The organism is Pedobacter sp. GR22-10 (assembly GCF_026239715.1).
Taxonomy (GTDB): Bacteria; Bacteroidota; Bacteroidia; order Sphingobacteriales; family Sphingobacteriaceae; genus Pedobacter.
On record NZ_JAPIVR010000004.1, the window covers coordinates 57,672 to 519,044 of the forward strand.

Consider the following 461,373-nt stretch of genomic DNA (forward strand, 5'->3'; position numbering starts at 1 on the left):
AGGTATCCATTATCAGTATACATACTGTTGATATCTCCGCCATTTTCGCCACCACCGTTCAGTTTTTTATTTAGTCGTTCCTCACTAAAAACGTCACCTTTCTCAATGGTTAATACTTTACTTAAAATACTGTCAGGATAAATGGCATTACCTGCCCAGGTAATATTTCCGAAGTAATATTTCTTGCCTTCGTAAATATCCATCTTAATGTTAACCTTCTTTTTATTGTGCTGATAAATGCTATCTTTCAAAAGGGTTGCATCACGGTAACCTTTCTCCTGCAATTTAGCAATCATCTTCACTTTATTCTCTTCATATTTCTCTTTAGAAAATTTCCCTGAACCCCAGAAACGCCACCAGGCAAATTGCTTAGGGTTCTTTAAAAATTTTCTCAGCTTGGCTTCCTTAAAATCTTTATTTCCGGTAAAGTAAATGCGCTGTACTTTAACCCGGCTTCCTTTATTGATATTAGCCTCTAAAACAACACTGTTTTCGGCATTAGGATCTTTACGGGTTTTATAATCAATGGCGGTAAAAAAGTAGCCCTTATCCAGCATATACTTTTTAATGATCGTTGAGGTGGTGTTATATAAGTTATCATTAACGATTTTACCTGTTTTATCATTTAACTTTTCCTGAATGGCTGTTCTTTGAGATTTGCTGATGCCCTTTAAATCAATGGAACTTAAGCGGGGACGTTCCACTACTTCGATTTCAAAATAAACAGAGTCCTGAACAAACTTCTCAATATTAATCTTCACATCATCAAACAATCCCTGTGCCCAAAGCGTTTTAATTGCATCGGAGGTTGCCTCACCCGGAAGCACCACCTTATCGCCTTTTGTTAATTTGGATAGCGTAATCAAAACATCTTTATCCAAATACTGCGTACCTGTTACGGTTGTACCGCCGATAATGTATTCTTTGGGACTGAAATAATCGAGATCCAAGCCTCCAACCTTCAAAGATGGGGTTACCGGTGCCTGACCTTGCGGACGTATTTGAGCAAATGCCGGAGCGGCTAAAACTAGTAGGATTAAAACTTGAAATATTCTTTTCATTAAAATAATTTGTTCAGTAATGGCCACGAAGGTACACGTTTTATAAAGTAAATCACTTTATTTAGTTTCGCTTTTGATGGTTACATTTATCGTATAAAAGTGGCGCTAAGTTAGTTTAAACGCTTGTTAAAAAGTGTTAAAAGAAAAATTAGTTTAATTGTTCACTAATTTTGCCGAAGCGGCGCTCGCGTTTTTGATAGTCTACTATCGCTTCAAAAAGATCTTCACGTCTGAAATCAGGCCAGAGCACATCGGTAAAGTAAAACTCCGTGTAAGCCATTTGCCAAAGTAAATAATTACTGATGCGGTGTTCTCCGCTGGTCCTGATCATTAATTCGGGATCAGGCATATTAACCGTAGTTAACTTTGAGGAGAATAAATTTTCATCAATATCCTCAATAGAAATGGTATTGTTTTTCACAGCCTCAGCAATTTGCTTGGCCGCATCTAAAATCTCCCATTTTGCGCTGTAACTTAACGCAAGTGTTAAAGTACATTTCTGATTATGCGCAGTTTTAGCCATGGCTTCATGCAAATCATTAATGCATTGTTGCGGCAATGATGAAATGTTACCAATGGCGTTTAACCTAATATTGTTCTTATTGAGTGTTTCAGTTTCGTTATTGATGGTAGAAATCAGGATTTGCATCAATGCATCAACCTCTTCCTTTGGCCTGTTCCAGTTTTCTGTAGAAAAAGCATAGAGCGTTAAGTATTCAATACCTACATCTACGCAACCTTCTACAATATCTTTTACAGAAAGTACCCCCTGCTCGTGACCAAACACGCGTACTTTACCCTGGCCTTTTGCCCATCTTCCATTACCATCCATGATCACGGCAATGTGCTTTGGCAGGCGGCTATAGTCTATTTGTTCTTTAAATCCCATTAATTATGTCAAAATCAGCTTAAAACGAATAGCATTTTGAGGATACAAAGGTAAAAGATATGCCAACACTAACAAATAGATAAGTATCCCTTTTTCTAAAATCTCCTCTTTGGGTACCTGGAATTCCAATCTGACCGATAGATGGATCAGATAAATTTAAACCAGGACTTCCTACTCTGGTATTGTTTTGAAGTTCTAAACTTGGATATTTTCCGCTCACATCATCAATATAATCCGTCATAGGTGTTCTGTACCCGATTTCCGAAAAAATACTCCAGGTATCTTTATAATTGTATCTTAAGCCTACACCATATGGAATAGTGAGGGCAATATTACTGTAGGCATTTTCCTGTCCTTCAGTAGCCATCCGATCCAAGCGGTATTTTTCTCCGCCATACTTGATTGTAGGTTTGAACATCACTACACCGGCACCTGCAAAAATATAAGGTGAAAACAACCTGTTGCCACCGCCCAGTTTAAAATTAAATAAGTTAAAATCTAAGATGGCGCTTAATTCATTTAAACTTGTTTTGAAACTTAGATTTCTCTCCCTAAACTGTGCATTATCAGATTCTGAATCTTTGGCCTGAATCTGCCCGTAGCTATAATTCAAACGCACCCCTAAATATGAATTGAAATTTTTCTTTCCGAATATTCCTGCAGAAAGACCACTTATTTTAAGGGGATTATTCTGATTTAAATCACCCATGTAGCCTGCACCTCCTGCCATAACCCCGAGTTCCCAGTTTCCTCCCTCCTGCCCACGTGACACCTGCGTGCTGAAAGCAAAAAAAAGAAAAATCAAAAGGAGTTTGTTTGGCGTCATATTTAATAGTTACGGGTATCAATTCCCCATAATAATTTATTTCTTAACGTATTCAGGTAAGTCTCATTATGAAGCCGGATCAGATTCAGGCAAAAATCTGCCTTTTTAATGGAAATTTTAACAGATCGTTCTACCGTAACGGTTCTGCTGTCGCAGGAAACCAGAAACTTGGATTCACGCGCTTCTACTTCAAAAGATAATTTATGGGCATCAGGCAGCACCACCGGCCTTACATTCAGGTTATGTGGCGCAATTGGAGTTACTACAAAATTTCTGGAATCCGGATAAATGATCGGTCCGCCACAGCTTAGTGAATAGGCGGTAGAACCCGTAGGTGTAGCAATAATTAACCCGTCAGCCCAATAAGAATTGATAAACTCATCATTCATGGAAGCATGAATAATCATCATGGCAGAATTATCACGGCGGTGAATGGTAATATCGTTCAGCGCAAAATTTTCTTCGCCAAACAATTTATTATCTGATTCTAAAACCAGCAGTGAGCGGCAATCTAAGCTGTATTCTCCATGAATAACAGCTTTTAATGCAGATTCGATTTCATTTTTATTGATGCTGGCGAGAAAACCCAACCTCCCGAAATTAATTCCAATCACCGGGATGTTGGAATTTCTGATCAAGGAAAGTGTATCCAGCAATGTGCCGTCGCCACCTAAACTGATTAAGATATCAGCCCGTTCTTTAAGCTCTGCATGGTTATGAAAAATAACGGTGTTTTTCGGCAAATTAATCTTACCATGAAGCGATGTTTTAAATTTGGAATATAACACCGGCTGAACATCATAGTTAGCCAAATGATTAAAAACCTCCTGAACATAGGGCAAAACTGTATCATTAAAGTCTCTCCCGTAAATGGCTATCCTCATCATTGGTTTTTAAACATTTAAATAGTTCATGAAAGAATCAAACCGTTCCTGAGATCCATCATCAACCTGGGTGTTGTTATACACTTCTTTTACCTGATAATCGTAGCGTTCAAAAGCGGCTACTAAAGAAGTAAGTTCTGTTTTATTGATTTTTAAAGTTATTTCAAGGCGTGTAGAATCCGCAAAGGAATTGACATAAGAAGATAAAATCTGGGCATTGTCTGCTTCTACAATCTGAGCGATATGCGCCAGAGAATTGTCTCGGTTACCAATTTCCAGGACGATTATTCCGCCAGGTTCATTTACAGCGTATTGACCGGCCACAGCATCTACCATTTCATGAATGGAAATTAAACCCAGGTAATTCTTTTGCTGATCAACCACCGGAACCGCGCTGATGTGCAACTGGCTGAGTAACCTGATCACATCGTAAGTATGCGTATCATTAAGGACAAAAATACTGAGCAAATGAACAGATGCATCATTTAAAGAAGTATCATGATCATGAATATTAAGTAAATCATCCTCCGAAACCAACCCCACAAGCACACCATCATGTACTACCGGCAAGTGCTTTAATTTAAAATCGTTTAAGCGATCTAAAGCCTTTTGCACCGAGTCGTCGATGTTCAGTGTCGGGATGTCATTCGATATGATTTCTTCAGCAAACATTATTTAAGTAATATCCTGTCTAAGAATTTTTCTAAGTAATTGTTAAATATTTCGGGTTGCTCCATCATGGGTGCATGACCACATTGATCTACCCAGTTAAGTTCCGAGTTTGGCAATAATTCATGAAATTCCTTTGCCACTTCCGGGGGGGTAACCTTATCATTTTTACCCCAGATTAAGGAAACCGGAATGGTAATTTTTGATAATTCCTTCGCCATATTATGGCGGATAGCTGATTTTGCCATCGTTAAAATCCGGATCACCCTTGATCTGTCGTTAACGGTTTTAAACACATCATCAACAAGTTCTTTGGTTGCTGTAGCCGGATCGTAGAAGGTAAACTCTACTTTCTCCTTAATATAATCATAGCTTTCACGGCGTGGAAAAGAACCGCCAAAAGCATTTTCGTACAAACCTGAACTTCCCGTCAGCACTAATGCCTTTACAAATTCCTGATGTGCAACGGTAAACACCAGGCCTACATGTCCACCCAGCGAATTGCCGACCAGCACTACCTGATTTAATGATTTAAATTTTAAAAAACGGTGAACGTACCTCGACAGGGCTTTAACGCCCAAGGTTAAAATGGGCAGGTCATATATCGGAAGAATGGGAATAATGACATGATAGCGGTCTTTAAATCGTTCTATCACCAATTCCCAGTTGCTCAGTTCACCCATCAGGCCGTGTAGCAATACCAGTGTCTGGCCCTTTCCAGCTTCAATATATTTAAATCCTTCTTCTTCTATTACCTGGTATGTCATATGTATTTTAGATGGTATTGTGCACTAAGTTAGTAGAGTAAAATTAAATTTCCGCATTTCTATGCCATTTTTCTGAAATAAAACAGAAAACGGTACAAAAACACGGTTATTGAAGCGGAAAGCGACTTCGATTGGCGTTTACGAACTTTCTACCTTTAAATCTTTTGTCCTTAAGCCAGTTTTTCTTTAACAATTTCAGCAATTAGTTTCCCATCTGCTTTACCGGCAAGTGCCTGGTTAGCCGGCCCCATTACCTTACCCATATCTTTAACTGATGTTGCGCCAGATTGTTTGATTACTTCATCAATAATCACTGCAACCTCTTCCCTGCTTAACTGCTTTGGCAAAAACTGGCTAATCACTGCAATTTCTTCTTCTTCCACCTGATATAAATCGGCTCTGTTCTGTGATTTATAAATATCAGCAGATTCACGGCGCTGTTTAATCAGTTTCTGAAGAATTTTTAATTCAGCTTCTTCTGTCATATCCTCTGAAGATCCTTTCTCTGTTCTGGCCAAAAGTAAAGCCGCTTTTATTGCCCTTAAGCCTCTTAGCTGTGCCTGATCTTTAGCCAGCATGGCTTTCTTCATTTCCTGATTTATAGTGTCTGATATCATATTTTATTTTTTTAAAGGTGAGGTGATTATCTGGTAAGTTGTGCTATCTCAAATCCCCGACTATCCATTCTTTCTATCTATAATCGTAGCCGTGGCCTGAACCGTTGGCATAATTAACATATCATTAATATTTACATGTTTTGGCCGGCTCACTACATACCAAATGGCATCAGCGATATCATCGGCAACAAGTGGTTCCAGGTTTTCATAAACCTTCTTTGCCCGGTCTTCATCTCCTTTAAAACGCACTACAGAAAATTCAGTTTCGACCATACCCGGATTAATTTCAGTTACCTTAATACCATGAGGTAAAAGATCTATCCGCATGCCTTTACTTAACGCATCAACAGCATGTTTGGTAGCACAATAAACATTTCCATTTGGATATACCTCTTTGCCGGCAATTGAACCAATATTGACAATATGACCAGCATGTTGAGGTATCATCCAGTTAGATACAATTTTTGTAACGTACAATAATCCTTTTACATTGGTATCAATCATGGTATCCCAATCACTGGTACTGCCCTGGTCAATCGGGTCTAAACCCTGACTTAAACCAGCGTTGTTAATCAGGATGTCTACTTTTTTCCAGTCGGCAGGTAATGCTTCCAGCGCAGCGGATAAATGCGCTTTATCTCTGACATCTGCCAAAACCTGCATAATTTCTATTCCGTATTGGTTGTTAAGTTGTTTTGCAACTTTCGCCAGACGATCTTCACGGCGGGCCAGTAGAATTAACTGATAACCTTGCTGAGCGAATGTACGTGCGCAAGCCTCGCCAATGCCAGATGTTGCGCCTGTAATTAAAACAATTTTAGACATGTTTGTGATTTTTTAAGTCATGATAAACCCCCGACCCAAAACTAAGGCTGATGATTTACCTCCGCTGGCAAAGGTAAGTTTTTTTGAATTGTACGGCTATTGAAAAATTAAACTGAACGTTAATTGACGCAATTTCAACTTATCTATCGGATTGGCAAATGCCGTATTATCATGTTGAAGAATATCATTTGTAGAATACGATAATTTAATTTCCGGAGACATTTTAAAATATTCGAAATACAAATCGAAGCCAATGCCAGTTTCGTAAGAGAGGTAATTGCGCTGATTTTTCAACAATTTATTGATGGCCGCTTCACCTTCATCTAAAGTTTTTTTCTTTGATGCAATATCAATAGAATACTTTGCGCCACCTAACCAGTAAGCACGAAAGTTATTTAGGCGGTTTGATTTCACTTTTATTCCGAGTGGAAATTCAAACATGGTTGCCTGCACTTTCTTATCTACCAGGGTTTCAAAATTTTTCATTTGTCCATTTCCCAAAGGAATTGATTCCTTTGGTTCATATTCATAGCTCACGATACGGTCGCTAAAAATTAAGGAAGGTGTTGCTCTAAGATCAAAGTTTTCAGAAATGTTTCTATTGATCACAAAACCTAATCCGAAGCCCTGAGCAGGTTTACTGGAAATGGCATTGAGTTGGCTTGTTACAGGTAAACCTGTGGTGGAGTCATACGAGACGCCAAAAGAATCCGGCAACTCATAAAATGGTGATTTCCAGTTTTCCTTTTTAAGAATTTTATATTCAGCAGAAATATATTGAAAGTTAAACCCAAAGCTCCAGTCTTCATTGTCAATGCCTCCACCCCAATTCTGGGCGAATGCCGTACTTGATCCAATAAATAAGGAAAGAATGAGGCTTAATTTTTTTATCATTTAGTTCCGACGTAAATTGAACTTATTCCGAACGTTAAAATCCTTTGTTTGGTATTTTTAAAACCAACTCTTTCCATTAGGGCAGTAAAATCATTACCATCCGGAAAGGCTGCTACAGATTCTGGTAAATAGGTGTAGGCCCTAGCATCTTTTGAAAATAATTTTCCAAAAAATGGTGTAACATGTAAAAAATAAAAATTGTATAGCTGTTTTACCGGAAACACCCTCGGTTTGGAAAACTCCAGAATGACCATTTTCCCACCTGGTTTTAATACACGATACATATCGGCCAAACCTTTCTCCAGATTTTCGAAGTTCCGCACGCCATAAGCACAGGTAATGGCATCAAAGGTATCTGCTTCAAAATGCAGGCCTTCCGAATCACCAACCTGAACCGAAAATATTTCACTTAAGCTACGTTGGTTGATTTTTTTGCGGGCCACTTCCAGCATGCCTTCAGATATATCTACACCGACCACTTTTTCAGGATGCAGTTTCTTGATGGCTTCGAATGCAAAATCACCTGTGCCGGTAGCCACATCCAGTAAATTTCTTGGCTGAATAGACACCAGTTCCTTAATGGCCTTCTTGCGCCAGAGTACATCTATACCTAAAGAAAGAAAATGGTTTAAAAAATCGTATGTACCTGAAATGTTATTAAACATGGTTGCAACCTGCTCTTTTTTAGTTGCATCTGTAACCTGGTATGGAGTGATGTTCTGATTCATGATAAGTAGCAAATATAGGGAAAAAGTCGGGAGTCTTTAGTCAAGAGTCTAATGTCTGGGTTGCAATAATCAATACACCATTTAAAGTTTACATTTCTACCAGACTAATCATTTTCGACTTTAGACTTTGAACTTCGGACTTCGGACTCAAAACCCTACCTTTGTCTTATGGTTATCAAAACGGCAACATTTGTTTGCAGCAACACCCAGATTTCGGCTTTACCGGCACCATTAATGCCTGAATATGCTTTTATTGGCCGGTCTAATGTCGGTAAATCCTCTTTAATTAATATGTTAGTGAATCAGCATGGCCTAGCGAAAACTTCGCAGCGCCCAGGCAAAACACAACTTATTAATCACTTTTTAATTAATGAGAAGTGGTACATCGTCGATCTTCCGGGCTACGGTTATGCAAAAGTTTCAAAAACGAGCAGAGAGAAATGGGAGAAATTTATCCGCGCCTACATCACCAAAAGAGAAAGTCTGCAATGTGTTTTTGTTTTGATTGACAGCCGTTTAGAACCACAACAGATTGACATTGAATTTTGCTACTGGTTAGGTGAAAAGCAAATTCCATTTTCGCTGATATTTACCAAAGCCGATAAACAAGGTATGACAACTACACAGAAAAATGTAGCTGCATTTAAGAAAAAATTAGGCGAATTTTTTGAGGAAATTCCGGCGACGTTCATCACCTCAGCTGAAAAGGGAAATGGAAAAGATGACGTGCTTAAATTTATCGGTGAGGTAAATCATGATTTTGTCGTTCCAACAGAATATAAGAAATTTTAAATTATTTAGTTTATGGTCAATAGTTTAATCCTGGAAAGCCATTAACTATGAGCCATTGACTATCATCTTTAAAACATGAAAAAATACTTTTCTCTCGTATTATTCGCTCACTCCGTTTTTGCATTACCTTTTGCCATGATTGGCTTTTTTCTCGGTGTAACCACCACTGAAAATCCTTTCGAATGGCATAAACTGATTTTAGTTTTACTGTGTATGGTATTTGCCAGGAATGCAGCCATGGCATTTAACCGCTACCTGGACCGGGATATTGATGCCAAAAACCCACGTACGCAAATGCGTGATATTCCTTCCGGAAAGGTATCAGCTAATGAAGCACTCATCTTTGTAATCATCAACTGTATATTATTTGCAGCTGCCACCTATTTCATCAACCCGCTCTGCCTCTATTTATCGCCCGTTGCCCTCTTCGTGGTATTGTTTTACAGCTATACCAAAAGGTTTACCGCACTGTGCCACCTGGTACTCGGACTTGGCCTTGCGCTTGCCCCTATTGGTGCCTACATTGCCGTAACAGGGCATTTTGCTTTGGTACCTGTTTTATATTCTTTAACCGTACTTTTCTGGGTAAGTGGATTTGATATTATTTATGCCTTACAGGACGAGGATTTTGATCGTGAAGAAAAATTACACTCCATCCCATCCGCACTTGGCATAAAAAATGCACTGAATGTATCGGTTTTACTGCATGTATTTTCAGCAGCCTGCGTTATCCTGCCAGTTTTTTTTACTGAATTTAGCTGGGTATATTACATCGGGATTCTGTTTTTCTGCTCCATGCTGGTATATCAGCATTTGCTGGTTAAACCAAATGATATTAGTAAAGTAAACAGGGCATTTCAAACCTTAAATGGATACGCTTCAGTGGTATTTGCGCTCTGTTTTTTAATCGACGCCTATTTAAGACATAAATAAAAATGAGTGAGTTTGAAGAATAATTTAGAATGATTAAATGACCGAATGAGTGAGTTTTAAGAACAATTTTGGATGAGAGAGTTTTGAATGAGAGAACATTTGGCAATTTCAATATCATTCAGTCATTCTCTAACTCTCTCATTCAATCCCTCACTAATTCTCTAATTAAATATGATGATAATAGAAAAAAAAAACAGAACATATATTCCGCAGGATTTAACCATCAACTGGGAAAGCCTGGAGCCACTTTTTAAGGAACTGCAAAGCCGCGAAATCAATAACGTGGAGGAACTGGAACAATGGTTAAAAGACCGTTCAGAACTCGAAGCCGCATTGGAAGAAGATTTTGCCTGGCGATACATCAAAATGAGCTGCGATACAGCCAATGCGGAATTGGTCAAAAGCTTTCAATATTTTGCTGAAGAGATTGAGCCAAAAATTTCACCACTGGCTAACGAATTGAACAAAAAATTTGTAGAAAGTCCTTTCATGGATGACCTGGACAAGGAAAAATTCTTTGTTTACAGCAGAGCGATTAAAAAGGCTTTAGAAATTTACAGGGAAGAAAACATTGAACTGTTTACGCAGTTACAGGTAAAACAACAAAAATATCAGGGCATTACCGGTGCCATGAGTGTGGAAATTAATGGCCAGGAATATACGCTGGAGCAGGCTTCCATTTTCATCAAAGATTTAAACCGTGAGGTTCGTGAGCATGCCTGGAAAACCATTCAGCAACGTCGCTTAATTGATAAGGACGACCTGAACATTTTATTTGATGAATTAATCAAGATGAGAAACCAGGTGGCGCTAAATGCAGGTTTTGAAAACTACCGTGATTATATGTTTCAAGCTTTAGGTCGTTTTGATTATAGCCCGCAAGATTGCTATGATTTTGCCAATGCCATTGAAAAAGAAATCGTTCCGATTTTAAAAGAGCAGGCAGAGAAACGCAGGGAGGCTTTGGGATTAGAAACACTTAAACCCTGGGATGTAGAAGTCAGCATCAGTGGTAAACCAGCACTTAAACCCTTCCATAATGGCGAAGAACTGATTGATAAAAGTATTGCCTGTTTCAATGCCATTGATGAAAAGTTAGGCGTAAAACTGGCAACGATGAAAGCCAACCATCTTTTTGATGTGGAGAGCAGAAAAGGTAAGGCTCCTGGTGGTTATAATTATCCACTGGCAGAAACAGGTGCACCGTTTATCTTTATGAATTCAGCAAACTCGCTTCGCGATTTAACAACAATGGTTCATGAAGGTGGGCATGCGATTCATACTTTCTTAACGGCAAACCTGGAGTTAAATGATTTTAAACATTGCCCTTCGGAGGTTGCGGAACTGGCATCCATGAGCATGGAACTCATTTCCATGGACAACTGGAGTGTCTATTTCGATAATGAAGAAGATTTAATCCGTGCTAAAAAAGAGCAACTGGCCGATGTGCTGAAAACATTGCCCTGGGTAGCCGTAATTGATCAGTTTCAACACTGGATTTATACCAATCCTGAACATACCGCAGCAGATCGGGAAGAAACATTTAAACAAATTTACAATCGCTTCGGAGCGGGTTTTGCAGATTGGGACGGTTTAGAGCAGCAATTTGGAAACGTTTGGCAGAAACAGTTGCATTTGTTTGAAGTTCCTTTTTACTATATTGAATATGCCATTGCACAATTGGGTGCTATTGCCGTATGGAAGAACTATAAAGAAAACCCAGGCAAGGCACTTGATCAATACCTGGCTGCACTTTCTTTAGGCTACACCAAACCGATCAACGAGATTTACGAAACGGCAGGAATTAAATTTGATTTCAGCTCAGATTATGTAAAGGAACTGGCAAACTTTGTTAAAGATGAGTTAGAGAAATTAGGATAATCCATACATCCATATTTACTAAGTCGCGGCTAATCCCCGCGACTTTTCTATTTTTAGAAAAAAACATTTATGCGCATCCTTAAAACAATAATGATCATTTTAACATTTGCAACAAGCATTTGTTACGCACAGCAAAATAATACCATACAGAAATATAGCTTAACCGGTTTCATCAATAAAAAGATTCCGGTTGAATTAAATATTTCCGTTTATAATCAGCTCATTTTAGGAAATATCAGGTATTTAAATACCAGGTTGAAACAGCCAATTAAGGTTATTGGCCATGTGGAAGATCAAAATCAGTATTCGATGCATGAATTTGAAAGAGATGGAAATATTAGCGGAAGCATTTATGCCGCGCTCAAAAACAATAAACTGGAAGGCAACTGGTCGGCAACCAAATCAGATACCAGTTATAACGTCATGCTGGCGATTAAAACCAATAAAAATCTTAAGCCGGAAATATTTTCACCTCTTAAACCAGATCAGCTGGCAGGTGAATATGCTTATCAATACGGTGAAAAAGGGTATCAGGGAAACATCACCATCAAAAAAATAAGTGGTAACACCTACAGTTATGATATTGGTTCGGTTACGCATGATCCTGGAAGAAACATTGCTGATGCATCAGGAAAGGCTATTTTAAAAAATAACCAGCTGATTATACAGGTGAACAAATCCTGTACATTCAAAGTTAAATTTTACAATGGTTTTTTAATCATTTCGCAGGAAAGTCCAGGTCAATTAAACGATTGTGAATTCGGATTTAATGCCACCTTAGAAGGCATTTATCTGAAAATAAAATAGTAACCTGAATCAGTTACCTGTATCGCAGACATAGCACATTCTCTTTTCCATTAAATATCCCGACGTGATATATCCATTACAGTCATTTTACTACTAATTGTGAAAATTTGTTAATTAGGTTAAACAGTGTTAAATATCCAATTTGATCTGTTTAATGCATTAGTTTAGGTTTAAATCTTTCAGAAAGGTCATCTAAACCATTAAGCTAATCAACTAAAAATGAAACCATTTACGCTTTTTCTCATACTTTTCCTGCTATTCCAGTTTTCTTTAAAAGCCCAGGAACATACAGGTAAAATTTCAGGCATTTTAACAGATGAAATAGGAAATCCAATAGCAGCAACCATTATTCTGATCAGCATAACCGACACATCCTTTCGAAAAATGACGGTTGCTACTGAAGGAAAGTTTTCTTTGAACAATTTAAAAAGCGGAAAATACCAGATGATGCTTAAGGCAGTTGGCTATAAGGATATTATTGAAAATATAGAGATTAACCCATCGAGATTACTGGTTAGTAAGGATTTCATATTGGTTTCTATTTCCAATAATCTTGGCAGTGTTTACATTGCGGCGAAGAAACCTTTAATAGAAAGATTTAACGATAAAGTTATCATGAATGTAGAGAACAGCATCATTTCAACAGGGAACAATGCCCTGGAAATTTTAGCTAAAATACCAGGTGTTTCTGTTAATCAGGATGGTATCATCAGTGTGCTCGGAAAATCAAGTGTTCATGTTTTAATTGATGGGAAATCAACTTACTTATCTGCAGCGCAACTGGCCACCAGGTTAAAATCACTGAGCGGGAATGAATTAAAATCAATTGAACTGATGACCAGTCCGTCAGCCAGATACGATGCCTCCGGAAATGCTGGAATTATTAACATCAAACTAAAGAAAAATTCGAGCCTTGGCACCAACGGAAACATAAATTTAGGATTTGGTTATGGCAAAAATCCTAAGAGCGACGCTGGCATTTCATTCAATCACAGCAATAAAAATTTCAATATCTTCGGAAGTTACGCTAACCAAAACAACCAATACCAAGAAGATTTGAATATCACTAGAATTAGTCCTGATGGAATTTCTGACCTGTATTTTCATCAATACAATACTCAAATTCGTTCATCACACAATAATAATTATAAACTTGGCCTGGATTATTTTATAAATGAAAGGAATACGATTGGTTTCTTGACAAGTGGCTATTTTAATCATGGTCATGACAGCTCAAATGGAAAAACCAATATTGGAAAAAATTTCACGGAAACAGATTCTTCCATTGTAGCAGATAATCCATCTACGAGCAAATATCGGAACCAGGCCTATAATATCAATTATAAATCTGTAATTGATACACTTGGGCAAGAGTTTACTATAGATCTGGATTATGCAGAATATCAAAATGAAGAATGTACCGTATACAATAATTATTTTTCAGATGTAAATGGAAATCAATACAAGTCGCCTTTAACCTTCAGGAATTTAACACCGTCACATATTAAAATCAGAGCGGCTAAAATTGATTATTCATTACCGTTAAATCCTAAAACTAAATTTGATTTTGGAATAAAAAGCAGCTGGGTAGTTACAGATAATGATTTCCGTTTCGAAAACCAGGTAGCTTCACAATGGCAGAATGATCAATCCAGGAGCAATCAGTTTATATATGATGAAAATATCAATGCCGTTTATGTAAACTTTAAACATGAATTCAAATCAACTGGTATTGAACTCGGTTTGAGGGCAGAACAAACCAATTCGGAAGGCAATTCTATTAGTGAACAAAAGGTTGCTAAAAGAAGTTACCTTGATTTTTTCCCAAGTATTTCCATAAATCATTCGGTATCAGAAAATAATCAGTTAGGCTTTTCATACAGCAGGCGAATAGACAGGCCGGATTATAAATCGCTAAATCCCTTTGTTTATTTTGTTGATTTGTATACTTTTAGTCAGGGAAACCCGTTTTTGAACCCGCAGTATACCAATGCTTTTGCATTCTCTTATAACTATAAAAAAAAGCTTAATATTTCATTGGGTTACAGCATAACTGATAATTTGATCATGGATGTATTACTGCCAGATAAAGCAAAAAAAACACTTTACCAAACGGTTCAAAACCTCGACAAACAGTTTTCTTATCATTTAACCATTGGTGCTCCAACAACCATAACTCAATTCTGGAATATGGACAACACGGCTACAACTACTTATAACCAGATAAAATCAGCAAATTTAGGCGGAACAGATTATAATAGAAAGAAAGCAAATTTCACATTGAACAGCAGTCATAGTTTTACATTATCACCATCAGCTGCTGCGGAATTATCAGGTGAATTTACATCTGCCCAAATTTATGGCAGTTATGCCATTAAACCCTATTACGGACTTGATTTCGGGCTAAAGAAATCATTTCTCGCCAAAAAACTGCAGATGAAATTTGCCTTCAATGATATTTTAAACAGCAGAAAAACAAGAATAAGCAGTGCGCTATCCGGACTGAATTATAATTTAAGCCAAAAACAAGAAAGCAGAATTTTCAGGCTTAGCCTGAATTATGCTTTTGGCAACAACAGTATAACGGCGACCAGAGAAAGGGAAAAAAGTGTAGCGGATGAAGAAAACAGGATCAAATAAAAAAGTGGAGCTATATAAGCTGTAAGCTAAGCTAATTTATATATTGATTGCCACACAGATCCTCATCTACATCAGCTTACTGTATGTCTTATACCACCTCACTATTTTTATCCCGTGTTTTCATAATGACAAACATCACCATTACCGAAATTAAGATCATCACCAAATAGCTGTAACTTAAATTTCGCTCATCCTTGGCAGGGAAAAGATTAACGACACCATAACTCAGGAAGGAAACAATTACATATGTAATACCCCCTGTTAAGCCACCCGCAATCCCCGCATTTTTCGGGAACTTGCTTAAGCAAAAGGTAAAATAATTATTGAATGTATAACCGGCCCCAATATGAATGATGAAAGCGAAAAAAATCAGTGAATACAGGTTGCTGATGAATTGCAGACTGATGATCATCAAGATCACAAACAGGAGCTGCAAGGCTGCGTTAATAGCAAGTCTGCTAAAAAATGGGCGGTTAATGGTAGCCTTGCCGATAAACCCACCTACCATCCAGGCAAAACCCAAAACCAGCGAGCTGTACCCCGCAATAACCGGAGAAAACTTAAGGTCGTGTTCAATAATAAAGGGACCCGTCATATTATAAACCATCACCATACAGTACGCCAGGCCCAGCATCACAATGCCAAGGGTAAAGCTACTGGTTTTTACCATCGTGACATAGATGCCCGTTATTTTTTTCAACTGAAACTCAGTAAAATGTTTTAGTGTTTCCCCACTGAAAAGAAATTCAAGTAAAGCAAAAATAAGCGCGAAACCAGCTAAAAAGTAAAAATTTGATTCCCAGCCAAAGGCAGTTTGTAAATATCCGCCAACAAAGGGTGCAATAATTGGCCCGGTAGACCAGATGATAGAAAACAGGCTTAAATAATGCTTGAGCTGATCACCTGCAAACAAATCAACAAAATAGGCACGTTTGGCTACAACAATGCATCCAACCGTTAAACCATGGATTACCCGCATCAGATAAATCAGATAGATATTATGGGTAACGGCAATCACTATACTCGCTGCAGCAAAAATCAATAAGGCATAAAGGCAAATTTTATAACGCCCGAAACTATCCAGCACACTGCCAATAAACAATTGCGAAACACCATAACTGATCAGGAAGATACTCAAGGTTAGCTGAACCTGGATACTGCTGACGTTCATCTTGCCGGCCATAGTGGGCAGCGAGGGGATATAAATATCTGTAGCGAAACCCGAAAGTGGAATCAAAGCAAAAGCGAGCATCGTGGCTATTTTTTGATTCTTTTCTTTAATATAAGAGACATTGTGATTTACGGCTTGCATGGGTAATAAATATTATAATCAAATAAATTTTTCCTTATATAAATTGACTTGATTGGTTCAAGTTGACAAAAGTATCGTTTTAGCCCATGGATAAATTATGTCAATCAAATAAAGGATAATGTTTTTCAAATAATTGCACATTTTGACACTTTACCAATAATACCTGATTTTTGATCTCCATTTGGGTCAAAATAATGATGCTTTGAAATTTATATCCTGCTTTAAACGTTTTTAGCTGATATTTTTTTAAGTTTGAAGAATACTACAAGCAAATAAAAATGTTCGAAAAGCTATTCAGGAAGAAATCTATTTCAAAGATATTAAAGGATGCAGCAGGAGGCTATGGCGATCATGAAAATACACTTCACAAAACACTGGGGGTACGGGATTTAACCGCATTTGGTATAGCTGCGATTATAGGTGCCGGAATTTTCAGCACCATAGGCAAAGCCAGTGCAGATGGCGGACCAGCAGTAATTTTTCTATTTATTTTTACAGCCGTTGCTTGTAGTTTTGCCGCTTTTGCCTATGCAGAATTTGCATCTATGGTTCCCGTTTCAGGAAGTGCATACACTTATTCTTACGTTGCTTTCGGCGAACTGGTCGCCTGGATTATCGGCTGGTCACTGATTATGGAATACTCTATCGGAAACATCACGGTGGCAATTTCCTGGTCGGATTATTTTACGGGATTACTTTCTACCATCCGAATTCCTTTTTTGGGCATTGATGGGATCCATGTACCCGACTGGGCAACAATGGATTACTTAAGTGCCTATAACGGACACGAACATGCCGAAGCATTACGGGCAGCTGGTAAAAATATTGCTGCCCTGGATCCCGCTACCGCCTTAGCAAATAACGCATGGCTTACCGCACCCCAAATTGGAGGTTTTCACCTAGTGGCTGATCTCCCGGCATTAGGTATCATTATATTAATCACTTGGTTAATTTACAGGGGTATGAAGGAAAGCAGAAATGCCAGCAATGCCATGGTAGTGGTAAAATTAGCGGTGATTATGCTGGTACTGGCCGTTGGTATTTTCTATGTTGATACCAGAAACTGGAATCCCTTCGCACCAAACGGGGTGTCGGGAATTTTAAAAGGAGTATCGGCCGTTTTCTTTGCTTACATTGGTTTTGATGCGATTTCTACCACTGCAGAAGAATGTAAAAACCCGCAGCGTGATCTACCCCGCGGAATGATGTGGGCCATCATTATCTGCACTATTCTATATGTTGCAATTGCACTTGTACTCACCGGAATTGTAAAATCAGATACCCTTGCCGTTGGCGACCCACTGGCTTTCGTATTTGATCAGATTGATTTAAAGCTAATGAGCGGAATCATTGCCGTAAGTGCCGTTTTTGCCATGGCCAGTGTACTTTTGGTATTTCAGATGGGACAACCCCGAATCTGGATGAGTATGAGCAGGGATGGATTATTACCCAAATCATTTTCTAAAATTCACCCAAAATATAAAACACCATCCTTTGCAACCATTGTAGTAGGCTTCGTAGTCGCAGTTCCTTCACTTTTCATGAATTTAACCATCGTAACCGATCTTTGTTCTATAGGTACGTTGTTCGCATTTGTCCTGGTATGTGCCGGCGTGCTGGTATTACAAAACCGCCCTGATGTGCAGCGTGGTAAATTCAAAATCCCCTATCTTAACAGTAAATTCATTGTTCCTGTTGCGTTCATTGCTGCATTGGCCTTCGCTTTTGTTCAATTTCCAAAGGAAACCAGCGCCTTCTTTTTTAATACTCCAAAAACGGTTACTACTGTAAATTTTGTCACCTCTTTAAAGGGTGAGGAACTGCAGATGGTAAAAGAAGAAATTGTTAAGGATGCTGTGCCACAAATTATCCTTTCGGAAAAAGTAGATGCAGAATCATACCTCAGTGCTTTACCTGGTAATCGTTATGAGCAGTTTATTGCAGCATCAAAGGTTTCTTTTGATAAGAAATATGAAACAGGCTGGAGTTTGTTTAAACATAAGATCCCGATGTGGATTTTTCTGATCATCTGCGTGGTCATCTCGTATTATTGCATTACTAAAAACTTATCCCTGATTCCGGTTTTAGGATTAATCAGTTGCTTATACATGATGTGTGAACTGGGCATATCCAATTGGATTGGCTTTGGAATCTGGCTGGTTATCGGACTGATCGTTTACTTTGCATATGGATACAGGCATAGCAAACTGGCACATCCTGAAGTTTAATTTATTTCTAATAAGATACTGATGATGAGAAAGTGTCCGCTATCGGTTTACTCCTCACGAACAGGTATCATACGCCGATCTTTATCATAATGAAATCAGTTTCGGTCCGTGGAGACACATGACCGATAAAAAAATCCCCTATCGGTTGGTGCCTCACCAACCGAAAACAGGTCCTTTAGTTTTCATTGGATAGCATACGTTATTACCGCTTTTTAAACACAAAAACAGTTAATGCAATCAATCCTATTCCAGAAAGAATAAGGTAATATTCACTATGTGCTAAACCATTTACCTTAGCGGCTGGCCCGGCAATAAATAATAAAACAGCCAATACAATCAATAAGTTCCTGATCATTATACCGCTAATCTGTTCAACTCAATATCATCAGGTGTTACAAATATCAACGGAACTTTCTCTACATCTACATAACTGCTGTCCAGTCCAAAACTACGTTCTTCTGATAAACTTAACTTTTTAAGGATAAAATAATAGTCCATAATCTGGCGTTCATAGAAACTCAGTTTGGTGAATTTAGACAAGTGTTTCTCCAGCAATACAAACCTGAAATCGCCGGCAATTTTATGTTTGTTTAAAGAAGTATACTGACTGGTAATATCAATTTCCCCATTTTTAACCAGCTCTTCCACTACTTTACGATAAAGCAGGTTTACCCGTTGCTCTACCCTGAAGCCCAGTCTGAAATCAATCCGAATTAATTTACCGGGGATTAAAAACTCCACTTTGTAATCCATGGTATAAGGCTCATCCATCACGTCTACGTGAACCAGCCAATACACATCTGCCCGCTTAGGTTCCTTCTGAATAATGGAATAAATAATCTTGGATTCAATCTCCGTTTTAAAGTTTGCGCTGGTTAAATAAACCAGTTGTGAGGAATATTTCGGAACAGATTCATCACTGCTCAGTTCGCTTAAAATCGGATAATAATCTTCAATCTCCACATATTTTACAAAACGGTTTTTAATTTTTCTGGCCACAAACCAGCTCCACATAATAGTAAATAATAAAGATCCGATAAATACCGTCACCCATCCGCCGTGCACAAATTTGGTTAAGTTACTCACTAAAAATGTTCCCTCAATTACAATGTAAGTGAGGAAGAAAATTAAAATGGAATATTTAGGAAACCGCCTGCTGCGCAGATAAAAACTCACCAGAATCGTGGTCATTAACATAGCGATGGTAATGGATAAACCATAGGCTGCATCCATGCGTTCTGACTCTTTAAATAACAAAACAATTCCACAGCAACCAATCCATAACATCCAGTTGATAGAAGGAACATATAACTGGCCTTTTGAAACCGTAGGGTAAACAATCCGGATTTTTGGCCATAGGTTTAAACGTACAGCTTCTGATATCAGGGTAAATGAGCCGCTAATCAAAGCCTGAGAAGCTATAATTGCTGCCATTGTAGCCAGGATCACCATGCCGATCTGAAACTGTTCAGGCACAATCATAAAGAACGGATTCATTTTTGCGCCAGGCATGAAATTAGCGGAGTTTTGCAGAATCCAAACGCCCTGCCCCAGATAGTTAAGAATCAGGGTAAGCTTTACAAAGATCCAGCTGATCCGGATATTATTTCTTCCGCAGTGACCAAGATCAGAATATAAGGCTTCAGCCCCGGTTGTACATAAGAATACACCACCTAAAATATAAAATGCATTGTGATTGTTAGCCAATAAATGCACTGCATAATATGGATTCAAAGCCCTCAGAATACTAAAATCTTTGATGATAAAGGTAATTCCTATAACCCCTAAAATGGCAAACCACACAAACATGACCGGTCCGAATAGTTTCCCAACCAAATTGGTTCCAAATTGCTGAATGATGAACAGCATGGTTAAAATGGTTAATACGATCGGAATAACCGGGACATCAAATTTACTCGTTAAACCCTCTATAGCTGAAGTTACCGTAATACTCGGCGTAATAATTCCATCAGCCAGTAAAGCACAGCCACCAATAATAGCCGGTACCACAAGCCATTTGGCTTTTTTCCTTACCAAAGAGAAGAGTGAAAAAATACCACCTTCTCCTTTATTATCAGCCCTTAAGGTAATAATAACATATTTAATGGTGGTTTGGAGTGTCAGTGTCCATATAATGCAGGATAGTACGCCTAAAACAACATCAGTCGTAATGGCACCCGGATGGTTAATTACACCATCTTTAACCCCCAGTATGATTTTAAAAATTGCGTTAAGTGTATAGAGCGGCGATGTACCAATATCTCCAAATACGATTCCTAAACTAATCAGAACCCCACCGGCGGTTAATGCATTAACATTTTTATGATTTGACACTTTATGTTTTTTTAGTGGGGCAAAAGTAAACTATGTATAACAAATTAACAACCAAATTATTGTGTATTTTTAACACGATCCAAAATGTATATTATTGTTAAATTGTGTTAAAATATCGCTTTCAAACAAAATGTTTAATTTCTTTGTTTAAAATTAATACATTTGCTTCAGCAATTTGATGAAACTCTACACTAGGATAACGTTACTCACAAAACTTGTATGCACAGGGTGTATGGTTTTGTTGTGTAGTTTAAATTCCTGGTCGCAACAAACTGACAGCATTCATTTTAGCTTAAAAAACAAAACCAGAAAAGCCATCAGAATTCCTGAAATCAAAGCCAATATCGAACCTTACAAACCCATGTTCGGATCGTTTGGGTACTCAGGGGTTTACCATACCTACTCCAGCGTTACTAAAAGTCCGGCTGTAGCAACTAACAAAGACAAATTACTTACAGTAGTCAAAATTTATCCTAATCCTGTTGAAGATCAGTTAAATATTATTTTATCTATTGGTAAAGATGGCACCCAGACAACAATCAAAATTATTGATTTGCTGGGCAATGAAGTAGTCACCCTTGCAAACGAACGCTTAAATGCAGGAGAGCAAACCAAAAGCTTTGCAATCCCTAGCCGTTTAAATGCTGGCATTTACTTTTTAAGGGTAACCGCAGGGTCAGAAAGCCAGGTAAAGCGCATCTCAGTTTTATAAAATCATTTTCTTTTCTATTTTTGAAAAGGTATGGGCAATCTCATACTGCACACACCTTACCTTTAAGAGATGAAAATTATAGCCATCGGACGGAATTATGCCGAACATGCCAAAGAACTGAATAATCCGGTTCCCACTACTCCCGTGATTTTTATGAAGCCTGATACGGCCCTATTAAAAGACAACAAACCTTTTTATCTGCCCGATTTTTCAGATGATATCCATTATGAGCTTGAAGTAGTGCTGAAAATCTGCAAAGAAGGAAAGCATATTGCCGAAAAATTTGCTTCAAATTATTATGACGAGATTGGCCTGGGAATTGATTTTACAGCCCGGGACATCCAAAGCAAACATAAAGAAAAAGGCCTGCCCTGGGAACTGGCGAAAGGATTTGACCATTCCGCGCCGGTAAGTATCTTTTTGCCCAAAAGCGATTTTGAAGATTTATACCTGATGAACTTCGAATTGCAAATTAATGGAGAAACACGTCAGCATGGTCACACTAAAGATTTATTGTTCTCTTTCGAGAAGATTATCAGTTTTGTATCGCAGTATATCACTTTAAAAAAAGGTGATTTGATTTTTACAGGTACACCTGAAGGTGTTGGCCGTGTTCATCAGGGTGATAAATTAGCCGCATGGCTGAATGGCAAACAACTTTTAAATTTTGAAGTTAAATAAGGAATGATTAAAAAACCGATCCTGCATCTATTTAACCTCTCACTTTTTATTTGTTGTTCTATCACCGTTAATGTACTTCATGCGCAGCAGATATTCAGCAATAATAAATATCCCATTACGGATTTTCGGCAACCATTGGACATTGCACCTCCTGCCCTGGCGGGTTCATTTGGCGAACTAAGAGGCAATCACTTTCACTCGGGCGTGGATTTCAGAACCAATCAACGCGAAGGTTATCCTGTTTATGCGGTTGCAGATGGCTATATTTCCAGGTTAAGGGTTCAGAACAGTGGCTTCGGACAAGCGCTTTATATTAATCACCCGAATGGTTTCACTACCGTATATGGGCACTTACAACGTTTTGCACCAAAAATAGCTGCGATTGTAAAAAACCTGGAGTATGAGAAAAAATCATTTGAGATTGATGAATTTCCCGATGCCACATTGATTCCTGTACATAAAGGTGAAGTAATTGCCTGGTCTGGTAACCGGGGAAGCTCTGGCGGTCCGCATTTACATTTTGAAATCAGAGATACCAAAACTGAAGAAACCATTAATCCACAATTTTTCGGCATTATCATTCCAGATAATATCCCGCCTATTATTCATGGATTATACGTTTACCGTTTAAACGGCAAAACATTTAATGAATTTACACCCAAACAAGCTATTGGCATTACAGGAGCGAATGGCAATTATAAAACTGTTGCCCCTCTTAGTTTAACGGGCGAAGTTGGATTTGGGGTAGTGACTACAGACCGGCATAATGGTGCATCTGGCACCAATGGGGTGTATTCTATTCAGCTGGAAATGGATGGGAAGATGATCTATACTTCTGCGCTGGAACGTTTTGCTTTTGAAAACAGCAAGGCGATTAATTCGCATATTGACTACCCCACATACCTGAATACGAAAAGAAGTATTCAGAAAAGTTTTGTCGATCCCGGAAATCCTTTAAAAATTTACAGCGGATTGGTGAACAGCGGAAAAATTAATTTCAACGATGGCGCCGCACATCAGCTTCGGTATATCATTACAGATGCTAAAGGGAATGCGTCAATTCTACCTTTTACCGTAAATGCAGGAAGTGCACCAATTATGGCACCTATTATTCCATCAGGCATAATTTATCCCTATGGGAAAGTGAATGAATTTAATACAGAAGACATTAAAGTAGTTTTTCCAAAAGGAACCTTATATAATGATTTAAACTTTGTTTATAAAAAGCTTCCGAAGCCGGCAGGAAATGCGTGGTCTGCTGTCCATCAAATTCATAACCGTTATACCCCACTTCACATTGGGTTTGATTTATGGATTAAGGCTGATCAGCTTCCGGAGAACTTAAGGTCAAAAGCACTTATCGTCAATTCAAATGGCTCGACACAGGGAGGATCTTATGATAATGGATTCGTAAAAGCAACACCTAGAAACTTTGGAAGTTTTTACATTGCTGTTGATACCATTGCACCACGGATTTCTCCTATCAACATCATCGAAGGAAAAAGCATGTCAGGTCTATCAAGAATGAACTTCAGGATCAGTGATAATTTGTCAGGCATTAAAAGTTTTAATGGTTACCTGGATGGTAAATGGATTCTCATGGAGTTTGATGCGAAAACCGCGACGCTTTGGCACAGCTTTGATGAGCGAACCACTTCCGGTAAGCATACCTTCGAACTCGTCGTGGCCGATATGAAAGATAACACAGGAAGATACACTGTACATTTTTCCAAATAGATGGTACAAATGTTTTAAAATGTCATCTTTTAAAAGATCGCGAACAGGATACTAATTTAAACTGTTTACATTGCAGCATTAAATTTAAATATTAATCAAAATTCAATCATTTTATATATGGCAGAATTAAAAGAAGGTGATCCGGCACCAGCAATTACATCAAAGGATCAAAGCGGAAATGAAATTTCACTAAATGATTTTAAGGGTAAAATCGTAGTGCTTTACTTTTATCCCAAGGATGACACACCGGGCTGTACAGCTGAAGCATGCGATTTCAGAGACAATTATCAGGGGCTGCAAGCCAAAGGCATTGTGGTTTTAGGTGTTAGTGTAGATGATGAAAAATCACATCAAAAATTCATTACCAAGCACAACCTACCCTTTACCTTACTGGCCGATACCGAGCAGAAAATTGTAACAGATTATGGCGTATGGGCTGAAAAAAACATGTATGGAAAGAAATATATGGGCACTGTTCGTACCACATTTATTATAGATGGTGAGGGTAAAATTGCCCATATAATTAAAAAGGTTGACACTAAAAACTCAACCCAACAGGTACTCGATTTAATCAATAACTAATTATAATATAGCAAGTAAAATATTAACTTTGCTATGAACAACAACCTCGTATTTAATGAAACATACAATTAAAGAGCTAGAAGATATTGCCTCACAAATCAGAAGAGATATCGTTAGAATGGTTCACGGATGTCAATCTGGACACCCAGGCGCTTCGCTTGGATGTGCTGATTTCTTTACAGCTTTATATTTTGAAGTACTGAACCATAAAACAGATTTTACCATGGAAGGTGTTGGTGAAGATTTATTCTTCTTATCTAACGGACACATTTCTCCTGTTTGGTACAGTACACTGGCACATGCCGGCTATTTTGATAAAAGTGAACTGGCCACTTTCCGTAAGCTGGATTCCAGGTTACAGGGTCACCCAACCACACATGAGCATTTACCTGGAATCCGTATTGCATCCGGATCATTAGGTCAGGGATTATCAGTAGCCATTGGCGCTGCTTTAGCCAAAAAGTTAAATGGTGATCAATCTCATATTTTTGCCTTACTTGGTGATGGAGAATTACAGGAAGGCCAAAACTGGGAAGCAGCAATGTTTGCGCCGTTTAACAAAGTGGATCATTTAATTGCTTCTGTGGATTATAACGGACAGCAAATTGATGGCCCAACCAGTAAAGTACTTGCATTAGACGATTTACAGGCAAAATTTGAAGCGTTCGGATGGCATGTAATCAATACTGATGGTAATGATATGCAGGCTATTGTGGAAGGTTTGCATTATGCTAAAACTTTAACAGGAAAAGGTAAACCGATCTTAAATTTAATGAGTACACAAATGGGTGCAGGTGTTGATTATATGGTAGGTTCGCATAAATGGCACGGTACGGCCCCAAATGATGAGCAACTGGCCTCAGCATTGGCGCAGTTACCAGAAACTTTAGGGGACTATTAAATTAGATTTGAGACCATAGATAGGAGATTTGAGACTAATTGTCGCGTAATCTCACCTCTAAAATCTCATCTTACATATCTAAACTAGATTTGAGACAGTAGATAGGAGATTTAAGACTAATTGTCGCGTGATCTCCTATCTAAAATCTCATATCTCATATCTAAAAACAAAATGAAAAAATACACATATACAGAGAAAAAAGATACACGTTCGGGATTTGGTGCTGGCTTACATGAGGCAGGAAAGAAAAACGAAAACGTGGTTGCCTTATGTGCCGATTTAGTTGGATCGCTAAAAATGGATGCTTTTATCAAAGATTTTCCGGAACGTTTTACACAGGTGGGTATTGCAGAAGCCAATATGATTGGTATTGCAGCCGGAATGACAATTAATGGTAAGATTCCTTTTACCGGAACCTTTGCCAATTTTTCTACAGGCCGCGTTTATGATCAGATCCGTCAGTCGGTAGCTTATTCTAACAAAAATGTTAAAATCTGTGCTTCACACGCCGGATTAACTTTGGGTGAAGATGGTGCAACCCACCAGATCCTGGAAGATATCGGTTTAATGAAAATGTTGCCGGGAATGGTGGTGATTAATCCATGCGATTACAACCAGACCAAAGCCGCAACTATGGCTATCGCAGAATATGAAGGTCCTGTTTATTTACGGTTTGGCCGCCCGGTAATTCCGGTATTTACAGATCCTGATCAAAAGTTTGAGATTGGTAAAGCCTGGATGGTAAATGAAGGAACTGATGTAACCATTATTGCAACAGGCCATATGGTATGGAAAGCCATCGAAGCTGGTGAACAACTGGCTGAACTGGGCATTGATGCAGAAATCATCAACATCCATACCATTAAACCATTGGATGATGAAGCCATTTTAAAATCGGTTAAAAAAACAGGTTGCGTAGTAACCTGTGAGGAGCACAATAAATTTGGTGGTTTAGGTGAAAGTGTTGCGCGTTTATTAACGACCGAATTACCTACTCCGCAAGAATTTGTAGCTACAAATGATACTTTTGGTGAAAGTGGTACACCTGATCAGTTAATGTCTAAATACGGCTTAGATGCAGTTAACATTGTAGAAGCAGTTAAAAAGGTAATTGACAGAAAAAAAGCTTAAATTAAGTCACTCTAAAGGCACGAAGAACGCGAAGAAAAACTTGGTGGTCTTGGTGCCTTTTTAGTAATAAATACTAATATTCCTCGATGAAACCAATTGAAGATTCGCAAATTCTTGAAATGTTTGCCGTCGAGAAAACCCGCGATGAAGCTTTCAATTTACTATTAAAAAAATATCAGCAGAAAATTTACTGGCACATCAGGCGATTGGTACTCAACCATGATGACTGTGACGATTTATTACAGGAGGTATTTGTAAAGGTGTGGAAGAATATTGATAAATTTAGAAACGATTCGCAACTGTATACCTGGATTTATCGCATTGCCACAAATGAATCCATCACTTTCCTCAATAAACAAAAACTAAAAAACAATACTCCTTTGGATGAGGTTTCTGCAGAACTGGCTGAAAACCTCGTAGCTTCTTCATATTTTAATGGAGATAAATTAGAATTAAAATTGCAAAAAGCCATTCTTACCCTGCCCGAAAAGCAACGTCTGATTTTCAACATGAAATATTTTGGAGACATGAAATATGAGGAGATTTCGGAAGTACTGGGCACATCAGTTGGGGCGTTAAAAGCATCATTCCATATTGCTGCAAAAAAAATTGAAGCTTTTATTACAAATGATGAAATAGATTATTAAACCTTTTCACTCAAATTGTATCCTATATCTGTGATGAATGAAAATATAGAAAATAACGATTGGAAAAAGGATGCTCCTGTACTGGCAGCAATGCAGAAAAGCAATCCATTCAACATTCCAAACGGATATTTCGAAAGTGTAGATGACAGGGTGAAGTCTGCTATCTTCATTGATGGCTTAAATAAAGAATTAAACGGTGATGGTTTTGAGGTTCCACAAAATTATTTTGAAAACCTCACCGAACGGATTGAAACAAATATCAAGATATCAGCACTGCCAAAAGCCGAGGATTCATTTTCGGTTCCTGAACACTACTTTGACGGTTTAAAGCATAGAATTACGGAAAGAATAGCTGCCGAACAACCTAAACAAACTGCGAAAATTGTTCCTCTTTGGAGACGAAACATCTTGAAGTATGCCAGTGCAGCCTGTTTCGTTTTGATGGCGTCATTTGGTGCATATTTTTATCAAAACAATGCATCATCAATACCTTCGCAAACCCAATCTGCAGAGCTTTCGAGCGAACAACTACTATATGATATTGATGAAAGCACCATTATAGAACATTTAGAAACTCAGAATACCACATCAGCAAATAATACTTCTGCGTCAGATACAGAAATGGAAAACTATTTATTGAGCAATTTCTCTTCGAGTGATCTATCTCATGAATTAAATAACTAATAATGAAAAACTTAGTATTCAGTACCTTAATATTCCTTTTACCCCTTACGCTTTTGGCTCAAAGACCTAAAAGTGAAGAAATCGAATCGCTTAAAATAGCTTATTTTACCCAAAAACTTGATTTATCGCCAGATGAAGCAAAAATCTTCTGGCCGATTTACAATGATATGCAGAGCGAGCAAAATGCCTTACGCAAAGAACGCATGCAAAAGATGATTTCTTTCAGAAAAGTAAATGAAATAGATAATCTTACTGATGCTCAGGTTCAAAGTTTAATTACGAGCGAATTTGATTTTAAGCAAAGAGATCTTAATTTGGATAAAAAGTATTACAGTAAATTAAAAGCCAAGCTACCGATCAAAATCGTTGGAAAATTTTATCGGGCGCAGGAAGGATTTAAGCGTGAACTGCTTAATAAATTTAGAGGCGGACAGAAAAATTAGATTAAAGACTTGCAGCGATGCAGGTCTTTTTGTTTTAAAGGCTATTGTATTTCCGTACTTTTGTGCATGCTTACTCAACGTCAGTTGTTTTTACAACACAATGCACAAACCTCTCCCGAACCGCTTATGCTCGAATTTGTACGGGCAAAAGGCGTTTATATTTACGATTCATCAGACAAAAAGCATTTAGATTTAATTGCAGGTATTGGTGTGAGCAATGTTGGCCACTGTCATCCGGCTGTGGTTAAAGCCGTTCAGCAACAAGCCGAAACCTATATGCACCTGATGGTATATGGTGAATATGTGCAGACACCTCAGGTTAATTTCGCTAAAGCGCTGGCAGAGGTTCTTCCTGAAAGTTTAAGCTGCACTTATTTTCTGAACTCCGGTACCGAAGCTGTTGAAGGCGCCATGAAGTTAGCTAAACGTTATACGGGAAGAAAAGGCTTTATTGCCTGCAAAAATGCTTATCACGGCAGTACCCAAGGTGCAGAAAGTTTAATGGAAAGTGATTTCTATTCATCAGGCTATGGGCCTTTTTTACCAAATGTCGGCTTTATCAGGCATAATCATATGGCCGATTTAATTAAGATAACAGAGGAAATTGCAGCTGTTTTTATTGAACCCATCCAAGGAGAAGCTGGCATCCGCGTAGCCGACCTCGCATACATGCAGGCATTAAAAGCAAAATGCTTGGAAACAGGAACCTTGCTTATTTTTGATGAGATCCAATCAGGTTTCGGTAGAAGTGGTAAAATGTTTGCCTTCGAGCATTATAACGTTATACCCGATGTGTTGCTGCTGGCAAAAGGAATTGGTGGCGGCATGCCAATCGGTGCTTTTATCAGTTCGCTGGAAATTATGTCTGTACTATCGCATAACCCGATTTTAGGGCATATGACTACCTTTGGTGGCCATCCGGTGTGTTGCGCAGCCGGTTTGGCGACATTGAGCACTTTAGTCGACAATAACATTGTGGATGAAGTAGAAGAGAAAGGTCAATATTTTAAATCACTCCTGAAACATCGGGCAATTAAAGAAATCAGAGGAAAAGGCCTGATGCTGGCAGTTGAATTTGAAAGTTTCGAGATGAATAAGAAAATCATCGATGCCTGTATTTTAGACGGTGTACTATCCGATTGGTTTCTGCATTGCAGCAATTCGATGCGTATTGCCCCTCCCCTTATCATCACTAAAACAGAAATTGAGGAAGCCTGTAACATTATCCTTAAAAATATTAACTTAGTTCTCGAACAAAAAGCTTAAAGCGGAAAGACTAAAGTTAACAGACAAGCGATGATATTCTTCGTATAGTTTTAATACCTGATACTAAATACTGGATACTAAATGAATGTTTTAATAGTAGAAGATGAAAAAAGCCTTGCGCTTGAAATGGATGAATTTCTGAGCAAAGAAGGGTTCATAGTAGAACATGCCTGGAAAAAATCATCTGCAGAAGAGAAGATCTTCGTGAACAACTACGATTTTATTCTGCTGGATTTAGGTTTACCAGACGGCGATGGCTTTGAGGTTCTGAAACAGCTTAAAGCAATGAAAGACCGCGATGATGCCGTGATTATTTTAACAGCCAGGAGTGCGGTTGATGACCGTATCAAAGGTTTGGATGAAGGTGCTGATGATTATTTACCCAAACCTTTTTCATTAAATGAACTTTTAGCCCGCATGCATGCCATCACCAGGAGGAAACATAAACTGGAGAAAAATGAGGTTAACATTCATAACTTCCTGTTAAGCATTCAAAATCGTACTGTTTCTTTTGGAGAAGAACGCCTGAACTTAACCAAAAAAGAATTTGAAATTTTCAACTACCTCGTTTTAAATAAAAACCGTGTGGTTTCCAGAATGAGCTTAACTGAACATGTATGGGGAGATATATTAGAAGTCAATTCTGATTCTAATTTTGTTGATGTGCATGTTAAAAATTTACGTAAAAAACTGGCTGCAACCGCAAATATAGACTGGTTTGAAACGGTAAGAAGTATCGGATACAGGATTAATTGTTAAGCGAAAAGATGGTAAGGTAATAAAATTGGTTAGCAGATTAGTATTTCAAGACCGCAGAAAAAGCTTTCAATTGGCTGTTCGCAGTTTATTATGATCAGGCGATAAACTGGAGTTGAAAAGATATTAATACGATTACTAAACTTTAAATTTATACGATTAATGCCTTTTTGACGCTCAACACCTAAACAATTCTATATTTTATCAATCTGATACAACATGAATAACTAACCATTCTAAACACTAACTCTAACCTAACCTCCACATAAAACACCTAACCAACACCCCATGAAATTACAGGTTAAGTTTTCTTTATATAATGCAGTCACTAAAATTGCGATCATATTGCTTTTAGGCGCTGCCATTTTGTTTTCACTGGAAAAACTGGCCTACAATCAACTGGATAACCGACTGATCAAAAAAAAGAATAAGATTATCAAAAACCTGACCGACAGTGAGATTGATAGCTTGCTTAATAATCAGGATTCCTTTACCGATTATAACATATTAAAAGAAGAGTTTATTGTTTTACAGGATATTCCTGACAACCAAAAGGACTCGTCAGCAACTGTTTACACAGAGAGGCGTGAAATTGAAGGCAATATTGAAGTTTACCGGATTCTGAATTATAAATTCTCTTATCACACCAACTGGTATAATCTTGAAATTGGCGAAACCATGACTACATTACAGTCAATTAAAAATTCCATTCGCTTTTATACGCTCATAGTATTGGTTATTGCCCTTTTGATCACTTTAATAGCTGACTATGCCTTTTCAAATTATTTACTCAAACCTTTTTACCTGATCATCGATAAAAAAATCAATAAGGTTGATGATCCATTGCATTATAATTACCAGAATATCCCCACCACTACTGAGGATTTTAAAATGCTCGATAACAGTGTAAATACACTCATGCGAAAAATCAATACGCTTTTTGCACTCGAAAAGCAATTTATCGCAAATGTTTCACATGAATTATTAACCCCAATCTCTATTCTAAGTACCCGTTTCGAGAACATGCTGAACACACCCGAAATTCCGGTAGAGCATGAAAATAAAATCTACGCTTCCATTAAAACCCTGAACCGGCTTAAGGTGATCATTAACAGCCTGCTTTTAATTTCGAAAGTAGAAAACAATCAATATCTGAAAACGGAAGAAATAAGCCTGACACAGGAACTCAGCGACATTTATGAAGACCTGGAAGACAGAATTATAGATAAAAAAATCAAATACAGTATTAATTTAAATCATGATTACCAACTTATCGGAAATAAGGCCCTGATGCATACATTATTGATGAACATTATTAATAATGCCATTAAATATAACCGGGAAGGTGGAGAATTATCAGTTACAGGCTTACTCACCGGTCAAAAATATGTATTAACTATTTCAGACAGTGGACTAGGCATGAGCGAGGAGTTAGTGGCCAATGCTTTCGATCGTTTTAAAAGAGGAAATACAGAAGAAAACGGATTTGGCCTGGGCCTCGCCATTGTACAGAGTATAGCCAGTTTTCATAAAATTGATGTCGAAATTAAATCTGTTGAACAACAGGGCACCAGCATCTCCTTAATTTTTCAGGTATAATCTAAACAGCACTATATCTGTATCGGCCAGCTACAAATTTGTACCTTTGCATCTTATGCCTGTATCCTTTAAAAAAGCATTACTCCTGATCTTCAGTTTTTTGCTCTGTTGTGCGTCGAATTTATTTGCACAAAAAGTTGTAGCTATACAGGAATCGGTACCACAGCATATTTTTACGTTTAAAGAAATTGAAGTACTGGAAGATCCTGCCGGTCAATTCGAATTTAATCAGATCAGCAGTAAGGCATTCGAGCAACTTTTTAAGGCCAGTATTACCAGCACACCTCAAACCAAAAATCTCCATAAAACTTATTGGTTCAGGATCAAAATCAGGCAGAATGAAAAAGTAGAGAAACCCTTTTTACTGGAATTTTTTGATCAGACCATCGATCATATTACCGCATTTATTCCACAATCTGACGGCAAATATCAGGAAAAAAAGCTTGGTGATGCATATGATTTCAGCAAAAGGCTGATTAACCATAAAAATTTTGAAATTCCGATTAAAAATAAAGGAAACAGTATTCAGACCTACTATTTCAAGATCAAATCATCTCAGATTTCAGATATTATAATTGTATTACGAAGTGCGGAATGGTTCATTTCCTATGCTCTTGATGAATACTTTTACTTCGGGATTTTTTATGGCATGATTCTGGTTTTCAGCTTCTACAACCTGATTATGTACGTAGCCATCAGGCAGAAACAATATCTATATTATGTATTGTACAATCTGAGTGTAGGCTTTTTTGAAATGAGTACTGATGGTATTGCTTATCAGTACCTTTGGCCAAACGCACCGGCCTGGAATCAGGTTGCCTATGCTTTTGCACTTTGTGCCACCAGCATATTTGCTTTGCTTTTTACCAGAGAATTATTATTCATTAAATCGAAAGCACCAAAAATAAACAAGTTAATTACTGGCATAATCACCTTAAGGATTATCTTTTTTTTCTACTGTTATCTTTTCGATCAGACTTTTTTCAGTTTTAAATTTATAGAAGCTATACCGCTTTCGGTCGCTTTCTTCACCGGAATTTATATTTACAAAAATGGCTATAAACCTGCCCGCTTTTTTGTACTCGGCTATAGCTTTCTGTTTATAGGCTTTGTGCTTAAGTTCTTAATTATGTTGGGTATCAACTGGCTGAACTTTGGGGTAATCAGTTATTATAGCCTTAGTTTTTGTTTTATCATGGAAATGGTTTTCCTATCCTTCGCTATCGGCGATAAGGTGCGGATTCTGAAGTTAAAAAAAGATAAGGCTCAACAGAAAATTATTCGGCAAATGGCTGTTAATGCCACCTTAAAGGATACCATTAACCGTGAACTGGAAAGTAAGGTAGAAGAACGTACACGTGATGTTTTCCATAAATCCTTAATTATTGAGAGTAAAAACCAGGCTTTGGAAGAAGCCAATATGTTATTACAGAAGCAAGCTGAAGAAATTTCCAGGATGAATGTATTGCTGGAGCAGGATAACGAGGAGTTGCAAACCAGTGTAGAAAAAGTAACCCGTGACCGGGTAATGAATACCGAAGTAGATTTTGAAGAGTTTAGTAAAATCTATCCTGATAAAGAAACCTGCTATGAATTTTTGGCTGAGCTCAAATGGAAAAATGGCTACCACTGCAGAAAATGCAGTAATGATCATTATTTTACCGGCCATATCTTACATAGCCGACGCTGCAGTAAATGCGGTTATGAAGAATCGGTTACAACCTACACCATTTTTCACAATACAAGGATTCCCATTAATAAAGCTTTCTATATGATTTTCCTGATTTATTCATCAAAAGGAAAAATCTCTTCACATAAGCTTTCAGAGTTACTAACCATCAGACAAAGCACCTGCTGGACCTTCGGATCACGAATTAAAAAAGTGATGGAAGACCGGAAAAAAACACTTAAAAAAAGTGGCAAAAATGGTTGGAGCCAGCTGGTAATTGAATAATCAGTAGTGCTTATTGGTCACATTTTTGTTATTACTGTAAATCAGCAAAAATAATTTGACCGGTATTTAAGCGTATCAAAATCGTTCTGAAGCCGTATCCATTCCTTGCATTTAATAACTGATTATCAGGCTGAAGTGACCTGCAATAATTGCGGTACTAAAGCGTATCATTATTTACATAAACAACTACTAATCAATTACTTATATTAAAATTAACTTTTAGAATACTTGCTTTTAACATGAATTGCATTGTAACTTTACCTCATATAATATTAACAAAGCAAAAATTATGAGAAAAAAGTTTACATTGCTTATGGTATTTTTTATTGGCGCTATCTCATGGAGTATGGCACAAAACATTACCGTAACCGGCCAGGTGAAGGATCAGAAAGGTCTGCCTTTACCTGGTGTTTCCGTTAAAGTGAAAGGCTCAAACCAGGGTGCATCCACGTCAGACAACGGAACTTTTACCATTTCTACACCACAGAATGCAATACTTGAATTTTCTTTTATAGGATTCAAAGCGATAGAAGAATCCGTAAATAACAGAACCAGCATTAATGTTACCTTGTCGGATAACAATCAACAACTCAATGAAGTCGTTGTAATTGGCTATGGTACCACCACTAAAAAAGACCTGACTACTTCGGTGGTGTCAGTTTCATCAAAAGATCTAGAGAATCAGCCCATCACTAACCCGCTACAAGCTATCCAGGGTAGAGCAGCAGGTGTACAGGTAAGTTCACAATCAGGTAAACCAGGCGCAGGCATTTCCATCAGCATTAGAGGGAATACATCAATTACCGCCTCTAATAGTCCGCTTTATGTCATTGATGGAGTGACTTCCAGAGATGCGAGCTTTTTAAATGCCAACGATATCGAATCCATGACAATTTTGAAAGATGCATCTGCAGCAGCTATTTATGGTTCAAGTGGTGCGAATGGAGTGGTTTTGATTACCACTAAAAAGGGATCGGCCGGCAAATTAAAGGTGGCTTTCAATGCCTTTACGGGTTTTTCTAACTTCTGGCAAAAACAAGATGTACTCAACAGTGAGCAATATATTGGTTTGATGAAAGAATTGGGTTACACTACTTTTGGTGGAAATCAAAATACCGACTGGCAGAAAGAAACCTTTGGAACAGGAATACAAAACCAGTATCAGGCTTCTATTTCTGGCGGCATAAAAGGGGGACAGTATTATTTTTCTACAGGTTACCAGCAGGATAAAGGCGTTGTTGCCCCCGCAAAACTAGATCGTTTAACGGCCAACTTTAACGGATCACAAAACATCACCTCATGGTTAAAATTGACGGGTAATGCGGTGTTAACTTCCAGCAATTCTATTGATGTTGGTGACAACAGCAGTGTTTCTCGTGGAGGGGTTATTTTAGGCGCACTAACTACGCCTCCTACCATTGGTATTTTTGAGCCAAATGGTCAATACACCACGATCCCGAATGCGGGTGGATGGGATAATCCTTTAGCTTTGGCTTTCGGATCTAAAAACAAAACCCGTAATTTCAGATTCATCGGGGCTTTTGGTGCACAAGTTAACTTCACTAAAGATTTGTTTTTCAAATCAACGATCAGTACCAATGCTAATCGAAACTTTTACAAGTATTCTACTGACAATTTCTTAACCACCTATGGCCGTCAGGAAAGAGGCGTTTACAGAGATAACACCACTAATGACCATGTTTGGTTAAATGAAAACATTTTAAATTACACCAAAAATGTGGGTAAAAATGCTTTTACGGCAACAGGTGGCTACACCATTCAATCTTCAGATTATCAATATAAAAATAATGAGTTAACTCGTTTTTATGATGTATCCGGCAATCCAACGGCACCATCAGTAGCTTTAACAGTGCCACAAAGGGCACAATGGAGTAAACAATCTTATCTGGCCAGGGTTACTTATGCTTACGATAGCAAGTATTTATTCAGTTCAAACTTCAGGGCTGATGGCTCATCTAGATTTGCCAAAGAAAACCGTTTTGGTTACTTCCCGTCCTTTTCAGCAGGCTGGAGAATTTCTGGCGAGAACTTCATGAAAGAAAGTAGGACCATCAATGATCTAAAACTTCGTGGTAGCTGGGGTAAAGTGGGTAATGACGAAGGAATTGGCGATTATGCTTACTTAAAGCTTTATAACGTAAATGCACAGGGCGAATACAACCTTCAAAACCCTGCAAATGATAACCTATCATGGGAAAAAACCACGCAGACCAATATTGGTTTGGATTTAACCCTATTCAATAGCCGCATTACCTTCACTGCTGATGCTTATTTAAAAAAGACAAATGATCTTTTAATTAACGTGCAGTTGCCTCCATCATCAGGCTTTGGAAGTCAGGCCTATAATGTTGGTGCGATGGAAAACAAAGGTTTAGAGTTTGTTTTGTCAACGAAGAACTTTGATCGTGAGCAATTCAAATGGACTACGGATTTAAATTTTTCCATCAACCGGAATAAAGTAACCGATTTAGGTGCCACTACACAATCATTAAACTTTGCCGGCATCTACGAACGTGACGATGCTGTTCGCGTAGTAGCGGATAGGCCGTTGGGCAGCTTTTACGGTTATGTATTTACAGGTGTGAATCCGGCCAACGGAGCAGCACAATATGCAGATACCAATGGCAATGGTCTTACGGGCTCGGCAGATCCGGGCGACAGAACTTTTATTGGTTCTGCACAACCGAAATTTATTTATGGTATCACTAATAATTTAACTTATGGAAACTGGGGATTTAATTTCTTCTTCCAGGGAGTTCAGGGTAGTGAATTATTTAATGCCTCCAGAATTGATATCGAAGGTATGTTTGATTCCAAAAATCAATCAACAGCCGTATTAAACAGATGGACTACGCCAGGCCAAATCACCAATATTCCAAAAGCGTTAAGAAGTAGCTCAGAAAACTCCCTTACTTCCAGCCGTTTTGTAGAAGATGCCTCTTACCTGCGCTTAAAAACCGCAACGCTTTCATACAGTTTTAGCTCATCGGTATTGGAAAAACTAAAAATGAGCAAGCTAACTGTATTTGCTACCGGGTATAACTTATTAACTTTTACAAAATACTCAGGGCTGGACCCTGAAGTGAACATGAATTCAGCAAATGGCCCATCGATGGGTGTTGATTATGGCACTTATCCACAATCAAGAAGTTTATTGTTCGGTATTAATGTTGGATTTTAAAGATTAAGAAAATGAAATTAAAAATATATTCATTAGTGGCAACCGCAGCATTAGCGATTACTTTGCAAAGCGGATGCAAAAAAGGTTTCCTTGAAAAACAGCCTTTCAATCAAGTTACTGCAGATGTAGCCTTTACAACGGCAGCGGCAGCAGAGAAATTAATGGCCGGCGTTTATGGTGGTATGTATAACGACTATCACATTTGGGATTACATGGTTAATGGTGATGTCACGGCAGATAATTCCTATGCAGGAGGTGATAACCCTGCAAATATCCAGATTGATCTTTTCACTACCAATTCAACGAATGGCAATGTTGGCCGCGACTGGAGTGGACTTTATTCCAATATTAAAAATGCAAATGAAGTTTTGGAAAATGTTCCGAACATTCAGGATCCTACTTTGGATGCCAGTGGCAGGAGAAATCAGATTTTAGGTGAGGCTTCCACATTACGGGCTTACTTTTATTTCCACCTGGTAAGGTTATATGGAGGTGTTCCTTTGGTTTTAACCTCGCCAACCTCTTTAGAAGAGATGCAAAAACCCCGCTCTTCAGTAGAAGCAGTTTATGCGCAAATTATTAAGGATTTGGAGTTTGCCTTACCAAATGTTCGTTCCACTGCGCCCAATAAAGGCATGATCACCAAAGGGATTGTTAATGCACTTTTAGCAAAAGTTTATGCTTCAAAACCAAATCCGGATTGGAGCAAAGTACAGCAATACGCTGATGCCACGATAAATGGTGGCTATAACCTGATGGGATCTTTTGATCAGCTGTTTGATGGCGCACATAAAAACAACAGTGAATCCATCTGGGAAATGCAATACGATGGCTGGGGCGGCCCGAATGGCCGTGGAAACTGGATGACTGGCGTAATTGTAGGTACAGGCTGGAAACGCTTTTGTACGCCTACAAATGATTTAGTTGCTGCTTTTGATACAGAAGGTGATGCTATCCGCAAAAATTCAAGCATAAGCTTTAAAAACGTAAGCACAGAAGGATGGTCTGATGATTACTGGACCAAATCTAATTATCCGTTTATCAACAAATACCGCAATGATGATTTAGCGAATTCTTATATTCTTCGTCTGGCTGACATTAAATTGCTCAAAGCAGAAGCCTTAAATGAACTAAGTACATCAGGCTGGTCGGCTGCTGCTGCTCTGGTAAATGAAATCCGTCGTCGCGTAAATTTGGCCGCCACCCCGGCAAATGATCAACCATCCATGCGTCTGGCCATTGAAAAGGAACGCCGTTTAGAACTGGCTTTTGAAGGCCACCGTTGGTTTGATTTATTAAGAACAAATAGGGCAATCGCCGTTATGAATGCGCAGAAAAACGGTAATGGTGCAAACTTAAATTATAATGTTACCGCTGAGAAGTTATTGTTCCCGATTCCGCAGGCAGAAGTAGACCGAAATCCAAGCATCAAATAATTCAACACACCAAATAATCTCTAAGGTTCGGGGCCAATGTATACCGTCCCGAACCTTTTAAAAACAAAGATTTCGATTTTAAACTTTTTATCTCCCTATGAAATTCATTTACAATATTTGTTTAATGACCTGTCTGCTATTATCTGCCTGCGCCAGCAGAAATGTAAAATCAGGCAATGAAGCCAATCAACAAAACAATGCTAATTCCAAAAAAAGTGAAGTGGGTTTCTGGTTAACCAAAGGTGACCAATCTCAATTGCTTCAGAAACAAAATATCGCACTGAACTTCTCTGATGAAACCAATTCACATCCAACGATTGAAGTTGACCCGGAGACTAAATTTCAAACCATTGATGGTTTTGGTTATACCTTAACAGGTGGAAGTGCTACTTTAATTAATGCTTTGCCTGCAACGGAAAAAGATAAACTGTTGAATGAACTCTTTGCCAATACTGATCAGGCCATCCGTGTTAATTACATCAGGATCAGTATTGGTGCTTCTGATTTAAGTGCTACTCCCTTCACCTATAACGATATCGCAGAAGGCGAAACCGATGAAGCACTGGCTAAATTTTCAATTGCCAAAGAGCAGGCAGATTTAATTCCAATATTAAAGAAAATTGTAGCGATTAATCCCGCCATTAAAATTTTGGGTTCACCGTGGACAGCTCCAACCTGGATGAAAACGAATAAAAGCTTTATTGGAGGAAGTTTGAAACCGGAATATTATCAAACCTATGCCAAATACCTGGTGAAATACATCCAGGCCATGAAGGCAGAAGGTATCGTCATTGATGCCATTACTCCTCAAAACGAGCCTTTACACCCGGGGAATAATCCAAGCATGTACATGACAGCTGCTGATCAGGCAAATTTTATTAAAACAGCTTTAGGTCCGGTATTTAAAAACAGTGGTATTAAAACCAAAATCATCATCTACGATCATAATGCAGACAAACCTGAATATCCTATCACCATTTTGAACGATGCTGAGGCGAAAAAATATATAGATGGTTCTGCCTTTCACTTATATGCTGGTCCGATCACTGCTTTATCCAAAGTTCATGATGCACACCCTGATAAAAATGTTTATTTCACTGAGCAGTGGGTGGGCGGACCAAGTAATTTTGCCGAAGATTTGAAATGGCACGTATCTACACTAATTATCGGGGCAACCCGAAACTGGAGCAGAAATGTATTGGAATGGAATCTGGCTGCAGATCAAAATTATAATCCACACACAGATAAAGGTGGTTGTACATCATGTTTAGGCGCAATTACCATTGCACCTGCAATAAGTAGAAACGTAGCCTATTATGTTATTGCTCACGCCTCTAAATTTGTTCCGGCAGGATCAGTGCGAATTGCATCCAATTTGACCAATAATTTGCAGAATGTGGCTTTTAAAACTCCAGATGGGAAAGATGTGCTGATTGTATGCAATAACAATAGCTTCACTACCCATTTCAACATTAAATACAAAGGAAAAATAATAACCAGCAGCCTTGATCAGGGTACTGTTGCCACTTATGTTTGGTAAAAAACTTAGTTTAATTGTCAGGATAGCCTCGCAAATGCGGGGCTTTTCCTTTTCAGATGGCACTGAAATTATTGGTTTTAAAACCCTACACTGATTTTTCTGGCAAGGGCTTTGATATTAAAACTTTTCAAAACCTAAATCATGAGAAATATCATTCCAATACTCGCTATTTACGCATCCGCTATGCTTGCCTGCCAAAGTAACAGCACAAAATCTGTATCTACAGATATTAAAGCTACCCACACAGATACAGCTTCGAAACAATGCTTTCAATACGTTGATAAAAAAGATACAGCTTCTTTAAGCTTGGAAATCAACAACGGCAAAGTAAATGGAGCGCTGAGTTATAAGCTATTTGAAAAGGATAAAAATGATGGAACCATTACAGGCATTGTTAAAGGTGATACCATTATTGCCGATTATACTTTCCAATCAGAAGGTACAACATCAACGCGTGAGGTAGTATGGTTAAAGAAAAACGATCAGTTAGTTGAAGGATTTGGAGAGGGAGAAGAATCAAATGGTAAAATGAAATTTAAGAACCTCGCTAATCTTCGTTTTGATCAGGCAATGGTTTTCAAGCCGGTGATTTGTAAATAAATAGGCATACGATCGGATCGATAAAACCTGGTATTAAAGATTCTCAAACCTTTCCCAAAAGCCATCTACAGGCAATTTGGCAAAAATATTGACAGGTTCTTTCTTTACCGGATGCAGAAACTGGAGTCTGCGGGCGTGCAGGCAAATGCTTCCTTTTCTGCTTCCCCTAGGATAGCCATATTTATTATCTCCAACTATAGGGCATCCCATCGAAGACAACTGTACCCTGATCTGGTGCGACCGGCCGGTAAGCGGATCAACCTCAATGAGATAATAATCGCCTACTTTTGAGAGTAAACGATAAGATAATTCTGCACGTTGAGAGCCCTGAACTTCGGCTTTATAATAGGTAACCACATTTTTCTGCGGATTTTTGATCAGCCAATGAATCAATGTTCCTGATTCATTTTCAGGCTTATTTTTCGCCACTGCCCAATAAGTTTTTTTAACCTCACGATTTTTAAAGGCAGCATTCATCCGTTCCAAAGCCTTACTTGTTTTGGCGAATAAAATAACACCGCTTACCGGACGATCTAATCGATGTACAACGCCTAAAAAAGCGCCGTTGGGTTTATTATATTTCTGGGCAATGTATTTTTTTACCTGCTCATCTAACGGTTCATCACCTGTTTCATCAACCTGTACAATATCCCCCGCTCTTTTATTAATAGCGATTAAATGATTGTCTTCAAAAAGAATATCTTTATCGGTAATGGGCATAGGGAGGTTTTTTGGGTAGAGGATTAATTGCTTAATAGACTTTAGACTAAAGGCTCTGGACTATAGACTCCAAACTTAATACTGTTCTTTTTCGCTGGGAAAATCATTGCTTTTAACATCGCGGATGTAAGACTGGGCAGCACCTAAAATATCATCATATAAATTAATATATTGACGCAAAAACCTGGGTTTAAAACCTTTGGTTAAGCCAATCATATCATTTACCACTAAAACCTGTCCGTCGCAGCCATTTCCTGCGCCAATACCAATGGTAGGAATATGTAAGCTCTCGGTTACTTCTCTACCTAGTGCGGCAGGAATTTTCTCCAGTACAATGGCGAAACAGCCGGCAGCCTGCAAAGCTAAAACATCAGTTTTTAATTTATTTGCTTCTTCTTCCTCTTTCGCCCGAACGGTATAGGTACCAAATTTGTAAATCGATTGTGGTGTTAACCCCAGGTGACCCATTACCGGAATTCCTGCTGTAATAATGCGCTGAACAGATTCAATAATTTCTTCACCACCTTCTAACTTTACACCATGTGCGCCAGATTCTTTCATAATTCTGATGGCAGAGTTTAAAGCCTCTTTTGAATTTCCCTGGTAAGAACCAAAAGGAAGATCGACCACTACAAATGCACGTTTTACCGCTCTGATCACAGATGCCGCATGATAAATCATCTGATCTAAAGTAATAGGCAAAGTTGTTTCGTGACCAGCCATTACATTCGATGCCGAATCACCAACCAGTAAAACATCCAGTCCTGCATCATCTAAAATGGTCGCCATGGAATAATCATAGGCTGTTAGCATAGATATTTTTTCACCACGCTGCTTCATTTCCTGTAAAATGTGTGTGGTTATTCTTTTGATTTCTTTATGTACCGACATGGGTTTTGTTTTGTAGCCCCAAAAGTATTGTTTTTTCCTTAAATAAGCGGAAAGACCAAAGGTAAAAGACTAAAGCTACCAAAACCTGAAATCGTTTTATACTCAAATCAAGCATCAAACCTTTCGCTTTAGTCTTTCTGCTTTTACCTCAAAGCTTATTTAACTTTTTTCTTTACATTTCCATTCTTAAATCATATCTTTGTACCCCGAAATGGAAGGGATATATTCATCTTTTTTTGCACCCTGCAAAAACAGCTTAAGTGCTGAGATAAACCCTTTTTTCATGTCTTTTTCAACTCAAAATCCATATTGTAATTACCATGACTAACTACACCAAGTTACCTGCGATTTTATTACTGGCTGATGGCACTATTTTTCACGGCAAAGCGGCTGGAAAAATCGGCACCACCACTGGCGAGATTTGTTTTAATACCGGGATGACGGGTTACCAGGAAATCTTTACTGATCCAAGTTACTTTGGACAAATAATGGTGACCACCAACTCGCACATTGGTAATTATGGAATTCAGAAAGAAGAAATTGAATCTGATTCAATTAAAATTGCAGGCTTAGTTTGTAAAAACTACAATATTGTTTATAGCCGTAAACAAGCAACTGAATCTATCCAGGATTACTTTCAGAATGATAACCTGGTCGCTATTTCTGATATTGACACCCGTGCCCTGGTACGTCACATCAGAGATAAAGGTGCCATGAATGCCATCATTTCTTCAGAGATTACGGATATTAATGAATTGAAACAAAAACTTGCTGAAGTTCCTTCTATGGAAGGCCTGGAGTTATCATCAAAAGTAAGTACAACTGAACCTTATTTTTACGGGAACCCTGATGCCAGCTTAAAAGTTGCAGCATTAGATTTGGGGATAAAGAAAAACATTCTCCGCAGTTTCGAAAACCGGGATATTTATGTAAAGGTTTTTCCTGCAAAAACAAAGTTTGCTGAAATGGAAGAATTTGGTCCGGATGGTTATTTTATTTCTAACGGTCCTGGCGATCCGTCTGTAATGCCTTATGCTGTAGAAACCATTAAGGAAATCATGGAAGAAGACAAACCATTGTTCGGCATTTGTTTAGGCCACCAGTTATTGGCAGAAGCAAACGGCATTGGTACGATGAAAATGTTTAACGGACACCGTGGCTTAAATCACCCGGTTAAAAATATTATTAAAAACCATTGTGAAGTAACTTCACAAAATCATGGTTTTGGAGTTATTCCGGATGAGGTTAGACATTCAGATAAAGTTGAAATTACACATGTTAACCTGAACGACAAATCTATCGAAGGTATTCGTGTAAAGGGTAAAAAAGCCTTTTCAGTACAATACCACCCAGAGTCTTCACCAGGCCCTCATGATTCTCGTTATTTATTTGATGATTTCGTGAACGTGATGAAGGGCGAATTGGTTTGGTAAACGGGTGATGGGTTAAAAGGTTTCCAGTTATAAGTTGTGGATTACAGGTTTAATGTCATAGATTACAACATATAATAACACTGTATCGTTTCTGATTCTGGCTTTGCCACACAGACTTTCAACTTTTAACTAAAAAAAATGCGGATCTAACCTGATTCGCATTTTTATTTTATCATATTTTCTTTTTTTCTGACTAATTCACTCTTAATTCATTTTTAGCTCCTTACCTTCGTTATATGGAAACAAACAAAGCCATGATCAGCGTCAAAAATCTGGTTAAAAAGTATGATGATTTCATTGCCGTTCAGGATTTAAGTTTCGAAGTTTACGAAAATGAAATTTTTGGCTTGCTCGGTCCTAATGGTGCCGGAAAAACCACTACTCTCGAAATTATTGAAACACTCAGAGAGAAAACTTCCGGAGAAATTATTGTTGATGGCCTTTCAGTTGATAAACATCCCAACGCAATTAAACAGCTCATTGGTGTGCAATTGCAGGCGGCCGGCTATTATCCTAACTTAAATCTGATTGAACTGATTGAACTTTTTGCAGGTTTGTATGGTGCTAAAATCAAGCCGATGGATATGTTGGAAAAGGTTAATCTTCAGGATAAGGCAAAAGTCAAATATAAAGCCCTTTCCGGCGGACAAAAACAGCGCTTCTCTATTGCTACGACACTCATTAACCAGCCCAAAATTATTTTCCTGGATGAGCCTACAACCGGCTTGGATCCACAGGCGAGAAGAAATTTATGGGATTTAATTATTGAAATTCGAAATGCCGGCACCACTGTGGTGATTACAACGCATTATATGGATGAAGCCGAGCAACTTTGTGATCGCGTTGCATTTGTAGAACGTGGAAGAATTATCGCTGTAGATACGCCTGACAACCTGATTGATCAGCTGATTAACAGTGGTTTCGAACGTAAAAAAGAAGTAAAAAAAGCGAACCTGGAAGATGTATTTATCAGTATGACAGGTAAAGAATGGAGAGAATAACCTCATTAGGAGTTACCTGCAAATGGAATACAATCTGCAAAAAAGTAAAAAATAATTATACGTTAATAAATGAACGATAGAAATTCAGGTTCCGCTATGGCGGGAGAAAGACCTAAGGCTTATAGCAATACTACAGCAACACTTGCCCTGGCTAAGGCAAGTTTCCGTTCAATTATGAGAAGCCCTTCTGCAGTTGTTTTTACGCTGGCTTTTCCCTTAATATTCATATTGGTTTTTGGCTTTTTAGGTGGTGGCGGCACGCGCATTGATGTTGGCATTACACCCGGATCAGATATTAATAACCCTGTGATCAGCATGCTTGGAAAAACAGGTATGATCCGACTGGTAAAAGACAAATCAAAAGCAGAATTTGATAAATTGCTTGAAAAAGGAAATGTAGATGCGATGGTCGATATCCACAGAAAAGTGAATACCTCGGCTTACTCCGTTAATGTGGTTTATACTTCTGCATCCCGTGATAAGGGAGGCATTTTAAAGTCGGTTTTGAACAACCTTTTTTACGATAAAACACTAAAACCAAGTGTTGCTGAAATTAAAGAGCGTACCGTTACCGGAAGAGAATATAAAACGATTGATTTTATTTTACCGGGTCAATTGGGTTTTTCTTTATTAAGCACCGGCGTTTTTGGCACCGCTTTCGTTTTTCTGAGCTTACGCCAGACACTCGTAATCAAACGTTTTTTTGCAACCCCTGTAAAGCGCTCCAGCATTGTAATCGGTGAAGGCATTGCCAGAATTGGTTTCGCGCTCATTGGCGCTTTGTTTATTATCCTGATCGGCCATTTTTTCTTTGGTTTTACCCTCGTCCACGGAGTCGTCACGGTGATAAATATGTTACTGCTGGCTACGATGGGAATTATTGTGTTTATGGGTTTTGGCTTTATCATTTCAGGCATTGCGAAAAGTGAAAGTATGGTTCCTCCCATTTCCAATATTGTAACCTTACCACAATTTTTATTGTCTGGGACGTTTTTCTCCATTGAAGCTTTCCCTACATGGCTGCAACCCATCAGCAGGGCTTTACCTTTAACCTATCTTAATGATGCCATGCGAAAAGTCGCTTTTGAAGGTATGGGCTTATGGGACGTAAAGTTTCAGATTATGATTCTGTTGATCTGGGGGATTGTGATTTACGCAGTTGCCGTAAAAGTTTTTAAGTGGGAATAACCTTTTAAAAAAATATTTTAGGCCGGTGCGAAATAACTCCGGCTTTTTTTTGGTAAAATTAATATCGGTTATATATATTTTTTATTCTAACCGATATTAATATATTTGTGTATGTGGAATTTTAACCTGGACAATCTGAAAGAATTACAACCCCTTATTGATCGGTTGTATGAGAAAAAAGCCAAAATTGATTCTTCGAGGCCTTTACCTAATAGCGCACTTCAGCGCATTAAAACAGATTTAAGCCTTGAATGGACTTACAATTCTAACAGTATAGAAGGCAACACCCTAAATTTACAGGAAACCCAAATGGTACTCCAGGAAGGAATGACCATCAAAGGAAAATCACTGAGAGAGCATTTCGAGGTATTTAATCATGAAAAAGCGATTAATTATCTATACACTCTGGTAGAAGAAAGCTACCAATTACGCAGTATAGATATATTATCACTTCATGGTTTGGTCTTAAGAAGCATTGAGGATGATTTTGCCGGTCGCATCAGAAATGGAGGTGTTCGAATTGTAGGTGCCAATTTTATACCGCCCAACGCAAATAAGGTTTCTGATTTACTGGATGAGCTGATTAATTTTGTGAATAATAATCCGCTGTCTTTAAATGACATGGTTCTAACCACCATTTTCCACCATAAGCTGGTATGGATTCATCCTTTTTTTGATGGCAATGGCCGAACCGTAAGGCTGGCCATGAATCTGCTATTAATGAGAAAAGGGTTCCCACCTGCAATTATTCTTAAAACAGACCGAAAAAAATATTACGAATCACTTAACCAGGCCAATAAAGGAAATTACCATAAGCTCTGCTTACTTATGCTTCAGGCTGTTGAACGTTCATTAAATATGTATATCAATGCCCTTCCCGGCAATCACTATGGTGATTATGAATCAATAGCCAGCATTGTTGCAGAACCGGATATTCCTTACGGCCAGGAATATGTTAGCTTGTTGGCCAGGCAGGGCAAAATTGATGCACACAAAGAAGGAAAAGACTGGCTTACCACAAAAAAAGCTGTAAAAGAATATATCACCAACAGAAAAAGAATACGTTAACCTTTTTTAACTTTTTGCTTAAAACGAATCAGGTACTTTTGTATCATGAAAAAACTGATGATTATTTTTGCAGCCTTATTGGTTTCTTTTAACGCATCTGCGCAATTTAAATTTTTATCGAATAATACCTCAGATGAATATAATGCGAAGTTATTTGTTGCCGATTGCACTGATGGCCATTGTGAGGGAAAAGCTACGATTGCCATTTCTGACAAAATCACAGGAGATGATATTCAGACATTTCACTCTGATGACCTGGATTTTTCTTTAACTGAAAAACAAAATGCAAGAATAGGCTGGCTTGATCTCGGAAAGTATCAAAGTCCGTTAATTTTTGGCGATTTTAATTTTGATGGCAAAGAAGACCTCGCCATCAGAAATGGAAATAAAGGTGCCTATGGCAGTGCTTCATATGATATTTATATTTCTGATAAGAACAGGAAGTTTACACTGGATAAAAATCTGACGAAACTGGCCAGTGAAAATTTAGGCATGTTCGATGTTGACCGGAAGAAAAAGCAAATCAGTATTGAACAAAAAAGCGGATGTTGTTTTCACAGCACAACCAGTTATGAAGTGGATAGCAAAAAGGGACTTAAAGAAGTTTCGTCAGTGATTGAAGATTCCAGTATGGGCGATGAAGTAACCGTTATCACTCAAAAAATGGTGGGAGGCAAAATGCAAAAAAATGTTCAAAAGTTTAAAACCAAAGATTACTATGCAACACCATAATTATTTATAAGGCTGCTTTCACCAGGAATGGTAAAATTTCTTTTTGAAAACTGACAAAATTCTTTCTCACATCGGCATCACTCACTGAAGTAAATGCAAATGAAAATACGATGCTTTTACTGGCTTTAAGCAAAAAGGCTAAACCTTCTCTCCTGGCGGGATTATTCTTAAAATTATCCAATTCCAGATAAGCCGCGAGCAGTAAAGCTTCCAGTTGATCGGATAAATGCTTTAAAAACTCCTGCGAATTGGCATTTTCACGAACAAAATCCCATCCGATAAATTCATTACATGCAGTGAAGGATAAGCGGCTTGTTTTCATCACCAAAGCTTTCAGGTGCTCTTCTTCAGAAGCATAGCTTACTTTGTTATTGATGATTTCGTAGAGATTCTGATCTAAATAATCCATCAGGATACTGTCCAGCACCTGCTCTTTGCTTTCAAAATATTTATAAATGGTAGCTTTGGCTATCCGGGCCTTTTTAGCAATTTCGTTTACACTTGTTTTGTGATAACCATATTTTCTAAAAAGTTCTTTGGCAGCTTTTTTTACGGTATCTTTTATTTTTTCGGCTTCCATTAATTGGTTACGTTTAATAAAACATTCCCCTGCAGGGAAACATTGTAAATTTTCAGATTTTTTTCTGCCGGAGCTTTCTGCGGTGTTCCGTCAAGCAGGGAGAATTTTGCCCCTGAACACGGATCAGTAGCAGTGATACTGTTGTCATCAGGAACAATGGCACATTTTTTCTCCGGATTAACGGTGCTGCAACGATCAAAAGCCACAAAGCTACCCAATGGTGTTTTAACAAGAATTAAACCGGCTACTCCCTGATTAGGCACCAATAATACACCGTTTTTTGCCTGCAAACTAAATTGTGTGAGTGTAACATTATAATTAACCACCACTTCTGGAATATAGTTTTCTTCTTTCCCGCAGCCACACAATAGTATCGTAAAAAACAATATGCTATAAAAATGCCGCATCGTTAAATTAAGGCTGATTTAAACTGTTTTAAGAAGCGGGCGTCGTTTTCTGAAAATAAGCGTAAATCTTTGATCACATATTTTAAATTCGCGATGCGCTCAATACCCATACCAAAAGCAAATCCGCTGTATTTTTTAGCGTCGATCCCACAGTTTTCCAACACATTCGGATCAACCATTCCACAACCTAGAATTTCTACCCAACCACTGTATTTACATAACTGGCAGCCTGCGCCTTTACAAATGGTACAAGAAATATCCATCTCGGCAGATGGCTCAGTGAAAGGAAAGTAAGAAGGACGGAAGCGAACTTTTGTTCCCTCGCCATATAATTCCTGTACAAAGTAGAATAAAGTCTGTTTTAGATCCGCAAATGAAACATTTTCATCCACATACAAACCTTCTATCTGATGAAAAAAGCAGTGTGCCCTGGCCGAAATGGCTTCATTGCGGTAAACCCTGCCCGGCATAATTGCCCTGAAAGGTGGCTGTCCCTGCTCCATCATACGCACTTGTACCGATGAAGTATGTGTACGCAAAGCAATGTCGCCTTTTTCTCCGCCTTTTTTTATGAAAAATGTATCCTGCATATCTCTTGCCGGATGTTCTTCAGGAAAGTTTAGCGCCGAGAAGTTATGCCAGTCGTCTTCAATTTCTGGTCCTTCGGCTACATTAAAACCAAGCTTGGCAAAAATCTCTACAATTTCACGCCTAACCAGCGCTAAAGGATGCCGTGAACCAATTTCAAAACCTTCTCCAGGTAGTGTTAAATCCTGGTCATTCACAGAAGCCTGAGCCGTACTGGATTCCGTAATTTCTTTCAGGGAATTGTATTTTGATTCGGCAATTTGCTTAAACTCATTTAAAACCTTCCCCAGTGATTTTTTTTCTTCAATGGAAACAGATTTAAATTCTTCGAAAATTTCTTTTATAATGCCTTTACTGCCTAAGTATTTAATTCGGAATTGCTCCAGTTCATCTGCTTTTTGTGTTACGAAAGCTTGAATATCCGTGGTGTATTGTGTGATCTTATCCTGCAACATGGGTTCAAATATACAGCAAAATATCGTAAAAATTTAAACATACCGGGTTCAAAAATCTGTTTACAATATCAGCATAAAAGAAAATGAACCCAAAACAGCAAAAGCCACATGATGTGGCTTTCTAAATATTTACACTGGTTGGTGAGACACCAACCAGTAGGTTAATTTTAAATGACACCTAAGTCTTTACCCACCTTGGTAAAAGCGGCAATCGCCTGATCAAGGTGATGTTGTTCATGTGCAGCAGAAAGCTGGACGCGAATCCGTGCTTTACCCTGCGGAACAACCGGATAGAAAAATCCGATCACATAAATTCCTTCTTCCAGCATTTTTGCAGCAAATGTTTGGGCTATCTTCGCATCATATAACATCACCGGCACAATGGGGTGAAAACCAGGCTTGATATCAAAACCTGCCCCGGTCATTTTTTCACGGAAATATTTGGTATTGCTTTCCAGTTTATCTCTCAATGAAGTGGTTTCACTTAACATATTCAAAACGGCGATAGAAGCACCGGCAATAGCAGGCGCAAGCGTATTGGAGAACAGATATGGGCGAGACCTTTGACGCAACATATCAATGATTTCTTTTTTGCCTGAAGTAAATCCGCCTGATGCTCCTCCCAAAGCCTTACCTAAGGTTCCGGTAATGATATCAATGCGATCCATTACATTAAAATGCTCATGTGTGCCACGTCCGGTTTTACCTATAAAACCAGAGCAATGCGACTCATCAATCATGATCAATGCTTCGTATTTATCAGCTAAATCTGCAATTTGGTCTAATGGTGCAACAGATCCATCCATTGAAAAAGCACCATCGGTAACAATAATCCTGTGGCGACAATCTTTAGCTGCAATCAGTTGTTTTTCCAAATCTTCCATATCTGCATTTTTATAACGGAAGCGCTGTGCTTTACATAAACGAACACCATCAATAATGGACGCATGATTTAGCTCATCTGAAATAATGGCATCTTCAGCATTAAATAAGGGTTCAAAAACACCTCCATTCGCGTCAAATGCTGCTGCATATAAAATGGTATCTTCTGTACCTAAAAATTCAGATATCTTAGCTTCAAGTTCTTTATGTACATCCTGGGTACCGCAAATAAACCGTACTGATGACATGCCATAACCGTGGTCATCAATTGCTTTTTTAGCAGCTTCAATTACTTTCGGATGAGAGGAAAGGCCTAAATAATTATTCGCACAAAAGTTGATCACCTCTGCGCCGCCACTCACTTTAATATCTGCACCCTGAGGTGTAATAATTATACGTTCGCGTTTAAACAATCCAGCGTTTTCAATTTCTTCAAGTTCCTTTTGAAGAACAGGTTGTAAGGTTTTGTACATGGCTTTTTATGGTTATTACGGCATCAAAGTTATAAAAAAAACCGCGCTCCGTTTGAAATTCCAACTTGAAATACCATTTTACTTCAAATGAATCTGATCTCAACTTGCCAATGCCATATATTATCTTGCAAAAACGAAAAAAGAAACCAGGTAAGCTATTTTTTTTCGTACTTAACAAACTTTAACATTGAAATTCTGTATAGTCTTAAAACTTATTCGATATTTATAGCTTACTAATCATTACCATGATAAAATTTTGCGCGCTCCTTTTATTTTGTAGTTTGGCCAATTTTGCAATTGCACAGCAACATATTATTTCAGGAACTATTCGGGATACGGGCGGGCAACCAGTACCTTTTGCATCTGTTTATATTAAAAATACCACCACGGGCACTTCAGCCAATGTGGATGGAAAGTATACTATTAAGCTGAACAGCGGTCAGTTTACACTTAGTTTCAGGGCAGTGGGCTATACACAACAAGATCATATCGTAAATGCTAATACAGATATCCTTTTGGATGTTAAACTCTCTTCTGAAAGTTATACGCTTGATAACGTTAACATCAAGGCAAATGCGGAAGACCCTGCCTATGAAATCATCAGACAAGCCATTAAAAAGAGAAAGGAACACCTGGAGGAAGTGAAAGCATTCTCCTGCGATGTTTATATTAAGGGAGTACAACGGCTAAAAGGTGCCCCTAAAAAATTCATGGGCAGAGATATCAGAAAAGTGATGGATCTGGATACGAATAGAAAAGGCATTATTTATCTCTCAGAATCGCAAAGCAGATTCAATTTTCAAAGGCCAGATGATATCCGTGAGGAGATGATTTCTTCTAAAGTAGCAGGTACAAACAGTGCGTTCAGTTTTAATAAGGCTTCAGATTTAATTATTGATTTTTATGATAATTACCTGTTAGAGAATAAATTGAGTGCCAGAGGATTCATATCTCCAATTGCTGACAATGCGCTGTTCTACTACAAATACAAATCTTTGGGTGATTCGAAAGAAAATGGTGTACTCGTTCATAAGATAGAGGTGATCCCACGTCGCGAAAATGATCCTGTATTTAGAGGTATTATCTATATTATTGATGAAAGCTGGAGAATTTACAACACCGATCTTTACCTGACTAAAAATGCAGGGATCAATTTTATTGATACTTTAAATATCAACCAGCAGTTTACGAAGGTAAAAGAGGTGTACATGCCTACCAGTGTGAACTTTCAGTTTAATGGGAATATTTTGGGTTTCAAATTTGCAGGGTACTATGTTGGCGTATATAGCAATTACAACCTTGAGCCTAAATTTCCAAAAAGCTTTTTTAATGGTGAAATTCTGAAAGTTACCCAAATGGTGAACAAAAAGGATTCAATTTATTGGAGCAGTAACCGTCCGATTCCTTTAACACCTGATGAGAAATTAAATTATGTTAAAAAAGACAGCATTGCAAAGCTTAAAGAATCTAAAAAATATTTAGACTCTCTGGAGAAAGAAAATAATAAATTCGGGTTAGGTAAGCTTTTTATGGAGGGCCACAGCATCAATGACCGCTATGATAAAAAATATTATTCATTTGATCCCATCAGAAAATCTATTTTTTATAATACCGTAGAAGGACTTGTGATCAAGTATGGTGTTACGTACAAAAAAGTTCTTGATGACAACGTTTCATACAGTATCAGACCGGAGGCAAGGTATGGTTTTGCTAATCAGAAATTAACGGCGAGTTTAAGCGGAAATTACCTTTACAATCCATTAAAACGAGCCAGTGTGAGTGCATCTTTTGGTAATGGAATTTTCGACATGAACAATTTGGGTTCGATGACGGCCATAGGTAATACCATTAACTCGCTATTGTACGAAAAGAATTTTGCGAAATACTACGAAAAAAGTTTTTTCAATATCAATACCACCAGAGAACTGGCTACAGGTTTACAAGCCAGCCTGGCCTTTGATTATAACAGGAATCATTATCTCACCAACAGCACTGATTTTAAATTCTTCGATAATAAAGAGCGGGAATTTACCTCAAATAATCCGTTTAGTCCGAATCTGGAGACACCACTATTTCCAACTTACACTTCCGTTAGTGCGACAGCAAGTTTAACTTATACCATCGGGCAAAAATACATCACCAGACCAGATGGTAAGTTTTACACTGAATCAAAATATCCGAAAATAACCGTCTTGTATAAAAAAGGGATGAACGGGGTATTGGGCAGCGATGTCGATTACGACTTTGTAAAAGCAGAGGTTTCTCAGGATAGGATTGGGTTAGGCTTATGGGGATATACTTCACTTTTAGCGGGCGTTGGAAAGTTTTTAAATAACAGCAAAATGTATTACCTGGATTATAAACATTTCCAGGGTAATATTTCTACCATCTTCCCCCCTAACCTTCGTAAATTTCAATTTCTTGATTTTTATCAGTTCAGTACCAATCAGCAATATTTTGAAGCACACCTGGAACATAATTTTGCTGGCTTTTTCTTCAATAAGATTCCAATCTTACGCAAAGCGAGGTTAGAAGAATTTATAGGCGGCGGGTATTTATCTTCACCAGAAAAAAGAAATTATAAAGAATTTTACTTTGGTATTCAGCGATTGGTATTAAGAGCAAGTTATGGCTTCGCCTATGATGGCGCAAAAAAGCTGACGCAGGGATTTAGAATCAGCTATGGATTTTAATTTAGGTTAGAATTAAAGGTTGGATTGGTTAGGGGATTATTCTGTGATTTTTTTTATTCACTCCCTCAGAAATTACAAAATGTCATTTAATAGTAGTATCTAAAAATTAATTTAATAAACTATGTTATGAAAGACTCATTTTAGATTACTATAGCATCAAATCACAGACTAATTTTTTTTTAATCATCTTCAATGAGATAGAAGCTTCAACAATATACTTTCCTTTATTAACTTACTGTAATTAATTTAGGTGATGATATCAGGCTATCTAGAATAATAAATATCTTATAACGACTAAGCTATTAGTTATAATCTGGCAGAATAATAGTATACTACATACCACTCATACAAATTCAACGGTTAACAATAATATTACCATCTATTTGTATGTAATCATTTAAATGTATTGGATTAATTATTAATTTTACAAATAAGTAAATTTAACTCTATATATGAATAAATCCTTTACCATTGTCCTATTAACGGGGCTAACTTTATTAAATTTTAGTTGTAAAAAAAGCACTATAGACCAGTCTCTATCCCATGATGGCGCTTTAAAAAGCATGGAGGCATCTCCTAATAGATTACTATCCTCAGGAACACCGTCATTTCCACTTGATTGGGAAAATATCTCATTTATGCCATCACCTCCTAATGCCCCAATTATACCAGTACCTTGGCAGTCTGGCTTGGGCGGCATCAAAATTGATCAAGATATGATATACGACTACGCAAAATCTGATGGATGGGAATTAGTTTATAATACTTTTACTACAAGCGCAGTTTTAAACCCATCTTACTTTATGCTTTACAATAAATATAGAGGCGTTTTAAGGAGTTATTTTTATTTTGCTCCTGGGCAGAACTATCCATCTAATAACATCGTTTGCGGATTATCACTTAATGGTCAAGGCGCTGCAGCATCACCAGCGTTAAATTTTTCAGGGACGGACATTACAGATTATAATACAAACCAAGCAGCTGTTACCCAGCTTCAGCCCTATCAAGTCTCCTCTACAGGCTCATGGTATGCCGCTGAGTTTGAAATTGCTTATGATAGAAATACAGCTACTACGGCTTACCCGACAACAACTATGCAATGGCAAATAAACCCTAATAGTATTGCTCAAATTAGTCTAAACGGAACACAGGCAGGTGAATTAAACGGAACTATTGCCGTACCAGCCTCCAAAACAAACTTCTTTGGAACATTGACAAATAGTATTGTCAATGCTGCTCTTTCAGTCGGCACTGGTTATGCAACCGGGGCAATAGGTTTTCTATCTACGGCTGATAAACCTAAAGTAGCTGGCGCACTGTCAAATGGTTTAGCGGGAACGGTAAGTGGGTTTTTAAATGGTATATTTGGTTTCACAAAAAAGACAACAACCAATCAAAAAGTTTCATTAACACTCAACACTAATATTACTGTGAACGGCAGCTCTACAGTTAGCAGTCAATTGTTTGATAATGTTTTTGCTATTCCAGGCACATTAAATAATAATCAAGCAGCAACTTTTTATCCTGCTTATAATGTCCCAATGGGAGTTTTCTATATTGATGGCAAACCTCAGGTGTTTGAACAACATACAGACTCTAAAGTCATCCTTCCAGTTCCGCCTTTCGGAGAACCTGATCCACGTAATGGAAGAAAGGAAGGATATAATTCAATAAATACGTATACGATTGATAGAAATTCTTTCAATTTAATTTTTAATCCTGCAGTTTTATCTGATGCTACAATTAGTAATATAAGATATGAAGTTTTGGCTTTTGGCATCGAACCCATCCTTAATAGGGATAAACTACCCTATCCATATGAAATTTCTTCTTCAAAAAAGGAAGACATATTAGGTTACGGATTGGTTGCCTCTGACCCTTCTAGTATTGGAATAGGCTTTTTATCATTAGTTCCTAGTAAAGCAATAGAGAAACCTTCAGGAGTTGCCGTGCGGGTATCTTTTGACGTAGTTCCAAAAGATGGATCAGCAAAACAAACTATAGTTAAAACGTTTAAAGCAAATTTGACAGCGATTTAAAATAACTTCTAAATCAATTATAATTGAGGAATGGGAACGTTTATAGATTGACTTGAAAAAAATTAATAAACATATGAGTAATGATAGTATCTACATGTATATCTGATTAACAAAGATGATATATCATGATGCAATGCCCCCAGAAGTGAAACGCTTTTAAGGGGCATTTTTGCTATAAAGAATACAAAATACCATTTTAATTTCAAACTGAAAGTGTTGAACAAATAATAAAGGTTATTATAGATTTTACCTTTGCAGCTATAAATATATAAGGTTATTAGAATAATAAAATTTCATAATAAATTAGGTATGTAAATTTTATTCAATAGTCTTTAATTAAGTATTTCAATATTATTCCGTAGGAAAGAAGCTTTCTAAGAAACAAACGTTTTAGGCTCTTGCTACAGTTATGTCAAACATCAGGTTATAAAAATTTTACTTATACGAATGAAGTTTTAAAAACAAGCATTTAGTTTAACGAATCATTGATAAGCAAACATTAATAAACCATTAAATTGCTAGAATTTTATTTTTTTTATTTGTCTAATTATTGATATTCCTATTGAATTATCTCGTTTATATTAGTGCTTTATTGAGATTTATCATATTTTTATAACCCATTTAAAAAATTGATAGACATAGATCATCAAAATATACTATCATTTTATTAAATTCTTAATTCGTATTATTACAAGCGTAAAGATTATTCTTTATCTTTGCCCCGCTTTAAACGCCGTTTGCAACGGTATCAACAGCGTTATGAAAAAATATCAGACACTTCTTTATTATTGCTATAGTTACATAGCAGATGCAGAACAATTTGCTGCAGATCACCTTAAATTTTGTAAATCGCTAGATTTAGTGGGCCGTATTATTGTGGCTGATGAAGGTTTAAACGGAACGGTTTCAGGTACGCAACAATCATGCGATGCCTATATGAAAGCTATCCATGCAGATGAACGTTTCGCGAAGACGGAATTTAAAATCGATGAGGTGGAAGAACCATCATTTTTAAAGATGCACTGTCGCTATAAGTCAGAAATTGTGCATTCGGGTTTAAGAGACACTTCGATTATCAATCCAAATGAAAAGACAGGCAAACACCTGGAACCAGCAGATTTCATGGCCATGAAGGATGATGAAGACGTTGTTATTTTAGATGTTCGCTCCAATTATGAGCATAACCTGGGGAAATTTAAAAATGCAATTACGCTAGATATTGAAAATTTCCGCGATTTCCCGGAGCAGATAAATCAGTTGGCTCAATACAAAGACAAGAAAATTCTAACTTACTGCACCGGAGGCATCAAGTGCGAAAAGGCTTCGGCCCTTCTTTTACACCATGGCTTTAATGATGTTTACCAGTTACATGGTGGAATTATCAAATATGGAAAGGAAGCAGGCGGTAAAGACTTTGAAGGTAAATGTTACGTATTTGATAATCGAATAGCCGTAGATGTTAATCAGGTTAATCCTACCGTTGTATCAGTTTGCTATAATTGTGGCAAAACCACCCCAAAAATGATCAATTGCGCCAATCCGGAGTGTAATGAACACATCACCCAGTGTGATGAATGTGGAGAAAAACTGCAGGGTTGTTGCTCTACGGCTTGCACCACCAATCCACGGAAACGCCCATACGACGGAACAGGTTATTATGTGAAGGTTCCTCAGCCAGTAGCAAAGAAAGTAGAAATGATATGATGGAGTTGATGGCCAATAGTTAGTGGTCAATAGCTTAGTTGGAAATCCATAATTGATTGTTTAACGCGGATAAGCACCAGCCGATAAACCTAAAAAGCGTCCATTCTGGTAATTAAGAAAGCCGCAGATTCAGTAAACCTAAATATTGCATGACGCTGTATGGGCAATAAAAAGCTGAATTCTAGATCCGGATTAGAAGTTGTTTGTTTATGGCTTCATCCCGGAGTGATATCATTGAAGCTGCATTTAAGAGGCTTTATGGTGAATATGAACAACTTTGCAAAAATGATGTCTATGGACTATTGAGCAATTAGTTTAATAATAAAACCATCAACTAACAAGCATCCAATGTTTTTCATTTACTTTGCAATGCAATGGCTTAATCAGATCCCATTATATGTTTAGTATAGTACGCCTGTTTTTATTATTTCTTCTTCTATCCCATTATGCTTTTGCTTCCGACATTAAGAGCATTGGTGTTCCGTATATTGAAAATTACTCCAAGTCTGTTTACGGTGCAGGCAATCAGAATTGGAGCATAGCCAAAGACCATCATGGCATTATGTACTACGGCAATGCCGAAGGTTTACTCACTTTTGATGGAAAGTATTGGCAAAAATATAAAATGCCAAACGGTCAGATCGTAAGATCGGTTGCGACAGATCAAAAAGGAAAAATTTATACCGGATGCTTCGGCGAATTTGGTTATTGGGCCATTAAGGAAAATAAATTAACTTATCATTCGCTCATTTCACTGCTTCCAAAAGGGGCAAAAATCACAGATGAAATCTGGAAAATTTATGTGGATGGCGACCGTGTTATTTTTCAGTCGTTTTCCAAAATTCTCATTTACCATAATAATAAAATTAGCATTGTAGCTTCCTCAAAATCATTACTTTTTCTGCACCAAGTAAATAAACGATTTTTTGTAGAGATACTTGAAAACGGATTACATGAACTGGTTGGCAATAAACTGGTTTACCTTGCAGAGAGCGATCAGTTGGGCAAACAAGGGGTATTATCTATCCTACCCTATAAGAATGGAGGACTTTTAATCGGCACCAGCAAAAACGGCCTTTTTGTCTATGACGGAAAAAATTTTACCCCCCTAAATACACCGGCAAATGCATTCCTGAAAACTTATCAGCTTAATAACGGTGTTCGGTTACTGGGAAAATATTATGCCTATGGAACCATTCTGAATGGCTTGATTATCATTGATGAAGACGGCAACATTGTACAGAAAATCAATAAATCAAGCGGACTTCAGAACAATACCATATTAAGTTTGTACGCTGATAACGAACAGAATCTTTGGGCAGGTTTGGATAATGGCATCGACAGGATTGAATTAAATTCGCCCCTGTACTTTTATTTTGATAAAACCGGGCAGTTCGGAACAGTCTACTCCAGTATCATTTTCGACAAAAAAATCTATCTTGGCACTAACCAGGGGCTATTTTATAGTGAATGGTCTCCAAATACGGCATCAAATCTTAATTTTAAACTTATTCCGGGTTCACAAGGACAAGTTTGGGAACTGACCATCATTGACAGCGAATTAATTTGCGGCCATAACAGCGGTACATTTAAAGTTTTTGGTGACCGGATTGAATGGATCTCGCGGACAAGTGGCGGCTGGACGATAAAGAAGCTAAATTCCAATCCCAATTACCTGATCCAGGGCACTTATGTTGGTCTCTCACTATATCAGAAAATACCCGGGGCAGGTTTAAAATTTATCACACAAATTTCGGGTTTCGATGCACCATCCCGGTTTATTGAGCAAGATAATAAAGGCGATATATGGGTCGGTCATGCTTACAAAGGGCTTTATAAACTTACTTTAAATTCAGATTATACAAAAGTCATTAGCACCAAGTATTTTGATGAACGCAATGGTTTACCTGGTAATTATAACATCAACATTTTTAATCTGGAAAACAGAATTGTCTTCTCTTCTGATAAAGGTTTTTATACCTATGATGAATTGAGCAATAAATTTACCAGTTATGAAGTATTAAATAAAAAACTGGGGTCTTTTGCCGCTTCAAATAATATTATTCAGGCCGGAGAAAAGAAATACTGGTTTATCAACCACGGCAAAACATCTTTGGTTAATTTTTCTGCCCCTGGGAAAATAGAAATAGATTCCAACCAGTTTAGTTTGCTCGACGGACGAATGGTTCAATACTATGAAAACATCAGTAAAATCAGTAATTCCATCTATCTGATTAGTGTAGATGATGGCTTTGTAATTTATAATTCACAGCAAAATCAATCTTTTGCGAGTAAACTCCCCGCTGTTCTCATTCGGAGAATAGATGACATTACCGATAAATACTATACGCTTAATGAAACCGGAAATGATACCGAGCTCCCGTACAGCAGAAATAATATCCGCATTTCTTTTGCACTTCCTTATTACAGGCAGGCTAAAGTAAAATACCAGTATTTCTTAGAAGGTTATTCAAAAGACTGGTCAGACTGGAGTGATGCTGCCGAAAAGGATTTTACTAATCTATCCAGTGGAAGCTATAAATTTAAGCTCAGAGCTAAACTTAATGACTCATCAGTAACAGATGTAACGGTCTTTAAATTTACCATTCTTCGTCCCTGGTATTTGAACAACTGGTCATTACTTGCCTATTCTATTCTTTTCGCTGTGGTTTTGATCTTAGGTAAGAAAATCTATGAAACAAAGCTTAAAAGAGACAGTCAAATAATAAGTGAGCAACTAAAGTCAGAACAGGATGAAATCCTGAGAAGGGAAACAGAAGCCAATGAGAAGCAGATTACAAAACTTCAGACAGAAAAATTACAGGCTGAGCTGGCTTCTAAAACCCGCGAGTTAGCCAATTCGGCCATGACACTGGTTTATAAAAATGAGCTGCTGCAAAAATTAGGTGGCGAAATTACCAAATTGAAAGATGAGAACGGCAAGAAGCTGTCTGATGATCAAACCCGTAAAATACAGAAGGTAATTAACGATGGGATGAATGATGAACGCGACTGGCATTTATTTGAAAACAGTTTCAATGAAGCACATGAAAGTTTCTTCAAAAAATTAAAAGCACAGCATCCTGATTTGGTCCCTAATGACCTTAAACTATGCGCTTACCTAAGGATGAATATGAGCAGTAAAGAAATGTCATCACTGCTTAACATTAGCCTGAGGGGCGTGGAAATCAGAAGGTATAGATTGCGTAAAAAACTAGAGGTTCCGCATGATAAAAACCTTACAGAATTCTTGATGGAATTGTAGTTTTAAAATTACAGGAAGTTTTAGGTAGATCATTTTAAATAAAATTTTATCCAGAAATTCATTAGTTAGGGCAGCAAACCACTACATCATTACCTCTCATAGCCGAAAAATTTACCCCACAATTTACTTCGTGTATATTTTACACTATTTAAAAAAAATTATTAAGGTGCCGTATTAAAAAAGTGCCTATTTGGCCCTTTACGCTATTTGGTACGTTTAACTGAAGTATCAAAATCAACTTCATGATGTATAAATGTTGAGGTATATTTACTTGCACAAGCAGAAAAACAACCTCACTTTTATATTAACAATTAACTAAATTTTAATAATAGCATGAAAAGAATCTTTACAAGAATTTCTGTTCTCGCTGCATTTTGCTTGCTAACCATTAACGTAGCATTTGCGCAAAACATTACCATTAAAGGTAAAGTAACTGATGGAGGTGATAAGACATCTTTACCGGGCGTAACCATTACGATTAAGGGTGCACAAGGGGGAACGCAGACGGATGCAGACGGGAATTACTCAATCAGCGCACCTGCTGATGCCACTTTAGTATTCAATTTTGTAGGTTACACAGCACAAGAGCAGGCAGTGGCTAACCGCACCGCCATTAATGTGGCTTTAGCTTCATCAACACAACAACTCGAGCAGGTTGTAGTGGTAGGTTATGGTACACAAAGAAAAATTGATGTAACCGGATCGGTAGCCAGTGTTAAGGGTGATGATATTTCAAAACAACCATCTACTAATCCAATTAGTGGTTTACAAGGTAAAGTTGCAGGGGTTTCTATCAGCAATAACGCTACACCTGGATCGTCGCCTCAAATTACCATTCGTGGAACGGGAACTATTTATGGTAACACCGGACCATTATATGTTGTGGATGGTGTTTGGTATGATGATATTACATTTTTGAATCCTGCTGATATTGCAAGTATCAATATTTTAAAAGATGCATCTTCACAATCAATTTATGGTATTCGTGCTGCAAATGGTGTAGTATTGGTAACTACTGTTAAGGGTAAAAGCGGTAACGCTACAATTAATTACAATGGTACTGTAGGTTTGCAAAGTGTTACAAATGCAGTTAAAATGACTAATGCAAGTGAATACGCAACCGCAGTAAATGAAGCCTATGCAATTAATGGTGCCACCCCTTTATTTACAAATACTAATCTTGGAGAAGGTACCGACTGGTATGATCAAGCATTAAGAAATGCTATTATTAGTAATCATCAACTTTCCATCAATGGCGCAACAGAAAAATCAAGTTATAATTTTTCATTGGGTTATGTAGATCAGGATGGTATCATAAAAACCAATAATTATAAGAGATATACTGCACGTCTATCAAACGATTTTCAGGTACATAAAAATCTTAAAATAGGTTATAATGTTACTGGTAGCTCTAGTATATCTAAGAATGTTCCTGAATCAATATACCGCGCTCTATATACAGCTGCTCCTGTTTTACCTATTTTTAATGCAGATGGTTCCTATGGAGATCCTACTAAAGTTTCAAATGGAAACTCTACCGTAAATTTAGGTAACGGAAGTAATGTAAACCCACAAGCAACGCTTGATTTCAACAATAGCAGAACTTCAAAATACAGAATAACTGGGAATGTTTATGCAGAATTAAAGTTTGCAAAACATTTTACATTTAAAACAAGTGCAGGTGGAGATTTCGGACAGGAAGAAAATACCATATATGTACCTAAGTATTTTGCTACCAGTGCACAAAATACCAATATCAGTAACCTCACTATTGGCAGGGTTGAAACAAGAAACTGGATTCTGGAAAATACATTAACTTATGAAAATAAGTGGAATGATCATAGCTTGACCGTCCTGGCAGGCCAAACCGCACAACGCTATAAATCTTATACCGTAACCGGAACTGCACAAAACGTTCCTTATCAATCTGAAGGAGACCTTTACTTGCGTTTAGGCAATGCTGATGGCAGAAAAATTGAAGATGAAGGATCATTAAACACAGCTACATCTTATTTTGGACGGATAAATTATGGTTTCAAAAATAAGTACTTATTGAATGCTTCATTGAGAGCTGATGCTGCCTCGCAATTTTTTGGCGGCAGTGATTTATGGGGATATTTCCCTTCAGTTGGTGCAGGTTGGGTGATCAGCAATGAAGATTTCATGAAAGACCAGAAAATCTTCAGCAATTTAAAATTAAGAGGTAGCTGGGGTAAAGTGGGTAATGCAGGTGTACCAATCAATCCTACAACACTTACAGTAAATCAAAGTGCTGCTTTAATTGCGTTTTATAATGGTGTAGCAAATACCGGTGCCAGTGTAACAACCATAGTTCCCCCAGCACTTTTCTGGGAGCGCAGTGCAGGAACTGATATTGGTTTAGAAATGGGTTTTTTCAATAATAAACTATCCATTGAGGCCGATTACTATAACAAAAAAACAGAGCAGGCAATCTTTAACATTCCTATCCTAGGTTCATTAGGTACTTCTAACAGTTTATTATTAGGTAACCAGGCTGACTTCAGAAACAGAGGGTTTGAGCTAGTAGCTACCTGGTCTGATAAAACTGACGGCGGTTTAACTTATTCCATCAGTGGAAATATAGGCATTAATAACAATAAAGTGCTGAATGTTACTTCTGGATCCAATCCAATTGATGCTGGTGGAGATGGATTAAATAATGCAGTGGTTCCAACTAGAACTGTAGTTGGGCAACCAATAGGATCATTTTTTGGTTATGAGGTAACCGGCATTATACAAACTGCTCAAGAAGCTGCAACTTCTGGTTTATCAGGAGCTAAACCCGGAGATTTCAAATATGCTGATCTAAACGGAGACGGTACTATTGATCAAAGGGACAAAACCTTTCTTGGAAATCCAAACCCTAAGTACACTTATGGTGTTAACACAAACTTTGCATACAAAAATTTCGATTTAACAGTTGATATTCAAGGTGTTGCAGACGTAGATGTATTTAACGCAAACTTAGGCAACAGGTTAGGTAATGAGAATTACACTAAAGAGTTCTATGACAACAGGTGGACAGGTGCTGGAACTAGTAATACCTATCCTTCAACAAATTTGGCTGGCGGGAACAATAACCAAACCAATTCATTTTATGTAGAAAGTGGTGCTTATATCAGATTAAGAAATATTCAATTGGGTTATAATTTGCCACAACAGTTAACTTCTAAATGGAAAATACAAAAATTACGCGTATTTGCCAATGCACAAAACGCAGTTAACTTATTTGGATACAGGGGTTTTACGCCTGAGGTTGGAGGTGTACCCACCAAGGCAGGTATAGATCTAAACGTATATCCAATGTTTGCTACCTACAATATTGGTGTAAACTTAACTTTTTAATTGATTTGAAATGAAAACATATATGAACATAAAATTACAAAGATGGTGTGCAGTTGGTGTGTTATCCACTTTAATGCTCGCATCTTCCTGTAAAAAAAGCTTTCTTGATGTAGATCCACAAGGGCAACAGGCTGCGCAGCAGTTCTGGAAAACCCAAGATGATGCAACTAAAGCGGTTAACGCGATTTATGGAAACTTACGTACATGGGAAAACCTGGCTTTTCCCGCTATAGCCATAGAAAGTACAGGCTCTGACGAGGCAGATAAGGGCAGTACACCAGTTGATGCTACCTTCTTTAATTTATATGATACCTTCACTGTTACTTCTACTGAAGGTTCTTTACAAAGTTTCTGGACAGGTCAGTATAGAAATATCAATCTCTGCAACCAGGTATTGGATAACATTCCTTCCATTTCTATGGATGAAAGTTTAAAATCGCGTTATCTGGCTGAAGCCAAATTTGTGAGGGCTTATTCTTATTTCAGGTTAGTCAGAGCTTATGGTGGTGTTCCCCTTAGGCTTAAGGTTCCCGCAGATGCTTCAGAATATAATATTCCAAGAGCAGATAAGGCAGCCGTATATGCGCAGATTGAAAAGGATTTAAACGAAGCTGCTGCAGTATTACCGGCCTCTTATGGTGCTGCAGACTTGGGCAGAGCTACAAAAGGAGCAGCTATTGGTATGCATGCTAAAGTAGCCATGTATCAACAAAAATGGAGTGATGTATTATCATTAACCAATCAGGTCATATCTTTGGGTTATGCTCTGTTTCCAGATTTTGAAAAAGGGTTTCGCACCCAAAATGAAAACAATGTTGAATCTTTGTTTGAAGTTCAATGTGAATACTATCCTACAAACCTAGATGCCTCGAACTCGCAATATAGCCAGGTTCAGGGTGTAGCCGGAGAACCGGCAGGAGGTTGGGGCTTTAACACACCATCTCAGGTATTAATTGACGGCTTTGAAACGGGTGATCCAAGAAGAGATGCGACTATAATTTTTCCTGGTGAAACTACTCCACAAGGAGATATTATCAAAACCAATTTAGTAAATATTGGGTATAATCAAAAATCATATGTTCCATTCAGCATGTACATTGCCGGAAATCAGGGATCTCAGCAAAATTTCAGAGCGCTAAGATTTGCAGATATTTTACTAATGAATGCTGAGGCAGCCAATGAATTGGGAAATCCATCACTTGCTTTAACATCGTTAAATAAAGTGCGTGCACGTGCAAGAGGCTCCTTAACTGGAATTCTTCCTGATGTTATCACAACAGATAAAGCTTTACTTCGTTCAGCCATCTACAGGGAAAGAAAAGTGGAGTTGGCTTTAGAGAATGACCGTTATTTTGATGTGATCCGTCAAGGTAGAGGTGCTGAAGTATTTGGTGTTAAAGGCTGGAAAGCCAACAAAAATGAAGTCTGGCCTATTCCACAAACAGAAATTGAATTGAGTGGAGGCTTGCTCACGCAGAATCCTGGTTACTAATAAAAATTTTGATAAAGGTTGCCAGATGATCTGGCAACCTTTTTTTTAAACCGCTATGTTAAAAACTTACCTTATCCGTAACATCCTAATTTTCTCGCTCCTTCTGGTTTCACTTTCATCATGTGCACAAAAAGAAAACACCAATGATAGTGCTCAGCAAACCATTAAAAAAAATCTTTCTGATGAAGAACTTTTAGACCTTGTTCAGAAACAAACCTTCCAATATTTTTGGGATGGTGCCGAACCTACATCCGGTGCAGGAAGAGAACGTTATCATGTTGATAATATTTATCCTGAAAATGACAAAAGTACGGTAGCGATAGGAGCAACAGGTTTCGGATTAATGGCCATTTTAAGTGGAATAGACAGGGGTTATGTAACGAAACATGATGGCTTAACACGCCTGAGTAAAATACTTGATTTTCTGGCTAAGGCTGATCGTTTCCACGGCGCCTGGCCGCATTGGCTTTACGGGGAAACCGGTAAAGTGCGTCCATTCGGACAAAAAGATAATGGAGGCGATTTAGTCGAAACTTCATTTGTCGCCCAGGCACTGATTTGTATCGATGCTTATTACAAAAACGGATCTGCTGAAGATAAAGCCCTGGCAAAAAAAGCCGATGAACTTTGGAAGGGTATTGATTTCAACTGGTACCGCAACGGCAACCAGAATGTACTATACTGGCATTGGTCGCCGGAATACCAGTGGGAAATGAACTTTCCTGTTAAGGGCTATAATGAATGTTTAATTATGTATGTTTTAGCAGCTGCATCACCTACCCATACCGTTCCTGCCGAAGTTTATCATCAGGGCTGGGCCGACAATGGCGCAATCAAAGCTGATTTTAAGGTATATGGTCATCCATTCACATTGAAATATCAGGGACAAAAAAAATCTGTTGGTCCATTATTCTGGGCACATTATTCCTATCTCGGATTAAATCCTAAAGGTTTAAAAGACCGCTATGCCGATTACTGGCAAAATAATGTTAACCATACCCTTGCCATTCATGATTACTGTGTGGCTAATCCTGAGAAGTTTAAAGGATATGGCGAAAACAGCTGGGGATTAACCGCAAGCTACTCGGTTAAAGGCTATGCTGCGCATAATCCACAGGAAGATTTCGGGGTAATCTCTCCTACCGCAGCCATTTCATCCATCCCATATACACCAAAAGAATCAATGAAGGTTATCCGCCATCTTTATGAAGACTTAGGTGATAAGGTTTGGGGTAAATATGGCTTCTATGATGCTTTTTCTGAAAGTGAGAACTGGTATCCTAAAAGATATTTAGGCATCGATCAGGGGCCAATGGTGGTGATGATCGAAAATTACAGATCAGGTTTATTATGGAAATTATTCATGAGTAACTCCGACGTACAAAAAGGGTTAACAAAACTCGATTTCCAGTTTAAACCTTAGCATTCCATATAAATGTTTAGCCATCATATATTTAAACCTAAATTCAAAAACCATGAAAAAAGTAATTTTAATATTGACAGCAATGATGGGATTCGTAATCCTTAACTCAAGTTTTACAACCCTACCAAAGGTTAAACATAAAACAATAAAAGCAAAATTTGCTACCGTAAATGTAACCGCAACCAATTCAACCAGCGACGGCATTTATGTACAGTTAGAGAACAACACCAGTGGTGGCACTTATTCTTTTTTTATTGCTCCGAATACGCCAAATGCGACAGTTATCGGACAAATACCTGAAAATAGTGACATCTATACCGTAAAATTAACTTCTGCGGGAGGTGCCCATGATATGTGGGTTTACTGGGAACATCGTACGCATGTTACCGGGCTCAGTGTAAGTGGCATGGCGATAGGCTGTTCCAGCTGCGCTAGAATCACCATTTTTAATTAATTACGAAGGAATAATGGCTAAACATTTATTCAAAATATTTGTAATTACAGTGCTGTTTTGCAATAGCTATCGCATTTATGCTCAGCAAAAAACCTATTGTAACCCCATCAATGTTGATTATGGTTACACTCCTATTGAAGATTTTACCAAATGGGGAAAACACCGTGCCACAGCCGACCCTGTAATTGTAAATTACAAAGGCGACTTTTACCTCTTCAGTACCAACCAATGGGGTTACTGGCACAGTCCCGATATGCTGAACTGGAAATTTGTAGAACGCAAATTTCTTCGCCCGTGGAATAAAACCAAAGATGAGCTTTGTGCCCCAGGCGTAGGCATTGTAGGTGATACCATGGTCGTCTTCGGCAGTACCTATACCAAAAACTTCACTTTATGGGGAAGCACTGACCCCAAAGGCAATAAATGGTTTCCGCTGGTTGATTCGCTGGAAATTGGCGGATGGGATCCTTCCTTTTTTACAGATGATGATGGCAAATTTTACATGTACAACGGCAGCAGTAATAATTACCCGATGTATGGTGTAGAGTTAGACCGCAAAACCTTTAAACCTAAAGGAACACGAACGCCCATGTATTTACTCGAAAGCTGGCGCTATGGCTGGCAACGCTTTGGAGAATATATGGATAATACTTTTTTAGATCCTTTTGCCGAAGGTGCCTGGATGACCAAGCACAATGGCAAATATTACTTCCAATATGGTGCGCCGGGAACAGAATTCAGCGGGTATTCTGATGGTGTGGTGGTAGGAAGCAAACCTTTATTTTACGATACGCAGTTTACACCACAATCTGACCCCTTAAGTTATAAAGGTGGTGGGTTTTCACGGGGTGCAGGCCATGGTGCCACCTTTCAGGATAATGCTAAAAATTATTGGCACATTTCCACCAGCATCATCTGCGTTAAAAATACCTGGGAACGCCGGATGGGCATCTGGCCAACAGGGTTTGACAAGGATGACGTGATGTGGACGAATACCGCATTTGGAGATTATCCGCTATATCTTCCAGCTGAAAGAAAAGAAAATGGCCCTGCCGGACCAGGCTGGATGCTGATCAATTATAAAAAGCCCGTAATGGTTTCTTCCACACTGGGTAGCTTCTACGCCAACAATGCAGTTGATGAAAATATTAAAACCTATTGGAGCGCCAGAACAGCGAATAAAGGTGAATGGATTCAAACTGATTTAGGCAGCCTGGCCACTGTTAATGCCATTCAGATTAATTATGCTGATCAGGATGCCACGTTTATAGGTAAACAAATTGGAATTTATCACCAATACCAGATTCTTTCTTCAACTGACGGAAAGAAGTGGACCATGCTGGTTGATAAAAGCAAAAACAAAACGGATGTGCCTCATGATTACATCGAACTTCAGAAACCGGTTAAAACCAGGTTTATCAAAATGGTCAATATCCATATGCCCACCGGAAAGTTTGCCATAAGCGGTTTACGTGTTTTCGGAAATGGAAACGGCAAAAAACCATCAGCAGTTGAAAATCTAGTGGTATTAAGAACTGAAAAAGATAAACGTAGTGCTTACATTAAATGGGAACCTGTTGACAATGCTTTTGCCTACAACCTGTATTATGGAACAGCGCCAGATAAACTGTATAACTGCATCATGATACATGATTTTAATGAATATTGGTTTAAGGCAATGGATAGCCAGAAAGCCTACTACTTTTCAATTGAAGCCATCAACGAAAATGGCGTTTCAGAGAAAACAACGGTAAAGAGAGTAGATTAATTTTAAAAGAATAAAACACACATATAATGAATAGAGCGAAAATCCTGATTATTTTATTAGCATCCTTTGCGCTGAACGCATCAGCACAAAACAAAAAAACAGTATCTCCCGAAGAGGCAAAGATGAATACCTTTATCACCAACCTCATGTCGAAAATGACAGTTGATGAAAAGATTGGGCAGCTGAATTTACCAAGTTCCGGAGACATCACTACCGGACAAGCCAATAGCAGCGACATTGGTAAAAAAATCGAAGCCGGACAGGTAGGCGGTTTGTTCAACATCAAAGGTGTAGAAAAAATCAAAGCGGTACAAAAGGTTGCGGTAGAACAGAGCAGAATGAAAATTCCATTACTTTTTGGTATGGACGTCATTCATGGCTATAACACTGTTTTCCCAATTCCATTAGGTGTTAGCTGTATCTGGGATATGGATCTGGTACAAAAAACAGCCAGAATTGCAGCCATTGAAGCCAGTGCAAGCGGTATTAACTGGACCTTCTCCCCTATGGTAGATATTTCACGCGATCCACGCTGGGGCCGGATTTCTGAAGGCAGTGGTGAAGATCCTTACCTCGGTTCAAAAATTGCAGCAGCCATGGTAAAAGGCTATCAGGGCAGGTTACAAGCCAACAATGAAATTTTAGCTTGTGTAAAACACTATGCTTTATACGGAGCAGCTGAAGCAGGCAGAGATTACAATACGACTGATATGAGCAAGGTAAGGATGTATAATGAATATTTCCCTCCTTATAAAGCAGCTGTAGATGCCGGTGCAGCCAGTATCATGGCTTCATTTAACGAAGTTGATGGTATCCCGGCTACAGGAAGCAAATGGTTAATGACTGATGTTCTACGCAACCAATGGGGTTTTAAAGGCTTCGTGGTAACCGATTATACAGGTATTCCTGAAATGATCGCGCACGGAATGGGCGATTTACAAACGGTATCTGCATTGGCCATGAATGCCGGCATTGATATGGATATGGTTGGCGAAGGATTTTTAGGCACGTTAAAGAAATCACTGGCAGAGAAAAAAGTAAGCATCAATGAAATTAACAGGGCCTGCCGTTTAATCCTTCAGGCGAAATATAAACTGGGTTTATTTACTGATCCTTATAAATTCTTAAGTACAGAAAGAGCCGAAAAAGATGTTTTCAACGCCGAAAACCGTCAGGTAGCCCGTGATATTTCAGCTGAAAGTTTCGTATTACTTAAAAACAACAACAACGTTCTGCCCTTAAAAAAATCAGGTACCATTGGTTTAATTGGCCCACTGGCAGATAACACCGCGAACATGTATGGAACCTGGAGTGTTGCTGCCTTGTTTGATAAGTCTGTTACCGTATTACAAGGATTAAAAAATGCTTTAGGCAACGATGCCAGGATTTTAACTGCTCGTGGCTCTAATTTCCTGGCCGATTCTGCCATGGAGCACCGTTATGTAAATGTGCACAATCCTACATATAAACGGGATGGACGCACAGAGGCAGAAATGATTAAAGAAGCTTTAAAAGTGGCCGAAAAATCCGATGTCATCGTGGCTACACTTGGCGAAGGTTCTGAATTTACAGGGGAAAGCAGTAGTGTTACGGATATCCAAATTCCGGAAACACAAAAGAACTTACTTAAAGCCTTAGCCAAAACAGGAAAACCAATTGTTTTGGTGCTGTTCACTGGCCGCCCACTGGCATTGAAATGGGAAGAAGAAAATATCCCTGCCATTTTAAATGTTTGGTTCCCGGGAAGTGAAGCCGGAAATTCCATCGCAGACGTATTGTTCGGCAAAGTTAATCCTTCAGGAAAACTGAGTACCACTTTTCCTCAAAACGTTGGACAGGTGCCGTTATATTATGCACATAAAAACACTGGACGTCCTCTGGCTGAAGGAAAATGGTTTGAAAAATTCCGTTCCAATTATTTAGATGTGAGTAATGATCCGTTATACCCATTTGGATTCGGTTTGAGTTATACCACATTTGATTATAGTGATGTGAAATTAAGTGCTAACACCTTAACCAAAGGAAAATTAATTACTGCATCGGTTACCTTGAGTAATACCGGAAAGTATGATGGCAAAGAAGTGGTTCAATTATACATCCGCGATCTGGTGGGCAGCATTACCCGCCCGGTAAAGGAGTTGAAAGGCTTCCAGAAAGTAAGTTTAAAAGCCGGTGAAAGCAAAACCATCAGTTTTAATATTTCAGAAAATGATTTGAAATTCTACAATTCAGAACTAAAATTCGTTGCTGAACCAGGAGATTTTAAAGTATTTATCGGTACCAATTCCAGAGACGTAAAAGAAGCTGCTTTTACATTAAAATAAAGAAATCAAATGGTTCACTAAACCCTGACCCATTGCAAAATGATCAGGGTTTTTTATTTTTGTCAGATGAAAAAGATTATCCTATCCCTTTGTTTAATTTTCAGTTTCCCTCTTTTAAATGCCCAGGATTTAAAGAAATACGAGTATGGAAGTTTTATCAAAAGAGGCGACTCCATTCATTACAGAATCCTCTTCCCTGAGAACTTTAATCCCGCACAAAAATATCCGGTTTTATTTGTATTGCATGGCCGTGGCGAAAGCGGAAGCGACAATGAAAAACAATTAACACATGGTGCCAGATTATTTCTGAGAGATGATATCAGGAAGAATTTCCCTGCAATTGTGGTGTTTCCACAATGCCCTGCAGATAGTTACTGGGCCAATGTAAACATCACAACGAATGATAAAGGGAAAAGAAAGTTTAGTTTTGTGGAAGCTGGCAAACCAACCCGGGCCATGCGGGCCTTACAAGGGATGGTAAAAGATTTTCTAAAAAAACCGTTTCTCGATAAAAAACAAGTCTATGTTGGTGGCCTCTCTATGGGTGGAATGGGCACTTATGAATTACTGAGAAGACAGCGAAGAACATTTGCCGCAGCTTTTGCCATTTGTGGTGGCGATAACACCAACAACATTAAAAAATACCAAAACGTGCCCCTTTGGATTTTTCACGGTGGAAAAGATGATATTGTAGATCCGGCCTTTTCAATGGCCATTGCCGAAAGGTTGAAAACCGTTGGCGATGAAGTAAAATTTACGCTATACCCAAATGCCAACCACAACAGCTGGGATAATGCTTTTGCCGAACCAGGCTTGCTGCCTTGGTTATTTGGACAGAAGAGATAAAATTTCAGACCATATAGATTTTAAGAATCTATATGGTCTTGATCATTAATTACTATTCAGCCATATTATGGTAAACCGCCTGAACGTCATCATCTTCCTCTAATTTATCAATCAGTTTTAATACATCAGCTGCCTGCTCCTCTGTTACTTCATGATGTGATAAAGCAATACGCTCTAATTTGGAACTTTTCAGTTCGATTCCTTTTTCTTCCAAAGCTTTTTGCAAAGAACCGAAGTTTTCAAAAGCACCCTGTGCAACCGCGATATCATTTCCTTCTTCATCAGCCTCTACATATAACTCTTCTAAACCGGCATCAATCAATTCAAATTCAAGTTCTTCCAAATCCAAACCTTCAGCAGGAACAAAGCGAAAAACAGATTTGCGGCTGAAAACAAAATCCAGGGAACCTGTTTTACCCAGGGAACCATCAGTTTTGTTAAAATAGCTACGCACATTGGCAACGGTGCGGTTGGTATTATCTGTAGCCGTTTCAATTAAAACCGCAACACCATGAGGCGCATAACCTTCATATACAATTTCCTCATAGTTAGCCATCGACTTATCAGATGCACGCTTGATTGCAGCTTCTACCCTGTCTTTTGGCATATTTACAGCTTTCGCATTTTGCATGGCTGTACGTAAACGTGAATTGGTTTCCGGATGAGGTCCGGATTCCTTTACTGCCATTACAATATCTTTACCAATACGCGTAAATTGAACGGCCATCTTGGCCCAACGCTTAAATTTTCTTTCTTTTCTAAATTCGAATGCTCTTCCCATGTTTTAGTATTGAGATAGGAGATGTGAGATAAGAGACCTTAGGCCTTCAACCTTCCAACCCTGTACCTAATTATTTATTTTTTAACTTATTCCTTCAGCTTTTTGCTTTTATTTTCGCTTAGCTTTTAGCTCTTCTTTAAATTCGTTAACATGTCTTCTGTCATTTTCGCCAGATCAAATCCAGGTTTCCAGCCCCAGTCTTTAGTTGCGAAACCATCATCAATTGAACGTGGCCAGCTATTGGCAATTTGCTGACGTGGATCATTGCTGGCGTAAGTTAAGGTAAAATCCGGAATATGTTTTTTAATCTCTGCCGCAAGCACTTCCGGCGTAAAACTGACGCCACCAAAATTGTAACTGCTGCGTACAGAAATTTGATCGGCCGGTGCATCCATTAACTCAATAGTGCCGCGGATGGCATCATCCATGTACATCATTGGCAGTTCGGTTTCTGCATTCAGAAAACTCTGGTAACTTCCCTTTTTCAAGGCATCATGAAAAATATGAATGGCGTAATCCGTTGTTCCGCCACCCGGGGCAGCTTTCCAGCTGATTAATCCGGGGTACCGGATACTTCTTACATCTAAACCATATTTCTGGTTATAGTATTCGCACCAGCGCTCTCCGGCCAGCTTACTAATGCCGTAAACCGTATTCGGATCCATTACACAAAATTGCGAAGTATTATCCTTTGGTGAATTTGGTCCGAAAACAGCAATGGAACTTGGCCAGTAAACCTTCGCCACTTTATATTCAAGTGCTAAATCCAGCACATTTAAAAGACCGTTCATATTCAGATCCCAGGCCAGTTTAGGATTTTGTTCTCCGGTTGCCGATAATAAAGCAGCCAAAAGATAAACCTGCGTAGGTTTGTATTTTTTGAAAATGCCATTGATCATTTCTTTATCCAGAACATTTACAAACTCGAAAGGAGCAGAATTTTTGATGTCATAATCAGGTCTGCGGATATCGCAGGCAACCACATGATCATCACCATATATCTTACGTAACATGGTAACCAACTCCGTACCAATCTGGCCATTAGAGCCTAAAACAATAATTTCTTCCTGCATATTTTTTTTGAGAATGTGCAAAGGTAAAAAAATGAGACAAAAGGCTATAAAATATTTGTACTAAGCATATGCGATGCGTGTTTCCGATAATGAATAAATCAATATTTCTGGAAACTGCTTTGTATCATCAACATAAATAGGAATTTTTATTACGGTGCAGTGCTGATAATCGATCATAAAAACTAAAAATAATGCCAATTCAAAGTTGACAAATTTTAAAATTAGAGCGAAGAAAAAGAAAACAAAACAAAAAAAAATCTTTCAAAAGCAGGAGAGGTGAGAATTTATGAAAAAAACTTATCTTTATCTAAGGTTAATGTAATTAGTACACGAAGTATTTAGCCTACAAAAACCAACATAAACGTACTTAAGACAGTAATTAATTAATTATTTAGAACAATTCTATTTAGTAACAATCGCATTGCGAATACGGAATTAAAGCTTTCATATTTGATTATCATGCCATTTTTTTCTAATATTACCTATCCAACGCATAAATAACCAATATATAAAAATACAAAAACGATGCACAGAAGAGAAGCACTCAAAAACGTTGCATTTTTACTGGGAGGAGCCATCTCAGCGAGTACAATGGGCGTTCTATTTGAAAGTTTTACACTCCCTGAAAATGAAAAGAATTTTGTTTCATTTTCAGTACAGGATCAAAAAATTTTCGCCGAATTTGCCGATATTATTGTCCCGACAACTAAATCGTCTGCCGGCGCTAAAGCTGCAGGCCTAGGTAAATTCATTCCAATGATGATGCAGGATTGCTATCCGAAGGAAATGCAAACCTCATTTGCAAGGGGTTTCAAACAACTTCAAGACAAGTCGATGCAAGATTTCAAAAAAAGTTATGTGGCCTTAACCGTTCCTGAACGCACCAAATTAATGGTTGATTTAAGACTGATGTCTATAGCCCAGAAAGAAACAAAATCAGAAGAAAACAAGGATCTGGTTTACTTTTTCATTACGGCCAGAGATCTTACCTTATTGGGCTACTATTCTTCTGAAATTGGATGCACCAAAGCCCGCGAATATATTCTTGTTCCCGGAAGATACGATGGCAATACCAAGCTGAAACCCGGACAAAAATCCTGGGCTACCTAATTTCAAAACTACAACGACAAAACATCATGAATTTAAATACAAATTTAAAAGCTGAAAATACTTACGATGCCATTGTAATAGGATCGGGGATTAGTGGCGGCTGGGCTGCAAAAGAACTTACAGAAAAGGGCTTACGGGTATTAATGCTCGAAAGAGGAATGAACATTGAGCACATTACCGGTTATGAAACGGCCATGAAAAATCCTTGGGATTTTGAACATGCAGGCAGATTAACCGAAGAGCAAAAACGTACGCACCCGGTACAAAAAAGAGATTATCCATATAGTGAGGCCAATGAAAAATGGTGGGTAAATGATTTGGAATGCCCGTATACAGAAGATAAACGTTTCGACTGGTACCGTGGTTTTCATGTTGGTGGTAAGTCTTTAATGTGGGGCCGTCAGAGCTACCGCTTAAGTGAACATAACTTAGAAGATAATGCAAAAGACGGACACGGTAGTGACTGGCCTCTACGTTACAAAGAACTTTCTCCATGGTATGATTATGCAGAGCGCTTTGCAGGAATAAGTGGTTCTAAAGAAAACTGGTCAACCTGCCCGGATGGAGAATTCTTACCTCCAATGGACTTAAATATTGTTGAAAAATCAGTAAAAGCCAGGATTGAGGAGCATTACAAAAGAGAGCGGATCATGATGATTGGCCGTGTAGCCAATCTAACTGTTCCTCATAAAGGCCGTGGAAACTGCCAATACCGTAACTTATGCAGCCGTGGTTGTCCGTTTGGTGCGTATTTCAGTACGCAATCCTCTACCCTGCCTGCGGCAATGGCTACTAAACGTTTAACGTTAAGACCTTACTCTATCGTAAATCATATCATTTATGATAAAGACACGAAAAAAGCAAAAGGCGTAATGGTAATCGATGCAGAAACCAACAAAACCATGGAGTTTTATGCAAAAATTATTTTTGTGAACGGTTCTACATTGGGTTCAACTTTTATTTTATTAAACTCTACTTCGGATGCACATCCAAATGGATTAGGGAATGGAAGTGGACAATTGGGGCATAATTTAATGGATCATCATTTCCGCTGTGGTGCTTCAGGCGAAGCAGAAGGCTTTGATGACAGATATACCTACGGACGCCGTGCAAATGGCATTTATGTCCCCCGATACCAAAACATTGGAAATGATAAACGTGATTACCTGCGTGGTTTCGGTTACCAGGGTGGTGCAAGCAGATCAAACTGGCAAAGTGATGTTGCCGAACTTTCATTTGGTTCTGGTTTAAAAGAAAAAATGACGAAACCAGGCAGCTGGACCATGGGTCTTGGCGGTTTTGGAGAAATGTTACCATACTATGAAAACAAGGTTTACATTGATAAAACTAAAAAAGACAAATGGGGTCAGCCAGTATTAGCCATTGATTGCGAATACAAAGAAAATGAGAAAAAAATGCGTGTGGATATGATGAATGATGCAGCAGAAATGTTAGAAAAAGCGGGCATGAAAAACATCAAAACATATGATGCAGGTTGTTATCCGGGTATGGCCATCCATGAAATGGGAACGGCAAGAATGGGTAATGATCCAAAAACTTCAGTTCTCAACAAATGGAATCAAATGCATGAAGTGAATAACGTGTTTGTAACTGATGGTGCCTGTATGCCTTCAATCGCATGTCAAAACCCATCATTAACTTTTATGGCTTTAACCGCTCGTGCTGCTGATTATGCAGTGAAAGAATTAAAGAAAAACAACATTTAATTAATAGGTAAAAGGTATGAGGTTTAAGGTATAGGGTTAGGAGTCCAAAGCCTTAAACCTTATATCTTAAACCCTAACCTCTATGAAAAGAAAATTAAGAATGGGCATGATAGGCGGTGGAAAAGACGCCTTCATCGGTGCAGTACATCGCCTTGCGGCCAATATGGATGGTTTAATCGAATTTACCGCAGGTGCACTAAGTGTGAATCCGGAAGTTGGTTATGAATCCGGTAAAATCCTCTTCCTCCCTGATAACAGAATATATAAGAGTTATGAAGAAATGATTCAGCAGGAAAGTGAATTACCTGCTGATGAAAAAATAGATTTTGTAACCATCGTTACTCCAAATTTCGCACATTTTGCCCCAGCCATGCTGGCACTGGAACATGGCTTTAACGTGGTGATCGAAAAGCCAATGACGCTTACCCTGGAAGAAGCTAAACTGTTAAAAGCAAAGGTAGAAGAAACAGGCTTAACGCTTTGTTTAACGCATACCTACTCTGGCTATCCAATGGTAAAACAGGCCAGGCAAATGGTAAGTGAAGGTTTGCTCGGCGCCATCAGAAAAATTATTGTGGAATATCCGCAAGGATGGTTAAGTACTTTGTCTGAACGTGAGGGAAATGCTCAGGCTGCCTGGCGTACAGACCCTTCCAAAACAGGGAAAAGTGGCAGTATGGGCGACATTGGAACACATGCAGCACATCTTGCAGAATATATTTCCGGCTTGAAAATCGCCAAAATTTGTGCGGATTTAAATATCGTTGTTCCTGGAAGAGCTATAGATGATGATGGAAACGTGCTTTTAAAGTTCGATAACGGATCAAATGGCGTACTCATTGCATCTCAAATTGCCGCAGGTGAAGAAAATGCATTAAAAATAAAGGTTTATGGTGAAAAAGGGGGCTTAGAATGGCATCAGATGGAACCAAATACACTGATTGCAAAATGGCCTGATGCACCGGCTCAAATTTACAGAACAGGTAATGGTTATATGGGCAGCTTTGCGAAACACAATACGCGTACACCAGGTGGACATCCTGAAGGTTACCTTGAGGCATTTGCCAATATTTATAAAAACTTTGCCTTAACGGTTAATGCAAAACTGAACCAGGAACAACCTACACCGGAAATGTTAGATTTCCCTACCGCTGATGATGGAATACGGGGAATGGCATTCATTGAAAATGTAGTGAACTCAAGCCAGTCTGACCAAAAATGGTGGGATTATAAAATTTAAATACAAGCATGACAACAATAAAAGGACCGGCCGTATTTTTAGCACAGTTCATCAGTGATGATGCACCGTTTAATTCGCTGGAAAACATTTGCAAATGGGCTGCAGGCCTGGGTTTTAAAGGGATCCAGATGCCAACCCTGGATAAAAGGTTTATCGATCTTCAGAAAGCCGCCGAGAGTAAAACCTATGCTGATGACTTAAAAGGCACTATTGCTTCTTATGGTTTGGAAATCACTGAATTATCTACCCACCTACAAGGGCAATTGGTTGCTGTTCATCCTGCTTATGATGATTTATTTGATGCCTTTGCGCCAAAAGAATTGCACAAGAGCCCAAAAGCCAGAACGGAATGGGCAGTGCAGCAAATGAAATATGCCGCAAAAGCATCTCAAAATTTGGGGTTAAACGCACATGCTACTTTCAGTGGATCCTTGCTCTGGCAGTATTTCCATCCATGGCCACAACGTCCGGCAGGTTTAGTAGAAGAAGGTTTTGCCGAACTCGGCAAACGATGGATGCCTATTTTAAATGAATTTGATCAGTGTGGTGTAGATGTTTGCTATGAAATTCATCCTGGTGAAGATTTATTTGACGGAGAAACTTATGAAATGTTCCTTGCGGCAGTGAATAATCACAACAGGGCATGCTTATTGTATGATCCATCTCACTTTGTATTACAACAGCTTGATTATATTCAATACATTGATATTTACCACGAACGCATTAAAGCATTCCATGTGAAGGATGCTGAATTTAATCCAACAGGTAAGCAAGGTACATTTGGTGGTTATCAAAGCTGGGCAAACAGAGCAGGCCGCTACCGCTCTCCTGGAGATGGCCAGGTTGATTTTAAAACCATTTTCAGTAAACTGGCACAATACGATTTTAAAGGTTGGGCCGTAATGGAATGGGAATGCTGCATTAAAAACCAGGAAGACGGTGCCCGAGAAGGTGCCGAATTTATAAAAAATCACATCATTAAAGTAACCGATAAAGCATTTGATGATTTTGCTGCATCGGGTAGTGATAGCGCTTTCAACAAAAAAATATTAGGATTACAAGACTAACAACATGAAAATCTGCATGGTTTTCTACATCAGATCATCAAACCTGCAGCATCACATGTTATTAAAAACACACAAATGAAAAAAACATTATTAGGTTTAGGCGCTGTAGTTATTTTTATGGCCTCTTTTACCAAAGCAGACTTAGAAAAAGAAAAAACGGTAGTGGCAACAGCTACATTATCCAGTCATGCCATGCAAATGAGTGCAGGCGAAAAGCTGATTAACAAATCAGATTGTATTGGTTGCCATAATAAGGTGAATAAGATTATTGGTCCTTCTTACATGGATATTGCTAAAAAATACCCTGCAACTGAAAAAAACATCAATTATTTAGCAGATAAAATTATCAAGGGCGGTACAGGTGTTTGGGGTACTATGCCAATGACAGCCCATTCAACATTGAAACCTGCCGATGCTAAATTGATGGTTAAATATATCTTATCCTTAAAAAAGAAATAGGCATACATTTTTAAACCTCATACAATTCTAATGAAAACAGAGCAAGAAAATAAAAACACGAGTAACCGCCGTGATTTTATTAAAACCAGCGCCATAGCTGCCGCTGCATTTATGATTGTTCCACGTCATGTTTTAGGTGGGCCGGGTTTTTTAGCACCCAGCGACCGTTTACTGATTGCCGGTATCGGCGTGGGTGGTAAAGGACAAGGTGATATTGCCATGTTTGCCAAAAGTGGTAAGGCAGATATCGCTTTTTTATGCGATGTAGATGATCGCCGTGCTGCATCAAGTGTAAAAGCATTTCCAAAAGCAAAATACTATAAAGACTACCGCGAAATGCTGGATAAGGAACACAAAAACTTTGATGCCGTTTCTATCTCCACACCTGATCATAACCATGCGATACAGGCACTTGCAGCCATGCAGCTTGGTAAACATGTGTATGTTCAAAAACCGCTTACGCACGATATTCATGAAGCACGGATTTTAACCGCTGCCGCGAAAAAATATAAGGTGGTTACGCAAATGGGTAATCAGGGCGCATCAAATGATGGTCCGCGCCAAATGAAAGAATGGTATGAAGCAGGCTTAATTGGTGATGTACATACGGTTTATGCCTGGACCAATCGTCCGGTTTGGCCGCAAGGTATTCCATGGCCGGATAAAAAAGCAGAAATTCCAAAAGAGTTAGACTGGAATTTGTGGTTAGGTACAGCCCCTGAGAAGGATTATGTAGATAAACTCGTGCCATTTAACTGGCGTGGCTGGTGGGATTATGGTACCGGTGCACTGGGAGATATGGGCTGTCACTTAATTGAAGCGCCTTTCAGCGTTTTAAACTTAAAATATGCCAAAGAGGTAGAAGCCAGTGTGGGATCTGTTTATGTGGATGAATTTAAACGTGGGTATTTTCCCGAAAGTTGTCCGCCGTCAAGCCATGTTACCCTGAAATTCCCTAAAACGGAAAAAACAAAAGGCGATGTTACTTTACACTGGATGGATGGAGGTATCCAACCGGAACGCCCCGCTGAATTGGAAGCTAACGAAACCTTTGGTGATGGTGGCAATGGTACTTTGTTTATCGGCACAAAAGGTAAAATGATGTCGGAGACCTATAGTGCAAATCCGAAATTATTACCACTCAGCAGAAACAAAGACATTAAAGTAAAAGAAAAATATGCCCGGGTTAAAGGAGGTGCCGATGGACATTATGCACAATGGGTAGAAGCAGCAATTGCAGGTTATGGTAAACAGGAAGTAAGTTCGCCTTTCGAAATTGCTGGCCCTTTAACTGAGGCTTTATTAATGGCTAATTTAGCCATCAGAAGTTTCGATATTCAAAAAACGGTAAATGGTAAAGTAACTTACCCGGGCAGGTACATGAAAATGCTTTGGGATAATGACAACATGAAAATTACTAATTTCGATGAGGCCAATCAGTTTGTCAAACGTGAATATCGCAAAGGCTGGAACAATTTAACTTTATAAAAATACACTCCTCATTCCTCGCAATGATGAAAACCGAAGTAAAATGAAAAAAATAATCCTTTCTGCCTGCATCATGTTGGCAGTTACACAAATATCCCAGGCACAAAAGGGCTTCAAACCCTTATTTGATGGTAAAACAACTACTGGCTGGCATACTTACAATAAAACCAATGTGGGCAGTGGCTGGCAGGTTCAGGAAGATGCATTACACCTTGATCCTAAAACCAAAGGTACTGATGGCGGTGGCGATTTGGTCACAGACAAAGAATACAAAGATTTCCATTTAAAATACGAATGGAAAGTAGCACCAAAGGCCAACAGCGGTTTAATTTTCTACGTTCATGAAGAACCAAAATACCATGCAACCTACTCTACTGGTTTAGAAATGCAGGTATTGGATAATGATGGTCATCCTGACGGAAAAATAACTAAACACCGTGCCGGAGATTTATATGATTTAATCAAAAGCTCATCTGAACCTGTTAAACCGGTTGGTGAATGGAACAAAGCAGAAATTATTAGTAAAAAAGGAAATTTAACCCTAATTTTAAATGGGGTTCAGGTGGTGAAAACAACCTTATGGGATGAAAACTGGAAAAAGCTGGTTGCCGGAAGCAAATTTGCTAATTGGGAAAACTGGGGAACTTATAAATCAGGCAAGATTGCCCTTCAGGATCATGGTGATGAAGTTTGGTACAAAAACATCATTATAAAAGAATTATAACTAAGGTTTAGGGCGTAAGGTAAAAGGCTTGAGGGTTTCCTTTCTCACTTTAACTTTACACCTTAAACATAATAACCTTACTAAAATTAAGCTAAAAGCGTAAGGCAAAAGATTGATGGATTTATATTCCTCGCTTAAACCTTATACCTAATAAATTTATATAAACCAAATGAATACCACTACCCGCTTTAAACTCTCTACCATGATGTTCCTCGAATTTTTTATATGGGGATCATGGTTTGTAACACTGGGCACATTTTTAGGCAACAATTTGAAAGCAAGCGGATCAGAATCTGCTTCTGTTTTTGGAACACAATCCTGGGGAGCTATTATCGCTCCGTTTATTGTTGGCTTAATTGCAGACAGATATTTTAATGCGGAGAAAATACTTGGTGTGTTGCATATTGTTGGCGCTGTATTAATGTATCAAATGTACAGGGCAACTGATGTAAGTGTATTTTACCCTTATGTACTCGGTTATATGATTTTATTTATGCCAACATTGGCATTAATCAATTCCGTTTCATTTAACCAAATGCAGGATCCGGAAAAGGAATTTTCAAAAATACGGGTTTGGGGAACCATCGGCTGGATCATTGCAGGCTTGCTTATTAGTTTTGTTTTCCATTGGGATTCTCCTGAAGGCATTCAATCGGGATTATTGAAAAGTACCTTCCTGATGGCTGGTATTGTTTCATTGGTACTGGGTATCTTCAGCTTTACCCTCCCTAAAACACCGCCTAAAGTTTCTTCGACCGAGAAAATCAAAATTGGTGATTTAATTGGTCTGGATGCCCTCAAGCTGTTAAAGGATAAAAACTTCGCCATCTTCTTTATTTCGGCTATATTAATTTGTATTCCGTTGGCATTTTATTATCAGAATGCCGGTTTGTTTTTAGCGGATATTAAAGTTTCAAATCCAACCGGAAAAATGGCAATCGGTCAGATATCCGAAGCATTATTTTTGCTGGCCATTCCTGTTTTCTTTTCGAAATATGGCTTTAAAAAAACCATATTGGTAGGTATGCTTGCCTGGGCACTTAGATATGTATTGTTTGCTTTTGGTAATGCCGGCGATTTAAGTTTTATGCTTATTATTGGTATTGCGTTGCATGGTGTTTGCTACGACTTCTTTTTTGTATCCGGTCAGATTTATACCAATTCCAAAGCTGGCGAGAAATACAAAAGCTCAGCGCAGGGTTTAATTACCTTAGCCACCTATGGTGTAGGGATGCTTATCGGATTTGAGGTTGCAGGTAAAATAACAGATACTTATAAAGCAGCGGATGGTGCAATCGACTGGAAAATGGTGTGGATTATTCCTGCAGTTATTGCTGCTGCAGTCTTCCTGCTTTTTGCTGTACTTTTTAATGATAAAACAAAATCAGAAGCTAAAGCCCTTTAACATGCCTTCAAAATTAAACAGAAGAAATGCACTAAAGAACATCATTGCAGGTACTGCCGCAATTGGTGTTTCATCGGGTATATCATCCTTCGCTATGGATCAGCCAAAACCATCTGAAAAACTTAAAGGCAATGTAAATCATGCTGTTTGCCGCTGGTGTTTTAGTACGCTTGATGTAGAAACACTTTGTACCGAAGCAAAAAAAATCGGTATAAAGGGCATTGATTTGGTTGGCCCGAAAGATTGGCCAATACTTAAAAAACATGGACTGGTTTCTTCTATGTGTAACGGCGCTGAAATTAATCTCGTTGATGGGTTTAATGATAAAAAATTTCATGAAACTTTAATCAAGAATTATTCTGCCATGATTCCCCTTGTGGCCGAAGCTGGTTACAAAAACTTAATCTGCTTTAGCGGAAACCGTCGTGGAAAAGACGATGAAACCGGCTGGAATAATTGTGTAGAAGGATTAAAACAATTAATGCCATTGGCAGAAAAACATGGCGTGGTATTGGTAATGGAATTGTTAAACAGCAAAATAAACCATGCCGATTATCAATGTGACAAAACGGCCTGGGGTGTTGAACTGTGTAAACGCTTAGGTTCAGAAAACTTTAAACTGCTTTACGATATTTATCATATGCAGATCGATGAAGGAGACGTGATTCATACCATCCGGGATCATCATCAATACATTGCGCATTATCATACAGCTGGTGTTCCAGGCCGGAATGAAATTGATGATACGCAGGAACTTTATTATCCGGCAATTATGAAAGCCATTGTAGAAACCGGCTTTAAAGGTTTCGTTGCACAAGAATTTATACCTAAAAATGCAGATAAAATAGCTTCGTTAAAAAAAGCCGTTGAGATCTGTGACATTTAATTAATTATTATGTTATCAAGAAAAAGTTTCATCATCAATAGTTGCTTAGCAGTAGCAACTTTACTTTTGGCTCCATCAATTGCATGTGTAGCCCAGAAAAAGGCAGTTGGCCTACAACTTTATTCGTTAAGAGAAGACCTGCCAAAAGATTTAAAGGGAACGATTGAAAAAGTGGCAAAAGCAGGCTTTACAGAAGTTGAAACTTATGGCTTTTCTATTAAAGGTCAGTTTTGGGGTTTAACTCCTGTAGAATTCAAGAAACTACTGAGCACAAACGGACTTAAAGCAGTTAGCGGGCATTATGGATTAGGTACTTATTTAGCTGATGGCAACACTGATGAACTAAAAGCGGCTATTGCTGCTGCAAAGGTTTTAGGCAGTGAATATGTTACTATTCCTTATCTGGATGCCAGTATCAGAAAAAATGCAGAAGACTATAAAAAACTTGCCGCCAAAATCAATATTGCAGGCAAAATGTGTAAAGATGCAGGTTTACGACTGGCTTATCATAACCATGATTTTGAATTCCAGAAACAGGGAGAAACCACCGGCTATCAAATTTTGTTAAATGAAACGGATAAGAAACTCGTTGACTTTGAACTGGATTTATACTGGGTAGTACGCTCTGGAAATGATCCTATCAAATTATTTACAGAAAACCCAGGTCGTTTTACCATGTGGCATGTAAAAGATATGGACAAAACAAATCCTGCTTTAAATGCAGAAGTTGGAACGGGAAGTATTGACTGGAAACCCATTTTCGCTGATGCCAAGTTATCAGGCATGAAACATTTCTTTGTTGAGCATGAAACCAATTATAAGCCTAACCCAATCGAATCTGTTGCGGCAAGCTGCGCTTATATCAAGAAAAACATTTTATAATTTCTCATCAAAATTTTATTAGTAAAGGTCGTAGTGTTTTCTCGCTACGACCTTTTTCATGTTAACGCCTTTCTGAGTTATGATCTGACAAGACATTATTGCTCAATTCAACTTGCCAGCAAGTACACATGCCAGCTTAAATCTTTTGGTATAGCCCTGTAAATCAAAGACATCAAATAAGACAATATAAATTCCGATATTGGACATACTTCCGTGATCATCCAAACCATCCCAGGTTAAAAAGCCATTTGTTCCGATGGTTTGATTGTTAAGCAACTTTCGAATCAGCCTTCCTTTATCAGAATAAATACTTACCGTAGCCAGGCTTGAATTCTGCCTCATATGGTATTCCAGTTTAAGCACATCCTCAAAGTTATCCCCATCCGGAGAAAAGGTTTTAGACAATAGAAAAACTTCGCTATTGCCATCAGCTGACGATTGTGAGTTTTGATAGGTTGGAGTGGCAAACCCCGCTGTTGCAGCTGCTGATGTGAAATTACCAGGTTCATTTGCCGGCACCTTGAATGATACCCTTTCCAGCGAGATTCCGTCTTCATCCTGAATTAACGGATGATGAATTTTCGATTGATAATCTAACCGGTCCAATACCTGATTATGGCTTAACAAAACCACCGTTCCCTTATCATTATTATAGGCCGGCATACTGCTGATCTGAATCAGTTGGTTCGGAAACTTCACATCATAATTCTCCCGGATATTCTTTTGATTGCTCGTAATTACCCAAAACGTTCCCTCAGGCATGGTTAATTTTTTAGCCGAAATATTTTTAATATTGGCTACTTTACCAGCAGTATTGGTATTGGCGAGTTGCAATTCACTTAAATCAATATCATGACCGGAATTGTTGTAAATCTCTACAAAATCCACTCCACCAGGCCTCGGATTGAATAACACCTCTGAAATTAAAACATCATCCTGAACGAGAATGGATCGTGCACAACCAGGTGAGGCCTTATTTCCTGAAGAACTGGCTATAGTAGCTTTTTTGGGGATGTGTTTGCTGATATTTTTAATCCGGTCATTTCTGACAGGGTGAGGATTAAAAATAATCGATGCAATTTTAATGGGTAACAATAGGGATATAAGCTTAATTTTTAGCATATTTGGACTTATATCAAATGTTTTATAAATATAATAATTAAAATTTAAAATGAAAGTAGCAGTTGTTGGTGCCACCGGATTGGTTGGAACCGTAATGTTAAAAGTATTGGAGGAAAGAAATTTCCCTTTAACAGAGTTAATTCCCGTAGCTTCAGAAAAGAGTGTTGGTAAGGAAATTACTTTTAAGGGTAAGAAGTTCCCAATCGTTAGCATGGATACTGCAATTGGTATGAGACCAGATATTGCCTTGTTTTCTGCCGGTGGAAATACTTCATTAGAACATGCACCACGTTTCAAAGAAGCTGGTACTACTGTGATTGATAATTCATCAGCCTGGAGAATGGATCCTGCGATTAAATTGATCGTGCCAGAGGTTAATGCCCATGAACTTTCTATCGATAATAAGATTATCGCCAATCCAAATTGCTCTACCATTCAAATGGTTGTGGTTTTGAAACCATTGCATGATAAATATAAAATTAAAAGGGTTGTTGTTTCTACCTATCAATCCGTTACTGGCACGGGTGTTAAGGCCGTTGAGCAATTAATGAATGAACGTAAAGGCATTGATGGTCCAAAAGCCTATCCATATGAAATTGACTTAAATGTTCTGCCTCATATTGATGTTTTCATGGATAATGGGTATACCAAAGAAGAAATGAAAATGGTTAAGGAAACCAATAAGATCATGAGCGATGATACCATCAAAGTTACGGCAACTACTGTTCGTATTCCGGTAATGGGCGGCCACTCTGAATCTGTAAACATTGAATTTGAAAATGATTTTGATTTGGCTGAAGTACGCAGTATTTTAGAAAAATCGCCTGGAATTATTGTAGTTGACGATGTAGCAAATTTAAAATATCCAATGCCTAAAGATGCACACGAAAAAGATGAGGTTTTTGTTGGCCGTATTCGGAGAGATGAATCAGCATCCAAAGCTTTAAACCTTTGGATTGTTGCCGATAACTTACGTAAAGGTGCAGCTACTAACGCCGTTCAGATAGCAGAATACCTTATCCGGAAAGAATTAGTTTAATTTTAAAAACAAAAAAATTAAGCCCGTGCCACAAACACGGGCTTTTTTGTATTCTTTTCAGGATAAAAATTCATATCACCACAGTTTATCCTATGTTATATTTCTACACATGCCTGATGAAATTTTAATCAGAAATCAATTACTAAACATAAAACGAAAACACTAATCACCAAATTATATATAATTTGGTGATTACAATATTAAATTTATATATAATTTAATGATTACAATATCAAAATTATATATGAATGAATTATATTTGTTTAGAAAGGTATTTTAATTATGATTGAAAGAATATTAGAGAATTATATTGAATCCAAGTTTTTTAAAGGAAAGGCAATCATCATTACTGGTGCCAGGCAGGTAGGTAAAACAACGATGTTAAAAAAACTAGCGAAGCGGAAAGAAGAATCATTTGTTTTTCTTAATTGCGATGAAGCCAATGTGCGTATAACACTGGAAGATATCAGTATTGAACGATTGAAATCAATCATAGGAACGCATAAAATACTTTTAATTGATGAGGCGCAAAGGGTTACCAATATTGGTTTAACATTAAAGCTTATTGTAGATAACTTTCCAGAAGTACAACTTTTAGTTACGGGTTCCTCCTCTTTAGATTTAGCAGCAGGCACAAAGGAGAGCTTAACAGGTAGAAAATTTGAGTATCACCTTTTTCCTTTTTCAGTCGCTGAGCTGGTACAGCATACCAATATTCTTACTGAAGAACAATCATTGGAAAAGAGATTAATTTTTGGCAGCTACCCAGATGCGATAAACTATCCAGGTGAAGAAAAGGAACTTTTATTAAATTTAACCAACAGCTATTTATTTAAAGATATACTGGCACTATCCGGTATCAGAAAACCCATTCAGCTGGAAAAACTAGTACAGGCTTTGGCATTGCAGATTGGAAACGAGATCTCATATAACGAACTTGGGCAAATGATAGAAGCAGATAAGCTCACTGTTGAACGGTATATAGATTTACTTGAACAGTGTTTCGTGGTATTCAGATTAGGTGCCTACAGTAAAAACCTGAGGAATGAAGTAAAGAAAGGGAAGAAAATCTATTTCTATGATAATGGCATACGCAATGCTATAATCCAGAATTTTAGTCCGCTAAGCTTAAGGCAAGATACCGGGCAGCTTTTCGAAAATTATATGATATCCGAATTTATAAAAGCCAATAGTAACCAGATTAAGCATACCAAACATTTCTTCTGGAGAAGTTTCCAGCAGCAGGAAATAGATTTGATTGAAGAATTTGAAGGAAATTTAACCGCATATGAGATTAAATGGAACGAAAACAAAAAAGTGAAATTCCCAACCACATTTACCAATGTTTACCAACACGTACAAACCAAGGTAATTAATAAAAAAAATTATACCGATTTATTGGTTTAACTATATTTTTTATATGAAAAAGTCACTTATCATTCTTTTATACGCTCTATTTTATGTAAACTGCTTTGCCCAGAACAGCATCCAAAACCTGGATAAAGCATTCAATACTTTACTCGGCGATGAGCAGGCCAAACATGCCATAACATCCATTTGTGTTTTAGATGCACGCACCGGAAAAGTACTGTTCGCCAGAAATGAGCAAATAGGCCTGGCGACAGCATCAACTTTAAAAACCATTACAGCGGCAACCGCTTTCAGTATTTTAGGGAAAGATTTTCAATTCCAAACCACACTGGCCTACTCTGGAGAAATCACAGCTGATGGGACTTTGAAAGGCCATATTATCATTACAGGAAGCGGGGACCCTACATTAGGCTCCCCCCGCTTTCAAAACACTGAACCCGCAGTTTTAAAACAGTGGGTTGCAGCGATAAAATCTGCAGGCATTAAGAAAATTGAGGGATCAATTATTGGTGATGATCAAATATTTGGCACGCAAACCACACCCGAGGGTTGGGTATGGCAGGATATCGGCAATTACTATGGTGCCGGAACATCAGGCCTAGCCTGGAGGGAAAATCAGTTTGACATACAATTGCGTCCTGGATCAAGTACAGCTACAGCGGTACAAATCATAAAAACAGTTCCGCTTACACCATATATCCAGATCGAAAATGAATTAAAAACAGGTTCACCAGGTAGTGGAGACAAAAGCTATGCCTTTCTTCCACCCTATTCTAATGTTGCTTATTTACGCGGTACCTGGGGCATGGGCATTGGCAAATCGGGCATTTCCGTAGCCCTGCCCGATCCTGCTTTTGATTGTGCTTACCATTTACAGGACACGTTGAAGCGCTTGGGTATTCAAATCACACAGGAAGCTACTACCACAAGATTACTGAAACAGAATAAACAATCCGTTCCAACAGCTATGCAAAAGATCAGCATCGTTACTTCACCCACCCTGAGCGAAATGACTTACTGGTTTCTAAAAAAAAGCATCAACCTTTATGGTGAAACTTTTTTAAAAACTATGGCCTTGAAATCCGGCAAACCTGCAACTACTTCTAAAGGAGCAGAAACTGAAATTAATTTCTGGGCAGCTAAAGGCATTGATCAATCTGCCCTGAATATCATTGATGGCAGCGGACTTTCTCCGGGAAACCGAATTACGACCGCTGCCATGGCAAATATATTGTTCCAGGTTCAAAATGAAGATTGGTTCACGGATTTTTATAAAGCTTTGCCGGAATATAATGGCATGAAAATAAAAAGTGGCACTATAAATGATGTTTCGGCATTTGCCGGATACCACACTGACACCGCTGGAAATAGATATGTGATTGTAATCAATATCAACAATTATAGCGGAAGTGGAATTAATAAAAAATTGTTCAAGGTACTGGATGAACTGAAGTAAAAATTTTATCTAAAAACAACGCTATGCCACATTTTATTAAAAACCTTCAAACGGTTGATGGTTTGATCTCTAATTTATACAAAGACATCTCTATTGCAGAGATGACCGAAAAGATAAATCATTATTTTGAGATTCAAGGTTATAAAGTAATTAACCAGCAATTTGGAAACCTGATTCTGGAAAAAGGCAACCGGACCATGCGCATTTTGTTCGGTGCATTTGTGAAGTACTTTAAATTTAGTGTAACCATTACACAAACCGCAAAGGATGAACTTACAGTAAATGTTTTTCAGCAATCAAGCGGCATATCCGGAGGTTTAATCGGGATGAACCAAGTTAAAACGGAACTCACCAGATTGAATTTTGTTTTTTCTCAAATTTAAGACGAAAGGTATAAACGGATAATAAATTGCTATTGCAACTGCATCAACAACAGATATTTGCAGGCAGTAAATAAGTCAGCATTATAAATGAGTGTTTGTCTTTTAAAACCGGATATTCTTTTCTAATGTTGATTGGATATGGATGTAAGAATCGAAAACTGGAAAGAGAACCTCGAACAACAAAAACCTGATTACCAATTTGGTGACCATGTTCATGTGGTAGATGAAAAATTCTACATGCCTCAGCTTGACAAACACAGGCAGGTTTGGATTTATCTCCCTAAAAGCTACAAAGATTCTGAAAAAAAGTATCCTGTTCTTTATATGCACGATGGTCAGCATCTATTTCATGCCAAACCAGCCAGGAATGATGAATGGGCTGTTGATACGACTGTAGATAACCTGATCCGTGAAGGTTTGCAAGAAATGATTATAGTTGGTATAAATCATGGTGAGGAAGATCGCCTGACAGAATATAATCCCTATGATAGTGAAAATGGCAAAGGCGAAGGGAAAGCATATCTGCAGTTCTTGGTAGAAACACTTATGCCATTTATCAATCATCAATACAGAACACTAACCGATATGAATCATACAGCAATTGCCGGAAGTTCTCTTGGTGGCCTGATTTCCATGTTTGCCATTGCAGAGTACCCTGAAGTTTTTGGTTCAGCAGGAATATTCAGTCCGGCATTTTGGCTGGGACCTGAAATTTACACAGATGTTACTGATCGTTTACCTGGTTTAAAAGGAAATAAAATCTTTTTAGTTGCCGGAGATAAAGAAGGTACAGAAATGGTAAACAATGTAAAAAAAATACATGCCATCTTAAATCCTGATGGTAGCAACCAAAATATTCTTTTTCATGAGTGCGAAGATGGAAAGCATACGGAATGGTTCTGGCACCGGGAATTTCCGGCATTTTATAGCTTTATAGCGAAAGATTCAGACAATTAGAATAGTGCCATACCATACAAAAACCCTCTATATTAAATTAAAATTAACGAATCATTAGGCTTTGTAATGATCGTAACATTAAGCCTGAAAACGCTTTATTTATTTAAAAATTATACTAACTTTGATGTTAGGCTTAGTAATTGTACTTTATACACTAAGCAGATTAAAAAGTAACAAAAAATCAAATAAAAATGAGCATAATCGTTAATGTCCATGCCAGACAAATCCTCGATTCAAGAGGCAATCCAACAGTAGAAGTAGAAGTAGTTACAGAAGCAGGTGCTTTTGGCCGTGCTGCTGTTCCAAGCGGTGCATCTACCGGGCAATATGAGGCTGTTGAATTACGTGACGGAGATAAATCTACATACTTAGGTAAAGGTGTTTTAAAAGCTGTAGAAAATGTAAATACTAAAATTGCTGATGCTTTAAGAGGTATTGATGTTTTCGAACAAAATGCAATTGATAAATTAATGCTATCTCTTGATGGCACAGAAAACAAAGGTAATTTAGGTGCTAATGCTATTTTAGGTGTTTCTTTAGCGGTGGCTAAAGCTGCTGCCGATGAAATAGGCCAACCTTTATACCGCTATATTGGTGGTGTTAATGCCAATACTTTACCAATCCCAATGATGAACATCATTAACGGCGGTTCTCACTCTGATGCCCCTATTGCATTTCAGGAGTTTATGATCATGCCAGTTGGTGCGCCTTCATTCTCTGAGGCTTTACGTTGGGGAACTGAAGTTTTTCATAGCCTGAAAAAAATTCTTCATGATAGAGGTTTATCTACTGCTGTAGGTGATGAGGGTGGTTTCGCCCCTACTTTTGATGGTACTGAAGATGCAATTGAAACCGTATTAAAAGCGATTGAAACTGCTGGTTACCAACCTGGTTCTCAGATCTGTTTAGCTTTAGATTGTGCTTCTTCTGAGTTTTACAAAGATGGAAAATACGATTACACGAAATTTGAAGGTGCTACCGGTGTAATTCGTTCAAGCGAAGAACAAGCGCAATATTTAGCTGATCTTTCTGCAAAATATCCAATTATCTCTATTGAAGATGGTATGGATGAAAACGATTGGACCGGCTGGAAAAGCTTAACCGATAAAATTGGCGACCATGTTCAATTGGTTGGTGATGATTTATTTGTAACCAACGTAACGCGTTTACAACGTGGTATTGATGAAGACACTGCAAATTCAATTTTAGTAAAAGTTAACCAGATCGGTTCTTTAACTGAAACAATCAATGCTGTTACTTTAGCTCAAAACAGTGGCTATACGTCGGTAATGAGTCACCGTTCAGGCGAAACTGAAGATGTGACCATCGCTGATTTAGCTGTTGCTTTAAACTGCGGACAGATTAAAACAGGATCAGCATCTCGTTCAGACAGGATTGCAAAATACAATCAGTTATTGCGTATAGAAGAAGAATTAGGTGAAAATGCTCGTTTCATCGGTTCGAAATTCAAATACGCGAAGAAATAAACCCCTAAATTTTCTAAAGGAGACTTAAGGAACTGCCACTAAGTCCTTCTAGGCTTTGGGTTGTTAAGAAGTTGAAAAACTAATTTGCTAAACATCCGGAGATTTTAAATCTTCGGATGTTTTTATTTTAATACTATATTTGTTCTGTGTTAGGTGCATGATCTCAAATCACATATCTCCATACTCATATCTCCAACTATGAAACGTTTAATAGACCTTTTCCGCAATAAATATTTTCTTGCAACGGCTGCATTTGCAGTTTGGATGCTATTTTTCGATAAAAATGATATGATGTCGCAATACGAATACCGTAGTCAGGCGAACAAATTACAGGAAGAAAAAGAGTATTTTGAAAAGGAAACCGCCCAGGTTAAAAAGGATTTAAACGAGCTGAATACGAACCTTAATACTGCTGAAAAATTCGCTCGCGAAAAGTATTTCATGAAAAAAGATAATGAGGATGTGTTTGTGATCATTCGTGAGGAGAAAAAAGACTAATCCCGGGCATAATTAAATTTCGGCAGTGATAATTTATACTTAACCGCTACAACCCTTAATAAAAAGATAAAAGCGATAACGGCAAGCTTCGCAATTACACTACCTACTCCAAATTCCAGCAGTAAAAAATAAATCGAACCACCCAAAATACAAGCCGTAGCATAAATTTCTTTTCTAAAAATCAGCGGAATCGTATTTAACAAGGTATCTCTGATAATACCTCCGAAACAACCGGTTATGGTTCCAAGTGCAATACAAACGCCAGGATTTAAACCAAAAGCAATTCCTTTAAGTAAACCCAACATTGTAAAAAACCCCAGCCCAAGGCTATCAAACAGGAATAAAGTAATTTTTAGTTTCTGAACCTGCGCCTTGAAAAACATCGCCACTAAAGAGGTCGCAAGAATAATCAAACAGGTTTGAATATCCCGCATCCATGCCACGGGAGTATCGCCGATTAACAAATCCCGAACTGTTCCCCCACCAATTGAGGTTACAAAAGCAATAATCAAAACACCAAATGGATCCAGTTTACGCTGCATAGCCGTAAAGGTCCCGGAAATGGAGAAAGCAACAGTGCCCAGGATTTCTAATATTTCTGAAGTACCCATCTATATAATTGAATTGTCTTCTCTTTTAAACTGAAAATAATATTGATCTTATTGAAATAACTCATTTAAATTACTTCAAAAAGTAATACGTCCTGGATACGTTCGGGGTTGACAAAATCTACAGTTCTCCGTTACGTTTTCTTAAAAACCATTCTATACTCAATAGTATCAGAATACATACATATAACCACTTTATATTAATCAGCTCATCGTATTTGCGGTCTTCATAACTAATAGTTTTAATATTTTCATTTTTCAAGATTTCATCTGCTATCTTTAACAGATCTTCAGGCATAAAAAGCTTGCCATTGCTCTGTTTAGCCATCTCATTTAATAACTGATGATTTGCTGTGGTTTCCTGATATTCAGCCATTAAAGAATTGACGTAAAAACTTCCTGATGCTGTTAAACGTTTTCCGCCAAGAGCAGTATTGGACAAGTAGGAATAATTGCCCGCACTCATTGTCCCGGCATCAAGTTGATAAGCATTTTCGGTTTTAGAAAAGGTATAATTGAATACTTTGCCCGCTTCATTTTTTACCTGAAGATTAACTTCCGGTTCATTTACAGGCTGGTAACTATCGTTATAAAGTGTGGCATTAAACTGAACAGCTTCATTTTCATCATAGGCCGATTTTGAGGTAAAAACTTTAAACTTTCGCTGATCATCTTTTACCGCAAGATATTGAATCGTTTTAGAAATTAAATCATTTAACCCGGATGATCCATTTTCATTTTGTGCTTCTGATAATTTCCAACGCCATAAGCCTTCTCCCATCAGGTAACCAGTTTTTAAGCCATTTTCATTGGTAAAAAACAATAACGGTTGTTGTGTACTTATTTTTCCGATACGTTGATTAAAAACGGGTGTTGCACTTGCATTTACCATTAACCTTCCAAACGGCATCAATAAGGGGTCGAAAGTGGAAAATTTCTTTTTATCATCTTCGGACAAGTTAAAATTCGTAAAACCATTGGCAACATCAGCATAAACTTCTTGAACGGAACCATTGGCAGCACTTAAGTTTACCTGATTTTGAATCTGGTTAAAAGCATTTACATTGCTTTGTGCACCTAAAACATACCAAACGGGCCTTTTTAAAGCCATTACTTTCTGCAAAAAAGAAGTCGACATATTTTGAGCATCTGGCAACTGGTATAATATGATTAAATCAAATTTGGATGGGTCAGTGGCATTCAAATCATCGGCAAGGGCGAGTTTAGCCTCATAATGTTTATTGAGTGAAATGGCCTCTTTTAAAACACTTAAATCAGGATGTGGTGCTGCTGCAGCCAATAACACTTTTTGTCTGCCATCAATCACTTCCACATAAAAAGTTTGTGAATTATTTTTCGTGGTGATTTCATTGGGTAAAATACCCAGTTGAACGGTATATTTTTGAACACCTATTTTCCCGGCATGCAGTTTTATAGGAATATTTTTAACAAATGAATTTCCGTTAATGGCAATGGCTTGCTGAACTAATTTAGCACCATTCTGATTCACCGCTATCATCGTATTTTCATGATCGCTTTGAAAAGCCTGAACCTGAACTTCAATGGTGAAATCATCATCCAGGTAAACGATATTATTATAGTTTACATTTGAAATTAAAACATCTCGTTTGGGAATACTATCGCCCAAGGCAATGGTATAAACCGGCGCATTCATCTGATTAATGCTATATAAGGGATTTCCGCCACGATTGAATATCCCATCAGTAGCCAGGATAACAGCGCCTACATTTCTGTTGGTATACTCATCTCTGATTTTCCGAAAAAAAGCGGAAGCATCTGTAAGTTTTCCCTGGTTTTTAAAGTCAAGGCCATCCTTTACCGTATCAGAAAAATGGTAAGCTTTAACTTCATACCGATCTGATAGTTTATCCTGAAGAATTTTCAGGTTTTTCTCGTACAATTTCTGGTCAAAACCAACCGCTTTAACCTGAGCGATAGAAAGGGAATTGTCCTGCCCGATAATGATGACAGGCTTATTTAAAGTATAGTTTAGCGTTTTAATTAAGGGCGCAAATATTAGCCAGGCAATCGCCGTAACAGCAACTATTCTGATGGCAGTTAAACCATATTGTAGCTTTCTATTAATATTTTTATTTCCCCGATACAGTAACCATGCATATAAAATACCTAAAGCCAGGCAAGCCAGAAAATATAAAATAGAAGTACCGGCAAAAATGCTGTTCATATTTTATAAAGATGCTAATTTTGTTATTAACCGCAAAGAAAGAAAGTTGAGGGTTTTTAACAACAGGGGACACAAAAGGTAGGCACAGAGATATACGCAGTCGGGTGTGAAGATTACTAAAAGATGAATCATTTGGTGTGTGTTATGCCTGGAAATCTATAAATTCTCTGTGTGCGCTGTCGTTAAATAAGTAGATTTGACCAAAGCAAATTTTATGAAATTAATCTGTTTAACGCTTCTCTTATCATTCAGCATTATGGCCAATGCACAAAATAATTTCAAGTCGACCCAAATTCAATTCGAAAGGGTAGAAAAAGCTTATCAAGAGAAGTGGGAAACTTTATATCAGTCACTACAATTAGCGGGTTATAAAGATCATTTTTCAATGATCATCAATGCTTATAAAGCTGAAGGAAAATTAGAAATATGGTTAAAAGCTAAAACTGACCATAAATATTCACTTTATAGGGCGTATGATTTCTGTGCCCATTCCGGTACATTGGGTCCAAAAGTAATGGAAGGCGATAAGCAAACACCCGAAGGATTTTATGCTATCAATGTTTTCAACCCGATGAGTACCTATCATTTATCACTTGGCCTAAACTATCCTAATAATGTTGATTTGGCTAGAACCGGAAAAGACAGAAAACCTGGAAGTGATATTTATATTCATGGGAATTGCGTAACTGTCGGTTGCATTCCGCTCACTGATGACAAAATTAAGGAGATTTATATTTTAGCAGTTGAAGCCAGAAATTATGGTCAGGAAAAAATACCTGTAAACATCTATCCTTTCAAAATGACAAATGAAAATATGAAGAAATATTCTATTCAGTTTCCTCTACAAGCCGGTTTTTGGGAAACACTACAACCAGGTTATTTAGCTTTCAAGAAGCATAAAAAACAATTGGATATTAATGAAATTGATGGGAAATATACGTTGAGGTAAAAGCTAAAAGGCATAAGGTTCAGGCCAAAAAACCCATCTTATGCCTTTTAATTTTTTAGTTTAGAACAGGAGAACCCTTCGTCTTAAACCTTTAATCCCTCTACCTTCTTATAGCATTCCGCCACAAACGGATAAAGTTTGACCAGTAACATACGCACTCATATCTGAAGCTAAAAACACGCAAACATTGGCAATATCTTCCGTTTCGCCGGCACGTTTTAATGGAATATCTTTTTCCCAGCCCGCAACCACTGCAGGGTCTAAAACTTCTGTCATTTCAGTACGGATAAAACCCGGAGCCACCACGTTTGCACGGATGTTCCTGGAACCTAATTCTTTGGCCACAGATTTTGTAAAACCAATAATACCCGCTTTAGACGCCGCATAATTGGCCTGACCTGCATTACCTGTAACACCGACCACAGAACTCATATTGATAAATACACCTTTACGCGCTTTCATCATCACTTTGGATGCAGCCTTAGTCACATTAAAGATAGACTTCAGGTTGATATTGATAACATCATCCCAGTTTTCTTCACTCATCCGCATTAATAAACCATCTTTGGTAATGCCTGCATTGTTCACTACAATATCAATAGTTCCAAACGCTGCTATAACATCACTGATCAATTGCTCGGCCTGATCGAATTTCGAGGCATCAGAACGATAGCCTTTAACTTTCGTTCCAAAAGTTTGCAGTTCTTTTTCTAATGCTTCGCCTTTTTCTACTGATGACAAGTATGTAAAAGCAACGTTAGCACCTTGCTCCGCAAATTTTTCAGCTATTTTACGACCAATACCTTTTGATGCACCGGTAATTAATGCCGTTTTTCCTTCTAATAATTTCATGATGAAATGTTGTAAAGTTGAATTTTTTAATGTTGTAAAGTTAATACTAAAAACCAAATTGACTAAATGACTTCAGACTAAAGACTCCTGACTAAACTGCCGGTTCCTGCTGACTTAAACAGTGAAAACTTCCCAATCCCCAGATAATATCTACGGAATTGATTCCGATAACTTTTCTATCCGGGAAACAGCCCTGAATAATATCCAGCGCTTTCTGATCATTCACATCATCAAAAACCGGTACAATTACAGCTGCATTGGCGATGTAAAAGTTTGCATAGGATGCCGGCAAGCGCGTATCATCATAAATCACGGGCGAAGGCATTGGTAATTCCACAATATTCAGTGAACGGCCATCCTTTAATTTCATGGCCTTTAAAGCTTCTAAATTCTCTTGCAACAGCAAATAGTTTTCATCCAGCGGATTACTTTCTACCACCGTCAAAACGGTATCTTCATTGACAAAACGGGTAATATCGTCAATGTGTCCATCCGTATCATCGCCAACAATACCATCTCCTAACCATAAAACCTGGTCTTGACCATAATACTCCAGCAAATATTTTTCAATCTGCTCTTTGTTTAACTGTGGGTTACGGTTTTCATTCAGCAAACACGCAGTTGTAGTCAGAATGGTTCCTGCACCATTAAATTCAACAGAACCGCCTTCCATTACTAGATCAGGATTGAATAATGGCAAATCAAAATGTTTGGCGATTTTTGTTGGCACCACATCATCCAGATCAAAAGGGGGATATTTTCCACCCCATGCATTGTAGCCCCAATCCACTACAGCTTTTTCATTTCCTTTTAATACAAAAGCAGGGCCATGGTCGCGACACCAGGCATCGTTGGTTTCGTTGAAATAAAACTCAATCTGCGATAAATCTGCATCAACTTTAATAAGTTCGGAAACAGCAAATGCTTTCATCTCCTCATCTTTCACATTAATGCGAACTTTCTCGCCTTCAGCAACTGCTTTAATAAACTGGCAATATGGCGTATATATCGTTTCGATTTTCCCTGGCCAGCTTGCCTCTTTATGTGGCCAGCTTAACCACGTGGCTTCATGTTTCGCCCACTCGGCAGGGAAAGCATAACCTTGTTGTTTTGGTGAATAATCGAATTGATTGATATTTAATTCTTTTCTTGGAGGGAAGTTTGACATTTCTTGTAGTCTTATAAGTTTAAGGTATCACATGGAATTTGTCGAAGTGTTTAGACCCTTCGACAAACTCAGGATGCACCCATAGGTGGTTTTCGCTTTCAGCTTAATCCCCGTCAATATATCTTTTGGTAATTGGTTGATAAGAATCAATTCTTCTGTCTCTTAAAAATGGCCAGTGTTTACGCATGAAATCGCTTTGATCCAGGTCCAATTCCACCACTTTTGTTTCCTCCTGATCATGAGAGGCCAGATAAAGTAATTTACCCTGGGCATTCGTAGCAAAACTTCCGCCCCAGAATTTCATTCTGCCTTCTTGCTCAAAACCAACTCTGTTTACGCTTACCACAGGTACACCATTAGCCACAGAATGAGAACGCTGAATAGTTTGCCAGGCATTATATTGATCTTGATTCGTCTCTTCATCCTGCGTAGTATCCCAGCCAATAGCAGTTGGATAAAACATAATATCTGCGCCCATTAAAGCAGTTATGCGGGATGCTTCCGGATACCATTGGTCCCAGCAGATCAGGATTCCTATTTTAGCAAATTTGGTTTCAAAAACTTTATAGCCTAAATCACCCGGTGTAAAATAGAATTTTTCGTAATAAGCAGGATCATCTGGGATATGCATTTTACGGTATTTTCCTAAATAGGAACCGTCGGCATCTAATACAGCCGTTGTATTGTGGTACAATCCCTCAGCGCGTTTTTCAAACAGAGATGCAATAATCACCACACCAAGTTCCTTTGCTACCACCTGCAAAGCATCAGTTGATGGTCCAGGAATGGCTTCTGCTAAATCAAAATTATCATAGTCTTCCACATCGCAGAAGTACAATGAAGTAAAAAGTTCTTGCAAACACACAATCTGTGCACCCTTTGCCGCTGCCTCTCTTACTTTAGCAATTGCTTTGTCTAAATTTTCCTGCTTATCTTTAGTACAACTCATTTGTACCAAGCCAACGTTTACTTTCTTCATGTTTTTTTGAAATGAGAGAATGAGAGAATGATTCATTGAGAGAATGTTATTGTACCTATAGGCTACATTCACTCATTCAAAATTCATTCATTCAAATTTCCGTCAAAGTTACTATTTTGTTTAAAAGTAGAACGGCATAATCGTGTAAATGTTTTCTGGAAAAGGATAGGATAAGCTCAGAAGATTTTTAAATAATTTAGAGTACTTTAAACTGACGAAGTTCCCCCATCACACAAGCCAGCTAAACTTCGTAAGTTGAGTTATACCCCAATTTCTTCACGGTATTCTTGTTGCAGTTCGAATAAACACTTGGCACACAAGCAACCATCATACAATTCAGAAATATATTGTACTTCGTTAATACTGAGTTGAACCACGCTACACTGACATTTGGTATAAGCATTTGCCTTGCACTCAATAGCTGTTCCGCATCTTTCGCAGGGAATGATTTCGTGTTTGCTATGTTTCAAAAGGTTGTTCATTGGTTCATTCGTCATTAGTTCATTGGTCTTTGGCGCATTAAAACCAAATGGCTAATGAACTATTGAACTAAGCAAAAATAAGGACAAAAAATAAGGTTTTGAGCGTTTGCCCAAAACCTTACTTAATTTTGAATATGTGATACAAGTGCTATTGGAAAACAGATTGCTTCAGCTCGCTCGAATTAGCTTCGCAATGACAGCAAGGTGATTAGCTTTTCGCTTCAGTCTTTTATCCTTGCTCCTTAATCCTTGTTCCTGTTTCTAACCAGAGCAACTGATACAGCCTTCTTCCATTGAACAAACCGGCCCGTCAACAATTTCTTCGGCCACCTGATCTTGTGTCATTTGCGCCGGGATTACCGCTTCAATCGCTTTACCGCCTTGATTTTCGACAGTGAATTTAACAGCTTGTGATGCGGCTTGCGTACGTAAGTAGTACATACCGGTTTTTAAACCTTTCTCCCATGCATAGAAGTGCATTGAAGTTAATTTTGAAGTATTCGGTGCATTTACGAATAGGTTTAATGACTGCGACTGGCAGATATATGCGCCACGGTCTGCAGCCATATCGATGATGTTACGCATCTTGATCTCCCAAACCGTTTTGTATAATTCTTTAATGTAATCCGGAATAGATGGAATGGCCTGAATGGAACCGTTTGCCAATATGATCTGGTTTTTCATCTCATTGTTCCATAAGCCTAAGGCCACTAAATCTTTCAACAAGTGTTTGTTTACCACCACAAACTCCCCACTTAATACCCGGCGGGTATAAATGTTTGAGGTATAAGGTTCGAAACATTCGTTGTTACCTAAAATCTGAGAAGTAGAGGCTGTTGGCATCGGTGCAACCAATAAAGAGTTATATACACCATCTTTTATTACTTTACTACGTAATGCTTCCCAATCCCAGCGACCACTATCTGGTGTTACGTTCCATAAATCAAACTGGAACTGACCTTTTGATAAAGGCGATCCTGCAAATGTTTGATATGGACCATTTTTAACCGCTAAATCATGAGATGCAGTCATTGAAGCAAAATAAATCGTTTCGAAAATATCTTTGTTTAAACGTTTTGCCTCATCGCTCTCGAAAGGTAAACGCAATAAGATAAAGGCATCAGCCAAACCTTGTACACCTAAACCAACCGGACGGTGACGCATATTAGAGTTTTCAGCTTCCTGAACAGGGTAATAATTATGATCAATAATTTTATTCAGGTTTAAAGTAGCCTGATAAGTTACTTCATATAATTTCTGGTGATCAAACTGTCCGTTGATTACAAAACGAGGCAATGCTAAAGATGCTAAATTACAAACCGCAACTTCGTCTTTTGATGTATATTCAATAATCTCAGTACACAAGTTAGAACTTTTAATGGTTCCTAAATTCTGTTGATTAGACTTGCTGTTCGCTGCATCTTTAAACAACATATAAGGTGTACCCGTTTCAATTTGCGAATCTAAGATAGCAAACCAAAGTTCCTGTGCTTTAATCGTTCTTCTGCCACGGCCTTCAGCTTCATACTTTGCATATAAAGTTTCGAATTCCTGACCAAAGCAATCAGCTAAACCCGGGGCTTCATGCGGACAGAATAATGTCCAGTCGCCATTATCTTTAACGCGTTGCATAAACAAATCGTTGATCCAAAGGGCATAGAACAAATCGCGGGCACGCATTTCTTCCTTACCGTGGTTTTTACGCAGGTCTAAAAATTCAAAAACATCCGCATGCCAAGGCTCTAAATAAATAGCAAATGCGCCTTTGCGTTTACCACCACCCTGATCTACATAACGGGCAGTATCATTAAATACACGTAGCATTGGAATAATACCATTGCTGGTGCCATTTGTACCACCGATATAAGATCCTGTCGCACGGATGTTATGAATACTTAAGCCAATACCACCCGCACTTTGAGAAATCTTAGCGGTTTGTTTTAAAGTATCGTAAATTCCTTCAATGCTATCATCCTGCATGGTTAACAGGAAGCATGACGACATTTGCGGTTTTGGGGTTGCAGCATTGAATAATGTTGGCGTGGCATGTGTAAACCAACGCTCGCTCATTAAATTATACGTTTTGATTGCACTTTCAATATCTTCTTTATGGATACCAACTGAAACACGCATAAACAAATGTTGCGGGCGTTCTACAATCTGACCGTTAACTTTTAACAGGTATGATTTTTCTAAAGTTTTGAAACCGAAATAATCAAAACCAAAATCACGGTCGTAAATGATAGAACTATCTAAAATATCCTTGTTTTTTTCAATAATTTCAAAAACATCATCAGCAATTAGCGGTGCAGCCTTTTGCGCTTTCGGATCGAAATATTCGTACAACATTTTCATCGTACCCGAAAATGATTTTGTGGTATTTTTATGCAGGTTGGAAACCGCAATACGCGAAGCCAATAAAGCATAATCAGGGTGTTTTGTGGTTAACGATGCAGCCGTTTCTGCAGCAAGGTTATCCAACTCTGATGTGGTAACACCATCGTATAAACCTTCAATTACCTTTTTGGCAACGTCGATTGGATCGACAAGGTCTGAATTTAAACTGTAACACAACTTTTGAATGCGGGCTGTGATTTTGTCAAATTGCACCGGCTCTTTGCGGCCATCTCTTTTTAGTACGAACATATGTTATGAGATTTAATTTTTATTGACTGAATGAGTGAGTTTTGAATGAGAGAATGTTAATCTACCCATCGCCTCCACTCTATTCATTGCATTTATTTATTTCTTTGAATGATAAAAGAGCATTTACTCATTCCATCATTCACTAATTCGAATTTGGCTTAAAAGTCTTCATCTAATGAAAACGCCTGTTTATTATTATCGGCTGAGGTTAACACACCACTTTTTTGATAATCACCTACCCTTTTCTCAAAGAAGTTGGTTTTTCCCTGTAGTGAAATCATTTCCATAAAATCGAATGGATTGGTTGCATGGTAGATTTTTTTATAACCCAGTTCCTGTAACCACCTGTCTGCTACAAATTCGATATACTGACTCATTAATTTAGCGTTCATGCCAATCAAGGCTACCGGTAATGCATCTGTAATAAATTCTTTTTCAATTTCTACTGCATCACTGATGATCCCGTGAACCGCTTCCTCACTTAGCTTATTGCTCAACATGCTGTATAACAGGCAGGCAAACTCACAGTGTGAACCTTCATCTCTTGAGATTAACTCATTACTGAACGTTAATCCTGGCATTAAGCCACGTTTCTTTAACCAGAAAATTGAGCAGAAACTTCCGCTGAAGAAAATACCTTCAACCGCAGCAAATGCCACTAAACGCTCTGCGAAAGTTCCGTTTTCAATCCAGCGAAGTGCCCATTCCGCTTTTCTTTTAACTGCCGGAACAGTGTCAATGGCATGGAATAAACGGTCTTTTTCTTCCGGATCTTTAATATAAGTATCAATTAATAACGCATAGGTTTCGGCGTGGATGTTTTCCATCATGATCTGAAAACCATAGAAACAACGGGCTTCCGGCAACTGCACTTCACTCATGAAGTTTACCGCCAGGTTTTCATTAACAATACCATCACTGGCAGAAAAGAATGCCAGAATATGAGAAATGAAGTGTCTTTCTCCATCATTTAAATTATCCCAGTGTTTCTGGTCATCAGAAAGATCAATTTCTTCTGCCGTCCAAAAGCTGGCTTCGGTTTTTTTATACATCTCCCAAATTGCCGGATATTTAATCGGCAAAAGCACGAACCTATCTTTGTTTTCTTGTAGTAATAATTCCTGTTCCATAACTGATACTTTATTTTTCTTCATTTTAATCAGAGCCGACGAAGACATGCATCCACCAATGTGATATGGTGATTGAAATGTCTTTATCAAAACGCTGTAGTGAAAGTGCTAACTCCTGCTTTCTGGCAAACAACTACATTTTTTAGCTGGGGAAATTTAAATTTTAATCGAGAGATCTACCAGTAAATCACTAAAAAATAAGCCTTTATATTTGTTTTCAGGTGCAAGAAGTTGAAGAACTTTGTTGAAACAAATATAGATACACAGGGCTTGTTTTTTGAACCAAAGTTGTTAACACCGTTGTGATTTAGGTGAATAAACACATCAGCTAAATCTCATTTTCGGGCGAAAAAAAAGGTAATTGTTTAGTTTCAAGGGGATAGCAAATAAAAATAAGTGTTAATAACTTAAATTTAAGCCATATAAGCTTTACAAAATAGAGCTAAAAAGAATATTATTCTAAGTTATAACTGAGGCTAACTTTGGCAATTCCCTGGCGATAAATGCCAATCTGTTTTGCGGCACTTTCTGAAAGATCTATGGCTAATTTTTTTGAGAATGGACCACGATCATTCACTTTTACCACAACTGATTTTCCATTGTCGGGATTAGTTACGGTAATCATTGTTCCCATGGGTAAGGTGCGGTGTGCGGCAGTTAATTTTTTTGCCCGGTATTTAACACCGCTGGTGGTTCGGCGGCCTTCGAATTTTCTGTGATAATAAGTTGCCAGAACTGTTTTATTGATACTATCCGGCGCATTTAAGGGACCGGAATTTTGTGCTTTACCTTGTAAAAACAGCAGACTAAAACTTAATAACAGCAGATACTTCATAGGCTAAATTTTATTTGTAGAGCGCACAAATATAAGCATTTAGTTTATAATCAACAATTTGTGGAAAAACAGCTAAATTCTGAGCATCAAAAAAGGCGTATAACTTATCGCTATACGCCTCTACCTAACCCTACTACATCCACCTTATTTTTTATCCGGGACAAAGTTCATGGAGATTGAATTTACACAATGACGGGTGTCTTTATTGGTAAATCCTTCACCTAGAAATACGTGACCTAAATGCGCGCCACAATTGGCGCAAACAATTTCTGTACGTGATCCGTCAGCATCCGGGATGCGTTTAACGGCTCCTTTAATTTCATCATCGAAGGCCGGCCAGCCACAGCGTGCATCAAATTTACTTTCTGATCTATATAATGCCGCATTGCAACGTTTGCACGTGTAAGTACCTTTTTCGGTAGTATGTTCATATTTACCCGTACCAGGATATTCTGTTCCTTTATTAACAATTACTCTTTCTTCTTCGGGGGTTAATGGATTCCAGTTCATTTTCTTTTTCGGTATAATATTTTCTGATTGCTGTGTCCGCTCGGTCTCTTTCTTTTCCTGCTTTTGCGCACAGGCAGAAAGACTCGTAATTAAAACAACAGCAGAGATCAAAAATAGTTTATTTAACATCGTGTTCATGTATTAATATACGCCATTGATTTTGATTTGGTTTGCGGGTTTGAGAGAATGTAGTAGTGTTTACAAAGGAATGATAAATCCGTTGGGGGTTGGGCAATTCCGGAAGCTAAAGGTGCCATCATTCGGAGATTGCTGGTTTGCCATGAAAGACTTGGAAAGTTTTTAAATTTTCTTATGCGCCAAAAGTTTTTTTGCCACGGAATACACGGAAAATGATTTAGAAAACAACGCGTCTTATTTCTAAAGTGGGCTTGCCGAAGTTTAATACTAAGCCAAACGCTACATTCAGCGCATTTCAAATAGTTTATAGTTTGAGCCAAATCTCCATTCGCTATTCCACTTTTTGATTTTATTTCTAAAACTACAGTATCAAAAACTATAAAATCAGCATAAAAGCTATGCGCAAGTAAAACATCCTTATAGTAAACAGGATAATATTTTTCGCTCTCATAAAAGTATCCTCGGCTTTCAAATTCGACAGAAAGCGCGTCCTTATAAACAATCTCAAGAAAACCACAACTTAAATCCTTATGAACTTCAATTGCAGCATTAATAATTAAATCAGTTTCATTTTTATAGGGAAGATTACCTTGTTTTATTTGATAATCCATAAATGAGAATATTAACCAAGCTAATTAAATTTTCTAATTTTTTCCTATTTTTTATTCCGTGCTTTCCGTGTCAACTAATTTATTGCTTTCTTTTTTCCTTCATTTGTATGCAACCTGCCAAAACAAAAAAAGCGTCCCGAACCTAATCGAAACGCTTTTCTATAATGAGATTTTTAAATCTTATTTAGCCAGTTCTTCTGCCATTGCAGCACCAATTTCAGCAGGGCTTTCTACTACACGAATACCACACTCACGCATGATTTTCATTTTTGCAGCTGCAGTATCATCAGCACCGCCAACAATTGCACCAGCGTGCCCCATTCTACGTCCCGGAGGCGCAGTCTGACCAGCGATGAAACCTACAACCGGTTTAGTACCGTGTTCTTTAATCCAGCGGGCCGCTTCAGCTTCCATTCCCCCACCAATTTCACCAATCATGATGATACCGTGTGTTTCAGGATCGTTCATTAATAACTTAACTGCTTCAACTGTTGGTGTTCCGATAATCGGGTCACCACCGATACCGATAGCTGTCGTAATACCTAAACCTGCTTTAACTACCTGATCTACCGCTTCGTAAGTTAAAGTTCCTGATTTAGAAACCACACCTACATGACCTTTTTTGAAGATAAAACCTGGCATGATACCAATTTTAGCCTCATCAGCAGTAATCACACCCGGGCAGTTAGGGCCAATCAAAGTCACATCACGGTCTGAAATATATTCTTTAACCTGAATCATATCCTTAGTCGGGATGCCTTCAGTAATACAAACAATTACTTTAATACCACCTTCTGCAGCTTCCATAATGGCATCAGCAGCAAAAGCAGGTGGCACAAAAATGATAGATACATTTGCTCCTGTTTGATCAACAGCATCTTTAACCGTATTAAAAACAGGCTTTTCTAAATGCAATTGCCCACCTTTGCCAGGCGTTACACCACCAACTACGTTTGTACCGTACGCCAGCATCTGCTCGGCATGGTAAGTTCCTTCGTTTCCGGTAAAACCCTGAACGATAACCTTAGAATCTTTATTTACTAAAACGCTCATGTATCTATTTTTTTTGTGCAAAGCTAATATTATTGACTGGAAAGTCAAGCCTAAAAACAGATTATTTAGTCCATTTTTTCATGAAAATGTAAGGATTCGTTACTTTAGTGTAGAAAAATTAAGGACTAAAGCAGGAAGCTCAGGGCTTAAAGTTCGATGCAAGAAACAACAATATAGTTTAATACTGAAATCTACCTTATGAAAATCAAAATATTGATCATTACGGCCATTTTCGCCTCGCTGGCTGTTTGCGTTAAGGCGCAGCAGAGCGGGGCCGCCGGATATATCCTGCAGAATGATGCGGAGGTGGCAAAGAAAGAACCCGGGACCCATCAGGGTGGGGGCGAAACCATCGGTTTTAATTTCTTCGGTACGGCCAAAGACCTTAAAACAGTTTTTAAAAAAAGAATATTAAAGCCTGGATCTGCTATCGGTTATCATTTGCAAAAGGAAGATGAAATTTATTATGTCATCAGTGGAAATGGCATCATGCGGATGAATGGCAAAGTTTTCCCGGTAAAACCTGGTGATGCCATTTTAACCCGACCGGGAAGTTGGCATGGCCTTGCACCGGACCAAGACAATAACCTGGTTATCTTAATTGCTTACGAAAAGAAGTCACATTAGAATTTTTCTGTATTTACCATTACCAGGATAAGCTGTACTTCGTTTAATTAAGGCATTTCTATACTTGCAGTAGACAGTTCTATGGTTGCCCTTCGTAAAAATACGTTGCTTTCAGGATCCCGAATCTTTGTAGCTCAAAACTTGATTGCAAATGCTACTAATGCAAAAAGCCAGATTAACTTTCATTAATCCAGCTTTGTTTATATTTTGCTTCGACAAAATCGCTTGGCCGACTAAAGACTTCCGACTCCAGACTTGAGACTTATTTCCATCCTTTTGCCCATTCGGCCTGTTCATGGTCATCCTGGAAAGTCCAGGCAACGAAACGACTTATTTTCTGTCCCTGACTCATTTGCACAGTACGCACCTCAAAGGCTTCTGCTTTAACCAAAGCACCATAAATGCTTTTTAAATTGGCACTTTTAGAAACCAGCGAGGTAAACCAAAGCACCTGTTTTTTGATTTGTGCACTTTGAATAATCATTTGTTCCACAAAAGCGCGTTCACCACCCGGGCACCAAAGTTCGGCCTTGTTGCCACCAAAGTTTAAAACGTGTTTCACTTCTTTTTCATTGCCACCCAGGTTGCGCCATTTTTGACGGGTACCCTGCTCTGCTTCTTTTAAGGAGGCATGAAATGGCGGATTGCAAACCACCGCATCAAAACGTTCAGTTCTACCCACAATCCCCCTGAAGATACCCATTTTTGATGATTGCTGACGGATTTCAATTGCGCCCTGCAACTCTTTGTTTGCCTCTATAATACGCTTTGCAGAATCTACAGAAAGCGGATCGATTTCGGAACCAACGAAATTCCAGCCGTATTCCTGATGGCCGATAATCGGATAAATACAATTGGCGCCCACACCAATATCCAGCACATGGACGTTTGCGCCTTTAGGATTCTTTCCTTTATTACTTGAACCTAACAGATCGGCTACATAGTGGATATAATCGGCCCTGCCCGGAATTGGCGGACAAAGAAAATCCTGCGGGATATCCCATTGAGAGATATTGTAAAAATATTTCAGTAATGCCCTGTTTAATGCTTTTACCGCATTCTGGTCTGCAAAATCAATCGAATCATCGTGATGTTCATTTTTGAAAACGAAACGTTTTAATTCTTTTGAAGTAGAGATAAGTTGTTTGAAATTGTAGCGCGAACGGTGTTTGTTGCGTGGGTGTAACTCGCTTTTTTCCTTGCGGTTATTTTGTTCTTCCTGAGCCAATGTGATCTGGTTTAATTAAACAAGCTGTGTGCATGTTTCTGCCGCAAAGATAGTTTAAATAGTTGGAAGTTGAGCGCATAGAGACAGGAGTCGAAAGTTACAAAGCGCTTCAGGCTTTGTGCATATAAGATAAAAATGCTTAGAGCTGGAAGTTTCGAGTATGGAGTTGCATAGAAATATAAAACACAAAGGTTGAGTTTATGCACCACTATCCCATTAAACAGATCACTTCAAAATTATCTTTAATCCAGCGCACCAGGTTCTGCACTTAAACCAAACTCCTAATCTGCATCATCAAAAGCGTTTCTTCAAGGTTTTACATTAATCACATCACCAGCGGTAAATACCCCAAATTCGGCGTGACTAAATTTTAATAAACCTCTGTCTGTATTTTTAACTTCCACAGGATTGGCCAGCCGAATCACCTGACCTTCACCAGCTACAGTGGCCTTATTACCGTGTACAATAATAGCTGTGCTTTCATCAATCCCCACACAAACCAAATCAGGATGTGCGGCCAATGCCGAAATCAAACGGTTGTATCGGTTGCGTTTCAGAAAATGCTGATCAATAATGGTATTTTCCAGCAACCCTAAGCCCGGCGAAAACTCAATATTTTTATCCCGGAGTTTATTAAAAGTTTCTTTGTAAGCCGTATCTAAAAGCTGTTTTCCGGTAATCATATATTTACTCATTACGGCAGCTCCGGCACTTGTGCCAGCAATAGTGGAACCATTTTTAAAGGCTTTGTGTAGGGCGGTATAAATGGGTGTATTTAAAACAGACTTCATAAACCGGTTTTGATCGCCGCCTAAAATATAGATCAGCTTCGCTCCTGCAAGTGAATCAATCCAGCTTTTATCATTTACATCGTGTTTGTTAAAATTAAAGTTCCTGATCGGGTGTTGATCCAGCTTTTTCAATTGCAGAGCAAGTGTTTTATAGCCAGAATCCGGGATTTCACTCGCCATAGGCAAAACAATAATATAATCATTTGCTTTTAAATCAGCAGTATTCAACATTTGTTTCATCAAATCATCGGAACGATTTCCACCCCCGATAATGAACAAATTACCTTTGTTTTGGGCATTTACAAAAATTGAAAAACCAGCCAGTGCCAGCAACAAAAACAGCTTTTTCATTATTTATAAATGCTCACTTCAATTTTACCATCAGCCGTAATGGCGCCTCTGTACATGCCTTCTGTATTAAACGGCATGGTGATATTCCCTTTTCTATCCAGGGCAATCAAACCACCATCCCCTCCCATTTTACCTACTTTATCTAAAGCAATTTTTGATGCTTCAATAACCGATAAACCTTTGTATTCCATTAAATCTGAAATGGTTTTGGCAACCACATTACGGATGTAAAATTCCCCCCAGCCTGTACAGGAAATACCGGCCGTTTCATTATTGCAATAGGTCCCGGCACCAATAATAGGTGCATCGCCTACCCTTCCATACTTTTTATTGGTCATGCCTCCCGTGGAAGTTCCGGCCGCTAAGTTACCTGCCTTGTCCAGCGCCACACAACCTACGGTACCAAATTTATAATCGTGATTTTTTATACCCAAAAGCTCAGATTTTTTGCTGCCATGATCCAATACGGCTTTGGTAGAATCTTCTTTAATGGCTTGCTGCAAACCATCCCAGCGTTCTTTCGTCCAAAAGTATTTTGGATCTACGATTTCCAGACCTGCTTCCTTTGCAAACAGATCAGCACCTGCACCAACCAGCATTACATGTTCTGATTTTTCCATTACCGCCCTGGCTGCAGAAATTGGATTTTTAATTGTAGTGACCCCGGCAACAGCACCCGCCATTAATGTTTTTCCATCCATCATGGCGGCATCCAGTTCATTTTTACCATCATGTGTAAAAACAGCTCCTTTGCCTGCATTAAAGTGCGGGTCATTTTCCAGTACATGAATGGTTGCTTCCACAGCATCCAGACTAGATTTTCCAGCTTTTATTTGTGCGTAACCTGTTTGCAATGCCTGTGTTAAAACCGCTATATAAGCCGCCTCCTTTTCAGGTGTCATGTTCTTTTTCAGAATGGTTCCGGCACCACCATGGATCACCATCACATATTTTTTCTGCTGTGCAGATACGTTCAATGTAAATAAAACAATTAGGAAAAGTACGGATTGCTTAAATATTTTCATCTTTCAGGTATAAAGAGGTTAAATTAAGAAATTCTTTCGAGAAAAGGTTAGATTAAACCTTGGCAATTCCTTTTGAAGAAAACTGCAGGTCGTAAAGTTTTTTATAGTAGCCATCAAGTTTCAATAGTTCCTGATGCGTACCTTTTTCTTTGATTTCGCCTTTATCCAAAACAACAATCAGATTGGCCTTCTGAATGGTAGATAAACGGTGTGCAATCACAATCGAAGTTCTGCCCTCCATTAAGTTATCGATGGCTTTTTGAATCAGCAATTCTGTTTCGGTATCTACAGATGAGGTGGCCTCATCTAAAACGAGAATAGCCGGATTGTGGACCAGTGCACGAATAAAGGAGATCAACTGGGCTTGTCCGGCAGACAGTGTAGCCCCTCTTTCCATCACATTATACTGGTAGCCCCCGGGTAAACGCTCAATAAACTCATGTGCGCCCACCTTTTTTGCCGCATTTACGACTTGCTCCATGGTTATTTCAGCATTATTGAGTGTAATGTTATTCAGGATGGTATCTGAAAACAGGAAAACATCCTGAAGCACCGTGGCAATGTGGCCACGCAGGTAATCTAAATCAAAATCTTCAATCTGAATGCCATCTACTGTAACCTTTCCTTTTCCTGTTTCATAAAAGCGGTTTAAAATATTGATTGTTGATGATTTGCCTGCACCGGTTGCACCCACTAATGCAATAGTTTCACCGGCCTTCACCTCGAAAGTTAAATCTTTCAAAACATAATGATCCTCATTATAGGCAAACCAAACGTTTTTAAATTCGATATTACCGGCTAATTTTTCTGGCTTTTGACGCCCTTCATTAGGTGTAGTGTCTTTGGTATCAAGCACTTTAAATACACGTTCTGCGCCAACCATGCCCATTTGGAGGGTATTAAATTTATCGGCCAGCTGGCGAATGGGCGTAAAAACCATCCCCAGGTACATAATGAACTGGGTAATCGTTCCTGGTGTTACATCAAGTGGCTTCGCTAAAATACTCCTCGCACCATACCAGATCAATAAACCAAGGGACATGGCTGAAATCAGTTCTACTACAGGAAAAAATATGGAATAATACCAGTTGGACCTGATATTCGCATCGCGGTAACGCTTATTGATGGCATAGAATTTCTTATATTCCTGACGTTCTCTTGCAAAATACTGTACGATAGAAACACCTGTAATGTGTTCCTGCAAAAAAGTATTCAGGTTGGAGACCTCGTTTCTGATTTCCTGGAAAGCGATTTTTATGGCTTTCTGGAATTTCCGGGTGGCCATGATCAGGAGCGGTATGGGTAACAGTACTACTATACTCAGCTCCCAGTCGGTATACAGCATCACTCCAACAATGACCACCACCTGGAGTGAATCGCCAATCATGGAGATCAATCCTTCCGAAAAGATATCAGCTATGGTTTCTAAATCGGATACAGTGCGGGTAATCAATTGCCCAATGGGGGTCTGATCAAAAAACTTTAGCCTGAGTTTGGTAATGTGATTAAACACATTTATTCGTAAATCACGAATAACAGACTGGCCCAGCGTATTGGTTAAAAGGGTATGGTTATACTGAATCAGCGTTTGAAGGATCAGCATAAAAATCATCAGCATGGTCATGTTCACCAAACCCGAATATTTACCGGCCAGAATATAATGATCAAGTGTATATTTAATTAAAAAGGGACGGATGGGAGAAATTGCAGCCAGTAAAACCGTTAAAATGACCGACCATACAAAAACAGCACGATAAGGCTTAACATATTGAAAAATACGCTTTAGTAATCCTGTGTTATATACGTCGCCTGTTACTGCCATTTTTTAAATTTTGAATGAATGAGTTTTGAATGAATGAATAACCATTCTATAATTCAACCAATCTGTAATTCTATAATTTTGAATGAATGAATTTTGAATGAACGAATAATCATTCTATAATTCAACCAATCTATAATTCTATAATTTTGAATGAATGAATTTTGAATGAATGAATAACCATTCTATAATTCAACCAATCTGTAATTCTATAATTTTGAATGAATGAATTTTGAATGAATGAATAACCATTCTATAATTCAACCAATCTATAATTCTATAATTTTGAATGAATGAATAACCACTCTATAATTCAACCAATCTGTAATTCTATAATTTTGAATGAATGAATTTTGAATGAACGAATAATCATTCTATAATTCAACCAATCTGTAATTCTATAATTTTGAATGAATGAATTTTGAATGAACGAATAATCATTCTATAATTCAACCAATCTATAATTCTATAATTTTGAATGAATGAATAACCATTCTATAATTCAATCCCTCTGTAATTCAATCCCTCTATAATTCTATACTTCAATCATTTTTTATATACGGATATTCTATTTTAACCAAGTACAAACCACAGGCTGGCACGGATTGACCGGCATTGCTTCGGTTTTTACTTTCTATAATTGTTTTAAATCCAGCTAAGTTAAGTTCATTTTTGCCAACGCTTACCAGTGTTCCCATAATTGCCCTGACCATGTTCCGCAAAAAACGATCAGCCTGAATGGTAAACACCAAACCTCCATCTATCTCTGCAAAAAAGGCCTGGGTAATTTTACAATTATTCGTAAATGTTTGGGTATTAGATTTACTGAAACAGGAGAAATCAGAATAATCAAATAATAATGCAGCCGCCTCATTCATCGCTACGATATTTAGATGATCTTTTACTAACCAGGATCTGTTGAGTTTAAAAGGATCTTTAGCAAAATGGATAAAATACTGATAAGCACGTGATGTTGCATCGAAGCGGGCATGTGCGGCATCATGTACCACAATAATCTGCTTTGCTGCAATCTGGTAAGGTAAAAGTGCGTTTATACCTGAAATTGAATTTAAAACCTTATTTTCTTCTATTTCATCCAGATCAAAATGGGCATAAAAATCTTTGGCATGTACACCTGAGTCAGTTCTGCCGCAGCCCAATGTTTCAACAGCTTGTCTAAAAACAGTCGACAATGCCTTATCCAATAGCTCCTGAACGGTTATGGCATTGGGCTGAATTTGCCAGCCATGGTATAAGCTGCCATCATATGCGATTTGTATGAAATACCTTTTTCTGTTCAAAGCGCTGCAAAAATACGTTTTAGGTAGCAAAGGGCAAAGGGTTTAGTTTATTGGATTCGGCGGTTAGGTGAAAGCACAAGCCTAATGTTTGAATCTCTTTTATCCTACCGATAAAAAAGTTATTTTTGCCAAAACAGTTTAAATTAACATGATACAAAGGATACAATCAATTTGGCTTTTCTTAGCTACTGTCGTTCTGATCTTAATGCTTTTCTTACCAATTGCCACAAAAACCGTTGATGGTTCTGAATCCATACTCTATACCTATGGATTACATCGTTTCATGCACGTGCAAAGCGGAAGTGCATTAAATGCTGAAGTATTTTTGCCGCCATTAATTGTAAATATCATCCTGATTCTTTTATGTTTTGTCAATATCTTCAATTTTAAAAGAAGAACGCTACAAAAACGCCTGGTAATTTTGACCATACTGACCATAATTGGTTTTGCATTTTTGTGCAGTTTTTACGCAAAAGAGCTTCCGGGTGGCATTGAAGGTGCGAGTTTCGGAATGGGTGCCTATATGCCTGCATTGGCTATTTTATTTCTCATTTTAGCTATTTTTGGCATTAACAAAGATGAACGCTTAATTCGTTCAGCTGAAAGGTTAAGATAGTTTAACTTCACCAGCAGATATGTCGAAAATTTTGCTCCAAACCACTAAAGCAATTTCCAGCCTATTAAATAAAAGACCAATAACTTATCCCCTGTTATTGGTTTTATTTTGTGGCATATTATCTTGCAGTAAACGTATTCATACTTTTGGAAAAACCATTATCCCTGAAAGTACTGATACTGTTTTTCTTCGAAAAAGAATAGGCGAAATAAAAAGCTTCAATACCGATGTTTTTACGAGGGGATCATTCAATGGTAATGCTGACACCGCAATTGTTTACCGCTTGTTTAAACCTGTTCATATTAAAGGCAAACGCCCTTTAGTAATTGTGTTTCATGGATCCAATGCCGTTGGAAATGACAATAACAGCCAGTTGGGAATTTTGGCCAAGCTGTTTGCAATGGATGAAATACAGGCCAGATACCCGGCTTTTATTTTGGCACCGCAGTTTCCTTCGAGATCATCAAATTATGTACCGGATAAAAATAGAAATGTTTTAACTTCAGTACCGCAACCTTGTCTACAAACAGCATTGCAATTAATAGACAGTTTGAAAAACACTTTAAATATTGATGAAAAGAGAATTTATGTAGTCGGTTTTTCAATGGGTGCTTCTTCCGTAATCAATGCGCTATCTTTAAAACCTGGTTTATTTGCCGCAGGGATCAGCATATCTGGCATACCTCAATTTAACCAGGTAAATCGACTCACAAACATTCCAATCTGGCTGATCCATGGCAATATAGATACCGAGAACCCCTTCAACAGCGACAAGCAATTCTTTGAGGAGGTAAGCTATCAAAACAAAACCAGGTTTTGGGAATTCGACCATCTGGCCCACAACGATATATTTGCGCCAGCCATATTAACCGATGAGTTACCGAAGTGGTTATTTAAAAACAAACGCAAATAACTGCATTCCCCCCCGCCAACTAAACCCGGTTGGAGTGAAAATCCTTTTTAAAACCGGAAAGGTTTAAAAAGATTGAAACGGAAAACGGGACTGCTGCGACACAAGCACTACTGCAACCGCTTTCCAAATAAAAACGCCCATCGCTGACGTAGTCACAACCTTCACTTAAACCTGTTCCATCCAACATTTCCCATCATCCTTTTCTCATTTTCCTTTAGTCGCTTATTCTCATATATTTAGCTCAAAAAACTATTTACTTGATTATCTGTAAAATACGAAATATTAACCTTACCTTTGCGGCTCAATTAAAAATAAAAGACGAATGACAAACCCATTTCAATTATTGGGGATAAGTGATGACGTCGTTAATGCCGTAAAGGACCTTGGATTCGAAAATCCAACGCCGATTCAGGAGCAAAGTATTCCTGTACTGTTAGAAGGCACTAATGATTTTGTTGGTTTGGCCCAAACAGGAACAGGAAAAACAGCCGCATTTGGTTTGCCGCTGTTAGAACTAATCGATTTTAAAGTTAATAAACCACAGGCATTGATTTTATGCCCTACCCGTGAGTTATGCTTGCAGATCGCTAACGACCTTAAAAACTTTTCTAAAAACGTTGCTAATGCCCACGTTGTTGCCGTTTACGGTGGCGCGAACATTATGCAACAACTACGTGAAATACGCCAAGGCGTTCAGATCGTAGTGGCCACGCCCGGCCGTATGTTGGATATCATTGGCCGTAAAGCCATCGATTTTTCTTCAGTTAAATATGTTGTGCTTGATGAAGCTGACGAGATGTTAAACATGGGTTTCCAGGATGACATCAACGACATTTTATCAACTACACCTGATGACAAAAAAACCTGGTTATTCTCGGCTACCATGCCAGCAGAAGTTCGCCGTATTGCTAAAAAATACATGAACGAGCCTGTTGAATTAACCATGGGCACTAAAAACACTGGTAACGTAAACATTGAACACGAATATTATATTGTTCGTGCCCGTGATAAATACGCGGCCTTAAAACGTATTGTAGATTTCAACCCTGAAATTTTTGCGGTAGTATTTTGTAAAACCAAACTGGATACACAAGATGTTGCAGAACACTTAATTAAGGATGGCTACAATGCTGATGCTTTACACGGCGATTTATCGCAACAACAACGTGATAAAGTAATGCAACGTTTCCGTGAGCGTAACATGCAATTATTAATTGCTACTGATGTTGCTGCCCGTGGTATCGATGTAAATAACGTAACACACGTCATCAATTATTCTTTACCTGATGAAATTGAAAGTTATACCCACCGTTCTGGCCGTACCGGTCGTGCGGGTAAAACAGGTATCTCCATCTGTATCATCAACTCTAAAGAAGTTGGAAAAATCCGTCAGTTAGAGCGCATTATTGGTAAGCAATTTACCAAAGCTGAATTGCCTACCGGATTTGATGTTTGTGAAAAACAATTATTCTCTCTGGTACATAAAGTACACAACGTTGAAGTTAACAACGAACAGATTGACCAGTACATTCCCCGTATTATGGATGAATTTGCTGATTTGACCAAGGAAGACGTAATCAAACGTTTCGCTTCATTAGAATTTAACCGTTTCCTGGATTACTATTCTAAAGCACCTGATTTAAATGCAGCTGTTGGCGATGACCGTGGCGAAAGAGGTGAGCGTGGTGAAAGACGTGGACGTGGTAGCGAAGGTTACACCCGTTTGTTTATCAACCTGGGTTCTGTAGATGAATTTACCCGTGGCGATATGTTATCATTTATCTGTAACAATGGTAAAATTGGTGGCAAAAGCGTTGGCAAAATTGATCTAAAAGGTGTTTTCTCTTTCTTTGAAGTTGAAGATGCTGTAGCTGATACCGTTTTTGAAGGTTTCAAATCTGTTGAATTTAATGGTCGCCAGGTTCGTATTGAAAAAAGCGGAGATGGCGGTCGTGAAGGTGGTGGTGAAAGACGCGGTGGCGGAGAAAGACGTAGCGGTGGTTTCGGCGGTGAACGCAGAGGCGGCGGTGGCGGTGGTTTCCGTGGCGGCGACAGAAGATCATCTGGCGGTAGCGGCAGACGCGAAGGCGGAAGTCGTGAAGGCGGAGCCAGCAGTGGTGGTTTCAGAGATTTCTCTGGCCGTAGCCGTGATGAAAAAGGTGGAAACACCGGTGGTAGCGGACGTAGAGAAGGTGGAAGTCGTGAAGGCGGAAGCGGCGAACGCAGAAAAAAATGGTAAATCACTAAACCAAATATTTCACAACCGGTCTTGTTTATTCAAGGCCGGTTTTTTTTGGACCATTTTTTTTGTATTCATCACTACATGAGCGTATATTATCAATTTTATTGCCGAAACCAGCTCGCAGGTTTTGATTATTCAATTAACTCAATATAAATTATGAAAATCCTACAACCAATTTATAAAATGCAAATAAGAGAAATTAACTTGCTGAAATTTGTAGTTATCTTATTTATGCTACCACTTTTATTTAGCAAAAATGCCCTGTCGCAGGAGAAACATCAAATGGTTCGATTGGCCAAAATTAAAGTTGACTCATTACAACTAGACAAATATAATAGGGCATTAAAAGAGCAAATGACTGCTGCCATTAGTTTTGAGCCAGGTGTATTAACCTATTATGCTGTTTCTGACAAAAATGATCCATCACATGTTACCATACTTGAAATTTATGCCGATACTGCTGCATACCAAAAGCATATCACAACAGCTCATTTTAAAAAGTATAAAGAGACGGTTAAGGATATGGTTAAATCTTTAGAACTTGTTGATGTTGATTTGATTGCTGCCGCCAAAAAACCTGACTAATAGATTCTTAATTTTATAAAAATAATCCAAAATGAATACATTCATATCAACCGTCATCTAGTTTAAATATCATCAGTAATCGCTTCAACATTTGGAGTATTTTTTTTTGCCAAAAAAATCAGAAAGTGAAATGGGAAGCTCTTCGCAATGAAATTATTTAACAATTGTAAAATAGTTATGTAGCTTTATATTTATCCTTAAATTGCACTACATTCGCTGATTATGCAGGCAAAATACATCTCCTATCAGGAAACCGGTTCATTTTCTAAACTGGTTTTGGATTACATCCATAACGAAGAAGCACTACAGCCTTTTTACAGTTACCGCCCTGATATGGAAGGTTTAAATGAAGCCATAGAGCGCAGGAATTTTCTAGGCGACCGGAACATCCTCGCAGATGTACTCAAGAAGCAATATGAAAACCTGAAAACCAATAAATCTGTATCTAAAAATATTGAATTGCTCGCCAGTGAAAATACCTTTACTGTCACCACGGGGCACCAGTTAAACCTTTTTACTGGTCCGCTTTATTTTATTTATAAAATTGTTACGGCCATTAACCTGGCCATTGAGCTGAAAATCGCGCATCCTGAAAAAAACTTCGTGCCAGTTTATTGGATGGCAACAGAGGATCATGATTTTGAGGAAATTAACCACGTCAGTGTTGATGAAAAAAACATCAGCTGGATACAAAAAACAAATGGTGCAACAGGCAGGCTAAGTACTAAAACTGTTGCTGCTGCTGTTACGGCTTATAAGGGTTATCTGGGCATCTCCAAAAACGGAAAACATATTGCCCGCCTGGTTGAAAAAGCCTACCTTGATCATGATAACCTGGCAGATGCCACCCGGTACCTCGTGAATAAATTATTCGAAAAATATGGGCTGGTTATTGTTAATGCTGATGATGTAGCACTGAAAGGTTTATTTAAACACATCATCGCTGCAGATATTACGGCACAGAACAGTGCTAAAAACATCGAAAACAGTTCAAAAGATTTAGAAAACTTAGGTTATAAAACCCAGGTGAATGGTCGTGATATTAATTTTTTTTACCTGAAAGATGACTTACGCGAACGGATCATTTTCGAAAACGGCAAATATGTGGTAAACCATACGCCGATCAGTTTCAATGAAGATGAATTAAAAACAGAAATCAACGAATATCCGGAACGCTTTAGTCCGAATGTGGTGATGCGCCCCATGTATGAGGAAGTGATCTTACCAAACATTGCCTATATAGGTGGTGGCGCTGAAGTGGCTTACTGGATGCAGTTAAAAGCTAATTTTGATTATTATAAAGTTGATTTCCCGGTATTATTGCTGCGTAACTCTGCCTTATTGATTGATAAACGAAGTGCTGAAAACTTATATAAGTTAGGCTTTTCGCTGGAAGACATCTTTCTGCCAGTTGAAGAATTAAAAAATGAGTGGGTTAAGAAAAATACCACTGCTCAATTAAGTCTGGCAGATGAAACCAGGGCCGTTAACAGCATTTTTGATCAGATTAAACTGAATGCCTATAAAATTGATAAAACCCTCTCCGTTTCTGCAGATACCGCAAAGCAGAAAACCAATCATCTACTGGCCAACCTGGAAAAGAAATTATTCAGGGCTGAAAAACGCAAGCATGAGATGGCTTTAATCCAGATTGAAAATGTTAAGAAAAGACTTTTTCCAAATGGAACCATGCAGGAAAGAACGTTAAACATTGCGCCGATGTATGTAAATTACGGGGAGGACTTTATTTCTACCTGCATTGAGAATTTTGAACCATTGGGCGGAGATTTTACCTTATTGCTACCATAAGAGCAAGTATAAAAGAACAAAGAGTAAGGGTAAAAGAGCCAGGTATAAAGAAAAAAACCGACACATAGCAGAAAATATAAAAAATGAAACCTGGTTTAAAGGCATAAATCATTGTTCTTTGCTCTTTATTCATTAATCAAAAATTAAAAATGAACTTCATCACTTTTACCGAAAGCAAACTCAGAACTTTTACCTGTAACGTGTTTAAAAAAATGGGATGTTCTGACGCACATGCCGAACTTGCTACCGATGTTTTAATCCGTTCAGATTTACGGGGAATTGATTCGCATGGTGTGGCACGTTTGAGTGGTTATGTGCTTTTATGGGAAAAGAAAAGAATTAATGCCACTCCCGATATTAAAATCGTACATGAAACACCAACCACTGCCACTATTGATGGTGATGCAGGCTTAGGTTTAGTGGTGGCACCTTTTGCGATGCAGGTAGCGATAGACAAGGCTGAAAAATATGGTAGCGGATGGGTTTCAGTTAAAAACTCTAATCATTTTGGTATCGCGGGCTATCATGCCTTAATGGCGGTAGAAAAAGATATGATCGGCATCAGCATGACCAATGCGAGTCCCCTGGTGGCGCCTACTTATGCCAGCGAAAGGTTATTGGGAACCAACCCTATGTGTTACGCCTTTCCAGCGGGAAAATATCCACCTGTAATTGTGGATATGGCTACCGCAGCTGCTGCCAATGGAAAGTTAGAAATTGCCCAAAGGGCAAATAAAAGTATTCCGGATGGCTGGGTTCAGGATAAAAACGGAGAAATTTCTACCAACCCGAATGAATTAAAAAGCGGTGGTTCACTTTTGCCCTTAGGCAGTGATAAAGATCATGGCAGCCATAAAGGTTACGGATTGAGTGCTACTGTTGATATTTTATCGGCGGTACTTTCAGGTGCCAATTACGGTCCATGGGTACCTCCTTTTGTAGCTTTCCTGGAGCCTTCGGCAAATCCGGTCGGCGAGGGACTTGGACACTTTCTGGGAGCCATGCGGGTAGATGGTTTTCGCCCTGCAGCAGATTTTAAAAATCATTTAGATAACTGGATCGAGCGGTTCAAAAATGCTGAAACAATCGATCCTGATAAAAAAGTGATTATTCCCGGCGAACCTGAGCATGAATTTGAACAGGAAAGAAAGGTCAACGGAATTCCTTTAATTGATGTGGTGGTTAAAGATTTGAATGAACTGGCTGTTAAATTAGAAATTGAGGGGTTAGATTAGCCAATTTGCGGTGTGTATCATCTATAATGAATGTTCAGCCTTCTTTTCATCTATATATGGGTTCAAATAAGCCCCGTTCAAATTTCGTATTTAATAACCGTACCAAGTCATCATCAATTCTGGATTAGGGCATACTGCCATCTAGAAATGCAGGCAAGAACAATTTATAGTGGTGATAACCCACCTGGAAAATCATATTCAGGACTGCATTGATCGCCTGGGCGGTAGCACCATCATATTTTTTTGCCGTGAAATGCAATACATTGGCACCACCTACGGTCTTTTTTACTGCGGAATAAATTCAAAAGCCAGGGCAGCAGTTTTTTCAAGCTTCGGTAAGGATAAAATGATTTCACCACCTACATTTTGCCATTTCACTTTCTTACCTGTTGATAAAAGAAGAACGTCAGTACCTTTTTTCGGTATATTATTGCGCCATTTTATTACACCAGGAATAGCCTCGTCTGCATGAATACAATAGATTGCAAAACGCTTTTTGCCATCCTTACTTTGTGTAAACCAGGTTTGTCCGTCGTGATAGTTTTTGGTGATTCTGGTATTGTAAATGGCTTGCGCATTTTTAGAAGTCCATTTCCCGATTTCACTTAATTTCTGAGTCACCTCGTCGGGTAGTGTCCCATCTGGTTTAGGGCCGATTCCAAGAAGCAAACTACCTCCTTTGGCTACAATTTCCACTAATTTATGTACTACCTCGCCAGCCGACTTATATTGGTCATTAGGCACGAAACCCCATGCACCACCCAAAGTCATACAACTTTCCCATGGATGATCCAGTTGTGTATCCGGAATTTTTTGTTCAGGTGTCTGATAGTTTTCATAAGGACCATGAACGGTACGATCTACCATCAGTAAACCAGGTTGCGCCTTTCTCGCCATGGTTGCTATTTTTGGCATATCAATGTCCTGACTCCATTTCGGGATTGGTGCACCCCATGAAAGTACTTCTTCATTCACTGTTTCAAGCGGACGAACCCAGCCACCATCCAGCCAGAGAATATCAATACTTCCATAATTATTCATTAATTCGCCAATCTGGTTATACGTAAATGATTTGAACATATTCCACCGCCAGGGGTATTTCTTGATGTCATAGTTATTATTGCGATCGGGCGTGGCGTATTTTTGCCACCAGTAGTATTGCGAGTGCCAGTCTGGTTTAGAAAAGTAGGCACCAATCATAAAGCCATCTTTTCTAAAGGCATCAAAAACATATTTCGCTACATCAGCTTTGGGGTTATTGGCAAAAGGCCCTTTGGCAATACTAAAATCACTTTGTTTGGTATCAAACATGGCGAAACCATCGTGATGCTTGGTTGTAAAAACCAGGTATTTCATGCCTGCTGCCTTGCCGGCGGCCGACCATTGTTCTGGATTAAATTTAGTAGGGTTAAATTGCTTACTATAATCCCAGTAAGTCTTTTTATAATCTTCATAGGAAATGGTGGTGTCTCTTTCAATCCAGTCTTCGGAGCAGATGGACCATGATTCGATAATTCCCGGAACAGCGTACAACCCCCAATGGATAATCATACCGAACTTTTTATCTTGCCAGTGATCCAGCTTTTCTTTTACCAATGGATCTTTAGGCCATTCATAAGTGGTAGATTCTTTTACAATATCATGGCGTTGGGCATAAAGAAGATTGGCACAAAACCCGAAGGCCAGAACTAAAAGTAATTTTTTATTCATGTGTAAATATAAAAATCCCAGCCGTTTTAGTGACTGGGATTAGTGAATCATTTAATTAAGGCATCCAGAATATTTTGGTTTTCCGGGTATCTTTTGAAGCTACTGCCTGATAATTTTCATTATTAAGCGTTTTTTCTTTAGCTGGATACAATAAGCGTGTTGGAGGTGTATCAAATCCGGCTAATTTACCTGTAGAAGGAAAAGTTAAGACAGGAAATCCTGTTCTTCTATATTCAGACCAGGCTTCTGTTGATTGCAAAACACCATAATGTAACCATTTCTGATTATAAATTAAAGTGAGCTTTGCAGCAGATGATCCGGTGTAGGTTGCTGTAGAAGAATTTACCCAAGCTTCTACCACTGATGATGCCGGTGCAGTTACATTTTTAAAACCACCACCCTGGTTTAAATTGTTTAAGTAATGGTAGAAAGTTACCGATTGCCTTAATGCATTATCATAAGCTGTTTTCGCATCAGTTGAACTGCCCCATTTCTCATAAGCCTCAGCCTTTAAAAAATTAACTTCAGAAGAAGTAATGATGATTCCAGGTAGTTTTTGATTATACAAAAAGGTTGCAGAATCTAAAACTGCATAATCTGCAAAGCTAGCCTCTTGTTGAGCGGTGGTAAAAGTAATTGGCATAGCTTTATACGTTGGGTTTGACACGAATTTACCATTTACAGTACGTCCGAATGCATCGTAAATCACCGGAATACGCGGATCATTTGCAGGAACCATTAAAGTGTTTAAAGCATAATCAGTAGCATACCAGCTCCCTTCAAAAAACGCATCATGCAAATCACTGGTGCTGTTGGTAAGCGGTTGCAGTAATATATCTGAGTTACCAGGAGCATATGCACCTACGTTACCGCCATCAACCAAAGGGTAAGTTGCCTGATCATTTAACATTTGCATGATGCCTGTTTTAGCAGTAGTTTCATCTGTTTTAGAAATACGCATCAATAATCGCAAACGCAATGAATTGGCATAACGCGCCCACTTGTTAACATCACCTTTTAATAAAATATCTGCTTTACTAAATGATGAAGTTGTTGTACTTGTTTTAAAATATGCTGATATGCTGGCAAGGTCACTTATAAAAGTGGTATACAAAGCCTTTTGATCATCGTATTTAGGCATTTTGATCACATTGGAAGAAGGAAGGCTACCTGCATCAGAATAAGGAATATCTCCAAACACATCGACCATTTTCGCAGCCTGTTCTATTAATACAATTTTTGCCGCTTGCATGATGTTTTTCTGTGCGGATTGTTCTGCCGGACTTAGTGAATTAAACTTGGTCTCCATTGATCTGTAAAGCGCTAATACACCACTACCATTTCCACCAGTAGTGTAAAAATCATCCCAGTATTGCTGAACATAGTCTTCAGTTTGTCTATATATAGAATTACCATTTCCAATATATGCTGTTTGAGCATAAACCCCTGGCATTTGCGTTAAAAATGTACGTACATTCCAGTATTTAGCTGCAACTCGATCATTGTTCAGCATACCGGTAAATAATCCGGCAACATTTGCATCTTTCGCCTGCTCCGGATTATTAAATTTTTCTTCAAGTTCCTTTTTACAGCCAACAATAATCATCGTAGCAATTAAAAGGAAACTTATATTTATAATTAATTTTTTCATGATAATATCAATTTCTTAAAGCTAAAAATTTGCGTTCAAAGAGAATCCAAAGTTTCTGGATGCGGCAGTAGAGCCAACATCAACCCCTTGTGACCACCATCTGTTTCCTAGAGGGGCTTCAGGATCTAAATCCTTCAACGTACGATAGAGGTAGAATAAATTGCGACCTATTAATGAAACCCTTAAATTGGTTATGTTTAGCTTTTTGGTAAATGAAGCAGGAATTTTATAACTTAAAGAAACCTCTCTCATTTTAATATAATTATTTTTGAAGATTTCTGCTTCAGTTAAAGATCCCTGACCCCAATTGTAAGTGGTGATATAATAATCAGCTGCAGATAAAACCTTCGTATTTGGCTGCCCCGTGTTTTCATTTATACCAGGAAGTAATACACCGTCATTATACGTTTTACCATTTTCTGTGAACGCTATACCGCCACTTGCAGCATCTCTAAATTCCATAGAATTCTCCAGCATACCTGCGCCACGCATAAACTTTAAGTTTGGAGAAATCATTTTACCACCAAAACGGTAATCGATCGTGAAATCAAGTGCGATATTTCCGTAGCTCAAAGTATTAGAAAAACCACCAACGGCTTTTGGCAAAATATTACCAGCTTTCACATAAGTATCACTCATCACATAGTAGCCGTCATCATTAATTAGATAATTACCGTTGGCATCCGTTTTTCTTGGCTGAATGTAAATGTTACCCAGCTCTTCACCTTGTCTGGCCACGATTTTTGCAGTGGCCTGATCTGATAAATATGGAGCAAGTTCAGATACCCCACTCATTAGTTCATTCACCTTGGTTTTATTGGTTGAAAAATTCAATCTCGTATCCCATCTGAATTTCCCTGAAATAGGCGTAGCATTTAATGCAATTTCGAAACCCCTGTTGCCTAATTCACCAATATTCACAATCTGACTTTTAGCACCTGTTGTAGTGGCCACTTCCAGCGGTAAAATCTGATCTTTAATAATATTGTTATAATAACTTACATCTAATCCTAAACGTCCACCAAAAAAGCGGGTTTCCAAGCCAAATTCTGCCTCATGTTTCATTTCTGGTTTTAATCCAAGATTTCCATATGCACTGGCTGATATTAAGGAAGGAACCGAACCATTTATAGATTGAAGAGATGTTTGCTTATATAAAATATTGGCCTGATACATCGGTGGTGCATTACCCACAACACCATAAGAAGCCCTTAATTTACCATAGCTCCAAAATGAAGGAAGCTTCCACAAATCACTAAAAACAAAACCACTGTTAACAGAATAATAAGAGTAACCATTATTTTCTACAGGAAGAGTGGATGCATACTCACGGCGACCTGTTGCTTCTATGAAAAGATAATCTTTATATGACAGATTTAACATTCCTAAGTAAGCATATTTAAGTTGTTCTTTACGTATATCTGATGTTTCGGCTACGCCAAATGAATTGATCAGAGAGAACCAATTCTCTGAAACTAAACCGTCGCGCGTATTAGAAGATTGATCTTTGTAAGATTCTTTTCTACCTTGATAGCCGCCACTTAATGACAAGTTAACATCTTCACCTAGTTTATTTGAATAAGTTACCAATGCATCGCCATATAATATAGCATATTGGCCTTGTGTAGTCGTATAACCGCCAGTACTGGTATTGCCATTTAATGCAGTTGGAATTTCAGTATACTGATGATTTTCACTTCTCACTCCAGTGTAATCATTACCGATACGACCTCTGAATTTTAAATTTTTGGCGAAGTCATAATTTAAAGTGAAACTAGACAGTAATCTATTCTCATTTTCAGTGTACTCATTTTTTAATTGTTGCCAATAAAAATCTAAAAGGTTTGTTGCTCTGATATTGAAAATAAAAGGCTCAGGTCTATCTAACTGATTAAACTGTGCATATTTATAACCGTTACTGGTTTGAAACTTTTCTTTCATTAAATTCATATCTTCAGCACGGCTGAAAAAACCTCCAAATGAACCAAGAACCTGTCCTAATTGATATGGCCTATTCTTAGTGATCGTATTTACATAACTCACAATAACATCTGCCGATACTTTTGGAGAAAGTTTAATAGAAGAATTTAAATTGAAGGAATTTTTAGACCCTGTATTGCCTGGTTGAGTTCCCTTATAATCTAACCTGGAAGCAGAAAAACGATAGTTTAAAGCATCTGTTTGATTAGAGATTGCAACGTTTGCATTCGAAGTATAACCATCCTGATAAACATCTCTGTAATTATTAGGCTGTGGCGAATAAGAACGGATTGAACCATCCCACCATCTAACCTGCTGGCCTTCCATTTTAGGACCAAAATTAGCATAGGCTCTGAAATATGGACGGAAGCCACTTGGAGAGGCAGCATCAGGAATCCAACCTTCTTCAGTTGCGCCATTGGCTACGTTGGTTGCCCTGTCATAACCAGGACCATAAGTATTTTGAAAATTTGGAAGGAAAGCAACCTGGTCAATAGAACCCTGATAATTGAAATCTACACCTAAGCCACGACTTTTAGATCCTTTTTTTGTGGTAATTACAACAACACCATTACCCGCATCAGATCCATAAAGTGCAGATGCACTTGCTCCTTTTAATACCGTTAAGCTTTCTATATCAGCCGGGTTAATATCCAAAACACCATTACCACGAATTCTTTGATCGCCCCAATAATTATTATTATTAGCACCATCTGCTCCGTTTTGTCCATCATTTCTGATCATTACCCCATCAACCACATAAAGCGGTTGTTGATTAAAGCTTATAGAATTTACGCCACGAATCTGAACATTTACCGCACTACTGGCACCACCAGGTGCAGTTGTAATTTTAACACCCGCAGCTTTACCATACAATGCCGATGCAAAATTGGTATTACCTGCTTCCGTTAATTGTTTCGCCGTTACTGTACTTACAGCATATCCCAGAGATTTTTCTTGTCTCTTGATACCCAGCGCAGTGGTCACCACATTCACTTCATCCAATTGATTGGAACTTTCCTTCAGGGTTACGTTTAATGTTGTTTGACCGCCATATACAATTTCTTGTTTTGCATATCCAATAGCAGTAAAAACCAGCGCTTCTTTAGCATTTACAGCGATGGAGAACTTTCCGTTCCCATCTGTCTGGGTAACTTTAGATGTGCCTTTGATAGAAATACTGACCCCAGGAAGAGGACCAGAAGCATCTCTCACCGTTCCGGAGATGCTTGTTTGTGCGTAAGATGTTATTGTTAACAAAGTTAACAACAGTATACTTAAGCACCTTAAGTACATTTTTTTCATAATTCTTTGTTGTTTAGGGTTATTAGTTGATTGGATACGCGTTTTACTTTACTTGCTATTTATTTGTTAGGTTTGTTTACTTATTCGAATTGACTGTTCTCGACCATTAAACTGGCTGCAGCCAAAAGTTCAGCCTCATCAGTCAGTGTTGATAATTTTATAGTTGTAAATTCCGAAATACGAGGCATGCAAAACTGATTAATGGCCTGCTGAATAGATGGCAAAAACATTTTTCCTACTTTAGCCCCTCTTCCACTCAGCACCACACACTCCGGATTTAACAAGTGCATTAAGGTGGAAAGCCCTTTTCCAATCTGAAATGCGGCTTTGGAAAGAATAGAAATGGCTAATGGGTCCTGCGCTTCTACAGCATCTAAAAAATGATCTCTGGGATGTTTGGTTTTATCTTTAAAGAGTATGGACATGCTGGATTCGGCACCTTCTTCCAGCGCCCGTTCTGCTTTCTCAGCCATCACCAGCAAAGATGTGTCTACTTCCAGGCAACCTCTTTTTCCACAGGCACATAGATTATTGCTATCGGATAAGGGAATATGACTGAACTCACCTGCATAACCCCGACTTCCACGATAAAGCTTTCCATTTACAATCATGCCTAATCCCGTACCCCACCCTATGTTTACCACCATCACATCCTGTAAATCAATTGCTTCACCAAAATTGAGCTCAGCCAGGGCAATTAAACTGGAGTCATTGTCTATCGATACGGGAAGATTTATTTTTTTCGAAAGATATTCCTGAAGCGTTTCACCACTTTCAACAAACAGGAACGAAGAATTGATACCCAATTGTGTATTTACGAAACCCGGCATACCAATTCCAACGCCAATGATATCATTACGCTTGATTTTGGATTTTTGAATACTATTGCTAATGAAGTCAGCGAGTATGTCCACATCTTGAAAAGAATCAGACATATTCAGATCAAGGTGTTCAATCGGTAAAATCACCCTTCTGGATAAATCATATATGGTAAGCCTGGTAATCAGCTGATCCATTGCCACCGCTATGATGTATTTCTGGTGATCGGGATTTAGTAAATAGATGGATGCCCGTCTGCCTCCCGTGGATGGCGCAAGTCCTTGTTCAAGAATATAACCTTCTGCTATTAAACCATTTACAATAGCAGTAACCAGCGGCAAACTTTTTTTGGTGAGTTTACTTAAGTCTGTTAAGGATAAAGCCTTTTTATAATAAAGATGCTTGATAATATCAGCCCGAAGCCGCTGACCTTTCTCAATAATTACCGACATTTTTATTTGGTTTATCAACAAACTTAATAAATATTTTTAAAACATTATCCGACTTATTAATTTTTTTTAAAAGTATTTTCCCAAACAAAAAAAGGCCTGAATTACTTCAAGCCTTTTTTTGTTTGGTTATCGTTTAATTTAATTTATACTTTTGAACAACCTGCTCCATCTGATTTTATGAAAAAAAGAAGCATCAGCATCAAAACTCATCCAGATAAATAATGCTTTTCCAACTACATGATCTTCAGGAACAAAGCCCCAATATCTTGAATCTGTAGAGTTGTGGCGGTTATCCCCCATCATCCAATAGTAATTCATTTTGAAAGTATAAGTAGTGGCGGGCTGATTATTGATATACCAAACACCACCTTTTTGTTCTACCTTATTTCCTTCATAAGTTCTGATGGCCCTGTAATAAAGCGGCATGGTATTGCTATCAATTTTTATCGTCCAGCCTTTTGCAGGAATTTTGACCGGGCCAAAATTATCCACATTCCATTTTCGATTTGGATCCAGCGGGAAAAGATCACCATCATTAGCAGTAGATGGCGTTACAGATAGTTCGACAGATTTTACAAAATCAAGCGGCTTTAATTTCTGAATCATTTCCGATGTGGCATTGGCGATGTAGGTCTCTCCGTCAAGCTGTTGCATTTCACTGACTTTAAATCCCAAATTGCTGAATACCTCAAGATTAACATTGGCTGTGGTTAATTTAATTTTATAAGGCATCTGACCTGTATTTTTTAAGGGGTCTATTTTACCATTAATGCTTACTATGCCATTTTTCATCGCAACTACATCACCAGGAATTCCTATACATCTTTTAATGATATTTTCTCTTTTATCTACAGGCCTGCTGGTGACGGTATATTGGCTATTTACAGTTTTCCAGTCAGACTGACGAATCAAATTATAATAACTGGGTTCCTGATTTTCAAGAGCCACCGTATCACCTACCGGTAAATTGAAAACCACCACATCATTTCTTTTGATTTCAGATAAACCGGGTAAACGGTGATATTTCCATTGAATACCATCCCAATATGCTTTGGTACCGGTTAAGGGCATGGTATGGTGAGCAAAAGGAAATGCTACAGGGGTCATGGGGATTCGGGCACCATAATTTACTTTACTGACAAAAAGAAAATCACCTATTAAAAGTGATCTTTCCATTGACCCTGAAGGAATGGTATAGGCTTCAATAAAAAAAACACGAATAATTGTTGCTGCCACTACTGCAAAAACAATCGCATCTACCCATTCCCGGGTTTTGGTTTTCTTCTTTTTATGATCATTTTTCTTTTTCCAGATTTTCCAATTCATAATAATGATTGATACAATGGGTTTTAGATGAAGAGAAGGTTATTTTGTTACAGGCATGTAGTGATGTGCTATTTTTCCCTGTGCGTTCGCTTGCCTCAACTAGCCGCGGAAAGGCTTTACTTTTGGCCTGGCCCATAAAGTAACAAAAGACCAAGGTTGCATTAAAGTACGCCTTCACATCGCTACTGTCAGCCAGAGATAAGATGGAGACCTGCGTTTTTAATCACTACATTCATTGTTAACCGAACCAGGCCTTCTAATTGCTAGTTACGTACTACACGCCCTTTCCCTCCCTGGGGAAAGGTGCCGACAGGCAGATAGGGACTGCTTACATTTATGGCCCATAAAAAAAGCGCTTTGATTGACATCAAAACGCTTCTTAACTTTTAATCCGGGATTAGTGGATCCCTCTGAATAACCTGCTCCACCTTATTTTATGCAAGAATGAACCTTCGCTATCAAAACTCATCCAGATAAATAGGGCTTTACCTACAACGTGGTCTTCAGGCACAAAGCCCCAATACCTTGAATCTGCAGAATTATGGCGGTTATCCCCCATCATCCAATAGTAATTCATTTTAAAGGTATAGCTTGTGGCCACTTTATCGTTGATGTACCAAACGCCACCCTTCTGCTCTACTTTATTTCCCTCATATGTCCTGATGGCACGGTAATAAAGCGGCATTGTGTTGCTGTCAATCTTAACTGTCCACCCTTTTGCAGGGATTTTAATCGGACCAAAATTATCCCTGTTCCATGGTCTTTTCGGATCGTGAGGAAAAATACCACCGGCTTCTTCTCCAACAGGATCAGGGTTCATCACTACAGATTTTACAAAATCGAGTGTTTTAAGTTTTGCTACAATCTCTGGTGATGCATTGACCACATAAGTATTTGCTGCTATCGCCGGACTGCTTCCCAAATCAAGTTTGTACTCATCTAAAGCTGAGTAGTTAAAATCCATAGTTTTAAACTCAATACGGTATGGCATCATCCCTGTACTTTTAATAGGCTCAGGCTTACCATTTACACTCACCACACCGGCAGACATAGACACCACATCGCCTGCAATACCAATACATCTCTTAATATAATTTTCACGTTTATCAACAGGTCTGTCTATAATGGTATAGGTATTTCTCACCTGCTCACGTCCACTCATCCTAACCAGATCATAATAACTGGCATCTTGTTTTTCAACAGCAACGGTATCGCCTTCCGGGAAGTTAAAAACCACTACATCATTTCTTTTAATATCAGATAAACCTGGCAAACGGCGGTATTTCCATTGAACGCCATCCCAGTAGGCCTTGGTAGATGTGGTTAGTGGCATGGTATGATGTGCAAATGGAAAAGCCACTGGCGTCATCGGGATACGGGCACCATAATTTACCTTACTTACAAAAAGAAAATCGCCGATTAATAAAGAGCGCTCCATTGATCCGGATGGAATGGTATAAGCCTCAATAAAGAAAACACGAATAATGGTTGCCGCTACTACCGCAAAAACAATGGCATCTACCCATTCACGGGTTTTGGTTTTTTTCTTCTTTGTGGCATCCTTTTTTTTCTGCCAGAATTTGTAGTTCATATTTTTATCTGTTGGTTAACGGTAAATCCGGTAACTATTATCTGCATTATTTTATAATTATACTGTTTTTATTTTTCTGTTCATCACCTCGGCTGTTAATTACACAAATTGAATGATTACCCAGATCAATAACAAAACAGTCTTTTATTCATTTAACTTCTATTCAAATATATCGGTAATGCTGAAAAATCCTTTTTTATCTTTTAACCACTCTGCTGCAACGACTGCCCCCAGGGCAAAACCTGCTCTGCTATGTGCGGTATGTTTAATTTCAATTTCATCTACTTCGCTACTATAAATCACGGTATGTGTACCAGGTATGTTTTCAATTCGGTGAGATTCAATCAGTAACTGATCTGTCTTTGGAAACAATTCTACATCTGTGCCCACCACTTCATTTAGCCATTCCGATTTACGTTCTAAATGATCTACAATTCCTTCTGCGATGGTAATGGCTGTACCACTTGGCGCATCCAGCTTCTGGGTATGGTGAATTTCTTCCACCTGCACATCATAGGCCGGATAGTTGTTCATCAGCTTTGCTAAAGTTTGATTCAGTTTAAAAAAAAGATTGACACCGATACTAAAGTTGGAACCATAAAGCAGGGTATTGTTACTGATATTACAATCATTTTTTACTTCCTGCAATTTCCCGTACCAGCCAGTTGTACCCACTACTACCGGCACATTGGCATCAAAACAAGCATCAATGTTGCCCAACACTGAATCAGGTGTACTGAAATCAATGGCTACATCGGCATTTTTTAAATTTTGCCTGTTTAAATCTTCAAGATTTTCTATTGATATTTTTAACACGATTTCATGACCACGTTCCAGCGCAAATTTTTCAATAATCTGCCCCATTTTGCCATAACCTAAAAGTGCTATTTTCATCTGTATTATTTTATTGTTAAAAGTGATGAATCCATCTTAATCTCAATTACCACGATGGTTTCCTATTTATTAAAATGTTAAAGACAGTTTTAGTGCCGGTGCAGCATTAAAACCATACATGGTATTGTTACTGATTACTGTAGGATGAACCTGAAAAGTCAGGTTATCATCAATGTTAAAAAAGTGTAAGCGTGCTGCCACGTAGGCATCTACGATATTTGCCGCGTAAAGCAATCCATAAGAGAAAATCACGATCTGGGAATTTCTCTTATAAAGGCTTTTCCCATCTAATACACCCTGATCAGAATATTGAGTTAAGTCTAATTTTTTCTGAGGATTTGCTGCGCGATATTGTGCCTCATTCAAAAAACGATTGTAGTTTTTCCTACTATCGATATAAGATAAGGTGAGCGCAGTAAAACCACCATAAATGGCCACAATTTTACCGGAAGTATAGATTTTTTGAAGCGTCTGGCTTTTACCCGCCCTCGTTCCATATCCATCATTAAGCAATGACATGTTGTACAATTGTCCCCAGCCGGGAATAATCATTGATCTGAACACTGCCTTTCTCCCTGCCACTTTTCCTGGATTAACATATCTGGCTTTTGCAGAATCGCGCCGCGACATTACTTTTGGCGAATCAAGCTTTACCGGCTTATCTTTACTGCTTTTCAGCGTATCAGGTTGTTTTAACACCGTATCTCTTACCTGTGCAGCAGCCAGATTTACAAGAAAAAATGTAAAGAAAGAAACCAGAATTAAAAACTTGAGGATACGCATTACCAGTCTAATAATTCTAAGATTCTGTTTAAATCATCATCACTCATGAAAGGAATTTCAATTGCTCCCTTACCATTCTGACTTACTTTTAATTTTACCCGGGTGGCAAACTTAGAGGCTAAATCATCCTGCAGTTTCTGATACTGAAAGGAAGCACCCTTTGTTTTTTGTTTTTCTTCGGCTTTTAAAGGCGCGTGTTGCAGGTTTCTGACCAATTCTTCCACCTTACGAACAGATAAACCTTTTTCTAAAATCTCCTGGTGAATAAATAACTGCTTATCTACCCCATCAACATTGATTAGTGCCCTTGCATGCCCCATCGAAATTTTCTGATCACGGATAGAAGCCTGAATGGCTGGCGGAAGTTTCAGTAAGCGAAGGTAATTGGTTACCGTGGTTCGGTTTTTCCCTACACGCTCCCCCAATTGTTCCTGTTTTAAGCCAACCTCATCAATCATCCGCTGAAAACTCAGGGCCACCTCAATTGCATTTAAGTTTTCCCGCTGGATATTTTCAATCAATGCCATTTCCAGCATTTGCTGGTCGTTAGCACTCCGGACGTAAGCCGGGATTTGTGTTAAACCGGCTAATTTTGAAGCCCTGAACCTACGCTCACCCGATATTAGCTGGTATTTGTTGGCACCAAGTTTACGAACGGTAATGGGCTGAATCAAGCCCTGAATCTTGATCGAGTCTGCCAATTCATTTAAAGCAACCTGATCAAACTCTGTACGCGGCTGATATGGATTGGTTTCCACTTCCGTTAAACTCACATGACTGATATTGCCGATCTGCTCGGTTTCGCTTACCGCATTGACCTGCTGCTTTGGGGGATGAGCGGATTCGCTATCATCTAAAAGCGCACTTAATCCTCTTCCTAAACCTGTTTTTCGCTGAAAAGATGTCATCTATAATTTATAAAGTTGCAGTATCAATATTTTCTTCTTCCTTTAACAGGCCATTTTTCTTCACAATCTCTCTGGCCAGGTTGAGGTAATTAATGGCACCTTTACAGTTTGCATCGTGCATGATAACAGATACGCCATAACTCGGCGCTTCACTTAAACGCGTATTCCGCTGAATGATGGTATCAAAAACCAATTCATGGAAATGTGTTCTCACTTCTTCTACTACCTGATTTGATAAACGTAAACGCACATCATACATGGTGAGTAAAATGCCTTCTATTTCCAGGTCAGGATTTAAACGGTTTTGTACAATCTTAATGGTATTCAATAATTTTCCTAAACCTTCGAGTGCAAAATACTCACATTGAACCGGTATGATTACTGAATCGGCAGCGGTTAAGGCATTAATGGTAATCAAACCCAGAGATGGGGAACAGTCAATAATGATAAAATCATACTGATCTTTAATCTTCTCTAAAACCGCCTTCATTTTATATTCACGGTTATTAAGATTAATCATCTCAATTTCGGCACCCACCAGATCAATATGCGCGGGCAATAAATCCAGGTTTGGTGTTTCCGTTTTCTGAATAGCCTGAGCCGGGTCGATATCATTGATGATGCATTCGTATATACTATCTTTAATATTCCGGGGATCGAAGCCAATACCTGATGTTGAATTCGCCTGAGGATCAGCATCTACCAATAAAGTTTTGTATTCTAATACGGCTAAACTGGCAGCCAGGTTTATAGATGAAGTTGTTTTACCAACACCACCTTTTTGATTTGCTAATGCAATAATTTTGCTCATCTATCTATCCGAAATTTACTTAACGTTTATTTGGGCGTTGTTTATTTTATGCCTTTTAATCGGCAAAAAGTTCTATTTTTGCGTTGTTTACGCCCTTTTTCTCAATCAGCTAAGATACAAACTATATGGCAATTTTAGCAATAAGGGTTTCCGGGTTTTGAACATCTTATTAACAATTCATCCATGATCACTATAATAGCCGCCACCAACAGGCCCAATAGCAATACGTTAAAAGTTGCCAATTATTATCAAGCACAGTTGCATCAGCGAGGTGAAAACGTAAATGTATTTAGTCTTGAACATTTGCCTGCCGATGTATTGAACACAGACATGTTTGGCAAGCGCTCAATCGCTTTTCAAAAAATACAGGACCTGATTACACAAACAACCAAATTTATTTTTATCATTCCTGAATACAATGGCAGCTTTCCGGGCGTGCTGAAGGTATTGATTGATGCCTGTGATTTCCCTGGCAGCTTTTATGATAAAAAGGCCTGCCTGGTTGGCATTTCTTCAGGTAAATATGGAAACATTCGCGGAATTGATCATTTCACCGGCGTTTGCCATTACATTCACCTGAATGTACTGTCCCTCCGCATTCATATTCCGAACATTAAACTGGAACTGGATTCATCCGGAAATTTGATCCAGGAAGATACCATTAGGTTTACGCACGAGCAGATTGATAAGTTTCTTAGGTTTTAAGGATTTATGACCTCGGGCATAAAAAACCAGGAGGGTTAAGATATTAGCCTTCCAAATAAAAAAAATAGCCTTGGTCTTTAATTGTTGGTGATGCAAAGGGAAAATCAAAACAGCAATGAAAAGGCCATTTAGCCGATGTTTTTAACATAAATTAAGTTAATTATTGTAAACTTAGTTAAACGAGGTTAATAAATCCATATGTGGTCTTAGCGGGTATATTTTAGCGGTATGAAAACTAAAAACATACTTCTCATGCTGCTGATTACAGTAATCAGCATGTCTAAAATCAAAGCACAGGATTCGCTGGTAAGACATTCGGTTCATGTTTCACCTTTTGCAGGCTATAACGCCACACTTAAAGCCGCGGTTTACGGGGCAGAGGTTGGTTATGAATACCGGCTGAATAAAAACTGGGGGCTTACTGCCGGCGTAAATATTGCCTATACGCAAAAAAATGCCGATGGATCAACGAATATGGTTAGCAACGGCGTATCGCAATTTAAAAACATGAAATTTCTTCAAAATGCAATCTATGCAGGAGCCAAATATTATATTGGCCGGTTTTATCTATCTGCCGACCTTGGTTATCAGGAAGCTTATTCAACGACAAACTACACTTATCAAGGTGCAGGATCCAGCTATAATAATGGTACATCCGCCACAAATGGCTTTTACCAGGCATACGGATTAGGTTATCAATTACCACTTAAAAAGGGCGATAACATTGAGTTCTTCGCTAAAGGCAGCAATGGAAACAGCAATACCAGTTATGTTGCCGGTTTCAGGTATAATTTTGGCTTATTCAGACGAAAATAGTATTAATTTATCCCTTGCGCTCGTTTTAGAAACGAGCGCATGATCGTCTATTGATTCAATCGCAATTTCTAACAAAAAAAGATTAATGCAAATCTTCAGAAACTATTTTTCTAATGCATAAACCGCAAAAGAGGCCAACCAATGATCGCCACCATAATTGCCGGCAAAAACAAGTGGTAAGGCATTGGCTAAAAACCGGTTGGCTGTAACTTCAAAATGCTTTTTTAGTTTATGGTTTTGAGGTAATTCTTGAGCGATTCCCTTCATACACCATGCCCGGGTAAACGATAAACCAACCAGGTGAACCCCCTGATAATCGTTGATATCGCTAATGATTGGTAGATCACTGATGCGTTTAATACTTTTCTCTTCGTAAAATTTATTTAACCAACGCAAAAATTCTTTATTCGGCAATACCCGTCTCATTAAGTCAGCTATCTCCAGGCTCGGCGAAAAGAAATCTGATCCATCCGGCTCGAGGTATGCCGGTGTAGCAGTATTATCCAGATAAAAGGCTTTGGCCTTCTCATCAATTTGCTTTTCAAAATCAGCATCCTTTAAAGTCCTGGCCCAATCTAAGGCAAAAACTAAACCAAACGCCGTATTGGGATGAACACCCGTCCGGTTTGGATAAGTTTGTTTAGGCAGATAAGCTTTCCAAAGTTTCAAAATTTGCTGCGTAAGGGGTTGCAACGCCGCATACCATTTCTTTGCGTCAGGATTATCCCAGGTATACAATTCCTGATCAAGTTTTAATAACCAGGCCCATCCATAAGTCCGTTCGTAGGTATTGGCTACCTGGTATTTCGTAAAATATTCGGCCTCTGCCCTCATTTTTTCTGGGGTAAAGGTTTTGTTGAGCTGGGCAACAATTTCTGGCTTATTTTTTAAATCCGGAATGGTTTTTAGTAACCGAATCAGCATCCAGTGACCATGCACAGAACTGTGCCAATCTAAACAGCCATAAAATGCAGGGTGTAATTCACTGGGCAACAATCTACCATCTACAGCTGCATTGGCTACATGAGAAGTTTTATTGGGAAATTCCTGACTGATGCATCCTAAAGGCATCTTTGAAAGTTGATCAGCCACATCTGCCGTTAGTGTTGGAACAACTTGTGCACTGACTAACAAGGATGAAAAGAAAAGAATAACGATTAATGTAAGTTTTTTCATGATGAAATTGAATTTGATGCATTTAGATGATGTAGACTTATTGGCCGTTCTTCTTCAAAACCAGCCCTCTGTTTCCCCTTTATTAAGCGCCAAAACGAATCCACTTGTCGCCTTCGTGACCAAAAATAAATGAGCCAGGATGCAGCATTTCGGCCATATCTTCAATTAAAGACACTACGTTTTCAGCAGATCTCTCCCGGTTAACATCATCATTAAGCAAGATAATCCGGTTGTTTTTCACCGCCTGCCAATCTGAGCTTAACAGGGATGGCACTTCCCGCATTAAATCGGTCAGCGTTTTTTCAGGCTGATAGTAAATAATGAATACGGCACTCATGATATCTGCCTCTATCATTCCACCAGCGAAGGCAATTTCTTCAGAAAAATAATAGCCCGGCATATTACTTACATCAAGCACAGCCACGGGCACTTTTTCCATAAATTTAATTTTGTGCTCCACAATATCTAAACGTTCCTGTAAATCTTCACGTTTTGTAGCATCAAGGCCGATAAATAAATCGTTTAAAAAAGACATCTGCATTAAATTTATTAATTTGTGCAAAAATAACAATCCTTATTTCATGCGAGCCTCATTTAATTATATATTTTGGATTTTCATTAGCATTATTTTCGTTTCATGTCATCAGGATACTTCAAATAATCATAAAAAAACATTTAATATTAATCTCGATCAGGGCTTAACCTCCATCGATCCGGCTTTTGCCCGCAACCAGAATGCCATCTGGATGACCAATCAGATTTTTAATGGCCTGGTACAGATCGATTCCAATCTTCAAAGCGTTCCCTGCATTGCTAAAAATTGGAAAATATCTGAGGATGCCTTGACGTATACCTTTAATCTTCGCAATGATGTTTACTTTCATGATGATCCGATTTTTAAAAACGGCAAAGGCAGAAAGGTAGTAGCCAAAGATTTCAGTTATAGTTTTTACCGGTTAATCGACCCTAAGGTGGCTTCTTCCGGTGGATGGATTTTTAGCGATAAGGTAAAAGACAGGCGTAATTTTATCGCCATAAATGATTCGACTTTTCAGATTAAACTGGTAAAACCCTTTCCTCCATTGATGAATTTGTTAACCACACAATATTGTTCGGTGGTACCTGAGGAAATAGTTACCCATTACGGAAAAGATTTCAGAAGCCACCCGATTGGCACAGGCCCCTTTAAATTTAAGTACTGGAAAGAGGGCGAGATCCTGGTTTTATTAAAGAATGAGCATTATTTTGAACATGATCAAAAAGGAACCAAGCTACCTTATCTGGATGCCGTAAAAGCAACATTCATTACTGATAAGCAAAGTGGCTTTATGAGTTTCCTGAAAAAGGATTTGGATTTTTATTATAATGTTGATGGCAGCTACCGCGATGACATTCTAACCAAGAGTGGCAAAATGGTTTCTAAATATAAAGACAAATTCACCTTAACCAAAAGCCCCTATCTATGCACGGAGTATGTAGGTATTTTAGTCGATACTAATCTGGCCATTGTAAAGCAATCGCCGTTAAGAATAAAAAAGATCAGGCAAGCCATTAATTATGGCATTGACCGGGATAAATTAATCCGGTATTTGAGAAATGGCATTGGTATTGCGGCCACGTCAGGATTTATTCCGAAAGGCATGCCCGGCTTTGATAGTTTAGCTGTGCGTGGTTACACCTACAACCCTGTTTTATCTGCCAGGTTATTAAAAGAAGCTGGTTTTCCGGAGGGCAAGGGTTTACCTGAAATCACATTAAATACCACCACCACTTATAAAGATTTGATTGAATTTATTCAGGGCGAACTGACCAATATTGGGATGAAGGTTAAAATTGATGTGAGTCCGAGTGCAAGTTTAAGAGATCTGATGTCTAAGAATAACGTAAATTTCTTTAGAGGCTCCTGGCTGGCAGATTATGCTGATGGCGAAAACTTCCTTTCGATGTTTTATTCCAAAAATAAAGTACCTAACGGACCCAATTATTTTGCCTTTTATAACCGGGATTTTGACAAATTATTTGAGCAAAGTTATTACGAAACCAATGCCGAAAAACGTTTTGAACTTTACCGGAAAATGGATCGGCTGGTGATGGATCAATCGCCGGTAGTTCCGTTATTTTATGATCAATCTGTCGTGATGCTTCAAAATAACATCAGCGGTTATGCTTTTAATGCTTTAAGCTTAATGATTTTAAAAAACATTAAGAAGAATTAATTTTTCATCAGCTTACGTGTAAGAAAATCAGCCGTAATTTTACTGACTTTAACCGCATTGGAAAATTTCATCCAGTGATGGGTATCATCAGGAATAACTAAGAATTCAAAGTTGAACTTCCTAGCTTCAAATCGTTTAGCTAAATCAACACTTTGGCTAAAGGCTACATTACGATCGTCATCTGCATGGATAATTAGTGTTGGTGAAGTCCACGTTTTTAAATAAGCGACGGGCGAAGATTCACCTGCAATCTTTGCGGCAAGGTCTGCATCGGGAGCGGGTAATTTACCTTCCATTGCCACACTGCTAAACCGGCTGTTTACGCCGTGAATATCTACCCCAGCCGCAAATAATCTGGAATCTTTTCCCAATGCCAAAGCAGTTAAATAACCACCATATGATCCACCATAAATACCGATTCTTGCCGGATCTACATTAGCCTGTTGAGCCAGCCATTCACCAGCGGCCTTAATATCCTGGTATTCTGAAGCACCTTGAGCCCCTGCCCGTAAAGGCTTATGGAAATCATATCCATAACCCAAACCCAATCTGTAATTTACTGATAACACTGTAAAACCCAGGTTTACCAGGTATTGGTTCAAAGCATAATCGATGGAATAATAATCCATCGGGTTCCAGCCCAGCATCATCTGTCGCTGTGGTCCTCCGTGTACATAAACAATGGCAGGATGATTCTTAACCGTCTTTTTCGGGAAAAATAGTTGCCCATAAACTGTTTTTCCATCTGCCGACTTAAAACTCACATGAACCGGGTTAACCAGCGCGCTGGTTGGAAAATCTGTTGGAAGCAACTCTGCTCCGATCAGATGGATTTTACCCTGATCAATCCTCGCTGGCAATAAAGGCTGACTTGCAGTAGCACTTAAACAGAATACATTTTTACCATCTCCCGAAATAACAGGATAAGCCTCAATCCCTTTTCCGGTAGTAAGCGGCTTCATCCCGGGCTGATCTACAGATGCCTGATAAATGTGGCGTCTGTCCAGATCATCCTTATCTAGACCCGTATTGGCCGCAAATACCAATGTTTTTAAATCATTACTCAGCTTGATATTTTCAACAGTAAAATTTCCCGGCGTGAGTAAGGTTTTTCCCGACCCGTCAGGATTCATCGCATATAGATGTGGCCAGCCGTCCTCATAAGAAGTAAATACGATTTTCTGATGTGCCCACATTAAATTGGCTCCTCCTTCCATGGCGGGAAATGAACCCCTGATGGTTTCAGGTGCCTTGTTAAGCTGCATCCCTTTGCCATTATTGACATTAACTTTCCAGATGGCCCATGGCTGATGTTTTCGGGTTAAAATGGAATCCGTTTCCAAACCAATGCCCGGCAGTCTGATAAAAGCAATTTCATTTCCATCAGGCGACCAGAAAGGCGTAATATCCCTTGAAAAAGAAGGCAACAGCCATTGAACAGGTGTTTTCTGATCGGTGTAAATCCCTACATAGGAATGATCCGTCCGGTTGCAAACAAAAGCTATTTTCTTACCGTCCGGCGACCATCTGTAACCGCTATTGTTTCCTTTGGCATAAAATAACGGTTTAGCCGCTGTTGATCCATCTATTGGCACACTTTTAACTTGTCCACCATTTGAAAAAATAACTAACTTACCATCAGGTGAAATCAGGGGATAATCACCTTCGCCAAGTGGGATCGTATTTCGATTTTTAAGGTTAAGCGAAAATACCTGCATTTTTGGAGCAAGCGGAGCAGATGCCGCGTTTACAGGTCCACCGTCTTTACCTCCATGATCTCCTCCCCTGACATAAACAATCCAGTTTCCATCCGTAGAAAACGAAAGGCTGGTGAGTTCCTGTCCGTCATCCTCGTTATAACTGGTCATTTTTATGGCCTTATAGTCTGGTGCTCCTGCAATATAAATATTTCTTTTGCCCTGTTCATTTGCCGTCCATGCCACATTTGATCCGTTTGGGGAAGCCACCAATTGAGATGGGAAAGGATAACTCAGAACCGACTGAACAGAAAAAGACTGCGCAAAAATATTTGTTGAACAACAGCACAACAGTACGAAAAACAAATGCTTCATGGTTTAACGTTTGATGATAAATTACAAAAAAGCCCTATCCATTAAAAGGAAAGGGCTGGAAATTTCTTTTTATAAAAATGTTACTGATCCCACCACAACCTGCTTGTCCTTGGGACATCAATGGGTACGTTTGCTCCATTTTTGCTTCTTTCACCCTGAGGATAATCCAGGCGGCGAATAAAGGTTGGCAACGCAGCATTTACCGGCATGGTGAAATCTTTATATTGATAATCAAAGCGGCGGGCATCATTCCAGGCTTCCGGATTCAGATAAGTGGCAATGTATTTTTCCTTAAAAATTAAGCTTTTCGTTAATGCAGCTGCGCCAACCGCCACTGTTGGCTGCGCCATATACGCTTCTTTATCTGTGGCTGAAACCTGGAATTTATCCATATTCGCCCGGATCGCCGCCAAATAAGCAGCATAGGATCTGGCCCGATCAATATTCAATGCGGCCTCAGCCTCAATAAATTTTAGTTCTGCATAAGTCACGATAAAAATTGGCGACGTGTTTCCACTCCATGGAGAATTGCGCGAAATGTAATTTTCATCTTTTCGGGTATTGGCACCCGGAGCCCGGTTTCCTGCACCATTCACTGTTCCGATATATTTCCCATCTACTGTTAAATCTGTAATTTTCGGCAAACGCGGATCAAAGACACCATAGGTTGTTCCATTTAAAGCGTCGATCAACTGCTCTGAAAGCCAGCCACCCAATGATTGTTGTTCATTATTTAAAGCCACTGTTGCCCACGGACTGCGTTCTCTAAAGGTCTGCATTCTGGCATCATCGTCATTACCCGTAAAGGATTTACTCACCGCATCCAATACAGCAGCAGGATTATAAGTACCGGACTTACTCACCTTATTCAGCAAACGGGCCTTTAGTGCATAAGCCATTTTTAACCAGTTTGCCCTTTCAGTAGAAACATTAGTGCCGTAAATTAAATCGCTTGCTGCAGCCAGTTTAATGGCAGAATTGGTTTTAGATAGTTCTGTGATGGCCTCATCTACCAGTGCCAATGTCGACGCATAAACATCCTGCTGCTTATCATATTTTGGTACCAGGTTATTGATGTTGAATGCTTCAGAAAATGGTGCATCGCCCCAAAGGTCATTCACCATCATCAGGTTGTAGGCAATTAATACATCAGCCACACCTTTATATTCACTTGAATTTTGTGTTACAGCCAGTTTTTTCATTTCATTGGCATCAGCCATGGCAAAATAAAGCAAATCCCAGGTGGCACTGAAATCAATAGCCTGAAAGGTATCTCCGGCACCATTTGCCGCCGGGTTGGCTGTATATTGCACATATGGAAGGATAATGCTGGCCACGCTGTAATTGTTAAAACCAGCCTTATAGGTAGAGGTAGCCAGCAAAGCATTTAAACTTGGTGCTGTCACCTGATTCGGATTATCAGATAGTTTATCAAAGTAGCTATCTTTACAACCCTGCAAACCTAATGTTGCCATCATGGCTGATAAAAAAGTATATTTTATAATCTTTTGCATCTTAATTCTTTTTAAAAACCAACATTAAGGGTAAACATAATGGTACGTGCTGATGGATAGGTAAAACCTGCAGAGCCATCATTGTTACTGCCCGAGTCATAAGAACTCGATTCAGGATCTACGCCATAATATTTAGTCCATAACCATAAATTATTGCCTGTAACAGATAAGGATGCACTTTTAATGGCTTTTGCCGGCAGCCATTGTTGTGGGAACCTGTAACTTAAACTGGCCGAACGCAAACGCACCCATGAAGCATCAGAAACAAAAGGTTCTGAAACGTTTCTATACAGAATACGATAGTAACCTTCACCATAATTATTACCATCTGGTCCAAGGCCCTGCCCCATGTAAACAGGCTTGGTATTGGGTTGCCCGTTGGCCAGCACGCCATCAAAAACTTTAGTCGTTCTTCTGTCTGCCGTATAATCCGGAAGACCAAAGGCAGAATAGAAATCTTCGAGCCAGTTGTATTTTTCGAAACCTAAGCGGGCATCAAACAAGACATTTAAACTGAAGTTTTTGTAGCTGAAATTATTACCGAAACCAATAATATAATCTGGCTGGGAATTTCCTAAAAGTTTTTGCTTCCCTCCCGAAATACTTGGAAACCCATTGGCACCTATCAGTAAAGGCAGATTTTTATCTAAAATCGTTGGATTCTCTGCCTGCGTTCCATAATACCTGTTGAAATAACTCCCATAAATATTACCATATGCCTGACCCTCAATTAATTTCATGGTTACTCCTGCATTACCATAGCCCCTCGCTGCACCATACACGATTTCAGTAACGCCATTAGGCATGGAAAGCACCTTGTTGCGGTTTGCAGAAAGATTAAGGTTCACGCCCCAGTTAAAATCTTTTCCAACAATGGGCTTACCGTTAATCACCAGTTCTACCCCCCGGTTTCTGATATCACCGGCATTAATTGATTTGGTTACATAACCTACTGCAGAAGATACTTGTGTTTGGATAATCTGGTCTGTACTTAATGAGTAATAATAGGTTAAATCAAAACCTAATCGATTTTTAAAGAAAGACATCTCTAAACCTCCCTCATAAGTATTGGTAAACTCCGGCAGTAGATCAGGATTGCCTAAATTGGATCCAATCGTTAAGCCGCCTGTTCCTGATGGTAAATTAAGGTATGGGGTGTAACCCGTAAAGGTAGAATACTCTGCTGCATCCTTCCCAATGCGGGCATATGATAATCTTAATTTAGCCTGACTGATGACGGCTGGTAATTTAAACTGATCCGAAAACACATAACTTAAACTGGCAGATGGATAAAAAAAAGATCTGTTTTCCTTCGGTAAGGTGGAGCTGATATCATTTCTCCCTGTAACGCTTAAGAAAAGGAAATTTTTATAATCAAAAGTAGCCTCTCCGAAATAGCCAACTAAACGTTTCTCTCTTGTTGCTTGACTCGGGGTAAGCACACTGGCATTCTCCAGACTAAAGAAGTTATAAATCCCTAAAATACTTCCCAGCGTTCCGGTTTCTTTAATTCTTCTATCATAAAGTTCCTGACCCAATCTTAATGTTCCGGTAATATCTTCACCTAATTTTGTAGAGAGTGTTGCCACAAAAGTGCTGTTCAACGTTCTGAACTTTGAATTATATTCTCCGTAGTAACCCTGATCATTATCGTACATAGCCTCTCCGGTATACATCGGACCGCGAGCGGTTCTTACCCGGTTTTCATTATAAGTATCTACCCCAAAGCGATAAGAAAAGTTTAACCATTTGGTTGGATCATAGGTTAGACTTGCCCCGGCGATGTAACGGTTTACATCACCTTTCAGTTTATTATTGGCCGTACCCCATATTGGATTATTGGTACCCAAATACTTTTGCGAGCCATCTGCATTCTGGTAATCTGCTATGTCATATCTCGGCGAAAAATAAGCCAATCCCTCACCAAACCGGTCGGCACTATACGTATAACCACCAGAATTGGTAAAGTTCATATTCACAGAAGCCTTTAATTTCGGACTGATAATAAAATCAGTATTCAGTCGCCCGGAGAGGTTCCTGTTGTCGGTATTTGGCATCATTCCCTTTTGGTATAACTGAGAAACAGAAGAGAAAAACTTGACTACATCACTTCCTCCGGTTAAAGAAACGGAGTTTTTAATTTGCTGACCGGTACCGAATGCCTGATCGTAATTGTTATATAATTTATCTGGATGGGTTGGATCAATCAGTTTAGCCTCTGCAATGGTTGGGCCCCAGGCAGGTCCGATACCACCCGGTGGATTGGTGTACACACCGAGCACACCCTGCGTATATTCCGTTTGCACTTTCGGACTGATCAACACCTCATCAAAACCATAACTGCTGTTGAGGTTAATTTGGATGCCATTTTGCTTACCTCTTTTTGTGGTAATCACCACCACTCCATTTGCACCCCTTAAACCATAAAGTGCCGTTGCTGCCCCACCTTTTAAAATATTGATGGTCTCAATATCTTCTGGGTTAATATCTGATGCCCTGTTGGTTACCCCTCTTGAACCATATGCATTTCCGCTCGGGTTTGCACCCTGGGTTGAGGTGGTGTTATCAATTTGAACACCATCAATCACATAAAGTGGATCACCGGATCTGTTCGGATCTATAGAGTTTACCCCTCTGATTCGAATGCTTGCTCCCTGCCCCGGACCACCACCTGTGCTTGAAATGGTGGCACCGGCAACTTTACCCTGCAAGGCATTAATTAAGTTGGGCTGATGGTTAAAGTTAAGATCCTTATCACCCACAGTTTGTGCAGCATAACCTAATGATTTCGCCTGCCTGGTGATTCCTAATGCTGTTGAAACAGTTACTTCCTGAAGTTGTTGGGAATCTGAAGCAAGAGCAACACTAATGACTGTTTTATCACCTATGGTAACTTCCTGCTGTTTGTAACCTACTAAACTAACCTGTAGCACCGCATTAGCTGAAGGAACCTGGATACTGAAAGCACCATTTCCATCCGTAGATGTCCCGGTAGTGGTACCTTTAATTTTTATACTGGCTCCTGGTAATGGTCCTCCATCTTCAGCGGACGTAATTTTCCCTGTAATGGTTTTTACCTGAGCTATGGCAGAAAGCCCGGTTAAAAAAATACACAGAAAAAAAAGTGAAGTAAAGATTTTTTTCATATCTAAAGATTTAAATGGATGATGTTAGTCACTGCAAGATAACCTTTTAACATAAAAAACACGCACAAAATATCATACATACACTCAAATACCGCAAAAAGCCGTATAAATCAACCCCAGAACGAAGCAAAAACAGGCAATAACAATTAAACAATCAAAAAAATTACAAATCTTAGTGTATTTTCACAAACTAAATTTCCGGCACAAAAAAAAAGCGCTTTCAGATTAACCAGAAAGCGCTTTAAATAAGAAGAATATTGTTTTATTGCTGTAAGCCTCCACCCATTCCGCCACCTTGTTGCTGATCCTGCTTCACATCGTCGTTTTTAATCTTTTTCTTTTCCGTAAATTTCAACTTACCAAAAGAATAACTGAAGTTTACACCGAACGAGCGCAATGGGTAGTAAATGTTAGAACTTTGGAAAAGTGTACTTACCTTATTACCTACATTAGTTACCGAATTATTCACGGTTTTAATGTGTAAATCGCGGGTAAAAGGATTTAAAGTATTGATTCCGATTGATCCCTTTTTATTCAGAATGTCCTTTTTAAATGAGGCTCCGTAAAAAACCATTGCATCGGTTTTACCCTGATAGGTTCTTCTTGGAGAATTAACTACGCCGAATAATTCGAAGTTATATCCTTTACCGAAACCGTAAGCCGAACGGCCAAAAATATTATAATTTAAAAACGTACCCGTGCTTACTCCGGTTTGGGTATTACTTACTTCATAAGTATTTACGCCAAGATTAGTCATTAAAGTCCATTTTGGTTTTGGATTGTATGAACCAAATAAGTTAGCACCATAAGTTTGTGCAGTACCCACGTTGATATATGTGGTGAGTGTTTTATCCAGGCTTCCTTCTCTAAAAGGCGTAATTGAACTCTCAATTACACCACCCGTACGGCGGTAGAATACAGAGGCATTGATGACCGATCCTTTAATAAAGGTAGAATACCCAAGCTCAAGGTTATCACTCAGCTCCGGGTTTAATGTTGGCTCACCCTGGCGGATATTGAATTGATCGCTCTCATTACGGAAAGGATTCAGGTAGGCTAAACTTGGCCTTTGAACCCTGCGGTTATAACTCAGTTTTAAGGTAGCGTTCCCTTTTAATGTTTGTGAGATAATTGCACTTGGGAATAAATTGAAATAGTCGTTTTTCTGGGTACCACCTTGTGCGGTATTAAAATCGATTGCGGTATATTCTGATCTTAAGCCACCTTTAAAATTTAATTTTTTATTCAGTTTAAAGCTGATCACACCATAAGCGGAGGCCACATCCTGACTATATTCAAAATCCTGTGCGGTATTATTTGAAAATTCACTGTTAATGTTTCTGAAGATCCCTTTTGCTCCCACTTCCAATATCGTTGATTTGCTAAATGGATAGGTATAATCTGTTTGGGCAGTATATTCTTTATTTCTGCCGATATTGTTACTACTTATCGCCGGAAAAGGACTTCCTATAATTTCATTCTCAAAATCCGTGGTATTACTTCCTGATGATAACTGACCAGAAATGGTAAATTCTTCACCTTCTTTCTTGGTGGTATGTTTATAATCAACGTTCCAGTCGAAATTGTTGAAACCCACATCCATGTTGCTGACGTTTTTAAGCGGAACACCATTTAAAATATAGTCGGCACTACCCGGACCACCATTAGAGAAATTATTATATTTAAAGGTAGAACTTACATTATCATAGGCATTAAAATCATAATCTGCTCCAAAACTTCCGTTGTAGCCATTGCGACTGAATTTGGAAACACCATTCTGGATAATACTGTTTATCCTGTTTGTTCCGGCAGAATCTGTACGGGTAATGTTTTCAAATAATAATCTTGAATCCTGCGCATAAGCCAGGTTTGCACCCAAACTGGTATTCACACTTAAACGACCTGTTTTAGCGGTCAGGTTAAAAGCACCATTATTTTGTCTGGTTCCAACAGATGTATTTACGGTTCCGCTTACGCCCTGTGCATTTGATTTTTTAGTAATGATGTTGATAATCCCTCCTGAGCCTTCTGCATCATATTTGGCAGAAGGACTTGTGATGACTTCTACACTTTTAATCTGCTCTGCAGGAATCATTTTTAAAGCATCAGAAACGCTGCTGGCCATTGTTCCGGATGGTTTGCCATTGATTAAAACCCGCACCGCACCCCCACGCAACTGAACATTTCCGTCAACATCTACTGAAAGCATAGGCACTTTACGCATCACATCCGTTGCATCTCCTCCCGCATTGGTTCCGTCAGCTTCTGCGTTATAAACCATTCTGTCGATTTTATTTTCAATGACTGCCTTGGTACCCTGCACCTGAACATCTGCCAGTGAATTTTCTGTAGAAGAAATATAGATCGTTCCTAAATTCTGATCTGGTTTTGCAGGTGTAGTCGTAACCGTAACCGATTTGGTTTTATAACCCATAAATCCAATCATCAGTTTGTAAGTATCAGGCGCTACATTTTGCAAGGATAACTTACCTTTCGGATCAGTTACACCACCATTTACGGATTTATTATCTTTAGCACTGATTAATGATACGGTTGCATAATCTATAGGCTGTTTGGTTACAGAATCTAAAATGGTTGCCGTTATCCGGCCGAAAACTGTGGGCTTCTTTGCGCCTCCGCCAAAACCTCCTGCAGGAAACTGGGCATTGGCATGAATAAACGTTCCAAATATCAGGAGCGAGAGTAAAATTCTTTTCATTATAATTTGTTAGTATGATGGTTTATTAGTCTGCGCAAATTGCATTTTGTTACAATTCTTCAAAATAGTTTTTACGCCACTACGTTAATTTAGTCGGCAAAGGTGCAATTTTTATCGGTAAAATACTGGTCAACAGGAGAAAAGATAAAACATTTTATATACATGCCTGCGCAAAATGGCTTAAAAAAAAGGCTGATGAATTAAATCCATCAGCCTTTGTAAAATATGGTAGTCTGTAAAATGTTTGTACGAGCTATCCTCAGTTGAGGTGAGGCTTTGATTGGAACAGGATTAAACCTTTCTGATTTTGATAATCTTCATCCAGTGCAATACCTTCATCACCGGGTAAGTAGGATCAAACTCCCACCATTTGGTTGCAAAATTAGGGCTGTTTGGTTTTTTGTGGTGATTGTTCTGAAACAATTCACCCATTAAAAGGAAATCCCATGGCAATGAATTTTTACTGTGATCATCATTATCGTGATTGGAATAACCATATTTATGTCCGCACCAATTTACAATAGCACCGTGTAAAGGTCCCATCAAAAAGTGAACGGGCAATAAAATAAATAACCACCAATGGCTGGCAAAAGCGATGTAGAAACCAATATAGAACAAGCCACATCCTATTCTCCATAACCACGAATTACCAATCCGGTCTACCAGTGGCCATTCAGGATAATTCCCCTGGAAAGCAGGTTCAGGTTGTATTTTAAAATGAAGATAATTCATGTACATATTTTTGGTTGCGATCATCATCCCAAAAACGTCCTTAAAAAAATGTGGCGAATGCGGGTCTTTTTCTGTATCACTGTAAGCATGATGCATCCGGTGTAAAATGGCATAAGCCCTTGGATTTAAAAAAGATGAACCCTGAGAAATCAGTAAAACAAGATAAAAAAACCTTTCCCAGAAAGGCTCCATTTTAAACATTTTATGTGATGAGTAACGGTGGAGGAAAAAAGTTTGGCTGAAAAGAGATAAGAACCAATGGCAAAGAAAGAAAATAAGGATAATCATGTATAACGTGTATGCTTAATAAACGGAATTTCCCGACATTTAGTTTTCGGTATCTTTCCGCTGGCAAATATCCGTAATTAAACGAATACCTGAAAGTTGTTAAAAAGGCACTTAGAATAATTCATCCATGCCTTTTTATATTTTATTTTTAAAAAAATTATCTGCCGAAATCGTCCTGAACCCTTACGATATCGCTTTCATCTGATGGATTTGAAGCATCTGTATGTTGCCAGATTTCGGCCACTACCCCCCAATCATCCAAACCAATTAAGCGGTGACGCTCACCCTGCTGTAATTTGATCTGATCTTTAGGTGCATATTTTTTAACTTCTCCTTCTTCATCAGTCTCACTGGTTTTAATGCCTACTGTACCGGTTACCACTTGCCAGATTTCTGCCCTGCGGTGGTGGTATTGCCATGACAGGCGGGTATTTGGGGCTACGATTAAAATCTTCGGACTTAATTTACCACCAATTTTTAAGCTTTCTACATCTAATCCATCAAAATAAGTGTCTGCAAATTGCTGAGCTTGTGCTTCATCAATCACAAAAAAACCACCCCAAGGGCGTGTTTCATCGCGGTTTACCACATTAAAGCCTTCAATTTTTAATCTTTGCGCAACGCTATCGAATATTTCTTTTTTATCATTTCCCATAATTGGCGTAAAAATAATGCTTTGGAATTAAAAAAGCACTTTTGAACTTTTATTTTTTTCCATATGATATTTTAACACTGCTCTCAAGTGCGCTGAACACCTTGCTTAAAAAAATTGCAGCTGCCTATTTCACCAGCCTTACTTCAAAAATACTGGCAATGGCAGATCCGGGCTCGGCTTTTAATGTCAATTCCAGCTGTGATTTTAATAAGTTTTCAGGGATTTCGAAATCCTGCGAATAAAAAACATCGCCCTTACTTCCATCAAGTTTAACTTTTTCCACGACTACGTGATTGATCAGGATTTGGAAATTTCTATCTTTTTCTTTGCCATAAAAAGTAAGTCTGATCTTTTTCCCCTTCAAATCCTTATTCGCTAAATTATAACTGAACCAGCCCTTCCCCGCGCGAAAGTGCTGGTCCTGAAAAATTCCATTATCTGTATCTTCACCTTTAAAACCATGATCTGATTCCGGCTGCTGCTCTCCCGTACGCACAATGTCAACGGTTTCCTGTTCTAACTTGATTTTTTCAGTCTCAGCCAATTTAATCGCTTTAGCTTTTGCCTCCAGATTTTCTGGATTGGTATACGGGAAGTATACCACATAACGCTTCTCTGCCAACTCATAAAAGGGAACCAGTTTGAGGTTTTTATATTTAGGTTGGTAAATTATCTTTTCTGCGCTGAACGTAAGCAACTCATTTTTAACCGATGTAAGCTGCTGTGCCAGATCTGTTTTTTTACCAGATACCAATGGCGCCTCGCTCAGCGGGAATAAGGGACCGGAAGCAATATGCCCCATCCTGCTGCCATCTGCAGTTAAATTGGGTTGCGACAGGGTATCCAGCTCTGCAGCTAAAACGATTGGCCCATGGAGAAAGGCCACCCAATCTGATCCATCGGGCATGAACTGGGCGGTATTGTGCATGGGTAGTGCCACTTTAATTACGTCACCAGATGACCAAACCCGATCAATACGCACATAACCATTACCCAATGCTTTTGCCATGATTTTTTTACCATTCACCAGGATAGTCATTTGCCCTGATGCAACCCATGATGGATGGCGCAAACGGATCGAAAACTGTTGTTTTTTATCCATTTTTAACACCATCTGCGTAAATTCCCGATTTGGAAACTGATTTTTTTGTGTAAGGGTAATGCCTTTTTCCTTCCAGTTGATCACCGATGGAATAAAGAGATTAACGTACAGGTTTTGATCGTCATGTGCATATATCAATTCGCCGTATTTGCCATGATTTTCTAAACCGGAGCCTACACAACACCAGAAACTTTCCTGGGGATTGGAATATGTACGGTAATGCCCGGGGCGCATGGGTGTAAAATAAACAAAACCGCCACCGGCCCTTTGTGATGTTAGAATATGATTGTATAGTGTTCTTTCATAATAATCTAAATATTTAATGGAAGGAGCATCAAGAAATAACTGTTTGGTTAACTTGAGCATGTTATATGAATTACAGGTTTCCGGTCCTTCCCTGGATTCGAGCATGGAAGAAAAATCGTTAGCCGGATGGAAGTGTTCTCTTACGCTATTTCCACCAATGGCCACCGTGCGGTTATTCACCACGGTTTGCCAAAAAAAAACAGCAGCCTTTGCCCAGCTGGCATCGTGATCTACCCGTGCAATCTGCTCAAAACCAATCACCTTCGGAATTTGCGTATTGGCATGTAAACCGTTTAAAGCATCATTTTGTTCCAATAATGGCTTCAAAATGGATTGATCTGAAAATTGCCTGGCCAGTTTCAGGTATTTTTTATCCCCGGTAAGGGCATATACATCCGCGAATATTTCATTCAACCCACCATGCTCACTTTTTAACAGCTCCTGAATCTGCTGATCGGATAAACCAGCCACCAAATCAATGCACCAGTCTGTTAATCTGATCAGCATTTGTTTCGCTTTTTCATTATCCGCCACGGCATAAGCATCGTGTAAACCCGCGAAAATTTTATGAATATTGTACAAGGGCACCCATTTGTCATTCAGGGAGAAGCTGGAAGCTTTGATGTTGCCGGATTTGATTTCTGCCCATATTTCTTTACCTCCGGGAACGCCGGATAGGTAACCATTTCCATTTTTTAGCTGGCATTTTTCCAACTCATCAATCATATAATCCAGCCTTTCTTTCACTTTTACATCGCCTGTAGCAGCATACATGAGTGAAAGTGCCGAAACATAATGCCCGCCAATATGGCCATCCAACCCCGTATTCTCCCAGTTACCATAAGATTCAGCTTTTGGGGTGAGACCTGCCTCTTTTAAATAAGGTGCCAGTAAGCGATCGGGATTGAGGGAAAGCATATAGGTTTTATCCGTTTCTTCTGCCTGGAAAAACGGACTTTCCAGCAAACGCACATCTTTTAGTGAAAAGGCCTCCAGTTTCTTGGTCTGCGCAATTGTTTGGAGTGAAGATGTAGCAATCAATAAAAAAATGAAGATCCGTTTCATAAGTTCCTATTTACTAAACGTACTGAGGTTCCACTCATCCTGCCAATTTATAGTAAGCTTATCGCCTTCAAATTTAACCGGCAACCAGAGGTAACGACCATCGATGGCGTTTTTAGGTTCCCATTTATCTGCCATAAAAATGAAATCACCTTTCTTTCCCGGAGCCGGAAGAATGTGGGTGCTTTGTCCACCATATGTGATATTTGCACCTGGTCCCTGACAAGGGTTTCCCATATACGTCCATGGCCCCCAAATGGAACTGGCCTTAAACCATCGGGCAGGGTTTGGAGCCCAACCTGTGCAACCAGAACCCACCATATAATAGGTGCCATTTTTCTTAAATAAAGCTGGTGCCTCTGTTTGATGCCCTACATAGATTCTGATGAACTTGCCTGTATGACTTAAATAATCAGGGCTTAATTCGGCTAAGTGTAAGGTGAAATTCTCTTCAGAAGAAAAAACATGATAAGCCTTGCCATCATCATCAACAAAAACAGTCATATCTCTTGCCATCTGTCCGCCAGGTAAATCCCTGCAGAAAAAGCCATCACTTTTATTTGCCGGATTTTCACAATTTACCTTTTCTGCCTCAGGTGTACCCTCTGCATAAAACGGCATTTTACCTGCATTAGGACGATAGCTTTTGATGAAGGTATAAGGCCCGTTGGGTTTATCTGCTACGGCAACGCCACTTTTGGCGGCTTCATAACTTTTGCCCAGAAGTTCCAGGTGGAACCACATCACAAATTTCTTAGTTTTTTTATTGTAAACAACCTTAGGTCTTTCTAAAATACAGCCTCTTGCAATATCACTTTTCAGGTCATCAGAAACCGACAACGCGATGCCTTCATCCTTCCAGTTATATAAATCTTTCGAAGAATAGCAATGAACCCCAACCTGTGCGGTATTTCCTTTTTCACCTTCAATTTTATGTTCACCAAACCAATAATAGGTGCCTTTATGTTCAACTATACCACCACCATGCGCATTAATATGTACGCCTTTATCATCCTTCCAGATTTTACCAGGCGTAAATGAGGCATATTTTTGCTGTGCAGAAGCAAGTTGACAGGCCAATAAAGAGAGGGTTAAAAAGCATAAGATAAAGTTGATCCTCTTATTCATATTATTATGTTGTTTGGTTTAATTAAAAGTGAATGAGTTAATAAACACTTATTTTTTGTTTTTACTTTAAATTTTCGCTGTGGTCATTTTTGAAATTTTCGCCGCTCCAGATCTTCTGGGCACTCCATTTAGCTGGTGGATTTGCCCAGAATGGATCGCTGGCGGGTAAGCCCAGCGGTAAAAAAATATTGGAAGCAATATAAGGACTACCTTGGTTGTTATAAAAATCGCCCAACTCAGGCTGCTCACCATATAAGCCAATGGTTAACCAACCATTTTTATAGGTGGTAGGGCTTTCCAATGTTTTTCTGATCACGGCAGTCAATGCGCAGCGAACCTGTTCTGCTGATAATTGCTTTGGCAATGCTTTTCGCAAAGCCATATCGGCTAAATGATGAAATGCCGCACCACGGTAAATGATCGAGCGACCAGTTGCAGGATAAGTTCCATCTGCATTAATTAACCGCTCCTGAATGATGGCATATCTTTCATTGCGCTTTTTAATCTTCTCGAACATGTCCTTATAGGCATTGGTTTTTTTACCAATAATTTCTGAAAGTGCTGCCAGGTAAGGATGAATCACATAGCTATTGTAATAGTCAAAAGCGAATGAGGTACCATCAGTATACATCCCGTCACCCGTATACCATTGCTCCATTTGCTGGAGAGCATAGTCCACACGCATAGGGTCCCAGTCATAACCAAATTTGGCTAGAAAAGCCTCATTCATAGCTGAAAACAATAGCCAATTAGAAAATACAGGTTTAAATTTCCGGGTAGTGACAATGGATTTCATCAATAAGGTTTGATTTTTCTGATCCAGGTTTTCCCATAACCAGGGTGCACGTACCACGGCCAGCGCCACATAGGAAGCATCAACCAGTTGTTGTCCGCCGATATCAAAATTCATAAAATCTTTGGCATTAGAATCCAAAGCATTTTTTAATCCACGGAGTGCCCATTCGCGATATTGTTTCCTTAAGGCAACCTCTTCTGCAGCCCCACCATCCAATTGCAACCATGGCGCAATACCACTTAAAACTCTTCCCAACACTTCTACATATTGAACTTTAATCCGGTGTTCTTTATTATCAACATGCACTGATGTTACCTTTGGCATGGCAATCCGCAGACTATCATTGGCTAAATTCTGCAACACCGGGCGAACCATTTTATCCATCTGCTGGATCCAGAAATGCCTGTCGTTAAGCATCATACTTTTTTTACTTACTTTCTGTGCAATTGCCGATCCGCCAAGGCACATCAGCATCAAAAAAGCAAGCGCAATATTTTTTATGTTCATTGAATTGAGCTTTACTGTTGATTTGATAAATAACGATACATTTCGCAGCCGGCTAATAAAAAGGCACCTACGCCAAAATTAGCTGTAGAATTTGCATCTACTACTTGTCCGGGGATGGCCTTTTCACCAATAGGCTGTACATACCCTACTTTTCCATTCTTTTGCAAGGCCGTTTCTGACAAGTATTTCCATGCCTTTTTTGCTGCCGGAAGATATGTCTTCTCTTTTAAATAGCCATTGTTAATGCCCCAAAGCAAACCATAGGTAAAAAAAGCAGTTCCACTGGTTTCTGCACCGGGCGCATGTTCAGGATCCAGAATACTCCTTGTCCAATAGCCTTCTTTTTGCTGAGATTTTGCAATAGCTTTGGCCATGTTCTGGTATTTGGTAAGGTATTCTTTCCGATGCGGATCATTTTTAGGAAGATCTTTTAACACTTTAGCCAAGCCAGCGAAAACCCATCCATCGCCCCTGGCCCAGAAATCTTTTTTGCCATTGGTACTTTTATGCTTGGGATAAACATATTTGGCATCGCGGTAGTAAAGCTTCGCTTCCTGATCATACATAATGCTATTGGCATACATAAAGTATTCATAAAGCTTATCTGAATATTTTTCATCGCCTGTTAACTTATAAAGTTTGGTCATTACAGGCATCACCATATACAAACCATCTGCCCACCACCAATAATCATGATTGGGCGTGCTCATTTGGTATTGCATCACATCTTTTGCACGCGCCACTTTATATTCTGCAGGTTGTATATGATAAAGATCGATATAGGTTTGAAAGCAGATTTGCCAATCGCCAAAAAGCACATGGTCATCTGTTTCACCATAATTATATTTCCATTCAAATTTATTGGCAGACTTTGCTCCCATCCATTGGTTGTGTTCCGCCCAATCCTCAGCATATTTGCGGTAAGCCTCATTTTTGGTGAGCTGATAAAGTTCCATATTGCCCGTATGGTAGGCGGCATGATCCCAAAAGGCACGAACTTGTGGTTTATTTGTAGTCTGCCAGTATTGATTGGCTAAATTAAGCTGAGCAAGTACGGTATCTTTTGTTTGCGCATGAACTTCTGTTAACCCATAAAACAGGATTAAAAGAAATGCCATTGAAAATAATTTTATTGTTCTCATTTACTAATTGGGTTTATACCTTCCAATGTGGGAATAACTTTCTTGATATTGCCATTTTCATCAAATTCCATTTGATCAATGCATACCTCCCGGTTGTAGCCTGCGGCATCACCCATGGTTATCCCTTTTGGTCTATTAAAACGGTGATAAACGATATACCATTCATCTTTACCCGGAATTTGAATCACACTATTGTGGCCAGTACCATAAATACCCTGATCTGGCCTTTTCGATAAAATTAAATTATTAGCCGGAACCGTAATTTTTCCGGTTGGGGAATCAGAAAATCCATATCGCACGGCATAATCAGGACTTCTGGTGTCTTCTTCCGACCAAAGAAAATAGTATTTTCCATTTCTATAGAAAACCTCTGTGCCTTCACGGAAACTATTATCCGGTGTGATGATCTTCACAGATGTCGTATCAATGGATACCATGTCATCATTAAGGGTTGCTACAGCCATATATCCATTACCCCAATACAAATAGCTTTTTCCGGTTTTCGGATCGGTGAATACATCAGGATCAATTTCTTGTCCACCCTTTATACCTGCAGGCCGCTTGGCAATTAATGGTTTACCACTGTCCTTAAAAGGTCCGGCAGGATGATCAGACACGGCCACTCCGATTTTTTGTGCAGCTGTGAAATAATAAAAGTACTGGTACTTGCCTTTCACTTTTTTCTCCATGGCAGTTGGTGCCCAGGCATTTTTCTTTGCCCATGAAACATCTTTATTTAAATCTACAATCACCCCTTCATCTTTCCAGTTCACCAGATCTGTTGAAGAAAAGGTTTTAAAATAGGTGCCACTCCAGCCGGTAAAGCCATCACTGGTAGGGTATAAATAAAATTTTGAAGTTTTGTTTGAATACAGGATTTCAGGATCGGCATAAAAACCATTTAATACCGGGTTACGGTTGATGGCGGCGGATATGGCATAAGTTTGCATTGCCTGGTTGCCAATTTTAAGTGTATAACGTACAGGTCCTTTAGAGAAATCAACCTTCCCTTCAGGCTTAATGCTCACACCTGAAAATTTAGAAAAACCGGGATCAAATGCTTTCAAATCTGTACCATCATTAACAGGCAAATAAACGGTTCTGGCCACAGTATCCAGCACAATGTTATTTTGCTTGATGGATGGATTGCCTGCCCCCTGCAATACGGATGAAGCACTATACCATTTGCTTAACAAGCGGTTTTCTTCTTCTTTACTGATTGACATCACCGTTCCATGGCGGGGATGAAAATCCATTGTTACTTCTTCATCAATGATTTTGAAAGTGTTCAGGTCCTTAGATTTGGTAAACTGATAGCGTCCTTTCATGTAAACATCATACATTAAAATATAATCTTCAGAACCATTCAGCTTAAAAACCCCGGCACCCTCAACCGCATCAGTGGTTTGTTGTAAGTAACGGTCTTCCAATACATATCCCTTTGTTAAGGAACTGGAAACTGCTTTTTTGATGCCGTTTCCATTGCCCTCCGTTTTAAAAAACAGGTTGTATTTTCCCTTATCGTAAATGATATCTCCATCAATACAGGATCCATTTGTCGGACTGAAAAATAATTGTTTAGGCGTTCCCTCCAGGTCGCTAAAATCTGCATTGGCATAAGCATAATAGATTTTATCAGGGTCATTGCCATGTTTCATAGACCAGTATACCATGTATTTTTTAACAGCCGGATCATAAATGGTTTGCGGTGCCCACACCCGTTTTAAATTCTCCTGATTCGGATATTTTTTTTGAATATTAACAATACTGGATTTCCAGGTAATTAAGTCATTTGATTTCAATAACACCATTGCCCGGTTACTGTCCCAACCTTTTGCCGATACCATATCAGTTGCCACCATGTAAAAATGCTTGCCATCGGCACCACGTAAAATATGCGGATCGCGAACACCGCCTGTTGAACTGATTTTTTCTGATGAAATAACCGGCCTGTTATGATTTAAGGCTTTGTAATGATAGCCATCTTCGCTAATGGCAAAGCGAATAGATTCTTCCGCTTTATCATTCCCTGTAAAATAGGCAAACAGGTAAGCACTGTTACGAGCTTGCTTTTTTCCTTGTGCGTGTACGCCAAAATTTAAAGTAAATACGGCTAAAAGCACGAGTATTATACTGGCCTTTGTCTTATTTTTATTCATATTAATTGTGCTTAATCATTTTTTTTAGGTTTCCAATTCAATACCTGAACGGCAGTAGGTTGCTGACTGGCTTCTCCTTCGCCGTCTATCTGTTTTACATCCTGCAAAAACAAACTTAACACTTTTCTATTTTTCCACAATTCGGTATCATAACTGGGTTCCCAATCGCCAACGCTTTGGGCAGTTAAATCCTTTATTGTCCAGTTCGTTGTCTGCAGGTTATTATTCAAAGCGATTGAAGCTTTACTTCCTCTTTCCTTGTCTCTAAAGATCAGGCCGGCAGCGTAATGCCTGCCATTTTTCCAAACGATAATCTGGGGCCTGGCGATGGGAATCTGCTTGGTTCCACCACCACTTAAACTGAATGCGGTTTTTCTAAAATTTAAGTGATGCACTCTCCAATCGTTATCCGTTTTATAAACCAGATGATATTGCGGAATGCTTTCCCCCTCCTCACGCCAATAACTTGCTATAAACACTTTGCCTTTGGCATCTGCAAACATAGAAGTCTGGTTAATGAGCTCACTTTTTTGTGGGATTTTTAAGGCATACTCTGCATTACCCGCACTGATAGGCAATTGATAAGGCGCACCATCAGATTTTTGCCAGGTTAAACCTCCATCAGCAGATTTTGCATAGCAGAGATCGTGGTTACTGGCCACATCAGGACTTTCACGCCATACCCAGGAAAGATGAATCACGCCTTTTTGATCGATTGCAACCTGCCAATAGGCATTTCTACGTCCTTCGCCATCAATTAAGTTATTCTGGATTCTGCTCCATTTTTTTGTTTTTACCGCATATCGATTAATCACCAGATTGCCGTTACCAGATCCTCCATCCCGGTAGAGGAATAACAAATCGCCGTTAGCCAGTTTGTAAAATTCGGGATAACTCACCTTACCCTCCCGTTCGGCGAGCATTGGTTTTTTCTCACTTAAAACCAGGCTGCCTGCACTTAGCGCATATGCATAATTTAACGTGTTATTGTGCTGGCTCCATACCACATGTAAAATCCCATCTCCATCTACCATAATGCTGATGGATTTATGTGCATCGGCTGCATCACCTTTATAAGCAGTTCTTAAAGTTTCCCAGGTTGGCGAATTCAGTTCTCTTTTGGCAAGCACTAAAAACTGATCAGCATCATAATAGGCCGCATATTGAATATGCCGAAAACTGACTAAGGCGTTTTTTCTAAAGATTACCGTATTTACCGAATTGTTAGACCATCCGTTAGCGGCAACGGTACTGACAGTACTTTGCTGCGCCACACTATATAAACTCAGCATACAGCATAGGCCACTAATCAGTATATCTTTAATCAGTAAGTGCAACTGGAAATTAGGATGCTTGATTTTCATCATTTGGTTAAAATTCAAAGTACCGATTTTTTATGGATTTAAACAGGGGGTTAAATCACACTTTAGGGGGGACAATTTAACACAAAGGCTTTTAAACTGTAGCATTGATGTTATAATAGTTACGGAAGTTTTGCAGTATTTCTTAATAAACACTTAAAGTGTGGGCTTAAAAACTAATTTCAGAATGCGACACTATACAAAAAAGGCCATCTCTTTTTTAGAGACGGCCTTTAATATGCATTCAATTTATTTTACAGAACGATACTATCAATTGCTTTGTCCAATGCAGTTTCCTGCAAGTCAGCCACAGCAAAACCTTCAGCCCTCACTATGGTTACATCAGTAATACCGATAAAACCTAAATAGGCTTTAATATAAGGCGCTACGAAATCGTAACCTGCGGCAGGTCCTGAACTATAAACGCCACCTGTAGCCATAGCGATATATGCTTTTTTACCGGTAACCAAACCTTCAGGACCATTTGCACCATATTTAAACGTAATCCCGGCACGGCCGATATGATCAAACCAGGCCTTTAATACTGAAGGAATACCAAAGTTGTACATTGGCGCACCGATGACCAACACATCTGCATCCATAATTTCCTGAATCGCCTGGTTCGAGTGGCTGATGGCCGCTTTGTTTTCTTCGGTATGGTGTTCTACCGGTGTAAAGAAGGCATTTAAATGCGCTTCTTCCAGGTGTGGAAAAGGTGTTTTGGCTAAATCCTTTACCACAACAGCAGCTGCAGGATCTTGTGCTCTTAACTGATCTATAATGGCATTTGCCAATTTAATACTATTGGATGCTTCGCCTCTTGGGCTTGAAATTACATGAAGAATCTTTGACATTTTATTCTAAGTTTAGGTAGCTAAAATCGCTATGTTTAGCCAAACCCATCTTGATGTGTGATAAGAAATTACTTTTTCCTAAAAATTTATCACGCGCTAATGCCAGCACAATGCAATAGAAAATACTTTTCAGTCCAGCCCATAAAATTACAAAGCATTTAAAAAATCCATATAGGGTTGTACGCTTTTTTCTATCCATTCAGCAGTAGAATGATATTCTATTCCATAATATGTAAACGGTGGCTGGTAATCTGCTTTAACATATCCAAAAGAAAGTTCAAATGGACGGAGTAACTCGGCTAAGGTATAATTGTAAGTCCCTGATGGCAGATAGTCAGCCTCATCAACCCCCACCGATATGGCCAGGGCTATGGTTTTTCCTGCCAGTTTATACCCACTCTTACTTCCATAAGCCCAGCCATGGGTAAGCACTTCATCTAACCACTTTTTAAATAACCATGGGCAATTGAACCAATAGTACGGAAACTGAAAAACAATTTGATCATACTGTTCTACCAGTTGCTGTTCATAATGAACATCTATCTTCTCGTCGGGATAGCACTCATGCAATTGATGGATCACATATCGATCAGGAAATTTCTTCAGTTCTTCTACCCATCTTTTATTCACTACAGCACCCGGAAGATCAGGATGAATCACAATAATGAGTGTTTTCATAATTTTAATTTTTAAATTTTATGTTGCAAACATATGTTAAGTAACCTGAATTAGATTCAATAGCAACCCATTGTGATGTACTATAAAAAATGTAAGTAATGTCTAAAATCGAAAAACATCTGTCAACTTCGCCAAAAAAAGCATTGGCAGCAGAATGTCCTGAAGCCTATCCTGCCAATGTTATACTGTAGCACTGATGATTGATGCCGCAAGGGATACCGGTATCCAACAAATCCGGGATATCTGCCATTTTGGATACCCGGTAGATTTGAGCCCCCTACACCCTCATTTCCTGATTCGATTTGTGGATCTCTGCTCGGCATTTGCCACATTTTATAAAAATTACTGCCCCGGCCAGCAGCTTATTGTTACCCCAATTAATGAAGTAGGTTTCATATCATGGTTAGGTGGCGACCAATTGTATTAACAGAAACCAGCCATCCGGGTGAACATCGCCCAAACTGGATAGAACTCATCGCAAAAGAGTGTGTAAAAACTTTAAAACCGGGCATCCCGTTAAAGGGTATTTGCCTCTATCCCATCATTGACAGGCCAAATTGGGATCACCTGCATTACTGGCATCACTCCGGCTTATGGGATGCCGATGCACTTAACCCACATGCAAGAAATTTATATCTGCCACATGCTGAGGCCATTGAAGAGGCTATGACCTTAGTTAAACCATATTTATAAATAATGGGCCTGCCTGGCTCATAAAAAATGTTCAACTTTACATGCTTAATTAAAAAAATTCAATGATTACCCCTATTGTTAACCAAAGATATCCTACTCAAATTAATCCGGATTTAACCCGTATAGACTGGACACATGTATTGCATTTATTTCAAAAAATTAATTGGAAACATCGCCTGGCTGCAGAAATAGAAAGTGCCTTTAAATTGAGTACGCATACCCTTTTTGTATACCATGAAGAAGTTATTATTGCATTTGGAAGAGTAGTCGGGGATGGCCGTTATTACGCCATGCTGGCTGATGTAGTTGTTGATCCTGATTACCAGGGACAGGGCTTGGGCAAGTATATTGTGACCACCTTAAACAATCAATTGGATAATTATCATTTCGTAAACTTAAGCGCGGCACCCGGAGCAGATTCTTTTTATAAAAGTATGGGTTGGAAAAAGCAAACCACTGCATTTATATGGCCGCAGGGGCCAAAGCAACTGAGGCAGCATTGTGCAGAAGATTGAACGGCATTTACTTCAGTCTGATATTCAATTTTATAGTTTTCAGGCTGTTGTACTCTTATCTACATTTTGGTTTTTCAGGTAGACCCTGAATATGGTTCCTTTATCCGGTTCACTTTCAATGCTGATTTTTCCGCCTGATAAATTAACAATTTCTTTCACGAGGTGAAGGCCAACACCTGTCCCTTCCACATCTGTTGAAAGGCGCTCGTATTTATTGAATATTTTTTCCAGGTTTTCTTGTGCTATCCCCCTCCCGTTATCCGAAACGCTGAGCACAAAATCATCATTTTCCATATAGGTTTTAATCATAATTTCCGGCACACGGCTGGCACTCCGGTATTTGATTGAATTGTTAATCAGGTTGTAAAGTACACTTCTGAGCTTGCGGCGCACAAAAACAACTTCCGAGTGTTTAAACGCCCAACTGATGACGGCATTAGATTCCAGTATCTGCGCCGCTAGCGTTAAGCGGACATCTTCCAGAATTTGTTCAATATCCAATAGCTCTGCAACAGTTTTAAAATGATGTTCAGATTGTCTGGCATCTGTTAAATCGATAATAATTCCTTTTATTTTTAACAGCCCGGTTTCAATTTTCTCGAGCAGTACCGGGAATTTTTCCATTCCTTTTTCGGGTACTTTCTTCAGCATTTCAATGGTTAAACCCAGGCTGGTTAATGGGGTTTTGATGTCGTGAGAGATGGTATCCAATAATAACTCATGCTCCATAATTAATTTTTCCTGCTCTTTGAGATCACGGATCCTGGAAGTAATGTCAATAAAGGTAATGATCACCCCATTGGTTTTATTTTCCTTCATCACAATGTACGGCAAAATGTTCATCTGGAACCACCGCATATCCACCGTTTGAACTTCCTTCTCTAAAAGCTCACCAGTGCTGATTACCTGCTCAATATTATCAATAATGCTGGGAAAGCGAAAATTGTCTTTAACATCAAGAATGGATTTTCCAATGTCGCTATGATGAAGCTTAAACTGCTTCATTGCCGGTGGTGTAAATTTGCGCAGTATTAAATTGGCATCAACAAAAAGCTGGGGAATGATGGTGTTTCGAAAATAATTCTCCAGCTCGTCATTCAGATCTATTAGTTCACTAATCTTAGAATTTTTGTTTTGCATTCACCGTTGTTGCGCGTAAATGTACCTGCGCGGAGTAAGGTAGTTAAAATTATCGGGTTAGCACCATTATGTAACAATCTAATCATTAAGCGCATTTTTTCATAAGCCTCAAAAATGGCATTTAAATGCATCCATGATCAGGCATTTTGTAAAAAAATCAAAATGCCTGGCAAGCGATCAAACCCACTCCCCAACCATAGGTGCAGCACAATCCAAGCTATTATTTTGTTGCAAATGAATACAGCAATACACCGTGTGCAGGTATGCTCAGGGGAAGTTTACCATTTTCGCTGTTTACGGATGCCAGATCCTTTTGTCGCCAGAGATCACGAACGTTTAAATTGCCTTTAAGGCCCAGCTTTTTAAAATCGCTATATGTTAATTCTGCCTTATCCTGTCCAAAATTGGTAAATCCTACTGCATGGCTTCCATCTTCCAAGGCCTTTACATAAATGCGGACATCGCCAATGGTTTGTACGCAGGTAGCCTGTTTGCCAAGCGGATCCTGATTGATGGCGATTACTTCATCATTGGTGAGCAGATTCATCGTAAAATCATCCAGTTTCTCCATATCGCAGCCAATCAGTAATGGCGCAGAGAAGAGGCACCATAAACTAAAGTGAAGGTATTGTTCATCTGGCCTGAGTTTGCTGGGATGCGGATTACCCCATCCCACCGTGCCCACTACCAGCATATCCGGATCATTCCAGTTGCCAGGCTTGGCCCATGCAGCTGCCTGATCTTGTTGCAAAGCAATATTTTTGACACTTGTCCAGGTATCGGTAATATCATTGGTGGTACGCCAGGATGTACCTCCAACAGCATTGCCCCATTTCCAAACATCAGACATTCCATACTGACACAGACTGAAAACAATATCCCGTGGCTGTGCTTTAAGTGCATCGCCCATTAATTGAAACGGTTTCATCGCGGTAGCCAGGTCGTTTCCACCTTTATAAGATAAGGCACCAATTTTATACGGATCATTATTTGGCATGCCATTAATTACATGACCGTAACTGCACCAATCATATTTCAGGTAATCGAAACCCCATTTTCCATAGGTGTCTGCATCTTGTTTTTCATACCCATAACTTCCGGTGCAACTGCCACAAGTCCAGGGACCAGGACTGGAATACAATCCAATTTTCAGGCCCATGGCATGAACGTCGTCTGCCAGCCCTTTCATGTCCTTAAAACGTGAGTTGGTTATGATGTTTCCGGCCTGATCACGAAGTTCGCCCCTAATGGAAGGGTCTTTAGCATCTTTATTATTTTGCCAGAAATCATCAATATTGATGTAAGTCCAGCCATGATTTACTAATCCGCTTTTGATCATTGCATTTGCAGCACGCTTCACTTTATCAGCAGATACCTGATCAGCAAAACAATTCCAGCTGTTCCAGCCCATAGGTGGCGTAAGCGCAATCTGATCGCCACAAACAATGCGTAATGCTTTTTTTGCTTTACCTTTTGCATTCATGGCACCCAGGCTTACTGAAAATGTGCCTTTTTCCTTCAGATAACCTGTAATGATGCCTGTATTTACATCTAATTTTAGTCCGGAAGGCAATCCGGCTGCTGAGAACTTCATTGGCCTTTCTCCGGTTGCCGCCACAATAAACTGAAATGGCGAACCGGGTCTTACGCCGAAAACGCCGGCACTGTTGATTTTTGGTAACAAAGATGTTTTAGGTGTAAGGATATATGGTATACCTGGAATTGGATTAAGGGTAGCAAAGGTGCTGACACCCGTTGCTTTGAAAGCTGCATTTGCCCAATTTGCATGGTCATAATAATTGCCATTGCCACCATCTGTCACAACTAATTCCAGTTTTTGTACCCCTTTAAGTGAAGCTTCACAAGGCTTTGCTTTATCACCCAGGTGCATTATTCCGCTTGACCAGATTTTTTGACCATCTGCCACCAGTATAAACTCGGCTGCAGGCTCATGCCCGGTTATTTCATCATCAATACCCACCTGTGCTGAAAATGAATTTGCTTTTCCGTTCAGTAAAATCAACAATGAACTTTCGGCATGTGTTCCAAATCCACGATCAAAAGTTTTGCCTGCAATGGTCATGGTTTTTCCATCAACCGACTTGTTTTTTTGAGGTGTACCATTTCCCTGGGTGGCTGCTGTTAAATCCAGCATATCAAGCCATATGATCTCTTCATGAGCGGAAGTTTGTGCCCAGCAACTTCCCGCAGAAATGAATGTTAAAATGGTGATGACAAATAATTTTACGATGTTCATGATGTGGGTAGATTTTTTATAATAAGGTATTCATGATAGAAAGTTCAGCAGTATTGAGCGAAGCGGAGTGTTTTTTAAATTATTTCGTAAACATCCAGTAATCAAAAAAGGCGATATCTGTTTCTGCCTTGCCTTTAAAAACAAAGTAAAGATCATGGATGCCTGTGATTTTGCTTACTGCCGTTGAAACAACAGCCCAGCGATTATTGCCCCCTGTCAAAGGGACTTTGATGGTGCTGAGTAAGGGGCCGTTTAAACCATCAGCGTGAACTTCCATCGTTACATCAGCATTATGCGTAGTGCCAACTCTGGCTGTAAATTTTGAAGCACCCGCAGCCTCAAAGTCGACAGATTTAACTTTCGTATAGGCCAGATTTTTTTTCGCGGTAACAAACACACCCACATTTTTATTTTCAGAAGCTTTTATGTTTTCAGACCAGGCAATGGTTTCAGCCTCCACTTTTTGATAGGGATTTAAATTTTGCAGGGGCTTAACAATGCCATCCGTCATTTTCATGGGTGATATGCTGCCATCTTTTTTAAAGTTCATTTCCTGTACAGCGACAGAGCGGTTAAAACCATTTCCGCCTGGCAGTGCTCCGGAATGGTAAAAAAGGTAAGTTTTTCCTTTATAATCGACCACGCCCGGGTGATTAGTAAAACTTCTGCCTTCAGGCGGCATTAGCGTACCGCTGTATTTCCAGGGGCCTTTCGGACTTGTGCTGGTAGAGTAACCCAAATGTTCCGGTATGGGGCCACCTGCCCAAAAGAGGTAGTATAGCGGATTTCGCTTATATAACCACGGTCCTTCTTCATATAAGGTTGGGCGGCGCTCGTTGGCTTCACGTTTGCCAAAAGATGCCACCGTCATGGGTACACGAATAGCCTCGCCTTTGAGCGAGATCATATCATCATTAAGCTCGGCATAATAGCAGTCTGGATTTCCCCAATAGAGATAGGCTTTTCCATCCGCATCGATAAATACTGTAGGATCAATATCTCCGTCACTTACGGTGACCAAAGGTTTCCCCAGCGGATCATAAAATGGGCCATATGGATTATCGGCAACTGCCACACCAATAGCCGAACGTTTTTTATTGCGTGATTTTACCGGCGCGTATAAATAAAATTTACCTTTTCTCTCTACCACCTGAATGGCCCAGGCATCACCAATGGCCCAGTCAAATGTTTCATATGATGCCACTGCGCCATGATCGGTCCAGTTGACCATATCTTCTGTGGTGTATAATTTCCAGTTATTCATCACAAACCAGGTGGAATTATCTTCATCATGGCTGGTGTATAAATAAAGTTTTCCGTTATACATCAAAGGTGCGGGATCGGCCGTATAATGGGTTTGTACAATGGGATTTTGAGCGGTAACCCTGAGCGGAAAATAAAAAACCACGCATAGCATCAGGCTCAGAATAAATTGTTTCATTGGGTTTTTCAAAATTATTTTATTTCAGTTGCGCTGTAGGGAATGGTATTTTTATGGCAGAATGAATTGAACTGCTTGTCCATAAAAACAGATATAAAAAAAGGCAGATTATTCCGTAGAACAACCTGCCTGATTTTTTAAAAGTTAATATCCTGGATTCTGATAGGCCTTTTTATCAGCATCTGACATTTGCATTTTGTCAATCTGATCCTGAGGAATCGGACGCAAATATAAAGCTGGTGTAATGGTTCTGGTTACCGTTACTGGTGTATGATCACCATAATTGATCCCGGCAATGCTATAAGTGGTAGATAATTCAGCCCACTTTTGAGTTCTGATCAAATCAAATCTTCTATAGCCCTCTCCATAATATTCACGGGAGCGTTCTGCGAGAATGTAATTGATATCAATAGTAGCTGGCGTGGCAGCAACCATTGCAGCACTGTTATCTTGCACTTTAGCTACATTTCCATTATTATCCCAACGCCATTTTCCAGCGCGTGCACGAATCACATTAATCAATTCGCGTGCACTTTTGCCCGCTTTTACATTAGCCCCTTTTACTGCAGCTTCTGCAGCTACAAAATACAGTTCAGAGAATTTGGCGATTGGATACGGGCGTGTACTACCGGCATTTGGCTGCCCCAGTCCGGTTCCATTATCTGTACGGTAAGGGCCGAGTTTCCAAAGCCCCGGATAAACGATTCTGCTGATGCCATTTGGTGCAATCACGTAATCTGCTCTTCCAGGCAAAGTTCCGGCTCCAACGTTGCTGGCTCCGGCACCGGTTGGGTAAGTAATTGCACTGTTGTCCGTATCTAAAAAGCTTAATACCGCATTGCCCGGAACAATTGATATGCCGTTGGCATTCACCAATGAAGCAGGTGCAGATTCTGGCGGATTATAACCTTTTGGCCAGTTACCACGATATACGGTAGTAAAGGTTCCGTCGTAACGGGAATCAAGGGTTTTATCTGCAAAGGTATTTTTAAACACTTCTATGGTTGGGGCCATACGGTTCCACGGGCGACCAAGATGTTGTTCTGCTTCACGTTGAACTGAACTGATGCCTCCACTTCTCAGGTTGGTGTAATTCCAGGTCATCATCCACCCAGAGAAATTATCCGGTGCACCACCACTTCCAAAAGTTAAACTACCACCATTATACCGCTCACTGCTTTCTGTGTGATCGGCATAAAGCAACATTTCTTTATTGCGGTCATTTGGACCCAGATTAACATCATAGTAAGTATCAACCAATCCGTTAGCACCAGGGTTTTCTATACCTGCTGTAGCAATATCATAAGCCTGCTGAAAATACCAGGCGGCATCATGTCCGTCAGGATCAGTTCTGTTGGCTGCCGGGTATGTTGGAATGTTATTGGGATTTTGTAACCACCATCCATAAGTCAGGTATGCTTTAGATAAAAAGAGTCTTGCTGTAGTTTTGGTTACGCCTCCGATAACCCTTGAAGTTGCAGGTAAATCGGCAACGGCCTGCAACAGGTCAGGAAATACCGCTTTGGTATAGACCACAGGTACGGTGTTGCGGGTAGAAGTTCTCACCGGATTGATATTAAATTTAAGTTCACCTCCGCCTAAATCAAGTGGTACACCTCCAAAGGTTTGTACCAGCATGAAATAATCAAAAGCACGGAAAAACCTGGCTTCTGCTACCAATGCACTGGAAATACCCGCCGCACTGGCATTCTCTATCACACCACTGGCCGTATTGATATTTGGAAAAGCTTCGGTCCACAATACGCTGCTTGGATAACTCGTAGAAAGAATAGAGCCTACGCCTGAACAATCCATATCTTTAAAGTTACCATCGGCATCTTTACCCCAGGTTGCTTCATCTGTACCTGTAATCAATGAATTATAGTAATAGGCCTGCCCGTAAATGTTACGCAGGTGAGCATACATTGCGGTAAGTCCGCCATTTACACCTGTTACCGTTTTAAAATAATCAGGGGTAAAAATACTGCGTGGTTCTTCATCAAGAATTTTTTTACAGCCGGAGAACATGACCATTCCCAGCCAAACCCCTAAAGTTATATTGAAGTGTATACGTTTCATATTGGTATATTAAAAAGTTAAGTTAAGGCCGGCCACATAATTACGCGTAGAAGGCGTATTGGTACCTACAGTTAAAAACCTTCTCCGGTATGTATTGGTTACCGCAGCATTCTCATCGCCATACGAATTGGTTTCCGGATCCATACCTGATTCGCTGTAATATGGAGAGAACATTACAAATGGATTTTGAACAGTTAAATACATCCTAAGTCTCACCTTCGAATTCTTAATTAAGTCGCGGTTAAAATCATAACCTAGTGAAATGGTACGGATTTTTAAAAATGACGCATCAAAATAACCTAATGTACTGCCATATTTAGGGTTATCACCACTTGCAATACCACCTGGTTTCGGATATTTTGCACCGGTATTATCTGGCGTCCAATAATCTACCTTTACGTTATTTCTTCTTCCGGATAAAAGGTTTAAGTAACCTGTAGAACCATATAACGTACTGATCAGGATACCGCCATCTTTGAATAAACCAACTACATTCAAGTCAAATCCTTTATAGGCTACCCGGGTGTTAAAACCACCTGATAATTTCGGATCTACATTCATAATCTGTCTGTCAGCGGCTCCAATTGCCCTTGTAGGCTTGCCAGTAGCATCATAATCCCCGGTATATTTAACCTTGATCATACCCACGTTACCTCCTGGTTCCAAAACATTCAGGTTAGGATCTCCAGTCTGCCATAATCCTATTTTTTCATAGTCATAAATGGCATTGATGTTATACCCTACAAACCAGGCATTTCCCTCATCCCTGGTTTGTCCGGAAGCCAGTGAAACCAGTTTGTTGCGGTTTGCAGACAGGTTAAAACCTACATCCCATGACCAGCCATCTTTATTGTTGAAGATGTTACCGTTCACGCTGAGTTCCCAACCTTTATTCTGTGTTTGTCCGATGTTGGCCGTATAACTTCCCACACCTGAAGTTGGAGGCAAAGCAATATCTAATAAAATATCATTGGTATTGGTTACATAATATTCAAATGTACCGTTGATTCTGTTTTTCAGTACAGAGAAATCTAAACCATAATTCCAGGTTTGTGAATATTCCCATCCTAAATTCGGACTTGGAAGTTGTGAAACATAGTAGCCTATAGCATAGTTCGTATCGCCAAAATTATAAGGCCTTGTATTTAATAAACCTAGTGTCTGGTAAGGATTTACCGACTGGTTTGATGTTTGTCCGTAACCTACTCTGATCTTTAACCTGTCAATGGCTGTAATGCCTTTCATGAAAGGTTCATTCATCAGGTTCCATCCTACTGAAACAGCAGGATAGGTATTCCATTTATGTCCTGGTGCCAGGCGAGATGAGCCATCAGATCTGATTGTGGCACTGATTAAATACCGGTTATCATAGGAATACATCACCCTTCCCATGTATGACATTAATCCGCTTAAGTTGTAATTTCCATTTCCGATTGTTAATTCGCCATTGGCCTGACCAAGATTATAGAACTGGAAAGCATCTGAAGGAATATCACGTGCTGACATGGAAGAGGAATTAAATTTATTCTGTTCGGCAGAATATAATGCCACTACATTAAAATTGTGTTTTTCTGAAAAGGTACGGTCGTATGTTAATAAATTTTCAAGTGTCCAGTGGTATGTTTGTGAGTTGCTCACACCAGCGGTAGAAACTGTAGTAGCGGTAGCACTTCCAATTCCAACACCTGTATAATTACCATTATTACTCTGAATAAAATCAAGCCCCAGGTTGGCCCTGTATTTTAAACCTTCTACCCCCGGAATTTTTACCTCTCCATAAAATGAGTTATAGGTAGCAAAACCACGTGTTTCATTTAACCATTTATCATGAAGGTCTTTCGTAGATTGATTGGTGTAAATCCACGATTCATCCTGTGGCATTCTGATGGTTCTTTTTAAACTGCCATCTGCATTATAGGGGTTTGACATTGGCGTATTGCTCAGCACACCGTAAACACCTACCTGATTACCTTCACTTAGATTATAGTTATTGTTACTGGTAAAACCAACCCGGAAAAACTTACCAATTTGCTGATCCAAAGATGCTTTCATTGAATACCTGGTGTATTGCTGTGTGGGGATCAAACTTTGATTCTTATAATAACCACCGCCAAAACTATAGCTACCTGTAGCAGAACCACCTGATACGCCTACGTCATGACTGGTTACTACTGCAGATTTGTTATAGAATAAATCCTGCCAATCCGTATCGGTATCATTAGATTCATCTACCCCGTTAGTTGTAAACAAACCTGCTGCTTTACGCATTGCGATTAATTCCTGCGAATTCATCATCGGGAATTTTGCAAAAAGTGTTTGTAAACCCGTATAGGTATTATAAGAAACCTGAGCAGGCGCACCTTGTTGTCCACGGTTTGTAGTTAACAAAATTACACCATTTGCACCTCTTGATCCATAAATCGCAGTTGCAGATGCATCTTTAAGGATATCTATACTTTTAATATCGTTTGGATTAATATCACCGATGGAGCCTGGAAAAGGAATTCCATCCAATACCACTAATGGATCATTACTGGCAGAAAGTGACCGTGCACCACGAATCAGAATCTGCATGGTTGCACCAGGTTTGGTTGAAGTTTGGGAAATATTAACTCCGGCTACACGCCCTTGAATGGCCTGTGCGATATTTGGAGCCGGAACTTCGCGAACTTTCTCACCTGATATATTGGCTACTGATCCGGTTACGGCTTCTTTACGTTGTGTACCATAACCCACTACCACTACCTGTTCCAGCTCTGCTGCACTGGGCAATAAAGTTACATTGATTTCGGTTTGGTTGCGTACCGGAATTTCTTTACTGGTAAAGCCAATATAAGTGAATACCAATACCGAACTGGCTGAGGGCACTGAAATACTGAAGTTACCGGTGTTGGATGCAGTTGTACTCGTGGATGTTCCCTTCACTAAAATGCTTACGCCCGGAAGGGGTTTTCCCTGATCATCTAATACACGCCCCTTAATTTGAGTTTGTGCCTGTGCGGCCAGCGTGAAGATCATTAAAATTGCGGTAAGTGCAATTCTGGGGAGACTTATAGAAAATCTCAAATGAGGTCTTACAATAAATCGTAAAATTTCAATTCTCATAAAAACAGTTTATAATGGTTAAAAAAAACAGACCTCAACAGATGATCAATCGTCAGTTGAATAGCAAGAGCATGTCATGAAAGACATAAAAGAATGCGAAACAAAAAACACTACTGAATACTATTAAGCCTGTATGAAGGTAAAGGTATTTAGATCAACCCTTCAACAATGATTCAATTGTACATTTTTAAGGTAGAAATGTGCAAGAAAATTTCTTTTTTTATCAAATACAGCGTTTCAGGCAAGATTCTTTAAATCAAGCCCAAAAACGCATCATTAAAAATGCAATCGATTGTATTTTTTTATTTTCTGAATTTTTATTCCAAACACCACCAAATAAAAGCTTAAGAAATGGAAATTATCAGGCTATTTAATCATACAATCCTGGTATTAAGAAATCATTTATTAACCTTATTGTTTTTATCAAATCAAGGGACAGGCTTGCTCACCTGTCCCATTCTGTAGTGAATATTAATTCGAATATTTTGGAATCATAAAGAGACTCATTTCAGACAATTTTATAAAAGCTTCGAATTAATGAACAATATGACTAGTTAGTCACATCAAAATATTCAGCTTTAATTCCTCTGTCGCGAACAATTAGCGTGTCTTTTGTTGCATATTTTAAATTAAGATTTTTAAAGTTCACCGTATAATCCACGTATATCGCACTTCTGCTGCTGCCACCGATACTGTTCTTTTCACCATTGGAAACAAACCTGCCACTTCCTGTAACCTCTATATTGACCGTACTGCTGGTGAGGGTACAGGTATTGTCATCAGCAAAATTTAACAGGAGCGTAAAGGGTACGTTTGTACCTGCACTATTTTTAATGGTAAGGGGTAAACTTGCCGTTTTAAGTGATACCGTGCTCATGCTCACCAGCTCATTGCTTTCTACATAAGGCGTATGACGTGAAACGGTATTCATGGTACCGTTGGCCTGGGTAATCTGGTCTATGCCTTTACGTAAATAGTTGGCATGCCACGGATTAACGTATTTAACACCATAAAGTATATAATCTTTTGGTCTGGTTGCCCAGTGCAGCGGGTTTACCCTTGAAGGATTGGATACAACAGGAATCCCTTTTAAAATAGAATCCGCACCGGTAACCTTGGTCATTACCAATGGGATGACATAGTTTCTACTCAGCGCTTTGGGATCAGCAAAAAATGCATCTGTTAATTGTACATCCACCCCACCTAAAACATCACCGGCATTAATTCGGATTTGGTTAGACATTAAGCGATAGTATTCTGCCGGCATCGGCAAAACCTGCCCACCGCCATTATTAAACTTCAGCCCATTCAGCAATGTTTCAGCCTTCTGAATATCAATTACCACATCGTTTTTATTTTCATAGCCTCCGCCAAGGGTAGCTTTAATGGAAACCATGTGGTTTTTATCCATTGAATTGTCTACAATTAAATCTTCTCCCAAAACCACAGTTCTTAAAGGATATTGACTGGCAAAATAAACTGTTTTATAGTCAAATTCAGGAAAGGCAATCTTCTCGTTTTTACAGGAGGCCATCAGGCTAAGTGCTAATGCGAGAGCGATATATATATTGTTAATTTTCATATTGTCTAAATGATTAATTCAGTGTTACTTATTTCCAACCTTGATTTTGCAGCAGTTGATTATACTTCAGGACTTCTGAGTTTGGAATGGGCCCGTAAATCATATATTGCTGAAAGGCTCTCGTTTCGGCATTAAATGGCTTATAAACACCGCTATTGACATCTAAGCCTCTGGCCGTTTCATTAAGTTTTGACAGATCTGCTTTCCAGCGCCTGAGGTCCCAAAACCTAAAACCTTCGAAAGAAAGCTCCAATCGGCGTTCATTCCTGATCAGTTCACGCATTTTGGCTACATCGGCCTTACATTCTTCCAGGTAAGGATCGTTATTGAATCCGAAAGCCCGCTTACGAATGGCTTTTATGACGTCGTATGCAGAATAGGTTCTGGTTCCGGTGGCGGTTGGCCCCCATGCTTCATTTGCTGCTTCGGCATAATCGAGGTAAATCTCGGTATAGCGGATCCGTGGATTATAATGTGTTTTACCACTTAAAGAGATCGGGTTACGGTTAACATCCATCCTCAACCGCTTTTTCATATAATAACCTGTACGCGTAGAAGTTGCACGAACATTAATACCGTTATCTGTGCCGGAAGCACTACCTGTTCTGATCACGGCATTGGTTACACCGGCGGTTGCCCCGTCAAAAATAATATATTTTGCAAATCTCGGGTCTCTTGACGCATATGGTGCATTGGCATTAAAATTAGCGTTCGGATGATTTATCGGGTAACCGTTTGCCATAGCAAAAGATTCTACCAGGTTTTGTGTGGGATTCATTAATCCGTTTCCGAATAAAGATGGCGGAAAATGCTGCCCTTCCTGGGTACCGTCATTAGTGATGATATTTTCACGCCAGATGATTTCAGAAGGATTACTACCCCCACCTAATCCATCAACCTCTGAGTTGTTGGCATAATAAGTACCTCCATTTGCCGGAAGGGCGTTGGCTCCGCCTTTATAATCGATCACACGGCCGGCATATTCAGCAGCATCAGCCCAGGTAGTGGTATTGGCACTATTCTGAAATGCCGGACTGGCCGCCAGCAGTGCTGCTCTTGCCCTAAACGATCTTGCTATTAATCCATTAAACAACTGACGTGCATATTGTCCCATTACCCGATTGTAGGTTTCCACATTTCCGGTAAAAGCTTTAAAGCGATCAGGTATCTGGCTTGCAGTCGAAATATCATTATACTCCACGGGTAAATACGCTTCGGCGCTATCCAGGTCTTTGTAAATTTGTTTAATACAGGCATCAAATGTAGCCCGCGGAACATTAAAATCTGTTTTAGGGGTTTGATAGGCTGTTACAATCGGCACGCCCATCAGCTGTCCATTGGTTGCAATACCGCCATGGTTGCGCAACAGAAAATAGAGATACAATCCACGAAGACCGAAAGCCTCTCCCCTCATTCTCAGGTTAAAAAGCCTGGAACTTTCTGCATCCGTTGCCCACTTGACTTTCGGTGAATTTTCCAGGAAAAGATTGATGTATTGCATGGCTTCATAAGACTGGTTCCAAACCGATGCAGGATTATTGGTTGATGTCCATGAACCCGCAGCAGCCTGTAAATAACCATTGGTAAGCTGGTTGGTTACGGCATCATCAGTGGCATATTCAGAATTATCGTAATAAGCGGGAATGGTGCGGTAAGCGTTGATTAAAAAACCTTGTGCAAAATTCGCATCCGTATACATCTGATCAATCGTCTTCAGATTTTCTGGTTCAGGCTCCAGAATTTTTTTGCAGCCAGTGAACGAAAGCACTGCCAACCCTAAAATTAATATTTTGAATTTCATATCATTAAAAGTTATAGGTCATTAAAAAGATACCCTTGCACCCAGGTTAAAGAACCGTGTTTGCGGTGCTGTTCCAATGTTGGTTTCCATTAGTTTCCGTTCTGATGAAATCACCAGTAAATTATCTCCTTGTATGTATAAGCTTAGTCCATTCACAAATGAGTCATTGAAAATTTTCTTATCGAAATCATAAGTTAACTGTACCCGGTTAAGATCGAACCGATTCGTTTTATACATCCAGAAGGTAGAATTTCGGAAGTTATTATTGCTATTGGTGGTTAAACGCGGATAGGTTGCCGTTGCTTTGGTTTGCTCGGTCCATCGGTCTAACACTGCCTCAGAATATTTTCCACTTCCGCCAACCCAGTAGTACGAGCTGTTTTTAAATCCAACGGCTCCCCTGGTACCAGATGCCAGGGCAAATAAGGTGAAGTGCTTATATTTTAACGTGAGGTTTAACCCGAAGCTAAAAGGTGAAGCGGCCCAGCCTGTATGGCCCAGATCCTGCTGATCCCTGTTATCAATTAAGCCATCATTATTTAAATCCTTGTATTTGATATCTCCCGGCTTCACTGTACCAAAGGTTTGTTTGGCATGAGCATCAATTTCTGCCTGATTTTGAAAAAGACCTTCACTGATGTATCCATAATAAGCATCTAACGGACGGCCGGCCCTGGCCAGATAAGCCTGATCAATGATTTCATCCCTTTGAACAGCCTTACTATTATAGAACATTCCTGATACGCCAAGCGAATAAAATAACTGTCCGGCTTGTTTGTTCAGGTTCAATGCAAAATCAAATCCTGTACGTTTGTCTTCATTAAAATTGATCCATGGGCGGAAATCTCCTGAGCCGGAAAAATAAGAAGGATAAATGGTGAGGCCCCGGGCAAGTAATCCTTTGGTGTTTTGTGAAAAATAATTAAAATCAAAAGTCAGGAGGTTTTTAAATATTGCACCATCCAGACTTAAACGAAACTCATTTCTTTTAACAAAAGTTAAATCAGGATTTTCTGCCTGTCCGGATAAGGTGGTTCTGCCACCCGCAACATTGTCTCTCCATTGGTAATATCCACCCAGGATAGCATTGTTGCTGTAATAACCCTGGTATAAATAATAATCTACCGGCTCATTTACATTATTGGCCCTGTAGCCCGTGATATCCAGATCTTGTTTAATAGAAGCATATGATGCAGATAGCTTAAGATCATCAATAAAAGATAAATGATCTTTAAAAAATGATTCATTAGACATGCGCCATCCAACTGTAACTGCCGGAGAAATTCCGTTTCTGTTACCTGGAGGTAGTTTTGCGGAGTGAATCAATGCCGCTGAAAAATCGATATAATATTTACTCCTGAAGTTATAAGCCGCCTGAAAACCAAGATTCGTGTTGAGAACAGGTTGATAATCGCTGCCACCTTCATTGTCGATATCACTTGAAAACTGTGTTTTATACCACCAGCCTAAAACATTTGCAGAAACCGTATGGTCCTGAGCAAAAGTTCGGTTGTAATTAAACTGCGACCTGAATGACATGGTTTGCGTGTAAGTAGAACGGCCAACATATTCATTAGTAGAGTTTTTATCTTCTCCGAATTTCTCCAATGCGGTGATCACATCCTTACCATTTACAGTTGACCATGTTGGTCTGTAAGTGGCATAAGGTAATAGATAGGCTTCAGAATACAGAGAAGAATAATCCATACTGGTTCCGGTTTTAAAACTTAAACCCTCTGTTATCGAACTTAAATCTGCCTTCAGGTTCAGGTTGTAGAGAAAAGTATTGGATTTGGTCCGAATGTAACCTGCGGCAAGCATATCTGAGAATACGTTTGTAGGGTTGGTACTTTGTCCGCCCAGTAAAAATTTTCCATCGATAATATGATTGCTATTTTTAACAATCGTTTGCAAAGCCGCATTACTGGGGTCAAGCATATCAATTGGTATAAGTGGCGAAAACCTGTTAAAATTAGGTGCAATGGTAGAACTTGAACCCCAAAAATTTCCTCTGCCAGTGTAATTACTATTAGAGATGGCTACTGCATCAGCTGATGCGGTGAGCCATTTGGCAATGTTCATATCTACATTTCCCCTCACATTGAATGCCAGGTCGCTATTGTTTTTCTGTTCCCCGTATTTGACCAGGCTATTGTTATAAGAAAGGCCAATATTGGTATAATAACGTGCAAAGTTGTTGCCACCGGAGACTTCAGTGGTTACATCTGAACGGGAATAGGCTTTCCTTAAATAATCTGAGCTGAAAAAATCTACATCAGGATATTTGTAAGGATTTACACCAGACCTGGTATTGTCAATATCCTGCTGCGTGTATCCCGCTCCTGAAGTGGCAATTCCATCATTGGTTAAGGCTTCATTGTACAAAGTCATGTAATCAGCTGATTTTAAATAGCCGGGAAAACTTTTAGGCACAAAAATCCCTGAATTGAGCCTTACTTTAATTTTTAAAGGATTTTCACTTCCACGTTTTGTGGTAATGAGAATTGCACCCTTGGCTGCGGTACTCCCGTATAAGACCACTGCACTGGCCCCTTTTAAAACCGTGATAGCTTCTACTTCCACCAAACGTACATCTGTGGCGCGGCGCGGAATACCATCAACCAATATTAATGGTGCCTGGCCCCAGAGATTTCCGGTATAACCGCCAACAAAACTCTGAAGATTATCCAGACTATAGGTACCGTAACTTTTATTCAGTAAATCTGAAACGTTTACGACAGACACCCCTCCGAGAAGATTTTTTTTCGCGACCTTATCAAAGGCAACATTTACCAAACTGTCTTTGGTTTCCTGTGCATAGGCTCCATTGAAGCTGAAAAAGCAGATCAGGAGCCAAAAGCAGTAAGCATTTATATTTTTTGTGTTCATCTTTTCTCCCTTAAAATTACCAACCTGGATTCTGCTTGAATTCTTTATACATGTTTATATCCTCTACGCGGAAAGGCAGCCAGTAATGGCGTTGCCCAAGCTGTCTTTCAAACAACACTGTTTCCCTGAAATTTCTTACCCTTGCATTTTTAGGATCTGCGTAAACCTGAGCGTTTGGTATTGCCCGATCAAACTCTACTGCTTTTTTTAAAGTATAAGGACGTTCTGTAAGCAGTAACCATCTTCTTAAGTCATTGAAACGGTGTCCTTCAAAAGATAACTCTACAGCTCTTTCGCGCCTTAATTCACCAAGAAAATCAGTAGTTGAGCCCAAAAATTTGCTGGCAACACCTGCCACGCCGGCTCTGGTTCTGATTTTATTCACAGCCTCAACCGCACTAAGCGAATAACCTGCTGCCATACTTTGGGGACTGCCATATCCTGTTGCTGTGGCTTCTGCATAAAGGAGGTATACATCTGCCAAACGCATTAAACTGAGCACAAACGTATTGTTCTCCCGGTATCCGTCATATTCGTTCATCAGTTTAGATACAAATTTGGAATTCAGGTATCCTGTCCACACTTTTTTATTACCGTCAGCAGTTCTATAAAGTCCGTTGGTATATAGGCTGGCATACTGGCGAAATTCATTGTTACCAACGCTTTGCGCGGTAAGTACACATTTCTCGCCGTCAATTAGAATATCGTTATAAAAACGTGGGTCTCTGTTTTTCCATGGATATTCCGGGTCATAACCACTTTCTGCATCCTTTTTTTCTGCATCTGTAATGGGTAAACCATTGGCCATGCCATAGTAATCTGCATAGTTAGCTGTTGGATAAACCTTAATTCCGGTTTGATGGATCACCAGAGGACGATAATCATTTACCTGGTTCCAACGCCAGCGTCCGCCCGCATTTGCTAAATTTTCCAGAAAAATAGATTCTTTTAATCCTGGAATTTTCCCGTTTTGGTTAAAGGTGTAAAACAAATCGCGATACTGCGAAAAAGGAGCCAGTTCATAGCGGTTTGTACTTTCTGTAATTTTTAAAGCTTCGGCCAGTACATCAGCGGCTTTTTTACAAAACTCAGTATTATAGCTGCTGTTTCCGGTTGACGCCCTGTTCATCAGCGGACTTCCTGCCCACAAGTAATTTTTCCCCATAAAACACAGGGCCATAATTTTATTAATCCGGGTGTTGTTGTTTCCTGAGGTTTGTTTGCCCACAAGTGTCTGATCCCAGTCTACAGGAAGCAAATCTGCAGCACGTTTTAAGTCTTCGGCCACTTTATTGGCACTTGCCTGATAGCTGAGTCTTGGGATTTTTATCACCTCATCACTTGGCAATACCTGGTCAATGTAAGGCAATCCGCCCCAGTACTCCATTAACACAAAATGAAAGTAGCCCCTGAAAAAATAAAGCTGGCCTGCAATCAGGTCTTTTTCTTCCTGGGTGGCATCGGTTAGTTTATCCAGATTTGCCAGCCCTATGTTGGCTTTCCTGATGGCATACCAGGAGAGACCCCATAGTTTTCCTTTTGATCTGTTCGGATCATTAAGGGTTCCATTAGCCGGATCGCCTCCTGTACCTAAAAAATTGTAGAAAGTATTGGTCCAGGCCATGTAGTTACCCTGATCAATATGATAGGAGATCAGGCGGGTTTCGCCCACTTCCCAAAATTCCTCTTCACCAAGATTGAAACTGTTATGTGCTTCAACAACACTTAACAACGGGATACAGTTATAGAGTTCTTCAGTAAAGCCCTGAAAGTTCCTGAAATTTTTGTAAGGATCGGTTTCCTGGATATCAGCTAAAGGCGATCTTTCCAGATACTTTTTACATGAAGGTAATGTTAATGTACCCACCAGGATAATTGCTGGGAACAAAATATTCTTAAAGAGATTTTTCATCTTCAAATCGTTTATAAAGTGATGTCAATACCAAAATTGAAACGTTTAACTGTTGGATATGCCCCACCTTGGGAAACCCCGCTGAAGTTGGATTCCCGGTCGTCAGGCATGTTTGTCCAAAGGAACAAGTTGTTGCCGTTCACATAAAACCTGCAGGACCTTATTCCCAGCTTGCTGATTGATTTTCCCGAAAGGGTATAACCCAGTTCTGCGTTTTTTAAACGGATGTAAGAGGCATCATAATAATAGCGGGTTCCGCTGCCACCAAAAGCATCAAGAACACTCCAGCGCGGTGGCGGAACTTCTCCTCCTCCATCCTGCAGATACCAGAAAGGACGTTCCACAAATACCACATTACTTTTTCCCTGGTAATTCGGAAATTCAATTTCACGGGTAACATTATTTACGGCATAAAATTGAAAGAACAGGTTAAAACGTTTCCATTCAAAGCCAATACTGGCATTATAGGTATTTTGAGGGCTTCCCGTGTAACCATAAGGCGCCCTGTCCTTATCATCAATCACCCCATCTGCATTAAAATCAATGATGTTATAATCTCCGGGAAGTTTGTTTTGATTGTTAGATAAGCGCACTGTGCTGCCGTATAAATCATCCCAGCTTTTGATAAAACCATTATCCAGAAAGGAACGGGTTTGGCCAATGGCATAACCTTCCTGTTTCTGATAATCTGGTGTGAGTTCCGGATCATCTCTGAAATTGGTTTTATTGGTGGCATGTGTTAAGGCCAGGTTTGCCCATGCCCTGATGCCTTGCCCAAATGAATGTGTTAGGCGCAGTTCAATTTCATAACCTCTACTGCTTACTTCACCCAGGTTTGCTCTCGGGGCACTGCTGCCAAATCCATAATAAGAAGGAATGGCACGGGCGCCCCCACCAATCATAATATCTTTTCTGTGATCTCTGAATATATCTATGTTTCCGGAAATATCACCTTTAAAAAAACTATACTCAATACCCAGATTTCGTTTTTCTACGGTTTCCCATGACAGGTTTGGATTACCCATTGTCCCGATCCGGTAAATGGTATAAGGCGTAGCAATAGCCGGACTGCCCATTGGCGTATTGTTTCCATACAGATAGGAATCGCGGAAAGGCCATCTTGGTCCTCCTAAAGCATCATCCCCAATTCTTCCCCATGATGCCCGTACTTTTAATAAATCAAGAAATTTTAAAGACTTCATAAATTCCTCGTTACTAATGGCCCAGCCAGCAGAAACTGAGGGAAAAAATGCAAAGCGATAATCCGGGCCGAATTGCTCAGACCCATTGTAGGCACCATTTGCTTCAAATAAGTATTTTGATTGATAGTTATAAGTGGTTCGGAATACCCAATCTTCACGAAATGTTGGAAAGGCACTACCCCTGGCCGTTCGCTGACGTTGGACCAAACCCATTCCGGTAACGGCATGTGAACCGAATGTACGGTCATAGTTTACCTGAAACTGGTAGTTCATGTTCCGGAAGGTAGCATTTTTATCAACTTCACCAGCAGCTGTTGACCATTGAATGGCATCCGTAAAGTCAAACTGGGTTCCGGTATTCCTTTGTTGTTCAAATGAGATAATACCGGTTAGCGGATTAACATATTTTCGCTGTGCGGCGTTGAACTGGTCATTAACGCCCCGTTTTCTTTCCAGAAAAGTATTATCCAGCGATAAGCTACCTCTCAAACTCAATCCTTTGGTAAGCATATCAAGCTTTTGCTGTAGAATGAAATCCGTTGTCAGCTGCGTACTTGTTCTTTTTTCAACACCTGAATACGCCAGCCAGAAAGCCGCATTGGGCTGATCCTGTGTAGCTGTTGGAAAAAAACCATAGGTACCATCACTATAAATAGGACGAAATGAATCAGGTGCTGTTCGATAGGCAGATGACCAGAAAGACTGGTCGCCATCAGCCATATCATAAGGCAACTGGCGTACACCATTTGATCCGAATAATTTGGTTGAAAATTTGGTTGTCCTGGTTAAGTTGAAATCGAGATTACTCCTCACGTTGGTACGGTTATAGCCAAAATTTGATTCATAGCCACGCTGATTCGGAAATGTTTTAAATAAATCTCCTTCACGCGTCAGATCCAGGCCGGCAAAATAGGTCACAAACTTAGACCCACCGGAAACATTGGCAGAGGTATTGTAAGACATGGCCCTGTCTTTAAAAAGTTCTTTTTCCCAATCTACATTGGGATACCTGTCCCATTCGTTTGCATTTAGCGGATTCCGGTACTTATCAATCATCTGCATCGCAGTATAACCAGACCATGCGTTTTGATCTACCACAGATTCACGTTCAATAATCCTGTTTTTAATCATCAGGGCATCATATGAATCATATTTTTCAGGCAGTCTCGAAGCAACTTTAGCCGTTAAGTTCGACCGTACCTGTACTTGTGCCCTGCCTTCAACACCTTGTTTGGTGGTCACCAGAATTACACCATTTGCCCCTCTTACACCATAAACTGCGGTGGCCGAAGCATCTTTAAGTACAGACACACTTTCTACTGATGAAATATCAATAGAACTGATAGAACGTTCAATACCATCAATTAGAATTAATGGCGAGCTGTTATTCCAAGAGCTTTGTCCACGGATCAGAATTTGCGGATCTTCTCCACCCGGCATACCGGATGAAGCGGTAGTAACCACGCCAGGAAGATTTCCGGTTAAGGCCATTCCCAGATTGGTTACCCCTCCGCTACGTTCCAATACCTTGCCACTGGTTTGGCTAATGGCACCCACCACACTGGCTTTCTTTTGTTGTCCGTATCCCACCACAATAACCTCGTTAAGCACTTTGTTATCATTGTTCATAGATACCACGATATCATTTTTATCAGTAAGGGTGATTTCTTTTTGGCTCATCCCGATATAATTAAATAAAAGCGTGCTTTTCTCTGTCGGGATTTCCATTGAAAATTTACCTTCGCCATTGGATACCACACGGGTATTGGTGCCCTTTAATGTAATGGTTACTCCGGTAAGCGGGTCATTCTGTTCATCTACAACGGTACCTCTTAATATCCTTTTTTGCTGAGCCATCACCGCATTGGCCATCAGCAATAAGGCGAGCATAATAAAAGTTATTCTGAGTAATAATGCGCTAAATTTTTGATGTATATGCCGGCCATTACTACTTGTAATTGTGTAATTGTCCATCATATAAATTGATTTAGAAAATGCAGAATTTGATTTGTTCGGTTGTGCATAGAAGGCTCATATTCTATGGCTTTGAAGTTGGATTTCTTCATCATACATGGGTTAGAATTTGGTTAGTATAAAATGCTGTAAACTGATGCAGGTCTGAGTTAGAGACATTGCTATTGTTTAGTTAGGTAGGCGGTCTCATATGGGCAATATTTGGTTTATTTGTATTAATGGATCACATCTAAAATCGTCCATTCAGTTCAATCCATTAATCAGGTGCAATAAATTCCATCATCGGGCAGCTCACCTGCCCCATAAAAAATCTGTAATTAGTTAAAATGCACGCTAATGAAAAGGATTAAGTTTGGTTAAATTTAGATTCATAAGTTATTTGGTTAGCCTTACATCTCAGTTAAGATGTGTCTTATATTTGGTTGAGATAAATGTAGGATCGTGTGTAATTTATAGATAGCACAATTGTTTAAATTTATAGGATTCATGTTCAGGACAGGTAAAACAAGCCAAAAAAATGCCTTTAGAGACATATAAAAGCAATTATGACGAAAAATTATTTTAAAATATTTATTACCATGAATAATATTTTTAAGACTTAGTGTATTTTAATCTCCAAAAATATAAAAAAAACGCATAAGCATTCATAATGGGAATGTTTCAGCAGGATAACAAAACACCAAACCTGCGAAAAATACCGAAAAGACTAAATGATGTATGATGTATTAGTCATAAAATAGATATAGTGATGTTATTAATATTCACCCGATAATTAAATTGCCTTCAATAAAAAAGGAGGATAAATAAAAAGCCCTGGTCGTGTTTCCACAAACCAGGGCGCATACTTTAAAATTTACTTTTTATAACAATTGCTTACAATTTAACCTCGCTTGCTGAAGTAGCATAAAGTCCGATTAGGGCACCGGTGAATCCTTTTGCCACATTTGTTGAAAGGATATCACCAGAAACGGTACCACCCAGATTGGTAAATTTCTTGTTTCCTGTAGCATAGCTGAAAGTGTAATCATCACCCTTTGCAGCTACCTTCAAATCGATAGGACGGTTAACATCAATTTTTACCTTTGCCAATATGGTTGATGCATTGTCTTCCGTACGTTGCAATAGAAGGTAATAATCATTATCTTTTTTAGTGACACCAAAAACATAGTGATAGCTTTCCTTTTGCAGACAAACAATTCCGGCCAGGTCTTTATCCGTATCTGGTTTATAATTCATCGTTACCGTGGTGGAAAAGCTATTGTGCTGCTGCCGCTGAAACAATGCAGAAATGGGTTCAGCCGCTTTTACATCTTTAGCAAAGGGCTTAATCTGCAAACCATTGGGCGTTACTGCAGCAAATTCTTCTCTTGGCCCTCTTAATCCAATCCAGCGGTAATCCAGCTTTCCTGCAGAAAAGTTATCCCGGAAAGTAAAGTTTCCATTTGGAAAAAAACCAGGTTTGCCGGTGTTATTTTTAACCCCTGCAGGCATTTTCAGTTTTGTTTTCAAAGGCTCCAATCCACCTTCAAAAACAGGAAACTCTCCATCCCAGTTTACCGGAAGAATATACGTTTCGCGACCAGTATTTACACGGTCTTTTTCATTTGGCCTGATGCCCAGGAATACGCCATAATACTGTCCGTTCGGACCTTCTACCAGATCAGCATGACCTGCCCAGTCTATTTTATCTGCCCTTTTAGCCGGAAGATGACGCTGACTTAAAATTGGATTTTTTGCTGAAGGTACATATGGCCCTTTAACGTTATCGCTCACAAAAATAACCTCACTGTGCGCACCGCCTGTACCGCCTTCGGCACACATCAGGTAATACTTATTATTCTTTTTATAAATGTGCGGCGCTTCAATCCATATCGGGCGCTTGCTCAGGTCTACCCCGCCATTCACAATAATTTTATCCGTACCCGGAATAATCTGGTCATTTACCAAATCATACTCCCAGATTTTGATGGCACGGTGACCGGTATACAATTCCTTTTCAGGAGCATCATTGTGCACCACGTAGGCCTTTCCGTTATCATCAAAAAACAATGACGGATCGATGCCATCAAATTTTAGTTTATAAGGCTCACTCCATCCTTTGGCCGGATCTTTTGTTTTCACCACCATATTCCCCATTCCGCCTGCAATCTGCGTGGTAATCATGTAGAAGGTATCATTAAGCTTGTTGTATAAGATGGCTGGTGCATAAATGCCGGCACTCATGCCCGAACGTGCCACTTTTAGTTGCGAAGTGCGGTCTAATACGTGTCCGAGTTGTTTCCAGTTTACTAAATCTTTAGAATGAAAAATAGGAACCCCCGGAAAGAATGCAAAAGAGGAAACCACCAGGTAATAATCATCTCCTTTTTTGGTGATGCTGGGGTCTGGATAACACCCCTGAAGGATGGGTGTATAAAACTCATCGGCTTTTAGGGGATATTTTTTATAAATATCATCGTCACCCTGATAAACGTAATTACTAAATAAAGGAATAGCTGATGGCACTGGTTTACGGCCATCAGCATTCTGAGTAAAAGCGCTAAATAAAAAAAAGGTGAAGCAGGTTAATGCACCTGCGAGTATAAGTTTAAAAGAAAAATATGGTTTGTCCAGATTTTTCATTTTCAGAAAAAGGTTTTCAAATGGTTTGTTCATAAATCAGTTTATATTGGTTATTCCAGATGAATGCTGGCCATTATCACCACACATTCATACCCTTAATAAATTCCGAAGATAGGCCTATCAGATACCGCAGCGTTGAACTATTGACTAAATTATTAGCATTATTGTTCAATTTTGGTATAAAAAAGGCCTGTCTTTTTATTCTGTGCTCCGAATGGAAGGCTTTTCTGACAAATGGAAATAATCAAAATCAACATAGCCACCTGATTCTTTTTCTGCATAGTTAAAAAGTGCAAAGCGATAACCCATAAAGTGCGGAATGGTATAGCTCATTTTTACCGGATCGCCAATGCTTATCCATGCTTTTCCATCCAGGCTATAAAAGAATGTAGCGAGATCTTTTCTTTCAGCAAAATTGCAATCAACCCTGAAGAATATGTTTTTTTGCTGAATGGGAATTGCTGTTGATAATTTGGCTTTCCCCCCGGTAGCATTAACGAAAACGATCGACTTATGCTCATTTTCTACTTTTATACAGATTTGTCCATAATTTTTCTGTAAAACTGCCAGGCCGGCAAAATCACCGTTTTTCATATTGGAAAGATCCAAAGACGTAGTGGCCGATGAAAACGGGCCGATGGTGCGTTGCGTAAGCGTATTCCTGGCAGTAAGAAAGCTGGTATCAATACGTCCGGTAGTTAACCGCAGATAACCTTTTCTTTGGTGAACCGACCAGTATTGTGCATCAGGATTATGGTTCCATTGCCAAACCAGTGGCAAATCACGTTCTCCTTTTTTTCGGATAAATTCATCTGAAGCAGCAATCGACGGAATCATCCCTTTACTTTTTGGTAAATGAAGTGTTTCGGGCACTTTGCCGTCAATCCCTAAGATGGGCCAGTCATTTTCCCATCTGATCGGCACGAGGTAAGGAATCCGTCCAACGGCGCCATTATCCCGAAACAAATAGGCAAACCAGTCTCCTTCAGGTGTATCAATCATGCCACCTTGCGCCACACCCTTATCCTGTAAAGCTACTTTCCCTTCATAAGGGCCGAATAAATTATCCGAGCGGTGGATCACTACGGTCCGCATTCCTCCTTTTGGCCAGGTGATATTGAACAGGTAGTATTTTCCTTTCACCTTAAATAATTGTGAGCCTTCGGCAGGCAAGCCGCCTGCATTACCCGAAGGCATTCCGGCATCTTCTATTAATATACGTTCAGGCACCTCGGTATTGATTCCGCTGAGGTCAGCCTTCAGCTCAACCAATTTAATTTTCCCGCTGCCATATACCATGTAGGCTTTTCCGTGATCAAAAAATAAAGAATGATCATGAAGACTGGGTTTGAAATCTATCCTTTTCCAGTTTCCTTTTTCGATATCTTTGGTACTGAAGATGGTCGTCTTTCCGGTAGTCTGAGCGAAAGTGCTCACATAATAAATCCCCTCATGATAGCGCAAACTGCTCGCCCAGGTACCTTTTCCATAGGCACTTTTACCATTAACCAGATTCAGTGCATCTACATTGGCCAGTGTATCATAGGCGTAACCTACCATTTGCCAGTTCACCAGGTCTTTTGATTTCATGATCGGCAAACCCGGGCTCATGTGCATCGTGGTGCTGCTCATGTAATAGGTATCACCAACCCGGATCATGGAAAGATCGGGTACATCGGCAAAAATAACCGGATTTTGTGCCTGTTGCTGAGCAAATGCCTGCAGGTTTAACAAGGCGATAAACAGCAGACAGGCCAGTAATTTTCTCATCTTCATTTTATATATTGTTTTGATTGTAAAGATCATTTTAAAAGGAGTGTGTAAGATTTACCTGCAACTGTAGGAATATCATATAAGAAAGTCTCCCGCAAAACCGGTTCGGCAGTTACTGCATGTTCAGACAACTGGGCAGCAGGTGTTTTAGCTACGGCATAAAATACATTTGGATTGCTTCCCTTAGCGGGTTGCAGTACAAATCCCCGGCCTTTCAGTTGATCGGGCACCCGAAGACGCAGGTTACCGCCAATGGTTGACCTGATTACAACTTTAGTCAGTTTACCCGCTACCCATCCCATTTCCTTTACTTCAAAACCTCCCCTGGCGCGTAATCCTTTTATCGTTCCCTGCTTCTTCCATACCTCGGGAAGTGCCGGCAGGAGCTGCAGGGCTTCATCAGCACTTTGCATCAGCATCTCCGTAATCCCGGATGTGCAACCAAAATTTCCGTCAATCTGAAAAGGCGGGTGCGCATCAAAAAGATTGTTATAGGTACCTCCACCGCCCGGATTTACGCCTAATGGTGTCAATTGGTTCTGGATCAGCTGATAGGCATGATTTCCATCCTGCATCCTGGCCCACCAGTTAATTTTCCAGCCCATGCTCCAGCCGGTTGAAACATCTCCCCGCTGCAATAGCGTATTTTTGGCTGCCGAAAAAAGTAAGGGTGTGCGATATGGTGAAATCTGATTGGAAGGGAAGAGCCCATAAAGGTGTGAAATATGACGGTGTTTGTCATTCGGACTGTCGATATCATCCAGCCATTCCTGCAACTGCCCGTACTTACCGATGTGCATCGGGGGTAATTGGGCCCGCATCTTCGCCAGGCTATCGGTGAAATTCTGATCAATGTTCAGGATTTTTGCGGCCTGGATCACCGAAGAGAAAACATCAAACACGATCTGGTTATCCATGGTTGTGCCGGCATCTATAGATGAACCCCCATGTGCCTGGGGTGCATTTTCGGGGGAAGTGCCCGGATTAACCACCAGCCATTTATATTTCGGGTGTACTACCAGAAAGTCTTTGTAAAAAGCCGCTGCTCCTTTCATCACCGGATAAACCGTTTTCAGGTAGTTTTTGTCGCCATTATAGAGATAATGTTGCCAGAGGTGCTGACTTGTCCACCCGCCACCGGCATTCCAGATGCCCCAAAATGCCCCATCCACAGGGCCGGTACTTCTCCAGATATCCGTGTTATGATGGGCGACCCATCCTCTTGCACCATACATGTTCCTGGCTGTGACTGTACCGGTTTCAGCCATTTCTTTTACCATTTTCAGAAAAGGTTCATGCAATTCAGCAAGATTAGTAGGTTCTGCCGGCCAGTAATTCATCTGTGCATTGATATTGATGGTGTATTTACTATCCCAGGCCGGATAAAGTTTATCATTCCAGATGCCCTGTAAGTTTGCCGGCTGCCCCCCGGGCTGCGAAGAACTGATCAGCAGATAACGCCCGAACTGGTAATAAAGGGCTACAAAAGCCGGATCATCTACCTTTCTGAAATTTGCCAGCCGCTGATCCGTAGGTAATGCAGCAGCAGGAGTTGTTCCCAGGTCCAATTGCACCCGGTTAAAATATTTTTGATATTCTGCTACATGGGTATGATACACGCTGGCATAAGATTTTGCCACGGCCTTTTTCAGGTATGCTGAAGCACGGGCAGCAGCATTTCCACTCACATCAAGATAATTATTAAAATTGGTGGCAATGGAAATATAAACCGTAACCGCATCTGCCCTTTTTACCGTGATACTGCTGTCTGAAACCATGGCACTACCCCCTTCATTTTTGAATTGGCTGATAACCTGGTATTTTACTTTTCCTTTTACCCCTTCATGGTCACTTGAAGTGCCTTCCATCATCAGGTCTTTTGCTTCCGAAGACCTGACCACATTTTTGTGTGGCGTAGTATAAGTTGCTGAGAAAGAAATTTGTCCAGGCTTGCTGGCCGTAAGCCGCATCACAATCACCCGGTTACCAAAAGCGGCAAATGTGGTTCTGGTATAGGTTACCCCGGCAACTGTATAGCTGGTTTTCGCCACAGCCTTTTCCAGGTCCAGTTCCCGACGATAGTTTTGATAAACTTCCTGACCTGGAAAACTGAGTTCGAGATTTCCTGCTGGCTGAAAAATCTGTCCGGAAGATTTTTTTCCAAACATCACTTTATTGGCCAGGTTTTCTGCCGCTTTGTGTTTTCCATCAAAAATCAACTGCCTGATTTCTGCTAAATAATTGATGGTTTCCGGAACATCATTCTGGTACGGGCCTCCGCTCCAAAGCGTATGTTCATTGAGTTTAAGGATTTCCCGTTCCACATTTCCATACACCATGGCACCAAGCATGCCATTCCCCACAGGCAGGGCATTTTCCCACACTTTTCCGGCAGGCTGATGATACCAGAGTTTTAATCTGGAATCATCAGCTTGCTGGGCTTTTAAAAAAGAACTAAAAGCAGCTGAAAATAAGAATATGAATGTCAGTATCCTGAGGTGTTTGCCTGGGTTCATTGAAAGGTTTTATTGTTTTAGGAATGGATATCGTTTATTCAGGCTTCACTAAACGGACATAATAAACCCTGCCGGTAGCTTTCTTATCCAGGGATACAAATTTCACCCGGATATTTTGTTTGCCTTTAAGCATGCTTACGGGAATTTTATATTCCTGGTTGTAAAAGCCTGGTTTATGTTGCACGGCAGCAGGATTAACGGTTAATAATTTTTGATCGTCAATCAAAATATCAAACTGACCATTGGCATTGCCTATAGTATGATAACGGACATGAAGTAACAACGCTTCCGAACCGCCGGTACTTAACTGATAACTAAAATATCCGCCGTTGCCGGCATCCCGCCAGAATTCATCCAGGTAAGATCCGCTTTGAGAACGTTCGCTCTTCAGCTGATGATCCACCTCGGGCTGCTGCTCGCCGGGGGCTACAAAATCCACCGTACGTGCTGAAAGTGCCATTTTCTCCGCCTCTGATCGCTTTACCTCATTCAGATAATCTTTATATTGATCTGGTGTTAAAGCCATCCAGTACATCATATACCTCGAATCATGGATGCGGTAAAAGGGTTCAAGCGTTAGTGGTTCGGGATTAATAATTTGTTCATTGACAAAAGAAAACTGCATGGGATGACCCGCAACCGGAACAAGCTTACCGGAGATTTTAGTTATATCCTGATCAATTAAAATTGGTGCCTGATCAATGGCTAACTTCTGACCACTGGCAATATGCCCCCAGCGACTATCATTTGCGATCAGTCCGTTAAGGTGTTCCGTTTTGGTTTTGGCACCCAGCAAAATTGGTCCGTGCATAATGGCCACATATTCCGGAAGGTTAGGCAGACGCTCAATGGTTGATTCCATCGGCATATCAAGTTCTACCACATCCCCTTTTTTCCACTTACGCTGAATAGCGATATAAGATGAAGGAGATAAGGTATAGCTTATTTTTTTTCCATTGATTTTGACTTCCATACTATCCTTTTTCACCCACGAAGGGTGTCTGAGCAGGAGGGTAAATGCTGCTGAACCATTTGTTACGGTTAGCCGGGTACGCGCTTCATCAGGAAACAGGGTTTCTTGCTTTAGTTTAATATTCTTTTCTTTCCAATCCAGTTCAGAAGCAATAAACAGATTCAGGTATAAAGAATCTTTACGGTGTGTATAAATAAATTCGTTGTATTTACTATGGTTTTCCATGCCACTGCCCACACAACACCACATGGCTTCATTCGGTGCTGAATAAACCCGGTAGTGCCTTGGCCTGGCTGGTGTAAAATAAACATATCCGCCATGTTGCGGATGCTGCGTAGAAAGAATGTGGTTGTAGAGTGCGCGTTCGTAAAAATCGGCGTATTTCGCATCCGGTTTCTCCCTGAACAATCCCTCGGTAAGTTTAAGCATATTGTAGGTATTGCAGGTTTCAGGGCCTTCCACATCGTTTACAAAATCAGCACTGGCAGCGGCACTCGGAAAAAACTCCCTGCGGCTGTTTCCACCAAAGGCCAGACTGCGTTTTCCGGTAACGGTTTCCCAGAAAAAATGCCCCGATTCTTCATAAGCACTATTGTGGTTTAATTCGCCGATCCGCTGAAAACCAATGGCCTTCGGCACCTGTGTATTGGCATGTTTATTATCAAGGTTATCCTGATCATTTGACATTGGTTTGAGTAACATCTGATGCGAAAAACGCATGGCTGCATTCAGGTATTTCTGGTTACCGCTAAGCTGATAGGCATCAGCCAGCACCTCATTCATTCCGCCATGCTCTGTATCTAACATTTCCTGCATCTGTTGTTCAGAAAGGCCTGATGTGATGTCAATGGCCCAGTCGCAGAATTTAAGAAAAACATCCTTGGCTTCCGCACTTTTTCCGTATACCCAGGCATCACGCAATCCGGCAAATGTTTTGTGTAAGTTATACCAGGGCACCCAGGCCGCCTTATAAGCTTTAAAATCTCCGTTTTTAAGTTTCGACCATACCTCACGACTGTTTGGTACGCCACCTGCATAGCCTTTTCCCCAGTCAGGCTGCCCTGCCGTATTTTTGCGCTGGCATGCTTTCAGCACCTCAACCATTTTATCCATGCGGCTTTTACATTCCGGGTTATTGGTAGAAGCATAATTAAAAGCCAGCGCAGAAAGGTAATGTCCGCCAACATGCCCGTCAAGGCCATCCCAGTTTTTATAGCCACTTTTAACAACTGGCAGCTGGGCTTCCTTCAGGTAAGGATAGAGTAATTTATCCAGATCATAACTCAATAAAGTTTGAATGTTGAGGTCGCGGGCATGGCCAAATGGCCCTTTAAGCAAAGTGACCTGCTCGAGTGGAAAGGTATTGGGATACAACTTGTCCTGTGCAATCACGGTTCCGCAAAAGCTTGTCATCAGTACAGCAGCAAAGCATTGCGGTAAAATAGTTTTAGCGGCTGGAAACTTCCATAGCATCTTCATCATTATATTATTTATATCGTGTTATTTAAAAAGTAAGGCAGAAAACTGGTAAAGATTATTGCGCCATACCGGCCAGGTATGGCCGCCAGGGTACTCCTGGTAAGTGTAATTGATGTTTAAATTTTTCAGTTTATCCATCATGACCTGACAGTTTTTATAAGCAATATCTTCCTTACCACCCATGGCAATCCAGAACTGTTTCAGGTTAGCATTGATTTTTTCACGGTTGTTTTTCATAAAATCGTATTGGGCATCGGCTACCTCATTTTGGCGACCAACAATCCAGCCGGAGCTGAACACGCCCAGATATGCAAAATCAGCTGTATTTTTGATTCCGGTATACAGGGTATGCATTCCGCCCATTGATAAACCTGCCAAAGCGCGGTTTGCAGCATCGGTTTTGGTACGGTACGTTTTTTCCACAAGTGGAATGATCACCTCCTTGAGTTCGGATTCAAACGTTTTTAATCCGCTTTCAGCAAAAGCCGATCCACCCACGTTGGCATCAGGCATGACAATGAGCATGGGTTTGGCCTTTTGCGCCGCGATCAGGTTATCCAGGATCAGATCAGTTTTCCCCTGGTTTGCCCATCCCGTTTCATCTTCACCTCCTCCGTGGAGAATATAAAGCACCGGATATTTTTCACTGGTACCGGCATCATAACCTGGTGGCGTATATACATACAACTGTCTCCAGGAGTTGGTGACTTTAGAAAAATACTTCTTCAACCGGATATCACCATGTGGCACATCTTTCAAAGCATAATAAGCACCACCTGTAAATGGGATTTCGATACCACTAGCCATCCTGCCCATTCCATAATACGTTTTACTGGCCGGATCGGCTACCGGAATGCCATCGATAATGAGCGAATAATAGTGAAAGCCTTCGCCAATAGAATCAGTGGTGGCTGTCCATTTTCCCTGGCTATCCTTTACCATATCATATTTTTTGCCTAAATCTACCTGTACCTTTTGGGCTTCTGGTGCAGAAATACTAAACATCACCCGGTGATCATCCAGAATCTGCGGATATTTGTTTGATCCGATATTAGTTGAGGCCGGTGCTCCTGCTACCGGATATTTAGAGAATGTGGCGGTATCTACAGGTTTGAAAATTAACTGCGAAAACATATACAAACCATCTTTCCATACCTTAAAATCATGTACACCTGGCTCAATGAAATAAATATGCGGGACATCATTTTTTTGCAGGTAACCATGTATACGCTTGCTGAAGCTGATGAGGTTATCACTTGCCCCACAGGAAATAAACAATAACTTCAGCATTTCTTTTGCTTTTTTAGGATCAGGTACCAGTTCCTGAGGCAATTTGGTATTTGGTGCAGAAGAAAATCCACCTACCCAGGCAAATTTATTCAGATTGCCTAAGCCAAAGTTTAAAGATTGGCCTCCGCCCATTGACAAGCCGGCAATTGCCCTTTGCTCGCGGTCTTTGTAGACGCTTAATTTCTTCTCCACATATGGAATGAGATCATTCAGCAAGTCTTTTTCAAAGTTGGCAAAGGCTTCTACTTTATCTTTCGCCATAATGTTACCCGTTGCACGGTCATCTTTCATGGCTCTTCCGTTTGGCATTACCACGATCATCGGTTCAATTTTCCCATCTGCATACAGATTATCAAGAATGACCTGTGGTTTTCCACCCCTGAACCATTCTTTTTCATCACCTCCTATGCCATGCAAAAGATATAAAACCGGGTATTTTTTATTTTTAGCGTAACCCGGCGGCGTGTAGACCAGGGCCCGGCGATTGTTTCCAACAGTTTTGGAAGCATAAGTCAGGGTATCGATTTTCCCATGGGGTACATTTGGTTTTTCTACGTCAAATTCCGGCGGGCCCGGTGTTACCATGCCCTGTGAGAAAGCCGGAAAGGTAAATAGCGCTGAAATGCCGAAGAGCAAGGCGATATGAAATTGTGAAGGTTTAAGCATATTTGGTTAGGTTAATTAAGGTTATCAGGCACAGCAATGCTGTCTGTGCTGTTGCATTTTATGATTGAATGGGCTGGTTTAGCGTTTACTAACGGCAGCGACACCTTCAGTTGTTTGAATGATTTTCTGAATCGTACCATCCGGATTGTAATGCATATAATCGATGCAAATTGATCTTCTGTAACTTCCACCGGTTGGCAACGTGCCGTTATGATAGAAAAAATAGGATTTTCCTTTAAAATCTACAATGCCCGGGTGCGTAGTAAAACTATTGGCTACGTTTTCCTGAATAATCCCTTTGTAAACCCAAGGGCCCTGCGGACTTTTAGCCATACAATATTCAATCATTTCGGGTTTGGTGCCTGCGCCCGCATAAACCAGGTAATAATTTCCCTTTCTTTTATAAACCCAGGGGCCTTCTATATAGTTTTTAATATCCAATACCGTAATCGGCCCATCCAGCTCCGTCATATTTTTTTTAAGTTTTACACTTTTGCAACTGCCGTTGCCCCAGAAAAGATAGGCCTGGCCATCATCGTCGATAAATACAGTAGGATCGATATCATCCCATCCGTGTTTTTTATCTTTGGTCATTTCATTGGTGATCAGTGCCTTTCCTATCGCATCTTTAAATGACCCCGTCGGATGATCTGATACAGCAACCCCAATCGCCATTCCACCGCCACTTTCCGCATTTTTCTGATGCCCTGTTGATACAAACCAGTAAAACTTACCGTTACGGAAAATACATTGTGCAGCATAAGCATCTCCGCCTGCCCATGAAAATGTTTTGGGTGAAAGCAGCGCGCCATGGTCTTTCCAATCGACCATATTCTGAGAAGAAAACACATGCCAGTCGGGCATTTTATAGTTGGTATCTTTTACTGTAGCCGTATCATGCCCGGCATAAAGATAAACGGTATTTTTATACACGATTGGTGCCGGATCGGCCGTAAAAATATTTTTAATAACGGGATTCTGTGCCTTTAAATTACTTTGTACGGAGCAGATCACCGCAATCAGCAGCATCAGGTAAGGAAATTTCATATCGTTCGTATTTGGTTAGTTTAATAATTAAACTGCAGGGATTTAGTCTTATTTTTTTAACAGCGAAAGCATTTGTGCAGCATATCGCTTTCCAAGTTCACGGTAACCCGCAGCATTAAAATGAAGTTTATCAGCAGCTACCGTACAACCTTTTGAGGAAATGACATGTGCAGCAGGAATGGTTTGAGGCAGCTTTGCAATGATATTGTTCATACTGGCGCAAACCCCACCCTGATCTGCATTCACAACCTCGCCCGCAAGCAATGGCACCTCACCAGGTTGCAGATGAAGATCCTGAAGCAGGTGATCATAAACGCCTTTTACTTTGTGCACCCATAAGCTATCGCCGGTATTGGATTCCCCCTGATGGAGCAATATTCCTTTAATAACGCCTTTTTTCTGTGCTTCCTTTGCCAGGCTTAATAAACGACCATAAGGATTACCATCATATTGCTGAAGCATACCTTTCATCCATTCTGGTGCAGTGGCCGTATAAGAGGTATAATTGTCTTTATCAAATAATTCAATTTTGCATCCGCCGACAGCTACGACAATCACCCCAACGCGTACTTTTTCAGGAAGTTCAGCAACCATGGTGCGCCCGAAATAATCAATTGGTGTTAAGCCGGTATTGCAACGGGTTAAAGGCGGAACGGCAGTGTACCATTGATTCATTTCCCGCTTCAAATCCGGACAATTAACCGCCTGCAAAACCTGAAAACGAGGGTCAACCTGAACGGTATCCTGTGCCTCAAAACGGGCATTTCCTTCCATATTTGACTGGCCCAGGCAAAGGTAAATATGAAAATCCGGGTCTTGTGCAAAGGAAGTAAATGGCAGGGTTAAAAATAACAGCGCAGGTATAATGATCCTTTTTAAATTAACAGGCGATAAAATTCTGGTTAGCAGTTTTTGGTCATTCATGGTGATAAATTAATATTCATCGTGCCTTTCCTGATTTAAAAAATCACTATAACTTAATAATGACCCGATCAGGAATACCACAGGATAAAACTAGGCGATATGCCCGTTTCAGGCGGGAAGTTTTGATGATTATTATAGAAAATATGTTTACCGTTGATTTTAAGAGGTAACGCTTTGGATACAAACATCTTTAAGTACCCTGAATGAAAAGAATAAAACAGGTATGGAAGGTCATTAATTAACCTGAAAGTTAATCAGGCTACCTGTCAGTACGAAACGGTGAGGCCGGAAGGTTTTCCTGGTTATATAAATTTGGATTAACCGGATTATCTGCCCAGGCATAACGTACATACATCGGCTTTTCAATCTGTGATGAATGAACAATCACCTGATCACCTTTAATTTCTGCATCTGCCCATACAAATTTCTTGTCTGCACCGGCAATTTCAAACTGTGAAAGGGCTTCTCCATCGATTGTTTTCAGGCCTGAACCGATATGATCAAAACGGAGGATCATCTGACGACCTTCAATAGCCGAGGATTTGTAAATTGGGCCCGAATAAACGAGATTTTTTCTTCCGTAACTCCATCGTTCAGCAATCAATGCCAGGCGTTCGCCAACATCTTTTTTATCATCCGGATGAATGTCATTCCACTCTCCAAGATCAATTGTAACGGCCATTCCGGTATGGGGTACCTGAAGTGTTTCCAGTGTTGCTTCTCTCAACAAAGCCCAGGCACTTTCACCTGGCTGATAGCGCATATCGCCGTAATTGGGCAGTTGAACATAGTAAAACGGAAGGTCAGGTTTTTTAAACTGCGTCCTCCAGTCCTGAATCATGGCTGGCAATAACTTTTTATAGGCCAATGCATTGCCAACATTACTTTCACCCTGATACCACAATACGCCTTTTATCCCGTATTGAATAGCAGGTGCTACCATCGCATTATAAAGTGCGGTAGGTTGCGCCTGTTCCTGAATGCGGAAGGGGCCCTTTCTAAATACAGGTCGATAAGTTTCTCCAACTTTATATTGCCATTCTCCTTTCAAACTGATTAGCTGTTGATTAGCTTCAATCGAATACGGTTTATCTGGCACAAAACCTCCTTTTCCATTTGAATTTTCAACCCGAACCACCAAAATATTTTTACCGGGCTTTAGTACGCCGGCGGCGACATGGTATCTTCTTTGAGGATACTGATAGCCCGTTGAACCCACAAGCGTTCCATTCAGGTAAAGGCGGTCTGCATCAACTATTCTTCCCAGCTGGATAAAAGCAGGAGCATCGGCCATACCTGCAGGGACTTCTATTTCTTTCCGGAACCAGACCACACCATCCAGATCCCGCACGCCCTGATCTTCCCAGTAACCAGGCAGATCAAACTTACGCCACCCTTTAGGCTGGTATGCCGGATCAAACCATTTCACCTCCTCCAGCAAGCCTTTATCGGCATTTACTGCCGGCGGGGTTTGGCTGGCATCGGCCATCCTGTTTATTTTGTTAACTGCAGCCGTGTCTTTATTACGGGCAATAACCTGACTGATTTCATCCATTCCTTTTAATCCGTCTTCCCCTGTCCAGGCTTCAATTGTGGTTCCGCCAACACTTGAATTGATGATCCCGATGGGTATTTTTTGTTCTTCATAGATTTTACGTGCAAAAAAATAAGCCACAGCTGAAAAATCATTGATGCCTTCCCGGGTGGCCGGTTTCCAGTTGCTTTTAGGCAGGTCTTTGGATGGTCCGTTTAAATTGGTGGCCGTGGGCACCCAGAATTGCCTGATCTGCGGATAATTTGCAGCAGCAATATCCTTTGCGTAGGTAATATTGTGGACCTTCAGCTGGTGTACCATATTGGATTGTCCGGCGCAGAGCCATACATCACCAAAAAGAACATCTTTTAATACCACTTTATTTTTACCGGAAAATTCCATGGTATAAGGCCCGCCCGCTTTCACGGCCGGAAGTGTGATGCGCCACTTTTCATCTGCACCTGCTGTAGTGCTGAATTGCTTTCCCTTAAAATGGAGTATCACCCGTTCGCCTGGTGAAGCCCATCCCCATATTTCCAAAGGCTGATCGCGCTGCAGGATCATGCTATCGCAGATAATATGCGGCAATCTGATCTGGGCATTTCCTGCCAAGGCCCCACAAAAAATAAGATATAGAAAAAAAATAAAGCGCTTGCTCAGGCTCATGCTATAATTGGTTAATCTTCAAATTTAGTTTAATTGCCTAAGCCAATAAAACAGATTTGAATAAAAAAGTGCGATAAATGTTTAAGTTGGCCTCCTATCGGCACCTTTTCGCTGAAAGGAAGAAGAACGTAAAAAAACAAACACCTGATCTGGAAACCCAATCGTTCACAGCTTTATGCCTGTGCTGGTTTGGAAACGAGCGTGAGCGGGGCAAGAACAATTTAATTCAAAGCCAACACCCAGATCAGGGTGACCATCTTACTTGTCCTTTGTAACATGATCCTCCAACTTCCGTTTCAGATTCATGTATTCAGAGGGCTGCATATTGTATTTGGCCTTAAATGATTTCGCAAAATAATTTGGCGTGGCAAAACCAACCATATAGGCAATCTGCGATACATTCAGATCGCTTTTTTCGAGTAATACGGTTGCTTTATCCAGCTTAACCGACCTGATATACTCTACTGGTGAAAGTCCTGTCAGTTCTAAAATTTTATGATAAAGCGAACCCCTGCTCATGCCCACATGTTTACTTAAATCTTCCACCGACAGCTTTGGATTGTTCAGGTTTTCCTCAATATACAGTGCAACCTTATTCAGTAAGCGGTTGCTATGCGATTCGATGACCACCTCTGGTGCCTGAACTTTAATTTGCTTGGTATAGGTATCCCTTAACCTTTGATTCAGGGCCAGCAGGTTTCTAATTTTCGCATGCAGAATTTCAAAATTAAAAGGCTTGGTCAGGTAATCATTTGCACCGGTTTCCAGTCCCTTGATCTGCTCTTCTTCACCTGTTAAGGCTGTTAATAAAATAACCGGGATATGGTTTGTACGCTTATCTGATTTCAATTTTTTGCACAATTCAATTCCATTCATATAAGGCATATTGATGTCGCTAACAATGATCTGTGGATGGTTAGCCAAGGCTTTTTGCCATCCTTCCTGACCATTACAGGCTTCATGTACCTTGAAAGATGATTTTAATCCATCCTTCAGGTAAAAACGAAAATCCTCATTATCCTCTACCAGTAAAATAGATGGAATTTCTCCTCCTGATGTTTGTTTGGCAGTTTCCTCATTTTCTTCCGCGATCACTTCAGTTTTTCCTGAATCAGAGAAATCAATGGTTAACTCCTCTGAAAATTCTGCTTCAGCAAATGGCAACTCAATGCAAAAAGTACTTCCCACACCGGGTTCGCTCTGTACGGTAATGTCTCCCCCATGCAGTTTCACAAATTCCTTTGCTATTGATAAACCAATCCCGCTTCCCTGATTTAAAATCGGAGCGATGCCATCGGCCTGAAAAAAACGTTCAAATATCTTTTTCTGGTCTGCTGTGTTGATGCCGATCCCCGTATCAGTAACCTTAATCACTAAGGCCGATTGACCGTTGCCTGCCGAAAATTCCTTTTTTTCCAGCTCTACGGAAATGGTACCACCCTGCGAGGTAAACTTAAACGCATTAGACAACAGGTTAAATAATACGCGCTCTATTTTATCGTGATCAAAAGCAGCATTAAAATAACGCAGCTGACTTTTAAAAATAAGCTGAATTTGCTTGCGTTCACTCAAATCATTAAATGATTCGAGTACTTCTTTAATAAAAGCCACAATATCGGTTTCCGAACGGTCTAATCTCAATTCATGATCTTCAATTTTCCTGAAATCAAGAATTTGGTTCACCAGGTTAAGCAAGCGCTTGGTATTGCGTTTAATCATGCTCAACGGCGCAACAACATGACTGTCTTTTTCTTCTGCAATCAGTTTATCTACCGGCCCCATAATTAATGAAAGCGGTGTACGGAATTCATGGCTCAGGTTGGTTAGGAATTTGATCTTCAGTTTATCCAGTTCTCTTAACCTTTCGGCTTCCTGTTTTTCCTGCATGCTGCGCTGATCGGCCTTCATTTTCTCCTGAACCACGGCAAATTCCCTTTTTAACTTCCGGATGCCACGGTGACGGATATACAGTAAGGATCCGGCAATTAAAACAACATAAAAAATATACGCATAAATGCTTCGCCAGAAAGGTGGCCGCACGTGGATACGGATGGAAGTTTCTGCTGCATTCCACAAACCATCATTGTTACTGGCTTTAACATGAAATACATAGTCACCCGGATCAAGATTCGTATAGGATACCGATTTAGAAGATCCGGCATTGATCCATTCATTATCAAAACCTTCTAAACGATACGAATAGCGGTTTTGCTCCGGCGCAGTATAATTAACGCTCACATAACTCAATGTAAAGCTTTGCTTATAATCCAGGTAAATATCTTTTGCCACTGAAATATCCTCTTCAATCGGCCCGTCTTCTGCCGGAAGAATGGAAGTATTGGATATTCTGAGATCAGTAAAAAGAACTGAAGGCAGATTTTTATTCTTTTTAAAATACTGCGGATTAAAATAATTAAAACCATCAGCACCACCAAAATAGATTTCACCATCAGGAGTGCTCAGCCCGGCGCCCACTACAAAGTTATTGTTCTGAACGCCGTTATAAATGGTATAATTGGTGAACGTATGTGATTTTCGGTCAAAGCTACTGATGCCTTTATTGGTGCTCACCCATATCTGTCCCTGCCTGTCTTCTTTTATAGCGTATACAGTGGCATTGTTAAGCCCTTCCTTTTCACCAAAGGTGATAAACTTTTTAGTAGCCTGATTATACAAGCTTAATCCACCGCTGAACGTTCCTACCCATAAATCACCGGCATGGTCTTTCAGAATAGATAAAGTCAGATCATTGGGTAATTTATTTTCTGCTTTGTTCAGGATGGTAAACGTTTTTCCGGTTTGGTTAAAGACGGCTATGCCCGATCCGTATGAACCGATCCAGATATTGCCGGCGTTGTCTTCTTCAATAAAACGGATAAAATTATTACCGGGATAATCCACTTCATTGATGGCCTTCGGGTTTTTGCAGTATTTAATCAATGCCTTATTGTCGGCATTTAGCACATTTACTCCACCACCATTGGTTCCTACCCAGATTTTACCAGTGTGATCTTCTTTTATGCAGAAAATATCGTTTGAATTTAAGGCATCGGCACCTGTACCCTGTTTATACTGCTTCAGGTTTTGCGTGGCCAAGTCCATCACCACCAAACCATTTGAATAGGTACCCATGTAGAGTTTTTGCTGCCGGGTCAGTTCCATGGCCATGATGGATATGTTATTTAAGGCACTTCCATCAGCAAGGCCTGCATCAAACCGCTGCACCAGTTCTGTTTTGCGGTTAAACAAATTCAAACCTCCCCCATCGGTACCTACAAATACATCGCCTTTATATGCAGCAAATGATGTGACAACCGAACCATTCAAACCATTCCGGTCCAGAATATTACTTTGCTTCAGGTGAAATAAATTTAGGTTGGTATCATATTTACACACCCCACCGTGGTAAGGCCCAAGCCAGTAAATCCCGGCGCTATCTACATAGATGCAACTGATCGATTTGCCGGTCAGGCTGTAAATATCCCTCGAATCGGGCCTGTATCTCGACATCCTGCCACTTTTAATGTCCAGCACGTTTAAGCCATCTTCCGTTCCGATCCAGAGCTGATTCTTCTGATCAACAGCCAGGCTTCTGATACCATTATTCATCAGCGTATTCAGGTCGCCTTTATTATTCCTTAACGTTTTAAAACCTTTTCCTTCCGGAAGCAGCATACTCAGGCCATTTCTGGTACCAAACCAGATGTTTCCGGTTTTATCTTCCACGATTGATGAGACAGCGTTATCACACAAACCGGCAGGGTCAGAAGCATTATGCTGAAATAACCTGAAAGTATTGGTTGCCCTTTGGTATAAGTAAATGCCATTGTTTGAACCTACCCAGATTCTGCGTTTACTGTCTTCAATCAGGCAGTTAAAGGTGAGTGCAGGAAAAGAACCTTTGGAGCTATACTGGCGAAGGTGGTTTTTAATTTTGCGGGTTTTGGGATCAAGTTCATCCAAACCATTAAATGTGGCAACCCATATCTTACCTTTATAATCACTGCAGATAGAACGAATGATATTACTACTCAGTGCATCGGCTTTGTTTGCAGGGAAGGTAATAAAAGCATTTTTTTTCCGGTCAAATAAACTCAGAGAACCGCCCGAAGTACCAATCCATAAATTTCCGGATTTATCTTCATGCAGGGATCTGATGTCATTAGACTGGATGCCCGTAGAATCATCTGATTTATACCGGTATACGGTAAAGTTACTTCCGTCAAACTTATTCAGTCCGTCTTCTGTCGCGAACCACATCAAACCATAGTGGTCCTTTTGAATCGCATTCACCGTATTTGAAGAAAGTCCGTCTCTGATTTGTAGGGAAGTAAAATTAATTTTTTGTTCTTGTGCATGTCCGGACATTGCGAAAACCAGACAAAGCGTAAAACAAAAAACAGTATTTAAAACAACGCGGTTCAGCATGATGATTAGGTCAATTTTTTATTCCGGTTAACTTTAAACCTGCAAAATCTGATGATTTTCCAAGCGGTAAACCAGTTATCCTTTGCAAATAGGCCATGTGTTTGAACAGGCCTATTGGGAGATGATTTGGTTAAAGCCACCAATTTATATAAAATTTAATAGTACAGCGAATCAATTATTCATTTGATGATGATGAACATGCATTTCAGTCAGTTCAGCTTAAAGTTAATGTTCATCAATGCTTTAAAATAAGTGCTGTATGAAGCTCCGGTTTAAGCGGGGCGGTCCTGCCAGTTTGATGGTATATCATATTTGGTTATTTATTTTTGTCTGGTTACGGGATAGCCCCGGTTACCATTGAATTTGCTAAATTAGGACAAATGAAAACAGCGGAGTGTGATTATTGTAAAAAGTGCGGCAACAGATGTTCATTTTTATCCGTTTACAGGGTTAAAAAGCATTTCACATAAAGCATAAGGCGTGCAAAATCACTTTGTAATCTAATGGTTAGAAAACATTTGTTTCCGATATTTATCCATAAGAGCACTGTTAAAAATCAAAATGTGGCGAATTTGCAAATCCTAAAAAACCAAATATGACAAAAAGGAATGTGTTCATCATCGGTACCCTACTGTTGATGGCTTTTGGCATCATCATGACAGCCTTTAAACCAATGCTGCCGAAAGCAAAGGGTTTAAAAGACTATTACCGAAACTACTTTCCTATTGGCGTAGCCATTACCCCACGTGATCTGGATGGCACAAACAAAGCACTCATCCTAGATCAATTCAATAGCGTGACAGCAGAAAATGCCATGAAAATGGCCCCGATTCATCCTGTGGAAAATGAATACAACTGGAGAAACGGAGACGCTATTGCCGGTTTCGCCAGAAAAAACAACCTAAAAATGAGGGGGCATTGTCTGGTGTGGTACAATCAGGCACCGCGATGGTTTTTCAATGATGAACAGGGAAATACCGTATCAAAAGATTTATTATTGAAACGGTTAAAGGAACACATTCATACTGTAGTCAATCACTATAAAAAAGATATTTATGCCTGGGATGTCGTAAATGAAGTTATTGCTGACGATTCTACCTATTTCCGCAATTCGCAATTTTATAAAATAGCAGGTGAGGATTTTGTAGAAATGGCTTTCCGTTACGCGCATGAGGCCGATCCCAAGGCCCGTTTATTTTATAATGATTATAATACAGAACAACCTAAAAAGCGGGATAAAATTTATAAAATGCTAAAGACCTTGCTGGCCAGGGGCGTACCCATTCATGGCATCGGCTTACAGGGACATTGGTCGGTAAGTAACCCAAGCCGTTCCGAACTTGAAAAATCAATCGCGTTATTTGCCGGCCTGGGCCTGGATGTGCAGATTACCGAACTGGATGTTTCTGTATACGATGGCAACCAGGGCGGGCAGCTCATTCAAAATGCCGAACAAAAAGCGAAGGCAGAATTTACCCCGGAAATGGAATCGCGCCAGATGGAACAATATAAAATGATATTTGAAGTATTGCGGAAATATAGAAAAAACATTACCGGCGTAACCTTCTGGAACCTGTCTGACCGCTATACCTGGCTGGATGCCCGGGGCAGAAAAAATTATCCCCTATTATTTGACACTGAACTAAAGCCCAAAAAGGCATTTTATGAAGTGACCAAGTTTTAGATCTGATATTGGATCCACAATTTATCAACCTATAAAATATTAACCATCTGCTAAAACGATTAATTCGCCATGAACTTTGGTGATCGCTAACCAAAACCTATGAGAAAAGCCCAACCTTTAAAAATCTTCATCACCCTTTTACTTTTAACGGGTTTCAGTTCAGTAAAAGCGCAACAATACCCTTTTCAGGATTATAAACTGCCTTTTGAAAGAAGAGTTGATGACCTGGTTTCACGCCTGACACTGGAAGAAAAAGTATTTCAGATGCTCAACTCTGCCCCGGCCATTCCGAGGTTAAAAATCCCGGCATACGACTGGTGGAACGAAACCCTTCATGGCGTGGCCCGTACCCCTTTTAAGGTAACCGTGTTTCCGCAAGCCATTGCCATGGCAGCCACCTTTGATTCGGATGCCCTGTTTAAAATGGCTGATTATGCTGCACTAGAAGGTCGTGCCATCTACAATAAAGCGGTAGAATTAGGCAGAACCAATGAGCGCTACCTGGGTTTGACCTACTGGACACCCAATATCAATATTTTTCGCGATCCCCGCTGGGGCCGGGGTCAGGAAACCTATGGTGAAGACCCTTACCTTACCGCTACTCTGGGTGATGCTTTTGTAAGAGGCTTGCAGGGTGATGATCCTAAATATTTAAAGGCCGCTGCCTGTGCCAAACATTATGCGGTACATAGCGGACCGGAACCACTGCGGCATGTATTTAATGCCGACGTCAGTCAGTTTGATCTTTGGGATACCTATCTTCCTGCGTTCGAAAAACTGGTTACCCAATCTAAGGTGGCGGGTGTAATGTGTGCTTATAATGCCTTTCAGGGGCAGCCTTGCTGTGCCAGCGATTTACTTATGACAGATATCCTGCGCAGGCAATGGAAGTTTACCGGTTATGTAACCTCCGATTGCTGGGCGATAGATGATTTCTTTAAAAACCATAAAACCCATAAAGATGCTGCTGCAGCCTCTGCGGATGCTGTTTTTCATGGTACTGATATTGATTGTGGTACAGATGCTTACAAAGCCTTGCTTACTGCAGTTAAAAACGGAATCATTACAGAAAAGGACATCGATGTTTCCGTAAAACGCTTATTTATGATCCGCTTCAGACTGGGCATGTTCGATCCGCCAGCGATGGTTAAATATGCCAATACCCCCATCACCGTATTGGAAAATAAGGATCATCAGGCACATGCACTGAAAATGGCCCGCGAATCAATGGTTTTACTGCGCAATGAGGCCAATACCCTTCCGCTGAAAAAAAACCTGAAGAAACTGGTGGTTTTAGGTCCGAATGCAGATAATGCCATTGCCGTACTGGGTAATTATAATGGTACCCCATCCAAAATCACCACGGTACTGGAAGGCATCAAAAACAAAGTTGGTCCAAATACAGCGGTGGTGTATGAACAAGCCGTATCATTTACAAACGATACCCTTTTAAATTACCTTGATCTGGACAAACAACTGAACATCGACGGTAAGCAGGGATTTAAATCAGAATATTTTAAAGGGGAGAAACTGGAAGGAAAACCAATTCTTACACAAATGGAGGCCAGCCTTAACCACAGTTGGCAGGAAGGCCAGCAGATGGAAGGAGGCCTTACCGCAAATCATTTTTCAGCACGATACACCACCGACTTTAAAGCCGCGCAAACAGGCAGCATGACTTTTGAGCTGGAAGCTGATGACGGCTACCGCTTTTTTGTAAATGGGAAAAAAGTATTGGATGCCTGGACCAGAAACCGCTGGGGAGCACAAACCTATAAGCTACAAACCGTTAAGGATAGTACTTATAAACTGGTTATTGAATACTGGCAAGGCGAAGGTACCGCTAAAATCCGCTTCTCCGGCGGTGCATTTATGCGTACTGATTTTAATGCTTTGGTCAAGCGGCACCAGGATGCAGATGCCTTTATTTTTGCAGGAGGCATCTCTCCTCAGCTGGAGGGCGAAGAAATGAAGGTCGATCTTCCTGGTTTTAGCGGTGGCGACCGGACATCCATTATGCTTCCACAAGCGCAAACAGCATTAATGAAAGCCTTAAAAAACAGCGGTAAACCAGTGGTTTTTGTGATGATGACAGGAAGTGCCATTGCCATGCCTTGGGAAGCAGAAAATATTCCGGCGATTGTTAATGCCTGGTATGGTGGTCAATCGGCTGGTACGGCCATCGCTGACCTGCTTTTTGGCGATTATAATCCATCTGGCAGGCTCCCGGTTACTTTCTATAAAAGCGACCAGGATCTGGCCAGCTTTAATGATTACAGTATGGAAAACCGGACCTACCGCTACTTTAAAGGAAAGCCGCTTTTTGGTTTTGGCTACGGATTAAGTTACACCACTTTTCGTTATGAAGGGTTTAACGCACCTGCAACAATTAAAGCGGGTAAAGGCACTAAAGTCACCGTAAAAATCACCAATACCGGAAAAATGGAGGGTGATGAGGTTGTACAACTATATGTAACGCACAGTGATCCGGCGATTAAAACTGCCAGGAAAGCACTTAAAGGTTTCCAAAGGGTAAGCCTGGCCCCTGGCAAAAGCCAGCTCATCAGTTTTAACCTGCAACCCGATAACCTTACCTATATTGATCAAAACGGCAAAAAACAACCGCTGAAAGGCAAAATAGACATTACTGTTGGTGGCAGTCAGCCCGACGAAACCTTGAAAACCAGCGGAAATATTTTAAGCCACACGCTTAACATCAACTAAAATGAAAAGAACAATATACCTGGTACTGACTTTTATCGCCTGTGCCTATCTTGCAAAAGCCGAAGACGGACATGAACTTTGGCTGCGTGGTAGATCTGCTGCAAGTGTTCAGATACAGCACAGCAGAAAATCATCCGTTCTGGATATTGCGATAAATGAGCTGAAAACGGGATGGCTGGGTAAAAATGAGGCCAACATAAAGTTCGAATTCAGCCAGCATGCATCCATTAAAGGTGATGGCTTTCGCCTGGAACAGGATAAAATTATTGCCAGAACCGATCTCGGCATCCTTTATGGAACCTATGAACTGCTCAGAAGGCAGTATCTGGGCAAAACGGATGATCATTTTAGTTCCAACCCCTCCTATTCCCGCAGGATATTGAATCATTGGGATAATCTGGATGGATCAGTAGAACGTGGTTATGCCGGTCAATCCATCTTCTGGAAAAATGATCAGGATTTAACCATCAGCAAGGCAGATGAGGCGCTTTATCAATTATATGGCAGGGCCAATGCTTCCATCGGCATAAACGGAACAGTATTAAACAATGTGAATGCCTCGGCAAAAATTTTAACGGCACCCTACCTTAAAAAGGTTCAGGCCATTGCCGGAATTCTACGCCCCTATGGTTTAAAGGTTTACCTGTCTGTTAATTTTTCCTCACCGGTTACCATCGGAAAACTGAAAACTGCCGATCCACTTGATCCACTCGTCAGAAAATGGTGGGCAAACAAAGCGAAAGAAATTTACCAGCTGATTCCTGATTTTGGCGGTTTTCTGGTGAAGGCCAATAGTGAAGGGCAACCGGGTCCGCAGGATTTTGGCCGCACACACGTGGATGGCGCGAATATGATGGCTGATGCGGTATCTCCTTTCAACGGAATTGTGATGTGGCGGGCTTTTGTTTACCAAACCAGCGAACAGGACCGAACCAAACAGGCTTATACAGAATTCCTTCGCTACGATGGGAAATTTAAGAAAAATGTGATCCTCCAGGTCAAAAACGGACCATTGGATTTTCAGCCCCGTGAACCTTTCAGTGCCTTATTTGGTGCAATGAACCAGACACGGGTGATGCCGGAATTTCAAATTACGCAGGAATACCTCGGCCAATCCAAACAACTTGCTTTTCTCTCTACCCTCTGGGAGGAATGTTTAAACAGCGATACTTACCAGAAAGGCAAAGGAAGCACTGTTGCGGTGGTTACTGACGGAACACAGGATAAAAGTACATTCACTGCTATTGCAGGTGTGGCTAATATCGGTTCAGACCGCAACTGGACCGGGCATATTTTTGCACAGGCTAACTGGTATGCCTTCGGCAGATTGGCCTGGAATAACCAGCTTAAAAGTGAAGAGATTGCAGATGAATGGATCAGACAGACATTTTTAGGTGTTCGGGAGAATGCAAAAGACCAGTCATTTGTGAAACCCGTTAAGAAAATGATGCTCGAAAGTCGCGAAGCAATAGTGAATTACATGATGCCATTTGGCCTGCACCACATCTTTGCCGAGGGACATCATTATGGCCCTGCCCCCTGGTTTGCCAATACTAAAATCAGGGCCGACTGGACTTCTGTATATTACCACAAGGCAGACCTGGAAGGGCTGGGTTTTAACAGGAGCCACAGCGGAAGCAATGCCGTAGCACAATACCATGAACCATTGCGTTCCAGATTTGATGACCTGAATACCTGCCCCGAAGAATACCTGTTGTGGTTTCATCATGTGCCCTGGACTTACCGGCTTAAAAATGGTCAAGATCTTTGGACAGCACTCTGCTATCGTTATGATACCGGCGTACAACAGGTGCGGGATTTCCAGAAAACCTGGGATAAAATGCATGGCCTTGTAGATGAAGAACGCTTCATGGCAGTACAATCCAAATTGCGGATACAAAGCCGTGATGCCCAAATCTGGAAGGATGCCTGCCTGCTGTATTTTCAGACTTTCAGCAAAAGGGAAATTCCTTTTGATATCGAGCGCCCTGTTCATGACCTCGATGCCCTGAAAACCCTGAGCAAAAGTAAAAGTTATGAGTAGTTTTGGTACGCCATACCGCCTCGTTTTTGCGAGGCGGATTTTTCAGCAACCGAAGGATATTAAACAGTATTTAATATCCCGGGTTTTGGTTCCGGTATGCTTTTGGACTAAGTCCGGTGATTTTTCTGAATATCCTGGAGAAATATTGCTGGTTTTCAAAACCAGTTAATCTGGCAATCTCTCCATATTGTATATTGGTGGTCATAATCAGATATTGTGCCCTTTCAATACGCTTTTCCAGTATAAAATTGACCGGACTTTTACCTGAATACCGATGAAAGATTCGGGAGAAATAATCTGTATTGAGATTTGCATCCGAAGCCAGTTGACTGACCTTAAGGGGCTTTGCGATATTAATCTGTATATAACTGATTGCCGCGAGAATTGCAGAAGGTATAGCCTCCTGATTGGAGATCCCAAATCTTTCTGACTTCATAAACCTGGATAACAGCTGCAAAATAATGCCCTGGGTTTCAAATTGTGTGGCAGCTGTTTGAAGCTCATTCAGTTTCGTATACTCCTTATAATAAACATCTTTTTCGTATACTTTTGGATTATCAGAACGGTTGATTCCTCTTCCGGGGTTAATCTCAAGCAGCCTTTTAAAGTTACCTACATCAATGGCAGATGCAGCTACACTTAAAACCTCCCTGCAATGTCCGAATAAGGAAATGCCATCTGGTGACTCTTCAAAAAACTGAACAAAATATTGCGACAAATAATTCTCGCAATGCAAATCACAGAGGGTAAAACTAGGAATGAGATACAGATGACCTGCTGCAAGTGGCGTACGTCCGGCTGGACTATTGATATAACCTGTTCCATCTTCAATGTAATAAAGCCTGTAGTAAGGGCTGATGACATTGATAAAATTCCAGCTGTGTCCTAACCTTACGGCATCAGCATTTAAAAGATGAAAATGGTTTTTTATAAATTTCATGGATAACAGCATACTAAATCTTCCTGACGTTTCTTAGGGGAGACGATGTAGCGCGCAATGAATATATCAAATGCGGTCAATGCATCAAAGTAATCTGATCATTAATTATCCATTAGTTCAAAAAGAGATTTCATTATATGGACTAAGACCGCTCATCATCATATAGAAAACGGCCGGAAAAAATCCGGCCGTTCTCATCTCAAATAAGTTGTGATATGGAGCCGTGATGAATTAACTGATTTTTATGGGGACGGCAAAAGATGGCAATTTGCTGTGCGCCGGAAAGGTTACCTTCAAGCCATCTGCGGTACGTGAAAACGGCAAGGGTGCACCTGTTGCAACCAACTCCACTTTATTAATTTTTTGTCTGTAATACGGACTATTCTCTGCCAGGCTTTTGATGAATATGACGTCTTTTTGCGGCACAGACATGATGGTTGCAAATAAAACATCACCTTTTGTGGCAAACCTTACATCTTCCACCGTAAAAGATTTCCCCTTGCCTTCATTAAAACCTTGTGCCGTTAGTGCAGCAGCAGCCTGTTGTGCCGGACCTTCGCCAAAAATCTTCCAGGGGCGGGTTTTATAAATACTTTCACCATTCTCCCGCATCCACTGGCCTATCTCTTCCACAATCTTTGCTTCCAGTTCGTCCATGTTGCCATCCCCCCTTAAAGGTATATTTAACATCAGATTTCCATTTTTACTGACAACATCAATAAGTGTATGTATAACTGACTGTGGGGTTTTATACCTGTTCTGATCATAAACTTCGCGGTTATAATGCCAGTCGCCGATACAGGTATCCGTTTGCCATGGTAATGGCTCAATAGCATTGCTTTGACCTCGTTCAATATCCCACACCATGGCCTTTCGCTGTTCAACATCCAGAATTTTGCCTGTGATTACCGCCTGAAGGCTTCCTTTTTCCTTTATACTTTTATTGTAGAAATGAGATGCGATCTTCAGTCCTGCATCACTGATTGGCCATAAGGGGAGCTGCGAATCGTCAAAATAGATCATATCTGGCCCGTACTTATCAATCAGCTCAATGGTCCGTTTATAAAAATTTTCAATATATTTTTGATCGGGGATGCTTACCCCATTCCCCCAGTTCCACTGGCGGTGAATCATGCCATCATCTAAACTGTTTTCACTTAAAGCATGGTTCTGGGCATACAGTTCCTGAGGGTCAAGCCCCTCCCACCATTGGCCTTTACCCTGAGCTTTTGTGAGCTTCCCGTCATATGGAACACCTGCCAGTGGCCCGGATTTATCCGAGCGTTGTGCTGTTTCAAACCAACTCCAGGCATGTGCGGCATGCACACTTACACCAAAGTGTAATCCTCTTTTGCGGGCTGCATCAGACCAGCCTTTAACAATATCTTTTTTAGGGCCTATTTTGGTCGAATTCCAGTTTTTCTGGTAAGAACTATCATATAAATCCAGGTTATCATGATGGTTGGCTAGAGCCATAAAATATTTCGCACCTGTGCGGTGATAAAGATCTACAATGGCCTGGGGATCCCATTTTTCTGCTTTCCAGGTATTGATCACATCTTTAAACCCAAATTTAGAGGGATGTCCATATTTTTTGAGGTGAAACTTATACTGACCGGAACCTTCCATATACATATGCCTGGCGTACCAGTCGCCTGCCTCTGGCTGACATTGAGGCCCCCAGTGTGCCCACATCCCAAATTTGGCATCACGAAACCACTCGGGCGTCTGGTAATTTTTTAAGGATTCCCAGGTAGGCTGAAAGGTGCCCTTCGGCAAACCAGTATTCGGGTGACCTATCATATGTTGGAGCAATGATGCTTTAGCAACCTGTGTGAGATAAAGTCCGGGGATACCGGCAGCAATGTACCTGAGCAATGTTCGTCTCTTCATAAAATATTTGGCTAAAAAGATTAAAAACAAATATACAGACCTTCCTGCCTATAGTTTTTGTATCAGTGCGACAAATTATTGTACTGATCCGACTTTTCGCTGTTTAGCTACCCTAAAGCATTCAATAATTTTACTTAAAAGATTAGCGTTTGATTTTATCTATACACGCCAACATCAAAGCATTGCCAGACGGTGTTGAGCAATCTATCAAATAAGCGGAAAAAGAAGCCTGTGAATTCAAGAATATTCCGTTCTTTGAAACATCTTTGCTTCACATTCCTTATCGCTTATGAAAGTATACTTCATTCGTTTCATTTTCTTTTTCGCCGGCATTGCTTATGCTCACGGACAAACCGATACTTTAGTTGATGCGGGAACTTATCAACTCCACTTTAAAATCAGAAAAGGCAAAGAAGCACCAATATTCTTTGAATCTGGCGGCGCACTTGATGCAGGACAATGGGATGCTATCGCGACCATACTTCATCAAAAATTAAATGCAACCATTATCACCTATGACCGCCAGGGCTTTGGGTCAAGCGGACTGGATACCACTGCGTTCAATATCCAAAACGAAGCAAAAGGTCTTCATATTGCCCTGCAAAAACTGGGATATGCCAATCGAGATATGTTACTGGTTTCCCACTCATTGGGTGCATTTTATTCCATCCTGTACGCATCTGAAAACCCTTCCACTGTTAAAGGTATACTCCTGTTAGATCCCAGAATACCTTCTAAAGCCGATATGCGCTTTGCCAGTAGCGTGTTTAAAACCTTAAACCGAAGTAATTTCAGCAAAAATGAACTTGGTTTATATTTCGTATTGGCACAAATGGCGCAGAATAGTCATTTGATCAGAAAGAAAAAAATCCCATCCCATATTCCGGTTTTGGTAGTAATGGCTGAAAAAGGACCGTTTGACAATCAGGCTGATAATGACAGATTTCAGGAAGCGCAGCGGCGTTTTATCCGCACACAAAAAAAAGGAAGCTTAATTCTTGCCAAAGGAAGTGCGCATAACATCCCACAGGATCAGCCGGAACTGGTGATATCAGAAATTGAAAAATTTTACAGGAGCTATGTTGGATCAGCGATTTCTTCTGATTGATAACCACACCAGCCAGAGAATCAGGCATCGGTACTACAATAGTGGCATAAGCCTAGGCAAATGATTTGTTCATACCCCTTTATCCCATACTCCGCCAGGAGATCTGTTTATTTAATCGTGCGGTAAATTCTATTTTGAAACGGATTTATCTTTTGATCTGAATAATAAGCGGCTGAGACAACATTCCCAAGTAAAGCATGCAATTCAAGTAAGATAGCGTTTTTCATGTTCGGATTAAAATAGATCACATAGTTAGTAGAATTCCGGGGGGTTGCTCCGGATCTAAATAAATTCCCTTTAAAGTAAAATCCAAATCTTTTTATCCGGTTTTTTTAAGATCATTATCACTAAACGCAAAACATAACAGATAGCAGCTATAAATCAAGTTAACCTCTTTCTCTCTTTATTTTTAATCTTTATAACCACAAACGAACGGCAAACTTAAGTGTTCATACACAAAATTTATGTCGTACCATACCGTATAAGAATTTATTTAGATTTCAAAAATTCCAGTATTGAACTTCCCACCTCTTCAGGCCGCTCTTCCTGAATGAAGTGGCCACTATCCTTAATCTCCTTTAATTGTAGATTTTCAATATAATTTGGCAAGGATGCCTTCAGCATTGCAAGTCCGGCACTACTTCCAATTCCTAAACACGGTGCCGCTATCATCTTCATCTGTTTAATATCCTGAATATCTTCCGGAAATGCCTGATACCAACCATTAGATCCCATAATTGCTTCTTTGGATTCGTAAGCTTTTGCATAAACCTTCCTGTCAAAATCATTTATACTTTCTTTGTCAACCAGCATTTTATCGAAGATCCAATTCTGTACAATATGATAGCGCCCTTCTAATAACAGCTCCGGTAATTCCTTTACCTGGTTGAAGGCCACCCACCAAGGGTGCACAGGCATCCCGATTGGCATCATAGGCAGTTTATAAAGATCTTCTTCGGGGTGTGGGGTGTCCAGCACAATTAATTTGTCAGTTTGATGGGGAAAGTGGCCGGCAAAACTGATGGCAATGTTGGCCCCGATGTCATGGCCTGCAATACTTACTTTATCAAGTCCTGATTTTTTCATTAGAGATGCGATATCTCCAGCCATTGCTTTCTTACTATAGCCTTCACTTGGTTTGCTTGAAGACCCCATGCCGCTATAATCAACAACAATTACTTTATGATGCTTTGCCAGCATCGGCATGATTTTGTGAAAGCTCCACCAATTCTGCGGCCAGCCGGCAAGCAGTATCAATGGTGAACCTTCACCACCTTGTACATAATGGAGTTTAAGTCCCCCTATATCCTGGTATTGGTTAGTGAACCCAGGCAATAGGCTTACAAGATATTCATCATCATATTGTTCTTTTTGTGGTAGTGTCAATTTTGAATTCATAGATTTTTTGTTTTGTGCAATGCTTCTGATGCTCGTTAGGATTAATATTAAAAGCAATACTGTTGTAAGCTTATTTCTTTTTTTCATTTCATGAATTATTTATACCAATACTGCCTTTGAAAGCAGTCCAGGAAAGCATCTTAATATCATTTACTGCTACGTCTCCGCTCGTTTGTGCTGCTATGGCAATGTCTATCATACCTCCAAAAAGATCGTAAATCCACGGGAGTGGGATCGTGCTTTTGATGATCTGTTTTTCTTGTAACGCTAGAATTAGCTTAAACCATTTTTCTTTGACATTGTCATAAACTTCCACTTCAGTACCAACTACATCAGCATATCCGCTACGATCAAATAGCTTTTTAACAAAAGAGTATTCTGTACCAATTGTTAACGCCGCGTAAAACATGTTCTCAATCTGTTTCAAAGCTTCATTACTGCTATCATAGGCTTGATTCATGGCTAAATTACATGTGATCATCATTTTTTCCTGACAACATTGGATTAAGGTACTTCGATCTTTAAAGTACCTATGGATTGTTCTTCTATTTAATCCAAGATGATTTGCAATCTCATCAATGCTTGCTTTTTCATTCTTGTTTAAGCAGAAAACGGCAGCATCAACAATTTTATCCTTTGTACTTTTCATGGCGCAAACATAAGACAAATGTCACACATAAGAGACATTTTTTTAAAATTTATTTCTTATAAAAAAGTTATGGATGAAGATTGTGTTTGCATCAACTAAGCTGTGCAGAAAGCAATTTAGGGGCTAAGAATAATTTATAGATGAATCCTGTTAGCAAAAAAAATTGATTCTTTGGAGCTGGAATTTAAAAGGGTAAAATTATGCACCAGTTACGACAAATAGAAAAGCTCAAAAAACGAACATTTTCTTGATTTTCTTTAGCAGAATTTGATTTTTTCGCCTTGCCGCACAGGGCGAACTTTAAATTCCCGAGGCCTTTAGTGGCAGACTTTCATCAAAGTGACGAAGCAAAAATAATTCCAAGTCATTGTTTTCAACGACTTGGAATTATTGGTGGAGAATATCGGATTCGAACCGATCACCTCTTCACTGCCAGCGAAGCGCTCTAGCCAAATGAGCTAATCCCCCCTATGGTGCAAAAATAGCAATTAGTTTAGCTAAAGCAAATGATAAATTAATTTATTATTAAAATTCTTTTTAAACGCTTCAGCAACATCATCGACAGCACACTTAGTGCCGAAGGTACAGGATAATCGATAAACAAAAAAAGAATAAAAGTAACCGCCAGCAACAACACCAAAAACATCAGCGCTTTAAAAAAGGTGTCCATGTAAAACATGGCTACAATAGCTAAGGTATATATTGGAATGGAAATGACGATAAGAAACATTAAACCTAAAATAGAAGGTTCATGTTAAGTCAGCATTATATTGCAATTAACTCACGTTCTTATTCGGTCCTTTCTGATCAGCAGGAACCAATGATCAAACATGAATGCTGCCAGAAAATGATCCCGCTATCCAATTTTATTTCATATCCGCAATTTTAATAAAACCTCCGATAAACTCTCCATCTGATAAAAATTAGGGTGTTCAATGGTATGATCAATATGTTCATGCGCCCAGGTGGTATGAAATGGAATGTGAATGGCATTTCCACCGATGGCTAAAACCGGTAAAACATCAGATTTCAGTGAATTACCAATCATCAGAAACGCTTCCGGTTGACAATCCAGGTGCCTGATTAACTTCTGATAATCTTTTTCCTGCTTGTCACTCATCACTTCAATGTGGTGAAAATAATGATCCAGACCAGATTTCGTTAATTTTCGCTGCTGATCCAGTAAATCGCCTTTTGTTGCCACCACCAATCTGAATTTTCCATGCAGGGCTTTCAGCACCTCTTCTACTCCCTCAAGCAGTTCCACTGGCTTATTCAGCATGGACTGCCCTAACTCAATCACCTTTTGGATCACCAAGGGATCCGCTTTTCCTTCCGTAATGCGTAAGGTAGCTTCAATCATACTTAACATAAAGCCTTTGATGCCATAACCATATAAAGGCAGATTCAGGATTTCAGTTTCATACAAAGCCGCAACAATGCTTTTTTCGGGTATAAAATCTGCTAACAGCGAAGCAAACTGCGCTTCCGCCTCACGGAAATAAGGTTCATTTACCCAAAGGGTATCATCGGCATCAAAGGCAATCACCAAAATTTGATTATCCATAATTCTGCTTAAATTTTGCGTGACAAAGGTAAAAAACATCATGATCGCATCAAGCATATTTGCCTGCCTGCGCGATCTGCATGAATGATTCAAACCAGTACCGGGACATCCTTTTCAAAAATGATATACGCTGGAATATTTGTTAGTGGAGAACGCGCGACTCCGGCGTGAAAAAGAAATCACCCGCTTTCTATGCCTGTGGCATCCTGATAATAAGTTTCATCCACATCAAAAGCCTTTTTGCAAAAAAAATGACCATAAAACTGCAAAAAATTAGTTTAAAGGGGGGCTGAAGAAACAGTTAATAAAAATTAAACAACTGACATGCTGACTTTTAAAACTAATAGAGATACTTGTGTAACGTTTTCATTAATTCATGCGTTTATCTTAAAAAAAACACCAATATTAAGAATATATTTGCAACCTTTAAACCAACGGCTCAATATGTTAAAAATATTAATTTCTAACCTGATTTTCAAAATACCTGCCCGGCCATTTCAATGGCAGTTCCAATTAATTAATAAACCTGTGCTTTAAAACAGTTTTTTTGTTGATGTAATAAAAAATTTATGAGTGCTCACATAAACGTATATACAAATTCTCTAACGGACAAACTGATTCCTGAAATTATAGAACGCTTAAATCAACATGAACATGTATTAAGCCTGGAACCGTCATTTACATTTAATAATCCAAGAAGTATTTTGTCTTTGATTTTCAGGTGGACGAAACCAAGTATTGAAATTCTGAACAACAGCGATCTTAAAGCACAGTTTAGCACATCTTTTAAGCCCTTTGAACTGGCTGAATTTAAAAGAAAAAACGTCCGCCAAAAGGTGGTGAAACAAAGTTTCATTAATAAATTATTGGGCAAAAAGAAAACCAAGGTTTATAAACCGATTAAAATCAGTGCTGAGGTAGAAGCGCAACTTAAAGGCTATAATAAGGTTTTCTCTATTAAATATTATCCTGGAAACTTATTTGAACATCACCTGGCTTCTTTATTTGGAAGCATTGTAACGGAAATGGGTAAAGGAATCTGTCATTTCACCAATGATGATACCTGGTATACAGATAAAAACGCAGTGGCAGAGTGTATGGCTAATTTGTATTCATTGGAAGAACTTTCTAACGTAGCAGAAGAAAATGTGCTGAAGATCCCCCTCGTGAAAACACGCCTTTAATTTATTATCGTCACTATAAACATTTTCTAACCAGACTTTCTTGTAAACTGTCATTTATTGTCGTTGCTTTTTAACCTTATGTTGAGGCATTAATTTTAGCAAAAAGGAAATAACGACAAACATTTTATTTGACCGTTTGTTAAAAAAACAGATAAATACGCTGATCATTCATCGCTAAATAAATGTTTTGCCGGTGATTGATTTAATGCCACATCTTTTCTGTAACATTTGGAATTTAATTGTGGAAAGGGTATCTTTTTTATTTTTGGCGCAGATAGTATATCCTTTATCTTAACGATAATACAACTATAAATTTAAAGTAAGCATATGAATGTAGAACAAGTTTTTAAAAATAACGAGGAATGGATCGGCCGGAAACTGGCTAATAATCCGGATTATTTTACAGAATTAGCAAAAGGCCAGACACCTGAGTTTTTATACATTGGATGTTCTGATAGTCGCGTTACTGCCGAAGATTTAATGGGTATACAACCTGGACAGGCTTTTATACACCGAAATATTGCCAACCTGGTCAACAACGTAGATTTAAGTGTGATGACCGTCCTGAATTATGCGGTCCGTCATTTAAAAGTGCAACACATCATCGTTTGTGGCCATTATAATTGTGGCGGGGTTAAGGCTGCCATGCAACCTGCAGATATGGGGATTTTAAATCCATGGCTCAGAAACATCCGCGATGTTTACCGTACGCACCGTGATGAATTAAATGCAATTGAAGATGAATCCGCCCGCTACAATAGATTGGTGGAACTAAACGTACAGGAACAATGTGTGAACTTACTTAAAACAGCCGCTGTGCAGGAAGCCATTACAAAAAGAGGTTTAACCGTACAAGGTTGGGTATTTGATATCCATACCGGCCGCTTAATTGATCTGAAAATAGATTTCGACAGTATCCTGAAAGACATTAAGGAAATTTACAACCTTTATCCTTAATCATATAGTCAGCCGTAATTGGCTATAAAAATTTTATTTAATAAAAAACCGGTGCCTGAAGGATATGGATGTTTAATACGCCAGCTTCAGACACCGGTTTTAATTTATAGATAGCGTTGTTTAAAGACTTTAGACTCCGAACTCAAGGCTTTGGACACCAAACTACCTTCCCATCCAGCCGCCATCAACAGTTAATATGGTACCATGAACGTAATCGCTTGCATTTGAAGCCAGAAACAAGGTTGGGCCTTTAAAATCTTCTGGTGTCCCCCACCTTCCTGCGGGAATACGAGATAAAATAGCAGTACTTCTTTCCTGGTCTTCGCGCAAAGCTGAAGTATTATCGGTTGCAACATAACCCGGGGCTATGGCATTTACGTTTACCCCTTTAGATGCCCATTCATTTGCAAAAGCCTTGGTTAAGGAGGCAATCGCACCCTTACTGGCAGCGTAACCCGGAACCGTAATTCCACCCTGAAATGATAACAGTGAAGCGGTAAAAATGATCTTGCCACTTCCCCTTGCCACCATGTCACGCCCGATTTCTCTTGTTAAAATAAAAGGTGCATCTTGATTTACGGCAATTACCTCATCCCACATTTCATCCGGGTGCTCGGCAATTGGCTTACGCAGAATTGTCCCGGCATTATTTACCAGTATGTCAATTTGCGGATGTTCTGCTTTAACTTTTGCTACAAAAGCCAGGGTAGATTCACGTTTACCAAAATCACATTGATAAGCATAAAACTTTCTTCCCAGCTTTACAACTTCCTGCTCAATTGAACTTCCTTCCAGTTCCAGACTGGCCGAAACACCAATGATATCTGCTCCGGCCTCTGCCAAGGCGACCGCCATGGCCATGCCGATTCCTCTTTTACAACCCGTTACCAATGCAGTTTTACCTGCCAAATTAAATACGTTAGCTAACATTTTTTGTTTAGTTATCATGATATCGGGATCTGCAGCACTAAATCCAGGATTCCCCCATACCATTCTTTCGAAATTATTTTAATTCAGTGATGGCACAGTGGTCCATATCACCATAATCCAGGTTTTCACCAGCCATTCCCCAGATAAAGGTATAGTTGCTGGTTCCGGCTCCGGAATGGATGGACCAGTTGGGGGAAATTACCGCCTGATCATTCTGCATCCAGATATGACGCGTTTCCTGAGGCTGCCCCATAAAATGGCAAACACTCTGTCCCTGCGGAACCTCAAAATAGAAATAGGCTTCCATTCTTCTGTCATGGGTATGGGCAGGCATGGTATTCCAGACACTGCCTGACTTTAACTCAGTCATTCCCATCTGCAACTGGCAGGTGGGTAATACACTGTTCACCAAAAGTTTGTTGATAATGCGGTGATTAGCTGTTTCAGGGGCGCCCAGTTCAACTATTTCTGCTTCGGCCTTGCTGACTTTCTTTGTTGGATAAGTATGATGAGCAGGTGCAGAATTGAGGTATAGTTTACCTGGTTCAGCAGCATCTGCCGATTCAAACGAAACAACTTTTGTTCCTTTCCCGATATACAGGGCCTCTTTATATCCAAGTTCAAATTGAACGCCATCAGCGGTGACAATGGCCTTACCGCCAACATTGATCATGCCCAGTTCCCTGCGTTCTAAAAAGTAACTGGCCTTTAGATCGTCAGGATTTGGCAAATCCAGTTTCTGATGAACAGGCATGGCACCGCCAACAATGTACCGGTCAAAATATGATAAGGTTAAATTAACCTGGTTAGCCTCAAAAATGCTTTCGATTAGAAAATTTTCCCGCAATGCTGCGGTATCCATTTGTTTAACTTCTTTCGGGCTCTGGGCGTAACGGCTTTCGAATGTATTCATTGGTTAAAATTTGAGGTGTGGTTAAAATTGAAAGATCAATCTTCTCCACAAATATATTTAACCGATCCTGATTAAAGGAATTAATAGTCAAATTGTTTTTGTCAAAAGACGAATACGTCAGTATGCAGCTATGTTCATGGAATCATCAGTTTAAGCGATATTTTCGAGATACTGCAGCACCTCTTCTTTTTTTCTGCTGGAAACGCGTATTTATGCTCCGTTTGCAAATAACCTTCTCGATCGTATTTTTTATGTGCCTGAATTGATTAAATACGATTGATGACACCTCAGAAAGCCCAAATGGTGTAAGCCAGGCTTTCGTATTCCTTCAACCTTTTGACACCACAATTTCCCGTCTGATGTTTAAATAGAAACTCGTAAACAAATTTTCTAACTGGCTTTTTTATCGGTTTCCGGTACTTTTATTTCTTCTGGTTAATTCTGATGTTGCGCTGCAGACCGAACCCAAACCAACCTATTATTGGCTGTAAAACGATATTGATCCTGCCACCATTTGGCACCGCCGCGACAAGAGGTAAGGAATAATTTCCGCTTCTGATCAAGGATAACATCGCACAGGCAACTGCAACCGGCTTTCCCATAATCGGGTTCAGACAACTGATCAAAACGCTTTGATACAGGGTTATATAACCATATGCTAAACATGCGGTACACCCCCATACCGGCATCGGGAATAGAGAATGCCAAATCATCATAACCATCAAAATTATAATCGGCAATGGTGCTTTGCCGGGCTGCATTTGGCGAATCGAAATCAGGCAGCGCAGCATTAAATCGTTTACCGTCGGGATATTGAATATTTAACTTATTGTTATCAAAATGGTTAAAACGAATTAATGCACCATGTAAAAGGTATTGATCATCATTATGGTCACCCTTATGTTCCATATTTTGTAACTTAAATCTTTTGTTATCCTTGTTGCGCAGATACCAGATGTTATCAATACCATTTATGGTTTGTGTAAGGCCATAACGGCCATTTATCTTTCCGTCAATCAGCTCATCCCACACCAATCTTTCCACATCTGGCTGCCCGTCGCTTCTACCGCTTTTATCAACGTGATAACTTTTAATGCGCAAGGCGATAATATGAGTTTGGCCCTGGTATTTAACAAAAGCACCTTTGCCTCCATCTCCAAAATAAATACTTAAGGAAAAGGGTTTACTTAAACCAACTGATTGCAAGGTGTAGGGCTGTGCCAGGCTTCTATTGCCCAAAAATACAGATAAGAGCAGGATCAGTTTTGTTACTATTTTCATTTCAATATTTCTTTAGTTTACCATTTGCAGGCATCTTATAATTCCTGAGCACACTCACTATACACCACGATTAAATTTCATCTTCCGTGAAATGGTGCCTTCCTCCTCATTTTATTCGTTATATTTTCCATTTAAAATTAATCAATCTTTTACATCATTAAACCAAGTAATTGCAATTTGCTGCAGCCGGGGGTAACAGCTGTTAGACGTTGCTTAAGATTTGATGAAACGATTATCGATGGATGATATTTAATGCTATTTACAGGGAGATGTTGGATAAACATCAATCTCCGAACTGTTTATCCTTTGGTGCAGATGTATTAACCTTTTGCTTACCTTTTGTTTACCCTTCGCTTACCCCTTGTTAACCCTTTGCTTACCCTTGGTTAACCCCTGGCCTACCCTTTGTTAACCCTTTGCTTACCTAAAAGGTAACAAAACACACTACAAATGGTATTTAGGAAGCGAGCATACTGGTATTCTTAAAATTAACCAGTATCAGACCAATGATGATGCATTGGTTATTGCTGTGGTGATAAAACTATAATAATTGCTGCTTTTAATCTATTGCCTGCTTATCCCACTCCCATCGCATGAGGGTTACATCTTTAAGGCTTAAAGAAATAAGACCTATCATAAAAGCAAACTTGTGTACATCACATTTGTTATTCAACTATAATCCATCCAGATGAATAGATTACTTGATAGAATACTTCCCTTTATTTTACTTACCTCCATGATCCTGTCCTGTAAATCAGGGACGGTGAATTTGTTTAAAGCCGCCAGCCCACATGAACAGTATCTCAGAAAACTCGAAACTTCAGGCTTAAACAAAACCGCCATGGGATCAGCCTGGATCAAAACAGCCTCTTTAAGTATGGAAAAGGCATTGAATATCAATATTCCTTATCTGGAAACCGGTTATTTTGCTTCGGACAGAACACCTGCCGCCGCTTACAAATTCACGGCCACGAAAGGACAAAAGATAAACATCTCCATCACTAAAAAACCGACGAATGCTGCCATGCTCTACCTTGATCTCTGGCATTTACCGGCAGATGGAAAAATCAGGATGGTGGCATCTGCAGATACGCTGAATAACCCCATCCAATACGACATTGAGGCTTCAGGAAATTACCTGATCAGATTACAGCCTGAACTGCTGCAAAGCGTTCAGTACACTTTAGAAATCACCTCAGGCCCTTCACTGGCTTTCCCTACGCAATCAAAAAGTAAAAACATTGGAAGTTTCTGGGGCGACGGACGAGACAATAATGCCCGGAAACATGAGGGAGTTGATATTTTCGGCACTTTTCGAAGTCCGGTTTTAGCCATTGCCGAAGGTACCATCACCCGGGTAAATGAAAATAACCTGGGCGGAAAAGTGGTTTGGCTGAGACCAAAAGGTAAAGATTATACGCTATACTATGCACATTTGGATGAACAGATCGCCATGCAAGGCCAGGAAGTAAAAACAGGTGACACCATTGGTTTGATGGGCAATACAGGAAACGCCAGAAATACTCCCACGCACCTCCATTTTGGGATATATGCTTCTGACGGAGCTACGAATCCTTTGCCCTTTATTGATCCGGTAACGAAAACACCTCAAAAAATTATTGCTCCCCTTAACAGTCTTAATGAAAACTTAAGAACTTCGAAAGCGGTGAAATTTTACCGTACGCCTTCTCCGGCTGCCCTTGCAGAAAACCTGGATGCGGCTACTCTTCTGAATATTCAATCGGCAACCGGCCATTTCTATAAAGCTGAATTACCTGATGGCAAAACCGGATTTGTACCAAGTGCAGCATTAAGTAAAATAAACAAACCCTTAAAAAAAATTAAAGTTAATTTGGCCCAACAAATGGTTTACGACCAGCCAGATAGTGTAGCCGCTGTAAAAAAGACACTGGCAGCCGGACAATTGGTAAACGTTTTAGGTAATTTTGGAAATTATCAATTCATCAGTGAAGATCAAGTGCCTTTGGGTTGGATTGTTAAGTAATTTTGAATATGAAAATATATCAGCATGCGCTTTCATTGCGCGCAAGAAGAAGAGGATTTCACCTCATTACGGATGAAATAGAAAATTCGATGAAAGAAATCAGTTTGATAAAGGCCGGTATTTGCCAGGTATTCATCCAACATACCTCTGCTTCATTAACCATTAATGAAAACGCCGATCCCACGGTAAGGGTAGATTTTGAAATGTTTTTTAACAAAACAGTAATGGAAAATGATCCGGCTTATGAACATGATTATGAAGGTGCTGATGACATGCCCGCACATTTAAAATCAGCTTTACTGGGCAGTTCCGTTACCATTCCTATCCGTAACGGAAGGCTGGCACTTGGCACCTGGCAAGGGATATATTTAGGTGAACACCGCAATCATGGCGGTCCCAGGCAACTGATCATCACCGCCTGGGGAGAATAATACACGATAGCGTAAAGGGCTGCTTCTCAAATCAAATTGCCATCACCGGAACATTTTAAATGTGCTTACGTAAAAGGATTATTCTTCAGATGCATGCTGCTTCACTTCTTCAACAAGCTCAGGATGATTATCCTGGATAGAAACATGGCCGGTTTCAACCTCTACCTCCTTCAGCGTTACCGCATAGTGTGAAGGATAAATTTCTGATCCGTAGGCAATGGCATAAGCTTTGGTAAATTCGGCTCCGAAATATAAAATGATGGAGGAATAATATGTCCACATCAACACGACAACCAACGATCCTGTGGCACCATAGGTTCCACCCACATCACTTTGTCCGATATAAAGGGAGATGGCGAACTTTCCAATCATAAACAAGATGGCGGTAACCACTGCTCCGGCAATTACATCCCGCCATTTAATAATCGCATCTGGCAATACTTTAAAAATCACCCCAAAAATTAAGGAGATAACAGATAGAGTTACTACCTGGTTAATGACATAGAATACATAATAAGAAATATCTGCAAAACGGGCCTGCAACCTGGCGCTAAATATATCTAAAAGGGAAGTTACGGCTAAAGAAACCAATAGGACAAAACCTAAACTAATGATCACAGAGAAAGACAAAAACCTGTTCTGCAGCATTTTCACCCACCCTCTTTTAGGTTTAGGTTTGATGCCCCAGATGGTGTTAATCGAATCCTGAATGTCGCCAAAAATAGTAGTTGATCCAATCAGTAAAGTAACAATACCAATAATCAGGGCAATGGTACTTTTGCCATCCAGGTAAGCATTTTTAATCAGCTCCTGCAAGGATGCTGCAGACTCGCGACCTAAAAAGCCCTCCAGTTGCGCATATACCTGACCTTCGGCTATTTCTCTTCCTAAAAAAATACCACATAAAGAAATAATAACCACCAGAAGCGGCGCCATCGAAAACACAGTATAATAAGCCAGTGAACCACTTAGCTTCGTAACCTTATGGTCTCCAAAACCTGTAAAAGCGGCTTTTAACACGCTCCATATTCCCTTGATAGTGATTTTGTTCTTTGCCATAAATAGATCGGATAGAATAAATATATACCTATTCTAACTGTTCTGCCGGCAGAATTGTTTAAACTTTATAAGAATGAACATCAAAAGTCATCAACTTTTAATCACTTAACGGGATCGAGAAACTAAAAACAGAACCTTTGCCCTCTATGGAGTCAACCCATATTTTGCCGCCCAGTCTTTTAATAATTTCTGATGAAATATACAGTCCTAAACCCAAACCCGGAAAAGTATGTTGCTTTTCCCCGCTCACCCTGTAAAACTGTTCAAAAACATGATCTTTTAATTCGGGGCTGATGCCAATTCCATAATCCCTTACCGAAACCTGAACACGATCTTCCAGATCATGCGTATAAATCACCACTTCACTGGCACCAGGAGAATACTTGATGGCATTGGTTAACAGATTGGTTACCACCTGGCAAATGCGATCACGATCACCGATAATATTCCTTCTGAACCCCAGGTCTGCACGAATAGCGTGATTAAAGGAAGTCCGCTGAACATCTTCAATCACCTCCTCAACCATTTCATTGAAATCAAATTCTGTTGGGTTAAACTGCAGCCTTCCGGAATTCATTTTAGTGACATCAAGCAAATCGCTGATCAAACTGCTTAAACGGTCTACCTGTTTATTCATCCTGGCCAGAAGATCCGCATTTTTAAAATCACCGGAACGCTTAAACATAGCTTCCAGTACCTGTGCATAGGCTTTAAGACTGGTAACAGGTGTTTTTAATTCATGACTGGCAATACCTAAAAAGTCATCTTTTTGCTTTTCCAGTTCCTTTTGGTGATGAATATCTGTGTTGGTACCATACCATTTGATGATATTTCCTTCAGCATCTTTAAGTGGAATCGCCCTGACCAGGTACCAGCGGTAGGTTCCGTATTTATCCAGGCAGCGAAATTCAATTTCATACGGATTACCCGTTTCTAAAGAGGCTTTCCAGGTTTTAATGGCATCAGGAACATCATCAGGATGTACATTCTCTGCCCAGCGGCTGCCCAGTGTTTCATCATCGCCTTTACCGGTTTGGTCAAACCATCGTTTATTGATATAATCCAGGTAGCCGTCTGGCTTACTAGACCAAACTACGGGCGGTACACTATTGGCTAAGAACTCCAGTTCTTCCACTGCATTTTGCAAGGCTGCATTTTTATCAGCCAGAATTTTCCGGATGTTTAGTTCCGGACGTAAATCTCTGGCGATGGCTGCTATTGCCACCGGCATATTGGTAAATTCTTCCCTGATCATATAAAACTGTTTATGAATGGGGATGATTTCTCTGGTTACCTGATGGATTAATTCCAGTTCTCCAGACCATTTTCCTTCAGCAAAAAGCACGGGAAGGATTTCCTTTTTAATCTTGTGATTTGATGCCTCGCTATGGTAATCAAAAAGATTGGTGTTCAGCAATTGGTCTTTATCAATGCCGATAAGGGCAATACCTGATGGATTGATATAGCGGGTACGGCCATCTATGTCGCAGTAATTACAAAAATCTTCGCTGCTGCCGATGATGGCTGCCAGTTTCTGAAGATCTGCCTTTACCCTGATTTCCGGCCTTAAATCCCTGGCGGTGGCTCCCCTTCCGATAATCTCACCTGTTTCCAGATCTTTGATCAGTAAATAGCTAACCATACAGGGAATACTTTCCCTGGTTTGATAGTTAACCAGGGTGATATGGCCTGTCCATCCCCGTACTGCATCAATCTCATTGATAATGTGGTTCTGTACACGTGCCAATTCTTCAGGAGTATAAAAATCACCGGCACTGAATTTACTGACGTCTGCATCCAGCGCTACGCCCAGCATTTTCCTGGAGGCTTCATTCATGTAAATCAGTCTGCCATCTAAATCGGCAATAGTCATGTGGTCGGCATTATGATTGACCAGCGTTAACATCTGATGTTCCCTTTGCCTGGATTTCACTTCATCTGTGATATCCTGTACGATACCTGCAAAGCGGTAAGCAATATCGTTTTCATTAAAATAAGCTTTTCCTTTACAGTGAACCCATCTGATCTGGCGATCTTCTTCATTGATGGTGCGGTATTTAATATCATATTGCCCGTCATTGACCTGATGAATAGCCTTAGATACGGCCTCACGAACCATTTTCTCATCCTGAGGATGGATACAGGACAATACTTCTTCATATTTAACCTCGCCCTCTTTACCAAATCCAAAAAGGGTCCTGCATTTATCATCCCAGTTTACTTTGTTGTTAATGGGATCAAAATCCCATGTGCCAATTTCAGCCGATAGCAATGCAAAAGATAAACGTTGCTGTGTTTCAATAATTTGCTTTTTTGCTTCTACCAGCTCGGTAAGATGCGCGGCGGTATTAATAATGGCAAAAACTTCCCCCAGATCATTTCTGATGGGTTTATAGGTAAAAGTAAAATAGAAAGTTTGTAATACACCATTTACCTCCAGATCTGCAGGAGATTCTTTGGTATGATAAGTTTCCCCGCTTTGAAAAACCTGACTTAATATCTGAAAAAATGGTTGTCCCTCCAGTTCAGGAAGTGCTTCCATGAGTTTTAATCCGATAATTGAGGCTGATTTACCCCACAAATCGAGCATGGCCTGGTTTGCAGCTCCTATGATCATATCCACTCCAATATATAGGGCTGTTGGCATCGGTGATGCCTCTACCAGAGACTTATATCTCTCCTGCTCAGAAAATAGCGTTACCATTAAATAGTTTTGTTCATTAAAGATAAGAAATACTATTTAATCAGAAATAAAAGCAACAAAAAAGCCTTGATTAAATCAAAGCTTTAGAGAATATTTCATGTTTATTTACTTTTAATCCATGTGGCAATATCATTAACCAACACTTCTGAAACATTTTTTGGGATCTGGTATTGTGCAGAGCTGCCTTTTTCGGCTTGTACACTTAGCAAGTGGTTAAGTTCAGGATAATATTTAAGCTGAACATTTTTCTTTTTTCCCAATGCCGCATTCCAGAGGTCATAATCAGTTTTACTTACCTGGAAATCATTTCCGCCCTGCAGGATATAAATTCTTTGTTTATTTAATCCTTTCGCTGCATTAACCTGATCATAGGCATTTAAATCGGCCCAGTATTTTGCCGGTATACCCAATATTATGGAATCTGGTTTGATGCTTGTACCTAATTGTGAGATTCTGCTTTTATTGATCTGTTTAACAGCCTCATTCAGTTGCGCTTTATTCTCTGCTGTGGTATCTTTAGAAAGATTAAACATGTATTTATTCTGTTCGATAATGATATCCGTTAGCTTTCTTGCCGGAGCCGCCGCCAGAATGATGCCGGCCAGATCTGGTGTGCTAGTTGCAATTCTCGGTGCTAACATACCACCCAGGCTATGTCCGAATACGTATACCTGCTTTATATTTGCCCCTGTAATGGTTTTGGCCATGGCAATAGCAGCCGCAGCATCATCCAATACTTCATCCTTTACGGTATAAACATTTGCAAATTCATTGGGGTATACCAGCGTTCTTTTCACATAGCGTACCGAGCCGATTCCTTTGGAAGCTAAACCTGTGGCCAGATCTTTAAAAGGTTTGTTTGCACCGATCGTTTCATCCATATCGCTTGGCCCCGAACCATGCACGAAAACCACCATCGGAAAATTCTTCATATCTTTAGGTGTGGTAATGATGGCAGCCAGTTGCTTTCCGGCTGCACCAATATAAACTGATTTTTCGCTATAGCGACTCGTATCAGCATAGGTTGGTTTTAAATAAGCCGACGCTGTTTTAGGCGGAGCCAGAAAAATGCCCACAATTTTTTGTGCTTTATTAAAACCTAAAATAAAATTCTGATCTCCGTTACTGAATTTACCTTCAACAGTTACGGCAAAAAACTCACCCTGTGCCTTACTTTGAATCGCATCGAATGATTCTGCCTTTCCGAATTTGGTTCCCATATCTAACCATAACTTTTTTAATCCTTCTTCGGTAAGTTTGCTTTTCAGGGTGTCATCAAAAATGGCATGCGCATCGGCAAATTTTTCTTCCTGTAATAACTTAAAGAAATCATTTGCGCCATTAAATAGTTGAATGACATTTTGTGAAAATGCACTTGTGGTAAACAAAAGTGCGATGATCATTAAAATATTTTTTTTCATGTCTGGTCTTGGAATTGTAGATATTCAAAGTTAATAATATTTACCACTCAAAAGCCGCTGAATCAACTACCTATTTAGTTTTAACTTTTTTTAACATTTAGCAGAGTAAGAATAACATGTTGTCGTTTCTCTTTCAGCATACCCTGGCATCCTCCACGCCATCAACTGGCTGATGTGTAACGATGAGCCTGTCAGCAAAAGGTTTATTTTACAGATTAAAGGCTTTCGCAAAGTTTTGCTACCTGCTGCTACGGAAATCTTTAAAAGATGCGGAACGATTACTGTTAACAGTGGTTTGCACGTTATCAACTAGCCTATAAACAGCAGCAGTCATTATTTTTTTAAATAAAAATATACCTGAGCACAATATTTCGATATCTCAGCGTTTATGTATGTGAGAGCGTTAATTTAGATGACGGGGATACTGCCTTAATGGTGGAATCCCCGTTTCTTTTTTTAAGAGGATTTTTTTAGTCTGAAAAAATAGGTAGTGATGAATTTTTAAATTAATTTCTTTTTTACGCACCATAAATCTATCGGTTGCTATCATACAACCAAAAAAATCATACTGATTAACGCTATGATTTTAGAAGATAACTATTGATGGTCGGTGAGACACCAACCAATAGGCACATTTAAATCTATCTGTTCCCATCTAACCAACCGAAAAAATCATACTGACTAACGCTATGGTTTTAGAAGATAATTATTGATGGTCGGTGAGACACCAACCAATAGGGACAATTAAATCTATCTGTTCCCATCTCACCAACCGAAAAAATCATACTGACTAACACTATGATTTTAGAAGATAACTATTAATGGTCGGTGAGACACCAACCAATAGGGACAATTAAATCTATCTGTTCCAACCGAAAAAATCATACTGACTAACGCTATGGTTTTAAAAGATAATTATTGATGGTCGGTGAGACACCAACCAATAGGGACATTTAAATCTATCTGTTCCCATCTCATCAACCGAAAAAATCATACTGACTAACGCTATGGTTTTAGAAGATAATTATTGATGGTCGGTGAGACACCAACCAATAGGGACAATTAATTTCTTTTTTACGCACCATAAATCTATCGGTTGCTATCTTAACAACTGAAAAAATCATACTGATTAACACTATGATTTTAGAAGATAACTATTGATGGTTGGTGAGACACCAACCAATAGGGACATTTAAATCTATCTGTTCCCATCTCACCAACCGAAAAAATCATACTGACTAACGCTATGGTTTTAGAAGATAATTATTAATGGTCGGTGAGACACCAACCAATAGGGATATTTAAATCTATCTGTTCCCATCTCACCAACCGAAAAAATCATACTGATTAACGCTATGGTTTTAGAAGAGAACTATTGATCGTCGGTGAGACACCAACCAATAGGAACATTTAAATCTATCTGTTCCCATCTCACCAACCGAAAAAATCATACTGACTAACGCTATGGTTTTAGAAGATAATTATTGATGGTCGGTGAGACACCAACCAATAGGGCTTTTACTAAAAAAGGGACAATTACTAAAATGTCCCTTTTTTACTGATATGATGGAGTGATGAATTTTAAAATTTAATTTCTTCTTTTTTTGAAGATGGGTTTTGAAAATAATGATCAAATTTCTTAGCCTTATTCGGTTTCAGGATTACGTATAAACCGAGTACAATTAAGATTAACGCAGCACTGATTCTGGATAAATCAAAGTCGAATACCGAGATATCTTTTAAAGTAAAAATCCCACCGATGAGGGTAAGCGCCAGCCAGCTGCCGCTTTCAAAGTTTCGACGATAGCCCAACCATAAACCAACGCCCAGCATGACAGTATGCCAGCTTAAAATCCAATGAGGAATATCCAACCCGGTGTTTCTCAGCACAAAGATTGAACCGATTACCAAGAGTAAAATACCTAAGCCAAATTGTTTATTGTCGTGATTGTTTTTAGTGAAGTTTTCCATGATCGTTTTGATTTATATTCAAATATATCATGAAAATGAAGGCGGGAGAATGGCTTTTCCCTTAACAACTTTAATTCGTCGGTGAGTTAAATAAATTTGCCGGTTAAAATATTTCTGATTTTTTTTTGCCGGGCACTATTTCGGTGAATTTACTTAAAAACAATAATTTCCGACCTGTCACTCATCACTACCTCTGCCGTTAAATCAATAAACAATCCATGAGCCAATAAGCCGTCTATTTTATTTAAGGCATCTGATAAAGCTCTTGGATTATCAATTAAACCAAAGTCGGCATCAATAATCAGGTTTCCGTTGTCAGTGATATAATCGTGGTTAGCTATAGTTCTTTTTTTACCGCTACCATTCAGTTTTGCAATCTGATCGAAAACATATTGATAGGCAAATGGAATGACCTCGATTGGCAAAGTGAATGCCCCCAGTTTTTTTACTTTTTTAGAGGAATCAGTTACGATAATGGCCTTTTTACTTAATGAGGCCATAATTTTTTCCCTGAATAAGGCACCGCCGCCTCCTTTTATTAAATCTAAAGATTCTGTAAATTCATCTGCACCATCAATACTGATATCCACGGAGGAGGTTTCGCCTAAATTTAAAATTTCAATCCCCAGCGATTTCGCGAGTTCTTCTGTACGAATGGAACTGGCCACGGCTTTGATGTTCAGCCCCTCGCCTACCAGCCTGCCCAATTCCTTTATGGCAAATGTTGCGGTAGTTCCGGTTCCCAACCCCACAATATCTCCATTTTTAACCAGTTTAACGGCCGTTTTTGCCGCAGCAAGTTTCTCTGCATTCTGGTGATGTTGATCGATGATTCCCATAAGGTAAAACTAAGAAAATTTGTCGAGCGTTTTTGCTGGTTGTTATTTGTGATCGTTTCGTTTGGTGTAATAATGATCAATTTATAGGTAAACCCAGTAACAAAATGATAAGCTGATAAAAGTTCAGAGACCCAAAACAAAAAAATTATTGCACGCATGCAATAATTCCTTTTAATAACGTTTATATAACTGAGAGCGTTAATTTAGATGATGGGGATTCTGCAATAGGTGGAATCCCCATTTCTTTTTGCTCGAAGGTTTTTTATTTCTCTGTAGAGAGTGAATAAGGGAAATCAACCGGTTTAGATCCCCTCACTTTATTCGGAGTTGAAGTCATATTGAAATTCAATACCGCACCTTTTTGTAAGCCGCTATGGCTGATCCAGTTTTTTGAATAAGGTTTACCGTTCATCTGCAACGATTGTACATAACGATTGCTGTCACTGTTATCAGCCGCATTAATCGTTACTGTTTTGCCATTATCCAGGGTTAAGGTTACTTTCTTAAACAAAGGCGCACCCAACACATATTGATCTGTAGCCGGCGTTACGGGATAAAACCCCATGGCAGAGAAAACATACCATGCAGAAGTTTGTCCGTTATCTTCATCACCGCAATAGCCGTCCGGTGTTGCTTTATACATCCTGTTCATGGTTTCCCTGACCCAATACTGCGTTTTATAAGGTGCACCACCATAGTTATACAGATAGATCATGTGCTGGATAGGCTGGTTTCCATGTGCATACTGACCCATATTTGCAATCTGCATTTCACGGATTTCATGAATCACGCCACCATAGGCACTTTCATCAAATACCGGAGGCATTGAGAAAACAGAATCCAGCTTGGTTACGAATTTCTCATGACCGCCCATTAATTTGGCTAAGCCATCTATATCCTGAAATACAGACCAGGTATAATGCCAGCTGTTTCCTTCGGTAAAAGCACCACCCCACTTAAAGGGACTAAAAGGGGTTTGAAAACTGCCATCTTTATTTTTACCCCTCATTAAGCCAGAAGCCGGATCGAAAAGGTTTTTGTAGTTCATGGCTCTTTTCTTATAAATATCAATCTCTGATGCCGGTTTGCCTAAAGCTCTTCCTAACTGATAAATGGTAAAATCATCATATGCGTATTCTAATGTCTTTGCGGCATTTTCATTTTTCTTTACATCGAAAGGCACATAACCCAACTCGTTGTAATACTTTACGCCATCACGGCCAACTGCCTCTATCGGGCCTTCATTGTTTGCACCATGTTTTAAAGCATCCCATAAGGTTTGGATATCATAGCCACGCAAACCTTTGATATAGGCGTCAGCAACCACAGAAGCAGAATTATTACCCACCATGATATTGGCGTAACCTGGGCTACTCCATTCCGGCAACCAGCCGCCTTCTTTATAATCGTTGATGAGGCCTTCCTGCATTTCTTTGTTAATGGAAGGATATACGAGGTTTAAGAATGGATATAGAGCGCGGAAGGTATCCCAGAAGCCCGTTCCTGCAAACATATAACCCGGTAAAGTCTGGCCATTATATGGGCTCCAGTGTACCACTTTGTTGTTCGCATCTATTTCGTATAATTTATTCGGAAAAAAGAGCGTACGGTATAAGCAAGAATAGAAAGTGCGGGTTTGATCGATCGTTCCGCCCTCTACTGCAATTTTATTCAAGGTTTTATTCCAGATAGCTCTGCCTTTTGCTTTCGTAGCATCGAAACCATCATTGGCCAATTCTCTTTTTAAATTGAGATCTGCCTGTTCGAAACTGATAAATGATGAAGCCACTTTAGCGGTTACCTGCTCGCCTTTTGTGGTCTTAAAACCAATGATGGCACCACTGTGATCACTTTCCAGTTCGAGTTCTTCATCTTTAAGCTTGTTGCCACTCCAGGTTTTAGCCAGCTTGAAATCTTTATTAAAGTAGATCACGAAGTAGTTTTTAAAGTTTTTAGGAAGTGGTCCGCGGGCATATTTCGTAGTATAGCCGATAATTTTACGTTCAGCCGGGATGATTTTAATGTACGACCCTTTGTTTAAAGCATCTACCACCACATAAGAACTATCTGTTTCAGGAAAGGTAAATCTGAACTGTGCTGCTCTTTCGGTGGGTGTAATTTCAGTGGTTACATCAGCATCAGCAAGATAAACACTGTAATAATAAGGCTTTGAAACCTCTGCCTTATGGCTGAACCAGCTGGCACGGTCATCTTCGGCGAATCTAAGTTTACCCGTTACCGGCATGATGGAAAACGCGGCATAATCATTCATCCATGGAGATGGCTGATGGGTTTGTTTAAAACCGCGGATTTTATCCGCATCGTAAGTATAGGCCCAACCATCACCCATTTTACCAGTTTGTGGGGTCCACATGTTCATGCCCCAAGGCAGGCCAATGGCTGGATAGGTATTGCCGTTTGATAAGCTGGGTTTTGATTGTGTCCCCATTAAAGGATTGATCCAGTCTACAGGGTCAGTAATTTTGCCCACCGTTTGTGCAAAACTTGCTGAGGCAGCAAAGCTGAGGAAGGCAATAAATAGTTTTTTCATTCGTGTATATCGGTTTATGTCTATAATTAAAGTTCAGGATTTTTTACGTAATCTGCCCAAAGTGCATCCAAATCTTTGCCTGTTAATGTAGTCCAGATTTCTGGCTGATAAGTATGATCTCTTAAAGATGCATCAACTGCTTTGATGGTACCTGCCTTTACCTTTTTTTCTATCCAGGCAAAAAACCGGGCGGTAATTCTGTAACTGTTCTGATAACTGTGTTCAGGTTTTAAAGCCGGTAAGGTCCATTTTGCACCTGCATGATCTACACCAAACTTAAAGCGTGCATAATCTGCAATGCCTTCTGTAAGCCAACCTGGCCCAACACTGTTACCATAATCCTGAACAATATGCATTACTTCATGCGTAACTACATCAATATCTTCAGGGTGCTTGTTCATCCAGATCGAGCTGTAAGTTACTTTACCATTAGTCGTTGCCGCCACACCTTTATAAGCAGTATCTACAAAAAACTGAACTGATTTCAACGTATTTGGATTATACTCCTTCGCCAGCTTTGGATATACCACAAAAAAGGTTTCTATTAATCTTTTCTTCAGTTTTGGATCGAGCGCATCGTCATTACTTTCAAAGGATAGCGTGTAACCATTTTTTTTAATGGTTTCCTGGGCCGAAAGCTTTGATAAAGGCAATAGGGCCATAATGGGCAATGAAATTAAAAAGGATATTTTTTTCATTTAATTTTATTTTCAGTTTTAATCATTTGATGATAATACAAGTTTGCAATATATTTAAAACGTTTTAGCAAATCATCCAATTTTTTTCAGGCCGTTAATTACATTATTAAAAATTTTGTGAATGATATTTAAGCTGTAATTTAATCCTTATCTCCATTAATGAATGGATGGAAATTTTCCACCCATTTATAAATATCCGGTGATTTACATTACACGCCCATCGCAACAACTGGCGGCTCCAATTAAAGTAGCATGTTCTTTCAGTTCTGACACTTTAATACTGGCATCAATATCGTTACCCTTTAAGGCAGCAATCAATTCAGGTGCAAAAGCAGGAAAAGCTTGTGATATATTTCCACCAATAATGACGGCATCTATCTTATGTTCATTGATAATGGGAATCAGAAATTGCGCCAGGTTATAGCCAAACTCCATAAATACACGGGTGGCCAAATGATCCTCTTCTACAATCTCCACCAGTTCTTTTACACCTGCCAGTGTTTTTCCACTCAATTGCTGATACCGTTTGACAAACCAGCGGGTAGACAGGTAATCCTCGGCAATGCCATCCAAAAACGGGGCATTCCATAAATCGGCATCTATTGCCCTGGTTTTTAAACTCAATGATGACCCTAAACCTGTTCCCAGGGTTAAGCCCAAAACATTGGCATTTCCTTTTGCCGCACCTGCAAAAACTTCACCTTGCAAAAATCCGGCGGCATCGTTAATGAAGTGAATGTTTTCAAGCGGAATATTAAGTCGACTGGCCAGCTCCTGTTTTACATTGACTTTGTAAAGTGATTTAAATTTATCCTGATCTTTGATGAGCGATATACCTTCCTGGTAATCAAACGGGCCAGGCATCGCGATCCCAATGTTCCGATGACCATTTTTAATGTTTTCAAATGATTGATTAATAACCTCACACCAGGCGGATAAGATATCTTCTTTGCTCTCCTGAGAATTTACAGGGCTACGTTTGATTGAATCATCAATCAGGCTTCTTGTTTCTAAATTTACCAATGCGGCTGTAATATGCGAGCCGCCGATATCTACACCCAGTGCTACAGGCTTTTCCATTATTTATGTATTTCTATTTTATTTGTTCATTATTTTACCAGACGTTAAACGTTTTACCAAATGAAAAATATAGATTTTTTATAAAAGCAATATGTAAATCATTCGTTATAAAGCAATTTATTTTCCGCCTGGTTCTGCAAGTACCGGCACGTATAAATTTTTCATCGGCCTGCGAAAATACAGAATCTAACCGAGCAACAAAATTTTAATGGCACTGATCAACAGGTGAATGTTCTTTTATAACGCATTTATTTCAAATCTGGTCTCCATTAAACCTTGTACTGCTCCTGTTCTGACAACTTTTGTCTATTTTATATTCCATTGATCAGCCAGCATTTTGATAAAATATCCGCCCACAACACTTCGTGCCTGAAAACCAACCTGTTTACCCGTTTTGGTTTCATGCCAATCTGTTAAGGGTACCTTACTCGTTGTTTCTGTAGCGAATTTGTGAACAGGACTAATAAATTTCTCAAAGTCAGCCTGATTATCTGCCAATGTAGCTGTCCACATGATCCAGTCTGATTTGGTATAGTCTTTCCGGCTATCCAATGGCAAACCAAATTCATTTTGTTTGCTCAGGTAAAAATCTATTTCTTTTTTATATACCTCCTGTGGAAAAAGATTTAGTTTTAAAAGCTTATCCCAAACAAGGTTATATTTCTGGCTCCAGGTATTTTTATCATTAAAGGTCAGGGCAAAATGATCACCGCTGTTGGCTAAAGTCTGCCAGTTTTTCGCCATTTCCAATGCTGCGTTTTTGTATTTAGTGGCGATATCCTTTTTACCTAATTTTTCGGCCATTTGGGCATAAGCGCCTAAACCCACAATTGCTTTCACTGATAAGTTTGCATTTCGGGCAAGATGACCTGCGAAATCATCTGTGCACAATTGATTTGCCGGATCAAAACCTTCCCTGAGGAGATAATCTGCCCAGATGGACATCACGGCCCAATGTTTACCGGCATAAGCGGTATTGCCATCTGCCCTGGTAATGGCCGCCGTTAGAATCAGCATGTTACCTGCTTCTTCTACCGGCATGTCTTCTCCGTAAATCTGACCATTGGCTATGGGATAAACGCCAATATCATGTGCAGGATAAGTTTTTTTCCATCTTCCGCTTTCTGAATAATAGAAAATACCGTTTAGCATACCTTTTAACAATTCAGGATTGTATAACAAATATTGGGGTGCTGAAGGATAAGTTACATCAACAGTGTTAATGAAACCACCACTAAAATTTTCCTTAGAAAGAAACAACAGGTCTCCGTTTGGTGCATAAACAATTTTATGTGCAGCTATACTCTGCCTGTACACCAGTTTACATAAATCTGCATATTCCTTACCGCCTGCTCGTGTCGCATCAGCAAGTAGCCTGGCATCAAAAGCTTTTGTTTTCGACTGGAGGGATTCATAATCCTTACTGGCTGCCGCTAGTTGATCTTCAAAAGTACTCGCTTCAGATTTTCTCCAGATGGGAAGCAGTTGATTGCCAAAATATTCGATAGACTTCAGGTCATCATAGCCCAGCATGAGATATTTCTCTACCGGTTTCGAATTAACCGTACCAAATGGGATTACTGTACTTAAGCTTTGTGTTTTAACATTCAAAGCCTGTGTGGTTTGCGGGTATTTTCCTGTTTTGAAATTGCGGAGATTATCCATCGGTGTGCCTAAAAATTGGGTAGCCTTGAATTGATTGGGCACAGCGATGTACAGGTAACCCCAATCAATTCTTAAATCATCGTTTTTCTTTTTCAGCACGGGTTGTTCAACTGATCCGGCTTTTAGAATGGAAAGGTTATTTTGGTTCTTCTTCCAAACAGCAACGGGTTGATTGGGCGTATTTACAGCGAGATCAGATGAAGCACTAAAATAAATATCCACCTGATGTGGTTTTGCATCTGCTGATTGTACGGTATAAGTCAGGTAACTGATGGGCCTGGCGGTTAAATTCAAATCATTCAGCAGTAAGGGCGAAGTAAAAGTAAGATTAAGGTTTATACCGCCGGCTTTAAAAGTATAAAGGGTATGGGTAGCCCCAACTGAAACATTGGTTTGATTTGCATTTAACACATTTGCAGCCTGCGGAACCTCTTCCACGATGCCGGCATCTAAAAACCGTCCGCCAGCTGTGTTTTTACATTCTATGGCTAAAAGGTTTTCGCCTTTTTTTAAAATACCCTCAGCCAATGGAATGTAAATGTATTCATGTACCCAGCCTTCTTTTTCATAAACTTTCTGACCATTGATATACACGATGACATTGTCATCATGGTTAAGCTTTAAATATTTTCTGGCTGAAGATATTTTGTTGACAGTAAACTTTCTTCTGTAAAAGATTTCATCCGTATTCCATTTGGTTTTCGCCTGCTGGTTATCACCAAAAGGTGCATCTCCATTTGGCCAATTTTTATCGTTAAAGGCAAGCGTATTCCATCCATCAGCAGGTTTTTTAGTAAGATAACCGGCTTTATATTTTAATTCATCAGCCGCAGCCAGAATGGTTTTATAGGTTTTACCATCTGCACCTAAAAAGCGGTAGCACTGGTTATCTACTTTGATGATTCCGGTGAGGGCTTGTTCTTTACCAGTCCAGTGTTTGGTTGTTGATTGATTCAGTCCATCACCGAACGACCAGATACTGAGATACGTATCATGTGTGATTAAAGGATATGCAGGAGCCTTATCCTGTCCGAAAGAACAAAGGTTCAAAAACATTAAAACTGCTGATAAATAAAGGGGTTTCATATAGATCATATTGGTTAGTGTTCTTCGCAAAAAAAATTACTTATTCAATTAGGGGGTAATTAGACAGCATCCCATAAATAGTAAAACGTTTTACTATTCAATATTAAAAACTAAAGCCTGCAAATACAATAGTTCTCAGTAACATTTACATGACGGAATGATTAAGTCGGTTTTTTTGGTTGGTGTTATCTCCGGTTGATGTGTTGCATAGGAGTGGTGATTTACCGAGTTTGTTAGTGAACACTACCTGAATGGAAAATCAAATGATAGAAGAATGAATGAATTATCATTATCTCTGAACAATTTTAGCAGGGAATATGATCTGCTGGTTATCCAGCTTGGTTTTAGAAGATAGCTGTCTCAAAATCAACTGAATAATGGCTTCAGCAATTTCCTCCAGTGGCTGTTGTATGGCTGAAATGCCTGGTGTATGGAGTTCGAAAACCTCATGGTCATCATATGCCATCACACTTAAGTTTTTGCCGATTTTTTGTCCGGTTTGTTTCAATACTTTTAGCCCGCTGATGGCCAGGTAATTGGTTGCAAAAAGTATGGCATCTGTTTCTACGGTGCGAAACAGTTTTTCCATCTGCAGCCTGGTTTCATCTTCTTCCTGATTAAAATGAACCTTTAAAACCAGGTTTTCATCATAGGCAATGTCATGGTCCTCAAGTGCTTTCTGATATCCTTCTAAACGGGCAGTAATTTGCGCCACATCAATATCAGTGGTAATCAGTGAAATTCTCCTTCTTCCCTGTTTAATAAAACTTGCTATGGATTCATATGTCGCTTTAAAATGATCAGCACCAACATAATTGGTATCCAAACCGGGCAAACTCCTGTCAAAAAGAATAACGGGTTTCTGATCAGTTAATAACTGCTGAATATCTTCTTCCAGACCCTTTATCGGCGATATAATATACCCATCAACCTTTCGTGATTTAAACATGTTGATCAGCTCTTTAGCCTTTTCAACATTGTTTTCGGTACTGGAATAAATGATTTTATACCCTTTTTTATAGGCTTTGTCTTCTATCAGGCGTGCGATCCTGGAAAAAAAGGAATTTGAAATATCCTCAATGATTAATCCGATAATATTAGAATTTCCGGTGCGCAGGCTTCTGGCAATCTGGTTGGGCTTATATCCGCTTTCGGCAATTATTTTTTCTACTTTTTTAATTACGGCTTCGCTAATTGATTTATTCCGGGCTTTACCATTAATGATAAAAGAAACTGTGGTGATGGATACGCCAGCTTCAACTGCGATATCTTTTATAGAAAGGGTTTTCATTCAGGGCGTATATTTACTGGGGTACATTTCAGGGTCATCCAGCTGAGATTAACCTGCAATTGGCTAATATAATAATTAATATCAGTTGATTTTAAGAACAGGAAAACTAAAATTTCAGGCTGAAAACAAAAAGAGGCACCATGTAGCGCCTCTTTTTGTTTTGATTAATAACCCGGATTCTGAGCCAGATTCTCATTTAATGTTCTCTGAATCAAAGGAATGGGAAATAATTGTCTGAATGGTGCAGATGGTGTATGATCCCACCATGAGGCGGTATGAAATTTACCAAAACGAATCAGGTCATCCCTTCTGAATCCTTCAAAGACAAACTCACGTCCACGCTCATTCAAAAGCTCATCCAGCGTTAAACTGGCAGTAGTGTATTGATTTGCAGGCCAGTTCGCATCGGTAAAGGCACGTTTTTTACAATCATTAATTAACTGAACAGCCTCTGCGGTAGCTGTACCACCATTTTTACGCATTATTGCCTCGGCTTTAGCAAAATAGATCCATGTCAGACGGTATAAATTCCAGTCGGTACAATTGTAATTTAAATCAATCCCAACCGGATTACCGTTAACAATACCGGCCACATTGTTGCCCAATTTATATTTATTGAAACGTACACCGCTGTTTTCTTCACCCTCACTCATATTTGATACAGTAGAGTTTACCCTGGCGCGGCGAATTTCATCCACAAAATTAATCTGCTGACCGCTGTATTCGTTACCTCCGCTCGCGAGTGCCTCCTTGCCATTGTTAAAACGTACCTGAGGCCCCTGTAATAACCAGGTTGTTTTTCTCAGGTCTTCATCTTTGTATTTGTTATAATTTCCGGGCACCATCACAATACCATTGTTTCCGTTTCTGGAACCACCATAAATCTGGTCCTGCTGAAAATGGAAGAATTCTCCGGTCCAGGATGGTTGCGAGTTTGCAATTCTGAATTCGTAGGCAATTGCAAAAATAACTTCCTTAGATAAATCGTTGGTTGACTTAAACTGATCTGTAATATTCGGATCAAGTGCCATTGTACCATTTTGACCGCCGGCTTCACCATTGATTAGTTTATTTGCTGCGGCAATACAATCATCCCAACGTGCAGTACCTGTCCAAACTTCAGCATTTAAATACAGTTCTACCAACATGGCATAACCACCGGCCTGTGTCATGCGGCCCAGCATGCTTCTTGAAAGTTTAGGTGCCTTATCTATATTTTCCTTAATCTCTTTTTCAATAAAGGCAAACACTTCTGCACGCGGTCTGGTTTCCGGTTTCGCAGGAATACCTACCTGGGTTACGATGGGAATATTACCAAAAAGATCCATCAGTTTGAGGTAATGATAGGCCCTGAATAATTTCAATTCTGCGATGTAAGCATCTTTTTCCGCTTGCGTGATGCCCATCTGTGATAAGGAACGTTTCTCGAGATTCCCGATGGGATCATTACAAAATCCCATACCGCCGTACATTAAGGACCAGGCATTGTTTAAAGGTCCGTCATCTACCAGCCAGGAGTGGTAGTGCAGGCGTTTCCACTTACCTCCATCTTCACCATGACGGCCTTTTGTTGGCCAGGCCAGCTGATCGCCGGACAGTTCAGAAGGTCTCCACCAGTTATCCTGCCCTGAAGGTGTTGCCCAGGCATTGGCATGGGTATATGGCCTTAACACCGCTGATAATACTTCATTTTTGTTGTTATAATAGTTATCCGTAACCAGCGAACTGTAAATATTCTCGTCTAACTTGGTACAGCCGTTAAATAAAACAGGCGAGGCCACCAATACAGACCATATGATTTTTTTAAAATTTTTCATTCTTTCTAATATTAAAATCCAAAATTGACACCGAAAACAAATTGCCTGGTCGTTGGGTAAGGACTTCTGGTATCAATACCCAAACTGCGACCATTAATTTCCTGACCTAAACCGGTATCCTGAATTAAATCGGGATCGTTACCAGAATAGCCTGTTAACAAGGCCAGGTTCTGCCCAACGGCATATACCCGCAGGCTGCGGAAAGCTTTATCTTTAAACTTGAAAGTATAGCCCAGTGTTACCTCATCAACCTTTAAGAAACTTCCTTTTTCCAGATAATAATCAGAATACATATAAGTATCGTTAATCTCTGCATATTTGGTGAAAGCACTATTTAAAAGGTTACCCTGTGTTCCGAATTTGTTTCCGTATGATAAAGCCAGGGTATTCAGCACATCGAAGTCAAGTTTACTTCTCAGGAAAATTCTCAAATCAAATTGTTTGTAGGTGAAGGTATTTCCCAGTGACAGATAGTATTTCGGAATGGCATTTCCGATCAGGGCTAAATCAGTCTGATCACGGAAAGGTGATGTATTGATTTGTGCATTTGGAACAGCCTGACCATTCCGGTTATAGAACAGCCACTTGCCTTCAGGTGTAAAACCGGCAAAGCGTTTACCCCAGAACTCGCCGATATTCCTGCCTTCGTAGGTACGAAAGGCATCTCCGAGATCTCCTGCCCCACCAATACCGCCAAAAGTTCTCATATCCCTTTTGTAGACATCATTGGAATAGGTATCCAGCTTATTATCGATGGTGCTGCCGGCAAAATCGATGTTCCAGCTGAAATTGTTGCTCTTGATGGCCTGATAATTTAATGTTAACTCCAGACCTTTTGCAGAAATTGTTCCTACGTTGGTATAAATGGAACTCTGAACAAAGGGTGGTTGCGGAGAGGTATAGGTATCCAGTAAGTCAACAATATTTCGTTTAAACAAATCAATGGATCCACTTAACCTGTTGTTGAGCATTGAGAAGTCAAGGCCAAAGTTGTATTCCCGTTTACGTTCCCATCTTAAATCAGGATTTGGATTACGTGAGGGACCATAGGTTTGTAACCATTCACCGCTTGGAAAAGGATAAAGGTTTCCAGTGCCCAAGGTAACCAGAGAGGCATAGTTCGCAAAGCCTGAATTACCGGTTTCACCATAACCAGCTCTGATTTTCAGGAAATTAAGCCACTTGGCATTTTCCATGAACTTCTCACGGGTAATTTCATAAGATGCGGAAACTGCAGGAAAGCTTGCCCATTTATTATTGGCACCAAACCGCGAAGAACCTTCTCTTCTCAATACTGCTTCCACATTTACCTTGCCATCAAAGGTGTAATGAATCCGTCCGAATAATGCGATAAGGGTATTATCATTTTTATTACTTGCCAAACCAACACGGTTTACGCCAATAGGTACACTCCCTAAGTTGTTTTCTTCAAAAATATCATTGGTATAACCTCTGTTATTGGCACTGAAAGATTCGTTGACCTCATAACGGTATGAATACCCAAGCATTCCGGTTAAACGGTGTTTCTCATTGATGGTTTTGTGATATTCTATGGTGGGCTCGAAGTTGAAATTCTCATTCAGTTCCGTTCCTTTATAGGCATACCCCCCGCCAGGTGCATCACCATTTTCAAGGGAATTCTGACTGCGTAACATGCGGTACTGATTATCAACAAACTGATTTCTCTGGTAAGCCACAAAGGTCGAAGCCTTTAAATCTTTTAAGATATCAACATCAATTTTTCCATCTATAGAGTAGGTTTGCTGAGATCTCTTACTGGTTTCCTGTGCTAAACGGGCCACTTCATTGGTGATATTCCGTGTAAACAGATAACTCCCGTCAGGATTATAGTAAGATTCAGTTGGGTTTTTGGTAAGCACATTTTCCCAGCCACCACCACCTAAAAGATTGGCTTTGTTAATATTAGAGGCCACGTTAAATGCAGCTGTAACGCGATCTTTGAAACCTTTCTGCGTTAAGCTCATCCTGAACTGATATTGTTCTCTGTTATTTTCCCTTGCAAAACCATCCAGTTTGTTATAAGTGAATGAACCGCGATAAGTAGAATTTTCCCCGCCACCAGAAACTGAAAGATTCTGATAGTTGGTTAAATTGTCTTTGTTTACAATATCATTGAAGTAGTTAAAGTCGCCGCCGTAATCCTGCGCCTTATATTGCCCGCTGGCAATTTTCTCCCTAAACTGACTGGCGCTCATGAAATCAGGACGCTCATATAAGGTTTCATGTTTGACATAACCATTGTAATTAAACTGAGAAGGCCCCTTACGTCCTTTTTTTGTAGTGACCAGAATTACACCGGCATTCGCCCTGGTACCGTAAATAGCTGCAGCCGAACCATCTTTCAAAACAGAGAATGATTCGATATCATCTTGTTGCAACAGGTCTAGATTTCCGCCTGGAATCCCGTCAATTACGATTAAAGGACTGGATGTACCTGAAATGGACGTTACGCCACGAAGCTGAATTGCCACACCAGAGTTTGGATTAGAACTGCTCCTGGTAATTTGTAAACCAGCTACTTTACCCTGTAATAAGTCCAGTGCATTTCTGGCACCACTCTGCCTGAACTGAGAAGTATCTACTTTAGTAATGGCAGAGGTAAGTTCTCTCTGGCTGCGGGTACCATAACCCACTACTACCACATCATCTAACTTGGTATCGGCAGATACGGCCAGCTTGATATTTAAACTGGTTTGTGTACCGATGGTGATATTCTGGGTTTGATAGCCGAGGTAAGTAAATCTGATTACTTCATTTTCATTTGCCTCAATTTTAAACTGCCCGTTGGCATCTGTTACGGTACCCTGGCCGGAGGTAATATTCTGTACCCCTACACCCGGAACACCCAGATTTTTTTCATCAACTACTTTTCCTGTAATTACTTTTCTTACGCTGGCTTTGTGCCAGGGAAATTCGAGCTCGAAAAAGCCTTCGAAATCTTTCCGGTCAGATTCTGCCGAAAAGGCCGGCAAGCTCGACAAGACAATTGCAGAGATACCAGTGAGTTTGAGTAAATTAATTTTCATTAGCGATTTTTTTTAGGTTAATATGAATGCGGATAGGGATTGCTAAACCATTGGCCTTTGTACAGCAGATCAGCTTATTTTATATGCAGGTACCATGATTCATTTCGTAAATAGTAATTCGGTTAGTGATCTGATGATCTTTAGGTCAATATTAATAAAATATCCATTTATTAAAACGTTTTAGTTAGTAAAAAAAGTGTTACAAAAACGTTTTAGTATTTATTAGAAGAATTATTTAAGTTTTAGTTTATAATGCATTTAACCCAGAGGTGAAATGATGATATAAATGTTAATGTTGCGGAAATTCATTTAATGTGTAAGAGAAATAAGCGTTTAGTTTGCTATTAATGTTTGCCGCTGATTTTAGATGATTTCGCAGATCAGGTCAAGATTATTAAATCTGCGGAAATTACTTTAATCTGCGGGAGAAACAGGCGTTTAGTTTCCTATTAATGTTCCCGCTGATGTTCACTGATTTCGCAGATCAGGTCAAGATTATTAAATCTGCGGAAATCAATTTAATCTGCGGAAGAAATAAGCATTTAGTTTCCTATTAAGTTTCCCGCTGATTTTAGATGATTTCGCAGATCAGGTCAAGATTATTAAATCTGCGGAAATCAATTTAATCTGCGGGAGAAATAGGCGTTTAGTTTCCTATTAATGTTTCCCGCTGATTTTAGATGATTTCGCAGATCAGGTCAAGATTATTAAATCTGCAGAAATCAATTTAATCTGCGGGAGAAACAGGCGTTTAGTTTCCTATTAATGTTCCCACTGATGCTCGCTGATTTCGCAGATCAGGTCAAGATTATTAAATCCGCGGAAATTAATTTAATCTGCGGGATAAACGGGCGTTTAGTTTCCTATTAATGTTCCCGCTGATGTTCGCAGATCAGGTTGCTTCTCTCTGATTCAAATTTGACCTTACTTGAGGTATGAATAAATCAATTGTGCTGTTTTTGAAGATGCTCCGGGCGTCCCCATGAGTTTCATCAATGCCTCATAATCGCGCAGTACGTCTTTTCGGCCTTCGCCATCCAGGATTTGGAAAAGTTCCTGGTTCAACTTTTGTGAATTGCAGTCTTCCTGAATCAACTCCGTAACAATTTTCTTGTTTACAATCAGGTTAACGAGTGAGATGAATTTAATTTTCACCAGCATCCTGGCTATGGCAATGGATATGGCGCCACCTCTATAAACCACCACCTGCGGCACCTTAAACAAGGCGGTTTCCAGTGTAGCGGTCCCCGAAGCGACAATAGCAGCATGTGCAACGTTCAACAGGTTATAGGTATTGTTGAAAAGTAGCCGGACTTTTTTGGTTCCGATAAACTGATGGTAGTAGTCGTCAGAAAAAGTAGGTGCCGCAGCAATAGCAAAAGTATATTCGGGATAATTTTCGGTTACACTTAACATTACCGGCAAAAGCCGTTCAATCTCTTGTTTCCGGCTTCCCGGCAACAGGGCAATTATTTTATCCCCTAAATTATTCTTCGTGCTGAAATTTACATCGGGGCTGAACTGTGCAATTTCATCCAACAGTGGATTACCGACATAATCTACCTCCATCCCCCATTCACGATAAAAATCGACCTCAAATGGCAGGATGCAAAACAGATGATCGACTATTTTTTTGATTTTCAATACCCGCTTCTGATTCCAGGCCCATACTTTAGGTGAAATATAATAACAAACCTTGAGGCCATTGGCTTTTGCAAAATCGGCTATTTTAAGGTTAAACCCCGGGAAATCTATCAAAATCAAAACATCGGGTTTCCATTTCAGCAGGTCATCTTTGCAGGCTTTGAGGTTTTTAAAAATCGTGCGCAAATTCAACACCACTTCCGTAAATCCCATAAAGGCCATATCGGCATAATGTTTAACCAGTTCGCCACCTTCTCCCTGCATTTTATCACCTCCAAAATACCGGAAAACAGCATCGCTATCCTCTGCCTTTAAAGCCTTCATCAGGTTTGCTCCATGTAAATCGCCGGATGCTTCTCCTGCTACGAGGTAATATTTCATAATTTTTATTTTAGCACAAAATCGTCATTGCGGGGAGGCACGACGAAGCCATCTTTGATATTGTTATTGTATTCGTTAATCCTTTTTTTGTTCTGGAAGGATTGCTTCACCCCAACTCACATGCCCCTTCTTCAGTTCGCAATGACGCCAGTTTTTTTCAAAAAACTTTATACGTAAAAAAAATAAAAGCGCACAGAAATGTAGCGGCTAAAATTCCTCTTCCAATGTTAAGTTTATGGTATCTGAAAAAATATTGCATCACATAAGCATTGACAGCAATACTTCCAATATACAGTAAATCAGCTTTCGCCAATACGGCCACATGATGAATGATGTACCAGGCTAATCCGCATAAAATTGCTGGAATGATTAAACCCAGGCCCAGTCCAATCCAAACTGAATCATTCACCTTCCTCAACTTATCATTCATGTTTAATCAATCAGCCTAAGTTAATGCCATCAGGCGATGAAACCTGAGTGATCTGACCAGATTTCGCTTTATTCACCATCCCAAAATCCCAGCTGCTTAGGGTTTGAATGGCGTGATGAGCAGTTAAATCAAACTGCACCGGAACTATGGAAACATAGCCATGTTCCAAAGCCCATACATCGGTATCTTCACCATGATCAAAATTTTCAAAAACACCGGTAAGCCAATAATAAGGACGGTTGTATGGATCGGTTCTTTCGTCAAATTCTTCCATCCATTTCGCATTGGCCTGTCTGCAGATCTTAATTCCTTTTAAATCTGCACCCTTTGGGAAATTAACATTTAACAAGGTGCCTTCAGGTAAACCATTGGCTAAAACCTGTTCGCAAATATTTTTAATATACTTTTTGGTATGACTAAAATCAGCATCAGCAGCAAAATCATCCATGGAAAAACCAATAGACGGAATTTTTTCAATGGCGCCTTCTACGGCGGCAGACATGGTACCGGAATAAAGTACATTGATTGAATTGTTTAAGCCGTGGTTAATTCCTGAAACACATAAATCGGGTTTTTTACCTTTGAATATCTTATTCACGGCAATCTTCACACAGTCTACAGGTGTACCACTGCATTTATACATTTCTACTCCTTCATAAATGCTTACTTTATCAAAGCGAATGGGCTTTCCTATCGTAATGGCATGCCCCATTCCGCTTTGCGGACTATCAGGTGCAACCACCACCACATGGCCAATTTCCTGCATTACTTCCATCAGGTTTTTGATCCCGGTAGCTGTAATCCCGTCATCATTAACTACTAAAATATTGGGTTTAGAACTTTGCTTTGTCATACCGGTAAAAATACGGATTATTAAATTCAGGCCACAATTAATGGCAATTTAATATACTATTTTCATTAATTCCCGCAATTTTGTTTGAGATTTACAAAAAGCATTTCATTCAACAAAAGAAAGCATATATATTTGGGTAAAAATGAGTGCGCTGTTTATACCAATTGAACAGGCATTTATTTTATAAACCAAAAAAACAATTCAATGAAAATCAAACTATTTACTTTAGCTTGTTTTCTGATTACAGGTACAATTGCCCAGGCACAAAATACCTATCAATGGAAAACAGGGTCATCTGGTGGCTACAGTTATAAATATGTAACAAACGATCCCACCAAGACGCGTTTTTATACTTTAAAGAATGGCCTGACCGTTATTTTATCTCAAAATAATAAAGAACCGAATATTGTTTATAAAATGGCTGTCAGGGCGGGCAGTAATACCGACCCACGCACCAATACCGGCCTTGCACATTACCTGGAGCATTTATTATTTAAAGGAACGGATAAATTCGGAACTTTAAATTACGCCAAAGAAAAACCACTTCTGGATAAAATTGAGGCACTTTACGAAACCTACATTAAAACTACAGATCCGGCAAAACGTAAAGAAATTTATAAAGAAATTGATAAGATTTCAGGAGAGGCGTCCAATTATTCTATCGCGAATGAATATGATAAAATGATGAAATCAATTGGAAGCGGTTCAACCAATGCCCATACTTCGGTAGAGGAAACTGTTTATGAAGAAGATTTTCCATCTAACGCAATCGATAAATTTTTAGCTGTTCAGGCCGAACGTTTCCGTTCACCGGTTTTTCGTATTTTCCATACGGAACTGGAGGCTGTTTATGAGGAGAAAAATATCGGAATGGATAATGACGGACGTAAAATGTATGAAAAAATGCTTAATGCTTTATTTCCAACACATAATTATGGCCAGCAAACCACCATTGGTACCATAGAGCACCTTAAAAATCCTTCATTAGTAGAGATCAGAAAATATTACAATAAATATTATGTGCCTAATAACATGGCCCTGATTATGTCTGGTGATATTAATTATGACGACATAATTAAGAAGGTTGACAAAGATTTCTCCTACATGGTTCCAAAGCCATTTGCACTTTACAACCCTGCTGCTGAAAAACCACTTACACAGGTACAAAAAGTTGATATTTATGGCCCAAGCGCAGAAAATTTATATGTAGCTTACCGTGGTTTTGCCCAAAATACCCATCAGAGTTTATTGCTGGATTTAATCGGCAATATCTTATCTAACGGCAAAGCTGGTTTAATGGACATCAACATCAATAAACAACAGAAAATGCTACGTGCCAGTGCAGGTTATAACCAGATGAAAGATTATGGCGTTTTCGTTTTATCAGGTTCACCTAAAGCCGGACAAAGTTTAGAAGAAGCGCAGAAACTATTACTTGAACAGGTTGAACTACTTAAAAAAGGCGAGTTTGATGAGGGACTGATCAAAGCTACTGTAGCCAACGCTAAACTATCGGAATTACAGGCATTTGAGAACAATGATGTACGGGCAGATTATACCATGACTGCCTTTATCCAAAACCGGGGAACCGAATGGGATAAAATGCTGGCCTCAACAGATGCAATGGGTAAAGTATCTAAAAAGGAAATTGTAGATTTTGCCAACAAATTCTTTATCAATAATTATGTTTCTGTTCTGAAACACAAAGGTGAAGATAAGAGCATTTTGAAGGTAGAAAAACCTGCCATAACTGCAGTTAAAACCAATTCGAATGAAGTTTCACCATTTACCAAAAGTATTATTGATGCACCGGTAAAACCAATTGCCCCTAAATTTTTAGATTACACCAAAGACCTTAATTTTGGTAAAGCCGGCATTGCGGATGTAATTACTGTTCAAAACACAGAAAATGAAATCTTCCGCATGAATTATCGTTTTGAGATGGGTTCTTATAACTATAAACTGCTTCCCTATGCATCGCAATACCTGGCTTTCTTAAGCACAGATAAATATTCTGCTGAAGATATCAGTAAAGCTTTTTATAACCTTGCCTGTAACTATAACATCAATGTTGGCACCGATGTAACCACTGTCAGCCTTTCTGGTTTGCAGGAAAACTTTGATAAAGCAACGGCTTTGTTAGAAGATGTATTGGCAAACTGTAAGCCAAATGAAAAAGCACTGGAAGATCTTAAAGGGAGGATTTTAAAATTAAGGGAAAACACAAAATTAAACAAGTCGTCAATTTTAAGCGGCTTGATGAGTTATGCACAATATGGTACTGATAACCCATTTAATTATGGCCTTAGCAACGATGAAATTAAAAACATGAAATCATCTGATTTAATTTATCTGCTGCACAATCTAAGCAATTACCAACATACCATTACTTATTACGGGCCTAAAACCTTAGCTGCTTTTTCTGCAGATATTGTAAAGGTACATCCGTTAGCCAAAGAGTTTACACCGGCAGCACCATTGAAGAAATTTGTTTACACCAAAACAGATTCTAACAAAGTATATTTCGCAGATTATGACATGGTGCAGGCTGAAATCCGCTGGGTAAGAAATGGCGGTTTATATGATCCTTCAAATGCAGCCAAAATTAGTTTATTTAACAACTATTTCGGTGGTGGCATGGGCTCTATCGTATTCCAGACTATCCGCGAATCAAAAGCCTTGGCTTACTCTACATTTGCGGTTTATTCTTCTCCAAACAGTAAGGATAAAGAAAATGCAGTAGTGGCTTATGTAGGTACCCAGGCTGATAAAATGAATGAAGCCGTTGCGGGCATGAATGAACTGCTTACTACTTTACCGGAATCAGATAAGTCTTTCAATCTTTCCAAAGCCAATTCATTGAACAGTATTGAAACTTCCAGGATTACAAAAGATGGCATTATCGCCAGTTATTTTTCAGATAAAAAGTTAGGATTTGATCATGATTCCAGAATAGATGAATATGCCAACCTTAAACCATTAAGTTTTTCGGATGTAAACACTTTCCATCATGATAATTTATCTGCCAAGCCTTACAACTATTGCGTTGTTGCTTCTGAGAAAAAAATTAACATGACTGATTTAGCCAAATTTGGTCCGGTTACTAAATTAACATTGGAGCAGATTTTCGGATACTAAGTAAGACTAAAGCAAAAGCTTAAAGAATAAAGTAAAAAGCGATTTCTGGAAACAGAAATCGCTTTTTTTTATAGCTGTTGGTCTGGAAATATTTTCGAGATTATTGATCTGTGGATTTGTAATCCGCTTTAATAAAATATCCCCAACATCTCATCAGTCTCCATCTGCATACTAATAAATTACAGCCATTTCAATGCCCCTAAAATTTCTTGAATTGAAAACTTTGCCCCGCAAACAAATTCATCGGCCGCACCATAATACAGGGTTAATTCATCACCATTTACCAGATGACCGTTGGTAAATACCACCTCCCCAAAGAAACCATTTATTTCATAATCAGTTGTTGGTACCATAATCGGGTATTCCGTTTGGGCCAATACTTTTGACGGATCTGTCAAATCCATTAAAAAAGCCCCTAAACAGTATTGGTGTTTTTCATTTGCACCATGATAAATTTCAAGCCAACCTTGTGCGGTTCTGATTGGAGCTGCCCCTGCACCTACACGTTTGCTATCCCATTGATGCTTTCTTGTTTTGATGATGCATTGATGGTTTCCCCAGTGGATTCCGTCAGGCGATTCTGCCAGCCAGATATAATTCCCACCTAAATCAACACTACTCGGACGGTGAAGCGCATAAAATTTCCCATTAATTTTTTCTTCAAAAATGGCGCAATCTTTATTATGCGGAGAAATGATCATACCGTGCTTTTCAAAGGTCTTCCAATTTTTGGTGGTACGAAGCCCCACACCTACTCCATGTACAGATACTGCGGTATAGGTAAGGTAATAAGTATCATCAATCTGGGCAACCCGGCAGTCTTCTATTCCAAAGGTTTCATTTTTGCCCTCCCCCAGTAATAACGGGAATCCTTCAGGCTGATAGAAATGAACACCATCTTCACTGCAAACCAAACGGAGGTGCGAAAGTGTGGTTAAATAATCCATTCCTTTATAACGGATGACCCTTGGGTCGTCTGCTATCAGTTCAGGATCATTTTCTTCTATCGATATTATTTCCATTCCTCCATCTTTCAGTACGGGAAAAGAAATGATACCAGGTTCTTGCTTGGGCCGCTCTGCCACCCTGATGATCATCCAGACTTTTCCCTGAAATCTAAATACGCCAGGATTTAATAAACAGGCTATTTCCAAACCAGGCCTGCTCGGAACCAAATCCATTGGTGAAAGAATTGGATTTTCTGAAAATCTTTTAATCTGTTCGTTCATCATACGCATTTAAAACTGTTGCTTATCTACCAAAACTACGAATAGCAATAACCACTTGCCCATAATTTTATTGTTTGATTGAATGATATTAATACTTCGCAAGGATTCATTATGCTCACTAAGAATCAGTTGATCTTACACTAGATTAAGCATATAAAGCTTATTAAAAGTTTCATTTTTAAAACATTCGCTTTCATTCTCTTCAAAAAGAAACTAATTCCGGAAAAATCACTCAAAAAACTATAATTAACCAAGAAATATCAATCTCATTCCGCATAAATTAAATTAAAAAAACAAGATCACACCTATAAAAGTGTTAAAATTTACATCTGGATATTTTTCTGACTATTTTTTACTTAAATTCCATTGTCATCCCCTAAATCATTCAATTACACTAAACAAAACTAAACAATTAATGAAAAAACTACTACTTAGCATGGTTTTAACTTTCGGGTTAATTTCATTTGCTTTCGCACAAAGCAAAATGATTAGCGGTAAAGTTACATCTGGCTCCTCTGGTCCTATACCAGGTGTGAGTGTCTTTGTAAAAGGCTCACCATCCAACATCACGCAAAGTGATGCCACCGGAAATTATAAATTAAATGTTCCCGACAATGCAAAAACACTTGTTTTTAGTTTTATCGGCTATACCACTTTAGAACTGCCCATTAACGGAACAACAGTTAATGCCAGTCTTAAAGAAGAAAACACTACACTTTCTGATGTTGTAGTGGTGGGGTATGGTACGCAAAATAAACGGGATGTATCCGGATCGGTTGCTTCTGTAAAATCAAAAGATCTGGAGAACTTACCTGTAACCAGTTTTGAACAAGCTTTGCAAGGTAAGGCTGCCGGTGTGCAAATATCTGCACAAAACGGAAAAATCGGCCAGGGCATTACGGTTAGGGTTCGTGGTGCCGCTTCTGTTACTGCAGGTAGCGAACCGCTTTATATTGTAGATGGAATCCCCATTACTTCAGGAAATTTCTCAGCAACGTCATCTCCTACAAGTGCACTCGCAGATTTGAATACCAATGATATAGAATCTATCGAAGTGCTAAAAGATGCATCAGCTTCTGCCATTTATGGTGCCAGGGCATCAAACGGTGTTGTGCTAATTACCACTAAACAAGGTAAGACAGGTAAAACATTAATCCAGTTTAATGCGCTCGGCGGAATAAGTACACCCTCAAATCATAGAGAATTTCTGAATGCCGAACAGTATGTTCAACTCATCAGAAGAGCCGGACAAGGTGCTGCTAATCAGGATTTCTTAAATGGAGATTATACCACATTGCAGGAAGCACTTGATGATTATAGTTCCATTGTTGAAGGCAGACTAAATCGTTATTCGGCAGGAAACAATGATTATCAAACCTATAAAGTGAATACGAACTGGGAAAGAGAATCTTATCAGGATAATCCTGTAACACAACAGTATGATTTAAACTTTACTGGCGGCAACGAAAAAACAAAATTTTACATTGGTGGACAGGCACTCAATCAAAATGGTATTTTAGTGGGTAATAGCTATAAGCGCTACAGCGGAAGATTAAACCTGACCAATAAGGCAACAGATTTTCTGGAGGTTGGTATAAATTTGAATTTTTCTAATAGTATCAATAACCGTCTATCCAATGATAATGCTTTTTCTAGTCCATTACAATCAGTGGCCTTATCTCCCATTACGCCATTTATCGATCCAAGATCTGGCTTAATCAGCGGAACTTTACCTGGAGCTGCAACAAATTATCCTGTTTATTATAATCCATTTATTAGCATCGAAAATGCTGCATACAAAGCAACTGTATACCGCACCATAGGGAAAGCATTCGCCAATGTTAACATTGCCAAAGGATTAAAATTCAGCACAGATTTTTCTATTGACAATTTAAACCAGAATGAAGAAAGTTATTATGGTTCACTAACATTTAGAAATACAGGCACTTCCAATGGCGATGGACAAAATATCTCCACATTCGTAATCAATGCCAACACAAACAATTTTTTTAGCTACAATACCACGGCAGGCAAAAGTACTTTTGATGCTATTTTAGGAACAAGTTATCAAAAATCTACTACCAAATTTAGCAGCATTGAGGGCCAGGATTTCCCGAGTGATGCCTATATTAAGTTAGGCTCTGCGGCAACGAAGGTAGTTGCCCTGAGCAATGAAAGTGCCTTTAGTTTTCTTTCCTATTTTTTCAGAGCCAATTACAAATACAATAACCGTTATTTAGTTGGCCTTAGTGTTAGAGCAGATGGTTCATCCCGTTTTGGCGCTAACCACAGATATGGATATTTTCCTGCAGGATCGGTGGCATGGATTGCTTCAGAAGAAGATTTTCTGAAAAATAGTGAAACAGTTAGCTTATTGAAAATTAGAGCAAGTTATGGTCTTACCGGTAATGCAGAAATTGGTAACTATTCAGCAAGAGGCCTGTTTGCCGGAACGGGTGCTTATGGAGGCATAGCTGGTCAGATCCCATCACAAATTGCCAATCCAGACTTAACCTGGGAAAAAACAAAACAACTGGATCTTGGATTTGATTTTGGCTTATTAAAAAACAGGATTACGGGCACCTTTGATTTCTATCAGAAAAACACCACAGATTTATTGCTGGATGTGCGAATTCCCCAAACTACGGGTTTTGGTATTAAGACACAAAACTTGGGTGCCTTGAAAAATAATGGCTTTGAACTGGGCATCAATACTGAAAATTTTGTTGGTGACTTTAAATGGTCTACGGCCATTACAGGTGCCATCAATAATAACAAAATCACGAATCTGGGTGGACAGATCCTAAACTCGAATGAAATCAATGCCGCGGTGGAAGGACAGCCCATTGGTGTATTTTATTTACCAGAATATGCCGGTGTCAATCCAGCCAATGGCGATGCCCTGTATTACTTAAATACCGTAGACCCAAGCACGGGAACCATTAACAGAGGCACAACCACTAATATTAATGAGGCCGCAAGAATATTTGCCGGCAACCCAAACCCTAAATATACCTTCGGTTTAAACAATACATTTTCTTATCAGAACTTTGATTTAACTGTGTTTTTTCAAGGCGTATCTGGCAATAAAATATTTAATGCCGGTGGGCAGTACATGAGTGCAAATGGTTCAAACGGATACGATAACCAGACGGTTGATCAGATGCAATACTGGAATAAGCCAGGTGATATCACTTCCGTTCCTGAACCCAGGTTAGGTTATGGAAACGGAGTAGGATTCTCAACCAGATATATATCAGATGGCAATTATGTCCGCCTAAAAACCTTAACCCTAGGCTATACTTTTCCTGCATCAGTTTTAACGAAGATTAAACTTAGTAAACTGAGACTTTATGCCACAGCCCAAAACCTGGCAACGATTACGGGTTACAAAGGCTGGGACCCGGAGGTTAATGCAGATTATCAATCTACAAACATTAACCAGGGTGTAGATTTTTATTCTGCCCCACAGCCGCGGGTAATTTCACTTGGCATAAACATAGGTTTATAATTTACAGACGAATCAACATGAAAAATACATATAAATATACTTTGCTTTTTGCATCTGCAGTACTTTCTGTAGCCTCATCATGTAAAAAAGCACTTGAAATTTCTCCGGTAAATACCATTGAACAGAGCAATGCACTACGCACTTCAAAAGATGTTGAGGCTGCGCTGGTAGGTTCTTATTCGGCACTTGGAAGCAGAAATCTTTATGGTGGCAGACCATTTTTAATGGCCGATTTCTTAGCAAATACCGATGCCATTGAATGGTATGGAACTTATGCCGAACTTACTCAAACCATCAATAAATCGCTATTAAAAACCAATACCTTTGTAAATAATATTTGGGCGGATAGTTATACCGCAATTAATGATGCCAATAATGTACTGGCAGCGATTGATAAAGTAGATGCCGCGAAAAAAAATAAAGTTGAAGGCGAAGCCAAATTTATCAGAGGCTCGGTTTATTTTGACTTGGTAAGACTGTTTGGCAAGGCATATAATGATGGATCGCCATCAACCAACCCAGGGGTACCTATAGTACTAAGTCCTACTATAAATATTACTGACGGAAGTTATGTTAGCAGAGCAAATGTTGCCGCTGTATACACGCAAGCTATTGCTGATTTAACCGATGCGGAGGCTAAGTTACCAGCAACTAATGGTTTCTTTGCTACAAAATTCGCAGCGGCAGGCATGCTGGCCCGAATCTACCTGCAAATGGGAAACTATGCAGCAGCTGGAGCAGCAGCTAATCGTGTGATTACATCTGGCAATTATAACTTAATAAATACTTTTATTGCAGCATTCCCTAAAATGCCCGAACCAGGAAATTCAGGTCAACCAGCAGACAATACAAAAGAAGATGTCTTTGCAATTCAAGTGAGAACCTTAACAGGCTTTAACGCTTATAATGAATTTTATGCCTCATCAACCTATGGTGGACGTGGAGATGCTGTGATTTCGAAAAATTGGATTGAACGTACTTACAGCACGGATGATGATCGAATTAATGCCTTTTATGATGATGGAGATATGTTCACTTCTAAGTTCGGCAACCAATATGGAAATGTTCCAATTATTAGATTGGCTGAAATGTACCTGATTAGAGCTGAATGTAATGTACGTTTGGCCCCTGCCACACCAATTGGTGGACAAACTCCTCTACAGGATTTGGACGTAATTAGAAATAGGGCTGGATTAACTGCAACCACAGCAACTTTAACGGATATCCTGACCGAAAGAAAACTTGAACTTGCTTTTGAGGGCTTTGCGCTTCATGATGCTAAGCGAACGCAAACCAATATCGGATCTATTCCATGGAATGCAAATCAACTTGTATTCCCAATTCCGCAAATTGAAATTGATGCCAACAAAAATATTGTTCAAAATCCAGGTTACTAAACAAAAATGCTCCCGGAAATCGGGAGCATTTTTTGTTTAAATCAATATTACACTACTTCAAAGCTTTAGCCGCTTCAATAATTTCATCTACCACAGCCGGATCCAACAATGTTGAGGTATCACCCAAATTTGAAGTATCACCCTCTGCTACTTTCCTTAATATTCTCCGCATAATTTTACCGGAACGTGTTTTAGGCAGGCCTGAAACAAAAAGAATTTTATCGGGCTTAGCAATTGCGCCAATAACACGGGTTACGGTTTGAAGGATATCTTTTTTAGTCAGTTCAGCTTCACCATGCATTTCAGGGTTAATCACGAAGGCATAAATGCCTTGCCCTTTGACATCGTGTGGATAACCTACAACCGCACTTTCCACCACTCCAGCGTGCATATTGATGGCATTCTCCACTTCAGCAGTCCCGATCCGATGCCCTGAAACATTTAAAACATCATCTACACGCCCGGTAATTCTGTAATAACCATCCTTATCGCGTAAGCACCCGTCTCCTGTAAAATATAAATTTGGATAAGTAGAAAAATAAGTCTGTTTACACCGCTCATGGTCTCCATAAGTAGTTCGCAGCATTCCAGGCCATGGAAATTTAATACACAGATTCCCCATTACACCATTCCCAACAATTTCCTGCCCGTTTTCATCAACCAGAATAGGCTGAATGCCAGGCAAAGGCAAGGTTGCAAAACTAGGTTTGGTAGGTGTTACTGTAGCGATGGGCGAAATCATGATCCCTCCGGTTTCTGTTTGCCACCAGGTATCAACAATAGGCGCTTTACCCTTTCCTATTTTTTCATCGAACCAGTGCCAGGCTTCTTCGTTAATAGGTTCTCCTACCGATCCTAAAACGCGGATGCTGCTCAGGTCTTTCCCTTCAAGTGGTTCATCACCATAACTCATTAAAGACCGAATTGCTGTTGGCGCCGTATATAAAGTATTTACTTTGTGTTTTTCTACAACATCCCAAAAACGGGATGGGGTTGGATAAGTAGGGATGCCTTCAAATAATACTGAAGTTGCACCTTGAGACAGCGGACCGTAAACAATGTAAGAGTGACCCGTAATCCAGCCAATATCTGCCGTACAGAAATAAACTTCCCCCGGCTGGTAATTGAAGACGTTGGCAAATGTATAACCGGCATAAACCATGTAGCCGCCACAGGTATGCACAACACCTTTTGGTTTTCCGGTTGAACCGGATGTGTAAAGAATGAAAAGCATGTCTTCTGCATCCATTTCTTCCGCTTCACAAATATCATTAACATGCTTCACTTCATCTTCCCACCATACATCACGGCCTTTTAACATGGAAACAGGCGTACGCACATGTGTCAGCACAATACATTTTTCTACCGTTGGGCACCCAATCAGTGCATCATCAATTACATCCTTTAAAGGAATCTGTTTACTTCCGCGATAGGCACCATCTGCCGTGATCACCACTTTACATTGCGAATCATTAATACGATCGGCGATTGATTTAGCAGAAAAACCGCCAAAAATGACGGAGTGAACGGCACCGATTCTGGCACAAGCCAAAACAGCGATCGCCAGTTCCGGAACCATTGGCATATAGATACAAATGCGGTCGCCTTTTTTTGCACCATTACGTTTTAATACATTGGCAAAGCGGCAAACACGTTCATGCAGCATTTTATAGGTAAGCTTAACGCTTTCTTCTTCAGGATTGTTGGGTTCCCAGATGATGGCAGGTTGATCACCGCTTTTTTCCAGGTGGCGATCCAGACAATTTTCGGTAATATTCAGTTTTGCACCTTCAAACCATTTGATTTCAGGTGCTTCAAAATTCCATGATAATACCTTAAACCAAGGTTTACGCCATTGAAAATTCTGCGCAACCTCCCCCCAGAACTGTTCCGGATTTTCTACGCTTTTTTTGAAATCTTCCTCGTATTGCTTAAAAGATGTAATTTGCATTGCTCAATTATATGTTTTGGATTAGTATCGGCTAATTTAATTAAATAATGATAAGGAGAAATATTCAAAGATGATTAAAATGAATCCTGCACCATATTTAAAAAATATATGAAAATATTTACAGGCTCTCTTGCGCTTTTCATTTATTATTCAGATATTTGCACACTCTTAAAAAAATTAAGCGGACGATATTAACAACTATATTTACAAGTCATGTCAAGAGTTTGTGATTTAACAGGAAAAAAAGCAATGGTAGGTAACAACGTTTCTCACTCAAACGTTAAAACCAAACGCAAATTTTACCCGAACCTTCAACTTCAGAAATTTTATATTCCTGAAGAAAACCGTTGGATTACGTTGAAAGTTTCAACTTCAGCGATCAAAACCATTAATAAAGTGGGTATCAGCGAAGCCATTAACCGTTTCGTTAAAAAAGGATTTTTGTAAAAACATTAACTGTTGAGATTAACAGTTTAAATTTATATTATAATGGCAAAAAAAGGTAACAGAGTTCAGGTTATTTTAGAATGTACTGAACATAAAGAAAGTGGCATGCCAGGTATGTCTAGATATATTTCTACCAAAAACCGTAAAAACACGACCGAGCGTTTAGAATTGAAAAAATTCAATCCGGTATTGAGAAAAGTAACCGTACATAAAGAGATAAAATAATTGGATGATAGATTGATTCAATGATTGAGTTAAAAATTCTTTCATTTCAACATTCTATAATTCGATCATTAAAATTATAAAAACATGGCAAAGAAAGTAGTTGCAACCCTTAAAACAGGTACAGGTAAAGAATATTCGAAAGTAATTACAATGGTTAAATCACCAAAAACAGGTGCTTATTCATTTAAAGAACTTATCGTTCATAACGACCACGTAAAAGATGCTGTTGCATCTAAATAAGGTTAGTATTTTAATATTGAACATATTAAAGGCCGTTCCGTTTTAACCGGAAGGGCTTTTTTTGTTATATAAAATTTAGATATGGGCTTATTTGATTTTTTCAAGAAGAAAGAGACTGCGCCTGAAGCTCAGGAAGCTTTAGAGAAGGGTTTAGAGAAAACAAAAGATGGTTTCTTTAATAAAATTACCAAAGCTGTTGCCGGTAAATCTACTGTTGATGATGAAGTACTGGATAACCTGGAGGAAGTTTTAGTCACTTCTGATGTGGGCGTAAAAACCACTTTAAAGATTATCTCACGTATTGAGGGCCGTGTATCAAAAGATAAATACCTCAATACTTCTGAATTGAATTACATCCTTCGCGATGAAATCCAATTGCTTTTATCAGAAAACAACAGCAATGATTTCCGCCAGTTTGAATATGGCGACCATAAGCCTTATGTCATTATGGTCGTGGGTGTAAATGGCGTGGGAAAAACCACAACAATTGGTAAGCTGGCGCATAAACTGAAAGAATCGGGCTTAAAAGTTGTTTTAGGTGCGGCTGATACTTTTAGGGCGGCAGCTGTAGATCAGATTAAACTCTGGGGTGAACGTGTAGGTGTTCGGGTAGTGGCGCAAGCCATGGGCTCTGATCCTGCTTCTGTTGCTTTTGACACGCTGCAATCAGCCGTAGCTGCTGGTGAAGATGTCGTAATTATCGATACAGCCGGCCGTTTACACAATAAAGTTGGCCTGATGAATGAATTGGGTAAAATTAAGCAGGTGATGCAAAAAGTGGTACCCAATGCCCCACATGAGATTTTATTGGTGCTGGATGCCTCTACCGGACAAAATGCTTTTGAGCAATGCAAGCAGTTTACAGAAGCTACTGATGTAAATGCATTAGCCATTACAAAACTAGACGGAACGGCTAAAGGCGGCGTGGTAATTGGTATTTCTGATCAGTTTAAAATACCCGTTAAATACATTGGTGTGGGTGAAAAAATAGGAGATTTACAGCTTTTTGATAAAAAAGAGTTTGTGAATAGCTTGTTTAAATAACGCAATCTGTTGAGTACAAATATTTTTCACTTCGTGGTTGATATCAGAGATTTTTAGGTGATTTCACAGATCTTGTTAGCTAGTTTATTTACAATATCTGACGTTGACTAAGCTGTAAGAAAGATTTTTGGTATATTTAAGTATGATTGAAGATCAAAAAGATAGCCTGACTGCCATAATAATTGGATGTTGTTACCAGGTTCACAATGAACTTGGCCCAGGATTTCTTGAAAAGATCTATGCGAATGCGTTAAAAATTAAATTAAAGCAGGCCGGTTTACTATTTATGGCAGAAAAAGAATTTGATGTCATATTTGAAAACGTAATTATAGGAAAATTCCGTTGTGATTTATTGGTCGAGAATAAAGTTATTGTTGAATTGAAATCAGTCGCTGGTTTTCAACCTAAGTTATTTCAAAGTCAATTATTGTCTTATCTAAAAGCCAGCAAAATTAAAACAGGTTTGTTAATTAATTTCGGAAATACCAGTTGCGAAGTGAAAAGATTATCTGTGTAAACAAAAACAACTGGTGTAATCATCGGCAATTTGTTGTATATCACCAAAATCGGTGAAATCAAATACAATCGGTGGAATTAAATAAAAATATGAATACCAAAATTATAAAAAGTAAATCTGCTATAAAACAACCTAAAATCAATGTGATTACTTTGGGTTGCTCTAAAAATATTTACGATTCGGAAGTATTGATGGGACAGCTGCGTGGAAACAATTTAAATGTGGTGCACGAATCTGACAAAATGGGAAAAGATGATATCGTAGTCATTAATACCTGTGGATTTATAGATAATGCCAAACAGGAATCAATTGATACCATTCTGCAGTTCAGCGAGCTGAAAGAAGCTGGCAAGATAGGAAAGGTTGTAGTTACAGGATGTTTATCTGAGCGTTACAAACCCGAACTGGAATCAGAAATCACCAATGTTGATGCCTTTTTCGGCACCAATGATTTGCAAAATATCTTACATGAACTAGGAGCGAATTACAAACATGAACTGATTGGTGAACGTTTGCTTACCACCCCTTCTCATTTCGCCTATTTTAAAATTGCCGAAGGCTGTAACCGTCCGTGTTCATTTTGTGCCATCCCGCTGATGCGCGGAAAGCACATGAGTAAACCCATGGAAGAATTGGTTAACGAAGCCAAAATCCTGGCCAAAAATGGCACAAAAGAGTTAATTTTAATTGCGCAGGACCTCACCTATTATGGGCTTGATTTATATGGCGTTCGTAAATTAGATGAACTGATGCGCCGCCTTTCTGACGTTCCCGGAATTGAATGGATCCGTTTGCAATATGCCTATCCGAGTGGTTTCCCAATGGAAATTTTAGATGCCATGAATGAGCGTGATAACATTTGTAATTACCTTGACATGCCGTTGCAGCACATTACGGATAACATGTTAAAATCAATGCGCCGTGGGACCACGAAACAGAAAACCATCGACCTGGTAAACCAGATCAGAGATAAGGTGCCGAATATAGCCATGCGTACAACATTGATTTGTGGTTATCCCGGTGAAACACAGCATGATTTTGAAGAAATGACTGCTTGGGTGGCAGAAACTAAATTTGATCGCTTAGGTTGTTTCACGTATTCGCATGAAGAAAAAACACATGCACATACGCTGATTGATAATGTACCTGATGAGGTAAAACAACAACGTGTTGATGACATTATGGAAATTCAGCAAGGCATTTCATTTGAGATCAACCAGGAAAAAGTTGGTCAGACATTTAAAGTACTGGTTGACAAAAAAGAAGGCGACTTCTTTGTGGGAAGAACAGAGTTTGATTCTCCCGAAGTAGACAATGAAGTTTTAATAGATGCTGCAACAGGTTATGCCGCAAACGGAAGTTTCGTTCAGGTTAAAATAGACCGTGCCGAAGATTTCGATTTGTATGGCACAATCGTTTAAGATAATTACCTTTACATTAATCCCGATAGCAATTACTCCTATCGGGATTTTTTTTGCTGTTATTTTTTCTCTGAACTGTAGCGGTATCCCTAACACAGTCGTTTAAAGAAAAAAACAATGATGAAAAAAATCTTTATCGTTCTCGCAGTCATGCTTGTCGTTGGCATTGCTTGTAAAAAAACAATTGATCCGGGCGGAGGTGCATGTGCCTGCTCCCCTACCGAAGAACCATCTTACTTAAGTTTATCTATAAAAGGAGATAATGGTTCAGATTTGTTAAATGCAGCAAATGTTGGTGCATTTAGTAAAGATCAAATACAACTTTATTATAAGGACAATCAAGGCGTTTCGCAGTCAATAGAATTTACCATCAGGCAATCTTTCTCTCGTGGAACCACGGTATATGCATTTAACCAATTATTTTCCACCCAAATTACGTCACTTGCTAAAAATATCAATCACACATTTTTCCTGAAACTTGGCGATCGCCAGCCGTTAGCGCTTAACCTGAAGATGAATGGAAACAAAACAGAGCAATTGTTAATAAATCAGGTAGCAGTACCTCTGGAAACAATGGTACCAAATGACGATTTCTACATCAAAAGTATATTTTCGCTAAAATTATAAAGCAAAAAAGCAGCTCATTATGAATGAGCTGCTTTCCTTACTAAATTTGCCTGACCCTATTTTTTAGATTGTGGTCTGTTTTTGATCTGGCTAGCTTTTAACCAGATTTTTGCACCTTTAGCATTAACATAATACTTTTCGTTTTTCGAATTGATGTATACATCAGAACCATCAGGTGCCATCTTACCTTTCCAGGTTTTATCTGCAACCTTTGAACCACCTTTAACAGCAACTTCAGCCGTTTTATTGCCTACAGATTTTGCACCTTTTTCAATAGCTTTACCGGTATGATCTAATGCTTTTCCTACTTCTGTTTTTTTCTCTTGTGCACCAGCACTGAAGGTTAATCCACCAACTAATGCAAGCGCTAATAATCCGATTGAAAATTTCTTTTTCATGGCCTTTATATTTATTTCAGATGATAACAGCCGTTGATTAATTTTGTTTTAATTTACAGGCAACCAAAATGTTAAATAATTTTCCATTCCAGGGTTAAAAACCAGATTAATAAATTGAAGGCAATACCATCAAAGAATGGTAAGCGGTGCAATAAACGTGGTGTAGTACATCTTTTCCATCACCGCAACAAATGATTAATTTAATTTTTCAGCCAGTAACTTCATCTCCACCTGTGGTGAACGGTTACCGTATAAAATATTATGAACGGCCTTGCTGATTGGCATATCTACATCATATGACTGATTTTTAATATGCATACATTTAACGGCATAATAGCCCTCCGCAATCATATTCATTTCAAGCTGTGCCGATTTAACGGTATAGCCCTTGCCTACCATATTGCCAAAAGTACGGTTACGACTGAATTGCGAGTAAGCCGTAACCAGTAAATCGCCCAGATAGGCAGATTCCATAATGTCTCTGTCGATTGGATGCACTGCATCAACAAAACGCTTAATTTCACGGATGGCATTGCTGATTAATACGGCCTGGAAATTATCACCATAACCAATACCATGGCAAATACCGCTGGCCACCGCATAAATATTTTTTAATACTGCAGCGTATTCGGTACCGAAAATATCATCTGATACATTGGTTTTGATATAACGTGTATTTAAAAACGCCGCAAATGTAGCAGCCTTTTCCACATCCGTACAGGCAATGGTCAGGTAAGAAAGCTTTTCGAAAGCCACTTCCTCTGCATGGCAGGGACCACTGACCACTAAAATATTTTCATAAGGTACCTGATAAACTTCGTGCAAAAACTCACCGATGATCAGGTTATCCTCCGGTACGATTCCTTTTATCGCCGAAATAATTTTTTTCCCTTTTAAATCTTCCGGAGTGATGCCTTTTAAACTTTCCTTTAAAAAAGCAGCTGGAACGTTCAAGATGACAAAATCTGCTGACTGGATGATACAGGCAATATCTGAAGAAATCTGATGTTCTGGCAATTTAATTTCTACAGAACTAAGGTAATGAGGATTGTGCTTGAACTTTTTAATGTGTTCTATCGCCACTTCATTGCGCATCCACCAATAAATTTCCTTCTCAGATAAATTATCAGATAGCATTTTCACAATAGCAGTAGCCCAGCTACCGCCTCCTATCATTGCTATTTTAGGTACCATTCTATAAAAAAGATTTAAGGTAAAAGGTGTAAGCTTTAGGATATAGACCATTGCCTTAAATCCTAAACCTTACACCTTAAACAACGCAAGTTACTATTTCTTGCGATTAATTATCATCTACTTTTTACCGTCTTTGCTAAACAATTGGTCTTTAGCTGTTTTTTCTACGATCATTCCATCCTTTAATTTATTTTGAATGGCAGAATATGGTCCGGTTACAATTTCTTGTCCGGCTTTAAGACCAGATTTAACAATAATAAACTGATCGTTTTGGATACCAGTGGTTACTTCAGCTTTTTTAACCTTTTTGGTTTTAGCATCGTAAGTGTATACAAACTGCTTAACCTTTTTATCTGTTAATTTAGATTTTTGTTTATCTGCACTTTCCTGATTCCCCTGGTTTTGATCGGCATTTTTACCGCTTTCAGTAAATACGGCCTGAATCGGAATGGCTAAACCATTCACTGAAGCACTTTCGATATCTACTGTAGCTGACATCCCGGGACGGAAAATAGATTGCTGTTTGCCTTCCATGACCTCAGTAATCCTGATTTTAACTGAAAAGTTGGTTACCTGATCTACAGAAGTGCCGGTGGTCGTACCAACAGCGGTTGATGAACTGGCAATTTCAGTAACGATTCCCCTGAATTTTTTATCAGAAAATGCGTCAACTTCTATTGCAGCCTTATCACCCACTTTAACGCGGGTAATATCATTTTCATTCACATCCACATTCACTTCCATGGAAGATAAATTTGATATGCGCATAATTTCGGTACCGGCCATTTGAGAAGTACCTAAAATACGGTCGCCTAATTCGATGGAAAGTTTAGAAACTACCCCGTCTGCCGGTGCATAAATTGTTGTTCTGGCTAAGTTCGCTCCTGCTTCTTTCACATTTGCACCAGTTTGCTCCAGCGTAAATTTGGCACCGGTTACACTTTCTTTAGCACTGGCTAATGTTGCTTTAGCGGTTAAATATGCTGCTTTGGCCGAATCAAATTCAGAAGCAGAAATTACCTTTTTCTGAAACAGTTCAACATTACGTTTATAGGTGGCTTCCGCATTAACAAAGTTAGCCTGATTTTGAATCAGCTGTTGTTGTGCAGCCGCTACACTTGCTTTTTGTGCATTAAATGTTGCCACGCTTCTTTCATAACCTGACTGTAAGATATCCGGACGAACCTTACAAAGCAGCTGGCCTGCCTTTACAATATCACCTTCCTTAACCTTCAATTCTACTACTTCACCTGAAACCTCAGAGCTGAGTTTCACTTCGGTTTCGGGTTGAATTTTACCACTTGCGGTTACTGTTTCCACAACATTTTTTGTGTTTGCTTTTTCAGTAGTTACTTTCTCAGTTTTATCTCCGCCAATCACGCCCGCCAGTTTTAATCCGATAAGAATGGCAATGATCACACCAATGGTAATGAGTATATGTTTCAGTTTCATAATTGTTAATGTGTTTCCTTTGTGGTTATTTAAAATGTTATCTGTTTCCCTAAGTAATAATCAATCACTTTGGCTCTGAATAAAAGATCATATTTAGCCTGAATAAAATCTATTTCCGCTTTATTTCTATTCGTCTGGGCTGTACTGTAATCCAATGAATTTACCAGGCCAACATTGTAACGTTGCTCAACTACATAAAATGCATCTTTTTGAGCATCAAAAGCATTTTGTGTAGAACTGTACCTGCTTTCGGCTGCTTTTAAATCCGTTGTGGCCTGAAAGATTACCTTATTTAAATTGTTCTTTGCAAGCTGCTCTGAAGTTAATGTATTCTGATAAGTTATTTTCGCCCTCCGGACATTTGAGCGGGCAGTAAATCCATTAAAAATAGGAATCTGTAAACTCATCCCAATACTTTGTCCTAAACGTTGATTAATCTGATCTGCAAATGATGACTGCGGAAATGCTCCGGAATAATCAAACTGGTACGAATAAGAAGTATTAAGTCCGGCACCCAGACTTAATGAAGGCGCATAAGCACCTTTTGCAACTGCAATTGCTTGTTTAGCTGCCAGTGAACGTAAATTTGCCAGTTTTATATCCGGAAAAATGTTCAAGGCATTATTGTAAATTTCTTCAGCATTAGCTGCTGAAGAAGCTGCTTTAACATTATCAATTAATGGCGCCTGCACAACAAATCGCTGGTTGGGTTGCATTTCCATAAGTTGTCCCAGCGTTAAATAAGAAATTGACAACGCATTTTGAGCATTTGTTAAATTAAGCTCCGCAGTGGCCGCCTGAGATTTAGCCTGAGATACATCAGCAAGTGTTTTATTTCCCGCATCAAGTAAAGCATTTTCCCTGATTAAAGTTTTATTGGCTATATCCAGTTGTTCTTTTGATGCCCTTTCCAAGTCAGCATTATATAAAACCTGAAGGTAGGCCGTAACCACACTTAAAATTAAATCATTTTTAATCTTGTCTACATTGGTTTGATCAGCTTGTAATAACAATTTATTTTGTCTGATCTGATTAATTTTAGAAAAGCCTTGAAACAAATTAACATTAGAACTCAAATTACCGCTTGTATATAAGGATGTTTGATTGGTCACCTGAAAAGTGGTTTGATCCAAACCACGTCCGAATGTTAAATTTGGACTCACACTTGCGCTTAAGGTCGGATACAGTGCGTATTTAGATTGCGTTAAATTTTCATCAGTAATTGCAGCATTAAACTGCGCCTGCTTAATGGTAAGATTATTTTTCAAGGTATTATCAACCGCTTGCTGTATGGTAATGACTTCCTGTGCTTTAAGCGTTTGGCCAAAACCTAGCGCAACTAACAATACAGAACCGGTAAAAAACTTTGTTTGGGTAAACATCTTCATAATTTGTTTTCAAATCTATATAAACAACTCAAATAATTTAAATCTGTACAGGCATTTACTAACTTTGAAATTAAATGTACCTGATCAAATCACCGCTTCTGCTAAAATGGTATTATCCATCTTTGTTGTGGAATAAATCCCGCACCGAAAAAGTTATTTATTTGACCTTTGACGATGGACCTATACCCAATGTTACAGAATTTGTATTAAAAACTTTAAAAGCCTTTAATGCAAAAGCTACTTTTTTTTGCATTGGCGATAATATTGTAAAGCATCCTGAAATTTACGCTAAAGTTATAAAGGACAGTCATGCCATCGGAAACCATACTTTTAACCATTTAAAAGGCTGGAAAACCGATGATGAAACCTATCTCCAAAACACTTTAAAATGCCAGCAACTTACCCAAACCAACCTTTTCAGACCACCGTACGGAAGAATAAAGAAAAGTCAGATTGCGAGTCTTCAGTCCTTAGTCCAAAGCCCAAAGCCAGACTCCAAACTGAACATCGTCATGTGGGATGTACTCAGTGGTGACTTCGACATTAAACTTTCTCCTGAAAAATGCTATCAAAATGTAATTAAACATACCGAGAACGGCTCCATCATTGTTTTTCATGATAGCTTAAAGGCTTTTGACAGATTGGAATATGCATTACCACGGGTTTTAAAATATTTTACGGATAAAGGTTTCACTTTTTCAACGCTTTAGCTTTTAGCGATTGCTATGCCAATAAAATTAATCTGATTACAGGTGCGTTGGACACACATTCCTTTCCTATTTAAAACTTAAAGCGTCCGTAATTGAACAACTATGTTCGTTAGCGGACAATTATTTTTACGGATATTAATCAATACCGTGATTAAGTATATTTTAGCAAACGTTATACTAAAAAGTATAACATTTATAGAAACTTCAATACTTATAACCACCTGAGCATATTTTATTTAGAACATTTCCAAATAATACAATGATCTAAGGATGACCCGAAGAGGTGCTTTTTTTTTGTAAATTCGCAGCTATTAGAATAGAAGTATTACCTTTTAACCAATAAAATCGATGGCTTTTGATATAGACATGATTAAAAAGGTGTATGCAAACTTTGGAAGCCGTGTTGATGCGGCCCGTAAAATTGTTGGCAGACCTTTAACATTATCAGAAAAAATATTGTATGCTCACCTTTGGGATGGCGATCCTAAAAAAGCATTTTCACGCGGAACTGATTATGTAGATTTCGCACCAGACCGCGTTGCGATGCAAGATGCAACCGCTCAAATGGCGCTTTTGCAATTTATGCAGGCGGGCCGTCCACAAGTGGCTGTTCCCTCTACCGTTCACTGCGATCACTTAATTACCGCAAAAGAAGGTGCTTCAATTGATTTGCCTCATGCCAGAACAGAAAGTGCTGAAGTTTTTGATTTCTTATCATCTGTATCAAATAAATATGGTATCGGCTTCTGGAAACCCGGAGCGGGTATTATTCACCAGGTCGTTTTAGAAAATTATGCATTCCCGGGTGGAATGATGATTGGAACCGACTCACACACCGTGAATGCCGGTGGTTTAGGTATGGTTGCTATTGGTGTTGGTGGTGCTGATGCTTGTGATGTAATGGCTGGTTTACCTTGGGAACTTAAATTTCCAAAGTTAATTGGAGTTAAACTAACAGGTAAATTAAATGGCTGGACTGCTGCTAAAGACGTTATCCTGAAAGTGGCTGGTATCTTAACTGTAAAAGGTGGTACGGGTGCAATAGTAGAATATTTCGGTGATGGTGCTACATCAATGAGTTGTACCGGTAAAGGTACCATCTGTAACATGGGTGCTGAAATTGGCGCAACAACTTCAACCTTTGGTTACGACGAAAGCATGGAGCGTTATTTACGTGCTACAAACAGAAATGAAGTTGCTGATGAGGCAAACAAAATCGCAGCATATTTAACTGGAGACAGCGAAGTTTATGCTAATCCTGAAAATTATTTCGATCAGGTTATTGAAATTAATCTTGATGAGTTAGAGCCTTATCTAAATGGTCCTTTTACACCAGATTTAGCTACTCCCGTTTCTCAGATGAAAGTGGAGGCAGAGAAAAATGGCTGGCCTTTAAAAGTTGAATGGGGATTGATTGGTTCTTGTACCAACTCTTCTTATGAAGATTTATCAAGAGCAGCATCTATCGCTAACCAGGCTATTGAAAAAGGATTGGTAACCAAAGCTGATTTTGGTATTAATCCTGGATCTGAGCAGGTTCGTTATACCGCAGACCGTGATGGTTTCTTAAAAACTTTTGAAGATTTAAACGCAACTATCTTTACCAATGCCTGTGGACCATGTATCGGTATGTGGGACAGAACAGGTTCAGAAAAAGCTGAAAAAAATACAATCGTACATTCGTTTAACAGAAACTTTGCTAAACGTGCTGATGGTAATCCAAATACTTTCGCTTTTGTAGCCTCACCAGAAATGGTTGCTGCAATTGCTATTGCCGGCGATTTAGGCTTTAATCCATTAACGGATACGTTAACAAATGATAAAGGCGAACAGATCAAATTAGATCCACCTACAGGTGACGAATTGCCGACAAAAGGTTTCGCGGTAGAGGATGCAGGTTATCAGGCACCAGCTGCCGATGGTTCTGCTGTAGAAGTTTTGGTTTCTCCAACTTCTCACCGTTTGCAACTGTTAGATCCATTTACACCTTGGGAAGGCACCGATTTAAAAGGTTTGAATCTTTTAATCAAAGCTAAAGGAAAATGTACAACGGATCATATTTCTATGGCTGGCCCATGGTTAAAATTCCGTGGTCACTTAGATAATATCTCTAACAACATGTTAATTGGAGCAGTGAACTACTTCAATGATAAGACCGATAATGTTAAAAATAATTTAACAGGCGAATACGGTCCTGTTCCGGCTACACAACGTGATTATAAAGCGGCGGGTATCGGTTCAATCGTAGTTGGTGATGAGAATTATGGTGAAGGTTCATCTCGTGAACACGCAGCTATGGAACCTCGTCATTTAGGTGTTCGTGCTGTACTGGTAAAATCTTTTGCCCGTATTCATGAAACTAACCTTAAAAAACAAGGGATGTTGGGCTTAACTTTCGCAGATAAAGATGATTATGATAAAATCCTGGAAGATGATAAAATCGACATCTTAGGCTTAACAGAGTTTGCACCTGATAAACCATTAACATTGGTGTTACACCATGCAGATGGTACTGAAGAGTCATTCCCGGTTAACCACAGTTATAATGCACAACAAATCGACTGGTTTAAAGCTGGTGGAGCATTAAACATTATCAGGGCAGAAGCTGCTGCCAAAGCCGCGCTTTAATTCAGTCTAAAGTCTTCAGTCAATAGCCTGGAGTCTATCATAATAAAATCCCGTTTTGAGTAAAATCATAACGGGATTTTTATTTTGGTTAAAGCACTAAAGTTGATGTTTAATCTTTTAGATCTGCTGGAAAATAATATACAACCATTCCTAATCCTATATCTGCGATTATCTCCCCCAAATCTGCGGGAAAACATAATAACCATCCTACACTGCGCTTATCACCCTAATCATCGGGAAAATAATGTACATCCCTTCCTAATTCCTATTCTTCAAAAATTCTTCTAAAAGATTTAAATAACTAAAATCGAAAATCAACACAAATCTTTACTGATGACGGCCTTATTTAAACTCATAGCCGCAGTTATAACAGTGGTAGCATTTCTTCGCGAAGAATGGAAGGACAAAAAATATTAGAGACAATACTTTTACCCATGAACTGTGCTTATCTTGTGTTGCCATCCCATAGCTCACATTTAGTGAACCACATTTTTCACAGGCTACACCAGCCGTTTCTTCGGGCGTATATTCACTAAATTCTTGCTGATCGAGTACCGGATATTCGACAGCAAGCAATTCATTTATCGTCATGACGTCTTTTTCAAATACAATCAGCTTTACTCCTCCAATTGCCTGATTATAAAGCGGATTAAGCGTTGCAACATTTTCATCTGCAAGAAAACAAGCAAAACCACTATCTTCCAATCTGGATTTAATAATATTGGCTTCCATTGGATTATAATATGTGCTATGCACTATAGTTTTATCGCTCATGTTGTTAAAATAATGATTATTTGGGAATTAAAAAATTTATATGCGGAAAAATAATGTATAACACTTTATAATGCTATGCCTTTTAATCTGCGTTTATTATTCCTAAATCTGCAGAAAATAGTGTACAACCATACCTAATGCTATAACTCCTTCAATCTGCGCTCATCATCTCCAAATCTGCGGGAAAATAATGTACAACCATACCTAATGCTATAACCCCTTCAATCTGCGCTCATCATCCCCAAATCTGCGGGAAAATAATGTACAACCATACCTAACGCTATAACCCCTTCAATCTACATTGATCATCCCCAAATCTGCGGGAAAATAATGTACAACCATACCTAACGCTATAACCCCTTCAATCTACATTGATCATCCCCAATCACCAGAAAACCCCAACCTAATTCCTTAAAAACTCCTGCCACCAATAACCGGAATATTTAATTGTCCTCACCAGTGTTTTAAAATCTGTGTGCACCAAACCAAACCTGGCATTAAAGCCTTCTGCCCATTCGAAGTTATCCATTAAAGTCCAGACCATGTAACCGGTAATATTGATTCCTTCTTTCTTTGCCTTTAACAAGGCACTTAGATACAGTTCAAAATATTCGATCCGCTCGGCATCTACTATATTTCCATCTGTTAGCTTATCATGGTATGCAGCACCATTTTCACTAATCACCAAATTTTTAATATTAGGATAGGCAGCAAATTGCTTAATAATCCTATAAAAACTATCAGCATTAATCTCCCAACCCATTGCGGTATGCGGTTTCTTTCTGCTCTTCGCTTTAACTTCCCAGGCCTGAATCACAGGGATAAAAGCATTATATTTTATGGTTAGAGGGAAGTAATTTTGCAAACCAATAAAGTCGAAATCAAACTTCATGCGTTCATTTAATCGCCAGGTGCCGTATTCAATTTGAAATTTCTCCAGTACATCCCAGTTTTCTGTCGGGAAACCTAAACCCTGAGCGGGTTCAACAAATAATCTGTTCATTAAACAATCTACCCGCTTGGCAGCCAGGAGATCATTATCGCTATGCGTATAAGGAATAATCTCAGAGCAGGAATAGGTTGTACCAATATTGGCATGTTGAATTTCAGCACGAAGAATCCTGCCCCCGTCTGCCTGTGCAATGGCGGTATGTAAAACAGCAGGAAAAAAATTACTTAATCCGGTTCTGCCAGGTGCATGGATTCCCAGCATGTAACCCAATGATGTGAATCCGAAGGGTTCATTTAACACCAGCCAGTTTTTAACTTTATCGCCATATTCTGATGCACAGCGGCTTACAAAAGCATTAAATGCGGCGTTAATACTGAAACTTGTCCAGCCACCTTCATTTTCCAGTGCCTGTGGTAAATCCCAATGGTATAAGGTAATGCATGGCGTAATACCCAGGGTAAGACACTCGTCGATCAAATTATGATAAAATCTGATTCCCTGCTCATTAACTTCTCCTCTTCCTTCCGGTAAAATTCTGGGCCAGGAAATGGAAAACCTGAATACCTTAAAACCCAAAAGCTTAACAAGCTGAAGGTCCTCATGGTATTGATGGTAGAAGTCGCATGCCACATCCAGTTTATGTCCCTTTTTTATTTTTCCACTTCTGGCAGAAAAGGTATCCCAGATGGAAGGACCTTTGCCATACAGCTGTGCAGCACCCTCTATCTGTGCTGCAGCAGTAGCCACCCCCCATGAAAAATCATTACCAAAATCACTTGCTTTAATCATCTTATCAATTGATTGGGCGTAAGTTGCAAGTTTACTATTAAGAAATCATTAACAATTAAGATGGGATAAAGAATTTTAACCATTTTACAGCTAAATTATTCCCTTCAGATTATGTCAGACGATTTTAGCTAAAAATTAAGTCAAGGTTAATCCAATTTCCTTCAGCAAAATTGCAGCATTAAAAGTAGCACAGGGCCCCTCTTTCAATTTATAATCAAATTTCATCTCACCATTTGCAATTTGAATATCAAAATGAAAATTACGAAGTGTTTGTTCGTGATCATTTTTAAGATCAGCCAATTGCAGATCATGGGTAGCAAAAAGTGCGGGTGTGCCTTCTGCAATCAGTTTTTCTACAAAAACTTTCGATCCAAGGTATTTATCTTGACTATTGGTTCCCCGTAACATTTCATCAATTAGCACGAAGGTATCTGGATCACGAACGACATGATCCAGAATCATCTTCAAACGATTGAGTTCTGCTTTGAAGGTAGAGGTGCTTTCATTCAGCGAATCTTTAATCCGCATGTAGGTATTGATCGAGAAAACGGAAAGACTCATCGATTGTGCACATACCGGTGCTCCGGCATAAGCCAATACCATGTTGATGCCCAGTGTACGAAGGAAAGTACTCTTTCCAGCCATATTGGAGCCTGTTATAATATCTACAGTAGGTTCTGCTTCTAATGAAAAGGAATTGGTTATTCTTATGTTGGGTGAAATTAAAGGATGGCCAACCGCTATGGTACTTAAGGCAAAGGCATCTGTGATTTCCGGGAAAACCCATTCCGGTTCATTATGGGCTGAAGTGGCAAGGGAAATCAATTCTTCAAAATCACCTAGATGATTAAGTGCCGAAATCACATCATCAGATGAAGATTGATACCAATGATTCAGTTGAATGCAGCATTTAAGATCCCATAAAGACAGCGCATTTAGTACGGTGCCGACTACAACATTTAACCTGGTATCAAAACGCTGTATAATTTTAGACAGGCCTTTGATTTCCTGGCTAACGGGTATTTTCGAATGAAATAAAGCGAGGATATAGGTACTGGTCCATTGATGGTTTTCCGTCCATAAAATGGCATCAGCATAACCATTCAGTAAATTAGAACTGCCCCCGAAGCTATAAAACACCCTATTTATTTTTGAGTTTTGGAGCACGGTAATACCAATGTTAATGATCATATATATGGTAAGGACATTCCAAAAGGTACTGTTTAAAAATATTGCGGCTAAGAATATTATTCCGGAAATATAAGGCGTAATGGCAACATAATATTTCAAGATCTTCTTACGAATAAAACCCAGCTGTTCACCTAACTGAAATTTGAGCTGAATTTTAATCTGCTCAATTTTTTCCACATCGTGGCCATGCAGGTTAGCCCTGAAATCGAAAGTATCATCAATTTTAGTCTGCATTTCTTTTACAGCCTCCTGTCTGTCTAGCATTTTGTTCCTGGATGTTTTTTCTGCTAAACTTTTAGCCAGCAGTTCTTTACCATTTTTAGTATAACACCTGTTTATCAAACCATAAAGTGATGCATTTCCAAAAACATCAAGATCAGAGGAATAGGGGTGAATCTGTGATTCAAACGATTTACCATCATCGTAACCATTAACCTTACCGTTTAAAATATTCCATTCATTTTGATAAACCCACAACAGTTCTTTTTGATATTCAATTTCACGATCCAGTTTACTTTGCTTTTTAACAATATAAGCGAATACCAAAACAGGCAATAAGAGTAAAATCTGAAGAAGTGTTCGCCAGCTATCGTCAGCAGAATTAAGAAGCAAAACGAAAAATAAAATTTCGATGAGAAAGAGTCCTATTCTAACCAGAGAGAGCTGATCTATCTGCTTTTTCGTGTGATCAATCCGATGGGTTACTTCACTAATTTTTTGGCTGTAACCAGATATTATTTGTGCTTGCGTTTTTAACATTATCTTTGAATCGCTGAAAATTCTAAAGATAGCAAAATATTAAATGAAGATTACCTTAATAGCCATTGGCAAAACGGAGGATAAATATTTGATTGAAGGAATTGATAAATACATCAACCGCTTGAAGCATTATATTAATTTTAACTTTTTAGCAATCCCTGATGTGAAGAATGTAAAAAACCTGAGTGAAGCGCAGCAAAAGGGTAAAGAGGCAGAGTTATTACACAAACAAATTAATAATGGCGATGTTGTTATTTTGCTGGATGAAAAGGGGAAAAAATATTCCTCTGTAGCCTTTTCAGAATATTTGAACAAACAGATGATTGGCAGTGTTCAACACTTAATTTTTATCATCGGCGGTCCATATGGTTTTGATGAGCGCATATACCAAAGGGCAAATGGATTGATTTCCTTATCCGACATGACCTTTTCACATCAAATGATCCGTTTATTTTTTGTGGAACAATTATACCGCGGATTCAGTATTCTAAAAAATGAACCTTATCATCATGCCTAAGATGAAAGATATGGGAAATGGTAGATGTAAAGGATGAAATTGATATGGATTTGCTTTTCATTAAGCATCATTAAATAAAAAAGATATGTTAGATAAATATAAACGCCAGTACCGGTTCAGAAGTAATCAAAGTGGAAACAGCAGAATGTTATGGATTAGTATTATCATTTCATTGGTAATTGTAGCAATCCTTTATTATTTCTTTTAAACAAAAAACACCAGACAAATGGCCTGGTGTTTTCATCATATCCAAGTGAAAGACTAAACGCCTTTTTTGCTTGTCATACTTGCTTTTTTAGCTGGAGCAGAAGTTTTAGTAGTGGCTTTCGCGCTTGCCGAACCTTTAGTACTTGCAGCTTTCTGTTTTTTATCTGCAGCTACTTTTTCTTCAGCTAAGCTCACTTCCGCCGGAGAACCCGGAGTTTCAGGCGTATCTTCCGTAAATAATGGCAAATCTTTCAATAAGTTATACCAGGTAATGATTTTTTTCATATCCGAAGCATAAACTTTTTCCTGATCATGACCAGGGGCAACTTCTAAAAAGTAAGCGCGTAAATCACCTTTTAAATCAGGAGTTGATCCCTTTTCAGAAATTTTAGTAAAAATATCTGCAAGTTTGATCTCTTCCTCTTCGCCATATACGGTAATATCTTCCAATGAAGCCAATTTTGTATTGGTAATATTGGCTACCACTTTGGTTTTCTGGGCATCTAAACCCTCTAAAATATAACCTACTTTATTTTGTCCAACCAGTTTAAATAATCCTGGTCTGCCGGATACGGCAACAATTCCTCTTAAATTCATAATATATTTGTTAAGCGGTTAGCGGCTGGTGCATCGCGAAATAAACGCTTATCGCCAAACGCTCAACGCAATTTAATCTTCAATTATCTCAATTCCTACAATTTTGTCTCCCTGACGGATATCATCCACAAGATCAACATTTTCAATTGCTTTACCAAAAACGGTATGATTGCGGTCTAAATGTGCCGTATTGGCTCTGCTATGGCAGATAAAAAACTGAGAACCACCGGTATTGCGACCAGCATGAGCCATAGATAATACGCCACGGTCATGGTATTGATTTTCACCATCAAGCTCACAATCAATCTTGTAACCCGGACCACCAGTGCCTGGCATACCAGTAGCACCATCTTTGGAATTCGGACAGCCGGTTTGAACCATGAAATCAGGAATTACACGGTGGAAAGTCACACCATCATAAAAGCCTTCGTTGGCTAATTTTTTAAAGTTTGCAACTGCTTTAGGAGCATCTTGTTCAAAGAACTCAACAGTCATATTTCCTTTTTCGGTTTTTATTATTGCTTTACTCATATCAATTGGGTACTAATTTAAAATTTAACACGTTAAAAAACAGTTCATTTTTTAAGTAAAGGGCAAAAATAACAAAATTGTATCAATCCAATACCATTAAATTTTTCTAAACAGTTTAAATGCGTAATTTTAATAATTTAAACATCTGCATTTTGAGAAAAAAATATTATATCTGGATATTTTGTTTGTGCTGCGCAATTGGTGCTCGGGCATCCTCACTGTTAATTTACATGGATGAAGACCAGAAAAACCACCTGAAAGCCTATGGCATAGCATATTGGACCATCAGCAAGCAGGTAGAAGTAGATTGGCTTTTAAACTACCGTGGAGGCAGTTTCCTGATTAAATACAATAAAAACGTTGAAGATGAATTGAAGATCAGGGGTGTTTCTTACGAGGTAATGGCCGACAGCAAAGTGATTAACCTGTTAAATGAAATCAGCGATCCATCCGTAAATATGGAAATGGTTAAACTGGAAAAGACACCCAAAATTGCTGTATATTCCCCTAAAAGTAAACTGCCCTGGGATGATGCAGTAACGCTTGTGTTGACCTATGCTGAGATCCCTTACGAGGTTATTTACGATGATGATATCATTCAGGATAAATTAAGCAAGTATGACTGGCTCCATCTGCATCATGAAGATTTTACTGGTCAGTATGGCCGGTTCTGGTCTAACTTCAGGTATGCCAAATGGTATCAGGATGATGTTAAAAACCAGGAAGCCCTGGCCAAAAGATTAGGCTTCAAAAAGGTTTCGGAGATGAAACTTGCCGTTGCCAAACACATTAAGGAATATTGTGCTGGCGGCGGCTTTATGTTTGCCATGTGTTCCGGTACAGATAGTTTTGACATTGCCCTGGCAGCAGAAGGGGTAGATATTTGTGCCCAGATGTTTGATGGGGATGGTGTTGATCCAAATGCACAATCCAAACTCGACTTTAACAAAACACTGGCTTTTCAGAATTTCAAGTTGGACAATAACCCAATGAATTACGAATTTTCAGATATTGACGTTACGCAGTTCAGAACGCTGAACCAAAATAATGATTACTTTACCTTATTTGATTTCTCGGCAAAATGGGATTTGGTACCAACCATGCTGACACAAAACCACGATAAGGTAATTAAAGGTTTTATGGGCCAGACCACTGCATTTAAAAAGAGCCTGGTTAAGCCTAGTGTAACCGTTTTAGGCGAAAATAAGGGTGCTGCAGAAGTGAGGTACCTTCATGGAGAAATCGGGAAAGGACAATTTACCTTTTATGGTGGCCACGATCCTGAAGATTATCAGCATGCCGTTGGCGACCCTCCTACTGACTTAAATCTACATCCAAATTCTGCAGGTTACCGTTTGATCTTAAATAACGTGCTTTTTCCGGCAGCGAAGAAAAAGCCGCAGAAAACATAATCAGGCATCTAAAAAGAAAGAATAATACCTCCGATTTAATCATATTCCTGATTTGTATACACTTCACAAAGGTGTATTGAGTCCGTCCTGAGATTATATCTCAATCTTAAATCAATGTAAAAAGACACTGGCAAACAATGCTTTAGCACTGAAATTATCAAAGCATCATACTTTGGCACAGCTTTTGGAAAGAGGCATGTAATTAACAAAAGGTTTCGGCCTTGATTATTTTAAACATGATTTTTTATCTAAGAAAGATATTATGAAAAAGTTACTATTAAGTGCATCAGTGGTATTATTGGCAACGGGTGCTTTCGCGCAAACAACAACCATGACTGGCTCTGATGCTAGATTCGGAATTAAGGCAGGTGTTAACTTATCAAAGTTCCACATGGGCGGAGATAACGCTTTATCAAATGCATACAATGACAATGTAAAAAATAATGTTGGTTTTAATGTTACCGCATTTGCAGATTTTGGTGTGGCAAACAACTTTTTTATTCAGCCAGGCGTTTCCTTACAAAACAAGGGTGATAAGTTTGAATCAGTTAATTCAGCAACTGTAAATAACACAACTACAACTGTTACCACTACGGGAAAAAGAAATTTAATGGCAATTGAAGTTCCAATCAACGCCGTTTTTAGAATTCCTACTGGTACAGCTGGTGCAGTACAAATTAGTGCGGGTCCTTATGTAGGCTTCAACATTTCTGGTAAAAATAAAGGAGATATAACTACAACCGTTACAAACAATACGACGAATACAAGCTCATCGTCAACTGTAGCGAATGACACCGACTTATCTTTCGGTAGTGCAACAAACAAAAATTTTGCTAGTACAGATTTCGGTGCAAACTTTGGTTTAGCTTACCGTACCAATTCTGGATTCTTGGTTGGTGCAAACTATGGTTTAGGATTGTCAAACCTTATCCCTAAAGATTCAAGAGCGAATAACGATAACAAATTGACTAACCGCGTATTGGGTTTCTCAGTTGGTTATTCTTTCTAAGAAAGCGTAAAATTTCAAAAGCCGTTTTGATTCATTTCAAAACGGCTTTTTTGTTTAGAAATTTTAAAGTCCATTATTCGCTATAATATATTACGGCTGAATAACTGGCATTGACTACCTAATTCCTATAATATTTATCAAAGTTGACAAAGCTTATTTACTAAATCATATTCACTTCATGATTGTTCAATGAAATAGTATTTATGGCCTTGTATCAAGGAGCATGAAGAAGCTGCTGATCTACTACAGTCAACACGATTAATTTGCTAGTCGTAAAAATTCCAGCTTACACCAAACTTCAATAAAGCATCCTGCATAGGATAGCGGTTAACAGTATAGTAACCCGGCACAAACAAACCCTGGTTAATGAAGTCGTATTTAATAAACAGGTTGGCCCGTTTTAAATTGGCTTTCAGGAAAACATCAACAATGGGCGTAGATTGGTAAACCGTACTGCTGCCCACATAAAACTGTGCAGTGGCTGGCGAATATGAATAATTGGCATATTCAGAATTGTAGCGCACATCAAAACCAATATTTGCCTTAAGTACCTTAAAAAAGGTATTGTTCAGGTAAAAACTGTTATAGGTATAAAATTCAGGGGTTCTTAAGATTTCATTCCGGTCTGTTTTTTGGTAAGCCAGGTAATTTTCTAAAACAAATTTGCCAAACCGCCACTTTTTGGAAACATCAAACCTGATCAGGCTGATATCTCCATCTACCTGCTTTGGCGCGATGGCATTCGTACCGTTACTGTCATCCATACCAAAATATAAATAATTGCTGGTTAAAAAATACTTCGCTCCTGCTGTAAAATCATATTTGTCATTGATAAACTTGAATGAAAGGTTAGCGATTTTGGTATTCTTAAAGCCTGTATTATCCCAGCGGTAATGGTTACCATGATAATAGTTAAAAAGTTGTGAGGGAGACTGGTTCTGAGCATAAGCACCCAATTCTATCCTCCCTACCGATTTACTCAAAAGGATTTTAGTTTTGGCTTCATATAAATAATCACCGGCATTTTCGCCCTGTAGAATCTGCTGTAAATCCAGGTTAAAATCAATGTTATTAGAGAAGCGATAACCAGCAGACCCTAAAACAGTAATGTTCTGATAAGAAAACTTGCTTTCTTCGTAGGTAAGTCCATTGGGTTTAAAGCCTAAAAACCTGTGCTGGTAATAATCATGACGAATCCCGGCATCAATTTTTAGCTCATTTTTAATTACTGTTGATTTTTTTGGACGTAAGAAGAAACTGTAAATAAATTCATTTTTAAGGTGTTTTACCTTAGTTGAATCATTGGTAAAACTAGCATCTGCCAATCCAGGTGGCATTACATTATTTACATCCAGCTCATTCTTAAAAAAACTGTAATTGTCGCTATTATATTCTACGGTATAGGTTACTTTATTGGTTGGTAAAACGGCATTATTAACATTTGCTGAAGTATCAATCCGGCCCACGTAATAGGTTTGCCTTAAAAACAAAGTATTTTTGCGGTATAAATTCCTGGCTGTATTTAAGTTAACGGCTTCTGCAGTCCTTTCAATTTTCTGATAACCTGGCTCAAATATGTTGGGGTTGGTGTTCGAACCATTTTCATATGCCCGCATGGTATTAAAAATAACGGATGCCCACATATTATATCGTTTACTGGGAGACTGGTACCATGAAAATACGGCAACATTTAAATTATCACCCCGCTCCCTGCGGTAAAAACCACGTGAATCGCCACGGTTAAAATTAACACCAACATTCCAGTTTTTTTTAATATTCTGACTGTGGATCATTTTAAACAGCTGCTCTTTTTGTCCGGCACTGATCAGGTATAAACTCGAATATGGTGCCCTGGCCTGATAATACACAATATCATCCGGAGTTAAAGCGTAATAATCTAAAGAATGAAAACCTACGTCAAAGCCAATTCTTTTGCTTGGCTCATAAAGCAAAGGCCTGGCAGAAAGCCCCATATTTCCATTATTGATGGTTGGGTGTTCCGGCTGTAAAAGCGGGCTATAATTCTGGATATTTGTAGTAGAAGTATCGAGCGGCAGCAATACGATACTGTCTTTACTTAAGCCGAGTTTGGTATAACGGATAAATTTAGCCGTATAGATAATCGAGTCTTTACTATCCAGTTTTTTCCTGATGGAATCTGCTTCCGTTTTATTATTAATGCTTGTTTTTAAATCCTGTGCAAAAGTTTTGTTAATGCCGGTAAGCAGTAAGATGAAAAGAAAAATTTGAGCCAGTTTACCCATCTTACAGTTCAGCAATTAGGCGGGTTAAAATTTCGGTCATTTTAGGCTCTGCCTTTGCAGCAGCAGCTAAAATCTCATCCAGGTTAAAGGGTTGTAAATCTTCCGGGAAACCTTCATCTGTCAGCACAGAAATGGCAAACACCGGCAAGCCTGCGTGGTTGGCAACAATTACTTCGGGTACAGTGCTCATGCCTACAGCATCTCCTCCTATTAAACGAAGGTATTTATATTCTGCCTTGGTTTCCAAATTCGGACCTGAAACAGCTACATAAACGCCTTTATGGCATTTTATATCTACTTCTTCAGCAATCTTTAAGGCCTTTGCAATGACATCACGTTTGTAAGGTTCACTCATATCCGGAAAACGCGGACCCAATGAACTTTCAATTAAGCCCCGTAAAGGGTTATCCGGCTGAAGGTTGATGTGATCTTCAATAACCATTAAATCGCCTTTTTTAAACTCGGGATTCAGTGAGCCTGCAGCATTAGACACGATTAAGTTTTCAATACCCAATCCTTTCATTACCCGAACCGGGAAAGTAATTTGCTGCATGCTATAGCCTTCATAATAATGCAGACGCCCTTGCATGGCGACTATTTTCTTACCGTTTAAGGTTCCAAAAATTAACTTACCGCTATGAAATTCTAAAGTAGAAATAGGGAAATTCGGAATATTCGAGTACATCAGCTGATGTTCGATTTGTATTTCCTTCACCAGGCCACCTAAGCCAGTGCCTAAAATAATACCAATTTCGGGCTTAAAGTTTTCGGTTTTACGTTTGATGTATTCAACGGTTTCTTCTATTGCTCTTAACATAGTTTAAAATAAGTTCATCAAAGGTAATCTTATCTTCCTCAAATAATTCAACCTCGATGGGTAAAAAATATACCGGTAAATTTACCAGTAAATCTTTAAATCCCGCAGCTTTTAAACGTTTGCTATCCTTTTCTGTTGTGATGATGATTTTTTCTTTTCTATTACCCGATTCATAAGCTGATTTAAACTTTTTGATATCATCCGTTTTAAAGGCATAATGATCAGGAAATTTTTCATGTTTAATGGTTTTCGTATATTTCTCCAGTTCCTCAATTAAAGGATCCGGATTGGCAATACCGGTTAATAAATATATTTCAAAATCCCTGATTGTTTCCAGCGATCGTTGCTCTTCTGTATACAGCTGTTTCAGATCACCATATTTCAGGTAACTATGCAATACTTTCTGGGTATTATTGGGTTGCAGTTCATTTATGGAAGCCTGTTGGGCAACATGTAACAAAGGCACCGGAGATTTGGTGACCAGTAAAACCTCGGCCCTTTTCCGTGATGAAAAAACATCTCTTAAGTTTCCGGCGGGAAGTAAAAACTGTAGGGTTCCCAGCTTGCGGAATTCAAAAAGCAATATATTCAATCCTGCCTTAACGGGGCGATGCTGAAATGCATCATCCAGGATAATGAGGTCATGACCATCTTTTAATTTTTCGATGCCCTTAACCCGGTCCTCACAAACGGCCACCGTGATGCCCTCAAACTTCTGATAATACTGTAAAGGTTCATCGCCGATGCTTTTTGCAGTTGCCCGGTCATCAGCTAATATAAATCCTTTCGTTTCCCTTCCATATCCCCTGCTGAGTATGGCGATTTTATAACCTGCCAGCAACCTCACCAGATATTCTGTTGTAGGTGTTTTCCCTGAACCACCAACGGCCAGGTTACCCACGCAGATTACAGGCAAATCAAATTTAACTGAACTTATAATACCCCAATCATACAGTTTTTTACGAAGCGTAATGGCAATCCCATAAATAAAAGAAAAAGGCAGAAGTAAGAGGCGCAAATAATTAAGTAGCATCATGATGTGTTCAAAATTACTGATTATTTAAAAAAGAAAAGTACCGCGTTATGGCGATGCCTATTAAAGCAACCCCAATCCAACAAAAAATGTTTTTCCAAATGTTTAGCTGATTTGCTGAAACGGATTTATTCAGAGACAACATGAAAGTCTGTTTATAGAAAAATTTATCTGTACCATACCGCGCAAGAAACATTTTATAAAACGATGTCTCAACATCATGAATATTTTACTGGACAGAGAAATCTGATGAGGTTAAAAAATAATCTGATGCAAAACTTTACGTAATTGGCCCGTATTTTTATTATCATTGTTATCATCAAATGCAGCATCATGTCTCCAAATAAACGTTTAGTGGTTGGCCAGGGCCAGATCAGTGGCTATATTTCTATATTCCTTGCCATTTTAGTCCTGCTTGGGATATTATGTTTTCATTACCCCGAGAAGCTGACTACTCCAGAATTTCGAGAGATTTACACTAAAGACAGTATGGAAGTCTTAATGCTAGGGGGCGTAATTGCTTCATTCTTTTTCGCTGCTTTAAGTATTATTTTAAGCAAGAAACTTAAATGGGGCTGGCCGGGTTTCGCACTGGCGGCGCTGGCGGTTATCCTGGGTGCCTTGAGTGTGGAAGGCAGGGATGTAGCCAAATCAGGCTGGCATTTTGGCCTTGACTGGATGATTCTGGATTTACTGCTGATGGTTGCTATTTTTGTTCCGCTTGAGCTATTCTTTCCAAAGAACAATGAACAAACCAAATTTCATGAAGAATGGCGTACCGATTTAACCTATTTTGTCATCAGCCATTTGTTTATCCAGTTTTTCGGAATCATTACCCAAAAGCCTGCTGTGTTATTTTTCGGCTGGATAGGATTAGATAAATTACATACCTGGGTACAAGGCTTACCTTTCATCGTGGCCTTATTTCTTGCCTTTTTTACTACAGATTTATTTCAATACTGGGCGCATCGCTTTTTCCATACCCGTGTGGCGCTGTGGCGTTTCCATTCCATCCACCATTCTACACAGCATATGGATTGGCTGGCCGGTAGCCGAACCCACTTTATTGATATCTTTTTTACCCGGGCCATGACGTTCATTCCTTTGTACGTCCTTGGTTTTTCCGCAACGGTATTTAATGTGTACATCATTTTTATCGCCATCCATGCCGTATTAATCCATGCGAATACCAGAATTAATTTCGGGCCGATTAAATATATTTTTACTACGCCGCAATACCACCATTGGCACCATTGTGAAGATCCTAAATATTACGGACATAATTTCGCATCTATTTTCCCCTTTATCGATATGATGTTCGGAACCTATTATTTGCCGAAAAATGAGTGGCCTGCGGGTACAGGCGTACATGAGGCATCATACCCAAAAGGATTTGTCAAGCAATCCATTTATCCTTTTACCAAAAGTCCGTTTGATACTGACTTAAATATGGAGGAAAGAAGCGACAGATAAGTTTGATCTATCGCTTTCGTTTAGCATTTGATTGATGACTTCAAACATTCTTCATTTAATTACCTTAAATTGCGGAATATGTTTGATGCCGATGTGATGATTATTGGAGGAGGCCTTGCCGGGTTGGTGAGTGCCATTCATTTATCGCAGGCAGGCAAGAGGGTAATTGTGATCGAAAAAAATAACTATCCGCATCATAAAGTTTGCGGTGAATATGTTTCGAATGAGGTATTGCCATATCTTACCACCTTAGGCGCAAATCCGGCCATTTTAAATCCAGCAAACATTACTAAATTTGAAATGAGCACACCAAAAAGTGCCCTGGTACATGCTGATTTACCTTTAGGTGGCTTTGGGTTGAGCCGTTTTTCATTTGATCATTTCTTACAGGAAAGGGCAAAACAATCAGGCGCGATCCTTATCCATGACACCGTTGTAGATGTAGTTTACGAGGATGAAATCTTCACCGTTGTAAGCAAAGATAATCGCTACAAAAGCCGTATTGTAATTGGCGCCTACGGCAAAAGATCAAACCTGGATCTTAAACTGGAACGTCCTTTTATAAAAGAAAAATCTGATTGGCTGGCTATAAAAGCACATTATACAGGAGATTTCCCAAACGATCTTGTTGCGCTGCACCATTTTAAGGGTGGCTATTGCGGGGTATCAAAGGTAGAGCATCATTTTATTAATATCTGTTACCTGGTTAACTACGCTTCCTTTAAAAAGTATAAGAATATCAAAGAACATCAGGAAAATGTATTGTTTCAAAATCCACATCTGAAAATGATCATGGAAAACAGCACCCTGCATTTTGATGTGCCAATGAGTATCAGTCAGATTTCCTTTGAACAAAAAGAATGCGTCAGAAACCATATTTTAATGGTTGGCGATACTGCCGGATTGATTCATCCGCTATGCGGCAACGGAATGGGCATGGCCATCCACGCGGCCCAAATCGCCTGTACACTAATTTTAAAGTTTTTAAATGGAGAAGTGACCACACGAAAAAATCTGGAAAATGCCTATACAGCCGAATGGAAACTTCATTTTAATTCGAGATTAAAAACCGGGAAGCTCCTTTCAGGGTTACTAAGAAAGGAAGGCCTGTCTGAATTTTTAATCAATGGTTTGGCTAAATTCCCGGCACTTTTGCCTGAAATCATCAAACGTACACATGGAAAACCCATAACAATAAATTAAATGCCGGTAAACACCAGAACCAGAAGCAATGAACCCGAACTGATGGATGATTTTGCACTTGAGGGGGAGATATTGAGGGATGCACTTGACAAAATTGCCAGCATAAATAAACTGCTGGGCGGAAACAATGTAACCCTGCATGGTGTTAAAACTTTAATTACTCACCTGCACACTCAGAAAGAAATATCCATTCTGGACGTAGGTTGCGGAAACGGCGATATGCTGAGAACATTGGCAGACTACGGACAGAAAAACAATATAAACTTTAAGCTGACGGGTGTTGATGCAAATGCTTTCACCATCAAACATGCTGAGGGCTTGTCTGTAGCTTATGAAAATATCAGTTATGACTGTGTTGATATTTTTAGCGATGCGTTTAAAACTAAAGATGTTGATATCATTTTATGTACATTAACCTTGCACCATTTTAAGGATAACGAAATTTTAGCCTTAATGCATGCATTTCAGCAGCAGGCTAAACTTGGCGTTGTGATTAATGATTTACACCGCAGCAAACTAGCCTATTATTTATTTGATGCGATATGTTTTGTATTCAGGCTGAATGACATGTCAAGAAAAGATGGACTGGTTTCCATTTTAAGAGGGTTTAAAAAAACTGATCTGCAGCGATATTCATCCACATTAAAATTTAAAAATTTCAGCATCCGGTGGAGATGGGCTTTCCGTTACCAGTGGATTATAAAATCAATATGAGCGTAAAAATTAAAGCCGTTAGCAAAGCCTTACCACCTTTTAACCGTGCCACTGAAGAGATTGTACCGTTTCTGGATGCCTGGCTAACCGGGCAGGACGAAAGGTTTATCCGGAAAGTGAAGAAGATTTTCGAAAATGCAGCGGTTAATAAACGCTATTCGTTCATGTCGCCGGAAGAGGTTTTTAGTGATGCTTCATTTGAAGAAAGAAACAAAATCTATATTAGAGAGGGGATTAAACTGGGTACGCAATGCCTCACTGATGCTTTGGAAAAAGCCAATTGGAAACCCGGAGACCTGGACTTTCTGATTACGGTGAGTTGCACCGGGATTATGATCCCATCTTTGGATGCTTTTTTAATCAACGAGTTAAAACTCCGTCAGGATGTTGTTCGCCTTCCGGTAACCGAAATGGGTTGTGCTGCCGGTGTTTCAGGAATGATTTATGCCAAAAACTTTTTAAAGGCAAACCCCGGCAAAAGAGCAGCAGTTGTTGCTGTGGAATCACCAACGGCAACTTTTCAGTTAAACGATTTCTCCATGACCAACATTGTAAGTGCAGCTATTTTTGGTGATGGTGCAGCTTGTGTGTTATTATCTTCACATGAAGAAGATGAAGGGCCTGAAATTATCGCCGAAGAAATGTACCACTTTTACGATGCGGAACACATGATGGGTTTTGACCTCACCAATACCGGTTTAAAAATGGTTTTGGATATTGAAGTTCCGAATACGATAGAAGCACATTTCCCGGATATTATCCATCCTTTTCTGGCTAAGCAAAACCTGAAAATTGATGACATTGATTATTTAATCTTCCATCCGGGAGGAAAAAAAATTGTACAGATGGTAGAGGGTTTATTTGGTGCGCTCGGAAAGAATATTAATGACACCAAAGAAGTTTTGCGCCTTTACGGGAACATGAGTAGCGCAACTGTATTATATGTTTTAGAACGTTTTCTGGATTCAAAACCTGCCAAAGGAGAAAAAGGCTTAATGCTGAGTTTTGGTCCGGGGTTTTCAGCACAAAGAATTTTAATCGAATGGTAAAAATGACAAGCAAAGAAATAATAACCCTACTGCCCTATTCAAAGCCATTTCTTTTTGTTGATGATATCGAAAGCATCAACGAGGATGGTGTAAGAGGTTCTTTTACTTTCGATCCGGAACTAGAATTTTACAAAGGTCACTTTAAAAACAACCCGATCACACCTGGCGTTATTTTAACGGAAACTATGGCGCAGATTGGCCTGGTTAGCCTGGGGATTTTTTTGCTATCGGCTAAAGAAGAGGACTTTAATGGTCAGGTGGCGATGACATCTACCAATGTTGAGTTTTTACGACCTGTTTTTCCGGGAGAGAAAGTAAGCGTTGTTTCAGAAAAAATATATTTCAGGTTCAATAAACTGAAGTGTAAAATCACCATGCAGAACCTGGCTGGAGATAAGGTTTGTTACGGGGAACTGGCTGGGATGTTTATCAAAAATGCCAATGGATAATCGAGTCGTCATTACCGGGATGGGTGTAGTTTCACCAAATGGCATTGGGTTAGATCAGTTTCTATCCGCCATACAAAATGGTACTTCAGGGATTAAATACCAGCAGCTTTTAAGCGACCTGAAATTCTCTTGTCAGATTGCCGGCTTACCAGACGTACCTGCTGAACTTGCTGCTCAATACTTCAGCCCTTTGGAATTGCGTAATTTTAACAGCACGGGCATTTTATATGGCGTAATCGCCGGCATGGATGCCTGGAAGGATGCAGGATTGCCTTTAAATGATACAGATGAGCCCTTCTGGAATTATGGAATGGTTTTCGGTGCCGGCACTTCCGGAATTGACCGCTTCAGGGAAGCCATTTACACCATTGATAAACTCGACATCAGACGCTTGGGTAGTACCGTGGTGGCTCAAACCATGAACAGTGGGGTAAGTGCATACCTCTCAGGAAAAATAGGACTGGGAAATCAGATTTCCACCAACTCATCTGCCTGCTGTACCGGAACAGAAAGTCTATTAACGGCTTTCGAAAGAATAAGGAGCGGGCAGGCAAGCGTAATTCTCGCTGGTGCCACCAGTGATAGTGGTCCATACATTTGGGGCGGTTTCGATGGTATGAAAGTGTGTACTTACAAGCACAATGATAGCCCTGAAAAAGGTTCACGACCAATGAGTGCCAACGCAAGTGGTTTTGTACCGGGAGCTGGCGCAGGTGCTTTGGTGGTAGAATCATTAAGCCATGCCAAAGCAAGAGGGGCAAAAATATATGCAGAAATTTTAGGTGGACATGCCAATTCCGGCGGACAAAGAGGTGCTGGAACGATGACTGCCCCAAACTCCACAGCGGTGCAACGCTGTATTGTAAAAGCACTTGAAAATGCCGAAGTTGAAGCAGCTGAGATTGATGCCATTAATGGCCATTTAACGGCTACCGCAATGGATGCATTGGAAATTAAAAACTGGACAATGGCACTTAATAGAAAAGGGATTGATTTCCCTTACATTAATGCTTTAAAAGGAATGACAGGCCACTGCTTAACGGCATCTGGCAGTATAGAATGTGTAGCCTCCGTGCTGCAGATCCATCATAATTTTCTTTTTCCAAATGTAAATTGTGAAGATTTAAACCCCGCCATTACGGCGTTAATCGATGCAGAAAAAGTTCCGCAAAAAATGAAATCAATAAAAATCAATACCTTAATTAAGGCAAGCTTCGGTTTTGGCGATGTAAATGCCTGTATTATTTTTAAAAAATACGCACATGAGTAACGAAGAAATTATCCATAAACTAAAGCCAATCATCACCACTTATGCACCGGCTTCCGCGGCATTGGAAAACCTGAGCGAAGAGTCTGATTTCATCAAAGATTTAAACATCAACTCAGCCAATTTGGTAGACATCATCTTAGATGTAGAAGAGGCATTCGGCATCAACATTGATAACGCCTCTATGGAAAAAATGTTAACTGTGAAGGCTTCCATTGAAGTGATAAAAGAAAAACTAAGCGAAATTGATCGGTAACGACATTGTAGATTTAGATTTAGCGAAAGTACAAAGCAACTGGCGACGTAAAGGCTATCTGGATAAAATTTTTAGCCCAAGCGAACAAACCTTAATTGCGACCGCAAACTGTGCTGATGAAATGGTTTGGCTCTTATGGAGCATGAAAGAAGCGGCTTACAAAATACATAATCGTAAAACAGGTATTCGAAATTTCGCTCCGGCAAGCCTGGCCTGTAAACTGACTTCTGCTCATGATGAGGTAAATGGTTCGGTTACTGTTGATGGCCAGGTGTATTTCACGAAAACGAGTGTTTTGCCAAATTATGTGCATACGATTGCTGCTCCGGTTTGTGATCAGCTTAGTAAAATCAGCATCACCATTTATTCGCAACCCCACCACCCGGCGGATTATAAAAGTATGGCTCCCGGCTGTGTAAGCCATCATGGGCGGTATCTGGCTTTGGTGTATTAAAGAGAAGAACTATTAAGCGGGCAATTGAATATTATATAATAATGTTATTAGCTAATGATTAGCAGAACTTATTTAAAATCTGTTATTAATTTTCCGAAGAAAAGCCCTGAGTAAAGCCAAGAAGAAAATCCCTCCAGTTTAAAAACAAATAACAAACAATTACTGCTATGATAATGAGAAGTATAATCTTGATTATCTTTTTTTTCATATTTTAAGTACTAAATTTTATTAATAAAATAATTATGTGAGGTAAGTTAAATATTATATGAAAAAGACAGCCCAACCAAAAATTACATTTTATTCTAATATAACTAAGCATTAGTCCTACAAAAATTTGTGGAATAATTAATACCATACAAATACCTAAAGAATTGAAATTTAAGGGCAGAAAATTCAAGATATGCATCAAGCCAAAAAGAATAGCCGAAAAATAAACCAATAACCTAAAGCGATTTCTATTTAACCATAAATTAATTAAAACTAACAAAGAAAAGCCAATAAATATTAGTTGTGAGGTATACTCTTTATGTGCCAAAAAGTTGGCAATAATTATTCCTATCAACAAGATGCAACTCAATGCATTATGTATAAATTTAGGGCGTAATGGTAAACGAAAAATTGTTTCTTCTACTAATGGCATTAAAAGTAAGATTCCAATTAGTGCGGGCAAACCATACTTATTAAGTATTATCTGCTCATTAGAATGTAGATTTGTGAAGGGATTTTCAAGTCCAAACCGACCTAAAATTTCTGCGAGAAAATGACAAATCAAACTAATTAAAAATATAATAATTAAGCCTGAAAGAAATGTCTTTATTATATTTAAACCAGATTTTTTATCATCTGGAATTTGTAAAAAACTAAAGATAAGTTTTATAGTTTTTAGCATAATTATTTAATAAATAGCTATTCGGTTAGTCCGAATAGCTATATTTTTTAAACCCAGGGTAATAATAAAGCAGCGGCCAAATCTACAGCAGCAAAAGTTGCATGACCAATAACATAGCCTGATTTTTGTGCAAATGACATCTGATCCCAATTTTTAGGTAATTGATTACCACCATTTATATCCAACAAATCATTTTGATTAAGCTGAATAACAGAATATTTATCTAATCTTTTCATTTTTCTTAAATTAAATAATTAATCATATTTATCATGAAATCCACCTGCAAGTCCTTGAGCGAAACCTACTCCGAATTCCAAACTGCTACTTAGAGCATAAGCTGGTGCCAATATCGTTTTTACAAAGAAATCTCCAATAGCACTACCACCATTTTCATTTTTCATCTCTCTAGCATTCATCTCCTGAACACCAAAATTCTCTAAATGTAATTTTTTCATTTTTTATATTATAATAACTTTACCTACTCATTTAAGGCTTTTCGGTTTACGCCTTCGTTGCAACACTACTAAATTACTTTTGTCCACTCTACAAAAAAAGGAGTGGATAATGATTTTGATTTAAAAAACCTGCATTTATACTGATTAACTCCTGTGGTTTCAAGACCATAAAATCAGCCCTGATGTTTACTTCAAATGCCTGGGTATAATAATACGTTTGCAGCTGACGCGAATATTCAATTGGCGCCCCCATCAGCTTTAATTCTTCCAATACCACATATAATCTTGAGGTAGATATCGATAATCTTTTCGCAAAATTTTCTGGAGTACCTGTATGACTTTCTTTAATCAATTTATGTATGATCTTGATGCGGTCAATATATTCTAGTAGTTTCATAAGCGTTTAGTTTAATCCTGTTATTTGAGTCAAATCATTAGGATATAATTTTAGAATTGACAAATTCCAAGGATGGTGTTAACAGGCTGGTCAAATCATCATCGCCAAATTGTTGTTTCCATAAATTTGCATAATGACCATTTGCAAAAATCATTTGGCTGTGGCTTCCTTCTTCTACCACCTTACCTTTATCTAAAACAATAATTTTATCAGCATTTTTGATGGTGGTTAGCCGGTGTGCAATGATAATGATTGTTTTATTTTGCTTCCTTAATAAATCTATTGTCCGTTGAACATATTGTTCAGAAGCAGAATCTAATGATGAAGTAGCCTCATCCAATATTAAAATCTCAGGGTTACGGTACAAAGCCCTGGCAATGGCAATGCGTTGTTTTTGTCCGCCAGATAAGGAAGCCCCGTTTTCACCGAGGTACGTCTGAAAACCTTCAGGCAATTCTTCAATGAAAGCCATAATTCCCAATTGCGAACAAATGTTGATGATGCGTTGCATATCCGGTTCATAATCGCCAACTGCAATATTATCCACAACATTGCCTGCAAAAAGATCTATTTTTTGAGGCACCACACTTAACAGGTTCCTAAGCGAATGATTGTTTAAGTATTTAATGGCATTAATCCCGATAAAAATATTTCCCGACTGAATGGGATAAATATTCTGAAGCAATGACATTAAGGTCGATTTGCCCGAACCACTTTCGCCAACTATGGCTGTAAACGACCCCGCTTCGATATGCAGATTCAGGTCTTCGAAAACATTAACGCGACTTCCGTAGCGAAAAGCAACATGTTCAAAGCGAATGTTTCCCATTAATTCTTTGGTGAGGTGAACACTTGAGGTATCCTGCTCCACTTCAAGATCCATAATTTCGAATAAACGATCTGACGCAATGATCGCATCCTGTATGGCTTTATTGGCACCAATTAAAGATGCGGCCGGTCCTGTGAAATAGCCAATTAGGGTATAAAATGAAAACAATTCACCGGGTGTAATTTCGCCATCTAAAACGTAGCCCGCTCCTACCCATAACAGGATAATGGTGAGTAACCTGGCAATCACCTCGGTTGATGTTCCGGAGAAAACACCATTCATTCCTGATTGATAAATGGTTCTAAGCAAGGATACAAAATGTGTTTCAGTTTTTTCATTGGTAAAACGTTCCAGGCCGAAACGCTTAATGGTGGCTACATTATTTAATCCTTCTACCAGCTGCGATTCCAGATCTGCAGATTCTTCCATCAGCTTTCTCTGGATTTTTTTATTGAGCTTATTGCTTATAAAATAAATCAGTAGATAAAGTGGAATAACCACCAGCATCATTAGCGCCAGTTTCCAGTAATAACTGAACATAAGCAGAAAGGAGAAAATCACGATGAATACATTCACCACTAGGTTAATGGAAACATCGTTAATGAAAGCCCTGATCTTTACCGCGTCATTTACCCTCGAAATAATTTCGCCTACACGCATGGTGTCGAAAAACTGTTGCGGCAATTTTAAAAGATGCTTGTAATATCCTAAAATTAAGCGGGCATCAATTTGCTGTCCGGTACGGATGGTAAAAATGGTTTTAGCCGTGCCAATAAATAATTGAAGCAATAAGATGGCAATCATGGCCATACTCATCACATTCAGCAAATTCCGGTTGCCATCTACCAAAACATGATCCGTTATTTTCTGCACAAAAATGGAGGTAGAAAGGCCTAGAACCGTATACATTAAAGCACCAAAAAGCGCCTGCACAGCAATTGTTTTATGGGGTTTAATCAAATTCCAGAACCGGCTACCCGTATCTACCTTTTCATTTCCTTTTTTAAAACTCTCATCCGGCAGCATTAAAACCAATACTCCGGTCCATTCTGCCGCAAACGCTTCCATGGTTTTGCGGTGCATCCTGCCATCACCGGGATCCATTATTTCTATGTATTGATCTGTCGCCTTATAAATCACCACATAATGCTGTAATTGCTTCTTCAACACCACATGCGCAATGGCAGGCAATGGGATTTTCATTAAACTATCAGCCTGGCCGCGTACCCCCTTTGCCTCGAAACCGAGTTTAACGGCGGCTTCTGTTAAACCCAATACATTGGTTCCTTTCTGATCGGTACTGGCCAGTTGTCTGATTCGTGCAACAGGCATTTTTAATTGATAATGAGCAGAAACAGAAGCCAGGCATGCCGCTCCGCAATCGGTAATATCACGTTGTTTAATTAAAATAGACATTAGATTTCAGATGTGAGATATGAGAATGTTTAATTCAGGCTTTTTAGTTATTACCATTTAGCTTTCTTCTTTTAGCGTTTGGCTCCATTCGGATTCAGCCAGTCATCAACCTGATCATAAAGCAATTGATACAAGCTTCTTTTGGCAATGGTAAACCGTGCACTAAAACTCATTCCTTTTTTTACCTGACCTTTATAACCATTTTTTAACTGGAGGTAGTCTTGATTCAGCTTACACTTTACTTTGAAGTATGGGTTTTGGTTAATCATCACAATATCGTCTGAAATATCTGTAACTACTCCTTTAAGCAAACCCCATTGGTTATAGTTAAATGCATCGATCTGAAACCTGGCTTCCTGGCCTTTTTTAATCAAGCCAATGTCTGAAGGTTTAATGTAATTGATGGCCAGCAAAGCACTATCAGGAGAGATCTCTCCGATCTTCTGCCCGGCAGAAACGAAAGATCCCGTCTGCAAGCCCGATAATCCTTGAACAGTACCATCAATATGGGCAGTAAGTTGATATAACTTTTCCTGTTCCGTGAGCTGAACCATTTGATTATCCAGGTCCTTTAGTTCCTTTCTGTATTGATTGGCCTCGGTTTGCCATTGCGTTTTATATTTCCTGGCCACGAGGTTAAAATCAGAAAGTGCCTGGTCGTAGTTAAATTTATACTGCTCGTATTCAGCCTGTGTAACGACTTTCTTTGCAAAAAGAATCTCATATCTGGCATAAATCTGGTAAGCCTGATTTTTAGCGTTCAATGCATTCTGGGTTTGCTCCATAAACTGCTGCCAGCTGGCTGTATATAAGCCGGTGTGCAGTGCAGGTAAACCAGCACCGCTTAAATCGACTTTTTTTAACAGGAGCGTAGCATCGTTTAACAAATCACTTAATTCATTTGTACGACTACTTAAAATCATTCCCTGCTTTTCCTGAAGCGTAGGATCTATATTTAAAAGAAGGTCTCCCTTTTTTATTTTTTTGTTATCAGTTAAATTGATCATTGTAATTTTACCAGACACTGGTGCCAGCAATTCATTTTTCTCTATATTACTTTGTAATGAACCACTTCCTTTTACGCTTACCGTGGTATAAATAAATGGTAAAGCAGATAAGGCCATAACAACTGCCAGCAGGGTCACGGAATAAATAATCTGGGTGCTCACTTTCGTCTGATGTAAAAAAACCAGCACATTGTTCTGCAAATCTGTCTCATTCTCGACGGCCATATGAATTACAATAATTTAGGGGGCAATTTTGTGTTTAATTTGTGAAGCAACAAAATTGATACACCAAAGGGCAGATTGTAGGGATGAATAGTGAACAGGTAATAAATGGCATCACCTGCCACTCAACCTATAAGGTTATTGTAAAAATCAGCTATAAACAAAAAAACCAGCTGTATATGCTGGTTTTAAAATCGATTATTTATTAAAGTCAATCTAAATCTGGATGATCGCTGCTGCTGATGATTAAAAATTGAGTAATATTTATGAATGTGTTAGAAAGTAAAATGCCTTTCCTAAAAACAAACCAGCTGGAAGAGACAGTAACATCACACCACATGCTAAATACAGTATATTTATAACAAATAGGCTCTTTTTTTCTGAAGTTATTAAGGCGAAAAAGGGAACAGCCAATAAAATGGCAGTAATCATAAGTAAGTAAATCATATGGATGGAATACTTACTTTATTTAAACACAAAAAACAACCGTTTTTATATTTTAATAAAAAAAATTATTTCTTAAATTTATACTGCTAAAAAAATATACAGTTTTTAAAAAGTTATTATATATAGATTTTGCATGTAAATAAGATTACTTAATAAAATCTTTAATCCCTAACTGTACCCCATTTAAAAATTCAACTCTATAATCATAAAGAAATATAAATAAGAGTATCATTATAAATAGTACGTCAATTAAATTTTCATTCCTCTTCGATAAAGTATTTTTCATATTTCTGTTTTTATCAATTTCAATTTAAAACCAAGTTGTAAATTCATTTTAAATTTACAACTTGGTTCAATAAGTTACAAGTTATGTGCAATTAAATAAATTGTACTTGCTCCACCAGTAAGAAAATGAGCCATAGACCATACATATGACCTACCTATTAATTCTGCTGCATCACCTGCATTACCACCATTTGTAGTTATAAGTTCATTATTATCTAAAATTGATAAACCTGAACCGTCAATTTGAATATTATTTAAATTTTTCATATTTTATTCTTTAGTTAAAGTCATTTAAACCTTTTTTTACACCTTCTAAAAATCTCTCTCTATTATCGTATAAATAAATTCCTACACCCACTGCCCACCAAAAATTCCCTCCATCAACCTTTTGTAATTCTTTAGCATCCATTTCCTGCACGCCGAAGTTTTCTAATTTTAACTTTTTCATTTCGATTAATTTAAATTTAATTCCTACTCATTAAAGGCTTTTCGGATTTCCGCCTCTGTCGGCCTAACATGATACAAGTATTGAGTTTATTTTTCCGAGCCTGAAAAATAATACACGAAATGGCTTTTTATATGGACACGACACCTAATAGTTACTAAAGTAACGATATGTTTATAACTGAGTATATTGATGTATAGCTTTAGAATCCATTGACACGCTGTTTCAAAAAAATGAAAACTCTTTTGACCAAAACAGTTTTGGTACATAAAAAGGTAGTATTCATCAATAGTTTTTGTCAGCTACGACAATGTTTTATATTTTTAACCACAAAACAAACTAATAAGTTAGCCTACAAAAGCTCACTTACTCCATCATTAATGTTTATATGAAAAAATTACTAGGCTTTTTCTTTTTGATGTTTACTGTTACATGCCTTAAAGCCCAAAACTGCAACTGTGGAGATAACTTTGCTTTCTTAACCCAAAGAATTTCCAAAAATTATGTAGGTTATACGGACAAGATAACCCCATCAAACAGCAAACAATTTGCAAAATTCACAGATAGCCTCCAACAAATCGCTAACCGATCAAATGCATACCAGTGTTTAAGCTTATGTAGGGAATGGCTTGATTTCTTTAAAGATAAACACCTTGCCTTTGGCATGGCTTTCGATGAACTAAATGCGGATTCAGTAAGGACTTTTTTTTCAGATGAAGAAAAAACCAAGTGGACAGACAGTAGTTTTAAATCATACCTCCTCCAAAACAAAGCGAAGCTCGATCCTGTAGAAGGTATCTGGAGTACCGGCATTTATGAAGTTGGGATTGTTAAAGACATCAAGCCAAATCAGTTTATCGCCTTTGTGCTCAAAGCAGATTCAGTAAGGTGGATGCCGCAGCAAGTCAAGTTTAGAATAATGAAAAAGGGCGGGCAATATCAAACCATTTATTTTAGTGGAGGAGATCATTCCGAGCAACATCCTGCCTTAATAAAAAATGCAGATACACTGGATTTTGGCTTTTTTAAAAAGTGGGTTAAAGTGCCTAAACCTTTAAATGCAACAATCGAAAAAGAAATAGACCTTTCTCCAAAATTCCGGGTATTGAATGATGAAACGGCAATATTTGAAATGCCCTCTTTTGGCAAATTAGATTATGTAGCCCCAACAGCAGCCTTAATTAAAAAGAACGAAAGCGTATTAAAAAACATGAAACATTTAATTATAGACTTAAGAAATAATAGCGGTGGTTCTGTTTTGGTCTATGAAAAACTGATGCCATACTTATATACCAACCCAATCCTAAAGGAGGGAGGTTATGTTTTGGCAACTGCCGAAAATATTAGAGACGGCTATTCTAAAGAATATCCGGAAGTTTCAGACAGTATTAGAAATGTACTAAAGAAAAACCTGATGACATTAAAAGCTCACGAGGGAGAACTTTATAAGCTTTACCCGGTGGATACCATAAAATTTAATACAGTTTACAAAAACCCCGAACGGATTTCGTTTCTGGTGAATAAAAATACAGGGAGCGCTGCCGAATTATTTTTACTTGAAGCAAAACAAAGCAAAAAGGTGAAAATTTATGGTGAAAATAGTAGTGGGACAATTGATTATGTTGAAGTGATTACCACCAAAATGCCCTGTAATTTTTATACCCTTTACTATCCCGCTTGCAAATCTTTTAGGTTACCAGATTATCCCTTAGATAATATTGGGATTAAACCCGATGTAGAAATTCCGGATAGTGTTACTGACTGGATTGATTTTGTAAAAAACCATCAATCTAAATGATTATTTAAGATTTACATTTCTAATCCTTTGGTTTCGTATACTCAAAAGGCTGTTTGGTGTAGTTTTTTTGATCCATCTCATAATAAGCTATACTTTGCATGCATACATTTAAAACACTTAAATCTAAGTCCTATGAAAACAACTAAATTAGAAAAAAGAACTATTTTCATTTTTAAAAAGAATAGCCTTAATAATTTGACACCAGAGCAAATGAAACTGATTAATGGAGGAAATCTAACAAGAGGTGGGCTAAACTTAATTCAATTAAATGAGGGCGATGGAGGAAGTCCATCTTCAAAATTATGTAATGATTTAAAAACTCAATCGATTTAATAAAAAAACCAATCTTAAAACAATCAAGTATTGTAACATCTTAATAATTAAATACTAATTTAAGCACGCCATAACAGCTCTAATAATGATTATCAAGAACTAAGTCCCTATTAAATTATTTTATGAAATATATTTATTTTCTTCTTTTTCTTCTTTTTACAGATCCCTCTCAAGCCCAAAACTGCAATTGTTCAGATAATTTCAATTTTATGGTGAAACGTATTAAAAAGAATTATGCTGGGTATAACGATATGGTTTTAAAAAATAATCAAAAACAATTCGATCGCTTTACCGATAGTCTTCAGCAAGTAGCAAAAATAACAAACAGGGATAAGTGTATTTCTCTTTGCAAAGAATGGCTCGACTTTTTTAAAGACAGACATATGTCAATCGTATTTAATGCAAATCAACCAAAAGATTCCATTCTTAATTTTTTCGCTAAAGAAGAGAGAACAAAGTGGTCAAAAGATAATCTAAAATCATATTTAAACGCTAATAAATATTCTTTAGACAGCATTGAAGGTATTTGGAATCATGAATCAAATATTTTCAAATTAGGTATTGTCCGTGATAGTTTAATCCATGATGAGTTTATAGGTTTTACAATCAAGGCTGATGGTATATTTTGGATTCCACAACAAATTAAGTTTAAAATAAAAAAGATAAACAAAACTTATAATTTCATGTATTTTCTTGCAAGAGATCATTCAAATTATCCAGCTAAAATGATCCTTCTAAAAGACACAATTGATTTAAAAGAATTAGGAAAGTTCTACAAAAATGGTTCACCTAAGCATAACGCTCAAGTTGGAATAAATAATCCTAAATTTAAAAAACTTGATAATAAAACAGGCCTCTTAACTATCCCAAGCTTTGATATTTCATTAAGGCAAGAAACAGATAGCTTAATGCTAAAAATTGATTCAGTATTGCTCAATACAGATCATTTAATCATTGATTTACGAAATAACCATGGAGGAGCTGTTGGTGCCTTTAAAAAGATTTTACCATATATATATACCAACCCAATTCTAACTGAAAGCGCACAGGTCCTGGCTACAGATGATAATATCAAAGATGGTTTTGAAGATACATCTACTGATTTGCCACAAGATGTTCAAGATTCTTTTAAGCAAAACTTGATTAAATTAAAAGCGCATCTTGGGGAGATGTATCTATTGTATCCAGTCGATACAATTAGATATACAAACATATTTAAAAAACCATCCAGAGTCTCTATCTTAATGAATAAAGAATCTAGCAGTAGTACAGAACTATTTGCATTACAAGCCAGACAGAGTAGTAAAGTTAAACTCTATGGTACAAATAGTGCCGGTTCTATTAATTATGTTGAACGTGTAGAAACACAGATGCCTTGCAAATTTTTCACATTGATTTATCCACCCACTAGATTACTCAGAGCAAATACAGAGAAAGCTAATATAGGTATCAAACCAGATATAGAAATACCTTCTGAAGTTAAAGATTGGATTAAGTATGTTAAAGATTATAGACTATAAATTTGCATCTAAGAAAAAAAAATACAGCATTACTATATCATATTAGCTTTTGGCTAACTTATGTGATATTTGGTATAATTCTGAAATTTTCAAGGGATCCTGAGTATATATCTAATCTCAAAACGAATTTAATTTTAGATATATTTCTGATAAATCTACCTACTCTGTTTGCATTTTATGCAAGCTGGTACTCTTACTCAAAATATTTACAGCCAATAAACTTAATTAGGTTAAGTTTATCTTTACTTACAACATTTATCTTTTTTACTATACTTTGGTATCTCATCGATTACTGGATTGCTCCCAAATTAAATACTATTTATACCATTACATCAGAGTTTGAATTCATTCCATTTGTCGCATCTATACTCTATATTTTTGTACAATGGAGCTTAATAGCTTTTGGTTTTCAATACTTTAAAAAAACGCTCAAGCATGAAAAACAACTAAGGGTGTTACAAAATGAAAAGTTAGAAATTGATTATGCCTATTTAAGAGCTCAAATAAATCCACATTTTTTAAATAACACATTAAATTTTTTTTATGCTAAATCATTGCCATTATCATCGAAGTTATCAAATGGGATAATGACTTTGTCTGAGATCATGCGCTATTCATTACAGGCGAATCAAAACAATCAGTTAATGCCTTTAACTGATGAGATAGATCATATAAGAAATATTATTAGCATCAATCAATTACAAGCAAATAATAGCTTGCATTTAGATTTACGAATTGAAGGGGATATACAACATATTTTAATTGTTCCTCTAACATTGGTTATACTTTTGGAAAATATTTTAAAACATGGAGAATGTAATAATCAGGATGAAAGAGCACGAATTAATATCAAACTAGATAAAGATAATAACATCAAAATAGAGACTTTTAACAAGAAAAAGAGAGAACTAAGCGAACAGTCAAATGGAAATAGTCTCGAAAATTTACAAAAACGCCTTAAAAGTTATTATGGAGAAAATTTCAGTTTCAACATAAATGATCAAATTGAGTTTTATGAACTGAGTTTAAACATTTCTATTCATCCAATTAATTAAAAATGATTGATATATTTAATTCTCTCAAAAAGCATAGACGAATATTCTATCATATAGGTTGTTGGCTGGCTTATATTATCCTTAGCATTTTAGCAGGTTTTTTTTCTTCACCTAAAATTTATTCAACAGGCATATTCTATTTCTTTTTCACTTATTTGCCAGATATTTATGCATTTTATTTATGTTGGTGTATTTATTCCTTTTACAGTTATCCATTAAAAGCACACCATTTAATTATCAGTTTAATCTTGGCTTACTTGTCCTATGCTATTTTTTGGTATATTACGGCATATTACATTAGACCTTTAGTTTGGCTAGATGGCCCTGCACCTCGACTTTTTAAGTTTTTCGATTTTATCACACTGAATTTATATATGTTTGTTAAATATGCACTTTTATCATTTAGCATATACTATTTCCGACAATCTATTAATCGTGAAAAAGAACTCAGAATAATCGAAAAAGAAAAACTTGATACTGAATACGCTTTCCTACGTGCGCAAATTAATCCCCGTTTCCTCAACAATACCTTAAATTTCTTTTTTGCCAAGTCTTTACCCCTCTCAGAAGAACTTGCCAATGGCATTATGACCTTAAGTGAAATTATGCGTTACTCACTGGCAATTGATAGTGATGACCGGATGACCTTAATCGATCAAGAAATCGAACACATTAAAAATGTAATAAAAATTAATCAGCTCCGTTTCAACCATAAGCTACAAATAGATTTTAAAATTGAGGGAAATACCCATAACGTTAGGCTGATCCCCCTGATATTAATTACCGTGGTAGAAAATATTTTAAAGCATGGCAATTGCACCGATCAAAATTATCCGGTTAAAATTTTCTTAACCATCAATGAAGCGGATGGATACGTTTATTTGAATACCTTCAACCGGAAGAAAAAAGGGCCAAAGGAACTTTCGAGCGGAATAGGCTTAGATAATATCAAAAAAAGACTGGCCCATCACTATCAGAAGAGGTTTATACTAAATATAACAGAAAGCGAACAGGATTACTTTCTGGATTTGAGTATCCCTTCCAGCACATCAGCTAGCGAGGTGAAGCAATCCACTCAGATCACACTAGCAGAACAATTTACTTTACACACCATCAAACCAAAACCATATACCCCATGATTCACTGCATTATTGTTGATGACGAAGAACATGCCATTGAAGTGATTCAGCATTACCTGAAACCGGTTTCAGCCATACACATCCTGGCAACCTTTACCCATCCGATAGATGCATTGAGTTTTCTAAGCCGAAACCCTGTTGATCTTATTTTTTTAGATATCCATATGCCGGAAATATCTGGCATTGAGTTCATTCAATCCATCCAGCATCAAGATATCCAGGTCATATTAACCACCGCATATAAAGAATTTGCCACCAATGGTTTCGACCTGAACGTGGTCGATTATTTAGTGAAGCCCATTCCCCTGCCCCGTTTTTTACAGGCCATTAATAAGGCGCAAAATCTCATCAACTCCAAAAACAACAACGGCAGCATGATTGATCGTCACCAGGATGATTATTTTATGGTTAAAACAGAGGCCAAAGGCAAAATGCTGAAAATTAACATTGCTGAAATTGATTTTGTGGAAGGCATGAAAAACTATGTGGCCTTCCATCATAATGGCATCCGCACACTTGCCTTGCTTACCATGAAAGATGTAGAAGACAGGTTGCCTAAAACACAATTTATCAGGGTACAAAAATCATTTATTGTTGCCCTCAATAAGATTACCTCTATAGATGGAAACCGGATCATTTTAAAAGGAATTTCGGCCGAAATATTGATTGGTGAAACCTATAGAAAGGATTTTTTAGATATGATGAAGCAAAAATTACTCCTCTAGGGAAGAATGACGTTCTTAATCCCACCCTTTCAGAAGCAAGGCAGCAAACCCCGCATTTGAAATACCATCATCAAACATACGTTAATACCCAATCAGAATGTATAATCGCCAGATCAGATCTGCTTGATACCTACCCCCACCATCAGTACTTCTTCACCAATTGCCACAACAGGAATTTATAAACTTAGGGCAGGGAAAAATTTAAACTGAAATTCAAATCCTTAATGGTGATAACCTCCAATCCATCTGCCATCACTGCTCTCCTCCAATCCCCTTATACTCCTCAATGATCTGTTGCGCAGAAGTTATTTCGCTTTCCACAATAGAAAGTTGATGGCGAAGCAAAATTTGTTGATGAAGACCGCATGATTTAAGTTTCTCTACACACCTGATCTCAAGCACACCCACATAAGGATTAGCCGCGCTATCCTTTAAATTCGCTTTTAAGCTTTGAAGCAAATGCCATAACTTACGGTTGCTGGCATAAGTTTCTTCCATTCCGGAAAGTTTTTTCTCCAATATTTTATACTTCTGCTCTGCACGTTTTTGATCGTAGGTCAGCTTTTTGAGCATGGCTACCAAAGCTTTCTGCTCATTGAAGCTAATGCTTTCAGTTGCGTGGGTTTCGTCAGTGTTACTCATCAAAAGTTCGATGGTACTTAACACAGTCAACGCCTTAGGATTAAGTTCACGTAAGCCTTTTTCATGTAAACTACCGGAAGTTTTATTACTCCCGATAAGCTTAGCCATCTCTGTTTGGCTTAAGCCGATCTGATCTCTCAATTTTTTCATACGACCAAATTTTAACCTGGGTTATACCATCCGAGAAACAAAATTACGAGAAACTTTTTTTTGTTTCTCGATAAAATGTTTCTCCTGGGCGAAACATTTTTTAAGGAAACTATTTTTTGTTTCCCGATAAATTGTTTCAGATTCTTTTTGGGCATATATGGAAGTTTTTAATGATAATGAGAACGACCTGATGAGCTTTCTAATTTTCATGAACGAAGATCAACTGCTTTGTAAATTGATAAATTCTAACTTTCAGACAGCTTTTAAATTAGCGAATTTCCCCTTTAAGCATGCGCATTGTTTTCTTTACAGAATAATAGAATAGCATCCCTCAAAAAGCCTTATCTTTGCGCAACTCATAAAAAATACACTATGCTTAAAGGATTTTTTAACGTACCCACTCCGGTAAACGAACCTATATTAAACTATGCCCCGGGCAGTAAAGAACGTGCACTTTTAAAAGAAGCATTAGCTGAAGCCCGCGCACATCAACAAGATATCCCCATGTATATCGGCGGGAAAGCCGTTCATACCGATAAAAAAGGAAAAGTTGTTGCGCCTCATGATCATCAGCATGTTTTGGCCCAGTTTAGCATTGGCGATCGTACGCATATTTCACAAGCCATTGATGCCGCTTTAGCAGCGAAAGAAGATTGGGAAAACCTTTCCTGGGAACACCGGGCGGCCATCTTTTTAAAAGCCGCAGATTTAATTGCGGGCAAATACCGTTATAAATTAAACGCCGCAACCATGCTTGGGCAGAGCAAAAATGCTTACCAGGCAGAAATTGATGCCGCTTGCGAGTTGATCGATTTCTTACGTTTTAACGTCAGCTATATGGCTGATATTTATAAACAACAACCTCCTGTATCGCCGCGTGGCAGCTGGAACCGTGTAGAACAACGCCCTTTAGAAGGTTTTGTATTCGCCCTCACCCCATTCAACTTTACCGCCATTGCAGCCAACTTACCGGCATCTGCGGCCATGATGGGCAATGTGGTGGTTTGGAAACCTGCAGACACACAAGTATATGCTGCCAACCTGTTAATGGAAATTTTCCGCGAGGCGGGCTTGCCAGATGGCGTGGTGAATTTAGTATACGCGGATGGCCCTGAAACGGGTGAGGTGATTTTTAATCACAAAGATTTTGCGGGGATTCACTTCACCGGTTCTACTAAAGTTTTTCAGGAAATCTGGAAAACCATTGGCACAAACATCCATAAGTACAGGTCATACCCACGTATTGTAGGCGAAACAGGTGGTAAAGATTTTATTCTTGTTCACCCTTCAGCACAAACCGATATTGCCAGTACTGCCATTGTGCGTGGTGCTTTTGAATACCAGGGACAAAAATGTTCTGCTGCATCAAGAGTTTACATTGCAGCAAGTATCTGGCCTGAAATTAAGGAATTAATGCTTCGCGATTTAGCCACATTCAAAATGGGCGGAACAGAAGATTTCAGCAACTTTATTAATGCGGTAATTGATGAGCGTTCTTTTGATAAGTTAGCGAAATACATTGATCAGGCCAAACAGGATGAAGGTGTAGAAATCATTGCCGGAGGGAACTACGATAAATCAAAAGGATACTTTGTAGAACCAACTGTACTGGTTGTTAACGACCCTAAATATACCACCATGTGCGAAGAGCTGTTTGGTCCGGTATTAACGGTTTATGTGTATGCCGACCAGGATTTTGATGCTATTTTAGAGGTGATAGATACGACTTCGCCATATGCCTTAACAGGTGCTTTAATTGCTCAGGACCGTTATGCCATTGATAAAGCATCACATGCTTTACGCAATTCGGCTGGTAACTTTTACATCAACGATAAATGTACAGGAGCAGTGGTTGGTCAGCAACCCTTTGGCGGTGCCAGAGGTTCTGGTACAAACGATAAAGCCGGTTCAATGATTAACTTGTTGCGCTGGGTTTCGCCACGTACCATTAAGGAAGTTTTTGAATCTCCAACAGATTATCGTTATCCGTTTTTAGCAGAAGATTAATTTATGTACCCATATCCTTTTAAAATCCCCGAATACCCGGGGATTTTTCTTTTTAAAAACTTCGGAATGCAATTGGTGTAGCAATATTTAATCTTAGGCTTTATGCTGTGTTCCCCGATAAAAACCGGACTTCGTTTCTAAACCTGACAGCAGCGGCAGCCCCGAATTTTTCATGAGGGCTACAGCAAATGGCAGGACTGCAGCAGCTACCTGGCATAAACATTCATTTTCAAACCTTTTGCTATCCGTTCGGTCGAAAATTTTTACACCCCAAATAAAAAATCAGGATGTAAATCATTTGCAAAGGATTTTGGGCTTTGCCCAAGAACATAATAAAGAGGCGGTAGCGCCAGATTAAGATTGTCATGCCGAACTTGCGAAGACACCGTTAAAGACATTTTTTACCAGTCCTTCGAGGCTTCCCTGACCTTCCAAAATTTGTGCTACGGACACTCCTTAAGAACTCATATCATCAGAATAATTAGCCAATCTTAAATGCTGGCGTCACATCATCCAGGCAGTTACTGGTTACTTCCAGATCTTTAATGATACCGGTTTTTAAACTATAAACCCATGCATGCACAGATAAATCCTGTCCGTTAGCCCATGCACTTTGAACAATAGAGGTATTCATAATATTCGCAGCCCCTTCAATGGCATTTAACTCCACCAGGCGGTCAAACTTTTTTTCAGGTTCCTGAATGGCGGCCAATTCATGTTCATGAGTACGGTATACATCACGGATATTTCTCAGCCAGTTATCAATAATACCGACCTGCTTATTACCCATTGCAGCTTTTACACCTCCACAGCCATAATGGCCGCAAACAATAACATGTTTAACTTTTAATACGTTTACTGAATAATCCAGAACAGAAAGCATATTCATATCCGTATGCACCACTACATTGGCAATATTTCGATGAACAAAAATATCACCCGGCTTGGTATTTGTGATCTGGTTGGCTGGCACTCGGCTATCCGAACAGCCAATCCATAAAACAGGTGGATTCTGACCATTGGAAAGCTTATCAAAAAAAGCCGGATCTTTATCTATCGTGTCTTTCACCCAGTCTATATTTCCTTGCAATAAGGCTTCGTAAGATATATCTTTTGTTTCTATTGGTTTTGCGCACATGGCTTCTACTTATTAAGGTCTTCTACAAATTTGTTGGTTAATTTTGGCACAGCATAATGTTTCTTAATGTGCTCTAAAGTGACAATAATGCCTTTGGTATAGGCATTATGCTTATAATTGAAAATGGTTTCCAATACATCAGGATCAATATACCGGGCATTGGAACCATCAATAATGACGTTTGTTTCGCGTGGAATATTTGTTAAAACCACCTGTATAGCCGCTTTATTTAAAAACGACACTTCTTCTGCCAGCTTAATCCGGATGTTCTTCCGGTCGCCATCATTGCTGATCCGGTAAAAGAATGGGTTACGCATGTTGGTACGCAGCAAATAAAATATGGAGATCATCATTCCTACAGCTACCCCTTTCAGTAAATCGGTAAACAATACGGCCAGTACGGTAACCACAAAAGGTACAAACTGATCCCAACCTTTATGATACATATGTTTGAATAAGCCTATACGCGTGAGTTTATAACCTGTTACCAACAAAATGGCCGCCAGACAGGAAAGCGGAATCATATTGATCACCTGCGGAATAAACAGTAAAGATAAAAGCAGCCAGATGCCGTGGAAAATAGCAGACATTTTAGTCCGCCCGCCTGCATTCACATTAGCAGAACTCCTTACAATTACCGATGTCATGGGCAAACCGCCAACCATCCCACTCGCCATGTTGCCAATTCCCTGTGCAATCAGTTCACGGTTGGTAGGCGATACCCGTTTGATCGGGTCTATCTTATCCACCGCTTCAATACTTAAAAGCGTTTCTAAACTGGCCACTACGGCTATGGTAAGGGCTACGATGTAAACGTTTTTATTGGCCAGCTGTGAAAAATCTGGAAGTGTAAACAGACTCAAAAATCCGCTGAAACCACTGATCACCGGAATTTTAACCATTTGATCTGCCCGTAGCGGATGATCTGTTCCGGAGAAAAAGAATGTCCCTAAAATACCCAGGGCCACCACCAATAAGGGAGCAGGTATTACAGTTAATTTGGGAAATTTAGGCCAGGTAATTAAAATTGCAATGGATAATAAGCTGATGACCACAGCCGCCAAACTAAAATGACCAATTGCAGCGGTAATTGCAGAAAAGGTATTTTCATGATCTTGCTGAAAAAATCCCTCATCACCACTAAAATCGGTATCCACACCCAATGCATGTGGCAATTGTTTCAGGATTAAAATCAAGCCAATGGCGGCTAACATGCCTTCAATCACGCTGGATGGAAAGTAATTTCCGATAGTGCCGGCCTTTACCAAACCCAGAATTAATTGAAAAACCCCGGCCAGTACAACAGCTAATAAAAACGTTGGATATGCACCTAATGAAGTGATTGCACCTAAAACGATCACCGTTAAACCGGCAGCAGGTCCGCTTACGCTCAACTGCGAACCGCTACATGAGGCCACAACAATACCACCGATAATCCCCGTGATTAAACCGGCGAACAATGGTGCACCGGAAGCCAGGGCAATGCCCAAACATAATGGCAGGGCCACTAAAAATACGACAATACTGGAAGGAAGATCTTTTTTGAGATTCTTTTTCAGGAAATACTTTTTGATATCCGAACCTGAAAAGGCCGGGTTAAACTTTTGCATAACAGTATAATGATCGGGTGAATTTTAACGAATAAATCGCTGGGTATATCCATTTATGCCAAAGAAAACTTTTCGTATAAATCTGTCAGTAAGATGCCTGAAACAGTTTATGTAAACAGCATCAAAGAATAACCCAGAAAAAAATCAGATCTGGTTGGGTGGTGGCGTAGGTACCGAAGGATGATATGGGTCTACATATCTTCTGAAATGTTCAATAAAACTACTCTTCAATACAATGTGACTGGAAGAGAATTCATAAGAAAAGATCGGGTGATTGAGTTCAAGAAGTTTGAAATCGCTAAATTTCGTGAGGTCATTTGCAGCATCCTTGCCGCCATCATGTTCCTGCTCAATTTGCATGATCACGGCACTCATGATGTCTTTGTCCATACTCTTATAAAATACCGGCGCGCCTGAAATACCCATCTTCGCAATGAAGATAAACATAAAGGTGCTCACGATAATATATTTGTATTTCCTGAAAAACATTGACTTCTAATCCTGTTCTAATGTTATATTACAAAAATAGACGGATAATCGAGTTTTCAATACGATATGTTGTAAAAAAAACGTAACAACATGTAATACAGATCATTTGATTAATTTAACAATCCGCATTTTCAGTAGCTTTCAGGTAACGGGCCGCGAATAGAAATCATGACATGCGCAATTCAATCTGATCTAACCTTGTAATACCGATGGTAATTTCTAAATTTAAAATCTCATTAATCAGCGATGGAAAAAAAAATAGCACTCCTTCAGGATAAAATAAAGCAAGCCAGCTTAGGTGGTGGTCAGACCCGCATTGACAGCCAGCATAAAAAGGGCAAGCTCACCGCACGTGAACGCATTCATTTTTTAATGGATGAAGGAAGTTTTGAAGAAATCGGGATGATGGTTACACACCGGAGTACGGATTTTGGAATGGAGGGTGAAAAGTATCTGGGTGACGGCGTAGTAACCGGTTACGGTACGATAAACGGTCGTTTAACTTATGTCTTTTCTCAGGATTTTACTGTTTTTGGCGGATCATTATCTGAAACCCACGCCGAGAAAATCTGTAAGCTGATGGATATGGCCATGAAAAACGGCGCACCATTAATCGGACTCAACGACAGCGGAGGGGCCAGGATTCAGGAAGGCGTGGTTTCATTAGGTGGTTACGCTGATATCTTTTATAAAAATGTACAGGCTTCGGGGGTAATTCCCCAGTTATCGGCCATTATGGGCCCCTGCGCGGGTGGTGCTGTATATTCACCAGCCATTACCGATTTTATTTTAATGGTAGAAAACACTTCCTATATGTTTGTGACGGGCCCGAATGTGGTTAAAACCGTTACACATGAAGATGTCACGTCAGAAGAATTGGGTGGCGCCACCACACATGCAACCAAATCTGGCGTAACGCATTTCGCCTGCAGCAACGAGATAGAAGCCATCAATCATTTAAAAAAGCTGTTGAGTTATATGCCACAAAATTGCGAGGAAATACCTTTGCAGTGGCCTTATGAAACAGCAGATGAAAGCCGGCTGGCCCTAAATACCTTTATGCCGGAAAATGCATCGCAACCTTATGATATCCGTGAAATTATTAATAGCGTAGCTGATCAGGACAGTTTTTTTGAAATCCATAAAGATTTCGCTGAAAATATTGTGATCGGTTTCGCCCGCTTAGCTGGCCGGAGCATTGGTATAGTGGCCAATCAGCCTGCGTATCTTGCGGGTGTTCTGGATAGCAATTCTTCTACAAAAGCGGCAAGGTTTGTGCGTTTCTGTGATTGCTTTAATATCCCCTTGCTCGTGTTCGAAGATGTTCCGGGGTTCCTTCCGGGAACAGATCAGGAATGGAATGGCATTATTACCAACGGTGCGAAATTGCTATATGCTTTCAGTGAAGCAACAGTTCCGCGGATTACGGTCATCACCCGGAAAGCTTATGGTGGTGCCTACGATGTGATGAACAGCAAACACATCGGGGCAGATTTGAACTATGCCTGGCCTAGTGCAGAAATTGCTGTAATGGGTGCAAAAGGTGCCGCAGAAATTATATTTAAAAAAGAAATACATGCAGCAGAAAATCCGGAAGATAAATGGATAGAAATGGAAAAACGCTATGCTGATATTTTCGCCAACCCCTATCGTGCTGCAGAAAGAGGCTTTGTAGATGAGGTCATTGAACCTTCGCAAACCCGGATCAAGCTGATTAAAGCTTTCAAAATGCTGGAAAATAAAGTGGTTAATCATCCCCGAAAGAAACATGGAAATATACCTTTGTAAAAAATAGTCCATCGTCATAAGTCCATAGTCTGGGAGTATCAATCTCGGCCTCCAAGACTCATGACTAAGGACTTTGGACTTTAGACTAGCATGCAGACTACTTCGACATTATCCCGTACCGACATCCTTCTCATGGCCTTTTGTACCGGCCTTATTGTGGCTAATATCTATTACTGCCAGCCGCTGGTGATCCTCATTGCCAAAGATTTTAACATAAATGAAACCTATGCAGGCAGAATTACCTATATCACGCAGATTGGCTATGCATTAGGTCTATTTCTTTTGGTTCCGCTGGGCGATATGTTCGAGCGTAAAAAACAGATTTTATTTATCACTGGCTTAGCCATTGTGGCTTTACTGGTGGCCGCAGTTTCGCATACTTTTTTATTACTTGAAATTGCCTCCTTATTAATTGGCATCTGCTCCATTGTTCCGCAGCTTATTTTACCACTCGCAGCCAACTTAAGTACTGACGAAAACCGAGGGGCCAACATAGGCATCATCATGAGTGGTTTACTCGTGGGCATCCTCGCCTCCAGGGCAGTAAGCGGAAGTATAGGTTTCTGGCTGGACTGGCGTGCCGTTTATTATATGGCTTCCGGAATCTGTTTCCTGCTGATCCTCTTAATGGCAAAACGGTTTCCGCAAAGTTTCCCGGCATTCAAGGGTTCCTACAAACAGTTAATGGGTTCAATGTTCAGCTACATCAAAACACAACCCGTTTTACGCGAAACATCCATCATCAACTTCCTGGCTTTTGCCATCATCAGTGCCTTCTGGACAACCATGGTATTATTTTTAGCCAACCCACCCTTTCATTTTCAAACCTTACAAATTGGTTTGTTCGGCATTGCCGGGGCTGCTGGCGCGTTGGCTGCACCCTTGGTAGGCAAATTAAGTGATGGAAATAACCCACGTAAAAACCTGATGATTGGTTTTGTATTGCAATTGGTTAGCATCGCCTTATTCTATTTTACCGGCAGTCATTTATACCTTTTTGTCATTGGGATTATATTGATTGATATCGGTCAGCAGGCCATTCACGTCACCAATCAAACCCGTATTTACACCCTCATTCCTGAAGCCAGGAACCGGTTGAATACCATTTTTATGTCAGTCAGCTTTATTGGCGCCAGTTGCGGCTCCGCCTTAGGCTTATGGCTGTGGGGGCACGGTGGCTGGACACTGTTTTGCTTTGGCATGGCCGCCATCACAATACTTAATATCTTAATTTATCAGTTCTACGGAAGAAAAAGAACACGCTCATAAAGATTATTATGCTCATTCAGATTGAACAAATTTTCCCTTCCCTCACCTGGCGCATTCGACACCAGGTGATGTATCCTGAATTACCGCTGGATCGTGTTAAACTACCCGATGATTTCGACGGCATACATTTTGGTTTATACCTGGATCATCAACTTACAGGTGTGGTATCGTTATTTAACGAAGGTGATGTATACCAGTTTAGAAAGCTGGCCATTCTTTCAAATGCACAAAAAGCTGGCCTGGGGACCCAACTCATGCAGCATATCTTGGATTTTTGTAAAATTCAGAAAGCCTCAAAGCTTTGGTGCAACGCCCGTGTAAATGCTAAAGAATTTTATTATAAATTTGGCTTTCACGAAACACCAAAAACCTTTTTTAAAGATGGGTATGATTTTGTGATCATGGAGAAGGAATTTTAGATTGTAGATTAACAAAATGGTTGGTTTAACCTATCAAAAGAGCAATTCTAAAATCCAAAAAATTTGATTGATGATTTGATTTGATCCATGCAAATCATAAATCTGAAATCGTAAATCTAAAATACACATGGCTAAAAAGAAAGAAGACGAAAAAAAAAATCATGTTCCGGTAGTAACTAAAAAATCATTACAGTTTCTGGAAGAATACATCAATAACCCTGCGCCTACCGGTTACGAATGGGAAGGGCAGAAACTTTGGTTAAACTATTTGAAACCCTATATTGACGAGCATTTTGTAGATAACTACGGCACGGCAGTTGGTGTAATTAACCCTAAAGCAGCTTACAAGGTGGTAATTGAAGCACATGCCGATGAAATTTCATGGTACGTGAACTATATCACCAGTGACGGCTTAATTTATGTCATCCGCAATGGCGGTTCTGATCATCAGATCGCCCCATCCAAAAGGGTAAATATTCATACCGAAAAAGGGCTGGTTAAAGCCGTTTTTGGCTGGCCGGCCATCCATACCCGCCATGGTGAAAAAGAACAGGCACCTGAATTAAAAAACATCTTTTTAGATTGTGGCTGCACATCAAAAGAAGAAGTAGAAAAACTGGGTATCCATGTAGGCTGTGTAATTACTTACGAGGATGAGTTTATGATTTTGAACGACCGTTATTACGTAGGTCGCGCTTTAGATAACCGTGTGGGTGGTTTTATGATTGCCGAAGTAGCACGTTTATTAAAAGAAAACAAGAAAAAACTTCCTTTCGGATTGTACATCGTAAATTCGGTACAGGAAGAAATTGGCTTACGCGGTGCAGAAATGATTGCTCAACGGATTAAACCAAATGTAGCCATTGTGACCGATGTAACACATGATACCACCACGCCAATGATTAATAAAAATATTCAGGGCGATTTATCAGCAGGTAAGGGCCCGGTCGTATCATATGCACCCGCGGTTCAGACCAATTTAAATAAACTACTAATTAAAACGGCTGAGAAGAATGAAATTCCTTTTCAGCGCCAGGCTTCATCACGCTCTACCGGAACGGATACAGATGCCTTTGCCTATTCTAACGGAGGCGTTCCATCTGCATTGATTTCATTGCCGCTCAGGTATATGCACACCACGGTAGAAATGGTTCATAAAGAAGATGTTGATAATGTAATCAGCTTGATTTATGAAAGCCTCCTGAACATTAAAGACGGCCAGGATTTCAGAGAATTTAAATAATGAAAGAAAAGATTTCGCACCCGAAAATAGCAGTCAGAACCTTATTAAAGGTGCTTTTAATGATTGTAATTATTTTCATTATAAACTCCTGGCCAAGCATTATGCGAAGCCTGGATGGCCAGGCGCCACCTTTTAACTACTGGCTCGACCACAGTTTTAAGCCCAGCAACTTACTGCTCATCATCGGCTTTGGTGCTTATTTTTACTATAAGGATTTAACAGATCAGAAAGAACTGATAGCAAAAAAGCAGAACGAAATTGAATAAAGCTTATCAAGGCTTGAAGTAAATACTTCAGGCCTTTTATGTAGATATTGCGTTCTAATTTGACAATCCGCATACAGCAGTATAAATCAATTATCGAAAATAACGGTCATCAGAAACAAATGAAAAAACTCGTATTAATTCGCCACGGACAAAGCATCTACAACCTGGAAAACCGTTTCACAGGTTGGACAGATGTAGACCTTTCTGAAAACGGCTACCAGGAAGCTAAAAAAGCTGCAGAAATATTAAAAAAACATGGTTATAATTTTGATATTGCCTTCACTTCCTTACTGAAGCGTGCCATCAAAACCCTGCATATTATTTTAGAAAACCTGGATCATCTCTGGATTCCGGAATATAAAACCTGGCACTTAAACGAGCGTTTTTATGGCGCATTACAGGGATTAAACAAGGCCGAAACAGCAGAAAAATATGGCGCGGAACAAGTTTATAAATGGCGCAGAGATCCTGATGAAGAACCGCCACAGTTAACAAAAGATGATGAACGTTACCCGGGAAATGATTTGCGCTATCAGCATTTAACCGCCGGACAATTGCCACTCAGCGAAAACCTGTCGGACACGATTGCGAGGGTATTGCCGTTCTGGAACGAATCTGTTGTGCCCGCCATCAGCAAAAATGAGAAGGTGATCATTTCTGCACATGGAAATAGCCTCAGGGCCTTAATCAAATATATTGATCACCTCTCAAACGAAGAAGTTACCGCCTTAGAGATTCCTACAGGAAGCCCACTGGTTTATGAACTGGATGACGACCTGAAAAAAATCAGGCATTATTATCTGGAGTAAACAGTTCTATAAAAACAAAGGTTAAACAGCAATGGCTTGTTTATAATAATGTTGTGCAGCCATAATCTCCCTTGCCCGCACCACATCACCAATAACAATGATTGCCGGGTGTGCCATTCCTTCCTTTAAGGCCGTTTCCTGAAGATCTTTAACCATACACCTTACCTGTTTTTGTTTAGCCAGGCTGGCATGCTGAATAATCGCTGCTGGCGTAGCACCCAAACCAGCTTGTTTATATGCGGCAGAAATTTCCGCAAGCTTTTTCATGCCCATATAAATCACTACTGTAGCCGAACTGCTCATGGCACACTTAAGATCTTTTGATAAGCTTCCATCTTTCTTTGTACCGGTTATCGCCCAAACGCTTTCGCTAATGCCACGGTGGGTAAGTGGAACATCAATAAAACCTGCACCCTGCATACTGCTGATTCCTGGAATGTAGTGTGATTTAATCCCATATTTCTCTGCATAAAGCAACTCTTCGAAACCCCTGCCAAAAATAAATGGGTCACCTCCCTTTAACCGCACCACCACATTGTAGGTTAATGCGTATTTTACAATCAAATCATTTATATCATCTTGCGGCGTACACCTGGCATAAGGTTTTTTACCTACGTATACCATTACACAGCCTTTTGGAGCAATTTCCAACAGCTTTTCATTGCTTAAATTATCATATAGGATCACTTCTGCCCTTTTCAGCACATTAAATGCTTTCATTGTGATTAATTCGGGATCTCCGGGCCCCGCTCCCATTATAAAAAGTCCAAAATCTTCCATTATTCCAGTATAATTTTAATGATTTAATCAAAATAATAGTAAATATGATTAAATAATATTAAAAATTATATTAATTTATGATAAAAATCATGTTTAAATAAAAATATTAATCAATAAAACTATATTTGAATATCATAAATCATATAAAAAAACCTTTACAAAGACAAAATAATCATTAATATCACCATTTTTTAATAATAAAGACTAAAGAACCTATAAAAAAACAAGTACAAAGCAAAATATTTCACCAAAAAAAAACAAGAAGTCATGAACAAATTAAAGATAATCGTAATTGGAAATGGGATGGTTGGATATAAATTCTGCGAAAAGCTAACAGCTAAATCTGATGCCTTCAAATTAATTGTTTTTGGTGAGGAACCAAGAAGGGCTTATGACCGTGTTCATTTGAGCGAATATTTTAATGGCAAAACCGCTGATGATCTTTCGATGTCGGCAGCAAACTGGTACCAGGAACAGGATATTGATCTCTATTTAAACAATCCAATAGTTGGTGTAGATCGCAATTTAAAAACAGTTAGAACATCCGGCGGTGAAATTTATGGCTACGATTTTTTAGTTTTCGCAACAGGTTCTGCTGCATTCGTACCCAATATAGAAGGGATAGAAAAAGAAGGTGTTTTTGTTTACCGGACCATAGATGATCTTGATTTGATTGCAGGCTATGCAACGAAAGCCAAAACAGCCGCCGTAATTGGTGGCGGATTATTAGGCCTTGAGGCCGCGAAAGCACTGATCGATTTAGGCATAGCAGAAACCAGCATTGTAGAATTTGCGCCCAGGTTAATGCCCAGGCAAATTGACCCGGCGGGCAGCGAAATGCTGAAATCCATGCTGAATGAATTGGGCTTACAAATCCACCTCAATAAAAATACAAGCCGCATTGAAGGTGATCAATGCATCACAGGTTTAAAGTTCAGTGATGATTCAGAATTAGCATCAGATATGCTGGTAATTTCTGCCGGAATAAAACCAAGAGATGAACTGGCCAGGTTTTGCGGCCTTGAAGTAGGCACCAGGGGCGGCATTCTGGTCGATGATAAAATGCAGACCAATGACCCCTGCATTTTTGCCATCGGAGAATGTGCCCTGCACAATGAAATGATTTACGGACTGATCGCCCCGGGTTATGAAATGGCTGAAGTGTTGGCTACCATTCTTTGTGCAGAAGATAAATCCTTTAAGGGTTTTGACATGAGCACAAAACTTAAACTCATTGGTATAGATGTAGCCAGTTTTGGTGATCCATTTATCAATGAACCCGATTGCCGCACCATCGTATTTGAAAACAAACATAAAGGCATTTATAAAAGAATAAACATTAGTAATGACGGGCAGTACCTTTTAGGAGGTATTTTAATTGGCGATGCAGCAGCGTACAATATGCTGCTGCAAACCAGTGTGAACAAAATATTATTACCTGAAAACCCGGAAGAACTTATCCTAGGAAGCAGAGGTGGCGAAGCATCAGCCGCCGCAGGAATCACTTCCCTTCCAAATGAGGCCTTAATCTGCAGCTGTGAAGGCGTAACCAAAGGCAACATCTGCCATTCCGTTGCTGAACAAGGTTGCGAAACGCTGGATAGCATTAAGAAATGCACTAAAGCCGGAACCGGATGTGGTGGCTGCGTACCCATGGTAAAAGACCTCATGCTGCATACCTTAAAAGCACAAGGCAAATATGTCCGGAACGTCATTTGCGAACACTTCAATTACAGCCGTCAGGAACTTTATGACCTGATTCACATCCACGAATTAAAATCTTATGATGAGGTATTGGATAAATTAGGGAAATCTGATGGCTGCGAGGTTTGCAAACCATTGGTGGCTTCCTTGCTGGCCAGTTTATGGAATGAAATGATCCTTAAAAAAGGTAATGATACTGCGCAGGACAGTAACGACCGTTTCCTGGCGAATATTCAAAAAGGGGGCTCCTATTCTGTTGTACCACGCATCCCTGGCGGAGAAATTACACCTGATAAACTCATTGTCATTGGTGAAGTAGCAAAAAAATATAATTTATACACCAAGATAACCGGCGGACAGCGAATCGACCTTTTCGGTGCTCACTTAAATGATCTTCCGGTAATATGGGAAGAATTGATCGCGGCAGGTTTCGAAAGCGGCCATGCTTATGGCAAAGGACTAAGAACAGTAAAAAGCTGCGTTGGAAGCACCTGGTGCCGTTTCGGATTGCATGACAGTGTCAGTTTCGCCATCAGAATTGAAGAGCGATACCGTGGCATCAGGGCACCCCATAAATTCAAATCGGCGGTGAGTGGCTGCATCAGGGAATGTGCCGAGGCGCAGAGCAAGGATTTTGGTATCATCGCCACAGAAAAAGGCTGGAACCTTTATGTATGCGGCAATGGCGGAAGTAAACCGCAGCATGCGCAGCTACTGGCCGCAGATGTAGACAGCGAAACCTGCATTAAATATATCGACCGTTTTCTGATGTTTTACATCCGTACAGGAGATCCCTTAACCAGAACGGCAACCTGGCTCAATAAAATGGAGGGCGGCATGGAATACCTTCGCAATGTGGTGATTCATGATAGCCTGGGCATGGCTGAAAAATGGGAAAACGAAATTGAAAATCTGATTGCCAGCTATAAATGCGAATGGAAAGAAGCTGTGGAGAATCCTGCCATCAGAAAGAGATTTTCACACTTCGTTAATGCGCCCGAAGAAAAAGACCCTACTATTGAATTTGTGGAAATGAGGGGCCAGAAAAAAACACCTGAATGGAAAACAACCTAACCAAATATAAGCCAGTTATTGCATGGGATCAACAATTAAAACCAAAACCAAACTTACATTATGAAAAGAAGAAACATCGTTATGCTTTCAACCTGCCTTTCACTGGCTTTATTTTCTTCAGCGCTAAAGGCACAAACCAAAGTGGCGTTATTTGATGGAACAATCGTTGCTGGTTATGTAGATCACGGAGGATATGTTAACTGCATCGGGCCATCGGTTAAATACCTGAAAAAACCATTTTCAATCAGCGCTGGTTTACTTCCTTCATTAAGAATTAAGGAAGACAAGGTAGCTGCCGGAGCAACTAAAAACAGTTTGATCACGCCATCTTTAGGCCTGGGCTTAACAGCAGTCTTTAACCACATCGCCCTTCAGCTTCCGCTTTATTATAATACCAAAACGAGCACCAAAAATGGTGAATGGAATGTGGGTGTAGGCTTGGGATATAAGTTATAAAAATGAATGATTGATTGAATTTTGAATAATTGAATTTTGAATAATTGAATGCTTGAGTGTTTGAGTGATCGGTCATTCTCTAATTCTTTCATTCAATCACTCAAACATTCAATCCTTTCCCTATTCAATTTCTATCCACACCGGACAGTGATCACTTGTTTTTTCCCAGCCCCGGACATGCTTATCTACGCCACCCTTTATTAACCTGCCATCAAGTTGCGGACTTAATAAAAAGTGATCGATCCTTAAACCAGCATCACGACCATATGCATTCCTGAAATAATCGTAAAAAGTATAAACCGTTTCTGTCGGATAGAGTTTTCGGATGGCATCTGTCCAGCCCTGATCTACCAGCTTTTTAAAAGCTTCCCTGACTTCAGGCTTAAACAAAGCATCATTAATCCAGCGTTCAGGTTTGTAAACATCTTTTTCGGCTGGCATAACATTGTAATCGCCCGCAAGTACCACAGGTAGGTTATATTCCAGCAATTTCGAAGCATGATCAGTTAACCTTTCAAACCATGCCATTTTATAATCAAATTTTGGCCCCGGCGTTGGGTTTCCGTTTGGAAGATACAGGCAACCAATTACGATATCATTAACCAATGCTTCTATATAGCGGCTATGCAAATCTTCCGGATCACCAGGTAAACCGCGTTTAAGTTCTTTGATTTCGTAACCACGCGACAGGATAGCTACACCATTCCAGCTTTTTTGTCCGTGCCAGATGGCCTGATAGCCAGCATCTAAAATGGCTTGTTCCGGAAATTTTTCTTGTGGAGCTTTTAGCTCCTGAAGACAAACCACATCAGGCTTAGTTTCCGCAAGCCATTGTAACAGCACGGGTAAACGACCATTAACACCGTTTACATTATAGGTTGCAATTCTCATGATCAATTAAAGTCAACAGAGCAGTTAATCATTAAAAAAAAGTTTTTTTTGTAAATGTAAATCAAAATTTGGCCTTATCTTGCAATTTATTTCACCAGGAACGCTAATTAATGTCTGAAGTTATTCTAAACATCTCAAAAGAAGCATCAAAAGATATCCGGCAATTTTATGATAAATATGCGGGTATGCTTCTGGGCTTTATCCAGGGTACTATCCAGGATCCCAAAAAATCTGAAGCGCATTTAATAAAAATTCTAACATCTTTTATATTGGAAGTAAAATTAAATCCACAAAGTAAATCAAGTACCTGGATGCTTTTAAGGCAGCATGCGCAAAAGATATTAGCTCAGGAACAACTTACAGATACAGAATCAATGATCACATCTGATTACGCATCGGTAAATCCAGACCAGTTAAGCTTAAAAGAAAAAGAAATTTTCAATGCGGTATATTATCTGGGCAGATCAGTTTCATACCTGGCGGCATCTTTTGGAGAAGAAGAAAACAGCATACGCATTCAACTGAAATCATCAATAGACAAAATGAGGAGGTTACGTGAAAATTAAGGAAATAATGGAAAGCGGCATCATGGAAACCTATGTCATGGGCATCGCCACCGAACAGGAAATTGAACAGATAACATCACTTAAAAAACAGTATCCGGAGTTTGAGCAGGAACTTGCGAAGCTGGAGTATGACATGGAAATTCTTGCACTCGGCATGGCCATTCCACCTCCGCCCGGAGTATTGGCTAAGATCGAAAATGAAGTGAATGAAATTCAGCTCCGCGATCAGAAAGTGGAGAAATTTACTGCACGTGATCACACAGCGGGCTACGATGATATCCGGAAAGACCGTTATATTGAAGTGGAATCATCATCCAGCCACATGCGCATCCATAAGGCATGGAGATGGGTTTTTGCCGCCGTTTTTGTATTGGGAAAAATATTTTTAGGCTTCGCCATTTATTATTACCTCGAAAACAGACAGGCTAAAGAACAGATTAATGAACTTAAATTGGAGATTAAACAAGGTATCCAGAGACGTTAATTTCTTATTTTTTTAAACCATAGCTTCTTTATGGCGTTGTTAAAGAAAAAATAAAAATGTCCGTAGATTTAAATCAGCATCCCCATCCTAAATTATATATGCTATTGCTGGGCTCAAAAGCGCCCAAAAGAAATGTAGAACAGCACGATTACTTTTTTGGCATAGCGCATTCATTGAAAGAACTTGTTCCGGAAATTAAAGCTTTCTGGCCAGAAGCCGGAGCAAGCATCCATGTTGATGGCTGGCGTGAAGTGAACCAGGTGGATGGTTACCAGATTAAAATACTACCTAGAACATCAACCCCTGAAACTTCTCCTCATCAGTTATTTTTCACCAACCTCGGAGGATACCAGGCCGGCAAGCTGGCCGAACAGCATTACATCGTGTTAAGCGTAAAAGATGACCGGGCTTCGGCCATACAGGATGCCAAAAAAACTGTATTCTTTAAAACCAATTCCATTAAGGGAGCAAATGCCCATATCGACGAAAAGTACGGCATAGATATCGATGATATCTACCGGGTTGAAGAAATTTTAAGTCCCGTGTTTAAAGCCAAGTACCTCATCGAAATCACACCTCATTCCACTTTACCTGAAGATGAAATTCATTTAGGCTATTTCAAACTGGATAAACTTTAAGGCAGTACGCTATAAAAACCATTCTTAATTTATCCTGTTATTAAGGTGATAACAAAACCAATATTTGAAGCGATTAGGATTGCTTCATCACCTTTTTAAAAATAAAACGATGAAAAAGTTAATTTATGTAATGGCAGTTTCCGTATCAGCCCTGGCATTTCAGGCTTGCAATGGCGGAAATAAAGATGCTAAAGAAAGTGCAGACAGCTTAAATTTAAGCAAAGACACCACTACCAATGTAGCCGCAACCGGCGGAATTGCGGTTGATGAAGCTGATGCTAAATTTGCAACCACTGCAGCAGCGGGCGGAATGGCTGAAGTGGAATTAAGCAAACTGGCCCTTCAAAAAAGCAGCAATGCGCAGATTAAAGAGTTTGCCACCATGATGGTTACCGACCATGGCAATGCCAATACAGAATTGATGGGAATTGCCAAAACTAAAAATATTACCTTGCCTACTACTGTAGATGCTGACCATCAGAAAAAACTGGACGATTTAAGCAAGAAATCAGGCGCAGAATTTGACAAGGCCTATGTAAGTGATATGATCGACGGACATAAATCCACCTTAAAATTAATGGAAGATGAATCGAGAGATGCTAAAGACACAGAATTAAAAGCATTTGCCACCAAAACAGCCCCTATTGTTCAAAGCCATTTGGTGATGATCAATAAAATCAACGATTCCATGAAATAATTAAGGAATAAGCATTTATTAAAAAAAACCGGAACGTATTCCGGTTTTTTTATTTTAAAGCTGCTTTAATATTTCAAGAGAAGCCATTTCACTAAAATCAATTCCTGAATAATCGGGGTTATAACCACCAATATAAGGTACAGCCATGATGTAAATCCGATTGTTCGCCTGGTCATCTTCACCAATTACCTGAAAGAAATCATTGATCTTAATTCCCGGAACCCGCAACACATATTCTCCTTTTCCCTTTTCTGTAACAAGCTTATTTTCCTTTTCAACCTCTTCTTTACCTTTTGCTTTAGATTTAAAGTTTAATGTAGCAGGGCTGACCATGCCACCATCAACCAGGCCTTTAAACGGAAAATCTTCATATGATAAATGTGGCTGGCCAATGCAATTCACAAAAGTTTGATAAGCAACGGCTATTTCTTTGCCTGTATCATCTGTATAGGTATATAAGGCACCACCTTTTTCCTGAGGGTCTACAGTGCTGTCTTCACCTACTGAAATTATTTCCAGCACACCAGCATCGTGCATGGCCATTAAATCGCGGCAGGAGCTTTGGGGCACAAAGGCAATCACAATAGAAATCAAAGGCATTAATGCCTTTTGTAACCGCTGCATATCTTCTGCCGATAAATATTTTGCCGGGTAGTTCATGGCAAAACTAAGCACAGCCAGTGCCTCTTTCCAATAAATGGATTCTTCACGCTCAATCGATTTTTCCGCCTCTTCATATTCCTTTTTAAACAAGTCAAATGGCGGAACATTTTCCCGGTAAGACATCATGGCCCCCACAAAGGTTTCCAGATCCATATCCTTTATTTTCTGATAAAATGCCGGCTCTTTCTTTTTAAACTGATCTTTAAAGTTTTTTTCAAAAACATAATCCAGCGATATGAAACCACCATTATCCTTAATATTTTTCTGAATCTGTGCCTTGGTCAGTGTAGCATCTTTTCCCAGATGAGAATCTTCCAGATGAAATCGAACGGCAGGCAACAAACCATTCCTGGAATGCATAACAATTTTAAACTGATCGCTTTTTTCATCAGGCACAAATTTATACCTGCCATCTTTTTCTTCCTGAAATACGCCATTATTGCGCGCCAATGTTCTGATGGCGTCTATTGCGGTAAGCGATGATCCCATAATAGCGATGGGATGATTGAATCTCTGGGCCAGCTTTTTCGGTGGATAGGGCGAATCAAAATAATCCGGGATTTTACCTTCATATTTTTTTGGCCAGTTGTGGCCTACACAGATAATGATCCGGTCAAAATATTTCATTTCCTTCCCGTTTGTTTCAACACCAACCTTATTTGCATTGGCATCATCCACAACATCCGTAACTGATGTATTGAGGTGAATAATTGTAGCAATCCCCTTACTGTCAGCCATTTTTTTCAACAAACTAAATTGTGCTGAAAGGTACTCACCAAAAAATAACCTGGGGAGTACTTTATATTCATTAAAATTATCCGGACTGATATTGAACTTTTTTAAAACAGACTTTGGTGCCATCTTTACCCAATCTTCAATGGAGTTAAAAATAACCGGTATCTCATTGTCTGATACATTCGTAATGTGCTCCTGGTTGGCGCCTTCTGTGCTATAAGGCATTCCGGAGCCCAGCATATTTTTGCGTTCAAAAATTTCAATGGTCAGATCTTTAATTTCTGATTCAACCAATCGTTTATACATAAAAAGGCCACTGGGGCCACCGCCAAGAATGGCTATTTTTAAGGGATGAGCTTTGTGAGTCATTTAAAATTGATGATAGTTTTGTAACCTATGCCCGAAAAAACTAATATTTTGCAAGCCTGGTATAGATCATTCCTTACACAATCTTAAAAAGGAGAAATTGTTTTGCGAAAAATTAAATCCTGCATTAAAGCAAAATATACATGCCTGCTGTATAACCTTTCCATTGAAATATATCTGGCAACAGCAAGAAGTAAATGAGGAATTGAAAAATAAACTAATCTAAAACCAACATCAACCACGGTTGTTTATTTCGTAATTCATTCATGTTTGAGCGCATGTTTGGGTTTAGATAGAGGGACGGGCTTTTTGCCTGTCCCTTTTTGCGATTAATGAAGCGGGAGGGAGAAGTAAAATGTAGAACCAACGGATTCATTGCTTTCTACCCATATTTTACCATTATGGCGCTGGATAATTTCTGCACTCAGGTATAAACCAATACCAAAACCTGATATGGTGTGGTTACTCTGAACACGATAATAACGGTCAAACAGCTTTTTCGCGTCTTCATCTGAAATTCCAATTCCCTGATCCATTACGCTTACTATAACTTCATTTTCCCTTAATTCACAATTGATTTCAATCGTACTTCCGTTTGAGGAATATTTATGTGCATTGCTTAACAGGTTTGAAATCACACTGCTGATTTTATCCCGGTCGGCAAATATCGTCACCTCGCAGGATAGCGCAAATACGATATCATGCGTAGAAGGAGATATAAAGGTTTCATCTACGGTTTCCTGTAAAAGCTGATCTAAACGGAAAGATGTTTTATCAATCATCAACTTGCCTGATTCTAACCTGGAAACATTCAGAAAACCATTAATCATGGTTGTCATTTTACGAACCTGAATATGGGTTTTTTCCAGTGCATTAACTGAATACTGATCTCCATCGATTTTTGATTTACGCTGCAATACCTGTACAAAACCATTTATGGCCGTTAGCGGTGTTTTCAGTTCGTGGCTTACCATGCCAATAAAATCATTTTTACGAAGTTCGTCCAGCTTACGTTCAGTAATATCCATAAACATTCCTGAATATTCTGCTACATTACCCATCTCATCCAAAAAGACTTTACCTGTGGCGCGAACCCACTTTTCTTCACCACTTCTTAAATTGTTGATCAGATACTCGATATCGCTGGAAGAATGATGGTTTAACGCTTCATCTAATGTTGCTGAAAATATTTCCCTGTAATCTTCATTAATGGTGTTTAAAACCTCCTGCATAGAAACCTCCCCTTCCATCTGCAGCCCCAGTAATTCACGTACAAAGCCAGACATGGAAATCTTCAGCGTATTGGGATCGATGCTCCAGGCGCCCATTTTTCCGGTTTCAATAGCCTGCAGCAATTTTTCTTCGCTATCTGATAATTTCCGGATGTACTGAACGAGGTCAAAATGTGTTTGCGCAAGCTCTTCATTGGTGGCAGCCAATTCTTCATTGGTTGCCGCAAGTTCTTCATTTGCCGCAGCCATCTCCTCATTAATATCCTGTAATTCTTCCTGATGGCGCTTTCTTTCCGTTACATCCGGCCCTACCGTTGCCAAAGCAATAAACTCATTGGAAATCGGATCTTTAATGGAAATACCGTTCCACTCTACCCAGAAAGGTTTACCTGTCCTTTCATTCCAGTAACGAATTTCATGTCTGAAGTTGCCATATTCGGCTAAACTCACCAAGGCTTTTTCTGCAAAATTTCTGTCATCAGGATAGACACAATCCAATATGGTTCTGTTTCTTACCGTATCCCATCCCAGCTTTTTAAGGGCAATTGGATTGGCATAGGTCATTTCATAATTTACATTGGCTAAAGAAATAAATTCTGAGCTTGCATCTACCAAAGCACTCAGGTTTTGCCTTTCCAGTTCTGCCAATTTACGGTCAGTAATATCAATACACGAACTGATATAACCGGCAAAGGTTCCATCGGGATGAAAACGGGGCGGGCCACTGGCTAAAAGCCACCGGTAATTCCCCTCCTTACTCAGGATGCGGAATTCACCAGCAAAAGGCGCTTTTTTTGCTAGTGCTGAAAGATAAATATGAACATAATCTTCCCGGTCCTGAGGGTGAATAAGATCTGCCCAGCCAAAGGCTAGCAGATCGGTCATAGATCTTCCGGTAAGATCCATCCAAGGCTTATTGAAATATATGGCATTTCCACTTTCATCGCCAACAGCAATAAAAATCTCAGTCCCTTCAGCCATTGTCCTGAAACGCTCCTCGCTTTCAGAAAGTTCTTTTACGCGTGCTGTAACCCGCTCTTCGAGTTCAGTATTCAATAGGTATAAACGGTTTTGTGCCTCCTGCAATTCTTCATTGGTAGCAGAGAGTTCCTCGTTCATGGCAGCAAGTTCTTCATTTAAAGCCTGCTCACGGTTTAGTGCAATTTCTTTCTCCGCGGCAAGTTCGATCGCTTCCTGTCTAAGTACCCTTTCACTTACATCTATTGCCGTATGAAGAATGCAGATTACCTTTCCGTCATCATTTTTTACTGCGCGATATTCGAAGTCAAAATAGAAGGTTTTTATTTCGCCATCAATATTGAGGTCTGCGGCTGTATCTTTTCCCGATATCACCAGTCCTTCATTCCATACCCTTTTAAACATATCAATAAAAGGTTGACCTTTGAGTTCTGGCAGCGCATCAGCCAATGATTTCCCTATCACACTTCTATCCTTACCCCAAATGGCCAGCATGGCATCATTGGCTTCCTGTATAATGGCGTCTTCTGTTACATGTATGGCTGTGGCAGTATGGGTGAGATTAAAAACCTGGAGTAATTCATGGTTACTTAAAAGATATGACGGACGACTCATTCTAATATGCTAGGATAAAAGGTTAAAATTATACTTTTTCGAGAAATAGTGCAGTAAGTTTTAAAAATAATCTACTCCTAATTCCGCTATAATCCTCCAACAGAACAAGTGTGTTTTAATATCTCGATTTAGGAAACCAGAAAAAAATATAAATGTTTGATCGTGAGTGAATTTTAGTTATTCACATTATCCACATGATGTGTAAAATTATTTTGCAGATTGAAACTAACATTTCACTAAATTGTTACTGTTAAATAACAGAGATAAAAAAGTCCTGTGAGCGGGTGATCCGCGGAGGGCAGGCACACCATAAAAGGCTAAAGAAACCTAAGAGATGTAGCCACTTATTTAAAATAAGTGGCTACAATATCTGAATGTTTGAATGCCGGATTCAGACCCAATCATGGTTCAAAAATGGGGTTATTCTGCCCGTCAGAATCAGATCAGATTCTGAATAATCCTAATCAATAAAGATGATTTGAATATCCTTAACATCTAATCTTTTGCTTCAACTAGCTTATATGAAGCAATGATACTGATTCAGACTTTTCCATCCCAACTGAATGGTTACTGATACATAAATGCTTCAGCAATCCTTTCTTTTAACGGCATTTTTTGCGCATTATCCGCATCACACTCTTCATCTTCAACACTAAGCAAACTATTGTATTTTTCCAATAGATGAATGTATTTATTCATCCAGAAATAAACTGAATTGGAATCTGCAGAAAGTTTTACACCATTCTCTGTACGAGACGTTACGTCATCTCTGCTTTCTGCAAAAACATCCGGAAAAGAGACAGCAAGATTCTGCCCTAACGATTGTCCGATCTGCCAAATGATCTCATGATTGAGCTGATCCTGGCCGAACCAATTATAAATTGTTCTTCTGCTAACATTCAGTTTCCTGGAGAGCTCGCTAATGCCCATTCGATTTCTGCGAACTATTCGCTCTAAAATCTCACCGTGCTTTAATTTTGTTGTCATTGAGATAATTAATTTTAAGTTTAAAAATTCAATTAAATCAATATCGGGGACGATTGACGGAACGAAAGTATGAAAAAGTGCGTGACAATGGTTAAAACCAGCAATTAATTTGACTTATGTCAACATTTTGAGTGGTTTTTGACATTAAAAACAGGTATTTAACTAAAATAATACATTTAAAACTGTAATGTTAAAAATACATCACTACCATCAATTGTAAAAAATATAGATTATGATTGAAAATGATGATATCCATCAAGCTTTCCTCCGGCAAACTGTAAATAAGAAGTTACGGGGCAATACTTTTAAATTTCCAATCTTTGAATCCCTTATTCATCATAACTCATTAAAATGATTAAAAATTTATACGCCTTTTTATTGATAGCGGGTACTTTTAATTCGCTTAACGCTGCTGCACAGGATGCCATTAGCTATCAAAACCCACCAAAAGAAATTGCTGATTTATTATTGGCTAAACCAACACCTGCAGTAAGCATGGATGGCAAAGCAGAATGGATTTTATTTAGCGAACGCAATTCTTATCCTTCAGTAGAAGAATTGGCCATGCCCGAATACCGGATCGCCGGTTTAAGGTTGAATCCTAACAATTACGCACCAAGCAGGCAGAATTACATTAATAATTTCAGCCTGAAAAACATTAAAACAAATCAAACCTTTCAGGTTACTGGCTTACCAGCTCCTTTATTCGCCGGCAATATCAGCTGGAACCCTTCAGAAACCAAAATTGCCTTTACCCAAACCACCCAAAAAGGAGTTGACCTGTATGTGATTGATCTGACGACAAAAAAGGCTGTCAAAACAAATAAAGCATTTTTAAATGTGGTATTGGGAAGCGGATTAACCTGGTTAAATGACCAAACATTAATTTATCGTACGGCAACGCAACCAGCTGCTGCTGCACCTAAAAAGCCTTTAATGCCAAAAGGGCCAACCATCCAGCAAAACCTGGGTAAAGCAGCACCAAGTGCTACCTATCAGGATTTAATCAAATCACCATTTGATGAGCAGCTGTTTGAATTTTTTGCTACCGCTCAACTGGTTAAAAATACAGCAGGCGTAGAAACCCCTATTGGAAAACCAGCCATTTACACCCGGGTAGAATTATCTCCTGATAAAAATTATATGCTGACAGCAACCATCAGAAAACCTTTTTCTTATCTGGTTTCAGCATTTGGTTTTCCATCAACCATCACCATTACTGATCAAAATGGAAAAACGATTAAAACCATCGTTGAATTACCTTCATCAGAAGGAACACCATCTGGTTACGACAATACACAAAATGTTGCCCGTAGTTTCGACTGGCGGGATGATGAACCAGCCACACTGATTTGGGTAAAACCTTTAGATAGTGGCTTGATTAAAAAAAGTGTTCCATTTCATGATGCTGTTTATGCCTTGAGTGCGCCTTTTGCAGGTACTGAAAAAGAATTGTTCAAAACTCAAACCCGTTACCGCGGTGTACAGTGGGGAGATGCTCATCTGGCCCTGATTATGGAAGGCCTGAGAAGTAAACAAACCAATAAGGTAAGCAGGTATAATCCAGCCACCGGTGTTGTAGAAGAATTATATACCCGTAATCAAACCGATGCTTACGGCAACCCAGGATCGCCTGTAACCGTGAAAAACAAATATGGCCGTCAGGTGATTAAAACGGTTGATAATGGCACCAAACTGTTGATGAATAATCCGGTTGGTTCTTCAGAAAAAGGAGATTTACCTTTCCTGGCCAAGTTTGATTTGGCCACAAAGAAAAATGAAATCATCTGGCGAAGTGCAGAAGGCACATTTGAATACGTAAGTGATGTCATCAATCCGGATAAATTGGTTTTATTAACCCGCAGGGAAAGCCAGAAAATGGTGCCTAATTATTTCATTAAAAACCTGGTACTGCGCATTGCCGATCAGCCTGTTACTGATTTTGCGAATCCCTATCCATCACTTGATGGCATCACAAAAGAAAAAATTTCTTATAAGCGTGCAGATGGGGTGGATTTAACCGGCGATTTATATTTACCGAAAGGATATAACAAGGCCAAAGACGGACCACTGCCAACGCTAATCTGGGCTTATCCACGTGAATTTAATTCTGCAGCAGATGCGGCGCAAATCCGTGGTTCTAAAGATAAGTTTACCAACATCAGCTGGGGATCGCCAATTTATTGGGTTACCCGGGGCTATGCCATTTTAGATAACGCAGAAATGCCAATCGTAGCCAAAGATGGTAAAAAACCAAATGATACTTTTATTGAGCAGCTTAAACTAAATGCAGAAGCAGCAATTAATAAACTGGCTGATTTAGGCGTTGGCGATAAAAAAAGAATGGCTGTTGGTGGCCACAGTTACGGAGCTTTCATGACAGCAAACCTGCTGGCCCATACCGATCTTTTTGCAGCAGGAATTGCCCGCAGCGGCGCTTACAACCGTACACTTACACCGTTTGGTTTTCAAAATGAAGAACGTACCTACTGGCAGGTACCCCAACTTTATTATGAAATGAGTCCCTTCAGTTATGCAGATAAAATTAAAACACCATTGCTGTTGATCCATGGCGATTCTGATGATAATCCAGGTACCTTCCCAATCAATAGTGAACGTTTATTTAATGCCATTAAAGGTGCCGGCGGAACCACCCGTTTCGTATTCTTACCTTATGAAGCGCACGGCTATCGCGGAAAAGAAAACATCCTTCATACCCTATGGGAAGAAGACCAATGGTTAGAAAAATACGTTAAAGGAAAGAAATAATTTTTCGCTGATCATTAACATTAACCCATTAAAATACTTGCCCTTGCTGGTATTTTAATGGGTTTTTACTTTTCTAACCCCACTTTAATCTTTGTTTTTGTATTACTGTAATGCTGATATTACTTATTGCAAAGCTGATATTGCCTACTGCAAAGTCCATAAATAGGCTATTGTTAACGACAACTCCATATAATTTTTTACCAAACAAAAATTAGATATATTTAAAATATGGAAACCGCAGAAAAAACAAACACCCCTCACATCGGTAGAAAAATTAGCCGTATAAGGGAATCACACGGCATGAAGCAAGAAGCCTTAGCCATAGAACTTGGTATTAGTCAGCAAGCGGTAAGTAAATTAGAATAGAGCGAACAAATAGAAGATAGCACTTTAGATAATTTGCCAGCGTATTAGGCCTGAGCAAGGAAGCAATAAAGAATTATAGTGCTGAAGTGGTTTTCAATGTCATATCAAATACCTACCATAATTCCAGTAGGGATCATTCAACACTGATTGCAAGTTCAGTAAATTATCAACCGACGTTCAATACGGTTGAAAAGATTGTTGAACTATTTGAACGTTTATTGTCAAGTGAGCGGGAAAAAATAGAAATTTTAAAAGTGAAGTAAAATCACATCTACAAAGATTAATAATACTAATCTGATCATTAACATCAGATGCCTTCAATTTTTTGGAGGCATTTTTGTTTAATGGTTTTGAAGTAAAAATCAATATTTAAGTAAGATGTACGTTAAAAATATAAAGTAAATTTAGCTGCCAAACATTAAACTTTAGCACTTATGATTTGTTAACAGCATTATGGACTACATAGATTACTATAAAATCCTCGATTTAAAAAAAACCGCAACCATTGACGATGTAAAAAAAGCATATCGGAAATTGGCCAGGAAGTATCACCCGGATTTAAATCCCAATAACGAAGAGGCAAACAAGAAATTTCAGCAAATTAACGAAGCCAATGAGGTTTTGAGTGATCCTGAAAAACGTAAAAAGTACGATAAATACGGTAAAGACTGGCAACATGCCGATCAGCTGGATGCGCAGGAAAAACAACGCAGACAATACCAGTCTCAGGGTGGAGGCTACAGCAATGGCGGAGGTTATTCCGGTGGATTCGGAGGTGATGATTTCTCCGATTTTTTCTCCTCCATGTTTGGCGGTGGCGCTGGCAGAAGCAGCAGGCAATCGCCTTTTAAAGGGCAGGATTATAATGCAGAGCTGCAATTAAACCTTCAAGATGCTTACACCACACATAAACAAACCTTAACGGTTAACGGGAAACAAGTGCGGATTACCATCCCGGCAGGGGTAGAAAATGGTCAAAAGATAAAACTACCGGGTTATGGTGCACCAGGTGCACATAACGGACAACCTGGCGACCTGTATATTAAGTTCAACATCAGTGAAGACTCTAAATTTAAGCGGAAGGGGAATGATATCTACATTCAGGAAGAAATTGACCTGTACACAGCTGTTTTAGGTGGTGAAAAAATTGTGGAAACCTTAAATGGTAAAGTAAAGCTTAAAATACCTGAAGGCACTCAACCTGATGCCACCTTACGCTTAAAGGGAAAAGGATTTCCCGTTTATAAAAAAGCAGATCAGTTTGGCGATTTGTATATTAAGTGGCAGGTTAAATTACCTACCCATCTAAACCAGGAGCAAAAAGAATTATTTGAAAAACTTTCTAAAAGCTAATGATGATGAGAAATAATCTGATAGCCTTAAATGATATATGTGTGTATCACCATGTAGAGATCGATTTTATTCAATCACTTGAAGATTTCGGCCTGATTAAAACCACCACTCAAAAAAAAACTATCTTTCTGAGTATTGATGAGCTTTTAAAACTGGAACGGTATGTTCGTTTAGCCAAAGACCTCAACATTAACCTGGAAGGTTTGCATGCCATTTCTCAATTGCTAAATCAGGTAGAAACCATGCAAAACGAAATCAGCACATTAAGGTCTGAATTAAATCATTATAAACAGTTTAATTAATTTAGTGACCAATCCTGTGCAATAAATTGAACCAGGATGTTCCGGTAATTACACATTTTTTTAAGATTAGTTTCTTAGATTAGGCATTTAAATAAAACAACATGAGTGAGTCGGCTAAATTCATCGAACAAATAAAATCATCTTACATCCCTACGGGTTCATATATTTATTTGGGTGCCGGAATTTTAGATGGACAAGTTTATAGCGAGGCTGAAGTTAATTTATCATTAAAAATGATGAACCGGCATGGTTTAATTGCCGGGGCAACCGGGACAGGAAAAACCAGAACACTGCAGTTGCTGGCAGAACAGCTATCAGATGCTGGTGTACCGGTATTTATGCTGGATGTAAAAGGAGATTTGTCAGGTTTAAACAAACCCGGATCCGTTAATCCTAAAATTGAAGAACGTGCCCGACAATTGAATAAGCCATTTGCACCATCAGGCTTTCCTTTGGAAATTTATTCCTTATCTGGAAAAACAGGTGCACAAATGCGTGCTACAGTATTGGAGTTTGGTCCTACACTGTTATCAAAAATACTTGACCTTAATGATACGCAGGCAGGTGTGATGGCTGTGATTTTCAAATATGCCGATGACAACAAAATGCCCATCATAGACCTGAATGATTTAAAAAAACTGGTTTCTTATCTCTCAGAAGGTGCTGGTGCCGCAGAAATCAAAAGTGATTATGGCAGTATTTCCAGTTCAACATCTGGTACAATACTGAGAAAAATCGTGGCAATTGAGCAACAGGGATTAGGTGGAATGTTTGGCGAAAAATCTTTCGACATAGCCGATTTATTAGAACGTGTGGATGGCAAAGGAATCATTAGCTTGCTTAATATTGCCGATGTTCAAAATCAACCGGTATTATATTCAACCTTTTTATTAAGTCTGCTGGCCGAACTGTTTAATACAATGCCTGAAGTTGGAGATTTAGATAAACCAAAGTTGGTGTTCTTTATTGATGAAGCACATTTATTGTTTAAAAATTCATCTAAAGCTTTCTTAGAGCAGATTGAAACCATTATCAGGTTAATCCGTTCAAAAGGTATAGGGGTGTTTTTCTGCACGCAGTCTCCAACAGACGTACCCGAAAGCGTATTGGGCCAGTTGGGTAACCGGGTTCAGCATGCACTAAGGGCATTTACACCAAATGATGCCGATGCTTTGAAAAAAACAGTGAACACCTATCCAAAATCTGATTTCTATGAAATAGATAAAATTTTAACGGCACTGGGCACCGGGCAGGCACTCATTACCGTATTAAATGAGAAAGGAATCCCAACAGAAGTTTCTGCTACCATGCTTACACCTCCCCGGTCAGTGATGGCGCCCTTGAGTTCAGCAGATTTCGAGCAACTGATCAATGGCAGTCAGATGTATGCAAAATATAAAAATACATTAGACCCTGAAAGTGCTTATGAAATGCTAACAAAAAAAATAAATGATCAGACAGCAGCAGCAGAACAGATAAAGCAGGAAAAAGAATTACAAAAACAGGAAACAAGTAAAAATAAACCCGGCACGAATGAAAAGAGTTTGGTTGAACAGGTAATGGGCGCAACCATCACTCGCCAAATTGGCAAAGAAATTGTTAGGGGTATATTCGGAATGCTAACCGGCAAGAAAACCAAGTCTAAAACCGGTGGTCTTTTCGGTTTTTAACCCTCCAAAATAATCAATATAAGTACAATACATTAATGCTCCGTTAATATTTTATAACATGAAACCAACCCTATTGATATTGGCTGCCGGGATGGCCAGCCGTTATGGCAGTATGAAACAAATTGATGGCTTTGGCCCAAATGGCGAAACCATTATAGATTATTCCATATATGATGCAATTAATGCCGGATTTGGCAAGGTTGTATTTATTATTAAAGAAGAATTTGTAGAAAATTTTAAATCTATTTTTGAGCCAAAATTAAATGGCAGAATAGAAACTGAATATGTTTTCCAGAACTTTGATCTGAAACAATTTGGTATTGAAGACGAAATTTACCGGGAAAAACCATGGGGAACCGCCCATGCCATTTTATCCGGAAGAAAGGTAATTAAAGAACCTTTCTGTGTGATCAATGCCGATGATTATTATGGTTTTGATGCCTTTCAGAAAATGGCTGATTTCTTAAACACAGAAGCTACTGACAGTAATTATTCAATTATAGGCTATGAAATTGGTAAAACACTTTCTGAATTTGGATCAGTATCCAGAGGGGTTTGCAAAGTAGACGAATCCGGTAACTTATCAGAAATTGTAGAACGCACAAAAGTTTATCCTAAAGATGGCAAAATTTTCTACGAAGAAGATGGTGAAGAGTTTCCATTGGATTTCAGCACGCCTGTATCCATGAACTTCTGGGGTTTTACACCTGCTGTTTTTGAAATTACAGAGCGCCTATTTAAAGAATTTGCCATGGCCAACAAAGACAAACCTAAAGCAGAATTTTTTATTCCGTTAATCGGCGAAAACCTGGTACGAAACAATACGGCGACATTTAAGGTGGTTCCAACTTCAAATAAATGGTTTGGTGTAACGTATAAAGAAGATAAACCATATGTTCAGGATTCTATTAACCAATTGGTTAACAATGGAACCTATCCTGAAAAATTATGGAACTAAATTTAGCTTCCGAAGTTTTAAGTGCTTACGGATTTACTAAAGAAGATATAACAATCACACAAATAGGTACGGGTTTAATTAACCGTACCTATTTGCTTACTCCCCTAGCCGGGCAGGATAAATTTATTCTCCAGAATATCAACAGTTCGGTTTTTAAATCCCCCTGGATCATTGCCAATAATCTAAAGGCAATCTCAGCTTATCTTTCGCTGCACTACCCCGATTACCTTTTCATTAAACCACTTCCTACTACCGGTGGAATGCAAATGGCGCACATCAATGAGGAGTTCTGGCGGTTATTACCCTTTGTGCCGAATACCATTTCTCTTGATGTTTTAAGCACGCCTAAGCAAGCTTTTGAAGCAGCAAAGCAATTTGGCAAATTAAGTAGATTGCTTGATGATTTTGATACGAAGTCGCTTCAGGCTACTATTCCTGGTTTTCACGACCTGGCGTTGCGATATGCACAATTTGCAAAGGCATTAGCCAAAGCCCCGGAATTTGTGAAGGTACAAGCTGAAAAGCAGATTGAAGATGCTTTGAACCATAAGCATATTTTAGATTATTATATTTCCTATTCACACAGAAATGACTTTCCTGACCGCGTAATGCATCATGATACTAAAATCAGTAATGTGCTATTGGATGAAAAGACTTTCGATGGCGTTTGCGTAATTGACTTAGACACTATCATGCCTGGCAAATTTATTTCAGATTTAGGCGATATGATGCGAACTTACCTGTGTGCATTTTCTGAAAATGAAACAGATCTCAGCCTGATCAAAATCAGAATCCCTTATTTCGAGGCCATGATTAAAGGTTATCTTTCAGAGATGAAGTCAATATTAACCGCAACAGAGAAGGAGTTGATTTTATTCTCTGGCAGGTATATCATTTACATGCAAGCTTTACGCTTCTTAACTGATTTTTTAAACGGCAACATGTATTATCCTGTAAACTATGTCGATCAAAATTTAGATCGGGCTAAAAACCAGTTTAAATTGCTTCAGGAAATAGCCATAAATGAAAAAGAATTGCAGGATATTATAGCGGAAAACCTAAATTAAAAATTATCTGCTTGTAGCTTCGCTACGTCATGACGCTTATAGCAATCGCATGAGGATTGCTTCGTGCCTCGGAATGACGAATATGAAAAGCCTTCCTGAACTTAATTAGAAATACTTGCTATTTCCGTCCAAAACACTCCACTCAAAAACTTCAGACTCCAAACTAAAAAAGCGTTCCTGAACTTAATCAGAAACGCTTTTATTTCAACCCAAGACTCTCGACTCAGGACTTCAGACTCAAGACTATTTCTTATCGTCTTCTTTTACTTCTTCAAAATCAACGTCAGTAACGTTATCGCCACCACCTTGAGGTTGACCATCAGCTTGTTGTGGTTGCTCACCACCTTGAGGCTGACCGCCATCTTTGTACATTTCCTCAGATGCTGCGTTCCATGCATTTTGCAATTCAGCTTGTGCTGCATCAATATCTGCAAAGTTACGAGATAAGTGAGCTGCTTTTAATTTCTCTAAACCAGATTCGATTGGCGCTTTTTTATCAGCAGATAATTTATCACCGAACTCTTTCAATTGTTTCTCAGTAGAGAAAATTAAAGCATCAGCACCATTGATTTTATCAGCTTCTTCTTTAGCTTTAGCATCATCAGCTGCGTTAGCTTCTGCTTCTTCTTTCATTTTTTTGATCTCAGCATCAGTTAAACCTGAAGAAGCTTCGATACGGATTTTCTGCTCTTTACCAGTAGCTTTATCTTTTGCACTTACATGTAAGATACCGTTAGCATCAATATCAAAAGATACTTCTACCTGAGGCACACCACGAGGTGCTGGTGGAATACCATCTAAAATGAAACGACCAATTGTACGGTTTTGGTTAGCCATTGGGCGTTCACCTTGTAAAATATGGATTTCTACCGAAGGCTGGTTATCAGCTGCAGTTGAGAAAGTCTCTGATTTTTTAGTTGGGATAGTTGTGTTAGACTCAATTAATTTAGTCATTACACCACCCATAGTTTCAATACCTAATGATAAAGGCGTAACGTCTAATAACAATACATCTTTCACATCACCAGTTAACACACCACCTTGAATAGCAGCACCAATCGCCACAACTTCATCAGGGTTAACACCTTTACTTGGCTCTTTACCAAAGAAAGCTTTAACTGCATCCTGGATTGCAGGAATACGGGTTGAACCACCTACTAAGATAATTTCATCGATATCGCTTGTGCTTAAACCAGCATTTTTCAAAGCAGATTTACAAGGCTCGATAGTACGTTTGATTAAGCTATCAGCCAATTGCTCAAATTTAGCACGGGATAAGGTACGCACCAAGTGTTTTGGGCCACTCGCATCGGCAGTAATATATGGCAAGTTAATTTCAGTAGAAGTAGTGCTTGATAACTCAATTTTAGCTTTCTCAGCCGCTTCTTTCAAACGTTGTAATGCCATCGGATCTTTTGCAAGGTCCATGCTGTTTTCTGATTTGAATTCTTCAGTTAACCAGTCAATAATAATGTGGTCAAAGTCATCACCACCTAAGTGCGTATCACCATCAGTAGATTTTACTTCGAAAACACCATCACCTAATTCTAATACAGAAACGTCATGCGTACCACCACCACAGTCAAACACAACAATTTTCATATCTTTGTGTGCTTTATCTAAGCCATAAGCTAAAGCAGCTGCAGTAGGCTCGTTAATGATACGTTTTACAGATAAACCAGCAATTTCACCAGCTTCTTTCGTAGCCTGACGTTGTGCATCATTAAAGTAAGCAGGTACAGTGATTACCGCTTCTGTCACTTCCTGACCCAAGAAATCTTCAGCAGTTTTTTTCATTTTCTGTAGAATCATGGCAGAAATCTCTTGTGGAGTATATTTTCTGTCGTCGATTTCTACGCGAGGTGTATTGTTATCACCTTTAATTACTTTATAAGGTACACGTCCAGCTTCTTTCGCACTTTCGTCGTAGCTGCTACCCATAAAGCGTTTAATCGAATATATCGTTTTTGTTGGGTTGGTTATAGCCTGACGTTTAGCAGGCTCGCCAACTTTACGCTCACCGTTTTCTGCAAAAGCAACAATAGACGGTGTAGTACGTTTACCCTCACTGTTTGCAATAACTACAGGCTCATTGCCCTCCATTACGCTCACGCAAGAGTTTGTTGTTCCTAAGTCTATTCCAATAATTTTTCCCATTGTATTATGTTTTTTCTTTTTTAAGCTTTATAATTTCTACCTGTTAAACAATGCTTGTGCCAATTGGGTTTTGGCAGATAATATGTGCAAAAGACTGATAAAATGTAAAAAAAGGGACTGCAGATTACTGACAGCATGACAGAATAAAGATGAATGGTGAAAGCTGAAAGGCTACAACTCATTTCAAAGGTTAAGGATTATCTCTTGATCAGATTACTTTTGGTTGCTTGGTTTAAAAATAGCATGTAAGTGCTAACACATTAGGGCCTGATAACATTTTTTTTGTACCTTGAGCTATTAAAAAAACCCCATTCAAAATGCAATTAGCAGCACAGATTTTAATTGGTATTATTGCCGTCCTTCATATTTATATTTTATGGTTAGAAATGTTTGCCTGGACAACCAAAGCACCTCATGTTTTTAAAACCATCCCGAAAGATTTGTTTCCACAAACCAAGGCATTGGCCGCTAATCAAGGTTTATATAATGGTTTTCTGGCCGCTGGACTAATTTGGTCATTATGCATCGACGATCATCAATGGAAAACATATGTAGCGATCTTTTTTTTATGCTGCATCATCGTGGCCGGGATTTATGGTGCAGCTACGGCAAGTAAAAAAATTCTGTATGTACAATCCATTCCAGCTTTAGTTGCCTTGATTTTATTGCACTTATAAGCTTGATCCTATAGGTTGATATCGAGCTAAATAAGAAATTATCTGGCACCTGAAGCCTTTCGTTTCTTCGCGAAAAACTTAGTGCTCTTTGCAGTTAATCTACAAATCCAACAATTTTTCCAAATGATGATAGCCAATCCCAAAATAGGCTTTACTTGCTTTAATTTTTTGTAAAATCACGTTCTGCTCTTCATTCCACAAACTTCCGCCTAAAGACTTCGGACTTTTTTTAACTCCAACTACAAGCACATTCTTCGGTGTATGTGCATCCGAAATGAATTCAAAAACCTTAGTCTTATAACCAAAGTATTCCAAAATCAAAGCACGAATTCCATCAGTCACCATTTCGGCCTGGCGTTCTAAAAAGATCCCGTATTTGGTTAAAAACGAAACATCATTTTTTACTTTATGCTGCTCAATCTCCCTCCTGATCTGTTTATGGCAGCATGGTGCAACTACAATTAACTCAGCATTTGCCTTAATTCCTTTAAAAATAGCATCGTCAGTAGCGGTATCGCAGGCATGAAGCGCAATTAATAAATTCACATTTTCGGCATTATAATCTTCTATCGTTCCCTGAACAAAACTCAACTGATCAAATTCAGACTTATCCGCTACAGCATTACATAAATCAACCATATCCTGACGATATTCTACACCTACAACTGCTGAATCCAGCTTTAAAACCGAATGCAGATAATCGTATAAGGCAAAGGTTAGGTAGCCCTTACCTGATCCCATATCAGCAACTTTCTTAATGGTTCCTTCGGGCAGTTCTTTAATTAATGCACTCAAAATTTCAATGTAATGATTAATCTGACGAAATTTATCCTGTGCATTCTTAAATACCCTGCCATCGGCATCTGTAATTTTTAATTCGGTTAAATAAGATTTATCATCTGGTTTGATTAACCTTGCTTTCTCCTTATCGTGGCTGGCTGCAGGAACTTCCTTTGCAGATGCTGTGATTTCCCTGATGACAACCTTCCCGTTATTCAATTCCTCAAAAATCAAATCCTTTTCAGTTGTAAAGAGTGTAGCGATTTTAAAACCAGATTGTAAATATTCTGAAATCAGCTTCACCCCTTCTTCTTCATTAAAGTTCTTTACAATATCACGGGTTTTATAGCGAAAAGTTAAAGCCAGTTTAGGCATTCTTTTAATCAATACTTTTCTAACTAAAATTTGCCTCAGTCCTTCATCTGTGCCCTTATAATTCCCCAGGGAGATTTTAACAAATTGTTGTAAGCTCAGGCTATCTGCTAAAGCTGCTATAAATTGTTCTGTTTGTGCTGAAAATACCATCAATTAAATTTAAAACGCAAAGATAAACCTAATTATTCGAAGAAATGCTGAGCCTGATCATGTAACAATAAAGCGATGTTTTTATTCATCATTTATAGCAAAAAAATTAATGTTTAAGCTAAAAATTGTCTTGAGATCAGGAAATCACATTTCATGAGGTAATACGATTTAGAAAACTCAGAAAAGACATTATCTGTAATCGTTCCAAAATGATTAAACGTTTTTATTTGATAAAAAATAGCACTAGCTTAGATAAACAGTTTATCTAACCAATACAAATGAGTGAATTTCAGATTAAAAAATCGCCCACCGTTTACGACGTGATTATCGTTGGTTCTGGTGCAGGTGGCGGGATGAGTGCTTACGTTTTAGCGAATGCCGGACAAAAAGTTTTAATGCTCGAAGCTGGTCAGTATTTTGATCCTAGAATTGATGCACACCAGTTAAAATGGCCCTGGGAATCTCCTCGTCGCGGTGCTTCAACCACCAGACCATTTGGTGATTTCGATGCCTCTTATGGCGGCTGGGAACTGGAGGGCGAACCTTATACCACAAAAGATAAAACCGAATTTGAATGGTTCAGGTCACGCATGTTAGGCGGACGTACCAATCACTGGGGAAGAATATCGCTCCGGATGGGGCCGCTTGATTTTCAGGCAAAAGATGGTTTAACTGATGATTGGCCCATCACTTACGATGAAGTGAAGCCATTTTATGATAAAGTTGATCGTTTAATCGGCATTTACGGAACTAAAGAAGGTTTGCCAAATGAACCAGATGGCATTTTTATGAAACCACCAAAACCACGCCTGACCGAACTTTTCATTAAAAAAGGTGCAGATAAAGCTGGTGTCAAAGTCATTCCCGGCCGTGGCTCCGTTTTAACGGAACCCTTACCCAATAATAGCGACCGGGCCCCATGTTTTTATTGTGGCCAATGCGGCAGAAGCTGTAAAGTGTATGGCGATTTTTCTTCTTCATCCTGTCTCGTTATCCCGGCTGTAAAAACAGGAAATTTAACTGTAATCACTGATGCAATGGTCCGGGAAGTCATTACCGATAAAGATGGATCTGCCAAAGGGGTTTCTTATGTAAACCGGAAAGATTTGCAGGAATATCAGGTGAATGGCAAAATGGTCATATTAGGTGCCAGTGCTTGCGAATCTGCCCGTATTTTATTGAATTCGAAATCATCTGCACATCCTAATGGTTTAGCCAATAGTAGTGGCATTGTGGGTAAATATCTGCATGATTCTACCGGTGTTAGTGTTTCCGGTTTTTTGCCTCAACTCATGGACCGGAAACGTTATAACGAAGATGGTTTGGGGAGTGTTCACATTTATTCTCCATGGTGGCTGGATAACAAAAAACTTAACTTCCCCCGCGGATATCACATTGAATATTGGGGCGGAATGGGCATGCCAGCTTATGGTTTCGGAGGCGGTGTACCGGAAATGAATGGCATGGTACCCGGCAGAGATGGCAAAATGAAAGAAGCTGGTGGGTATGGGAAATCACTCAAGGATGATTATCGCCGTTTTTACGGTACAACGGTAGGAATGGCCGGACGTGGAACTGCTATTGCCCGCGAAGATAACTATTGTGAAATTGATCCCAATACTGTTGATAAATATGGTATCCCCGTTTTAAGATTCCACTACAAATGGGCTAAAGAAGAAATTTTGCAAGCCAAACACATGCAGGATACTTTCCTCACGATGATGAAAGAAATGGGCGGTGTAGTGACCTCTAAAATCCAGGGGCCGGAAACCAATTACGGATTGCTTCCGCCAGGAAAAATAATTCATGAAGTGGGGACCATCCGCATGGGTGATGATCCGAAAAAATCTGCGCTAAATAAATACTGCCAGGCACATGATTGTAAGAACCTGTTTGTGGTTGATGCTGGTCCGTTTGTACAACAAGGCGATAAAAATGCCACCTGGACCATCCTTGCGCTCTCTATGCGAACCGCCGAATATATTTTAGCTCAAAAGAAAAAACATAACATTTAAAGAATTACAACATGAACAGACGTGATTCCATAAAAGCACTAGGTTTAACAGCAATCAGTACCACTGTAATATTAGAAGCCTGTAAGCAACCCGAAACAAAAACAGCTGAAGTTGTTGCCCCTAAAGAGCAAGCTGCTACAGAAGCCGGAAGGGAACAATGGGAAATTGACCGGGATAAAAAACTAAAGGCAGAGACGTTTTTCAATAAACACGAAATGGCTACCATTACAGTGCTTGCTGATATTATTATTCCAAAAGACAATGTTTCAGGCAGTGCATCGGATGCCAAAGTACCCGAATTTATTGAGTTTATCGTAAAAGATATACCAGAACATAAAACACCCATGCGTGGTGGCTTAAAATGGCTGGATGTTTATTGCTTTAATAAATTTGGTAAATCATTTATTGATGCTTCATCTGCCCAGCAGATCTCAATAATTGATGAAATTGCTTATCCTAAAAAAGCAAGGCCTGAAGTTCAGGCAGGTGTGACTTTTTTTAATAGAATGAGAAGTTTAACAGCATCAGGATTTTACACCACCGAAATTGGTGTTAAAGACATTGGTTATGCAGGAAATGCACCAAACCAGTGGACGGGTGTTCCTGCCGATGTACTAAAACAGTACGGTATGGAAAATGTAAAGGTATAATTTCTAAAATTCGTCATTGCAGGAGGCTTTTTCAGCTAACGAAGCAATGACGAATACTTACTTACCAACTACTCCACAATCAATATCAAACCTTTTCCTTTTTCAATAGGAATAGATTTTCCGTTAGTATAATTCCCTGCAGCCTGAAAATTTTCAATTGCCGGAGCCAATATTTTTATCTTATCGGCATCCAAGCCAAGTTTAGCCCAATCGATATTTAAATTAATTTTTACATCTTCTTCTGCCCAGCTGGCCAAGGCAATCATCGTTTTACCTTTCTGTTTATAAACCGTAGCCAATACTTTAGGATGATCTGTTTTTACCGGGCAATTATCACTCCAGTAACCAATCATTTCAGCACCCTTTAATCCGAAGTTATCCCATGCCTTCCAAAGTGGTTTAGGATCGCTCTTCTCCGACCAACCTAGCCTGCTTGTCATTCCATAAATCATCCCACGCCAGGGGTTTCCATCATCCTGCAGCATCTCTCCCATCAATCCAAATGGAATTCCGCTTACTTCGGTCAGAAAGAAATCCGGATCATTTTTCTGATAATCAAAATATTCACCAAACCATAAACGATTCAGATAAGGAAAATGCTCCATGTACAAAATGGCACTATTGTTAAAACCATCACTTTTATTGTATTGATTCGCAGAGTGCAAATCAATAATTCCCGGATGATTATGCTGCGTTAACACCCGTTTAATGCGTTTCATGGTCACCCGATCAAAAGCCACATCATCCAGGTAAACCCCATCTATTCCAACATTATTTACCAGCCAATTCATCCCTTCTACATAATAGTTATGCCAGCGATTCATTCCACTGTTAATCACAGCAGCGTCTTTTATTTCCGGCACAAACCAGGCCGCAATATAATAAGAATCAAAATGTTCCTGGAGCCAGCTGAAACCACCACCTTTACCCGGAGAATACACTTCAGTACCTAGACTTCTTAATGCAGGCCATTCATAAGCATGATTAGAAAGCTCCCGAACAGTATTATAAATCTTTACTTTCAAGCCTTTATGGTGTGCCTCATCCACATAAGTTTTCATCTTCTTCCATTCGATAAACGGATAATTAATCCATGGATTTATGGGCGTGGCATGATGAATATTTACAACCGTTGCTCCGGTAGCTTTAATGGAATCTAAACTTCCATATTTATGATAAAAACGATTATTCCACTGAAAATCAGTATCCAGTAAGTGAAACGGCGTAATGAGCAAATTGAAATTATAGTAAAGTACATCTCCCTTCTTCATGCTCCTTGCTCCTGTAAAACTATCTGCCAACATGGAACTTCCTTTTATATTAATCTGGATGCCTCCTTTATTGTCGTTTCCCCAGGATTTTGGTAACACTAATGGTTTCTGCAGATAGAAATTTGTATTCAGCGGACGGACATAGTTCTCATCTCTCAAATGGTAGTACAGGCCTGCATTTACATTTCCAATCCACACGGCATCTTGATTTTTGTTTGCTACGTCCCATTTCCATTTTACAGTGTCAGGCCTAACCCCACCCTTCTCACCTAACCCCATCAGGTACTTTGTTGCAGATTTATCAAAAGGAATATGAAAATCGACATTGCTAAATAGCACATCGTTTAATGCCGTAACCTTGATCACATAATGTATATAACCATCAAATTCTAAAGTACCTTCCAAATCCATTGCCAGGTTTTTCGAGGTATTATTTGCTTTCCATTTTACCGTTCCTGCTTCTTTACTGGTAATCTGGAAGCTACCCGTAATAAACTTCTCTTGTGTTTTAGGGGTATTGTAAAAATGAAAATGTATCGGTTCGTATAACAAATTATTGGGTTTATCGGTATAACCAGTCATTTCTGTATTGAAAAAAGTCTGGATCTGCTTTGGAAAACCATCGCTATTGATTTCAAACTTTCGCCCGAGCAGTGAGATTACATTTCCATCAACCTTTAGTGGTGTATATGGTGCCACAACGGTATTTGATTGTGCCAGTTTGGAGTTCAACCATGTTAACCGGGTTTGTTTATATGGCATTCCAACGCCGGCATCGGCCAAAACTTTATGGCCAACAGTTAATTTTACATTGATAACTTTTGATTTACCTCTGGATTTCACGGTAAATTTGCCCTTATAAATCCCCGCTGAAGTTGATTCGGGGATATCAACCGTAATCCACATGGGCTGCATTTTTCCTGCTGCAACATTTACCGTTTCTGTTAATGATTTGTTATCATAGCTCGTTCCGTTTGTATTTAAGCAGTTGATATATTTAGCAGAAATTATTTTCCCTGTTGATGTTTTTAAATCACCAAAAGAAACTTTAACATCTTTCAAATCCTTCAAGGCATAAACACCCAATTGAAATGCGTAATTTTCGCCCTTGCTGGCCGTTCCTGTGAAAGAATTTAATGCACCTTTCTGAACCCATCGATAAGGCAAATCGTTTTGCATTTTGATGGGGTACATCCTATCCTCCGGAAATACAATAAAAGCTTCGGATGGATATTTAGATTTTACAACAGTAGTTTCCTTAGCTGTCGCAATAACTTCCATCGGATAAAAAGAATTGAAAGCATCGATAGACTGAATCTCTACCACAGCAACATTTACCTTAACCTGCTTTGCAGTCGCTAACCAGGCCTGATCTGCTTGTTTAGGTTTGATATACACACCTTTTGGATAATTGCTCCTGCCTTCGTTTTTATAAGCCAGATAGTACACGTAATACTTGCCTGGACCAGAAGTTTCGAAATAAACATCAGCACTTTCTCTTGTTAGTTTATCTGTACCAACAACCGAAATGGTTTTACCGCTGGCATCCTGAACAATGATTCCCTTTAATTCAGGATGTTCATCTCTTCTGCGCCAATCGATTTTTGCATGGGCAATTTTGTTGCTACCCGCAAACTGGAGCACAACCCGATGGTTCCCCAGCGAATCAGGATTCCAGGCATTGTTACCGTTAGTATATTTTAAAATTTGAGCGTTTGATGCAAACGCAGAGCAAATGAAAAGAATCAGAAAAAGCTTAAATTTCATTACGGTTTATTTTAAGCTAATTTATAGATCCATAGCCGAAAAACTACTATGTAATAAAAAAATGAGGTGAACATCTAATAAAATCTTGGCATAAAAAAAGTCCTGCTCTTTCGAACAGGACTTCTTAATCTTAAAGTGAATAAATTATTCTCCTTTTGGTTCTTCAGTTGCAGGAGCTTCTTCGCCAGCAGGTGCTTCAGTTCCAGCTTTTTCAGCAGTCTCAGCTTTAGCTTCTTCTGCTTTAGGAGCAGCAGTTTTACTTCTACCACGACGAGTTGTTTTCTTCTCTTCTTTCGCTTCTACATCTTTACCGTAAACTTCGTTATAATCAACCAATTCAATTAAAGCCATTTCAGCATTATCACCGGCACGGTTATTTAATTTAATGATACGAGTGTAACCACCCGGACGGTTTGCCACTTTCTCAGCAATTTCGCGGAATAAAATAGTAACTACTTCTTTATCCTGTAAATAAGCAAAAACTGTACGACGGGAGTGCGTAGTATCATTTTTTGATTTCGTGATAATAGGCTCAACATAAGTACGTAATGCTTTAGCTTTAGCTAAAGTAGTTGAAATTCTTTTGTGCAAAATAAGTGATGAAGCCATGTTCGCTAACATCGCCTTTCTGTGGCTTGCGGTTCTACCTAAGTGGTTTACTTTTTTACCGTGTCTCATTGTTTTTTAATAAAGTGTATACCGTCTCTGTCTCAGAGGGAATTATACACAGTGAATAATTAATGTATTAAAGTAATAAGTTGTAAGTTTTACGTAAGACGTATCATTTATAACATATAACGTTTTTATTCTTCGTCTAATTTAAATTTAGACAGGTTCATACCAAATGATAAACCTTTTGATTTTACTAATTCCTGAATTTCTGTTAAAGATTTTTTACCGAAGTTTCTGAATTTTAACATATCAGCAACATCGTAAGAAACCAAATCAGCTAAAGTACGGATATCAGCAGCTTTTAAGCAGTTTAATGCTCTTACTGAAAGGTCCATATCCACTAATTCAGTTTTAAGGATTTTACGCATGTGTAAAATTTCCTCGTCAACTTCTTTAGTTTCTTCTTTAGCCTGAGATTCTAATACCAAGTTCTCATCAGAGAATAACATAAAGTGTTGGATAAGAATCTTAGCCGCTTCTTTTAATGCTTCTTCAGGATGAATTGAACCATCAGTAGAAATATCTAATACCAATTTTTCATAATCCGTTTTTTGTTCAACACGGAAATTTTCAATTGTGTATTTTACATTTTTCATTGGTGTGTAGATCGAATCGATCGCGATAACACCTACAACAGCATCAGCAACTTTATTTTCTTCAGCAGGTACATAACCACGTCCTTTATTGATGGTTAATTCTACCTCCAGAGTCACAGATTTATCCATATTGCAAATCACATGCTCAGGGTTTAAAACTGTAAAGTTGTTAGAGAATTTAGTGATATCACCAGCTTTAAACTGATCCTGACCATTAACGATGATGAAAACTTTTTCTGCATCACCTGAATCACCGGTTTTCTTAAAACGAACTTGTTTTAAATTTAAGATGATATCAGTTAAATCTTCTACAACACCTTTCATGGTAGAAAACTCATGAGAAACGCCTGAAAAACGAATAGTAGTAATAGCATAACCTTCTAATGAAGAAAGTAATATTCTTCTTAAGGCATTACCAATTGTTACACCGAAACCGGGCTCTAAAGGACGAAATTCAAATGTGCCATCGAAATCAGTTGATTTCTGCATGATCACTTTGTCTGGTTTCTGAAATGCTAAAATTGCCATTTATAATTTTTTAAATTCGTTATTGAATATATAGTAACAAGAAAAAAGTTAATTACTCTTTCGAGGTAATTAACTATCTTATTTATTACTTTGAGTATAACTCGATGATTAAGTTTTCCTTAATGTTTTCAGGAATCTCATCACGTTGTGGATAGGTTAAGAACTTACCGGTTAATTCACTGGCGTTCCACTCTAACCAGGCAAATTTATTAATTGTTCTGCCTGCAACTGAGTTACTAATTGATTCTAATGATTTCGATTTTTCACGAACAGCAACCACATCACCAGCTTTTAACTGATATGAAGGAATATTTACAACTTCACCATTCACGGTAACGTGTTTATGGCTAACTAACTGGCGTGCACCAGAACGGGTTGTTGAAATACCTAAACGGTAAACTGTGTTATCTAAACGTGCCTCTAATAATTGAAGTAAGTTATCACCAGTGATACCAGCACGAGAAGATGCTTTTTTAAACAAGTTACTGAATTGTTTTTCTAATACACCATAAGTGTATTTTACTTTTTGTTTCTCCATTAACTGGATCGCATATTCAGATTGTTTTCCTCTTCTTTTTGATGAGCCATGTTGCCCAGGAGGATAATTTTTTCTGTCTAACACCTTATCAGGACCGAAGATTGGTTCTCTGAATTTACGGGCGATTTTTGATTTTGGGCCTGTATATCTTGCCATTTTTTTTCTGTTTTAAAGTACCATTCGGCCTGTAACCGAAGATTCTTAGCTTTAAAATTAATTAAACTCTTCTCTTTTTAGGAGGACGACATCCGTTGTGTGGAAGTGGTGTAATATCTTTGATAGATGTTACTTCGATCCCTGCTACTTGCAAAGTTCTGATTGCAGATTCACGACCTGAACCCGGACCTTTTACAAATACTTCAACTTTACGTAAACCTAAATCAAACGCCACTTTACCGCAATCTGAAGCTGCTTGACCAGCTGCATACGGTGTGTTCTTTTTAGAACCTTTAAAGCCCATTTTACCAGCAGAAGACCATGAAATAGTCTGTCCGTTGTTATTTGTTAAGGTAACGATGATGTTGTTGAAGGTAGCATTGATATGCGCCTGACCAACAGGCTCAATTACAACGATACGTTTTTTTGTTACTTTTTTACTCTTAGCCATTTTTTTTATTAGATTTTAGATATGAGACTTGAGATATGAGACTTTCTCTTACCCCGACACTCAGTATCCTACTTTTTATCTTTTATTCCAGATTTGAGCAGATTTTAAAGATATGTTCTCACATCTAAAATCTCACATCTCGTCTCTATCTATTACTTAGTAGCTTTTTTCTTGTTAGCAACTGTTTTTCTCTTACCCTTACGAGTACGTGAATTATTTTTAGTACGCTGACCACGAGAAGGTAAACCTTTTCTGTGACGTAAACCGCGGTAACAACCAATATCCATTAAACGTTTAATGTTTAACTGAACCTCTGAACGTAAAGCACCTTCTACTTTAATTTCATCGTTAATCATTGTACGGATTGCTGATAACTCATCATCAGACCAGTCTTGTACTTTTTTGTTCAAGTCGATGCCTGCAGTAGTTAAAATACGTTGTGCAGTAGTTCTTCCTATTCCGTAGATATAAGTTAAACCAATCTCTCCTCTTTTGTTTCTTGGTAAATCAATACCTGAAATCCTTGCCATATTTGTTTATTATTTTTAAGTAATTCCGAACGGCGGGCCACCGTTGTACGGGTCATTACACTATTTTAAATTACCCTTGACGTTGCTTGTATTTAGGATTTTTCTTGTTGATAACGTAAAGTTTACCTTTACGGCGAATAATCTTGCAATCAGCGCTACGTTTTTTAATTGATGATCTAACTTTCATTTTATTTATATCTATAAGTGATGCGTCCCTTTGTTAAATCATAAGGAGACATCTCTAATTTTACTTTGTCGCCAGGAAGGATTTTGATGTAGTGCATCCTCATCTTACCTGAAATGTGCGCGATAATCTCGTGTCCGTTTTCAAGTTCTACCCGGAACATTGCATTAGACAATGCTTCTCTGATTACTCCGTCTTGTTCAATTGAGGCTTGTTTAGCCATATTTTGTTGATTGTTACTTAATTAGCTGCTTCTAAACAGGGTTGCAAAATTAAATAAAAAATTTTAATTATTTATTTTTTTTGTTGTAAAACTTCTTCTATTATAGAAAAGGTTGATAAAACTTCTGCCTTGCCCCTTTTTATGGCCACTGTGTGTTCAAAATGTGCCGATGGTTTATTGTCTTTACTGGTTACCGTCCATCCATCGTTATGGAATTTAACACCGGCAACACCTGCATTAATCATAGGCTCGATTGCAATCACCATTCCTTCTTCAAGTTTTGGTCCTGCTCCGCGTTTCCCATAATTAGGTACCTCAGGCTTCTCGTGAAGTTTTACACCAACGCCATGCCCTACCAGTTCTCTTACTACTCCGAAACCATTGGCTTCCGCATATTGCTGAATGGCAAAGCCAATATCACCGATCCGCATACCTACAACAGCCTTTTCAATTCCTAATTCCAGGCAACGTTTAGTAACCGCTACAAGCTTCTGTTTTTCAGCATCAATTTCTCCAATAGAGAAAGTATAAGCCGAATCACCGAAATAGTTGTTTTTGATTACACCGCAATCAACTGAAATTAAATCACCCTCCTCAATCACATACTTACTTGGAAACCCATGAACAACTTGCTCGTTAGGTGAAATACACAAAGAATTAGGGAAACCATTGTAGTTTAAAAAAGCTGGGATTGCACCATGATCGCTGATAAACTCATAAGCCAGCTTATCCAGTTCAATAGTAGTCATGCCTGCCTTTATTACCTTAGCCACTTCTGCTAAAGTTTTAGAAACAAGCATGGAACTTTCTCTTATTAACTCGATCTCCTCAAGAGACTTGTAATAAATTTTAGACATTTAATTCTAGTTTTGAATGATTGAATTTTGAATGAATGAATAGCTGCATGAGCATTCATTCATTCTATCATTCAAAATTCACTAATTAATATTTACAAAGCTGCGTTACTACTGGCCGCAGGAACACCTGTTCTGCCAGTAACTCTGCCCGTTTTCATCAAACCATCATAATGGCGCATCAATAAATAACTTTCAATCTGTTGTAAAGTATCTAAAACAACACCAACTAAAATTAATAAAGAAGTACCACCAAAGAAGTGAGCGAACTCTTGTTTAATACCAAACTTAACTGCCAATGAAGGTAAAATAGCAATAATTGCTAAGAATACCGCACCTGGGAAAGTGATTTTAGAAATCACATCATCAATAAAGGTTGATGTTGCAAAACCGGGTTTAACGCCTGGAATAAAACCACCATTTTTCTTCATATCGTCACTCATTTGAGTTGGATTAACTGTAATTGCAGTATAGAAGAATGTAAATGCGATAATTAAAAAAGCGAATGTTAAACTATAGGCTAACGAAGTTGTATTGCTGAACTGAACCAACCACGAACCTTGTAATGACGGAACGAATTGCATTAAAGCGCCCGGGATGAACATCAATGCCTGAGCAAAAATAATTGGCATTACACCAGCTGCATTTACCTTTAATGGAATATATTGACGAACACCACCAAACTGACGGTTACCTACAATTTTTTTAGCGTATTGTACAGGGACTTTACGTACACCTTGAACAATTAGAATGGTAAACATGACTACAGCAAATAAAGCAACAATCTCCAATACCAATGCCACCGGACCTCCACCTTCACTGGCAGAACCCACGCGGGCACTAAATTCCTGACTGATCGCCTGTGGTAAGCGGGCAATAATACCAGTCATGATGATTAAAGATGTTCCGTTACCAATTCCTTTATCCGTAATTTTTTCACCTAACCACATTACAAATAATGTACCTGCCGTTAATACAAACGTAGATAATATTAGAAATATCGTGTTTGGCAATAAAATAGCTTCAGCCGGAACCTGCGTTTTAACGTAACCTACAGACTGAACGATTGTGATCGCTACCGTTAGGTAACGCGTGATCTGGTTCATTTTCTTTCTACCACTTTCGCCCTCTTTCTGCATTTTTTGGAAAGAAGGAACAGCAATACCTAATAATTGCACCACGATAGACGCAGAGATATAAGGCATTACCCCCAACGCTAAAATAGACACACGGGAGAAAGAACCTCCGGCAAACATATCTAGTATGCCTAAAAGTCCTGATTTTTCATTAGCATCTAAAGCAGTTGGATCCACACCTGGTAAAACCACGTGAGATACGAAACGGTATACCAAAAGAATTAAGAGCGTAAACAAGATACGCTCTTTTAATTCTTGAATTTTCCAGATATTACTTAAAGTAGTAAATAGCTTCTTCATTTAATAATTACAATTTTACGATAGAACCACCTGCAGCTTCAATAGCTTTTTGTGCGGTTGCAGAAAACGCATGTGCAGTAATCTCTAATTTTGCTTTCACTTCACCACGACCTAAAATTTTAACTAAGTCATTTTTTGAAGCTAAACCATGCGCTTGGAGAGCAGCGAAATCGATAGTTGTTAAGCTGTGTTTTTCAGCTAAAGTTTGTAAAACATCTAAGTTTACACCAACGTACTCTGTACGGTTAATTGGTTTGAAACCAACTTTAGGCACACGACGTTGTAAAGGCATTTGACCACCTTCAAAACCGATTTTGGTTTTGTGACCTGAACGGGAACCCGCACCTTTGTGACCACGGGTTGAAGTACCACCACGACCAGAACCTGTACCACGACCAATTCTTTTGCTGTTTTTTGTAGAACCTTTTGCAGGTTTTAAATTACTTAAATTCATTTTTTTGAATTTGTGTTGCCCTTCGCTTTCACTAAACAGGTACAACGATAAATAATAATAATGATTGAATTTTGAATGAATGATTGTTTCACATTCAATCACTCAAAACTCATTCATTTAATAATTCTCTTAAATTGCTTCGATTGCTACCAAGTGGTTCACTTTACGAACCATACCAATGATTTGTGGTGTAGCTTCAACCTCAACACTTTGGTTCATTTTAGATAATCCCAAAGCCTGAACAGTTCTCTTTTGGCGCTCGCTTCTGTCGATAACGCTTTTTACTTGTGTTATTTTGATCTTAGCCATGATATTATCCGTTAAATACTTTGTTTAAATCTATACCACGGGTTTGAGCTACCGTATAAGCATCACGCATTTTTGTTAATGCATCAACAGTTGCTTTTACCACGTTGTGTGGGTTTGATGAACCTTTAGATTTTGCCAATACGTTATGCACGCCAGCACTCTCTAATACAGCACGCATCGCACCACCAGCAATTACTCCGGTACCTACTGCAGCTGGTTTAATTAAAACAAAACCACCTGAGAATTTACCAATTTGTTCGTGAGGAACAGTACCATTTAAGATTGGCACTTTTACTAAGTTCTTTTTAGCATCATCCACACCTTTAGCAATGGCTTCAGTTACCTCTTTCGCTTTACCTAAACCGAAACCAACAACACCGTTCTCGTCTCCAACAACAACAATTGCTGAGAAGCTGAAAGTACGACCACCTTTGGTTACTTTGGCAACACGTTGTATACTAACCAAACGATCCTTTAATTCGATATCGGTGGTTTTTACTCTTTTTATATTGATAGTTGACATCTTACTTTTTCTTCAGATTAAAATACTAAACCAGCTTCGCGGGCACCCTCTGCCAACGATTTTACACGACCATGGTATAAATAGCCGTTTCTATCGAAAACAACTTGTTTAATACCTGCAGCGATTGCTTTTTCGGCAACTAGTTTACCTACAGCTACTGATTGGTCACTTTTGTTTCCAGTACCAGTAAAATCTTTCGATAATGATGATGCTGATGCAATTGTTTTACCGGTTACATCGTTAATTACCTGCGCATAAATCCCTTTATTGCTTCTATATACAGATAACCTTGGACGTTCTTCTGAACCGGTAAGTCTTTTTCTGATCCCTTTTTTAATACGATCTCTTCTTGATAATTTTTTACCTGCCATGATTACTATTTTTTAGACGCTGATTTACCTGCTTTTCTTCTTAACACTTCACCTACAAACTTGATACCTTTACCTTTATATGGCTCTGGTGCACGTAACGAACGGATTTTCGCTGCTACCTGACCGATCAATTGCTTGTCAATACTTTCTAAGATAATTTTAGGCGTCTGACCTTTTTCTGATGATGTAGTTACTTTAATCTCTTCTGGTAACTGGAATACATAATGGTGAGAATAACCTAAAACCAGATCCAGTGTATTACCTTGATTTGTAGCACGGTAACCAACACCTACTAATTCCTGAGTTAATTTATAACCATCCGTAACACCAATAACCATGTTATTAAGCAATGAGCGATATAAACCGTGTAATGCTTTGTGTTTCTTTTGTTCTGATGGACGTTGAACCGTTAAAATTCCATCTTCCTGACTAACAGTGATATCTGTATCAACTGCTTGCGTTAATTCACCTTTAGGACCTTTTACAGTTACTACGTTATCATTTGATACGGTAATTGTAACACCTGCAGGGATTGTAATTGGGGCTTTTCCTATTCTTGACATTGTGCTGTTCTCCTAATATTAATAAACGTGACACAATACCTCACCACCAATGTTTAATTTGGCTGCTTCTTTATCAGTCATTACACCTTTAGAAGTAGATAAGATTGCGATACCTAAACCGTTTAATACTCTTGGCATATTTTCAACACCAGCATAGTTTCTCAAACCTGGTTTACTTACTCGCACTAACGTACGAATAGCAGGAACTTTAGTAATCGGATTGTATTTCAAAGCGATTTTAATGGTGCCTTGAACGGTAGTATCTTCAAACTTGTAGTTCGCGATGTAACCTTTGTCAAAAAGAACTTTAGTAATTTCTTTTTTAAGGTTTGATGCAGGAATTTCTACAACACGGTGGTTGGCCTTAATGGCATTCCTTACTCTTGTTAAATAATCTGCTATTGGATCTGTATTCATTATTTATTGTTTTTGATAGTGGTTTCCTTCTGCTACCCAGCTGTGGGACCTGCTATCGGTTAAAATTCTTTCAAAGCGAAAAGCAAAAAGACTAAAGCCTAAAGCGGGTTTATTCGCTTTAGACTTTAAGCTTTCAGCTCTAAGCTATATTTACCAAGATGCCTTTTTAACACCTGGAATTTTACCGTCTAGTGCCATTTGGCGGAACGTTACCCTTGAAATACCAAAGGTACGCATATAACCACGTGGACGACCAGTTAATTTACAACGGTTGTGTAAACGTACCGGAGATGAGTTTTTAGGTAATTTATCTAAACCTTCGAAATCTCCCGCAGCTTTTAATGCTGCACGTTTTTCAGCGTATCTAGCTACCAATTTTTGGCGCTTAACTTCGCGTGCTTTTACACCTTCTTTTGCCATTATTCTGCTGTTTTTTGATTTTTAAATGGTAATCCGAATTGTTTCAATAACTCAAGTGCTTCAACATCAGATTTCGCCGAAGTTACGAAAGTTATATCCATCCCTAAAATTTTATTGATTTTATCTATATTAATCTCTGGGAAGATGATTTGCTCAGTAACGCCTAAAGTATAGTTACCTTTTCCATCAAATCCTTTATCGTTAATACCTTTAAAATCACGAATACGTGGCAAAGCTACAGAGATCAGACGATCTAAGAACTCGTACATATTGTTATCACGTAATGTTACACGTACACCTACCGGCATACCTTTACGTAATTTAAAGTTCGAGATATCTTTCTTAGAGTTAGCCGGAACTGCTTGCTGACCAGTGATGGTTGACAATTCAACGATTGTCGTATCCATGATCTTTTTATCAGTTACAGAAAAACGACCTACACCCTGATTGATACAGATTTTTTCCAATTTAGGAACCTGCATTACAGTTTTGTACTGGAATTTCTCTTTTAATGCATTTACAACTTCTTCTTTGTATTTGCTTTTTAATCTAGGTGTAGCCATTATTTAATTTCCTCCCCTGAAATTTTAGCAACTCTAACTATTTTACCATCTGCGTTTAGTTTACGACCAACGCGGGTAGCTTTACCTGATTTTGGATCAACCAACATCAGGTTAGAAATATGAAGAGCAGCCTCTTTTTTAATAATACCACCGTTCGGATTTGCAGCATTTGGTTTAGTATGTTTAGATACTAAGTTAACGCCTTCTACAATGGCTCTGTTTTTATCTATTTGTACTGATAGTACTTTTCCTTGTTGACCTTTTGAATCGCCAGCAATTACTTTAACTAAATCTCCAGTGCGGATTTTAAGTTTTGATGGTGTATTTACTTTGTTTCCCATTTTATAATACCTCCGGTGCTAATGATACAATTTTCATGAATTGTTTTTCACGTAGTTCTCTCGCAACCGGGCCAAAGATACGTGTACCTCTTGGCTCATCCTGTGCGTTCAATAATACAGCAGCATTATCGTCAAAACGGATATAAGAACCATCTTTACGACGGATTTCCTTTTTAGTTCTTACAACAACTGCTTTTGAAACTGTACCTTTTTTAATATTACCTGACGGTAATGCGCTTTTTACGGTAACAACTACTTTATCACCAATTGAAGCATAACGTTTGCCGGTTCCACCTAGCACGCGAATTACCAATACTTCTTTTGCGCCGCTGTTATCAGCAACGTTTAATCTTGATTCCTGTTGTACCATCTTATTTAGCTCTTTCTAAAATTTGTACCAATCTCCAGTTCTTGTTCTTACTCAAAGGACGAGTTTCCATGATCAATACCGTATCACCGATACCACATTCGTTTTTCTCGTCGTGAGCCATAAATTTGGTAGTTTTCTTAACGAACTTACCATAAATCGGGTGCTTTACTTTACGCTCAACGCTCACTACAACAGATTTGTCCATCTTGTTGCTTACTACTAATCCCGTTCTTGTTTTTCTTAATTGTCTTTCCATGTCGACTCTCAAATTATTTAGTTTCAGTAGCTGACTCAGTGTTTTTCACTTTAGTCAACTCAGTGTTTAAACGGGCTATGTCTTTCCTTACTTTCGCAATACGCGAAGGATTTTCGATAGCTGAAATAGTGTGTGCGAACTTTAATTTTGATAAGTTCTCTTTTTCTTCCGCAATCTTAGCTACTAATTCTTCTTTTGAAAGCCCTGTGATTTCTGAATTTTTCATTTTTCTTTTTCTTTTACGTTGAGTGTAGCGGTTATAATAAACAAGTATTTACAACATTCACCTCAACACTTTACTATGCTTCTACGTAATCTCTACGTACTACGAACTTGGTTTGGATTGGTAATTTCTGAGCGGCTAAACGCAATGCTTCTTTAGCTACTTCTAAAGGCACACCTTCAGCTTCGAAAATTACACGTCCAGGTCTTACAACTGCTACCCAATACTCAGGAGCACCTTTACCTTTACCCATACGTACCTCAGCAGGTTTTTTAGTTACCGGTTTGTCCGGGAATATTCTGATCCATACCTGACCTTCACGTTTCATGAAACGTGTTACGGCGATACGGGCAGCCTCTATCTGGCGACTTGTGATCCAAGTGGCTTCTAAAGATTTGATACCGAAAGATCCGAATGCTAATTCAGCTCCACGAGAAGCTAAACCCTTCATTCTGCCTTTTTGCATCTTCCTGAACTTCGTTCTTTTTGGCTGTAACATTTTATTTTGTTCTAATCGTTAAACGATGTTAATAAATCAATTATTTACGAGGACCTCTGTTAGCGCCTGCGCCACCACCTCTATTTGCTCCGGGACCGCCTTGACCTGGACCACGACCACCACCTTGGTTTCCACCACGTCTGTCGTTACCACCGCCACGGTTATCTCTTCCACCACCTCTGTTATCTCTTCCGCCGAAAGCTGGTTTCTCTGATGCGCCTTTTGGACCGTTGTTTGTTGAACCAATGTTCGGAGACAAATCACGTTTTCCATAAACCTCACCTTTACAGATCCAAACTTTAACACCTATTTTACCATAAGTAGTTAAAGCTTCAGCTAAAGCGTAATCAATATCAGCACGGAATGTATGCAAAGGCACTCTTCCTTCTTTGTACTGCTCAGTACGTGCCATCTCAGCACCACCTAAACGACCAGAAGTCATGATTTTAATCCCTTCAGCACCCATACGCATAGTTGATGCGATAGAAGATTTCATTGCTCTACGGAATGAGATCCTTGCTTCTAATTGTTTTGCAACACCTTCTGCAACTAATTGTGCATCAAGTTCTGGGCGTTTAATTTCGAAGATGTTAATTTGAATTTCCTTTTTAGTCAATTTCTTTAACTCTTCTTTGATTTTATCAACCTCAGCACCTGCTTTACCGATTACGATACCTGGACGGGCTGTGTGGATAGTTACGGTGATACGTTTTAACGTACGCTCGATCACTACTTTTGCAACACCACCTTTAGCGATACGGGCAGAAAGGTATTTTCTTATTTTCTCATCTTCAACTAATTTATCGGAGTAGTTGTTGCCACCGAACCAGTTAGAATCCCATCCTTTGATGATACCTAACCTGTTACCTATTGGATTTGCTTTTTGTCCCATTTCCTAAAATTAGTTTTGAGTTGTTTCTGTATTTTTACTATCTACAATCAGCGTTACGTGGTTAGAACGTTTACGAATTCTATATCCACGGCCTTGAGGAGCTGGACGTAAGCGTTTTAACTGACGGCCACCATCAACCATAATTGTTTTAACAAAAAGTTGATTTTCTTCAGGACGGGCACCTTCATTTTTAGCTTCCCAGTTTTTAATGGCAGATAATAATAATTTCTCAACTCTTATTGCTGCTTCTTTATTGGTAAACTTTAAAATGCTTAATGCTTTCTCTACACGTTCACCTCTGATAAGATCTACAACCAAACGCATCTTACGTGGTGAGGTTGGACAATTGTTTAATTTTGCTATTGCTTCCATTGTCTAATTATTTTTTCTTTTCAGCGTGTCCTCTGAATGTTCTGGTTGGAGCAAATTCTCCCAACTTGTGACCAACCATGTTTTCTGTAACATACACCGGAATAAATTTATTTCCATTGTGTACTGCAAATGTATGATTAACGAAATCTGGTGAGATCATTGATCTGCGAGACCAAGTTTTGATTACAGACTTTTTGCCTGAATCATTCATAGAGTTTACTTTTTTCTCTACGTTATGGTCAATATACGGTCCTTTTTTTATCGAACGAGCCATTATTTCTTCCTTCTCTCTATGATGTAACGATTAGAATATTTTTTAAGTTCTCTGGTTTTAAAGCCTTTAGCTAAAACGCCATTTCTTGAACGTGGGTGACCACCTGATGATCTACCTTCACCACCACCCATTGGGTGATCGACAGGGTTCATCGCTACCGGTCTAGTTCTCGGACGACGGCCCAACCAACGTTTACGACCAGCTTTACCTAATACTTCGTTTGCGTGATCTGAGTTAGATACCGCACCGATAGTAGCCAGACAAGTAGTCAGGATTAAACGGGTTTCGCCTGAAGGCATTTTCAAAGTCGCATATTTACCATCGCGGGCAGCTAATTGTGCGTAAGCACCTGCACTACGAGCCAATTGTGCTCCTTTTCCAGGGTGAATCTCCACGTTGTGGATGATAGAACCTAATGGAATGTTCGATAATTTTAAAGTGTTACCTACTTCTGGTGCTGCTGCATCGCCCGATAATAATACCGAACCAACTTGCAATCCTTCAGGAGCAATGATATAACGCTTCTCGCCATCTGCATAATGTAATAATGCGATGCGGGCAGTACGGTTTGGATCGTATTCAACAGTAGCTACTGTTGCAGGAATATCAAATTTATCACGTTTGAAATCGATCAAACGGTATGATTTTTTGTGACCACCGCCCATGTAGCGCATAGTCATCTTTCCCGTGTTATTACGTCCACCAGACTTTTTTGATGATACAACCAATGATTTTTCGGGCGTGGTTGCTGTAATCTCCGTGAAACTGGCACCAACTCTGAAGCGGGTACCTGGAGTAACTGGTTTAAATTTTCTTAAGCCCATAGTTATAATGAATTATTAAATTAAAGGGTTGCGTAATAATCTATTGTTTCGCCGTCTTTCAACGTTACGATTGCTTTTTTGTATTTCGGGCTACGGCCAGATACAAAACCTGCTTTAGTGTAACGTGATTTAGCTTTTCCATCCACAACCATTGTGTTAACTGCAACGATAGTTACACCGTACAATTTTTCAATAGCTGCTTTAATCTGGATTTTGTTAGCCTTATGGTTAACGCTAAACGTGAAACGGTTAGATTTCTCAGTTAAAGCTGAAGCTTTTTCGGTTAATATTGGTTTTTTTAAAATTTCCATATTATTTGGCAAATGCCTCCTCCAAAGTTTTAACAGAATCAGCAGTTAACACAAGCACACCAGCATTTAATACATCATAGGTATTTAAGTCTGCTGCAGAGATTACTTTAGTTTTCTGAACGTTTCTGCTTGATAAATAGATATTATTATTTTGTGCAGGTAAAACCAATAAAGTTTTTTGAGTACCTACGTTTAACGCAGCCAATAAACTGGTGTAATTTTTAGTTTTAGCTGTTTCGAAGTTGAAATCTTCTAAAATTACCACGTTATTATCTTTTGCTTTATAAGCTAAAGCAGATTTACGTGCTAATGATTTTAATTTCTTGTTCAATTTGAAACTATAGTCACGTGGCTGAGGACCGAATACACGACCACCACCATTAAATAAAGGAGATTTAATGCTACCAGCACGTGCACCACCTGTACCTTTTTGTTTGTATAGTTTACGGGTCGAACCTGCAATCTCATTACGCTGTTTAGATTTGTGCGTACCCTGACGTTGATTAGCCAGATACTGTTTTACATCTAAATAAATCGCGTGGTCGTTAGGCTCGATACCAAATACCGATTCAGGAAGTTGCACCTTGGCACCTGTTTCTTTACCTGAAATGTTTAATACTTTAACTTCCATCTGATTACTTGTCTAAGATTACGTAAGAACCTTTAGCTCCTGGAATGGAACCACTAACTACTAATAAGTTTTGCTCAGCATAAACTTTCAAAACCTGTAAGTTCTGAACTTTTACCCTGTCTCCACCTGTTCTTCCAGCCATGCGCATTCCTTTGAATACACGTGAAGGGAATGATGATGCACCCAATGAACCTGGGGCACGTAAACGGTTATGCTGACCGTGAGTCTGCATACCAACACCGGCAAATCCGTGGCGTTTTACAACACCTTGAAAACCTTTACCTTTTGAGGTACCTACAACATCAACAAAATCGCCTTCTGCGAATGCATCAACAGTTACCACATCACCTAAGCTAAGTGAAGTTGTAAACGAGTTGAATTCTACCAGCTTGCGTTTCGGAGTTGTGTTTGCTTTCGCGAAATGGCCTTTTAACGGTTGAGTTGTGTTTTTCTCTTTTTTCTCATCATAACCCAATTGGATTGATGAATACCCGTCTTTTTCTTCGGTTTTCACTTGTGTAACTACACAAGGCCCAGCCTCGATTACCGTACAAGGAATGTTTCTTCCTTCGGCATCAAAGATACTGGTCATTCCTACTTTTTTTCCAATAATTCCTGACATTTTATCTTTTCTTTTTAACACCCATCGAAGCAGTAGGGCTTCGTTCAAGGTGGTTGTACATCCCCCGAAAGGGACGGCAAAGATAGGCAAGAAATATTAATTTTCAAATAGTTAGCTAAATATTTTTTCAAATAAATTGCTGATATGATGGGATTTAACTTTCACTGAGCAGCTACAGCATCAAACCAGGCCTTTAAACCCATAGTTGGGTAATCCTGTTTATATCATTTATTTTTGTTTTCCTGCTTAAAATACGTTGTCTTCAGCTACTTAGCACCATTCCGCTCTAAGAGCAAAGATCATATAGATGGCATATTCATACATTCACAAAGCAAATGGCGGGAGCAATATCTTTTTTAGCCAAGAAATATTCGCACAAAGCAGAATATAAAAATATAAACTCATCTGTTGAAAATATAAAAATCAGGAAAAAGTTTATCCCTGTTCCGCTATTTCACAGGCCTCACCATGAGAGCCTAACTCCATATAAATAAGGCCTGGTAATGATGTAGATTTATCCCCTTTCATTCCTGCATCAGTCACGCTTATCATCTTCATAAAAATAATAATTTCCAGGCCCCAGGTTTTTATCCAAAGTGGCCAAAATTCTATTGATTGTATCATCATCTTCATTTGGACCGGGATAATAAGCAGGAACTCCTTCTTCTCCAAACGGAATATCAGTAATTTGAATCCGGTCATCGTCTTCCTCAAGTATAAGCTGACCTATGGCCCAATCTTTATGGGGTTTAAAGCCACAACTTTCAGCAAATGCTTCTGCACCATATAGCATATTATGAACCCGGTTGTATTCAATTTCTTCACCCTTTATATAGGCGATCAGGTATTGAACTTCATCTAAAGGGATATTAAACTTAAAAGCGGAATCTTTAATACCTAAACACTTAAAGTCAACAAGGTACATGCCTATTGTAAGATTTCCATTAATGTGGATTCGGCTTACAATCACATTTGCAATACCACTTTCCTCCCAGTTGGCAGAGATATAGCATTTCCCGAGCTGGAGCTGTCGGGCACGGTATTTTATAAAATTTTCAGGTTTCTGAAACAGCTGAACTATCTTTCCAGACTTTGCCATTTTGGTGATTTTATATACAATCTTAAGCGTTTAAACTTAATTTTAATATTTTTTTTCAACAAATAAGCTATTTGACTTAATGGGCCAGTCCTCCATTCAGACTAATGGTAATAATGGACAAGATAATTAGTCCAATCAAGACATACAAATAGTCCTTTTCAATTAAAAAGCTGAAAATGGCGAAAACGATGCGGGCCACCGGTGTAAAAATCAACATCAATATACCAAATTGTACAATGGCATCACCATGAAAAGTAAGCAGGCCTTTGAAAATAGCCGAAATAGATGAAAAACCAGCCATTTCCGGCTTAAATACTTTATAATCGGTTATCACACCTTTTTGATGAATGAGAAAGATAATCCCACCAATAAGCACAATGGTCATAGATATGATTACACCTGCACGCAATAAGGTGCCCAGTATAACCTGAATATCCTTATCATTCATATTTTCTTTTGATGCTGCCATTATAATCCGCTTATTCCTTTGTAAATCATTTGTAATGCTAAAAATGTTACCACTACAGCAAATACAATTTTCAATTTATCTGTTTTGGCTTTTAATAAAACTTTTGAGCCAACGGTAGCCCCGGTTAATACGCCGATACAAACCGGCATGGCGATACCCGGATCAATTTGTCCGCGATGTAAATAAACAATAGCACTGGCAGCGGCGGTAACGCCCATCATAAAATTACTGGTCGTGGTAGAAACTTTAAAGGGTAAACGCATGATATTATCCATGGCGATTACCTTAAGGGCGCCACTTCCTATTCCCAGCAAACCTGAAAGTGTGCCGGCAAAGAGCATCATTAAAAAACCAGCTGGAACGTGTTTTACGGCATAAGGGTGATCAGTACCTTTATCAGGATATGAACCATTCAGTTTAAAAAATTTGGCCCACCGGTCAGTGTCATCTAAAGTAGTATGATCTACTTTTTTCTTTAAAGTCATAATAGCAGAAAAGATCAGGATGCAGCCAAATATGATAGCGATGTAATTGGCATTGAGGTAAACAGCTACAATGGCACCGCAAATAGCGCCCACAGTAGTTGCAATTTCCAGAAACATCCCAATCCGGATATTGGTGATCCCTTCTTTAACATAAGCTGCTGCAGAACCGGATGAAGTTGCTATAACCGAAACAATGGATGCGCCGATTGCATAATGAATATCAACACCCAGTGCCAGCGTAAGTAAAGGTATGATAATGACACCACCACCTAAACCAGTGAGTGAGCCCAGTAAACCGGCTAAAAAAGCCCCTAATAAAACGATAATGGTAAACAATAATACCGACATGCCGGCAAAGATAATGTACTGATTTTGTGGAAACGAAAGATTAACCGAATAAAATAAAATCTATATATAAAGGGGATAAAATAGATTTTCATATAAAAATGATCTTTGTGCTTATTTTTTAGACGCCGATCTATAAATTAGATTTGTAATACAATTTACTTTCTTGATTCAGGTTCACTGTACGAAAACACACTAACACTTCGAAAGCAATTTGCCTAATCGTTTCAGGGATTGGGTTAATCGTTGTCTTATTACCATTAGCATCAGTAATTTTCCATCCGGATGTATCAAGTAATAAGGGATCGTTATGGGCTGCTGATTTTATGATCTTGGCCCTTGTAAAGGCATTACCATCCGAATCAATCATCACTTTTTTGTTATTCCACCAGTTTTCGTAAGATACCTTCACCAATTCGAACTTATGTAACCTGGCTAAGTATGTCCAGCCCTTTTCAGTGTGGTGTTCTAATTTCAATAAGCCAATAAAATTAGTAAGGCTTTTTGAATCATACCTTTCTGAACTGCAAAGAAAATCAAGATGCGTTAGCTTAAGTTGATTTAATAATGATTTAGATTGATTTGAGTTGTGAAAAATTAAAGCAATCTTTTCAGCTATTAAATGTATAACTTTTTCATTCCCGCTATCGTAATCATTACAAAGAATATCAATATTTTTTAATTGTTGCTGCAATAACGAAACCAGTTCTGGTTTATTTAAAATAGTCTTCATATAAAAAACTACTTCCCTAATCGCTTAATCAACTCTGCACTTAAATCCCGTCCATCATTTAAACGGTTTGCAAAAAATGATTTCGCGGCTTCAAAATGCGCTTTATAACCTTTTAAATCGCCATAACCAATAATCGATGCCCATTCGTGTACGGCGGTATGAAACTCTAAATCATCGCCACGAATAGATTTATCATATAATGCCGTATGAATAGATTCTTCGAGCATTTCCTCATTTTTAAACAAATATTCAGCAATGCCCAACCTCAATTTAAATGGCGGTGTCTGGCAAATTAAATTATCATAAGGGTTTACACCCATTTTATACCAGGCGTAAACCATACTCAGTAAACTCAAGTGTGAATTGGGTTTTTGTTTATGAGCGGCATCAGACAGGCTAAATTCTTTCATAATGTTATCATCCAGGAGCAAAAGGCTTCTGCTTTCGTGAAAAACAAAATCACGGGCAGCATAAATTTTAGATCGAAATTCCGTTTCATTTTCACAAATCATCAATTTATACAATTCTGACTCTGCCTGTGCATAATACTTTACCTGCTTTTGTGCATATGGATTTAAAATAGCTAAGCCTGCATAAATATGTGATTTGTAACTAAAAATGCGCAGTGTGGTTAAAATCTTCACATTATCAATTCCACCAGCATAAGCCGGATTATCCCAGGGGAAGAAACCTGCATTTTTCCAGGCTGAGCCCATGCTTTCAAACCCCATATGGGTAACGGCCTGCGTATCGGCGACAATCCGGTCATGTTCGCGGTAATCATCCATCTCGATAATATTCGATTTTAAAGACTTATAAATCTCCAGTGCCCTTGCGTAAACCTCGTTGGTTGCACGGTGCCTAACAACAACCAAGGTTTGCCCCTCAGGACTAAAAGCCGGGCCATGCAGAGAGTGACAGGTTACGATTTGTGTATCTGTTGGTAAATGTTTTTCAAAAGCTGCAATTTCAGGATGCTTTACAGAGGTTTGCCCGGAAACAATGGCACCAAATTTAGTTGAACGTGCAAAAGTAGCCACCACTTCATCAATCTTCTCTGCCTCTACACAATAGATAATAAAATCAGATTTTCGGGCAACCTCATGCCCATCGGCTAAAATTTCAATGCCTTTAGGTTCAAGCTCACTTTTCAATTCTGAGTAGCGTAAGGGCATGTCTGCACCACACACTTTGTAACCTGCATTAAAAAACGAAATGGCGTATAATCTACCCATATCGCCTAAACCGATAATTCCTATTTGCATGTGGCAAATGTAATCTATCACGATTAATTTATAATAAAACGCCGATAAAATTGTTAATTTATAGATTATATCAAATCATTTTTATAACTAAGCCAAAAGATAAGGTCATTTAGATGAGCTCATGATGGTATAAAAATGTAGTTTTACACTTTAACACCTATAATTTAACTATGCAAAAACTTAAACCAACCCTGTTATTTTTAGTAGCCATGCTATTGGTAAATATCGCATTCGGGCAGGCCAGACAAGACACTTCGAAAAATACTGATCCATCTCTAAACGGCCAGTATAATTTTATGCTGAAAAAATCTAAAAGTTTATATGGTTCAAAACTGATTAACCCATCCAGGTTATCTGCTTTATGGAAAAGCGTTAATGATACATTAAGAAAAGAGCGAAAACAACTTCAGGAAGCTAAAAAAGAAATAAAGGGACAAAGTGATAACATTGCCAGTTTGAAAGGCGAAGTTACGGGCAAAGAAAGTTCGCTTGCTCATGCAACGGCATCTGTAAATGAAATCAAATTTTTAGGGATCGCTTTTGATAAAGGTACATACAATACCATCGTTTGGGCAATCATTATCATACTGGGTGCCGGTTTGGCCATTGTGATCTTTCAATCCGGAAAATACCGTAAAGAAGCCACCTACAGAACTCAACTCTACCAGGAAGTTGCAGATGAATTTCAAACCCATAAGGTTAAAGCCAAAGATAAAGAAATGAAACTGGCCCGTGAATTACAGGACGAGCGTAATAAATGGGATGATACAAGAGGCAGATAATTTATATGGTTGAATTTTCATCAATTAATAGGATTTAATTGATGAAATTCCCTATTAAAAATAATTTACTACTGGCTGCTAAACCATTTGGGTTACAGCCTAACTTCCCCTCGGGAACTTCAAGGTTTTGTTTTTTATAAAACTCAATCCAAAAATCATCCGGTTTTCCGGTTTTCGGATTAATAAAGGTCATTGGTTCCAGCGCAAATATTTGATTTTTTCTAAAACACCTTTCAATAAAATCAGAGCAATAGTAAGAACTGTCATTCAGAATATATGTCCAGTTATACGGCTTGCCTAACATCTTCTTGGCAGATAAAATGGCATCAGGAATGGCCTGATCAAAATTATTCTTTAACCTATAAACGACTATTTTATTGTCTGCCGTTTTTTCCGACTGATAAAATGCTTGCATATTTTCTCTTATGCTTCCTTTTTTTGAAGAGGCATGTAACACAAATATGGAATCAGCACTTTTTTCAATGATTCCGATATGATCGAAAGCGATAGCATCTCTTTTTTGCGTCACCCGGTTAATGGCACCTGATAGGTTAGCTTTTTCGGCACCCACAAATATTAAATCTCCATTTTTTAAATCACGTAGGGTAATGGTTTGTGCATTAACATATGAGGAGAGCATTAAAAGGCTAACAAATAAAAATAAACGCTTCATGATTATGTTTCTGATGGAAAAGAAATGCCTTTAATATTCCGGTACAAATCTACCGCATATAAATCTGTCATACCTGATACAAAATCTAAAACGCTTTGTGTACGGGAGTAGATATCGGTTAAATCGGTATGGTATTGCTTAGGGATAAGCTTCACCAGTTTTTGATAATAATGCGTGTTGTTATTGATTAATGCCGGCACAAATTCTTCCAGTAAGCCTGCCATAATTTTATAACCAGCCACTTCTTTTTGAATAACAGATGAAAAATTATAAATCCTTTCTACCGATACTTTCTCAATCGCTTTCCAGGCCGTTAAATAGGGTTCTGGCAGAAGATCTGTTAAGCTGTTATTTAGTTCACCTTTTAGCAATAATTCCTGCTCTTTAAAAAAGATTTCTGCACAAATGTTGGTGAGCGTGTTGATCGCTTTGGCCCTTAGCAAGCCAATTTTTGCATCATCATCTTCATAATCATTTTTTAATCGGTTTTCAATGGTCTGAGAATTGGAAAAAGGCAGCAAATAATTCTTAACCTCCTCATATGATAATATCTTCAAGCGATGCGCATCTTCCAGATCAATGATGCTATAGCAGATATCATCGGCGGCCTCTACTAAATAAACCAAAGGGTGACGTTTATAAATCAGATATTCACTTTCTTCCTGAGCCAGATTTAACTCTGAGGCAATCTTTCTGAAGGTTTCTTCTTCTGACTGAAAAAAACCGTATTTCTTCCGATGTAAAAGTTTTTTCTGCCGGCCAGCTATTGATGCGCAGGGATATTTCGCAATCGAAGCCAATGTGGAATACGTTAAGGCATAGGCATCGTTTCCTTTTCCTTTCAAAGGGTGCGTCAAAATCCGAATGGCATTTGCATTCCCTTCAAAATAAATAAGGTCGTGCCATTGCGAATCGCTCATATCCTTTTGATAGATTTGTCCATCCCCATCGGTAAAATAACGTGAAATTGCCGCTTCTCCCGAATGTCCAAAAGCTGGATTACCCAGGTCGTGAGCCAATGCTGCAGCTGCTACAATATTGCCTACTTCATTTAGCAAGGGCACTTCTTTAAGTAAAGATGGCTGATGTTCTTCTAAATTATTTAAAAAAATATTGGCCATAGAGCGGGCCACACTTGCCACTTCCAAACTGTGCGTTAAGCGGTTATGAACAAATACACTCCCCGGCAAGGGGAAAACCTGTGTTTTATTTTGCAAGCGCCTGAATGGTGATGAAAATATTAACCTGTCATAATCCCGCTGAAAATCAGAACGAGCCTTGTCCCGATCGCCAGTCCAGCTTTCCTGTCCGAATCTTTTATTTGATAATAGGTATTTCCACTCCATCAGATGCTTACTTTTAAATTTCGCCCGAAGTTAAACAAAAGAAAAAACTCGTGTTGAAATTTATTTATGCAATTATCTTATTTGCCTGTTCGTGAGATACAACATGAAGATCTGCCAGATTTAATACAAACCATTTGCCTGGCAGGATGTTCTTTATAAAAACATGATTATGAAAACGAGTATTTATAATAAGGACGAACATACCGAAGGTTACTTCGGAAATGGTAATACCGATAAAAAATCTGACCTTCAGAAAGCACATGAAAAAGGTAATGAAGGAAATGAAGTTACTGCCTTTGGGCGGGCGCCAATAGCCGAAGAAAATGCAAATGGTTTTAATGATGGGAATATAAATGCACGGGATGGGTTTGATAATTCAGGTACACAAGGCAAGGATTCATTAAGCGATGATACTTACAATAGCACTGAAGCGCAACATACAGTTGAAAGTGCTGCAAGCAAAACCGGTAGTTCATCTGAGGATTTTAAAGACAATAAAGATTCAATTATCAAAAACCGTGATGAGGATGATGTGCTCAATACGGGAATTTAAATTAATAATATATTTATGGGATTACTAAAGTATGCCTTCGTTGGCGCTGCAAGTGTTTATGCACTTCATTATATCACTAAAAAAAGACTCAGTGATGGAAAATCATTATTGGACGATTTAATAGAAAAAACACCGGAATTAATTAAAGAGGTGAATCATCTCAGCCAGAATATTAAGCAGGATTACCGGCAAACCACCACACTTTATTAAATTTTTAATAGCCAATACTTAATCTGAAAGTGGTTATCTTATTAATAGCCAGATTCTGGATTAAAGCATAATAAAAGGGATTTTCAATAGCTTTTAGATTTTCCCTTTTATTATTTATAAATCTTTGCCACCCAATCCCTTTTCCTGATTACTGTTCCGGTGATCAGGATTGTCACTTTTACTTAAATTTACATTTTTAAGATTTCCGTTTACATCCTGATCATTTTCTTCTAATTTCGACAAATGATTTTCATCCGGAGTATTCTTCCTTCTGAACGGCGAATCACTAACGGCATGACCATAGGTAGCGTCGTCATTGTCCCACTCTATATTATTATGATCAAGATCCTGCTTATTTTTCTGATCATTATGTGCGTTCTGTGAGGTGCTCATCTTTTTAATTTTTAGTTCACTATTCATTTGACAACATAGCGCTGACTTAGAAAGTTTGGTAGATTTTATTTTATTTCTTTAAATGGTTATTTTGTGCATACTATTTAATCTCCGTTTATCTATAGTCAGGCAAGGGAATATCATTTAAAACGAGCATAAGAAAATAAAAAGAATACGCTCAACAGGCAGAAGTTATGCAGCCTTATTTTACACCTTTAGATTGATCTATCTCGCCTTCTGGATTGTCAACATCACCTTCATCTGAACCATTTTCATCACGGTGTTCAGGGGGATGTTCCATCCTGCTTTCTTCCAGATCTGAGAAATCACTTCCTTTTTGATTGGCAACTTCACCATGTGAGGAAGGTTTTTTTACTGTTTCTTCTTTCGGATCAGCAAAATCCTGCCCCTCAACCGGCAAACTTTCTTCTTTTAATGGCTTTTTCATACTTATTAAACCTGTGTAATTACTTTTTGTTTGAAAATGACCGGGCACAAAAAAAGGCCGCAATTTAACATTACGACCTTTCTTAATTTTTAAATCAATTAAACTTTGATTTCAACTTCAACACCACTAGGTAATTCAAGTTTCATTAAAGCATCAACTGTTTTAGAGTTAGAGCTGTAAATATCTAATAAGCGTTTGTAAGCGCATAATTGAAATTGCTCTCTGGCTTTTTTGTTTACGTGTGGAGAACGTAAAACAGTAAAGATTTTTTTCTCTGTAGGAAGTGGAATCGGACCACTTACAACTGCACCCGTAGGCTTAACAGTTTTCACGATTTTCTCAGCAGATTTATCTACCAAGTTGTAATCGTATGATTTTAATTTAATTCTGATTCTTTGGCTCATCTTATTTTTAATTGTGATTCCCTGTTAGAGCTATTAACAACAGGAACCGGATTTATCTTGAGTATTAATTAGTCTTCAGATTTTACTCTTCCTTTGGATTTAGCAATTACTTCATCCTGAACGTTTTTAGGCGCTGGCTCGTAATGATCAAATTCCATTGTAGAAGTGGCACGGCCCGAAGTGATGGTACGTAACTGCGTTACATATCCGAACATTTCTGAAAGTGGAACCAATGCTTTAATTACCTGAGATCCGTTACGGGTATCCATACCTTGTAACTGACCACGACGACGGTTCATATCACCGATTACATCACCCATGTTTTCTTCAGGGGTTAAGATTTCGATTTTCATGATTGGCTCCATCAAAGTAGGTTTACATTTAGGTAAAGCCTCACGATATGCCATACGGGCAGCAAGCTCGAATGATAAAGCATCTGAATCGACTGCGTGGAATGAACCATCAATCAAACGTACTTTCATATCAGGCAGTGGATATCCTGCTAATACACCATTTGACATCGCTGCAGCAAATCCTTTTTCTACTGAAGGAATAAATTCACGTGGAATTGAACCACCTGTAATTTCGTTTACGAATTGTAAACCACCTTTTTCGAAATCAGCATCAATTGGCGAAATGATCACCTGAATATCTGCGAACTTACCACGACCACCTGATTGCTTTTTATAAGTTTCACGGTGTTGAGTGGTACCAAAGATAGCTTCTTTGTAAGCTACTTGTGGTGCACCTTGATTAACCTCTACTTTAAACTCACGTTTTAAACGGTCGATTAGAATATCTAAGTGAAGCTCACCCATACCAGAGATTACAGTCTGACCAGTTTCCTGATCTGTTTGTACCCTGAATGTAGGATCTTCTTCCGCTAGTTTAGATAATCCCATACCTAATTTATCCACGTCAGCCTGAGTTTTAGGCTCAATAGCTAAACCGATAACCGGCTCAGGGAATACCATTGATTCAAGAACGATTGGGTGTTTCTCATCACAAAGTGTATCACCTGTTTTGATATCTTTAAAGCCCACTACAGCAGCAATATCACCCGCACCTACATTAGGAATTGGATTTTGCTTGTTAGCGTGCATCTGGAAGATACGGGAGATACGCTCTTTGTTATTTGAACGGGTATTGTAAACGTATGAACCTGCTTCTAAATTACCAGAATACACACGGATGAAACATAAACGACCTACGAATGGGTCAGTTGCAATTTTAAATGCCAATGCTGCAAACGGCTCGCTTTCTGATGGTTTTAATAAAACCTCAGCATCTGTATTTGGATTAGTACCAACCACACCTTCAGAATCTAAAGGAGAAGGCAATAATTCCATTACATAGTCAAGCATAGTTTGTACACCTTTATTTTTGAAAGATGAACCACAAACCATAGGAACAATTTTCGCATCTAATACAGCTGCACGTAAAGCGTCTAAAATTTCACGTTCAGTGATGGAGTTTGGATCATCGAAGAATTTCTCCATCAATGTCTCATCATAATCCGCTACAGACTCCAATAATTTCTCTCTCCATTCTGCCACCTCATCCAACATATCTTCCGGAATCGGCACTTCAGTGAAAGTCATTCCTTTATCGTGCTCATTCCAAACAATACCACGGTTGTTAATTAAATCAACCACACCAGTAAAATTATCTTCAGCACCGATAGGTAACTGTAATGGAACTGCATTACTACCTAACATGTCTTTAACCTGCTTAACTACTTTTAAGAAGTCAGCACCTGAACGGTCCATTTTATTAACAAATCCGATACGGGCAACATTATAGTTGTTAGCTAAACGCCAGTTGGTTTCTGATTGAGGCTCAACACCATCAACTGCAGAGAATAAGAATACTAAACCATCTAATACACGTAGTGAACGGTTTACCTCAACGGTAAAATCCACGTGTCCTGGTGTATCAATAATATTGATATGATAGTTTTGGTTTCTATATTTCCAACCAACAGTAGTTGCGGCAGAAGTAATGGTGATACCACGCTCTTGCTCTTGTGCCATCCAGTCCATTGTTGCAGCACCTTCGTGCACTTCACCAATTTTATGACTTACACCAGCATAATAAAGAATACGCTCAGTTGTTGTAGTTTTACCTGCATCAATGTGAGCTGCAATTCCAATATTTCTTGTAAATTTTAAATCTCTTGCCATTGTATTTTTTTTGATTTATCTGATTTTAAATGATTACACCGATTATGTTAAAAACAAATCGGTGTAATTTATTTAATCAGTATAATCTTCTAATTAAATCTGTGTAATCTTACTAATTTGCTAATCACTACTAGAAACGGAAGTGAGAGAACGCTTTGTTGGCTTCAGCCATTTTATGCGTATCTTCTTTCTTCTTAACAGCAGCACCTTCACCTTTAGCAGCAGCAACGATTTCGCCAGCTAATTTCTCTTTCATCGTTTTTTCACCACGACGACGGGCATATAAAATTAACCATTTCATACCCAGAGCTGTTTTACGTTCTGGTCTAACCTCAGTTGGAACCTGGAAGTTAGCACCACCAACACGGCGAGATTTAACCTCTACGGCCGGCATGATGTTAGTTAAAGCACGTTTAAATATCTCTAAACCGTTTTCACCTGCTTTTTTCTCAGCAATTTCAACAGCATCATAAAAAATAGAATAAGCGATAGATTTTTTTCCATCGTACATCATATTGTTTACAAAACGAGTTACCTGAACATCGTTAAATTTTGGATCAGGAAGAATAATTCTCTTTTTTGGTTTTGACTTTCTCATTTCTTATTTCCTCCCGATTATTTCTTTTTGCCTTTTGCAGGAGCTGCAGCAGCTTGACCTGGTTTAGGACGTTTAGTACCATATTTAGAACGACGTTGGTTACGACCAGCAACGCCTGATGTATCTAATGCACCACGGATAATGTGGTAACGTACACCTGGTAAATCTTTAACACGACCACCACGGATCAATACGATTGAGTGCTCCTGTAAGTTGTGACCTTCTCCAGGAATGTATGCATTCACCTCTTTACCGTTCGTTAAACGAACACGGGCTACTTTACGCATTGCTGAGTTTGGTTTTTTAGGGGTAGTGGTGTACACACGTGTACATACACCTCTTCGCTGTGGACAGCTGTCCAACGCTGGAGACTTACTCTTGAACTCCAGTGCTACTCTACCTTTTCTAACTAATTGTTGAATGGTTGGCATTGTGCTTTTTTATGTTTTTTATTGAAAATTTTACCGCTCCCCCGGCATCCTTACAGATAGCCCATAAAACGGACTGCAAAAGTAGAACAATTCTTTTTAAGAATCAAGGGGTTAGAAGAAAAAAATAACGATAACGCTTTTTCAAATATGCTAGTGGTTTGATAAAGTGTCATTCACCGGAATAGTTTGGGCATAAACAGATTATGATCTTAACTGTTTAAACTAACGGTACTGTCTGCTTGTTTTGTTTGTAACGATTAATATAAAGGATCAGTTAATTGCAATCTGTAATTGAAGCTTCAGTTTCCCTTAACTTATCAACCAATTCTTTAATAGCCGCCGGAGCCTTACCGTAATCGAAAGTAACTTTTTTTGATTTTCCATTTTCGATTATCCTTACCCATTCAGCTCCTCCATCTGCACAATCAGGACAACCTATTACATCCGGCAGTTCAAAAAACTCACTTTTAATTAAGCTTTTTATGGAAGAAAGCTCTTCATTGGATAGTGATTTCTGACAGCGTTTAACATCAGATTGATCACTGTTTTTTTTCTTCTCCAAGGAAACCTGATTAGATGTGATGGCCATAATTCTCACGCAATATCCCCAACACATTCCGAAAGAGCTTCCATATTCAATTTTATTTAAGGAAGCATGGGCACCCTTTTTACAAGAACCAACACCCAGTATCACGATTAATGTGGCCAGTAAAGTTAAAATTTTCTTCATCTTTAGTATTTTTTACCAATACGTTTAAATAAACACTTTCGCTACAACAACTGGATATGATGCAAACAGGTGAATGATAAATTTCAAATTCAATCAGGTATGCAAATGGGCTGAAATCCATCAAATGAGGAAACTATTGATATTTTAGCTACCTGGTTTTATATTTAAAATCAGAATTACAAAAACTAAAAAAGGGATATGCAATGTGCACATCCCTTCTATTTTTTTAGACTCCTGACTCTGTACTACAGACTCAAAACTAATTTTTAGTAACGATATTCGTCTGATTTAAAAGGACCTTCCACCGGAACACCAATATAATCAGCCTGGTGCTGATCCAAAACATCTAATTCTACACCGATTTTAGCTAAGTGTAAACGGGCAACTTTTTCATCCAAATACTTAGGCAAAACATAAACTTTGTTTTCATACTTATCTGTGTTTGTCCAAAGTTCTAATTGAGCCAGAGTTTGGTTAGTAAATGAATTACTCATTACGAAACTTGGATGACCTGTTGCACAACCTAAATTTACTAAACGACCTTCAGCCAATAGGATGATATCTTTACCTTCGATCGTATACTTATCTACCTGAGGTTTGATCTCTACCTTAGATGAACCATATTTCTCGTTTAACCAGGCAACATCAATTTCATTATCGAAGTGACCGATGTTACAAACAATCGCCTTATCTTTCATTGTTAAGAAATGTTCTCCGCGAACGATATCACGGTTACCAGTTGTGGTAACAATAATATCTGCTTCTTTAACAGCTGTAGCGAATTTTTTAACTTCATATCCTTCCATTGCCGCTTGTAATGCACAAATCGGATCAATTTCCGTTACGATTACACGAACACCTTGTGAGCTTAAAGATTCTGCAGAACCTTTACCCACATCGCCATAACCACAAACCACAGCTACTTTACCAGCCATCATGACATCAGTTGCACGACGAATTGCATCAACCAATGATTCGCGACAACCGTATTTGTTATCAAATTTAGACTTGGTTACAGAATCATTCACGTTAATTGCCGGTAAATGCAATGTTCCGTTTTTCATTCTTTCGTATAAACGATGAACACCAGTTGTGGTTTCTTCTGATAAACCTTTAATTGCTGCAATAAGTTCAGGATATTTATCGAAAACCATATTGGTTAAATCACCACCATCATCCAGAATCATGTTTAATGGTTGTTGCTCCGGACCGAAGTGTAAAGTTTGCTCAATACACCAATCGAATTCTTCTTCATTTAAACCTTTCCAGGCATAAACCTGAATACCTGCAGCAGCGATGGCAGCAGCAGCATGATCCTGTGTAGAGAAAATATTGCAAGATGACCAGGTAACTTCAGCACCTAATGCCACCAATGTTTCGATTAAAACAGCCGTTTGGATGGTCATATGCAGACAACCTGCGATACGTGCACCTTTTAACGGTTGCGTAGGACCAAATTCTTCACGTAAACTCATTAAACCGGGCATTTCTGCTTCGGCTAATTCAATTTCTTTACGGCCCCATTCTGCCAGTGAAATGTCCTTAACTTTATAAGGAATGTATGTTGTCTCTACTGATGACATAATTATTTGTTTTTAAATGTGATGCAAAGTTACGGCATCGCTTTGTGAAAGCCAAATAATTAAAGACACTGGCTCGTTTATACAATGTAAAATAGTATGATTATCATTTCTTTCTGTAAAGGATTTAGCCTTTATCTGGATCCTTTATTTTGACCAGATTTTACTTCCACTTCCACTCACCCGCAATAGTGAGCGGTTCCTTTAGGTTCTGGGATTCTAAGAAAGCTTTTAATTCTTGATCTTCCTGAACACCCACCGGTATTTTCGGCGTATTCGCCAAAGCATAGGTAAGCATGGCGCTATAACGAACGGTATTTTTTAATTCCTGTTCATCTACCAGTTTAAACGAATCGCCATCGGAATGGTAAAAGGGTCCGGAATTATTGGGCAATTTACCGCCAAAGCCACCTCCTGTTGGGATTCCTTCTAACATAAATGGCTGATGATCGCTATGTAAACCAGCACCCGCATTAAATAAGTTTTTAAAACCGGTGTCTATTTTTACGATATCAGTTCCCCAGGCCGTAAATAAGTCTTTCATTTCGGCACGGGATGTTGAGAATCCCTTCGGATCATTGGTCATGTCGTAGTTCAGCATAAACTTCACCTGGTTGAGCGTTTTATCTTTCTTGGCCTGATCAATGTATGCCTTCGAACCCAGTAAGCCTTGCTCCTCCCCCATAAACAATACAAATTCAACTGTACGTTTTGTCTTTAACTTTAGCTTTTTGAATGTCCGGGCCATATCCATAATGGCGAAGGAACCTATTCCATTATCAATCGCGCCTGTTGCCAGATCCCAACTATCTAAGTGTCCGCCGACTACAATTTTATCTTTCGGCCATTCTGTTCCTTTAAACACAGCAACTACGTTTCTGGCTTTAATTAAACCAGAAAAATTAGTCATGGCAATATGGGCTGTTTGTGGCTGCGATTTAATCTTCTCTTTCAAAGCCATTCCATCTTCCAAACCGATACATACTGCTGGTATTGGAATCAATTTACCCGTTACTGAAGCAGTTCCGGTTAACAACACCCCATTTTTAACTGTATTGATGATAATTACACCAATGGCACCATATTTCGTGGCAATAGCAGTTTTTTCTGAGCGATGTAATGATTTTGTTCCGGTAGCCGAACCAGGTAAAATACCCAAATAAATTAAAGCAATTTTACCTTTAAATTTTTCAGGACTGGCCTGATAATCTGCTTCCAATCCATTACCTGCGTCTACAATTTCACCTGTAACATCGGCACTCACCGGCGAATGCGCCAGGGTTACGGCTTTCATTTTAGTCAAACTATTTTTATCGGCGCCAATTTCTACATTGATCGTTTTTCTTGCCCAGCTTTCGACTTCAAAAGGTTGAAATTTAACGTTACAACCATACGATTTCAGTAAATCATAAGCATATTGTTCTGCTTTAGCACCATTTTCCGAACCTGTTAACCGATGACCAATGTTCTCAGTTTCATATTTAAGCGTTTGATAAGCTTTTGAATTTTGCTGAACGTCAGTATTGATTTTTAAGAAGACATTTTCAAACTTATCCTGAGCATTAGCAAAGAAGGTCGTACAAATAATTACTGTTAAGAAAAGGTATTTCATGAATAATGTTGCTGATTATTCGATGAAAATACAAAAATTACGCTTAGGTATTAAGCTGTAACGTATATTTTGCTTAGCTGGTATTTAAAACGGCTATGGGTAATTTTCAAAAAAAACATATAATACCTTAGAAAAAATAGCCTTAGAACATTAACTTAAATGATCTTAGTTGCCTGAGGTGGTAAATTATATTATTGATGCATCACCTTTTTCGGAAAAACCAATGATGCCACCACACTGATCACCAGAATACTGACAATAATAATTAATGAGTGCTGAGTGGTAAACCCTAACTTCTCCAGGTAAACATGCCCAAGCATTTTCACGCCAATAAAGGCAAGTAACACGGCCAGGCCTGTTTTCAAATAATGGAACTTATGGATAATATTCACCAGTAAAAAGAACATGGAACGCAGCCCCATGATGGCGAATATGTTAGAGAAAAATACAATATAAGGGTCTTTTGTCACCGCAAAAATAGCCGGGATAGAGTCTACGGCAAAAAGTAGATCGGTAAACTCTACAATTAAAAGAACCAGGAAAAGTGGCGTAACCAGTGTTTTGTGGTTGATTTTTACAAAGAAATTTTTTCCTTCGTACTTCGGATGGATAGAGAAGATTTTTGAAGCCCATTTCACTACCGGATGGTTCTCAGGATCAATTTTCTCATCTTCATCCTTACTAAAAAACATTTTGACGCCGGTAAAAACCAGGAAAGCTCCGAAAATATATAGAATCCAGGCAAACTTCGCGATCAATGCCGCACCTACAAATATAAAGATGAAACGCATGATAATCGCACCCAGGATTCCCCAGAACAACACACGATGATAATACTTTTCTTCCACAGCGAAGGCAGAAAAGATTAATACTATAACAAAAATATTATCTACAGATAAGGCGTATTCGATTACATAGCCAGTTAAAAACTCTAAACCGAGGTTCTTTTTGTAGACAGATAGGCTTCCTTCAAAATCGTTTGGAATAAGGTTGATATGATGCTGGTGTTTGACAACAATTTCCTTGAGATGCGCAAAATCCTTAATCCCGTGAAGCTGATGGCCTTCTGTCCGTAAAATAAAATAGAAGCCTAGTGCAAGTGCTACCATGATTACGCTCATGATTCCTGCCTGTTTCAAACTCACCACATGTTCTTTACGGCTAAACAGACCTAAATCCAAAGCCAGAATGATCACAATAAACAGCAGGAAACCAATACTGAAAAGTAGCTCGTTACTCATTATTTTTTACGTTCTGTAGTATAAAGGACAAGTTGTTCTAAACCTGTTCTGGCTTCTCCTGCATCAAACTGACGCAGAATATCAAAAGCCTCTTCCTGGTATTGCAACATCTTCTCATTAGCATAATAAACACCTTTATGTCCATTAACAAAATCGATGATCTGTTGAATTTTAGTCGGATCATCCTGATGGTTTTTTACCAAATTGATGATGCGTTTACGTTCAGGTTTTTCAGCACGGTTTAAAGCGTAAATCAGCGGAAGTGTTACCTTTTTCTCCTTAATGTCAATTCCAAGAGGCTTCCCTACGTCATCCGTTCCAAAATCAAAAGTATCATCCTTAATCTGAAATGCAATTCCCACCTTTTCCCCAAATAATCGCATCTTCTCAATAATAGCATCATCAGCACCCGCAGATGCAGCACCCGCAGCGCAGCAGGAAGCGATTAAAGAAGCTGTTTTCTGACGGATCACTTCGAAATATAATTCCTCTGAAATATCCATTCTGCGCACTTTCTCAATCTGCAGCAATTCACCTTCGCTCATCTGCTTCACTGCTTCTGATACAATTTGTAACAAACGGTGTTCATTATTGTTTACCGAAAGCAACAACCCTTTAGCCAGTAAAAAATCGCCAACCAATACCGCTATTTTATTTTTCCATAGTGCATTAATAGAGAAAAATCCACGCCGCTCATAGGCATTATCAACCACATCATCGTGTACGAGTGTTGCCGTATGCAACAATTCCACTAATGCAGCCCCACGGTGGGTAGATTCGGTAATGCCACCACATAATTTTGCAGCAAAAAACACGAACATGGGCCGCATTTGTTTGCCTTTTTGTTTTACAATATAGTGGGTAATTCTGTCAAGCAACGGTGCGTCGCTATGCATAGATTCTTTGAACGTCTTTTCAAACGCTTTAATATCTGCTGCTATAGGTTTTTTTATCTGTTCGATTCCCGGCATTAAGTCGAAAAATTTTGATTGCAAACTTAAGCTAATTTCCCATAAAAAAGGAATGTATTATGAAGCATCCTCATCTGTAGAAAAGCAACGGCAGTAATCACCTGCACCTTTCCTCCTGCTTTTGCCTATAGTCCTTCGCCCTCATGCTTCGGGCTGTGGGCTATTTGGCGCAATCAGGTTTAGCGTGAAAGTTGCTGCAGATCAAAGCTTCCCCTCAAAATGAAAAACCAGCTAATGAAAAATTACTTTACTCCGTCAAAAGTTTATTTGTAAAGCTATAATTTAGGCACAATGAAAAAACGTTATAAAGTATTAATCGGTTTTTCGGTATTTATCATTGTCGGGTACTTATTGGGTCCCAGGCCAAAAAAACCGCTTTACAATACTTCATTGCCCGATGTTCCGGATATTAAAAACCTTGAAGATTATGTGGAAGCTATGGAGCATTCAAACAACATTAAGCCCGGAAATGAGGCTGAAATTGTATGGGCTGATACTGCACATCAGCAAACCGAATATGCCGTGATTTACTTGCATGGCTTTTCTGCTTCAAAAATGGAAGGTAACCCCATACATCTCCATCTGGCGAAAAATTTAAGTGCAAATTTATATTTAGCGCGTTTGGCCGACCATGGTATTGATACCCCTGCGCCGATGCAGTATTTTACCGCCGACAGGCTTTGGGAAACCAGTAAGCAGGCTTATGCCATCGGTCAGAAATTAGGTAAGAAAGTAATCTTAATCGGAACTTCAACAGGTGGAACAGTAGCCTTAAAACTTGCCGCTACTTATCCTGAAATCAATAGTTTAATTCTGCTGTCTCCTAATGTAGCGATAAACGATAAAAACGCCTGGTTGTTAAACGATCCGTGGGGTTTACAAATAGCAAGGCGGGTTTTAGGCAGTGATGAACGCAAAGTGGATGGCAGAACAGATGAATTTAAAAAATACTGGTATACCCATTACAGAATAGAATCTTTAGTGCAGTTACAGGAATTTGTAGAAAGCACCATGAATAAATCCGTTTTTCAAAAAGTGAAGCAACCGGTTTTACTGTTATATTATTATAAAAATGAACTAGAGCAAGACCCTGTGGTACGTGTAGATGCCATGCTTAGCATGTTCACAGAGTTGGGTACATCAGAAGATTTGAAACGAAAAATTGCCATTCCAAATGCAGGAAATCATGTACTGGGTTCTTATTTAACTTCTCAAGATTTGCCAAGTGTAGCAGTTGCAATCAATAGTTTTATGGGAAGTGTTCTTAAAATCAACTTGCCAAGTTTCAACAGCCCTGTGCTCGAAAAGCCTTTGCCGGTTTAACTTTTCTCGTGCAACATTCCACCAGGACTTTATTAACAGGAAATCTAGTTAACGATATTTTTAATAATCATTTCTGCATGCACCCTGGAGTTCTCTATAAACAACTTGTGGGTATCCAACCCCCCGCAAACAACTCCCGCCAGGTACAAACCTTTCACATTGGTTTCCATCGTTTCTTCGTTGTAAACAGGACAAAGGGTTTCCGGTAGTTCTATGCCAAATTTCCGCAGCATTGAAAAATCAGGCTGATAGCCCGTCATGGCAATCACAAAATCGTTCGGAATGGTTTTAATGCCTTCAGGTGTTTTAATATCTACTTCACCTTCTCTTATTGCAACAAGTTCTGAATTAAAAAGTGCAGTTACCTCTCCTTCTTTTATCCGGTTTTGAATATCCGGACGAACCCAGTATTTTACATGCGGTCCAAGATCTCCACTGCGGACAACCATGGTTACGTTTGCGCCTTTCCGGTAAGTTTCCAAAGCGGCATCTACACCCGAATTATTTGCACCAACAACCACAACATTTTGAAACGCATACAAATGCGGATCTTTATAATAATGAGTTACTTTGGGTAAATCTTCACCAGGAATATTCATTAACAAGGGAACATCATAAAAGCCTGTTGCCACAATCACATTACTGGCAGTGTAATTTGATTTAATGGTTTGAATTTCAAATCTCTCCTGATCATTTTTATGAACCTGATTGACCCTTTCAAATAAATGAATATTCAGATTAAACTTTTCAGCAACCCTGCGGTAATACTCAACAGCCTCATTACGGTTTGGTTTCGGGTTGATGGTAACAAAAGGCGCACCTCCTATTTCCAGTTTCTGTGAAGTGGAAAAGAAGGTCATGAAGACCGGGTAATTGAACAAACTATTCACTAACGCACCTTTCTCGATAATGAGATAACTTAAGCCAGCCTGTTTAGCCGCTATTGCGCAGGCCATGCCAATTGGTCCGGCACCGATGATGATGATATCGTAGTGATTTTCTTTTTGAAGCATTTTAAAAATGTTGACCACCTTAGACATTTAAGATCATCTAAGCTTAGCGTGTAAAATAAATGAACAGTGGTAAGATGCTCTTAGGTTGTTCAAACTAACTAACTTTCATGGCCTTGCTTGGACAGGCAAAATCAGTTCTTTTTAAGCCTGTGGTTTTAAGTGCACCATATCCGCCAGCGATGTCAATTACATTTTCAACACCTCTGGATTTTAAAATTGAAGCCGCAATCATGGAGCGATAACCACCAGCGCAATGAATATAATAAGTTGCTTTAGGATCAATTTCGCCCATCCAGTCGTTGATAAAATCAAGCGGACGGCTTAATGTAAATTCCAGGTGTTCTGCTTCATATTCGCCAGGTTTACGAACATCCAATGCTGTAATTTCATTTTCCTGCACAGCTTGTTCAAAAGCTTCTGCAGAAATGGATTCGATACGATCGATTTCTTTACCTGCATCCGTCCAGCGTTCAAAACCACCATCCAGATATCCAATGGTACTGTCATAACCTACCCGGGTTAAGCGCGTAATGCTTTCCTGTTCTTTACCTTCGTCAGTAATTAATAAAATAGGCTGTTGTAAATCAGTAATTAATGCCCCCACCCAAGGTGCAAATTGCCCGTTTAAACCGATGTTGATGGAGTTAGGAATAAAACCTTTGGCGAATAGCTGTGGATCACGCGTATCGAGCATAATTGCACCAGTTTGGTTAACGGTATCTTCAAATGCCTGCGGTGTTAAAGCATTCATTCCCTTTTCATAGACATCGTCGATACTTTCCACGCCTCCTTTATTAATGGCTGCGTTTTTAGCAAAATATTGTGGCGGAGGCATGATTCCATCCGTTACTTCTTTTATAAACTGCTCTTTTGTTTGTGCTTTTAAAGCGTAATTAACCTGTTTCTGATGACCCAACGTATCAAAAGTTTCCTTACTCATGCTTTTACCACAAGCTGAACCTGCGCCGTGAGCCGGGTAAACAGTCACATCATCCGAAAGTGGTCTTATTTTCTCATTGAGTGAATCATAAAGCATACCAGCCAGATCCTCCATGGTTAAATTCCCTTTCTGAGCCAGATCAGGTCGACCTACATCACCAATAAAAAGTGTATCACCACTAAAAATACAGTGATCTTTACCATTTTCATCCGTTAATAAATAAGTGGTAGATTCTAAGGTATGGCCAGGGGTATGCAAAGCGGTTATGGTAACATCTCCGATTTGAAATTTTTCTCCATCATGGGCGATGTGCGATTTAAATCCTGTTTTAGCTGTAGGACCGTAAATAATTGTAGCGCCAGATTTTTCGGCAAGGTCTACATGTCCGGAAACAAAGTCTGCATGAAAATGCGTTTCAAAAATATATTTAATGGTTGCGCCGGCTTTTTCAGCTTTTTTCAGATATGTTCCAACTTCCCTTAATGGATCGATGATAGCCGCTTCCCCTTTGCTTTCTATATAGTAAGCAGCTTCGGCTAAACAACCCGTGTATATTTGTTCTATTTTCATTTTTCTGGAGTATCAAATTTGGGTATCAGGTATCAAGAAAACCCCTGAATCAAATATCTTGCCTCAAAAATAGGGCTAAATGTGAATAACTGAAATGATGATGATCATAATTGCAGAAGTTTTACGAATCAGCATTGACAACTTTTATAAACATCATGCATCAAAAAGTTGTCAATACTTAGAATATCGCTCAGATGTTGACTTATATTAATCTTTAGTCAATTCACCACGAAGCGATTCTTCCATCAATCTACGGCTTTCCACAATGGTTAAACCTAACCCCATTACAAACATCAGTTTGGTAACCGTAGCTTCAAAAGTAAGGTCGTAACCACTTAGAACGCCCATTTTTTGAAGCTCCCGACTTGTTTCATAACGACCGAGGTGTACCGAGCCTTTTTTACACTGAGAAATATCAATAATGATTTTCCCACTCAGGATGGCCTGGCGCAAACTATCTAGAAACCATTGTGCTGTAGTGGTATTACCGGATCCGAAGGTTTCTAAAATAATGGCATCTACTTTCGAATCAGCAATGGCTGAAACGGCCTGTGGTGTAATGCCGGGATAGAGTTTTAAAACCCCGATATTTGAATTAAAATTGGTATGCAAGGTCAATTTACCTTCTGGTGCATTTAATACGTAGTTGGTATGGAACTGAAGATGTACACCTGCTTCTGCTAAAACCGGATAGTTTGGGGAACGAAAGGCTTCAAATTTTTCACTGTTGTATTTAATAGAACGGTTTCCCCTGAACAGCTGCGCATCAAAATAAATGCAAACTTCTGGGAATAACGACTTGCCGTTTTCTTTGGTGGCAGCAATTTCCAGTGCAGTAATCAAATTCTCTTTTGCATCGGTTCTGATTTCGCCTATCGGTAACTGGGAACCTGTTAGTACCACTGCCTTACCCAGGTTTTCGAGCATAAAACTCAATGCAGACGCTGTAAATGCCATCGTATCTGATCCATGAAGAATCACGAAACCATCATAAAGATCATATTTTTGGTAAACAAGTTCTGCTAACGTCTTCCAGATTTCAGGATCCATATTGGATGAATCCAAAACAGGGTTAAAAGAATGTACGTCTAAATGATAATCCAAACGACTTAATTCGGGAACGTTTTCTTTGATCTGTTCGAAATCGAAAGGAATTAACATCCCATTGCTGGGATCATTTACCATACCAATGGTACCACCGGTATAAATAATCAGGATTTTCGTCATTACTTGGTTTGGTTGCTCTTCACAAAGAAACTAAAAGAATTTTAATTTAAAGGGCTTTTTAATGATAAAAATCAGGAAAAACAACTTAATCGTTTTACTTTATTGCCATTTTAACAATAAGTGTTTCAATAACGTTTATTATGATCATATAGGTTTTAAGGGAGTGCACTGAATAGAATTTATAAATGACAAATGCAAACAAAAAGGGCGTTTTTGCGGGGAGGAACAGCGAAGCAATTTTTCATGCGAAAGAGACCTGCTAAAAGGATTGCCTCATCACTTTAAAAATTGTTCGCAGCAATGACAGCACCGCTATTATAAGGAATTGCAAGTAACTTTTCAGAAACCATAAAAAGATGCTGAATCAATTTCAAGACGGCCAAATCTTAAACCCCAAAAATTTTCTTAGAATTTTCTGTGGTAATATTTGCAATTTCTTCCACAGAAACGCCATAAATATCAGCCAGTTTTTCAGCAATATAAATCAGATAACTGCTTTCATTCGGTTTACCTCGAAAAGGAACCGGCGCCAGATAAGGTGAGTCGGTTTCCAATACCAGATTTTCCATAGCAATTTCACTCAACACACCATCCAATCCTGCTTTTTTATAAGTGACCACACCACCTATTCCTAAATAAAAGTTCAGGTCAATAGCTTGTTTTGCCTGTTCTACATTCCCAGTGAAGCAGTGAAATATGCCCCGCAACTTTTCATCGCGCTCACTTTCCAGCACTTCAAATACTTCGTCAAAGGCTTCGCGACAATGAATCACAATGGGTAAACCTAAATCTTTCGCCCAGGCAATTTGCTTGCGGAAAGCATCCTGCTGAGATGACAAAGTGGTTTTATCCCAATATAAATCAATTCCGATCTCCCCAATGGCATAGATTTGTCTTCCGGATATACTTTTATAAATTTCATCCAATACAGACAGATAGTCCTCATTTACATCACAAGGATGTAAGCCTGCCATTGCAAAACAATTTTCCGGATATTTACTCACCAGATCATTAATCATTGCAATGGATTTAATATCAACATTGGGTAGAAATAACCTGTTCACATCATTTTCAAAACAGCGGTCCATCAACTGCGCTTGCTTTTCGGCATCTTGCTCGTAATATAAATGGGTATGGGTATCAGTAAAATTCATTTTAGTATTCAGTATCAAATCTGGTGGGTTTAATTTTTTTTCTCCGATTCTGTCTTTTTAGGTTTCTTCATTTCTACCGGCTCGACTTCAAACTTATGCCCATCGAATTCCATTTCTTTTTTCAGGAATTTTCCAGTCAAGCTAATCGGATTCTGAATTAATCCTTCCGGCGTGCCTTCAAATAAGATTCTTCCGCCGCCTGCTCCACCTTCTTCCCCCAAATCAATCACCCAATCGGCCACTTTAACTACATCCAGATTATGCTCAATCACCAAAATGGTATTTCCTTTTTCCACCAATTCCTGTAATACACCTAAAAGCACATTAATATCTTCAAAATGCAATCCGGTGGTAGGTTCATCTAAAATATAGAATGTTTTTCCGGTATCTTTTTTTGATAACTCAGTGGCCAGTTTAACCCTTTGTGCTTCCCCACCCGATAAAGTGACAGATGATTGTCCCAAAGTGATGTAGCCTAAACCCACATCTTTCAGGGTTTTTATTTTCCGGTAGATGATCGGAATATTTTCAAAGAAAACGCAGGCATCTTCAATACTCATATCCAGCACATCACTAATCGATTTTCCACGAAAACGAACCTCTAAAGTTTCACGGTTATATCGTTTACCGCCACACTCTTCACATGGCACCTGCACATCAGGTAAGAAATTCATCTCAATCACCTTTAGACCGGCTCCCTGACAGGTTTCACACCTTCCTCCTTTTACATTAAAAGAAAAGCGACCGGGTTTATAACCCCGGATTTTTGCTTCAGGCAATTGCACAAAAAGGTTCCTGATATCTGAGAAAACGCCCGTATAGGTAGAAGGATTAGAACGCGGTGTTCTGCCTATAGGTGCCTGATCTATTTCAATCACCTTATCAATTTCCTTTAACCCTGTGATTTTCTCGTATGGAAGTGGTGTCTTTTTCGCCCTGAAAAAATGATGGTTCAGAATCGGGTATAAGGTTTCGGTGATTAAGCTCGATTTTCCTGAACCCGAAACCCCGGTTACGGCAATAAATTTGCCCAGCGGAAAATCAACAGAAACTTCTTTCAAATTATGTCCGGTAGCTTTGGTAATAGATAACTTATGTCCGTTGCCCTTTCTGCGAACCTTTGGCGTCTCAATTTTCTTATCACCATTTAAATACGCTGCAGTTAAGGTGTTAGAATTTAAAATTTGTGCCGCAGTGCCTTCTGCTACTACTGTTCCGCCATGAATACCTGCTCCCGGGCCCACATCAATTACCCAATCAGCTTCGAGAATCATATCTTTATCATGCTCTACCACCAAAACGGTGTTCCCCAGATCTCGAAGGTTTTTTAAGGCATTTATTAAACGCTCATTATCACGCTGGTGCAAACCAATACTGGGCTCATCCAAAATGTACATGACATTCATTAACTGAGAGCCAATTTGAGTAGCTAAACGAATCCGTTGTGCCTCGCCGCCAGAAAGGGTACGGGCAGTTCTATCTAGTGTTAAATAAGTTAAACCTACATCCGTTAAAAAACCAATCCGGGCTCTGATTTCTTTTAAAATTTCTTTTGCAATGATATTCTGGCGATCGGTAAGACGCTCATCAACATGTTCAAACCACTGGAAGAGGTTATTAATATCCATGGAAGAAAGTTCAAAAATATTCTTACCATCAACTTTGAAGTGCAAACTTTCCTTTTTTAAGCGGGCGCCATGGCATTCCGGACAGGTTTTTAACTTGCGGAAAGCATCCATATCATCAGATGCAGACTCGCTTCGCTTTTCGTTCTGCTCTTCCAGCATTTTAATGATGCCATCGAAAGTAATGTTATAGTTTTGAACGTTCCATTTATTGTATTCCACTTCTACCTTAATCAGATCTGGCGATCCGTTTAAAATAATATTGATGACTTCATCGCTCAATTTTTCTATCGGCGTAGATAAAGAGAAGCTGTATTTTTTGGCCAGTGATTTCAATACCTGAAACATCCAGATATCCCGATATTCGCCTAACGGTGCCAGGCCACCATTCAGAATGCTCAGCTTAGGATTGGGCATCACTGATTCCTTATCCACCACAAAAATATAACCTAAACCATCACAACGGTCGCAGGCTCCATAAGGTGAATTAAACGAGAAGCTATTCGGTTGCGGTTCATCATAAGAAATCCCCGTAGTTGGACACATCAGAAACTTACTAAAGTGGGCAACATGATTATCCTTATCAGTAATTTTAATCACACCTTTACCCATTTTCATGGCTGTTTGCACAGAATCTAACAAACGCTTTTTATCTTTATCATCAACAATCAGGCGATCAATCACCACTTCAATATCATGGATTTTATAACGATCAACCTGCATTTTGGCCGTAATGTCTTTGATTTCTCCATCTACACGAACCTTTACATAGCCTTGCTTACGGATTTGCTCAAAAAGCTCCCGGTAATGTCCCTTCCTGCCTTTTACTACCGGCGCCAGGATATTTACGGCCATACCGTCGAACTTATTAAAAATGTTCTGCAGAATCTGATCTTCACTCATCCGCTCCATCTTCTCCCCGGTATTGTATGAAAAAGCATCCGCCACACGGGCATATAGCAAACGCATGAAGTCATAAATTTCCGTAATGGTACCAACAGTTGAACGTGGGTTTTTACTGGTTGTTTTTTGTTCAATGGCAATCACCGGACTTAAACCCGAAACCTTATCTACATCCGGGCGCTCCATCCCACCCATAAACTGGCGGCTGTAAGCACTAAATGTTTCCATATAGCGGCGCTGGCCTTCAGCATAAATGGTATCGAAAGCCAGAGAAGATTTCCCGCTGCCACTTAAACCAGTGATTACCACCAATTGGTTCCGTGGGAAACTAACATCTATATTTTTTAAATTATGTACCCTCGCACCGTATACTTCTACATCTTTTTGCTCGCCAAGGTCGATAGATTTATTGCTCATATTTTATTTAAAAGTTGAGGAAAAATTCAGCTTATAAAATAGCCAGATTTCAATCCGCAAAAATGCTAAAAATTTTATCAAAATGAAAGTGTAACTCAAACTGTATTAAGGATTAATTGTCATAATGCTTGCTTCTATTCCGAAGGAAACCAGATGATAAACCAAAACGCAGATAACCATAATGATCCTGAAAATAGATGTTATAATTATCTTCACCATAATAGCCAACTGCAGCCATTAGGAAGACGTTATTCATAAATGGAAGACTATAATTAAAATTAATTTCGGCATTTAACCGCTTTTGAAGATTCGCTAAATTCTTTGCTGGGATTTTATTCACTGCATAGGAAACCTCAGCATTTAAACGCCAGGTTTCTTTCTCGGTTTTAACTTTCGGTTTATTTCTCGCATATCTTTCGATCAGTCCATATTTTCGCCAGGAGAAATTGTATAAGATTCTCGTGAATCCAAAGCCCAGATCCAAAGCAGGTTCATACCTGAAAAACTTATACCACTGTAAACCTACGCGATGATTAAAGGAATAATAACTTTCATCTGCATCTGTTTCCGTTAAATGTCCGAAACGATAAGATGCCGTTAAATAATTGGCATTGAAATTCCCCGTTAACGTATTTACTGAGCCATCGGTATTCAAAGCATCCTGATCCTGGCCATTAGAATGATGGGTAAAAGCAAATTCTCCATATTGATAATTTTCCGGATTGGCATTTAGCCTTGCATATAAGGCACCGCCAAGGCGATAACTCGGCGTACGTACGCCTGCAGAAAACTCATTTCTGACCCGAACCGTAAAATCTGGAATGATGGCAAAGGCTATGGGTGATTTATAACTTCCAACCAACATATAGGTAGTGGTCACCCTCCCATTAATGACATATTTTGATGGCGCTCCCAATTCTCCGGCCGGAGCAGTATACGAGAAATCAGCATTTTCTTTGTAAAGATTGATATATTCTTTATTGGCAGACTCATTTCTAATGATAAGGGAATCTTGCGCAAGGAGATGAAAACACAGAAAAGAAAAAACAAACGTTAATAAAGTTTTCATCATACCATATAAACGTTAGTGAATGATTGATGGTTTTGTAATTTGTTAAATCGCTATCAGATCTGCACTTTAATTTCTTTCTTAAAAGAAAAATAAATTAAAGTATTATGAAATATTTTGATACGTCCATAAATACATATATTTGTACGTACAAATATTAGCTATGGATATTAAACTTACATTAAAGCTCAATCAGGAAATTATTGAAAAGGCTAAGCTATATGCTTCAGATAAAAAATTAAGTTTGTCCAAATTAATTGAAAATTACCTTAACTCCTTAACTTCCAACCAGGATAATGATGAATTACAGATTTCACCTTTTGTGAAGAGTCTGACATCTGGTGTTAAAATCCCTGCTGATTATGACTATAAAAAAGATCGTGCAGATTACTTAGACGAAAAGCATAAATGACCAGAATATTTTTAGATACCAACGTCATATTGGATTTATTGGCTGAAAGAGTTCCTTTTTTTGATTCAATTGCTAAAGTTGCCACACTGGCCGATCAGAAAAAAATCATTTTAATGGCATCTCCATTATCATTTACAACTGTTGAATACGTTTTAACTAAGTTTGAACCTTCAGAATCTGTATTGAACAAATTAAGAAAATTTAAAATTCTTTGTAAAGTATGCGAGGTTAACGAAGAAATAATTGATAAAGGATTAAATTCAAATTTTAAAGATTTTGAAGATGCTGTACAGTATTTCACAGCAATTCAATCAGGTTGCAACATCATCATCACCAGAAATGGAAAAGATTTTAAGTATTCCACCATCCCGGTTATGGCAGCTGATGAATATTTAAGTAGTGTTGGATGCTGAAACCATCAAACTTAATAACGGTTTTTCTGATTAGTAGACTAATCTAACCCTACCACTCCACCGTAGTTCCATTTTCTGTTGGATGACCAGTGCAAACCAGCACCCTGCCCCTTTCTATCTCTTCATCCGTAAGTACTTCATTATAATCCATGCGAACATTTCCTTTGGTACAGGTAGCTACGCAAGTGCTGCATACACCTCCCCTGCAACTATAAGGGAGTTTGATTTTATGTTCAAGGGCAACATCTAAAATTCTTTTTGGCCAGGGAACTGCCAGGTTATACGTTTCGCCATTGAAATTCAAGATGACCGAGTATGTGCTTTTATCTACAACTTTTTCTGAACTATCGTCTTCATCCATTTCATCTTCTGGTAAAACGAATGTTTCTCTTTTGATTTGTTTTAAATCGAATCCCATCCCCAGCAAAGTAATCCTGCATAAATCCATATATATTATAGGCCCGCAGGTATAGCATAGCGCTTGTTTGCGATCGAAATGTAAATGTGTTTTAATTAATTGCTCGATGTAAAACTTATTTAAGCGGGCAGTCATCAGGTTTTTACTATTGCTAAAAATCCACACGATTTTTAATCTTTCTGGGTACCGTGCTTGCCATTCTAAAAGCTCATTATAAAATAAGGCATCTTCCTTTGATCGGTTACTATACACCAGTGTGATTAGTGAATTTCTCTCTCTTACCAATGCTGTTTTTAAAATGGAAAACAAAGGTGTAATGCCCACACCAGCAGCAAACAGAAAAAGATCCCGTTCTACATATTCATCAGGCAAATAGCTGAATAATCCTTGGGGCTCCTGTGCAAACAACACATCATTTACAGCGGTTTTATGATGCAAAAATCTGGATATTTCTCCATTCTCAACCCTTTTAACTGTAATGGCCAGCGGTTCATCCACATCAGGAGAACTGTTGAATGAATATGATCTACGAACTTCTCTATTCTTTCCCTCGAACACCAATGAAACAAACTGACCGGCTAGATATTCAGGATATGACTGATCTACCTCTTCAAATTGAAATGTGAGGTTATCACCAGGTTGATTGATGATTTTATGGATGCGAAGCTTGAACATAGTGCAAAGAAAAGGATTTGAGTTGAAAAGTTGTTAGACGTTAGACGTAACAAGCTTCGACCAATGGGTGTTTGATTGTATAAAATATTTTTTTAATTAAGAAGGGTTAGAAGTTTAGGGTGATAGTAAACACGCTGAAAAAATCCGTTTATGGCTCAAAATCATTTATTCGTTATTAGAACGGCGATCGGAGAAATTGGGCAATAGACTTAGAAAGTTAAAAAATAATTCCGTGGAAGTTTGTGCTTCCTAGGCAAAGAAACTTTATCTCATTAATAATTGGTTCATTACTAACCTAGAAGGCGCTTTAAACTTTAAAAAAACAATTTGATGGTCAGTGATTTATTCAATATCACTACAAACACTCACACCGAAATCTGTGAAATCAAAAAATCTTTGTAATTATCTTCAAAAAAAACGCTCCGATTCAGAAATCGGAGCGCCTTACCAAATGCTTGTCTTTATCTTAATTATATTATTCGGCGTTGTAAGCCAATAGCACACGCTTTTTCTGATATCCGTAGCGTTTCGGATGTTCCACAATCTGTTTCATCGAGATCACCTGATAAACGTAGCGGCCGGTTTCCCGGTTTAGCCTCATTTTATAATAATTATCCTGATTTTGATTGCTGATTTGCCTGCGTAAACGTCCGTCACCAACATTATAGGCCGCAGCCACCAATGTCCAGCTCTCTAAACCTTTATACATTTCTTTAATGTATTTACAGGCTGCGATGGTTGATTTACGCAAATTATAGCGTTCATCTACATCAGCATTTACTTTTAAACCATATGAACGTGCAGTGCCTGGCATAAACTGCCATATTCCGGCTGCACCTTTTGGAGATACGCCAGCTGCCATTCCAGATTCAACCAAAGCCAAATATTTGAAATCATTAGGAATTCCGTAAGCAGCAAGAATCGGCTCTATCACTGGAAACCATTCTTTTGCCTTTTTATGCAAACGATTTGTCTGCGTGTTGCCGTAAGTGTGTGCGGCAAGGATTTTTTTCATTTTGCGTTCCACCTTTTTATCGCCTAAAGGCAGGGTTTCATCCGCGAAATTCAACTGAGCCATTAAAGATTGAGGCTTAACCTCCTTTTTTTCAACTTTCAGGCGTTGAGTTGTTGGTATTGTAGTGTGTAATTGTTCTTTTTTTAAAAGACTTTTTTGTGCTAAGGGCATTTGGTAAGCGAACACTTTTGCCAAGATAAATAGTGTAACCACTACCGCAATTGGTACGATGTGTTTCTTTAACATTTTCCTCCTTTTTTTGGTGAACTTATATAAAAACGTCGGCAAAGCTAAAAAATAATAAGCACATTATCAAACAGTTACACAATTAAGCTCAAAAAACAGGCGCTAAAGTGCTTTAAACGTGGATTTTAAATTTTGAATTTTGACCGATATTACCTATATTAGAGGCTATTTTTTTTATCTAATTTTCTGCCTGCTCAATATTGTAATACTCATCAATTTTTCATAAATTTGCAACCCGCATTTCAGGATGCGGTTAAAAGCGTATCATGATAAATAAAAACAACAGGAACAGTCGGGATGACAAGTCCAAACCGGGTAGCCGGAAAACTGATGGCAGAAGTAATTCAGCCGGATCTGACAGAAAAAGATCAGACGACAGAGACAACAAATTCAACAAATCATCTGATTCAAAAGACAACTTCAGGCCTAGAAGTTCAGAGGGTAAAGATTTTAAATCAAAATCATTTAGCGACAGAAAAGATTCCAGACCAAGAACAGGCGGGCGAGATTTCAAATCAAAAGATGCAGAGCCACAAAGCTTTAAATTTGGCGATCGTGAATTTAAATCTAAAGACACCGGAGCAAAAGAAGAACGCAGTTACAAACCCAGGGAAGGCGGATCAAGAGATTACAAGCCGAGAACGGGTGATCGTGACTTTAAATCAAAAGATGGCGGATCAAGAGATTATAAACCAAGAACGGGCGATAGAGACTTTAAATCAAGAGATGGTGGAGCAAGAGATTATAAACCAAGAACAGGAGAACGCGACTTCAAGTCTAAGGATGGAGATTCGAGAGATTTTAAACCGAGAACTGGCGACAGGGATTTTAAATCAAGAGGTGGAGACCGCGACTTCAAACCCAGAGAAGGCGGATACAGAGATTACAAATCGAGAGGTGAAAGAACTGATGACTTTAAGCCAAGTGCCGGAAGTTCAAGAGATGTAAAACCTAGAGAACCAAAAGAAGGTGACACTCGTCCGTTTAGAAAACGTGAAGAGACACAACCAAGAGATACCGAATTTAACCGTCCGGAGCGAACTGTTATTGCGCCAGCACGAAAAACAAATGAAGACAAAGGCTTAATTCGCCTGAACAGATATATTTCCAATGCAGGGATTTGCTCGCGCCGTAAGGCTGATGAACTTATTGCTGCCGGCGTAGTTTCTGTAAACGGCGAAGCTGTTACGGAATTAGGTCATAAAGTAGATCCTTCGAAAGATCTTGTGCGCTATAATGGTGAGCTGCTTAAGCGTGAGAAAAAGGTTTATGTGTTACTGAATAAACCAAAAGACTATATTACCACGACAGATGATCCGCAGGAACGCCGTACCGTCATGCAGTTAGTGGATAAAGCAAGCCGTGAACGGATTTATCCGGTTGGCCGCCTGGATCGCAATACAACAGGATTATTATTGATGACGAATGACGGTGAACTGGCTGATAAATTATCGCATCCAAAGAACGGAATCACTAAAATCTACAATGTTGAACTAGACAAAGCATTATCGCAGGGAGACCTGAATAAAATTGCTTTCGGCTTAGAACTCGAAGATGGATTGATTAAACCGGATAACATTTCTTATGTAGCGGGTGGAACGAAAAAAGAAATCGGCATTCAGATTCACAGTGGTAAAAACAGGATTGTTCGCCGTATTTTCGAACATTTAGGTTATAGCGTAGATAAGTTAGACCGCGTAGTTTATGGCAATTTAACGAAGAAAGATTTGCCTCGTGGCAGATGGCGTTATTTAGAAGATCATGAACTGATCCAGATTAAACACTTAATAAAATAATTTTAAAGGCAATCGTAAAGGTTGCCTTTTTTGTTTGTCATTAAATTAATTTAGGAATTGCCTCAACAAATTTTTCTCATATTTGTTGCTAAAGCAGGTCATCTTATGAAAAAATATATTGGAATATTCTTAATGTCGTTATTATCAACCATTGCAACTGCACAACACACCCATTACAACTTGGTCATCGGCACCTATACCGCTCCTGGTAAAAGTGAAGGAATTTACACTTATGATTTTGATACCAATACAGGGAATACAGCGTTAAAAAATATCACAAAAGGCACGGCTAACCCGAGTTACCTGGCTATTTCTGCTGATCAAAAATATGCATATGCTGTAAATGAAACTGGTGAAACCAGCGCTGTTACAGCCTTTAAATATGATGCCATAACCGGAGCATTAACTTTCATCAATAAGGTAGATAGCCATGGGGCTGATCCATGTTTCATTACAGTTGATGAGCAAAATGTAATTATTGCAAATTATTCTGGCGGCAGTTTAGCTGTATTTTCGCGTAAAACTGATGGATCTTTAAGTGAAGCCGTTCAGGTGATTCAACATACAGGTAAGAGTATTGACCCTAAGGGCAGGCAAAAAAGCGCACATGTGCATATGGTTAAGTTCACTCCAGACCACCGGTATTTAGTGGTAAATGATTTGGGCGAAGACCAGACTTACATTTACAGCTATAATAAAACCGGGAAGGACAAAACCCTTGTTGAGAAATCAATTATTAAAACCAATGCAGGTACAGGCCCAAGGCATATTGTTTTTAGTCCGGATGGAAAATTCGCCTACCTGGTTCATGAATTTAACGGGCGCATAACCGCATTTAGTTATTTGAATGGTCACTTAAACAAATTACAGGAGATCGGAACCACGGCAAAAGATTTTACAGGTGCTATTGATGCGGCTGATATCCATATTTCTTCAGATGGGAAGTTCCTTTATGAAACCAACAGAGGTGATGCCAATAGTATTTCTGCTTTTTCTATTCTTCCCAACGGCCAACTTAAAGGGATTGAAACGTTAAGTACTTTAGGTAAAGGACCAAGAAATTTCACCATTGATCCGAGTGGAAAATTTTTATTGGTTGGCCATCAATATACCAATAACGTTGTGATTTTTAATAGAGATGTTAAAACAGGTAAATTAACGGATAGCGGAAAAAGGATTGATGTTGGCGCACCGGTTTGTTTGGTGTTTGATAAATAAGTTCCTTCAAGTAGATCCTGAATCAAGCTCGGGAGGACGACCGTTCATAGTTGGTGCATTTAAGACTCCGTAAAACAATAACCGCATTAAACGCTTTCTATAAACAATCGCTACAGCCTACTCATCCTGAACTTCATTCAAGGGCTTAATGCTTGATATCCCTGTTACTCTGAATACAAAAAAGACCCGCTTTTCAACGGGTCTCTAATCAATATTTTAAGTTTAAACTAAGCAGGTTCTGCTACCTTAGCCACATTACGATAAGGGAATGAATTACAGATGTGACGACGGGCAAAACGACCAGGAGAATCGGCATTCACTAATTTAATGTAGATGGCTCTGGGCACATCAAAGTATTCATAAGCACTTCCATCAAAAAACTGAATATTCAAAACTGATTGTTTGTACTCAAAATCTAAAATATTAGAATTTGTTATCGTATGGTTATATGTCTCAATGTTTTGCTCACGGGTTTCCGGTGCAATACTTACCAGGAAATGGTAAGCTTCTATAATTTCTTTACTTCTAGCTTCTGCCGCTAATTTCTCTTCCTCTACCTGGAATTTATCAGGGTGATACTCTTTCATTAGGGTGCGGTAAACCGACTTAAGCGCTGCAAGCTCGGCCGTTTTATCTACGTTCAAAAGCTTTCTGTAATCTACTATCTTTTTCATTTGGCGCAAAGGTACGATTTATAATGATTTGATTTTGAGAAAGTTTAATTTGATAATGATTTCTTTATAAGAACCTTACATCATAAATATGTTCAAAAGATTTTTATTCCTATATCGAATATATCATCAGAAAAAGATTTTATAAATTTATATCCATAAAAAAGTCGCCAGGCAACCCAGCGACTCACTTTTTTGATCAATTAAACTTATTTACTATGCTGTAAAGCATTTTCTATAACTTCCCTGTAAAACTCTACGTAAGATGGCAGAATCTTTTTCAAATCAAAATCCTGCGCCCTTTTAAAAGCATTTTCTTTGAACTGCTTTAAAGTATCATCGTCTTTTAAAATGGCAATAGCATTAGCAGCCATTGCATCTACATCACCAACATCACTCATATAACCACAGAAACCATTTACATTTAATTCTGGTAAACCGCCGGCATTTGTAGTAATGGCTGGCACTTTACAAGCCATAGCTTCCAGTGCGGCTAATCCGAAACTTTCAGACTCTGAAGGCATTAAAAACAGGTCAGAAACAGAAAGGATTTCTTCTACAGCATCCTGTTTGCCCAGAAATCGTACATTTTCTCCAATATTTAAATTTCGACAGAGTTGTTCATCATAGGCACGTTCTGGTCCGTCACCTACCATCAACAGTTTCGAAGGAATCACGGCCTGAACTTTTTCGAAAATTCTGATTACATCTGCGGTGCGTTTCACTTTTCTGAAATTCGAAGTATGAATCAGGATTCGCTCGTTATTTGGCGCAATTGCCTTTTTAAAGTGATCTTTAGCCTGCAAACTAAACCTGGTGAAATCAATAAAATTAGGAATAACCTTAATGTCTTTTTTGATCTCGAAATGGTTATAAGTGTCTTCCCTCAAGTCATCCGAAACAGTAGTCACCCCATCACTCTGGTTGATAGAAAAAGTAACCACCGGTTTGTAGGTCGGATCTTTACCTACAAGCGTAATATCTGTTCCGTGTAAAGTAGTCACCACCGGGATATGGATACCATAACTGGCCAGAATCTGTTTGGCCATAAAAGCAGCTGAAGCATGTGGAATGGCATAATGAACATGCAACACATCCAGCTGTTCAAAACGAACAACGTCAACCAGTTTACTGGCAAGTGCAGATTCATATGGTGCATAATCAAAAAGCGGGTAATCTCTTACGGAAACTTCGTGATAAAATAAATTTGCAGAGAAAAAATCCAACCTGGCTGGCTGGCTGTAGGTGATAAAATGAACCTGATGCCCCTCATTTGCAAGTGCCTTTCCAAGCTCAGTTGCAACGACTCCACTACCGCCAAAGGTTGGGTAGCAAACAATTCCTATCTTCATTTATAAATGCGTTGTTGTTGCCACAAATGTAGCCGATTTTAATCTATAATATGTGTCGGGGGATTGCAATAAAAACTTTGGTCAGTCAGGCCGTAGATTCGTAGATTAAGTTTTCTAAAAAAAAATTATAGCACAATCAGTATAAGCAGTTTAATGCGTCAATTTAAATTATTTTAAATTTCTCATTTCCTCTTTAATCACCAGAAAAAGTTCATTTGGTCTTTGGGTGCCAATAAAATATTCCAGCCCATCGCGATCAGTTAATACTACGGCATCTTTACCAGAGGAGTAAAAACGGATGGTGCCTTTGGTATGCAGGTTATAAACCGGGTTATTAAAAAAATAACGGCTATAAGTAGCCTTACGCACATCAACAATACTGTTCAAATCAATCTTTACGCGTTTTGTTGTCCACAATCCATCCAGTATCATACTTCCGTTATCCACAATGATTTTATACTGAATTAAGAAAAGCAACAGCATGGAAACACCAATGATTCCAAAACCCACTACCAGAAAAAGATCTTGTGTATTATCGCGGTCACGCTCGTAAACATAAGCAGCAAAGCAGAAGGCGGCCATAATTAACCTGATGAAAATGCGAACATAATCCCGACCAATGTATTGTTTTTCGATATAGGCGTATTTGCTTTCCACTTAATAATTTTCGAGTTCGAATATAGCAACTTTTTTTGTTGCTGTAGTTAATTTATATCGATTATCCTGTCGCATACCTGCAACCCAGATAATATCTCCGTTTCCGTTTACCAGGATGGGCGTGTTATGCTTGACGTGCAGCGGCACTTTCTCATCAATAAAAAAATCACTGACCTTTTTAAACATCTTCATGCCCAGTGGAATAAATTTATCACCATTTTGCCAATTTCTGATCACCAAAGGGAAAATAAGTTGATCAGCATTTACGAATGCTTTCTCCGCATTGACCTCAAACTTTATTTCGGTGGAATAGTGTACAAAAATAGTAGCATCCCCAAAATCAATTTTAGCTGTAGCAGGATGAACAAACTGATTAAGAAGGTTACCGGCATGCTTTTCTACAATCACCAAATCGTTCCTGTTGATAATCGCCTGATGCGTGGAACTGAAAAAATGCGTTCCGCTCACTGCGTTTAAACTATCTAAAATCTCTTCAGCTACAGTGGCTGTAAAATGATAGGGTTTTAGCAACTCATACAACAGGAGCTTTTGCGGGTTCAATCTGGCAATTTCATCTAAGGCAATATACAGGCCATCAACCTTTTTGTGGATTAATTTAGTTCGGAATTTAGCCACCTCCAGTTCCAGGAAGTTTTCAAGTTCTGTAAAGCGGGCAATATTTTCGGTAAAAGTTTTTTCAAGGTTGGGATTAATATCCTGTAAATGTGGAATCACCTGTAGCCGCAGTTTATTCCGGGTATAGTGTGTACTTACATTAGAGCTGTCTTCTACAAAAGAAATATTTTCTGCTGTTACAATTTCATCAATCTCTTCCCTGCTTAAAAACAAAAGCGGACGGATCAGATGTTGTTTTTTTGGTAGAATGCCATGCAAACCACTGATTCCGGTTCCGCGAATCAGATTAATCAACACCGTCTCAATGGCATCGTTCTGGTGCTGTGCTAAAGCAATATAATCATACTCATGTGCCAGCCTGATCTCTTCAAACCAGGAATAACGTAAATAACGGGCAGCCATCTGCGTAGAAATTTTATTTTCGGCTGCATATTTTTTAGTATCAAAATGCGTTATATGCAACGGAAGATCAAGGGTTTCAGCAAGTATTTTAACGAAATTTTCGTCGCGTTGCGCTTCATCACCCCTTAAATTAAAATTACAATGTGCCACACCAATATTAACGCCTATCGCCTTAAACAAATGCAACATCAATACAGAATCTTTTCCTCCGCTAACGGCTAAGAGAATCTTGTTACCACTGCTAAACAACTTGTGTTTTGTGATAAAATCCTGAAATGGAGATAAGGGTAACATCCACCAAAAATATTTAATTTTAACTGGTATTCCGAACGTTCGGAACAAAAAACTAACTTTGTAGGGTGCAAAAAATATTTGTTTTTATATTTCTTTTAATCAGTCCTATTTTACTATTCGGCCAAAAGCAGATTAAAATTGTTTCATACTCCAAAATTAACGGAGATATGAAAAACAGCATTACATATCTTAGAAATCCGGTTTTTCAGCAGGATAATGCCACGCTTACCTGTGATAGTGCGGTTTTTTACAACAAGCGGAATTATTTCGAGGCTTACAGAAATGTGCACATCAATCAGCTTACCACCGATATTTATTCTGAACAACTGCAATATGATGGAAACAAAAAGCAGGCCCATTTAACCGGAAATGTTCGGATGACTGATCCTACATCGGTTTTAACGACTGACATTTTAGATTACAATACCGTCAGCAAAATAGGAACTTATACCAGCGGCGGTAAAATTGTGAATCAACAAGTTACATTGACCAGTAAAAATGGCTACTATTTTAGCGGAAGTAATGATGCCTATTTCAGGTACAATGTGGTGGCGGTTACCCCTCAGGTAACCATTAAATCAGATACGCTTCGGTACAACACGCAAACTAAATGGACCTATTTTTATGGCCCGACAAATATCAGAGGGAAAGACGACAATCTTTACACCGAAAATGGCGCCTACAACACCACTACAGAAGATGCTTATTTCGGAAAAAAAAATCTTTACACACAGGGCACCAGATCACTTAAGGGGGATAGTTTATATTACTATGGTAAAATCGGCTATGGCAAGGCGGTAAAAAATATTGTGTTTTCTGATACCAAAGATAAAATGAAAATGTTTGGAGATCTTGGCTTTTACTACAAAGCGGATCAACGGACATTGGTTACCCGCAATGCTTACATGGGGATTGGCACAGAAGATTCTGTCATGGTGAAGGACAAAAAGCGCCCGGATAGTTTATGGATGGGCGCAGATACGCTTGAAACACAAATGGTTTTACAGAAAACCCTGAAACTGATTCCCAAAATTTCGATAAAATCTGACAATGAAGTGGGGGAAGATGATGAAGACGAAGGGAAAAAAGATGGTGCGGAGTCGCCTGAAGAAATGCCTGCAAAAAACACGGAAAGTAAGCTTGGCGACAGGAGAAATCAACTTTCCAAAAATGATAAGCGTGCTAAAAACAAACCTAAAGAAGACACAAAAAACACCGCGCCAATCAGTGCACCAACAACAGTTCCTGTAGATTCACTGTCTAAAAAATTACCGCAGTTAAACACAGATAGTTTAAAGAAGGGAAATATATTAAAAGACAAGGCAGATAGTATTGTGAAGAGCTTACCCAAGATTAAGGCCGACACTACAGTAACTAAAGCCATTAAAACAGATAATATTAAAAAAGCTGCTGGTACAGCAGATAGCCTGGCTCAAACAATTGATAAAAGCAATATTAAAACAGTCGGTAAAAATGTACTATCGGCCTTGAAGCCCGGCCAGGCTAAAAATGATACCACAAAATTTAATCCGGCAGATACCTTACAGGCGAGGATTATAAAGGCTTATCATGGTGTTAAAATCTTTAAAACAAATATCCAGGCCAAGACAGACAGCGTATTTTATACCAGTGCCGATTCTACCCTGCGCTGTTTTGTCAACCCCATTATCTGGTCAGAAGGTTCGCAGCAAATTGCAGATACCATTTATGTGCAGTTTAAGAATAAAAAACTAAATAACCTCCAGGCCATCAGAAATGCATTTTTAGTGAATACACCTAAAGATTCATTAAGATTTAATCAGATTAAGGGGCGTTTAATGACTGGCTTTTTTAGTAAGGGAAAACTAAAAACCATGTATGTGGATGGTAATGCAGAAAGTATTTATTACACGCAGGATGACAGCACAAAAGTATATAAAGAAATGAACCAGACACTCAGTAGCCGGATTAAGTTTATTTTTCAGGATAATGAGAACGACATTCAGGATATTGTATACATCAAAGGGGTTGAAGGTGCTTTAAATCCGGAGAGTAAGGTTTCTAAAGATAAGGTACTGAAAGGTTTCTCATGGAAACCTAAGGAACGTCCAAAGACCAAAAAAGACGCTATAGGATCATCAGGGAAGGCAAAACCTAAAACCAAAGCAAAAGCAACCGCACCTGTAAAACCGAATGCTGCAGGTAAAACTATCGCACCTGGTAAAGCCGTTTCCTCGCCGGCTAAAACTGGTAAAGAAGTAAATTTAAACCTGAATAAAAACTTGCCTGCTGGAAAATTAGCTGATACGGCTAATTTTGGGATCAAACCTATTTTACCGAAAGCAGATTCTTTAAAGAAAGTAATTCAAAAATTATAAGTTTAAGATGTACCTGAGAAAAAGTACTACTAAACAAAATTTTCCATCTATCAGTTGGTGCCTCCAACTTAGGCAGGTTGGTGAGACAATAACTTCTAGGTTAGATTAAATGATCCATTATCCTTTCAAAAACTCCATCATCTTTTTCAGTGCAATGGCCCTATGGCTGATTTTGTTTTTCTCTTCCATCTCCATTTCAGCAAAGGTAATATCATAACCATTCGGCTGAAAAATAGGGTCATAGCCAAATCCTTTAATGCCGGATAAGCTTTCTCTGATGGTTCCTTCAATTACCCCTTCAAAAATATGGTTTTGCCCAGCGATCATGAGTGAGATCACCGTTTTAAATTTTGCCCTACGATTGGTCTGCCCTTTTAATTTCTGTAAAACCAGCTGCATGTTTTCTACCGTATCCCTGCTCCCACTGTAACGGGCAGAAAAAATACCAGGTTCATTGTTTAAGGCTTCGATTTCCAAACCGCTGTCGTCGGCAAAACAGTCAAGTTTAAAATTTTCTACCACATAACTGCTTTTTAGTGTGGCATTGCCTTCAAAAGTATCGGCCGTTTCCGGAATGTCTTCAGTACAACCAATATCATTCAGGTTTAAAATTTCATACTGGCCAGCAAGTGCCAGGCGGATTTCATCTGTTTTATGTTGATTGTTGGTGGCGAAAACGAGTTTATGCATTAGGATTAAGTGCTTAGGTAGTTAGGTTTTTGAGAAAGTTGTGCAACTGATGTTATAAAATAACCTGATTAATTGACTTACACAATATTTTGATAATTGATACGAACAACTTGATACTATTTAATTTTCTGAAGATTTGCCCAAAGCAGCTTCTTGGCACCTAAATCACCATCAAGATGGTGCAGATTCGGTGCAAAGATTATCCGAGTAGTTTCGTGTTTAATAATTTCATTTTGCCATTCATATTCTAATTGTAAATCAGCAATTTCAACACCGAAAGAAAGCATAATTACAGGTTTGAAAAACTGGTAAAAAGATGCAAAGGTAGTGCCTGGATAATTAGCATAATTTACCAAGGCAAAATCAGCAGTTCCTAAATCTACAGCTTTTACAATTTTCCGAAGTAATTCTTTACCCTGTTCAGTGCTCACATCATTCGTTCCATCATTCACTAAAATCAAAACTGATTTTTTATTTCCGCCCAAAAACTTAAATGATTTTTCAGTCGCTGAGTCTGCTATATTAGGCAGAATTTCCCCGTTTTCTGTTTTGTTTTTGGGTATTTCGATATCCTCTGGCAAAGAAATTTCCGCATGAACCAAGGGTGCAGCAACATTAGTATCTACTTTACTTACAACAGAAGCCTCCTCTAAAACAGGCTCTGCAGCAACATGATGCGATATTTCCACACTTTCATCTTTCACTAAAAATACTTCTTCAGTAAAAAATAAACGTAAAGCGTTCGCATTGTTGGTAAGCTGGTTTTCCATTCGTATTTTTGCAGGATAATAATTTCTGTTAAAATTAGTTAAATATCTTATAATAGCGCCGCTTATTGTTACTTTTATCCTTTAAAATTTACAGAGTGCTCCATGTAAAAAAGGCTTATGGCTTATTCGTTTTCGGCTTTATTTGCAGTTATTCGTTTGGCCAAAACGTTGCTGTAATTGATGCTAAACCCATAAGTTCAAAGGAATTTCTCTGGGCTTATAAAAAAAGCCACAAGGGTAGCGTAAGTTCAGATTATGCTGAGTTAGCATCCTATCTGAACTTGTATATAAATTTTAAACTGAAGGTTTTGGATGCCCGCGAAATGGGGCTGGATAAAAGTCAGGTATACCTGGAAGAAATTAAGGCTTATGAAACTGCGTTGGAAACCCATAAAAAAAATAACGGGGTCAATAAAAACTACGACTTTTTGCTCAACGAATACCGTGAAGGCGTTTTAATGTTTAATGTTTCTGAGCAGAAAATCTGGAGTAAGGCACAGGAGGATGAACAGGAGATCAGGGATTTTTACCAGGATCACAAAAAGAACTATCATGCACCTTTAAGTGAAATCAGAGGCGAAGTGATCGCAGATTACCAGCAAGACCTGGAAGAAAAATGGCTTAAAGGCCTGAAACAAAAATATCAGATTAAGGTGAATGAAAGCGAATTGAAAAAACTCACCAAACCTTAAAAACTGATACTGAATACGTATAATAATTGCAAAATATAAATAATAGAATGAAAAAAGTTTTTTTAGTAGCAACCGCATTAATTTGCTTATTTTTAAACAGTTATGCTCAAACGGGAAAACATAACATTGATAAAGTTGCTGCTGTTGTAGGAAATAACATTGTACTCCTTTCTGATTTAAATCAACAATACACACAATATCTTTACCAGGGCAATCCTGCAAATGAGGATGTTAAATGTAAGATTTTACAAAACACACTTACCCAGAAACTTTTAAAGCAACAGGCAGAAATCGATTCGGTTATGGTTGAGGATGGCCAGGTTGATGATGAAGTGAATAAACGGATGCGCTACAGTATGCAGCGTGCAGGCGGGCAAGAGCGTTTAGAACAGTTCTTAAACAAATCTGTATTGCAGTATAAAGATGAGATCAGACCGTCAGTAAAAGACGAATTGATTGCTCAGAAAATGCAGGCAAAAATTACCGAAAACATTAATGTCACACCAATGGAGGTTGAAAAATACTTCAAAAGCCTTGGCGATAGTATTCCGGAATTTAACACTGAAGTGGAAGTTGGAGAAATTATCTTAGATCCGAAACTAACCAAAGCAGAGAAACAAAGATTTCATGATAAGATTGAAGCCCTTCGTTTAAGAATAAAAGGTGGTGATGATTTTGGTGTTCTGGCTAAAACCTATTCTGAAGATCCAGGCTCATCAGCTGATGGTGGTGATTTAGGCTTCTTTGACCGGAGTACCATGGCGAAAGAATTTACAGCCTGGGCTTTTAAACTTAAAGCCGGCGAAATGTCTCCTGTTTTTGAAACAGAATTTGGTTTTCACATTTTACAGGTGATTGAACGCCGTGGTGAACAGGTACATGCGCGTCATATATTGGTGAGACCAGCAACTACGCCTGAAAGTTTAACCCGTTTAAAACTTCACGCCGATAGTATTTACAATAATATTGCTTCAAAAAAGGTAAGTTTTGCTGCCGCAGCAAGTTTATATTCTGATAACAAGGAAACGAAATTTAATGGCGGAATGATGCTGAACGCAGAAAATGTACAGGCCAGAAGTACTTTCATTCCGATTGATAAATTAGATCCATCTGTATTTTTAGTGATTGATACGATGAAAATCGGAGCCGTTTCAAAGCCCAATCTTTATACCGCTGCCGATGGCAAACAAGCCTATCGCATATTGTATTTAAAGTCGAAAATTCCACCTCATAAAGCTAATCTTGCCCAGGATTTTCCAAAAATCAGGGATGCTGCCCAAAGTGATAAAATTAATCGTACTTTAAGCGAATGGTTTGAAAAACGTCGTGAAAGCACTTATATTAAAATTGACGATGAATTCAACACTTGTAATGAGTTAAAAATCTGGACTAAAACCTCCACAGCCGCAAAATAAAACGAATGCAGTACAAAAATGAAGTAGAAGCTGTCAACGCACTTCACCTGGCTTTCAATAACATTAAAGCTGAAATTGGTAAAGTGGTTGTTGGGCAAGATGAAATCATCAAATCTGTTTTAATCGCCATCTTCAGTAACGGACACTGTCTGCTGGTTGGCGTTCCCGGATTGGCTAAAACCCTACTCGTTCAAACTGTGGCTGCAGTATTGGATCTGGACTTTAACCGGATTCAATTTACACCCGATTTAATGCCAAGTGATATTATTGGCGCAGAAATTTTAGGAGAAGACAGGCACTTTAAATTTATCAAAGGGCCTGTTTTCTCTAATATTATCCTGGCGGATGAGATTAACCGGACGCCTCCAAAAACACAGGCCGCCTTGCTGGAAGCCATGCAGGAAAAATCAGTTACCGCCGCCGGACAAACCCACGTTTTACCCAAACCCTTTTTTGTTTTAGCGACTCAAAATCCGATCGAACAGGAAGGTACCTATCCCCTGCCTGAGGCTCAGCTGGATCGGTTTATGTTTAATATCCTGTTAAACTATCCGGCATTTACAGATGAGTTGAATATTGTCCGGAACACCACCAGTAATAAAACCATTCAGTTACAAAAAATTATTCATGCAGATGATATTCAATACTTCCAACAACTGATCAGGGAAATTCCGGTAACCGATAATGTTTTGGAATACGCGGTTAAGCTGGCTTCTAAAACTCGTCCATATAGTGAATTTGCAACAGAGGCGGTAAATAAATACATCAGTTGGGGTGCTGGCCCAAGGGCTTCACAGTTTCTTGTTTTGGGTGCGAAATGCCATGCTGCCGTAACTGGCAAATACGCCCCAGATATTGAAGATGTTCAGGCGGTTGCAGAACCGATTCTTCGTCACCGAATTGTTCGCAATTACCGTGCGGAAGCAGAAGGCCTGTCTATTGAGAAGATTATCAAAGATCTTTTCTAGCATCTTTGATTTAACATAATACCTTCTTAATTTTCATTTTTCAGGTAGTACTTTTTATCATTTGTTTATTTTGATATCTTTAAACATAAATTGTTTAATCCTAAAAACATTCAGATGAAAACCAAAGCATTCACCCTTTTTATCCTGTTTCAATTGTTATTAGCAACTGCTTTTGCTCAAAAAAATGCTGGCTTAAACACTTTACTAGATAAAAATGCTGAATTTATTCTTCCACAAACCACTGATAAAATTTCTGCAGCTTTACATGCAAAAACCATTATTACAGATGATGAGAATGATGGAGAGCGATATGCAGAATGGATTACCTCATCAGGTTTAGGCGTCTACACCAATATCGGAGATAAAAAGACAGTCAATGATATCTGGTTCAGTATTCCCGACGATCGGTATCTCATCCTTTCAGGCTTGCCTTTTAATCTGGTACTGAATAAAACGACAATCGATGAGGCCATGGCTAAATTTAAGAAGTATAATGTAAAAAAGTCAAAACTTAGTGATGGCAGCTTCTATTCAAATGGTACAAAGCTGCTTTTTAAAAAAGGTCGTCATTATATAACCCTATCCTACAATGATCAAAACCTGTTAAAATCGCTATCTATTATGCGCTTCATTCCTGATCCGGCAGCCGGATAATTAATTTACATTTAAAACGAACAAGCATTAATTATCTGCACGACAAATCACATTGTAAATCTTTATTTTATATTTTTTGTTATTATCTTTACCACACTTATCACAGCATTCATTTAAAAATCAAAAATATTAGATATGTCAGCTCACGATTCACACGCTCCGGTTCAGGAAACAAAAGGGATTTGGACACTACCTTTAGCCGCATGGATTATTGTTTTAATTCTTCTTGTAGCATTCACCAGACCAATTTTTCATCATGCAGAAGAATCAACTTCTCATGAGAAAACGGAGAAGCCACATTCAAAAGCTGAAGAGGGCGAGGCATCTCACCACTAGAAAATTACAGGAATAAAAAAAGCGATGACATCATCGCTTTTTTTGTGGATTTTATTTCACCTGATGCATCAGATTGGGAAAATCAGTAATGACACCGTCTACCCCCAGGCTCATAAAATACTTCAGATCCTTAACCGTATTCACCGTCCATGGAATGATTTTAATACCCATTTCATGGCAACGATCTACCAGGCCTTTGCCAACCAAAACCGAATATGGGCTATAGATGGTAGGTTTAAAACCTAATTTTTCAATATAATCCTCAAAGGGTTCTTTCTCATCAATGAGTAAGGAAGTTTTCACTTTAGGATATTTTTCATGTAGATATTGTAAGGTTCGCATATCAAAAGATTCGATGATTACCCTTTTAGCGATTTTTTTACCATTCACTACATCCATAATCAATTCTACAAATTCTGCTGGTTCCGGATGGAATTCATTATCGCCATTTTTGATGGTTTTGGTTTCAATACTGTAAATCGGTTTGGCTAAGCGGTGTTCCTTTACATAGGCTTCTACAGCATCTATCGTTTCGGAGAGCAAAGGTTTATAAGCCTTGAATTTCATTTGCCCTGGAAAACGGGTATGGATCTTACTTCCTACATCAAATTTTTTCACCTGCGCATAATCCATCTGATAAATATTGTAGTTTTTCTGATCCTTAAAAGAAATGGGTTTGCCATTGGGCAATAATGAAATTTCATTGTTAAAATAAGGTTCCTGAGATAAAACAACCTGTTTATCCTTTGAAATTACCGCATCCATCTCTAATGTGGTTACGCCTAAATCCAGGGCTTTCAACATGCCTTCAATTGTATTTTCGGGCATAATGCCTCTCGCTCCTGCTTTGCCCTGAACATCAAACTTCCTTTTTTGTGCCGATGCCTGAAAGAACAATAGCATGATAGCAGATAGGATAAATAGTTTTTTATGCATAAATTTTGTTTTTAGGGTAAACGTAAAACCCGGATTTAAGTTGTAAAATAATTGGATAACAGGTTTGCATTCTTCGCCCGTTAGAAATAAAAAAAGCTTTCCTTTTACAGAAAGCTCGTTTAATTCACATTTTAGGTTACTATCTTTCAGCGGGAACAAATGCTTGTACAATCAGGTTCCAGCTCGCATCAGCGGCTTTTTCATATACGAAAACGTAATTAAAACTTTCGCGTAAATCTGCTTTATAATCTATGGTGGCTACTCCGAAGGTATAGGCTAAATCACTGCCCAAGGCTTTATCTACGCCTGTGGTTTTCAGGTTGATTTTACTAATCATTCCGTTATAAAACGAAACAATTTTACCTTTCCCGGTGATCAGGTCATTCCCAGGGAATAGCACTCTTGCATCATCTGTCAAGAAACCACCAAAAGCCGCAACACCATGCGTTTTTAAAAAGGTATTCAAGGTTTTCTCAGTGGTGAGAATAATATCCTTTCCGGCTTTAATTTCTTTTTCATTTAAAAACTTGGGTGCAACATGATCTTTCGGTTCAATAAATTTTGCTGCGGTTTGACCCAGCGGCTTATTGCTTGAGGTTTCCAAATCAATCGCCAGCTTCCATTTACCATTTTCTGATTTCCAGATGGATAAATATTGGCCATATTTTTTCTCTGCACCATCAACCATATACGGACCGGTAGTAAAACCTAAATCACCACTGTGTGAAACCTGCGCTAAGTTAGGCTCCCAGGTAACTGATTTTTCGCTATTGGTTTGGGCATTATAATATGTTTTTACATTAACAGGATTTGGTCGAAACACCAAAGCACTCGCTAATGAATGTGCCAGATAGGCATCTTTATCGCCACTTTTTGCAACCGATTTTGCGAAATCTTTTTCTGCATTAACCAGAGATTTTGTAGTTCCATCATTTTTTTGCGCAAATGCACTCAGCGCTAAAAGTGATACGATTGCTGTTGAAAATATTGTTTTCATTATATGTGTTTAAGTATAGTTGTGCGAATATAAAATTTTATCAGTTCGCTGACTTTAAAAGTAATTAACAATTACACAATTTATTTTTCGCGAAAGATGGTTTCCAGTACGGTTTGTCCGGTAGCTTTAAGCGTATTCCGATCAATATTGGCCAGGTTATCCAACTGTGTATGCCAGTTGATATAAAAACCACTGTTATCGTTATAATGGATAATATCTATTGATGGTACACCAGCCTTATTCATCCAGAAATGATCATCAACCAGTTTTCCGCTGGGCAGATTTACAAAATAGGAACCATAGCCAATCTCATTACCAATAGCCCATACATTGTTTACCACCGCCGGTGCCGACTGCCGTGAAATTTCATCCTGCGTAAATTGTGCATTACCGCCGCCAACCATATCCAGATTGATACCATAACGGGCTTTATAGCCTTTTGCGATGGCATTTTTAGACCAATACTGAGAGCCTAAACACCAGGTTACCTCATCTGGTGTTTCATCATTTGCTTTACCGTAGTCTTCCAGATCCCACAGCACAAAATCGACACCTACATTGGGCTGTTTTTTCTCGATCTGGCGAGCCATTTCTAAAATTACGGCTACGCCACTGGCACCATCGTTCGCCGCATCAAATGGTTTATCATGATTCGATGGATCAGTATCCTGATCAGAAAACGGACGGGCATCCCAATGTGCGGTAATCAGCACCCTTTCTCTCTTCTCCGGATTAAAACTGGCCTCAATATTTTTCAATTGAAAAGTTTTCCCATCGTAAGTCCTGGTTTTTTCACCTGTTATTTCGACTGTCGCACCAAAAGATTTAAGCTTAGCCACCAGGTAATCTGCACATTTCTGATGCGCTGGCGTACCCGGAATACGCGGACCAAAATCAACCTGGGCCCTGGTATAAACGTAGGCACTATCAGCATTAAATACTGGCGAAACCAATTTGACCTCCTCACTGGAAGAATTTTCAGTAGCTTCAGTTTTTGATTTGTTTTTACATCCCTGAAATGCCATAAATCCAATTAATGGGATGATTAAAAGTTTTTTATTCATTTGGTAAATTTTATAGCTGGCCATTTAATCAGGCAGACGCCAAACTCCCGACCTAAGACTCCGGACTTAATTATGCCTTACTCCAGGTTGTTCCTTCTTTACTATCTTTCAATTGAATGCCCAGTTCCTGCAAACCAATTCTGATTTTATCAGATGTAGCATAATCCTTATTGGCCTTAGCCTCTGTACGCAGATCAATCACCATATCCAACACACCATTCAGATCATTACTTCCGGCATCTTCATCTTTTAGTCCGAGGATATCAAAAACGAAGTCGTTGATCAATTGCTTTAACTGCTCCAGCTGATCTGCAGAAATTTTGGCTTTTCCATCATATACTGTGTTGATAATTCTAACGGCTTCAAATAATTCGGCAATTAAAATCGGGCTGTTAAAATCATCGTTCATTGCATTGATGCACTTCTCTTTGATTCCTTCTATATTAAAGTCACTTGCGTCGGATACGGTTAATTTATCCAGCAAACTAATCGCGGCCATTAGCCTTCTGAAACCTTTTTCAGAAGCATCCAAAGCATCATTTGAAAAATCCAGTGTACTGCGGTAGTGTGCCTGAAGCATAAAAAACTTAACCGTCATCGGGCTATAGCCTTTTTTCAGGAGCGGATGATCACCAGTGAATAATTCTAAAGGGAGAAAACCGTTCCCGGCAGATTTAGACATCCGCGTACCATTTACCGTAAGCATATTGGTGTGCATCCAGTAACGGGCAGGCTGTTTATGGCTGCAGGCTTCAGATTGCGCGATTTCATTGGTATGGTGTGTAGCTGCAAGATCCATCCCACCGCCGTGAATATCAAATTCATCGCCCAGGTATTTAGCACTCATGGCTGAACATTCGATGTGCCAGCCTGGAAAACCCAAACCCCAGGGCGATTGCCATTGCATTAAGGTTTCTGGTTTTGCTTTAATCCATAAGGCAAAATCTAAACGGCCGCGTTTTTCATCCTGGCCACCCAATTCACGGGTGTTATTGAGCATATCCTCCAGATTTCTGTTGGTGAGGATGGTGTAATTATATTCCTTGCTGTATTTTTCAACATCAAAATAAACATTGCCACCAATCTCGTAACCGTAACCATTGGCGATAATGACCTTAATCATTTCAATCTGCTCGATGATGTGACCGGTTGCTGTAGGTTCTATACTCGGAGGTAAAGTATTAAACATGCGTAGCACATCATGAAAACCTAAAGTGTATTTCTGTACAATTTCCATAGGCTCCAACTGTTCCAGTTTAGCACGTTTGGCAAATTTATCATCTCCTTCATCGCGATCACCTTCCAGGTGGCCGGCATCGGTAATGTTACGCACATAACGAACCTTAAAACCTAAATATTTAAGGTACCTGAAAATTAAATCGAAAGATATAAAGGTACGGCAATTGCCTAAATGCACATCGCTGTAAACTGTAGGGCCACATACATACATGCCCACATGGTTCGCATTAAGTGGTTGAAATAGTTCTTTCTTACGTGAAAGCGTATTATAAAGCTGTAAGCCAGTATTCATATTGCAAATGTAATATTTACCAGCGTAAAGTTTGAGGAATGAAAAATTGTTTAACCAACTGAATGGTTAATTGACAATTCTTCAATGAAAAGGATAGGTGAAATTGGCTATCAACTACGAAAAAAGTTCCTGAACTTGATTGCATAATGCCAATCACGGTCAGGAACTCTAGATTATTCGTTATTTCTTCAATTTCGATTTAAAGATTTTTTCCAGTTTTTCAATTTTAGGTTGAATAACTAACCTGCAATAGGCTTCATTGCCATTTTTATTAAAATAATTTTGATGATAACTTTCCGCAGCATAAAATGGCTTTGCGGCTTCTATGGCTGTTACTACTTTTTTACCATAGGCATTTGTTTTGTTTAATTCTGCCTTATACTTTTCAGCCAGGGCTTTTTGTTCTGGTGTATGGTAAAAAATCACTGAACGGTATTGTGTTCCGGAATCTGCACCCTGACGGTTTAAAGTAGTTGGATCATGGCTTTTCCAGAAAACTTCTAATAATTCATCGTAAGAAATTTCCATCGGGTTGTAAGTAACCTGTAAAACTTCAGCATGACCCGTATTACCTGTACAAACTTCTTCGTAAGTTGGATTAGCTAATTGCCCACCTTCATAACCTGATTTTACGGCAGTAACTCCTTTTAAACGCTGAAAGATGGCTTCAGTACACCAGAAACAACCCATTCCAAAGGTTGCCTTTTCTGTTTTTTTCCCTTGTGCATTGGCCTGATTTAAGGCTAAGACAGACAATAGAATTAAAATTATTTTTTTCATGTGCTTTGTGTGTTTATTTCAGGATACTAAATACTTTATCTGATACATTCGAAACTTTAAGCTAAAATATCCTTGTTATTAATATTACGAAATAAAACCCATCGTGGTTTAAGATTAAACAATAATGGATTTTACATGACAAACCCAACATTTTGTCCTTTTTTGTGTTTATGTTAATAACTTAAAAATCTGATCATTAATTTTTTAGCTCCATCTTATTTACCTTAAAGACACTTATTAACAATTCTTTTTTAAATTCGTAAACATTAAATTTAAAATCATGTCTACACCGTATATTCCCTGTTTGGATTTGGGTTCTTATATCAATGGAACTGAAGAAGAACGTAAAAAATTTTCTGATGAGTTGGGCAGGGCCTTCAACGATTCGGGTTTTGTAACCATTACCAACCATGGTCTAAGCCAGGAATTAATTGACAAGCTGTATGAAAACATCCGTGCTGCTTTTGCTTTGCCTTTAGATATTAAAAAGAAATATGAGAAACCAGAGCTTGCTGGTCAACGTGGATATACGAGCGCAGGCAAGGAAACAGCAAAGGGTGCCAAAACGCCGGATTTAAAAGAGTTCTGGCAGATTGGACAGGAAGTGACGGATGGCGATCCGGTAAAGGAGCAATATCCCGACAATGAAGTTTTAGAAGAGCTGCCAGAATTTAACCAGGTTACGGGCGATATTTACAAGAAACTGGAAGAAAATGGAACACATCTTTTACGTGCAATTGCAACCTATCTTAAATTGCCCGTAAACTATTTTGATCAACATGTTCACAATGGCAACTCCATTTTGAGAGGTATTCATTACTTCCCTATTGAAAATCCTGAAGTTATTCCTGATGATGCTGTTCGTGCAGGTGCACATGAAGACATTAATTTGATTACTTTATTGATTGGTGCAAGTGCCGATGGTTTAGAGGTTTTAACCCGAAGCAATGAGTGGTTACCGATTAAGGCGCACCATACCGATATTGTGGTCAATGTTGGCGATATGCTGCAGCGTTTAACCAATAATAAATTAAAATCTACTACCCACAGAGTGGTTAATCCACCTCGTGAATTAATGAAAACATCCCGTTTCTCGGTACCATTCTTCCTGCACCCACGTAGCGACATGGATTTAACCAGTTTATCATCTACCATTGATGCTGAACATCCAAAAGCTTACAGCGACATGACTGCCGGTGAGTACCTTGATGAAAGATTGAGAGAGATTGGTTTGAAGAAATAGTTTGGCGTTGGAAGTCCGGAGTCGGAAGTTCATAGTCCGGAGTTAAAGAATATAAAAGCATCGGCTAAAATCGATGCTTTTTTGTTTACCTTAAAATATGTATTCCATTCAATTAGAAATTTTCAGACAGATAAAAGGTATTGGCTCTGCTTCCGGTATATTTTCAAATGCCGAACAGCTATATATTGTAGGTGATAATAGTGCCTTTTTAAATCAATACGACCTGAACAGCAATAGATTGGAAAAGATTCAGATTTTATTCGATCAGACCCTTACCCGGAAAGAAAACATTCCTAAATCCCTGAAACCAGATTTTGAGGTGCTCTGTCATTCTGAAAACACACTTTATATTTTGGGTTCTGGCTCTACACTAAACCGGAACCGTCTAATTGCACACGATTTAAATACTAAAAAAATTAAGGCTCAAAATGTAAATAAAACCTATGAAAAGATGCGGCAAGTGGCCGGGATTGACCTTAAGAATTTTAATATTGAAGGTGCTATTTTTACCGGCAAGCAGTGGTTGCTATTTAACAGGGGAAATGGTCAGGAAGGAAAAAACGGAATATTTATCCTGAAGGGGAATGATTTAACAGTATTGAGCGAGATTAAATTTAGTCCGGTTCAATTGCCTCATATTAATCATGTAGAATCTTCCTTTACCGATGCGATACAGGTAGGAAAGGATATTTTTTTCATTGCTACTGCTGAAGATACTCAATCAACTTATCATGATGGTGAGATTCTGGGAAGCTTTATCGGAAGCATTGATTTACAAAACTTAAACCTCAGCTTTAGTTATAAAATTCCAGGTCAACATAAGTTTGAAGGGATTGCCTTATTTAAACAGGAAAAAGACCGGCTTGAATTTTTGCTATGCGAAGACCGTGATACAGCGGAACTAAATACAACTGTTTATAAGTTAAGCTTAACTTTATAAGGTAGCTTTTAAGTGTAAAATACTTCATGATAAAACTTATTTTAAGTTGCCAACTTTCTGGCCAATTGACTATTTAGAGTTGACAACTTTTTAGCTTTATTTTTTCGAGTCGTCAATCGCCTTATTCACCACATCCTGTATTCTGCCTCTAATTTTAAGATTTGATAATTTATCCGTTACTGTTGGGTTCACCCGGTTTGATAAGAAAATATAGACTAAACCTCGAGATGGATCTACCCACACGCAGGTTCCGGTATAACCGGTATGACCATAAGTTTGCGGCGATGCTAAATTAGAAGGATAATGTTTGGTGCTATCCGGATCCCAGCGATCGAAACCTAAACCCCGGCGGCTTACATTAGATTGCTTTGCGGTAAACATATCTACCGTTTGGGGTTTAAAATATTCCGTTCCGCCATAAGTCCCGCGGTTTAAAAGCATTTGGTACATGATAGCCAGATCATTTGCGCTGGCAAATAAGCCTGCATGGCCTGAAACACCTCCCGCCAAGGCTGCACCCTGATCATGAACATAACCTACCAACAATGTTTTTCTGAAATAAGTATCTTGCTCTGTTGGGATGATCTGATCCTTACTGAATCTGTTTCTCGGTAAAAACCCTGCAGTTTGCATGCCAAGAGGTTTATAAAACTGCTCGTAAGCATACTGATTTAATGGTTCCTCACTGATGTGCTCTACAATATCTTTCATCACATACATGCTAATATCGCTGTATACATATTTACCACGTGTTCTGATGGGCGAATTGAGCATTTTTGGCCACATAAAATCTTTAAAGAAACCTTTCTTAATGTAATACTGATCTGCCACTTTAGTCGGAAAAGCGGCAGATGAATCTCTGCTGTAATCGCTGGTTTTTACATAATCATGAAAAGGAATATAGGGAATAAAACCTGCCTGGTGCAGCATCACTTCCCTCACTTGAATATTGTTCATTGGAGAAGTACGGGCTTTGGCAATATAGGTACCAATGGTGGTATCTAGTTTCAGTTTTCCTTCTTCAACTAAACGCATTACAGCAGGGGTAGTAGCCGCAATTTTAGTCACTGAAGCTAAATCAAAAATATCAGTAACCTGATCAGGTACTGTGGTATCATAAGTATGTGTTCCATAGGCCTTATTGAAAATTACCTTACCATCTTTGGCGACTAAAACCACCAAACCTGGTGTAGCTTTCTGACTAATGGCTTCAGCCGCAATGGCATCAATTTCACTTAAACCATTTGAATTTAATCCGGCATCTTCTGGAACCGTGTATTTCAACCTTGTTTTAGCAGTTATAAAGCCAGAACCCAAGGTATAACGTGCTGAAAAAGTAGTGGTGAGTTTATTCTCTGCCGCAATGCCACCAAAAATATATTGCGGAACCAAAGCCGCAGCATCTGCATTATTTTGTGCAGTAAAAACAATTGGCGATTGCAAGGCATCAAAGGTTTTTAAACCCGGCCCGTTACCAAAAAAGGCTATAATTACTTTTTTTGTTTTGCTGATGCTATTGATAAAATTAATATACCTGGTATTGGTGAGGTGTTGATCATCAATAGAAACCAATACGGTGTTATAGTATTTCAGGTCATCTTCCAGATCATTCAGGTTAACACTATCTTGATAATTCGCAGCAGAAAAAGATGTTACCTTATCATATTTATTAGACAGACTATCAAAAACCATACTGTAGGCAAAACCTAAGCCGACCGAAGCAATAGTCTTTTTTTCCAGCGATTTTAAGGGAATAACCGAATCCTGATTATTTAATACCACGATGGTTTTAGCAATACTATTAGCAATGGAAAGCTTCCTTTCGTTGTTGGCATGATCTTGTGCACAAGCCATTAAACAGAGAATATTAAAAAAACTTACAGCAGCCAGAACCACTAATCTATTTCGTTTCATACGGCTAAAGATAGAAAATTGTAGTGATTTGACTTTTAAAAATCTACTTTGTAGCGGAATAAAATAAGAGCCCCTATCCGTCTATAGGCACCTTTCGCGCCTTGGAAGAGAAAGGCCTATGAAAAAATATTTCTCCTACCAATAGCGTCGTCCTCTCGACCGCAGTGGAGAGATCTTTGTATCTCGCTAAAAGATGAACTTACATTATACCAAAGTTCAGTTTATTCCACCTCTTATTTTCAAGGAGGAGCAAAGGGACAGTTTTAATTTCATTTGCTCAGGTTAATAATGCTTTATAAAGAAATTACTAATTCACAACAATTATATTTTAATCCATTTTTACCACCCCAATAACCGTCATTTACATGTTGAGTTTTAAACAAATCCGTTTCATTAAGCTTATTTTCTATAATTTAGCCCATTCACATTGCCATATTACATGACTGATATTATTCACTTATTGCCTGATGCTGTTGCCAACCAGATTGCTGCCGGAGAAGTTGTTCAAAGGCCAGCTTCGGCGGTAAAAGAATTGCTTGAAAATGCGATTGATGCCGGTGCAGATAAAATACAACTGGTGATTAAGGATGCTGGTAAAGCACTGATACAGATCGTAGATAATGGTTGTGGGATGAGTGTAACAGATGCGCGTATGTGCTTTGAACGCCATGCCACTTCGAAGGTAAAAAAGGCAGAAGATTTATTTGCCATTCGCACCATGGGTTTTCGTGGTGAAGCCATGGCCTCCATCGCCGCGATTGCACAGGTGGAAATGAAAACCCGCAGGCATGAAGATGAGATTGGCACCTGTATTTCCATTGAAGGCGCACAGGTCATTGCACAGGAACCGGTTGCTACAGCAGCGGGCACTCAAATTTCTATTAAAAATCTGTTTTTTAATACGCCTGCCCGGAGAAACTTTTTAAAAAGCAATCCGGTAGAAATGCGCCATATCATTGATGAATTTCAACGTGTGGCATTGGCACATCCTGCTGTATTTTTTAGTTTGCACCACGATGGAACAGAGATTTTCAACCTTCCTAAAGGTAATTTGAAGCAGCGGATTGTACATCTTTTTGGCAATAATTACAATGAACGACTGGTTCCTGTTGAAGAGGAAACAACCATCATAAATTTAAAAGGATATATCGGTAAACCTGCCTTCGCTAAGAAAACGAGGGGAGAGCAGTTCTTTTTCGTGAACAACCGTTTTATAAAAGATCCATACCTTAATCACGCCGTTAGTTCTGCCTTTGAAGATCTTTTACCTGATGACAGTTATCCGCTTTACGTGTTGTTTATCGAAATTGATCCTGCAAAAATTGATGTCAACGTTCACCCAACGAAAACGGAAATCAAATACCTGGATGAAAAATCCATTTATGCGATTTTAAAATCGGCTGTAAAACGTTCCATCGGTCGGTATAACATTGCACCCACGTTAGATTTTGACCAGGAAACAGGCTTCAGTAATATGATCACGCAAAAGGCCGTGGAAGATATTGTTCCACCAAGTATCAACTTTAATCCGGATTTTAATCCCTTTGCCAGTGATAGCAGTTCAACCTCCGGTTATTCCTCCTCGCCCAGAAATTACGATGCAAAACCCAGTGCCAAAAACTGGGGTTCCTTATATGAGATTACTGACCAACCTGTTGTTGAACAAACATCCATTTACGCAGAAGACAGTCACGAAATTGAAACATCAAAAAAGCAGTACATGCAATTGCATAACCGCTATATTGTGTCGCAGATTAAATCAGGCTTAATGGTGATTGATCAGCAGATGGCACATGAACGAATCCTGTATGAACGTTTTCTCGTACATCTGGATGACCGCAAAGGTGCATCGCAGCAAAGTTTGTTTCCCCAAACCATTACTTTAAACGCCAATGATTTCGAACTGGCTAAAAGTTTACTGGATGATATAAAAAGTTTAGGCTTCGATGTACGGGAATTCGGTAAAAATACGTTGGTGGTAGAGGGTGTTCCCGTAGACCTGGGAAGCAGCAGCATTAATGAAACACAACTTTTTGAACAATTAATTGAAGGTTTTAAAAACACACAGCAAGAATTAAAGTTAAGTAAGCGCGATCGCCTGGCAAGGAGTCTGGCTAAAAACAGTGCCATAAAAGCAGGTACAGCTTTAGCACAGGAGGAAATGAATACGCTGATTGATGAACTTTTTGCCTGTAAAACGCCTAACTTTAGCGTGAGCGGAAAACCAGTTATCCAAACGATTACATTAGCAGAACTGGATAAAAAATTTGAGAAGTGAGGAAAGTAAAAAGTTGAAAGCTAAAAGCTTGACAACCCAAACCCTAAAACGATGGGCGATCAACAAAAAACGAAAAACGATAGAAGAAAACAATAAATGAACAACATACATATTCCACCAGTAGTTAAAAACCTGCTGATCATCAATATATTATTCTTTCTGGCTACTTTATATTTCGAAACCAAAGGAATCAGATTGGGCTTTAGTCTGGGTGCTTTTTACTTTGATTCACCAATGGCCAGGCCATGGCAACCCATTACCTACATGTTTATGCATGGTGGCTGGGCACATATTTTCTTTAACATGTTTGCGCTTTATTCCTTCGGTACGCTATTGGAAGCACGTTGGGGTGCAAAAAAATTCTTGATTTTTTATTTAATAACCGGACTTGGTGCGCTTGCTTTGCAATTAGGCGTGCAGGCTTTCGAAACCTATCAGATAACTGGTGCTGTTGTTAACCCGGGTGCCGTTTCAGTTGATTTTGCCACCAGCATGGTTGAAGCCAATATAAAAGGTTTAAACAATCAGCAATTATCAAAATTGATTGATATTTACACCACACCAATGGTAGGCGCATCAGGTGCCATTTTCGGCCTTTTAGTTGCCTTTGGTATGCTTTATCCGAATGCGGAACTCATGATTATGTTCATTCCGGTGCCCGTAAAAGCAAAGTATATTATTCCTTTTTATATTCTGGTGGAATTGTTTTTAGGCGTGGGTCAGTTTGAAGGTGATTCTGTGGCACATTATGCACATTTGGGCGGGGCCTTAATCGGCTTCATACTGGTGAAGATATGGAAAGATAAAAACACCAATTTTTACACTTATTATGAATAATACTTTTAGAGATTTAAAGTTTAAAATATTTCAGTCTGGCAACCCGCTGTTTTTATATATTGGTTTAAATACCATTATATTTCTGGTTACCACTGTTCTTTCTGTATTCTTATTTCTGGCAAAAAGCGACTTCATGATCAGCGAATGGATCAGGAATTACTTTGGTGTTCCGGCAGCAATTTCTGCACTTCCTACCAGATTTTATACGGTAGTTACCTATATGTTTTTCCATGATGGTTTCCTGCACCTTTTATTCAATATGCTTGGGCTATTCTGGTTCGGGAATATCTTTATGAATTTCTTAAAAAGCAGGCAATTCCATTTTGTTTACCTGGCTGGTGGAATTACAGGTGCCCTCCTTTATATTGCCGGATTAAATATTTTTCCGGCCTTCGCCGGAGGCATTATCGGGCAAACGGTTATTGGTTCATCGGCAGCTGTAATGGCTATTATTGTGGCCACCGCTACACTTGTTCCCAATTATGCCATTATGATGATGTTCATCGGTGAAGTAAAAATTAAATGGGTTGCCATCGTTTATTTCTTTATCTCATTTATTGGATTATCATCTGCAAATGCTGGTGGAAATTTAGCCCATATCGGCGGTGCGATTTTAGGCTTTGCCTTTATAAAAAGTTTACAGCGTGGCCGTGACTGGAGTAAATTATTTGAGCGTAAACCAAAATTACGCGTGGTAAAAAATGAAAAACCTCCCGTTAAAAAACCTGCCTTTAAAGATGTATCACAACAAGAAATCGATGCAATTTTAGATAAAATATCTTCATCAGGCTATGACAAATTAACCGCAACAGAGAGAGAGAAATTATTCAAAGCAAGCAAAGATTAATGTCGACTAAAAAGTATAATTTACTGGATAAACTATTATTTCCGATAGCGATCATTTTAGCTATAGGGTTAATATTGGGAACAGTTGCGGGCAATATGGATCCGCGTCAACATCCTATTATTGCTTTTTTCGGTTTAGCCTATCCATATTTTTTATTTCTTCACATCATCTTTATCGCCTGGTGGTGCTTGAGTAAAAAATGGATTTTCGCATTGGCCAGTGTGGTTGTCATCGCCTATGGCTATAAAACTTTAAGGGCAACATTTTCCATTAGCGGCGATAAAGGCCCGATTGAAAAAGCGGATAACAGCATTAGAATGATGACCTATAATGTTCATAATTTTAAACTTTACGGTGGTGAAAATGATGAATCGGTAAAAGAAAAAATACTCCAGGTGGTGAAAGAGCAAAATCCTGACATCATTTGTTTCCAGGAATTTTATACCCGTTATAAAGGAGATTTCGATACGATTGACAGCCTGAAAAAGATTTTAAAAACAAACCATTTCTTTTTTGTTCCGACCAATAAAAACGATTATGAAGCCATTGGTTTAGCCATTTTTTCAAAATTCCCGATTAAAGCCTCCGGTAAAATCCCATTTGTGGAGGGCTTCCCCGGCAATATGAGCATCTACACTGATTTAGATGTTAAAGGTCAAAACTTAAGGGTATATAATGTGCATTTCCAATCCATTTCTTTCGAAAAGCAGGATTATGAATACCTTGATAAGGTGAAAGAAATGAATACGCAAATTCAGCCATCAAAACGCATTTTAAGGATGTTAAAAAGTGCTTTTCTTAAAAGGAGCAGTCAAGTAGATGTAATGAAGAAAGAAATGGCAAACTGTAAAACCCCTTACCTGATTGCCGGCGATTTTAACGATACGCCTGCATCATATGTAGTGACCCAGATTACTCAAAACCTTAACAATGCTTTTATTAAAAAAGGTTCGGGCTTCGGCACCACTTACAATGGCAAATTTCCAAATTTTCAGATCGATTATATCGCCACCTCCAAAAACCTGGAAGTGCTGAACTATAAAATAGAAAAAGCAAAATTATCAGATCATTTCCCAGTAAGAAGTGATTTAAGACTAAACGCTCAACCAATAGAGAAGAAATAGTTATTTGCCCTGCATGAATTTATTTTCTTATCATACATCAACATACCAGGTAACTGTTTTGCAGATATTTGGATAAAATTTATAACCCATGAGCTTAATCGATGCACTAAACTGGCGTTATGCCGTTAAAAAAATGAATGGTCAGCCTGTAGAACAAGATAAGGTAGATCAAATTATAAAAGCTGCGCAGTTGGCCCCAACATCTTCAGGCTTACAGCCCTTCAAGGTTATTGTCATCACAAACCAGGAATTAAAAGAACAAATCTTGCCAATAGCTTATAATCAATCGCAAGTGGTAGATGCTTCTCACCTTTTGGTTTTTGCTGCCCAGGAAAATTATACAGAAGAAGGAATTGATGAAATGTTCGATAGAATGAATACCGAACGCGGTTTGCCCTTAGATACTACAGATGCTTATAAAGAACAGTTAAAAGGCATGGTATTATCCCGATCTGCAGAAGAAAACTTTCACCATGCAGCCAAACAGGCCTACCTGGCTTTTGGTGTTGCCATTGCCCAGGCCGCTTTATTAAAAGTTGACCATACGCCTATGGAAGGTTTTGATGCCTCAAAACTGGATGAATTATTAGGCTTAAATGAAAAACACTTAAAAAGCGTAACCTTATTACCATTAGGGAACAGAGATGAAAATGGCGACTGGCTGGCAAATCTTAAAAAAGTGCGTACGCCTTTAAATGAGTTTGTAATAGCATACAAATAAAAAATCCATATCCAACAGTATAATGAACAAGCTGGCTTTGGCCAGCTTGTTTTTTTTACATCGAAATTCCGGCAAATTTTCTGAATACTTAATGTAAAAAAGTGTTAAAGATGCATACAATTTAGGTGCTCTATTTTTAATTGGATATATTTACAACCTAAGTATTTAATTTCCAATTCATGAAAATTTTTAGACTATCCTTTTTAATCCTCACCCTTCTATTTACCATACATTTTTCCTCATCAGCACAAACGGATACAGTTAGCATCAATACCCTCATTGCCAAAACCAACAAAGCATTAAATGATTATCCGTCAGAGAAAATCTATCTTCATTTTGATAAGCCTTATTATGCCATTGCAGATACGGTTTGGTTTAAAGCTTACGTAACCGAGAATCAAAACTTGCTATCTGGAATCAGTAAGATTATTTATGTTGATGTGATTAACCAGAAAGATTCACTGATCCAAACGATAAAACTGCCTGTTACCGGCGGTGTGGCGACTGGAAATTTCCCTCTGGATCAGGTGAATTATAAACAAGGCAATTATCATATCAGGGCTTATACCATGTGGATGCTCAACTTTGATAACCCAGCTTATTTTAATAAAACTTTCTATGTAGGTGAGGCGATTGATAAAGAAGTTAAAACCCACATTACCTATAAAAACACTTCTACTGATAAACAGGAAAAGATTGATGCCCGTGTGCAGTTTAAAGATGCCAATAATAAGCCTTATGCCAACAGAAACGTAAGCTGGCAGGTAGTAACCAGTTATACGGTGATTGCCAAAGGCAGGGGTACAACTGATGCCAATGGTTACCTAACAATTGCCATGAGCGCCAACCAAAAGGCCGAATATCAATTAAAAAAAGGTGAATTAATCACCAGCCTGAATACCACGGATAAAGATGTAGTAAGCAATAGCTTTACCCTGGCCAATGCCATTTTAAGTAAGGATTTTCAATTCTTTCCCGAAGGCGGAAACCTCATTGCCGGACTGGTGAATAAAATCGCCTTCAAGGCCATTAAAAGTGATGGATTAGGCATTAATGCTAAAGGAACTGTTACCGATAGCGATGGCAAGCAAATCGCGACTTTTAATGCCCAGCACCTGGGGATGGGCAGTTTTGATTTACTGGCCGAAAATGGAAAAACGTACAAAGCCACGGTAACTTATACGGATGGCACTACAGCGACTTATCCCCTTCCGGCCGTTAATGAAAAGGGTATCAAAGTAACCGTTGATAATACGGACGCTGAAAACGTTCAGGTTAAAATTGTTTCTAATGATGCTTTCTTCGATGAAAATAAGGGCAAAAAGCTATATCTGGTAGCACAAAGTAAAGGTGTAATCTGTTATGGTGCGCAAACGGCATTATCAAATAAAGAATATAGTACGAGTATTTTGAAATCTAAGTTTCCATCTGGCATTGCACAGTTCACCTTATTTACAGATGCAGGCAAGCCACTAAGTGAGCGATTGGTATTTGTTCAGCATAAAAATAATATGGCTGTCACTTTAACCACTGCCACCCCAGCTTATGGCGTAAAGAAAAAAGTAAAGGTTAATGTATCTGCTAAAAAAGATGGTGCTCCTGTTGAAGGAAATTTCTCTGTGGCAGTGGTAGACGAAACAAAAGTACCGGCAAATGATGATGCTACCAGTACCATTTTAACCGGACTATTACTCAGCAGTGATATTAAGGGTTATGTAGAAAAACCTAATTATTACTTTAACGCACCCGATGCTAAAAAGAATGCTGACCTGGATGTACTCTTGCTTACGCAAGGTTACCGCAGTTTTAAGTACACGGATGTGTTGGCAGGCAACTTACCAAAAATCAGCTTTATGCCAGAACAGGGCATAGAAGTTTCTGGAATATTAAGAATGAATAATGGTATTCCGGTGAGGAAAGGACAGTTATTGCTTACCATTCCTGATAAACGTTTTAACCTGGAAGGCATAACAGATCCGGTTGGAAATTTCAGGTTTAAGAATTTAGTGCTGAATGATTCTTCAAAAGTAACCATCACGGCTAAATATAATCCCAATTATAAAGCCATGGCCATCAGCCTGAACGGATCTCCTGTACCAACCCTAACCCGAAATTTCAGTGCCGCAGAGGAGGTTTTAAACATTGATAGTGCCCTGACCACTTATTTAGATAACAGCAAAAAGCAGTATTCTTATTTACACACGCTAAAAGATGTAACCATTAAAGGTGCTGTTACCCCGAAAGTGAGCCATAAAGATTACCCCAACTTAACCGGACTTCCGCAAATGGCTGATCATGAAATAACAGGCGATCGTTTACAAGGTTGTGCTTTATTAATTAATTGTTTGCAGGGTATGCTTGCCGGTGTAACCTATCAGGATAATAACTTTTATGTAACCCGCGACTTTAATGCCGGCAAAAAGATTCCGATGGGAATTTTTATCAATGGAATGAGTGTTGATGTGAACCAGATTAATACTTTAAATCCAAATGAAATCGAATCTATTGAAGTATTTTTAAGGGATGAGCTGGGTTTAGTGAACCGTGCAAATAACGTAAATGGAGTGATTGTATTTAACCAGAAAAAAGCACCAAAGGGAACGAAAATTTCAAAAGCGCAATTGCTGGATTTGCTTCCTAAAAACTACGAAGTGACGTTTTCACCTCAAGGTTATAATAAAGAGAAACAATTTTATTCGCCTAAATATGATGTTCCCGCTAATATGAACAAAACCGATTTAAGAACCACCATTTACTGGAATCCAAAAATCATTACAGACGCTACCGGAAATTCCTCTTTTGAATTTTATAATGCAGATGGAAAGGGGCAATATAAAGTGATTATTGAAGGAATTGACGCCAATGGAAACTTAGGCAGATCAATATTACGATATACGGTTAAATAGTAGTAATATGGTTTTATAATGGCTCGGATACTAATGGTATCTGAGTCTTAATTGATTTATATAGTTTATTAGTTCCCGCGGATTTCACAGATCCCCACAGATTCATACATCTCATTTAAAAATAAGTAAACATCAACTTCATTATTCTGCGCTTATCATTTTAAATCTGCGGGAGTTAATGGCGTGTGATTCAAAGTTTCCCGCTGATTTCACAGATCCCCGCAGATTCATACATCTCATTTAAAAAAAATAAGTAAGTATCAGCTTCATTATTCTGCGCTTATCATTTTAAATCTGCGGGAGTTAATAGCATATAATTCAAAGTTTCCAACAGATTTTTATACTGATCCGGAGTAACTACTGATAAAAGTAAACGCATTTTATACACTGGAAACTTAAATTACTGACCAAACAGGATACGGCAATTTCTCACCATTCAATCCGGCAATAACATTTTCAGCAATGAGTTTCGCCATGGCATCACGTGTTTCTTCCGTTGCGGAGCCGATATGAGGCAAAACAGCCGCATTATCCATATTTAATAAGGGGTTATCTTTATCCATGGGTTCAGGATTGGTTACATCTAAACCCGCACCCCAGATGATTTTTTCTTCCAATGCCTTGATTAAATCTTTTTCATTGTGAATGCCACCTCTCGCTGTGTTGATAAATATGGAGCTTGGTTTCATTTTTTTGAAAACATCCATCGAAAATTTATCTTTGGTTTCATCCGTCAGCGCAGTATGAACGCTAATGACATCACTTTTTGCCAGCAATTCTTCAAAGGAAACATATTTTGCATCGATTTCTTTTTCTGCAGCTTCGTTACGAGACCGATTGTGGTAAATAACAGGCATTTGAAAAGCACCTGCACATTTTTTAGCCATTTCCAGTCCGATTTTCCCCAATCCAAAAATGCCCAGTGTCTTTCCGTTTAACTCTATACCTAATTCTGGTGTAGGCTCGTAATTCTGCCACTTACCATTTATAATTTTCTTATGCAGGTAAAATGCTTTTCTGGAAACGGCCAGCATTAATAAAAAAGCAGCAGAAGCCGTAGCACCGCTTAAAACACCAGGTGTATTGCCAACAGGAATATTTAACTTTTTTGCCTCCGCTACATCTACCTGATCAAATCCTACGGAGTGAAGCGCAATAACCTTTAAATGTTTAACAGCATTCAAAAATTTAGCATCAATTTTATTCGGGCCCACACTCACTAACGCATCCTGATCTTTACAGGCCTTGATTAATTCTTCAGGAGTAATCTGCCGATCCTCCTTCCATTGGGTAATTTCTATGTTTTTTTCTTCCAGTTGTTTTATACCAATCTGTGCAATGTTACCGCTTATAAATACTTTCATACAGTCAAAACAATGAAAATTTGAAGGTGTTTTAATATTCCAAAATCGGCATCTTTATTTTACCGTGGTACTTAGCCTTTGAAAAGTATGGGCACTAAAATAACCTAAAGCTCCGTTAGAAATATTAGATGTTGGGTTAGCAGGCGTGGTCCCCTGATTCGGCCCCCCACCAGATTGCTCGCTTAATGCGTACCAGTAATTAAAAATATTGGCGTCAATACCTTCCATTTCTACACTAATATTATCGCCGCTTTTTAAACCCTCATCGTCGTCATCATTTGCCTCATAAAACAATTGAATCCGCAGGTTATTGCCATTGGTTAAGCGATCGTTGTTCACATAAATCCGATCAGAAAAAAAGCCATTTACATACAGGTTAAAGTGGTAAAAATTGGTTTCATTTACAGGATCTACCAGAAAAGCAGCAGCCGTTTTACGCTCATTTCCAAAAAAGTTATTGGTTATCACACCAATGGAATCCAGCTTCACAAGGTTAGGCATTTTTGAACTGGCCTGGTAATTTTTACCCTCAGCAGTGACATCCATTTTATAGGTAATACCAGCAACACCTCTCATACGGTTTACATAAATACCGGGCGCCTTCTCTGTAAAAACATAGGTGTTGCCATTGTTATCACTCACTTTAACTGTAGCGCCTGATACTTTGGGATAAATCCCTTTCTCATCATAGCCCACAGTTTTACTGATCAAAATCTGCTGTTCGATTAACCTGTTTGAAATTTTCCCTTCAATAACCAACTGTGGTGCTGCATTGTTGGTATCAATCTGGATAATCTTTTTACAGGATGCCAGACCAATAGTGGTCATCAGCAAGTATATTAAATATTTTTTCATGGGTTAAAATTTAAAATTCCAGGTTACAGAAGGAATAATTCCAAAAAGAGAGGTTTGTTCTGCCGCGGTTTTACCTGGCTCATTCGGATCATTGATAAACTCAATTGAATATGGATTTTTTCTGTTCAGGGCATTATATACACCAAAGTTCCAGCTGGATTGAAATCTGCCTCTGCGTTTGCCTTCCAGCGTGGCACTTAAGTCCAGGCGCATATTATAGGGCATTCTTCCAGCATTTCTTTCTGTATAATAATATACTGTTTGTCCGCCAACGATATACTTCCCTGCCGGAAAAGTAACGGCATTTCCGGTGCTGTAGATAAAGCTGGAAGAGAAAGTCCAGCGTTGATTCAGGTTATAGATACCAACTACCGATAGATCATGCGTGCGATCCTGTCGCGCCGGGAAGTAGTTCCCGTTATTCAGTTCCGCAAACTTCCGTTCTGTTTTTGATAAGGTATAACCAATCCAGCCATTGATCTTTCCGAATTTCTTTTTAAAGAACAATTCCAAACCATATGCCCGGCCCGTACCATAAAGCAACTCTGACTCTACATTTGAATTGGCCAGCAGTTGCGCCGCATTCTTGTAATCGATCTGATTCTGCATCCATTTGTAATACACTTCACCAGACAGTTCATAATTATTTTCATCGAGGTTTTTAAAATAACCCAGGGCTACCTGATCTGCGATTTCGGGTTTGATGTTATTGCTGCTTAACACGTACTGATCAGTGGGTGAACTCGATGTGGCATTGGTTAAAATATGAATATTTTGTGTATTTCGGTTATAAGATGCTTTTACAGAGTTTCGTTCGTTGAGCAAATAACTCACAGAAAAACGAGGTTCCAGATTGAGGTAATTTTTATAAAACTTCCCACTACCGACCTGATCTGTCTGGTTGATATTTCCTTCCTTATCATACTGGCTAAAATTACCCGGACCTAACAATGAAAAAGCAGCCAGGCGTACACCATACAAAAAGTTAAGCTTATCGTTTACCGCCCATTCATCTGATACATAGGCGGCACTTTCTAATCCATAACGTTTCTCTTGTACCAGTGGATTCACCTGCGATTCCTGACTGCTTGTCGTGATATCAATGGGCGAAATGCGGTGATGCGTAGCGTTTAAGCCAAACCTGAAAGTGTGCTGATTACTGAAATATTGAAAATCTTCCTTAAAATTAAAATCCCTCACCAATGAAGTAGCCTTAAAATTGGTGACATCATTCAGCAGCCTTACGGTGTAGTTATAATTGTTGTAAATGAGGGAAGTATTGGAAAATAAGCGATCGTTAAAAATATGATTTAAACGAATAGTGGTGGTTACGTTTCCCCAGTTGTTTTCAAATAAATCTTTAACACCAATATTATCCTTACCAAAATAGCCAGAAATATAAATGGTGTTTTTATCGTTGATTTTATAATTCGCCTTGGCATTGATGTCATAAAAGTTCAGGGTACTTCCATTGATGGATGAATCAGGTGAAGCACGTAAAAAAAGATCGATATAAGTTCGCCTGAAACTGACCATGAATGAGCCTTTATCTTTTACAATAGGTCCTTCGGCTTTTAGTCGGGAGGCGATTAAACCTATTCCACCCTGAAATCTAAATTCCTTATTATTGCCATCATCCATTTTAACGTCTAAAACAGATGACAATCGGCCGCCATATTGTGCGGGCATTCCACCTTTGTATAAACTTACATCCTTGATGGCATCGGCATTAAAGGTAGAAAAGAAACCCAAAAGATGCGAGGAGTTGTAAACCACTGCCTCATCCAGGATGATCAGATTTTGATCGGCCGCACCACCACGTACATAAAAACCTGTATTTCCCTCGCCTCCTGATTTCACACCTGGCAGCAATTGAATGGTTTTTAAAACATCCTTCTCCCCCAACAAAACCGGAATAGTGTTTAAGGATTTCATATCGATCCGCTCCAGACCCATCTGCGCACTTTTGACGTTCTCATTTTTGCGGTTATTGGCATTTACCGTTACTTCGGCCAGATCATTGGTACTCTTCAATTCCTCATTCAGTTTCGTATCCTTATTGAGGGTAATGCTTTTTGTTACGGGAATGAAACCAGTATAACTCACCGTAACGGTGTACGTTCCTTCGGTTTGTGTTAAGGCAAAATAACCATAGTTGTTGGTTAGTGTAGCCGCATTGGCTGGTCCTGATATTTTAATGGTAGCACCAATTAAGGTTTCGCCAGAACTTGCATCACGGATGGTACCGCTTAAAGTAAATTTGTTTTGAGCGGAAACCGATGAACTGAATAATAACAAAAGGAAAATAGGCAGGTAGAATTTTATCGACATATATACGGGAATCTTTTGAAATAAAGTTTCAAATGTACGAAATACGTAATGATGTCCATGTGATGAATGTATTAATGCAGACACATTTAATCAAAATGGCGCACTGCATTGTGCTGACTTAAGGCCATCACTTAACTAATGTCATTCGATCAAAAAGCCAACGTCATATTAATTTAATTCTTCAATAAATGTGGTTCAACTGCTTTTTCCCAGATGGCATATCCCGCAGCATTCATGTGCAACATATCTTCCACAAAAAGTTCCGGACGTAGATCGCCCTTTTTTGTTAACATTAAGCTGTATACATCAATAAATTTGGTATTGGATTCTTTGGAAAGAAAAGCTTTGATTAATGCATTAGCGGCGATTGCTTTTTCTTTGAATGCCGCCCTGCTAGGGCTGGGTTTAATGGAGATGTACAATATGGGTGTATTGGGCAATGCAGCCCTTATCGATTTATATAGGGTGATGGTTCTGTTTAAAACCGAATCGGGTGTAGTCTTTTCATTTGGCAGATCGTTCTCCCCTACATAAAGTACAATTTGACGGGGATGATATGGAAAAATAACATCCTTTAAATAGAAAGTAATGTCGTTGGTTACCGCCCCGCCAATGCCACGGTTAAGTACATTGTATTTGGCAAAAACCTGGGTGAGATCATCCCATTTACGAATGGATGAACTCCCTACAAATAGTATGGGTTTCACCGGAGGTTTATACATCTTGTCATATTTTTTTATCGTTTGTACATCATCCCAGAAAGCAGGTTTATTTTGGGCAAAAGCAGCTATAAATAAAAACGGAGAAAGAATCAGTGTAAAGATTATTTTTTTCATGATGTTGAGATTTTGAAAGGGCACAAGATAACAATCGTACATATAAATTTAAGAAATTTGATGTAACAGATTTAGTGACCGCGGTTTTTATACTATAGATATGGCCTTTATTTAAGGCTCTTTAAAAACTAGTTTGAGCAAAATGAGTAAAGGAAGAACACTGCACAAAAAAGCCGCTTTAACGATTGCTAAAGCGGCTTCAAAATTTTGCATGAAGATTATTTCACATCAAACCATAATCTGGTGGTTAACAAATCTGCTCCCTGACTGGCTACCGCATTCCTGTAACTCTGCCCATTGAGCGATTGCTCCGTTCCGGGATAGATAAAGCGCACCGGAATTTGTCCGTTTAACACCGTATTAACTGATGGCGTAAGTTGAGGATAATCCAGTCTGCGTCTTTCTGCCCAGGCTTCCAGACCTTGTCCGAAGAGTGCAATCCACTTTTGTTCGCCGATTGATTTCTTATAATTTGTCGCATCATATTGCACTGCGGCCTGTGTTACATAACTGGCGACTAAAGCATCAGCTACGCCAAATTGTTTTAAAGAAGCGACAATCCCTTGTTGGTATAAATCAGCCGCGTTCTCTGCGGTAAAACCTCTTGCTGCTGCCTCTGCCCGATCGAACAATAATTCTGCATAACTAAAAATTACTGCCGGTGATTGTGGTGCCAGAAAATAAGTGCCTGGTTTGGAGGTTTTCGCAAAACCAATACCGCTGGCTTCCGAATTGGTTAAACCATTAGGTAACCCTACATATTCTTCAGCTGTAGCTGTTTGCGTTTTACTGGCATAAACAGGTAAACGGGGATCATTCAGACTGAATAATTTATCTACAATGGTTTTGCTGATCCGGTAATCATCTCTGGTATCAAACAATGCACTCACCGGGTTTTGTTGTGGTGAACTCTGATAAATTAATTGTGCAATATCTGCATTTTCACTCATGTAAGCATCACCGTCATTTTTAATATCGTCTAAAACCTGCTTCGCCTTCGCTGGTTCCTGATCTGCTATCCGGAGTGCAATCCGTAACCTGAGTGAGTTGGCCAGTTTTTTCCACCTGGTAATATTGCCATTGTAAATTACATCTCCGGCAATCGCTTTTCCGGCAGGATCTAAAGTATTTTTTGCTGTTTTCAAATCTTTTAGCAGGCCGTCATAAACATCCTTTTGTTTATCATAAACTGGCGTGATAAATTCTTTTATTTGTCCTGCCTGACTGTATGGGATATCGCCATAAGCATCAGTAAGCAACAAAAATGACCAGGATCTTAAAGTTAATGCCACACCCGTATAATTTGGATTACTGGTTGCATTTCCAATCTCTATAATTTTATTTAAACCATTAATACTGGTTGAATATAAAGTAGACCATAGCGTAGTAAAGCTACTGTTGGTATAAATAAACCTATCTTCTTCCGTATACTGTACTTTTGCCCAATGCTGAACAAACAGGAGACTGGAGTTCATGTTATTGGTGGTGCCCCAATAGGCGTCAGCTGTATTTTTGATGGCGGCAGTTAACAAATAATCAGGCTGTGCATTTTCAGTTACATTGGGGTTGATGTTGGTCTCATCCAGTTCTTTCTTGCAGGACGTAGCGCAAACAGAAAGAGAAATCAGGCTATATAATAATATTTTTTTCATGATGGAAAGATTAAAATTTGATGTTCAGGTTAATTCCGTAAGTACGTGTGGTTGGGTTAGAGAGGCTCTCCAAACCCTGTCCGTTACCGGTATTAAAAGCAACTTCCGGATCAATATCTTCAACATTGCGGTGAAGGATTGCCAGATTTCTACCCACTAATGCAACCGATACACCTTGCAAATTCAGTGATTTGATCCATTTTGCAGGCAAATTGTAGCTCAGTTTAATTTCACGAAGTTTCACATAAGAGGCATCAAAAATATTGGCCTCATCTATCGTTCTGAACGATTTGTAATAAGTTTGTGCGGAGAGAATTTTTTCATTCGGTTTGCCATCCGCGGTTACCCCATCAAAGATCATCCCGTCATCATAAACGGTTGCTTCTGCTGGCGCATTTGCTCCACTAGCTAACCTAACCGCGCCGTTTGCCTTTAAATTTTCTGGGTAGTAATAAGAAATACCGCCGAATTCTGCACCTCTCCCAGGCAATGTAGATGCTAAAACACCGGTATAAGTACCTGTAGAATAAGTACCGTTGTAAATAGAACCACCGAAACTGGCGTCGATCAACACGCCTAAACTAAAGCTTTTGTAGCTAAAAGTATTTGAAATTCCGCCAATCCAATCTGGTGTATATTTCCCTAAAACTCTTTTGGTCGGGTCAGTTTGTGGTGCACCTGTAGCATTTACCAAAATATTACCATTCCCATCTCTTAAAAAAGCATTGCCAAAAAGTGTTCCGTAAGGTTGACCAACAGTCGCAATTACCTGTGCAGAATTGGTTGCCACCACATAATTTTGCAGTAAACCTTCCTGATCCAATTCCACCACCTTACTTCTGTTTGCCGCATAGTTGATATCAATATCCCAGGTAAATTGTTTTTTCACCGGCGTAATACCCAGCTGAACTTCAATACCCTTGTTATTAATTTTTCCGGCATTTATATTTTTCGATCTGAAACCTGTACTCGGACTCACATCTACATTTAAAATCTGATTGTAACTGTTCGTATTATATACACTGACATCAAAACGAAGTCGCTTGTTAAACAAAACAGCTTCAGCACCTAGCTCTGATGAAGTGGTGGTTTCAGATTTTAGATTCGGATCGAAATCTGTTCCGGACGGACTAAGCTGCGGACTTGCTCCAAACGGTGCAGAGAAACTGTAAGTATTAGTTAAACGATAAGGTGAGGTGTCCTTACCTACCTTAGACCAGCCACCACGTACTTTTGCGTAATCCAGCACCTCGCTTTTGATATCAAAAGCTTCAGTGAGCACTAAACTACCGTTGAAAGACGGATAAAAGTAGGAGCGGTTTTGAGCGGGCAAGGTGGATGACCAATCATTACGGGCCGTAATATTGGCAAAAAGGTAATTTCTAAAACCAATCTGACCGGATGCATAACCACTGTAAGACTTTAACTTACTGTAATTATTAGATGAGGTTAAGGGATCTCTGGAATTGTTTAACGTATACAATCCGGCAACAGCCAAACGGGGTGCACTTTGATCATTTTGTTCGATATAACTGGTCCGGATATTACCACCAAGCAACACATCTAAACTAAAATCATCATTTAATTGCTTGGCATAATTTAATGTCGCATCCGTATTGTTTTCATTTACCGTAAAGGCACTTTCGGTATATGATCCAAATGGCGTTCCGTTAGTACCGTAGGCAATTTTAATTTTTCGGCGATCATTGTAATAATCTGTTCCTGTACGGAAATTGAAGTTCAATCCGTCAATAATTTTGTAGTTTAAACCTATACTTCCAATTAAACGGTTCCTGTTTTGAGACACCGTATTCTCATAAGCCACCCAATAAGGATTGCTGTAATAACTGTTGTTCCAATTAAAAGTATTACCATTCTCATCCAGGTAATTTTTCAATTGATTGATATCAACCTGTCTGCCAAACCACGCAAACTGCAACATGGTACTGGTTGATCTTGATCCGCCCGTTCCAGGCAGGTTGTCGGCACCAAGTTTACTATAATTGGCATTCGCGGTGATGGTGAGTTTAGGTGTTAAACGTAAAGTAGTATTTAAAGTGAATGAGTTTTTACCCTGACCTGAATTGGGTACGATACCGACCTGCTTAAGGTTGTTATAAGATAACCGGTAATCGAATTTCTCTCCTGCATCCTCAATTGAAATACCATTTGTTAAGGAGTAACCTGTTTGGAAGAAATCCCTTACGTTATCCGGATGGGCCACAAAGGGCACTGCTACACCTTTCGAAAAGAACTGCGGAATCAACCTGCCATCCATTCTGGGCCCCCAGCTTTCATCAACCCCATCATTTACGCCGGCACCTTTTCCATCCACATAGCTGAATTTACCTTCCGATCCCTGTCCGAATACATCCTGATATTTTGGTAAGGTTAATATACTTTCGATCACGCCATTCGAGTTTAAAGAAATACCCAAACCTTTTTTAGATTTTCCTGATTTTGTTTTAATGATAATCACACCTGCTGCTGCCCTTGAACCATATAAAGCGGCCGCATTGGGACCTTTTAACACACTGATGGATTCGATATCATTAGGGTTAATATCTGAAATGGCATTGGCGTAATCTCTCGCCCCCGCCGAATTAAGCTGTGAATTATCTACCGGAATCCCATCTACAACAAAAAGAGGCTGATTATTTCCGGCAATAGAAGTTTCCCCTCTAATCACCACACGGGAAGATCCCATATCGCCCTGGCTATTGGTTACCCTTACCCCGGCTACTTTACCGGCAAGTGCATTTACCAGATTGGTTTCCCGCGCTTCAGTTAAACTTTCCCCTTTTAATTCCTGAACGGCATAACCTAACGATTTTTTCTGTTTAGTGATACCTAAAGCCGTTACCACCACTTCATCTAATGCATTTTCTCCGTCACTTAAGGTTACATTTAATGCATTCGAACTTTCGGTAACCACCACTTCTTTAGTTGTAAAACCAATATAAGAGAAAACCAATGTACCTTTTCCATTAATTGTAATACTGAATGCGCCACTATTATTGGTGGTTACGGCTTGTTTGGTTTCCTTAACAAATACTGAAACTCCGGGCAATGTTTCTCCTGAAGCACTTTTAACCGTACCGGAAATACTGATGTTTTGGGCATGCACGAGTGACGAAAGCAAGAGCAAGCATACGATTGCCAACAGCTTAATTTTTTTGAACATAATCAATTTATTAATAATGAGATGAATGAAGAATGTAAAAATCAGGGCAAAGCAATTCCACTTCGCTTACCGGCGAATTTTTTACAAACGTGAATACTTAATGATTTAAATTATTGGGTTGGTATTTATAGCCTCATACAGCAACAAATACCCTCACGCATTCGAAGACTTAAAAAGGTTTTTAAATGCCCTGATTGAGTAGATTGTTTTTTGTTAGTTTTTTCCATCAAATTGTTTTTAACGATATACCTTATACTTAGCATTTCCGGTGAAGCTGATTTACAAAAAAAGCACGCCCGTAAAATCAGGAGTGCTCTCATATAATATTAATACTTTGCATTCAACTGACTTAACTTACCCAAATTACTTCGGGATGGAATTAGCACCATATCCAATTCAGGCTGGTTGCTAAGGTTTCGCAGGGCCATTCCCTCCACCTTTCTTGATAAGCATTTTAAAATAACTGCGGCAAAGATAATATAAAAATCATAATGACTACAAATTCTATAGATTTTATTGAAAATATTTTTTCCGTGCTTTTATGATGCTTACATTTGTCACGTTATCAATAGATCTCAAATATCACATGAATATAAAATCATTACTATTTCTGCTACCGGCTTTTATGTTGTCGCAGACTTTACAAGCACAGACACAGAAAAAACAATCAGCTACTGCCCATAAATTAACCACATCCTTTGTTCCGAACGGCAAATGGCGGGGTGTGTTTGAAATTAAACCTGGGGTTGAAGTTCCCTTTAATTTTGAAATTACCAAAATCGATACAAAGCCACACTTAATATTTTTGAATGGTGAAGAACGCTTTGATGGTGGCGTGGTTAAACAAACTGCAGATTCCATTCTGGTTGCGTTGGATCAGTTTGACAATGAACTTGCCTTCAAAATCACAGGTGATTCGCTGGTTGGAACGCTTAGGAAACAAGATGGCTCCGGTAAACCTTTGGCCGTAAATGCAACCAGAGGGAATCCATATCGTTTCAAACCTAATGGTAAAAATGCTGCAGCTGATTTCTCTGGCAAATATGATATCACTTTTAAATCGCCTACCGGAAAAGATGAAAATGCAGTCGGACTATTTAAACAAACTGGTAATAAAATTACCGGGACTTTTTTAAGGGTAACTGGCGATTCACGTTACCTGGAAGGAATAGTGGAAGGCAATGATTTTTATTTATCCAGCTTTATTGGCTCTAGTCCATCCTATTACAAAGGAAGTTTTTCAAAAGACGGAACCATAACAGGAGAAACGGTGAGCACCAGGGGAAATACACCCTTCACAGGCAAACAAAATCAAAACGCGGCCTTACCTGATGCCTATAAATTAACCTTTTTAAAGGATGGATACAAAACACTTGATTTCTCCTTTCCGGATGTAAACGGGAAAAAGGTATCGCTCAGCGATGAGAAATTTAAAAATAAGGTGGTCATTCTTACCATTACAGGCACCTGGTGCCCAAATTGTGTAGATGAGGCTTCTTTTATTGCACCCTGGTACAAGGAAAACCGTAATCGCGGCGTTGAAGTTATTGGCATTCATTATGAAAGACAACTGGATTCAGCCTACGTGCGGAAGGCCTTAACCCGGTTCAGGGATAAGTTTGATATCCAATATGATCAGGTAATTGCTGGCACACCCGATAAAAAAATAGTATCTGAATCTTTACCAGCCCTGAATAATTTCATCTCTTTCCCAACCACCATCATCATTAATAAAAAAGGAGAAGTGGCACAGATTCATACGGGTTACAGCGGACCAGCAACCGGCCAATATTATACCGATTTTGTAAAGGAGTTTAATGCTGAAATAGATGGACTGCTGAAAGAATAGTTTGAATAATTACATCGTAATTAAATAAATACAAAATAATAATCGTTAAACCAACGATTATTATTTATTTTGGTCTTCGCATTTCCAACCAAATAGCTGCAGACCCATGAAGTTTTACCTTAGATTCTACGTTTTATTTGCTATACTTTTTACTGCCACAGCCAGTTTAATGGCCAAAGAAAATAAGTTAACGGATGAGCCGGATTCTGCCTATCTGTTTGCTTACAATGCCAATGGCTTGCGCTTTGCCTGGAGTCGTGATCAGACCAACTGGACACCAATCGGAAAGGATTACCTGTTTTTGAAAAGCGATTATGGCAGGTGGGGAAGTGAAAAAAAAATGATTTCACCCTATGTCATCAGGGGAAGAAATGGTGAATGGGTTTGTGCGTGGGAATTAAATGATCAGACCAATCAGTTTGCCATAGCCACTTCCAAAAACTTAATCAACTGGGGGCCCCAGCATTATCCATATGTTGCCATGGGGAAAAATGTATTAAAGCCTGTTGTTGATTATAACCAGCTGAAAGATGAATATTCCATCACTTATGCTGATGTGGAAGGCAAGCATTTTCAAACCAGAACGAAGGATTTTATTGCTTATGAAAAAGCTGTTGAAGTACCATTATCCGCATTTAATGCTGAGGATAAAACAGCAAATATTTCTGGTCATACCATTGGGCAATCTCATTATGTGGCTTGGTCAGTAATCAAGAACCTTCAAAAAGCCTATGATTTGCAGCAATATAAAGCCCGCCAAAACAGTGAAACAACCAAAGATGATACACAAAGATTTGCTGGATTAAAACCGGTTGATGCTAAAATTACCATTGATTCAAAAGGTGCAAAAGCCATCAGTAATATGCTTACCGGTATATTTTTTGAAGATATTAATTATGCTGCAGATGGAGGCCTTTATGCAGAATTGATTCAGAACAGGGGATTTGAATATCAACCCAGCGATAAATCTTTCCATGATAAAAACTGGAACAGCACTTTTGCATGGAAGTTAAAAGGAGATCAAAGCACTTTCACCGTTGATTCAATTGCACCCGTTCATCAAAATAATTCACACTATGCGGTGCTGGATGTTAAAGTTGCCGGTGCTGCATTAAGCAATACGGGTTTTGATGGAATAGCAGTAAAAAAAGGAGATGCTTATTTTTTCTCTGCTTTCAGCAAGCAATTGGCTGGTCGTATTTCTGGTTTTGAAGTGCGTTTAGTTAGCGATACAAAGGGTATTCTAGCTAAAATTACTTTAAAAAATACCACTTCATGGAAAAAGGTGAGTGGTACCTTCTATCCATCAGCAGATGCGACAGATGCCAGACTGGAAATCATGCCGCTGGCTGCCGGAAAATTTGCTTTTGATATGGTTTCTTTATTTCCGCAGAAAACTTTCAAGGGGCATCAAAATGGCTTAAGGGCTGATCTTGCCAAATTGATTGCCGATATTCATCCTAAATTTGTTCGCTTTCCTGGCGGATGTTTAGCACACGGGGATGGTATTCAGAACATTTACAAATGGAAAAACACCATTGGTGCTTTAGAAACCAGAAAACCAGACCGCAACCTTTGGGGCTATCACCAAACCATGGGATTAGGCTATTTCGAATACTTCCAATTTTGCGAAGATATTGGTGCAGCCCCTGTTCCGGTGATTGCCGCAGCAGTACCTTGCCAGAATTCGGGCACTGGCGGTGGTGGCCAGCAGGGCGGTATCCCGATGGAAGAAATGGATCAGTACATTCAGGATATTGTAGATTTAGTAGAATATGCCAATGGCGATGTGCACACCACATGGGGTAAAAAAAGAGCTGAAGCAGGTCACCCGAAGCCCTTTAATTTAAAATACATCGGGATTGGAAATGAAGACCAGATTACCCAGGTGTTCAAAGAACGCTTTACCATGATTTATCAGGCACTGCGAAAAAAACATCCTGAAATTACGATTATTGGTACGGCAGGCCCATTTTTTGAAGGTACCGATTATGAAGAAGGCTGGAAAATTGCCACCAACTTAAAGGTGCCAATTATTGATGAACATTATTATCAGTCGCCCGGATGGTTTATTAATAACCAAAACTTTTATGACCAGTACGATCGGTCAAAATCAAAAGTTTATTTAGGTGAATATGCGGCAAGTTTGCCCGGAGGAAATAAAACCAATCTGGAAACGGCGTTGGCTGAAGCCTTATATTTAACATCGCTGGAAAGAAACGGAGATGTGGTGAGCATGGCTTCTTACGCACCGCTGATTGCAAAAGAAGGACATACCCAATGGAACCCTGATTTAATTTATTTTAACAATAGCGAAGTAAAGCCAACAACGGGTTATTTCGTGCAGCAACTTTATGGAAATCATGCGGGCGATCAATATCTTCCCGGAGAAATAAAATTATCAAATGATCAGGATCAGGTGAGTAAACGAATCGCCTTTTCTGTCGTAAAAAACACGCAAACCAATGAACTTTTGGTTAAATTAGTTAACCTGTTACCTGTTGAAGTGAATACTACGCTGGATTTGGGTGGCCAGATTAAAAGTGATTATATGACTACGAAAACGGAAATTTCCGGTAATCCATCAGAGCGACTAATCAAGCCGATCACCTCAACGGTAAACTTAAAAGATGCATTAAAGCTTCCGGCATATTCTTTTACGGTGCTGAAGATTAAATTGAATAAATAAAACTTAATGACATAATTCCCTGGGTGTCGCCCTCCTGAACTTGATTCAGGAGCTTATCAAAATAGTTGCTGTTCAGAAATGAATCCGATAACTATCGGATCAGAATGACGCCAAATTCAGCATGACGATTCGTTTAACAGATCCCCCTTTTTAATGACTAACGATCTGAACTTACGACTTAAGACTCACTACTCAAGACTCACGACTCCCAACTCAAAACTCAAACCTACCCCCCTGCCCGGTTTTTAATATCATCCGTAGCGGTATTTCTGGATCTTGCTGATTTCACATTTTGGTTACCGAAATTATAGCTGATGTTAAAAGATGCTCTTCTACTGATGTAATTATTCTGAACCCTTAAATTCACATTCTGATAATTCAAAGTGCCTTTCCAGTAATTGGTGGCGAAAATATCATCGATATTCAATTTTAATTTCAGGGCTTTATTCAGGAAGCTCTTTTGTACACCGGCGTTCAGGGCATACTGATAAATAATGGTTTTTTCCAATCCGCGTACTTTTGGCGAATTTAGCCAGAAATTGGTTTCGATGGTCCAGTTATGGGCCAGTAAAATGGAACTGGTGATGTTAAAATTATAAGATACCTTGCTCAATGCGAAAGGGGCTCCTTCTAGGTTGTTATCATTAAATTGATTATAAAAGAGGTTAAAATTATTTTGCAAATTCCACCATTTGGTAATGGCTAAAGGAAAATATAAGCCTGCAGAATAATACTGACCGCTACCAATATTCCCCTGACCAACAGTAACAATCCTGGTGCTATCATTTTGTGCCGTTTTACTATCTAGTATTAAATCTCTGATTTTTGAATACCCCAGAGAAAAAGATAGCCCGCTTTTATAAGCATAGCTTATTTCAAAATTATTGGTAAACTGTGGTTTTAAATATGGATTTCCCTGTTGTATGGTGTAAGGATCCATATAAAAATTAAAAGGATTCAATTGCTGGTAATTGGGCCTGTCGATCCGTCTGCCATAGGTATAACGCAGGTTACTGCTTTCTGAGATTTTCTGATTAACAAAAATGGTTGGAAACAAAGACAAATATTTTTGATCTGATACCGTATTATTGGTAATTAAAGCACCATTTGCGTTTGTATATTCAGCCCTTAACCCAGCCTGGATTTGAAATTTCCCCAGATCTTTAGAAAGATTGGCATAAGCTGCATTAACCTTTTCTTTATAAATAAAATGATTGCTCTGGCCTACAATATTCTGCCAGTTATTATTTAAGAAAGCAGCAGATAAAAAATTGTTATCGGTTTTAACAAAACTTGTTTTTAAACCCGTCTCTAATTTGGTCGTTTTTGAAATCGGCCATGCAAAATCAGCTTTAGCGGCAAAAATATCGATATTGGTTTTGCTATCGTTTTTGATAATGGTTTGATTGTAAACGGTTCCGGCTTCATTAAAAAAATTGGTATTAAAATTTTCAAGTCCGGTATAATCAAACCCTGAATAATCGGCATCGAAATTTAAACTTGCCCCTTCTTTTTTAAATTCATGCTTGACGTTAAAATTTGCGCTATAGTTTTTATTGGGTGTATTGGCATCCGAATTTAAAATAAGCGAATTATTGCTCGCTACGCCATACTGAACTTCATTAATAAAAGTCTGAGAAAAATTATCCAGTTTGCGGGTACTGGTATTGCCATCCAGCATGATGCCGATGGTTGTTTTTTCACTGGCATAATAATCTGCGCCCAATTTAGCCGCTAACCTGGAACCTGTATATATTTTTTGAAAATTCTGGTTGAAAGCACTTTGTAAACCGCCAGAGTTTGTGGTTCTTTCTAAAAATAACTTTGAAAAGTTGTTACTTTTAGAAGCATTGGCATTGCTGTAAAAATTCCATTTTTCATTCCGGTTGTTGATATTAAAATTCAGATCAGAACCATAAATATTTCTTGGTAAGTTTGCAATGAGGGCATTACGATAAGTTGATGAAATACTTCCATTGGTACCAAAGGCTTTATTCTTTTTCAATTTGATATTGATAATGCCTGCATTTCCTGCAGCATCATATTTAGATGAAGGATTTGTAATAATTTCTATGGTAGCAATTTGACTGCTGTTCAAGCTGTTTAAATAAACAGCTAAATCTGCACCTGATAAAAAGTTATTCTTTCCATCAATCATCACCATTACACCCGATTTATTATTTAACAAAATTTGGTCGTTTTGCTTATCCACCTGTACACCTGGTGCCTTCTCCAGAAGTTCTAATGCAGTACTTCCTGATGAAACAATACTATTTTCTATATTAAGCACTGTTTTATCGATCTGATGTTCAATAAAGGGTTTCTTACCGGATACACTCACTTCATTTAACTGCTTAGTTAAACTTTGAAGGGTTATAACGGGTATATTTAGATTACCATTCAACAAAAATTTATCGGTTCTCTTGGTTTTATATCCAACAATAGAAACTGATAAAATGTATGTTCCTTCCTTTAACTGATTCATTTCATAAGCACCATCTAAATTTGTTGCCACCGTTTTCACCACACTGGTATCCGGAAAATTCAAAAGTCTAACGATTGCAAACGGCACTGCAACAGCCTTTTCATCTATCACTTTACCTGTTATTTGAGGTGAATTCTGGGCAAAGGAAACCCCGCACACCATCAGGCATGTCATTAACGTAAATAATATTTTCATGGCTTTTTTAGCTTTTATTAAACTGTAGTGTGGCGGAGGTAAGTTTTAACGATATTTTTGATCTTCAGGTTTAATGCCCAGTTCTTCTTTCAATTCCCTGATTCTGTTTAGGATAGAATCCTGCTTAAGTGTATCAACAGGTTTATTTTTTTGTGAAAGTTCTAAATCATGCAGTTCATCTTTAAGTTTTTGCTTATTTAGTGCCTCTTCTTTTAACTGAGCGATGCATTTCAGGCCATCCTCCGTCATGATCCAGGAAGTATAATCGTTTTTGTCGCCTTCCTTTTCGCCGCAATCCCAGGTTCCATAATTATTGACATACCTGTATGAATCTTCTTTTAAGATCACTTTTGTACCAACCGGAATTTCAAGCTGTAAGCGAACTTCCTGGTTTCTCCAAATGGTTCCCTTTCGGAGCTGAAAACGTGGATTAAAAACTATTGTCGAATCTTTTAGGCTGTATTTATAATCTATATTTTGAGCATTTTGTAAGGCACTTTGAAAAGTTTTACCCTGAGATTCGTATTTTTGTATCAGGCGTGTAGCATTTGTAGCACCTTTTTCAATGTCAATACGGATATTATTTGGCATCACGAAAGGTCCGTTTTCAAAATCATCAGTCACAATCTGGTTCTTGCTATTTGTGTTGATATGATAAGCAAGACTATCTTCCTTACTGAAATATTTACTTTTATCAATGTCGATGATATAAGTTTTAGCGGATTTTAAATCAACCGTTTGCGTTAATTCTGCATGTTGCTTAAACTCAGAAGATATTTTTGCAGCCTGGTAACCAGCAATGGCCACACCACCTAACCAAATGATCAGTAGGGCAAAAGAAAGGGTTTTGTTGATGGCTTGTTTGTTAAAAGCAACACGGATCGAAAATAACACAAGTGCTAAAACCGGAATAAACAATACAATAAAAGCACTGAACAAAATCATGCCCCTGTTTCCGTCGTTGATGATTGAAAATGGAAAAGTGTCATAAATGCTGGAGTCCCAATAACCCTGAAAAGCTGCAGTAGTAATAATCAGCATGAGTAATATAAATGCACCGAATACAATGATAAAGCCGGCAATAACTTTAAATATAACTTTTCCTGTTCCCGATAAAAACCTGCCGATCCATTCAAAAAATTCGCCGATAACCATTCCGAAACGGGCTAATATGGGTTGAGCATGCCTGTTCACTTCTCCTAAACGTTCTTTAACGGCCTGTAATTCTTCATCCAAATTCTTTTGAAAACCCTGTAAGTTTGCTGGTTCGCCTTTCATTTCCATTTTTTCCAAACGGGATGTTGCTTTAGGCATGATGATCCAGAGTATGGCATACACCAGAAATCCGAATCCGCCCAGAAAGGCCATGAGCAATACGGCAATCCTGATCCATTTCGCATCAGTATTTAGAAAATGGGCAATTCCTGAGCAAACACCAGCCACTACCCTGTCGTCCATATCCCGGTATAATTTCTTTTCGGCATATTGGTGCTGGTAAGCAGATTGTAAAACGGGTTCCTCTTCATTTTCCTCAACGTTATCAAAATCTTTAACGCGGCCCATTTGGCTTACTACATGTTGAACATCTGCAATGTCAACGACCTGTTTCTTCTGCTCCTGTAACTGCTCGGTTAATAATTCTGCAATACGGTTTTCGATGTCGGTTACAATCTCCAGATCGTCTGCATGATTGGCAAAATGTTGCTTAACTTCATTGAGATAAGCCTTTAAAATATCGTAGGCACTTTCTTCGATGTGAATAATCGTATTGCCTATATTGATGATGATGGTTTTTTCCATTTCCTTGTTTGCGTTATGAGGTTGTTGAATTGGCGCCGCTTTGCGATATGCCTACGGCATAGGCAAGTTCCTGCCAGGTTTGATCTAATTTTGATAAAATTTCCCGACCAACATCAGTTAAGGTATAATATTTTCGGGGCGGACCTGAGGTAGACTCTACCCAGTTGTAGCTTAATAAACCATTGTTTTTAAGCCGGGTTAATAATGGATAAAGTGTACCCTCCACCACCAGCAATTTTGCCGAGCGCAATTCAGCAATAATATCAGAAGCATATATTTCGCCCCTTGAGATGATTGATAAAACACAGTACTCCAGAATTCCCTTCCGCATTTGCGTTTGCGTATTTTCTGCTATCATAATACAAAGATATATGTTTTATATTGTACTATGCAATACATAGTACTAAAATTAAGCAAAATTATTAATTAAAATACTGACAATGAGATTATTATTTTTTTTATTAAAAAATTAGAGATAACTTAATGGGTCGTTTATTAGTTGAATTTTAGGTGACTAAACCATTGGCTTAGTCTAATCGTGCAGTCTCAAAGCCGGAAGTGCAACAGCACTTTGCGAGTATTTATACATCACTGAACTTATAATTTACAGACGATTGATCCCTTATATAGTCATCTAAACTTCGTTTATGGTTGAATTCAAAAACAAATTACTACAAATACGATAGAATTAATATTATTTGATAATTTTGCAACCTTAACTTGTTTCATGAAAAAATCGATTGCCAGTATTGTTGCTGAAGCAAACCAAAGTGGCGAAGGGACGCTTAAAAGAACTTTAGGCCCGGTTAACCTGATTTTAATCGGTGTGGGTTTAACACTTGGTGCAGGCCTGTTCTCTATTACAGGATTGGCTGCAGCCAATCATTCGGGTCCGGCAGTGACCCTTTCTTTTGTCATTGCCGCTTTGGGCTGCGGTTTTGCCGCACTTTGTTATGCAGAATTTGCATCTATGATTCCGGTTGCGGGAAGTGCTTACACCTACTCTTATGCCACCATGGGCGAACTTTTTGCCTGGATTATTGGCTGGGATCTGGTATTGGAATATTCCGTAGGTTGTGCTACGGTAGCCATTAGCTGGTCTCAATATTTAACGAAGTTTTTGGGAAGCCTGGGGCTTTTTCTTCCTCCACAACTTACCCTCTCTCCTTTCGAAACCGCAAAACTGGCAGATGGCTCAACAGTAAACGGAATCATTAATATTCCTGCAGCACTGGTTGTTGTTTTAATGACGGCGATTCTGATTCGTGGAACAAAAGGATCAGCCATAGTGAATGGCATTATTGTATTTTTAAAAGTTGGTGTGGTGCTGGTTTTCATTGCCCTGGGCTGGCAATATATTGATCCGGCCAATTATCATCCTTATATTCCTGAAAATACGGGTACTTTCGGGCAGTTTGGCTGGAGTGGTGTACTGCGTGGTGCAGGCCTTGTTTTCTTTGTATTTATTGGTTTTGATGCCGTTGCCGCATCTGCACAGGAAACTAAAAATCCAGGACGGGATTTGCCAATTGGAATTATTGGCTCGCTGGTGGTTTGTACCATACTTTTTGGCTTATTTGGTCATGTAATGACCGGTTTAGCCAATTATAAAGAATTTGCCAACAGTGGTGCACCGGTAGCAATTGCAATCGAAAAAACGCCTTACGGCTGGTTAAGTCAGGCCATCATTTTAGCAATTCTGATTGGTTATACTTCCGTAATCTTAATTGATTTAATGGCACAATCCAGAATGTTTTACTCCATTAGTAAAGATGGCTTATTGCCAAAAATGTTCTCTGATGTACATGCGAAATTCAAAACACCCTGGAAATCAAACATCATCCTTTGCATGTTTATTGGGCTTTTTGCTGCATTCGTACCCATGAATGTAGTTGGAGAAATGACCAGCATCGGAACTTTGCTGGCATTTTTAATGGTTTGCGTTGGTATACTGATTTTACGTAAAACCAATCCGGAAGCCAAACGCCCGTTCCGGGTTCCTTTTGTTCCATTAATTCCTATCCTGGGCATTTTAACCTGTGTGGCCATGATGGTATTTCTTCCCTGGGAAACCTGGCTACGTTTAGCGGTTTGGTTGGTCATCGGACTTGTGATCTATTTCTGGTATGGCAAAAAGAACAGTAAACTGAATATCAATCCTGAAGAAAAAATTTAAAACGACGAAATACATCAATAATAAATACAGATTTACAATTCATTAAAATACAATTATACCTCTAATATTAACACAACAGAATAACACTTCTTAGACATCATTTACGGGAACGATTGCACAGTTTTGAGTCGTATTATAGTTACGAATTGAATTTGGTTGGCTAAATTGTAAGCCATATAACCAAATATAATAGTCATACCAAAATGGCTATTTCAATTCTTAACCAAATAATCATGAAAAAAAAATTACTTTTTTTCGTCATTTCTTTCTTGTTCAGTACCGTTTTGATGGCACAAAATCAAAAAATTTCTGGCAAGGTAGTAGATGAAAAGGGCGAAACATTAATCGGTGTATCCGTCAAAGTCAAAGGTGCTGCTATTGGCAGTTCAACAGATGTGAACGGGAACTTTTCATTTGATGCACCACCTAATGCTACATTGGTGTTCTCCTTTGTAGGTTATAACAATAAAGAAGTTGTCCTGGCGGGGCAGAAAACAATATCCGTTACTTTAACTGAAGCAGCTGGTCAGTTAAATGAATTGGTAGTGGTGGGTTATGGCACACAAAAGAAATCGCAGGTAGCCACTGCAGTGGGTAGCGTTCAGGGCGATGCGATTGCCGAAAGGGGAACAGTTAGTGCCTTACAGGCCGTTCAAGGTCAGGTTGCCGGAGTAGATATTTCTGCGGGCTCAGGCCGCGCAGGCGCAAATTTCAATGTTCAGATCAGGGGGCAGAACTCACTGGCGGGCGGACAGCCACTTTTTGTTGTGGATGGTGTAATTGTTTCAGACATCAATTTCCTTAATCCACAAGATATTGCCAAAATGGACGTATTGAAAGATGCGGCCTCAACAGCCATTTACGGATCAAGAGGATCAAATGGTGTTGTACTGGTAACCACAAAAAATGGTGCAACCAATAAAAGCAGCGGAGCAACCATCTCTTATGATGGTTACGTAGGCATCAGAAAAGTTGCCCGAATGCCTGATTTTATGTCCGGAGAAGAATGGTGGGAATACCGCCAAAATACTTTCATCTCACCAGAACTCATTGCCGGCAGAACTTTTACCAATACCATTGGAAGTTTAGATAATCCAACGGTATTGCAAACGGTAGCCAATCATGATTATACCGACTGGAAAAGTTTGGTATTACAAGATGGTATTCAGGCTAATCACTGGATAACCGCTTCAGGCCGGAGCAGTAACAGTGATATTCAATATTTAATTGGTGCAGGCTATCAGAATGAAAAAGGGAATTTTTTACAGGACAATTTAAGTCGCTATAATTTTAAAGTAAATGTAGACGGAAAGATCAATAAAAGTTTTTCTGCCGGAATGAGCATTAATTTTTCATTTACCGAAACCGAACGTGGGAGTGATGATGCAGTGAGAAATGGCTTCAATATGGCACCAATTTTCAAACCTTATGATGCCAATGGAAACCTGGTATTCAGACCAGGTCAAATTCCAGTTCCCGGATCTTCCGTAGTTTCCAGTTTTACCAGCGTGGTGAATCCACTTCTCGAAATTACCAATTCACAAAATAATACCAGAAGACATTTTGGAGTAGGTAATGTTTACCTTCAGTATGCCCCTGCAAGCTGGATTGATGTGCGGTCAACCTTTTCTCCGAGTGTAAACTTTGTCAGAAATGGCAGATATTGGGGTTCTTTAACGGGGGTTGGCGATGGATTACTACCGGATGCACAAAGGGTAAACCAGCAAACTCAATCTTATATTTTTGATAACGTGGTAAATATCCGTAAAAAAATCAAAGAGCACAATTTTGCTTTTACCGGTTTATACAGCATGCAAAAAGACAGATTTGAAAGTGATACCACGAAGGTTAACGATCTGCCTTACAATTCTTCTTTTTACAATTTAGGCGCGTCTAACAACAGACAGTTATCTTCCAGTAATTTTAACCAGTTCTCCATTCTTTCCTTTTTAGCAAGAATAAACTATTCCTTTAGAGACAAATATTTTGTAACCCTCGCCAACCGATGGGATGGCTCATCCAAACTGGCTGAAGGCAATAAATGGTCGTCATTTCCATCAGCAGCAATTGCCTGGCAAATTTCAAGGGAATCTTTCATGCAAAACGCCTCATTTGTATCTGATTTAAAACTGCGTTTTAGTGCCGGGGTGGCTGGCAACAACAATAACATCAGGCCGTACGAAACACAGATGAACCTGAGTGCACCCACCTATTACGATTTCGGCGGAACACCTGCCCTCGGTTATTCACCAAGCAGACTGCCCAATTCATCATTAACCTGGGAAAGAACACGTGAATTTGATTTAGGTATTGATTTTGGCTTCCTGAAAAATAGAATTTCCGGCTCCATTGACCTCTATGATAAATTATCGGAAGGTTTATTGCTTAACCGGGATTTACCACTCGAAACCGGCTATTCATCCATCAAAGACAATGTGGGTTCTGTAAGTAATAAAGGAATTGAGGTATCTTTAAGAACCATCAATATTTCTGCGAAGGATTTTACCTGGTCAACCTCATTCACCTTTGCCAGAAACAAAAATGCCATTATTGACCTCTTGAATAAAAAGCAGGATTTAGTCGGTAATTCCTGGTTTATCGGACAGCCGATCAACGTTAATTATCTCTATGTTTTTGATGGGATCTGGCAGGAAAGCGAACGTGCACTGGCCCTGACTTATGGCCAGCTGCCTGGCCAGGCCCGGGTAAAGGATTTAAATAACGACGGTAAAATCAGCAGCACAAACGACAGGCAGATTATTGGCCAGAAAGATCCAAAATGGACGGGCGGCTTTTCTACACAGTTCACTTATAAAGCTTTTGATTTATCTGCTTCACTTTTCGCCAGGCAAGGCATGCAGGTTTACAGTGCTTTCCATAGTGTTTTTACCCGCTACAACGACCGTGGAACCAATAAAATTTACAACGATTATTACATGCCTGCCAACGCTGTCACGCAGGGAAGAAGTTCCAATACTTACCCTCAGCCAAACAACATTGGTCCTTATTGGGATGGCATTACCGGTGTAGGCTATTATAAAGATATTTCATTTGTTAAAATACAGAACATCTCCCTGGGGTATACCCTCCCGGCCAAAATAATTGAAAAATTAAAAATCAAGAGTTTACGTGTATATGCCAATGTATTAAATCCATTTGTGTGGACCAATTACGATGGATTTGATCCGGAAAGTGCAAGTGGAATTGACCCTTCCATCACCACTGAACAAACCAACACAACCGTAGGAAACATTAACAATACCGGCCCAAGCACAATCACCTATCAATTTGGTGTTAACCTGAAATTTTAAACCGAGGTATCATGAAAAAACAGATCATACTATCCCTTTTAATTCTTGCCAGCTCATTTACGGGTTGTAAAAAATTTTTAGAAGAAGAAAATAAATCGAATATCACATCCAATGAATACTATGCCACTGCAGAAGGATATGAAAAATTAATTAACGCTACCTATGCTACACTTCGCAAAGTATACAGTTCGCCATATGTATTTTGTGCCGGAACTGACATGTATGTGGAAGGCAGAGATGCACAACCCGTGGGCATTAGTGAATATCAAAACCTGAACCCCGATAATGCGGAGGTAACGGCATTTTATACCAACACCTATTCTTCCATTCAGCTGTGTAATACTGCACTTTATTTCAATAGCAATACCGCATCCAGCGCAAATTTGTCCATTAGAAAAGGAGAAGTAAAATTTATACGGGCATACTATTATTTCCTGCTGGTACAATCTTTTGGCGGAGTGAGTTTGGTAACAGATCGCTTTGATACACCCATTGAGCAGTTTAAAAGAAACACTGCACAAGAGATATATGATTTTATTATCAGGGAAATGAATGAAGCACTTTCTTTGGTACCGGAAACAACTTCGGATTTTGGTCGTGTGACTAAAAAAGCTGTTCGCCATTACCTGGCAAAAGTATATTTAACCCGGGGCTATGAAGCATTTGGATCTGCGCAGGATTTTAGTACAGCAGCTACTTTCGCTGATGCTGCCATAGCCGGAAAAACCTTAACCACTTCCTTTGAAAATTTATTTTTCCCTGGTAATGAAAAAGATCCGGAAGTATTGTTTTCGATCCAATTTGATGCGGCTTCCCTGCCTACTGCTACCACCGGGGGAAATACACAGGCGGCATTTTTCGGGCCCTACCAGGGAGGCTCAGGAGGCGCACAAGGCTACCCTTACCGGGCATTTGTACTGGTACCTACGTTATACACTTTTAATACTTTCACCGAAAATGATGCACGTTTCGATGCCACATTTATGATTAAACTCTATCAGCGTTATTATGATTATTATGATAAAAGCACCGAAAGAGCCAACCTGAATATCCGGTTCTATTATAAACCAAAATGGGACATGACAACAGATGCAGATTGGCGTGCTGCAGATCCTACACGCCGGGCAACCACCACCATCATCCCTTATTCAAATGCCTGGCAGGCCAGCAGGAGCACCGTACTGGATAATGCCACACCATCGGTTAAGAAATTTGATGATCCAAAATCACAGTTTGGAGCGGCCACCAGTACACGTGATCTGTTTTTAGCCAGGTTAGGCGAAACTTATCTTGTTGCTGCCGAAGCTTATTTTAAAGCTGGAAATCTGGCATTGGCCACTGACCGGATAAATGAGGTAAGAAGAAGAGCTGCTAAAACAGGGAAAACCGCTGAAATGGCCATCACCCCAGCAAGTGTGAATATAGATTTCATTTTGGATGAACGCGCCAGAGAAATGGTGGGAGAATATGAAAGGTGGTTCGATTTAAAAAGAACAGGAACACTGGTAGAAAGGACCAGACTATACAACCGGGATATCAAAACCAACTGGTTTGATAAAGGTATTAATCCATTTGCCGGTGCTGGTGGTCAGTTGAAATTATTACGACCAATTCCGAGCAGGGCTATTGATCTCAATGGCGGACCTTTTGCGCAAAATCCAGGCTATTAATCCTACAAATTAACAATAACCTGAAATAAACGCAGGTTATTGTTAATTATAAAAAAAGCAGGCGCAACTAATTATCCTACAACCTGATACAAAAACAAATGTGCATCTTATGCTATACACTACAATAGACCAGAAAATCACAAAAATGATACAATAACCTTTAAACAAGCGAGTTAGTTAACAAAAAACTGAAGTTATCCACATTTACACATATTCGGCGGTTTTTGGCTTAGGGTTTGTCTTAAAAGATATACCTATTAAAAACATTTCCCATGATTATTAAATTAGACATTTCCCTTTTCAGGATAGCCAGGCCAAAAACAGAAACAGTTAGAAAAGCAGCAACTCCCTTAACCAGAGCACAATGGGTAACAGCCGATCGAATTGTTATGGCCGCTATGTTAGCGGTAGTAATTATCGGCGCCATTTTATTCTAGTTACCGATGGCATCTCAAAAATCTTCTGAAATCATTTCTTTATTGATCATGATTCCTGCTGATGTTCCGGCGGCAGTAATTATGGATAGCGACCGCATCAATGTGGTACAATCTCCTGCTGCATAAATTCCATTTGCGGTAGTCTGCTGCTGCTCATTCACTTTTATGGTATTGAATTCCGTAAGCTCAAAGCCCAGCTGGAGATCCAAATCCGTATGCTGCGAAACTTCTGCCCTTGCATAGAGCGCATTAAAGCTCAGTTTATTTCCTTCGGAAAATACAACATTTTTTAAAACACCATTTTCATGTTCAAGGGCTATAATTTCATCTTCAATAACTGCAATTGATTTAGACCGGAATTTTTCAGTTTGTGCTGCTGTAAGCTGAGATTTACCGTTGGTTAAAATAGTTAAATCCTTATTCCACAAATTAATGTTTTTGGCCATCTCGAAAGCATGATCACCATTCATCATTAAGCCAACCTTTTCATTTTTCACTTCATACCCATGGCAATAAGGGCAATGAATCACCGTAATTCCCCAGCATTCTGCAAATCCGCTGATATTAGGAAAAGAATCTTTCAATCCTGTTGCAATCAGTAATTTCCTGGCCGAGAATTCTTCTCCATTTTGAAGCGAGATCCTGAATTCACCGGATGATTTCCGCGCAGAAACGACCTCCCCATTCTTAAACTGAACTGTAGGGTATTTTAACACCTCAGCCTTTGCCTGGGCAGCAATATCAGCCGGTCGATCGCCATCGTGAGTGAGAAAATTATGTGAATGCGGCGTTTGCCTGTTGCAGGGCTTACCTGCATCAACAATAAGCACTTTTCGAGTTGCCCTTCCTAAAGCCAGGGCCGCTGACAGGCCGGCATAACTTCCGCCAATAATGATTACATCAAAATCCATATCTAATTTTTTTACAAAAATCGAGATACCCATCATCAAAAGCAACTTTATTGCATTAAATAAATGTCATGATTTCTGATATACAGTTGCCATAATGAAGCTGCCATAATAAAATCGCCGCTCCCTGATCTTATACTTTTCCTTGATGAAATATGGATGCATCTCTATTAAATGACTGGCCTCTACGATACGGATCAGTTTAAAAAATGAATACATCGCTTTCAGCAAGATGAATTTCCACCATTTGCCGTTTTGATTGTTTACTGAAAAATCTACAAAAAGCCACAGTCCATTGATCTTCAGGTGATGATGCAGGTCTTTAAAAATAGCAGATGCCTTTTCCACAGGAAAGTTATCAAACAAAAATGGGGTTAGCACGAGATCAAATTGCATATTGGTTTTGAAATCCTCAATGCCGGAATGAATAAATTTTACCTGGTTGTTTTTAATATCCCGCGTTTCTGAAAGCTTAATCATTTGTTCCGATATCTCTACATAAGTGATGCTTAAACCGGATGGATGAACCTTGCCAATTTCCTCTAAAATCCACCCGGTACCACCACCCACAATCAGCAGGGAAGCATTTTCCGGGATATAAGACAGTTGATTAACCTGTGCCTTCACCTGCGATTTCCAAAAAACCAGGCGACTTAAAACATCGTATTGACTGGCTATTTTATCGTAATTATTTGTCAATTGAGATCTGAATTAAAAATTTATATTTTCCTGATCGAGAGGCCTTTTTTGGCTTTCCTCCTTCGCTATTGAACAAACTGCATTCCAATCATACCACACAGGGCTTTGAACAGGATTAATCCATCAATGACCATCAGGTAATACAGGATATTTTTCCTCCTGTGCATAGAATAGGCAATATAAATGGTCAGCACAAAAGGCAATACATTACACAATACCTGTGGCAGACCAAATCCTTTATAGCTGGCAAAAATACCAAGAGAAATGAGTCCGATAATGAGCAGGGGAATTAAAATACTAAAGATCGTTTTGCGCAGGCCATAACGTACCACGAAGGTACGCAGGTGCCTGTTGGCATCTGTAGGATAATCTTTAATATCAAATATAATGGCGTTTACGGTACAAAACATCCAGTTTTTGATAAAAAGCCATGTCCACAAAATAGAATCATGATAACCAACTCCTGTTTCAATTTTGAGCATAATCAGCGGCAACACATTGGCACAACATGCCCAAACGAAACCAATCACGAATGCTTTTAACCAACCTGTATTTCTGAGGTTAAATTTCAGGAATGACCGG

General features: G+C 39.0%; 377 protein-coding genes, 1 tRNA gene and 1 riboswitch (2 of these 379 running past the window's edge). Of the genes, 157 read left to right on the top strand and 221 right to left on the bottom strand.

Annotated features, from left to right (window positions below; genetic code table 11):
- From bamA to ubiE, 10 genes are all read right to left on the bottom strand, one after another.
- Positions 1-1,061 carry the start of an outer membrane protein assembly factor BamA gene (gene bamA, locus OQX64_RS16900; RefSeq protein ID WP_088303259.1) on the bottom strand. 1,507 nt of this gene lie to the left of the window's left edge, so only the first 1,061 of its 2,568 coding nucleotides appear in the window; its start codon is at positions 1,059-1,061; its stop codon lies beyond the left edge, outside the window.
- Between the two features lie 148 nt (positions 1,062-1,209).
- The gene (locus OQX64_RS16905) at positions 1,210-1,950 is read right to left on the bottom strand and encodes an isoprenyl transferase (protein ID WP_088303252.1); all 741 of its coding nucleotides are present in this window, start codon (positions 1,948-1,950) and stop codon (positions 1,210-1,212) included.
- 19 nt (positions 1,951-1,969) lie between these two features.
- Positions 1,970-2,776, bottom strand: a complete 807-nt coding sequence (locus OQX64_RS16910) for a DUF6089 family protein (RefSeq protein ID WP_088303253.1) — start codon at positions 2,774-2,776, stop codon at positions 1,970-1,972.
- Positions 2,777-2,778: 2 nt separating this feature from the next.
- Complete coding sequence (locus OQX64_RS16915; protein WP_088303260.1) at positions 2,779-3,660, bottom strand: NAD kinase; 882 nt, start codon at positions 3,658-3,660, stop codon at positions 2,779-2,781.
- Positions 3,661-3,669: 9 nt separating this feature from the next.
- A complete protein-coding gene (locus tag OQX64_RS16920; RefSeq protein WP_265819667.1) occupies positions 3,670-4,332 on the bottom strand; it encodes a CBS domain-containing protein in 663 nt (220 codons plus the stop codon).
- A complete protein-coding gene (locus tag OQX64_RS16925; protein WP_088303255.1) occupies positions 4,332-5,096 on the bottom strand; it encodes an alpha/beta fold hydrolase in 765 nt (254 codons plus the stop codon). Before OQX64_RS16925 ends, OQX64_RS16920 begins: the two co-directional genes overlap by 1 nt.
- A gap of 170 nt (positions 5,097-5,266) precedes the next feature.
- Entirely contained in the window at positions 5,267-5,713 is a 447-nt protein-coding gene (locus OQX64_RS16930; protein WP_088303256.1) for a GatB/YqeY domain-containing protein, read from the bottom strand.
- Positions 5,714-5,773: 60 nt separating this feature from the next.
- On the bottom strand, positions 5,774-6,538 hold the full coding sequence (locus OQX64_RS16935; protein WP_265819668.1) for an SDR family oxidoreductase: 765 nt from the start codon (positions 6,536-6,538) through the stop codon (positions 5,774-5,776).
- 96 nt (positions 6,539-6,634) lie between these two features.
- A complete protein-coding gene (locus tag OQX64_RS16940; protein WP_265819669.1) occupies positions 6,635-7,432 on the bottom strand; it encodes an outer membrane beta-barrel protein in 798 nt (265 codons plus the stop codon).
- Positions 7,429-8,160 carry a bifunctional demethylmenaquinone methyltransferase/2-methoxy-6-polyprenyl-1,4-benzoquinol methylase UbiE gene (gene ubiE, locus OQX64_RS16945; protein ID WP_265819670.1) on the bottom strand — a complete coding sequence of 244 codons (732 nt, stop codon included), beginning with the start codon at positions 8,158-8,160 and terminating at the stop codon, positions 7,429-7,431. The genes OQX64_RS16940 and ubiE overlap by 4 nt, the downstream gene beginning before the upstream one ends.
- Positions 8,161-8,328: 168 nt before the next feature.
- Between ubiE and yihA the strand changes: the two genes are divergently transcribed.
- The 5 genes from yihA to OQX64_RS16970 all read left to right on the top strand — a co-directional run bounded on the left by yihA (position 8,329) and on the right by OQX64_RS16970 (position 15,213).
- Entirely contained in the window at positions 8,329-8,952 is a 624-nt protein-coding gene (gene yihA, locus OQX64_RS16950; RefSeq protein WP_088299372.1) for a ribosome biogenesis GTP-binding protein YihA/YsxC, read from the top strand.
- Between the two features lie 75 nt (positions 8,953-9,027).
- On the top strand, positions 9,028-9,885 hold the full coding sequence (locus OQX64_RS16955) for a UbiA-like polyprenyltransferase (RefSeq protein WP_265819671.1): 858 nt from the start codon (positions 9,028-9,030) through the stop codon (positions 9,883-9,885).
- Between the two features lie 174 nt (positions 9,886-10,059).
- Positions 10,060-11,766: a M3 family oligoendopeptidase gene (locus OQX64_RS16960; protein ID WP_265819918.1), complete on the top strand. Its 1,707-nt coding sequence runs from the start codon at positions 10,060-10,062 to the stop codon at positions 11,764-11,766.
- 90 nt (positions 11,767-11,856) lie between these two features.
- On the top strand, positions 11,857-12,573 hold the full coding sequence (locus tag OQX64_RS16965; RefSeq protein WP_088299369.1) for a hypothetical protein: 717 nt from the start codon (positions 11,857-11,859) through the stop codon (positions 12,571-12,573).
- Positions 12,574-12,792: 219 nt separating this feature from the next.
- Positions 12,793-15,213 carry a TonB-dependent receptor gene (locus OQX64_RS16970; protein WP_265819672.1) on the top strand — a complete coding sequence of 807 codons (2,421 nt, stop codon included), beginning with the start codon at positions 12,793-12,795 and terminating at the stop codon, positions 15,211-15,213.
- An 88-nt stretch (positions 15,214-15,301) separates the two neighbouring features.
- On the opposite strand, the gene OQX64_RS16975 is transcribed toward OQX64_RS16970, so the two are convergent.
- On the bottom strand, positions 15,302-16,525 hold the full coding sequence (locus OQX64_RS16975; RefSeq protein WP_088299367.1) for an MFS transporter: 1,224 nt from the start codon (positions 16,523-16,525) through the stop codon (positions 15,302-15,304).
- A gap of 278 nt (positions 16,526-16,803) precedes the next feature.
- Between OQX64_RS16975 and OQX64_RS16980 the strand changes: the two genes are divergently transcribed.
- Positions 16,804-18,753: an amino acid permease gene (locus tag OQX64_RS16980; RefSeq protein WP_265819673.1), complete on the top strand. Its 1,950-nt coding sequence runs from the start codon at positions 16,804-16,806 to the stop codon at positions 18,751-18,753.
- Between the two features lie 202 nt (positions 18,754-18,955).
- On the opposite strand, the gene OQX64_RS16985 is transcribed toward OQX64_RS16980, so the two are convergent.
- Both OQX64_RS16985 and OQX64_RS16990 read right to left on the bottom strand, forming a co-directional pair.
- A complete protein-coding gene (locus OQX64_RS16985) occupies positions 18,956-19,108 on the bottom strand; it encodes a hypothetical protein (protein WP_265819674.1) in 153 nt (50 codons plus the stop codon).
- A complete protein-coding gene (locus tag OQX64_RS16990) occupies positions 19,108-21,087 on the bottom strand; it encodes a KUP/HAK/KT family potassium transporter (RefSeq protein WP_088299365.1) in 1,980 nt (659 codons plus the stop codon). The genes OQX64_RS16985 and OQX64_RS16990 overlap by 1 nt, the downstream gene beginning before the upstream one ends.
- A gap of 232 nt (positions 21,088-21,319) precedes the next feature.
- Between OQX64_RS16990 and OQX64_RS16995 the strand changes: the two genes are divergently transcribed.
- The 17 genes from OQX64_RS16995 (at position 21,320) to OQX64_RS17075 (ending at position 40,958) form a co-directional block, all read left to right on the top strand.
- Entirely contained in the window at positions 21,320-21,799 is a 480-nt protein-coding gene (locus tag OQX64_RS16995) for a T9SS type A sorting domain-containing protein (protein WP_088299364.1), read from the top strand.
- 69 nt (positions 21,800-21,868) lie between these two features.
- Positions 21,869-22,480 carry a fumarylacetoacetate hydrolase family protein gene (locus OQX64_RS17000; protein ID WP_088299363.1) on the top strand — a complete coding sequence of 204 codons (612 nt, stop codon included), beginning with the start codon at positions 21,869-21,871 and terminating at the stop codon, positions 22,478-22,480.
- A 3-nt stretch (positions 22,481-22,483) separates the two neighbouring features.
- Positions 22,484-24,217 carry a M23 family metallopeptidase gene (locus OQX64_RS17005; RefSeq protein WP_265819675.1) on the top strand — a complete coding sequence of 578 codons (1,734 nt, stop codon included), beginning with the start codon at positions 22,484-22,486 and terminating at the stop codon, positions 24,215-24,217.
- A gap of 117 nt (positions 24,218-24,334) precedes the next feature.
- Positions 24,335-24,799, top strand: a complete 465-nt coding sequence (gene bcp, locus OQX64_RS17010) for a thioredoxin-dependent thiol peroxidase (RefSeq protein ID WP_265819676.1) — start codon at positions 24,335-24,337, stop codon at positions 24,797-24,799.
- 55 nt (positions 24,800-24,854) lie between these two features.
- Positions 24,855-25,700, top strand: a complete 846-nt coding sequence (locus OQX64_RS17015; RefSeq protein WP_088299360.1) for a transketolase — start codon at positions 24,855-24,857, stop codon at positions 25,698-25,700.
- 171 nt (positions 25,701-25,871) lie between these two features.
- Positions 25,872-26,831, top strand: coding sequence for a transketolase family protein (locus OQX64_RS17020; RefSeq protein WP_265819677.1), 960 nt, complete (start codon positions 25,872-25,874; stop codon positions 26,829-26,831).
- Between the two features lie 86 nt (positions 26,832-26,917).
- Positions 26,918-27,478, top strand: coding sequence for an RNA polymerase sigma factor (locus OQX64_RS17025; RefSeq protein WP_088299358.1), 561 nt, complete (start codon positions 26,918-26,920; stop codon positions 27,476-27,478).
- Between the two features lie 33 nt (positions 27,479-27,511).
- Complete coding sequence (locus OQX64_RS17030; RefSeq protein ID WP_265819678.1) at positions 27,512-28,162, top strand: hypothetical protein; 651 nt, start codon at positions 27,512-27,514, stop codon at positions 28,160-28,162.
- Between the two features lie 2 nt (positions 28,163-28,164).
- A complete protein-coding gene (locus tag OQX64_RS17035) occupies positions 28,165-28,605 on the top strand; it encodes a hypothetical protein (protein ID WP_088299356.1) in 441 nt (146 codons plus the stop codon).
- 66 nt (positions 28,606-28,671) lie between these two features.
- Complete coding sequence (locus tag OQX64_RS17040) at positions 28,672-29,871, top strand: aspartate aminotransferase family protein (protein WP_265819679.1); 1,200 nt, start codon at positions 28,672-28,674, stop codon at positions 29,869-29,871.
- 81 nt (positions 29,872-29,952) lie between these two features.
- Positions 29,953-30,630, top strand: coding sequence for a response regulator transcription factor (locus OQX64_RS17045; protein ID WP_088299354.1), 678 nt, complete (start codon positions 29,953-29,955; stop codon positions 30,628-30,630).
- A gap of 285 nt (positions 30,631-30,915) precedes the next feature.
- A complete protein-coding gene (locus OQX64_RS17050) occupies positions 30,916-32,226 on the top strand; it encodes a sensor histidine kinase (protein ID WP_088299353.1) in 1,311 nt (436 codons plus the stop codon).
- A 55-nt stretch (positions 32,227-32,281) separates the two neighbouring features.
- Complete coding sequence (locus tag OQX64_RS17055) at positions 32,282-34,180, top strand: 7TM diverse intracellular signaling domain-containing protein (protein ID WP_265819680.1); 1,899 nt, start codon at positions 32,282-32,284, stop codon at positions 34,178-34,180.
- Positions 34,181-34,469: 289 nt separating this feature from the next.
- A complete protein-coding gene (locus OQX64_RS17060; protein ID WP_265819681.1) occupies positions 34,470-37,382 on the top strand; it encodes a SusC/RagA family TonB-linked outer membrane protein in 2,913 nt (970 codons plus the stop codon).
- A gap of 11 nt (positions 37,383-37,393) precedes the next feature.
- Positions 37,394-38,818, top strand: a complete 1,425-nt coding sequence (locus OQX64_RS17065; RefSeq protein WP_265819682.1) for a RagB/SusD family nutrient uptake outer membrane protein — start codon at positions 37,394-37,396, stop codon at positions 38,816-38,818.
- Positions 38,819-38,915: 97 nt separating this feature from the next.
- Positions 38,916-40,358 carry a glycoside hydrolase family 30 protein gene (locus tag OQX64_RS17070; RefSeq protein ID WP_265819683.1) on the top strand — a complete coding sequence of 481 codons (1,443 nt, stop codon included), beginning with the start codon at positions 38,916-38,918 and terminating at the stop codon, positions 40,356-40,358.
- Positions 40,359-40,499: 141 nt separating this feature from the next.
- Positions 40,500-40,958, top strand: coding sequence for a hypothetical protein (locus OQX64_RS17075; protein ID WP_265819684.1), 459 nt, complete (start codon positions 40,500-40,502; stop codon positions 40,956-40,958).
- A 33-nt stretch (positions 40,959-40,991) separates the two neighbouring features.
- On the opposite strand, the gene OQX64_RS17080 is transcribed toward OQX64_RS17075, so the two are convergent.
- Positions 40,992-41,678, bottom strand: a complete 687-nt coding sequence (locus tag OQX64_RS17080) for an RluA family pseudouridine synthase (RefSeq protein WP_088299347.1) — start codon at positions 41,676-41,678, stop codon at positions 40,992-40,994.
- A gap of 75 nt (positions 41,679-41,753) precedes the next feature.
- On the bottom strand, positions 41,754-42,569 hold the full coding sequence (gene panB, locus OQX64_RS17085; protein WP_088299346.1) for a 3-methyl-2-oxobutanoate hydroxymethyltransferase: 816 nt from the start codon (positions 42,567-42,569) through the stop codon (positions 41,754-41,756).
- A gap of 320 nt (positions 42,570-42,889) precedes the next feature.
- On the opposite strand from panB, the gene carA reads away from it, so the two are divergent.
- The 5 genes from carA to OQX64_RS17110 all read left to right on the top strand — a co-directional run bounded on the left by carA (position 42,890) and on the right by OQX64_RS17110 (position 47,991).
- Positions 42,890-44,002, top strand: coding sequence for a glutamine-hydrolyzing carbamoyl-phosphate synthase small subunit (gene carA / locus OQX64_RS17090; protein WP_088299345.1), 1,113 nt, complete (start codon positions 42,890-42,892; stop codon positions 44,000-44,002).
- Between the two features lie 236 nt (positions 44,003-44,238).
- Positions 44,239-45,003 carry an ABC transporter ATP-binding protein gene (locus OQX64_RS17095; protein ID WP_265819685.1) on the top strand — a complete coding sequence of 255 codons (765 nt, stop codon included), beginning with the start codon at positions 44,239-44,241 and terminating at the stop codon, positions 45,001-45,003.
- A gap of 69 nt (positions 45,004-45,072) precedes the next feature.
- Positions 45,073-46,191, top strand: a complete 1,119-nt coding sequence (locus OQX64_RS17100; RefSeq protein ID WP_265819686.1) for an ABC transporter permease — start codon at positions 45,073-45,075, stop codon at positions 46,189-46,191.
- A gap of 111 nt (positions 46,192-46,302) precedes the next feature.
- Positions 46,303-47,259 (top strand): Fic family protein, encoded by a 957-nt coding sequence (locus OQX64_RS17105; RefSeq protein ID WP_265819687.1) that lies wholly within the window; start codon positions 46,303-46,305, stop codon positions 47,257-47,259.
- Between the two features lie 45 nt (positions 47,260-47,304).
- A complete protein-coding gene (locus OQX64_RS17110) occupies positions 47,305-47,991 on the top strand; it encodes an XAC2610-related protein (protein WP_265819688.1) in 687 nt (228 codons plus the stop codon).
- 4 nt (positions 47,992-47,995) lie between these two features.
- Here the strand turns inward: OQX64_RS17110 and OQX64_RS17115 are convergent, their stop codons facing one another.
- The 4 genes from OQX64_RS17115 to kbl all read right to left on the bottom strand — a co-directional run bounded on the left by OQX64_RS17115 (position 47,996) and on the right by kbl (position 51,376).
- The gene (locus OQX64_RS17115; protein ID WP_265819689.1) at positions 47,996-48,571 is read right to left on the bottom strand and encodes a TetR/AcrR family transcriptional regulator; all 576 of its coding nucleotides are present in this window, start codon (positions 48,569-48,571) and stop codon (positions 47,996-47,998) included.
- The gene (locus tag OQX64_RS17120; protein WP_265819690.1) at positions 48,571-48,978 is read right to left on the bottom strand and encodes a hypothetical protein; all 408 of its coding nucleotides are present in this window, start codon (positions 48,976-48,978) and stop codon (positions 48,571-48,573) included. The genes OQX64_RS17115 and OQX64_RS17120 overlap by 1 nt, the downstream gene beginning before the upstream one ends.
- 2 nt (positions 48,979-48,980) lie before the next feature.
- Complete coding sequence (gene pheS / locus OQX64_RS17125) at positions 48,981-50,021, bottom strand: phenylalanine--tRNA ligase subunit alpha (protein WP_265819691.1); 1,041 nt, start codon at positions 50,019-50,021, stop codon at positions 48,981-48,983.
- 167 nt (positions 50,022-50,188) lie between these two features.
- A complete protein-coding gene (gene kbl / locus OQX64_RS17130; protein ID WP_265819692.1) occupies positions 50,189-51,376 on the bottom strand; it encodes a glycine C-acetyltransferase in 1,188 nt (395 codons plus the stop codon).
- A gap of 281 nt (positions 51,377-51,657) precedes the next feature.
- Here kbl and OQX64_RS17135 point away from each other — a divergent pair, with 281 nt between their 5' ends.
- The 11 genes from OQX64_RS17135 to OQX64_RS17185 all read left to right on the top strand — a co-directional run bounded on the left by OQX64_RS17135 (position 51,658) and on the right by OQX64_RS17185 (position 72,750).
- The gene (locus OQX64_RS17135) at positions 51,658-54,069 is read left to right on the top strand and encodes a DUF5686 and carboxypeptidase regulatory-like domain-containing protein (protein ID WP_265819693.1); all 2,412 of its coding nucleotides are present in this window, start codon (positions 51,658-51,660) and stop codon (positions 54,067-54,069) included.
- A gap of 452 nt (positions 54,070-54,521) precedes the next feature.
- On the top strand, positions 54,522-56,108 hold the full coding sequence (locus OQX64_RS17140) for a hypothetical protein (protein WP_265819694.1): 1,587 nt from the start codon (positions 54,522-54,524) through the stop codon (positions 56,106-56,108).
- Between the two features lie 759 nt (positions 56,109-56,867).
- Positions 56,868-57,812 (top strand): rhodanese-related sulfurtransferase, encoded by a 945-nt coding sequence (locus tag OQX64_RS17145; protein WP_088299335.1) that lies wholly within the window; start codon positions 56,868-56,870, stop codon positions 57,810-57,812.
- 397 nt (positions 57,813-58,209) lie between these two features.
- On the top strand, positions 58,210-61,077 hold the full coding sequence (locus tag OQX64_RS17150) for a ligand-binding sensor domain-containing protein (protein ID WP_265819695.1): 2,868 nt from the start codon (positions 58,210-58,212) through the stop codon (positions 61,075-61,077).
- 333 nt (positions 61,078-61,410) lie between these two features.
- Positions 61,411-64,443: a SusC/RagA family TonB-linked outer membrane protein gene (locus OQX64_RS17155; protein WP_265819696.1), complete on the top strand. Its 3,033-nt coding sequence runs from the start codon at positions 61,411-61,413 to the stop codon at positions 64,441-64,443.
- Between the two features lie 22 nt (positions 64,444-64,465).
- Entirely contained in the window at positions 64,466-65,935 is a 1,470-nt protein-coding gene (locus tag OQX64_RS17160) for a RagB/SusD family nutrient uptake outer membrane protein (RefSeq protein ID WP_265819697.1), read from the top strand.
- Positions 65,936-65,990: 55 nt separating this feature from the next.
- Positions 65,991-67,358, top strand: a complete 1,368-nt coding sequence (locus OQX64_RS17165; protein ID WP_265819698.1) for a glucoamylase family protein — start codon at positions 65,991-65,993, stop codon at positions 67,356-67,358.
- Positions 67,359-67,410: 52 nt separating this feature from the next.
- Positions 67,411-67,812 carry a hypothetical protein gene (locus OQX64_RS17170; RefSeq protein WP_088299331.1) on the top strand — a complete coding sequence of 134 codons (402 nt, stop codon included), beginning with the start codon at positions 67,411-67,413 and terminating at the stop codon, positions 67,810-67,812.
- A 13-nt stretch (positions 67,813-67,825) separates the two neighbouring features.
- Positions 67,826-69,580 carry a family 43 glycosylhydrolase gene (locus tag OQX64_RS17175; protein ID WP_265819699.1) on the top strand — a complete coding sequence of 585 codons (1,755 nt, stop codon included), beginning with the start codon at positions 67,826-67,828 and terminating at the stop codon, positions 69,578-69,580.
- 26 nt (positions 69,581-69,606) lie between these two features.
- The gene (bglX, locus tag OQX64_RS17180; RefSeq protein WP_265819700.1) at positions 69,607-71,904 is read left to right on the top strand and encodes a beta-glucosidase BglX; all 2,298 of its coding nucleotides are present in this window, start codon (positions 69,607-69,609) and stop codon (positions 71,902-71,904) included.
- Positions 71,905-71,970: 66 nt separating this feature from the next.
- The gene (locus tag OQX64_RS17185; RefSeq protein WP_265819701.1) at positions 71,971-72,750 is read left to right on the top strand and encodes a prolyl oligopeptidase family serine peptidase; all 780 of its coding nucleotides are present in this window, start codon (positions 71,971-71,973) and stop codon (positions 72,748-72,750) included.
- Between the two features lie 52 nt (positions 72,751-72,802).
- Here OQX64_RS17185 and OQX64_RS17190 read toward each other — a convergent pair whose 3' ends face one another.
- Together OQX64_RS17190 and OQX64_RS17195 are read right to left on the bottom strand one after the other, a co-directional pair.
- On the bottom strand, positions 72,803-73,531 hold the full coding sequence (locus tag OQX64_RS17190) for a YebC/PmpR family DNA-binding transcriptional regulator (RefSeq protein ID WP_088299327.1): 729 nt from the start codon (positions 73,529-73,531) through the stop codon (positions 72,803-72,805).
- A gap of 125 nt (positions 73,532-73,656) precedes the next feature.
- On the bottom strand, positions 73,657-74,604 hold the full coding sequence (locus tag OQX64_RS17195) for an NAD-dependent epimerase/dehydratase family protein (RefSeq protein ID WP_265819702.1): 948 nt from the start codon (positions 74,602-74,604) through the stop codon (positions 73,657-73,659).
- A gap of 525 nt (positions 74,605-75,129) precedes the next feature.
- Here OQX64_RS17195 and OQX64_RS17200 point away from each other — a divergent pair.
- The 10 genes from OQX64_RS17200 to OQX64_RS17245 all read left to right on the top strand — a co-directional run bounded on the left by OQX64_RS17200 (position 75,130) and on the right by OQX64_RS17245 (position 85,592).
- Positions 75,130-75,714, top strand: coding sequence for a gluconate 2-dehydrogenase subunit 3 family protein (locus OQX64_RS17200; protein WP_088299325.1), 585 nt, complete (start codon positions 75,130-75,132; stop codon positions 75,712-75,714).
- A gap of 26 nt (positions 75,715-75,740) precedes the next feature.
- Entirely contained in the window at positions 75,741-77,441 is a 1,701-nt protein-coding gene (locus tag OQX64_RS17205) for a GMC oxidoreductase (protein WP_172406412.1), read from the top strand.
- Positions 77,442-77,523: 82 nt separating this feature from the next.
- Positions 77,524-78,681 (top strand): Gfo/Idh/MocA family protein, encoded by a 1,158-nt coding sequence (locus OQX64_RS17210; RefSeq protein ID WP_265819703.1) that lies wholly within the window; start codon positions 77,524-77,526, stop codon positions 78,679-78,681.
- Positions 78,682-78,689: 8 nt separating this feature from the next.
- Positions 78,690-79,748 (top strand): sugar phosphate isomerase/epimerase family protein, encoded by a 1,059-nt coding sequence (locus OQX64_RS17215; protein ID WP_265819704.1) that lies wholly within the window; start codon positions 78,690-78,692, stop codon positions 79,746-79,748.
- Between the two features lie 75 nt (positions 79,749-79,823).
- Positions 79,824-80,207 (top strand): c-type cytochrome, encoded by a 384-nt coding sequence (locus OQX64_RS17220; RefSeq protein WP_265819705.1) that lies wholly within the window; start codon positions 79,824-79,826, stop codon positions 80,205-80,207.
- 30 nt (positions 80,208-80,237) lie between these two features.
- Positions 80,238-81,695 carry a Gfo/Idh/MocA family protein gene (locus OQX64_RS17225; RefSeq protein ID WP_088299321.1) on the top strand — a complete coding sequence of 486 codons (1,458 nt, stop codon included), beginning with the start codon at positions 80,238-80,240 and terminating at the stop codon, positions 81,693-81,695.
- Between the two features lie 43 nt (positions 81,696-81,738).
- Entirely contained in the window at positions 81,739-82,419 is a 681-nt protein-coding gene (locus OQX64_RS17230) for a 3-keto-disaccharide hydrolase (RefSeq protein WP_265819706.1), read from the top strand.
- Positions 82,420-82,588: 169 nt separating this feature from the next.
- Positions 82,589-83,824 carry a nucleoside permease gene (locus OQX64_RS17235; RefSeq protein ID WP_088299319.1) on the top strand — a complete coding sequence of 412 codons (1,236 nt, stop codon included), beginning with the start codon at positions 82,589-82,591 and terminating at the stop codon, positions 83,822-83,824.
- Position 83,825: 1 nt separating this feature from the next.
- The gene (locus OQX64_RS17240; protein WP_265819707.1) at positions 83,826-84,710 is read left to right on the top strand and encodes a hydroxypyruvate isomerase family protein; all 885 of its coding nucleotides are present in this window, start codon (positions 83,826-83,828) and stop codon (positions 84,708-84,710) included.
- Positions 84,711-84,719: 9 nt separating this feature from the next.
- The gene (locus tag OQX64_RS17245; protein WP_172406411.1) at positions 84,720-85,592 is read left to right on the top strand and encodes a sugar phosphate isomerase/epimerase family protein; all 873 of its coding nucleotides are present in this window, start codon (positions 84,720-84,722) and stop codon (positions 85,590-85,592) included.
- Between the two features lie 102 nt (positions 85,593-85,694).
- Here OQX64_RS17245 and OQX64_RS17250 read toward each other — a convergent pair whose 3' ends face one another.
- Positions 85,695-86,714 (bottom strand): lamin tail domain-containing protein, encoded by a 1,020-nt coding sequence (locus OQX64_RS17250; protein ID WP_265819708.1) that lies wholly within the window; start codon positions 86,712-86,714, stop codon positions 85,695-85,697.
- A gap of 49 nt (positions 86,715-86,763) precedes the next feature.
- Here OQX64_RS17250 and OQX64_RS17255 point away from each other — a divergent pair, with 49 nt between their 5' ends.
- The 7 genes from OQX64_RS17255 to OQX64_RS17285 all read left to right on the top strand — a co-directional run bounded on the left by OQX64_RS17255 (position 86,764) and on the right by OQX64_RS17285 (position 93,905).
- The gene (locus OQX64_RS17255) at positions 86,764-87,753 is read left to right on the top strand and encodes an aspartate-semialdehyde dehydrogenase (RefSeq protein WP_265819709.1); all 990 of its coding nucleotides are present in this window, start codon (positions 86,764-86,766) and stop codon (positions 87,751-87,753) included.
- Positions 87,754-88,035: 282 nt separating this feature from the next.
- Entirely contained in the window at positions 88,036-89,160 is a 1,125-nt protein-coding gene (locus OQX64_RS17260) for an ATP-binding protein (RefSeq protein WP_265819710.1), read from the top strand.
- Positions 89,161-89,173: 13 nt separating this feature from the next.
- Positions 89,174-90,580: a D-alanyl-D-alanine carboxypeptidase/D-alanyl-D-alanine-endopeptidase gene (dacB, locus tag OQX64_RS17265; RefSeq protein WP_265819711.1), complete on the top strand. Its 1,407-nt coding sequence runs from the start codon at positions 89,174-89,176 to the stop codon at positions 90,578-90,580.
- A gap of 23 nt (positions 90,581-90,603) precedes the next feature.
- Positions 90,604-90,963 carry a hypothetical protein gene (locus OQX64_RS17270; protein WP_265819712.1) on the top strand — a complete coding sequence of 120 codons (360 nt, stop codon included), beginning with the start codon at positions 90,604-90,606 and terminating at the stop codon, positions 90,961-90,963.
- Between the two features lie 138 nt (positions 90,964-91,101).
- Entirely contained in the window at positions 91,102-91,920 is an 819-nt protein-coding gene (locus OQX64_RS17275; RefSeq protein WP_265819713.1) for an alpha/beta hydrolase, read from the top strand.
- Positions 91,921-92,111: 191 nt separating this feature from the next.
- Positions 92,112-93,407 carry a phosphopyruvate hydratase gene (gene eno, locus OQX64_RS17280; protein WP_029286806.1) on the top strand — a complete coding sequence of 432 codons (1,296 nt, stop codon included), beginning with the start codon at positions 92,112-92,114 and terminating at the stop codon, positions 93,405-93,407.
- 198 nt (positions 93,408-93,605) lie between these two features.
- A complete protein-coding gene (locus OQX64_RS17285; protein ID WP_088299312.1) occupies positions 93,606-93,905 on the top strand; it encodes an FtsB family cell division protein in 300 nt (99 codons plus the stop codon).
- Here OQX64_RS17285 and OQX64_RS17290 read toward each other — a convergent pair.
- Together OQX64_RS17290 and OQX64_RS17295 are read right to left on the bottom strand one after the other, a co-directional pair.
- Complete coding sequence (locus tag OQX64_RS17290; RefSeq protein ID WP_088299311.1) at positions 93,902-94,516, bottom strand: trimeric intracellular cation channel family protein; 615 nt, start codon at positions 94,514-94,516, stop codon at positions 93,902-93,904. The genes OQX64_RS17285 and OQX64_RS17290 overlap by 4 nt on opposite strands.
- Positions 94,517-94,634: 118 nt before the next feature.
- Positions 94,635-96,719, bottom strand: coding sequence for a hypothetical protein (locus OQX64_RS17295; protein WP_265819714.1), 2,085 nt, complete (start codon positions 96,717-96,719; stop codon positions 94,635-94,637).
- A gap of 214 nt (positions 96,720-96,933) precedes the next feature.
- On the opposite strand from OQX64_RS17295, the gene OQX64_RS17300 reads away from it, so the two are divergent.
- Positions 96,934-97,668: a L,D-transpeptidase family protein gene (locus OQX64_RS17300; protein WP_088299309.1), complete on the top strand. Its 735-nt coding sequence runs from the start codon at positions 96,934-96,936 to the stop codon at positions 97,666-97,668.
- Positions 97,669-97,776: 108 nt separating this feature from the next.
- Here OQX64_RS17300 and fabG read toward each other — a convergent pair whose 3' ends face one another.
- The 10 genes from fabG to sucD all read right to left on the bottom strand — a co-directional run bounded on the left by fabG (position 97,777) and on the right by sucD (position 108,072).
- Positions 97,777-98,520: a 3-oxoacyl-[acyl-carrier-protein] reductase gene (fabG, locus tag OQX64_RS17305; protein WP_265819715.1), complete on the bottom strand. Its 744-nt coding sequence runs from the start codon at positions 98,518-98,520 to the stop codon at positions 97,777-97,779.
- Between the two features lie 91 nt (positions 98,521-98,611).
- Positions 98,612-99,688: an agmatine deiminase family protein gene (locus OQX64_RS17310; RefSeq protein ID WP_265819716.1), complete on the bottom strand. Its 1,077-nt coding sequence runs from the start codon at positions 99,686-99,688 to the stop codon at positions 98,612-98,614.
- A 103-nt stretch (positions 99,689-99,791) separates the two neighbouring features.
- The gene (locus OQX64_RS17315) at positions 99,792-100,667 is read right to left on the bottom strand and encodes a carbon-nitrogen hydrolase (RefSeq protein WP_265819717.1); all 876 of its coding nucleotides are present in this window, start codon (positions 100,665-100,667) and stop codon (positions 99,792-99,794) included.
- A 260-nt stretch (positions 100,668-100,927) separates the two neighbouring features.
- Complete coding sequence (locus tag OQX64_RS22470) at positions 100,928-101,164, bottom strand: cysteine-rich CWC family protein (protein ID WP_323670586.1); 237 nt, start codon at positions 101,162-101,164, stop codon at positions 100,928-100,930.
- A 246-nt stretch (positions 101,165-101,410) separates the two neighbouring features.
- Complete coding sequence (locus tag OQX64_RS17325; protein WP_088299305.1) at positions 101,411-103,795, bottom strand: ribonucleoside-diphosphate reductase subunit alpha; 2,385 nt, start codon at positions 103,793-103,795, stop codon at positions 101,411-101,413.
- A 158-nt stretch (positions 103,796-103,953) separates the two neighbouring features.
- Complete coding sequence (locus OQX64_RS17330; RefSeq protein ID WP_088299304.1) at positions 103,954-104,949, bottom strand: ribonucleoside-diphosphate reductase small subunit; 996 nt, start codon at positions 104,947-104,949, stop codon at positions 103,954-103,956.
- A gap of 430 nt (positions 104,950-105,379) precedes the next feature.
- Complete coding sequence (locus OQX64_RS17335) at positions 105,380-105,760, bottom strand: septal ring lytic transglycosylase RlpA family protein (RefSeq protein WP_265819718.1); 381 nt, start codon at positions 105,758-105,760, stop codon at positions 105,380-105,382.
- A gap of 144 nt (positions 105,761-105,904) precedes the next feature.
- Positions 105,905-106,408 (bottom strand): methionine-R-sulfoxide reductase, encoded by a 504-nt coding sequence (locus OQX64_RS17340; protein ID WP_265819719.1) that lies wholly within the window; start codon positions 106,406-106,408, stop codon positions 105,905-105,907.
- A complete protein-coding gene (locus tag OQX64_RS17345; protein WP_265819720.1) occupies positions 106,405-107,019 on the bottom strand; it encodes a GxxExxY protein in 615 nt (204 codons plus the stop codon). Before OQX64_RS17345 ends, OQX64_RS17340 begins: the two co-directional genes overlap by 4 nt.
- Positions 107,020-107,199: 180 nt before the next feature.
- A complete protein-coding gene (gene sucD / locus OQX64_RS17350; protein WP_088299300.1) occupies positions 107,200-108,072 on the bottom strand; it encodes a succinate--CoA ligase subunit alpha in 873 nt (290 codons plus the stop codon).
- Between the two features lie 198 nt (positions 108,073-108,270).
- Between sucD and OQX64_RS17355 the strand changes: the two genes are divergently transcribed.
- A complete protein-coding gene (locus tag OQX64_RS17355; RefSeq protein WP_265819721.1) occupies positions 108,271-108,699 on the top strand; it encodes a cupin domain-containing protein in 429 nt (142 codons plus the stop codon).
- A 262-nt stretch (positions 108,700-108,961) separates the two neighbouring features.
- Here OQX64_RS17355 and rlmF read toward each other — a convergent pair whose 3' ends face one another.
- The 5 genes from rlmF to truA form a co-directional block, all read right to left on the bottom strand.
- A complete protein-coding gene (gene rlmF / locus OQX64_RS17360; RefSeq protein ID WP_088299297.1) occupies positions 108,962-109,927 on the bottom strand; it encodes a 23S rRNA (adenine(1618)-N(6))-methyltransferase RlmF in 966 nt (321 codons plus the stop codon).
- 308 nt (positions 109,928-110,235) lie between these two features.
- Positions 110,236-111,069, bottom strand: a complete 834-nt coding sequence (locus OQX64_RS17365) for a cyanophycinase (protein WP_265819722.1) — start codon at positions 111,067-111,069, stop codon at positions 110,236-110,238.
- Entirely contained in the window at positions 111,069-112,094 is a 1,026-nt protein-coding gene (locus OQX64_RS17370) for an isoaspartyl peptidase/L-asparaginase family protein (RefSeq protein WP_265819723.1), read from the bottom strand. The genes OQX64_RS17365 and OQX64_RS17370 overlap by 1 nt, the downstream gene beginning before the upstream one ends.
- A gap of 52 nt (positions 112,095-112,146) precedes the next feature.
- Positions 112,147-113,916 (bottom strand): ABC transporter ATP-binding protein, encoded by a 1,770-nt coding sequence (locus OQX64_RS17375; RefSeq protein WP_265819724.1) that lies wholly within the window; start codon positions 113,914-113,916, stop codon positions 112,147-112,149.
- Between the two features lie 539 nt (positions 113,917-114,455).
- Entirely contained in the window at positions 114,456-115,214 is a 759-nt protein-coding gene (gene truA / locus OQX64_RS17380) for a tRNA pseudouridine(38-40) synthase TruA (RefSeq protein WP_265819725.1), read from the bottom strand.
- Positions 115,215-115,362: 148 nt separating this feature from the next.
- Between truA and OQX64_RS17385 the strand changes: the two genes are divergently transcribed.
- From OQX64_RS17385 to OQX64_RS17410, 6 genes are all read left to right on the top strand, one after another.
- Positions 115,363-115,830 carry a DUF4293 domain-containing protein gene (locus OQX64_RS17385; RefSeq protein WP_265819726.1) on the top strand — a complete coding sequence of 156 codons (468 nt, stop codon included), beginning with the start codon at positions 115,363-115,365 and terminating at the stop codon, positions 115,828-115,830.
- A 19-nt stretch (positions 115,831-115,849) separates the two neighbouring features.
- Positions 115,850-116,743 carry an alpha/beta hydrolase-fold protein gene (locus OQX64_RS17390; protein WP_265819727.1) on the top strand — a complete coding sequence of 298 codons (894 nt, stop codon included), beginning with the start codon at positions 115,850-115,852 and terminating at the stop codon, positions 116,741-116,743.
- Between the two features lie 322 nt (positions 116,744-117,065).
- Positions 117,066-118,982, top strand: coding sequence for a DEAD/DEAH box helicase (locus tag OQX64_RS17395; protein ID WP_265819728.1), 1,917 nt, complete (start codon positions 117,066-117,068; stop codon positions 118,980-118,982).
- Between the two features lie 159 nt (positions 118,983-119,141).
- Positions 119,142-119,570: a putative quinol monooxygenase gene (locus OQX64_RS17400; protein ID WP_265819729.1), complete on the top strand. Its 429-nt coding sequence runs from the start codon at positions 119,142-119,144 to the stop codon at positions 119,568-119,570.
- Between the two features lie 222 nt (positions 119,571-119,792).
- The gene (bshC, locus tag OQX64_RS17405) at positions 119,793-121,379 is read left to right on the top strand and encodes a bacillithiol biosynthesis cysteine-adding enzyme BshC (RefSeq protein ID WP_265819730.1); all 1,587 of its coding nucleotides are present in this window, start codon (positions 119,793-119,795) and stop codon (positions 121,377-121,379) included.
- 149 nt (positions 121,380-121,528) lie between these two features.
- Complete coding sequence (locus tag OQX64_RS17410) at positions 121,529-122,614, top strand: Ldh family oxidoreductase (protein ID WP_265819731.1); 1,086 nt, start codon at positions 121,529-121,531, stop codon at positions 122,612-122,614.
- 285 nt (positions 122,615-122,899) lie between these two features.
- On the opposite strand, the gene OQX64_RS17415 is transcribed toward OQX64_RS17410, so the two are convergent.
- The 10 genes from OQX64_RS17415 to OQX64_RS17460 form a co-directional block, all read right to left on the bottom strand.
- Positions 122,900-124,324: an alpha-L-fucosidase gene (locus OQX64_RS17415; RefSeq protein WP_265819732.1), complete on the bottom strand. Its 1,425-nt coding sequence runs from the start codon at positions 124,322-124,324 to the stop codon at positions 122,900-122,902.
- A 55-nt stretch (positions 124,325-124,379) separates the two neighbouring features.
- Positions 124,380-125,975 (bottom strand): SusD/RagB family nutrient-binding outer membrane lipoprotein, encoded by a 1,596-nt coding sequence (locus OQX64_RS17420; RefSeq protein ID WP_265819733.1) that lies wholly within the window; start codon positions 125,973-125,975, stop codon positions 124,380-124,382.
- 21 nt (positions 125,976-125,996) lie between these two features.
- Positions 125,997-129,260: a SusC/RagA family TonB-linked outer membrane protein gene (locus tag OQX64_RS17425; RefSeq protein WP_265819734.1), complete on the bottom strand. Its 3,264-nt coding sequence runs from the start codon at positions 129,258-129,260 to the stop codon at positions 125,997-125,999.
- A gap of 80 nt (positions 129,261-129,340) precedes the next feature.
- Positions 129,341-130,531 (bottom strand): ROK family protein, encoded by a 1,191-nt coding sequence (locus OQX64_RS17430; protein ID WP_265819735.1) that lies wholly within the window; start codon positions 130,529-130,531, stop codon positions 129,341-129,343.
- A gap of 138 nt (positions 130,532-130,669) precedes the next feature.
- The gene (gene lepB / locus OQX64_RS17435) at positions 130,670-131,857 is read right to left on the bottom strand and encodes a signal peptidase I (RefSeq protein WP_265819736.1); all 1,188 of its coding nucleotides are present in this window, start codon (positions 131,855-131,857) and stop codon (positions 130,670-130,672) included.
- 397 nt (positions 131,858-132,254) lie between these two features.
- Entirely contained in the window at positions 132,255-133,448 is a 1,194-nt protein-coding gene (lepB, locus tag OQX64_RS17440; RefSeq protein WP_265819737.1) for a signal peptidase I, read from the bottom strand.
- A 159-nt stretch (positions 133,449-133,607) separates the two neighbouring features.
- Positions 133,608-134,342, bottom strand: a complete 735-nt coding sequence (gene dapB / locus OQX64_RS17445; protein WP_265819738.1) for a 4-hydroxy-tetrahydrodipicolinate reductase — start codon at positions 134,340-134,342, stop codon at positions 133,608-133,610.
- A 69-nt stretch (positions 134,343-134,411) separates the two neighbouring features.
- Positions 134,412-135,125, bottom strand: a complete 714-nt coding sequence (locus OQX64_RS17450; RefSeq protein WP_265819739.1) for a DUF5683 domain-containing protein — start codon at positions 135,123-135,125, stop codon at positions 134,412-134,414.
- Positions 135,125-136,033, bottom strand: a complete 909-nt coding sequence (locus tag OQX64_RS17455; protein WP_265819740.1) for a ParB/RepB/Spo0J family partition protein — start codon at positions 136,031-136,033, stop codon at positions 135,125-135,127. Before OQX64_RS17455 ends, OQX64_RS17450 begins: the two co-directional genes overlap by 1 nt.
- Positions 136,034-136,040: 7 nt before the next feature.
- Positions 136,041-136,844 carry a ParA family protein gene (locus OQX64_RS17460; protein ID WP_088299278.1) on the bottom strand — a complete coding sequence of 268 codons (804 nt, stop codon included), beginning with the start codon at positions 136,842-136,844 and terminating at the stop codon, positions 136,041-136,043.
- Positions 136,845-137,027: 183 nt separating this feature from the next.
- Here OQX64_RS17460 and OQX64_RS17465 point away from each other — a divergent pair, with 183 nt between their 5' ends.
- On the top strand, positions 137,028-137,549 hold the full coding sequence (locus tag OQX64_RS17465; RefSeq protein ID WP_265819741.1) for an NADPH-dependent FMN reductase: 522 nt from the start codon (positions 137,028-137,030) through the stop codon (positions 137,547-137,549).
- A 228-nt stretch (positions 137,550-137,777) separates the two neighbouring features.
- Entirely contained in the window at positions 137,778-138,365 is a 588-nt protein-coding gene (locus tag OQX64_RS17470; RefSeq protein WP_088299276.1) for an autotransporter outer membrane beta-barrel domain-containing protein, read from the top strand.
- A gap of 102 nt (positions 138,366-138,467) precedes the next feature.
- Here OQX64_RS17470 and OQX64_RS17475 read toward each other — a convergent pair whose 3' ends face one another.
- Together OQX64_RS17475 and OQX64_RS17480 are read right to left on the bottom strand one after the other, a co-directional pair.
- On the bottom strand, positions 138,468-139,541 hold the full coding sequence (locus OQX64_RS17475) for a DUF2891 domain-containing protein (protein WP_265819742.1): 1,074 nt from the start codon (positions 139,539-139,541) through the stop codon (positions 138,468-138,470).
- 82 nt (positions 139,542-139,623) lie between these two features.
- Positions 139,624-140,076: a hypothetical protein gene (locus tag OQX64_RS17480; protein WP_088299904.1), complete on the bottom strand. Its 453-nt coding sequence runs from the start codon at positions 140,074-140,076 to the stop codon at positions 139,624-139,626.
- A 46-nt stretch (positions 140,077-140,122) separates the two neighbouring features.
- On the opposite strand from OQX64_RS17480, the gene OQX64_RS17485 reads away from it, so the two are divergent.
- Positions 140,123-141,757, top strand: a complete 1,635-nt coding sequence (locus OQX64_RS17485) for an ABC transporter substrate-binding protein (RefSeq protein ID WP_265819743.1) — start codon at positions 140,123-140,125, stop codon at positions 141,755-141,757.
- Here the strand turns inward: OQX64_RS17485 and OQX64_RS17490 are convergent.
- The 14 genes from OQX64_RS17490 to OQX64_RS17555 form a co-directional block, all read right to left on the bottom strand.
- Complete coding sequence (locus tag OQX64_RS17490) at positions 141,754-143,829, bottom strand: S9 family peptidase (RefSeq protein ID WP_265819744.1); 2,076 nt, start codon at positions 143,827-143,829, stop codon at positions 141,754-141,756. The genes OQX64_RS17485 and OQX64_RS17490 overlap by 4 nt on opposite strands.
- Before the next feature lie 80 nt (positions 143,830-143,909).
- Positions 143,910-145,343 carry a SusD/RagB family nutrient-binding outer membrane lipoprotein gene (locus tag OQX64_RS17495; RefSeq protein ID WP_265819745.1) on the bottom strand — a complete coding sequence of 478 codons (1,434 nt, stop codon included), beginning with the start codon at positions 145,341-145,343 and terminating at the stop codon, positions 143,910-143,912.
- A gap of 11 nt (positions 145,344-145,354) precedes the next feature.
- Positions 145,355-148,489: a SusC/RagA family TonB-linked outer membrane protein gene (locus OQX64_RS17500; protein ID WP_265819746.1), complete on the bottom strand. Its 3,135-nt coding sequence runs from the start codon at positions 148,487-148,489 to the stop codon at positions 145,355-145,357.
- A 262-nt stretch (positions 148,490-148,751) separates the two neighbouring features.
- Positions 148,752-151,208 (bottom strand): TonB-dependent receptor domain-containing protein, encoded by a 2,457-nt coding sequence (locus OQX64_RS17505; RefSeq protein ID WP_088299271.1) that lies wholly within the window; start codon positions 151,206-151,208, stop codon positions 148,752-148,754.
- A gap of 291 nt (positions 151,209-151,499) precedes the next feature.
- A complete protein-coding gene (locus OQX64_RS17510) occupies positions 151,500-152,228 on the bottom strand; it encodes an acyl-CoA desaturase (protein WP_088299270.1) in 729 nt (242 codons plus the stop codon).
- Positions 152,229-152,385: 157 nt separating this feature from the next.
- The gene (locus OQX64_RS17515; RefSeq protein WP_265819747.1) at positions 152,386-152,883 is read right to left on the bottom strand and encodes a phosphoheptose isomerase; all 498 of its coding nucleotides are present in this window, start codon (positions 152,881-152,883) and stop codon (positions 152,386-152,388) included.
- Positions 152,884-153,007: 124 nt separating this feature from the next.
- A complete protein-coding gene (locus OQX64_RS17520; RefSeq protein WP_265819748.1) occupies positions 153,008-155,356 on the bottom strand; it encodes a glycoside hydrolase family 127 protein in 2,349 nt (782 codons plus the stop codon).
- Between the two features lie 6 nt (positions 155,357-155,362).
- Entirely contained in the window at positions 155,363-156,481 is a 1,119-nt protein-coding gene (locus OQX64_RS17525; RefSeq protein ID WP_265819749.1) for a glycoside hydrolase family 43 protein, read from the bottom strand.
- 61 nt (positions 156,482-156,542) lie between these two features.
- Positions 156,543-157,784, bottom strand: coding sequence for a DUF2264 domain-containing protein (locus tag OQX64_RS17530; RefSeq protein ID WP_265819750.1), 1,242 nt, complete (start codon positions 157,782-157,784; stop codon positions 156,543-156,545).
- A gap of 11 nt (positions 157,785-157,795) precedes the next feature.
- Entirely contained in the window at positions 157,796-158,902 is a 1,107-nt protein-coding gene (locus tag OQX64_RS17535) for a glycoside hydrolase family 88 protein (RefSeq protein ID WP_265819751.1), read from the bottom strand.
- A 20-nt stretch (positions 158,903-158,922) separates the two neighbouring features.
- Positions 158,923-161,085 carry a family 43 glycosylhydrolase gene (locus OQX64_RS17540; protein ID WP_265819752.1) on the bottom strand — a complete coding sequence of 721 codons (2,163 nt, stop codon included), beginning with the start codon at positions 161,083-161,085 and terminating at the stop codon, positions 158,923-158,925.
- An 11-nt stretch (positions 161,086-161,096) separates the two neighbouring features.
- A complete protein-coding gene (locus tag OQX64_RS17545) occupies positions 161,097-162,452 on the bottom strand; it encodes a BNR repeat-containing protein (protein WP_265819753.1) in 1,356 nt (451 codons plus the stop codon).
- A gap of 248 nt (positions 162,453-162,700) precedes the next feature.
- On the bottom strand, positions 162,701-163,300 hold the full coding sequence (locus tag OQX64_RS17550; RefSeq protein WP_088299263.1) for an FMN-dependent NADH-azoreductase: 600 nt from the start codon (positions 163,298-163,300) through the stop codon (positions 162,701-162,703).
- A 147-nt stretch (positions 163,301-163,447) separates the two neighbouring features.
- Positions 163,448-163,978: an NAD(P)H-dependent oxidoreductase gene (locus OQX64_RS17555; protein WP_265819754.1), complete on the bottom strand. Its 531-nt coding sequence runs from the start codon at positions 163,976-163,978 to the stop codon at positions 163,448-163,450.
- Positions 163,979-164,377: 399 nt separating this feature from the next.
- On the opposite strand from OQX64_RS17555, the gene OQX64_RS17560 reads away from it, so the two are divergent.
- Both OQX64_RS17560 and OQX64_RS17565 read left to right on the top strand, forming a co-directional pair.
- A complete protein-coding gene (locus OQX64_RS17560) occupies positions 164,378-164,671 on the top strand; it encodes a hypothetical protein (protein WP_265819755.1) in 294 nt (97 codons plus the stop codon).
- A 62-nt stretch (positions 164,672-164,733) separates the two neighbouring features.
- Positions 164,734-165,186: a GNAT family N-acetyltransferase gene (locus OQX64_RS17565; RefSeq protein WP_265819756.1), complete on the top strand. Its 453-nt coding sequence runs from the start codon at positions 164,734-164,736 to the stop codon at positions 165,184-165,186.
- Between the two features lie 39 nt (positions 165,187-165,225).
- On the opposite strand, the gene OQX64_RS17570 is transcribed toward OQX64_RS17565, so the two are convergent.
- From OQX64_RS17570 to OQX64_RS17660, 19 genes are all read right to left on the bottom strand, one after another.
- Positions 165,226-166,326, bottom strand: a complete 1,101-nt coding sequence (locus tag OQX64_RS17570) for an ATP-binding protein (protein ID WP_265819757.1) — start codon at positions 166,324-166,326, stop codon at positions 165,226-165,228.
- A gap of 220 nt (positions 166,327-166,546) precedes the next feature.
- A complete protein-coding gene (locus OQX64_RS17575) occupies positions 166,547-168,583 on the bottom strand; it encodes an NPCBM/NEW2 domain-containing protein (RefSeq protein WP_265819758.1) in 2,037 nt (678 codons plus the stop codon).
- A gap of 79 nt (positions 168,584-168,662) precedes the next feature.
- On the bottom strand, positions 168,663-170,024 hold the full coding sequence (locus OQX64_RS17580) for a glycoside hydrolase family 43 protein (protein ID WP_265819759.1): 1,362 nt from the start codon (positions 170,022-170,024) through the stop codon (positions 168,663-168,665).
- 144 nt (positions 170,025-170,168) lie between these two features.
- On the bottom strand, positions 170,169-172,103 hold the full coding sequence (locus OQX64_RS17585) for a RagB/SusD family nutrient uptake outer membrane protein (RefSeq protein ID WP_088299258.1): 1,935 nt from the start codon (positions 172,101-172,103) through the stop codon (positions 170,169-170,171).
- Between the two features lie 9 nt (positions 172,104-172,112).
- Complete coding sequence (locus tag OQX64_RS17590; protein WP_265819760.1) at positions 172,113-175,208, bottom strand: SusC/RagA family TonB-linked outer membrane protein; 3,096 nt, start codon at positions 175,206-175,208, stop codon at positions 172,113-172,115.
- A 550-nt stretch (positions 175,209-175,758) separates the two neighbouring features.
- Complete coding sequence (locus tag OQX64_RS17595) at positions 175,759-176,790, bottom strand: DUF5627 domain-containing protein (RefSeq protein ID WP_265819761.1); 1,032 nt, start codon at positions 176,788-176,790, stop codon at positions 175,759-175,761.
- Positions 176,791-176,818: 28 nt separating this feature from the next.
- Positions 176,819-178,591: a RagB/SusD family nutrient uptake outer membrane protein gene (locus OQX64_RS17600; protein WP_265819762.1), complete on the bottom strand. Its 1,773-nt coding sequence runs from the start codon at positions 178,589-178,591 to the stop codon at positions 176,819-176,821.
- Positions 178,592-178,612: 21 nt separating this feature from the next.
- Entirely contained in the window at positions 178,613-181,480 is a 2,868-nt protein-coding gene (locus OQX64_RS17605) for a SusC/RagA family TonB-linked outer membrane protein (protein WP_265819763.1), read from the bottom strand.
- 16 nt (positions 181,481-181,496) lie between these two features.
- Complete coding sequence (locus tag OQX64_RS17610; protein ID WP_088299253.1) at positions 181,497-183,392, bottom strand: RagB/SusD family nutrient uptake outer membrane protein; 1,896 nt, start codon at positions 183,390-183,392, stop codon at positions 181,497-181,499.
- 11 nt (positions 183,393-183,403) lie between these two features.
- Positions 183,404-186,571: a SusC/RagA family TonB-linked outer membrane protein gene (locus OQX64_RS17615; RefSeq protein ID WP_265819764.1), complete on the bottom strand. Its 3,168-nt coding sequence runs from the start codon at positions 186,569-186,571 to the stop codon at positions 183,404-183,406.
- Positions 186,572-187,441: 870 nt separating this feature from the next.
- The gene (locus OQX64_RS17620; RefSeq protein WP_265819765.1) at positions 187,442-189,223 is read right to left on the bottom strand and encodes a glycoside hydrolase family 43 protein; all 1,782 of its coding nucleotides are present in this window, start codon (positions 189,221-189,223) and stop codon (positions 187,442-187,444) included.
- Positions 189,224-189,388: 165 nt separating this feature from the next.
- Entirely contained in the window at positions 189,389-190,966 is a 1,578-nt protein-coding gene (locus OQX64_RS17625; protein ID WP_265819766.1) for a glycoside hydrolase 43 family protein, read from the bottom strand.
- 26 nt (positions 190,967-190,992) lie between these two features.
- Positions 190,993-193,479: a glycoside hydrolase family 95 protein gene (locus OQX64_RS17630; protein WP_265819767.1), complete on the bottom strand. Its 2,487-nt coding sequence runs from the start codon at positions 193,477-193,479 to the stop codon at positions 190,993-190,995.
- A 34-nt stretch (positions 193,480-193,513) separates the two neighbouring features.
- Positions 193,514-195,934, bottom strand: a complete 2,421-nt coding sequence (locus OQX64_RS17635) for a glycoside hydrolase family 127 protein (RefSeq protein ID WP_265819768.1) — start codon at positions 195,932-195,934, stop codon at positions 193,514-193,516.
- Between the two features lie 18 nt (positions 195,935-195,952).
- A complete protein-coding gene (locus OQX64_RS17640; RefSeq protein ID WP_265819769.1) occupies positions 195,953-197,887 on the bottom strand; it encodes an alpha/beta hydrolase-fold protein in 1,935 nt (644 codons plus the stop codon).
- Positions 197,888-197,965: 78 nt separating this feature from the next.
- Positions 197,966-198,934 carry a glycoside hydrolase family 43 protein gene (locus tag OQX64_RS17645; RefSeq protein ID WP_265819770.1) on the bottom strand — a complete coding sequence of 323 codons (969 nt, stop codon included), beginning with the start codon at positions 198,932-198,934 and terminating at the stop codon, positions 197,966-197,968.
- 48 nt (positions 198,935-198,982) lie between these two features.
- A complete protein-coding gene (locus OQX64_RS17650) occupies positions 198,983-199,858 on the bottom strand; it encodes a sialate O-acetylesterase (RefSeq protein ID WP_265819771.1) in 876 nt (291 codons plus the stop codon).
- Between the two features lie 259 nt (positions 199,859-200,117).
- The gene (locus OQX64_RS17655; protein ID WP_265819772.1) at positions 200,118-201,956 is read right to left on the bottom strand and encodes a sialate O-acetylesterase; all 1,839 of its coding nucleotides are present in this window, start codon (positions 201,954-201,956) and stop codon (positions 200,118-200,120) included.
- Between the two features lie 360 nt (positions 201,957-202,316).
- The gene (locus OQX64_RS17660) at positions 202,317-206,486 is read right to left on the bottom strand and encodes a hybrid sensor histidine kinase/response regulator transcription factor (RefSeq protein ID WP_265819773.1); all 4,170 of its coding nucleotides are present in this window, start codon (positions 206,484-206,486) and stop codon (positions 202,317-202,319) included.
- Between the two features lie 595 nt (positions 206,487-207,081).
- Here OQX64_RS17660 and OQX64_RS17665 point away from each other — a divergent pair.
- From OQX64_RS17665 to OQX64_RS17675, 3 genes are all read left to right on the top strand, one after another.
- Positions 207,082-208,170, top strand: coding sequence for an endo-1,4-beta-xylanase (locus OQX64_RS17665; protein ID WP_265819774.1), 1,089 nt, complete (start codon positions 207,082-207,084; stop codon positions 208,168-208,170).
- Between the two features lie 99 nt (positions 208,171-208,269).
- Positions 208,270-210,894 (top strand): glycoside hydrolase family 3 C-terminal domain-containing protein, encoded by a 2,625-nt coding sequence (locus OQX64_RS17670; protein ID WP_265819775.1) that lies wholly within the window; start codon positions 208,270-208,272, stop codon positions 210,892-210,894.
- Position 210,895: 1 nt separating this feature from the next.
- Positions 210,896-212,938, top strand: coding sequence for an alpha-glucuronidase (locus tag OQX64_RS17675; RefSeq protein ID WP_265819776.1), 2,043 nt, complete (start codon positions 210,896-210,898; stop codon positions 212,936-212,938).
- 70 nt (positions 212,939-213,008) lie between these two features.
- On the opposite strand, the gene OQX64_RS17680 is transcribed toward OQX64_RS17675, so the two are convergent.
- Together OQX64_RS17680 and OQX64_RS17685 are read right to left on the bottom strand one after the other, a co-directional pair.
- The gene (locus OQX64_RS17680; RefSeq protein ID WP_088299899.1) at positions 213,009-213,878 is read right to left on the bottom strand and encodes a helix-turn-helix domain-containing protein; all 870 of its coding nucleotides are present in this window, start codon (positions 213,876-213,878) and stop codon (positions 213,009-213,011) included.
- Positions 213,879-214,109: 231 nt separating this feature from the next.
- Positions 214,110-215,771 (bottom strand): alpha-L-fucosidase, encoded by a 1,662-nt coding sequence (locus tag OQX64_RS17685; RefSeq protein ID WP_265819777.1) that lies wholly within the window; start codon positions 215,769-215,771, stop codon positions 214,110-214,112.
- 289 nt (positions 215,772-216,060) lie between these two features.
- Between OQX64_RS17685 and OQX64_RS17690 the strand changes: the two genes are divergently transcribed.
- Positions 216,061-216,879, top strand: coding sequence for an alpha/beta fold hydrolase (locus OQX64_RS17690; RefSeq protein ID WP_265819778.1), 819 nt, complete (start codon positions 216,061-216,063; stop codon positions 216,877-216,879).
- Positions 216,880-217,368: 489 nt separating this feature from the next.
- On the opposite strand, the gene OQX64_RS17695 is transcribed toward OQX64_RS17690, so the two are convergent.
- The 4 genes from OQX64_RS17695 to OQX64_RS17710 all read right to left on the bottom strand — a co-directional run bounded on the left by OQX64_RS17695 (position 217,369) and on the right by OQX64_RS17710 (position 220,493).
- On the bottom strand, positions 217,369-218,364 hold the full coding sequence (locus tag OQX64_RS17695; protein WP_265819779.1) for an alpha/beta fold hydrolase: 996 nt from the start codon (positions 218,362-218,364) through the stop codon (positions 217,369-217,371).
- A 1-nt stretch (position 218,365) separates the two neighbouring features.
- A complete protein-coding gene (locus OQX64_RS17700) occupies positions 218,366-218,926 on the bottom strand; it encodes a TetR/AcrR family transcriptional regulator (RefSeq protein WP_265819780.1) in 561 nt (186 codons plus the stop codon).
- Positions 218,927-219,317: 391 nt separating this feature from the next.
- Positions 219,318-219,394 (bottom strand) — tRNA-Ala (locus OQX64_RS17705).
- Positions 219,395-219,797: 403 nt separating this feature from the next.
- On the bottom strand, positions 219,798-220,493 hold the full coding sequence (locus OQX64_RS17710) for an HAD family hydrolase (protein WP_265819781.1): 696 nt from the start codon (positions 220,491-220,493) through the stop codon (positions 219,798-219,800).
- 569 nt (positions 220,494-221,062) lie between these two features.
- Between OQX64_RS17710 and OQX64_RS17715 the strand changes: the two genes are divergently transcribed.
- Together OQX64_RS17715 and OQX64_RS17720 are read left to right on the top strand one after the other, a co-directional pair.
- On the top strand, positions 221,063-221,677 hold the full coding sequence (locus OQX64_RS17715; protein ID WP_265819782.1) for a hypothetical protein: 615 nt from the start codon (positions 221,063-221,065) through the stop codon (positions 221,675-221,677).
- Between the two features lie 327 nt (positions 221,678-222,004).
- A complete protein-coding gene (locus OQX64_RS17720) occupies positions 222,005-222,634 on the top strand; it encodes a carbonic anhydrase (RefSeq protein ID WP_088299233.1) in 630 nt (209 codons plus the stop codon).
- Positions 222,635-222,796: 162 nt separating this feature from the next.
- Here the strand turns inward: OQX64_RS17720 and OQX64_RS17725 are convergent, their stop codons facing one another.
- The 3 genes from OQX64_RS17725 to OQX64_RS17735 form a co-directional block, all read right to left on the bottom strand.
- Positions 222,797-223,564, bottom strand: coding sequence for an SDR family NAD(P)-dependent oxidoreductase (locus tag OQX64_RS17725; protein ID WP_265819783.1), 768 nt, complete (start codon positions 223,562-223,564; stop codon positions 222,797-222,799).
- A gap of 73 nt (positions 223,565-223,637) precedes the next feature.
- Complete coding sequence (gene kduI / locus OQX64_RS17730; protein ID WP_265819784.1) at positions 223,638-224,477, bottom strand: 5-dehydro-4-deoxy-D-glucuronate isomerase; 840 nt, start codon at positions 224,475-224,477, stop codon at positions 223,638-223,640.
- Positions 224,478-224,912: 435 nt separating this feature from the next.
- The gene (locus tag OQX64_RS17735; protein ID WP_265819785.1) at positions 224,913-225,758 is read right to left on the bottom strand and encodes an XAC2610-related protein; all 846 of its coding nucleotides are present in this window, start codon (positions 225,756-225,758) and stop codon (positions 224,913-224,915) included.
- Between the two features lie 688 nt (positions 225,759-226,446).
- On the opposite strand from OQX64_RS17735, the gene OQX64_RS17740 reads away from it, so the two are divergent.
- Positions 226,447-227,763, top strand: coding sequence for a M23 family metallopeptidase (locus OQX64_RS17740; protein ID WP_265819786.1), 1,317 nt, complete (start codon positions 226,447-226,449; stop codon positions 227,761-227,763).
- 8 nt (positions 227,764-227,771) lie between these two features.
- The gene (locus OQX64_RS17745; protein ID WP_265819787.1) at positions 227,772-228,194 is read left to right on the top strand and encodes a secondary thiamine-phosphate synthase enzyme YjbQ; all 423 of its coding nucleotides are present in this window, start codon (positions 227,772-227,774) and stop codon (positions 228,192-228,194) included.
- Positions 228,195-228,272: 78 nt separating this feature from the next.
- Here the strand turns inward: OQX64_RS17745 and OQX64_RS17750 are convergent, their stop codons facing one another.
- The 15 genes from OQX64_RS17750 to surE all read right to left on the bottom strand — a co-directional run bounded on the left by OQX64_RS17750 (position 228,273) and on the right by surE (position 252,731).
- Positions 228,273-229,253, bottom strand: coding sequence for a YihY/virulence factor BrkB family protein (locus OQX64_RS17750; protein WP_265819788.1), 981 nt, complete (start codon positions 229,251-229,253; stop codon positions 228,273-228,275).
- A gap of 97 nt (positions 229,254-229,350) precedes the next feature.
- A complete protein-coding gene (locus OQX64_RS17755; protein WP_265819789.1) occupies positions 229,351-231,957 on the bottom strand; it encodes a PAS domain-containing protein in 2,607 nt (868 codons plus the stop codon).
- 101 nt (positions 231,958-232,058) lie between these two features.
- Entirely contained in the window at positions 232,059-233,378 is a 1,320-nt protein-coding gene (locus OQX64_RS17760; protein WP_265819790.1) for a DUF3887 domain-containing protein, read from the bottom strand.
- A gap of 1,581 nt (positions 233,379-234,959) precedes the next feature.
- Positions 234,960-235,349, bottom strand: a complete 390-nt coding sequence (locus OQX64_RS17765; protein WP_265819791.1) for a LiaF transmembrane domain-containing protein — start codon at positions 235,347-235,349, stop codon at positions 234,960-234,962.
- A gap of 149 nt (positions 235,350-235,498) precedes the next feature.
- The gene (rpiA, locus tag OQX64_RS17770; protein WP_265819792.1) at positions 235,499-236,188 is read right to left on the bottom strand and encodes a ribose-5-phosphate isomerase RpiA; all 690 of its coding nucleotides are present in this window, start codon (positions 236,186-236,188) and stop codon (positions 235,499-235,501) included.
- A gap of 262 nt (positions 236,189-236,450) precedes the next feature.
- Positions 236,451-238,739: a GH92 family glycosyl hydrolase gene (locus OQX64_RS17775; RefSeq protein ID WP_265819793.1), complete on the bottom strand. Its 2,289-nt coding sequence runs from the start codon at positions 238,737-238,739 to the stop codon at positions 236,451-236,453.
- 26 nt (positions 238,740-238,765) lie between these two features.
- Complete coding sequence (locus OQX64_RS17780; RefSeq protein WP_088302005.1) at positions 238,766-239,437, bottom strand: basic secretory protein-like protein; 672 nt, start codon at positions 239,435-239,437, stop codon at positions 238,766-238,768.
- A gap of 204 nt (positions 239,438-239,641) precedes the next feature.
- A complete protein-coding gene (locus OQX64_RS17785) occupies positions 239,642-240,517 on the bottom strand; it encodes an ROK family protein (RefSeq protein ID WP_088302004.1) in 876 nt (291 codons plus the stop codon).
- A gap of 306 nt (positions 240,518-240,823) precedes the next feature.
- The gene (locus tag OQX64_RS17790; RefSeq protein ID WP_265819794.1) at positions 240,824-243,268 is read right to left on the bottom strand and encodes a glutaminase family protein; all 2,445 of its coding nucleotides are present in this window, start codon (positions 243,266-243,268) and stop codon (positions 240,824-240,826) included.
- Between the two features lie 289 nt (positions 243,269-243,557).
- Positions 243,558-244,559: a LacI family DNA-binding transcriptional regulator gene (locus OQX64_RS17795; RefSeq protein WP_088302003.1), complete on the bottom strand. Its 1,002-nt coding sequence runs from the start codon at positions 244,557-244,559 to the stop codon at positions 243,558-243,560.
- A 164-nt stretch (positions 244,560-244,723) separates the two neighbouring features.
- Entirely contained in the window at positions 244,724-246,376 is a 1,653-nt protein-coding gene (locus OQX64_RS17800; protein ID WP_088302002.1) for a RagB/SusD family nutrient uptake outer membrane protein, read from the bottom strand.
- A gap of 11 nt (positions 246,377-246,387) precedes the next feature.
- Positions 246,388-249,423, bottom strand: a complete 3,036-nt coding sequence (locus OQX64_RS17805) for a SusC/RagA family TonB-linked outer membrane protein (RefSeq protein WP_088302001.1) — start codon at positions 249,421-249,423, stop codon at positions 246,388-246,390.
- Between the two features lie 924 nt (positions 249,424-250,347).
- Positions 250,348-251,448, bottom strand: a complete 1,101-nt coding sequence (gene lpxB / locus OQX64_RS17810; RefSeq protein WP_265819795.1) for a lipid-A-disaccharide synthase — start codon at positions 251,446-251,448, stop codon at positions 250,348-250,350.
- A 157-nt stretch (positions 251,449-251,605) separates the two neighbouring features.
- Positions 251,606-251,878, bottom strand: a complete 273-nt coding sequence (locus OQX64_RS17815; RefSeq protein ID WP_088301999.1) for a stationary phase survival protein SurE — start codon at positions 251,876-251,878, stop codon at positions 251,606-251,608.
- Between the two features lie 10 nt (positions 251,879-251,888).
- Positions 251,889-252,731 carry a 5'/3'-nucleotidase SurE gene (gene surE, locus OQX64_RS17820; protein WP_265819796.1) on the bottom strand — a complete coding sequence of 281 codons (843 nt, stop codon included), beginning with the start codon at positions 252,729-252,731 and terminating at the stop codon, positions 251,889-251,891.
- Positions 252,732-252,935: 204 nt separating this feature from the next.
- Here surE and OQX64_RS17825 point away from each other — a divergent pair, with 204 nt between their 5' ends.
- Positions 252,936-255,869, top strand: a complete 2,934-nt coding sequence (locus OQX64_RS17825; protein ID WP_265819797.1) for a M16 family metallopeptidase — start codon at positions 252,936-252,938, stop codon at positions 255,867-255,869.
- Positions 255,870-256,048: 179 nt separating this feature from the next.
- Here the strand turns inward: OQX64_RS17825 and OQX64_RS17830 are convergent, their stop codons facing one another.
- The gene (locus OQX64_RS17830; RefSeq protein ID WP_322974976.1) at positions 256,049-257,101 is read right to left on the bottom strand and encodes a glycoside hydrolase family 130 protein; all 1,053 of its coding nucleotides are present in this window, start codon (positions 257,099-257,101) and stop codon (positions 256,049-256,051) included.
- A 412-nt stretch (positions 257,102-257,513) separates the two neighbouring features.
- Here OQX64_RS17830 and OQX64_RS17835 point away from each other — a divergent pair, with 412 nt between their 5' ends.
- Both OQX64_RS17835 and OQX64_RS17840 read left to right on the top strand, forming a co-directional pair.
- A complete protein-coding gene (locus OQX64_RS17835; RefSeq protein WP_265819798.1) occupies positions 257,514-260,609 on the top strand; it encodes a SusC/RagA family TonB-linked outer membrane protein in 3,096 nt (1,031 codons plus the stop codon).
- 17 nt (positions 260,610-260,626) lie between these two features.
- Complete coding sequence (locus OQX64_RS17840) at positions 260,627-262,006, top strand: RagB/SusD family nutrient uptake outer membrane protein (RefSeq protein ID WP_265819799.1); 1,380 nt, start codon at positions 260,627-260,629, stop codon at positions 262,004-262,006.
- A 52-nt stretch (positions 262,007-262,058) separates the two neighbouring features.
- Here OQX64_RS17840 and acs read toward each other — a convergent pair whose 3' ends face one another.
- Positions 262,059-263,957, bottom strand: a complete 1,899-nt coding sequence (gene acs, locus OQX64_RS17845) for an acetate--CoA ligase (protein ID WP_265819800.1) — start codon at positions 263,955-263,957, stop codon at positions 262,059-262,061.
- A gap of 213 nt (positions 263,958-264,170) precedes the next feature.
- Here acs and rpmB point away from each other — a divergent pair, with 213 nt between their 5' ends.
- From rpmB to OQX64_RS17880, 7 genes are all read left to right on the top strand, one after another.
- Complete coding sequence (gene rpmB / locus OQX64_RS17850; RefSeq protein WP_025145121.1) at positions 264,171-264,404, top strand: 50S ribosomal protein L28; 234 nt, start codon at positions 264,171-264,173, stop codon at positions 264,402-264,404.
- A gap of 42 nt (positions 264,405-264,446) precedes the next feature.
- Entirely contained in the window at positions 264,447-264,629 is a 183-nt protein-coding gene (gene rpmG, locus OQX64_RS17855; RefSeq protein ID WP_010599807.1) for a 50S ribosomal protein L33, read from the top strand.
- A gap of 84 nt (positions 264,630-264,713) precedes the next feature.
- Positions 264,714-264,869, top strand: a complete 156-nt coding sequence (locus tag OQX64_RS17860; RefSeq protein ID WP_088301992.1) for a DUF4295 domain-containing protein — start codon at positions 264,714-264,716, stop codon at positions 264,867-264,869.
- Between the two features lie 81 nt (positions 264,870-264,950).
- Complete coding sequence (ftsY, locus tag OQX64_RS17865) at positions 264,951-265,913, top strand: signal recognition particle-docking protein FtsY (RefSeq protein ID WP_088301991.1); 963 nt, start codon at positions 264,951-264,953, stop codon at positions 265,911-265,913.
- A 142-nt stretch (positions 265,914-266,055) separates the two neighbouring features.
- A complete protein-coding gene (locus tag OQX64_RS17870) occupies positions 266,056-266,430 on the top strand; it encodes a GxxExxY protein (protein WP_265819801.1) in 375 nt (124 codons plus the stop codon).
- An 89-nt stretch (positions 266,431-266,519) separates the two neighbouring features.
- On the top strand, positions 266,520-267,851 hold the full coding sequence (gene rimO, locus OQX64_RS17875) for a 30S ribosomal protein S12 methylthiotransferase RimO (protein WP_265819802.1): 1,332 nt from the start codon (positions 266,520-266,522) through the stop codon (positions 267,849-267,851).
- A gap of 117 nt (positions 267,852-267,968) precedes the next feature.
- Positions 267,969-268,478, top strand: a complete 510-nt coding sequence (locus OQX64_RS17880; protein WP_265819803.1) for a hypothetical protein — start codon at positions 267,969-267,971, stop codon at positions 268,476-268,478.
- A 56-nt stretch (positions 268,479-268,534) separates the two neighbouring features.
- Here OQX64_RS17880 and OQX64_RS17885 read toward each other — a convergent pair whose 3' ends face one another.
- The 4 genes from OQX64_RS17885 to OQX64_RS17900 form a co-directional block, all read right to left on the bottom strand.
- Positions 268,535-268,876, bottom strand: a complete 342-nt coding sequence (locus OQX64_RS17885) for a hypothetical protein (RefSeq protein WP_088301987.1) — start codon at positions 268,874-268,876, stop codon at positions 268,535-268,537.
- A gap of 195 nt (positions 268,877-269,071) precedes the next feature.
- The gene (locus tag OQX64_RS17890; protein WP_253249045.1) at positions 269,072-270,070 is read right to left on the bottom strand and encodes an NAD(P)H-dependent glycerol-3-phosphate dehydrogenase; all 999 of its coding nucleotides are present in this window, start codon (positions 270,068-270,070) and stop codon (positions 269,072-269,074) included.
- A gap of 117 nt (positions 270,071-270,187) precedes the next feature.
- Positions 270,188-271,522, bottom strand: a complete 1,335-nt coding sequence (locus OQX64_RS17895) for an efflux RND transporter periplasmic adaptor subunit (RefSeq protein WP_088301986.1) — start codon at positions 271,520-271,522, stop codon at positions 270,188-270,190.
- A 29-nt stretch (positions 271,523-271,551) separates the two neighbouring features.
- On the bottom strand, positions 271,552-272,910 hold the full coding sequence (locus OQX64_RS17900; RefSeq protein ID WP_265819804.1) for a TolC family protein: 1,359 nt from the start codon (positions 272,908-272,910) through the stop codon (positions 271,552-271,554).
- A gap of 74 nt (positions 272,911-272,984) precedes the next feature.
- Here OQX64_RS17900 and OQX64_RS17905 point away from each other — a divergent pair, with 74 nt between their 5' ends.
- Together OQX64_RS17905 and OQX64_RS17910 are read left to right on the top strand one after the other, a co-directional pair.
- Complete coding sequence (locus OQX64_RS17905) at positions 272,985-273,620, top strand: polysaccharide deacetylase family protein (RefSeq protein WP_265819805.1); 636 nt, start codon at positions 272,985-272,987, stop codon at positions 273,618-273,620.
- Between the two features lie 348 nt (positions 273,621-273,968).
- The gene (locus OQX64_RS17910; protein ID WP_088301983.1) at positions 273,969-276,248 is read left to right on the top strand and encodes an aconitate hydratase; all 2,280 of its coding nucleotides are present in this window, start codon (positions 273,969-273,971) and stop codon (positions 276,246-276,248) included.
- Between the two features lie 342 nt (positions 276,249-276,590).
- On the opposite strand, the gene OQX64_RS17915 is transcribed toward OQX64_RS17910, so the two are convergent.
- From OQX64_RS17915 to OQX64_RS17925, 3 genes are all read right to left on the bottom strand, one after another.
- Positions 276,591-277,022, bottom strand: a complete 432-nt coding sequence (locus tag OQX64_RS17915; protein ID WP_265819806.1) for a putative signal transducing protein — start codon at positions 277,020-277,022, stop codon at positions 276,591-276,593.
- A 403-nt stretch (positions 277,023-277,425) separates the two neighbouring features.
- Complete coding sequence (locus tag OQX64_RS17920) at positions 277,426-278,763, bottom strand: GH1 family beta-glucosidase (protein ID WP_265819807.1); 1,338 nt, start codon at positions 278,761-278,763, stop codon at positions 277,426-277,428.
- Positions 278,764-278,898: 135 nt separating this feature from the next.
- Positions 278,899-280,713 carry a MutS-related protein gene (locus OQX64_RS17925; protein WP_265819808.1) on the bottom strand — a complete coding sequence of 605 codons (1,815 nt, stop codon included), beginning with the start codon at positions 280,711-280,713 and terminating at the stop codon, positions 278,899-278,901.
- A 43-nt stretch (positions 280,714-280,756) separates the two neighbouring features.
- Here OQX64_RS17925 and rlmH point away from each other — a divergent pair, with 43 nt between their 5' ends.
- Positions 280,757-281,230, top strand: a complete 474-nt coding sequence (gene rlmH, locus OQX64_RS17930) for a 23S rRNA (pseudouridine(1915)-N(3))-methyltransferase RlmH (RefSeq protein WP_265819809.1) — start codon at positions 280,757-280,759, stop codon at positions 281,228-281,230.
- 261 nt (positions 281,231-281,491) lie between these two features.
- On the opposite strand, the gene OQX64_RS17935 is transcribed toward rlmH, so the two are convergent.
- Together OQX64_RS17935 and OQX64_RS17940 are read right to left on the bottom strand one after the other, a co-directional pair.
- Positions 281,492-282,034, bottom strand: coding sequence for a DUF5606 domain-containing protein (locus OQX64_RS17935; RefSeq protein ID WP_088301978.1), 543 nt, complete (start codon positions 282,032-282,034; stop codon positions 281,492-281,494).
- Between the two features lie 72 nt (positions 282,035-282,106).
- Positions 282,107-282,565 (bottom strand): peptidylprolyl isomerase, encoded by a 459-nt coding sequence (locus OQX64_RS17940; protein WP_088301977.1) that lies wholly within the window; start codon positions 282,563-282,565, stop codon positions 282,107-282,109.
- A 230-nt stretch (positions 282,566-282,795) separates the two neighbouring features.
- Between OQX64_RS17940 and OQX64_RS17945 the strand changes: the two genes are divergently transcribed.
- A complete protein-coding gene (locus tag OQX64_RS17945; RefSeq protein ID WP_265819810.1) occupies positions 282,796-283,977 on the top strand; it encodes an asparagine synthetase B in 1,182 nt (393 codons plus the stop codon).
- Positions 283,978-284,239: 262 nt separating this feature from the next.
- Entirely contained in the window at positions 284,240-284,986 is a 747-nt protein-coding gene (locus OQX64_RS17950) for an outer membrane beta-barrel protein (RefSeq protein WP_088301976.1), read from the top strand.
- A gap of 266 nt (positions 284,987-285,252) precedes the next feature.
- Here OQX64_RS17950 and OQX64_RS17955 read toward each other — a convergent pair whose 3' ends face one another.
- From OQX64_RS17955 to lpxK, 3 genes are read right to left on the bottom strand one after another with little or no spacing between them, the layout of a single operon-like run.
- Positions 285,253-287,265, bottom strand: coding sequence for a putative porin (locus tag OQX64_RS17955; protein WP_253249044.1), 2,013 nt, complete (start codon positions 287,263-287,265; stop codon positions 285,253-285,255).
- Positions 287,252-288,067, bottom strand: a complete 816-nt coding sequence (locus OQX64_RS17960) for a purine-nucleoside phosphorylase (RefSeq protein ID WP_265819811.1) — start codon at positions 288,065-288,067, stop codon at positions 287,252-287,254. The genes OQX64_RS17955 and OQX64_RS17960 overlap by 14 nt, the downstream gene beginning before the upstream one ends.
- Positions 288,039-289,103: a tetraacyldisaccharide 4'-kinase gene (gene lpxK, locus OQX64_RS17965; protein WP_265819812.1), complete on the bottom strand. Its 1,065-nt coding sequence runs from the start codon at positions 289,101-289,103 to the stop codon at positions 288,039-288,041. The genes OQX64_RS17960 and lpxK overlap by 29 nt, the downstream gene beginning before the upstream one ends.
- Positions 289,104-289,433: 330 nt before the next feature.
- Between lpxK and OQX64_RS17970 the strand changes: the two genes are divergently transcribed.
- From OQX64_RS17970 to OQX64_RS18005, 8 genes are all read left to right on the top strand, one after another.
- Positions 289,434-290,573, top strand: a complete 1,140-nt coding sequence (locus OQX64_RS17970; RefSeq protein WP_265819813.1) for a sterol desaturase family protein — start codon at positions 289,434-289,436, stop codon at positions 290,571-290,573.
- A 78-nt stretch (positions 290,574-290,651) separates the two neighbouring features.
- Complete coding sequence (locus OQX64_RS17975) at positions 290,652-291,776, top strand: NAD(P)/FAD-dependent oxidoreductase (protein ID WP_265819814.1); 1,125 nt, start codon at positions 290,652-290,654, stop codon at positions 291,774-291,776.
- The gene (locus OQX64_RS17980; protein ID WP_088301972.1) at positions 291,777-292,490 is read left to right on the top strand and encodes a methyltransferase domain-containing protein; all 714 of its coding nucleotides are present in this window, start codon (positions 291,777-291,779) and stop codon (positions 292,488-292,490) included.
- Positions 292,487-293,539, top strand: a complete 1,053-nt coding sequence (locus OQX64_RS17985) for a type III polyketide synthase (protein WP_265819815.1) — start codon at positions 292,487-292,489, stop codon at positions 293,537-293,539. The genes OQX64_RS17980 and OQX64_RS17985 overlap by 4 nt, the downstream gene beginning before the upstream one ends.
- A 2-nt stretch (positions 293,540-293,541) precedes the next feature.
- Positions 293,542-293,988, top strand: coding sequence for a 3-hydroxyacyl-ACP dehydratase FabZ family protein (locus OQX64_RS17990; RefSeq protein WP_265819816.1), 447 nt, complete (start codon positions 293,542-293,544; stop codon positions 293,986-293,988).
- Positions 293,981-295,258, top strand: coding sequence for a beta-ketoacyl-[acyl-carrier-protein] synthase family protein (locus tag OQX64_RS17995; RefSeq protein WP_265819817.1), 1,278 nt, complete (start codon positions 293,981-293,983; stop codon positions 295,256-295,258). The genes OQX64_RS17990 and OQX64_RS17995 overlap by 8 nt, the downstream gene beginning before the upstream one ends.
- Positions 295,251-295,511 (top strand): acyl carrier protein, encoded by a 261-nt coding sequence (locus tag OQX64_RS18000; protein ID WP_088301971.1) that lies wholly within the window; start codon positions 295,251-295,253, stop codon positions 295,509-295,511. Before OQX64_RS17995 ends, OQX64_RS18000 begins: the two co-directional genes overlap by 8 nt.
- A complete protein-coding gene (locus OQX64_RS18005) occupies positions 295,501-295,965 on the top strand; it encodes a 4'-phosphopantetheinyl transferase superfamily protein (protein WP_265819818.1) in 465 nt (154 codons plus the stop codon). The genes OQX64_RS18000 and OQX64_RS18005 overlap by 11 nt, the downstream gene beginning before the upstream one ends.
- A 211-nt stretch (positions 295,966-296,176) precedes the next feature.
- Here OQX64_RS18005 and OQX64_RS18010 read toward each other — a convergent pair whose 3' ends face one another.
- The 8 genes from OQX64_RS18010 to OQX64_RS18045 all read right to left on the bottom strand — a co-directional run bounded on the left by OQX64_RS18010 (position 296,177) and on the right by OQX64_RS18045 (position 302,360).
- Positions 296,177-296,854, bottom strand: a complete 678-nt coding sequence (locus tag OQX64_RS18010; RefSeq protein ID WP_265819819.1) for a type II CAAX prenyl endopeptidase Rce1 family protein — start codon at positions 296,852-296,854, stop codon at positions 296,177-296,179.
- Positions 296,855-296,901: 47 nt separating this feature from the next.
- Entirely contained in the window at positions 296,902-297,090 is a 189-nt protein-coding gene (locus tag OQX64_RS18015; protein WP_088301968.1) for a hypothetical protein, read from the bottom strand.
- Between the two features lie 18 nt (positions 297,091-297,108).
- Positions 297,109-297,309 carry a hypothetical protein gene (locus tag OQX64_RS18020; RefSeq protein WP_088301967.1) on the bottom strand — a complete coding sequence of 67 codons (201 nt, stop codon included), beginning with the start codon at positions 297,307-297,309 and terminating at the stop codon, positions 297,109-297,111.
- A gap of 88 nt (positions 297,310-297,397) precedes the next feature.
- Positions 297,398-297,706 carry a DNA-binding protein gene (locus OQX64_RS18025; RefSeq protein WP_088301966.1) on the bottom strand — a complete coding sequence of 103 codons (309 nt, stop codon included), beginning with the start codon at positions 297,704-297,706 and terminating at the stop codon, positions 297,398-297,400.
- Positions 297,707-297,743: 37 nt separating this feature from the next.
- A complete protein-coding gene (locus OQX64_RS18030; protein ID WP_265819820.1) occupies positions 297,744-299,951 on the bottom strand; it encodes a peptidase domain-containing ABC transporter in 2,208 nt (735 codons plus the stop codon).
- Between the two features lie 71 nt (positions 299,952-300,022).
- Positions 300,023-301,183, bottom strand: coding sequence for an HlyD family secretion protein (locus OQX64_RS18035; protein ID WP_265819821.1), 1,161 nt, complete (start codon positions 301,181-301,183; stop codon positions 300,023-300,025).
- Positions 301,184-301,987: 804 nt separating this feature from the next.
- Entirely contained in the window at positions 301,988-302,179 is a 192-nt protein-coding gene (locus OQX64_RS18040; RefSeq protein WP_265819822.1) for a hypothetical protein, read from the bottom strand.
- 10 nt (positions 302,180-302,189) lie between these two features.
- Positions 302,190-302,360 (bottom strand): ComC/BlpC family leader-containing pheromone/bacteriocin, encoded by a 171-nt coding sequence (locus tag OQX64_RS18045; protein ID WP_265819823.1) that lies wholly within the window; start codon positions 302,358-302,360, stop codon positions 302,190-302,192.
- Positions 302,361-302,745: 385 nt separating this feature from the next.
- On the opposite strand from OQX64_RS18045, the gene OQX64_RS18050 reads away from it, so the two are divergent.
- From OQX64_RS18050 to OQX64_RS18075, 6 genes are all read left to right on the top strand, one after another.
- Complete coding sequence (locus tag OQX64_RS18050) at positions 302,746-304,155, top strand: S41 family peptidase (RefSeq protein WP_265819824.1); 1,410 nt, start codon at positions 302,746-302,748, stop codon at positions 304,153-304,155.
- A gap of 132 nt (positions 304,156-304,287) precedes the next feature.
- Positions 304,288-304,488: a hypothetical protein gene (locus OQX64_RS18055; protein ID WP_088301957.1), complete on the top strand. Its 201-nt coding sequence runs from the start codon at positions 304,288-304,290 to the stop codon at positions 304,486-304,488.
- A gap of 122 nt (positions 304,489-304,610) precedes the next feature.
- Positions 304,611-306,008: a S41 family peptidase gene (locus OQX64_RS18060; RefSeq protein WP_265819825.1), complete on the top strand. Its 1,398-nt coding sequence runs from the start codon at positions 304,611-304,613 to the stop codon at positions 306,006-306,008.
- Between the two features lie 2 nt (positions 306,009-306,010).
- Positions 306,011-307,063, top strand: coding sequence for a sensor histidine kinase (locus OQX64_RS18065; protein ID WP_172406535.1), 1,053 nt, complete (start codon positions 306,011-306,013; stop codon positions 307,061-307,063).
- A 374-nt stretch (positions 307,064-307,437) separates the two neighbouring features.
- On the top strand, positions 307,438-308,202 hold the full coding sequence (locus tag OQX64_RS18070) for a sensor histidine kinase (RefSeq protein ID WP_265819826.1): 765 nt from the start codon (positions 307,438-307,440) through the stop codon (positions 308,200-308,202).
- The gene (locus tag OQX64_RS18075) at positions 308,199-308,927 is read left to right on the top strand and encodes a LytR/AlgR family response regulator transcription factor (protein WP_265819827.1); all 729 of its coding nucleotides are present in this window, start codon (positions 308,199-308,201) and stop codon (positions 308,925-308,927) included. The genes OQX64_RS18070 and OQX64_RS18075 overlap by 4 nt, the downstream gene beginning before the upstream one ends.
- A 252-nt stretch (positions 308,928-309,179) precedes the next feature.
- Here the strand turns inward: OQX64_RS18075 and OQX64_RS18080 are convergent, their stop codons facing one another.
- Positions 309,180-309,719, bottom strand: coding sequence for a hypothetical protein (locus tag OQX64_RS18080; RefSeq protein ID WP_265819828.1), 540 nt, complete (start codon positions 309,717-309,719; stop codon positions 309,180-309,182).
- 372 nt (positions 309,720-310,091) lie between these two features.
- Here OQX64_RS18080 and pruA point away from each other — a divergent pair, with 372 nt between their 5' ends.
- Complete coding sequence (pruA, locus tag OQX64_RS18085; RefSeq protein WP_265819829.1) at positions 310,092-311,726, top strand: L-glutamate gamma-semialdehyde dehydrogenase; 1,635 nt, start codon at positions 310,092-310,094, stop codon at positions 311,724-311,726.
- Between the two features lie 481 nt (positions 311,727-312,207).
- On the opposite strand, the gene can is transcribed toward pruA, so the two are convergent.
- From can to OQX64_RS18100, 3 genes are all read right to left on the bottom strand, one after another.
- The gene (gene can / locus OQX64_RS18090) at positions 312,208-312,864 is read right to left on the bottom strand and encodes a carbonate dehydratase (protein ID WP_265819830.1); all 657 of its coding nucleotides are present in this window, start codon (positions 312,862-312,864) and stop codon (positions 312,208-312,210) included.
- Positions 312,865-312,869: 5 nt separating this feature from the next.
- Positions 312,870-314,474, bottom strand: coding sequence for a SulP family inorganic anion transporter (locus tag OQX64_RS18095; RefSeq protein ID WP_088301949.1), 1,605 nt, complete (start codon positions 314,472-314,474; stop codon positions 312,870-312,872).
- Between the two features lie 144 nt (positions 314,475-314,618).
- A complete protein-coding gene (locus OQX64_RS18100) occupies positions 314,619-314,933 on the bottom strand; it encodes a hypothetical protein (protein ID WP_265819831.1) in 315 nt (104 codons plus the stop codon).
- Positions 314,934-315,209: 276 nt separating this feature from the next.
- On the opposite strand from OQX64_RS18100, the gene OQX64_RS18105 reads away from it, so the two are divergent.
- The 6 genes from OQX64_RS18105 (at position 315,210) to gpmA (ending at position 320,757) form a co-directional block, all read left to right on the top strand.
- Positions 315,210-316,751: an acyl-CoA carboxylase subunit beta gene (locus tag OQX64_RS18105; RefSeq protein WP_265819832.1), complete on the top strand. Its 1,542-nt coding sequence runs from the start codon at positions 315,210-315,212 to the stop codon at positions 316,749-316,751.
- Between the two features lie 90 nt (positions 316,752-316,841).
- The gene (locus OQX64_RS18110; RefSeq protein WP_265819833.1) at positions 316,842-318,020 is read left to right on the top strand and encodes an MFS transporter; all 1,179 of its coding nucleotides are present in this window, start codon (positions 316,842-316,844) and stop codon (positions 318,018-318,020) included.
- A gap of 8 nt (positions 318,021-318,028) precedes the next feature.
- The gene (locus OQX64_RS18115) at positions 318,029-318,439 is read left to right on the top strand and encodes a GNAT family N-acetyltransferase (protein ID WP_253249040.1); all 411 of its coding nucleotides are present in this window, start codon (positions 318,029-318,031) and stop codon (positions 318,437-318,439) included.
- A 127-nt stretch (positions 318,440-318,566) separates the two neighbouring features.
- Complete coding sequence (locus OQX64_RS18120; protein WP_088301944.1) at positions 318,567-319,682, top strand: M42 family metallopeptidase; 1,116 nt, start codon at positions 318,567-318,569, stop codon at positions 319,680-319,682.
- Complete coding sequence (locus OQX64_RS18125; protein WP_265819834.1) at positions 319,682-319,948, top strand: hypothetical protein; 267 nt, start codon at positions 319,682-319,684, stop codon at positions 319,946-319,948. The genes OQX64_RS18120 and OQX64_RS18125 overlap by 1 nt, the downstream gene beginning before the upstream one ends.
- 119 nt (positions 319,949-320,067) lie before the next feature.
- Entirely contained in the window at positions 320,068-320,757 is a 690-nt protein-coding gene (gpmA, locus tag OQX64_RS18130) for a 2,3-diphosphoglycerate-dependent phosphoglycerate mutase (protein WP_265819835.1), read from the top strand.
- Between the two features lie 21 nt (positions 320,758-320,778).
- Here gpmA and cobA read toward each other — a convergent pair whose 3' ends face one another.
- Positions 320,779-321,537 (bottom strand): uroporphyrinogen-III C-methyltransferase, encoded by a 759-nt coding sequence (gene cobA, locus OQX64_RS18135; RefSeq protein ID WP_265819836.1) that lies wholly within the window; start codon positions 321,535-321,537, stop codon positions 320,779-320,781.
- A 267-nt stretch (positions 321,538-321,804) separates the two neighbouring features.
- Here cobA and nirB point away from each other — a divergent pair, with 267 nt between their 5' ends.
- Together nirB and OQX64_RS18145 are read left to right on the top strand one after the other, a co-directional pair.
- Complete coding sequence (gene nirB, locus OQX64_RS18140) at positions 321,805-324,315, top strand: nitrite reductase large subunit NirB (RefSeq protein ID WP_265819837.1); 2,511 nt, start codon at positions 321,805-321,807, stop codon at positions 324,313-324,315.
- A gap of 60 nt (positions 324,316-324,375) precedes the next feature.
- Positions 324,376-324,771: a hypothetical protein gene (locus OQX64_RS18145; protein WP_265819838.1), complete on the top strand. Its 396-nt coding sequence runs from the start codon at positions 324,376-324,378 to the stop codon at positions 324,769-324,771.
- A gap of 120 nt (positions 324,772-324,891) precedes the next feature.
- On the opposite strand, the gene xth is transcribed toward OQX64_RS18145, so the two are convergent.
- Positions 324,892-325,662: an exodeoxyribonuclease III gene (gene xth / locus OQX64_RS18150; protein ID WP_265819839.1), complete on the bottom strand. Its 771-nt coding sequence runs from the start codon at positions 325,660-325,662 to the stop codon at positions 324,892-324,894.
- A 110-nt stretch (positions 325,663-325,772) separates the two neighbouring features.
- On the opposite strand from xth, the gene OQX64_RS18155 reads away from it, so the two are divergent.
- From OQX64_RS18155 to OQX64_RS18170, 4 genes are all read left to right on the top strand, one after another.
- Positions 325,773-326,228 (top strand): hypothetical protein, encoded by a 456-nt coding sequence (locus OQX64_RS18155; RefSeq protein ID WP_265819840.1) that lies wholly within the window; start codon positions 325,773-325,775, stop codon positions 326,226-326,228.
- A gap of 7 nt (positions 326,229-326,235) precedes the next feature.
- Positions 326,236-326,712 carry a hypothetical protein gene (locus tag OQX64_RS18160; protein WP_265819841.1) on the top strand — a complete coding sequence of 159 codons (477 nt, stop codon included), beginning with the start codon at positions 326,236-326,238 and terminating at the stop codon, positions 326,710-326,712.
- Positions 326,713-326,768: 56 nt separating this feature from the next.
- Positions 326,769-327,350, top strand: coding sequence for a DUF1543 domain-containing protein (locus OQX64_RS18165; RefSeq protein ID WP_265819842.1), 582 nt, complete (start codon positions 326,769-326,771; stop codon positions 327,348-327,350).
- 109 nt (positions 327,351-327,459) lie between these two features.
- Entirely contained in the window at positions 327,460-328,047 is a 588-nt protein-coding gene (locus tag OQX64_RS18170) for a DUF4142 domain-containing protein (RefSeq protein ID WP_265819843.1), read from the top strand.
- Between the two features lie 54 nt (positions 328,048-328,101).
- Here OQX64_RS18170 and OQX64_RS18175 read toward each other — a convergent pair whose 3' ends face one another.
- The 3 genes from OQX64_RS18175 to OQX64_RS18185 form a co-directional block, all read right to left on the bottom strand.
- Entirely contained in the window at positions 328,102-329,814 is a 1,713-nt protein-coding gene (locus OQX64_RS18175) for an FAD/NAD(P)-binding protein (RefSeq protein WP_265819844.1), read from the bottom strand.
- Positions 329,815-330,140: 326 nt separating this feature from the next.
- Positions 330,141-332,636, bottom strand: a complete 2,496-nt coding sequence (locus OQX64_RS18180) for a PAS domain S-box protein (protein WP_265819845.1) — start codon at positions 332,634-332,636, stop codon at positions 330,141-330,143.
- A gap of 567 nt (positions 332,637-333,203) precedes the next feature.
- On the bottom strand, positions 333,204-333,623 hold the full coding sequence (locus OQX64_RS18185) for a helix-turn-helix domain-containing protein (RefSeq protein WP_140418684.1): 420 nt from the start codon (positions 333,621-333,623) through the stop codon (positions 333,204-333,206).
- 351 nt (positions 333,624-333,974) lie between these two features.
- Here OQX64_RS18185 and OQX64_RS18190 point away from each other — a divergent pair, with 351 nt between their 5' ends.
- The 7 genes from OQX64_RS18190 to OQX64_RS18220 all read left to right on the top strand — a co-directional run bounded on the left by OQX64_RS18190 (position 333,975) and on the right by OQX64_RS18220 (position 342,108).
- Positions 333,975-336,392 carry an alpha/beta hydrolase family protein gene (locus OQX64_RS18190; RefSeq protein WP_265819846.1) on the top strand — a complete coding sequence of 806 codons (2,418 nt, stop codon included), beginning with the start codon at positions 333,975-333,977 and terminating at the stop codon, positions 336,390-336,392.
- A gap of 228 nt (positions 336,393-336,620) precedes the next feature.
- Entirely contained in the window at positions 336,621-336,758 is a 138-nt protein-coding gene (locus tag OQX64_RS18195; protein ID WP_265819847.1) for a helix-turn-helix transcriptional regulator, read from the top strand.
- 453 nt (positions 336,759-337,211) lie between these two features.
- Positions 337,212-338,111, top strand: coding sequence for a J domain-containing protein (locus tag OQX64_RS18200; protein ID WP_265819848.1), 900 nt, complete (start codon positions 337,212-337,214; stop codon positions 338,109-338,111).
- Positions 338,111-338,413: a chaperone modulator CbpM gene (locus OQX64_RS18205; protein ID WP_265819849.1), complete on the top strand. Its 303-nt coding sequence runs from the start codon at positions 338,111-338,113 to the stop codon at positions 338,411-338,413. Before OQX64_RS18200 ends, OQX64_RS18205 begins: the two co-directional genes overlap by 1 nt.
- A 101-nt stretch (positions 338,414-338,514) precedes the next feature.
- Entirely contained in the window at positions 338,515-340,083 is a 1,569-nt protein-coding gene (locus OQX64_RS18210; RefSeq protein ID WP_265819850.1) for a helicase HerA-like domain-containing protein, read from the top strand.
- A gap of 58 nt (positions 340,084-340,141) precedes the next feature.
- Positions 340,142-341,041: a nucleotidyltransferase family protein gene (locus OQX64_RS18215; RefSeq protein ID WP_265819851.1), complete on the top strand. Its 900-nt coding sequence runs from the start codon at positions 340,142-340,144 to the stop codon at positions 341,039-341,041.
- The gene (locus OQX64_RS18220) at positions 341,032-342,108 is read left to right on the top strand and encodes a phosphotransferase enzyme family protein (protein ID WP_265819852.1); all 1,077 of its coding nucleotides are present in this window, start codon (positions 341,032-341,034) and stop codon (positions 342,106-342,108) included. The genes OQX64_RS18215 and OQX64_RS18220 overlap by 10 nt, the downstream gene beginning before the upstream one ends.
- A 243-nt stretch (positions 342,109-342,351) precedes the next feature.
- Here OQX64_RS18220 and dnaK read toward each other — a convergent pair whose 3' ends face one another.
- Positions 342,352-344,265 carry a molecular chaperone DnaK gene (gene dnaK, locus OQX64_RS18225; protein WP_265819853.1) on the bottom strand — a complete coding sequence of 638 codons (1,914 nt, stop codon included), beginning with the start codon at positions 344,263-344,265 and terminating at the stop codon, positions 342,352-342,354.
- A gap of 317 nt (positions 344,266-344,582) precedes the next feature.
- Between dnaK and OQX64_RS18230 the strand changes: the two genes are divergently transcribed.
- Entirely contained in the window at positions 344,583-344,942 is a 360-nt protein-coding gene (locus OQX64_RS18230) for a DUF1304 domain-containing protein (protein WP_088301925.1), read from the top strand.
- A 99-nt stretch (positions 344,943-345,041) separates the two neighbouring features.
- On the opposite strand, the gene OQX64_RS18235 is transcribed toward OQX64_RS18230, so the two are convergent.
- Positions 345,042-346,247, bottom strand: coding sequence for a class I SAM-dependent methyltransferase (locus OQX64_RS18235; protein WP_265819854.1), 1,206 nt, complete (start codon positions 346,245-346,247; stop codon positions 345,042-345,044).
- Positions 346,248-346,525: 278 nt separating this feature from the next.
- On the opposite strand from OQX64_RS18235, the gene OQX64_RS18240 reads away from it, so the two are divergent.
- Positions 346,526-348,262 carry a GMC oxidoreductase gene (locus OQX64_RS18240; RefSeq protein ID WP_088301923.1) on the top strand — a complete coding sequence of 579 codons (1,737 nt, stop codon included), beginning with the start codon at positions 346,526-346,528 and terminating at the stop codon, positions 348,260-348,262.
- A gap of 11 nt (positions 348,263-348,273) precedes the next feature.
- Positions 348,274-348,912 (top strand): gluconate 2-dehydrogenase subunit 3 family protein, encoded by a 639-nt coding sequence (locus tag OQX64_RS18245; protein WP_265819855.1) that lies wholly within the window; start codon positions 348,274-348,276, stop codon positions 348,910-348,912.
- 68 nt (positions 348,913-348,980) lie between these two features.
- Here the strand turns inward: OQX64_RS18245 and OQX64_RS18250 are convergent, their stop codons facing one another.
- From OQX64_RS18250 to OQX64_RS18420, 35 genes are all read right to left on the bottom strand, one after another.
- Positions 348,981-351,950, bottom strand: a complete 2,970-nt coding sequence (locus tag OQX64_RS18250; RefSeq protein ID WP_265819856.1) for a glycoside hydrolase domain-containing protein — start codon at positions 351,948-351,950, stop codon at positions 348,981-348,983.
- Between the two features lie 144 nt (positions 351,951-352,094).
- Complete coding sequence (gene rplQ / locus OQX64_RS18255; RefSeq protein ID WP_265819857.1) at positions 352,095-352,628, bottom strand: 50S ribosomal protein L17; 534 nt, start codon at positions 352,626-352,628, stop codon at positions 352,095-352,097.
- A 125-nt stretch (positions 352,629-352,753) separates the two neighbouring features.
- Positions 352,754-353,746: a DNA-directed RNA polymerase subunit alpha gene (locus OQX64_RS18260; protein WP_056848536.1), complete on the bottom strand. Its 993-nt coding sequence runs from the start codon at positions 353,744-353,746 to the stop codon at positions 352,754-352,756.
- An 85-nt stretch (positions 353,747-353,831) separates the two neighbouring features.
- On the bottom strand, positions 353,832-354,440 hold the full coding sequence (rpsD, locus tag OQX64_RS18265; RefSeq protein ID WP_029282720.1) for a 30S ribosomal protein S4: 609 nt from the start codon (positions 354,438-354,440) through the stop codon (positions 353,832-353,834).
- A 61-nt stretch (positions 354,441-354,501) separates the two neighbouring features.
- Positions 354,502-354,891, bottom strand: coding sequence for a 30S ribosomal protein S11 (gene rpsK, locus OQX64_RS18270; RefSeq protein WP_010599885.1), 390 nt, complete (start codon positions 354,889-354,891; stop codon positions 354,502-354,504).
- Positions 354,892-355,043: 152 nt separating this feature from the next.
- On the bottom strand, positions 355,044-355,421 hold the full coding sequence (gene rpsM, locus OQX64_RS18275; protein WP_010599886.1) for a 30S ribosomal protein S13: 378 nt from the start codon (positions 355,419-355,421) through the stop codon (positions 355,044-355,046).
- 70 nt (positions 355,422-355,491) lie between these two features.
- Complete coding sequence (rpmJ, locus tag OQX64_RS22475) at positions 355,492-355,608, bottom strand: 50S ribosomal protein L36 (RefSeq protein ID WP_010599887.1); 117 nt, start codon at positions 355,606-355,608, stop codon at positions 355,492-355,494.
- Position 355,609: 1 nt separating this feature from the next.
- The gene (infA, locus tag OQX64_RS18285) at positions 355,610-355,828 is read right to left on the bottom strand and encodes a translation initiation factor IF-1 (protein WP_010599888.1); all 219 of its coding nucleotides are present in this window, start codon (positions 355,826-355,828) and stop codon (positions 355,610-355,612) included.
- 71 nt (positions 355,829-355,899) lie between these two features.
- Entirely contained in the window at positions 355,900-356,685 is a 786-nt protein-coding gene (gene map / locus OQX64_RS18290; protein ID WP_265819858.1) for a type I methionyl aminopeptidase, read from the bottom strand.
- A 92-nt stretch (positions 356,686-356,777) separates the two neighbouring features.
- The gene (secY, locus tag OQX64_RS18295; protein WP_088301918.1) at positions 356,778-358,118 is read right to left on the bottom strand and encodes a preprotein translocase subunit SecY; all 1,341 of its coding nucleotides are present in this window, start codon (positions 358,116-358,118) and stop codon (positions 356,778-356,780) included.
- A 7-nt stretch (positions 358,119-358,125) separates the two neighbouring features.
- Positions 358,126-358,572: a 50S ribosomal protein L15 gene (rplO, locus tag OQX64_RS18300; protein WP_154281254.1), complete on the bottom strand. Its 447-nt coding sequence runs from the start codon at positions 358,570-358,572 to the stop codon at positions 358,126-358,128.
- A 129-nt stretch (positions 358,573-358,701) separates the two neighbouring features.
- The gene (rpmD, locus tag OQX64_RS18305) at positions 358,702-358,881 is read right to left on the bottom strand and encodes a 50S ribosomal protein L30 (RefSeq protein ID WP_010599892.1); all 180 of its coding nucleotides are present in this window, start codon (positions 358,879-358,881) and stop codon (positions 358,702-358,704) included.
- 4 nt (positions 358,882-358,885) lie between these two features.
- Entirely contained in the window at positions 358,886-359,404 is a 519-nt protein-coding gene (gene rpsE / locus OQX64_RS18310) for a 30S ribosomal protein S5 (RefSeq protein ID WP_010599893.1), read from the bottom strand.
- A 17-nt stretch (positions 359,405-359,421) separates the two neighbouring features.
- Positions 359,422-359,775 carry a 50S ribosomal protein L18 gene (rplR, locus tag OQX64_RS18315; RefSeq protein WP_088301917.1) on the bottom strand — a complete coding sequence of 118 codons (354 nt, stop codon included), beginning with the start codon at positions 359,773-359,775 and terminating at the stop codon, positions 359,422-359,424.
- A 5-nt stretch (positions 359,776-359,780) separates the two neighbouring features.
- Entirely contained in the window at positions 359,781-360,338 is a 558-nt protein-coding gene (gene rplF, locus OQX64_RS18320; RefSeq protein ID WP_088301916.1) for a 50S ribosomal protein L6, read from the bottom strand.
- Between the two features lie 18 nt (positions 360,339-360,356).
- On the bottom strand, positions 360,357-360,758 hold the full coding sequence (gene rpsH / locus OQX64_RS18325; RefSeq protein ID WP_231427289.1) for a 30S ribosomal protein S8: 402 nt from the start codon (positions 360,756-360,758) through the stop codon (positions 360,357-360,359).
- A 147-nt stretch (positions 360,759-360,905) separates the two neighbouring features.
- Positions 360,906-361,175, bottom strand: a complete 270-nt coding sequence (gene rpsN / locus OQX64_RS18330) for a 30S ribosomal protein S14 (RefSeq protein WP_010599897.1) — start codon at positions 361,173-361,175, stop codon at positions 360,906-360,908.
- Positions 361,175-361,741, bottom strand: coding sequence for a 50S ribosomal protein L5 (gene rplE / locus OQX64_RS18335; RefSeq protein ID WP_088301915.1), 567 nt, complete (start codon positions 361,739-361,741; stop codon positions 361,175-361,177). The genes rpsN and rplE overlap by 1 nt, the downstream gene beginning before the upstream one ends.
- A complete protein-coding gene (gene rplX / locus OQX64_RS18340; protein ID WP_029282701.1) occupies positions 361,738-362,079 on the bottom strand; it encodes a 50S ribosomal protein L24 in 342 nt (113 codons plus the stop codon). Before rplX ends, rplE begins: the two co-directional genes overlap by 4 nt.
- A 1-nt stretch (position 362,080) precedes the next feature.
- Positions 362,081-362,449 carry a 50S ribosomal protein L14 gene (gene rplN / locus OQX64_RS18345; RefSeq protein WP_010599900.1) on the bottom strand — a complete coding sequence of 123 codons (369 nt, stop codon included), beginning with the start codon at positions 362,447-362,449 and terminating at the stop codon, positions 362,081-362,083.
- Position 362,450: 1 nt separating this feature from the next.
- Positions 362,451-362,705, bottom strand: coding sequence for a 30S ribosomal protein S17 (gene rpsQ / locus OQX64_RS18350; RefSeq protein ID WP_010599901.1), 255 nt, complete (start codon positions 362,703-362,705; stop codon positions 362,451-362,453).
- A gap of 13 nt (positions 362,706-362,718) precedes the next feature.
- Entirely contained in the window at positions 362,719-362,931 is a 213-nt protein-coding gene (rpmC, locus tag OQX64_RS18355; RefSeq protein ID WP_025145217.1) for a 50S ribosomal protein L29, read from the bottom strand.
- Positions 362,932-363,004: 73 nt separating this feature from the next.
- Positions 363,005-363,427 (bottom strand): 50S ribosomal protein L16, encoded by a 423-nt coding sequence (gene rplP, locus OQX64_RS18360; RefSeq protein WP_010599903.1) that lies wholly within the window; start codon positions 363,425-363,427, stop codon positions 363,005-363,007.
- A gap of 40 nt (positions 363,428-363,467) precedes the next feature.
- Entirely contained in the window at positions 363,468-364,319 is an 852-nt protein-coding gene (gene rpsC, locus OQX64_RS18365; RefSeq protein ID WP_029282699.1) for a 30S ribosomal protein S3, read from the bottom strand.
- Between the two features lie 9 nt (positions 364,320-364,328).
- On the bottom strand, positions 364,329-364,691 hold the full coding sequence (rplV, locus tag OQX64_RS18370; protein ID WP_025145219.1) for a 50S ribosomal protein L22: 363 nt from the start codon (positions 364,689-364,691) through the stop codon (positions 364,329-364,331).
- 7 nt (positions 364,692-364,698) lie between these two features.
- On the bottom strand, positions 364,699-364,965 hold the full coding sequence (rpsS, locus tag OQX64_RS22480) for a 30S ribosomal protein S19 (RefSeq protein WP_010599906.1): 267 nt from the start codon (positions 364,963-364,965) through the stop codon (positions 364,699-364,701).
- Positions 364,965-365,789 (bottom strand): 50S ribosomal protein L2, encoded by an 825-nt coding sequence (gene rplB / locus OQX64_RS18380; protein ID WP_088301914.1) that lies wholly within the window; start codon positions 365,787-365,789, stop codon positions 364,965-364,967. Before rplB ends, rpsS begins: the two co-directional genes overlap by 1 nt.
- A 20-nt stretch (positions 365,790-365,809) precedes the next feature.
- On the bottom strand, positions 365,810-366,100 hold the full coding sequence (gene rplW / locus OQX64_RS18385) for a 50S ribosomal protein L23 (RefSeq protein ID WP_025145221.1): 291 nt from the start codon (positions 366,098-366,100) through the stop codon (positions 365,810-365,812).
- A 1-nt stretch (position 366,101) separates the two neighbouring features.
- Positions 366,102-366,731 carry a 50S ribosomal protein L4 gene (gene rplD / locus OQX64_RS18390; protein ID WP_088301913.1) on the bottom strand — a complete coding sequence of 210 codons (630 nt, stop codon included), beginning with the start codon at positions 366,729-366,731 and terminating at the stop codon, positions 366,102-366,104.
- A gap of 4 nt (positions 366,732-366,735) precedes the next feature.
- The gene (gene rplC, locus OQX64_RS18395) at positions 366,736-367,353 is read right to left on the bottom strand and encodes a 50S ribosomal protein L3 (RefSeq protein WP_088302012.1); all 618 of its coding nucleotides are present in this window, start codon (positions 367,351-367,353) and stop codon (positions 366,736-366,738) included.
- Between the two features lie 535 nt (positions 367,354-367,888).
- On the bottom strand, positions 367,889-368,452 hold the full coding sequence (locus OQX64_RS18400; protein ID WP_265819859.1) for a hypothetical protein: 564 nt from the start codon (positions 368,450-368,452) through the stop codon (positions 367,889-367,891).
- Between the two features lie 76 nt (positions 368,453-368,528).
- Positions 368,529-368,921 (bottom strand): DUF1634 domain-containing protein, encoded by a 393-nt coding sequence (locus tag OQX64_RS18405; protein ID WP_265819860.1) that lies wholly within the window; start codon positions 368,919-368,921, stop codon positions 368,529-368,531.
- The gene (locus OQX64_RS18410; RefSeq protein WP_088301910.1) at positions 368,921-369,754 is read right to left on the bottom strand and encodes a sulfite exporter TauE/SafE family protein; all 834 of its coding nucleotides are present in this window, start codon (positions 369,752-369,754) and stop codon (positions 368,921-368,923) included. The genes OQX64_RS18405 and OQX64_RS18410 overlap by 1 nt, the downstream gene beginning before the upstream one ends.
- Positions 369,755-369,884: 130 nt before the next feature.
- Positions 369,885-370,484, bottom strand: coding sequence for a hypothetical protein (locus tag OQX64_RS18415; protein ID WP_265819861.1), 600 nt, complete (start codon positions 370,482-370,484; stop codon positions 369,885-369,887).
- A gap of 8 nt (positions 370,485-370,492) precedes the next feature.
- Complete coding sequence (locus tag OQX64_RS18420; RefSeq protein WP_088301908.1) at positions 370,493-371,749, bottom strand: prephenate dehydrogenase; 1,257 nt, start codon at positions 371,747-371,749, stop codon at positions 370,493-370,495.
- 170 nt (positions 371,750-371,919) lie between these two features.
- Here OQX64_RS18420 and OQX64_RS18425 point away from each other — a divergent pair, with 170 nt between their 5' ends.
- Positions 371,920-372,531 carry a hypothetical protein gene (locus OQX64_RS18425; RefSeq protein ID WP_088301907.1) on the top strand — a complete coding sequence of 204 codons (612 nt, stop codon included), beginning with the start codon at positions 371,920-371,922 and terminating at the stop codon, positions 372,529-372,531.
- Between the two features lie 34 nt (positions 372,532-372,565).
- Here OQX64_RS18425 and OQX64_RS18430 read toward each other — a convergent pair whose 3' ends face one another.
- Both OQX64_RS18430 and OQX64_RS18435 read right to left on the bottom strand, forming a co-directional pair.
- Positions 372,566-373,204, bottom strand: coding sequence for a YiiX/YebB-like N1pC/P60 family cysteine hydrolase (locus OQX64_RS18430; protein ID WP_265819862.1), 639 nt, complete (start codon positions 373,202-373,204; stop codon positions 372,566-372,568).
- Positions 373,205-373,206: 2 nt separating this feature from the next.
- Positions 373,207-374,550, bottom strand: a complete 1,344-nt coding sequence (locus OQX64_RS18435) for a deoxyguanosinetriphosphate triphosphohydrolase (RefSeq protein ID WP_172406532.1) — start codon at positions 374,548-374,550, stop codon at positions 373,207-373,209.
- 169 nt (positions 374,551-374,719) lie between these two features.
- Here OQX64_RS18435 and OQX64_RS18440 point away from each other — a divergent pair, with 169 nt between their 5' ends.
- Positions 374,720-375,103 (top strand): hypothetical protein, encoded by a 384-nt coding sequence (locus OQX64_RS18440; protein ID WP_140418683.1) that lies wholly within the window; start codon positions 374,720-374,722, stop codon positions 375,101-375,103.
- A 15-nt stretch (positions 375,104-375,118) separates the two neighbouring features.
- Positions 375,119-375,313 carry a YtxH domain-containing protein gene (locus OQX64_RS18445; RefSeq protein ID WP_265819863.1) on the top strand — a complete coding sequence of 65 codons (195 nt, stop codon included), beginning with the start codon at positions 375,119-375,121 and terminating at the stop codon, positions 375,311-375,313.
- Positions 375,314-375,427: 114 nt separating this feature from the next.
- Here the strand turns inward: OQX64_RS18445 and OQX64_RS18450 are convergent, their stop codons facing one another.
- The 11 genes from OQX64_RS18450 to OQX64_RS18500 form a co-directional block, all read right to left on the bottom strand.
- Complete coding sequence (locus tag OQX64_RS18450; RefSeq protein WP_265819864.1) at positions 375,428-375,706, bottom strand: hypothetical protein; 279 nt, start codon at positions 375,704-375,706, stop codon at positions 375,428-375,430.
- A 202-nt stretch (positions 375,707-375,908) separates the two neighbouring features.
- Positions 375,909-376,154, bottom strand: a complete 246-nt coding sequence (locus tag OQX64_RS18455) for a hypothetical protein (protein WP_265819865.1) — start codon at positions 376,152-376,154, stop codon at positions 375,909-375,911.
- Positions 376,155-376,252: 98 nt separating this feature from the next.
- Positions 376,253-376,558 carry a 30S ribosomal protein S10 gene (gene rpsJ, locus OQX64_RS18460; protein ID WP_008244591.1) on the bottom strand — a complete coding sequence of 102 codons (306 nt, stop codon included), beginning with the start codon at positions 376,556-376,558 and terminating at the stop codon, positions 376,253-376,255.
- A 68-nt stretch (positions 376,559-376,626) separates the two neighbouring features.
- Positions 376,627-378,741, bottom strand: a complete 2,115-nt coding sequence (gene fusA, locus OQX64_RS18465; RefSeq protein WP_265819866.1) for an elongation factor G — start codon at positions 378,739-378,741, stop codon at positions 376,627-376,629.
- A gap of 130 nt (positions 378,742-378,871) precedes the next feature.
- Positions 378,872-379,339 carry a 30S ribosomal protein S7 gene (gene rpsG / locus OQX64_RS18470; RefSeq protein WP_056097505.1) on the bottom strand — a complete coding sequence of 156 codons (468 nt, stop codon included), beginning with the start codon at positions 379,337-379,339 and terminating at the stop codon, positions 378,872-378,874.
- Positions 379,340-379,356: 17 nt separating this feature from the next.
- A complete protein-coding gene (rpsL, locus tag OQX64_RS18475) occupies positions 379,357-379,770 on the bottom strand; it encodes a 30S ribosomal protein S12 (RefSeq protein WP_010599925.1) in 414 nt (137 codons plus the stop codon).
- Positions 379,771-380,044: 274 nt separating this feature from the next.
- Complete coding sequence (locus tag OQX64_RS18480; protein ID WP_265819867.1) at positions 380,045-380,500, bottom strand: hypothetical protein; 456 nt, start codon at positions 380,498-380,500, stop codon at positions 380,045-380,047.
- Between the two features lie 266 nt (positions 380,501-380,766).
- The gene (gene ahcY / locus OQX64_RS18485) at positions 380,767-382,083 is read right to left on the bottom strand and encodes an adenosylhomocysteinase (protein ID WP_088301898.1); all 1,317 of its coding nucleotides are present in this window, start codon (positions 382,081-382,083) and stop codon (positions 380,767-380,769) included.
- A gap of 160 nt (positions 382,084-382,243) precedes the next feature.
- Entirely contained in the window at positions 382,244-383,692 is a 1,449-nt protein-coding gene (locus OQX64_RS18490; RefSeq protein WP_265819868.1) for a M20/M25/M40 family metallo-hydrolase, read from the bottom strand.
- Positions 383,693-383,883: 191 nt separating this feature from the next.
- A complete protein-coding gene (locus OQX64_RS18495; RefSeq protein WP_088301896.1) occupies positions 383,884-384,933 on the bottom strand; it encodes a TerC/Alx family metal homeostasis membrane protein in 1,050 nt (349 codons plus the stop codon).
- Positions 384,933-385,904 carry a polyprenyl synthetase family protein gene (locus OQX64_RS18500; protein WP_265819869.1) on the bottom strand — a complete coding sequence of 324 codons (972 nt, stop codon included), beginning with the start codon at positions 385,902-385,904 and terminating at the stop codon, positions 384,933-384,935. Before OQX64_RS18500 ends, OQX64_RS18495 begins: the two co-directional genes overlap by 1 nt.
- A gap of 291 nt (positions 385,905-386,195) precedes the next feature.
- Here OQX64_RS18500 and OQX64_RS18505 point away from each other — a divergent pair, with 291 nt between their 5' ends.
- Positions 386,196-387,227 (top strand): alpha/beta hydrolase, encoded by a 1,032-nt coding sequence (locus OQX64_RS18505; protein ID WP_265819870.1) that lies wholly within the window; start codon positions 386,196-386,198, stop codon positions 387,225-387,227.
- Positions 387,228-387,271: 44 nt separating this feature from the next.
- On the opposite strand, the gene OQX64_RS18510 is transcribed toward OQX64_RS18505, so the two are convergent.
- The 6 genes from OQX64_RS18510 to OQX64_RS18535 all read right to left on the bottom strand — a co-directional run bounded on the left by OQX64_RS18510 (position 387,272) and on the right by OQX64_RS18535 (position 396,148).
- A complete protein-coding gene (locus OQX64_RS18510; protein WP_265819871.1) occupies positions 387,272-388,240 on the bottom strand; it encodes a YpdA family putative bacillithiol disulfide reductase in 969 nt (322 codons plus the stop codon).
- 94 nt (positions 388,241-388,334) lie between these two features.
- Positions 388,335-389,750 carry an MBL fold metallo-hydrolase gene (locus OQX64_RS18515; RefSeq protein WP_265819872.1) on the bottom strand — a complete coding sequence of 472 codons (1,416 nt, stop codon included), beginning with the start codon at positions 389,748-389,750 and terminating at the stop codon, positions 388,335-388,337.
- A 207-nt stretch (positions 389,751-389,957) separates the two neighbouring features.
- A complete protein-coding gene (locus OQX64_RS18520; protein ID WP_088301892.1) occupies positions 389,958-390,977 on the bottom strand; it encodes an asparaginase in 1,020 nt (339 codons plus the stop codon).
- Between the two features lie 386 nt (positions 390,978-391,363).
- Positions 391,364-392,131, bottom strand: coding sequence for a TatD family hydrolase (locus OQX64_RS18525; protein WP_265819873.1), 768 nt, complete (start codon positions 392,129-392,131; stop codon positions 391,364-391,366).
- 29 nt (positions 392,132-392,160) lie between these two features.
- Complete coding sequence (gene uvrA / locus OQX64_RS18530) at positions 392,161-395,076, bottom strand: excinuclease ABC subunit UvrA (RefSeq protein WP_265819874.1); 2,916 nt, start codon at positions 395,074-395,076, stop codon at positions 392,161-392,163.
- Positions 395,077-395,188: 112 nt separating this feature from the next.
- Positions 395,189-396,148 carry a hypothetical protein gene (locus OQX64_RS18535; RefSeq protein ID WP_265819875.1) on the bottom strand — a complete coding sequence of 320 codons (960 nt, stop codon included), beginning with the start codon at positions 396,146-396,148 and terminating at the stop codon, positions 395,189-395,191.
- A gap of 160 nt (positions 396,149-396,308) precedes the next feature.
- Here OQX64_RS18535 and OQX64_RS18540 point away from each other — a divergent pair, with 160 nt between their 5' ends.
- Together OQX64_RS18540 and OQX64_RS18545 are read left to right on the top strand one after the other, a co-directional pair.
- Positions 396,309-396,557, top strand: coding sequence for a DUF6364 family protein (locus OQX64_RS18540; RefSeq protein ID WP_265819876.1), 249 nt, complete (start codon positions 396,309-396,311; stop codon positions 396,555-396,557).
- Positions 396,554-396,970, top strand: coding sequence for a PIN domain-containing protein (locus tag OQX64_RS18545; RefSeq protein ID WP_265819877.1), 417 nt, complete (start codon positions 396,554-396,556; stop codon positions 396,968-396,970). The genes OQX64_RS18540 and OQX64_RS18545 overlap by 4 nt, the downstream gene beginning before the upstream one ends.
- Positions 396,971-397,019: 49 nt before the next feature.
- Here the strand turns inward: OQX64_RS18545 and OQX64_RS18550 are convergent, their stop codons facing one another.
- Positions 397,020-398,063 (bottom strand): ferredoxin--NADP reductase, encoded by a 1,044-nt coding sequence (locus OQX64_RS18550; RefSeq protein WP_265819878.1) that lies wholly within the window; start codon positions 398,061-398,063, stop codon positions 397,020-397,022.
- Positions 398,064-398,538: 475 nt separating this feature from the next.
- Complete coding sequence (locus OQX64_RS18555; protein ID WP_088301885.1) at positions 398,539-399,324, bottom strand: lytic transglycosylase domain-containing protein; 786 nt, start codon at positions 399,322-399,324, stop codon at positions 398,539-398,541.
- 266 nt (positions 399,325-399,590) lie between these two features.
- On the opposite strand from OQX64_RS18555, the gene OQX64_RS18560 reads away from it, so the two are divergent.
- Complete coding sequence (locus OQX64_RS18560; RefSeq protein ID WP_265819879.1) at positions 399,591-401,120, top strand: pseudouridine synthase; 1,530 nt, start codon at positions 399,591-399,593, stop codon at positions 401,118-401,120.
- 105 nt (positions 401,121-401,225) lie between these two features.
- Complete coding sequence (locus OQX64_RS18565; protein WP_265819880.1) at positions 401,226-402,338, top strand: lactonase family protein; 1,113 nt, start codon at positions 401,226-401,228, stop codon at positions 402,336-402,338.
- Positions 402,339-402,565: 227 nt separating this feature from the next.
- On the opposite strand, the gene OQX64_RS18570 is transcribed toward OQX64_RS18565, so the two are convergent.
- The 4 genes from OQX64_RS18570 to tilS all read right to left on the bottom strand — a co-directional run bounded on the left by OQX64_RS18570 (position 402,566) and on the right by tilS (position 406,350).
- A complete protein-coding gene (locus OQX64_RS18570; protein WP_088301882.1) occupies positions 402,566-403,012 on the bottom strand; it encodes a KTSC domain-containing protein in 447 nt (148 codons plus the stop codon).
- Between the two features lie 206 nt (positions 403,013-403,218).
- On the bottom strand, positions 403,219-404,361 hold the full coding sequence (gene bshA / locus OQX64_RS18575) for an N-acetyl-alpha-D-glucosaminyl L-malate synthase BshA (protein ID WP_265819881.1): 1,143 nt from the start codon (positions 404,359-404,361) through the stop codon (positions 403,219-403,221).
- A 168-nt stretch (positions 404,362-404,529) separates the two neighbouring features.
- Complete coding sequence (locus OQX64_RS18580) at positions 404,530-405,018, bottom strand: hypothetical protein (protein ID WP_010601266.1); 489 nt, start codon at positions 405,016-405,018, stop codon at positions 404,530-404,532.
- Positions 405,019-406,350 (bottom strand): tRNA lysidine(34) synthetase TilS, encoded by a 1,332-nt coding sequence (tilS, locus tag OQX64_RS18585; RefSeq protein ID WP_265819882.1) that lies wholly within the window; start codon positions 406,348-406,350, stop codon positions 405,019-405,021.
- Positions 406,351-406,517: 167 nt separating this feature from the next.
- On the opposite strand from tilS, the gene OQX64_RS18590 reads away from it, so the two are divergent.
- A complete protein-coding gene (locus OQX64_RS18590) occupies positions 406,518-408,707 on the top strand; it encodes an OstA-like protein (protein WP_416240476.1) in 2,190 nt (729 codons plus the stop codon).
- Between the two features lie 117 nt (positions 408,708-408,824).
- Here OQX64_RS18590 and OQX64_RS18595 read toward each other — a convergent pair whose 3' ends face one another.
- Together OQX64_RS18595 and OQX64_RS18600 are read right to left on the bottom strand one after the other, a co-directional pair.
- On the bottom strand, positions 408,825-409,397 hold the full coding sequence (locus tag OQX64_RS18595; protein WP_088301878.1) for a non-canonical purine NTP diphosphatase: 573 nt from the start codon (positions 409,395-409,397) through the stop codon (positions 408,825-408,827).
- A gap of 116 nt (positions 409,398-409,513) precedes the next feature.
- Complete coding sequence (locus OQX64_RS18600; protein ID WP_265819884.1) at positions 409,514-410,167, bottom strand: hypothetical protein; 654 nt, start codon at positions 410,165-410,167, stop codon at positions 409,514-409,516.
- Between the two features lie 95 nt (positions 410,168-410,262).
- On the opposite strand from OQX64_RS18600, the gene OQX64_RS18605 reads away from it, so the two are divergent.
- The 5 genes from OQX64_RS18605 to OQX64_RS18625 all read left to right on the top strand — a co-directional run bounded on the left by OQX64_RS18605 (position 410,263) and on the right by OQX64_RS18625 (position 414,232).
- Complete coding sequence (locus OQX64_RS18605) at positions 410,263-410,859, top strand: hypothetical protein (protein WP_265819885.1); 597 nt, start codon at positions 410,263-410,265, stop codon at positions 410,857-410,859.
- A 47-nt stretch (positions 410,860-410,906) separates the two neighbouring features.
- A complete protein-coding gene (locus tag OQX64_RS18610) occupies positions 410,907-412,274 on the top strand; it encodes a peptidylprolyl isomerase (protein ID WP_088301875.1) in 1,368 nt (455 codons plus the stop codon).
- Positions 412,275-412,279: 5 nt separating this feature from the next.
- On the top strand, positions 412,280-413,242 hold the full coding sequence (locus OQX64_RS18615) for an AAA family ATPase (RefSeq protein WP_265819886.1): 963 nt from the start codon (positions 412,280-412,282) through the stop codon (positions 413,240-413,242).
- Between the two features lie 114 nt (positions 413,243-413,356).
- Positions 413,357-413,896, top strand: a complete 540-nt coding sequence (locus OQX64_RS18620) for a hypothetical protein (RefSeq protein WP_265819887.1) — start codon at positions 413,357-413,359, stop codon at positions 413,894-413,896.
- Positions 413,897-414,031: 135 nt separating this feature from the next.
- Positions 414,032-414,232, top strand: coding sequence for a hypothetical protein (locus OQX64_RS18625; protein WP_088301872.1), 201 nt, complete (start codon positions 414,032-414,034; stop codon positions 414,230-414,232).
- Positions 414,233-414,283: 51 nt separating this feature from the next.
- On the opposite strand, the gene OQX64_RS18630 is transcribed toward OQX64_RS18625, so the two are convergent.
- The 5 genes from OQX64_RS18630 to msrA form a co-directional block, all read right to left on the bottom strand.
- Positions 414,284-415,168, bottom strand: a complete 885-nt coding sequence (locus OQX64_RS18630; RefSeq protein ID WP_265819888.1) for a glycerophosphodiester phosphodiesterase family protein — start codon at positions 415,166-415,168, stop codon at positions 414,284-414,286.
- 139 nt (positions 415,169-415,307) lie between these two features.
- Positions 415,308-416,165 carry a DUF4440 domain-containing protein gene (locus OQX64_RS18635; protein WP_265819889.1) on the bottom strand — a complete coding sequence of 286 codons (858 nt, stop codon included), beginning with the start codon at positions 416,163-416,165 and terminating at the stop codon, positions 415,308-415,310.
- Positions 416,166-416,245: 80 nt separating this feature from the next.
- Positions 416,246-417,229, bottom strand: coding sequence for a M28 family peptidase (locus OQX64_RS18640; RefSeq protein ID WP_265819890.1), 984 nt, complete (start codon positions 417,227-417,229; stop codon positions 416,246-416,248).
- A 70-nt stretch (positions 417,230-417,299) separates the two neighbouring features.
- On the bottom strand, positions 417,300-418,760 hold the full coding sequence (gene cysS, locus OQX64_RS18645) for a cysteine--tRNA ligase (protein ID WP_265819891.1): 1,461 nt from the start codon (positions 418,758-418,760) through the stop codon (positions 417,300-417,302).
- Positions 418,761-418,940: 180 nt separating this feature from the next.
- Positions 418,941-419,540 carry a peptide-methionine (S)-S-oxide reductase MsrA gene (msrA, locus tag OQX64_RS18650; protein WP_265819892.1) on the bottom strand — a complete coding sequence of 200 codons (600 nt, stop codon included), beginning with the start codon at positions 419,538-419,540 and terminating at the stop codon, positions 418,941-418,943.
- Positions 419,541-419,820: 280 nt separating this feature from the next.
- On the opposite strand from msrA, the gene OQX64_RS18655 reads away from it, so the two are divergent.
- Positions 419,821-420,783 carry an isopenicillin N synthase family dioxygenase gene (locus OQX64_RS18655; RefSeq protein WP_265819893.1) on the top strand — a complete coding sequence of 321 codons (963 nt, stop codon included), beginning with the start codon at positions 419,821-419,823 and terminating at the stop codon, positions 420,781-420,783.
- Positions 420,784-420,880: 97 nt separating this feature from the next.
- A complete protein-coding gene (locus tag OQX64_RS18660) occupies positions 420,881-421,723 on the top strand; it encodes a DUF6929 family protein (protein WP_265819894.1) in 843 nt (280 codons plus the stop codon).
- 96 nt (positions 421,724-421,819) lie between these two features.
- Here OQX64_RS18660 and OQX64_RS18665 read toward each other — a convergent pair whose 3' ends face one another.
- The gene (locus OQX64_RS18665) at positions 421,820-423,637 is read right to left on the bottom strand and encodes a serine hydrolase domain-containing protein (protein WP_265819895.1); all 1,818 of its coding nucleotides are present in this window, start codon (positions 423,635-423,637) and stop codon (positions 421,820-421,822) included.
- 439 nt (positions 423,638-424,076) lie between these two features.
- Here OQX64_RS18665 and mutL point away from each other — a divergent pair, with 439 nt between their 5' ends.
- The 6 genes from mutL to OQX64_RS18695 all read left to right on the top strand — a co-directional run bounded on the left by mutL (position 424,077) and on the right by OQX64_RS18695 (position 432,350).
- Positions 424,077-425,915: a DNA mismatch repair endonuclease MutL gene (gene mutL / locus OQX64_RS18670; protein WP_265819896.1), complete on the top strand. Its 1,839-nt coding sequence runs from the start codon at positions 424,077-424,079 to the stop codon at positions 425,913-425,915.
- 96 nt (positions 425,916-426,011) lie between these two features.
- Positions 426,012-426,752, top strand: a complete 741-nt coding sequence (locus OQX64_RS18675; protein ID WP_088301863.1) for a rhomboid family intramembrane serine protease — start codon at positions 426,012-426,014, stop codon at positions 426,750-426,752.
- Positions 426,745-427,599: a rhomboid family intramembrane serine protease gene (locus OQX64_RS18680; RefSeq protein ID WP_265819897.1), complete on the top strand. Its 855-nt coding sequence runs from the start codon at positions 426,745-426,747 to the stop codon at positions 427,597-427,599. Before OQX64_RS18675 ends, OQX64_RS18680 begins: the two co-directional genes overlap by 8 nt.
- The gene (locus OQX64_RS18685) at positions 427,599-428,723 is read left to right on the top strand and encodes an endonuclease/exonuclease/phosphatase family protein (RefSeq protein WP_265819898.1); all 1,125 of its coding nucleotides are present in this window, start codon (positions 427,599-427,601) and stop codon (positions 428,721-428,723) included. Before OQX64_RS18680 ends, OQX64_RS18685 begins: the two co-directional genes overlap by 1 nt.
- A gap of 88 nt (positions 428,724-428,811) precedes the next feature.
- On the top strand, positions 428,812-429,444 hold the full coding sequence (locus tag OQX64_RS18690) for an NAD(P)H-dependent oxidoreductase (RefSeq protein ID WP_265819899.1): 633 nt from the start codon (positions 428,812-428,814) through the stop codon (positions 429,442-429,444).
- A gap of 179 nt (positions 429,445-429,623) precedes the next feature.
- Entirely contained in the window at positions 429,624-432,350 is a 2,727-nt protein-coding gene (locus tag OQX64_RS18695; protein WP_265819900.1) for a carboxypeptidase regulatory-like domain-containing protein, read from the top strand.
- A gap of 395 nt (positions 432,351-432,745) precedes the next feature.
- Here the strand turns inward: OQX64_RS18695 and OQX64_RS18700 are convergent, their stop codons facing one another.
- The 6 genes from OQX64_RS18700 to OQX64_RS18725 all read right to left on the bottom strand — a co-directional run bounded on the left by OQX64_RS18700 (position 432,746) and on the right by OQX64_RS18725 (position 442,572).
- Complete coding sequence (locus tag OQX64_RS18700) at positions 432,746-433,714, bottom strand: 2-hydroxyacid dehydrogenase (protein ID WP_265819901.1); 969 nt, start codon at positions 433,712-433,714, stop codon at positions 432,746-432,748.
- Between the two features lie 54 nt (positions 433,715-433,768).
- The gene (locus tag OQX64_RS18705; protein ID WP_265819902.1) at positions 433,769-434,569 is read right to left on the bottom strand and encodes a DUF4249 domain-containing protein; all 801 of its coding nucleotides are present in this window, start codon (positions 434,567-434,569) and stop codon (positions 433,769-433,771) included.
- Positions 434,570-434,572: 3 nt separating this feature from the next.
- Complete coding sequence (locus OQX64_RS18710) at positions 434,573-436,900, bottom strand: TonB-dependent receptor (RefSeq protein ID WP_265819903.1); 2,328 nt, start codon at positions 436,898-436,900, stop codon at positions 434,573-434,575.
- A 173-nt stretch (positions 436,901-437,073) separates the two neighbouring features.
- Positions 437,074-437,736 (bottom strand): GDSL-type esterase/lipase family protein, encoded by a 663-nt coding sequence (locus OQX64_RS18715; RefSeq protein WP_265819904.1) that lies wholly within the window; start codon positions 437,734-437,736, stop codon positions 437,074-437,076.
- Between the two features lie 218 nt (positions 437,737-437,954).
- Entirely contained in the window at positions 437,955-439,388 is a 1,434-nt protein-coding gene (locus OQX64_RS18720) for a SusD/RagB family nutrient-binding outer membrane lipoprotein (protein WP_088301855.1), read from the bottom strand.
- Positions 439,389-439,398: 10 nt separating this feature from the next.
- On the bottom strand, positions 439,399-442,572 hold the full coding sequence (locus tag OQX64_RS18725; protein ID WP_265819905.1) for a SusC/RagA family TonB-linked outer membrane protein: 3,174 nt from the start codon (positions 442,570-442,572) through the stop codon (positions 439,399-439,401).
- Between the two features lie 346 nt (positions 442,573-442,918).
- Positions 442,919-443,024, bottom strand: a riboswitch (SAM riboswitch).
- Positions 443,025-443,158: 134 nt separating this feature from the next.
- Here OQX64_RS18725 and OQX64_RS18730 point away from each other — a divergent pair.
- Positions 443,159-444,421 (top strand): peroxiredoxin family protein, encoded by a 1,263-nt coding sequence (locus OQX64_RS18730; protein ID WP_265819906.1) that lies wholly within the window; start codon positions 443,159-443,161, stop codon positions 444,419-444,421.
- A 106-nt stretch (positions 444,422-444,527) separates the two neighbouring features.
- Positions 444,528-447,110, top strand: a complete 2,583-nt coding sequence (locus OQX64_RS18735) for an alpha-L-arabinofuranosidase C-terminal domain-containing protein (protein ID WP_265819907.1) — start codon at positions 444,528-444,530, stop codon at positions 447,108-447,110.
- A gap of 226 nt (positions 447,111-447,336) precedes the next feature.
- Here OQX64_RS18735 and OQX64_RS18740 read toward each other — a convergent pair whose 3' ends face one another.
- The 3 genes from OQX64_RS18740 to OQX64_RS18750 are packed head-to-tail and all read right to left on the bottom strand — an operon-like array spanning position 447,337 to position 451,948.
- On the bottom strand, positions 447,337-449,790 hold the full coding sequence (locus tag OQX64_RS18740) for an outer membrane beta-barrel family protein (RefSeq protein ID WP_265819908.1): 2,454 nt from the start codon (positions 449,788-449,790) through the stop codon (positions 447,337-447,339).
- Between the two features lie 45 nt (positions 449,791-449,835).
- The gene (locus OQX64_RS18745; RefSeq protein WP_265819909.1) at positions 449,836-451,590 is read right to left on the bottom strand and encodes a PspC domain-containing protein; all 1,755 of its coding nucleotides are present in this window, start codon (positions 451,588-451,590) and stop codon (positions 449,836-449,838) included.
- Between the two features lie 13 nt (positions 451,591-451,603).
- Entirely contained in the window at positions 451,604-451,948 is a 345-nt protein-coding gene (locus OQX64_RS18750; RefSeq protein WP_029282550.1) for a PadR family transcriptional regulator, read from the bottom strand.
- Positions 451,949-452,317: 369 nt separating this feature from the next.
- On the opposite strand from OQX64_RS18750, the gene OQX64_RS18755 reads away from it, so the two are divergent.
- From OQX64_RS18755 to OQX64_RS18770, 4 genes are all read left to right on the top strand, one after another.
- Positions 452,318-453,766: an amino acid permease gene (locus OQX64_RS18755; protein WP_265819910.1), complete on the top strand. Its 1,449-nt coding sequence runs from the start codon at positions 452,318-452,320 to the stop codon at positions 453,764-453,766.
- A gap of 233 nt (positions 453,767-453,999) precedes the next feature.
- Positions 454,000-457,077 carry a SusC/RagA family TonB-linked outer membrane protein gene (locus OQX64_RS18760; protein WP_265819911.1) on the top strand — a complete coding sequence of 1,026 codons (3,078 nt, stop codon included), beginning with the start codon at positions 454,000-454,002 and terminating at the stop codon, positions 457,075-457,077.
- Between the two features lie 11 nt (positions 457,078-457,088).
- Complete coding sequence (locus OQX64_RS18765) at positions 457,089-458,747, top strand: RagB/SusD family nutrient uptake outer membrane protein (protein ID WP_265819912.1); 1,659 nt, start codon at positions 457,089-457,091, stop codon at positions 458,745-458,747.
- Positions 458,748-459,019: 272 nt separating this feature from the next.
- Positions 459,020-459,184 (top strand): hypothetical protein, encoded by a 165-nt coding sequence (locus OQX64_RS18770; protein ID WP_265819913.1) that lies wholly within the window; start codon positions 459,020-459,022, stop codon positions 459,182-459,184.
- Positions 459,185-459,198: 14 nt separating this feature from the next.
- Here OQX64_RS18770 and OQX64_RS18775 read toward each other — a convergent pair whose 3' ends face one another.
- The 3 genes from OQX64_RS18775 to OQX64_RS18785 form a co-directional block, all read right to left on the bottom strand.
- Positions 459,199-460,095: an NAD(P)/FAD-dependent oxidoreductase gene (locus OQX64_RS18775; RefSeq protein ID WP_265819914.1), complete on the bottom strand. Its 897-nt coding sequence runs from the start codon at positions 460,093-460,095 to the stop codon at positions 459,199-459,201.
- A gap of 66 nt (positions 460,096-460,161) precedes the next feature.
- Complete coding sequence (locus OQX64_RS18780; RefSeq protein ID WP_265819915.1) at positions 460,162-460,791, bottom strand: class I SAM-dependent methyltransferase; 630 nt, start codon at positions 460,789-460,791, stop codon at positions 460,162-460,164.
- A 65-nt stretch (positions 460,792-460,856) separates the two neighbouring features.
- Positions 460,857-461,373, bottom strand: the 3' portion of a protein-coding gene (locus tag OQX64_RS18785) for a UbiA family prenyltransferase (RefSeq protein WP_265819916.1). Its footprint extends 395 nt past the window's final position; 517 of the gene's 912 nt are visible here — the last part of the coding sequence; its start codon lies beyond the right edge, outside the window; it ends in the stop codon at positions 460,857-460,859.

What these genes read in the sequence shown, in the direction of transcription:
- OQX64_RS16905 (WP_088303252.1), bottom strand. Translation starts at nt 1,950, where the DNA reads ATGGGATTTAAAGAACAAATAGACTATAGCCGCCTGCCAAAGCACATT.
- OQX64_RS16910 (WP_088303253.1), bottom strand. Translation starts at nt 2,776, where the DNA reads ATGACGCCAAACAAACTCCTTTTGATTTTTCTTTTTTTTGCTTTCAGC.
- OQX64_RS16915 (WP_088303260.1), bottom strand. Translation starts at nt 3,660, where the DNA reads ATGAGGATAGCCATTTACGGGAGAGACTTTAATGATACAGTTTTGCCC.
- OQX64_RS16920 (WP_265819667.1), bottom strand. Translation starts at nt 4,332, where the DNA reads ATGTTTGCTGAAGAAATCATATCGAATGACATCCCGACACTGAACATC.
- OQX64_RS16925 (WP_088303255.1), bottom strand. Translation starts at nt 5,096, where the DNA reads ATGACATACCAGGTAATAGAAGAAGAAGGATTTAAATATATTGAAGCT.
- OQX64_RS16930 (WP_088303256.1), bottom strand. Translation starts at nt 5,713, where the DNA reads ATGATATCAGACACTATAAATCAGGAAATGAAGAAAGCCATGCTGGCT.
- OQX64_RS16935 (WP_265819668.1), bottom strand. Translation starts at nt 6,538, where the DNA reads ATGTCTAAAATTGTTTTAATTACAGGCGCAACATCTGGCATTGGCGAG.
- OQX64_RS16940 (WP_265819669.1), bottom strand. Translation starts at nt 7,432, where the DNA reads ATGATAAAAAAATTAAGCCTCATTCTTTCCTTATTTATTGGATCAAGT.
- ubiE (WP_265819670.1), bottom strand. Translation starts at nt 8,160, where the DNA reads ATGAATCAGAACATCACTCCATACCAGGTTACAGATGCAACTAAAAAA.
- yihA (WP_088299372.1), top strand. Translation starts at nt 8,329, where the DNA reads ATGGTTATCAAAACGGCAACATTTGTTTGCAGCAACACCCAGATTTCG.
- OQX64_RS16955 (WP_265819671.1), top strand. Translation starts at nt 9,028, where the DNA reads ATGAAAAAATACTTTTCTCTCGTATTATTCGCTCACTCCGTTTTTGCA.
- OQX64_RS16960 (WP_265819918.1), top strand. Translation starts at nt 10,060, where the DNA reads ATGATAATAGAAAAAAAAAACAGAACATATATTCCGCAGGATTTAACC.
- OQX64_RS16965 (WP_088299369.1), top strand. Translation starts at nt 11,857, where the DNA reads ATGATCATTTTAACATTTGCAACAAGCATTTGTTACGCACAGCAAAAT.
- OQX64_RS16970 (WP_265819672.1), top strand. Translation starts at nt 12,793, where the DNA reads ATGAAACCATTTACGCTTTTTCTCATACTTTTCCTGCTATTCCAGTTT.
- OQX64_RS16975 (WP_088299367.1), bottom strand. Translation starts at nt 16,525, where the DNA reads ATGCAAGCCGTAAATCACAATGTCTCTTATATTAAAGAAAAGAATCAA.
- OQX64_RS16980 (WP_265819673.1), top strand. Translation starts at nt 16,804, where the DNA reads ATGTTCGAAAAGCTATTCAGGAAGAAATCTATTTCAAAGATATTAAAG.
- OQX64_RS16985 (WP_265819674.1), bottom strand. Translation starts at nt 19,108, where the DNA reads ATGATCAGGAACTTATTGATTGTATTGGCTGTTTTATTATTTATTGCC.
- OQX64_RS16995 (WP_088299364.1), top strand. Translation starts at nt 21,320, where the DNA reads ATGGTTTTGTTGTGTAGTTTAAATTCCTGGTCGCAACAAACTGACAGC.
- OQX64_RS17000 (WP_088299363.1), top strand. Translation starts at nt 21,869, where the DNA reads ATGAAAATTATAGCCATCGGACGGAATTATGCCGAACATGCCAAAGAA.
- OQX64_RS17005 (WP_265819675.1), top strand. Translation starts at nt 22,484, where the DNA reads ATGATTAAAAAACCGATCCTGCATCTATTTAACCTCTCACTTTTTATT.
- bcp (WP_265819676.1), top strand. Translation starts at nt 24,335, where the DNA reads ATGGCAGAATTAAAAGAAGGTGATCCGGCACCAGCAATTACATCAAAG.
- OQX64_RS17015 (WP_088299360.1), top strand. Translation starts at nt 24,855, where the DNA reads ATGAAACATACAATTAAAGAGCTAGAAGATATTGCCTCACAAATCAGA.
- OQX64_RS17020 (WP_265819677.1), top strand. Translation starts at nt 25,872, where the DNA reads ATGAAAAAATACACATATACAGAGAAAAAAGATACACGTTCGGGATTT.
- OQX64_RS17025 (WP_088299358.1), top strand. Translation starts at nt 26,918, where the DNA reads ATGAAACCAATTGAAGATTCGCAAATTCTTGAAATGTTTGCCGTCGAG.
- OQX64_RS17030 (WP_265819678.1), top strand. Translation starts at nt 27,512, where the DNA reads ATGAATGAAAATATAGAAAATAACGATTGGAAAAAGGATGCTCCTGTA.
- OQX64_RS17035 (WP_088299356.1), top strand. Translation starts at nt 28,165, where the DNA reads ATGAAAAACTTAGTATTCAGTACCTTAATATTCCTTTTACCCCTTACG.
- OQX64_RS17040 (WP_265819679.1), top strand. Translation starts at nt 28,672, where the DNA reads ATGCTTACTCAACGTCAGTTGTTTTTACAACACAATGCACAAACCTCT.
- OQX64_RS17045 (WP_088299354.1), top strand. Translation starts at nt 29,953, where the DNA reads ATGAATGTTTTAATAGTAGAAGATGAAAAAAGCCTTGCGCTTGAAATG.
- OQX64_RS17050 (WP_088299353.1), top strand. Translation starts at nt 30,916, where the DNA reads ATGAAATTACAGGTTAAGTTTTCTTTATATAATGCAGTCACTAAAATT.
- OQX64_RS17055 (WP_265819680.1), top strand. Translation starts at nt 32,282, where the DNA reads ATGCCTGTATCCTTTAAAAAAGCATTACTCCTGATCTTCAGTTTTTTG.
- OQX64_RS17060 (WP_265819681.1), top strand. Translation starts at nt 34,470, where the DNA reads ATGAGAAAAAAGTTTACATTGCTTATGGTATTTTTTATTGGCGCTATC.
- OQX64_RS17065 (WP_265819682.1), top strand. Translation starts at nt 37,394, where the DNA reads ATGAAATTAAAAATATATTCATTAGTGGCAACCGCAGCATTAGCGATT.
- OQX64_RS17070 (WP_265819683.1), top strand. Translation starts at nt 38,916, where the DNA reads ATGAAATTCATTTACAATATTTGTTTAATGACCTGTCTGCTATTATCT.
- OQX64_RS17075 (WP_265819684.1), top strand. Translation starts at nt 40,500, where the DNA reads ATGAGAAATATCATTCCAATACTCGCTATTTACGCATCCGCTATGCTT.
- OQX64_RS17080 (WP_088299347.1), bottom strand. Translation starts at nt 41,678, where the DNA reads ATGCCCATTACCGATAAAGATATTCTTTTTGAAGACAATCATTTAATC.
- panB (WP_088299346.1), bottom strand. Translation starts at nt 42,569, where the DNA reads ATGTCGGTACATAAAGAAATCAAAAGAATAACCACACACATTTTACAG.
- carA (WP_088299345.1), top strand. Translation starts at nt 42,890, where the DNA reads ATGACTAACTACACCAAGTTACCTGCGATTTTATTACTGGCTGATGGC.
- OQX64_RS17095 (WP_265819685.1), top strand. Translation starts at nt 44,239, where the DNA reads ATGGAAACAAACAAAGCCATGATCAGCGTCAAAAATCTGGTTAAAAAG.
- OQX64_RS17100 (WP_265819686.1), top strand. Translation starts at nt 45,073, where the DNA reads ATGAACGATAGAAATTCAGGTTCCGCTATGGCGGGAGAAAGACCTAAG.
- OQX64_RS17105 (WP_265819687.1), top strand. Translation starts at nt 46,303, where the DNA reads ATGTGGAATTTTAACCTGGACAATCTGAAAGAATTACAACCCCTTATT.
- OQX64_RS17110 (WP_265819688.1), top strand. Translation starts at nt 47,305, where the DNA reads ATGAAAAAACTGATGATTATTTTTGCAGCCTTATTGGTTTCTTTTAAC.
- OQX64_RS17115 (WP_265819689.1), bottom strand. Translation starts at nt 48,571, where the DNA reads ATGGAAGCCGAAAAAATAAAAGATACCGTAAAAAAAGCTGCCAAAGAA.
- OQX64_RS17120 (WP_265819690.1), bottom strand. Translation starts at nt 48,978, where the DNA reads ATGCGGCATTTTTATAGCATATTGTTTTTTACGATACTATTGTGTGGC.
- pheS (WP_265819691.1), bottom strand. Translation starts at nt 50,021, where the DNA reads ATGTTGCAGGATAAGATCACACAATACACCACGGATATTCAAGCTTTC.
- kbl (WP_265819692.1), bottom strand. Translation starts at nt 51,376, where the DNA reads ATGTACAAAACCTTACAACCTGTTCTTCAAAAGGAACTTGAAGAAATT.
- OQX64_RS17140 (WP_265819694.1), top strand. Translation starts at nt 54,522, where the DNA reads ATGAATAAATCCTTTACCATTGTCCTATTAACGGGGCTAACTTTATTA.
- OQX64_RS17145 (WP_088299335.1), top strand. Translation starts at nt 56,868, where the DNA reads ATGAAAAAATATCAGACACTTCTTTATTATTGCTATAGTTACATAGCA.
- OQX64_RS17150 (WP_265819695.1), top strand. Translation starts at nt 58,210, where the DNA reads ATGTTTAGTATAGTACGCCTGTTTTTATTATTTCTTCTTCTATCCCAT.
- OQX64_RS17155 (WP_265819696.1), top strand. Translation starts at nt 61,411, where the DNA reads ATGAAAAGAATCTTTACAAGAATTTCTGTTCTCGCTGCATTTTGCTTG.
- OQX64_RS17160 (WP_265819697.1), top strand. Translation starts at nt 64,466, where the DNA reads ATGAACATAAAATTACAAAGATGGTGTGCAGTTGGTGTGTTATCCACT.
- OQX64_RS17165 (WP_265819698.1), top strand. Translation starts at nt 65,991, where the DNA reads ATGTTAAAAACTTACCTTATCCGTAACATCCTAATTTTCTCGCTCCTT.
- OQX64_RS17170 (WP_088299331.1), top strand. Translation starts at nt 67,411, where the DNA reads ATGAAAAAAGTAATTTTAATATTGACAGCAATGATGGGATTCGTAATC.
- OQX64_RS17175 (WP_265819699.1), top strand. Translation starts at nt 67,826, where the DNA reads ATGGCTAAACATTTATTCAAAATATTTGTAATTACAGTGCTGTTTTGC.
- bglX (WP_265819700.1), top strand. Translation starts at nt 69,607, where the DNA reads ATGAATAGAGCGAAAATCCTGATTATTTTATTAGCATCCTTTGCGCTG.
- OQX64_RS17185 (WP_265819701.1), top strand. Translation starts at nt 71,971, where the DNA reads ATGAAAAAGATTATCCTATCCCTTTGTTTAATTTTCAGTTTCCCTCTT.
- OQX64_RS17190 (WP_088299327.1), bottom strand. Translation starts at nt 73,531, where the DNA reads ATGGGAAGAGCATTCGAATTTAGAAAAGAAAGAAAATTTAAGCGTTGG.
- OQX64_RS17195 (WP_265819702.1), bottom strand. Translation starts at nt 74,604, where the DNA reads ATGCAGGAAGAAATTATTGTTTTAGGCTCTAATGGCCAGATTGGTACG.
- OQX64_RS17200 (WP_088299325.1), top strand. Translation starts at nt 75,130, where the DNA reads ATGCACAGAAGAGAAGCACTCAAAAACGTTGCATTTTTACTGGGAGGA.
- OQX64_RS17205 (WP_172406412.1), top strand. Translation starts at nt 75,741, where the DNA reads ATGAATTTAAATACAAATTTAAAAGCTGAAAATACTTACGATGCCATT.
- OQX64_RS17210 (WP_265819703.1), top strand. Translation starts at nt 77,524, where the DNA reads ATGAAAAGAAAATTAAGAATGGGCATGATAGGCGGTGGAAAAGACGCC.
- OQX64_RS17215 (WP_265819704.1), top strand. Translation starts at nt 78,690, where the DNA reads ATGACAACAATAAAAGGACCGGCCGTATTTTTAGCACAGTTCATCAGT.
- OQX64_RS17220 (WP_265819705.1), top strand. Translation starts at nt 79,824, where the DNA reads ATGAAAAAAACATTATTAGGTTTAGGCGCTGTAGTTATTTTTATGGCC.
- OQX64_RS17225 (WP_088299321.1), top strand. Translation starts at nt 80,238, where the DNA reads ATGAAAACAGAGCAAGAAAATAAAAACACGAGTAACCGCCGTGATTTT.
- OQX64_RS17230 (WP_265819706.1), top strand. Translation starts at nt 81,739, where the DNA reads ATGAAAAAAATAATCCTTTCTGCCTGCATCATGTTGGCAGTTACACAA.
- OQX64_RS17235 (WP_088299319.1), top strand. Translation starts at nt 82,589, where the DNA reads ATGAATACCACTACCCGCTTTAAACTCTCTACCATGATGTTCCTCGAA.
- OQX64_RS17240 (WP_265819707.1), top strand. Translation starts at nt 83,826, where the DNA reads ATGCCTTCAAAATTAAACAGAAGAAATGCACTAAAGAACATCATTGCA.
- OQX64_RS17245 (WP_172406411.1), top strand. Translation starts at nt 84,720, where the DNA reads ATGTTATCAAGAAAAAGTTTCATCATCAATAGTTGCTTAGCAGTAGCA.
- OQX64_RS17250 (WP_265819708.1), bottom strand. Translation starts at nt 86,714, where the DNA reads ATGCTAAAAATTAAGCTTATATCCCTATTGTTACCCATTAAAATTGCA.
- OQX64_RS17255 (WP_265819709.1), top strand. Translation starts at nt 86,764, where the DNA reads ATGAAAGTAGCAGTTGTTGGTGCCACCGGATTGGTTGGAACCGTAATG.
- OQX64_RS17260 (WP_265819710.1), top strand. Translation starts at nt 88,036, where the DNA reads ATGATTGAAAGAATATTAGAGAATTATATTGAATCCAAGTTTTTTAAA.
- dacB (WP_265819711.1), top strand. Translation starts at nt 89,174, where the DNA reads ATGAAAAAGTCACTTATCATTCTTTTATACGCTCTATTTTATGTAAAC.
- OQX64_RS17270 (WP_265819712.1), top strand. Translation starts at nt 90,604, where the DNA reads ATGCCACATTTTATTAAAAACCTTCAAACGGTTGATGGTTTGATCTCT.
- OQX64_RS17275 (WP_265819713.1), top strand. Translation starts at nt 91,102, where the DNA reads ATGGATGTAAGAATCGAAAACTGGAAAGAGAACCTCGAACAACAAAAA.
- eno (WP_029286806.1), top strand. Translation starts at nt 92,112, where the DNA reads ATGAGCATAATCGTTAATGTCCATGCCAGACAAATCCTCGATTCAAGA.
- OQX64_RS17285 (WP_088299312.1), top strand. Translation starts at nt 93,606, where the DNA reads ATGAAACGTTTAATAGACCTTTTCCGCAATAAATATTTTCTTGCAACG.
- OQX64_RS17290 (WP_088299311.1), bottom strand. Translation starts at nt 94,516, where the DNA reads ATGGGTACTTCAGAAATATTAGAAATCCTGGGCACTGTTGCTTTCTCC.
- OQX64_RS17295 (WP_265819714.1), bottom strand. Translation starts at nt 96,719, where the DNA reads ATGAACAGCATTTTTGCCGGTACTTCTATTTTATATTTTCTGGCTTGC.
- OQX64_RS17300 (WP_088299309.1), top strand. Translation starts at nt 96,934, where the DNA reads ATGAAATTAATCTGTTTAACGCTTCTCTTATCATTCAGCATTATGGCC.
- fabG (WP_265819715.1), bottom strand. Translation starts at nt 98,520, where the DNA reads ATGAAATTATTAGAAGGAAAAACGGCATTAATTACCGGTGCATCAAAA.
- OQX64_RS17310 (WP_265819716.1), bottom strand. Translation starts at nt 99,688, where the DNA reads ATGTCAAACTTCCCTCCAAGAAAAGAATTAAATATCAATCAATTCGAT.
- OQX64_RS17315 (WP_265819717.1), bottom strand. Translation starts at nt 100,667, where the DNA reads ATGAAGAAAGTAAACGTTGGCTTGGTACAAATGAGTTGTACTAAAGAT.
- OQX64_RS22470 (WP_323670586.1), bottom strand. Translation starts at nt 101,164, where the DNA reads ATGACGAATGAACCAATGAACAACCTTTTGAAACATAGCAAACACGAA.
- OQX64_RS17325 (WP_088299305.1), bottom strand. Translation starts at nt 103,795, where the DNA reads ATGTTCGTACTAAAAAGAGATGGCCGCAAAGAGCCGGTGCAATTTGAC.
- OQX64_RS17330 (WP_088299304.1), bottom strand. Translation starts at nt 104,949, where the DNA reads ATGAAGAAAAATAAAGTATCAGTTATGGAACAGGAATTATTACTACAA.
- OQX64_RS17335 (WP_265819718.1), bottom strand. Translation starts at nt 105,760, where the DNA reads ATGAAGTATCTGCTGTTATTAAGTTTTAGTCTGCTGTTTTTACAAGGT.
- OQX64_RS17340 (WP_265819719.1), bottom strand. Translation starts at nt 106,408, where the DNA reads ATGAACACGATGTTAAATAAACTATTTTTGATCTCTGCTGTTGTTTTA.
- OQX64_RS17345 (WP_265819720.1), bottom strand. Translation starts at nt 107,019, where the DNA reads ATGGATTATCAAATAAAACAAGGTAATCTTCCCTATAAAAATGAAACT.
- sucD (WP_088299300.1), bottom strand. Translation starts at nt 108,072, where the DNA reads ATGAGCGTTTTAGTAAATAAAGATTCTAAGGTTATCGTTCAGGGTTTT.
- OQX64_RS17355 (WP_265819721.1), top strand. Translation starts at nt 108,271, where the DNA reads ATGAAAATCAAAATATTGATCATTACGGCCATTTTCGCCTCGCTGGCT.
- OQX64_RS17365 (WP_265819722.1), bottom strand. Translation starts at nt 111,069, where the DNA reads ATGAAAAAGCTGTTTTTGTTGCTGGCACTGGCTGGTTTTTCAATTTTT.
- OQX64_RS17370 (WP_265819723.1), bottom strand. Translation starts at nt 112,094, where the DNA reads ATGAAAATATTTAAGCAATCCGTACTTTTCCTAATTGTTTTATTTACA.
- OQX64_RS17375 (WP_265819724.1), bottom strand. Translation starts at nt 113,916, where the DNA reads ATGGCAGTAACAGGCGACGTATATAACACAGGATTACTAAAGCGTATT.
- OQX64_RS17385 (WP_265819726.1), top strand. Translation starts at nt 115,363, where the DNA reads ATGATACAAAGGATACAATCAATTTGGCTTTTCTTAGCTACTGTCGTT.
- OQX64_RS17390 (WP_265819727.1), top strand. Translation starts at nt 115,850, where the DNA reads ATGTCGAAAATTTTGCTCCAAACCACTAAAGCAATTTCCAGCCTATTA.
- OQX64_RS17395 (WP_265819728.1), top strand. Translation starts at nt 117,066, where the DNA reads ATGACAAACCCATTTCAATTATTGGGGATAAGTGATGACGTCGTTAAT.
- OQX64_RS17400 (WP_265819729.1), top strand. Translation starts at nt 119,142, where the DNA reads ATGAAAATCCTACAACCAATTTATAAAATGCAAATAAGAGAAATTAAC.
- bshC (WP_265819730.1), top strand. Translation starts at nt 119,793, where the DNA reads ATGCAGGCAAAATACATCTCCTATCAGGAAACCGGTTCATTTTCTAAA.
- OQX64_RS17410 (WP_265819731.1), top strand. Translation starts at nt 121,529, where the DNA reads ATGAACTTCATCACTTTTACCGAAAGCAAACTCAGAACTTTTACCTGT.
- OQX64_RS17415 (WP_265819732.1), bottom strand. Translation starts at nt 124,324, where the DNA reads ATGAATAAAAAATTACTTTTAGTTCTGGCCTTCGGGTTTTGTGCCAAT.
- OQX64_RS17420 (WP_265819733.1), bottom strand. Translation starts at nt 125,975, where the DNA reads ATGAAAAAATTAATTATAAATATAAGTTTCCTTTTAATTGCTACGATG.
- OQX64_RS17425 (WP_265819734.1), bottom strand. Translation starts at nt 129,260, where the DNA reads ATGAAAAAAATGTACTTAAGGTGCTTAAGTATACTGTTGTTAACTTTG.
- OQX64_RS17430 (WP_265819735.1), bottom strand. Translation starts at nt 130,531, where the DNA reads ATGTCGGTAATTATTGAGAAAGGTCAGCGGCTTCGGGCTGATATTATC.
- lepB (WP_265819736.1), bottom strand. Translation starts at nt 131,857, where the DNA reads ATGAATTGGAAAATCTGGAAAAAGAAAAATGATCATAAAAAGAAGAAA.
- lepB (WP_265819737.1), bottom strand. Translation starts at nt 133,448, where the DNA reads ATGAACTACAAATTCTGGCAGAAAAAAAAGGATGCCACAAAGAAGAAA.
- dapB (WP_265819738.1), bottom strand. Translation starts at nt 134,342, where the DNA reads ATGAAAATAGCACTTTTAGGTTATGGCAAAATGGGGCAGATTATTGAA.
- OQX64_RS17450 (WP_265819739.1), bottom strand. Translation starts at nt 135,125, where the DNA reads ATGCGTATCCTCAAGTTTTTAATTCTGGTTTCTTTCTTTACATTTTTT.
- OQX64_RS17455 (WP_265819740.1), bottom strand. Translation starts at nt 136,033, where the DNA reads ATGACATCTTTTCAGCGAAAAACAGGTTTAGGAAGAGGATTAAGTGCG.
- OQX64_RS17460 (WP_088299278.1), bottom strand. Translation starts at nt 136,844, where the DNA reads ATGAGCAAAATTATTGCATTAGCAAATCAAAAAGGTGGTGTTGGTAAA.
- OQX64_RS17465 (WP_265819741.1), top strand. Translation starts at nt 137,028, where the DNA reads ATGATCACTATAATAGCCGCCACCAACAGGCCCAATAGCAATACGTTA.
- OQX64_RS17470 (WP_088299276.1), top strand. Translation starts at nt 137,778, where the DNA reads ATGAAAACTAAAAACATACTTCTCATGCTGCTGATTACAGTAATCAGC.
- OQX64_RS17475 (WP_265819742.1), bottom strand. Translation starts at nt 139,541, where the DNA reads ATGAAAAAACTTACATTAATCGTTATTCTTTTCTTTTCATCCTTGTTA.
- OQX64_RS17480 (WP_088299904.1), bottom strand. Translation starts at nt 140,076, where the DNA reads ATGTCTTTTTTAAACGATTTATTTATCGGCCTTGATGCTACAAAACGT.
- OQX64_RS17485 (WP_265819743.1), top strand. Translation starts at nt 140,123, where the DNA reads ATGCGAGCCTCATTTAATTATATATTTTGGATTTTCATTAGCATTATT.
- OQX64_RS17490 (WP_265819744.1), bottom strand. Translation starts at nt 143,829, where the DNA reads ATGAAGCATTTGTTTTTCGTACTGTTGTGCTGTTGTTCAACAAATATT.
- OQX64_RS17495 (WP_265819745.1), bottom strand. Translation starts at nt 145,343, where the DNA reads ATGCAAAAGATTATAAAATATACTTTTTTATCAGCCATGATGGCAACA.
- OQX64_RS17500 (WP_265819746.1), bottom strand. Translation starts at nt 148,489, where the DNA reads ATGAAAAAAATCTTTACTTCACTTTTTTTTCTGTGTATTTTTTTAACC.
- OQX64_RS17505 (WP_088299271.1), bottom strand. Translation starts at nt 151,208, where the DNA reads ATGAAAAGAATTTTACTCTCGCTCCTGATATTTGGAACGTTTATTCAT.
- OQX64_RS17510 (WP_088299270.1), bottom strand. Translation starts at nt 152,228, where the DNA reads ATGATTATCCTTATTTTCTTTCTTTGCCATTGGTTCTTATCTCTTTTC.
- OQX64_RS17515 (WP_265819747.1), bottom strand. Translation starts at nt 152,883, where the DNA reads ATGGGAAATGATAAAAAAGAAATATTCGATAGCGTTGCGCAAAGATTA.
- OQX64_RS17520 (WP_265819748.1), bottom strand. Translation starts at nt 155,356, where the DNA reads ATGAAACGGATCTTCATTTTTTTATTGATTGCTACATCTTCACTCCAA.
- OQX64_RS17525 (WP_265819749.1), bottom strand. Translation starts at nt 156,481, where the DNA reads ATGAATAAGAGGATCAACTTTATCTTATGCTTTTTAACCCTCTCTTTA.
- OQX64_RS17530 (WP_265819750.1), bottom strand. Translation starts at nt 157,784, where the DNA reads ATGAACATAAAAAATATTGCGCTTGCTTTTTTGATGCTGATGTGCCTT.
- OQX64_RS17535 (WP_265819751.1), bottom strand. Translation starts at nt 158,902, where the DNA reads ATGGCATTTCTTTTAATCCTGTTTTATGGGTTAACAGAAGTTCATGCG.
- OQX64_RS17540 (WP_265819752.1), bottom strand. Translation starts at nt 161,085, where the DNA reads ATGAATAAAAATAAGACAAAGGCCAGTATAATACTCGTGCTTTTAGCC.
- OQX64_RS17545 (WP_265819753.1), bottom strand. Translation starts at nt 162,452, where the DNA reads ATGATGAAAATCAAGCATCCTAATTTCCAGTTGCACTTACTGATTAAA.
- OQX64_RS17550 (WP_088299263.1), bottom strand. Translation starts at nt 163,300, where the DNA reads ATGTCAAAGATTCTTCATGTAATTTCAAGCCCAAGAGGCGAAGCATCC.
- OQX64_RS17555 (WP_265819754.1), bottom strand. Translation starts at nt 163,978, where the DNA reads ATGAAAACACTCATTATTGTGATTCATCCTGATCTTCCGGGTGCTGTA.
- OQX64_RS17560 (WP_265819755.1), top strand. Translation starts at nt 164,378, where the DNA reads ATGGTTAGGTGGCGACCAATTGTATTAACAGAAACCAGCCATCCGGGT.
- OQX64_RS17565 (WP_265819756.1), top strand. Translation starts at nt 164,734, where the DNA reads ATGATTACCCCTATTGTTAACCAAAGATATCCTACTCAAATTAATCCG.
- OQX64_RS17570 (WP_265819757.1), bottom strand. Translation starts at nt 166,326, where the DNA reads ATGCAAAACAAAAATTCTAAGATTAGTGAACTAATAGATCTGAATGAC.
- OQX64_RS17575 (WP_265819758.1), bottom strand. Translation starts at nt 168,583, where the DNA reads ATGAACATCGTAAAATTATTTGTCATCACCATTTTAACATTCATTTCT.
- OQX64_RS17580 (WP_265819759.1), bottom strand. Translation starts at nt 170,024, where the DNA reads ATGAAACAATTTATTCTGAGCCTGATGCTATGCGTGGTTTTTTATTTT.
- OQX64_RS17585 (WP_088299258.1), bottom strand. Translation starts at nt 172,103, where the DNA reads ATGAAACGTATACACTTCAATATAACTTTAGGGGTTTGGCTGGGAATG.
- OQX64_RS17590 (WP_265819760.1), bottom strand. Translation starts at nt 175,208, where the DNA reads ATGAGAATTGAAATTTTACGATTTATTGTAAGACCTCATTTGAGATTT.
- OQX64_RS17595 (WP_265819761.1), bottom strand. Translation starts at nt 176,790, where the DNA reads ATGAAAATTAACAATATATATATCGCTCTCGCATTAGCACTTAGCCTG.
- OQX64_RS17600 (WP_265819762.1), bottom strand. Translation starts at nt 178,591, where the DNA reads ATGAAATTCAAAATATTAATTTTAGGGTTGGCAGTGCTTTCGTTCACT.
- OQX64_RS17605 (WP_265819763.1), bottom strand. Translation starts at nt 181,480, where the DNA reads ATGAACACAAAAAATATAAATGCTTACTGCTTTTGGCTCCTGATCTGC.
- OQX64_RS17610 (WP_088299253.1), bottom strand. Translation starts at nt 183,392, where the DNA reads ATGAAAAATCTCTTTAAGAATATTTTGTTCCCAGCAATTATCCTGGTG.
- OQX64_RS17615 (WP_265819764.1), bottom strand. Translation starts at nt 186,571, where the DNA reads ATGATGGACAATTACACAATTACAAGTAGTAATGGCCGGCATATACAT.
- OQX64_RS17620 (WP_265819765.1), bottom strand. Translation starts at nt 189,223, where the DNA reads ATGAACAAACCATTTGAAAACCTTTTTCTGAAAATGAAAAATCTGGAC.
- OQX64_RS17625 (WP_265819766.1), bottom strand. Translation starts at nt 190,966, where the DNA reads ATGAAGATGAGAAAATTACTGGCCTGTCTGCTGTTTATCGCCTTGTTA.
- OQX64_RS17630 (WP_265819767.1), bottom strand. Translation starts at nt 193,479, where the DNA reads ATGAACCCAGGCAAACACCTCAGGATACTGACATTCATATTCTTATTT.
- OQX64_RS17635 (WP_265819768.1), bottom strand. Translation starts at nt 195,934, where the DNA reads ATGATGAAGATGCTATGGAAGTTTCCAGCCGCTAAAACTATTTTACCG.
- OQX64_RS17640 (WP_265819769.1), bottom strand. Translation starts at nt 197,887, where the DNA reads ATGCTTAAACCTTCACAATTTCATATCGCCTTGCTCTTCGGCATTTCA.
- OQX64_RS17645 (WP_265819770.1), bottom strand. Translation starts at nt 198,934, where the DNA reads ATGAAATTTCCTTACCTGATGCTGCTGATTGCGGTGATCTGCTCCGTA.
- OQX64_RS17650 (WP_265819771.1), bottom strand. Translation starts at nt 199,858, where the DNA reads ATGAATGACCAAAAACTGCTAACCAGAATTTTATCGCCTGTTAATTTA.
- OQX64_RS17655 (WP_265819772.1), bottom strand. Translation starts at nt 201,956, where the DNA reads ATGATCCTGCAGCGCGATCAGCCTTTGGAAATATGGGGATGGGCTTCA.
- OQX64_RS17660 (WP_265819773.1), bottom strand. Translation starts at nt 206,486, where the DNA reads ATGCTGAACCGCGTTGTTTTAAATACTGTTTTTTGTTTTACGCTTTGT.
- OQX64_RS17665 (WP_265819774.1), top strand. Translation starts at nt 207,082, where the DNA reads ATGACAAAAAGGAATGTGTTCATCATCGGTACCCTACTGTTGATGGCT.
- OQX64_RS17670 (WP_265819775.1), top strand. Translation starts at nt 208,270, where the DNA reads ATGAGAAAAGCCCAACCTTTAAAAATCTTCATCACCCTTTTACTTTTA.
- OQX64_RS17675 (WP_265819776.1), top strand. Translation starts at nt 210,896, where the DNA reads ATGAAAAGAACAATATACCTGGTACTGACTTTTATCGCCTGTGCCTAT.
- OQX64_RS17680 (WP_088299899.1), bottom strand. Translation starts at nt 213,878, where the DNA reads ATGAAATTTATAAAAAACCATTTTCATCTTTTAAATGCTGATGCCGTA.
- OQX64_RS17685 (WP_265819777.1), bottom strand. Translation starts at nt 215,771, where the DNA reads ATGAAGAGACGAACATTGCTCAGGTACATTGCTGCCGGTATCCCCGGA.
- OQX64_RS17690 (WP_265819778.1), top strand. Translation starts at nt 216,061, where the DNA reads ATGAAAGTATACTTCATTCGTTTCATTTTCTTTTTCGCCGGCATTGCT.
- OQX64_RS17695 (WP_265819779.1), bottom strand. Translation starts at nt 218,364, where the DNA reads ATGAAAAAAAGAAATAAGCTTACAACAGTATTGCTTTTAATATTAATC.
- OQX64_RS17700 (WP_265819780.1), bottom strand. Translation starts at nt 218,926, where the DNA reads ATGAAAAGTACAAAGGATAAAATTGTTGATGCTGCCGTTTTCTGCTTA.
- OQX64_RS17710 (WP_265819781.1), bottom strand. Translation starts at nt 220,493, where the DNA reads ATGGATAATCAAATTTTGGTGATTGCCTTTGATGCCGATGATACCCTT.
- OQX64_RS17715 (WP_265819782.1), top strand. Translation starts at nt 221,063, where the DNA reads ATGAGTGCTCACATAAACGTATATACAAATTCTCTAACGGACAAACTG.
- OQX64_RS17720 (WP_088299233.1), top strand. Translation starts at nt 222,005, where the DNA reads ATGAATGTAGAACAAGTTTTTAAAAATAACGAGGAATGGATCGGCCGG.
- OQX64_RS17725 (WP_265819783.1), bottom strand. Translation starts at nt 223,564, where the DNA reads ATGTTAGCTAACGTATTTAATTTGGCAGGTAAAACTGCATTGGTAACG.
- kduI (WP_265819784.1), bottom strand. Translation starts at nt 224,477, where the DNA reads ATGAATACATTCGAAAGCCGTTACGCCCAGAGCCCGAAAGAAGTTAAA.
- OQX64_RS17735 (WP_265819785.1), bottom strand. Translation starts at nt 225,758, where the DNA reads ATGAAAATAGTAACAAAACTGATCCTGCTCTTATCTGTATTTTTGGGC.
- OQX64_RS17740 (WP_265819786.1), top strand. Translation starts at nt 226,447, where the DNA reads ATGAATAGATTACTTGATAGAATACTTCCCTTTATTTTACTTACCTCC.
- OQX64_RS17745 (WP_265819787.1), top strand. Translation starts at nt 227,772, where the DNA reads ATGAAAATATATCAGCATGCGCTTTCATTGCGCGCAAGAAGAAGAGGA.
- OQX64_RS17750 (WP_265819788.1), bottom strand. Translation starts at nt 229,253, where the DNA reads ATGGCAAAGAACAAAATCACTATCAAGGGAATATGGAGCGTGTTAAAA.
- OQX64_RS17755 (WP_265819789.1), bottom strand. Translation starts at nt 231,957, where the DNA reads ATGGTAACGCTATTTTCTGAGCAGGAGAGATATAAGTCTCTGGTAGAG.
- OQX64_RS17760 (WP_265819790.1), bottom strand. Translation starts at nt 233,378, where the DNA reads ATGAAAAAAAATATTTTAATGATCATCGCACTTTTGTTTACCACAAGT.
- OQX64_RS17765 (WP_265819791.1), bottom strand. Translation starts at nt 235,349, where the DNA reads ATGGAAAACTTCACTAAAAACAATCACGACAATAAACAATTTGGCTTA.
- rpiA (WP_265819792.1), bottom strand. Translation starts at nt 236,188, where the DNA reads ATGGGAATCATCGATCAACATCACCAGAATGCAGAGAAACTTGCTGCG.
- OQX64_RS17775 (WP_265819793.1), bottom strand. Translation starts at nt 238,739, where the DNA reads ATGAAAAAACTATTTATTGCCTTCCTCAGCTTTGCTGCCTCAGCAAGT.
- OQX64_RS17780 (WP_088302005.1), bottom strand. Translation starts at nt 239,437, where the DNA reads ATGAAAAAAATATCCTTTTTAATTTCATTGCCCATTATGGCCCTATTG.
- OQX64_RS17785 (WP_088302004.1), bottom strand. Translation starts at nt 240,517, where the DNA reads ATGGAAAAGCCTGTAGCACTGGGTGTAGATATCGGCGGCTCGCATATT.
- OQX64_RS17790 (WP_265819794.1), bottom strand. Translation starts at nt 243,268, where the DNA reads ATGAAACCCCTTTATTTATCAGCAGTTTTAATGTTTTTGAACCTTTGT.
- OQX64_RS17795 (WP_088302003.1), bottom strand. Translation starts at nt 244,559, where the DNA reads ATGAAAACCCTTTCTATAAAAGATATCGCAGTTGAAGCTGGCGTATCC.
- OQX64_RS17800 (WP_088302002.1), bottom strand. Translation starts at nt 246,376, where the DNA reads ATGAAAAATTTTAAAAAAATCATATGGTCTGTATTGGTGGCCTCGCCT.
- OQX64_RS17805 (WP_088302001.1), bottom strand. Translation starts at nt 249,423, where the DNA reads ATGAAAATTAATTTACTCAAACTCACTGGTATCTCTGCAATTGTCTTG.
- lpxB (WP_265819795.1), bottom strand. Translation starts at nt 251,448, where the DNA reads ATGAAATATTACCTCGTAGCAGGAGAAGCATCCGGCGATTTACATGGA.
- OQX64_RS17815 (WP_088301999.1), bottom strand. Translation starts at nt 251,878, where the DNA reads ATGAATGATAAGTTGAGGAAGGTGAATGATTCAGTTTGGATTGGACTG.
- surE (WP_265819796.1), bottom strand. Translation starts at nt 252,731, where the DNA reads ATGACAAAGCAAAGTTCTAAACCCAATATTTTAGTAGTTAATGATGAC.
- OQX64_RS17825 (WP_265819797.1), top strand. Translation starts at nt 252,936, where the DNA reads ATGAAAATCAAACTATTTACTTTAGCTTGTTTTCTGATTACAGGTACA.
- OQX64_RS17830 (WP_322974976.1), bottom strand. Translation starts at nt 257,101, where the DNA reads ATGATGAACGAACAGATTAAAAGATTTTCAGAAAATCCAATTCTTTCA.
- OQX64_RS17835 (WP_265819798.1), top strand. Translation starts at nt 257,514, where the DNA reads ATGAAAAAACTACTACTTAGCATGGTTTTAACTTTCGGGTTAATTTCA.
- OQX64_RS17840 (WP_265819799.1), top strand. Translation starts at nt 260,627, where the DNA reads ATGAAAAATACATATAAATATACTTTGCTTTTTGCATCTGCAGTACTT.
- acs (WP_265819800.1), bottom strand. Translation starts at nt 263,957, where the DNA reads ATGCAAATTACATCTTTTAAGCAATACGAGGAAGATTTCAAAAAAAGC.
- rpmB (WP_025145121.1), top strand. Translation starts at nt 264,171, where the DNA reads ATGTCAAGAGTTTGTGATTTAACAGGAAAAAAAGCAATGGTAGGTAAC.
- rpmG (WP_010599807.1), top strand. Translation starts at nt 264,447, where the DNA reads ATGGCAAAAAAAGGTAACAGAGTTCAGGTTATTTTAGAATGTACTGAA.
- OQX64_RS17860 (WP_088301992.1), top strand. Translation starts at nt 264,714, where the DNA reads ATGGCAAAGAAAGTAGTTGCAACCCTTAAAACAGGTACAGGTAAAGAA.
- ftsY (WP_088301991.1), top strand. Translation starts at nt 264,951, where the DNA reads ATGGGCTTATTTGATTTTTTCAAGAAGAAAGAGACTGCGCCTGAAGCT.
- OQX64_RS17870 (WP_265819801.1), top strand. Translation starts at nt 266,056, where the DNA reads ATGATTGAAGATCAAAAAGATAGCCTGACTGCCATAATAATTGGATGT.
- rimO (WP_265819802.1), top strand. Translation starts at nt 266,520, where the DNA reads ATGAATACCAAAATTATAAAAAGTAAATCTGCTATAAAACAACCTAAA.
- OQX64_RS17880 (WP_265819803.1), top strand. Translation starts at nt 267,969, where the DNA reads ATGATGAAAAAAATCTTTATCGTTCTCGCAGTCATGCTTGTCGTTGGC.
- OQX64_RS17885 (WP_088301987.1), bottom strand. Translation starts at nt 268,876, where the DNA reads ATGAAAAAGAAATTTTCAATCGGATTATTAGCGCTTGCATTAGTTGGT.
- OQX64_RS17890 (WP_253249045.1), bottom strand. Translation starts at nt 270,070, where the DNA reads ATGGTACCTAAAATAGCAATGATAGGAGGCGGTAGCTGGGCTACTGCT.
- OQX64_RS17895 (WP_088301986.1), bottom strand. Translation starts at nt 271,522, where the DNA reads ATGAAACTGAAACATATACTCATTACCATTGGTGTGATCATTGCCATT.
- OQX64_RS17900 (WP_265819804.1), bottom strand. Translation starts at nt 272,910, where the DNA reads ATGAAGATGTTTACCCAAACAAAGTTTTTTACCGGTTCTGTATTGTTA.
- OQX64_RS17905 (WP_265819805.1), top strand. Translation starts at nt 272,985, where the DNA reads ATGTACCTGATCAAATCACCGCTTCTGCTAAAATGGTATTATCCATCT.
- OQX64_RS17910 (WP_088301983.1), top strand. Translation starts at nt 273,969, where the DNA reads ATGGCTTTTGATATAGACATGATTAAAAAGGTGTATGCAAACTTTGGA.
- OQX64_RS17915 (WP_265819806.1), bottom strand. Translation starts at nt 277,022, where the DNA reads ATGAGCGATAAAACTATAGTGCATAGCACATATTATAATCCAATGGAA.
- OQX64_RS17920 (WP_265819807.1), bottom strand. Translation starts at nt 278,763, where the DNA reads ATGATTAAAGCAAGTGATTTTGGTAATGATTTTTCATGGGGGGTGGCT.
- OQX64_RS17925 (WP_265819808.1), bottom strand. Translation starts at nt 280,713, where the DNA reads ATGTTAAAAACGCAAGCACAAATAATATCTGGTTACAGCCAAAAAATT.
- rlmH (WP_265819809.1), top strand. Translation starts at nt 280,757, where the DNA reads ATGAAGATTACCTTAATAGCCATTGGCAAAACGGAGGATAAATATTTG.
- OQX64_RS17935 (WP_088301978.1), bottom strand. Translation starts at nt 282,034, where the DNA reads ATGAATTTAAGAGGAATTGTTGCCGTATCCGGCAGACCAGGATTATTT.
- OQX64_RS17940 (WP_088301977.1), bottom strand. Translation starts at nt 282,565, where the DNA reads ATGAGTAAAGCAATAATAAAAACCGAAAAAGGAAATATGACTGTTGAG.
- OQX64_RS17945 (WP_265819810.1), top strand. Translation starts at nt 282,796, where the DNA reads ATGGATGAAGACCAGAAAAACCACCTGAAAGCCTATGGCATAGCATAT.
- OQX64_RS17950 (WP_088301976.1), top strand. Translation starts at nt 284,240, where the DNA reads ATGAAAAAGTTACTATTAAGTGCATCAGTGGTATTATTGGCAACGGGT.
- OQX64_RS17960 (WP_265819811.1), bottom strand. Translation starts at nt 288,067, where the DNA reads ATGTTAAGAGCAATAGAAGAAACCGTTGAATACATCAAACGTAAAACC.
- lpxK (WP_265819812.1), bottom strand. Translation starts at nt 289,103, where the DNA reads ATGATGCTACTTAATTATTTGCGCCTCTTACTTCTGCCTTTTTCTTTT.
- OQX64_RS17970 (WP_265819813.1), top strand. Translation starts at nt 289,434, where the DNA reads ATGTCTCCAAATAAACGTTTAGTGGTTGGCCAGGGCCAGATCAGTGGC.
- OQX64_RS17975 (WP_265819814.1), top strand. Translation starts at nt 290,652, where the DNA reads ATGTTTGATGCCGATGTGATGATTATTGGAGGAGGCCTTGCCGGGTTG.
- OQX64_RS17980 (WP_088301972.1), top strand. Translation starts at nt 291,777, where the DNA reads ATGCCGGTAAACACCAGAACCAGAAGCAATGAACCCGAACTGATGGAT.
- OQX64_RS17985 (WP_265819815.1), top strand. Translation starts at nt 292,487, where the DNA reads ATGAGCGTAAAAATTAAAGCCGTTAGCAAAGCCTTACCACCTTTTAAC.
- OQX64_RS17990 (WP_265819816.1), top strand. Translation starts at nt 293,542, where the DNA reads ATGACAAGCAAAGAAATAATAACCCTACTGCCCTATTCAAAGCCATTT.
- OQX64_RS17995 (WP_265819817.1), top strand. Translation starts at nt 293,981, where the DNA reads ATGGATAATCGAGTCGTCATTACCGGGATGGGTGTAGTTTCACCAAAT.
- OQX64_RS18000 (WP_088301971.1), top strand. Translation starts at nt 295,251, where the DNA reads ATGAGTAACGAAGAAATTATCCATAAACTAAAGCCAATCATCACCACT.
- OQX64_RS18010 (WP_265819819.1), bottom strand. Translation starts at nt 296,854, where the DNA reads ATGCTAAAAACTATAAAACTTATCTTTAGTTTTTTACAAATTCCAGAT.
- OQX64_RS18015 (WP_088301968.1), bottom strand. Translation starts at nt 297,090, where the DNA reads ATGAAAAGATTAGATAAATATTCTGTTATTCAGCTTAATCAAAATGAT.
- OQX64_RS18020 (WP_088301967.1), bottom strand. Translation starts at nt 297,309, where the DNA reads ATGAAAAAATTACATTTAGAGAATTTTGGTGTTCAGGAGATGAATGCT.
- OQX64_RS18025 (WP_088301966.1), bottom strand. Translation starts at nt 297,706, where the DNA reads ATGAAACTACTAGAATATATTGACCGCATCAAGATCATACATAAATTG.
- OQX64_RS18030 (WP_265819820.1), bottom strand. Translation starts at nt 299,951, where the DNA reads ATGTCTATTTTAATTAAACAACGTGATATTACCGATTGCGGAGCGGCA.
- OQX64_RS18035 (WP_265819821.1), bottom strand. Translation starts at nt 301,183, where the DNA reads ATGGCCGTCGAGAATGAGACAGATTTGCAGAACAATGTGCTGGTTTTT.
- OQX64_RS18040 (WP_265819822.1), bottom strand. Translation starts at nt 302,179, where the DNA reads ATGAAAAATTTAAATAATATTCAAATTGACGGTTCAGGTTTATCAATT.
- OQX64_RS18045 (WP_265819823.1), bottom strand. Translation starts at nt 302,360, where the DNA reads ATGAAAAAGTTAAAATTAGAAAACTTCGGCGTGCAGGAAATGGATGCT.
- OQX64_RS18050 (WP_265819824.1), top strand. Translation starts at nt 302,746, where the DNA reads ATGAAAAAATTACTAGGCTTTTTCTTTTTGATGTTTACTGTTACATGC.
- OQX64_RS18055 (WP_088301957.1), top strand. Translation starts at nt 304,288, where the DNA reads ATGAAAACAACTAAATTAGAAAAAAGAACTATTTTCATTTTTAAAAAG.
- OQX64_RS18060 (WP_265819825.1), top strand. Translation starts at nt 304,611, where the DNA reads ATGAAATATATTTATTTTCTTCTTTTTCTTCTTTTTACAGATCCCTCT.
- OQX64_RS18070 (WP_265819826.1), top strand. Translation starts at nt 307,438, where the DNA reads ATGTTTGTTAAATATGCACTTTTATCATTTAGCATATACTATTTCCGA.
- OQX64_RS18075 (WP_265819827.1), top strand. Translation starts at nt 308,199, where the DNA reads ATGATTCACTGCATTATTGTTGATGACGAAGAACATGCCATTGAAGTG.
- OQX64_RS18080 (WP_265819828.1), bottom strand. Translation starts at nt 309,719, where the DNA reads ATGAAAAAATTGAGAGATCAGATCGGCTTAAGCCAAACAGAGATGGCT.
- pruA (WP_265819829.1), top strand. Translation starts at nt 310,092, where the DNA reads ATGCTTAAAGGATTTTTTAACGTACCCACTCCGGTAAACGAACCTATA.
- can (WP_265819830.1), bottom strand. Translation starts at nt 312,864, where the DNA reads ATGTGCGCAAAACCAATAGAAACAAAAGATATATCTTACGAAGCCTTA.
- OQX64_RS18095 (WP_088301949.1), bottom strand. Translation starts at nt 314,474, where the DNA reads ATGCAAAAGTTTAACCCGGCCTTTTCAGGTTCGGATATCAAAAAGTAT.
- OQX64_RS18105 (WP_265819832.1), top strand. Translation starts at nt 315,210, where the DNA reads ATGGAAAAAAAAATAGCACTCCTTCAGGATAAAATAAAGCAAGCCAGC.
- OQX64_RS18110 (WP_265819833.1), top strand. Translation starts at nt 316,842, where the DNA reads ATGCAGACTACTTCGACATTATCCCGTACCGACATCCTTCTCATGGCC.
- OQX64_RS18115 (WP_253249040.1), top strand. Translation starts at nt 318,029, where the DNA reads ATGCTCATTCAGATTGAACAAATTTTCCCTTCCCTCACCTGGCGCATT.
- OQX64_RS18120 (WP_088301944.1), top strand. Translation starts at nt 318,567, where the DNA reads ATGGCTAAAAAGAAAGAAGACGAAAAAAAAAATCATGTTCCGGTAGTA.
- OQX64_RS18125 (WP_265819834.1), top strand. Translation starts at nt 319,682, where the DNA reads ATGAAAGAAAAGATTTCGCACCCGAAAATAGCAGTCAGAACCTTATTA.
- gpmA (WP_265819835.1), top strand. Translation starts at nt 320,068, where the DNA reads ATGAAAAAACTCGTATTAATTCGCCACGGACAAAGCATCTACAACCTG.
- cobA (WP_265819836.1), bottom strand. Translation starts at nt 321,537, where the DNA reads ATGGAAGATTTTGGACTTTTTATAATGGGAGCGGGGCCCGGAGATCCC.
- nirB (WP_265819837.1), top strand. Translation starts at nt 321,805, where the DNA reads ATGAACAAATTAAAGATAATCGTAATTGGAAATGGGATGGTTGGATAT.
- OQX64_RS18145 (WP_265819838.1), top strand. Translation starts at nt 324,376, where the DNA reads ATGAAAAGAAGAAACATCGTTATGCTTTCAACCTGCCTTTCACTGGCT.
- xth (WP_265819839.1), bottom strand. Translation starts at nt 325,662, where the DNA reads ATGAGAATTGCAACCTATAATGTAAACGGTGTTAATGGTCGTTTACCC.
- OQX64_RS18155 (WP_265819840.1), top strand. Translation starts at nt 325,773, where the DNA reads ATGTCTGAAGTTATTCTAAACATCTCAAAAGAAGCATCAAAAGATATC.
- OQX64_RS18160 (WP_265819841.1), top strand. Translation starts at nt 326,236, where the DNA reads ATGGAAAGCGGCATCATGGAAACCTATGTCATGGGCATCGCCACCGAA.
- OQX64_RS18165 (WP_265819842.1), top strand. Translation starts at nt 326,769, where the DNA reads ATGTCCGTAGATTTAAATCAGCATCCCCATCCTAAATTATATATGCTA.
- OQX64_RS18170 (WP_265819843.1), top strand. Translation starts at nt 327,460, where the DNA reads ATGAAAAAGTTAATTTATGTAATGGCAGTTTCCGTATCAGCCCTGGCA.
- OQX64_RS18175 (WP_265819844.1), bottom strand. Translation starts at nt 329,814, where the DNA reads ATGACTCACAAAGCTCATCCCTTAAAAATAGCCATTCTTGGCGGTGGC.
- OQX64_RS18180 (WP_265819845.1), bottom strand. Translation starts at nt 332,636, where the DNA reads ATGAGTCGTCCGTCATATCTTTTAAGTAACCATGAATTACTCCAGGTT.
- OQX64_RS18185 (WP_140418684.1), bottom strand. Translation starts at nt 333,623, where the DNA reads ATGACAACAAAATTAAAGCACGGTGAGATTTTAGAGCGAATAGTTCGC.
- OQX64_RS18190 (WP_265819846.1), top strand. Translation starts at nt 333,975, where the DNA reads ATGATTAAAAATTTATACGCCTTTTTATTGATAGCGGGTACTTTTAAT.
- OQX64_RS18195 (WP_265819847.1), top strand. Translation starts at nt 336,621, where the DNA reads ATGGAAACCGCAGAAAAAACAAACACCCCTCACATCGGTAGAAAAATT.
- OQX64_RS18200 (WP_265819848.1), top strand. Translation starts at nt 337,212, where the DNA reads ATGGACTACATAGATTACTATAAAATCCTCGATTTAAAAAAAACCGCA.
- OQX64_RS18205 (WP_265819849.1), top strand. Translation starts at nt 338,111, where the DNA reads ATGATGATGAGAAATAATCTGATAGCCTTAAATGATATATGTGTGTAT.
- OQX64_RS18210 (WP_265819850.1), top strand. Translation starts at nt 338,515, where the DNA reads ATGAGTGAGTCGGCTAAATTCATCGAACAAATAAAATCATCTTACATC.
- OQX64_RS18215 (WP_265819851.1), top strand. Translation starts at nt 340,142, where the DNA reads ATGAAACCAACCCTATTGATATTGGCTGCCGGGATGGCCAGCCGTTAT.
- OQX64_RS18220 (WP_265819852.1), top strand. Translation starts at nt 341,032, where the DNA reads ATGGAACTAAATTTAGCTTCCGAAGTTTTAAGTGCTTACGGATTTACT.
- dnaK (WP_265819853.1), bottom strand. Translation starts at nt 344,265, where the DNA reads ATGGGAAAAATTATTGGAATAGACTTAGGAACAACAAACTCTTGCGTG.
- OQX64_RS18230 (WP_088301925.1), top strand. Translation starts at nt 344,583, where the DNA reads ATGCAATTAGCAGCACAGATTTTAATTGGTATTATTGCCGTCCTTCAT.
- OQX64_RS18235 (WP_265819854.1), bottom strand. Translation starts at nt 346,247, where the DNA reads ATGGTATTTTCAGCACAAACAGAACAATTTATAGCAGCTTTAGCAGAT.
- OQX64_RS18240 (WP_088301923.1), top strand. Translation starts at nt 346,526, where the DNA reads ATGAGTGAATTTCAGATTAAAAAATCGCCCACCGTTTACGACGTGATT.
- OQX64_RS18245 (WP_265819855.1), top strand. Translation starts at nt 348,274, where the DNA reads ATGAACAGACGTGATTCCATAAAAGCACTAGGTTTAACAGCAATCAGT.
- OQX64_RS18250 (WP_265819856.1), bottom strand. Translation starts at nt 351,950, where the DNA reads ATGAAATTTAAGCTTTTTCTGATTCTTTTCATTTGCTCTGCGTTTGCA.
- rplQ (WP_265819857.1), bottom strand. Translation starts at nt 352,628, where the DNA reads ATGAGACACGGTAAAAAAGTAAACCACTTAGGTAGAACCGCAAGCCAC.
- OQX64_RS18260 (WP_056848536.1), bottom strand. Translation starts at nt 353,746, where the DNA reads ATGGCAATTTTAGCATTTCAGAAACCAGACAAAGTGATCATGCAGAAA.
- rpsD (WP_029282720.1), bottom strand. Translation starts at nt 354,440, where the DNA reads ATGGCAAGATATACAGGCCCAAAATCAAAAATCGCCCGTAAATTCAGA.
- rpsK (WP_010599885.1), bottom strand. Translation starts at nt 354,891, where the DNA reads ATGGCTAAGAGTAAAAAAGTAACAAAAAAACGTATCGTTGTAATTGAG.
- rpsM (WP_010599886.1), bottom strand. Translation starts at nt 355,421, where the DNA reads ATGGCAAGGATTTCAGGTATTGATTTACCAAGAAACAAAAGAGGAGAG.
- rpmJ (WP_010599887.1), bottom strand. Translation starts at nt 355,608, where the DNA reads ATGAAAGTTAGATCATCAATTAAAAAACGTAGCGCTGATTGCAAGATT.
- infA (WP_010599888.1), bottom strand. Translation starts at nt 355,828, where the DNA reads ATGGCTAAACAAGCCTCAATTGAACAAGACGGAGTAATCAGAGAAGCA.
- map (WP_265819858.1), bottom strand. Translation starts at nt 356,685, where the DNA reads ATGTCTAAAATTTATTACAAGTCTCTTGAGGAGATCGAGTTAATAAGA.
- secY (WP_088301918.1), bottom strand. Translation starts at nt 358,118, where the DNA reads ATGAAGAAGCTATTTACTACTTTAAGTAATATCTGGAAAATTCAAGAA.
- rplO (WP_154281254.1), bottom strand. Translation starts at nt 358,572, where the DNA reads ATGAATTTAAGTAATTTAAAACCTGCAAAAGGTTCTACAAAAAACAGC.
- rpmD (WP_010599892.1), bottom strand. Translation starts at nt 358,881, where the DNA reads ATGGCTAAGATCAAAATAACACAAGTAAAAAGCGTTATCGACAGAAGC.
- rpsE (WP_010599893.1), bottom strand. Translation starts at nt 359,404, where the DNA reads ATGTCAACTATCAATATAAAAAGAGTAAAAACCACCGATATCGAATTA.
- rplR (WP_088301917.1), bottom strand. Translation starts at nt 359,775, where the DNA reads ATGGCAGGTAAAAAATTATCAAGAAGAGATCGTATTAAAAAAGGGATC.
- rplF (WP_088301916.1), bottom strand. Translation starts at nt 360,338, where the DNA reads ATGTCAAGAATAGGAAAAGCCCCAATTACAATCCCTGCAGGTGTTACA.
- rpsN (WP_010599897.1), bottom strand. Translation starts at nt 361,175, where the DNA reads ATGGCAAAAGAAGGTGTAAAAGCACGCGAAGTTAAGCGCCAAAAATTG.
- rplX (WP_029282701.1), bottom strand. Translation starts at nt 362,079, where the DNA reads ATGGGAAACAAAGTAAATACACCATCAAAACTTAAAATCCGCACTGGA.
- rplN (WP_010599900.1), bottom strand. Translation starts at nt 362,449, where the DNA reads ATGGTACAACAGGAATCAAGATTAAACGTTGCTGATAACAGCGGCGCA.
- rpsQ (WP_010599901.1), bottom strand. Translation starts at nt 362,705, where the DNA reads ATGGAAAGACAATTAAGAAAAACAAGAACGGGATTAGTAGTAAGCAAC.
- rpmC (WP_025145217.1), bottom strand. Translation starts at nt 362,931, where the DNA reads ATGAAAAATTCAGAAATCACAGGGCTTTCAAAAGAAGAATTAGTAGCT.
- rplP (WP_010599903.1), bottom strand. Translation starts at nt 363,427, where the DNA reads ATGTTACAGCCAAAAAGAACGAAGTTCAGGAAGATGCAAAAAGGCAGA.
- rpsC (WP_029282699.1), bottom strand. Translation starts at nt 364,319, where the DNA reads ATGGGACAAAAAGCAAATCCAATAGGTAACAGGTTAGGTATCATCAAA.
- rplV (WP_025145219.1), bottom strand. Translation starts at nt 364,691, where the DNA reads ATGGAAGCAATAGCAAAATTAAACAATTGTCCAACCTCACCACGTAAG.
- rpsS (WP_010599906.1), bottom strand. Translation starts at nt 364,965, where the DNA reads ATGGCTCGTTCGATAAAAAAAGGACCGTATATTGACCATAACGTAGAG.
- rplB (WP_088301914.1), bottom strand. Translation starts at nt 365,789, where the DNA reads ATGGGCTTAAGAAAATTTAAACCAGTTACTCCAGGTACCCGCTTCAGA.
- rplW (WP_025145221.1), bottom strand. Translation starts at nt 366,100, where the DNA reads ATGGAAATTTTAAAAAAACCAATATTAACCGAAAAAGCTTCAGCTTTA.
- rplD (WP_088301913.1), bottom strand. Translation starts at nt 366,731, where the DNA reads ATGGAAGTTAAAGTATTAAACATTTCAGGTAAAGAAACAGGTGCCAAG.
- rplC (WP_088302012.1), bottom strand. Translation starts at nt 367,353, where the DNA reads ATGTCAGGAATTATTGGAAAAAAAGTAGGAATGACCAGTATCTTTGAT.
- OQX64_RS18400 (WP_265819859.1), bottom strand. Translation starts at nt 368,452, where the DNA reads ATGGCAAAGTCTGGAAAGATAGTTCAGCTGTTTCAGAAACCTGAAAAT.
- OQX64_RS18405 (WP_265819860.1), bottom strand. Translation starts at nt 368,921, where the DNA reads ATGGCAGCATCAAAAGAAAATATGAATGATAAGGATATTCAGGTTATA.
- OQX64_RS18410 (WP_088301910.1), bottom strand. Translation starts at nt 369,754, where the DNA reads ATGTCGGTATTATTGTTTACCATTATCGTTTTATTAGGGGCTTTTTTA.
- OQX64_RS18415 (WP_265819861.1), bottom strand. Translation starts at nt 370,484, where the DNA reads ATGAAGACTATTTTAAATAAACCAGAACTGGTTTCGTTATTGCAGCAA.
- OQX64_RS18420 (WP_088301908.1), bottom strand. Translation starts at nt 371,749, where the DNA reads ATGCAAATAGGAATTATCGGTTTAGGCGATATGGGTAGATTATACGCC.
- OQX64_RS18425 (WP_088301907.1), top strand. Translation starts at nt 371,920, where the DNA reads ATGCAAAAACTTAAACCAACCCTGTTATTTTTAGTAGCCATGCTATTG.
- OQX64_RS18430 (WP_265819862.1), bottom strand. Translation starts at nt 373,204, where the DNA reads ATGAAGCGTTTATTTTTATTTGTTAGCCTTTTAATGCTCTCCTCATAT.
- OQX64_RS18435 (WP_172406532.1), bottom strand. Translation starts at nt 374,550, where the DNA reads ATGGAGTGGAAATACCTATTATCAAATAAAAGATTCGGACAGGAAAGC.
- OQX64_RS18440 (WP_140418683.1), top strand. Translation starts at nt 374,720, where the DNA reads ATGAAAACGAGTATTTATAATAAGGACGAACATACCGAAGGTTACTTC.
- OQX64_RS18445 (WP_265819863.1), top strand. Translation starts at nt 375,119, where the DNA reads ATGGGATTACTAAAGTATGCCTTCGTTGGCGCTGCAAGTGTTTATGCA.
- OQX64_RS18450 (WP_265819864.1), bottom strand. Translation starts at nt 375,706, where the DNA reads ATGAGCACCTCACAGAACGCACATAATGATCAGAAAAATAAGCAGGAT.
- OQX64_RS18455 (WP_265819865.1), bottom strand. Translation starts at nt 376,154, where the DNA reads ATGAAAAAGCCATTAAAAGAAGAAAGTTTGCCGGTTGAGGGGCAGGAT.
- rpsJ (WP_008244591.1), bottom strand. Translation starts at nt 376,558, where the DNA reads ATGAGCCAAAGAATCAGAATTAAATTAAAATCATACGATTACAACTTG.
- fusA (WP_265819866.1), bottom strand. Translation starts at nt 378,741, where the DNA reads ATGGCAAGAGATTTAAAATTTACAAGAAATATTGGAATTGCAGCTCAC.
- rpsG (WP_056097505.1), bottom strand. Translation starts at nt 379,339, where the DNA reads ATGAGAAAGTCAAAACCAAAAAAGAGAATTATTCTTCCTGATCCAAAA.
- rpsL (WP_010599925.1), bottom strand. Translation starts at nt 379,770, where the DNA reads ATGCCAACCATTCAACAATTAGTTAGAAAAGGTAGAGTAGCACTGGAG.
- OQX64_RS18480 (WP_265819867.1), bottom strand. Translation starts at nt 380,500, where the DNA reads ATGAAGAAAATTTTAACTTTACTGGCCACATTAATCGTGATACTGGGT.
- ahcY (WP_088301898.1), bottom strand. Translation starts at nt 382,083, where the DNA reads ATGTCATCAGTAGAGACAACATACATTCCTTATAAAGTTAAGGACATT.
- OQX64_RS18490 (WP_265819868.1), bottom strand. Translation starts at nt 383,692, where the DNA reads ATGAAATACCTTTTCTTAACAGTAATTATTTGTACGACCTTCTTTGCT.
- OQX64_RS18495 (WP_088301896.1), bottom strand. Translation starts at nt 384,933, where the DNA reads ATGAGTAACGAGCTACTTTTCAGTATTGGTTTCCTGCTGTTTATTGTG.
- OQX64_RS18500 (WP_265819869.1), bottom strand. Translation starts at nt 385,904, where the DNA reads ATGCCGGGAATCGAACAGATAAAAAAACCTATAGCAGCAGATATTAAA.
- OQX64_RS18505 (WP_265819870.1), top strand. Translation starts at nt 386,196, where the DNA reads ATGAAAAAACGTTATAAAGTATTAATCGGTTTTTCGGTATTTATCATT.
- OQX64_RS18510 (WP_265819871.1), bottom strand. Translation starts at nt 388,240, where the DNA reads ATGCTTCAAAAAGAAAATCACTACGATATCATCATCATCGGTGCCGGA.
- OQX64_RS18515 (WP_265819872.1), bottom strand. Translation starts at nt 389,750, where the DNA reads ATGAAAATAGAACAAATATACACGGGTTGTTTAGCCGAAGCTGCTTAC.
- OQX64_RS18520 (WP_088301892.1), bottom strand. Translation starts at nt 390,977, where the DNA reads ATGACGAAAATCCTGATTATTTATACCGGTGGTACCATTGGTATGGTA.
- OQX64_RS18525 (WP_265819873.1), bottom strand. Translation starts at nt 392,131, where the DNA reads ATGAATTTTACTGATACCCATACCCATTTATATTACGAGCAAGATGCC.
- uvrA (WP_265819874.1), bottom strand. Translation starts at nt 395,076, where the DNA reads ATGAGCAATAAATCTATCGACCTTGGCGAGCAAAAAGATGTAGAAGTA.
- OQX64_RS18535 (WP_265819875.1), bottom strand. Translation starts at nt 396,148, where the DNA reads ATGATGAAAACTTTATTAACGTTTGTTTTTTCTTTTCTGTGTTTTCAT.
- OQX64_RS18540 (WP_265819876.1), top strand. Translation starts at nt 396,309, where the DNA reads ATGGATATTAAACTTACATTAAAGCTCAATCAGGAAATTATTGAAAAG.
- OQX64_RS18545 (WP_265819877.1), top strand. Translation starts at nt 396,554, where the DNA reads ATGACCAGAATATTTTTAGATACCAACGTCATATTGGATTTATTGGCT.
- OQX64_RS18550 (WP_265819878.1), bottom strand. Translation starts at nt 398,063, where the DNA reads ATGTTCAAGCTTCGCATCCATAAAATCATCAATCAACCTGGTGATAAC.
- OQX64_RS18555 (WP_088301885.1), bottom strand. Translation starts at nt 399,324, where the DNA reads ATGTTAAAGAAACACATCGTACCAATTGCGGTAGTGGTTACACTATTT.
- OQX64_RS18560 (WP_265819879.1), top strand. Translation starts at nt 399,591, where the DNA reads ATGATAAATAAAAACAACAGGAACAGTCGGGATGACAAGTCCAAACCG.
- OQX64_RS18565 (WP_265819880.1), top strand. Translation starts at nt 401,226, where the DNA reads ATGAAAAAATATATTGGAATATTCTTAATGTCGTTATTATCAACCATT.
- OQX64_RS18570 (WP_088301882.1), bottom strand. Translation starts at nt 403,012, where the DNA reads ATGAAAAAGATAGTAGATTACAGAAAGCTTTTGAACGTAGATAAAACG.
- bshA (WP_265819881.1), bottom strand. Translation starts at nt 404,361, where the DNA reads ATGAAGATAGGAATTGTTTGCTACCCAACCTTTGGCGGTAGTGGAGTC.
- tilS (WP_265819882.1), bottom strand. Translation starts at nt 406,350, where the DNA reads ATGTTACCCTTATCTCCATTTCAGGATTTTATCACAAAACACAAGTTG.
- OQX64_RS18590 (WP_416240476.1), top strand. Translation starts at nt 406,518, where the DNA reads ATGAAAAACAGCATTACATATCTTAGAAATCCGGTTTTTCAGCAGGAT.
- OQX64_RS18595 (WP_088301878.1), bottom strand. Translation starts at nt 409,397, where the DNA reads ATGCATAAACTCGTTTTCGCCACCAACAATCAACATAAAACAGATGAA.
- OQX64_RS18600 (WP_265819884.1), bottom strand. Translation starts at nt 410,167, where the DNA reads ATGGAAAACCAGCTTACCAACAATGCGAACGCTTTACGTTTATTTTTT.
- OQX64_RS18610 (WP_088301875.1), top strand. Translation starts at nt 410,907, where the DNA reads ATGAAAAAAGTTTTTTTAGTAGCAACCGCATTAATTTGCTTATTTTTA.
- OQX64_RS18615 (WP_265819886.1), top strand. Translation starts at nt 412,280, where the DNA reads ATGCAGTACAAAAATGAAGTAGAAGCTGTCAACGCACTTCACCTGGCT.
- OQX64_RS18620 (WP_265819887.1), top strand. Translation starts at nt 413,357, where the DNA reads ATGAAAACCAAAGCATTCACCCTTTTTATCCTGTTTCAATTGTTATTA.
- OQX64_RS18625 (WP_088301872.1), top strand. Translation starts at nt 414,032, where the DNA reads ATGTCAGCTCACGATTCACACGCTCCGGTTCAGGAAACAAAAGGGATT.
- OQX64_RS18630 (WP_265819888.1), bottom strand. Translation starts at nt 415,168, where the DNA reads ATGCATAAAAAACTATTTATCCTATCTGCTATCATGCTATTGTTCTTT.
- OQX64_RS18635 (WP_265819889.1), bottom strand. Translation starts at nt 416,165, where the DNA reads ATGAAAACAATATTTTCAACAGCAATCGTATCACTTTTAGCGCTGAGT.
- OQX64_RS18640 (WP_265819890.1), bottom strand. Translation starts at nt 417,229, where the DNA reads ATGAATAAAAAACTTTTAATCATCCCATTAATTGGATTTATGGCATTT.
- cysS (WP_265819891.1), bottom strand. Translation starts at nt 418,760, where the DNA reads ATGAATACTGGCTTACAGCTTTATAATACGCTTTCACGTAAGAAAGAA.
- msrA (WP_265819892.1), bottom strand. Translation starts at nt 419,540, where the DNA reads ATGAAAAAAATAATTTTAATTCTATTGTCTGTCTTAGCCTTAAATCAG.
- OQX64_RS18655 (WP_265819893.1), top strand. Translation starts at nt 419,821, where the DNA reads ATGTCTACACCGTATATTCCCTGTTTGGATTTGGGTTCTTATATCAAT.
- OQX64_RS18660 (WP_265819894.1), top strand. Translation starts at nt 420,881, where the DNA reads ATGTATTCCATTCAATTAGAAATTTTCAGACAGATAAAAGGTATTGGC.
- OQX64_RS18665 (WP_265819895.1), bottom strand. Translation starts at nt 423,637, where the DNA reads ATGAAACGAAATAGATTAGTGGTTCTGGCTGCTGTAAGTTTTTTTAAT.
- mutL (WP_265819896.1), top strand. Translation starts at nt 424,077, where the DNA reads ATGACTGATATTATTCACTTATTGCCTGATGCTGTTGCCAACCAGATT.
- OQX64_RS18675 (WP_088301863.1), top strand. Translation starts at nt 426,012, where the DNA reads ATGAACAACATACATATTCCACCAGTAGTTAAAAACCTGCTGATCATC.
- OQX64_RS18680 (WP_265819897.1), top strand. Translation starts at nt 426,745, where the DNA reads ATGAATAATACTTTTAGAGATTTAAAGTTTAAAATATTTCAGTCTGGC.
- OQX64_RS18685 (WP_265819898.1), top strand. Translation starts at nt 427,599, where the DNA reads ATGTCGACTAAAAAGTATAATTTACTGGATAAACTATTATTTCCGATA.
- OQX64_RS18690 (WP_265819899.1), top strand. Translation starts at nt 428,812, where the DNA reads ATGAGCTTAATCGATGCACTAAACTGGCGTTATGCCGTTAAAAAAATG.
- OQX64_RS18695 (WP_265819900.1), top strand. Translation starts at nt 429,624, where the DNA reads ATGAAAATTTTTAGACTATCCTTTTTAATCCTCACCCTTCTATTTACC.
- OQX64_RS18700 (WP_265819901.1), bottom strand. Translation starts at nt 433,714, where the DNA reads ATGAAAGTATTTATAAGCGGTAACATTGCACAGATTGGTATAAAACAA.
- OQX64_RS18705 (WP_265819902.1), bottom strand. Translation starts at nt 434,569, where the DNA reads ATGAAAAAATATTTAATATACTTGCTGATGACCACTATTGGTCTGGCA.
- OQX64_RS18710 (WP_265819903.1), bottom strand. Translation starts at nt 436,900, where the DNA reads ATGTCGATAAAATTCTACCTGCCTATTTTCCTTTTGTTATTATTCAGT.
- OQX64_RS18715 (WP_265819904.1), bottom strand. Translation starts at nt 437,736, where the DNA reads ATGAAAAAAATAATCTTTACACTGATTCTTTCTCCGTTTTTATTTATA.
- OQX64_RS18720 (WP_088301855.1), bottom strand. Translation starts at nt 439,388, where the DNA reads ATGAAAAAAATATTATTATATAGCCTGATTTCTCTTTCTGTTTGCGCT.
- OQX64_RS18725 (WP_265819905.1), bottom strand. Translation starts at nt 442,572, where the DNA reads ATGTTCAAAAAAATTAAGCTGTTGGCAATCGTATGCTTGCTCTTGCTT.
- OQX64_RS18730 (WP_265819906.1), top strand. Translation starts at nt 443,159, where the DNA reads ATGAATATAAAATCATTACTATTTCTGCTACCGGCTTTTATGTTGTCG.
- OQX64_RS18735 (WP_265819907.1), top strand. Translation starts at nt 444,528, where the DNA reads ATGAAGTTTTACCTTAGATTCTACGTTTTATTTGCTATACTTTTTACT.
- OQX64_RS18740 (WP_265819908.1), bottom strand. Translation starts at nt 449,790, where the DNA reads ATGAAAATATTATTTACGTTAATGACATGCCTGATGGTGTGCGGGGTT.
- OQX64_RS18745 (WP_265819909.1), bottom strand. Translation starts at nt 451,590, where the DNA reads ATGGAAAAAACCATCATCATCAATATAGGCAATACGATTATTCACATC.
- OQX64_RS18750 (WP_029282550.1), bottom strand. Translation starts at nt 451,948, where the DNA reads ATGATAGCAGAAAATACGCAAACGCAAATGCGGAAGGGAATTCTGGAG.
- OQX64_RS18755 (WP_265819910.1), top strand. Translation starts at nt 452,318, where the DNA reads ATGAAAAAATCGATTGCCAGTATTGTTGCTGAAGCAAACCAAAGTGGC.
- OQX64_RS18760 (WP_265819911.1), top strand. Translation starts at nt 454,000, where the DNA reads ATGAAAAAAAAATTACTTTTTTTCGTCATTTCTTTCTTGTTCAGTACC.
- OQX64_RS18765 (WP_265819912.1), top strand. Translation starts at nt 457,089, where the DNA reads ATGAAAAAACAGATCATACTATCCCTTTTAATTCTTGCCAGCTCATTT.
- OQX64_RS18770 (WP_265819913.1), top strand. Translation starts at nt 459,020, where the DNA reads ATGATTATTAAATTAGACATTTCCCTTTTCAGGATAGCCAGGCCAAAA.
- OQX64_RS18775 (WP_265819914.1), bottom strand. Translation starts at nt 460,095, where the DNA reads ATGGATTTTGATGTAATCATTATTGGCGGAAGTTATGCCGGCCTGTCA.